General features: G+C 68.4%; 444 protein-coding genes, 5 tRNA genes, 1 pseudogene and 1 riboswitch (2 of these 451 running past the window's edge). Of the genes and pseudogenes, 293 read left to right on the forward strand and 157 right to left on the reverse strand.

Features of this window, described 5'->3' with window-relative positions:
- The 3 genes from BOSE46_RS06870 to purQ form a co-directional block, all read left to right on the forward strand.
- A protein-coding gene (locus BOSE46_RS06870) for a long-chain fatty acid--CoA ligase (RefSeq protein ID WP_159539538.1) crosses the window boundary here: on the forward strand, positions 1 to 1,194 show its 3' portion. The gene continues 363 nt to the left of window position 1, outside the view; only the last 1,194 of its 1,557 coding nucleotides appear in the window; its start codon lies off the left edge, out of view; the stop codon is at positions 1,192 to 1,194.
- A gap of 64 nt (positions 1,195 to 1,258) precedes the next feature.
- Positions 1,259 to 1,501 carry a phosphoribosylformylglycinamidine synthase subunit PurS gene (purS, locus tag BOSE46_RS06875; protein WP_159539539.1) on the forward strand — a complete coding sequence of 81 codons (243 nt, stop codon included), beginning with the start codon at positions 1,259 to 1,261 and terminating at the stop codon, positions 1,499 to 1,501.
- The gene (gene purQ / locus BOSE46_RS06880) at positions 1,498 to 2,169 is read left to right on the forward strand and encodes a phosphoribosylformylglycinamidine synthase subunit PurQ (RefSeq protein ID WP_159539540.1); all 672 of its coding nucleotides are present in this window, start codon (positions 1,498 to 1,500) and stop codon (positions 2,167 to 2,169) included. The genes purS and purQ overlap by 4 nt, the downstream gene beginning before the upstream one ends.
- 85 nt (positions 2,170 to 2,254) lie before the next feature.
- Here the strand turns inward: purQ and BOSE46_RS06885 are convergent, their stop codons facing one another.
- On the reverse strand, positions 2,255 to 4,168 hold the full coding sequence (locus BOSE46_RS06885) for an FtsX-like permease family protein (RefSeq protein WP_159539541.1): 1,914 nt from the start codon (positions 4,166 to 4,168) through the stop codon (positions 2,255 to 2,257).
- Positions 4,165 to 4,932 carry an ABC transporter ATP-binding protein gene (locus BOSE46_RS06890; RefSeq protein ID WP_159539542.1) on the reverse strand — a complete coding sequence of 256 codons (768 nt, stop codon included), beginning with the start codon at positions 4,930 to 4,932 and terminating at the stop codon, positions 4,165 to 4,167. Before BOSE46_RS06890 ends, BOSE46_RS06885 begins: the two co-directional genes overlap by 4 nt.
- Positions 4,933 to 5,064: 132 nt before the next feature.
- Here BOSE46_RS06890 and BOSE46_RS06895 point away from each other — a divergent pair, with 132 nt between their 5' ends.
- A complete protein-coding gene (locus BOSE46_RS06895; protein WP_159539543.1) occupies positions 5,065 to 6,330 on the forward strand; it encodes a sensor histidine kinase in 1,266 nt (421 codons plus the stop codon).
- A complete protein-coding gene (locus BOSE46_RS06900; RefSeq protein ID WP_159539544.1) occupies positions 6,312 to 6,968 on the forward strand; it encodes a response regulator transcription factor in 657 nt (218 codons plus the stop codon). Before BOSE46_RS06895 ends, BOSE46_RS06900 begins: the two co-directional genes overlap by 19 nt.
- 107 nt (positions 6,969 to 7,075) lie before the next feature.
- Here the strand turns inward: BOSE46_RS06900 and BOSE46_RS06905 are convergent, their stop codons facing one another.
- Positions 7,076 to 8,356, reverse strand: coding sequence for an MFS transporter (locus BOSE46_RS06905; RefSeq protein ID WP_159539545.1), 1,281 nt, complete (start codon positions 8,354 to 8,356; stop codon positions 7,076 to 7,078).
- Positions 8,357 to 8,451: 95 nt separating this feature from the next.
- Between BOSE46_RS06905 and BOSE46_RS06910 the strand changes: the two genes are divergently transcribed.
- The gene (locus BOSE46_RS06910; protein ID WP_159539546.1) at positions 8,452 to 8,940 is read left to right on the forward strand and encodes a helix-turn-helix domain-containing protein; all 489 of its coding nucleotides are present in this window, start codon (positions 8,452 to 8,454) and stop codon (positions 8,938 to 8,940) included.
- 3 nt (positions 8,941 to 8,943) lie between these two features.
- On the opposite strand, the gene BOSE46_RS06915 is transcribed toward BOSE46_RS06910, so the two are convergent.
- On the reverse strand, positions 8,944 to 9,405 hold the full coding sequence (locus BOSE46_RS06915; protein WP_159539547.1) for a group II truncated hemoglobin: 462 nt from the start codon (positions 9,403 to 9,405) through the stop codon (positions 8,944 to 8,946).
- Positions 9,406 to 9,485: 80 nt separating this feature from the next.
- On the opposite strand from BOSE46_RS06915, the gene BOSE46_RS06920 reads away from it, so the two are divergent.
- From BOSE46_RS06920 to BOSE46_RS06955, 8 genes are all read left to right on the forward strand, one after another.
- The gene (locus BOSE46_RS06920; protein ID WP_159542547.1) at positions 9,486 to 10,109 is read left to right on the forward strand and encodes a TOPRIM nucleotidyl transferase/hydrolase domain-containing protein; all 624 of its coding nucleotides are present in this window, start codon (positions 9,486 to 9,488) and stop codon (positions 10,107 to 10,109) included.
- 42 nt (positions 10,110 to 10,151) lie between these two features.
- Positions 10,152 to 10,370 carry an SCO4848 family membrane protein gene (locus BOSE46_RS06925; RefSeq protein ID WP_159539548.1) on the forward strand — a complete coding sequence of 73 codons (219 nt, stop codon included), beginning with the start codon at positions 10,152 to 10,154 and terminating at the stop codon, positions 10,368 to 10,370.
- Positions 10,371 to 10,384: 14 nt separating this feature from the next.
- Positions 10,385 to 10,663 carry a GNAT family N-acetyltransferase gene (locus BOSE46_RS06930; protein ID WP_159539549.1) on the forward strand — a complete coding sequence of 93 codons (279 nt, stop codon included), beginning with the start codon at positions 10,385 to 10,387 and terminating at the stop codon, positions 10,661 to 10,663.
- 179 nt (positions 10,664 to 10,842) lie between these two features.
- Positions 10,843 to 12,216 carry a DEAD/DEAH box helicase gene (locus BOSE46_RS06935; RefSeq protein ID WP_201299564.1) on the forward strand — a complete coding sequence of 458 codons (1,374 nt, stop codon included), beginning with the start codon at positions 10,843 to 10,845 and terminating at the stop codon, positions 12,214 to 12,216.
- Positions 12,217 to 12,303: 87 nt separating this feature from the next.
- A complete protein-coding gene (locus tag BOSE46_RS06940; RefSeq protein WP_201299565.1) occupies positions 12,304 to 13,125 on the forward strand; it encodes a sulfurtransferase in 822 nt (273 codons plus the stop codon).
- A 60-nt stretch (positions 13,126 to 13,185) separates the two neighbouring features.
- The gene (locus BOSE46_RS06945) at positions 13,186 to 14,415 is read left to right on the forward strand and encodes an Nramp family divalent metal transporter (RefSeq protein WP_159539550.1); all 1,230 of its coding nucleotides are present in this window, start codon (positions 13,186 to 13,188) and stop codon (positions 14,413 to 14,415) included.
- A 45-nt stretch (positions 14,416 to 14,460) separates the two neighbouring features.
- Positions 14,461 to 14,880 (forward strand): VOC family protein, encoded by a 420-nt coding sequence (locus BOSE46_RS06950; protein WP_159539551.1) that lies wholly within the window; start codon positions 14,461 to 14,463, stop codon positions 14,878 to 14,880.
- A 42-nt stretch (positions 14,881 to 14,922) separates the two neighbouring features.
- Positions 14,923 to 15,783 carry an Fpg/Nei family DNA glycosylase gene (locus tag BOSE46_RS06955; RefSeq protein ID WP_159539552.1) on the forward strand — a complete coding sequence of 287 codons (861 nt, stop codon included), beginning with the start codon at positions 14,923 to 14,925 and terminating at the stop codon, positions 15,781 to 15,783.
- 80 nt (positions 15,784 to 15,863) lie between these two features.
- Here the strand turns inward: BOSE46_RS06955 and BOSE46_RS06960 are convergent, their stop codons facing one another.
- On the reverse strand, positions 15,864 to 16,691 hold the full coding sequence (locus BOSE46_RS06960) for an EamA family transporter (RefSeq protein ID WP_159539553.1): 828 nt from the start codon (positions 16,689 to 16,691) through the stop codon (positions 15,864 to 15,866).
- 66 nt (positions 16,692 to 16,757) lie between these two features.
- Here BOSE46_RS06960 and BOSE46_RS06965 point away from each other — a divergent pair, with 66 nt between their 5' ends.
- Entirely contained in the window at positions 16,758 to 17,384 is a 627-nt protein-coding gene (locus tag BOSE46_RS06965; protein WP_159539554.1) for a hypothetical protein, read from the forward strand.
- A 6-nt stretch (positions 17,385 to 17,390) separates the two neighbouring features.
- The gene (locus BOSE46_RS06970) at positions 17,391 to 18,224 is read left to right on the forward strand and encodes a DUF72 domain-containing protein (protein ID WP_159539555.1); all 834 of its coding nucleotides are present in this window, start codon (positions 17,391 to 17,393) and stop codon (positions 18,222 to 18,224) included.
- On the opposite strand, the gene BOSE46_RS06975 is transcribed toward BOSE46_RS06970, so the two are convergent.
- From BOSE46_RS06975 to BOSE46_RS06985, 3 genes are read right to left on the reverse strand one after another with little or no spacing between them, the layout of a single operon-like run.
- On the reverse strand, positions 18,221 to 18,808 hold the full coding sequence (locus tag BOSE46_RS06975; protein ID WP_159539556.1) for a TetR/AcrR family transcriptional regulator: 588 nt from the start codon (positions 18,806 to 18,808) through the stop codon (positions 18,221 to 18,223). The two genes, BOSE46_RS06970 and BOSE46_RS06975, sit on opposite strands and share 4 nt — an antisense overlap.
- Positions 18,805 to 19,533: an ABC transporter permease gene (locus BOSE46_RS06980; RefSeq protein ID WP_159539557.1), complete on the reverse strand. Its 729-nt coding sequence runs from the start codon at positions 19,531 to 19,533 to the stop codon at positions 18,805 to 18,807. The genes BOSE46_RS06975 and BOSE46_RS06980 overlap by 4 nt, the downstream gene beginning before the upstream one ends.
- Positions 19,530 to 20,249 carry an ABC transporter ATP-binding protein gene (locus BOSE46_RS06985; RefSeq protein ID WP_159539558.1) on the reverse strand — a complete coding sequence of 240 codons (720 nt, stop codon included), beginning with the start codon at positions 20,247 to 20,249 and terminating at the stop codon, positions 19,530 to 19,532. The genes BOSE46_RS06980 and BOSE46_RS06985 overlap by 4 nt, the downstream gene beginning before the upstream one ends.
- 130 nt (positions 20,250 to 20,379) lie before the next feature.
- Between BOSE46_RS06985 and BOSE46_RS06990 the strand changes: the two genes are divergently transcribed.
- The 7 genes from BOSE46_RS06990 to BOSE46_RS07020 all read left to right on the forward strand — a co-directional run bounded on the left by BOSE46_RS06990 (position 20,380) and on the right by BOSE46_RS07020 (position 26,967).
- Complete coding sequence (locus BOSE46_RS06990) at positions 20,380 to 21,096, forward strand: ABC transporter (RefSeq protein WP_159539559.1); 717 nt, start codon at positions 20,380 to 20,382, stop codon at positions 21,094 to 21,096.
- A gap of 63 nt (positions 21,097 to 21,159) precedes the next feature.
- Positions 21,160 to 22,368, forward strand: a complete 1,209-nt coding sequence (locus BOSE46_RS06995; protein WP_159539560.1) for an NAD(P)/FAD-dependent oxidoreductase — start codon at positions 21,160 to 21,162, stop codon at positions 22,366 to 22,368.
- Positions 22,365 to 22,520 carry a hypothetical protein gene (locus tag BOSE46_RS07000; protein ID WP_201299567.1) on the forward strand — a complete coding sequence of 52 codons (156 nt, stop codon included), beginning with the start codon at positions 22,365 to 22,367 and terminating at the stop codon, positions 22,518 to 22,520. The genes BOSE46_RS06995 and BOSE46_RS07000 overlap by 4 nt, the downstream gene beginning before the upstream one ends.
- Positions 22,521 to 22,559: 39 nt before the next feature.
- Positions 22,560 to 23,636 carry an NADH:flavin oxidoreductase/NADH oxidase gene (locus BOSE46_RS07005; protein WP_159539561.1) on the forward strand — a complete coding sequence of 359 codons (1,077 nt, stop codon included), beginning with the start codon at positions 22,560 to 22,562 and terminating at the stop codon, positions 23,634 to 23,636.
- A gap of 153 nt (positions 23,637 to 23,789) precedes the next feature.
- Complete coding sequence (gene purL / locus BOSE46_RS07010) at positions 23,790 to 26,060, forward strand: phosphoribosylformylglycinamidine synthase subunit PurL (protein ID WP_159539562.1); 2,271 nt, start codon at positions 23,790 to 23,792, stop codon at positions 26,058 to 26,060.
- On the forward strand, positions 26,060 to 26,413 hold the full coding sequence (locus BOSE46_RS07015) for a sterol carrier family protein (protein WP_159539563.1): 354 nt from the start codon (positions 26,060 to 26,062) through the stop codon (positions 26,411 to 26,413). The genes purL and BOSE46_RS07015 overlap by 1 nt, the downstream gene beginning before the upstream one ends.
- 101 nt (positions 26,414 to 26,514) lie before the next feature.
- On the forward strand, positions 26,515 to 26,967 hold the full coding sequence (locus BOSE46_RS07020) for a hypothetical protein (RefSeq protein ID WP_159539564.1): 453 nt from the start codon (positions 26,515 to 26,517) through the stop codon (positions 26,965 to 26,967).
- Here the strand turns inward: BOSE46_RS07020 and BOSE46_RS07025 are convergent.
- The 3 genes from BOSE46_RS07025 to BOSE46_RS07035 all read right to left on the reverse strand — a co-directional run bounded on the left by BOSE46_RS07025 (position 26,964) and on the right by BOSE46_RS07035 (position 30,759).
- Positions 26,964 to 27,695 (reverse strand): glycerophosphodiester phosphodiesterase, encoded by a 732-nt coding sequence (locus BOSE46_RS07025; protein WP_159539565.1) that lies wholly within the window; start codon positions 27,693 to 27,695, stop codon positions 26,964 to 26,966. The genes BOSE46_RS07020 and BOSE46_RS07025 overlap by 4 nt on opposite strands.
- Positions 27,696 to 27,703: 8 nt before the next feature.
- Positions 27,704 to 29,026: a glycoside hydrolase domain-containing protein gene (locus BOSE46_RS07030; RefSeq protein WP_159539566.1), complete on the reverse strand. Its 1,323-nt coding sequence runs from the start codon at positions 29,024 to 29,026 to the stop codon at positions 27,704 to 27,706.
- Positions 29,027 to 29,193: 167 nt separating this feature from the next.
- Positions 29,194 to 30,759 (reverse strand): AMP-binding protein, encoded by a 1,566-nt coding sequence (locus BOSE46_RS07035; protein ID WP_159539567.1) that lies wholly within the window; start codon positions 30,757 to 30,759, stop codon positions 29,194 to 29,196.
- 93 nt (positions 30,760 to 30,852) lie between these two features.
- Here BOSE46_RS07035 and purF point away from each other — a divergent pair, with 93 nt between their 5' ends.
- From purF to BOSE46_RS07050, 3 genes are all read left to right on the forward strand, one after another.
- Entirely contained in the window at positions 30,853 to 32,343 is a 1,491-nt protein-coding gene (gene purF / locus BOSE46_RS07040) for an amidophosphoribosyltransferase (RefSeq protein ID WP_159539568.1), read from the forward strand.
- Entirely contained in the window at positions 32,343 to 33,398 is a 1,056-nt protein-coding gene (gene purM, locus BOSE46_RS07045; RefSeq protein ID WP_159539569.1) for a phosphoribosylformylglycinamidine cyclo-ligase, read from the forward strand. Before purF ends, purM begins: the two co-directional genes overlap by 1 nt.
- Before the next feature lie 99 nt (positions 33,399 to 33,497).
- On the forward strand, positions 33,498 to 33,668 hold the full coding sequence (locus BOSE46_RS07050; protein WP_149689981.1) for a DUF3073 domain-containing protein: 171 nt from the start codon (positions 33,498 to 33,500) through the stop codon (positions 33,666 to 33,668).
- A 165-nt stretch (positions 33,669 to 33,833) separates the two neighbouring features.
- On the opposite strand, the gene BOSE46_RS07055 is transcribed toward BOSE46_RS07050, so the two are convergent.
- From BOSE46_RS07055 to BOSE46_RS07080, 6 genes are all read right to left on the reverse strand, one after another.
- On the reverse strand, positions 33,834 to 34,925 hold the full coding sequence (locus BOSE46_RS07055) for a Glu/Leu/Phe/Val dehydrogenase dimerization domain-containing protein (RefSeq protein ID WP_236551647.1): 1,092 nt from the start codon (positions 34,923 to 34,925) through the stop codon (positions 33,834 to 33,836).
- A 120-nt stretch (positions 34,926 to 35,045) separates the two neighbouring features.
- Positions 35,046 to 35,405: a hypothetical protein gene (locus BOSE46_RS07060; RefSeq protein ID WP_159539571.1), complete on the reverse strand. Its 360-nt coding sequence runs from the start codon at positions 35,403 to 35,405 to the stop codon at positions 35,046 to 35,048.
- A gap of 79 nt (positions 35,406 to 35,484) precedes the next feature.
- Positions 35,485 to 35,982 carry a PGPGW domain-containing protein gene (locus BOSE46_RS07065; protein WP_159539572.1) on the reverse strand — a complete coding sequence of 166 codons (498 nt, stop codon included), beginning with the start codon at positions 35,980 to 35,982 and terminating at the stop codon, positions 35,485 to 35,487.
- Positions 35,983 to 36,049: 67 nt separating this feature from the next.
- Positions 36,050 to 36,208 (reverse strand): hypothetical protein, encoded by a 159-nt coding sequence (locus BOSE46_RS07070; protein WP_159539573.1) that lies wholly within the window; start codon positions 36,206 to 36,208, stop codon positions 36,050 to 36,052.
- Between the two features lie 101 nt (positions 36,209 to 36,309).
- Complete coding sequence (locus tag BOSE46_RS07075) at positions 36,310 to 37,170, reverse strand: SDR family NAD(P)-dependent oxidoreductase (protein WP_236551648.1); 861 nt, start codon at positions 37,168 to 37,170, stop codon at positions 36,310 to 36,312.
- Positions 37,167 to 37,781 (reverse strand): TetR/AcrR family transcriptional regulator, encoded by a 615-nt coding sequence (locus BOSE46_RS07080; protein ID WP_159539574.1) that lies wholly within the window; start codon positions 37,779 to 37,781, stop codon positions 37,167 to 37,169. Before BOSE46_RS07080 ends, BOSE46_RS07075 begins: the two co-directional genes overlap by 4 nt.
- Positions 37,782 to 37,851: 70 nt before the next feature.
- Between BOSE46_RS07080 and BOSE46_RS07085 the strand changes: the two genes are divergently transcribed.
- A complete protein-coding gene (locus BOSE46_RS07085; RefSeq protein ID WP_159539575.1) occupies positions 37,852 to 38,754 on the forward strand; it encodes a sterol desaturase family protein in 903 nt (300 codons plus the stop codon).
- The gene (locus tag BOSE46_RS07090; RefSeq protein WP_159539576.1) at positions 38,751 to 39,341 is read left to right on the forward strand and encodes a hypothetical protein; all 591 of its coding nucleotides are present in this window, start codon (positions 38,751 to 38,753) and stop codon (positions 39,339 to 39,341) included. Before BOSE46_RS07085 ends, BOSE46_RS07090 begins: the two co-directional genes overlap by 4 nt.
- Here the strand turns inward: BOSE46_RS07090 and BOSE46_RS07095 are convergent.
- The 7 genes from BOSE46_RS07095 to BOSE46_RS07125 form a co-directional block, all read right to left on the reverse strand.
- On the reverse strand, positions 39,325 to 40,524 hold the full coding sequence (locus BOSE46_RS07095) for an alanine racemase (RefSeq protein WP_159539577.1): 1,200 nt from the start codon (positions 40,522 to 40,524) through the stop codon (positions 39,325 to 39,327). The two genes, BOSE46_RS07090 and BOSE46_RS07095, sit on opposite strands and share 17 nt — an antisense overlap.
- Entirely contained in the window at positions 40,521 to 41,276 is a 756-nt protein-coding gene (locus BOSE46_RS07100; protein ID WP_159539578.1) for an SDR family oxidoreductase, read from the reverse strand. The genes BOSE46_RS07095 and BOSE46_RS07100 overlap by 4 nt, the downstream gene beginning before the upstream one ends.
- 22 nt (positions 41,277 to 41,298) lie before the next feature.
- Positions 41,299 to 41,676: a VOC family protein gene (locus BOSE46_RS07105; protein ID WP_159539579.1), complete on the reverse strand. Its 378-nt coding sequence runs from the start codon at positions 41,674 to 41,676 to the stop codon at positions 41,299 to 41,301.
- Between the two features lie 9 nt (positions 41,677 to 41,685).
- Positions 41,686 to 42,156, reverse strand: a complete 471-nt coding sequence (locus BOSE46_RS07110) for an MSMEG_6728 family protein (RefSeq protein WP_159539580.1) — start codon at positions 42,154 to 42,156, stop codon at positions 41,686 to 41,688.
- Between the two features lie 237 nt (positions 42,157 to 42,393).
- Positions 42,394 to 42,467: transfer RNA gene (locus tag BOSE46_RS07115), tRNA-Phe, on the reverse strand.
- A gap of 110 nt (positions 42,468 to 42,577) precedes the next feature.
- Positions 42,578 to 42,654: transfer RNA gene (locus tag BOSE46_RS07120), tRNA-Asp, on the reverse strand.
- A gap of 66 nt (positions 42,655 to 42,720) precedes the next feature.
- Positions 42,721 to 43,029, reverse strand: a complete 309-nt coding sequence (locus tag BOSE46_RS07125) for a hypothetical protein (RefSeq protein WP_159539581.1) — start codon at positions 43,027 to 43,029, stop codon at positions 42,721 to 42,723.
- Positions 43,030 to 43,192: 163 nt separating this feature from the next.
- Here BOSE46_RS07125 and BOSE46_RS07130 point away from each other — a divergent pair, with 163 nt between their 5' ends.
- From BOSE46_RS07130 to BOSE46_RS07155, 6 genes are all read left to right on the forward strand, one after another.
- The gene (locus BOSE46_RS07130; protein ID WP_159539582.1) at positions 43,193 to 43,705 is read left to right on the forward strand and encodes a cysteine dioxygenase family protein; all 513 of its coding nucleotides are present in this window, start codon (positions 43,193 to 43,195) and stop codon (positions 43,703 to 43,705) included.
- Entirely contained in the window at positions 43,702 to 44,130 is a 429-nt protein-coding gene (locus tag BOSE46_RS07135; RefSeq protein ID WP_159539583.1) for a rhodanese-like domain-containing protein, read from the forward strand. Before BOSE46_RS07130 ends, BOSE46_RS07135 begins: the two co-directional genes overlap by 4 nt.
- A 105-nt stretch (positions 44,131 to 44,235) precedes the next feature.
- Positions 44,236 to 45,048 carry an ABC transporter ATP-binding protein gene (locus BOSE46_RS07140; protein WP_159539584.1) on the forward strand — a complete coding sequence of 271 codons (813 nt, stop codon included), beginning with the start codon at positions 44,236 to 44,238 and terminating at the stop codon, positions 45,046 to 45,048.
- Positions 45,045 to 45,746, forward strand: a complete 702-nt coding sequence (locus BOSE46_RS07145) for an ABC transporter permease (protein ID WP_159539585.1) — start codon at positions 45,045 to 45,047, stop codon at positions 45,744 to 45,746. The genes BOSE46_RS07140 and BOSE46_RS07145 overlap by 4 nt, the downstream gene beginning before the upstream one ends.
- A complete protein-coding gene (locus BOSE46_RS07150) occupies positions 45,743 to 46,423 on the forward strand; it encodes an ABC transporter permease (protein WP_159539586.1) in 681 nt (226 codons plus the stop codon). The genes BOSE46_RS07145 and BOSE46_RS07150 overlap by 4 nt, the downstream gene beginning before the upstream one ends.
- Positions 46,424 to 46,443: 20 nt before the next feature.
- The gene (locus BOSE46_RS07155; RefSeq protein ID WP_159539587.1) at positions 46,444 to 47,355 is read left to right on the forward strand and encodes an ABC transporter substrate-binding protein; all 912 of its coding nucleotides are present in this window, start codon (positions 46,444 to 46,446) and stop codon (positions 47,353 to 47,355) included.
- An 88-nt stretch (positions 47,356 to 47,443) separates the two neighbouring features.
- Here BOSE46_RS07155 and BOSE46_RS07160 read toward each other — a convergent pair whose 3' ends face one another.
- On the reverse strand, positions 47,444 to 49,603 hold the full coding sequence (locus BOSE46_RS07160; RefSeq protein WP_159539588.1) for an MMPL family transporter: 2,160 nt from the start codon (positions 49,601 to 49,603) through the stop codon (positions 47,444 to 47,446).
- 177 nt (positions 49,604 to 49,780) lie between these two features.
- Here BOSE46_RS07160 and BOSE46_RS07165 point away from each other — a divergent pair, with 177 nt between their 5' ends.
- On the forward strand, positions 49,781 to 51,097 hold the full coding sequence (locus BOSE46_RS07165) for a histidine kinase (protein ID WP_159539589.1): 1,317 nt from the start codon (positions 49,781 to 49,783) through the stop codon (positions 51,095 to 51,097).
- Positions 51,049 to 51,696, forward strand: coding sequence for a response regulator transcription factor (locus tag BOSE46_RS07170; protein ID WP_159539590.1), 648 nt, complete (start codon positions 51,049 to 51,051; stop codon positions 51,694 to 51,696). The genes BOSE46_RS07165 and BOSE46_RS07170 overlap by 49 nt, the downstream gene beginning before the upstream one ends.
- 62 nt (positions 51,697 to 51,758) lie before the next feature.
- On the opposite strand, the gene BOSE46_RS07175 is transcribed toward BOSE46_RS07170, so the two are convergent.
- Both BOSE46_RS07175 and BOSE46_RS07180 read right to left on the reverse strand, forming a co-directional pair.
- Positions 51,759 to 53,885, reverse strand: coding sequence for an MMPL family transporter (locus BOSE46_RS07175; protein ID WP_159539591.1), 2,127 nt, complete (start codon positions 53,883 to 53,885; stop codon positions 51,759 to 51,761).
- The gene (locus BOSE46_RS07180) at positions 53,885 to 54,424 is read right to left on the reverse strand and encodes a TetR/AcrR family transcriptional regulator (RefSeq protein WP_159539592.1); all 540 of its coding nucleotides are present in this window, start codon (positions 54,422 to 54,424) and stop codon (positions 53,885 to 53,887) included. Before BOSE46_RS07180 ends, BOSE46_RS07175 begins: the two co-directional genes overlap by 1 nt.
- A 116-nt stretch (positions 54,425 to 54,540) precedes the next feature.
- Here BOSE46_RS07180 and BOSE46_RS07185 point away from each other — a divergent pair, with 116 nt between their 5' ends.
- Positions 54,541 to 55,356 (forward strand): alpha/beta fold hydrolase, encoded by an 816-nt coding sequence (locus BOSE46_RS07185; protein ID WP_159539593.1) that lies wholly within the window; start codon positions 54,541 to 54,543, stop codon positions 55,354 to 55,356.
- On the opposite strand, the gene gluQRS is transcribed toward BOSE46_RS07185, so the two are convergent.
- Together gluQRS and BOSE46_RS07195 are read right to left on the reverse strand one after the other, a co-directional pair.
- On the reverse strand, positions 55,353 to 56,225 hold the full coding sequence (gene gluQRS, locus BOSE46_RS07190; protein ID WP_159539594.1) for a tRNA glutamyl-Q(34) synthetase GluQRS: 873 nt from the start codon (positions 56,223 to 56,225) through the stop codon (positions 55,353 to 55,355). The genes BOSE46_RS07185 and gluQRS overlap by 4 nt on opposite strands.
- A 22-nt stretch (positions 56,226 to 56,247) precedes the next feature.
- Complete coding sequence (locus BOSE46_RS07195; RefSeq protein WP_159539595.1) at positions 56,248 to 57,324, reverse strand: serine hydrolase; 1,077 nt, start codon at positions 57,322 to 57,324, stop codon at positions 56,248 to 56,250.
- A gap of 61 nt (positions 57,325 to 57,385) precedes the next feature.
- On the opposite strand from BOSE46_RS07195, the gene BOSE46_RS07200 reads away from it, so the two are divergent.
- A complete protein-coding gene (locus tag BOSE46_RS07200) occupies positions 57,386 to 57,706 on the forward strand; it encodes a hypothetical protein (protein ID WP_159539596.1) in 321 nt (106 codons plus the stop codon).
- 5 nt (positions 57,707 to 57,711) lie between these two features.
- On the opposite strand, the gene BOSE46_RS07205 is transcribed toward BOSE46_RS07200, so the two are convergent.
- Positions 57,712 to 58,158, reverse strand: coding sequence for a GNAT family N-acetyltransferase (locus BOSE46_RS07205; RefSeq protein ID WP_159539597.1), 447 nt, complete (start codon positions 58,156 to 58,158; stop codon positions 57,712 to 57,714).
- A 157-nt stretch (positions 58,159 to 58,315) separates the two neighbouring features.
- On the opposite strand from BOSE46_RS07205, the gene BOSE46_RS07210 reads away from it, so the two are divergent.
- The 5 genes from BOSE46_RS07210 (at position 58,316) to BOSE46_RS07230 (ending at position 63,229) form a co-directional block, all read left to right on the forward strand.
- The gene (locus BOSE46_RS07210; protein ID WP_159539598.1) at positions 58,316 to 58,606 is read left to right on the forward strand and encodes an ANTAR domain-containing protein; all 291 of its coding nucleotides are present in this window, start codon (positions 58,316 to 58,318) and stop codon (positions 58,604 to 58,606) included.
- 337 nt (positions 58,607 to 58,943) lie between these two features.
- Positions 58,944 to 59,462, forward strand: coding sequence for a helix-turn-helix transcriptional regulator (locus BOSE46_RS07215; protein WP_201299568.1), 519 nt, complete (start codon positions 58,944 to 58,946; stop codon positions 59,460 to 59,462).
- Positions 59,462 to 60,025 carry a DUF6036 family nucleotidyltransferase gene (locus tag BOSE46_RS07220; RefSeq protein ID WP_159539599.1) on the forward strand — a complete coding sequence of 188 codons (564 nt, stop codon included), beginning with the start codon at positions 59,462 to 59,464 and terminating at the stop codon, positions 60,023 to 60,025. The genes BOSE46_RS07215 and BOSE46_RS07220 overlap by 1 nt, the downstream gene beginning before the upstream one ends.
- A gap of 488 nt (positions 60,026 to 60,513) precedes the next feature.
- Entirely contained in the window at positions 60,514 to 62,025 is a 1,512-nt protein-coding gene (locus tag BOSE46_RS07225) for a sugar transferase (protein ID WP_201299569.1), read from the forward strand.
- Positions 62,026 to 62,155: 130 nt separating this feature from the next.
- Complete coding sequence (locus tag BOSE46_RS07230; RefSeq protein WP_159539600.1) at positions 62,156 to 63,229, forward strand: glycosyltransferase family 4 protein; 1,074 nt, start codon at positions 62,156 to 62,158, stop codon at positions 63,227 to 63,229.
- On the opposite strand, the gene BOSE46_RS07235 is transcribed toward BOSE46_RS07230, so the two are convergent.
- Positions 63,230 to 64,096: a polysaccharide pyruvyl transferase family protein gene (locus BOSE46_RS07235; protein WP_159539601.1), complete on the reverse strand. Its 867-nt coding sequence runs from the start codon at positions 64,094 to 64,096 to the stop codon at positions 63,230 to 63,232.
- A gap of 176 nt (positions 64,097 to 64,272) precedes the next feature.
- Here BOSE46_RS07235 and BOSE46_RS07240 point away from each other — a divergent pair, with 176 nt between their 5' ends.
- Entirely contained in the window at positions 64,273 to 65,406 is a 1,134-nt protein-coding gene (locus tag BOSE46_RS07240) for a hypothetical protein (RefSeq protein WP_159539602.1), read from the forward strand.
- Here BOSE46_RS07240 and BOSE46_RS07245 read toward each other — a convergent pair.
- Positions 65,363 to 66,658: an O-antigen ligase gene (locus tag BOSE46_RS07245; RefSeq protein ID WP_159539603.1), complete on the reverse strand. Its 1,296-nt coding sequence runs from the start codon at positions 66,656 to 66,658 to the stop codon at positions 65,363 to 65,365. The genes BOSE46_RS07240 and BOSE46_RS07245 overlap by 44 nt on opposite strands.
- A 276-nt stretch (positions 66,659 to 66,934) precedes the next feature.
- Here BOSE46_RS07245 and BOSE46_RS07250 point away from each other — a divergent pair, with 276 nt between their 5' ends.
- The 3 genes from BOSE46_RS07250 (at position 66,935) to BOSE46_RS07260 (ending at position 71,170) form a co-directional block, all read left to right on the forward strand.
- A complete protein-coding gene (locus BOSE46_RS07250; RefSeq protein ID WP_159539604.1) occupies positions 66,935 to 68,380 on the forward strand; it encodes a polysaccharide biosynthesis tyrosine autokinase in 1,446 nt (481 codons plus the stop codon).
- Between the two features lie 273 nt (positions 68,381 to 68,653).
- On the forward strand, positions 68,654 to 69,244 hold the full coding sequence (locus tag BOSE46_RS07255; RefSeq protein ID WP_159539605.1) for an LPXTG cell wall anchor domain-containing protein: 591 nt from the start codon (positions 68,654 to 68,656) through the stop codon (positions 69,242 to 69,244).
- Positions 69,245 to 69,364: 120 nt separating this feature from the next.
- A complete protein-coding gene (locus BOSE46_RS07260) occupies positions 69,365 to 71,170 on the forward strand; it encodes a DUF4012 domain-containing protein (protein WP_159539606.1) in 1,806 nt (601 codons plus the stop codon).
- A gap of 4 nt (positions 71,171 to 71,174) precedes the next feature.
- Here the strand turns inward: BOSE46_RS07260 and BOSE46_RS07265 are convergent, their stop codons facing one another.
- Positions 71,175 to 72,059, reverse strand: a complete 885-nt coding sequence (locus BOSE46_RS07265; RefSeq protein WP_159539607.1) for a hypothetical protein — start codon at positions 72,057 to 72,059, stop codon at positions 71,175 to 71,177.
- A gap of 100 nt (positions 72,060 to 72,159) precedes the next feature.
- On the opposite strand from BOSE46_RS07265, the gene BOSE46_RS07270 reads away from it, so the two are divergent.
- The 3 genes from BOSE46_RS07270 to BOSE46_RS07280 all read left to right on the forward strand — a co-directional run bounded on the left by BOSE46_RS07270 (position 72,160) and on the right by BOSE46_RS07280 (position 74,899).
- The gene (locus BOSE46_RS07270) at positions 72,160 to 72,585 is read left to right on the forward strand and encodes a VanZ family protein (protein ID WP_159539608.1); all 426 of its coding nucleotides are present in this window, start codon (positions 72,160 to 72,162) and stop codon (positions 72,583 to 72,585) included.
- Between the two features lie 132 nt (positions 72,586 to 72,717).
- Complete coding sequence (locus BOSE46_RS07275) at positions 72,718 to 73,113, forward strand: hypothetical protein (RefSeq protein ID WP_159539609.1); 396 nt, start codon at positions 72,718 to 72,720, stop codon at positions 73,111 to 73,113.
- A 25-nt stretch (positions 73,114 to 73,138) separates the two neighbouring features.
- Positions 73,139 to 74,899: a DUF4012 domain-containing protein gene (locus BOSE46_RS07280; protein ID WP_159539610.1), complete on the forward strand. Its 1,761-nt coding sequence runs from the start codon at positions 73,139 to 73,141 to the stop codon at positions 74,897 to 74,899.
- A 386-nt stretch (positions 74,900 to 75,285) separates the two neighbouring features.
- Here BOSE46_RS07280 and BOSE46_RS07285 read toward each other — a convergent pair whose 3' ends face one another.
- A complete protein-coding gene (locus tag BOSE46_RS07285) occupies positions 75,286 to 77,508 on the reverse strand; it encodes a hypothetical protein (protein ID WP_159539611.1) in 2,223 nt (740 codons plus the stop codon).
- Between the two features lie 685 nt (positions 77,509 to 78,193).
- Between BOSE46_RS07285 and BOSE46_RS07290 the strand changes: the two genes are divergently transcribed.
- From BOSE46_RS07290 to BOSE46_RS21690, 3 genes and pseudogenes are all read left to right on the forward strand, one after another.
- Positions 78,194 to 78,406 (forward strand): hypothetical protein, encoded by a 213-nt coding sequence (locus tag BOSE46_RS07290; protein WP_159539612.1) that lies wholly within the window; start codon positions 78,194 to 78,196, stop codon positions 78,404 to 78,406.
- Between the two features lie 155 nt (positions 78,407 to 78,561).
- Positions 78,562 to 78,978, forward strand: coding sequence for an AlpA family transcriptional regulator (locus tag BOSE46_RS21430; RefSeq protein ID WP_236551650.1), 417 nt, complete (start codon positions 78,562 to 78,564; stop codon positions 78,976 to 78,978).
- Between the two features lie 42 nt (positions 78,979 to 79,020).
- A pseudogene (locus tag BOSE46_RS21690) lies at positions 79,021 to 80,079 on the forward strand (tyrosine-type recombinase/integrase); the annotation flags it as partial.
- 185 nt (positions 80,080 to 80,264) lie between these two features.
- Here the strand turns inward: BOSE46_RS21690 and BOSE46_RS07310 are convergent.
- Positions 80,265 to 80,340, reverse strand: a tRNA-Glu gene (locus BOSE46_RS07310).
- Positions 80,341 to 80,407: 67 nt separating this feature from the next.
- Between BOSE46_RS07310 and BOSE46_RS07315 the strand changes: the two genes are divergently transcribed.
- From BOSE46_RS07315 to BOSE46_RS07345, 7 genes are all read left to right on the forward strand, one after another.
- Positions 80,408 to 80,758, forward strand: coding sequence for a metallopeptidase family protein (locus tag BOSE46_RS07315; protein ID WP_159539613.1), 351 nt, complete (start codon positions 80,408 to 80,410; stop codon positions 80,756 to 80,758).
- Entirely contained in the window at positions 80,751 to 81,413 is a 663-nt protein-coding gene (locus BOSE46_RS07320) for a pirin family protein (protein WP_159539614.1), read from the forward strand. The genes BOSE46_RS07315 and BOSE46_RS07320 overlap by 8 nt, the downstream gene beginning before the upstream one ends.
- 4 nt (positions 81,414 to 81,417) lie before the next feature.
- Entirely contained in the window at positions 81,418 to 81,843 is a 426-nt protein-coding gene (aroQ, locus tag BOSE46_RS07325; RefSeq protein ID WP_159539615.1) for a type II 3-dehydroquinate dehydratase, read from the forward strand.
- A 42-nt stretch (positions 81,844 to 81,885) separates the two neighbouring features.
- Positions 81,886 to 83,250: an FAD-binding oxidoreductase gene (locus BOSE46_RS07330; RefSeq protein WP_159539616.1), complete on the forward strand. Its 1,365-nt coding sequence runs from the start codon at positions 81,886 to 81,888 to the stop codon at positions 83,248 to 83,250.
- Positions 83,247 to 84,536 carry a cyclopropane-fatty-acyl-phospholipid synthase family protein gene (locus BOSE46_RS07335; RefSeq protein ID WP_159539617.1) on the forward strand — a complete coding sequence of 430 codons (1,290 nt, stop codon included), beginning with the start codon at positions 83,247 to 83,249 and terminating at the stop codon, positions 84,534 to 84,536. The genes BOSE46_RS07330 and BOSE46_RS07335 overlap by 4 nt, the downstream gene beginning before the upstream one ends.
- 101 nt (positions 84,537 to 84,637) lie before the next feature.
- The gene (locus tag BOSE46_RS07340; protein WP_159539618.1) at positions 84,638 to 87,145 is read left to right on the forward strand and encodes a glycosyltransferase family A protein; all 2,508 of its coding nucleotides are present in this window, start codon (positions 84,638 to 84,640) and stop codon (positions 87,143 to 87,145) included.
- Entirely contained in the window at positions 87,142 to 87,477 is a 336-nt protein-coding gene (locus tag BOSE46_RS07345) for a hypothetical protein (RefSeq protein ID WP_159539619.1), read from the forward strand. The genes BOSE46_RS07340 and BOSE46_RS07345 overlap by 4 nt, the downstream gene beginning before the upstream one ends.
- 4 nt (positions 87,478 to 87,481) lie before the next feature.
- Here the strand turns inward: BOSE46_RS07345 and BOSE46_RS07350 are convergent, their stop codons facing one another.
- On the reverse strand, positions 87,482 to 88,741 hold the full coding sequence (locus BOSE46_RS07350) for a nucleotide sugar dehydrogenase (protein ID WP_159539620.1): 1,260 nt from the start codon (positions 88,739 to 88,741) through the stop codon (positions 87,482 to 87,484).
- A gap of 248 nt (positions 88,742 to 88,989) precedes the next feature.
- On the opposite strand from BOSE46_RS07350, the gene BOSE46_RS07355 reads away from it, so the two are divergent.
- A complete protein-coding gene (locus tag BOSE46_RS07355; protein ID WP_159539621.1) occupies positions 88,990 to 91,092 on the forward strand; it encodes an acyltransferase family protein in 2,103 nt (700 codons plus the stop codon).
- A complete protein-coding gene (locus BOSE46_RS07360) occupies positions 91,089 to 93,200 on the forward strand; it encodes an acyltransferase family protein (protein WP_159539622.1) in 2,112 nt (703 codons plus the stop codon). Before BOSE46_RS07355 ends, BOSE46_RS07360 begins: the two co-directional genes overlap by 4 nt.
- Before the next feature lie 9 nt (positions 93,201 to 93,209).
- On the opposite strand, the gene BOSE46_RS07365 is transcribed toward BOSE46_RS07360, so the two are convergent.
- The 3 genes from BOSE46_RS07365 to BOSE46_RS07375 are packed head-to-tail and all read right to left on the reverse strand — an operon-like array spanning position 93,210 to position 97,479.
- Positions 93,210 to 95,375 carry a CDP-glycerol glycerophosphotransferase family protein gene (locus BOSE46_RS07365; RefSeq protein ID WP_159539623.1) on the reverse strand — a complete coding sequence of 722 codons (2,166 nt, stop codon included), beginning with the start codon at positions 95,373 to 95,375 and terminating at the stop codon, positions 93,210 to 93,212.
- Positions 95,372 to 95,809 carry a hypothetical protein gene (locus tag BOSE46_RS07370; RefSeq protein WP_159539624.1) on the reverse strand — a complete coding sequence of 146 codons (438 nt, stop codon included), beginning with the start codon at positions 95,807 to 95,809 and terminating at the stop codon, positions 95,372 to 95,374. The genes BOSE46_RS07365 and BOSE46_RS07370 overlap by 4 nt, the downstream gene beginning before the upstream one ends.
- Complete coding sequence (locus BOSE46_RS07375; RefSeq protein ID WP_159539625.1) at positions 95,806 to 97,479, reverse strand: hypothetical protein; 1,674 nt, start codon at positions 97,477 to 97,479, stop codon at positions 95,806 to 95,808. Before BOSE46_RS07375 ends, BOSE46_RS07370 begins: the two co-directional genes overlap by 4 nt.
- Positions 97,480 to 97,626: 147 nt before the next feature.
- Between BOSE46_RS07375 and wecB the strand changes: the two genes are divergently transcribed.
- Both wecB and BOSE46_RS07385 read left to right on the forward strand, forming a co-directional pair.
- Positions 97,627 to 98,730: a non-hydrolyzing UDP-N-acetylglucosamine 2-epimerase gene (wecB, locus tag BOSE46_RS07380; RefSeq protein WP_236551651.1), complete on the forward strand. Its 1,104-nt coding sequence runs from the start codon at positions 97,627 to 97,629 to the stop codon at positions 98,728 to 98,730.
- Complete coding sequence (locus BOSE46_RS07385; protein ID WP_159539627.1) at positions 98,727 to 99,734, forward strand: class I SAM-dependent methyltransferase; 1,008 nt, start codon at positions 98,727 to 98,729, stop codon at positions 99,732 to 99,734. Before wecB ends, BOSE46_RS07385 begins: the two co-directional genes overlap by 4 nt.
- A gap of 4 nt (positions 99,735 to 99,738) precedes the next feature.
- On the opposite strand, the gene BOSE46_RS07390 is transcribed toward BOSE46_RS07385, so the two are convergent.
- Together BOSE46_RS07390 and BOSE46_RS07395 are read right to left on the reverse strand one after the other, a co-directional pair.
- Positions 99,739 to 101,820: a glycosyltransferase family 4 protein gene (locus tag BOSE46_RS07390; protein WP_159539628.1), complete on the reverse strand. Its 2,082-nt coding sequence runs from the start codon at positions 101,818 to 101,820 to the stop codon at positions 99,739 to 99,741.
- A 4-nt stretch (positions 101,821 to 101,824) separates the two neighbouring features.
- Entirely contained in the window at positions 101,825 to 102,610 is a 786-nt protein-coding gene (locus BOSE46_RS07395; RefSeq protein WP_159539629.1) for an exodeoxyribonuclease III, read from the reverse strand.
- A 114-nt stretch (positions 102,611 to 102,724) separates the two neighbouring features.
- Between BOSE46_RS07395 and BOSE46_RS07400 the strand changes: the two genes are divergently transcribed.
- The 12 genes from BOSE46_RS07400 (at position 102,725) to BOSE46_RS07455 (ending at position 117,285) form a co-directional block, all read left to right on the forward strand.
- Positions 102,725 to 104,248 (forward strand): MFS transporter, encoded by a 1,524-nt coding sequence (locus tag BOSE46_RS07400; protein ID WP_159539630.1) that lies wholly within the window; start codon positions 102,725 to 102,727, stop codon positions 104,246 to 104,248.
- Between the two features lie 74 nt (positions 104,249 to 104,322).
- Complete coding sequence (locus tag BOSE46_RS07405) at positions 104,323 to 105,450, forward strand: peptidoglycan-binding protein (RefSeq protein WP_159539631.1); 1,128 nt, start codon at positions 104,323 to 104,325, stop codon at positions 105,448 to 105,450.
- 36 nt (positions 105,451 to 105,486) lie between these two features.
- On the forward strand, positions 105,487 to 106,110 hold the full coding sequence (locus BOSE46_RS07410) for a hypothetical protein (protein WP_159539632.1): 624 nt from the start codon (positions 105,487 to 105,489) through the stop codon (positions 106,108 to 106,110).
- Between the two features lie 124 nt (positions 106,111 to 106,234).
- Entirely contained in the window at positions 106,235 to 107,794 is a 1,560-nt protein-coding gene (locus tag BOSE46_RS07415) for an amino acid permease (protein WP_159539633.1), read from the forward strand.
- 24 nt (positions 107,795 to 107,818) lie between these two features.
- Complete coding sequence (locus BOSE46_RS07420; RefSeq protein ID WP_159539634.1) at positions 107,819 to 108,631, forward strand: GntR family transcriptional regulator; 813 nt, start codon at positions 107,819 to 107,821, stop codon at positions 108,629 to 108,631.
- An 80-nt stretch (positions 108,632 to 108,711) separates the two neighbouring features.
- Entirely contained in the window at positions 108,712 to 109,611 is a 900-nt protein-coding gene (locus BOSE46_RS07425; protein ID WP_159539635.1) for a phosphotransferase, read from the forward strand.
- Positions 109,608 to 112,055: an FAD-dependent oxidoreductase gene (locus BOSE46_RS07430; RefSeq protein WP_159539636.1), complete on the forward strand. Its 2,448-nt coding sequence runs from the start codon at positions 109,608 to 109,610 to the stop codon at positions 112,053 to 112,055. The genes BOSE46_RS07425 and BOSE46_RS07430 overlap by 4 nt, the downstream gene beginning before the upstream one ends.
- Positions 112,056 to 112,124: 69 nt before the next feature.
- Positions 112,125 to 112,868, forward strand: a complete 744-nt coding sequence (locus tag BOSE46_RS07435) for a FadR/GntR family transcriptional regulator (RefSeq protein ID WP_159539637.1) — start codon at positions 112,125 to 112,127, stop codon at positions 112,866 to 112,868.
- Between the two features lie 28 nt (positions 112,869 to 112,896).
- Positions 112,897 to 114,258 carry a glutamine synthetase family protein gene (locus BOSE46_RS07440; RefSeq protein ID WP_159539638.1) on the forward strand — a complete coding sequence of 454 codons (1,362 nt, stop codon included), beginning with the start codon at positions 112,897 to 112,899 and terminating at the stop codon, positions 114,256 to 114,258.
- Between the two features lie 121 nt (positions 114,259 to 114,379).
- Positions 114,380 to 115,741, forward strand: coding sequence for an aldehyde dehydrogenase (locus tag BOSE46_RS07445; RefSeq protein ID WP_371415504.1), 1,362 nt, complete (start codon positions 114,380 to 114,382; stop codon positions 115,739 to 115,741).
- A gap of 60 nt (positions 115,742 to 115,801) precedes the next feature.
- Positions 115,802 to 116,569, forward strand: a complete 768-nt coding sequence (locus BOSE46_RS07450; protein ID WP_159539640.1) for a 3-oxoacyl-ACP reductase — start codon at positions 115,802 to 115,804, stop codon at positions 116,567 to 116,569.
- A gap of 2 nt (positions 116,570 to 116,571) precedes the next feature.
- A complete protein-coding gene (locus BOSE46_RS07455) occupies positions 116,572 to 117,285 on the forward strand; it encodes a gamma-glutamyl-gamma-aminobutyrate hydrolase family protein (protein ID WP_201299570.1) in 714 nt (237 codons plus the stop codon).
- Here BOSE46_RS07455 and BOSE46_RS07460 read toward each other — a convergent pair.
- Positions 117,254 to 118,120: an SDR family oxidoreductase gene (locus BOSE46_RS07460; RefSeq protein ID WP_159539642.1), complete on the reverse strand. Its 867-nt coding sequence runs from the start codon at positions 118,118 to 118,120 to the stop codon at positions 117,254 to 117,256. The two genes, BOSE46_RS07455 and BOSE46_RS07460, sit on opposite strands and share 32 nt — an antisense overlap.
- A gap of 86 nt (positions 118,121 to 118,206) precedes the next feature.
- On the opposite strand from BOSE46_RS07460, the gene BOSE46_RS07465 reads away from it, so the two are divergent.
- The 4 genes from BOSE46_RS07465 to BOSE46_RS07480 are packed head-to-tail and all read left to right on the forward strand — an operon-like array spanning position 118,207 to position 120,097.
- Positions 118,207 to 119,049, forward strand: coding sequence for an exonuclease domain-containing protein (locus BOSE46_RS07465; protein ID WP_159539643.1), 843 nt, complete (start codon positions 118,207 to 118,209; stop codon positions 119,047 to 119,049).
- 36 nt (positions 119,050 to 119,085) lie between these two features.
- On the forward strand, positions 119,086 to 119,316 hold the full coding sequence (locus BOSE46_RS07470) for a hypothetical protein (RefSeq protein WP_159539644.1): 231 nt from the start codon (positions 119,086 to 119,088) through the stop codon (positions 119,314 to 119,316).
- Positions 119,313 to 119,807, forward strand: a complete 495-nt coding sequence (locus BOSE46_RS07475; protein WP_159539645.1) for a pyridoxamine 5'-phosphate oxidase family protein — start codon at positions 119,313 to 119,315, stop codon at positions 119,805 to 119,807. Before BOSE46_RS07470 ends, BOSE46_RS07475 begins: the two co-directional genes overlap by 4 nt.
- A gap of 41 nt (positions 119,808 to 119,848) precedes the next feature.
- Positions 119,849 to 120,097: a hypothetical protein gene (locus BOSE46_RS07480; protein WP_159539646.1), complete on the forward strand. Its 249-nt coding sequence runs from the start codon at positions 119,849 to 119,851 to the stop codon at positions 120,095 to 120,097.
- Between the two features lie 13 nt (positions 120,098 to 120,110).
- Here the strand turns inward: BOSE46_RS07480 and BOSE46_RS21435 are convergent, their stop codons facing one another.
- The 8 genes from BOSE46_RS21435 to BOSE46_RS07515 all read right to left on the reverse strand — a co-directional run bounded on the left by BOSE46_RS21435 (position 120,111) and on the right by BOSE46_RS07515 (position 128,251).
- Positions 120,111 to 120,806, reverse strand: a complete 696-nt coding sequence (locus tag BOSE46_RS21435) for an HNH endonuclease signature motif containing protein (protein ID WP_159539647.1) — start codon at positions 120,804 to 120,806, stop codon at positions 120,111 to 120,113.
- A 76-nt stretch (positions 120,807 to 120,882) separates the two neighbouring features.
- Positions 120,883 to 121,392 carry a DUF222 domain-containing protein gene (locus BOSE46_RS21440; RefSeq protein ID WP_159539648.1) on the reverse strand — a complete coding sequence of 170 codons (510 nt, stop codon included), beginning with the start codon at positions 121,390 to 121,392 and terminating at the stop codon, positions 120,883 to 120,885.
- A gap of 211 nt (positions 121,393 to 121,603) precedes the next feature.
- Positions 121,604 to 124,273, reverse strand: coding sequence for a DEAD/DEAH box helicase family protein (locus tag BOSE46_RS07490; protein WP_159539649.1), 2,670 nt, complete (start codon positions 124,271 to 124,273; stop codon positions 121,604 to 121,606).
- Complete coding sequence (locus tag BOSE46_RS07495; RefSeq protein ID WP_159539650.1) at positions 124,270 to 125,112, reverse strand: alpha/beta fold hydrolase; 843 nt, start codon at positions 125,110 to 125,112, stop codon at positions 124,270 to 124,272. Before BOSE46_RS07495 ends, BOSE46_RS07490 begins: the two co-directional genes overlap by 4 nt.
- A gap of 13 nt (positions 125,113 to 125,125) precedes the next feature.
- Entirely contained in the window at positions 125,126 to 125,887 is a 762-nt protein-coding gene (locus tag BOSE46_RS07500) for a 1-acyl-sn-glycerol-3-phosphate acyltransferase (protein ID WP_236551652.1), read from the reverse strand.
- 28 nt (positions 125,888 to 125,915) lie between these two features.
- Positions 125,916 to 126,965, reverse strand: coding sequence for a hypothetical protein (locus BOSE46_RS07505; protein ID WP_159539651.1), 1,050 nt, complete (start codon positions 126,963 to 126,965; stop codon positions 125,916 to 125,918).
- Positions 126,962 to 127,516, reverse strand: coding sequence for an RNA polymerase sigma factor (locus BOSE46_RS07510; protein WP_159539652.1), 555 nt, complete (start codon positions 127,514 to 127,516; stop codon positions 126,962 to 126,964). The genes BOSE46_RS07505 and BOSE46_RS07510 overlap by 4 nt, the downstream gene beginning before the upstream one ends.
- A gap of 30 nt (positions 127,517 to 127,546) precedes the next feature.
- Entirely contained in the window at positions 127,547 to 128,251 is a 705-nt protein-coding gene (locus BOSE46_RS07515; protein WP_159539653.1) for a lysoplasmalogenase, read from the reverse strand.
- A 66-nt stretch (positions 128,252 to 128,317) separates the two neighbouring features.
- On the opposite strand from BOSE46_RS07515, the gene BOSE46_RS07520 reads away from it, so the two are divergent.
- Entirely contained in the window at positions 128,318 to 129,418 is a 1,101-nt protein-coding gene (locus BOSE46_RS07520) for a calcium:proton antiporter (protein ID WP_159539654.1), read from the forward strand.
- On the opposite strand, the gene BOSE46_RS07525 is transcribed toward BOSE46_RS07520, so the two are convergent.
- Together BOSE46_RS07525 and BOSE46_RS07530 are read right to left on the reverse strand one after the other, a co-directional pair.
- A complete protein-coding gene (locus BOSE46_RS07525; protein WP_159539655.1) occupies positions 129,415 to 130,716 on the reverse strand; it encodes a sodium:proton antiporter in 1,302 nt (433 codons plus the stop codon). The genes BOSE46_RS07520 and BOSE46_RS07525 overlap by 4 nt on opposite strands.
- A gap of 12 nt (positions 130,717 to 130,728) precedes the next feature.
- Positions 130,729 to 131,109 carry a cupin domain-containing protein gene (locus tag BOSE46_RS07530; protein ID WP_159539656.1) on the reverse strand — a complete coding sequence of 127 codons (381 nt, stop codon included), beginning with the start codon at positions 131,107 to 131,109 and terminating at the stop codon, positions 130,729 to 130,731.
- Between the two features lie 195 nt (positions 131,110 to 131,304).
- Here BOSE46_RS07530 and BOSE46_RS07535 point away from each other — a divergent pair, with 195 nt between their 5' ends.
- The 16 genes from BOSE46_RS07535 (at position 131,305) to BOSE46_RS07610 (ending at position 153,750) form a co-directional block, all read left to right on the forward strand.
- Positions 131,305 to 133,503 carry an MMPL family transporter gene (locus BOSE46_RS07535; RefSeq protein ID WP_159539657.1) on the forward strand — a complete coding sequence of 733 codons (2,199 nt, stop codon included), beginning with the start codon at positions 131,305 to 131,307 and terminating at the stop codon, positions 133,501 to 133,503.
- Positions 133,504 to 133,515: 12 nt separating this feature from the next.
- On the forward strand, positions 133,516 to 134,676 hold the full coding sequence (locus tag BOSE46_RS07540; RefSeq protein WP_159539658.1) for a sensor histidine kinase: 1,161 nt from the start codon (positions 133,516 to 133,518) through the stop codon (positions 134,674 to 134,676).
- Entirely contained in the window at positions 134,673 to 135,347 is a 675-nt protein-coding gene (locus BOSE46_RS07545) for a response regulator transcription factor (protein WP_159539659.1), read from the forward strand. The genes BOSE46_RS07540 and BOSE46_RS07545 overlap by 4 nt, the downstream gene beginning before the upstream one ends.
- Positions 135,344 to 136,213 carry a homocysteine S-methyltransferase gene (gene mmuM, locus BOSE46_RS07550; protein WP_256366736.1) on the forward strand — a complete coding sequence of 290 codons (870 nt, stop codon included), beginning with the start codon at positions 135,344 to 135,346 and terminating at the stop codon, positions 136,211 to 136,213. The genes BOSE46_RS07545 and mmuM overlap by 4 nt, the downstream gene beginning before the upstream one ends.
- A gap of 43 nt (positions 136,214 to 136,256) precedes the next feature.
- Complete coding sequence (locus BOSE46_RS07555; protein ID WP_159539661.1) at positions 136,257 to 136,664, forward strand: VOC family protein; 408 nt, start codon at positions 136,257 to 136,259, stop codon at positions 136,662 to 136,664.
- Positions 136,664 to 138,289 carry an amidohydrolase gene (locus BOSE46_RS07560; RefSeq protein WP_159539662.1) on the forward strand — a complete coding sequence of 542 codons (1,626 nt, stop codon included), beginning with the start codon at positions 136,664 to 136,666 and terminating at the stop codon, positions 138,287 to 138,289. The genes BOSE46_RS07555 and BOSE46_RS07560 overlap by 1 nt, the downstream gene beginning before the upstream one ends.
- Positions 138,290 to 138,638: 349 nt before the next feature.
- Complete coding sequence (locus tag BOSE46_RS07565; RefSeq protein ID WP_236551653.1) at positions 138,639 to 139,613, forward strand: ABC transporter substrate-binding protein; 975 nt, start codon at positions 138,639 to 138,641, stop codon at positions 139,611 to 139,613.
- 70 nt (positions 139,614 to 139,683) lie between these two features.
- A complete protein-coding gene (locus tag BOSE46_RS07570; RefSeq protein ID WP_236551654.1) occupies positions 139,684 to 141,240 on the forward strand; it encodes a sugar ABC transporter ATP-binding protein in 1,557 nt (518 codons plus the stop codon).
- A complete protein-coding gene (locus BOSE46_RS07575) occupies positions 141,233 to 142,258 on the forward strand; it encodes an ABC transporter permease (protein ID WP_201299571.1) in 1,026 nt (341 codons plus the stop codon). Before BOSE46_RS07570 ends, BOSE46_RS07575 begins: the two co-directional genes overlap by 8 nt.
- Positions 142,255 to 143,271 carry a galactofuranose ABC transporter, permease protein YjfF gene (gene yjfF / locus BOSE46_RS07580; protein ID WP_159539665.1) on the forward strand — a complete coding sequence of 339 codons (1,017 nt, stop codon included), beginning with the start codon at positions 142,255 to 142,257 and terminating at the stop codon, positions 143,269 to 143,271. The genes BOSE46_RS07575 and yjfF overlap by 4 nt, the downstream gene beginning before the upstream one ends.
- Positions 143,268 to 144,296, forward strand: a complete 1,029-nt coding sequence (locus tag BOSE46_RS07585; protein ID WP_236551655.1) for a LacI family DNA-binding transcriptional regulator — start codon at positions 143,268 to 143,270, stop codon at positions 144,294 to 144,296. Before yjfF ends, BOSE46_RS07585 begins: the two co-directional genes overlap by 4 nt.
- On the forward strand, positions 144,293 to 145,963 hold the full coding sequence (gene araB, locus BOSE46_RS07590; protein WP_159539666.1) for a ribulokinase: 1,671 nt from the start codon (positions 144,293 to 144,295) through the stop codon (positions 145,961 to 145,963). The genes BOSE46_RS07585 and araB overlap by 4 nt, the downstream gene beginning before the upstream one ends.
- Positions 145,960 to 146,634 (forward strand): L-ribulose-5-phosphate 4-epimerase, encoded by a 675-nt coding sequence (locus BOSE46_RS07595; RefSeq protein WP_159539667.1) that lies wholly within the window; start codon positions 145,960 to 145,962, stop codon positions 146,632 to 146,634. The genes araB and BOSE46_RS07595 overlap by 4 nt, the downstream gene beginning before the upstream one ends.
- A gap of 29 nt (positions 146,635 to 146,663) precedes the next feature.
- A complete protein-coding gene (gene araA / locus BOSE46_RS07600; RefSeq protein WP_159539668.1) occupies positions 146,664 to 148,166 on the forward strand; it encodes an L-arabinose isomerase in 1,503 nt (500 codons plus the stop codon).
- Between the two features lie 61 nt (positions 148,167 to 148,227).
- Positions 148,228 to 153,285, forward strand: a complete 5,058-nt coding sequence (locus BOSE46_RS07605) for a family 43 glycosylhydrolase (protein ID WP_201299572.1) — start codon at positions 148,228 to 148,230, stop codon at positions 153,283 to 153,285.
- 84 nt (positions 153,286 to 153,369) lie between these two features.
- Positions 153,370 to 153,750 (forward strand): hypothetical protein, encoded by a 381-nt coding sequence (locus BOSE46_RS07610; RefSeq protein ID WP_159539669.1) that lies wholly within the window; start codon positions 153,370 to 153,372, stop codon positions 153,748 to 153,750.
- Here BOSE46_RS07610 and BOSE46_RS07615 read toward each other — a convergent pair.
- Both BOSE46_RS07615 and BOSE46_RS07620 read right to left on the reverse strand, forming a co-directional pair.
- A complete protein-coding gene (locus tag BOSE46_RS07615; RefSeq protein ID WP_159539670.1) occupies positions 153,714 to 155,123 on the reverse strand; it encodes an NAD(P)/FAD-dependent oxidoreductase in 1,410 nt (469 codons plus the stop codon). The two genes, BOSE46_RS07610 and BOSE46_RS07615, sit on opposite strands and share 37 nt — an antisense overlap.
- Positions 155,120 to 156,121: an AraC family transcriptional regulator gene (locus BOSE46_RS07620; RefSeq protein ID WP_236551656.1), complete on the reverse strand. Its 1,002-nt coding sequence runs from the start codon at positions 156,119 to 156,121 to the stop codon at positions 155,120 to 155,122. Before BOSE46_RS07620 ends, BOSE46_RS07615 begins: the two co-directional genes overlap by 4 nt.
- Before the next feature lie 40 nt (positions 156,122 to 156,161).
- On the opposite strand from BOSE46_RS07620, the gene BOSE46_RS07625 reads away from it, so the two are divergent.
- Entirely contained in the window at positions 156,162 to 156,455 is a 294-nt protein-coding gene (locus BOSE46_RS07625; protein WP_159539671.1) for a hypothetical protein, read from the forward strand.
- 2 nt (positions 156,456 to 156,457) lie between these two features.
- On the opposite strand, the gene BOSE46_RS07630 is transcribed toward BOSE46_RS07625, so the two are convergent.
- Positions 156,458 to 157,129 (reverse strand): helix-turn-helix domain-containing protein, encoded by a 672-nt coding sequence (locus BOSE46_RS07630; RefSeq protein WP_159539672.1) that lies wholly within the window; start codon positions 157,127 to 157,129, stop codon positions 156,458 to 156,460.
- 45 nt (positions 157,130 to 157,174) lie between these two features.
- Between BOSE46_RS07630 and BOSE46_RS07635 the strand changes: the two genes are divergently transcribed.
- Both BOSE46_RS07635 and BOSE46_RS07640 read left to right on the forward strand, forming a co-directional pair.
- Positions 157,175 to 157,909 carry an MIP/aquaporin family protein gene (locus BOSE46_RS07635; RefSeq protein WP_236551657.1) on the forward strand — a complete coding sequence of 245 codons (735 nt, stop codon included), beginning with the start codon at positions 157,175 to 157,177 and terminating at the stop codon, positions 157,907 to 157,909.
- A complete protein-coding gene (locus BOSE46_RS07640; RefSeq protein ID WP_159539673.1) occupies positions 157,902 to 158,306 on the forward strand; it encodes an arsenate reductase ArsC in 405 nt (134 codons plus the stop codon). The genes BOSE46_RS07635 and BOSE46_RS07640 overlap by 8 nt, the downstream gene beginning before the upstream one ends.
- Here the strand turns inward: BOSE46_RS07640 and BOSE46_RS07645 are convergent.
- Positions 158,303 to 159,028 carry an SDR family NAD(P)-dependent oxidoreductase gene (locus BOSE46_RS07645; RefSeq protein ID WP_159539674.1) on the reverse strand — a complete coding sequence of 242 codons (726 nt, stop codon included), beginning with the start codon at positions 159,026 to 159,028 and terminating at the stop codon, positions 158,303 to 158,305. The two genes, BOSE46_RS07640 and BOSE46_RS07645, sit on opposite strands and share 4 nt — an antisense overlap.
- Before the next feature lie 60 nt (positions 159,029 to 159,088).
- Between BOSE46_RS07645 and BOSE46_RS07650 the strand changes: the two genes are divergently transcribed.
- Positions 159,089 to 159,613 carry a MarR family winged helix-turn-helix transcriptional regulator gene (locus BOSE46_RS07650; RefSeq protein WP_159539675.1) on the forward strand — a complete coding sequence of 175 codons (525 nt, stop codon included), beginning with the start codon at positions 159,089 to 159,091 and terminating at the stop codon, positions 159,611 to 159,613.
- A 9-nt stretch (positions 159,614 to 159,622) separates the two neighbouring features.
- Here the strand turns inward: BOSE46_RS07650 and BOSE46_RS07655 are convergent, their stop codons facing one another.
- A complete protein-coding gene (locus BOSE46_RS07655; protein ID WP_159539676.1) occupies positions 159,623 to 159,970 on the reverse strand; it encodes a metalloregulator ArsR/SmtB family transcription factor in 348 nt (115 codons plus the stop codon).
- Between the two features lie 86 nt (positions 159,971 to 160,056).
- Between BOSE46_RS07655 and BOSE46_RS07660 the strand changes: the two genes are divergently transcribed.
- Together BOSE46_RS07660 and BOSE46_RS07665 are read left to right on the forward strand one after the other, a co-directional pair.
- Positions 160,057 to 161,391 (forward strand): NAD(P)-binding domain-containing protein, encoded by a 1,335-nt coding sequence (locus BOSE46_RS07660; protein ID WP_159539677.1) that lies wholly within the window; start codon positions 160,057 to 160,059, stop codon positions 161,389 to 161,391.
- Positions 161,388 to 161,714, forward strand: coding sequence for a hypothetical protein (locus tag BOSE46_RS07665; RefSeq protein ID WP_159539678.1), 327 nt, complete (start codon positions 161,388 to 161,390; stop codon positions 161,712 to 161,714). The genes BOSE46_RS07660 and BOSE46_RS07665 overlap by 4 nt, the downstream gene beginning before the upstream one ends.
- A gap of 2 nt (positions 161,715 to 161,716) precedes the next feature.
- On the opposite strand, the gene BOSE46_RS07670 is transcribed toward BOSE46_RS07665, so the two are convergent.
- The 3 genes from BOSE46_RS07670 to BOSE46_RS07680 all read right to left on the reverse strand — a co-directional run bounded on the left by BOSE46_RS07670 (position 161,717) and on the right by BOSE46_RS07680 (position 163,690).
- Positions 161,717 to 161,792, reverse strand: a tRNA-Lys gene (locus BOSE46_RS07670).
- Between the two features lie 63 nt (positions 161,793 to 161,855).
- Complete coding sequence (locus tag BOSE46_RS07675) at positions 161,856 to 162,779, reverse strand: RNA polymerase sigma-70 factor (protein WP_159539679.1); 924 nt, start codon at positions 162,777 to 162,779, stop codon at positions 161,856 to 161,858.
- On the reverse strand, positions 162,776 to 163,690 hold the full coding sequence (locus BOSE46_RS07680; RefSeq protein WP_159539680.1) for an NAD(P)-dependent oxidoreductase: 915 nt from the start codon (positions 163,688 to 163,690) through the stop codon (positions 162,776 to 162,778). Before BOSE46_RS07680 ends, BOSE46_RS07675 begins: the two co-directional genes overlap by 4 nt.
- Positions 163,691 to 163,908: 218 nt before the next feature.
- Here BOSE46_RS07680 and BOSE46_RS07685 point away from each other — a divergent pair, with 218 nt between their 5' ends.
- The 3 genes from BOSE46_RS07685 to BOSE46_RS07695 all read left to right on the forward strand — a co-directional run bounded on the left by BOSE46_RS07685 (position 163,909) and on the right by BOSE46_RS07695 (position 165,781).
- Positions 163,909 to 164,061 carry a hypothetical protein gene (locus BOSE46_RS07685; protein WP_188110630.1) on the forward strand — a complete coding sequence of 51 codons (153 nt, stop codon included), beginning with the start codon at positions 163,909 to 163,911 and terminating at the stop codon, positions 164,059 to 164,061.
- Between the two features lie 85 nt (positions 164,062 to 164,146).
- Positions 164,147 to 164,764: a DUF47 domain-containing protein gene (locus tag BOSE46_RS07690; protein WP_159539681.1), complete on the forward strand. Its 618-nt coding sequence runs from the start codon at positions 164,147 to 164,149 to the stop codon at positions 164,762 to 164,764.
- 3 nt (positions 164,765 to 164,767) lie between these two features.
- Positions 164,768 to 165,781, forward strand: a complete 1,014-nt coding sequence (locus BOSE46_RS07695; protein ID WP_159539682.1) for an inorganic phosphate transporter — start codon at positions 164,768 to 164,770, stop codon at positions 165,779 to 165,781.
- Between the two features lie 179 nt (positions 165,782 to 165,960).
- Here BOSE46_RS07695 and pstB read toward each other — a convergent pair whose 3' ends face one another.
- The 5 genes from pstB to BOSE46_RS07720 form a co-directional block, all read right to left on the reverse strand.
- Positions 165,961 to 166,740: a phosphate ABC transporter ATP-binding protein PstB gene (gene pstB, locus BOSE46_RS07700; protein WP_056402530.1), complete on the reverse strand. Its 780-nt coding sequence runs from the start codon at positions 166,738 to 166,740 to the stop codon at positions 165,961 to 165,963.
- Between the two features lie 19 nt (positions 166,741 to 166,759).
- Complete coding sequence (pstA, locus tag BOSE46_RS07705) at positions 166,760 to 167,824, reverse strand: phosphate ABC transporter permease PstA (RefSeq protein WP_159539683.1); 1,065 nt, start codon at positions 167,822 to 167,824, stop codon at positions 166,760 to 166,762.
- Positions 167,824 to 168,771, reverse strand: coding sequence for a phosphate ABC transporter permease subunit PstC (gene pstC / locus BOSE46_RS07710; protein ID WP_159539684.1), 948 nt, complete (start codon positions 168,769 to 168,771; stop codon positions 167,824 to 167,826). Before pstC ends, pstA begins: the two co-directional genes overlap by 1 nt.
- A 93-nt stretch (positions 168,772 to 168,864) precedes the next feature.
- Positions 168,865 to 169,956, reverse strand: a complete 1,092-nt coding sequence (pstS, locus tag BOSE46_RS07715; protein WP_159539685.1) for a phosphate ABC transporter substrate-binding protein PstS — start codon at positions 169,954 to 169,956, stop codon at positions 168,865 to 168,867.
- Positions 169,957 to 170,095: 139 nt separating this feature from the next.
- The gene (locus tag BOSE46_RS07720) at positions 170,096 to 170,983 is read right to left on the reverse strand and encodes an NUDIX hydrolase (RefSeq protein WP_159539686.1); all 888 of its coding nucleotides are present in this window, start codon (positions 170,981 to 170,983) and stop codon (positions 170,096 to 170,098) included.
- Between the two features lie 44 nt (positions 170,984 to 171,027).
- Here BOSE46_RS07720 and BOSE46_RS07725 point away from each other — a divergent pair, with 44 nt between their 5' ends.
- On the forward strand, positions 171,028 to 172,119 hold the full coding sequence (locus BOSE46_RS07725; RefSeq protein ID WP_159539687.1) for a hypothetical protein: 1,092 nt from the start codon (positions 171,028 to 171,030) through the stop codon (positions 172,117 to 172,119).
- A gap of 114 nt (positions 172,120 to 172,233) precedes the next feature.
- Here BOSE46_RS07725 and BOSE46_RS07730 read toward each other — a convergent pair whose 3' ends face one another.
- Positions 172,234 to 174,354 (reverse strand): RNA degradosome polyphosphate kinase, encoded by a 2,121-nt coding sequence (locus tag BOSE46_RS07730; RefSeq protein WP_201299573.1) that lies wholly within the window; start codon positions 174,352 to 174,354, stop codon positions 172,234 to 172,236.
- A gap of 82 nt (positions 174,355 to 174,436) precedes the next feature.
- Here BOSE46_RS07730 and BOSE46_RS07735 point away from each other — a divergent pair, with 82 nt between their 5' ends.
- A complete protein-coding gene (locus BOSE46_RS07735; RefSeq protein ID WP_159539689.1) occupies positions 174,437 to 175,480 on the forward strand; it encodes an alpha/beta hydrolase in 1,044 nt (347 codons plus the stop codon).
- Between the two features lie 135 nt (positions 175,481 to 175,615).
- Here BOSE46_RS07735 and mshD read toward each other — a convergent pair whose 3' ends face one another.
- The 3 genes from mshD to BOSE46_RS07750 are packed head-to-tail and all read right to left on the reverse strand — an operon-like array spanning position 175,616 to position 178,618.
- Positions 175,616 to 176,449: a mycothiol synthase gene (mshD, locus tag BOSE46_RS07740; protein WP_159539690.1), complete on the reverse strand. Its 834-nt coding sequence runs from the start codon at positions 176,447 to 176,449 to the stop codon at positions 175,616 to 175,618.
- Positions 176,446 to 177,870: a carboxyl transferase domain-containing protein gene (locus BOSE46_RS07745; RefSeq protein WP_159539691.1), complete on the reverse strand. Its 1,425-nt coding sequence runs from the start codon at positions 177,868 to 177,870 to the stop codon at positions 176,446 to 176,448. The genes mshD and BOSE46_RS07745 overlap by 4 nt, the downstream gene beginning before the upstream one ends.
- Before the next feature lie 40 nt (positions 177,871 to 177,910).
- Positions 177,911 to 178,618: a response regulator transcription factor gene (locus BOSE46_RS07750; RefSeq protein WP_159539692.1), complete on the reverse strand. Its 708-nt coding sequence runs from the start codon at positions 178,616 to 178,618 to the stop codon at positions 177,911 to 177,913.
- Positions 178,619 to 178,753: 135 nt separating this feature from the next.
- Between BOSE46_RS07750 and BOSE46_RS07755 the strand changes: the two genes are divergently transcribed.
- From BOSE46_RS07755 to BOSE46_RS07790, 8 genes are all read left to right on the forward strand, one after another.
- Positions 178,754 to 179,020: a MoaD/ThiS family protein gene (locus BOSE46_RS07755; protein WP_236551658.1), complete on the forward strand. Its 267-nt coding sequence runs from the start codon at positions 178,754 to 178,756 to the stop codon at positions 179,018 to 179,020.
- A gap of 37 nt (positions 179,021 to 179,057) precedes the next feature.
- Entirely contained in the window at positions 179,058 to 179,867 is an 810-nt protein-coding gene (locus BOSE46_RS07760) for a hypothetical protein (protein ID WP_159539693.1), read from the forward strand.
- A gap of 42 nt (positions 179,868 to 179,909) precedes the next feature.
- Positions 179,910 to 180,338 (forward strand): co-chaperone YbbN, encoded by a 429-nt coding sequence (locus BOSE46_RS07765; protein ID WP_159539694.1) that lies wholly within the window; start codon positions 179,910 to 179,912, stop codon positions 180,336 to 180,338.
- A 247-nt stretch (positions 180,339 to 180,585) separates the two neighbouring features.
- Positions 180,586 to 181,023 (forward strand): DUF4395 domain-containing protein, encoded by a 438-nt coding sequence (locus BOSE46_RS07770; protein WP_159539695.1) that lies wholly within the window; start codon positions 180,586 to 180,588, stop codon positions 181,021 to 181,023.
- A gap of 76 nt (positions 181,024 to 181,099) precedes the next feature.
- Positions 181,100 to 181,948 carry a sulfurtransferase gene (locus BOSE46_RS07775; protein WP_159539696.1) on the forward strand — a complete coding sequence of 283 codons (849 nt, stop codon included), beginning with the start codon at positions 181,100 to 181,102 and terminating at the stop codon, positions 181,946 to 181,948.
- Positions 181,948 to 182,244, forward strand: a complete 297-nt coding sequence (locus BOSE46_RS07780) for a DUF1416 domain-containing protein (protein WP_056211478.1) — start codon at positions 181,948 to 181,950, stop codon at positions 182,242 to 182,244. The genes BOSE46_RS07775 and BOSE46_RS07780 overlap by 1 nt, the downstream gene beginning before the upstream one ends.
- 253 nt (positions 182,245 to 182,497) lie before the next feature.
- A complete protein-coding gene (locus BOSE46_RS07785) occupies positions 182,498 to 183,091 on the forward strand; it encodes an LPXTG cell wall anchor domain-containing protein (protein WP_159539697.1) in 594 nt (197 codons plus the stop codon).
- A 71-nt stretch (positions 183,092 to 183,162) separates the two neighbouring features.
- On the forward strand, positions 183,163 to 184,947 hold the full coding sequence (locus BOSE46_RS07790) for a DUF4012 domain-containing protein (RefSeq protein ID WP_159539698.1): 1,785 nt from the start codon (positions 183,163 to 183,165) through the stop codon (positions 184,945 to 184,947).
- A gap of 7 nt (positions 184,948 to 184,954) precedes the next feature.
- On the opposite strand, the gene BOSE46_RS07795 is transcribed toward BOSE46_RS07790, so the two are convergent.
- Together BOSE46_RS07795 and dtd are read right to left on the reverse strand one after the other, a co-directional pair.
- On the reverse strand, positions 184,955 to 186,073 hold the full coding sequence (locus BOSE46_RS07795) for an LCP family protein (protein ID WP_159539699.1): 1,119 nt from the start codon (positions 186,071 to 186,073) through the stop codon (positions 184,955 to 184,957).
- Positions 186,074 to 186,142: 69 nt separating this feature from the next.
- Positions 186,143 to 186,565: a D-aminoacyl-tRNA deacylase gene (dtd, locus tag BOSE46_RS07800; protein ID WP_159539700.1), complete on the reverse strand. Its 423-nt coding sequence runs from the start codon at positions 186,563 to 186,565 to the stop codon at positions 186,143 to 186,145.
- A gap of 49 nt (positions 186,566 to 186,614) precedes the next feature.
- Between dtd and BOSE46_RS07805 the strand changes: the two genes are divergently transcribed.
- The 3 genes from BOSE46_RS07805 to BOSE46_RS07815 are packed head-to-tail and all read left to right on the forward strand — an operon-like array spanning position 186,615 to position 188,597.
- A complete protein-coding gene (locus tag BOSE46_RS07805) occupies positions 186,615 to 187,109 on the forward strand; it encodes an FABP family protein (protein WP_159539701.1) in 495 nt (164 codons plus the stop codon).
- Complete coding sequence (locus tag BOSE46_RS07810; RefSeq protein ID WP_159539702.1) at positions 187,102 to 188,055, forward strand: folate-binding protein YgfZ; 954 nt, start codon at positions 187,102 to 187,104, stop codon at positions 188,053 to 188,055. Before BOSE46_RS07805 ends, BOSE46_RS07810 begins: the two co-directional genes overlap by 8 nt.
- Positions 188,055 to 188,597 (forward strand): low molecular weight phosphatase family protein, encoded by a 543-nt coding sequence (locus BOSE46_RS07815; RefSeq protein ID WP_159539703.1) that lies wholly within the window; start codon positions 188,055 to 188,057, stop codon positions 188,595 to 188,597. The genes BOSE46_RS07810 and BOSE46_RS07815 overlap by 1 nt, the downstream gene beginning before the upstream one ends.
- A 103-nt stretch (positions 188,598 to 188,700) precedes the next feature.
- Here BOSE46_RS07815 and BOSE46_RS07820 read toward each other — a convergent pair whose 3' ends face one another.
- Positions 188,701 to 190,056 carry a polysaccharide biosynthesis tyrosine autokinase gene (locus BOSE46_RS07820; protein WP_159539704.1) on the reverse strand — a complete coding sequence of 452 codons (1,356 nt, stop codon included), beginning with the start codon at positions 190,054 to 190,056 and terminating at the stop codon, positions 188,701 to 188,703.
- A gap of 169 nt (positions 190,057 to 190,225) precedes the next feature.
- On the opposite strand from BOSE46_RS07820, the gene BOSE46_RS07825 reads away from it, so the two are divergent.
- The 4 genes from BOSE46_RS07825 (at position 190,226) to manA (ending at position 195,192) form a co-directional block, all read left to right on the forward strand.
- Positions 190,226 to 190,492 carry a hypothetical protein gene (locus BOSE46_RS07825; RefSeq protein WP_159539705.1) on the forward strand — a complete coding sequence of 89 codons (267 nt, stop codon included), beginning with the start codon at positions 190,226 to 190,228 and terminating at the stop codon, positions 190,490 to 190,492.
- Positions 190,489 to 191,973 carry a sugar transferase gene (locus BOSE46_RS07830; RefSeq protein WP_159539706.1) on the forward strand — a complete coding sequence of 495 codons (1,485 nt, stop codon included), beginning with the start codon at positions 190,489 to 190,491 and terminating at the stop codon, positions 191,971 to 191,973. Before BOSE46_RS07825 ends, BOSE46_RS07830 begins: the two co-directional genes overlap by 4 nt.
- Before the next feature lie 160 nt (positions 191,974 to 192,133).
- Positions 192,134 to 193,948 (forward strand): DEAD/DEAH box helicase, encoded by a 1,815-nt coding sequence (locus tag BOSE46_RS07835; protein ID WP_159539707.1) that lies wholly within the window; start codon positions 192,134 to 192,136, stop codon positions 193,946 to 193,948.
- Positions 193,948 to 195,192: a mannose-6-phosphate isomerase, class I gene (manA, locus tag BOSE46_RS07840; RefSeq protein ID WP_159539708.1), complete on the forward strand. Its 1,245-nt coding sequence runs from the start codon at positions 193,948 to 193,950 to the stop codon at positions 195,190 to 195,192. Before BOSE46_RS07835 ends, manA begins: the two co-directional genes overlap by 1 nt.
- On the opposite strand, the gene BOSE46_RS07845 is transcribed toward manA, so the two are convergent.
- The 4 genes from BOSE46_RS07845 to BOSE46_RS07860 all read right to left on the reverse strand — a co-directional run bounded on the left by BOSE46_RS07845 (position 195,152) and on the right by BOSE46_RS07860 (position 200,879).
- Positions 195,152 to 196,240 carry a mannose-1-phosphate guanylyltransferase gene (locus BOSE46_RS07845; RefSeq protein WP_236551659.1) on the reverse strand — a complete coding sequence of 363 codons (1,089 nt, stop codon included), beginning with the start codon at positions 196,238 to 196,240 and terminating at the stop codon, positions 195,152 to 195,154. The genes manA and BOSE46_RS07845 overlap by 41 nt on opposite strands.
- A 9-nt stretch (positions 196,241 to 196,249) precedes the next feature.
- Positions 196,250 to 197,668, reverse strand: coding sequence for an endonuclease/exonuclease/phosphatase family protein (locus BOSE46_RS07850; protein WP_159539709.1), 1,419 nt, complete (start codon positions 197,666 to 197,668; stop codon positions 196,250 to 196,252).
- Between the two features lie 222 nt (positions 197,669 to 197,890).
- The gene (locus BOSE46_RS07855; protein WP_159539710.1) at positions 197,891 to 199,108 is read right to left on the reverse strand and encodes an endonuclease/exonuclease/phosphatase family protein; all 1,218 of its coding nucleotides are present in this window, start codon (positions 199,106 to 199,108) and stop codon (positions 197,891 to 197,893) included.
- Between the two features lie 52 nt (positions 199,109 to 199,160).
- Positions 199,161 to 200,879 (reverse strand): endonuclease/exonuclease/phosphatase family protein, encoded by a 1,719-nt coding sequence (locus tag BOSE46_RS07860; protein WP_159539711.1) that lies wholly within the window; start codon positions 200,877 to 200,879, stop codon positions 199,161 to 199,163.
- A 127-nt stretch (positions 200,880 to 201,006) separates the two neighbouring features.
- Between BOSE46_RS07860 and BOSE46_RS07865 the strand changes: the two genes are divergently transcribed.
- The 5 genes from BOSE46_RS07865 to BOSE46_RS07885 all read left to right on the forward strand — a co-directional run bounded on the left by BOSE46_RS07865 (position 201,007) and on the right by BOSE46_RS07885 (position 205,008).
- Entirely contained in the window at positions 201,007 to 201,936 is a 930-nt protein-coding gene (locus BOSE46_RS07865; protein ID WP_236551660.1) for an asparaginase, read from the forward strand.
- 75 nt (positions 201,937 to 202,011) lie between these two features.
- A complete protein-coding gene (locus tag BOSE46_RS07870) occupies positions 202,012 to 202,425 on the forward strand; it encodes a helix-turn-helix domain-containing protein (protein ID WP_056402619.1) in 414 nt (137 codons plus the stop codon).
- Positions 202,422 to 202,937 (forward strand): hypothetical protein, encoded by a 516-nt coding sequence (locus BOSE46_RS07875; RefSeq protein WP_201299574.1) that lies wholly within the window; start codon positions 202,422 to 202,424, stop codon positions 202,935 to 202,937. Before BOSE46_RS07870 ends, BOSE46_RS07875 begins: the two co-directional genes overlap by 4 nt.
- A 72-nt stretch (positions 202,938 to 203,009) precedes the next feature.
- On the forward strand, positions 203,010 to 203,276 hold the full coding sequence (locus BOSE46_RS07880; protein ID WP_159539713.1) for a DUF2516 family protein: 267 nt from the start codon (positions 203,010 to 203,012) through the stop codon (positions 203,274 to 203,276).
- Between the two features lie 76 nt (positions 203,277 to 203,352).
- Positions 203,353 to 205,008, forward strand: coding sequence for a BCCT family transporter (locus BOSE46_RS07885; protein WP_159539714.1), 1,656 nt, complete (start codon positions 203,353 to 203,355; stop codon positions 205,006 to 205,008).
- Here the strand turns inward: BOSE46_RS07885 and BOSE46_RS07890 are convergent.
- The 3 genes from BOSE46_RS07890 to BOSE46_RS07900 all read right to left on the reverse strand — a co-directional run bounded on the left by BOSE46_RS07890 (position 205,005) and on the right by BOSE46_RS07900 (position 206,516).
- Positions 205,005 to 205,691, reverse strand: a complete 687-nt coding sequence (locus tag BOSE46_RS07890) for a hypothetical protein (RefSeq protein ID WP_159539715.1) — start codon at positions 205,689 to 205,691, stop codon at positions 205,005 to 205,007. The two genes, BOSE46_RS07885 and BOSE46_RS07890, sit on opposite strands and share 4 nt — an antisense overlap.
- 73 nt (positions 205,692 to 205,764) lie before the next feature.
- Complete coding sequence (locus BOSE46_RS07895; RefSeq protein WP_159539716.1) at positions 205,765 to 206,061, reverse strand: hypothetical protein; 297 nt, start codon at positions 206,059 to 206,061, stop codon at positions 205,765 to 205,767.
- Positions 206,058 to 206,516, reverse strand: coding sequence for a GbsR/MarR family transcriptional regulator (locus tag BOSE46_RS07900; RefSeq protein WP_159539717.1), 459 nt, complete (start codon positions 206,514 to 206,516; stop codon positions 206,058 to 206,060). The genes BOSE46_RS07895 and BOSE46_RS07900 overlap by 4 nt, the downstream gene beginning before the upstream one ends.
- A gap of 72 nt (positions 206,517 to 206,588) precedes the next feature.
- On the opposite strand from BOSE46_RS07900, the gene BOSE46_RS07905 reads away from it, so the two are divergent.
- The 4 genes from BOSE46_RS07905 (at position 206,589) to BOSE46_RS07920 (ending at position 210,879) form a co-directional block, all read left to right on the forward strand.
- Positions 206,589 to 207,482 carry an ABC transporter ATP-binding protein gene (locus BOSE46_RS07905; protein WP_159539718.1) on the forward strand — a complete coding sequence of 298 codons (894 nt, stop codon included), beginning with the start codon at positions 206,589 to 206,591 and terminating at the stop codon, positions 207,480 to 207,482.
- A complete protein-coding gene (locus tag BOSE46_RS07910) occupies positions 207,479 to 209,059 on the forward strand; it encodes an ABC transporter permease (RefSeq protein ID WP_159539719.1) in 1,581 nt (526 codons plus the stop codon). The genes BOSE46_RS07905 and BOSE46_RS07910 overlap by 4 nt, the downstream gene beginning before the upstream one ends.
- A 32-nt stretch (positions 209,060 to 209,091) precedes the next feature.
- Positions 209,092 to 209,715, forward strand: coding sequence for an alpha-ketoglutarate-dependent dioxygenase AlkB (locus BOSE46_RS07915; protein WP_159539720.1), 624 nt, complete (start codon positions 209,092 to 209,094; stop codon positions 209,713 to 209,715).
- Between the two features lie 222 nt (positions 209,716 to 209,937).
- Complete coding sequence (locus BOSE46_RS07920) at positions 209,938 to 210,879, forward strand: hypothetical protein (protein ID WP_159539721.1); 942 nt, start codon at positions 209,938 to 209,940, stop codon at positions 210,877 to 210,879.
- An 82-nt stretch (positions 210,880 to 210,961) separates the two neighbouring features.
- Here the strand turns inward: BOSE46_RS07920 and typA are convergent, their stop codons facing one another.
- On the reverse strand, positions 210,962 to 212,827 hold the full coding sequence (gene typA, locus BOSE46_RS07925) for a translational GTPase TypA (RefSeq protein WP_159539722.1): 1,866 nt from the start codon (positions 212,825 to 212,827) through the stop codon (positions 210,962 to 210,964).
- A 160-nt stretch (positions 212,828 to 212,987) separates the two neighbouring features.
- Here typA and BOSE46_RS07930 point away from each other — a divergent pair, with 160 nt between their 5' ends.
- Both BOSE46_RS07930 and BOSE46_RS07935 read left to right on the forward strand, forming a co-directional pair.
- Positions 212,988 to 213,443, forward strand: a complete 456-nt coding sequence (locus BOSE46_RS07930) for a MarR family winged helix-turn-helix transcriptional regulator (RefSeq protein WP_201299575.1) — start codon at positions 212,988 to 212,990, stop codon at positions 213,441 to 213,443.
- 10 nt (positions 213,444 to 213,453) lie between these two features.
- Positions 213,454 to 215,064, forward strand: coding sequence for a DHA2 family efflux MFS transporter permease subunit (locus tag BOSE46_RS07935; protein ID WP_159539723.1), 1,611 nt, complete (start codon positions 213,454 to 213,456; stop codon positions 215,062 to 215,064).
- A gap of 68 nt (positions 215,065 to 215,132) precedes the next feature.
- Here the strand turns inward: BOSE46_RS07935 and BOSE46_RS07940 are convergent, their stop codons facing one another.
- The gene (locus BOSE46_RS07940; RefSeq protein WP_159539724.1) at positions 215,133 to 215,867 is read right to left on the reverse strand and encodes an SDR family NAD(P)-dependent oxidoreductase; all 735 of its coding nucleotides are present in this window, start codon (positions 215,865 to 215,867) and stop codon (positions 215,133 to 215,135) included.
- A 78-nt stretch (positions 215,868 to 215,945) separates the two neighbouring features.
- Here BOSE46_RS07940 and mshA point away from each other — a divergent pair, with 78 nt between their 5' ends.
- Both mshA and BOSE46_RS07950 read left to right on the forward strand, forming a co-directional pair.
- Positions 215,946 to 217,208, forward strand: a complete 1,263-nt coding sequence (gene mshA / locus BOSE46_RS07945; protein ID WP_159539725.1) for a D-inositol-3-phosphate glycosyltransferase — start codon at positions 215,946 to 215,948, stop codon at positions 217,206 to 217,208.
- Positions 217,205 to 217,690, forward strand: coding sequence for a YbjN domain-containing protein (locus BOSE46_RS07950; RefSeq protein WP_159539726.1), 486 nt, complete (start codon positions 217,205 to 217,207; stop codon positions 217,688 to 217,690). The genes mshA and BOSE46_RS07950 overlap by 4 nt, the downstream gene beginning before the upstream one ends.
- On the opposite strand, the gene BOSE46_RS07955 is transcribed toward BOSE46_RS07950, so the two are convergent.
- A complete protein-coding gene (locus BOSE46_RS07955) occupies positions 217,674 to 218,483 on the reverse strand; it encodes an alpha/beta fold hydrolase (RefSeq protein ID WP_159539727.1) in 810 nt (269 codons plus the stop codon). The two genes, BOSE46_RS07950 and BOSE46_RS07955, sit on opposite strands and share 17 nt — an antisense overlap.
- 55 nt (positions 218,484 to 218,538) lie before the next feature.
- Here BOSE46_RS07955 and BOSE46_RS07960 point away from each other — a divergent pair, with 55 nt between their 5' ends.
- On the forward strand, positions 218,539 to 219,204 hold the full coding sequence (locus tag BOSE46_RS07960) for a DsbA family protein (protein ID WP_159539728.1): 666 nt from the start codon (positions 218,539 to 218,541) through the stop codon (positions 219,202 to 219,204).
- An 18-nt stretch (positions 219,205 to 219,222) separates the two neighbouring features.
- Entirely contained in the window at positions 219,223 to 219,966 is a 744-nt protein-coding gene (locus BOSE46_RS07965) for a phosphoglyceromutase (RefSeq protein ID WP_159539729.1), read from the forward strand.
- 191 nt (positions 219,967 to 220,157) lie between these two features.
- Here BOSE46_RS07965 and BOSE46_RS07970 read toward each other — a convergent pair whose 3' ends face one another.
- Together BOSE46_RS07970 and BOSE46_RS07975 are read right to left on the reverse strand one after the other, a co-directional pair.
- Positions 220,158 to 220,838 carry a response regulator transcription factor gene (locus tag BOSE46_RS07970; protein WP_159539730.1) on the reverse strand — a complete coding sequence of 227 codons (681 nt, stop codon included), beginning with the start codon at positions 220,836 to 220,838 and terminating at the stop codon, positions 220,158 to 220,160.
- Positions 220,835 to 221,971: a cell wall metabolism sensor histidine kinase WalK gene (locus tag BOSE46_RS07975; protein WP_159539731.1), complete on the reverse strand. Its 1,137-nt coding sequence runs from the start codon at positions 221,969 to 221,971 to the stop codon at positions 220,835 to 220,837. The genes BOSE46_RS07970 and BOSE46_RS07975 overlap by 4 nt, the downstream gene beginning before the upstream one ends.
- A gap of 134 nt (positions 221,972 to 222,105) precedes the next feature.
- Between BOSE46_RS07975 and phoU the strand changes: the two genes are divergently transcribed.
- On the forward strand, positions 222,106 to 222,747 hold the full coding sequence (gene phoU, locus BOSE46_RS07980) for a phosphate signaling complex protein PhoU (RefSeq protein WP_159539732.1): 642 nt from the start codon (positions 222,106 to 222,108) through the stop codon (positions 222,745 to 222,747).
- Between the two features lie 7 nt (positions 222,748 to 222,754).
- Here the strand turns inward: phoU and BOSE46_RS07985 are convergent, their stop codons facing one another.
- Positions 222,755 to 223,462, reverse strand: a complete 708-nt coding sequence (locus tag BOSE46_RS07985; RefSeq protein ID WP_159539733.1) for a hypothetical protein — start codon at positions 223,460 to 223,462, stop codon at positions 222,755 to 222,757.
- 178 nt (positions 223,463 to 223,640) lie between these two features.
- Positions 223,641 to 224,201 carry a hypothetical protein gene (locus tag BOSE46_RS07990; RefSeq protein WP_159539734.1) on the reverse strand — a complete coding sequence of 187 codons (561 nt, stop codon included), beginning with the start codon at positions 224,199 to 224,201 and terminating at the stop codon, positions 223,641 to 223,643.
- Between the two features lie 185 nt (positions 224,202 to 224,386).
- On the opposite strand from BOSE46_RS07990, the gene BOSE46_RS07995 reads away from it, so the two are divergent.
- Complete coding sequence (locus BOSE46_RS07995) at positions 224,387 to 224,872, forward strand: CarD family transcriptional regulator (protein WP_056211551.1); 486 nt, start codon at positions 224,387 to 224,389, stop codon at positions 224,870 to 224,872.
- A 151-nt stretch (positions 224,873 to 225,023) separates the two neighbouring features.
- Here the strand turns inward: BOSE46_RS07995 and ispF are convergent, their stop codons facing one another.
- A complete protein-coding gene (gene ispF / locus BOSE46_RS08000) occupies positions 225,024 to 225,500 on the reverse strand; it encodes a 2-C-methyl-D-erythritol 2,4-cyclodiphosphate synthase (protein ID WP_159539735.1) in 477 nt (158 codons plus the stop codon).
- A 56-nt stretch (positions 225,501 to 225,556) separates the two neighbouring features.
- Between ispF and BOSE46_RS08005 the strand changes: the two genes are divergently transcribed.
- Entirely contained in the window at positions 225,557 to 227,050 is a 1,494-nt protein-coding gene (locus BOSE46_RS08005; RefSeq protein ID WP_236551661.1) for a molybdopterin-dependent oxidoreductase, read from the forward strand.
- Between the two features lie 93 nt (positions 227,051 to 227,143).
- On the opposite strand, the gene BOSE46_RS08010 is transcribed toward BOSE46_RS08005, so the two are convergent.
- Entirely contained in the window at positions 227,144 to 228,385 is a 1,242-nt protein-coding gene (locus BOSE46_RS08010; RefSeq protein WP_159539736.1) for a peptidase C39 family protein, read from the reverse strand.
- Between the two features lie 146 nt (positions 228,386 to 228,531).
- Between BOSE46_RS08010 and BOSE46_RS08015 the strand changes: the two genes are divergently transcribed.
- The 21 genes from BOSE46_RS08015 (at position 228,532) to BOSE46_RS08115 (ending at position 251,696) form a co-directional block, all read left to right on the forward strand.
- Positions 228,532 to 230,559: a cellulase family glycosylhydrolase gene (locus tag BOSE46_RS08015; RefSeq protein ID WP_159539737.1), complete on the forward strand. Its 2,028-nt coding sequence runs from the start codon at positions 228,532 to 228,534 to the stop codon at positions 230,557 to 230,559.
- Positions 230,560 to 230,601: 42 nt separating this feature from the next.
- Positions 230,602 to 232,014 (forward strand): cysteine--tRNA ligase, encoded by a 1,413-nt coding sequence (cysS, locus tag BOSE46_RS08020; RefSeq protein ID WP_159539738.1) that lies wholly within the window; start codon positions 230,602 to 230,604, stop codon positions 232,012 to 232,014.
- A 2-nt stretch (positions 232,015 to 232,016) separates the two neighbouring features.
- Positions 232,017 to 232,961 carry a 23S rRNA (guanosine(2251)-2'-O)-methyltransferase RlmB gene (gene rlmB, locus BOSE46_RS08025; RefSeq protein WP_159539739.1) on the forward strand — a complete coding sequence of 315 codons (945 nt, stop codon included), beginning with the start codon at positions 232,017 to 232,019 and terminating at the stop codon, positions 232,959 to 232,961.
- Positions 232,962 to 233,125: 164 nt separating this feature from the next.
- A complete protein-coding gene (locus tag BOSE46_RS08030) occupies positions 233,126 to 234,085 on the forward strand; it encodes a LysR family transcriptional regulator (protein ID WP_159539740.1) in 960 nt (319 codons plus the stop codon).
- A 163-nt stretch (positions 234,086 to 234,248) separates the two neighbouring features.
- Positions 234,249 to 235,082 carry a sulfurtransferase gene (locus tag BOSE46_RS08035; RefSeq protein WP_159539741.1) on the forward strand — a complete coding sequence of 278 codons (834 nt, stop codon included), beginning with the start codon at positions 234,249 to 234,251 and terminating at the stop codon, positions 235,080 to 235,082.
- On the forward strand, positions 235,079 to 236,242 hold the full coding sequence (locus BOSE46_RS08040; protein ID WP_159539742.1) for an LLM class flavin-dependent oxidoreductase: 1,164 nt from the start codon (positions 235,079 to 235,081) through the stop codon (positions 236,240 to 236,242). The genes BOSE46_RS08035 and BOSE46_RS08040 overlap by 4 nt, the downstream gene beginning before the upstream one ends.
- Positions 236,239 to 237,420, forward strand: coding sequence for an acyl-CoA dehydrogenase family protein (locus tag BOSE46_RS08045; RefSeq protein ID WP_159539743.1), 1,182 nt, complete (start codon positions 236,239 to 236,241; stop codon positions 237,418 to 237,420). The genes BOSE46_RS08040 and BOSE46_RS08045 overlap by 4 nt, the downstream gene beginning before the upstream one ends.
- A 42-nt stretch (positions 237,421 to 237,462) precedes the next feature.
- The gene (locus BOSE46_RS08050; protein ID WP_159539744.1) at positions 237,463 to 239,109 is read left to right on the forward strand and encodes an ABC transporter substrate-binding protein; all 1,647 of its coding nucleotides are present in this window, start codon (positions 237,463 to 237,465) and stop codon (positions 239,107 to 239,109) included.
- Positions 239,110 to 239,134: 25 nt separating this feature from the next.
- Entirely contained in the window at positions 239,135 to 240,109 is a 975-nt protein-coding gene (locus BOSE46_RS08055) for an ABC transporter permease (protein ID WP_159539745.1), read from the forward strand.
- On the forward strand, positions 240,106 to 240,999 hold the full coding sequence (locus BOSE46_RS08060; RefSeq protein WP_159539746.1) for an ABC transporter permease: 894 nt from the start codon (positions 240,106 to 240,108) through the stop codon (positions 240,997 to 240,999). The genes BOSE46_RS08055 and BOSE46_RS08060 overlap by 4 nt, the downstream gene beginning before the upstream one ends.
- A complete protein-coding gene (locus tag BOSE46_RS08065) occupies positions 240,990 to 242,648 on the forward strand; it encodes an ABC transporter ATP-binding protein (RefSeq protein ID WP_159539747.1) in 1,659 nt (552 codons plus the stop codon). Before BOSE46_RS08060 ends, BOSE46_RS08065 begins: the two co-directional genes overlap by 10 nt.
- Complete coding sequence (locus BOSE46_RS08070) at positions 242,645 to 243,631, forward strand: ketopantoate reductase family protein (protein WP_159539748.1); 987 nt, start codon at positions 242,645 to 242,647, stop codon at positions 243,629 to 243,631. Before BOSE46_RS08065 ends, BOSE46_RS08070 begins: the two co-directional genes overlap by 4 nt.
- 20 nt (positions 243,632 to 243,651) lie before the next feature.
- Positions 243,652 to 244,035 carry a rhodanese-like domain-containing protein gene (locus tag BOSE46_RS08075; RefSeq protein ID WP_159539749.1) on the forward strand — a complete coding sequence of 128 codons (384 nt, stop codon included), beginning with the start codon at positions 243,652 to 243,654 and terminating at the stop codon, positions 244,033 to 244,035.
- Positions 244,032 to 245,396 (forward strand): FAD-binding oxidoreductase, encoded by a 1,365-nt coding sequence (locus BOSE46_RS08080; protein WP_159539750.1) that lies wholly within the window; start codon positions 244,032 to 244,034, stop codon positions 245,394 to 245,396. The genes BOSE46_RS08075 and BOSE46_RS08080 overlap by 4 nt, the downstream gene beginning before the upstream one ends.
- A 23-nt stretch (positions 245,397 to 245,419) precedes the next feature.
- Entirely contained in the window at positions 245,420 to 245,917 is a 498-nt protein-coding gene (locus BOSE46_RS08085; RefSeq protein WP_159539751.1) for an NADPH-dependent FMN reductase, read from the forward strand.
- Entirely contained in the window at positions 245,914 to 246,405 is a 492-nt protein-coding gene (locus BOSE46_RS08090) for a flavin reductase family protein (protein WP_159539752.1), read from the forward strand. Before BOSE46_RS08085 ends, BOSE46_RS08090 begins: the two co-directional genes overlap by 4 nt.
- Before the next feature lie 393 nt (positions 246,406 to 246,798).
- The gene (locus BOSE46_RS08095; RefSeq protein WP_159539753.1) at positions 246,799 to 247,704 is read left to right on the forward strand and encodes a TauD/TfdA family dioxygenase; all 906 of its coding nucleotides are present in this window, start codon (positions 246,799 to 246,801) and stop codon (positions 247,702 to 247,704) included.
- Entirely contained in the window at positions 247,701 to 248,594 is an 894-nt protein-coding gene (locus tag BOSE46_RS08100; RefSeq protein ID WP_159539754.1) for an ABC transporter permease, read from the forward strand. Before BOSE46_RS08095 ends, BOSE46_RS08100 begins: the two co-directional genes overlap by 4 nt.
- On the forward strand, positions 248,591 to 249,304 hold the full coding sequence (locus tag BOSE46_RS08105; protein WP_159539755.1) for an ABC transporter ATP-binding protein: 714 nt from the start codon (positions 248,591 to 248,593) through the stop codon (positions 249,302 to 249,304). Before BOSE46_RS08100 ends, BOSE46_RS08105 begins: the two co-directional genes overlap by 4 nt.
- A gap of 44 nt (positions 249,305 to 249,348) precedes the next feature.
- Entirely contained in the window at positions 249,349 to 250,359 is a 1,011-nt protein-coding gene (locus BOSE46_RS08110; protein WP_159539756.1) for an aliphatic sulfonate ABC transporter substrate-binding protein, read from the forward strand.
- Positions 250,356 to 251,696, forward strand: a complete 1,341-nt coding sequence (locus BOSE46_RS08115; RefSeq protein ID WP_159539757.1) for an LLM class flavin-dependent oxidoreductase — start codon at positions 250,356 to 250,358, stop codon at positions 251,694 to 251,696. Before BOSE46_RS08110 ends, BOSE46_RS08115 begins: the two co-directional genes overlap by 4 nt.
- A 96-nt stretch (positions 251,697 to 251,792) precedes the next feature.
- Here the strand turns inward: BOSE46_RS08115 and BOSE46_RS08120 are convergent, their stop codons facing one another.
- From BOSE46_RS08120 to BOSE46_RS08130, 3 genes are all read right to left on the reverse strand, one after another.
- Positions 251,793 to 253,091 (reverse strand): hypothetical protein, encoded by a 1,299-nt coding sequence (locus BOSE46_RS08120; RefSeq protein ID WP_159539758.1) that lies wholly within the window; start codon positions 253,089 to 253,091, stop codon positions 251,793 to 251,795.
- A 115-nt stretch (positions 253,092 to 253,206) separates the two neighbouring features.
- A complete protein-coding gene (locus tag BOSE46_RS08125) occupies positions 253,207 to 254,508 on the reverse strand; it encodes a D-arabinono-1,4-lactone oxidase (RefSeq protein WP_159539759.1) in 1,302 nt (433 codons plus the stop codon).
- Entirely contained in the window at positions 254,505 to 255,677 is a 1,173-nt protein-coding gene (locus tag BOSE46_RS08130; RefSeq protein ID WP_159539760.1) for an amino acid deaminase/aldolase, read from the reverse strand. The genes BOSE46_RS08125 and BOSE46_RS08130 overlap by 4 nt, the downstream gene beginning before the upstream one ends.
- A gap of 53 nt (positions 255,678 to 255,730) precedes the next feature.
- On the opposite strand from BOSE46_RS08130, the gene BOSE46_RS08135 reads away from it, so the two are divergent.
- Both BOSE46_RS08135 and BOSE46_RS08140 read left to right on the forward strand, forming a co-directional pair.
- Complete coding sequence (locus tag BOSE46_RS08135) at positions 255,731 to 256,549, forward strand: hypothetical protein (RefSeq protein ID WP_159539761.1); 819 nt, start codon at positions 255,731 to 255,733, stop codon at positions 256,547 to 256,549.
- Between the two features lie 47 nt (positions 256,550 to 256,596).
- Positions 256,597 to 256,669, forward strand: a tRNA-Thr gene (locus BOSE46_RS08140).
- A 134-nt stretch (positions 256,670 to 256,803) separates the two neighbouring features.
- Here BOSE46_RS08140 and BOSE46_RS08145 read toward each other — a convergent pair.
- Entirely contained in the window at positions 256,804 to 256,962 is a 159-nt protein-coding gene (locus tag BOSE46_RS08145) for a hypothetical protein (protein ID WP_159539762.1), read from the reverse strand.
- Between the two features lie 240 nt (positions 256,963 to 257,202).
- On the opposite strand from BOSE46_RS08145, the gene BOSE46_RS21445 reads away from it, so the two are divergent.
- The 11 genes from BOSE46_RS21445 to BOSE46_RS08195 all read left to right on the forward strand — a co-directional run bounded on the left by BOSE46_RS21445 (position 257,203) and on the right by BOSE46_RS08195 (position 271,402).
- Positions 257,203 to 258,360, forward strand: a complete 1,158-nt coding sequence (locus BOSE46_RS21445) for a substrate-binding domain-containing protein (RefSeq protein WP_159539763.1) — start codon at positions 257,203 to 257,205, stop codon at positions 258,358 to 258,360.
- Positions 258,345 to 259,943, forward strand: a complete 1,599-nt coding sequence (locus BOSE46_RS08150; RefSeq protein ID WP_236551836.1) for a sugar ABC transporter ATP-binding protein — start codon at positions 258,345 to 258,347, stop codon at positions 259,941 to 259,943. The genes BOSE46_RS21445 and BOSE46_RS08150 overlap by 16 nt, the downstream gene beginning before the upstream one ends.
- The gene (locus BOSE46_RS08155; RefSeq protein ID WP_159539765.1) at positions 259,940 to 260,965 is read left to right on the forward strand and encodes an ABC transporter permease; all 1,026 of its coding nucleotides are present in this window, start codon (positions 259,940 to 259,942) and stop codon (positions 260,963 to 260,965) included. Before BOSE46_RS08150 ends, BOSE46_RS08155 begins: the two co-directional genes overlap by 4 nt.
- A gap of 344 nt (positions 260,966 to 261,309) precedes the next feature.
- The gene (locus BOSE46_RS08160) at positions 261,310 to 263,391 is read left to right on the forward strand and encodes a hydantoinase/oxoprolinase family protein (RefSeq protein WP_159539766.1); all 2,082 of its coding nucleotides are present in this window, start codon (positions 261,310 to 261,312) and stop codon (positions 263,389 to 263,391) included.
- Positions 263,388 to 265,313: a hydantoinase B/oxoprolinase family protein gene (locus tag BOSE46_RS08165; protein ID WP_159539767.1), complete on the forward strand. Its 1,926-nt coding sequence runs from the start codon at positions 263,388 to 263,390 to the stop codon at positions 265,311 to 265,313. Before BOSE46_RS08160 ends, BOSE46_RS08165 begins: the two co-directional genes overlap by 4 nt.
- A gap of 388 nt (positions 265,314 to 265,701) precedes the next feature.
- Positions 265,702 to 266,496: an SDR family NAD(P)-dependent oxidoreductase gene (locus BOSE46_RS08170; RefSeq protein WP_159539768.1), complete on the forward strand. Its 795-nt coding sequence runs from the start codon at positions 265,702 to 265,704 to the stop codon at positions 266,494 to 266,496.
- Positions 266,497 to 266,559: 63 nt separating this feature from the next.
- Positions 266,560 to 267,777 (forward strand): acyl-CoA dehydrogenase family protein, encoded by a 1,218-nt coding sequence (locus BOSE46_RS08175; RefSeq protein WP_159539769.1) that lies wholly within the window; start codon positions 266,560 to 266,562, stop codon positions 267,775 to 267,777.
- A 26-nt stretch (positions 267,778 to 267,803) separates the two neighbouring features.
- On the forward strand, positions 267,804 to 268,910 hold the full coding sequence (locus BOSE46_RS08180) for an acyl-CoA dehydrogenase family protein (RefSeq protein ID WP_159539770.1): 1,107 nt from the start codon (positions 267,804 to 267,806) through the stop codon (positions 268,908 to 268,910).
- The gene (locus BOSE46_RS08185; RefSeq protein WP_159539771.1) at positions 268,891 to 269,811 is read left to right on the forward strand and encodes an alpha/beta fold hydrolase; all 921 of its coding nucleotides are present in this window, start codon (positions 268,891 to 268,893) and stop codon (positions 269,809 to 269,811) included. Before BOSE46_RS08180 ends, BOSE46_RS08185 begins: the two co-directional genes overlap by 20 nt.
- A 35-nt stretch (positions 269,812 to 269,846) precedes the next feature.
- The gene (locus tag BOSE46_RS08190; protein WP_236551837.1) at positions 269,847 to 270,581 is read left to right on the forward strand and encodes a FadR/GntR family transcriptional regulator; all 735 of its coding nucleotides are present in this window, start codon (positions 269,847 to 269,849) and stop codon (positions 270,579 to 270,581) included.
- A gap of 338 nt (positions 270,582 to 270,919) precedes the next feature.
- Positions 270,920 to 271,402 (forward strand): MaoC family dehydratase, encoded by a 483-nt coding sequence (locus BOSE46_RS08195; protein ID WP_159539773.1) that lies wholly within the window; start codon positions 270,920 to 270,922, stop codon positions 271,400 to 271,402.
- Between the two features lie 36 nt (positions 271,403 to 271,438).
- Here the strand turns inward: BOSE46_RS08195 and BOSE46_RS08200 are convergent, their stop codons facing one another.
- The 4 genes from BOSE46_RS08200 to BOSE46_RS08215 are packed head-to-tail and all read right to left on the reverse strand — an operon-like array spanning position 271,439 to position 275,551.
- Complete coding sequence (locus tag BOSE46_RS08200; protein ID WP_159539774.1) at positions 271,439 to 272,218, reverse strand: enoyl-CoA hydratase/isomerase family protein; 780 nt, start codon at positions 272,216 to 272,218, stop codon at positions 271,439 to 271,441.
- Complete coding sequence (locus BOSE46_RS08205) at positions 272,215 to 273,240, reverse strand: acyl-CoA dehydrogenase (protein ID WP_159539775.1); 1,026 nt, start codon at positions 273,238 to 273,240, stop codon at positions 272,215 to 272,217. The genes BOSE46_RS08200 and BOSE46_RS08205 overlap by 4 nt, the downstream gene beginning before the upstream one ends.
- Positions 273,237 to 274,367 carry an acyl-CoA dehydrogenase family protein gene (locus tag BOSE46_RS08210; protein ID WP_159539776.1) on the reverse strand — a complete coding sequence of 377 codons (1,131 nt, stop codon included), beginning with the start codon at positions 274,365 to 274,367 and terminating at the stop codon, positions 273,237 to 273,239. The genes BOSE46_RS08205 and BOSE46_RS08210 overlap by 4 nt, the downstream gene beginning before the upstream one ends.
- The gene (locus BOSE46_RS08215) at positions 274,364 to 275,551 is read right to left on the reverse strand and encodes a CaiB/BaiF CoA-transferase family protein (RefSeq protein WP_159539777.1); all 1,188 of its coding nucleotides are present in this window, start codon (positions 275,549 to 275,551) and stop codon (positions 274,364 to 274,366) included. Before BOSE46_RS08215 ends, BOSE46_RS08210 begins: the two co-directional genes overlap by 4 nt.
- A gap of 82 nt (positions 275,552 to 275,633) precedes the next feature.
- On the opposite strand from BOSE46_RS08215, the gene BOSE46_RS08220 reads away from it, so the two are divergent.
- Genes BOSE46_RS08220 through BOSE46_RS08230 form a run of 3 tightly spaced genes read left to right on the forward strand, consistent with a single transcriptional unit; the run spans position 275,634 to position 277,859 of the window.
- A complete protein-coding gene (locus BOSE46_RS08220) occupies positions 275,634 to 276,038 on the forward strand; it encodes a Zn-ribbon domain-containing OB-fold protein (RefSeq protein WP_159539778.1) in 405 nt (134 codons plus the stop codon).
- On the forward strand, positions 276,035 to 277,201 hold the full coding sequence (locus BOSE46_RS08225; protein ID WP_159539779.1) for an acetyl-CoA acetyltransferase: 1,167 nt from the start codon (positions 276,035 to 276,037) through the stop codon (positions 277,199 to 277,201). Before BOSE46_RS08220 ends, BOSE46_RS08225 begins: the two co-directional genes overlap by 4 nt.
- A 13-nt stretch (positions 277,202 to 277,214) precedes the next feature.
- The gene (locus BOSE46_RS08230; protein ID WP_159539780.1) at positions 277,215 to 277,859 is read left to right on the forward strand and encodes a GntR family transcriptional regulator; all 645 of its coding nucleotides are present in this window, start codon (positions 277,215 to 277,217) and stop codon (positions 277,857 to 277,859) included.
- Positions 277,860 to 278,082: 223 nt separating this feature from the next.
- On the opposite strand, the gene BOSE46_RS08235 is transcribed toward BOSE46_RS08230, so the two are convergent.
- Positions 278,083 to 278,559 (reverse strand): nuclear transport factor 2 family protein, encoded by a 477-nt coding sequence (locus tag BOSE46_RS08235; protein WP_159539781.1) that lies wholly within the window; start codon positions 278,557 to 278,559, stop codon positions 278,083 to 278,085.
- Between the two features lie 82 nt (positions 278,560 to 278,641).
- Here BOSE46_RS08235 and BOSE46_RS08240 point away from each other — a divergent pair, with 82 nt between their 5' ends.
- The 12 genes from BOSE46_RS08240 to BOSE46_RS08295 all read left to right on the forward strand — a co-directional run bounded on the left by BOSE46_RS08240 (position 278,642) and on the right by BOSE46_RS08295 (position 290,466).
- Complete coding sequence (locus tag BOSE46_RS08240; RefSeq protein ID WP_159539782.1) at positions 278,642 to 279,499, forward strand: LLM class F420-dependent oxidoreductase; 858 nt, start codon at positions 278,642 to 278,644, stop codon at positions 279,497 to 279,499.
- On the forward strand, positions 279,496 to 280,662 hold the full coding sequence (locus BOSE46_RS08245) for a thiolase domain-containing protein (RefSeq protein WP_159539783.1): 1,167 nt from the start codon (positions 279,496 to 279,498) through the stop codon (positions 280,660 to 280,662). Before BOSE46_RS08240 ends, BOSE46_RS08245 begins: the two co-directional genes overlap by 4 nt.
- Positions 280,659 to 281,093, forward strand: coding sequence for a Zn-ribbon domain-containing OB-fold protein (locus BOSE46_RS08250; protein WP_201299577.1), 435 nt, complete (start codon positions 280,659 to 280,661; stop codon positions 281,091 to 281,093). Before BOSE46_RS08245 ends, BOSE46_RS08250 begins: the two co-directional genes overlap by 4 nt.
- Positions 281,094 to 281,095: 2 nt before the next feature.
- Entirely contained in the window at positions 281,096 to 282,427 is a 1,332-nt protein-coding gene (locus BOSE46_RS08255) for a phenylacetate--CoA ligase family protein (RefSeq protein ID WP_159539784.1), read from the forward strand.
- A 151-nt stretch (positions 282,428 to 282,578) separates the two neighbouring features.
- A complete protein-coding gene (locus tag BOSE46_RS08260; RefSeq protein WP_159539785.1) occupies positions 282,579 to 283,337 on the forward strand; it encodes an ABC transporter ATP-binding protein in 759 nt (252 codons plus the stop codon).
- 52 nt (positions 283,338 to 283,389) lie between these two features.
- Complete coding sequence (locus BOSE46_RS08265) at positions 283,390 to 284,619, forward strand: ABC transporter substrate-binding protein (RefSeq protein WP_159539786.1); 1,230 nt, start codon at positions 283,390 to 283,392, stop codon at positions 284,617 to 284,619.
- Between the two features lie 75 nt (positions 284,620 to 284,694).
- Positions 284,695 to 285,666, forward strand: coding sequence for a branched-chain amino acid ABC transporter permease (locus BOSE46_RS08270; protein ID WP_159539787.1), 972 nt, complete (start codon positions 284,695 to 284,697; stop codon positions 285,664 to 285,666).
- Positions 285,667 to 285,688: 22 nt separating this feature from the next.
- Positions 285,689 to 287,449: an ABC transporter permease subunit gene (locus BOSE46_RS08275; protein ID WP_159539788.1), complete on the forward strand. Its 1,761-nt coding sequence runs from the start codon at positions 285,689 to 285,691 to the stop codon at positions 287,447 to 287,449.
- Positions 287,450 to 287,483: 34 nt separating this feature from the next.
- Positions 287,484 to 288,233, forward strand: coding sequence for an SDR family NAD(P)-dependent oxidoreductase (locus tag BOSE46_RS08280; RefSeq protein ID WP_159539789.1), 750 nt, complete (start codon positions 287,484 to 287,486; stop codon positions 288,231 to 288,233).
- 130 nt (positions 288,234 to 288,363) lie between these two features.
- Positions 288,364 to 289,167, forward strand: a complete 804-nt coding sequence (locus tag BOSE46_RS08285; protein WP_159539790.1) for an SDR family NAD(P)-dependent oxidoreductase — start codon at positions 288,364 to 288,366, stop codon at positions 289,165 to 289,167.
- On the forward strand, positions 289,160 to 289,975 hold the full coding sequence (locus BOSE46_RS08290; protein ID WP_159539791.1) for an SDR family NAD(P)-dependent oxidoreductase: 816 nt from the start codon (positions 289,160 to 289,162) through the stop codon (positions 289,973 to 289,975). The genes BOSE46_RS08285 and BOSE46_RS08290 overlap by 8 nt, the downstream gene beginning before the upstream one ends.
- A gap of 32 nt (positions 289,976 to 290,007) precedes the next feature.
- Positions 290,008 to 290,466, forward strand: coding sequence for a VOC family protein (locus tag BOSE46_RS08295; RefSeq protein ID WP_159539792.1), 459 nt, complete (start codon positions 290,008 to 290,010; stop codon positions 290,464 to 290,466).
- Positions 290,467 to 290,547: 81 nt separating this feature from the next.
- Here BOSE46_RS08295 and BOSE46_RS08300 read toward each other — a convergent pair whose 3' ends face one another.
- The gene (locus BOSE46_RS08300) at positions 290,548 to 291,477 is read right to left on the reverse strand and encodes an SDR family NAD(P)-dependent oxidoreductase (protein ID WP_159539793.1); all 930 of its coding nucleotides are present in this window, start codon (positions 291,475 to 291,477) and stop codon (positions 290,548 to 290,550) included.
- Between the two features lie 37 nt (positions 291,478 to 291,514).
- Positions 291,515 to 293,080: an acyl-CoA synthetase gene (locus BOSE46_RS08305; protein WP_159539794.1), complete on the reverse strand. Its 1,566-nt coding sequence runs from the start codon at positions 293,078 to 293,080 to the stop codon at positions 291,515 to 291,517.
- A 101-nt stretch (positions 293,081 to 293,181) separates the two neighbouring features.
- On the opposite strand from BOSE46_RS08305, the gene BOSE46_RS08310 reads away from it, so the two are divergent.
- From BOSE46_RS08310 to BOSE46_RS08350, 9 genes are all read left to right on the forward strand, one after another.
- Positions 293,182 to 294,345, forward strand: a complete 1,164-nt coding sequence (locus tag BOSE46_RS08310; protein ID WP_159539795.1) for an acetyl-CoA C-acyltransferase — start codon at positions 293,182 to 293,184, stop codon at positions 294,343 to 294,345.
- 1 nt (position 294,346) lies between these two features.
- Complete coding sequence (locus BOSE46_RS08315) at positions 294,347 to 295,111, forward strand: enoyl-CoA hydratase/isomerase family protein (protein ID WP_159539796.1); 765 nt, start codon at positions 294,347 to 294,349, stop codon at positions 295,109 to 295,111.
- A 16-nt stretch (positions 295,112 to 295,127) separates the two neighbouring features.
- Positions 295,128 to 295,748 carry a nitroreductase family protein gene (locus BOSE46_RS08320; protein ID WP_159539797.1) on the forward strand — a complete coding sequence of 207 codons (621 nt, stop codon included), beginning with the start codon at positions 295,128 to 295,130 and terminating at the stop codon, positions 295,746 to 295,748.
- On the forward strand, positions 295,745 to 297,316 hold the full coding sequence (locus tag BOSE46_RS08325; RefSeq protein ID WP_159539798.1) for a class I adenylate-forming enzyme family protein: 1,572 nt from the start codon (positions 295,745 to 295,747) through the stop codon (positions 297,314 to 297,316). The genes BOSE46_RS08320 and BOSE46_RS08325 overlap by 4 nt, the downstream gene beginning before the upstream one ends.
- A gap of 116 nt (positions 297,317 to 297,432) precedes the next feature.
- The gene (locus BOSE46_RS08330) at positions 297,433 to 299,376 is read left to right on the forward strand and encodes an NAD(P)/FAD-dependent oxidoreductase (RefSeq protein ID WP_159539799.1); all 1,944 of its coding nucleotides are present in this window, start codon (positions 297,433 to 297,435) and stop codon (positions 299,374 to 299,376) included.
- Complete coding sequence (locus tag BOSE46_RS08335; RefSeq protein ID WP_159539800.1) at positions 299,321 to 300,064, forward strand: TetR/AcrR family transcriptional regulator; 744 nt, start codon at positions 299,321 to 299,323, stop codon at positions 300,062 to 300,064. The genes BOSE46_RS08330 and BOSE46_RS08335 overlap by 56 nt, the downstream gene beginning before the upstream one ends.
- Before the next feature lie 78 nt (positions 300,065 to 300,142).
- Positions 300,143 to 300,718: a nuclear transport factor 2 family protein gene (locus BOSE46_RS08340; protein WP_159539801.1), complete on the forward strand. Its 576-nt coding sequence runs from the start codon at positions 300,143 to 300,145 to the stop codon at positions 300,716 to 300,718.
- A 188-nt stretch (positions 300,719 to 300,906) separates the two neighbouring features.
- Positions 300,907 to 301,500, forward strand: a complete 594-nt coding sequence (locus tag BOSE46_RS08345) for a nuclear transport factor 2 family protein (protein WP_159539802.1) — start codon at positions 300,907 to 300,909, stop codon at positions 301,498 to 301,500.
- A gap of 92 nt (positions 301,501 to 301,592) precedes the next feature.
- Positions 301,593 to 302,468 carry a helix-turn-helix domain-containing protein gene (locus BOSE46_RS08350; protein WP_159539803.1) on the forward strand — a complete coding sequence of 292 codons (876 nt, stop codon included), beginning with the start codon at positions 301,593 to 301,595 and terminating at the stop codon, positions 302,466 to 302,468.
- Between the two features lie 222 nt (positions 302,469 to 302,690).
- Here BOSE46_RS08350 and BOSE46_RS08355 read toward each other — a convergent pair whose 3' ends face one another.
- The 10 genes from BOSE46_RS08355 to BOSE46_RS08400 all read right to left on the reverse strand — a co-directional run bounded on the left by BOSE46_RS08355 (position 302,691) and on the right by BOSE46_RS08400 (position 310,871).
- Positions 302,691 to 302,921, reverse strand: coding sequence for a hypothetical protein (locus BOSE46_RS08355; protein WP_201299579.1), 231 nt, complete (start codon positions 302,919 to 302,921; stop codon positions 302,691 to 302,693).
- Between the two features lie 151 nt (positions 302,922 to 303,072).
- Entirely contained in the window at positions 303,073 to 303,645 is a 573-nt protein-coding gene (locus BOSE46_RS08360) for a helix-turn-helix domain-containing protein (protein WP_159539804.1), read from the reverse strand.
- An 81-nt stretch (positions 303,646 to 303,726) separates the two neighbouring features.
- The gene (locus tag BOSE46_RS08365; protein ID WP_236551664.1) at positions 303,727 to 305,058 is read right to left on the reverse strand and encodes a glutamine synthetase family protein; all 1,332 of its coding nucleotides are present in this window, start codon (positions 305,056 to 305,058) and stop codon (positions 303,727 to 303,729) included.
- Positions 305,055 to 305,660 (reverse strand): VOC family protein, encoded by a 606-nt coding sequence (locus BOSE46_RS08370; RefSeq protein ID WP_159539806.1) that lies wholly within the window; start codon positions 305,658 to 305,660, stop codon positions 305,055 to 305,057. Before BOSE46_RS08370 ends, BOSE46_RS08365 begins: the two co-directional genes overlap by 4 nt.
- Entirely contained in the window at positions 305,657 to 306,073 is a 417-nt protein-coding gene (locus BOSE46_RS08375) for a cupin domain-containing protein (RefSeq protein ID WP_159539807.1), read from the reverse strand. Before BOSE46_RS08375 ends, BOSE46_RS08370 begins: the two co-directional genes overlap by 4 nt.
- 39 nt (positions 306,074 to 306,112) lie before the next feature.
- Positions 306,113 to 307,279 (reverse strand): ABC transporter ATP-binding protein, encoded by a 1,167-nt coding sequence (locus BOSE46_RS08380; protein ID WP_159539808.1) that lies wholly within the window; start codon positions 307,277 to 307,279, stop codon positions 306,113 to 306,115.
- Entirely contained in the window at positions 307,276 to 308,070 is a 795-nt protein-coding gene (locus tag BOSE46_RS08385) for an ABC transporter permease (protein ID WP_159539809.1), read from the reverse strand. The genes BOSE46_RS08380 and BOSE46_RS08385 overlap by 4 nt, the downstream gene beginning before the upstream one ends.
- The gene (locus tag BOSE46_RS08390) at positions 308,067 to 308,960 is read right to left on the reverse strand and encodes an ABC transporter permease (RefSeq protein WP_159539810.1); all 894 of its coding nucleotides are present in this window, start codon (positions 308,958 to 308,960) and stop codon (positions 308,067 to 308,069) included. Before BOSE46_RS08390 ends, BOSE46_RS08385 begins: the two co-directional genes overlap by 4 nt.
- Positions 308,945 to 310,012, reverse strand: coding sequence for an extracellular solute-binding protein (locus BOSE46_RS08395; RefSeq protein ID WP_159539811.1), 1,068 nt, complete (start codon positions 310,010 to 310,012; stop codon positions 308,945 to 308,947). The genes BOSE46_RS08390 and BOSE46_RS08395 overlap by 16 nt, the downstream gene beginning before the upstream one ends.
- Before the next feature lie 28 nt (positions 310,013 to 310,040).
- A complete protein-coding gene (locus tag BOSE46_RS08400; protein WP_159539812.1) occupies positions 310,041 to 310,871 on the reverse strand; it encodes a fumarylacetoacetate hydrolase family protein in 831 nt (276 codons plus the stop codon).
- A 102-nt stretch (positions 310,872 to 310,973) separates the two neighbouring features.
- On the opposite strand from BOSE46_RS08400, the gene BOSE46_RS08405 reads away from it, so the two are divergent.
- The 4 genes from BOSE46_RS08405 to BOSE46_RS08420 are packed head-to-tail and all read left to right on the forward strand — an operon-like array spanning position 310,974 to position 314,111.
- Entirely contained in the window at positions 310,974 to 311,324 is a 351-nt protein-coding gene (locus BOSE46_RS08405; RefSeq protein ID WP_159539813.1) for a cupin domain-containing protein, read from the forward strand.
- The gene (locus tag BOSE46_RS08410) at positions 311,321 to 311,947 is read left to right on the forward strand and encodes a nitroreductase family protein (protein ID WP_159539814.1); all 627 of its coding nucleotides are present in this window, start codon (positions 311,321 to 311,323) and stop codon (positions 311,945 to 311,947) included. Before BOSE46_RS08405 ends, BOSE46_RS08410 begins: the two co-directional genes overlap by 4 nt.
- A 53-nt stretch (positions 311,948 to 312,000) precedes the next feature.
- The gene (locus tag BOSE46_RS08415) at positions 312,001 to 312,774 is read left to right on the forward strand and encodes a gamma-glutamyl-gamma-aminobutyrate hydrolase family protein (protein WP_236551665.1); all 774 of its coding nucleotides are present in this window, start codon (positions 312,001 to 312,003) and stop codon (positions 312,772 to 312,774) included.
- Positions 312,771 to 314,111, forward strand: coding sequence for an NAD-dependent succinate-semialdehyde dehydrogenase (locus BOSE46_RS08420; RefSeq protein WP_159539816.1), 1,341 nt, complete (start codon positions 312,771 to 312,773; stop codon positions 314,109 to 314,111). The genes BOSE46_RS08415 and BOSE46_RS08420 overlap by 4 nt, the downstream gene beginning before the upstream one ends.
- 193 nt (positions 314,112 to 314,304) lie before the next feature.
- Here the strand turns inward: BOSE46_RS08420 and BOSE46_RS08425 are convergent, their stop codons facing one another.
- Entirely contained in the window at positions 314,305 to 314,838 is a 534-nt protein-coding gene (locus BOSE46_RS08425) for a helix-turn-helix domain-containing protein (protein WP_159539817.1), read from the reverse strand.
- 167 nt (positions 314,839 to 315,005) lie between these two features.
- Here BOSE46_RS08425 and BOSE46_RS08430 point away from each other — a divergent pair, with 167 nt between their 5' ends.
- Positions 315,006 to 315,767: a MoaF C-terminal domain-containing protein gene (locus BOSE46_RS08430; protein WP_159539818.1), complete on the forward strand. Its 762-nt coding sequence runs from the start codon at positions 315,006 to 315,008 to the stop codon at positions 315,765 to 315,767.
- Between the two features lies 1 nt (position 315,768).
- Positions 315,769 to 316,698, forward strand: a complete 930-nt coding sequence (locus BOSE46_RS08435; RefSeq protein ID WP_159539819.1) for a helix-turn-helix domain-containing protein — start codon at positions 315,769 to 315,771, stop codon at positions 316,696 to 316,698.
- Between the two features lie 4 nt (positions 316,699 to 316,702).
- Here BOSE46_RS08435 and BOSE46_RS08440 read toward each other — a convergent pair whose 3' ends face one another.
- Positions 316,703 to 317,065 (reverse strand): nuclear transport factor 2 family protein, encoded by a 363-nt coding sequence (locus tag BOSE46_RS08440; RefSeq protein ID WP_159539820.1) that lies wholly within the window; start codon positions 317,063 to 317,065, stop codon positions 316,703 to 316,705.
- A gap of 306 nt (positions 317,066 to 317,371) precedes the next feature.
- Here BOSE46_RS08440 and BOSE46_RS08445 point away from each other — a divergent pair, with 306 nt between their 5' ends.
- The 12 genes from BOSE46_RS08445 to BOSE46_RS08500 all read left to right on the forward strand — a co-directional run bounded on the left by BOSE46_RS08445 (position 317,372) and on the right by BOSE46_RS08500 (position 329,708).
- Entirely contained in the window at positions 317,372 to 318,919 is a 1,548-nt protein-coding gene (locus BOSE46_RS08445; RefSeq protein WP_159539821.1) for an MFS transporter, read from the forward strand.
- Between the two features lie 144 nt (positions 318,920 to 319,063).
- Entirely contained in the window at positions 319,064 to 320,611 is a 1,548-nt protein-coding gene (locus tag BOSE46_RS08450; RefSeq protein WP_159539822.1) for an ABC transporter substrate-binding protein, read from the forward strand.
- A 2-nt stretch (positions 320,612 to 320,613) separates the two neighbouring features.
- A complete protein-coding gene (locus BOSE46_RS08455) occupies positions 320,614 to 321,384 on the forward strand; it encodes an SDR family NAD(P)-dependent oxidoreductase (RefSeq protein WP_159539823.1) in 771 nt (256 codons plus the stop codon).
- 85 nt (positions 321,385 to 321,469) lie between these two features.
- On the forward strand, positions 321,470 to 321,691 hold the full coding sequence (locus BOSE46_RS08460) for a hypothetical protein (RefSeq protein ID WP_159539824.1): 222 nt from the start codon (positions 321,470 to 321,472) through the stop codon (positions 321,689 to 321,691).
- Positions 321,684 to 322,598 carry an SMP-30/gluconolactonase/LRE family protein gene (locus tag BOSE46_RS08465; RefSeq protein ID WP_159539825.1) on the forward strand — a complete coding sequence of 305 codons (915 nt, stop codon included), beginning with the start codon at positions 321,684 to 321,686 and terminating at the stop codon, positions 322,596 to 322,598. Before BOSE46_RS08460 ends, BOSE46_RS08465 begins: the two co-directional genes overlap by 8 nt.
- 6 nt (positions 322,599 to 322,604) lie before the next feature.
- Positions 322,605 to 323,201 (forward strand): isochorismatase family cysteine hydrolase, encoded by a 597-nt coding sequence (locus BOSE46_RS08470; RefSeq protein WP_159539826.1) that lies wholly within the window; start codon positions 322,605 to 322,607, stop codon positions 323,199 to 323,201.
- A gap of 22 nt (positions 323,202 to 323,223) precedes the next feature.
- Complete coding sequence (locus BOSE46_RS08475; protein WP_159539827.1) at positions 323,224 to 324,258, forward strand: ABC transporter permease; 1,035 nt, start codon at positions 323,224 to 323,226, stop codon at positions 324,256 to 324,258.
- Positions 324,259 to 324,299: 41 nt separating this feature from the next.
- Positions 324,300 to 325,139 (forward strand): ABC transporter permease, encoded by an 840-nt coding sequence (locus BOSE46_RS08480; protein WP_159539828.1) that lies wholly within the window; start codon positions 324,300 to 324,302, stop codon positions 325,137 to 325,139.
- Positions 325,136 to 326,065: an SMP-30/gluconolactonase/LRE family protein gene (locus tag BOSE46_RS08485; RefSeq protein WP_159539829.1), complete on the forward strand. Its 930-nt coding sequence runs from the start codon at positions 325,136 to 325,138 to the stop codon at positions 326,063 to 326,065. Before BOSE46_RS08480 ends, BOSE46_RS08485 begins: the two co-directional genes overlap by 4 nt.
- Positions 326,062 to 326,955 (forward strand): SMP-30/gluconolactonase/LRE family protein, encoded by an 894-nt coding sequence (locus BOSE46_RS08490; protein ID WP_159539830.1) that lies wholly within the window; start codon positions 326,062 to 326,064, stop codon positions 326,953 to 326,955. Before BOSE46_RS08485 ends, BOSE46_RS08490 begins: the two co-directional genes overlap by 4 nt.
- The gene (locus BOSE46_RS08495; RefSeq protein ID WP_236551666.1) at positions 326,955 to 328,601 is read left to right on the forward strand and encodes an ABC transporter ATP-binding protein; all 1,647 of its coding nucleotides are present in this window, start codon (positions 326,955 to 326,957) and stop codon (positions 328,599 to 328,601) included. The genes BOSE46_RS08490 and BOSE46_RS08495 overlap by 1 nt, the downstream gene beginning before the upstream one ends.
- A 138-nt stretch (positions 328,602 to 328,739) precedes the next feature.
- Positions 328,740 to 329,708 carry a helix-turn-helix domain-containing protein gene (locus BOSE46_RS08500; protein WP_201299580.1) on the forward strand — a complete coding sequence of 323 codons (969 nt, stop codon included), beginning with the start codon at positions 328,740 to 328,742 and terminating at the stop codon, positions 329,706 to 329,708.
- Here the strand turns inward: BOSE46_RS08500 and BOSE46_RS08505 are convergent.
- From BOSE46_RS08505 to BOSE46_RS08515, 3 genes are read right to left on the reverse strand one after another with little or no spacing between them, the layout of a single operon-like run.
- On the reverse strand, positions 329,701 to 330,519 hold the full coding sequence (locus BOSE46_RS08505) for an SDR family NAD(P)-dependent oxidoreductase (protein WP_159539831.1): 819 nt from the start codon (positions 330,517 to 330,519) through the stop codon (positions 329,701 to 329,703). The two genes, BOSE46_RS08500 and BOSE46_RS08505, sit on opposite strands and share 8 nt — an antisense overlap.
- A 44-nt stretch (positions 330,520 to 330,563) precedes the next feature.
- Entirely contained in the window at positions 330,564 to 331,322 is a 759-nt protein-coding gene (locus BOSE46_RS08510) for an SDR family NAD(P)-dependent oxidoreductase (protein WP_159539832.1), read from the reverse strand.
- Positions 331,323 to 331,333: 11 nt separating this feature from the next.
- Positions 331,334 to 332,797, reverse strand: a complete 1,464-nt coding sequence (locus BOSE46_RS08515) for an APC family permease (protein WP_159539833.1) — start codon at positions 332,795 to 332,797, stop codon at positions 331,334 to 331,336.
- Between the two features lie 196 nt (positions 332,798 to 332,993).
- On the opposite strand from BOSE46_RS08515, the gene BOSE46_RS08520 reads away from it, so the two are divergent.
- From BOSE46_RS08520 to BOSE46_RS08565, 10 genes are all read left to right on the forward strand, one after another.
- Positions 332,994 to 335,033, forward strand: coding sequence for a primary-amine oxidase (locus BOSE46_RS08520; RefSeq protein WP_159539834.1), 2,040 nt, complete (start codon positions 332,994 to 332,996; stop codon positions 335,031 to 335,033).
- Positions 335,023 to 335,838 carry a MoaF C-terminal domain-containing protein gene (locus tag BOSE46_RS08525; RefSeq protein ID WP_159539835.1) on the forward strand — a complete coding sequence of 272 codons (816 nt, stop codon included), beginning with the start codon at positions 335,023 to 335,025 and terminating at the stop codon, positions 335,836 to 335,838. Before BOSE46_RS08520 ends, BOSE46_RS08525 begins: the two co-directional genes overlap by 11 nt.
- 76 nt (positions 335,839 to 335,914) lie before the next feature.
- Positions 335,915 to 337,411, forward strand: coding sequence for an aldehyde dehydrogenase (locus tag BOSE46_RS08530; protein WP_236551667.1), 1,497 nt, complete (start codon positions 335,915 to 335,917; stop codon positions 337,409 to 337,411).
- On the forward strand, positions 337,401 to 338,852 hold the full coding sequence (locus BOSE46_RS08535; RefSeq protein ID WP_159539836.1) for a fumarylacetoacetate hydrolase family protein: 1,452 nt from the start codon (positions 337,401 to 337,403) through the stop codon (positions 338,850 to 338,852). The genes BOSE46_RS08530 and BOSE46_RS08535 overlap by 11 nt, the downstream gene beginning before the upstream one ends.
- Entirely contained in the window at positions 338,836 to 339,789 is a 954-nt protein-coding gene (dapA, locus tag BOSE46_RS08540) for a 4-hydroxy-tetrahydrodipicolinate synthase (RefSeq protein WP_159539837.1), read from the forward strand. Before BOSE46_RS08535 ends, dapA begins: the two co-directional genes overlap by 17 nt.
- On the forward strand, positions 339,786 to 341,312 hold the full coding sequence (gene hpaE, locus BOSE46_RS08545) for a 5-carboxymethyl-2-hydroxymuconate semialdehyde dehydrogenase (protein WP_159539838.1): 1,527 nt from the start codon (positions 339,786 to 339,788) through the stop codon (positions 341,310 to 341,312). The genes dapA and hpaE overlap by 4 nt, the downstream gene beginning before the upstream one ends.
- A 13-nt stretch (positions 341,313 to 341,325) precedes the next feature.
- Positions 341,326 to 342,399, forward strand: a complete 1,074-nt coding sequence (gene hpaD / locus BOSE46_RS08550; protein ID WP_159539839.1) for a 3,4-dihydroxyphenylacetate 2,3-dioxygenase — start codon at positions 341,326 to 341,328, stop codon at positions 342,397 to 342,399.
- Between the two features lie 110 nt (positions 342,400 to 342,509).
- Entirely contained in the window at positions 342,510 to 343,040 is a 531-nt protein-coding gene (locus BOSE46_RS08555; RefSeq protein WP_159539840.1) for a hypothetical protein, read from the forward strand.
- A gap of 177 nt (positions 343,041 to 343,217) precedes the next feature.
- Positions 343,218 to 344,042: an NAD-dependent epimerase/dehydratase family protein gene (locus tag BOSE46_RS08560; RefSeq protein WP_159539841.1), complete on the forward strand. Its 825-nt coding sequence runs from the start codon at positions 343,218 to 343,220 to the stop codon at positions 344,040 to 344,042.
- Between the two features lie 111 nt (positions 344,043 to 344,153).
- The gene (locus BOSE46_RS08565) at positions 344,154 to 344,726 is read left to right on the forward strand and encodes a TIGR03086 family metal-binding protein (protein WP_159539842.1); all 573 of its coding nucleotides are present in this window, start codon (positions 344,154 to 344,156) and stop codon (positions 344,724 to 344,726) included.
- A gap of 19 nt (positions 344,727 to 344,745) precedes the next feature.
- On the opposite strand, the gene BOSE46_RS08570 is transcribed toward BOSE46_RS08565, so the two are convergent.
- The gene (locus BOSE46_RS08570; RefSeq protein WP_159539843.1) at positions 344,746 to 345,237 is read right to left on the reverse strand and encodes a MarR family winged helix-turn-helix transcriptional regulator; all 492 of its coding nucleotides are present in this window, start codon (positions 345,235 to 345,237) and stop codon (positions 344,746 to 344,748) included.
- Between the two features lie 90 nt (positions 345,238 to 345,327).
- On the opposite strand from BOSE46_RS08570, the gene BOSE46_RS08575 reads away from it, so the two are divergent.
- Both BOSE46_RS08575 and BOSE46_RS08580 read left to right on the forward strand, forming a co-directional pair.
- Positions 345,328 to 345,903 carry an NADPH-dependent F420 reductase gene (locus BOSE46_RS08575; protein ID WP_159539844.1) on the forward strand — a complete coding sequence of 192 codons (576 nt, stop codon included), beginning with the start codon at positions 345,328 to 345,330 and terminating at the stop codon, positions 345,901 to 345,903.
- An 88-nt stretch (positions 345,904 to 345,991) separates the two neighbouring features.
- Entirely contained in the window at positions 345,992 to 346,309 is a 318-nt protein-coding gene (locus BOSE46_RS08580) for a hypothetical protein (protein WP_159539845.1), read from the forward strand.
- Here BOSE46_RS08580 and BOSE46_RS08585 read toward each other — a convergent pair.
- Complete coding sequence (locus tag BOSE46_RS08585) at positions 346,219 to 347,043, reverse strand: SCO6745 family protein (RefSeq protein WP_159539846.1); 825 nt, start codon at positions 347,041 to 347,043, stop codon at positions 346,219 to 346,221. The two genes, BOSE46_RS08580 and BOSE46_RS08585, sit on opposite strands and share 91 nt — an antisense overlap.
- A gap of 117 nt (positions 347,044 to 347,160) precedes the next feature.
- Here BOSE46_RS08585 and BOSE46_RS08590 point away from each other — a divergent pair, with 117 nt between their 5' ends.
- Positions 347,161 to 348,510, forward strand: coding sequence for an NAD(P)/FAD-dependent oxidoreductase (locus BOSE46_RS08590; RefSeq protein ID WP_159539847.1), 1,350 nt, complete (start codon positions 347,161 to 347,163; stop codon positions 348,508 to 348,510).
- 12 nt (positions 348,511 to 348,522) lie between these two features.
- Here the strand turns inward: BOSE46_RS08590 and BOSE46_RS08595 are convergent, their stop codons facing one another.
- Positions 348,523 to 348,984 carry a PPOX class F420-dependent oxidoreductase gene (locus BOSE46_RS08595; protein ID WP_159539848.1) on the reverse strand — a complete coding sequence of 154 codons (462 nt, stop codon included), beginning with the start codon at positions 348,982 to 348,984 and terminating at the stop codon, positions 348,523 to 348,525.
- Between the two features lie 88 nt (positions 348,985 to 349,072).
- Between BOSE46_RS08595 and BOSE46_RS08600 the strand changes: the two genes are divergently transcribed.
- The gene (locus BOSE46_RS08600; protein ID WP_159539849.1) at positions 349,073 to 349,615 is read left to right on the forward strand and encodes a DUF1697 domain-containing protein; all 543 of its coding nucleotides are present in this window, start codon (positions 349,073 to 349,075) and stop codon (positions 349,613 to 349,615) included.
- Positions 349,616 to 349,618: 3 nt separating this feature from the next.
- Here BOSE46_RS08600 and BOSE46_RS08605 read toward each other — a convergent pair whose 3' ends face one another.
- A complete protein-coding gene (locus BOSE46_RS08605) occupies positions 349,619 to 349,975 on the reverse strand; it encodes a cupin domain-containing protein (RefSeq protein ID WP_159539850.1) in 357 nt (118 codons plus the stop codon).
- Positions 349,976 to 350,079: 104 nt separating this feature from the next.
- A complete protein-coding gene (locus BOSE46_RS08610; protein WP_159539851.1) occupies positions 350,080 to 351,096 on the reverse strand; it encodes an aldose epimerase family protein in 1,017 nt (338 codons plus the stop codon).
- A gap of 131 nt (positions 351,097 to 351,227) precedes the next feature.
- Between BOSE46_RS08610 and BOSE46_RS08615 the strand changes: the two genes are divergently transcribed.
- Positions 351,228 to 351,638 (forward strand): nuclear transport factor 2 family protein, encoded by a 411-nt coding sequence (locus BOSE46_RS08615; protein WP_159539852.1) that lies wholly within the window; start codon positions 351,228 to 351,230, stop codon positions 351,636 to 351,638.
- A gap of 7 nt (positions 351,639 to 351,645) precedes the next feature.
- Here the strand turns inward: BOSE46_RS08615 and BOSE46_RS08620 are convergent, their stop codons facing one another.
- Positions 351,646 to 352,215, reverse strand: a complete 570-nt coding sequence (locus tag BOSE46_RS08620; RefSeq protein WP_159539853.1) for a TetR/AcrR family transcriptional regulator — start codon at positions 352,213 to 352,215, stop codon at positions 351,646 to 351,648.
- A gap of 63 nt (positions 352,216 to 352,278) precedes the next feature.
- The gene (locus BOSE46_RS08625) at positions 352,279 to 352,728 is read right to left on the reverse strand and encodes an Lrp/AsnC family transcriptional regulator (RefSeq protein ID WP_159539854.1); all 450 of its coding nucleotides are present in this window, start codon (positions 352,726 to 352,728) and stop codon (positions 352,279 to 352,281) included.
- A 163-nt stretch (positions 352,729 to 352,891) separates the two neighbouring features.
- On the opposite strand from BOSE46_RS08625, the gene pdhA reads away from it, so the two are divergent.
- From pdhA to BOSE46_RS08640, 3 genes are read left to right on the forward strand one after another with little or no spacing between them, the layout of a single operon-like run.
- Complete coding sequence (gene pdhA / locus BOSE46_RS08630) at positions 352,892 to 353,977, forward strand: pyruvate dehydrogenase (acetyl-transferring) E1 component subunit alpha (RefSeq protein ID WP_236551669.1); 1,086 nt, start codon at positions 352,892 to 352,894, stop codon at positions 353,975 to 353,977.
- The gene (locus BOSE46_RS08635) at positions 353,977 to 354,966 is read left to right on the forward strand and encodes an alpha-ketoacid dehydrogenase subunit beta (protein ID WP_159539856.1); all 990 of its coding nucleotides are present in this window, start codon (positions 353,977 to 353,979) and stop codon (positions 354,964 to 354,966) included. Before pdhA ends, BOSE46_RS08635 begins: the two co-directional genes overlap by 1 nt.
- Positions 354,963 to 356,252, forward strand: a complete 1,290-nt coding sequence (locus tag BOSE46_RS08640; protein WP_159539857.1) for a dihydrolipoamide acetyltransferase family protein — start codon at positions 354,963 to 354,965, stop codon at positions 356,250 to 356,252. The genes BOSE46_RS08635 and BOSE46_RS08640 overlap by 4 nt, the downstream gene beginning before the upstream one ends.
- 197 nt (positions 356,253 to 356,449) lie before the next feature.
- On the opposite strand, the gene BOSE46_RS08645 is transcribed toward BOSE46_RS08640, so the two are convergent.
- Positions 356,450 to 356,755, reverse strand: coding sequence for an EthD family reductase (locus tag BOSE46_RS08645; RefSeq protein WP_159539858.1), 306 nt, complete (start codon positions 356,753 to 356,755; stop codon positions 356,450 to 356,452).
- 8 nt (positions 356,756 to 356,763) lie between these two features.
- Entirely contained in the window at positions 356,764 to 358,794 is a 2,031-nt protein-coding gene (gene paaZ, locus BOSE46_RS08650) for a phenylacetic acid degradation bifunctional protein PaaZ (protein WP_159539859.1), read from the reverse strand.
- Positions 358,795 to 358,894: 100 nt separating this feature from the next.
- Between paaZ and paaA the strand changes: the two genes are divergently transcribed.
- From paaA to BOSE46_RS08680, 6 genes are all read left to right on the forward strand, one after another.
- Positions 358,895 to 359,845: a 1,2-phenylacetyl-CoA epoxidase subunit PaaA gene (gene paaA / locus BOSE46_RS08655; RefSeq protein WP_159539860.1), complete on the forward strand. Its 951-nt coding sequence runs from the start codon at positions 358,895 to 358,897 to the stop codon at positions 359,843 to 359,845.
- Positions 359,842 to 360,135 carry a 1,2-phenylacetyl-CoA epoxidase subunit PaaB gene (gene paaB / locus BOSE46_RS08660; RefSeq protein ID WP_159539861.1) on the forward strand — a complete coding sequence of 98 codons (294 nt, stop codon included), beginning with the start codon at positions 359,842 to 359,844 and terminating at the stop codon, positions 360,133 to 360,135. The genes paaA and paaB overlap by 4 nt, the downstream gene beginning before the upstream one ends.
- Positions 360,136 to 360,140: 5 nt before the next feature.
- Positions 360,141 to 361,082, forward strand: coding sequence for a 1,2-phenylacetyl-CoA epoxidase subunit PaaC (paaC, locus tag BOSE46_RS08665; protein WP_159539862.1), 942 nt, complete (start codon positions 360,141 to 360,143; stop codon positions 361,080 to 361,082).
- Positions 361,082 to 361,570 (forward strand): 1,2-phenylacetyl-CoA epoxidase subunit PaaD, encoded by a 489-nt coding sequence (gene paaD, locus BOSE46_RS08670; RefSeq protein ID WP_159542596.1) that lies wholly within the window; start codon positions 361,082 to 361,084, stop codon positions 361,568 to 361,570. Before paaC ends, paaD begins: the two co-directional genes overlap by 1 nt.
- Entirely contained in the window at positions 361,571 to 362,674 is a 1,104-nt protein-coding gene (gene paaE / locus BOSE46_RS08675) for a 1,2-phenylacetyl-CoA epoxidase subunit PaaE (RefSeq protein ID WP_159539863.1), read from the forward strand.
- A 173-nt stretch (positions 362,675 to 362,847) separates the two neighbouring features.
- Positions 362,848 to 363,252 (forward strand): carboxymuconolactone decarboxylase family protein, encoded by a 405-nt coding sequence (locus BOSE46_RS08680; protein WP_159539864.1) that lies wholly within the window; start codon positions 362,848 to 362,850, stop codon positions 363,250 to 363,252.
- On the opposite strand, the gene BOSE46_RS08685 is transcribed toward BOSE46_RS08680, so the two are convergent.
- Genes BOSE46_RS08685 through BOSE46_RS08695 form a run of 3 tightly spaced genes read right to left on the reverse strand, consistent with a single transcriptional unit; the run spans position 363,249 to position 366,331 of the window.
- On the reverse strand, positions 363,249 to 363,860 hold the full coding sequence (locus BOSE46_RS08685; RefSeq protein WP_159539865.1) for a TetR/AcrR family transcriptional regulator: 612 nt from the start codon (positions 363,858 to 363,860) through the stop codon (positions 363,249 to 363,251). The genes BOSE46_RS08680 and BOSE46_RS08685 overlap by 4 nt on opposite strands.
- Positions 363,861 to 363,896: 36 nt before the next feature.
- Positions 363,897 to 365,060: an acyl-CoA dehydrogenase family protein gene (locus BOSE46_RS08690; RefSeq protein ID WP_159539866.1), complete on the reverse strand. Its 1,164-nt coding sequence runs from the start codon at positions 365,058 to 365,060 to the stop codon at positions 363,897 to 363,899.
- A gap of 53 nt (positions 365,061 to 365,113) precedes the next feature.
- Positions 365,114 to 366,331, reverse strand: a complete 1,218-nt coding sequence (locus tag BOSE46_RS08695) for a homogentisate 1,2-dioxygenase (RefSeq protein WP_159539867.1) — start codon at positions 366,329 to 366,331, stop codon at positions 365,114 to 365,116.
- A 69-nt stretch (positions 366,332 to 366,400) separates the two neighbouring features.
- Between BOSE46_RS08695 and BOSE46_RS08700 the strand changes: the two genes are divergently transcribed.
- Together BOSE46_RS08700 and fahA are read left to right on the forward strand one after the other, a co-directional pair.
- Positions 366,401 to 367,219, forward strand: a complete 819-nt coding sequence (locus BOSE46_RS08700; protein WP_159539868.1) for a hypothetical protein — start codon at positions 366,401 to 366,403, stop codon at positions 367,217 to 367,219.
- Positions 367,216 to 368,376 (forward strand): fumarylacetoacetase, encoded by a 1,161-nt coding sequence (gene fahA, locus BOSE46_RS08705; RefSeq protein ID WP_159539869.1) that lies wholly within the window; start codon positions 367,216 to 367,218, stop codon positions 368,374 to 368,376. The genes BOSE46_RS08700 and fahA overlap by 4 nt, the downstream gene beginning before the upstream one ends.
- 40 nt (positions 368,377 to 368,416) lie before the next feature.
- Here the strand turns inward: fahA and BOSE46_RS08710 are convergent, their stop codons facing one another.
- The 6 genes from BOSE46_RS08710 to BOSE46_RS08735 are packed head-to-tail and all read right to left on the reverse strand — an operon-like array spanning position 368,417 to position 374,021.
- Positions 368,417 to 369,046 (reverse strand): IclR family transcriptional regulator, encoded by a 630-nt coding sequence (locus tag BOSE46_RS08710; protein ID WP_159539870.1) that lies wholly within the window; start codon positions 369,044 to 369,046, stop codon positions 368,417 to 368,419.
- A 6-nt stretch (positions 369,047 to 369,052) separates the two neighbouring features.
- Complete coding sequence (locus BOSE46_RS08715; protein WP_159539871.1) at positions 369,053 to 369,652, reverse strand: TMEM175 family protein; 600 nt, start codon at positions 369,650 to 369,652, stop codon at positions 369,053 to 369,055.
- Complete coding sequence (locus BOSE46_RS08720; RefSeq protein WP_159539872.1) at positions 369,649 to 371,016, reverse strand: FAD-binding oxidoreductase; 1,368 nt, start codon at positions 371,014 to 371,016, stop codon at positions 369,649 to 369,651. The genes BOSE46_RS08715 and BOSE46_RS08720 overlap by 4 nt, the downstream gene beginning before the upstream one ends.
- Positions 371,017 to 371,024: 8 nt before the next feature.
- Complete coding sequence (locus tag BOSE46_RS08725) at positions 371,025 to 372,158, reverse strand: AI-2E family transporter (protein ID WP_159539873.1); 1,134 nt, start codon at positions 372,156 to 372,158, stop codon at positions 371,025 to 371,027.
- 4 nt (positions 372,159 to 372,162) lie between these two features.
- Positions 372,163 to 372,876 carry a uracil-DNA glycosylase gene (locus tag BOSE46_RS08730; protein WP_159539874.1) on the reverse strand — a complete coding sequence of 238 codons (714 nt, stop codon included), beginning with the start codon at positions 372,874 to 372,876 and terminating at the stop codon, positions 372,163 to 372,165.
- Positions 372,873 to 374,021 carry an MFS transporter gene (locus BOSE46_RS08735; protein ID WP_159539875.1) on the reverse strand — a complete coding sequence of 383 codons (1,149 nt, stop codon included), beginning with the start codon at positions 374,019 to 374,021 and terminating at the stop codon, positions 372,873 to 372,875. The genes BOSE46_RS08730 and BOSE46_RS08735 overlap by 4 nt, the downstream gene beginning before the upstream one ends.
- Before the next feature lie 45 nt (positions 374,022 to 374,066).
- On the opposite strand from BOSE46_RS08735, the gene BOSE46_RS08740 reads away from it, so the two are divergent.
- On the forward strand, positions 374,067 to 375,296 hold the full coding sequence (locus tag BOSE46_RS08740; protein ID WP_159539876.1) for an MFS transporter: 1,230 nt from the start codon (positions 374,067 to 374,069) through the stop codon (positions 375,294 to 375,296).
- 72 nt (positions 375,297 to 375,368) lie between these two features.
- On the opposite strand, the gene ald is transcribed toward BOSE46_RS08740, so the two are convergent.
- On the reverse strand, positions 375,369 to 376,478 hold the full coding sequence (gene ald / locus BOSE46_RS08745; RefSeq protein ID WP_159539877.1) for an alanine dehydrogenase: 1,110 nt from the start codon (positions 376,476 to 376,478) through the stop codon (positions 375,369 to 375,371).
- Between the two features lie 133 nt (positions 376,479 to 376,611).
- Here ald and BOSE46_RS08750 point away from each other — a divergent pair, with 133 nt between their 5' ends.
- Entirely contained in the window at positions 376,612 to 377,079 is a 468-nt protein-coding gene (locus tag BOSE46_RS08750; RefSeq protein WP_236551670.1) for an Lrp/AsnC family transcriptional regulator, read from the forward strand.
- Between the two features lie 3 nt (positions 377,080 to 377,082).
- On the opposite strand, the gene BOSE46_RS08755 is transcribed toward BOSE46_RS08750, so the two are convergent.
- From BOSE46_RS08755 to BOSE46_RS08775, 5 genes are all read right to left on the reverse strand, one after another.
- A complete protein-coding gene (locus BOSE46_RS08755; RefSeq protein ID WP_159539879.1) occupies positions 377,083 to 377,679 on the reverse strand; it encodes a GNAT family N-acetyltransferase in 597 nt (198 codons plus the stop codon).
- An 87-nt stretch (positions 377,680 to 377,766) separates the two neighbouring features.
- The gene (locus tag BOSE46_RS08760; RefSeq protein WP_236551672.1) at positions 377,767 to 379,194 is read right to left on the reverse strand and encodes an aminotransferase class V-fold PLP-dependent enzyme; all 1,428 of its coding nucleotides are present in this window, start codon (positions 379,192 to 379,194) and stop codon (positions 377,767 to 377,769) included.
- Positions 379,184 to 380,509 carry an MFS transporter gene (locus BOSE46_RS08765; protein ID WP_159539880.1) on the reverse strand — a complete coding sequence of 442 codons (1,326 nt, stop codon included), beginning with the start codon at positions 380,507 to 380,509 and terminating at the stop codon, positions 379,184 to 379,186. Before BOSE46_RS08765 ends, BOSE46_RS08760 begins: the two co-directional genes overlap by 11 nt.
- Before the next feature lie 9 nt (positions 380,510 to 380,518).
- Positions 380,519 to 381,946 carry a trehalose-6-phosphate synthase gene (locus BOSE46_RS08770; RefSeq protein ID WP_159539881.1) on the reverse strand — a complete coding sequence of 476 codons (1,428 nt, stop codon included), beginning with the start codon at positions 381,944 to 381,946 and terminating at the stop codon, positions 380,519 to 380,521.
- Between the two features lie 30 nt (positions 381,947 to 381,976).
- Positions 381,977 to 382,966 (reverse strand): Gfo/Idh/MocA family protein, encoded by a 990-nt coding sequence (locus tag BOSE46_RS08775; protein WP_159539882.1) that lies wholly within the window; start codon positions 382,964 to 382,966, stop codon positions 381,977 to 381,979.
- A gap of 66 nt (positions 382,967 to 383,032) precedes the next feature.
- Between BOSE46_RS08775 and BOSE46_RS08780 the strand changes: the two genes are divergently transcribed.
- From BOSE46_RS08780 to groL, 13 genes are all read left to right on the forward strand, one after another.
- Entirely contained in the window at positions 383,033 to 383,329 is a 297-nt protein-coding gene (locus tag BOSE46_RS08780; RefSeq protein ID WP_082582336.1) for a DUF3263 domain-containing protein, read from the forward strand.
- Between the two features lie 8 nt (positions 383,330 to 383,337).
- Positions 383,338 to 383,871, forward strand: coding sequence for a LytR C-terminal domain-containing protein (locus BOSE46_RS08785; RefSeq protein ID WP_159539884.1), 534 nt, complete (start codon positions 383,338 to 383,340; stop codon positions 383,869 to 383,871).
- A 4-nt stretch (positions 383,872 to 383,875) separates the two neighbouring features.
- Positions 383,876 to 384,667, forward strand: a complete 792-nt coding sequence (otsB, locus tag BOSE46_RS08790) for a trehalose-phosphatase (RefSeq protein WP_159539885.1) — start codon at positions 383,876 to 383,878, stop codon at positions 384,665 to 384,667.
- Complete coding sequence (locus BOSE46_RS08795) at positions 384,657 to 385,106, forward strand: hypothetical protein (RefSeq protein WP_159539886.1); 450 nt, start codon at positions 384,657 to 384,659, stop codon at positions 385,104 to 385,106. Before otsB ends, BOSE46_RS08795 begins: the two co-directional genes overlap by 11 nt.
- A 154-nt stretch (positions 385,107 to 385,260) precedes the next feature.
- Positions 385,261 to 385,373: riboswitch (SAM riboswitch) on the forward strand.
- A 9-nt stretch (positions 385,374 to 385,382) separates the two neighbouring features.
- Entirely contained in the window at positions 385,383 to 386,654 is a 1,272-nt protein-coding gene (gene thrC, locus BOSE46_RS08800) for a threonine synthase (RefSeq protein ID WP_159539887.1), read from the forward strand.
- A gap of 21 nt (positions 386,655 to 386,675) precedes the next feature.
- Positions 386,676 to 386,954: a MoaD/ThiS family protein gene (locus BOSE46_RS08805; RefSeq protein WP_159539888.1), complete on the forward strand. Its 279-nt coding sequence runs from the start codon at positions 386,676 to 386,678 to the stop codon at positions 386,952 to 386,954.
- A gap of 82 nt (positions 386,955 to 387,036) precedes the next feature.
- Positions 387,037 to 387,237: a cold-shock protein gene (locus BOSE46_RS08810; protein ID WP_159539889.1), complete on the forward strand. Its 201-nt coding sequence runs from the start codon at positions 387,037 to 387,039 to the stop codon at positions 387,235 to 387,237.
- Positions 387,238 to 387,346: 109 nt separating this feature from the next.
- Positions 387,347 to 389,176 carry a hypothetical protein gene (locus tag BOSE46_RS08815; RefSeq protein WP_159539890.1) on the forward strand — a complete coding sequence of 610 codons (1,830 nt, stop codon included), beginning with the start codon at positions 387,347 to 387,349 and terminating at the stop codon, positions 389,174 to 389,176.
- Complete coding sequence (locus tag BOSE46_RS08820) at positions 389,173 to 389,364, forward strand: hypothetical protein (RefSeq protein ID WP_159539891.1); 192 nt, start codon at positions 389,173 to 389,175, stop codon at positions 389,362 to 389,364. The genes BOSE46_RS08815 and BOSE46_RS08820 overlap by 4 nt, the downstream gene beginning before the upstream one ends.
- A complete protein-coding gene (locus BOSE46_RS08825) occupies positions 389,361 to 389,726 on the forward strand; it encodes a hypothetical protein (protein ID WP_159539892.1) in 366 nt (121 codons plus the stop codon). The genes BOSE46_RS08820 and BOSE46_RS08825 overlap by 4 nt, the downstream gene beginning before the upstream one ends.
- Positions 389,723 to 390,970: a hypothetical protein gene (locus BOSE46_RS08830; RefSeq protein ID WP_236551677.1), complete on the forward strand. Its 1,248-nt coding sequence runs from the start codon at positions 389,723 to 389,725 to the stop codon at positions 390,968 to 390,970. Before BOSE46_RS08825 ends, BOSE46_RS08830 begins: the two co-directional genes overlap by 4 nt.
- 22 nt (positions 390,971 to 390,992) lie before the next feature.
- Positions 390,993 to 391,562, forward strand: a complete 570-nt coding sequence (locus tag BOSE46_RS08835; protein ID WP_159539893.1) for a dihydrofolate reductase family protein — start codon at positions 390,993 to 390,995, stop codon at positions 391,560 to 391,562.
- 160 nt (positions 391,563 to 391,722) lie between these two features.
- Complete coding sequence (gene groL, locus BOSE46_RS08840; RefSeq protein WP_159539894.1) at positions 391,723 to 393,354, forward strand: chaperonin GroEL; 1,632 nt, start codon at positions 391,723 to 391,725, stop codon at positions 393,352 to 393,354.
- 132 nt (positions 393,355 to 393,486) lie between these two features.
- Here the strand turns inward: groL and helR are convergent, their stop codons facing one another.
- Both helR and kynA read right to left on the reverse strand, forming a co-directional pair.
- Entirely contained in the window at positions 393,487 to 395,637 is a 2,151-nt protein-coding gene (gene helR, locus BOSE46_RS08845; protein ID WP_236551678.1) for an RNA polymerase recycling motor ATPase HelR, read from the reverse strand.
- A gap of 144 nt (positions 395,638 to 395,781) precedes the next feature.
- Positions 395,782 to 396,636 (reverse strand): tryptophan 2,3-dioxygenase, encoded by an 855-nt coding sequence (gene kynA, locus BOSE46_RS08850; RefSeq protein ID WP_159539895.1) that lies wholly within the window; start codon positions 396,634 to 396,636, stop codon positions 395,782 to 395,784.
- A gap of 52 nt (positions 396,637 to 396,688) precedes the next feature.
- Here kynA and BOSE46_RS08855 point away from each other — a divergent pair, with 52 nt between their 5' ends.
- The 9 genes from BOSE46_RS08855 (at position 396,689) to BOSE46_RS08895 (ending at position 408,304) form a co-directional block, all read left to right on the forward strand.
- Positions 396,689 to 397,606 carry an ATP-binding cassette domain-containing protein gene (locus BOSE46_RS08855; RefSeq protein ID WP_236551683.1) on the forward strand — a complete coding sequence of 306 codons (918 nt, stop codon included), beginning with the start codon at positions 396,689 to 396,691 and terminating at the stop codon, positions 397,604 to 397,606.
- Positions 397,603 to 398,421, forward strand: a complete 819-nt coding sequence (locus tag BOSE46_RS08860) for an ABC transporter permease (protein ID WP_159539896.1) — start codon at positions 397,603 to 397,605, stop codon at positions 398,419 to 398,421. The genes BOSE46_RS08855 and BOSE46_RS08860 overlap by 4 nt, the downstream gene beginning before the upstream one ends.
- A gap of 30 nt (positions 398,422 to 398,451) precedes the next feature.
- Positions 398,452 to 399,732: a GAF domain-containing protein gene (locus BOSE46_RS08865; RefSeq protein ID WP_159539897.1), complete on the forward strand. Its 1,281-nt coding sequence runs from the start codon at positions 398,452 to 398,454 to the stop codon at positions 399,730 to 399,732.
- A 140-nt stretch (positions 399,733 to 399,872) separates the two neighbouring features.
- Entirely contained in the window at positions 399,873 to 401,396 is a 1,524-nt protein-coding gene (locus tag BOSE46_RS08870; RefSeq protein ID WP_159539898.1) for an aldehyde dehydrogenase family protein, read from the forward strand.
- Positions 401,397 to 401,424: 28 nt separating this feature from the next.
- Positions 401,425 to 401,808: a DUF779 domain-containing protein gene (locus BOSE46_RS08875; protein WP_159542606.1), complete on the forward strand. Its 384-nt coding sequence runs from the start codon at positions 401,425 to 401,427 to the stop codon at positions 401,806 to 401,808.
- Between the two features lie 125 nt (positions 401,809 to 401,933).
- Positions 401,934 to 404,783, forward strand: coding sequence for a fibrinogen-like YCDxxxxGGGW domain-containing protein (locus tag BOSE46_RS08880; protein ID WP_159539899.1), 2,850 nt, complete (start codon positions 401,934 to 401,936; stop codon positions 404,781 to 404,783).
- Positions 404,780 to 405,514 (forward strand): CDP-alcohol phosphatidyltransferase family protein, encoded by a 735-nt coding sequence (locus BOSE46_RS08885; protein ID WP_159539900.1) that lies wholly within the window; start codon positions 404,780 to 404,782, stop codon positions 405,512 to 405,514. The genes BOSE46_RS08880 and BOSE46_RS08885 overlap by 4 nt, the downstream gene beginning before the upstream one ends.
- Positions 405,511 to 406,812, forward strand: a complete 1,302-nt coding sequence (locus BOSE46_RS08890) for an O-antigen ligase (protein WP_159539901.1) — start codon at positions 405,511 to 405,513, stop codon at positions 406,810 to 406,812. The genes BOSE46_RS08885 and BOSE46_RS08890 overlap by 4 nt, the downstream gene beginning before the upstream one ends.
- Entirely contained in the window at positions 406,805 to 408,304 is a 1,500-nt protein-coding gene (locus BOSE46_RS08895; protein ID WP_159539902.1) for a polysaccharide biosynthesis C-terminal domain-containing protein, read from the forward strand. The genes BOSE46_RS08890 and BOSE46_RS08895 overlap by 8 nt, the downstream gene beginning before the upstream one ends.
- 437 nt (positions 408,305 to 408,741) lie before the next feature.
- Here the strand turns inward: BOSE46_RS08895 and BOSE46_RS08900 are convergent, their stop codons facing one another.
- Complete coding sequence (locus tag BOSE46_RS08900; RefSeq protein ID WP_159539903.1) at positions 408,742 to 410,031, reverse strand: Wzz/FepE/Etk N-terminal domain-containing protein; 1,290 nt, start codon at positions 410,029 to 410,031, stop codon at positions 408,742 to 408,744.
- Between the two features lie 425 nt (positions 410,032 to 410,456).
- On the opposite strand from BOSE46_RS08900, the gene BOSE46_RS08905 reads away from it, so the two are divergent.
- The 5 genes from BOSE46_RS08905 (at position 410,457) to BOSE46_RS08925 (ending at position 416,403) form a co-directional block, all read left to right on the forward strand.
- Positions 410,457 to 411,824, forward strand: coding sequence for a sigma-70 family RNA polymerase sigma factor (locus BOSE46_RS08905; RefSeq protein WP_159539904.1), 1,368 nt, complete (start codon positions 410,457 to 410,459; stop codon positions 411,822 to 411,824).
- Positions 411,825 to 411,835: 11 nt separating this feature from the next.
- A complete protein-coding gene (locus BOSE46_RS08910; RefSeq protein WP_159539905.1) occupies positions 411,836 to 412,273 on the forward strand; it encodes an adenylyltransferase/cytidyltransferase family protein in 438 nt (145 codons plus the stop codon).
- Complete coding sequence (locus BOSE46_RS08915; RefSeq protein ID WP_159539906.1) at positions 412,270 to 413,190, forward strand: glycosyltransferase family 2 protein; 921 nt, start codon at positions 412,270 to 412,272, stop codon at positions 413,188 to 413,190. Before BOSE46_RS08910 ends, BOSE46_RS08915 begins: the two co-directional genes overlap by 4 nt.
- Positions 413,190 to 414,614 (forward strand): exopolysaccharide biosynthesis polyprenyl glycosylphosphotransferase, encoded by a 1,425-nt coding sequence (locus tag BOSE46_RS08920; protein WP_159539907.1) that lies wholly within the window; start codon positions 413,190 to 413,192, stop codon positions 414,612 to 414,614. Before BOSE46_RS08915 ends, BOSE46_RS08920 begins: the two co-directional genes overlap by 1 nt.
- Before the next feature lie 193 nt (positions 414,615 to 414,807).
- Positions 414,808 to 416,403 carry an AMP-binding protein gene (locus tag BOSE46_RS08925; RefSeq protein ID WP_159539908.1) on the forward strand — a complete coding sequence of 532 codons (1,596 nt, stop codon included), beginning with the start codon at positions 414,808 to 414,810 and terminating at the stop codon, positions 416,401 to 416,403.
- A 9-nt stretch (positions 416,404 to 416,412) separates the two neighbouring features.
- On the opposite strand, the gene BOSE46_RS08930 is transcribed toward BOSE46_RS08925, so the two are convergent.
- Positions 416,413 to 417,276, reverse strand: coding sequence for a hypothetical protein (locus BOSE46_RS08930; RefSeq protein ID WP_159539909.1), 864 nt, complete (start codon positions 417,274 to 417,276; stop codon positions 416,413 to 416,415).
- Between the two features lie 136 nt (positions 417,277 to 417,412).
- Between BOSE46_RS08930 and BOSE46_RS08935 the strand changes: the two genes are divergently transcribed.
- From BOSE46_RS08935 to BOSE46_RS08955, 5 genes are read left to right on the forward strand one after another with little or no spacing between them, the layout of a single operon-like run.
- Entirely contained in the window at positions 417,413 to 417,976 is a 564-nt protein-coding gene (locus BOSE46_RS08935; RefSeq protein ID WP_159539910.1) for an RNA polymerase sigma factor, read from the forward strand.
- 54 nt (positions 417,977 to 418,030) lie between these two features.
- Positions 418,031 to 418,408 (forward strand): type II toxin-antitoxin system PemK/MazF family toxin, encoded by a 378-nt coding sequence (locus BOSE46_RS08940; protein ID WP_236551685.1) that lies wholly within the window; start codon positions 418,031 to 418,033, stop codon positions 418,406 to 418,408.
- A complete protein-coding gene (locus tag BOSE46_RS08945) occupies positions 418,405 to 419,427 on the forward strand; it encodes a YihY/virulence factor BrkB family protein (protein WP_159539911.1) in 1,023 nt (340 codons plus the stop codon). Before BOSE46_RS08940 ends, BOSE46_RS08945 begins: the two co-directional genes overlap by 4 nt.
- Before the next feature lie 42 nt (positions 419,428 to 419,469).
- Positions 419,470 to 419,865: a cold-shock protein gene (locus BOSE46_RS08950; RefSeq protein ID WP_159539912.1), complete on the forward strand. Its 396-nt coding sequence runs from the start codon at positions 419,470 to 419,472 to the stop codon at positions 419,863 to 419,865.
- A gap of 44 nt (positions 419,866 to 419,909) precedes the next feature.
- Positions 419,910 to 420,779: an AEC family transporter gene (locus tag BOSE46_RS08955; protein ID WP_256366737.1), complete on the forward strand. Its 870-nt coding sequence runs from the start codon at positions 419,910 to 419,912 to the stop codon at positions 420,777 to 420,779.
- On the opposite strand, the gene BOSE46_RS08960 is transcribed toward BOSE46_RS08955, so the two are convergent.
- Complete coding sequence (locus BOSE46_RS08960) at positions 420,699 to 422,198, reverse strand: MFS transporter (protein WP_159539914.1); 1,500 nt, start codon at positions 422,196 to 422,198, stop codon at positions 420,699 to 420,701. The genes BOSE46_RS08955 and BOSE46_RS08960 overlap by 81 nt on opposite strands.
- 61 nt (positions 422,199 to 422,259) lie before the next feature.
- Here BOSE46_RS08960 and BOSE46_RS08965 point away from each other — a divergent pair, with 61 nt between their 5' ends.
- On the forward strand, positions 422,260 to 423,006 hold the full coding sequence (locus BOSE46_RS08965; RefSeq protein WP_159539915.1) for a DUF3027 domain-containing protein: 747 nt from the start codon (positions 422,260 to 422,262) through the stop codon (positions 423,004 to 423,006).
- Positions 423,007 to 423,208: 202 nt separating this feature from the next.
- Here the strand turns inward: BOSE46_RS08965 and BOSE46_RS08970 are convergent, their stop codons facing one another.
- Entirely contained in the window at positions 423,209 to 423,616 is a 408-nt protein-coding gene (locus BOSE46_RS08970) for a DUF2530 domain-containing protein (RefSeq protein ID WP_236551687.1), read from the reverse strand.
- Between the two features lie 58 nt (positions 423,617 to 423,674).
- On the opposite strand from BOSE46_RS08970, the gene BOSE46_RS08975 reads away from it, so the two are divergent.
- The 3 genes from BOSE46_RS08975 to BOSE46_RS08985 all read left to right on the forward strand — a co-directional run bounded on the left by BOSE46_RS08975 (position 423,675) and on the right by BOSE46_RS08985 (position 426,726).
- On the forward strand, positions 423,675 to 424,679 hold the full coding sequence (locus tag BOSE46_RS08975; RefSeq protein ID WP_159539916.1) for a hypothetical protein: 1,005 nt from the start codon (positions 423,675 to 423,677) through the stop codon (positions 424,677 to 424,679).
- A gap of 66 nt (positions 424,680 to 424,745) precedes the next feature.
- Positions 424,746 to 426,185 (forward strand): NCS2 family permease, encoded by a 1,440-nt coding sequence (locus tag BOSE46_RS08980; protein WP_159539917.1) that lies wholly within the window; start codon positions 424,746 to 424,748, stop codon positions 426,183 to 426,185.
- 22 nt (positions 426,186 to 426,207) lie between these two features.
- Positions 426,208 to 426,726 carry a gamma carbonic anhydrase family protein gene (locus tag BOSE46_RS08985; RefSeq protein WP_159539918.1) on the forward strand — a complete coding sequence of 173 codons (519 nt, stop codon included), beginning with the start codon at positions 426,208 to 426,210 and terminating at the stop codon, positions 426,724 to 426,726.
- 6 nt (positions 426,727 to 426,732) lie between these two features.
- Here the strand turns inward: BOSE46_RS08985 and serC are convergent, their stop codons facing one another.
- Positions 426,733 to 427,842 (reverse strand): phosphoserine transaminase, encoded by a 1,110-nt coding sequence (gene serC / locus BOSE46_RS08990; RefSeq protein ID WP_159539919.1) that lies wholly within the window; start codon positions 427,840 to 427,842, stop codon positions 426,733 to 426,735.
- 154 nt (positions 427,843 to 427,996) lie between these two features.
- On the opposite strand from serC, the gene BOSE46_RS08995 reads away from it, so the two are divergent.
- The 4 genes from BOSE46_RS08995 (at position 427,997) to BOSE46_RS09010 (ending at position 433,898) form a co-directional block, all read left to right on the forward strand.
- Positions 427,997 to 429,802 (forward strand): methylmalonyl-CoA mutase family protein, encoded by a 1,806-nt coding sequence (locus BOSE46_RS08995; protein WP_201299582.1) that lies wholly within the window; start codon positions 427,997 to 427,999, stop codon positions 429,800 to 429,802.
- 115 nt (positions 429,803 to 429,917) lie between these two features.
- Positions 429,918 to 432,101: a methylmalonyl-CoA mutase gene (scpA, locus tag BOSE46_RS09000; RefSeq protein WP_159539921.1), complete on the forward strand. Its 2,184-nt coding sequence runs from the start codon at positions 429,918 to 429,920 to the stop codon at positions 432,099 to 432,101.
- The gene (gene meaB / locus BOSE46_RS09005) at positions 432,101 to 433,072 is read left to right on the forward strand and encodes a methylmalonyl Co-A mutase-associated GTPase MeaB (RefSeq protein ID WP_159539922.1); all 972 of its coding nucleotides are present in this window, start codon (positions 432,101 to 432,103) and stop codon (positions 433,070 to 433,072) included. Before scpA ends, meaB begins: the two co-directional genes overlap by 1 nt.
- Before the next feature lie 34 nt (positions 433,073 to 433,106).
- Positions 433,107 to 433,898, forward strand: coding sequence for a transglutaminase family protein (locus BOSE46_RS09010; RefSeq protein ID WP_159539923.1), 792 nt, complete (start codon positions 433,107 to 433,109; stop codon positions 433,896 to 433,898).
- 3 nt (positions 433,899 to 433,901) lie between these two features.
- Here the strand turns inward: BOSE46_RS09010 and BOSE46_RS09015 are convergent, their stop codons facing one another.
- The 3 genes from BOSE46_RS09015 to BOSE46_RS09025 all read right to left on the reverse strand — a co-directional run bounded on the left by BOSE46_RS09015 (position 433,902) and on the right by BOSE46_RS09025 (position 436,613).
- The gene (locus BOSE46_RS09015) at positions 433,902 to 434,546 is read right to left on the reverse strand and encodes an NADPH-dependent F420 reductase (protein WP_159539924.1); all 645 of its coding nucleotides are present in this window, start codon (positions 434,544 to 434,546) and stop codon (positions 433,902 to 433,904) included.
- A gap of 298 nt (positions 434,547 to 434,844) precedes the next feature.
- Positions 434,845 to 435,759 (reverse strand): hypothetical protein, encoded by a 915-nt coding sequence (locus BOSE46_RS09020; protein ID WP_159539925.1) that lies wholly within the window; start codon positions 435,757 to 435,759, stop codon positions 434,845 to 434,847.
- A 71-nt stretch (positions 435,760 to 435,830) separates the two neighbouring features.
- Positions 435,831 to 436,613, reverse strand: a complete 783-nt coding sequence (locus tag BOSE46_RS09025) for a TetR/AcrR family transcriptional regulator (protein WP_201299583.1) — start codon at positions 436,611 to 436,613, stop codon at positions 435,831 to 435,833.
- 93 nt (positions 436,614 to 436,706) lie between these two features.
- Here BOSE46_RS09025 and BOSE46_RS09030 point away from each other — a divergent pair, with 93 nt between their 5' ends.
- A complete protein-coding gene (locus BOSE46_RS09030; protein ID WP_159539926.1) occupies positions 436,707 to 437,669 on the forward strand; it encodes an ATP-binding cassette domain-containing protein in 963 nt (320 codons plus the stop codon).
- Entirely contained in the window at positions 437,666 to 438,478 is an 813-nt protein-coding gene (locus BOSE46_RS09035; RefSeq protein WP_159539927.1) for an ABC transporter permease, read from the forward strand. The genes BOSE46_RS09030 and BOSE46_RS09035 overlap by 4 nt, the downstream gene beginning before the upstream one ends.
- 181 nt (positions 438,479 to 438,659) lie before the next feature.
- Here BOSE46_RS09035 and BOSE46_RS09040 read toward each other — a convergent pair whose 3' ends face one another.
- Complete coding sequence (locus BOSE46_RS09040) at positions 438,660 to 439,763, reverse strand: citrate synthase 2 (protein ID WP_159539928.1); 1,104 nt, start codon at positions 439,761 to 439,763, stop codon at positions 438,660 to 438,662.
- Positions 439,764 to 439,799: 36 nt separating this feature from the next.
- Between BOSE46_RS09040 and pdxH the strand changes: the two genes are divergently transcribed.
- Positions 439,800 to 440,444 (forward strand): pyridoxamine 5'-phosphate oxidase, encoded by a 645-nt coding sequence (gene pdxH, locus BOSE46_RS09045; protein WP_159539929.1) that lies wholly within the window; start codon positions 439,800 to 439,802, stop codon positions 440,442 to 440,444.
- Between the two features lie 3 nt (positions 440,445 to 440,447).
- Here the strand turns inward: pdxH and BOSE46_RS09050 are convergent, their stop codons facing one another.
- Entirely contained in the window at positions 440,448 to 440,915 is a 468-nt protein-coding gene (locus BOSE46_RS09050) for an adenylyltransferase/cytidyltransferase family protein (RefSeq protein WP_159539930.1), read from the reverse strand.
- A gap of 89 nt (positions 440,916 to 441,004) precedes the next feature.
- On the opposite strand from BOSE46_RS09050, the gene BOSE46_RS09055 reads away from it, so the two are divergent.
- Complete coding sequence (locus BOSE46_RS09055) at positions 441,005 to 441,670, forward strand: DedA family protein (RefSeq protein ID WP_159539931.1); 666 nt, start codon at positions 441,005 to 441,007, stop codon at positions 441,668 to 441,670.
- Positions 441,671 to 441,751: 81 nt separating this feature from the next.
- Here the strand turns inward: BOSE46_RS09055 and BOSE46_RS09060 are convergent, their stop codons facing one another.
- From BOSE46_RS09060 to BOSE46_RS09075, 4 genes are read right to left on the reverse strand one after another with little or no spacing between them, the layout of a single operon-like run.
- Entirely contained in the window at positions 441,752 to 442,045 is a 294-nt protein-coding gene (locus BOSE46_RS09060; RefSeq protein ID WP_159539932.1) for a hypothetical protein, read from the reverse strand.
- Between the two features lie 40 nt (positions 442,046 to 442,085).
- Positions 442,086 to 443,372, reverse strand: a complete 1,287-nt coding sequence (locus tag BOSE46_RS09065; RefSeq protein WP_159539933.1) for an MFS transporter — start codon at positions 443,370 to 443,372, stop codon at positions 442,086 to 442,088.
- A gap of 37 nt (positions 443,373 to 443,409) precedes the next feature.
- Positions 443,410 to 444,126, reverse strand: coding sequence for a hypothetical protein (locus BOSE46_RS09070; protein WP_159539934.1), 717 nt, complete (start codon positions 444,124 to 444,126; stop codon positions 443,410 to 443,412).
- 13 nt (positions 444,127 to 444,139) lie between these two features.
- A complete protein-coding gene (locus tag BOSE46_RS09075; RefSeq protein ID WP_159539935.1) occupies positions 444,140 to 445,495 on the reverse strand; it encodes a deoxyribodipyrimidine photo-lyase in 1,356 nt (451 codons plus the stop codon).
- A gap of 46 nt (positions 445,496 to 445,541) precedes the next feature.
- Here BOSE46_RS09075 and BOSE46_RS09080 point away from each other — a divergent pair, with 46 nt between their 5' ends.
- On the forward strand, positions 445,542 to 446,231 hold the full coding sequence (locus tag BOSE46_RS09080; RefSeq protein ID WP_159539936.1) for a metal-dependent transcriptional regulator: 690 nt from the start codon (positions 445,542 to 445,544) through the stop codon (positions 446,229 to 446,231).
- A gap of 15 nt (positions 446,232 to 446,246) precedes the next feature.
- On the opposite strand, the gene BOSE46_RS09085 is transcribed toward BOSE46_RS09080, so the two are convergent.
- Positions 446,247 to 447,566: a cyclopropane-fatty-acyl-phospholipid synthase family protein gene (locus tag BOSE46_RS09085; RefSeq protein WP_159539937.1), complete on the reverse strand. Its 1,320-nt coding sequence runs from the start codon at positions 447,564 to 447,566 to the stop codon at positions 446,247 to 446,249.
- A 167-nt stretch (positions 447,567 to 447,733) separates the two neighbouring features.
- Here BOSE46_RS09085 and BOSE46_RS09090 point away from each other — a divergent pair, with 167 nt between their 5' ends.
- Positions 447,734 to 448,219, forward strand: coding sequence for a PGPGW domain-containing protein (locus tag BOSE46_RS09090; protein WP_159539938.1), 486 nt, complete (start codon positions 447,734 to 447,736; stop codon positions 448,217 to 448,219).
- Here BOSE46_RS09090 and BOSE46_RS09095 read toward each other — a convergent pair.
- Positions 448,204 to 449,025: a DUF1707 domain-containing protein gene (locus BOSE46_RS09095; RefSeq protein ID WP_159539939.1), complete on the reverse strand. Its 822-nt coding sequence runs from the start codon at positions 449,023 to 449,025 to the stop codon at positions 448,204 to 448,206. The genes BOSE46_RS09090 and BOSE46_RS09095 overlap by 16 nt on opposite strands.
- Positions 449,026 to 449,140: 115 nt before the next feature.
- On the opposite strand from BOSE46_RS09095, the gene BOSE46_RS09100 reads away from it, so the two are divergent.
- Complete coding sequence (locus BOSE46_RS09100; protein WP_159539940.1) at positions 449,141 to 450,343, forward strand: S8 family serine peptidase; 1,203 nt, start codon at positions 449,141 to 449,143, stop codon at positions 450,341 to 450,343.
- Here BOSE46_RS09100 and BOSE46_RS09105 read toward each other — a convergent pair whose 3' ends face one another.
- Positions 450,344 to 451,210 (reverse strand): DUF1707 domain-containing protein, encoded by an 867-nt coding sequence (locus BOSE46_RS09105; protein WP_159539941.1) that lies wholly within the window; start codon positions 451,208 to 451,210, stop codon positions 450,344 to 450,346.
- An 89-nt stretch (positions 451,211 to 451,299) separates the two neighbouring features.
- On the opposite strand from BOSE46_RS09105, the gene BOSE46_RS09110 reads away from it, so the two are divergent.
- A protein-coding gene (locus tag BOSE46_RS09110; RefSeq protein ID WP_159539942.1) for an NAD(P)/FAD-dependent oxidoreductase crosses the window boundary here: on the forward strand, positions 451,300 to 451,341 show its 5' end (the start). The gene runs 1,314 nt beyond the window's last position; 42 of the gene's 1,356 nt are visible here — the first part of the coding sequence; its start codon is at positions 451,300 to 451,302; its stop codon lies beyond the right edge, outside the window.

Consider the following 451,341-nt stretch of genomic DNA (forward strand, 5'->3'; position numbering starts at 1 on the left):
TTCCAGGCGACGGAGTCGTGCACGGAGTTCTTCTTGATCAAGCTGGACTCCAAGCAGCCCGAGCCGATGAAGCCGCCGGAGTTCTACGGCCCGCTGGTGGCTCAGCAGCCGCCGACGTTCAGCACGGTCGAGCGCGATGACGACGACACCGCGGTGATCCTCTACACGTCGGGAACGACGGGTCAGCCCAAGGGTGCGGAGCTGCGGCATCGCAACATGCGGGACAACGCGCTGGCCAGCAAGGACCTGTTCGGCGCCGACGCGAGGCACCCGGACACGTACCTGTGCGTGCTGCCGTTGTTCCACTCGTTCGGGCAGACGGTGATCCAGAACGGCTCGATCGCGTTCGGCGGCACGGTGGTGATGCTGCCGCGGTTCGAGGCGCAGGCGGCTTTGAAGCTGATGGCGGCCAACCGGGTGACGTTCTTCGCCGGTGTGCCGACGATGTATTGGGGGCTGCTCGGCGCGCTGGACGACACGGTGGACGTGGAGGCGTTGGCGGCGAACCTGCGGCTCGCGGCTGCGGGCGGCTCGGCGCTGCCGGTCGACATCCACCGCCAGTTCAAGGAGCGGTTCGGGGTGACGATCCTGGAGGGCTACGGGTTGTCGGAGACGTCACCGGTGGCGTCGTTCTCCCGGTTCGGTGAGGAGCCGCGGGTCGGCTCCATCGGGGTCCCGATCCCGGGCGTGGAGATGAAGCTGATCAACGACGACTGGTCGGACGTGCCTGACGGTCCGGACGCGGTGGGGGAGATCGCGATCAAGGGTCACAACGTCATGAAGGGCTACTACAACCGCCCGGAGGCGACGGCTGAGGCGATCCGTGACGACTGGTTCAGGTCCGGTGACCTGGCCAAGAAGGACGAGGACGGCTTCTACTACATCGTCGACCGGTCCAAGGACATGATCATCCGCGGCGGCTTCAACGTCTATCCGCGCGAGATCGAGGAAGTCCTGATGGAGCATCCTGCGGTGTCGCTGGTCGCGGTGATCGGGGTGCCGCACGAGTCGCACGGTGAGGAGATCAAGGCTGTCGTGGTCAAGAACAAGGACCATGACGACGTCTCCGAGGATGACCTGGTCGTCTGGGGCAAGGAGCAGTTCGCCGCCTACAAGTACCCCCGTGTGGTCGAGTTCCGTGACGAGCTGCCGATGACCAGCACCGGCAAGATCCTCAAGCGCGAGCTGTCCTGAACGCGGTTCCTGGCACCTGCGAACCACCGATAGACTGGGGGCACCGACCACTCAAGGAGCGTCCGTGGCCCGCGTCATCGTCGATGTCATGCCCAAACCCGAGATTCTCGACCCGCAGGGCAAGGCCGTCCACGGCGCCCTGCCGCGCCTCGGTTTCAACGCCGTGACCGACGTACGCCAGGGCAAGCGGTTCGAGCTCGAGGTCGACGTGGCCGACGAGGCGACGCTCGCCGAGGTGCACGCCCTCGCCGGCACCCTGCTGTCCAACCCGGTCATCGAGGACTACGCCGTCCGGGTTGATTCATGAAGATAGGTGTCGTCACGTTCCCGGGGTCCCTGGACGACGTCGACGCGCAGCGCGCCGTACGCATCGCTGGCGGCGAGCCTGTTGCGCTGTGGCACGGTGACCACGACCTCAAGCGTGTCGATGCGGTGATCCTGCCGGGCGGCTTCTCGTACGGCGACTACCTGCGCGCTGGTGCGATCGCCCGGTTCGCGCCCGTCATGACCGAGGTCATCTCGGCAGCCGAGGGCGGCATGCCGGTGCTCGGCATCTGCAACGGCTTCCAGATCCTGTGCGAGTCGCACCTGCTGCCCGGCGCCCTGATCCGCAACGACCACCGCACGTTCATCTGCCGCGACCAGACCCTCAAGGTCGAGAACGCCTCGACCGCGTGGACGTCCAACCTCGCGGTCGGCGACGAGATCGTCATCCCGCTCAAGAACGGCGAGGGCGGGTTCGTCGCCGACGCCGACACGCTCGACCGCCTCGAGGGTGAGGGCCAGGTCGTGTTCCGCTACGTCGACGTCAACCCCAACGGCTCGCTGCGCGACATCGCCGGCATCACCAACGAGCGCGGCAACGTCGTCGGGCTCATGCCGCACCCCGAGCACGCCGTCGAGGATCTGACCGGTCCCGGCACCGACGGTCTGGCCCTCTTCACCTCGGCGCTCGCCACCCTCACCTCCGCCTGACCAGCGCTGCGGGACCCCGCTGGGAGTGACGTTCGCGTCGCGACTCGCCGTCGTGCCCCGGCGCAAACGTCACTCCCGGCGAGGCTCACTCCGCGGCCTGGGAGGGGTGGACCTTGCGGAGCATGAACCTGGTCGGGGCGACCGCGGCGACGGTGGCGATGACCAGGCAGGTCGCGCCGATCGCGCCGAGGCCCAGCCACGGCAGGTCCACCGGCATGCTCTCCACGGTGGCACTGAGGGATCGACCGACCAGCACCCCGACGATCGCGCAGATGATCGCACCCATCGTGAGTGACGTGGCGGTCACCAGTGCCGACTCCCAGAGCACGATCTTGCGAACCTGGCGCTCGGTCGCGCCGATCAGGCGGGTCGCGACGAACTCACGGTGTCGCTGCAGGCTGCCCATCAGCAACGTGTTGGCGATCGCCAGAGCGGCGTAGAACCCCGAGGGACCGAGCAGCACCCAGAGCGCCAACGTGTTGTTCTTGCGCAGGTCGGCGTCCGTCGCGGCGAGCCATGCGTCACGCGACTCGACGTGGGCCGACGTGCCGCGCAGCTCGGCACTGATCGTCGAGACCGGGTCGGCGACATCCGTACGCGGGATGACGAACCAGCGATCGGGGGTCGCCTTCGTCAGGCCGGTCGGGAGCAGCAGGTCGCCGTACAGCGACGGCGCCGACTCGACGATCGCGACGACTTTGAGGTTGACCGGCTTCCCCTTGCCGAACGCCGCGCGAACCGTGCTGCCGAGGTGGTAGGCGCCGTCGAAGGCGTAGGACTTTGACAGGGCGATGGCCCTGCCGTGAAGATCCTCGATCGATCCCTGGTGCGCCTTGAGCCCGCGTGCCGCGGCTCCGTTGGCGACATCGATCGTCTGGGCCTCCTCGAGCTCGCGTGCGCCCTCGTGATCGATCAAGGTGATGCCAACCGGTGCACTGGCGTCGGCGACGTCGACTGCGGGCGAGCTCGCGAGGATCTCAGCGGTGCGGGCGTTGCCACCCTCCACGACGACCGTGGCCTTGAGATGCTCATCGTTGACGGCACGATCCCAGTCGGCGGCGATCCCCAAGGTCAGGAACAGCGAACCGCCGATGGCCGAGATCGCGAGGGTCGGTGCCGCGAGCGAGGCGGTCCGCTTGGCCGAGGCCGCGACGTTGTCACGGGCCATGCGGATCGTGACGTCGCCGTTGCGCACCAGCGGCCACGCGATCAGCCGGGCCAGGGCCGGGAACAGCCACGGGCCGAAACAGACCGCGGAGATGACCAGCAGCTCCGGCGCGAAGATGCCCAGCACGAGCGACAGCTCGCCCGTGACCGATCCCATCGTGACGAGCATGGCGACCGAGCCGGCGAGGCAGCCGACACCCACCAGGAGGCGCCAGAATCCCATGCGGCGGCGCTCTACCGAGGCCTCCCGCATCGCGTCGATCGGAGGGATCTTGGATGCGCGGCGTGCCGCCGAGCGCGCGCCGATCAGGGCGACCAGTGCGCCGATCGGGAATGCGATGCCGAGCGTGGGCCAGAAGCTGGGGGTGTCGAGCCTCATCGGGGTGAGTCCGCGGTCATGGGCGAGCCAGAGCGTCAGCGGCGTCATCAGGTGCGCGAACACGCATCCTGCGAGCGAGGCCACGCTCGCCACGATCAATGACTCGCCGAGGATCATCCGCCGGACCTGGCGGGGAGTCGAGCCGATCAGGCGCAGCAGCCCGAGCTCACGCCTGCGCGAGGAGACGACGAACGAGAAGGTGCTGGCCACGACGAAGATGGCGATGAACCCGGAGAACCCGGACATGACGCCGAACATCGACGCCAGGCCGTCGAGCTGCATGCGACCCTCGGTGTCGCCCGGTTCCAGGCGCGAGGTCGCCTCGGCGACCGCAGTGATCATCTCCACCGTCAAACCGATCAGCGTGACGCCGAGGAACAGCGCGACGAGCGATCCGACGTACGGGGCGATGTTGCGCCGCACGGTGTGCCGGCTGAGGTCGAGGAGCATCATCGTTCGAGCTCACTCATCATCGCGGCGATCTGCGAAGCGCTGCCGTGCTGGAGGCTGCCGACGAGCCGGCCGTCCTCGAGGAAGATCACCGAGTGGGCGTACGACGCGGCGACCGGGTCGTGCGTCACCATCGCGATCGTGTGGCCCTGCTCGTCGACGGACGTGCGCAGGAGGTCGAGCACCTGATGGCTGGTCGTACGGTCGAGAGCGCCGGTCGGCTCGTCGGCGAACACGACCTGCGGTCGCGCGATGAGCGCGCGGGCGATGGCCACGCGCTGCTGCTGCCCGCCGGAGAGCTCGGCCGGGCGACGACCGTGGTGCCCGTCGAGACCCACCTGGGCCAGTGTCGCGAGCACCTCGCCGCGGCTGGGGCGCTTGCCCGCGAGTCGCAGCGGCAGCGCGACGTTGTCGAACACGGTGAGGGCCGGCAGGAGGTTGTAGGACTGGAAGACGAAGCCCATCGTCGAGCGCCGCATCGTGGTCAGCGCGACCTCGTTGAGCTTGGCGAGGTCGGTTCCGGCGACGATGACCTTGCCCTTCGTCGGCCGGTCGAGCCCAGCGGCGCACTGGAGGAGGGTCGACTTGCCGGACCCGGACGGTCCCATGACGGCGGTGAACGTGGAGGAGGCGAAGGCGTGGGTGATGCCGCGGAGTGCATCGACCTGGCCGGCCTTCGACTTGTAGGTCTTGGTGACGCCGTCCAGCACGACGGCGTCGGTACGCGTCGCGGCTCGGCGTGGTTCGTGATCGGTGAGAGTTGTCATGACTCCATGACATCGTCGGCGAGCCTCGTCGTCTCTGGCCCGCGAGCCACTTCTGGGGTATCGCAGGAGATACCCCGGAAGTGGACCTGAGGTCACTGCCACCGAGCGCGTGCGCGCCTAGGCTGGGTCATCATGACTTCCGCGACGCGCACGTCCTCCGCGTGGTCGGCCGTCGGCGGCAACCCCGTACGTCTCGTGCTCTCGTCGTGGCCGTGGCGCTCGCTCCTCTATCTCCTGACGGGCGCTGTGGTCGGCCTGGTGTCGTTCATCGGATTCTTCGTGACGATCGGCGTGGGTGTCCTCACGGCACCACTCATCATCGGCCTGTTCATCCTCGGCGGGGTGCCGAGGCTCGGCGCCATGATCGCGGGGCTGGAGCGGCGCCGGCTCCCGGTGATGCTGGAGGAGGACGTGGCGACCGACGTCTCGGACACGCCGTGGTGGCGCACCCCGCGCGACGCCGCGTCGTGGCGAGCGCTGGGGTACGCCGTCCTGCTCGCACTGTTCCTCTGGGTCGTGGACGCCCTCGTGGTGGTGCTCGTCGTCACCTTCGTCGTGGTCTCGCTGATCTCGCCGCTGCTCGCCCATTACGACACCGTCGGCATGCTGTGGTGGCAGCTCGACTCGACCCGCGAAGCGGTGCCGTTCGCGATCATCGCGACCCCCGTCGGCATCGTCGTGGGGGCGTACGCCCTGACGGTCCTCGCCGCTGCCCAGTCGTCGCTGGCGGGCATCTTGCTGAGTCCCCGGGAGGAGGAGCTCGAGGCGCGGGTCACCGAGCTGCGCCGCTCGCGGATCGAGCTGGTCGACGCCTTCGAGACCGAGCGCAAGCGGATCGAGCGCGATCTGCACGACGGCGTGCAGCAGCGCATGGTCGCCCTCACGATGTTGCTGGGGCGGGCCGAGCTAGACGTACCGGAAGGCGAGGGACTCGCGCTCGTGCGCCAGGCCCACAGCGAGGCTGAAGCCGCGCTCGCCGACCTGCGTGAGGTCGTGCGTGGTGTGCACCCGAGGGTGCTCACCGACCTGGGCCTGGCCGCGGCGATCCGCGAGGTCGCCGACCGCATGCCGATACCCGTACGCGTCGACGTGTTCCTCGACGAGCGGCCGCCTCCGCAGGTCGAGGCAGCCGCGTACTTCGTGGTCAGCGAAGGACTCGCCAACGTCGCAAAGCACTCCCGGGCCCGCAGCGCCGCGATCCATGCGCGGCGTTCTGGCGACTCGCTGGTGCTGGTCGTCACCGACGACGGGCACGGCGGCGCCAGGCTGGGGGAGGGCACCGGCCTGTCCGGGCTCGTCACCCGGCTCGACGCGTTGGGTGGCACGCTGTCGGTGACGAGTCCCGACGGTGGACCGACCGAGCTGCGGATGGAGAGCCCATGGCACGTCGACCGCTGAGGATCGTGCTCGCCGAGGACTCGGCACTGCTTCGTGAGGGGCTCGTCGGCATCCTCGAGCGAGCCGGCCACGAGGTCGTGGCGAGCGCCACGGACGCCGACGAGCTGATCGCGGCGGTCCGCGCCGATCCGCCCGACGTGGTGATCACGGACGTACGCATGCCGCCGGGCCACTCCGACGAGGGACTGCGAGCCGCTGCTGCGATCCGCGAGGACCTGCCGACCCTGCCGATCCTCGTGCTGTCGCAGTACGTCGCCGACGCCTATCTGCCTGCGCTGATGGACTCGGCGGGCACCGCCGGCATCGGCTACCTGCTCAAGGATCGGGTCGGCCGGGTCGCCGACTTCCTGGCGAGCCTCGATCAGGTCGTCGACGGGCAGACCGTCGTCGACCCCGAGGTGGTCCGGCAGCTGCTGACCCGACGCAGTGACGACGGCCCCCTCGCTGCCCTGACCGCCCGCGAGCGCGAGGTGCTCGCGCTGATGGCCGAAGGGCGTACGAACGGGTCGATCGCCGAGGCGTTGTTCGTCAGCGACGCCGCCGTGCGCAAGCACGTCGGCAGCATCTTCGCCAAGCTCGACCTCGGCGACGACAACGACCGCCGCGTCTCCGCCGTCCTCACATACTTGCGGGGCTGATTTCCCGGTGGGATGGACTCGGCCATAGGCCGAGCGCAGCGAGGCAGACACCCGGGCGAAGCCCGGCAGCGACGAAGTCGCTGGAGCGGCGACGGAGGAGCCGCGTGTCACATAGGCACCACCGTGAGGGACTCGCGTACGGCGGCGCGCTTGCGGGACGAGCCGAGGATCCAGGACAGCACGGCGGCGACGGCGCAGAGGCCGGCGCCACCGAACCACGCCAGCGAGTAGCTGCCGGTCTGGTCCCGGATGACGCCCGCGACGAGGGCAGCTGCTGCGGCGCCGAACTGGTGCGAGGCGAAGACCCAGCCGAACACGATAGTGCCCTGGTCGCCGAAGATCTCCCGGCACAGGGCGACGGTCGGCGGCACGGTCGCGACCCAGTCGAGCCCGTAGATCACGACGAATGCGACGATGCTCGGCCGTACGCTCGACGACAGCAGCGTCGGCAGCAGGACGAGGCCGACACCCCGGAAGGCGTAGTAGCCGACGAGCAGGAGCCTGGGGTCGTACCGGTCGGTGAACCAGCCGGACGCCACCGTGCCGGCGATGTCGAAGATGCCGACGACCGCGAGCAGGCTCGCCGCCGTCGTCTGGTCCATGCCGTGGTCGTGGGCCGACGGTATGAAGTGGATGCCCACCAGGCCGTTCGTCGTCGCGCCGCAGATCGCGAACGCCGCCGCGAGCGCCCAGAACGCCGGCACCCGGGCAGCGGCGCGCAACGCGTCGGTCGCCCGCTTCGCCGCTCCACCGGTCTCCCTCAACGGCGGCGCCCAGTCGGCCGGAGCGCCGTACGGGCTGAGGCTGCGGTCCTCGGGGAAGTCGCCGATGAAGCGGATCACGAGGGGTACGACCAGCAGCGCTGCGCCCGCGATCACGAGTGACGCCGTGCGCCAGCCGACGTTCTCCGCCAGGGCCGCGACGATCGGCAGGAACACCAGCTGGCCGGTGGCGCCGCCGGCGGTCAGGATGCCCATGACGAGGCCGCGGCGCTCGATGAACCAGCGATTGGCGATCGTCGCGGCGAACACCATCGCCATGGAGCCCGTGCCGAGTCCGATCAGCACGCCCCACGTGATGAGCAGCTGGAACGACTCGGTCATGAACACCGTGAGCCCGCTGCCGAGCGACACCATCAGCAGCGCGACGGTCGTGACCTTGCGGATGCCGAACTTGTCCATCAGCGCTGCCGCGAACGGTGCCGTCAGGCCATAAAGCAGCAGATTGATGCTGACCGCGAGCGACATGATGCTGGTCGACCAACCGAACTCGTCGTGCAACGGCACGAACAGCGCACCCGGCGCGGCGCGGAAGCCGGCAGCCCCGACCAGCGCGACGAACGCCGTCACCGCGACGAACCAGGCCGGGTGGATGCGCGTACGAGTCATGGGCCCTGACTTCCTTGAGGAAAGTTGACGGACCGACCATACTGTTGCTGGCTTTCCTGAAGCAAGCCGATATCCGGCCACATGTGAGGTGCATCGTGCCACTACGTTCCGACTGGTCAGAGGACCTGTGTCCCGTACGTCGTGGCCTCGACGTGCTCGGTGATCCCTGGATCATGCTGATCATGCGCGAGGTCCTGCACGGACGCTGCAGGTTCGACGCGATCCGCGACAGCATCGGGATCTCGGACGCCGTCCTGAGTCGCCGGCTCAGGCTGCTCGTCGACGAGGAGCTGCTGCGCAAGGTCGAGTACCGCGCCGATCGGCGTACGCACTTCGAGTACGTCGCGACCGAGGCCGGCGCCGACCTGCTGCCGATCATGCATGCGGTGTCGATCTGGGCGGAGAAGCACACGCCGATGCCCGAGGGTGGAGCGCACATGGCGTTGATCCACGAGACGTGCGGTGCCGAGACGACGTCGGCAGACCTGTGCAGCGGATGCGGCGAGGTGCTGCAGGCCGGTGACGTCAGCTGGGACAAGCCCTGGAAGTCGACCCGCGAGCGCCTCGTCGGCGCGACCTCCTAGGGCTCAGCCCTCGTACGGCGGAGCCTCGCCCCAGCCCCACCGCGGGGACGGCAGGTCCGGCGGGGGAGTCGCGCCCTCGGCCGAGTTGCCCTTGGCGATGCGGGTGCCCCACTCGACGTACGCGACGAAGGCCGAGCGGAACTCCGGATCGTCGGGCAGGCCGGCCTCGTCGGCGCTCGCGGCGATCAGCCCGGCCCAGCGCACCCGCTGCTCCTCGGTGATGCCGAGACCGATGTGATGACTGAGCATCGTGGGATAGCCGCCCTGCTCGTCGGTGTAGGTCGTCGGGCCGCCGAACACCTCGCCCAACCACAGCGCGACGTGCTCACGGTGCTGCGCACCCATGTGGCGGAACACCGGCTCGAGCACGGGATCGGCGAGCACGCGGTCGTAGAACACCTCGGTCAGACGCCGGAGCGCGGCGTGACCACCGCACCACTCGTAGAGGGTCGGGGTCGCACTCATCGTCGCTCCTGCCTCGGACGGGTAACGCGATCGTAGTCGGACTGGCTGACTCATCAGTGCACACTGGTCGGGTGGACGACATGACCCGCCTTCGCGAGTCGGTCGTCGCATGGGCCGCAGGCGGTGCCGATGCCGCAGCCGCCGGGGAGCTGACCCGGCAGCTCGTCTCGACGGTCGGGCTGAGGACGGCCGTGCTCGTCGAGGGCATCAGTGACCTGGCTGCGGTCGAGCGGCTCGCGGTGCGTCGAGGCCGGGACCTGGACGCCGAGGGCGTGTGCGTCGTGCCGATGGGCGGGGCGACCAGCATCCGCCGGTACGTCGACCTGCTCGGCCCGGCCGGCCTGGGCGTCCGGCTCGCCGGGCTGTGCGACCTGCTCGAGCTGGGTTTCTTCGAGCGGGCCCTTGCACGAGTCGGGCTGGGGCTCGACGGGTTCTTCGTGTGCGATCCCGACCTGGAGGGTGAGTTCATCCGGGCCCTCGGTGTCAGCGCGGTGGAGCGGGTCATCGAGCTCGAGGGGGACGCTCGTGCGTACGAGATCTTCCGCCAGCAGCCCGCCCAGCGAGAGCGCACCGACCAACGCCGGCTGCACCGCTTCATGGGCACACACGGGGGCCGCAAGGAGCAGTACGGCCGCGCACTCGTCGACGCGCTCGACCTCGACCGGGTGCCACAGCCCCTCGACGACCTGCTCGCCAAGCTCTGACCTTTCGACGAGCTCAAGGGGCGGGGCTGGAAGGATGGCGGCATGGAACTTCCCCTCGCCTGGTCCCTCGTGCTCATCGTCACCGCGATCTGGAACTTCGTGATCTGGCCGCCGTTCCTCAAGCGCGTACGCAAGGACGAGCGGTCGCGCGACGCCGCCGGCAATGCGACGACGTTCCTGCGGGTCCACACGATCCTCATCGCGATCTCGCTGGCGCTGGCCGTCGCGGTCGGCGTCCTCGGAATCGTGACCCTCGCCTGAGCGTTGTGCCTGACATGACGAACAAGGTGACGCACAACCCCGAGCAGAACCGCTACGAGATCCACGTCGACGGCATCCTCGCGGGCTTCACGCAGGCATTCGAGGACGGTGACGTGGTGACGTTCCCGCACACCGAGATCCTCGACCAGTTCGAAGGCCAGGGACTGGCATCCGAGCTGGTCACCGATGCCCTCGACGACATCCGGGTGCGCGGCAAGCGGGTCGTGGCGACGTGCCCGTACGTGGCCCGGTTCATCGACCGGCGCCCGGACTACCAAGACCTGTTGGCGTGACCACACGCACATTCCACGATTCGTTGGGCGAGGCAACGAACTGCTAGAATGTGAACACGTGAACGCACCAGTCCGGTGCTGTTCCGGCCCGACGAAGTAGCGCATCTTGCGTGAAATGGATATCGGGCATTCATCCCGAATCGTCTGTGAGTTCCTTGAATCAGCCTGAAGGCAGCTCTGTGCTGCCCACCTTTTCCACCCTCGACCTCCCCGCCTCGCTGGTATCCGCGTTGGCACGCCAGGAGATCGTCAACCCCAGTCCCGTCCAGCAGGCGGTGATCCCCGATGCGCTCGCGGGACGCCACGTGCTTGGTCGCGCTCGCACCGGCTCCGGCAAGACCCTGGCCTTCGGCCTTCCGGTCCTCGTCCGGCTCGCCGGGCGCACGAGCCGCCCCAAGGCGCCTCGCGGCCTGATCCTGCTCCCGACCCGTGAGCTGGCGACCCAGGTGCGTACGGCCATGGAGCCGCTCGCGCAGAAGATGGGCCTCCGCCTGACCACGGTCTACGGCGGTGTGCCGATCAACAAGCAGATCAGCACGCTCCGCAATGGCGTCGACATCGTCATCGCCACCCCGGGCCGCCTGACCGATCTGCTCGATCGTCGCTGCATGACGCTCGACGACATCGAGATCACGGTCCTCGACGAGGCCGACCACCTGTGCGACCTCGGCTTCTACAAGCCGATCGACGCGCTGCTGACCAAGACCCCCGAGTCGAGCCAGCGGCTGCTGCTGTCGGCGACGCTCGACGGCGACGTCAACAAGCTCGTCAAGCGCCACCTGCCCAAGCACGTCCTCCACGAGGTCGACTCGGGCGAGAGCGCGGTCGACACGATGGAGCACCACGTGCTCGTCAGTGCCGCGACCGAGAAGTCCAAGACCGCGTTCGACCTGCTGCGCGCCAACCCGCGCAGCATCGTCTTCACGCGTACGCGCCGCGGGGCCATGCGCCTCGCCCGCCAGCTGACCCAGAACGGCATCGAGGCCGTCGACATGCACGGTGACCTCTCGCAGCGTCACCGTGAGCGCAACCTTGAGGCGTTCAGCAGCGGCCGCGCCAGTGTCATCGTCGCGACGGATGTCGCCGCGCGTGGCATCCACGTCGACCGCATCGGTCTCGTCGTGCACTACGACGCGCCGGCCGAGCACAAGGCCTACCAGCACCGTTCGGGCCGCACGGCTCGCGCCGGCGAGTCGGGATCCGTCGTCACGATGACGACGCCCGAGGCGCTGCGCGATGTCATGCAGCTGCAGAACAAGGCCGGAGTCACGGCGCGTCACCACGACGCCCGCACGGCGCCGTCGCCCATGACCGCCGAGGCGCTGTCGGGTGCCGGCACCGAGGCCCCGCACATGTCGTCCGTACGCCAGGGTGCTCGCACCTCGGGCAACGGCGGCGGTCAGAGCCGCGGCGGAGGACGCCCGCAGGGCGGCTTCCGTGGCAACGGTGGCGGCCGCCCGCAAGGTGGCGGAGGCAACCGTGGCGGTGGCGGCGGACGCCGTCGCAGCGGTGGCGGATCCGGTGGATCCACCCGCGTCTACTCCTCCTCGTAACAGCCCGTACGACTGAAGCGGCGTCATCCCAGGTCACGCACCCGGGGTGGCGCCGTTCGTCATGCGGGGACTGCCTAACCTGATTTCGTGAGCATCCTGATCCAGGCGCCGGAGCTGATGTCCTCGACCGGGCGGGTCGTCCTGCTCGACGTCCGCTGGAAGCTCGGTGGTCCTCCTGGGCGGGAGGACTACCTCGCCGGTCACCTGCCGGGCGCCGTCTTCGTGGGGCTCGACACCGAGCTGGCGGCGCACGGCGAGCCGCAGGACGGCCGGCACCCGCTGCCCTCGATCGAGTCGCTGCAAGATGCGGCCCGGCGGTGGGGCATCCGCAGCGGCGACACCGTGGTGGCGTACGACGACAACGGCAACCTCGCCGCGGCCCGTGCCTGGTGGCTGCTCCGCTGGGCCGGGTTCGACGACGTACGCCTGCTCGACGGCGGACTCGCGGCGTGGGTTGCCGCGGGCGGCGACCTCGACACCGATGACGTCGTGCCGGAGCCGGGAGACGTGACGCTCGACGCCGGACACGTGCCGACGATCGACATCGACGGCGCCGCAGAATTCCCCGGTGTGCTGCTCGATGCGCGGGCCGCCGAGCGGTACGCGGGCGAGACCGAGCCGATCGACCCCAGGGCCGGACACATCCCGGGCGCCGTCAGCGCGCCGACGACCGACAACCTCGACGACGACGGCCGTTTCCTGCCCGTTGCCGAGCTGAGGCGTCACTTCGAGGCGCTCGGCGTACGTGACGGGGTCGACGTCGCGACCTACTGCGGATCCGGCGTCACCGCCGCGCACGAGGTCGCCGCCCTCGCGATCGCCGGTTTCGACGCCGCGCTCTACCCCGGTTCGTGGTCGCAGTGGAGCAACCACGACGACCGCCCGGTCGCCACCGGCACCACCCAGTAGCCCCGCCCGGCCCGGCAACGGGCGTCGCGACCGGTGTGCGATCGACGGCAGGCGTACGAGATGCTGGGCACCATGCTCGTGAAGGGAAGGCTGCCCCGCGTCTCCCTGCTCGGGCCTGCCTTCATCGCGGCCGTGGCGTACGTCGATCCGGGCAACGTCGCGACGAACGTGACCGCCGGCTCGAAGTTCGGCTACACCCTCGTCTGGGTCGTCGTCATGGCCAACGTCATGGCCGTGCTGGTGCAGTACCTCTCCGCCAAGCTCGGCATGGTGACCGGGCTGTCGCTCGCCGGTCACATGGGTCAGCGGCTGCCGACGGCGCCCCGCATCGCGTACTGGCTGCAGGCCGAGGCCATCGCGATCGCGACGGATCTTGCCGAGGTCGTGGGCGGCGCGATCGCGCTCTACCTGTTGTTCGACCTGCCGCTCGTGCTCGGAGCGATCATCACTGCCGCGGTCGCGATGGTCGTCCTGCGCATCGGCGACCTGCGTGGCCAGCACACGCTCGAACGCGTCATCGTCGGATTCCTGGCCCTGATCGCGGTGGGCTTCATGGCCGGCCTGTTCGTCGACCCGCCGGCGGCCGGACCCCTCGCCACCGGCTTGCTGCCGACCTTCGACGGCACCGACAGCGTCCTGCTCGCCTCGGGCATCATCGGTGCGACCGTCATGCCGCACGTCATCTACCTGCACTCGAGCCTCACGATCACCCGTCTCGACCGCCGCGGCGAGGGGCTCACGGTCCGTGAGCTGCTCTCGGCAACACGTACGGATGTCGTCCTCGCGCTCATCCTGGCGGGCATCCTCAACCTGTCGCTGCTCGTCGTCGCCGCCTCGAGCCTCGACGGCCTGCCCGGCACGGACACGTTGCAAGGAGTGCATGCCGTCGTGACCTCCGAGCTCGGCGCCGGGGTCGCCCTGCTGTTCGCCGTCGCCCTCCTCGGGTCGGGCCTGGCCTCGACCTCCGTCGGCAGCGCCGCAGGGGCCGAGGTCATGAAGGGACTGCTGGGCGTACGGCTGCCGATCCTCGTCCGCCGGGTGGTGACGATCATCCCGGCTCTCGTCGTCCTGGCGCTCGGGGCCGAGCCCAGTCGCGCGCTGGTCATCTCGCAGGTGGTGCTGTCGATCGGCATCCCGTTCGCGCTGATCCCACTCGTCGTCCTGACGGCTCGCGGCGACGTCATGGGGGAGTACGTCAACGCGCATCGCACCACGGCGGCGGCCTGCCTCGTGGCGGCGATCGTCATCGCGCTCAACGTGTCGCTGCTCTGGCTGACGTTCACGGGCTGATCCCATCGAGGTGCGGGTGTCGGTGGCCGGTGGGACGCTGGCGGCATGCCGCTCACGCTCAGACAGGTCGTGCTCGACGCCACCGACATCCGTACGCTCGCGGAGTTCTATCGCGAGCTCCTCGACCTGACCTACCGCCCCGGCGACGAGACACCCGCCGCTGGCGAGCCCGATCCGCACGGCCATGACTGGCTCGTCCTACGCGGCCTTGACGGTGGCATCCAGCTCGCGTTCCAGCTGGTCGACGTCCTCCCCGAGGCGACCTGGCCCGACGGGCCGGTGCCGCAACAGCTGCACCTCGACCTCACGGTCGGCTCGGTCGCGGAGCTCGACGCGCACCACCAACGGGCACTGGCGCTGGGTGCCCGCCTCATCCTCGACCGTTACGACGATCCCGACGAACCGCTCTACGTCTACGCCGACCCGGCAGGCCATCCGTTCTGCATCTTCGTGTCCCAAGGGTGACCGGCTATGGAGAAGTTGTCTCCCAACCCCGATCATTGAGTCATGCCTGAGCTTCCCGAGGTCAATGCGCTGGTCGAGTTCCTCGACAAGGAGACCGCCGGTGCCGTCGTGGTCGGCATCGAGCTGGCCTCGTTCGCCGTGCTGAAGACGTTCGACCCGCCGGTCTCGGCGCTGTCGGGCCTCGCGGTCACCGGGGTCAGCCGGCACGGCAAGTTCATCGACATCGACGTCGACGGCATCCACATCGTCATCCACCTGGCCAAGGCCGGCTGGCTGCGGTGGTCCAGCCAGCTGCCCGACACCAAGCTCAAGCTCGGCGCCAGCAACATCGCCGCGCGCGTGCGCCTCGACCGGGGCGACGGCCCGCACATCGGCTTCGACGTCACCGAGGCCGGCACGCGCAAGGGCCTCGCGATGTATGTCGTCCGCGATCCTTCGGAGATCGCCGGGATCGCCGCGCTCGGCCCCGAGCCGCTCGAGCCGGGCTTCGAGCTGCGCCCCTTGCTGGCCCGCCGCATGCAGGTCAAGCGCCTGCTGCGCGACCAGAAGATCATCGCCGGGGTCGGCAATGCCTACAGCGACGAGATCCTGCACGCGGCGAAGCTGTCGCCGTTCGCGATCGCCGAGAACCTCAAGGAGGACGAGATCGTACGCCTGGAGGCCGCGGTGCAGGACATCCTCCGTGAAGCCGTCGAGGAGGCCCGGGGCAAGCCGGCCGAGGAGCTCAAGGACGACAAGCGCACCCGCATGCGGGTCCACGGGCGTGCGGGCGAGAAGTGTCCCGTGTGCGGCGACACGGTGCTCGAGGTGACCTACTCGCAGTCGGCGCTGCAGTACTGCCCGACCTGCCAGACCGGCGGCAAGCCGCTGAAGGACCGGACGACGAGCAAGTTCCTCAAGTAGCGCGCGGCTCGTTCCTCGCCGCAGCAGCGGTTCGTCCCTCACCGCTGCCTCGCTTCGCTCGGCCTATGGCTGGGTTGGCCCTACCCGGCTGCGACCAGGGCTACTGCGAGGGCGGCGAAGACCAGCCCGACCGCTTGCCAACGCAGGATCTTCTCGCGCAGCAGCACCGAGGCCAGCAGCACCGTGCTCGCCGGGTAGAGCGACGAGATGACCGAGACGATCGACAGCAACCCATGGTGCGTGGCATACAGGAATGCGCCCTGCGCGGTCGCGCCGAGCGGACCCATCACGACGGCGCCCCAGACCTTGCGTCCGCGCGGGACCCAGGCGTGGCCGAGGACCGTGGCGGTCAGCACCACGCCGAGCACCGAGGTGAGCTGCGACAGGGCGAGCGGGTAGAGGCCGGCGTCGTCGCCGACCTGGCCCAGGAACGTGAACAGCAGGCCGAACCCGACACCGGCAAGGACACCATCGATGACGCCTCCGTGGTGGGCGGGGTTGTCGTCGACGACGCGGGAGATGAGGGCGATCGCGGGGAACGCGAAGAGCACGCCTACGAGTGCCATCGCCGACGGGCGGTCGCCGGTCGCCAGGCCCACCATGACCGGGATCAGCGCCGTGCCGATCGCCGAGATCGGGGCGACGACACCCATCCGCGCCGTCGACAGGCCGCGATAGAGGAAGGCGACGCCGAAGCCGCCACCGAGGCCGGCGAGCGCGCCGTGGAGCAGGTCGGTGCCCGTCGGCGAACCCGCGACGATGACGGCTGCCGCCAGGCTGAGCACGCCTGACGACGTCTGACCGACGACCGCGACCTGCCACGCCGATGTCCTCTTGGCGAAGATGCCGCCCATGAAGTCGGAGACTCCGTAGGCCAGGGCCGACAGGAGTGCAAGAGCGATGGCCACCTGGGCAGCCTATGGGGCGTCACGGACAGAGGGCGAAGTGTGATGTCCCTCAGTAGGCTGGAAGACATGAAGTTCGCTCGGGGATTCGGGTCGCAGGCCAATTCGGCCGTCGGCGGCTTCGCCTCGCGCGTCGACGGCCAGACCGGTGAGGTCGCCCACCGCGTCGCAGGCGTCATCGCCGTGGCGGTCCGCGTGCTGCGCCTGCCGACAGCGATCCTGCTGTGCGTCCCGCTGCCGTTCGTCCTCGCGACGCTGTCGCTCGGTGTGGTCGCCGACGGCGGCGTACGAGTCGTGGTCCTGCTGGCAGGCGTGGCGATGGCCGCGGTCAGTGCGGCGTTCTGGGCCCGGCGTCGCAACATCCTGCGCGCCGCGGACGACCCCGACAAGCTGGCCACCGAGCTCGGCATCGCGATCAGCCTCAGCGACAAGGTCGACGAGACCCGCGGTGCGCTGGAGCGCGTCGCCGGCGGTGGCGGATGGCGCCTCTTCGACCGTCTCAAAGGTGCCTGGGGCGGCATGTCGATGACCGGTCGGTGGATCGAGGGCGTCGGCGACCTGCCCCGCGCCCGCTACTTCGTGCCACCCAAGATCGGCACCACCGTCACGATCACGGTGGCTGCGCTGTGGCTGGTGCCGGTCTCGATCGTCGTCTCGCTGTTCGCCCTGATCGGGACGATCGCCGGATCGCTCTGACCCGTCGTGCCCGGCACCGTCAGGATCGGCATCTCCGGCTGGACGTACGCGCCTTGGCGCAAGGTGTTCTACCCCGAGGGCCTGCGACACAAGGACGAGCTCGAGTACGCCGCGAGCCGCATGACGAGCATCGAGATCAACGGCTCCTTCTACTCACTGCAACGACCCGAGAGCTACCAGTCGTGGCGAGAGCGGACGCCTGACGGATTCGTGTTCGCGGTCAAGGGTGGGCGCTTCATCACGCACATGAAGAAGCTCGCGGACGTCGATGCGCCGTTGGCCAACTTCTTCGCCTCAGGCCCGTTGGCCCTCGGCGACAAGCTCGGCCCGGTGCTCTGGCAGCTGCCACCGACGCTGGGGTTCGACGCGGAGCGGCTGGCGGACTTCTTCGGCAAGTTGCCCCGTACGACGAGAGCCGCGGCTGAGCTCGGTGGCCGGCACGACGAACGCGTGGCCGGCCGGGCGTACCTCGACGTCACGAGCGACCACGAGATCAGGCACGCGGTCGAGGTCAGGCACGACACGTTCCTGGCCCCGGAGTTCCTCGCCCTGCTGCGCCAGCACGGCATCGGGCTGGTCGTCGCCGACACGGCTGGCAAGTGGCCGCTGATCCGCGAGGTGACGGCCGACTTCGCGTACGTACGCCTGCACGGTGACACCGAGCTCTATGCGAGCGGCTACTCCGATGCCGCGCTCGACGAGTGGGCGACGTTGTTGCGCGGGTGGGCCGAAGGGGGCAGGGACGTCTATGCGTACTTCGACAACGACATGAAGGTCCGCGCACCGTTCGACGCCATGGGCCTGATCGAGCGGCTCGCCGATCTCGGCCCGGACACCTAGGCGTCGATCAGCACCTGCATGCCCGGGGAGTAGAGGCGTACGAGGTCTTCGACCGGTGCGTCCGCGACGGCGGGAATGCTGATGACGTAGCGCATCGTCGCCAGGCCGATCAGCTGGCCGGAGATGAGGGCGGCGCGCACGTCGCGGTCGTCGCCCTCGAGCACCTTGACGAGGGTCGTGATGAGGATGTTGCGGGCGAGCTGGAGCATCGGCGCCTGGGAGTCACCCGATCCCATCGTCGTGCGATACATCGAGCTGAAGATGTCGCGGTGCGGGTCCCACGAGCTGAGGAACGTCCGCAGCAGCCGCTCGGCCATGCCGTCGGGGCCGTCCTCGACGACCGACGCGATCTTCTCGATCGGGTTGACCGGCAGCTGCATCGTCGCGACGAGGAGGCCCGACTTGTCGCCGAAGTAGTGGCTGATCAGGCTCACGTCGACACCCGCCTCACGGGCGATCGAGCGCATCGAGGTGCCGCCGAATCCCTGGGCGGCGAACTGTCCGCGGGCGGCGTCGAGGATCGCGGTACGGCGGTCCGCCACGTCGCCGGCCGGTGGGCGTCCGCGCGTACGTTTGACGGTCATGGCGTCCTCCGGCGAAGGGTCAACGAGGCGCCGGCGAGGGCGAGGGTGCAGCAGCCGATGAGAATCACGAGGTCCTTGGTGAGGGTCGAGGTGAAGTCGCTGGTCGACCCTAGCTCGCTGAACGCGTCGGCCGCATAGCTCAGCGGCAGGACGTTGGACAGCCAGTGCAGGACGTCGGGCATCGAGTCGCGCGGGGCCAGGAGGCCGCACAGGAGCAGCTGCGGGACCACGATCAGCGGCATGAACTGGACGGCCTGGAACTCGGTGACCGCGAACGCCGACATCAGCAGGCCCAGCGCGGTGCCGAGCACGGCGTCGGTCACCGCGAACACGACGACCGCCCAGGGTGTGTTGACGTCCATGTCGAGCAACCAGATCGCGACGGCCGACGTCACGAGGGCCTGGGCCAGGGCGGCCGCGCCGAACGCGACGCCGTACCCGCCGATGAGCTCACCGCGTCGCAGCGGGGTGGTCAGCAGGCGCTCGAGCGTCCCGGACGTACGCTCGCGCACCATCGTCACCGACGTCACGAGGAACATCACGACGAAGGGGAAGATGCCGAGCATCTGCGGCCCCACGCGGTTGAACACCACCGGGTTGCCGTCGTAGACGTACTTGAACAGGAGCAGCAGGAGCGACGGGAGGACCACAATCATCGCGATGCTGCGCGGGTCGTGACTCAGCTGCTGGAGCACCCGACGGGCCGTGGCGAGAGTGCGAGTCATGCTGCCTTCCCCTCGGCGAGCACGAGGAACGCCTGCTCGAGGTCGTCCTCGCCGGTGTCCGCGCGGAGCTCGTCGGGTGTCGAGTCGGCGATGATCTGGCCCTCGCGCATCAGGAGCACGCGGTCGCAGCGGCCGGCTTCGTCCATGACGTGGCTCGAGACCAGGAGCGTCTTGCCTTGTGAGGCCAGGTGGGTGAAGAGCTGCCACAGGTCGCGGCGGAGGACGGGGTCGAGGCCGACCGTGGGCTCGTCGAGCAGGTACAGGTCGGGGTCGGCCAGGAGCGCGGCAGCCAGCGAGACGCGCGTTCGCTGGCCGCCGGAGAGGTCACCGACGAGGGTGTCCATCTTGTCTGCGAGGCCGACGTCGTCGACCGCCACCAGTGCGGCCTGCTCATCGCTTTCGGTGAGCGCGGCGAAGTAGCGGAGATTCTGCATCACGGTCAGGTCCGGATAGACCGAGCTGGCCTGCGTGACGTACCCGACGCGTTGCCTGGCAGCCGGACGGCCGGCGGGTCCGCCGAGCACGGTGACGCTGCCGGACTCGATGATCTGGATCCCGGCGATCGCCCGGATGAGCGTCGACTTGCCGCAGCCGCTGGGTCCCAACAGCCCGGTGACGGACCCAGTCGGCACCGACACCGTGAGATCGGGGAGCACGGTGTTCTTCCCGCGAGTCACCGTGAGGCGCTCGATCTCGATGGCCGGACTATTCAACATACGTTGAATATATAGTCCGGCCATCGAGTGGGTCAAGTCGGGCTCGCTGCTCCGGCTTTTCCACGTGTTCACGCAGCGAGGACCCTGCGACTACGTGACATCGCCGATGTCATGGTCCTACTGTTCACGCATGGACATCCGAGGACTGGCCCTGCTTCCCCTACGCGTGACGGTCGCCGCGACCCAGGCGACGCTCGGCCTCGGCCAGCTCGCGTCACCGCAGGGGCCGATCCTCCGTGAGGGCGGCTACGGCACCAGGCTGGCGCAGATCTTCGGCGAGGGCGGGCTGCTGGAGCAGCTCAACCGGATCCTGGCTGACGAGCGAGGGCCGATCGGACTCGCCAACACGCTGGCCGACCTGACGGCCGATGACCGTCCGGTCGGCAAGGCCCTGGCGCGCGACGGGCTGCTCGACCGCATGGCCGACGAGGAAGGCCCGTTCGTACGTCTGTTGGAGGCCGGCGGGCCGCTGGACCGCGCCCTGGGTGAGGACGGTCCGCTCTACCGCTTCCTCGCGCCAGGCGGACCACTGGACCGGCTGCTCGCCGAGGAGGGTGCACTCGACCGCATCCTCGCTGAGGGCGGACTGCTCGACCAGCTGCTCGCCGAGCAGGGCATCCTCGAGAAGCTGCTGGCACCCGGCGGAACCCTCGACCAGCTCATCGAGCTGGGCACGACCTTCGACGCGATCGTGCCTCGCCTGGAGACGTTGGGCAACGCGATCCCCAACCTCAACTCCGCCGTCAATCTCCTCAATGCCGCCGTCGAGCCGTTGGGTGCACTCGCGGGACGCCTGCCGGGTGGCCGCCGGAGGCCACCGGTGCTGGATCCCGTCGTCAGCGAGTAGACACAGGCCGGGCTGGGGCCGACGGAGTTCAATGGAGATGTCGACCGAGTCAAGGGGGACACCATGAGCGCCACGGATGCCATCGTCATCGTGGGTGGGGGACACGCCGGAGGCAAGGCCGCGATCGCCTTGCGCGGGGAGGGCCACACGGGCCCGATCACGATCGTCGGCGAGGAGAACCATCCGCCGTACGAGCGACCGCCGCTGTCGAAGGAGTACCTCCAGGGCGAGTCGGGGGCCGACGCGATGCTGCTCGAGCCGGCCGACTGGTACGCCGAGCACGACATCACGCTGCTCCAGGGCGTTGCGGCGACGGCGATCGACCGGGACGCGAAGCTGGTGCAGCTCGCGACGGGCGACCCGGTGCCGTACGACCTGTTGCTGCTCGCGACCGGGTCGACCCCGCGGCGGCTCGACATCCCGGGCGCCGAGCTCGCACTGACGCTGCGACGGGTCGAGGACAGCGACGCGCTGCGCGAGGCCTATGCGCGATCCGGCTCGGTCGTCATCATCGGTGGCGGCTGGATCGGGCTCGAGACGGCGGCGGCCGCCCGCAAGGCCGGGCTCGACACCACGGTCCTGGAGTACGCCGCCGTGCCGCTGCAGAACGTCCTCGGCGACGAGCTCGGCACCTACTTCGCCGAGCTGCATCGCCGCAACGGCGTCGACCTGCGTACGTCCACGGCGGCCGAGTCGATCTCGGGCACCGGCCCGTACGTCGTGACGGCCGGTGGCCAGGACATCACGGCCGACCTCGTCGTGATGGGAGTCGGCGCGGCACCCAACACCGGGCTCGCCGAGGCGGCCGGCCTCGCGGTCGACAACGGCGTCACGGTTGACGAGTCGTTTCGCACGAGCGACCCGGCGATCTATGCGATCGGCGACGTCGCCAACGCGCACAACACCGGGCTCGGCAGCCGGCTGCGCGTCGAGCACTGGGACAACGCGATCCGCCAGGGCGAGGCCGTCGCCAAGGTCATGCTCGGCCAGAGCGTGACGTACGACTGGCAGCCGTACTTCTACACCGATCAGTTCGACCTGGGGATGGAGTACGTCGGGCGCGGCAGCTCGGCCCACGACGTCGTCATCCGGGGCGACAAGGACAGTGGCGAGTTCATCGCCTTCTGGCTCGACGGCGACCGCGTCACCGCCGGCATGAACGTCAACATCTGGGACGTCACGGACGACATCCGCGCCCTCATCGGGAGTAGCGTGGATCGTGCGAGGCTCGCCGACCCCGGCGTGCCACTCACCGAGGTGGTGCAGGCATGACGCCCGACAAGGATCGCATCAAGCACCTGCCCAAGCCCGTACGTCTTGAGGACACCGTCACGACTGCCGACACCGCACCGGTGCCGGACCCCAGCGGGGGCCGCGACACCGAGCGTGACTTCATGATCCGTTACGGCCTCGGCGGACTCTGAGGTCAGGCCCGTCGGGTCGCGCTGTCTACTCTTGGCCGTGTGCCTGCACTCTTCGAGCCCCTGACCCTGCGCGGCGTCACCGCCCGCAACCGCATCTGGCTCGCGCCGATGTGCCAGTACTCCTGCTTCGAGCAGGACGGCATGCCCAACGACTGGCACCTGGTCAACCTCGGACAGCATGCGACGGGCGGCTTCGGCCTCGTGATGACCGAGGCGACCGCCGTGGTGCCGGAGGGGCGGATCAGCCCGGAGGACACCGGCATCTGGTCCGATGCCCACATCGAGCCGTGGCGCCGAATTGCTGCGTTCATCCGCAGCCAGGGCGCCGTCGCCGGGATCCAGCTCGCGCACGCCGGCCGCAAGGGCTCGACGTGGTCGCCGTTCGGTGAGGGGGACGGCACTGTGCCGGCCGAGCGAGGCGGCTGGCCGGCCGTCGGTCCGTCGGAGCTGGCGTTCGAGGGATATGCCGAGCCGCGGGCCATGACGACCGAGGAGGTGGCCGCACTGCCGCAGGCGTTCGCCGACGCGGCCGTACGCTCTGATCGGGCTGGCTTTGACGTCGTCGAGGTCCACGGGGCGCACGGCTACCTCCTCCACGAGTTCCTCTCGCCGCTCGCCAACCAGCGCACGGACCAGTACGGCGGCTCGTTCGACAACCGCACGCGCCTGGTCGTCGAGATCGTGGACGCCGTGCGAGCGGTGTGGGACAAGCCGTTGTTCGTGCGCCTGTCGGCGTCGGACTGGGCAGACGGTGGTTGGACGGTCGAGGAGACGGCCCAGCTCGGCGCGGTGCTCAAGCAGCACGACGTCGACCTGCTCGACGTGTCGTCCGGTGGCGCCGTGGCGCACCAGAAGATCGACCTCGGCCCCGGCTACCAGGTGCCGTTCGCCCGCGAGGTGCGCGACGTCAGCGGCCTGCCGGTCTCGGCGGTCGGCCTGATCACCGATCCGGCGCAGGCCGAGCAGGTGCTGGTCGACGGGTCGGCCGATGTCGTGATGCTGGCCCGGGTCGCGATCCGCGAACCCGCGTGGCCGCTGCGTGCCGCGCACGAGCTCGGCGTCACGCCCGACGACGCGCCCTATCCTCCGCAGCACCGCCGCGGCGCCTGGCGGTGACCTAGGGCCCACTGCCGAGCGCGAGCGGTGAGTTGGAGCCCACGCGCGCTTGCGGCTTGGGCCCTAAGTCACCGCTCCGCAAGGTGAGCGGGTGAAGGGTCCATGGCTCAACGCGCGGTCTGGGGTTGCCGGTACGACCGATAGGATCGGGGTGTGAGCGAAGCCCCCCGCCTGGACACCGTCGCCGTCGCCGAAGCCACCCCGGACAAGCCGCAGCCGTGGTCCGAGCTGGGTCTCCGCGAGGAGGAGTACGCGAGCATCCGCGAGATCCTCGGCCGCCGCCCGACCGGTGCCGAGCTGGCGATGTACTCCGTGATGTGGAGCGAGCACTGCTCCTACAAGTCCTCCAAGGTGCACCTGAAGAAGTTCGGTGACCTGCGCCAGGAGACGCCGCTCGGCAAGACCCTCGCGGGCATCGGTGAGAACGCCGGCGTGATCGACATCGGGCAGGGCTACGCCGTCACGTTCAAGGTCGAGTCGCACAACCACCCGTCGTACGTCGAGCCCTACCAGGGCGCCGCGACCGGCGTCGGCGGCATCGTCCGCGACATCCTCGCAATGGGCGCTCGTCCGGTCGCCGTCATGGATCCGCTGCGTTTCGGCCCCCTCGACGCCGAGGACACCCGCCGCGTCATGCCGGGCATCGTCGCGGGCGTCGGTGGCTACGGCAACTGCCTCGGCCTGCCCAACATCGGCGGGGAGGTCGTGTTCGACGAGACGTACGTCGGCAACCCCCTCGTCAACGCACTCTGCGTCGGCGTGCTCCGGCACGAGGACCTGCACCTCGCGTTCGCCAGTGGCGTCGGCAACAAGGTCGTGCTCTACGGCGCCCGCACCGGTGGCGACGGCATCGGCGGGGTGTCCGTGCTCGCGTCCGAGACGTTCGACGCCGATGGTCCGGCCAAGCGCCCCAGCGTGCAGGTCGGCGACCCGTTCATGGAGAAGGTGCTGATCGAGTGCACCCTCGAGCTGTTCCGCGCCCAGGTCGTCAACGGCATCCAGGACCTCGGCGGCGCCGGTCTCTCCTGTGCGACGAGCGAGCTCGCGTCTGCGGGTGATGGCGGCATGCACGTCGAGCTCGACACCGTACCGCTGCGTGACTCGACGCTCTCTCCCGAGGAGATCCTCATGAGCGAGTCTCAGGAGCGCATGATGGCCGTCGTCGAGCCGCACCACCTCGACGCGTTCATGGCGATCTGCGACAAGTGGGACGTCGAGGCCGTCGTCGTCGGTGAGGTCACCGACGGCGAGCATCTTGTGATCGACTGGCACGGCCAGACCGTCGTCGATGTGCCGCCGCGCTCGGTGGCGCACGACGGTCCGACGTACGACCGGCCCTACGCGCGGCCGGACTGGCAGGACGCCCTGCAGGCCGATGGCGCCGAAGGCCTCGCCAGGCCGTCATCCGGTGACGAGCTGCGCGACCAGGTCGTCGCTGTCGTGACGTCGCCCAACCTGGCCGACAAGTCATGGGTCACCGACCAGTACGACCGCTACGTCCAGGGCAACACGGTCCTCGCGCAGCCCGAGGACGCCGGCGTCATCCGCATCGACGACGAGACCAACCTCGGCGTCGCCGTGTCGACCGACTGCAACGGCCGCTTCGCCAAGCTCGACCCCTATGCCGGCGCGCAGCTCGCGCTCGCCGAGTCCTACCGCAACGTCGGCGTCACCGGCGCCCTGCCGCTGGCGGTCACCGACTGCCTCAACTTCGGCTCGCCGGAGAACCCCGACGTCATGTGGCAGTTCGAGCAGGCCACGCACGGTCTCAAGGACGCGTGCGAGGTGCTCGGCATCCCGGTCACCGGCGGCAACGTCTCGTTCTACAACCAGACCGGTGAGACGCCGATCCTGCCGACTCCGGTCGTGGGCATCCTCGGTGTCATCGACGACGTACGCACGCGTATCACCCAGGGCTTCGTCTCCGAGGGCAGTCACGTCCTGGTGCTCGGCGAGACCCGCGAGGAGCTCTCCGGCTCGTCGTGGGCCGATGTCGTTCACGGGCACCTCGGTGGTCAGCCGCCGCTCGTCGACCTCGAGGCCGAGCGGTCGCTCGCCAACCTCATGGTCGAGGCGGCCAGGACCGGCGTCGTCGAGGCTGCGCACGACCTGTCCGACGGCGGCCTGGCGGTCGCCCTCGCCGAGGCGTCGTTCCGCAACGGCGTCGGCGTCACCGTCGAGCTCGACGACCCGTTCCTCGACCTGTTCAGCGAGTCGGCCGCGCGGGCCATGGTTGTCGTGGCCGAGGACCGGCACGATGAGTTCGTGTCGCTCGCCGAGAAGCACGGCGTCGAGCTCGCCTCTGTCGGGCGTACGGGCGGCGACACGATCGAGGTGGCAGGCCAGTTCAGCGTGCCCGTCGCCGAGCTCAAGGCGGCCTGGCAGGCCACGATCCCCGCGGTCCTGGGCGCACACGTCGCCTGATGGCACGCCGGCCCGTCCCGCTGTCGCACGAGGAGTTCGCCGCGATCTGCCGGCGGATCGACGAGGGCGCGCCGGCCCGGGCCGACCTCAAGGCCGCCACGATGCACCTGGTCGCGGTGCTCGTCGAGAAGGCTCCCGGCGCGAGTGTCGAGGTGCGGATCCCGCCCTTCGCGGCTGTCCAGTGCATCGCCGGCGCCCGCCACACCCGAGGCACGCCGCCGGCCGTCGTCGAGATGGACGCGCCGACATGGATCGCTCTGGGTCGCGGCCGGCTGCAGTGGGCTGACGCGACGCTGCGGGCGTCTGGCGAGCGCTCGGACCTGTCGCCGCTGCTGCCCCTCGACGAAGCCTGAGAACTCCCTCAGTTCCGCGAAAACCTGTCCAACGGAACACATCGTCCCGTTATGATTTGCGGGTCAGGGAGGGAAACCGACATTCACCATCAGGCGCAGTCATGACGAATGGCACCACCGATCCTGCCGAGCAGTGGTCAGACCTGCTCTCAAGCCTCACCGGCGCACGACGACACGCCGTCGTCGCAGCGCTGAGATCATCGGCGCAACAGGGCTGGCCGGCTGACCGCGAGGCCGTACGCCTGCTCGTGGCCTACGCCAACGGTGAGATCGACGCGCAGGACTATGCCGTCGGCATCGTGATGTCCCTGGGCGCCCACGAGTACGCGACGCAGCCGCCGAGCCCGGCCCCGGCTGCCCAGCCGCAGTGGACGCCACGTCCGGCAGAACCGCAGTGGACGGCACCCCAGCCGCCGCCGGCCCCGCCCGCAGCACCCGTGGTGTCGTTGGCGCCCGAGCCCGGCATGACTCGTGAGGAGGCCGTCGCGGCTTATGTCTCGGGCCGGATCCCGGTCGAGGAGTTCCTGCGGATCACGCGGGGCGTCTCCGCCTAACCGGATCGACGGGCGGCGAAGGCCCGTTCGGGATAGTTCGTCGTCACCATCCACACGTCGGGGTCGTTCATCCAGCGCTCCAGCTCGTCGGGCTGGTCGACGGTCCACACCAGCAGCGGGAGGCCCCGCTTCCGGGCGTACGCCTTGAGCGTCAGCCGCGCGACGACCTTGTGCGAGACCACGAGGTTGGCCCCGCTCAGCAGCACCCGCAGGCGCGGGAACGCCGACTCGATCCGCACGAGCTTGCGGACGAACCAGTTGCTGGTGCCGGCCCGCGCGCTGGAGGACAGGCCGACCAGCAGATCAGGTGCGTGCACCTTGGACCAGCGACGGATGCGCCTGACCGACGAGTCCTCGGCGGTCGTGATGATCGCCCGATCGGTGCCGAGCGCATCGACGATCTGGGTGACGAGCGGCACCTCATCGCCTCGCACCTTGAGGTCCACATGGGCCCTGATGCGACCGCGGATCAACGTGAGTACCGCCTCGAGGTCGACGAGCCTGGATTCCGAGAACTCGTCATGCCGGTGCCGGGAGATGGAGCGCCTGACCGAGTTGTCGTCGATCTCGTCGTCGTGGAAGATCACCGGCCGGCCGTCGGCTGTGAGGCGTACGTCGAACTCGACGTAGTCACAGCCCAGCGCGATCGCGGACTCGAACGCCGCGAGGGTGTTCTGCGCGCTGCGATCGTCCGCGGCACCGCCGCGATGCGCCGACACGAGGACCATACGAACGGCTAGTCGGCGGTCTTGCCGCGCTGGAGCAGGGACCACACGCTCGACTCGGTCGTGGAATACTGCGTCAGGCCCCGTGCCTTGCGATAGGCCTTGACGGCGGCGACCGTGCTGGAGTCGTACTTGCCGGTGAGCTTCGGCTTGAGGCCTGAAGCGATCAGTGCGCGCTGCAGGCGCCACACCGAATGGCCCACGGAGCCCTGCTTGAGGACCCTGGGGTTGGTGCCGTGCGACAGCAGGGCGGTCCACGCCGCACGGGTGGTGTGGCCGACGGGCGCCCAGCCCATCGACGCTCGATAGGCATCGAGTGCCTTGACGGTGCCACTGCCGAACGACTCGTTGACCTCGGTCACGAAGCCCTGCCGGTGCAGCAGGCACTCGAGGGTCGCGACCTCCGGGCCCTTGCTGCCGAGCTTGAGCGCGGGGTAGGACGTGAACGACATCTTCACGTCGCACGGCAGGTTCTGCTGGACCGCGACCGAGCCCTTGCCGACGTCGAGGTAGTCCTTGTCGATGTTGATCGTCTTTCCGCCGTACGTGACGTCGACGCCGTTGTGGTACTGGTGAATGCGCTGGTGATTGGCCCATCCCTCATCGGCCAGATAGGGCCCGCCGTCGGTGTTGGCGATCTTGTTGGTCCAGGCGATCCAGAGCTGGTCGGGCTTGGTGAAGCCCTTGCGCTCGGCCTTGCGGGCGGCGTCGATCGCGGCGATGGCCGCCGATCCGCTGGAGTAGACGCCGGACTTGTAGCCGTGGCTGTGGAGATACTCGGTCCACGCGTCGACGAACTCCAGGACGGCGTTGTCGCACTTGGTGGTTCGGGAGTACCACTCCAGGTCGAGGTAGGAGTAGCTCCCCTTCGCGAACCCGAACTTCACGAGCGCGGCGATGGTCTCCGCCGCGTCCGCGCGACCCTGTGAGCGGGCCGTCGAGACGGTGTAGGACATCCGCTTCTTCTGCACCCGGCTCTTGGGGTTGTTGACGAAGCAGGGTGCCTGCCGGCCGACGTGGATCGGCAGGAAGCGCCAGCCGTTGGCCGCGTTCTTGGCGACCCACGCCTTGCTGAGGTTGGGCTGGTAGGCGTCGCCGCAGTAGCGCGAGCTGCCGGAGACGTAGATGCCGATCACCGAGTAGGGCGATCGCAGGTTCCACGTGTCCATGACGGACTGGGTCGGCGCGACGCACGCGTCGAAGCCGTGGCCCGTGAAGTCGCCGGGGGCACGAGGCGCCGCCTGGGCGGGGGAGGACAGCAGGAAGGTCGCGGCCAGGCCGGTCAGGATGCCGGCGATCGTGAGCCGCGAGGTGGGGGAAGGCACCATGCGCATCCCTAGAGCGTACGTCGGGGGGAGGGGCGTGTCAGGGATATCGGTGCCGGGGGTTGCAGGGTCATGCGGTGCCAGCGATAGGCTGGCGGCGGGCGTGGCCCCGGTCCCTCCCCTGGATGATCGGGGCCACGTTCACTGCGTTGAAGCCGGTTGAGCCTGTCGAAGCCTCAGACCTGGCGCGCGCGATCGCCCCAGTACGGCTTGCGCAGGTCTCGCTTGAGGATCTTGCCCGACGGGTTGCGCGGAAGCGCGTCGACGACGTCGATCGAGGTCGGCGTCTTGTAGCCGGCGAGCCGTTCGCGCGCGTACGCGATCAGGTCCTCGGCCGGCACGGCCTGGTCGGGCTTGAACGCGACGACGGCCTTGACGGTCTCGCCCCACGTGTCGTGCGGCACGCCGATGACGGCCAGCTCCTGGACCGCCGGGTGCTCGGCGAGGACCCGCTCGACCTCGGGGGAGTAGACGTTCTCGCCGCCCGTGATGATCATGTCCTTGATGCGGTCCTCGATGAACAAGAAGCCGTCCTCGTCGACGCGGCCGAGGTCGCCGGTGCGCACCCAGCCGTCAGGGGTGATGAGCTCCGCGGTCGCCTCAGGCTTGCCGAGATAGCCGCTCGTCGCCTGCGGCGTCCTGAACCAGACCTCGCCCGACTCGCCCTGCGGCACGTCCGCGAGGGTGACCGGGTCGACGACGCGCATCTCGGCGTGCGCCACCGGTCGGCCCGCCGACACGAGCCGCTCGGGATGGTCGGGGTCGCGGTGGGCGGCGTCGTCGAGCGCCGTGACGACACCCGCGAACTCGGTCATGCCGTAGACCTGCTGGAACTCGGTGTCGGGCCAGGCCTCCATCGCCGCGCGCAGCACCGGCAGCGGCATGGGCGCGGCGCCGTAGCCGACGCCCTTGAGCTTGCTGAACAGGCCCATGACCTCCGGCCCGGCGGCGACCAGGGCAGAGACGACAGCGGGCACGAGGAAGGCGTGGGTGCAGCCCGCCATGACTCCGCCGGCCAGCAGGGCGCCGTCGACCTCCGGGACGATGTAGCCCGTCGCGCCGATGACGGGGGCCTGCAACGCGTACGACGTCCCGCCGACATGGAACATCGGCATCGCGATGAGCAGCATGTCGCCGTCGTCGTACGTCGCATCGCCCAGCCCGTTGACGCTGTGCTCGACCATCGCGCGCTGGCTGAGCTGCACGCCCTTGGGCCGCCCGGTCGTGCCGGAGCTGTACATCACGACGCAGACGTCGTCAGGGTCGACGAACGGCTGCAGGTCTGCCGGCGTCGCCGCGGCCTGCCACGCGTCGAACTCGTCGTGCTCGCCACCGACGACGATGACCTTCTCGACGTGCTCGAGCCGCGGTCGCACGAGCTCGAACTGCTCGAGCAGCTGGTGGCCGACGAACACGACCTTGGCGGCGCAGTCGTTGATGACGTAGTCGAGCTCGTCGCCGGCGAGCCGCCAGTTGACGACCGTCGTGGCCGCGCCGAGCTGGCAGCCGCCGAGGATGACCTGCAGGATCGCCGGGTTGTTCTTGTCGAGGATCGCGACCCGGTCGCCGCGGCCCACATCCTCGCCCTGCAGCGCGCCGGCGGTCAGGCGTACGGACTCCCAGGCCTCGGCCCAGGTCCACGTGCGCTCCCCGAAGATCCAGCACCGCTGGTCGGCCCGCTCGGTGGCCCGATGCGCGAGGAAGTCGGGGAGGTAGGTGGCGGGTGGGATGGTGACCGGCATGAGGCTCCTCGACGTGTGACGTGGGTCACGACAGCGTAGAGGACATCGCAAACGCATTGGGTCGCAGCGGGTTGCGGCCTCTACACTTGGACCGTGCCCCGCGGAGATGGACGCCTGACCCACGACCTCGATCCCCAGGACGCTGGACCCCAGGACGCGTGTGGCGTCTTCGGAGTCTGGGCCCCCGGTGAAGAGGTCGCCAAGCTCACCTACTTCGGCCTCTACGCCCTGCAGCACCGTGGGCAGGAATCGGCCGGGATCGCCGTCAGCAACGGCCGCCAGATCCTCGTCTACAAGGACATGGGACTCGTCTCCCAGGTGTTCGACGAGGCCACGCTCGAGTCGCTCAAGGGCGAGATCGCGATCGGGCACGCCCGCTACTCCACGACCGGCTCCAGCGTCTGGCACAACGCCCAGCCGACGTTCCGCCCGACGGCCGCCGGCTCGGTGGCCCTCGGCCACAACGGCAACCTGACCAACACCGCCGAGCTCCTTGAGCTGCTGCACGAGCGCGACCTCGAGGCCGGCAAGGCCGCCAGCAAGGGCGAGACCGCGACGTCGGACACCTCGGTCATGGCGACCCTGCTGTCGTCCTACCCCGACCGCTCCGTCGAGGAGGCCGCCCTCGAGGTGCTGCCCAAGCTGCGCGGCGCCTTCTCGCTGGTCTTCATGGACGAGAACACGCTCTACGCCGCACGCGACGCGCAGGGCATCAGGCCGCTCGTGCTCGGCCGGCTCGAGCGCGGCTGGGTCGTCGCGAGCGAGACCGCCGCGCTCGACATCGTCGGTGCCTCGTTCATCCGGGAGATCCAGCCCGGTGAGTTCATCGCGATCGACGAGAAGGGCCTGCGCACCGAGCGCTTCGCCAAGGCCGAGCCCAAGGGCTGCGTCTTCGAGTACGTCTACCTCGCCCGCCCCGACACCACGATCTCCGACCAGCGGGTCTTCTCGGTGCGTGCCGAGATCGGCCGCCGCCTGGCTCGCGAGTTCCCGGTCGACGCCGACCTCGTCATCCCGGTGCCGGAGTCCGGCACGCCGGCCGCGATCGGCTATGCCGAGGAGAGCGGCATCCCGTTCGGTCACGGCCTGGTCAAGAACTCCTACGTCGGCCGTACGTTCATCCAGCCCTCGCAGACGCTGCGCCAGCTCGGCATCCGGCTCAAGCTCAACCCGCTCCGCGACGTCATCGCGGGCAAGCGACTCGTGGTCGTCGACGACTCGATCGTCCGCGGCAACACGCAGCGCGCACTGGTCCGCATGCTCCGCGAGTTCGGCGCCGCCGAGGTCCACGTGCGCATCTCGTCGCCGCCGGTCAAGTGGCCGTGCTTCTACGGCATCGACTTCGCCTCACGTGCCGAGCTGATCGCCAACGGCATCTCGGTCGACGAGATCTGCCGCTCGATCGGCGCCGACTCCCTCGCGTACGTCACGCTCGACCAGCTCGTCGAGGCGACCAACGTGCCCAAGGACAACCTCTGCCGCGCCTGCTTCGACGGCATCTACCCCGTCGCGCTGCCCGAGGACGACCTGATCGGCAAGCATCTGCTCGAGGTCCAGGACACCCTTCCTCTCGAGGTCATCTAGTGGTTTCGTACGCCAGCGCCGGGGTCTCGATCGAAGAGGGCGACCGCGCGGTCGAGCTCATGAAGGAGTGGGTCGAGAAGGCCCGCCGCCCAGAGGTCGTCGGTGGCATCGGCGGCTTCGCCGGGCTCTTCGACGCGACGGCCCTCAAGTCGTACGCCCGGCCGCTGCTCGCGACCTCTGCCGATGGCGTGGGCACCAAGGTGCAGATCGCGCAGCGCATGGACAAGCACGACACGATCGGCTTCGACCTCGTCGGCATGCTCGTCGACGACCTCGTCGTGTGCGGCGCCGAGCCGCTGTTCATGACCGACTACATCGCCTGCGGCAAGGTCGCGCCCGAGCGCATCGCCGACATCGTCAAGGGCGTCGCCCAGGCGTGCGCCGAGAGTGGCACGGCACTGCTCGGCGGCGAGACCGCGGAGCACCCCGGCCTGCTGGCGCCCGACGAGTACGACATCGCCGGCTCCACCACGGGTGTCGTCGAGGCCGACAAGCTGCTGGGTGCCGAGCTCGTACGTCCCGGAGACGTCGTCGTCGCGATGGCCTCGAGCGGTCTGCACTCCAACGGCTACTCGCTCGTTCGTCACGTCTTCTTCGAGCAGGCCCGCTGGGAGCTCGACCGCGAGGTGCCCGACTTCGGCCGCACGCTCGGCGAGGAGCTGCTCACGCCGACTCGTCTCTACACGTTGCCGTGCCTCGCGCTCGCCGACGCCGTCGAGGTGCACGCGATGTCGCACATCACCGGTGGCGGCCTCGCGGCCAACCTCGCGCGGGTCGTCCCCGACACGGTGTCCGTACGCATCGACCGCTCGACCTGGTCGCCGCACCCGGTCTTCGGGCTCGTCGGGTCACTCGGCGGAGTCGCCCAGGCCGACCTCGACCAGGCCCTCAACATGGGCGTCGGCATGGTCGCGCTGGTGGCTCCTGACGCGGCCGACGCGGCCCTCCGCCTGCTCGCTGAGCGTGGCATCGACGCCTGGATCGCCGGCGATGTTGCCGCCGCGGGAGTCCACGGCGCGGGTGGCAGCGTCACCTTGAGCGGTGCGCACGACTGAGACACGCCGTCACTGGGGGGTCGATGACGGATTTGTTGTCACCTTTGGGTACGCTTGTCGCACGACATACTGACTACTTTTCTGCGAGGGGGTCGACCCATGGGGCGCGGCCGTGCGAAAGCCAAACAGACCAAAGTTGCGCGCGACTTGAAGTACCGCACACCTGATACGGACTTCAACACTCTGCAGCGCGAACTCCACGGTGAGTCGGGCGAACCGATTCCCGCTCAGTATCGTGACCTGGATCGAGAAGACCCAGCCGCCTCCTAGGCGACTGGACCTCACCTCTCCGTCCACCCGACCTCTCGTCGGGGATCCTTCCGGCAGATAGCTTGTCTGGATGCTCAACAGCTCCCGTATGCGCTTCAGGCTGCGCCGACCCACCACGTTGACCCCTCCGGCAGCCGGCGGGGTCAACGTGGGACCACGCCTGGGTCAGCTCGAAGGGAGCCAGACCGAGCGCAGCCGGCCGACCTCGCGCATACGCTGCTCAGCCATGCGGTCGGCGGCGATCGACGGCGGCACGCCCTCGGACTTGGCCCGCTCGAGCACACCGAGCGTCGTGTCGTAGATCGTCGTGGCGCGCATCTTGGCGCGCTCGAACACGAATCCCTCGAGCTCGTCGGCGACCTGGATGACACCGCCGGAGTTGACGCAGTAGTCGGGGGCGTACGTGATGCCCCGCTCGTCGAGACGCTTCTCGATGCCCTCGTGGGCGAGCTGGTTGTTGGCCGCTCCGCAGACGATCGTCGCCGTCAGCACCTCGATCGACTCGTCGTTGAGCGCGCCACCCAGGGCGCACGGCGCGTAGATGTCGAGCGGCTCGCGGATCAGTGCATCGGTGTCGACGACCGAGGTGATCGAGGGATACGTCCGCTGGAGCGCGGCGACGGCGTCAGCGTTGACGTCCGTGACGACGACCTGCGCGTCCTCCTCGACGAGGTGTCCGACGAGGTGCCGGCCGACCTTGCCGACCCCGGCCACGCCGACGCGCTTGCCGGCGAGCGAGGTGTCGCCCCAGAGGTGCTGCGCCGAGGCGCGCATGCCCTGGTAGACGCCGAAGGCCGTCAGGACCGACGAGTCGCCAGCGCCGCCGTGCTCGACCGTGCGGCCGGTCACGAAGTCGGACTCGCGGGCGATGATGTCCATGTCGGGGCTGAACGTGCCGACGTCGCACGCGGTGTAGTAGCGACCGCCGAGGGTCTGCACGAAGCGGCCGTATGCCCTGAGCAGCGCCTCGGTCTTGATCTTGGTCGGGTCACCGATGATGACGGCCTTGCCGCCGCCGAGGTCGAGGCCGGCCAGCGCGTTCTTGTAGGCCATGCCCTGCGAGAGGTTGAGGACGTCGGTGAGTGCCGCCTGCTCGGAGCCGTACGGGTAGAAACGGGTACCGCCGAGGGCCGGGCCGAGGGCGGTGGAGTAGATCGCGATGATGGCCTTGAGGCCGGAGGCTTCGTCGTGGCAGAAGACGACTTGCTCGTGGTGGCTGCCGAACGGGGACGGCGGGGTGCTGCTGGAGTCGGTCACGGTAGTGCTCTCTGTCGTGGATGGCGGAGGTGCGTTGGTGGGCACTTCCATCGGTGAAGCCGCGGGGGTGGTGCGACTTGCCACAGACTCTACCGTTCAGCGCGGTCCGCGCGTACGTTGTCAGGCCGGGTCCCGTTCGCCCCTCGGACGCTGGTCGCCGCCCTGGTCCCGAGGACCGAAGTCTCCGTGACCGCCGGGGCGGCCGCCCTCGCCGAAGCCGGGTCGTCCGTCGCCGGGCGCGTAGTGACCGATGCGGCGGAACTGGTCGCCATCGCCGTCCGCGGTGGCGTGCCCAATCCCGAAGCCGACGAGACCGCCGACGAGCACGAGACCGGCGCCTCCGGCGATCAGCGTGTTCCGCGTGCGCGACGACCCGTTCGTGGTGGGTGCGGCGGCGGGCGGTGCCTCGGCCGTGTCCTGTTGGACCGTCGGGGCGGTGTCGTCGGGCTGGGCTTCGGGGGTCTTCTGCTCGTCATTCATGGCATCTCCTATGGAGCGGGAGTGCCCAACCTGCTCTGCCGACCTGAGGGACAGGGCAGGACCACCTGTGTGCCGCCTGTCAGTCCTCCTCGCGGGCGGCGCGTTCGGCGGCGCCCTCGGGGTCAGGGACACCGCGGAACGTACGGAAGCTGTAGACGATGAACCCCAGCGCGATGATCGCCGACAGGATCAGGGTTGCTCCGGTGCCCCAGCCGCCGATCAGCCACCAGTCGTCGTCGATCGGCCACCAGCCCGGCGCGTCCGGCTGGATGCCCCAGTAGACGCCGATGCCGGCGAGCACGAGCGCGCCGGTGCAGCTGGCGATGATGCGGGGCCAGGTCTGCACGCCGTCGGCGGCGGCTTTGTAGGCCATGACCTTGACCGGCTCGAGCCGGCGCTCCGCCCATTCGTACTGCTCGGAGAGCACGGCGAGGCCGGCGACCATCAGGAGCAGGCCGGGGCCGGGCAGCACCAGCGCCGCGATGCCGGCGACCACCAGGACCCAGCCGACGATCTCGAGCACCAGGCGGCGGATCGCTCTGGCCGACTTGGGCCGCTTCTTCTCGTCGCCGGTCATCGGATGCCAGTCAGCGGGTTGCCCATGCCTCATCCTCGCACTTGGGCAACCCGCCGAGGTCTGACGGTCAGGCGGTCTCGCTGCGCTGCTGGCCGGGTTCGACGTACCCGCGCACGAGGTGGTGCTGCGGGTTGAACGCCCAGAGCGTGTAGCTGTCGAGTGCCCGGAGGACGTTGCGCACAGGCGTCGGGGAGGTCGTGGTGCGGATCGGAGGAAGGGGAAGCATGGGATCTCCTTCGTTCTCGGGGTTTTTGCGTACGTCCGTCACAACGCACGCGCGGGGGTCACGAAATCCCCGTTCGCGGCGTGAACCGAGTCACCCCGCCGTCAGTCCCAGGTGACGCGCTTGGCGAGGGACTTGTCCATGCGGCGGAAGAGCGGCTGCGAGACCTTGGTGACGACGCCGGGGAGGGCGGCCATGCCGAGCTCGCCCATCGCGCCGGGCAGGCTCGTGACGCGTGTCGGTTTGTCGACAATCGCCTTGACGAGCCAGTTGGCGGCCTTGTCGGCACTCAGCATCGGCATCGCCTGGTAGATCTGCGTAGCCGCCGACATCTCGGTGCGCACCATCGGGAAGTGGACGGTGGTGGACGTGATGCCCTCGTGCCCGAGCTCCGCGGTCAGCGAGCGGGTGAACGACTCGAGCGCCGCCTTGCTCGCGAGATAGGCCGAGAACAGCGGGATCGGCACCTGCGTCGACATGCTCGACGAGATCACGACGTGCCCGTGCCCCTGCTCGAGGAAGCGCGGCAGCAGTGCCAGCGTCAGGCGTACGGCACCGAAGTAGTTGATCGCCATCGTGCGCTCGTAGTCGTGCACGCGGTCGAGCGACTCGGTGATGGGCCGGCGGATCGACCGGCCGGCGTTGTTGACCAGGGCGTCGATCCGGGGGTGGTCGGCCAGCAGCTGCGCCGCCACGTCGGTGGTCGCGTCGGCATCGGAGAGGTCGACGGCATACGCGTACGCGGTGCCGCCCGCTGCCTCGATGCTCGTGCGTACGTCGGCGAGCTCGTCCTCGCGTCGGGCCAGCAGGCACACGGTCGCACCGAGCCGCGCCACCTTGCGGGCGGCCTCGGCGCCGATCCCGCTCGAGGCGCCCGTGATGACGATCGTCTGGCCCGCGAGCCCTTCGAGACGCGGGCGCGGCTCGCTGCGCTCGCCGGGCCCGCTCCTCAGGAACCACTTCACTCGGCGTCGCCGCCGAACAGCGCGGTGAGCAGTCGCAGGCAGCGCTGCATCATCTGGTCGGCACTCTCGTCGGGGTGTTCCATCCACCAGTTCATGAGCGAGTCGACGATGCCGAGCCAGACGGCGGTCATGGCGGAGATGTCGAGCGGATCGGCATTGCCGGCCAGTCCCATCAGCTCGGTCACACCTTCGTCGGCGAGCTTGCCGATGCGCTCGGCGTACAACGCGATCGAGTCGGCGATCGGGCCGGTCGAGGGCGCGGTCGCGTCGAAGAACAGCCGCCACAGATAGGGCTGCGGCTCGAGCAGGGTGAACATGCCGGCGAGTGTCGCCATGCCCCGCTCGATGCCGACGGCGTCCCCGCGTGCGATGCGTTCGATCTCGTCGGCGAGCAGCGCGCCGCCGCGGTCGAGGCAGGCCTCGTAGAGGCCCTCCTTGGAGCCGAAGTAGTTGTAGATCAGCGGCTTGGAGATGCCGGCCTTGTCAGCGATCGCAGCAACCGACGTGGCCGAGAAGCCTTGGGTGCCGAACTGCTCGGAGGCGATGTCGAGGATCTGCGTCTCCCGGTCCAGGCGGGGGACACCCTTGGTGCCGGCGTTGGGTCTGACCACGTCAGCAGTCTAGCGGCGCGATGTGATCTCGTGGTAACTTACCCAAAAGTCATATAAGTCTGGAGGAGTCATGCAGGAGTTTCTCGACCCGCTGAAGAACCCGACGCTCGTCGCGGCGCCGTTCTTCGTCCTGTCGCTGCTGATCGAGCTGGCGGCCTTCCGGTTCCTTGAGACTGACGAGGAGATGCGCGGCTACGAGCGCAAGGACGCGCGGACCAGCCTGATCATGGGGATCGGGTCGGTCGTGTCGAGTGCGGTCTTCAAGCTCGGCACCCTCGTCGTGTTCGTCGCGGTGAGCGTCCACCTCGCCCCGTGGCACCTGCCGGACGACGCCTGGTGGTCGTGGGCGGCCTTGATCCTCGGCCTCGACCTCGCGTTCTACCTGCAGCACCGCTTCGTGCACCGCGTCCGCATCGGCTGGGCGGCGCACCAGGCGCACCACTCCAGCGAGTACTTCAACTTCTCGACGGCGCTGCGACAGAAGTGGAACCCGTGGGCGGAGGCGCTGTTCTGGCTGCCGTTCCCGTTCCTCGGCTTCGAGCCATGGACGCTCTACGTCGCGTTCTCGATCAACCTGATCTACCAGTTCTTCGTGCACACCGAGCGCATCGGCACGATGTGGCGGCCCATCGAGCTCATCTTCAACACGCCGTCGCACCACCGTGTGCACCACGGCAGCAACCCGGAGTACCTCGACAAGAACTACGCCGGGATGCTGATCATCTGGGACCGCATGTTCGGGACGTTCCAGAAGGAGCTGTTCCGTCCGACGTACGGGCTGACGGTGCCGGTCGACACCTACAACGTCCTGCGGCTGCAGTACGGCGCGTTCGGTGAGCTGTTCCGCGACGTCCACAACGCGAAGAACTGGCGCGAGAAGCTCGGGTACATGTTCATGCCGCCGGGCTGGCATCCCGGCGAGAAACGGTCCGAGGCCGAGCAGCCGCGCGACCCGTCAGACTCGCTGGTGTGACCGACCGGCAGCTGCTCGTGGTCGCAGCGGGGTTCGCGGTCTTCCTCACGGCGTGCGACCAGTTGTTCCACGTCCGCACCGACACCTTGGTCTATCACTGGGATCCGCAGGTCGCGGGGCAGACGGTCATCGTCCCGCTCACGTTCTCCCTGGCCGGCGTGGCGATGCTCGACCTCAGCCGACGGGCGCAGCCGCAACGCGTGGGGCCGATCGGCGTGCGGCACGTCCTCGCGAGTCTGGGCACCGTCACGGCGGCGTATCTCGTCTCCGGGCTGCTCGACCCGGATCTCGCGGCGGCGTACGCCATCGTGCTGCTGGTCCTGTGGGGCGTACGTGTGGCGATGCGGCGCGAGCGGCCGGCTGCGGTCGTGGTCTGCCTCGTCGTCGCGACCGGGGGAGTGCTTGCCGAATCGGCGCTCTCGGCCGCGGGCGAGTTCGACTACCTCGCGCCGGACATCCTCGGCGTGCCGTGGTGGCTGTTCCCGCTCTACCTCCATGGCGCGCTGGTCGCCACCGACATCGTCGCGCTCGTCTCGCGCTCTGCGGCCGACCACGGCGCTCGCGCGCGGACTACAGGTCGGTCGTGACGCTGCCCAGCACCCGGTGATCGTCGTCGACGAGGGCGATCGAGGGCCATCGGTCGAACGCTCCGCACGGATGGCTGATGCCCAGGCTCAGCAGCTGACCGGGCGCGATGTCCAGGGCCTCGGGGACCGTGAGGAACGCGTGCTGGTCGTTGAGCTTGTCGACGGTGACGCCGTCGAGCGGCTCGAGCTGCCTGGTTGGCCCGTAGCGACCGAGGACCACGGGGAGCTGGTCGTCGATCGGCACGTCTCTGCGGCCGAAGCCGGCGATCACGCGGTTCGGCTCGGGCCTCGACCAGACGGTCGCGAGCAGCTCGAACGCGGGCCGCAGCCGCGGCGCATCGAGGCCGCGGCCGTCCCAGGGCGACGTACGCCGGTAGGTGCCGTGGTCGTGCGTCGCGTAGCAGCCGCTGCGGATCACCGTGCGTACCGGGAAGTCGAAGGCGGCAGGTCCGAGCGCGTCGGCGACCAGGTCGAAGTACGAGCTGCCGCCGGCGGTGACGATCGGTGGCTCGGCGGGATCGAGCAGCCCGCGGTCCTGCAGCAGCCGGACGGTGCCCGCGACATCGGCGAGGTAGGCGTCGATGCCGGCCGGCAGGGCATTGCCGTCGGTCGGCATCAGGCCTTCGTACGCGGCGACGCCGGCCAGATGCAGGTGCCCGGAGCGTGCCACGTGCTCGGCGACGCGCAGGGACTCCGCGGTCGTCCTGGTGCCCGTTCGGCCGCCCAGGTAGCCGACCTCGAGCAGCACGGGAAGAGGGCGGCTCGCGGCTGACAGTCCGCGCTCGAGGGCCTCGGCGCCGGCGATGCTGTCGACGTAGCACCAGAACCCGGCATCAGTCTCTGGGCGGGTCAGCAGGTCATCGGCGACCCATCGGATCGCGGCGTCGTCGACGAGCACGTTGGCGAGCAGGATGCGGCGAATGTCGAGACGATGCAGGCCCCGCACCTGGGCGGGCGTCGCAGCCGTCATCGCCCACGCGCCGTGCTGCACATGCCGCTCGATGATCTGCGGGGAGAGTGATGTCTTGGCGTGTGGCGCGTGCAGGATGCCGGCCCCGGCGCAGTAGTCCGCCATGACGGCGAGGTTCGACTCGAGCGCATCTTCATGGAGCACGAGCGCGGGGTGGTCGATGTCCTGCAGTGCGTCGTCACCGACAGCGGCGAGGCCCTTCGACGAGCTCACAGGCTGCGCGTCATGCCGCCGTCGACCGGCAGCATGACTCCGGTCAGGAAGCCGGCGGCCGGCGACAGCAGGAAGGCAGCGGTCTGGCCGAACTCCTCTGGCCTGCCGTAGCGACGCAGCGGGATCGACTGCTCGGTCGCGGCACGGGCGGCCTCAGGATCTGCGGCCTGCGCATCCAGCTGGCGTACGCGCTCGGTGTCGACCCGGCCGGGCAGCAGGCCGTTGACGCGGATGCCGCGTGGCCCGAGCTCGTCGGCGAGGTTCTTGGCGGCCATCGCCAGGCCGGGGCGCAGGCCGTTGCTGATGCCGAGGTTGGGGATGGGTGCCTTGGCGGACGTCGACAGGACGAAGGCGATGGAGCCACCCTCTCCGAGCTCCTCGGCGACCGTCACCGCGAGCCTGATCGCGCCCAGGAACACGGTTTCGAAGGATGAGCGCCACTCGTCCTCCGTACGATCGAGGATCGGACCGGCAGGGGGGCCACCCACGCTGATCAGCGCTCCGTCAAGCCGGCCGAACGTGTCGCGCGCGGCGCGGATGAGCTGGTCGGGCGCCGTCGGGTCGGCGTTGTCGACGGCGACGCCCTTCGCCAGGTCGCCGAGCTCGGCCACCGCCTGGTCGACCGACTCCTGCGAGCGGGACGAGACGACCACACGGGCGCCGTCGGCGACGAGCGCCCGCGCCGTGGCGAGGCCGAGCCCGCTGGTGGCGCCGGTGAGGAGGTAGACACGATCGCGAAGTCCGAGGTCCATGCCTCCCAGACTAGGCGGGTCGTCACCCCTCGGTGGGGCGGTGGCTCACGAGGCCGACGAGGTTGCCCTCGGAGTCGCGGATGAACGCCATCCACTCGTCCGTTCCGGCCGGCCCGAGCGTGTCGTCGGTGTGCTGAAAGATCACGTGCGGCTCGCCCTCGATCGTCGCGCCGCGAGCGCGCAGCTCCTCGATCGTCGTGCGTACGTCGTCGACCTGTAGGTAGACCGTCGCCGACGGTGCGCCCTGCTCGAGCAGCAGCCGGGTTCCGCCGATCGTGAAGAACACCAGGCCCGGCGGGTCGAACCTCGCCGCTGGGGGACAGCCGAGGAGCTGCTCGTAGAACGCGGCAGCACGGTCGAGGTCATCGGCATGCTGGGCGACCTGCGCGATCCGGTCCATGTGCCGAGCCTAGGCCTGATCCGATCGGTCCGGGGGCGGCCAGACGTACGGGAGGTCGTCGGGAACGCCGGGAAAGAGTGATCCGTAGTGCTCGGGGTCCTTCCGTACGAGCGCGGACTGGTGACTGCGGTGGAAGTCCGGGTCGCCGAGCCACGACGGCAGCGCGTGTGCGCCGGCGAGCTCGGGCTGCGGACGTACGCTGCTGACCCCGGCCTCCTCGAGGTCGGCGCCGATCGTCGCGGCACAGGTGTCCGCGTGGCCCCGCCGGGTCCACTCGTCGACGATCGCGAAGCTGTACGCCCCCAGCGCCTCGAGCCGGCCGCGCCACATGAGGGCCGCCGGATGGTGCCGCCACCCGTACGTCGGGATCGTCAGGGCGCGCACGATCTGGATGCACTCGACCCGCTGCTTGCCGAGGCGGGTGCGGTCCAAGACCTCGGCCGTGCGCGCGAAGTCTGCGTAGGGGAGGAAGGTCTGCACGCTCCGCAGGTACCCGGCCGCCGCCGCTCGAAGCGACGCTGACGAATCACCGCTGTGGCCAGGGCCGGGGTCGACTCCCCCAAGCTCTGCGCGGCGCGCTGGCTGCGAGGTGCTCTTGCGTTCGCCGTGCAGGCGCGCCACTTCGAGCAGGGGGGACCCCCAGGCCCGCCGTTTCTCGTACCAACACCAGGCCACAAAAAACGGGCCCCGCTCGTACCTCGCGGAACCCGTGTTTTGTGGCCAGGGCCGGGGTCGAACCGGCGACCCTCCGCTTTTCAGGCGGATGCTCGTACCAACTGAGCTACCTGGCCGTGCCCGCGAACGAGCGACGATCACCTTATCGCACCGCACCTGCCCGGTTGAAATCGGCAGCAACGAAAAACCCACGCACCTGGACTCAGATGCGTGGGCTTCGTTCAGCTGGCGACCCCGACCGGACTCGAACCGGCGACCTCCGCCGTGACAGGGCGGCGCGCTAACCAACTGCGCCACGGGGCCTTGCTGTTTCGCGGGTGAACCGCGCACGCAACTGTAACGTACGGGCGGCCCCGCGAACAAAACGGGTCAGGCGTTCGGATGCGACTCCGACGGTGGCAGATCGTCAGGAGGTGAGACGTCGCCCGAACCGGCTTCCTCGGACGCCCAGGTGGCCTCGGACGGCGGTTCGACGGAACTGGCCCCGGTCGCTCCGCCGGCGACCGAGGGGCCACCGGGAGGCAACGGGTTGTCAGCGTCTCCGGGGGGCGTCAGCGACTCGTCCAGACGATGTGAATCGCGCGAGTCGACCGTGTCCGGACCCTGCCGGACGGTCCGCAGCCAGAGCATGCCGACCACGATGACGAGCAGGATGACGATGATGACGAGCCACTTCACGGTGTGTCCTCCCTGTCGGCGCCGGGCGCGCACGACGTGCCCCCGAGGCACTGTTCACCAGCCTAGTCGCGGCGCCGCATAGCGCATCTTCGAACGATCAGGACGTGCAGTCCACGTGGTGAACCGGCGATTCCGCAGGCCGAATTCCGGTTTGTATGAGGTCATGACTGCTCGCCCCACGACTGACGCACCCCTGTCGCTGGCCGAGCTCGCCGCCCTGACGAGCACGGTCGCCGAAGACGTACGCGCCGGCCTCTACGAGGTCCACGCCGACGCGGAGAGCCGGTGGCACGTGAGGATCCGATGCGACGAGCAGGTCGACGTGTGGCTCATCAGCTGGACCAGCGACCAGGGCACCCAGCTGCACGACCACGGCGGTTCGTCGGGATCGTTCACGGTCGTGAGCGGCGAGCTGAGCGAGGCCGTGTGGACGCCCGGCGCCGAGGTGCTGACCGAGACCGCACGCGCGGCCGGCGACTCGGTGCTCTTCGGTGAGCACTACGTCCATGACGTGCGCAACGTCCGCGACGAGACGGCCGTGAGCGTGCACGCGTACTCGCCGCCGCTGTCCCTCATGAACTACTACGACGTCGACGGCCACCAGCTCACCAAGCTGGCTTCGATGTGGACCGACGATCCGGAGGCGCCGGCACCCGAGCTGCGGGCGGCGTCGTGACCACGACGTACGCGTCGGTGGACGAGCTCCTGGCATCGGCCAGGGGCTCCCTCGTGCGGCTGGATCCACGTCAGGCGTACGACCGCGTGGCCGCCGGCTCGCTGATCGTGGACATCCGTCCTGCGTGGCAGCGGGAATCAGATGGGGAGATTCCCGGTTCTGTCATAGTCGAGCGCAATCATCTGGAGTGGCGCTTGCACCCGGCCTCGGGTGCGAGCCTGCCCCAAGCGCGAGACGGACAGGAGTGGATCGTGGTGTGCACCGAGGGCTACACGTCATCCCTGGCGGCTTCCGCGCTGGTGTCGTTGGGGCTTCCGGCCAGTGACATCGTGGGTGGCATCCACGCGTGGCGTGCGGCCGGCTTGCCGGTCGTGGCCGGCCCGACCGCGGTCGAGACAGTGGTCGGTGTCACGACCTCGTCATGAGATGAATGCGCAGATCACGTTGCCGCCCGCTCGGGATCACGCCAGACTGTCCGAAGCCTGTTTGCCCAGTTCAATGCCTACCTATCGCGAAACGCGGAGGACCGCATGATCGAGTACCGCTCCATCGGCAAGACGTTCGCAGACGGCACCGAGGCGGTCGGGGACTTCAGCCTTCAGCTCCCATCCCGTACGACGACGGTGTTCGTCGGCTCGTCCGGCTGCGGCAAGACGACGCTCCTGCGCATGGTCAACCGCATGGTCGACCCGTCGCACGGCCAGGTCTTGATCGACGATGTCGACGTCTCGACCCGCAACAAGGTCGAGCTGCGCCGCAGCATCGGATATGTCATGCAAGAGGCCGGTTTGCTCCCGCACCGCAAGGTCATCGACAACGTCGCCCTGATGATGAGGCTCAAGGGTGCGGACAAGAAGGAAGCCCGCGACCGGGCCCACGAGGTGCTCGAGACGGTTGGCCTCGACTCGTCGCTGGCCAACCGCTATCCCGCCCAGCTCTCCGGCGGCCAGCAACAGCGCGTCGGTGTCGCCCGTGGACTGGTCACGGATCCCAACATCCTGCTGATGGATGAGCCGTTCGGCGCAGTCGACCCGATCGTGCGAGACGAGCTGCAGCAGGAGCTCCTCCGCCTGCAGCGTGAGCTCGACAAGACCATCGTTTTCGTCACCCACGACATCGACGAGGCCTTCCTGCTGGGGGACCAGGTGGTCATCCTGAAGAAGGGCGGCGAGATCGCCCAGGTCGGGTCTCCGGCCGAGATCCTGGCCAAGCCGGCGAACGACTTCGTGAGCAGCTTCATCGGGCTCGAAAAAGGCCACCGCAAGCTGCACGTCGAGGAGCGCAACGGCACCCGCATCGTCGTCGACGAGACGGGCAAGGCCACGGGAGTCCTGTCGGAATGAGCTGGTTCAACGCCAACACCGACAAGGTGTGGGACCTGCTGCTGAGCCACCTGTGGCTCAGCGGGCTGCCGATCCTGCTGGGATTCGTGATCGCGGTCCCGATCGGCTGGTTCGCCAACCGTCACCGCCGGCTCAGGGGCACGATCCTGAGTCTCGGCGGGATCCTCTACACGATCCCGTCCCTCGCGTTCTTCCTCGTCCTGCCCAGCATCATCGGCACAGGGTTCCTCGATCCGGTCAATGTCGTGGTGGCGCTGACGGTCTATGCCGTGGCGATCATGGTCCGGTCTGCGGCGGACGCCTTCGAATCGGTCTCGCCGGCGGTGCTCGACGCTGCCACGGCGACCGGCTTCGCGCCCACCGGGCGAGCCTTCCTGGTCGAGCTCCCGCTCGCCGGCCCGGTGCTGCTGGCCGGCCTCCGGGTCGTGGCGGTCAGCACCGTGAGCCTCGTCAGCGTCGGCGCGCTGATCGGGGTCAGCAACCTCGGCTCGCTGTTCACCGAGGGCTATCGCACCGACAACGACGCGGAGATCCTGATCGGTGTCATCGGCATCGTCGGCCTTGCCCTCCTGTTCGACCTCGTCCTGGTGATTGCGGGCCGCCTGCTGATGCCGTGGGCCCGCACGCCACGCCAAGGGCGCAGCCCGGTCTCGCCGATCATGTCGTTCGCCCAGCACCTGCGTGGAGGACGAGTATGAGCGTCCTCAACGACACCGTCGACTGGCTCAGCGACTCGGCCAACTGGTCGGGCGACGACGGCATCCCGCACCGCTTGACCCAGCACCTCGAATACACAGCCCTGACTGTCGTGATCGCCGCTGCGATCGCGATCCCGATCGGGCTGTGGGTGGGCCACACCGGTCGGCTCCGCGGCCTCGCCGTTGTGAGCACAGGTGCCTTGCGAGCGCTGCCAACCCTTGGCGTGCTGACGTACGCCTCACTGTTCTCGGGCATCGGCATCAAGCCGGCGATCTTCACTCTCGTCCTTCTGGCCATACCGCCCTTGCTGGCAGGTGCCTATGCGGGCCTCGAGTCGGTCAACCGCCAGACGATCGACGCCGCACGCGCCATCGGCATGACCGAGTGGCAGGTCCTCAGCAAGGTCGAGGTGCCGCTCGCGTTGCCCCTGATCATCGGCGGGATTCGATCCGCGACGCTGCAGGTGGTGGCCACCGCCACGGTCGCCGCCTACGTCCCCGGCCCCGGTGGCCTCGGCCGCTACCTGATCGATGGCCTGGCCGTCAGCGACTACGCCCGCATCGTCGGGGGTTCCGTTGTCGTGATCGTCCTCGCACTCGTCCTCGACGGTCTCTTCGTCATCCTCCAGCGAGTCGCACTCGGCTCGCGTCCCTCCCGCACGCCCACCACGGCGTGAGCAACCCATCAAGGAGAAACATGTCCATCACCAAGCTCACCGCCGGCCTCGCGGCCGCCGCTCTGGGTCTGTCCCTGTCGGCGTGTGGCAGCGACCCGACCGACACGGGCGGCAAGAAGTCCGCCGGTGACACCATCACGGTCGGCTCCGCCGCCTTCCCCGAGAACGAGATCATCGCCGAGATCTACGCGCAGGCACTGGAGGCCAAGGGCGTCAAGGTCAAGAAGAAGCTCAACATCGGTGCTCGTGAGGTCTACATCCCGGCGCTCAAGAAGGGTGAGATCGACCTGCTGCCGGAGTACTCGGGCAACCTGCTTTCCTACCTCGACCCCAAGGCGACGGCGACGTCCGAGGCGGACATCGAGGAGGCACTCGACGACGCGCTGCCCGACAACCTCGAGGTCCTCGACGCCGCCAAGGCAGAGGACAAGGACTCGCTCAACGTCACGCCGGAGTTCGCCGCCAAGAACGACCTCAAGACGATCGAGGACCTCAAGAAGGTCAAGGGCCTCACGCTGGGCGCCAACCCCGAGTTCAAGGAGCGGGCCTACGGCATCCCGGGCCTCGAGAAGGTCTACGGGATCATGGACGTCAAGTTCGTTCCGATCGGCGACGGCGGTGGGCCCAAGACCCTGAAGTCGCTGCTCGACGGCGACATCGACGTCGCGGACATCTACTCCACGACGCCGTCGATCCTGGCCAACAAGCTCGTGACGCTCGAGGATCCCAAGAACCTCATCGCCGCGCAGCAGGTCGTTCCGCTGATCAACGACAAGAAGGCATCGGACAAGGTCGAGGACATCCTCGACAAGGTCTCGGCACAGCTGACGACCGCTGACCTGCTCGACCTCAACAGCAAGAACCAGGGCGACGACAAGACCGCCCCGGACGTGCTGGCCAAGGAATGGCTGACCAGCAAGGGCCTGATCTAGTCCCTCAGCAACCTCAACGGCCCGGTCACCGCAAGGTGACCGGGCCGTTGGGTTCTCCCTTCGACAAGCTCAAGGAGAGGGAGTCCGCCTAGACGAGCGCGGGCTTCGGGGCGTACTCGTCCTCGACGCTCTTGACGTCACCGAGACGCTCGAGCCGTCCGCGCAGCTTCAGCAGCAGCGCCGGCAGGAGCACCAGGCGTACGAGCGTCGCGTCGATCAGGATCGCGACCGAGAGGCCGATGCCCATCTGCTTCATCTCGAGCATGCTCAGCGTCGCGAAGACGGCGAACACCGAGACCATCACGACGGCTGCGCTGGTGACGACGCTGGCCGTGTCGCGGATGCCGAACTCGACCGCACGGTTGTACGGCAGGCCGTTGCGGAGGCCCTCGCGGACCCGGCTCAGGACGAACACGTGGTAGTCCATCGACAGGCCGACCAGGACGACGAAGCAGAACAGCGGGATCCAGTCGACGACGAATCCGGAGGACTCGTAGTTGAGGATGCCGTTGAACCAGTCGTGCTGGAAGACCAGGGTCAGGACTCCGAACGCGGCGCCGACCGACAGCAGGTTGAGCACCGTCGTGAGCAACGCGATCGTGACGCTGCGGAACGTCCAGCCCATCATGACCAGCGTCAGGACCAGCACGAATGCGATGACCCAGGGGAGCGTCGACGGCTGGTTCTCGTAGTCGTAGTCCTCGGCCACGGATCCACCCACTGCCGTCTTGGTGCCATCGAGCGAGCCGGTGGCACGCGGGACGATCGTGTCGCGCAGCTTCTCGATCGCGGCGTCGTTGCGGGCGTCGCCCTCGGAGTGCGCGGCGTACATCGACAGCTCGACCGTGCGACCGTCCTTCGACACCGTGATGGCGTCGTCGCCTGCGGTGGCGAGACCTGCACTGACGGCCTTGGCCTGGACGGCCCCGAGCGCCGAGCGGGCTGCGTCCTCGCTGCCCTTGCTGGTGTGCACGACCACGTCGATGCCGGGACGCTCCGTGGGGAAGCTCTGCTGCAGCCGCTGGTACGCCTGCACAGCCGGGATGTCCTGGGGCAGCGTGTTGATCGTGCCTTGGTGCATCTTCATGCCGAGCGCGGGGAGCGCGAGGGCGAGCAGCACGCCACCGGAGACGATGGCGGCGGCGAGCGGCCGGCGGATCACCGGACGGATCAGACGACCGCTGATGCCACCTGCACCGATGCGACGGTTGAGCCGCCACAGCAGGGGGATGCGGGGACGGTCGACCCAGCGACCGAGCTTGGCCAGCAGCGCCGGCAGCACCGTCAGCGAGCCGATCACGGCGACGACGACCACGAGGATCGAGCCGACCGCGAGGGCGCTGAAGACGGGCTCACGGGTGATGAACAACCCCGACATCGAGACGACCACGGCGAACCCGGAGACCACGACCGCACGGCCCGAGGTGGCGGCTGCGATCTCGATCGCATCCACCGTGGACCGCCCACGCATACGCTCCTCGCGCTCGCGCTTGAGGTAGAACAGCGAGTAGTCGACGCCGACGGCCATGCCGATCAGCAGCACGACATTCGCGACGGTGCCGGAGTCGGGCACGAGGTAGGAGACGGGGGCGTACAGGCCCAGGCCGGTGAACACCGACGTGATCGCCAGCAGCACCGGGATGCCGGCGGCGATGAACGCGCCGAACGCGACGAGCAGGATCAGGAACGTGATCGGCAGGCTCATCGACTCCGCTGAGGCGAGGTCCTCGCCGACCTTGTCGTTGATGCCGGCATCGAGCGATGCGTCGCCGGCCTGCTCGACGTCGAGGGCCGGATTGGCCTTCTGGACCTTGGCCGTCGCGTCGATCAGGGCGCCCACGTGGTCCGCGGCGTCGTCTGCGTCACCGGACATCGTGATCGGAACGAGCAACGCATCGCGTTTCTCCGACCAGATCGGTGGTCCTACGTCAGAGACACCCTTGACGTCGGTGGCGGCCTTGGAGACCTGGGTCGCAGCGGCCTCCGCCTTGGCGGAGTCGAGCGAGCCCTTGGGGGCTGTGATGAGCACGGACTCGGTCGGGCTCGCGGCGAGGCCGGCGTCGTCGATCATGGCGGCGGCGCGTCCTGACTCGCCGACGCGGAAGTCCTCGTCGGAGACCTGCTTGGTCTGGACGGTCGACATGAGCGCGATCGCCGAGACGACGAAGGCGACCCAGAGGCCGATGGCGCGCCAGGGGTGAGTCGCACTCCAGCGAGCGACCCTGACGGTGGGGGAGTTCGAAGACATGATGTGTCCTTCTCTCGGTGTGACTGGTCGGAATGACGTGACACCCAGCCTCGTGAATCCCGAGTCGCGCCGACATGGTGCTGGAACCCCGATCGGAAGTAGGCCTGAGTCCACTGTCACGACGGTCCCGATGCGCGAGGATTGAGCGACCAGCCCATACGAATCGGAGCAGCACACATGAGCACCACCGCCCCAACCGCCTCGCCGTTCGAGGGGGAGTCGTTCGCCGCCGGCCTGTCGCGCCGGTTGAAGCTGACCGTCTTGTCAGTCGCGTACGTGCTCCTGGCGGTCCCCGCCTTGGCGCTGCTCTGCATCCTCACGACCGCGCTGGGCGTCGCGATTGTCGGCGTCGGCATGGCTCTGCTGCTGATCTTCGTGCCGTTCAACCAGCAGCTCGCCAACGTGCACCGCCGGCTGGCCGGCCGCATCCTCGGCATCCACATCGAGCGGCCGTACCTCCCGACGAAGTCGGTGTCGGGCTTCGGGCTCCTCAAGCGGTGGGCCGTCGATCCGGCTCGCTGGCGTGACTTCGCGTGGACGTACATGTCGGTCACGCTCGGCTGGGCCCTGGCGTGGATCGCGTTCGGCCTCGCCCTGGGCGTGCTGTGGTACCTCGTCTTCCCGCTCGTCTACTGGCTGACCCCCAGCGGCATCTTCGACACCAACTACGGCATCTTCAGGCTCGACACCCAGGCGGAGTCCTTCATCGAGTGGGGCTTCCTGTTGGTCGCGTTCAGTCTCTGGTGGTGGCTCACGCCGGTTCTGATGCGCTGGCGTGCCGAGCTGGACCGCGCGATGCTGTCGCCGACGCGGGAGTTCCTCGAGCGCCGGGTCGCCGAGGTGTCGCAGTCCCGTGCCGAGACGATCGACCACTCGGCCGCTGAGCTCCGCCGCATCGAACGCGACCTCCACGACGGGGCCCAGGCCCGGCTCGTCGCACTGGGGATGAACCTCGGCATGGCCGAGGAGATGCTGGCCAAGAACCCGGAAGGTGCTGCCGCGATGCTCGCCGAGGCCCGCGCGGTGACGACCTCTGCCCTGGGTGACCTGCGCTCGGTCGTACGCGGGATCCATCCACCGGTGCTCGCCGACCGCGGCCTCGCCGGTGCGGTCCAGGCCCTCGCTCTCGACATGTCGCTCCCGGTCTCGGTCATGATCAACCTGAGTGGCCGTCCCGCGGCACCGGTCGAGTCGGCGGTCTACTTCGCCACCAGTGAGCTGCTCGCCAACATCGGCAAGCACTCCGGGGCGACGCGGGCCGTCATCGAGGTCACGCACGACGGTGAGGCGCTCAAGGTCGTCGTCGAGGACGACGGCAAGGGCGGTGCTGCGCTGTCCGCAGGCACCGGACTTGCGGGGGTCGCGAGACGGCTGGCCGCCTTTGACGGCACGATGGACGTGATCAGTCCCATCGGGGGACCGACCGTGGTCACGCTGGAGGTTCCGTGCGCGTTGTCATCGCCGAAGATCTCGCCCTCCTCCGGGACGGCCTGACGAGGCTGCTGGAGGCGTACGACTTCGAGGTCGTGGCGGCCGTCGACGACGCTGAGAAGCTCGCCGAGGCACTGCGCGCCAACGACGTGGACATCGCGGTGGTGGACGTACGCATGCCGCCGACGTTCACCGACGAGGGTCTGCGCGCCGCGATCGCGGCGCGGACCGAACGCCCGGGGTTCCCGGTGCTCGTGCTGTCGCAGTACGTCGAGCAGCTGTACGCCCGCGAGCTCCTCGGCAGCGGTGATGGCGCGGTCGGCTACCTGCTCAAGGATCGGGTCGCCGACGTCGCCACGTTCGTCGACGCCGTGCGTACGGTCGCCGGTGGCGGCACGGTGCTCGACCCCGAGGTCGTCTCGACGCTGATCGCCCGGGCCCAGCCCGACAGTCCCATCACGCGCCTGACCGACCGTGAGCGGGAGGTGCTCGGCCTCATGGCCGAGGGCCGCTCCAACGCCGCGATCGCCGCCGCCCTGTTCGTCACCGAGAAGGCGATCAGCAAGCACACCAGCAACATCTTCATGAAGCTCGACCTCGACGCCGACGACGACAGCAACAACCGCCGCGTGCTCGCCGTGATCGCGTACCTCCAAGGCTGAGCGGTGACCTAGGGCCCAGTGGCGCTCCTGCCTTGGGCCCTAAGTCACCGCCCTACGAGCGCTCAGGCGTCGACGCGTTCGAGGTCGGCGGGATCGCCTTCGCTGATGCCGATCCGGTCGTGCAACCGGCGCAGCGGCTTCGGCGCCCACCAGTTGCGCCGGCCCAGCAGCGCCATCAGTGACGGCACGAGCATCGCCCGGACGATCGTCGCGTCGATCAGCACCGCCAGAGCCGTGCCGATGCCGAGCTCCTTGATGAAGATGATCTGCGATGTCGCGAAGGCGCCGAGGGCGATGGCGAACAGCAGCGCCGCGGCCGTGACGATCCGGCCCGTACGTTGCAGGCCGAGCGCGACGGACTCGCGCTCACCGGCACCGGCGTCACGGGCCTCCTTGATGCGGGTCAGCAGGAACACCGCATAGTCGGTCGAGAGCCCGAAGACGACCGCGAACAGGAACACCGGTTGCGACGACTCGAGCGCGCCCTGGCTGGTGTAGTCGAGGAAGCCCTCGAACCTGCCGTCCTGGAAGATCAGCACGAGCACACCGAACGTTGCACTGATCGTCAGCACGTTCATCAGCAACGCCTTGATCGGCAGCACGACCGACCCGGTCATCAGGAACAGCGTGATGAACGTCAGGGCCGCCAGGATCAGCAGCGCCAACGGGATGTTGGCCGCGATCGACTTGACCTGGTCGACCTGCTCCGCGCTCGCGCCGCCGACGAGCACCTTGCCGGGCGCATCCGTGTCGCGGATCTCGCCGACGAGGTCGAGCGTCTTGTCGTCCAACGTCGTGGCCTTCGGGACGACGTCGAGCTGCCAGGTGTCGTCGCCGAGGAAGCGTGGCTCCGCGACCTGGGCGGCGCCGTCGAGCGAGCCGAGCGTCGAGGCGTACGCCTTGACGTCCGCGGCATCGGACTCCGGCGCGGTGACCGCGACGATGAGGGGCGAGGACTCGGCGCCGACGAAGTCCTGGCGCAGGACCGAGTCGACGGTCTTGGCCGGGCTGCCGTTGGGCAGCACCGTGGCATCGACGCCGGTGAACTTGACGCCGAGGAACGGGGCTCCGAGGGCCAGCAGGATCGCGGCACCGGCGATCGCCGTGCCGACCGGGAACCGCATGACGAACTTCGAGACCCGGTACCAGAACCCCTGCACCTCAGCCCGCGACTCCGCGAGCTGTGCCTCGCGCCACCGGCGAGGCGCCAGGGCGTTGACCCGGTGCTGCAGGACGGCGAACAGCGCAGGCAGGACGATCAACGACACCGCCGCGGCCGCGAGCGCCACGACCGTCACGCCGATGCCCATCGAGTACAGGAAGCGCAGCGGGAACACCAGCAGTGCGAGCCCGGCGCCGGCGACCGTGACCGCGGAGAAGGCGACGGTACGCCCGGCCGTGGCGACGGTCCGGCGTACGGCCTCGGCTCCGGGACCGACGCGCTCGAGCTCCTCGCGATAGCGGGACACGAGAAACAGCGAGTAGTCGATCGCGAGACCCAGGCCCAGGCCGGTGATGAGGTTGAGCGCGAAGATCGAGATGTCGACGAACTCGTTGATGCCGCGCACGATGAGCAGCGACGTGACGATCGTCAGCCCGCCGACCAGCAGGGGCAGCAGGGCGGCGACCGCCGACCTGAAGACCCACAGCGACACGAGGAACAGCAGCGGGAAGGCGATGAGCTCCGCGGTGACGAGGTCGCTCTCGACGTGCTCGTTGACCTCTTGGTACGCCGGGCCGAACCCGCCGACCTGCACACCGTCGACCCGGCCGAGCTCGTCGCGGAGGTGCTCGGTGGTCTTGTCGGAGTCGACGCCTGACTTGTAGATCGCGGCGAAGTACGTCTGCGAGCCGTCCTTGGAGACGAACTGCTTGCCCATCTCGGGACCACCGACGACCTGGGCGACCGACGGGTCGGACAAGATCTTGGTCGTCTCGGCGATCGCCGCCTTGTCGTCGACGTCGACCAGGGCGATGAGACTCGGCGAGGCGTCCTGCCCGGCGGCCTGCTCGATCTGCTCGATCGCCTTGGCGCTCGGCGCGCCGGTGTCGGAGAACGAGTCGTTGTCGCTGTTGAGCAGCCCTGCGACGGGACCGCCGAGCACGCCGGCGATGACGAAGAACAGGACCGTCACGCCGAGGACGCGACGCGGGTGGGTGTTGGCCAGGCGGCCGAGTGCACTGAACATCAGAACTCCTTCGCGACGGCGAGCGGGTCGCCGTACAGCTCGGTGAGGTCGAGGGCTGCCACCACGGTGAGCAGCATGCCCTGGGCCATGAAGTCGCGGACCTCGTCCGCACTGGCGCCGCTCAGCGCGGCGATGTCCTCCCAGATCTCGCGGTAGGTCCGCTGGGCGACGTCCTTGATCGCGGGGTCGGAGCCGGCCGCCCACGTGTGCAGCTGGCACCGCATCGAGTTGACGTCGTCGTTCATGAAGCCGATGTAGGCCATCGCCATGGCCTCGAGCGGGGAGGTGTCGGCATCGCGCTGCTCGACGGCTTCGCGGAAGGTGCGGCGGAGCGTCGCCGTGTGGTGCTCGATCGCCGCCCCGATGAGTCCGGCCTTGGTGCCGAACAGCCGGAACAGGTACGGCTGGGAGACGCCGGCGCGCTCGGCGATCACCTCGGTCGAGGTCGCGTGCATGCCGGAACGGCCGTACTCCTCGATCGCGGCTTCGAGGATCAGGAGCTTGCGATCCTCGGCCTTCATGCGGGTTGCTGGTGACATGGGAATTAAGTTAGTGATGACTCACATACTTGTCAACGGGTCGCGCCATTTCCTCGTACGCTCTGGCGGTCCGGGTCGTCCGCTGCCATGCTCGGGGACGGAAACAGGAGGCCTGCATGCCGCTCGTCGAGGTCAATGGCGCGAAGATCAACATCGAGGACACCGAGGCGCCTGTGGGTCGGCCCGACGCGGCGACGGTCGTGTTCGGCCATGGGCTGCTCTTCAGCGGCCGGATGTTCGACGATCAGGTGGACCGGCTCGCCTCCCACTACCGCTGCGTGACGATCGACTGGCGCGGCCAGGGTCGAAGTCCGGCGGCCGACGGGGGCTACGACATGGACACGCTGGCCGACGACGCCGCCGCGATCATCCACGACCTCGCCCTCGGCAAGGTGCACTGGGTCGGCCTGTCGATGGGCGGCTTCGTCGGGATGCGGCTCGCGGCGAGGCGTCCCGAGCTCATCCGCTCCCTGAGCCTGCTCGACACGAGTGCCGGTCCCGAGGACCCCGACAAGGTTGGTCAGTACCGCCTGCTGGCCAGGATCTACGGACTGTTCGGCCTGCGCCCGGTCGAGTCACGGGTCAAGCCACTGCTGTTCGGCCCGACCTACCTCGCCAGTCCGGAGTCGGAGCCGCAGATCGAGGCCTGGCTCAACGAGGTCAAGGCGGCCAAGCGATCGGGCATGAAGCAGGCGATCTACGGTGTCACCGACCGCGAACCGATCGCCGGAGAGCTCGGCAACATCACCGCGCCGACCCTCGTCGCGGTGGGTGCGGACGATGTCGCGACGCCGGTCGCCAAGTCCGAGGAGATCAACAAGCTGATCCCCGGCTCGCGCTTGGAGATCGTGCCGAACGCCGGCCACTCCAGCTCGATCGAACAGCCCAGGGCGGTCAGCGACCTGCTCGAGGCGTTCATCAACGACAACTAGCCCGGCGGGACGAAGACCCACCGCTCGGTGGGCAGCGTCGCCGGGTCGAACGTCGCGAGCACCTCCTGCGGCGTTGCGCCGGTGAGCCCGAGCGAGTCCGCGATCAGGGCAAACGTGTCGATGCCGTCGGCCCTCAGCTCGCCGAGCGTCACGGCGCCGTCGCGCTTGGCGAGCCGCCGGCCGGAGGCGTTGAGCGCCAGCGGCACATGGACGTACACCGGCGGACGCGTGCCGAGCAGCGTCGCGAGGTAGGCCTGGCGGGGAGCTGAAGGCAGCAGGTCGTCGCCGCGCACGACCTGGTCGACGCCCTGCTCGGCGTCGTCCACGACGACCGCGAGGTTGTACGCCGGTACGCCGTCGCCGCGCCGCAGCACGAAGTCGTCGACGGCTCCCTCGTACGTGCCATGGAGCTCGTCCTCGACCGTGAACGTCGCGACGTCGGCGCGGAGCCGCAGTGCGGCCGGGCGCTCGGTGCGGCGCTGCGCCCGTTCGGCGTCGGTCAGGTCGCGACAGGTGCCGGGATAGGCGCCGGGTGGATGGTGCGGGGCCGTGGGCGCCTCGAGGATCTCGCGGCGGGTGCAGAAGCACTCGTACACGCGACCGTCCCTGTCGAGACGAGCGATGGCTGCGTCGTAGAGGTCGAGTCGTCCGGACTGGTGAACCGGTACGCCGTCCCAGTCCAGGCCGAGTGTGCGCAGGTCGTCGAGCTGGCGCTGCTCGGCCCCCGGGCGTACGCGATCGAGGTCCTCGACGCGGATCAGGAACTCGCGACCGGACCGGCGGGCCCACAGCCAGGCCAGCAGCGCCGTACGCAGGTTGCCCACGTGCAGGTCGCCCGATGGCGAGGGGGCGTATCGTCCGGCGCTCACGCCCCCAGTATGTCGGCGGCCGTCACAGCAGGCGCTCGATCTCCTCCCACACGGCGTCCACCCGGTCGTGGTTCGCGAGCCCGCGGGTGACGTAGGCGCTCGAGTAGCCCTTGGCGGTCGACACCCACGCAGACGAGCCGCCGATGCCGCCCATGCCTATCTCGATGTCGTCGCGCTGGAACCCGAGCGTCCACGACACCTCGCGATCGAGCACGAGGTCGTGGCCGGTGACCTGCACCGAGGTGTACTCGCGGAGCAGCTCGTGGCCGATCCGCTGCGCGACAGGACCGTCGGGGTCGAGCAGCTGGGCGTAGAACCCGGCGAGGGCAGACGCCGTGGCGTGGAGCGCGATCGCGGGGAACCAGCCCGTACGCCAGCGGGTGCTGTTGACCAGGTCGACGTCGAGCGTCCCGGGCAGACGTCCCAGCGAGGCAGCCAGGGCCGACCCGGGATCGGCGAGGTAGCTGTCAGGCCAGCCCGCTTGCAGGTAGGCGAGGTCGGCGACGCGCGGCAGGGCAGTTTCCGGCACGGTCAGGTGCAGGTCCCAGCCGTACGTCGATGCGAGCTCGGTGAACCGGTCCGCCAGTCCCTGCCCTGTCGCCCGCTGGACGACGCCGTGGAGCAGGTGTCCGTACGTCTGGGCGTGCTCTGCGACGCCCTCACCGGGCGGGTGGAACGGCACGGCATCGGCGAGGGACTCGACGAGAGCCTCACCGTCGAGGGGATCGATCGAGGCGGCGGCTTCGGGGAAGGCGAACACCCCGGACTGGTGCGACAGCACGTGCCGGAGCGTCGTCGAGGTCTTGGCATTCGCGCCGAACTCGGGCCACACATCGGTGATCGGCTGGTCGAGGCCGATCGCACCGTCGGCCACGGCGGTCAACGCGGCCAGAGCGGCAAACGGCTTGGCCGTCGAGTACGTGTGGGCGAGGGTGTCGGGCTGCCAGTGGTCGCCGGCCGCATTGCGGGTGCCGGCGGCGAGGCTGACGACCTCCTGGCCCTCGTACCAGACCGAGACGCCTGCGCCGATCTCGTCGCCGGCATCGATCGAGCCTTGGACGAGCTCGCCGATCGACGACCAGTCGGGCGTACGTGTCATGTCGCCACAGTGCCACGCGGCACGGCGCGCGGGGGTGAACTCTCGCCGTTAGGCTCGAATCATGGCCGACATCCACACGCCTGACGAGCCCGACTCCGTGGCAGATCGCCCGATCGGCACCCGGTCGTTCATCTACGGGGCCAAGACGCTCGCGACGGCGGTCGTGGCGTTCATCCTGGCCATCGCGAACGACGGCGACACCGAGGCGGCCTTCTGGGTGCTGGTGTCAGCCGGGGTGCTGGGCGTGATGTTCAGCCTCATCGAGCGCACCACGACCCGAGGTGCGGAGGTCGTGAGCCATCGCCGGGTCAACCTCGACGTGCTCGGCACAGTCCTGCTCGCTGCCCTGGTCAACCTCGTCGTCCACATCGCCCAGCGCTGAGCCCGTCAGGGCAGAGGCTTCTCGTAGTGTTTGTAGACCGTGTCGGCCTCGTAGCCGCTGCGGTCGTAGACAGCCTGCGCCCGCAGGTTGGTGTGCGCCGTCGAGAGCTCGATCGCGATCGCACCGGCCTCGACGGCCAGGGTCGCCGCCGTGTCGAGGAGCGCGTCGACCGCGCCCGTGCCCCTCGCGGCTTCGGAGACGAACAGGTCGTTGAGGATCCAGATCGGGGCCAGGCGGGTCGAGGAGAACGCCGGGTAGATCTGGCTGAAGCCGACGGTCTGGCCGGCATCGTCCTGCGCGATCAGCACGATCGACTCGTCGCGCGCCAACCGGCTGGCCAGGAACGACGCCGAGACGTCCAGGTCGTACGGCTCACCGTAGAACTCCCGGTACGCCGCGAAGAGCGGAGCGGCCTGGGACACGTCGGAGAGCTGCGCGCGGAGGACTTTCACGAGGACAGCGTGCCATGGACCTCGGTGGCGTGTCGGTTACAGTCGCAGGAGTGCGGGCCGTCGACCGCACAGCGGGTCGGCCCGCTTCCAGCGGACTGTTGCGAGCTGGAGAAGGCCGGTCCTAGGATTTCGGTCGAGACGATGCTGAGGGTCGACGATGGTCAAGAAGCGCCGCAGGCTCCCCTATGAGGAGCCGGTGATGAAGGACAAGCAGAATGCACCGGTCGGTGGGCTGGCGGGGCAGCGGCTGCGCAGTCGCATCGCGAAGTCCACCGGGATCGGGCGCCGCGCCGAGTCGCAGGCACTGATCGAGCAAGCCACGGGATTCCTGGCGGAGAAGCGCCACCTTTCCATCGCCGACGCCCGAGAGGTGCTGGCGCACGACGCCGACACTCGGGGCATCACGATGCACGAAGCGGCCACGCGAGTCCTCAACGGCGAAGACTGACGCACCCACGCTGAGCGTGGAGAGTGGCACCCCCAACGGGATTCGAACCCGTGGCTGCCGCCCGTGTGCACAGGGCGGCGTCCGAAGAGACTGGCACCCCCAACGGGATTCGAACCCGTGCTACCGCCGTGAAAGTGGAAATAGGGCCCGATGGGACATTGTCGATCATCGCTGTTTTTGATTGATATTGCAGTGAATCTGTCGCTCAGACATGTCGGACGTTTGTGGCAACTATTGGCTGTTTTGGACGCTCGTGTTGCCTCAGTGTTGCCAAAGATCGGGTTTAGTTCGCGACTTGAATCGCACATGGTATAGCGTCCTTTGCTATAGTTCGATCATGACGGGTCGTGGCGAGGTATTGCGCACAGTGATGTCCCGGACGGGCACCACACAGTCCGGGCTGTCACGGATCAGTGGAGTGCGTCAGCCGAGCATCAGTCAGTTCGTTTCGGGCAAGGTGGATCTGAGCGATGAGCAGCTGGACCGGTTGCTGTCGTGCATGGGGTTTCGGCTGGAGGTGATCCGACGGCCGGTGGAGCCGGATCTGAACCGCTCTGAACGTCGGTCGTGGGAGCTGCATCGCCGGTTGTCGTCTCATCTGACGCGGTCGACGTTCGAGAAGTGGCGACCCACCATTGAGGGCAACATCAAGAAGTTTCGTGGTCGGGTCAATGGTCAGCCGCACACACGGAACCTCCGGCGATGGCAGGGTCTCGTCGAGACGGGTGACGTGTTGGGTATTCAGCGCGTGCTGACTGGCCTCGATCGGGAGTCGATTGAGATGCGTGAGGTCTCTCCCATGGGCGGGCTGCTCCCGCAAGATGAACGCGCAGAAGTTTTGGCCGGAGTCGGGTGATGCGCCGCGATCAGTTGGAACACGCGATCCGCACCGCGTGCCAAATCATCGAACGGTCAGAAGTGATCGTGGTCGGATCGCAATCGATCCTCGGCACCTTCGCCGAGGATCAGCTGCCCGCCGATGCCACGATGTCGATCGAGGTCGACATCCTCCCTATCGCCGGGGACAACGCTGAGACAACTCGGCTCGCAGACCTCATCGAAGGTGTGGCAGGAGAGTTCTCGCCGTTTGAGGAGGTTCACGGCTACAGCATCGACGGCGTGGACCTGGAGACATCTGTGCTTCCAGAGGGCTGGCGTGATCGGCTGGTCAAGGTGCAGAACACCAACACCGCCGCGCCGTCGGGCGATCCGCAGTTCACTGGGTGGTGCTTGAACGCAGAAGACCTCTGCGTGGCCAAGCTCTGCGCCCTGCGTGAGAAGGACCAGAACTTTGTGGCGGCGCTGTTGAGGGCCGGCCTGGTCGACGCCGGAGCTGTGAGGGAGCGGCTGGCCACAGTGCCGCCGCAGCACAAGCTTGCGACCGAGCGTGCCCTGGAATGGCTGGGCACCTGGGACTGACCGTCCACCTTCAGCCGCGAGAGTTGGACAGGCATCCGGTCCGTGCCACCTACTGCACTCCGTCCACCAAGACGCAGGTACCTCCGATGTGCGGAGGCCTTCCCGCCGTTCCGCGATCAGGCTCGATAGCAACGCGCTCGGTGGCTCGCGGTCCTCTTGGGACCCGGCATGCCGCCATGATGTGGTGCTGGGCGGCTGTCTGCCGATGGGCTTCAGAGGGCAGAGCAGTGGTTCATTCGTCCCTCACATGTGTCTTCCATCACGGTGCGAAAATATGCGATCGCCTGTCATTCGGCCGAAACATCAGGCTCGTATCGTGTTGCCTGAACGATCCGAAGGAGATTAGGTCACTGTGACTTGCGTCACGTTCTTGGTTTTTCGTGTGCGCAGGGCCGCACTCTCGGCATAGCCTCACGCTTGAGACATGCTGTCGTTGGGAGCGGCGATTAAGGCGTGGTCTTGCGTGACACATAGGGAGTGATGTGCCAATGAACCATGCCGTCAGGACGATGGCGGTCGACTTTGACGTCGACTTTCAGGCGCCTCTGAAGCTGCCTGCCACCACCCGATCGTCTTGGGCATCGTTCTACCGCCGTGGTCTGCTTGTGAGCGACCTCGTGGTTCTCGTGATAGCGGTACTGCTCGCGGAGCTGCTGCGATTCGGACCCAGCGCCACCGTGACAGCCGACGGACCATTCTCCGTGAGCTACGAGGGTCTCGGCGCGTTCATCGCTGCCATGTGGTGGGGTTCTCTGTCGATGTTCCAGTCGCGCGACCTGCGCATCCTGGGCGAGGGTGCTGACGAGTACCAGCGAATCGTCCGCGCGACATTCATCATGTTCGGCACTCTGGCCATCGCGTCGCTGCTGTTCAAGTGGGATATGTCCAGGGGCTACCTGGCAACCGCGTTTCCCCTTGGGCTGGCGCTGCTCCTTCTGAATCGCAAGTTGTGGCGGGTCTGGCTGCAACGCAGTCGGAGGATCGGGCGCAACATCTCGCACGTCCTCGTCATCGGTGGTATTCGTTCCGGCATCCATGTGACAGGCGTTTTTGACCGGCACCGTTCTTCAGGACTCAAGGTGACCGGGGTCTGGGTTCCCGACCGCGCAGGCCAGCCGGATGAGTGGCTCGATGTGCCCGAGCGGTTCGTGCCGGTGATGGGCTCGGATCGCACGTTGGCCGAGGCCTTGACCATCGCCGACGCGGACACCGTTGTCGTCACTGACACGGAACACTTGGGACCTGACGGTCTGCGTGAGCTCACGTGGGAGCTCGAGGGAGCCGACGTGCAACTTTTTGTGTCCCCTGGCGTGGTCGACGTTGCTGGATCGCGCATCCACATGCGGGCCGTCGCGTCGATGCCATTGCTCCAGCTCGAGGAGCCGCAGTATGCAGAGGCCGGGACGTGGCCCAAAACCCTCTTCGACCGAACGGTGGCGGGAGTCCTCGTTGTGCTGTTCGCTCCTCTCATGGCGAGCGCCGCGATCGCGGTCAAACTCAGCAGCCCAGGTCCGGTGTTCTTCTACCAGGAACGCATCGGCTTGCGCGGCATCCCGTTCCGGATGATGAAGTTCCGATCGATGCGTCGGGGAGCCGACGCCGAGCTGGCGGCGCTACTCGCTGCCCAGGGCTCAGGTGACAAGCCCCTGTTCAAGGTCGTCGATGATCCGCGCATCACGAGGACGGGGGCCTTCCTCCGGCGCTTCTCGATCGATGAGCTGCCCCAGCTTTTCAATGTGTTCAAGGGCGACATGAGCTTGGTTGGCCCGCGGCCTCAGCAACAGGCCGAGGTCGAGCTGTACGACGACGCCGCACATCGCCGACTCACGGTGCGGCCCGGCATGACCGGGTTGTGGCAGGTCTCTGGTCGCTCTGACCTGACGTGGGAGGAGTCGATCCGGCTCGACACCAGCTATGTCGAGAACTGGTCGATGATCAGCGACCTCACGATTCTGTGGCGGACAGTACGGGCGGTCCTCGGCTCTGACGGTGCCTATTGATCACCCGAACGCAGAGCATCGGCATGTACGAGTGAAGATCTTGGCAGTCACGCCATGGGTTCCGTCGGCACGTCGGCCGCGAAGTCTGGGACTGCTGACTCACCTCAGTGAGCACCACACTGTGCACCTGATGGCCGCAACCTGGAATGCCGAAGATGAGTCTGATCTCGACCGACTACCGTTCCCGACCGTCGGTGTACCAATGACCAAACTCGCAGCAGTTATGCGCGCGGCCTTCGCAGTTTTCAGCGGGCGGCCCCTCCAGCAGGGCTACGTCAATTCCCGCGCGTCGCGGGTCGCCGTGCGTCGCGCTGTCGCGGAGCTCGAACCCGACCTCATCTACTTCAACACGCTCCGAAGTGGACAGTGGCGAAAGGTCGTGCGCGACACCCCGGCCAGGATGGCGATCGACTTGGACGAGTTCCGAAGCGCCTACTACCAGCAGGCGTCGGAAGTCTCCACGATCCTCAAGCGACTGGTGATGAAGATGGAAGCGCGCCGCATGCGCGCCGAGGAGGCGAAGATCGTCGCTGAGTTCGAGGCGGTGATCATCTCATCGCCCGCCGATCTGCGTCCCGAGCACTCAAACGTTCATCTCGTACGCAGCCCGCACGCGCTCAAGACGGCGCACAGGCCGGTCCCTTTGGCAGACCGTCCAACGATCGTCTTCGTCGGTCGTATGAGCTACGCCGCCAACGTCGAGGCCGTGACCCGATTCTGCCGCGACGTCCTGCCTGCGGTACGGCAGCAGGTTCCCGAGGTGCAGCTGGAAGTGGTCGGTGACGCCCCCACCAAGGCGATTCGCTCCTTGGCTGACGGGCATGTACGGGTGCACGGACGCGTCGACTCAGTGGATGAGCACTACCTGTCCGCATGGCTTTCGATTGTCCCGGTGACGACCGCGACTGGGGTTCAGATGAAGTTGATCGAGTCGCTCGAGCTTGGCGTACCGACCGTGGCAAGCCCCTTGGTTGCTTCGTTGGCCGGAGCCCGAGCCGGCGTCGACGTTGCCGTGGCGGATACCGCCGATGAATGGATCGAAGAGGTGGTCAGATTGTTGGAGTCACCCATGGAACGTCAGGAACTCGGACGATCCGGCAAGGCGTGGGCCCGACAGAACTACTCCGTCGACAGCATCACGCGGGCACTTGGGGCCGCTCTGCTCGAGCCACGATCGGCCGCGCAGCACACGGCCGCGGAATAGTCAGCGCGATCTGGCGTGCTGGAACAGCCCTTCCACGACACCGTCGACCTGCGGTGCAATGGCCGCGACCGCCGCATCCATCTCGTCGCGTGCCGTTCTGCTCAGACCACCGTCGAGAATGTCGGTCGTCGTGACCCGGGGTGTCGCGATACCGAACACGGACCGATAGTCCTCGTACTTGTACTCCGGCTCGGTCTTGGCCTCACTCGCGAACCCGAGTCTGGCAACCGGCACTTCCAGTGCGTCGGCAAACACCACGGCATGAAGGCTCGACGTGACGACGTGATCTGCGGCCGCGATCCGCGCCGCGATGTCCAAAGGCGCTGCGCTGGGCAGCACGACGTCGTACCCGGCGCGGTGAATCTCCAGGATCGCCCGACGTCGCTCGCCTACGAAATCGGTGAAGTGGGGAAGGACGACAGGGCCCGTACGCGCTTGGGCCGGCACGACCGGGGTCAGGCTTCGCACGGCGAGCCCCGGATCACCGATGGCGGCACCCTCGTCAAGGCCCAGAGATCGGGCGGTGAGCTTGCCGCGAACACCGACAATGCGTGCGCGGTCGATCGCTCCGGCTTGGACGTCACCGGTTCGGGAACCGGACCCGAACACCTTGCCGCGTCCACCCAGGCGGATGTAATTGTCGAGGACCGATCCGATGCAGACCATGTCCTCAGAGCCCAGCGGAGCCCATTCGACCGGCTGATCGAAGAGCTCCTTGATGATCAAAGGGTTCACGGCGTCACCAAAGTTGCTGATCCTTCGGTTGGCTTGGATCATGCGGGCCCAGGCCCGTCCGTGACGGACCATTTCGCCGGCCAATGTCCTGGCCGGGCGCGTCGGAACCCACCAGTATGCTGAGATCGTCACACAGTCCTCCAGTGAGTGCGGGCGGTTGAGTGCATCTACGGCGCTACGTATTTCCCGCGACCCAACTGGCTTCTGCTGGCGGGGCGTTTCTTGCTTGGACCTACCTTAGCTTCGCTGCGGGTCCACACTTCCAGGATGTTGCAATCCGGTCGCTGGCAATCGCAGCTCCACTGTCCTTGGCACTGACGCTGGGACTCGCCTACCTGCTGCCAAATGAATATCGCGGCACTGCAGAGTCCCTCCGCAACGGCCGCGGAACGTGGTCGCATTCGCTGACTTTCTGCGTGCTCGTCAGCCTGGTGTCCGCACTCGTCGGCGCCATCTTCGGATTCTTGCCGATCACTGGTGGCCCATTGTTGGGGTCGGCCCTAAGCATGGCCGGCTTGCTGTCCATGGGCATCCTGTGTGCCCAAGTGGGGCGCGCGACGGGCCGGCTTCATCAAGCAGTCGTCGGTGCCGTCGCGGCACCTCTGCCACCCGTTGTCTGGGTCGTGGGCTACTGGGGCGGCCTCTCCACCACGGGCACCAATCGCTGGTCCGCCGTCGCATGCGTCGCCGCAGCTGCCCTGATGTCACGTTCGCTGCGCCACGGCACCCTGCGCCCCCATGCCATCGACAAGGAGGTCCTGCGGTCCAGCATCGGGCGGGCCGGACCACTGGTGCCCCACCTCATCTGCTTCGGTCTCGTGATCCAGGGCATCCGCGTCACCTCGTGGGACGACACGTCATCTGAGTTGCTGCTCAGCCACCAGCTGATGCTGTGCGCGTCCATCGGGTTCACACTCCTCGCCAGTTTCAACTCCCTGTTCAGCGTCACGATGCAGACCAGCGAGGTCGAGGAGTACCACGGCTCCCTTTCGTCCCACCTGCGCAGGTACGCCATCGTCGGTGCCGCCTCGTGCCTGTTCGTCATCGGAACAGCCACCTACGTTGTCCACCGGGATGGTTCAAGCACCGGGACGGAAGCCGCATCCATCCCTGCCTTCTTGGCGTTGGCTACGGCCAATGTGACGTTCTACTACTCGCTGAGCGCGCAATTCCTGCGTCGCGCTTCGACCAAGCCGATTGCCCTGTCGAGCAGCGTCACCTTGGTCCTGTTCGTGGGCGCGATGCTCGTCGACGGCGGCGGCATCACCCATCAGCTCGGCGCGTACGCCGCAGCGACCTTCGCGCTCCCCGCGGTCTTGTTGTGCTGTCAGCGCGCGGCTCGCGCTCCGAGGACACACACTCTCTCGACAAGCGGAGCGATCATCTACGTGGCAGCCTTCAGCGAGATCGCAGTGCTTCTTCTTGCTGCCGGAGCGCTCTGAGGTCCGCCGATTCTCCCGCACCTGGACGGAGAGCTGACAGCGCGTAGCCGAAGGCGAACATCATCAGTGGGAGGATCGACGTACCCAGAAGGCCCCAACCGGTCCAACCGACGACGAAGAGTCCGGGCCCTACTGCGACGACGGCTCTAGCGTGGGGATTGACGCGGGCAAGCGGAACGGCCCTCAAGAAGAGGTACGCGATAGGGCCAAGGAACAGGGCCGCGCCGATCAGGCCGGTTTCTGCCACCAGGAGCACGTATGTGTTGTGAACGGGGATGAAAGAGCCCTCGCGCGAGGCGATCTCGGTGACGTAGTTGTTGGGCCCCACACCGTCGAAGGGATGAAGCGGTATCGCCCGCATGGCGATCGCGAGGATCTGCGGGCGGACCCCTCCGGACGGGTCTGCATCGAACCTCGCAAGGAATACGGCACCGGAGAGCAGGACCGCCACTACGGCCGAGCACAGGAACACCAGCTTGGCCCCCATCTGCCGCCCCTTCGGAGTCAGGAGAGACCACAGCACCAACGCGGCGAGGACAGCGGCGAAGTTGGCGCGCCCTTCAGCGAGGGCGAGCGGCACGAACATCGCCACCGCTGCGGACAGGGCGAGCTTGGCGAAGCGCTGACTGACCTGCTCCGTCAGTGGCAACAGAAAGATGAGCAGCAGGAAGAGCATTTTGCCGAGGTTGTTGGGATGATTCGAGGTGCCGTTGACCCGACCACCGAGGATGTCGGACTCAGTCGAAGCGAGGGCGTTGATCGGCACACCGGCGAACTGCAAGGTGCAGACGACGACCTGGATCGCGACGATTCCGGCAATCAGCAGCGTGAGCGCTCGCGCCAAGCGGTCGTCCTGGATCGAGGCACCTAGTGACGTCCCGACGACCCAGGCGATCGCCCCGACGCTGAGCTGGAGCAAGCCGGCATGGACGATCGGTGTGCTTGGCCAGATTTGGGTGGCCGCAAAGGCCAGCCAGACCCCGAAGGGGAGGACAAGGAAGCCGGTGCGCGGAACGCGGCCGGTGACAAGTGCCGCCAGGGCCAACAGGAAGAGCACGATCGTGAAGGTGCGCACTTGGGGGACGGCGCCGCTGATTCCCACGTGGGCGATCACCGGGCTGTCGGTCAGGGTGAGCGGCAGCAAGCAGATCGTGAACAGGACGACCGAGACGCCGGCGAACCGCATGCCAAAACTTCGCACCGTGATCAGGCCAGCAAGTAGCACGAGCGCGACTGCGTTCGCCATCACCATGAGTGACCTTGCCCTCCGTCGCCGCGTCATCGAGTCGCATCGGGAACATCTGAGCAGCGACGCGGTCGGTCGATCCTATCGCCGCATTGGTGCAGTTTGATCCGAACTGCCCGACCGTGCGGCGCGTCACATCGCGGGCATCCGCTCTGGCCCCCGTGTCCGCGGACGGACGTGATGAGGATCATCGGAGCCATCGACGATCCGCCGGTCGCGACCCCCTCCCCCAGATAGACTCGTGGGAGATCAATCTGCTGATCCTTCTCGGACGGAGTACCCGTGGACCTGCGTGACTACCTGACTGTGCTGCGGTCACGCTGGATCATGATTGCCGTCTTTGGGCTGGGCGCGGTCGCGCTTGCAGCCGCCTTCACCTGGTCAGCCACACCCCAGTACGCCTCGTCAGCGCGGTTGTTCATCTCGACGTCCGGCGCGACCGATGACAGTCAGGCCCTTCAGGGCAGTCAGTTCTCTTTGCAGCGGGTCAAGTCGTACGCGGATCTCCTCACCGGTCAGCAGATCGCGCAGCGTGTGGTCGACGAGCTGGACCTGGACGAGTCGCCCAAGGATCTCGCCAAGCAGATCTCCGCCAGCTCCAAGCTCGACACCGTGATCTTGACGGTCACGGTGACCGACCCGTCGCCTGAGCGGGCAAAGGTCCTCGCTGGCGCTGTCTCCGATCAGTTCGTGGGGTACGTGGCCGAGCTGGAGACGCCTCCGGGCAAGGACGAGGCCACCATCAAGGCCACTGTCGTCGATCCGGCTTCGGAGCCGTCCGCGCCCATCTCCCCACGGCCCAAGCGCAACCTCGCCCTCGGGTTGCTTCTGGGACTCGTGCTCGGCGCCGGCATGGCAGTGGTCCGTGACACCCTCGACACCACGGTCAAATCGATGAAGGTCCTCGAAGACCTGGTCAAGGCACCGATCCTCGGAGCGATCGCGTACGACGCCGACGCGGAGCGCAGTCCCTTGATCAATGACCTGGGCTCCTATGCCCCCCGGGTCGAGGGATTTCGCGTGCTGCGCACAAATCTCCAGTTCATCGACCCGGACCTGGACCGCAAGGTGTTTGTCGTCACGAGCTCACTCCCGGCCGAAGGTAAGACCACGACCGCGACCAACCTGGCCCTCGTCCTGGCGGAGGGCGGCGAACGTGTCGCGTTGGTTGAGGCGGATCTTCGGCGACCAAAGATCTCAAGCTATCTGAACATCGAGTCCGCGGTCGGCCTGACCACAGTGCTGGTCGGACGAGTCGATCTGGACGAAGCCATGCAACACACTGCGATCCATCCCAATCTGGAGATCCTCACCAGCGGTCGGACACCACCCAACCCCGCCGAGCTGCTCAAGTCGCACGCGATGACATCCATCATCAAGCAGCTGCGCGAGAATTACGACATCGTGCTGATCGACGCGCCACCGCTCCTCCCCGTGACCGATGCGGCACTGCTCGCCGCGCAGTCGGACGGCGCCATCCTGGTTGTGCGCCATGGCAAGACGACGAATGACCAGCTTCGGGCTGCAGGCGAGCGGATGCGGGCTGTCGGCGCGAAGCCGGTCGGAGTCATCTTCAACATGACGCCCACCAAGGGGCCCGGCCAATATGGATACGGCTATGGATACGGCTACGGCTACGCACCGGACGACGCCGGGCACGCCGAGCCTTCGCGATCCTGGTTCGGTCGCCGGAGCTCGCGGAGAGCGACACCCGACCAGACCTCCTGACCGGGCTCAGCCGCACTTGATCTGGTAGCGAAAATATTTCGACCAGAACCGCCAAGAATCACTCAGTGACGCTCTCGATTCGGGCGAATGCGGCGTGTGTCCCCGCTCACAACGCGACACACGATTGAAACCTAGTAAACGTTACGGTCAGTTTCGAACTTTTTTGGCGCGAGGCGTTCTTGGTGCGATAAGTTGCTCACAACACGTTGTCTGATTTATCGCGGCAGTCACGTGCATCCTTGGTACTCGGACCCAAAACTCGGAGATGTGACTATGCCTAAAACTCGTTTGGCGTTTGCCATAGTCGTCGCAGCGCTGCTGAGCGTGTTCGCAGCCTCGGCCGCCAATGCCGCCTACTCGCCCCCGCCCTTCTCGGCCGACGTCCCCAGTGGCGTGGCACCGGGTGAAGAGTTCAGCGTCACCTTCGACGCCGGCAGCACCAACTGCGCATGGACACTCTCACCGTTCAACGGTCAGAGCGCTCCCGCAGGTTCCGGTTCGACCTACACGGTCACGTTGACCGCGCCCGACTCAGCCGGCACCTACACGATCACTGCCCACTGCACGTGGGACCCGGCGACGGTCAACCCGTCCGTCGCGGCGGCCTCCGATCCCGCGGCGGTGACTCCGGCGGTCTTCACAACTTCCGTCAGCTCCGACACCCTGCTCGCCGTACCGCAGACAGACACCTACAGCGTCCAGCTGGTCGTGAGCAAGGACGGTGACGCGAACACTGGTGACGACACCAACGGCGCGCTGCCCGACACCGGCGGCAGCAACCTCACACTGTTGGGCATCGGTGCAGGACTGGCCGTCGCCGGAGCCGCGGTCACCGTTGCGGCCCGCCGCCGCAAGACTGCCTGATCGCAGCACTGCAATCGCCCTGAGTCCGCCACCGGTTCTTCGCCGCCTCCCTCAGCGACGAGTCGGTGGCGGCTCCATGTCCGGCCCAGCCAGACCGACCTCCTCCTTAGGATGATGCGCATGCCACCCGGTCGCCGCTCCCGGCCGAGACGCCCGAAAGTCCGGCGGCGCCTCAAGGGCAGTCCCGTGGTGTGGGGCCTCGGTCTCGTCGCAATTGCGGTCATCGTCGTCGGGGTCGTGCTCGCCCGTCAGGCTGCCACCGCCAAGACTGCCCTGAACGAGGCCGCGGATCAGGCCAAGACCCTCCAACAACAGCTCACTGACGGCGACACGGCCGGCGCCACGGCGACGCTCGCCCAACTGCAGGCGTCGACGAGCACGGCTCGCGCCAACACCGACGGCCCGCTGTGGAATGGTCTCTCCAAGTTGCCCTTCGTCGGCGGCAGCGTCGACGCGGTCCAGGTCATCTCCACCAGTCTCGACGACATCGCCGTCCGAGGCATACCGCCGGTCGTCAAGGTGTCGTCGTCTTTGGACGCCGATGTGTTCAAGCCCAGGAACGGGCGCTTCAACCTGGCGACGCTTCAGACGCTCGCGCCCTCGGTGACCAAGGCGAGCCAGGTGCTGACCATCAACCGCAACAAGATCCTCGACATCAACACGGATGACCTGATCGGGCCCCTCAAGTCGCCGGCCGCTGACCTCACCGACAAGATCACCAGTGCACAGTCCGCAGCCTCGTCAGCTGCGCAGGCCATGCGGCTCGCCCCTCAGATGCTCGGCATCGACAAGAAGCGCACCTACCTGCTGATCTTCCAGAACAATGCTGAGGTGCGCTCCACTGGCGGGCTCCCCGGCGCGTTCGCGATCCTCAAGGCTGACAAGGGCAAGCTCACGTTCACCAAGCAGGGAGCAGCGGGCACCGACATTCCGCAGTATGCCGACCCGTTCGTCAAGCTCACCCAGGACGAGAGCCGCGTGTATGGCCAGCTGATGGCCAAGGACTTCCGCGACATCAACTTCACTCCGGACTTTCCGCGCACGGCGAGCATCGCCCGGGCAATGGTCGACGACAAGTTGGGCGTGAAGGTCGACGGGGTGCTGTCGATCGACCCCGTCGCGCTGAGCTTCCTGCTCAAGGGGACCGGCCCCATCAAGGCCGCCGACAACACCACGCTGACCAGTGACAACGCCGTCGACATCCTGCTCAACGACGTGTACGCCCGCTATCCGGACCCAACGAAGCAGGACGTGTTCTTCGCCGACTCGGCCAAGCGCATCTTCGACGCCGTGACGCACGGCAAGGGTGATTCCCGCACGGTCCTGGAGAAGCTCGCCAAGGCAGCCGACGAGCACCGGGTGCTGCTGTGGTCAGCCCGTAAGTCAGAGCAGGCGGAACTCGCGCCGACTGAGATCTCCGGGGCGTTCCCGACCGGCAAGGCCGCGCACCCGCAGGTCGGGGTCTACATGAACGACTCGACTGCGTCGAAGATGCAGTACTACCTCGATGTCGACGTCTCGGCGCGGTCGGTGCGCTGCACCTCCGCCGGAGCACAGACCATCCAGCTGACGACGACCTACACCTCCACGGCCCCCGCCGACGCCAGCGAGCTGCCCGAGTACATCACTGGCAACGGCTTCGCGAGCCCGCAAGGGACGATGGTGCTCGACACCCGGACGTTCGCTCCGGCCGGCGGAACCTTTGTGGCGTTCACCCTCAACAACAAGTTTCGGCCCAACAACGGCGTCTCATTCGACGGCCGACCGGTCAACTTCGCGGCGTTCTCGCTCGAGCCCGGCGCCAAGGTCACCGTCGCGGCCACGATGGTCACCGGCAAGGATCAGCGGGGCGACGTCGTGCTGTCTCGCACTCCGGGCATCGAGTCGACGCCCAACGGCGTGACCGTTCGCAGCTCCTGTCGCTGACCGCTCAGGGCTGGGCCCAGCTCTTGCCGCCGTTGTCGCTGGCGTACAGCTGGTTGGCGACCAACGCCACGAGCCCCGTGTCGTTGGCGCCGATCGCCTGCGCCGGCTCACCGCTGATGCAGCCACCCGGAGCCCAGGTCCGGCCACCGTCCCGAGTGGTGAACTGCTGGGCAGCGCAGCCCTGATAGGCCGCGAGCGCATACCCGGCGTTGAAGGTCGTGAACGACGCCACACGTACGTTGTCGAGATGGCCTAGCTTGAGCCACTTCGCTCCGCCATTGCCGGTGCCACGGATCGTGCCGTCCGCGCAGCTGACCCTGGCGAAGTCGTCACCGATCTGGCTCATTGAGGTGACGATGCAGCCGGGCTTGCTGGTCCGGTCGGGGGACACAACCTTCTTCGAATTCTTGAGATCCGGATACCAGAAGTCACTGGACGAGTCCGGCGTCCACGAGTCGCCCCCGTCGGTCGAGACGATGCGTTGCAGGGCACAGTCACCGTCGGCACCAACGACGTGCAGTTCGGAACGAGAGACCGCGGACACTGCGACGATCTCCTTGAGCCCGGTGTCGGGGGTGCTGGTCGACGCGCCGCCGTTGGTCGACAGCACGAGCTTGGCGTTCACGTCACCGTCGCACTGACCCCGAGTGGCGTAGAGGAGGGTCTGGTCGTTGGACATCGAGATCGACGAGGCCTTTGCCGGCTTGAACCGGTAGTCCTGCTGCTTCCCGGCCGCAGCGCTGGTCGACGCCGATGGCGTGACAGGTTTGGAGACCGGCAGATCCGCGACCGGTGGCCTCTTGTCCACGTGCCGGATCACACCGACGACCAGCGCAATGTCCGCGATGACGAAGGCCACCAGGGCAGCGCGGACGAAGGCTTTGCTCACACGTCGATCCTAGGGGTCGGCAGTAGCACGCAGAGCCACAGCGGTGTGACGTGTGCCGCGATCCGCCCGGGGGTTGGTCACACGTGGCTAGGCTCGGGGGATGCCACGGCCGTCACGTCTGACAGTGACCGGAACGGCGCTCTACGGGACCGCCCTGCTCCTCATCGGCCTGTGGCCGACCCACGTCGACAAGAACATCGATGTGGTCGCCTGGCCGCCTGTGCAGTGGATGATGAGGAACCTGGACATCACGCCTCTCCAGGCCTACGACTTCGTGGAGATCGGCGCCAACGTGGTGTTGTTCGCGCCCCTGGGCCTGTTCGTCATGGTCTGGCTGTCCCGAGCACGCTGGTTTCACGCTGTCGGGCTCGGACTCGTGCTTTCGGGCGCCATCGAGATCGTGCAGGACGTCGCTCGACCAGACCGGACAGCCTCTTGGGTGGACGTGTTGGCCAACACCGCCGGGGCCGCTCTGGGCGCGGCATTCGTCGTGATCTGGCGTCAGCAGCGACAGGCCGTCGTATAAGTCAGCGTGCGTATGAATGTGAGGCGGCACACAACTGGCTCCGGTTCATCTGGACGACATGTCTGTGGCTTAGGCTCGGCGCAGGGAGTCAGGCGGGTAGGAGTGCCCGCGCTGTTTTAGAGGGAGTCAAACATGAAGAAATCTGCCATTGCCATTTTCGCGACGCTTGCGATGGTGCTCTGCACCGCAGCGCTCGCCGGGCCGGCTCAAGCCGCATACCCGAACACCGTCGCCACCTCGTCGAAGATCACCAGCAGCTCGAGCGTGACCGAAGGCAAGAAGTTCGGCGTGACGGTCCGGGTCAAGGCCGGCAACGCGACGGTTAGCGGCGGCAAGGTCGCCGTCCGGTTCCGTGCCAAGACCTACACCAAGTCGCTCAAGAATGGCCGTGCCACGTTCTCGATCAGGGCACCCAAGGTCAGGCATGACAAGCGGTACACGATCAAGGCCAAGTACTACCGCGCGTCCGGCTCGATCTTCAAGAGCAGCCCGTGGACCTCCAAGAGCATCAAGGTCATCAACAAGTAGCCGCTCTCCAACCGGGAGCGAATTGGTGCCATCCAAGCTCAGCCGTCGCATGGTCCTCGTCGGCGCCGAGGTCGTTGTCGTGTTCGTCGTCGTGGGTCTCGCCGCGTACTCGTACGGCAAGCTCTCATCTGCCCGTGGCGACCTCAACCTCGCCGCGGACGACGCTGCTGCGCTGCAGGCCGCGCTGACGGCCGGCGACCAGTCGCGCGCAGAGACCGAGCTGGCTCAGCTGCGTTCCCACATCGGATCTGCACAGTCGTCCCTCCACAGCCCACTCCTGTCGATCGGTGCGAAGACCCCCGTCCTCGGCAAGAACATCACCGCCGTTCGTACGGTCGCCTCTGCCGTTGGTTCGGTCGCCGATGACGGGCTTCCTCCGCTGGTCGAGGTCGCCGAGCAATTCAGCGCCAAGACGTTCAACCCCAGGAACGGCAGGATTAACGTCCGGGCGATCGCGAGGCTCACCCCTAACATCTCGTCTGCGGCCGCCGCGATCCAGGCGGCGAGTGTCAGGCTGCAGGCGATCGACACCTCTTCGCTGATGGGTCAGGTGCAGGGCCCTGTGCGCGACGCTCAGGACAAGATCAAGGTCGCCGCGAACATCGCCCATCGTGCGAGCATCGCCACCAAAGTCGTGCCGCAAATGCTCGATGGCGAACACACCTATCTGTTGATCTTCCAGAACAATGCGGAGATCCGTGCCACTGGTGGCCTGCCGGGCGCCTATGCCGAGCTCAAGGTAGACAACGGCCGGATCGGCCTGGGTAAACAGGGGGCCGGCTCCTCCATGGGTGAGTTGCCGGGACCCGTCGTGCCGATCAGCTCCGAGGAGCGGAAGCTCTTCGACACCAAGCTGGCATCGGACTTCCGCGACATCAACTTCACGCCCGACTTCCCTCGGGCGGCGCAGATCGGCGCGGACATCTACAAGCAGGAGAAGGGCCGGACCGTCGATGGGGTGCTATCGCTCGACCCCGTCACGCTCTCGTACCTGCTCAAAGGCGTCGGCCCGGTCGACCTCGAGGACGGCACGGCGCTCCGGACCGACAACGCGGTCGACGTGCTCCTCAACGACGCATACGTGAAGTACCCGGATCCGGTGAAGCAGGACACATTCTTCGCCAGTGCAGCGCGGGAGATCTTCGACAGAGTTCTCACCGGCGCCGGCGACCCGACCTCGATCCTGAAGTTGTTGTCCCGCGCAGCCTCGGAGCGCCGCGTCGCGGTGTGGGCCAAGGACACGTCCGTGCAGCGCGAGCTCGCCAACACCGCCCTGGCCGGGACGCTGCCGGTCGGCAAGTCCGCAAGGCCTGCGCTCGGCTTCTATCTCAACGACGCGACCGGCGCCAAGATGGAGTACTACCTCCAGTACAGCGTGACCGCGAAATCTGTGACATGCACTGACGCCGGCGTGCAGACATACGAGTCCGAGATGAGGCTCCACTCGATCGCCCCCGCCGACTCATCGTCACTGCCCAAGTCGATACAGGGCCCGGGCTTCGGTGCCGTGCCGGGATCAATGCTGATGAATCTCTACCTTTACGGTCCCGATGCCGGTGCGATCAAGAGAGTGACGATCGACGACAAGTCCACGACGTTCACGAGAGGCACGCACGACGGCAGGCCTGTGGTGATCGTGACGGTGCAGGTCGATCCGGGCAAGACCGTCACGGTTCAGAGCACCACGATGTCCGGCGAGGGTCAGCGCGGAGGCGCTGCCGTGGCCGTGACACCATCGGTCGAACCTGGCAAGACGCTCACCTCGGTGAAGTCGTCATGCGACTGACGCTGACGCAGTGGTGTGGAATTCCCTTCGTCTCGATCCTGATCAACAACCCCGACCTCGCAACCGTCTCGGTAGCTGTTTCTAATTTCCAGAGACAGTGCACTACGGCGGCGTGATGGCCGCAGCAACCCTTGCCAAGCAGCACTCCTCGAACGCTACGGGCACTCCGACATCGCCGCTCTGCCATCTACCAACAAGCCGACCAAGGACGAGACCCCCAACAAATCGCCGCCACCATGTCCCAACTCACCCTCCAACAAAGCCCCATAACCCAATCGCGGCATCCGCCGGACCGTCCCCGCAAAGTAGGGCACTCGCGATGGGGCAATTCGCCCAGTAAGACGCAGGTGCGCATCGCCCAGAATGACTGCTTCGGCGCACCCAACTCACGGTCGCCGTTTGCTAACTTCAAAGACCCGCTTCTTCTCGTGCCTCTTGAATTTGCTCACGATGTCGACGGATCTGAGTCGAAGCAAGACGGCCTCCATACCTACGGTATCTGGAACCTTCGGGCGCTCCCATCCCCGCTTGGTCAATCGCTCGTATGGATCTCCGATCGCATTGAGAGCAGCTTTTAAGAGGTCGATGTCGATCGAAGACGCTTGGGCGCCAAGGAGTGCGACGATCGAGGGTGCACTCGCTGGGCCGCCCTCCTTGGCTAGTGTCAGCACCGCCTCAGGACTGGGATCCTTTGCCTCTGCCGCTGCCCAGGAAGCAAGGGCACCCGCGCCGCGGGGGCCGAGATCATCATTGAAAGTGGTGAGATTGTCTAGAAGTGCGTTTTTAACGGGTTCCGGAACTGGCCGCGCGGAGATGATCCAAAGATCTGTCGTGCTCATCGCAAGAGACAGCATGTACTCCGGGAACTCGACCGACGCCGTGATTAGAGCCTCTTTGGTCTCCCATTCCTCGTCTGTCAGGCAGGCATACGCGTCAGAATCGTCCGTAACGGACCCGTTCCGTACAAGCACGGGTAATAGCGGATGCGCGGTGGCCGATAGGTCGTCGACTGCGATTGAGCCGGCCTGCAGATCCAGTGTCTCGATAAGCCTCAATTTGGCATCATCCGCGAGTTGATCGGTGTTGAGAATCTCCAAAGCCAGCGACAGCGTCTCGGCACTGTCCCCGTCTGGAGCAATGGAGCCTGCGGACGTCAGCCACTCCACAGTCACCTCATCGAAGCCATACTCGGCGATATAGGTCGAGACAGTCGCGCGCGTCAGCAATAGTCGGTGGGCAGCGGCCACCGACGGCCAGAGGGCAGTGTTCAAGGTCTCGAGATCGCCCAGCGCACAGTCGGGATCGGCCCGCCCGGCCACCTCTGCTACTAGTTCTGGCACCGCGCTACCTACGTCATTCAGAACAACAGCGAAATTTTCGGCTTGGGCAATCGTCCGGACTTCCGGAGCTTCATCGAGAGCCAGAAGGTAGTCACGCATATGGGAAATCACGTGGATATACACGTCTTCAGCACGAGACTCTTTGATGGCATCGAGCGGCAGGAGGTCGTCGCTACCAAAAATCGCGCGCAGGTTGGCGAGCGTCGGTTCGTAGAGCGAGCGAGCGACAAGCTCCTCTCTCATTGGCGCGGGGGTGAGAGACAGATCTACAGAGACGATTCCCATGCGGCTCAGGGTCCGGGCGATCGATCTTGCGCGATCCGGCGCTTGTGGCTCGGTCATCGCCTCAAAATTTGCAAGGTTGCCTGCTATCGCGTCGCGCTGCGGTTCGCTGAGCTTGTAGGCCAATGCAGGGCTGACCCCCTCAAGGGCGGCGCCAACAAGTGCGACATCGAGTGAGTCAGGATCCTGCCCGATCAAGTATTCGAAAACACTGGGCCAATGGGCGCTCAGAAGCCGCACGAACGACGCGGAGTACTGACCTGAACTTATGTATGCGGCAATGAACTCGGGATGGCTTTCAGCGTTGGCGGCAAGTCGTCGAATTGGATCGCTCAGCTTGCTCGGCCTTGTCGCGAGAAGATGATCAAAAATCTCTATGTTGTAAATGCTTTGGCCGCCTAGGACACGCGCACTCTCAGCGTCCAGCACTGCGTCAATATCGCCAGTTGCAACTTCCTCAGTGGCACCGAAGTGGTAGTCGATGTCCATCGCGTCGGGTTGGACCGCCTTTATGATGTAGTTCATCGCCGAGGCACTGATGCTCTGGCCAGGGAATTGCGTGACGTACAAAGTGAAGTTCTCATCGACGAAGCCGCGGTCGAGAAGTTCTCTCACTAAGCCAGCGCTCCCAAGTAGGTGCGATGCGACGTTCGCGAATGACTGGTCGACTCCGGCGTATACGAACCGCTTCTCGGTTTGCGCCAGTGAATCTGACATCGAAGCATGAGCGGCTTCGCGCTGAGTCGAAACGGCCTCAGATATCTCCGTACGCAACTCGCCTCCATCGCTGTCAGTCCACGCATCTGCCGAGAGTTTCTCGCCCAAAAGGGTCTGGATTTTCTCGAAGGCGAGCGAAGCGCTCTCGATTTGGTAAGGCAATTGATATGTCACCGTGATCTCCGGCTCGTCCGCCAGATAGGTGCGCCAAAACTCGGGCGACCTCACCTCAGTCCAGTTGTGCGCGACACCACCGATGGCCAGTTGCACGTTCCCCGGCTTCACAACCGTTTGCGACCTAGCAATCAGAACTTCCTGCAATCGCGCTCCGAGACGATCGCTTCGCGCCGCGATTGCGTCCATCTGGCGCAGGCGCGTCCGTGCTCCACGCTCGGCTGCTCGAGCCTGTGCTACCTGTTGCGAGACCCAGAGGCGGTACGCCGCGTAAAGCTTGTCGAGTTGACTAGTGCCGTTTCGAATATTCTCGTTGTCCGGCCCCCCGTTTTTCGGTCCAACTTCTGTGTGAGTGCTTCAGATAATGAGAGTGCTAATGGAGGTTGAGGATGCCAGCAGCTAAGAGGTACACGACAGAGCAGATCGTGGCGAAGCTTCGTGACTGGTGTTAGGAGCAAGTGAGAGTGACTACCAACGTTCTCACTGGACCAGTTCCTAGCGTCGAGGTCGAAGTCCCAAACCGGGAAAACTCTCACACAGGGTGGACCAACCCGCGGGGGCTGGACACGGGTATTGCAGATGACGCCCTCGGAACGTATGTCGATGACGTCATCGCAAGCAAGCAGTCGCTAGTCCGGCCGCTTGCGCGAGGCAGAACCGCCTATTGGGACGGGGAGCGTCACTCGGTTGTCATCCGTGACCCTGCTTCCGCGCATGGAGGCACGGTCCTCCGACCCGACGACGGCTTTGATTACTTCCTTGGATTGGATTGAGGACTGCAATGAACGCGTTTGAACAGCCGAATGGCCGCGTAGTGCTTGAAGTAACGCGTGATGAGTTGCGGATACTTAGCAACTCGCTGGGAGTGACGCTGGAAAAACTCCACAATGACGACGCCGAATACAGCACGCGAGTCGGCGCGACCAGCGAGGAAGGTCGCGCGTTGAAGAGAGAGTTCCGCGAACTATCCATGCGCCTCCCTCGAGTCGAATGAGCCTCCGTCATCGAGCTCCTGCTGAGGCGGTTGGCTGCACTCCCGTCTGCCGACGCGGACTACACCACTTCATCCTCGCCGCCGGTAAGCTTCACGCCTTCGCCGTTAACACGATCTTCCACGAGGGCACCTAGCGTGTGCGCGACAGTGAAGGCGTGTCCCAGATCAACCCGGAAGACTCCGATGAAATCGGTCTGGACGGCTGGCGACCAGGCAGCTTGACGACGCTCGTGTCTGGAGCTGTGACACCGCGGCTAGAAGTGTTGCGACCGACTCCAGCAGATCTGGCCTCTCGCGGGTGTGTCGATGGCCTTGGGGAAACACACAACTACTTCGAGGAGTCCACGATGACCGAAAGCTTCAATCGATCCGATTACACCGAAGACATTATCCTGACGCTCGGCGAGGCTGCAGCTTTGGTACGCGCCCCAGTTGCCACTCTGCGGTACTGGCGCCACATGGGAACCGGACCGCGCAGCTTCCGCGTCGGCCGTGCCGTTCGCTACTGGCGGGCCGATGTGGTCGCGTGGCTGCACGAGCAGACGATCCACAGCGGCGTCGGTAGTCCTTGATGACCCTCGTCGACCCATCGAGACTGGGACGAGGAGGCGGTCATGGCCAGCATTGAGAAGCGCACAGCGAACGGCAAGAGCGTCTGGCGTGCGCACTACCGAACACCCGCCGGGAAGCAACGCAACAAGACCTTCCACCGCAAGGTCGATGCCGAACGGTTCCTGACCAGTGTCGAAAGCTCGAAGAACACCGGTTCGTACGTCGACCCGGCGCTCTCGCGAGTGACCGTGGGGGAGTGGGCAAAGCTCTGGCTCGCGGGCCAGACCCAGCTCAAGCCGACGACCCAGGAGCGGTATGAGGGTGTCGTGCGCAAGCACATCAATCCGACGTGGAGCAACGTCAAGCTCTCCGCTGTGTCGCACTCCGAGGTCCAGGTATGGGTCACCGAGCTGACGAGGACCCAGTCGCCGGCGTCGGTTCGCAAAATCCACCGCGTGCTTTCGCTCATGCTCGACATGGCCGTCAGGGACGGGCGGCTCGTTCGGAACGTCGCCACCCAGGTCAACCTCCCGCGACCGGTCAAGCACGAGAGGCGTTACCTGACCCATGCGCAGGTCGATGCCCTGGCCCAGGCCTGCGGCTACCCAGCCGAGGTCAGCAAGCATCGAGCTCATGACGAGCGCACCAATGAGATGTATCGCCTCGTCGTCCTGTTCCTGGCCTACACGGGCGTGCGGTTCGGGGAGATGGCGGCATTGCGCGTGCGACGCATCGACCTCGAGAAAAGGCGGGCCGTCATCGCCGAATCGGTCACCCCGGTGCAGGGACTCGGCATGGTGTGGGGCACCACCAAGACGCACCAACGACGGGAGGTGCCGATTCCGCGATTCCTCGTCGACGACCTGGCCCAACACCTCAAGGACAGGGAGCCGGACGACCTCGTCTTCGCTGGCATCCGCAGCGGAAATCCGTTGCGGGTGTCAGGATTTCGGAAGGTGTTCAGGCCGGCAGCAGAGTCGATCGGCATCCCTGATCTCTACCCGCACGAGCTGCGGCACACTGCCGCGTCCCTGGCGATCGCGTCCGGTGCTGACGTCAAGGTCGTGCAGCAGATGCTCGGTCACGGGTCGGCGACGATGACCCTCGACACGTACGGCCACCTCTTCGAGAACCGGCTCGACGAGGTGGCCGACGCGATGGATGCAGCTCGCAATCTGGAGCGTGGATCGGCGCCCGCGCTACCCGCTGAACGTGCTGTTGCCAAAGTGTTGCCAATTCAGCACCCGGATGAGCGGTTGTCCAGGTTGTTGGAAGGCATCGTTGCAGGTCAGATGCCATTTGAAACTGGCACCCCCAACGGGATTCGAACCCGTGCTACCGCCGTGAAAGGGCGGCGTCCTAGGCCGCTAGACGATGGGGGCCGGAAAACCCGTTCAGCATAGTGGGTGAGGCAGGTGCCGCCCAAACCGCATCAGGCAGGATGGACGCATGATCGAGGTCAGCGAGGATCGCTTCGCCGAGCTCGTCGAGGCCGCGTTCGCCGACGTGCCCGATGAGCTCGCAGCGCTGCTCGACAACGTCGTGCTGTTCATCGAGGACGACGCACCCGCTGACGATCCCACCCTGCTGGGCTTCTACGACGGCATCCCGCTGACCGAGCGCGACACGTCGTACGGCGGTGTCATGCCCGACCGCATCTACGTCTACCGCAACCCGACGCTCGCGATCTGCGACACCGAGCAGGACGTCATCGAGGAGGTGGGCATCACCGTCGTGCACGAGATCGCCCACCACTTCGGCATCGAGGACGACCGCCTGCACGAGCTGGGCTATGCCTGAGATCCGCCGCGCCGACGATCGCTTCCGCACCGACGGCGACGGGGTGTCGACGTGGCACAGCTTCTCGTACGGCGCCCACTACGACCCCGACAACGTCGGCTTCGGCCCGCTCATCGCGATCAACACCGAGCGCATCGACGCCGGCCGCGGCTACGAGCTGCACCACCACGCCGACGTCGAGATCGTGACGTGGGTGCTGCAGGGCGCGCTGCACCACGAGGACGGGACGGGCCACCGCGGGATCATCCGCCCCGGCACCGCGCAACGGCTCAGTGCCGGCACGGGTGTCCAGCACTCCGAGCAGAACGCGTCGGCCGACGAACCTCTTGTGTTCGTGCAGATGATGCTGGGCTCCGACCACGACGGCGAGCCCGAGTACGCGCAGGTCGACGTCGATCCGCACCCCGGTGAGCTGACCCCGACGGTCGACGTCCACACTGCGGCGGAGCTCCTCGTCGTACGCCTGACGGCCGGCCAGACCGTGACGGTCCCGGCGGCCCGCCGCAGCCTCGTGCACGTGATGGTCGGCTCCGTCGACCTCGGCGGCACCACGCTGACCAGCGGCGATGAGGCCCGCATGACGGACGAGGGCGCGTACGATCTGAGTGCTGCCGGCGACGGCGGCGACGTCCTGGTCTGGCAACTGCAGAGGTGAACGCATGACGGTCCTCGTCCTCAACGGCCCCAATCTCGGCCGTCTCGGCGTGCGCGAGCCCGACGTCTACGGCATCGCCACGTATGCCGACCTCGTCGCGCGGTGCGAGGAGGTCGCCAAGGAGGCCGGTGTCGAGGTCGATGTACGTCAGACCGACACCGAGGCCGAGATGATCGGCTGGCTGCACGACGCCGCCGACGCCGGCTCGCCCGTCATCCTCAACGCCGGCGCGTGGACCCACACGTCCGTCGCTGTGCGCGACGCCGCCAGCCAGTTGACCGCCCCACTCGTCGAGGTGCACCTCAGCAACGTGCACGCGCGCGAGTCGTTCCGTCACACGTCGTACCTCAGCGACATCGCCGCAGCGGTCGTCGTGGGCATGGGCATCGAGGGTTACGCCGCAGCAATTCGGTTCGTGGCTGTCTCTTAGGTCAACCTGCGATGTGCGTGCTCCCACTCCGGGTCTAACCTGATGGACGTGAAAGGTTGGCAGGCCCACGGGGAAGCCGTTGACCGGTTGCTGGCGTCCTACGGACGGATAGCGCCCGGAGACCGCATACGTCTGGCCAAGAAGACGTCCAACCTGTTCCGTCCGCGCCAGGGCAACGACTCGCCGGGCCTCGACGTCAGCGGGCTCGACGGCGTCATCGCGATCGATGCCGAGGCGCAGACCGCCGACGTGCAGGGCATCTGCACCTACGAGCAGCTCGTCGCCGAGACGCTGGCGCAGGGCTTCATCCCGTACGTCGTCCCGCAGCTGCGCACCATCACCCTGGGTGGCGCCGTGACGGGCCTGGGCATCGAGTCGACATCGTTCCGCAGCGGCCTGCCGCACGAGTCGGTGCTCGAGATGGACATCCTCACGGGCTCCGGCGAGATCGTCACGGCAGCGCCCGAGGGCGACCACGCGGACCTGTTCGAGGCGTTCCCCAACTCGTACGGCACCCTCGGCTACGCCACGCGGCTGAGGATCAAGCTCGAGAAGGTCCCTCCGTTCGTGACCCTGCGCCACGTGCAGGTCGCCGATGCCGCCGCCGCGGTCAAGGCCATCGAGGTCATCGCCGAGACCGGCGAGTGGCACGGCGAGCGGGTCGACGGCCTCGACGGCACGGCGTTCAGCCCCGACGAGATCTACCTGACACTGGCGCACTTCACGGACACCCCGCAGACCGTCAGCGACTACACGGGCCAGCAGATCTTCTACCGGTCGATCCAGGCCCGCGAGACCGACGCCCTGACGATGAACGACTACATCTGGCGCTGGGACACCGACTGGTTCTGGTGCTCGGGTGCGTTCGGCGCGCAGAACAAGTGGGTCCGCAAGGTCTGGCCCACCAAGTGGCGGCGCAGCGACGTCTACCACCGGCTGGTCGGGCTCGACGAGAAGATCGGGCTCAGCAAGGTGCTCGACCGCATCAAGAAGGTGCCGGGCCGCGAGCGGGTCATCCAGGACGTCGAGGTGCCGGTCGACCGGCTGCCGGAGTTCCTCGAGTGGTTCGACGCCGAGGTCGGCATGCGGCCGGTGTGGCTGTGCCCGCTGCGGACGACCCGCACCTGGCCGGTCTACCCACTGACGCCCGGCGAGACGTATGTCAACGCCGGCTTCTGGGGCACCGTCGAGGTCCCGGCCGGCAGCCCAGAGGGCATGGTCAACCGCAAGATCGAGGACTTCGTGCACACCCTCGGCGGGCACAAGTCCCTCTACTCCGAGGCGTTCTACGACCAGGAGACATTCGAGCAGATGTACGGCGGCGAGGTGCTCGCCGCCGCCCGCGGGCGATACGACCCCGAGGGCAGACTGAGCACCCTGTACGAGAAAGCGGTGAGGAACTCATGACCACAGACGTGGGAGTACGGCTGTCGATCGCGGATGCGCTCGGCCGGCTCATGAAGGACGGCCTGCCGTTCCGCTTCGAGGCGTTCGACGGCAGCGTGGCGGGACCGGAGGACGCACCGGTCAAGCTGCGCCTCGTCAACGAGCGCGGGCTGTCCTACCTGATGACGGCGCCCGGCGACCTCGGCTTCGCCCGGGCGTACGTCTCGGGCGACCTCGAGCTCGAGGGCGTGCACCCGGGCAACCCCTACGACGCCATGGTCCTGGTCATGAGCCAGCTCAAGTTCAAGGTGCCGTCGGCGCCCGAGATGGTGCAGATCGTCCGCAGCCTCGGCTTCGGCAACCTCAAGCCCCCGCCGCCGCCCCCGGAGGAGCACCTGCCCAAGTGGCGGCGCGCCATGGAGGGTCTGCGGCACAACAAGAAGCGTGACGCCGAGGCGATCCACCACCACTACGACGTCTCCAACCGCTTCTACGAGCTCGTGCTCGGCCCGTCGATGACGTACACCTGCGCGGTCTTCCCGACGCTCGAGTCGACGCTCGAGGAGGCGCAGTTCGAGAAGTACGACCTCGTCGCCCGCAAGCTCGACCTCAAGCCGGGCCAGCGCCTGCTCGACATCGGCTGCGGCTGGGGCGGCATGGTCCGCCACGCCGCCAAGCACTACGGCGTCAAGGTCATCGGCGTGACGCTGTCGCGCGAGCAGGCGACCTGGGCCCAGGAGGAGATCAAGCGCCAAGGGCTCGACCACCTCGCCGAGGTCCGCTTCATGGACTACCGCGACGTCACCGAGACCGACTTCGACGCGATCAGCTCGATCGGCCTGACCGAGCACATCGGCGTGCGCAACTACCCGGCGTACTTCGGCTTCCTCCACGATCACCTCAAGGTCGGCGGCCGGCTGCTCAACCACTGCATCACACGTCCCCACAACAAGACGATGTCCACCGGTGCGTTCATCGACCGTTACGTGTTCCCCGACGGCGAGCTCACGGGCGTCGGCCGCATCACGGTGGCGGCGCAGGATGCCGGCCTCGAGGTGCGCCACGTCGAGAACCTGCGCGAGCACTACGCCATGACGCTCAAGGGTTGGTGCGACAACCTCGTCGAGAACTGGGACGAGGCGCTCGGCGAGGTCAGCATCGGGCGCGCCAAGGTGTGGGGCATCTACATGGCCGGCTCGCGGCTCGCGTTCGAGCGCAACGAGATCGAGCTGCACCACGTGCTGGCGGTCAAGACCGACGCGCACGGCAACGCGAACTGGCCGCTCCGTCCCACCTGGGGCAGCTGAGTCCAAGGCCTGCAGGCCACGACCCTCGGCGCAGCCAGATAGGGTCGTGGCCTGCGCCATGGGCACGTGCTGATGGTCGAGTTCTGGAGGTCCCGCGTCTCATGAGTGATCCTGTGCCGCAGTACCTGAGGGATCACGCTCGCACGCTGCAGAAGCGGCCCATCTTCATCGCGGACTGCACGATGCGTTACGGCTCCGAAGAGGGGCTGACCCTGCTCGCCCTCAAGGCGACCGACGGACGGTGCGACTACCCGGCACTGCTGGCCGAGGCGCGGGAGATCGTCGCGTCGGGGAGTGCGGCGGACCGGGCACCGATCGACGTCGTGGGTCTGGCGTGGGTCGCGAGGGTCATGGGCGGACAGCCCGGGCCGACGGGTGACTTCGCCGAGGCAGCCGATCTGACCCAAGCCCTTCGGATCCTGCGGGCCGGCCGCCGGCTCGAACCGGGACAGGGCCTTCCGGGCGACATCGACAGGCTCGAGGCGCAGACCAACATCGCCGCGGGCCGGCTGGCGTACGTCGAACAGGTCATCCCCGAGCTCGTGCTGGCCGACGAGACCCGGTGGATGCTCGACACCGAGCTCATGCACCCGGACGTCGCCCCGGGCGCGGCCGAGGAGGCGGCGTGGCTGCAGCGGTTCAACTGGATCTTCGAGAGCGCCGGCGTCTCGCCGATCCGACTGGCACCGGGTGACGGCAACGCCTTCGACCGGGTCATGCCGACGGCCGTCACGAGTCGTTCGGCCGACGATCGCCCCGTGGTCTCGGTCGTGATGTCAGTCTTCAAGCCCGACCAGAGCCTCCTGACCGCCCTACGGTCGTTGGCGACCCAGACCTATCAGAACCTCCAGGTGCTGGTGGTGGACGACTGCTCCCCGGCTGAGTCCCAACCGCTGATCGAGGAGGCCGTCGCCCTCGACGACCGGTTCGAGCTGCACCGGATGCCGGTCAACGGCGGCACCTACAAGATCCGCAACTACGCGATCTCGGTCGCCCGAGGCGACTTCATCACGTTCCAGGACTCCGACGACTGGTCGCACCCCGAGCGCATCGAGCGCCAGATGCTGCCGCTGCTCGCCGAGCCGGGGCTGGTCGCCTCGTTGAGTCGCTCGGTGCGGGCCTACGAGAACCTCAGCGTCAACAAGATCGGCTACGCCCCGCTGCGCGTCAACTCGTCCTCCCTGCTGATGCGGCGTGATCCCGTCGTGACCGAGCTGGGCGGCTTCGACGAGGTGCGCAAGGGCGCCGACAGCGAGTTCCTCGAGCGCCTGGAGAAGCACTTCGGCCAGGACCGGATCGAGACCTTGGAGGACCCGCTCGCGCTCGTGCAGCTCACCCACGGCTCGCTGTCACGCACGGACTTCCTGTTCGGCTGGCGAGACGGCAACCGGGTCGCCTACCGGCAGGCGTACGAGCACTTCCACAACGAGATCGCCCTGGGCAACGAGTCGATACGGATCGAGCCGGGGGCGCCACGCCGCTTCCCGGTGCCGCTGTCGTTCACCGGCCCACGCCCCGAAGGGGCGGTCGAGCGGGACGTGGTCGTGATGTCGGACTGGCGGGCCGGTCAACCGCGCTACATCGGAGCCGACGACGAGGTCCGCGCGCTGGTGGACGCCGGCCTCGAGGTCGGACTCCTCCAGGCGGAGATCCCGCGATATGCGGCGCGCCCTCGGATCTCGCCGGCCCGCAGCACGATGTTGCTCGTGCAGGACGGCCGGGCGGTGTTCGACCGGTGGGAGGAGCCGTTGCACGCCGGCCTCGCGTACGTCCGCGATCCCGAGCTGCTGTGCTATCCACGTCGGGTCGCGGGTCGCGCGGTCGCGGCGGACGCCGTCGTGATCTCCGCCGGCTACCCGCCGCGCGCGCCCGAGGACGGCTCGTACGTCTACGACCCCGTCACGGCCGAGGACAATGCCGCCAAGATGTTCGGCGGCGACGTGGTCTGGCAGCCGGCCACACCCGAGATCGCGGCAGCACTCAAGGCTGATGGCGCGCAGGCCAGGATCGCCGACCCCGCGCACCTCGGGGTGGTGCCCGGTCGACGGCGCGCGTACGCCGGGGTGCGCGGCACCCGGGCGATCGTCGGCACGACCGGAATGGGTGGCACGTCGCCCGACCGTGATCGGCCGACCGTCGAGGATCTCCTGCGGCTGTTTCCCAACGACGACGCGTACGACGTGCGGATCCGCGACCCGCTCGTGGTCATCGGTCCCAAGCGCCACGCCAAGGGGCTGCCGGCCAACTGGTTGCTGAGCCGCGAGACACCGCTCGAGGAGTTCGTCGACCAGCTCGACATCTTCGTCGGACTGCCGCGCCGGACGTGGGGGCCCGATCTCTCGCACGAGATCGCCGTGGCCGCCTCCCGGGGTTGCGTCCTGCTCCTGCCCCCGACCTATGAGCAGCACCTCGGGGATGCCGCGATCTATGCCGAGGAGTCCGCGGTCCCGGACGTCGCCCAACGTCTGTGGCAGGATCCAGAGGGCTTCATCGCACAGCAGCAGCGCGGCTACGCGTGGGCCGAGCAGATGCTCAGCCCTGAGGCGCTTCGCCAGGTGCTCATCGCTGCGAGCGGTGTCCCGCTCGCCGACCGAAGGGAATCCCCGTGATCAAACGACTCTCGGACAACCTGGTGACGCTGGCATCGGCCGCCGGCCTGATTCTGTTGGCCGTCGTGGTGGTGGGGGCCCTGGCCGACGAGATCGGTCTTGCGGTCGTGGGCCTGGCCCTGCTGCAGCTGCTCATGCTCGGCGTCGCCCTGTTGATCTGGCGCAACCAGCAGGTCACGGTGCCGGACGGCCGGGCGACGGCTCTTGGCGAGATCAACCGGGCGATCGCCAACATCGGCCTGCGGTGCGTCGACGAGGCGCGGGCCACCGAGCGTGAGCTCGGCGCCCGCATCGACTCGCTCCGCGAGGCGCTCGCGGCCGAGAAGCACTAGCGCCTCAGAGGCGTGCGACGCCCTCGTCGTCCGTCGCACCCTTGGTGTCGAACAGCTTCTTGGCGGTCGCCGCGATCGACGCGAGGTCGTAGTCGCGGTGGTTCTGCAGCAGCACCGACACGTCGGCCGTGGCCAGCGCCTTGTCGAGGTCGTCCGCGCGGGTGACCGAGACACCGTTGGGGGTCCACTCCTCGACGTGCGGGTCGTGGAACACCAGGTTGGCGCCCTTGTCGAGCAGCAGCTGTGCCAGCGGGGTGGCCGGCGACTCGCGCTGGTCGGCGATGTTGGGCTTGTAGGTCACGCCGAGCAGCAGGATCGTCGACCCGCGCAGCGCCTTGCCGTCGTCGTTGAGCAGGTCCGCGACGCGCTCCACGACGTACGCCGGCATCTGCAGGTTGATCGACTGGGCGAGCTCGACGAACTGGAACGGGCGGCCGAGGGTCGCGCGCACCTTGTAGGACAGGTAGTTGGGGTCGATCGGGATGCAGTGACCGCCGACGCCGGGTCCGGGGAAGAACGCCTGGAAGCCGAACGGCTTGGTCGCCGCGTTGCGGATGACCTCCCACAGGTCGATGTCCATCTCGTGGCAGAACTGCGCCATCTCGTTGACCAGCGCGATGTTGATGTGCCGGTAGGTGTTCTCCAGCAGCTTGGTCATCTCGGCCTCGCGCGTGCCCTTGGACGGCACGACGGTGTCGATGAACCGGCTGTAGAACGCGGTCGCGACCTCGGTCGACTCCGGGGTGTGGCCGCCGACGACCTTGGGGGTGTTGGCGATGCCGTACGTGGGGTTGCCCGGGTCGACGCGCTCGGGGCTGAAGGCCAGGTGGAAGTCGCTGCCCGCGGTCAGGCCGGCCTTCTCGAGGATGGGGCGGACGACCTCGTCGGTCGTGCCGGGGTAGGTCGTCGACTCCAGCACGACGAGGTGATCCTTGCGAAGCTGGCGCGAGATCGTGGTCGTCGCGGCGATGACGGCGCCGAGGTCGGGCTCGCCGTCGACCGAGAGCGGGGTCGGGACGCAGATGACGATCGCGTCGGCGTCCGCGAGGGCCTTCTCGTCGGTCGTCGCGGTGAACCCGAGCGAGAGCATCTCGGCGATGTCGTCGTCGGTGAGGTCGTCGATGTGGCTCGTGCCGCTGTTGAGCGAGTCGACCATCGCGCTGTTGACGTCGAAGCCGACGACGCTGAGGCCGGAGCGGGATGCCTGCTGGGCCAGGGGTAGTCCGACGTAACCGAGACCGATGATGGCCATGTCGATGGACAAAGCAGGCTCCTTTTGGGTGGGTTTGCTGCCTGCGGAAGGTTACCCCAACGGGGCGAACACCCACCAATTGCGGGCGCCGCGCGGTCTCTGGTCGAAGCCGTGGCGGGACGTGACGATTCGGGTCTCGTGCGGGCTGTCGGGTAACCTGACCGGCGGCACTTCGAGCGCCCCGAAGACTGCGAGCACGACCTTCCTGCGGTCGCGGCCGGTGCCCAGTCCCTTCCCGCAGCAGATTGGAACCGTCCCCGATGCTCCGAGCACGCCGACAGCGTCCGGCTGCGGTGCGTGAGGACCACGGGCGGATGCTCCGGCTCGACATCGAGGGGATGCGGGCGATCGCCGTCGGTGTCGTGCTGGCCTTCCATGCCGGCCTGCCGTGGTTCGCCGGTGGGTTCGTGGGCGTCGACGTGTTCTTCGTGCTGTCGGGCTTCCTCATCACGGGCCTGCTGGCGCGCGAGGTCGCCCTCACCGGGCGCGTGCGAATCGGCAACTTCTGGGCCCGGCGGGTCAAGCGCCTGCTGCCGGCCAGTGCGACGGTGCTCGCGTTCTCGGCACTCGTGACGTACGTGTGGCTGCCGATCACGCAGCGGGAGGACTTCGGCGGCGACATCGTCTCGGCGGCCCTGTACGTCGTCAACTGGCGCCTGGCCGACCGCTCGGTCGACTACCTGGCCGAGGACGTCGGCGCCTCACCGGTGCAGCACTACTGGTCGCTCTCGGTCGAGGAGCAGTTCTACGTCATCTGGCCGCTGCTCATGGTGGTGGTCGCGGTCGTGGCAGCCAAACGGTGGAAGGTCGGCGCATTCGGCGTGCTGGGACTCGTCACCGTCACCTCGTTCGCCTGGTCGGTCGAGCAGTCCCACAGCAACCCGGGCACGGCGTTCTTCGTCTCGACGACCCGCATCTGGGAGCTCGGCATCGGTGCGCTGCTCGCCCTGTCGGCGACCCGCGTCAGCCGTCTGCCCGGCGCGCTTCGGGCGATCGGCGGCTGGGGCGGCATCGCCGCGATCGCCTACGCGACGCTGTTCTTCGACGGGTCGACGACCTGGCCCGGGGTCAACGCTCTCGTCCCGACCCTCGGCGCCGCGTTGATGATCGCGAGTGGCATCACGGCGGCGCCGTACTCGCCGCAGCGTCTGCTCAGCGCGCGACCGATGGTGTGGATCGGCGGGCTGTCGTACTCGATCTATCTGTGGCACTGGCCGATGCTGGTCGCCGCCCAGGCGAAGTACCCTGACCTGCGGCTGCGCTGGACCGTGCTGTTGATGATCCTGTCGATCGTGCCCGCCTGGTTCTGCCACAAGCTGATCGAGAACCCGATCCGCTTCGGCACCCCGTTCAAGCCCACGAGTCGTGCCCTCGGTATCGGGGCCGCTCTGACCGCACTGGGCGTCGGGATCGGCTTCGCTCTGAACGCCTCGGTGGCCGTCGGCACGGTCGAGAAGGCCGCGCCGGCCGACAGCCCCGGTGCGGCAGCGCTCGACGACCCCGCCAATGCAGGTGTCGTGTGGAGCGACATCAAGGCGGTCGACAAGATGCGGCCGCTGGCGTTTCAGGCCACGAAGGACAGGCCACCGCAGTACGACAACCGCCGCGAGTGCCAGGTCCTGGACGGCAGCAGCGAGCCGGTCGAGTGTGACTTCGGCGACCGCGCGGGTGCCCACACCGTCGTGATCGTGGGCGACTCGAAGATGGTCCAGTGGCAGACCGCGCTGAGCTCGATCGCGAAGGACCAGAACTGGAAGCTCGTCCAGTTCGCCAAGTCGGCCTGTGCGTTCGCAGACATCAGCACCGGCAACGCCGACGGGGACAACTGTCGGGCATGGGGGAAGGCGACCATGGCACGGATCCTCGACATGAAGCCCGACCTCGTCATCGTGTCCAACCGACACGGCACCGCAGCACCTCAGCACGCCAGGAACACGTCGAGACGTTCCCGTGAGGCCATGGTCGACGGCCTCGCCAACTACTGGAAGAGGGTCACGGACGCTGGGATCCCGCTCGTGTCCTTGGAGGACAATCCGCTGCCTCCGGAGGACCGGCTGGTCTACGAGTGCGTGGCCCGGCATCCGCAGGAGCTCAACCGGTGCTCGTTCGACCGCAAGCGGGCGATCGAGGAATCCGGCGCGCCGTCGCAGCGCGCGGCCGCCGAGCGCGTACCCGGGGTGAAGACAGTCGACCTGTCCGGCACGATCTGCCCTGACCGGGATCGCTGTCCGGCGGTCATCGGCAACGTCCTGGTCTATCGACAGGGCAGCCATCTGACCACCACCTTCGTCGACAGTGCGAAGCCGCGCCTGTCCGCCGCTCTGTGGCGGGCCACCGACGGACTGTTCGGAGCCAACGCGTGAGCGCCGGACAGCTGGGCGCGGCCGCCCGGACCGACGACACGGTTCGCCAGGACCACGGGCGGATGCTCCGGCTCGACATCGAGGGGATGCGGGCGATCGCCGTCGGTGTCGTGCTGGCCTTCCATGCCGGCCTGCCGTGGTTCGCCGGGGGGTTCGTGGGCGTCGACGTGTTCTTCGTGCTGTCGGGCTTCCTCATCACGGGCCTGCTGGCCCGCGAGGTCTCCCGCTCCGGCCGCGTGGCGCTGGGACGCTTCTGGGCGCGACGCGCGCGTCGCCTGCTGCCCGCGAGCGCCACGGTCCTGCTGTTCTCGGCCGTCGTGACGTACGTGTGGCTGCCGATCACGCAGCGGGAGGACTTCGGCGGCGACATCGTGTCGGCGGCGCTGTATGTCGTCAACTGGCGCCTGGCCGACCGCTCGGTCGACTACCTGGCCGAGGACGTCGGCGCCTCACCGGTGCAGCACTACTGGTCGCTGTCGGTCGAGGAGCAGTTCTACCTCGTCTGGCCGGTCCTGATGCTCGTCGTCGCCCTCGTCGCTGCACGGCGGTGGCGGCTCGGCGCATTCACGCTGCTCGGCATCGTGACGGCGACGTCGTTCGTCTACTCCGTCCAGCAGTCCCACAGCAACCCGGGCACGGCGTTCTTCGTCTCGACGACCCGCATCTGGGAGCTGGGCGTCGGCGCCCTGCTGGCGCTCTCCGCGGCACGGTTCGCCCGCCTGCCCGCAGCGCTGCGCGCAGCGGCGGGCTGGCTCGGCCTGGCCGCGATCGCGTACGCCGTGCTCGCCTTCGACGGCTCGACGACCTGGCCGGGTGTCCACGTGCTGCTGCCGGTGCTGGGCGCAGCGGCGGTGATCGCGAGCGGGATCGCCGCGACCCCCGGCTCGCCGCAGCACCTGCTCAGCACGGCGCCGATGGTGTGGGTCGGCGGCCTGTCGTACTCGCTCTACCTGTGGCACTGGCCGATCCTGATCGCCGCCCAGGCGAAGTACCCCGACCTGCGGCTGCGCTGGACCGTGCTGCTGATGATCCTGTCGGTCGTCCCGGCCTGGCTGTGCCACACGTACATCGAGAACCCGGTCCGCTTCGGTACGCCGTTCAAGCCGACCTCCCGCGCGCTGGGCCTCGGAGCGGCGCTGACTGCCGTGGGCGTGGGGCTCGGCCTGGTGCTCAACGCTTCGGTCGGACTCGGCACCGTCGTCAAGGAGGCGCCCAAGGCCGACAGCATCGGGGCGCGTGCGCTGACCGATCCGGCCAACGCCGGCACGGTGTGGAGCGACATCAAGGCGGTCGACGAAATGCGCCCGCTCGCGGTCGACGCGCCCCAGGACCGTCCGCCCCAGTACGACGACCAGCCGGGTTGCCAGGTCGCCGTCGGCGATCCGAAGCCCAAGGTCTGCACGTTCGGCGACGCCAAGGCCAAGCGGACGGTCGTGCTGGTGGGCGACTCCAAGATCGTGCAGTGGCAGACGGCGCTGTCGGACCTCGGCAAGAAGGAGGGCTGGCGGATCCTGCAGATCACCAAGTCCGCCTGCTCGTTCACCGACGCCAACAACGCCGGCACGGACGAGAAGACCTGCCGGGAGTGGGGCCGGGCGGCTCTGAAGAAGATCCTCGAGCTCCACCCCGACCTGGTGATCTCGGGCCACCGTCGCGGCACCGCGCTGCCGGAGGGCAAGTCGGGCGAGGCCGCGCTGACCCAGGACGCCATGGTGCAGGGCACCGCGCGCTACTGGCGCCAGATCACCGACGCCGGCATCGCGCTGGTGACGCTGCTGGACAACCCCGAGCCGCTCACCCAGCCGGTGTACGAATGCGTGGCCAAGCACCCCAAGGACCTGCCCCGGTGCGCGTTCGACAAGGCCAAGGGCATCGCCCGGTCCGGTGCGCCCGCGCAGCGCAAGGCCGCGGCGGAGGTGCCGGGCGTCGGGATCATCGACCTGACCAACGTCATCTGCCCCGACCGCACGCGCTGCGCCACGGTCATCGGCAACGTGCTGGTCTACCGGCAGGGCACCCACATCACCCGCACGTACGTCGACAGTGCCGAGCCGCAGCTCGCGGCAGAGCTGTTCCGCGCGACCAAGGGCCGCTTCGGCCACGAGTAGGGCGTGCGGTCAGCTGATGCCGCGGGTCTCGATCAGGTCGTCGATCGCCGCGACGGCGCGTTGCGAGTTGTGCCGGTCGTGGAAGATGAACGTCTCCTCGACGCGTGCGGAGTACTCCGCCTCGCGTTCACACCCGTTGAGCACGTAGTGCTCGATCGCGTCGATCGTGCTCTCGACGTCGCGGGTGACCGGCCCGAAACCGTCCTCCTCGTGCGAGAACCATGAGGTGTGCGCATGGCCGCCGAAGTACTCGTCGTCGTCGAAGTGCGTGTAGATCAGCGGCGTGCCGAGGTAGGCGATGTCGAAGTGCACCGACGAGTGGTCGGTCAGGAACAGGTCGCACCGCCGCATGACGTCCTGGATGTCGGGTGCCGACCCGTCGAGCACCGTGAGCCGGTCGCCCGTGAGCGGCATCTGGGCCAGGTGCGCGTGCATGTTGTAGTGCGGCATGAACTCGAGCTGGTAGTCGTGCTCCTCGAGCAGCCGGCGCAGTCGCGGGCTGCCGAGGAAGTCCTGCATGAAGCGCTGGTAGGTCGACCCCTCGAACGGCACCTTGGTCGTCGTCTCGTCGCTGAACAGGCGCGGGACGAGGTACATCCGCCAGGTCGGCATGAACAGGATCGTGCGGGTCGGCGGGGTCGGCACCAGGGCGTCATAGCGGGGCAGGCCGGTCGGCACGATCTGCCGGTCGTACCCCGACGTCACCCGGGCCGCCTCGGTCTCGCGCCGGCTCGCGGTCAGGAACAGGTCGAACCCGGTCTGCTGCCGCTTGAGCACCTTGGGGTTCATGTGGATGCCGTGCTTGAGGTAGACCCGGAACGCGCCGACGCGCCAGGCGAAGTGCCGGACGTACAGCGCCTTGCTCCACTGCTGGGGCAGCATGTGGGTCAGCGAGTACGCGTTGACGAGCACCGACGCGTGATACATCAGCAGCCGGTGGCGCAACGAGGAGTGCGCGACGACCCGGCCGAGCGCGGACATCTGGTCGTACTGGGCGCTGGCCCGGTCGATGACGTAGTAGACGTCGACGTCGGGGCGCTCGCGCGTGAGGTGCGCGAACAGGTGATAGCCGTTGTCACGGGCGGTGTCGGGCCGTTCGCCGACGAGCCAGATCGTGCGTCGCCAGAACATCGGGCGCGTCAGGGCGCGGATCGGCCGGGTCCAGGCGAACGGTCGCCGACGCAACATCCCGCCGAGGTCGCGACGCAGGACCGTGGCGCTCCAGCGCATCCTCGCCAGCGCAGCGGTCGCCGACTGGGTCACGAACTCGGCCCGGCCGGAGCCGTGGACGGGGAAGAACTGGAAGCGGCGGTCCCTCACGACGAGCGGGCGGGAGGCAGCCAGGGCTCCGGGTGCCGGCTTGACCGGCACGCGTACGTCCTCGCGCCCCGGAGGTGCGGCGAGCTTGATGTCGAGGGTCGCCTTGCCGAAGGGCAGGTCGTCGACCTGGAGATCGGCGATGAACCCGGTCCACCTCGTCAGGCCGGCCTCGATGCGCGGGGTCGGGCGGGCGTCGGCGCGGGCCACGACCGTGCCGGCGTCGTCGACCACCAACAGCTCCATGCCGTGATCGGGCGGCTCGACGCTGTCGGTCGCACCGCGCCGGCACATGCCGGTGATGCGCAGGACGGTGCCGCCCTCGAGCACGTCGATGCCGTCGAGCCGGGCCAGCAGGTTGCGGAGCGGCAGCATGTGGATGTAGCCGTCGAGGTCGGCCCGCCGTGCAGCGACGGCGTCCGCATGCTGCTGGTCGAGCCAACCCCGATAGGCGTCGGTGATGGTCCGCTCCGACCAGCCGATCGGCGTCAGGAGGGGGAACGGAGCGTCGGCGAGCCCGAACGACTCGACTGACTCGTGGCCGCGGTCGATGACCCGGTCGATCGTGCCCTGGCCGGCGATCGCCGCGTCGGTGAACATCACGAAGCGCGTGGAGACGGTCGGCAGCGCGGTGGCCACGGCCTGCTCGAGGGTCAGTGGCGTGCCGTCGGTGTCGATGACGGTGACCCACGGAGCCGCCGCCTGGACCGCGTCGCGGTCGAGGTCGCCCGAACGTACGAGGAGCGAGACCGTGAACCGCGGGAACGCCTCGAGCGCGGCCAGTTCGGCCAGTCGCGGCAGCACGGGCGCCGAGCCTTGGTCCGAGACGATGACGACGGTCAGCTCCGGGGCGCTCATCGGCGGCCTCGCAGGCGCTGGAGCAGGGAGGGTCTGGCGGGCGGGCGCGGGACGGCCTCGACGACGCGTACGCGCGCCGGTGCGGGCAGAGCGGTGACGGTGACCTCCATGTGGGGGAGGGCGGCGGCGATCGTGCCGACGGCTGCCTCGGGGTTGTTCGCGGGATCCACGAACTCGATGATCCCACCGGCCCCCAGCCGGCCTGCGGCGTAGTCGGCTGCCACGCGTATGGCCGTCGCGTCGGCCGCGTCGGCGAAGACCAGAGCGCGCTGGAACGGTGGCAGCACGCGAGGGTCGAACGTGCCGTCAGCGCGAGCGTGGACGACGACCATCTGGTCGTACCGACGCTTGCGGAAGTCGTCGAGCTCGACCGGGCTGCTGGCGACCACCAGGGTCCGCGGTCCGCCCAGCCCGTCGGGGTGCACACCGCTCATCGGCCCCACCACGGGGGAGTCGTCGAGGAGAGCCGTGACTCGTACGCCTCGAGCCAGCAGCTGAGCTGGATCAACCGGTGGCGCCAGGCGTCGGCCGGCTTGCCGTGCAGGTCCTCGACGTCCTCGGCAGTGAAGCCGTGGCCGATGAACCGGTCGAGCACACCGAGCCGCTCGGCGGTCCACGCCCGCGCCTCCGGACCGTTGGTGCGGCGGCGTCCCCGGGCCGCCATCGCACCGGGATCGTTGGTCGACGGCAGGCTGGAGAGACCGGGCATGGCGGCCTCCAGCACCTGGCGGGAGAGGGCGCCGCTGGCCTTGGCCTCGGCCGGGATCGACATCGTCGCGGACGTCACCGCGGGATGCAGGAACGGCGTCACGACCTCGACCCCGGTCGCCAGCAGCTTGAAGGGGGCGAGGCCGACGCCGCTCATGATCCGGCTGCGCAGCACGGCGATCCGGCCCTCGTTGGGATGACCTTCGACCCCCTGCCTGGAGGCCTCGACGTCGGGCCGCATGCGCTGCTCCAGCTCGTCACGGACTGACTCGGTCGCACCAGGCAGCCCGAGCGCGGGCCGCCGGTCGAGCTTGCGCCACAGCTCGTCGCTGACGTCGGCCGGCTCGGCCGTGAAGAGCCGTCGGTTGGCGTACGCGTTCTTGAGCTGGGTGTCGCCGGCGAACCCGTCGATCACCGGCAGGCCGCGTGCCATCAGGACGCCGGCGGCCGGGCCGAACCAGCTGTGCTCCCAGCTCTCGTACTCCAGGAGTGCCATGGTCCTTGCGGTGTAGGCCGGGTTGGCGCTGCGATCAGGGTGGATGATCTCTTGCGTCATGCCGAGGAGCTGCGCCAGCGTGGTCGCGTAGGTCACGTCGGGATCGACGTTCTCGGTGTGCTTGGACGTCGTGAGCGCCAGGAACGCCTCGGGGCCGAACTGCTCGCCGGCTATCGCGCCGAGCAGTCGTGAGTCCCAGCCACCGGTCAACGGGAGCGAGGCCAGGTAGTCACCGTCCGGTGCACCCTCGGCCAGCACGGGGTGCTCGGTCAGGGCGGTGCGCAGCCCGTCGACGATCTCCCCGGGAGCGGCGGGGGAGCGCTCCTCGCTGATGAACCGGTGGGCGTCCAGCCCGGTCGAGAACGTGCCGGTCGTGACGTCGAGGCGATGGTGCTCGCCACCTCGCAGCCGGCGAACCTGCAGGAACGGCGTGCGCCCGTTGATCGGGTTGTTGGACGTCAGGATCGAGGCCCAGGCGTCCCAGTCGGGATCGAGCGGGCCCTCCAGCAGGTCGAGCAGTGCCTCCGACGTCGTCGAGAACGCCAGCGTCGTGGAATCGAGCCACGCGACGTACAACGCCTGGTTGCCCCAGCTGGACGTGTGCAGGACGACCTCGTCCGCCGTGACCGCGACGCCGACAGCAACCGTCTCGTGCATGGCCTGCTGCCAGCCCGAGACAGGACCGGCCTGGCCCTGCCCCGACCAGTGGATCCCGCGGGCACCGGGTCCGGTCCACGAGTGCGTACGGCCACGGCTCAGGAGCAGGAGGTGCGGGTCGGCGAGCTCGTGCTCGACCCACCCCGGGTGCTCGCCGACGATCCTCTGGCGCAACCCGCGAGGGATGGTGCCGACAAGGCCGATCACACGGGGCTCGGCGAGCCGGGCGGTCTGATCGGGCATGGTGCGCAGGCTACCGGGCCGCGACTCGGCTGATCTCGGGCGGAGGACCGGTGGCGGGCTGCGGCGAGCACGGTCACGCCGATTCGGGGCCTGACATCGTGCGGGATAGCGTAGGAGCATATGTCCCCCTCATCTGAGCCCACGCCCGTGAAGCCCGTCGCTCACGTCGTGCACGTGACCGGCGCCCGGCCGAACTTCCCCAAGGCGGCCCCGGTCATCCGCGCGCTCAGTGACCGCGGGATCCGGCAGGTGCTCGTCCACACGGGGCAGCACTACGACCGGGAGATGTCCCAGGTGTTCTTCGAGCAGCTGGGCCTGCCCGAGCCCGACGTCAACCTGGGGGTCGGCTCCGGCTCCCACGCCAGCCAGACCGCCAAGGTCATGGTCGCGCTCGAGGACATGTTCCTCACCGACCGGCCCGACCTCGTCGTGGTCTACGGCGACGTCAACTCGACCCTGGCCGCGTCCCTCGTCGCCGCCAAGCTGGACATCCAGGTGGCCCACGTCGAGGCCGGCCTGCGCAGCTTCGACCGGACGATGCCAGAAGAGGTCAACCGGATCGTGACCGACAGCCTCGCCCAGCTGCTGTTCACGACCAGCGCGGACGCGAACGTGCATCTGGGCACGGAGGGTGTCGCGGCCGACAAGATCCACTTCGTCGGCAACCCGATGATCGACACGCTGCTGGCCAACCTCGAGCTGTTCGATGCCGAGGCCGCCCGCCAGGACCTTGGCCTCACGGGTCCGTACGTCGTGGCGACGCTGCACCGGCCGTCGAACGTCGACGACGCGGATCGCGCGACCGAGATCGTGGCCGCGCTGCACAAGATCGCCGACCATGCGTCGGTCGTCATCCCTCTGCACCCGCGAGGACGCGCCGCGTTGGAGCGGGCCGGACTGATGGACCACGCGGGCGTGAAGGTCATCGAGCCGCTCGGCTACGTCGAGTTCATCGGCCTGCTCCGGGGCGGCGCTGCGGTCATCACGGACTCCGGCGGAGTCCAGGAGGAGACCACGGTGCTCGGCATCCCGTGCCTGACGTTGCGGCCCAACACCGAGCGGCCGATCACCATCAGCCACGGCACCAACCAGCTCGTCGACCTGGACACCCTGGTGCCCCGGACGATCGAGGCACTCGGCCCGCGCGAGGCGCGACACCAGGTGGTGCCGCCCCTGTGGGACGGGCACGCGGGTCCGCGCATCGCCGCGGTGATCGCGGATCATCTGACCCGAACGGGGGAGACGGCATGAGCGACCGTGGAGGCAGGGGCCTGCCGTCGATCGATCGCCGCACAGGGCTGCTGCTCGCCCTGCTGGTGGCCGTCGTCGCGACCGTCGTGATGGTGGCGGCGACCGCCAAGTGGGGCGAACGGGCGCTGGCTGTCCCGGTGACGTTGGCTTCACTCCTGCTCGTCGCACACACGCTGCGGAGCGAGCAGCAGAGCCGTCGCCTGCACCAGCGCATCTCGGCGTTGGACGCTGCCGTCAAGAAGCAGCGGGTGCAGCAGCGCACGGCGCTCCGCGAGATCGCCGCCACCACCGGTCGTACGGGTCGGCGCGTCGACAAGGTCCGGCAGAGCATCTCCGATCCCAGCAAGGGACTCCTCCACGGGGTGCGCAAGGTCTCGAGGCACTCGTTCGAACAGGTGCAGGCGACGCTCAACCTGTTCGAGATGGTGGAGATCAAGGCCGCGATCCCGCCGATGCGCGGGTGGGCGGTCTCGCCCGACGCGCTCGTCGTGCTGGTCCAGGAGCTGGTCGACGAGCGGCCCACGCTCGTCGTCGAGTGCGGCAGCGGCATCTCGACGCTGTTCCTCGCGCTTGCCGCCCGCCAGAACGACATCGACACCCGCATCGTGGCCCTCGACCACGAGGAGGACTACGCCGCCAAGACCAACCAGCTGCTGGCCCGGCACGGTGTCGGCGACATCGCCGAGGCCCGGCACGCCCCGCTGGTCGACGTACCGGGCGCCGACGGAGTGCAGCAGTGGTACGACCCGGCGAAGCTCGACGACCTGGACGGCATCGGCCTGTTGTTCGTCGACGGCCCGCCCGCACCGACGGCACGCCTCGCGCGGTTCCCCGCCCTCCCGCAGACCTGGGACCGGTTGGCGCCACGGACGTCGGTCGTGCTCGACGACATGATTCGTCCGGCCGAGCAGGAGGTCGTCAAGCTGTGGCAGGCGGCCCACCCCGAGCTGGAGCACGAGCACCTGCGGACCGAGAAGGGCACCGACTTCCTCCGCCGCAGCTGAGTAGCTAGCCGGCTCCGAGGGACCGGTAGATATCGGTGACGCGCCGCCCGAGGATGCGCCAGTCGCGCTCGGCGACGACCCAGTCCCTGGCCCGGGCGCCGAGCCGCTCCCGCAGGTCGGCATCGACGACGAGCCGTTCGAGTGCCGCTTCGAGCGCGTCGGTGTCGTCCTTGGTGTAGAGCAGTCCCGTCTGCTCGTGCTCGATGATCTCGGTCATGACCGCGACGTCGGACGACACGACGGTGCGGCCCATCGCCATCGCCTCGAAGGGCTTGAGTGGCGAGACCGTCTCGGTGACGAGCGAGGAGAGCCGGGTGATCGGCGCGATGTCGATCAGCGAGTAGTGGGCCTCCACCTGCTCGAACGGGACCTTGCCGGGCATCAGGATGACGTCCTCGAGGCCCAGGCTCGACCGGAGCCTGAGGAGTGCCTCGTTCTCGGTGCCACCGCCGACCATGAGCAGGCGTACGTCGGGGTGCCGGCCGTGGAGGCGGCCGAACGCCTCGAACAGCATCTCGTGCCCCTCGTACCAGTTGAACGAGCCGACGTAGCCGATGACGATCTTGTCGGTCAGCCCGTAGTGGCTGGCGAGGTCCTCGTCGCGCGTGAGCGGCTGGAAGCGGTCCGTGTCGACCCCGTTGGGGACCACCGTGACCTTCTCGGCCGCCACACCTCGCTCCACGATCGTCGACTTGAGACCCTCGGTGATCGCGATGACATGGTCCGCCTCCGTCGCGGCCAGGTGCTCCATGTGCACCGCGAGCTGGTACTCAGGCGTGTCGCCGTACGTGCTGTGCAGCGACAGTCGCACCTCTTCGTAGAGCCCACGGACCTCGTAGACCGCGGGGACACCCAGTCGGCGGGCGGCGACGATCCCGGACAGCGCGTTGTGCGAGTTGCTGGAGGCGTGGATCAGCGCCGCGGACGCCTCGCTGGCCAGGTCCGTGATCGCCGCGGAATACGTCTCGACGAACGGCATGACCGGGAAGCGCGGCATGACCTGGTCGGTGTCGATGAGGTGGTGGTAGGTGACGTCGCCGAGCCGCTCGGTCGCCTCGATGGCGTCCTGGCGGTCCTTCGGCACGTCGGCGAGTGGGAACCCCGGCGGGGTGACGGCATTGACCTCGTAGCCCTCAGCGGCGATTCCGCTCAGCAGGCCATGGGTGCGGTTTGCGGCCCCGGTCGTGCGATAGGGCAGCGAGTTCTGAAGGACGTGGAACACCGATCGGGCCCGGGGCGGATGAGCCGGTTCACTGCGTCGCGCCGGAGGGGTCCAGCCGGACGTCAGCAGCGAGAGGGACTCCGCCTCGCCGAGGATCAGCCGGGCGGTGCGACCGGCGGCGCTGTCGGACCGGCGGACGTCCCGGGCGAAGTCGAGCGCGAGCGTGCCGTTGGCGGCCCGCCGCAGGATGTCGGCGGCGCGGATCAGGTGCCGGTCGCTCAGGCCGGTTCGATCGACGTCGGGGGCGAGCTGCCGGATCGCCGGCTCGTGGCGCAGCGTCACGGCGACCTCGAAGCAGGTCCGGAGGTCGTCCGGCGTACGGACGTACGGCTCCAGCTCGGTCGCCCAGTCCTCGGTGTCGAGGGCGGCGACCTGTGCCGAGACCCGGGCCGCGAGGGAGTCGGGCTCAACCTGGCCGGGGTGCTGATCGACGTACGCCACGGCGTGCCGCAGGTCCTCGGGCGTCGTGAGCTTGATGGCCGCCTCGATGAGCGGATCGAGGTCGGCGCCGGTCGTGTCGGTGGTGGCCAGCGCGGCCCCCAGCTGCGTCCGCAACGCCTTGGGCTGGTCCTTGGTCAGCAGGAACCGCAGCCGGGCCAGGAGGGGGTAGAGCAGCTCGGGCCGGGCGTCGCGGAGGGCATCGTTCATCCCGGTCAGGACCTTGCGCTCCGAGCCCTCGAGCAGGCGCTCCGCGACCCGAAGCTCGTTGAGCGTCGGCTCTTGGGCGTACCTCTCCGCGAGGCCCTCGACGAATGCGGACCGGCGCGAGGGCTTGCCCGCTATCCATCCGGCGACGGTGTCGAGGGCGCTCCCGTCGGGGTCAGGTCCCAGGTCGTGGAGCCTGCGCGCAGTGCGGTTGAGCATCAGCTCAGCTGATCTCGATGACGACCGGAGCGTGGTCGCTGGCGCCCTTGCCCTTGCGCTCCTCACGGTCGATCCAGGCGTGGTCGACGCGTGCCGCCAGCGCCTCCGAGGCGAGGATGAAGTCGATCCGGAGTCCACGCTTCTTGGGGAACGCCAGCTGCTGGTAGTCCCAGTAGGTGAACTCGCCGGGGGTGTGTGGGCGGACGACATCGGCGTAGCCGGCGTCGAGGATCGCCTGGAACGCCTCGCGCTCGGGCTTCGACACGTGGGTGTGGCCCTCGAAGACCGTCATGTCCCAGACGTCCTCGTCCTGCGGGGCGACGTTCCAGTCGCCGGTCAGCGCGATCTCGCCCTTGGGGTTGTCGGCGAGCCACTCGATCGAGGCCTGTCGCAGCCGCTCGAGCCAGGCGAGCTTGTAGACGTAGTGCGGGTCCTCGAGCGTACGGCCGTTGGGCACGTAGAAGCTCCACACCCGGACGCCGCCGCAGGTCGCGCCGATCGACCGGGCCTCGACGATCTCCGGGTCGCCGAACATCGGCTGGTCCTCGGCGAACGAGGTGGCGATGTCGTCGAGCCCGACGCGGGAGATCAGCGCGACGCCGTTCCACTGGTTGAGCCCGAAATGGGCGTAGTCGTAGCCCATCGCCGACAGCTCGAGACCGGGGAACTGGTCCTCACGGCACTTGGTCTCCTGGATGGCGAGGACGTCGACGTCGTTGCGCTCGAGCCAGCCGGTGACCCGGTCGATGCGGCTGCGGATGGAGTTGACGTTCCAGGTCGCGATACGCACACGACGAACCTACTCGCTCCGCCTGAACGGGTCGAAACGGCGCTGCCTGTTGACAATTCAACACGCGATGAATAATAATTCATCAAACGTAGAATTACTCACAAGGAGAACACCATGTCCACCACCGACATCAGGAGCGGGACCCGCGTTCGTACGGGCCCGATCCTCGCCGTCGTCTCGCTCGCCCTGATGACGGTCGTCTCGGCAGTGAGCGGCCTCAACGTCGCCCTGCCCGACCTGGCTCGCGAGACCGGAGCCACCCAGACCCAGATCACCTGGATCGTCGACGCCTACACCGTCGTGTTCGCCGGACTGCTGCTGTTCGCCGGCGCACTGGGCGACCGGTTCGGCCGCCGCGAGCTGCTGGCCGGAGGCCTTGCCGTGTTCGGCATCGCGGCCGGGCTCGGCATGCTCACCAGCGACCCCGCGCAGCTGATCGCGCTGCGAGCCCTGATGGGAGTGGGCGCCGCGGCCATCATGCCGACGACGCTGTCGATCATCACGACCTCGTTCCCCGTCGAGCAACGCGCGAAGGCGATCGGCGTATGGGTGGGCATGGCCGGCGGAGGTGCCGTGCTGGGCCTGTTCGGCAGCGGCTTCCTGCTCGAGTTCTTCTCGTGGAGCTCGTTCTTCGGGCTCAACGTCGTGTTGGCGGTGCTCGCGCTGATCGGCACGCTGGTCGTGGTGCCCACGTCGGTCGACGAGAACCCGCCACGCCTCGACCTCATCGGTGCGCTGCTGTCCCTCGTGGCTGTCGCCGCGACGGTCTTCGGGATCATCGAGGGCCCGGATCGTGGTTGGGACGATGCCCTGACGATGACGGCCCTGGCCGCCGGCGTGCTGGGACTCATCGCATTCGTGCTGTGGGAGCTCAAGTCCGACCGCCCGATGCTCGACCCGCGACTGTTCCGCAACCGCAGCTTCAGTGCCGGATCGCTCACCGTGATGGTGCAGTTCTTCGCCACGTTCGGCCTGTTCTTCGTGGTGATCCAGTACCTGCAGTTCGTGGTCGGGCGCTCGCCGCTCGGCGCCGCCGTGGCGCTGCTGCCGCTTCCGATCGTGATGATCCCGCTGGCTCGCAACGCGCCGCGCATCGCGCAGAAGGTCGGCTTCCGTCGCCTCGCCCCGCTCGGCCTGCTGTTCACCGCCAGTGGACTGGTCGTGGTCTCGCAGGTCGGCACGCACATGACGTACTGGTCGTTCGCCCTCGGTCTGGTGCTGTTCGCCGCAGGCATGGGACTGGCCGGCACTCCGGCCACGACGGCGATCACCGAGTCGCTGCCCGAGAGCAAGCAGGGCGTCGCGTCGGCGGTCAACGACACGGCACGCGAGCTCGGCAGTGCGTTCGGCATCGCGATCCTCGGCAGCGTCCTCAACCAGCAGTACCGGGACGGCATGACCGAGGCCGTGCACGGCCTGCCGCCGGCGGTCGCCGAAGGTGCTGAGAGCTCGATCGCCTTCACGCAGTCCCCGCACGTCCAGGAGATGGGTTCCGCCGGGCAGCAGCTCGTCGCGGCGGCCCAGAACGCGTTCGTCGACGGCATCGGCGTGGCACTCATGATCGCCGCAGTGGTCGTCGCGGTCACTGCCGTGATCGTCGCGTTGCTCGCGCCGTCGAAGCAGGATGCCGGGGTTTGAGTGACATATGGGGCGGATGCAACGCATGATGAAACGCAGGTCTCGAAATCTGGGGGAAGACTATGCGCCGACTCTTGCTTGCATCCGCCTCATTCGTCGCGGTCTCGGCACTGCTGGTGTCACCGGCAGCAGCGGGGGATCCGCCCATCACCCTGCCGTCGAGCCCCAAGGGCCCCACACCACCGGTGACCCTGCCCTCAGGTGTCGACCCGGCGTCGCCCTACCTGCCGCAGGCGTCCTGCAGCCCGATCGACATGCCCGGCGTCGTCAAGCTCCGGGCGCTCGTACTCAAGACGTACGGCGAGGGTGGCGCCGGAGCCATCCACCACGGCTGCACCGAGGGTGTCTCGGAGCACAGTGAAGGTCGCGCGTGGGACTGGATGGTCGACGTCGGCGACAAGAGCGAGCGGGCCGCCGCGGCCAACTTCATCGGCTGGGCCACCGCCAACAGCGGCCGCAACGCCCGCCGGCTCGGCATCATGTACATCATCTACAACAAGAAGATCTGGGCGATCTACCGCGCATCCGACGGGTGGCGTACGAGCTCGGACCACACCGACCACGTGCACATCTCGTTCAGCTGGAACGGTGCGCGCGGCAACACGTCGTTCTGGACCGGCAAGGTCGGCACGATCGACCTCGGGCCGTGCATGCGGTTCACCGGCACGTACGGCGTACGCACCAGCGTTCCGCGAGCCGGCGCCTGTCCGTCATCGTCGGGCAAGGTCAAGCGGACGTCCCTGATCGATCGGCAGTACGGCACCACTGGCGCGACGGTCGCGAAGGCGCAGGCGCTGTTGGGCGTACCCAAGTCGTCGCGGTTCGACGGGCCGACCTGGAAGGCCGTGTCGGCATATCAACGCGCTCACGACATCCCCTACACAGGTGTGCTCGACCAGCCGACCTGGGCATCGCTGAGCCCGTCGAGCGTCACGGCGAGTGTCGTCAGCGGCTACGGCCGGGACGCCGCGATCGCGTACGGGCTCGAGCACTTCTCGACGCGCCCGATCAAGCAGGTCGACGTCGGCACCCAGGTGCTGTTCCTGCAGACCGCCCTGGGGATGCCGGGCGCCGACCGCAACGGCTACTTCAACACCGTCACGCTCGCCCGGGTCAAGAAGCTGCAGGCATCTGCCGGGCTGACTCAGGACGGGGTCGTCCGGGCCGAGGAGTGGCAGGCGATGGCGGCTGCCCTCCAGTGACGGGCGGCGGCCCCTCCGCGATGCCATGATGTGGCCATGACCCAGGACGAGTCGGCGGCGACCAACGAGCCCCACGAGGACGACCAGCTCGAGCGCAAGATCCAGGACCAGCCCGACATCGCGCCCGGCGCCTGGGTCAAGCGGATCGTGCTCGCGGTCCTGCTGCTCGCGGTCGCCTACATCGGGTTCCGGGTCTCAGCCGCGTTCTTCCCACGCTGGTGGGCGCACCGCGTCGGCGACCAGGTCAACGACAGCCTGACCAAGGGCACGCTCTGGGGGGCGTTCTACGGATTCGTCTTCACGTTCGTCCCGGTCCTGCTGCTGTTCCAGATCCGTCGCCGGTTCTTCAACTGGACCTGGCGCATCGTCGTCGCGGTCATCGCGCTGCTCCTGGCCGCGCCCAACTGGCTGACGCTCTCGGTCGTCGCCGGCAACAGCAAGGCGGCGCACGCGGGGGAGCGGATCTTCGACGTCGAGGCCCCCGGCTTCCGGGCCGGCACCCTCGGCGGGGTCATCGGCGGCGCCCTGCTGGCGATCATCATCACCGGCGCGAGCATGCAGATGAAGCACCGCAAGAACGAGGTCAAGCGCCTGCGCGGCGAGCGGGACGAGCTCAAGCGCGCCCAGGCCGACCGGACACGCGACGACGAATCGAGTTGACTCTGCCGCGGCGCGCTTCGATTTCCGTCGTGTGAACTCCTGGATCGATTGCATCAAAGGTCTAGATTCATACCTCTGACCCGCGCTAGCATGCACCAACTTCACTGAAAGTTGGGTGCACTACATGGCAGATCAACTCACCGACGACGAGAAGCATCTCGCGAGCCTCGGCTACAAGCAGGAGCTGAACCGCTCCTGGTCGAGCTTCTCCAACTTCGCGATCTCCTTCTCGATCATCTCGATCCTCGCGGGCTGCTTCACGACGTTCGGGCAGGCGTGGAACAACGGTGGTCCCATCGCCATCTCCTGGGGCTGGCCGGTCATCTCGTTGTTCATCCTGCTCATCGGCTTCACGATGTCGGAACTGGTCTCTGCCTATCCGACGTCCGGCGGCATCTACTGGTGGGCGTCCAAGATGGGCGGAGCGGCGGCCGGATTCTTCACGGGCTGGCTCAACCTGATCGGTCTGCTCGCCGTCACCGCGTCTGTGGCCTACGGCTGTGCAACGTTCCTGGACCTGACGCTCAGCACGATGAGCAAGTCCTGGGCCGCGGACTACAGCCTCACGCGCGTCTTCATCGAGTTCGTCGTCATCCTGGCGGTCGCCGCCCTGCTCAACATCTTCAGCGGACACCTCCTTGCTGTCGTCAACAACGTCTCCGTCTGGTGGCACGTGGCTGGCGTCGCCATCATCATCCTGATCTTGGTGCTCGTGCCGGACACGCACCAGGCGATCAGCAACGTGTTCACCGACAAGGTGAACAACGGTGGCTACGACGGTGGAGCCACGAGCGGAGGGACCTACTGGTTCCTCGTCTTGCCGATCGGCTTCTTGCTCACGCAGTACACGATCACCGGGTTTGATGCTTCCGCCCACCTCTCCGAGGAGACCCAGGGCGCGGCGGAAGGTGCGGCCAAGGGCATCTGGCGCTCGATCCTCTACTCGGCGATCGGTGGCTGGTTGCTGTTGCTCGCATTCCTGTTCGCAGTCCAGGACAAGGACGCGGTCACCAAGGGAGGCGGCGGTGTCGACCTGATCTTCGGCCAGGCACTGGGTCAAGGCTGGCACGTCACCGTCCTTGCCATCTCCGTGGCGGGACAGTTCTTCTGCACGATCGCCTGCCTGACCAGTGCGTCGCGCATGACGTTCGCGTTCAGCAGGGACGGCGCGATCCCCGGCTCCAAGATGCTGTCCAAGGTGTCGGCTGCCAAGGTCCCGGCGAACGCCGTGGTGTTCGTCGCCGTCATCGGCGCGATCATCACCCTGCCCGCTTTGATCGAGGTGGACATCGCCGGCGCTCCGGTCCCTGTCGCGTTCTACGCGATCACATCGGTCGCCGTGATCGGGCTGTACCTGGCCTTCGCGATCCCGATCTACCTGCGCTGGAAGATGGGTGACACCTTCAAGCCCGGCAGCTGGACCAATGGGTCCAAGTACAAGTGGATGAACCTGATCGCCGTGGCGGAGATCGCCATCATCTGCGTCTACTTCATCCTGCCGTTCACACCCGCAGCGCGACCGTGGGACGACGCGTTCGAGTGGAAGTACGTCAACTACGCGCCGATTCTGACGGGTGGTGTCCTCATCGCACTGACGATCTGGTGGCACGTCTCGGCCAAGAAGTGGTTCACCGGTCCGAAGCACACGATCGACGAAGCAGTCATCGAGGCGTTCAACGACTAGTCACAAGGCGATACGGTCGGGCGTGTGAGGAGTCTGCAGATCGATGACGAGGCGTTGGGCGGCAAGCCCGATCTCTCGGTCTCGACCGGCGGCCCCTCGCACGCCCGCATCGCGTCGTGGCTGCTCAGTCGCATCGGTGCGGGCCGGGTCCGCGAGGGCGACCGGCTGCCGCCCGAGGAGGAGCTCGCCGCCTCGCTCGGCGTGAGTCGTATGACGCTGCGTCAGGCGTTGGGGTCCCTCGAGGCCCGCGGCTACATCGAGCGTCGGCGCGGCCGGTCTGGCGGCAACTTCGTCCGTGAGCCGCGCATCGAGGTCGACCTCAGCGGCCTGCCCGGGTTCACCGAGCTCATGCGGCGCGCCAACGTACGTGCCGGAGCGCGGATCGTGCGGGCCGGCATCGTCGCGGCCCCGCCGGAGGTCGCAAGCGCCCTGGCACTCGGCCGCCAGCGCGACGTCATCGAGGTCGTCCGTGTTCGCTCCGCCCGCCGACTGCCCCTGGCGCTCGAGGAGACGTACCTGCCCGCGCACCTGTTTCCCGGCTTCCTCGACCACAACCTCGCCGGATCGCTCTACGGCCTGATGCGCCAGCACTACGGCCTGGCACCACACAACGCGAAGGAGTGGCTCGAGCCCGAGATCTCCAGCGCTGAGCACGCCGAGCTCCTCGAGGTCGAGCCCGGGTCCGCGTTGATGCTGGTCACCCGCAACGCGTCGACTGCGACGGGTGTGGCGGTTGAGTACGCCCGCGACCGCTACCGGCCCGACCGCACGCGCATCAGCCTCAACACCGGCATCGACCCCGCCGCCGTCACCGAGCTCAACGTCGAACCCATCTGAGGAATCGCTCGCGGGCGGGGCTTTTGGCGACAGGTGCATCCGTCTAGACCTTAAGTCTCGGGCGCTAGTAGGCTGCTGGAATGGTCGACATCGAGGCGCTGCTGGACCAGGTCCCGGCACTCGAGGGGTCCCCGCGGACGGTCGAGGAGCTCACCGGCGGCCTGACCAACCAGAACCTCAAGGTCACCACCCCGACGGGTGAGTACGTCGTGCGGCTGGCCCGCAGCGACAGCTCACTGTTGGGCATCGACCGCGACGCCGAGTCCTACAACACGCGGGCCGCGCAGGTATCCGGAGCCGGCGCACCGTTCGTCGACTATCGCGCGGATCTCGGCGCGCTCGTGATCGGCTACGTCGGCGGCCGCAGCTACGTCAACGAGGACCTGCGCGTCCCCGGAACGCTGCCACGGGTCGCGACGGCGATGCGGCTGCTCCATGCGGGCCCGAGGTTCTCGACCGACTTCGACATGTTCGTCCGGCAGCCGACCTACCTGCGTACGTGCGTCAGTCGCGACTTCCCGATCCCCGACGACTATGTCTCGTACGGCGCGGACTTCCTACGGATCCAAGGCGCTCTCGCGTCGCGACCGCTGCCGACGGTGCCGTGCAACAACGACCTGCTCGCCGGCAACATCGTCGACGACGGCGATCGCATCTGGCTCATCGACTACGACTACGCCGGCAACAACGACGCCTTCTTCGAGCTCGGCAACACGTGGACCGAGTGCGGGCTGGACGACGAGCATCTCGACGAGCTGGTCACCGCGTACGTCGGGCACGAGGACCCGGCGCTGATCGCCCGCGCCCGGCTGCAGGCCACGGTCTCGCGCTACGGCTGGTCGCTCTGGGGCTTCATCCAGGCTGCGACGAACGACGACGACTTCGACTTCCACGGGTGGGGCCAGGAGCGTTTCGACAAGGCGGTGGCGGACTTCCGCAGTCCGCAGTTCGAGTCGTGGCTCGAGGCGGCAGCCTCATGATCCCGAGTCGCGCGCGGATCGTCATCATCGGCGGCGGGGTCGTCGGCACGAGCGTCGCCTATCACCTGACCAAGGCCGGCGAGAGCGATGTCGTGCTGCTCGAGCAGGGCGCGCTGTCGTCCGGCACGACGTGGCACGCGGCGGGGCTGGTCGGCCAGCTCCGCGCGACGCAGGCCGGCACGACACTCGTGCAGTACAGCGCCGCCCTCTACGAGCAGCTCGAGGACGAGGTCGGCCTCAGCTCGGGCTTCAAGCGCTGCGGCGGGGTCACCGTCGCGCGCACCGAGGACCGCATGGAGCAGCTGCGCCGCACGGTCGCGACGGCCGCCGCGTACGACCTGGAGTGCGAGCTGCTCACCCCGGAGCAGGCGGGCGAGCGCTATCCGCTGCTCGAGACGAGTGACCTGCTCGGCGGCATCTGGCTGCCCGGCGACGGCACCGCCAACCCGACCGACCTGACCCAGGCGCTGGCCAGGGGTGCACGCCAGCGCGGCGCGACCGTCGTCGAGCACGTCCGGGTCACCGAGGTCCTGGTCGACGGTGGAGCGGTCACCGGCGTGCGTACGGACCAGGGCGACATCGAGGCCGAGATCGTGGTCAACTGCGCCGGCCAATGGGCGCATCACCTCGCGGCGCAGATCGGCGTCGCCGTCCCGCTGCACTCCGCCGAGCACTTCTACGTCGTCACGGACCAGATCGACGGCGTACGGCCGGACCTGCCGATCCTGCGCGACCCCGACGGCTACACCTACTTCAAGGAGGAGGTCGGCGGGCTGGTCGTCGGCGGCTTCGAGCCCGAGGCCAAGCCGTGGGTCGCGCCCGACCAGATCCCGTACCCGTTCGAGTTCCAGCTGCTCGACGAGGACTGGGACCACTTCCAGATCCTGATGGACAGCGCGCTCCAGCGCATACCGGTGCTGCACGACACCGGCATCCGCAAGTTCTACAACGGGCCGGAGAGCTTCACGCCCGACAACCAGTTCATCCTCGGCGAGGCGCCATCGGTGCGCGGTTTCTTCGTCGGTGCCGGCTTCAACTCGGTCGGCATCGCGTCCGCGGGCGGCGCTGGGCGCGCGCTCGCGGAGTGGGTCCTCGAGGGCCAGCCGACGGTGGACCTGTTCGCCGTCGACATCCGCCGCTTCGCGCAGTTCCAGAACGACAAGGCATACCTGCGGGCACGGGTCACCGAGGTGCTCGGCCTGCACTACGCCGTCCCGTGGCCCAACCGCGAGTACGACACCGCCCGGCCGCTGCGGACGTCGCCGGTCTACGAACGCCTCGCCGCCGCCAACGCCGGCTTCGGCAGCAAGATGGGCTGGGAGCGGGCCAACTACTTCGCGCCGCCGGCCGTCGACCCCGCGATCCAGTACGCCTGGGGCAAGCAGAACTGGCTGCCCTGGTCGTCGGCCGAGCAGGTGGCGTGCCGCGAGGCGGTCGCGATCTTCGACCAGTCCTCGTTCTCCAAGTACGTCGTGCACGGCCCCGACGCCGAGGCCGCGCTGCAGTGGATCTGCAGCAACGACGTCGCGGTCGCGCCGGACCAGACGGTCTACACGGCGCTGCTCAACGAGCGCGGAGGCTACGAGTCCGACCTCACCGTGACCCGCGTGCTCGACGACGAGTTCTTCCTGGTCGCCAGCTCCGCCACGACCGAGCGCGACCAGGACTGGCTGCGGCGCAACATCCCCGCGGGCCTCGACGCGCAGGTCCAGGACGTGACCGACAAGCTCGCGGTCTTCGGCGTCATGGGGCCGCACTCCCGCGAGCTCCTGAGCCGGCTCACCGACGCCGACCTGAGCGAGGAGGGCTTCGCCTTCGGCGCCAGCCGCGAGATCCAGCTCGCCGGCTGCACGGTGCGGGCCACCCGGATCACGTACGTCGGAGAGCTCGGCTGGGAGCTGTACGTCCGCACGCCCGATGCGCTCGGCGTCTATGACGCGGTCAAGGAGGCCGGCGCCGACCTCGGCCTGGTCGACGCCGGCTACTACGCGATCGAGTCGATGCGCCTCGAGAAGGGCTATCGGGCGTTCGGCCGTGAGCTGACCCCCGAGGTCGATCCCGTCGAGGCCGGCCTCAGCTTCACCTGCAAGCTCGGCACGGACATCGCCTTCCTGGGTCGCGCGGCCGTCGAGAAGGCCAAGGCGGCCGGCCCGTCACGCCGGCTCGTCTCGTTCGCGCTCGAGGACCCAGACGTCATGGTGTGGGGTGGCGAGCTGCTCGTACGCGATGGTGTCGCGGCCGGCCAGGCCACCTCCGGCGCGTGGGGCGCGACCCTCGGCGCGGGCGTCGGGCTCGCCTGGGTCCAGGCGCCCGATGGTGTGACTGCCGATGCGGCATACGTACGAGCCGGCGACTACCAGCTCGATGTCGGCGGCCGGCGCATCCCCGTCACCGTGAGTCTCAAGCCGCTGTTCGACCCGTCCGGCGAGAAGCTGAGGCCGTAGACATACGCTTTGCCGTGCCGATAAGGTTCGATACCAGACCTTAAGGCTCGGACCCCGAGGGGAGGCGGCATGGCGGCACCACCCGACGACGTCGTCTCGGACCCGCAGGACGACCTCGCGGCCGCCGTGCTCCGGCCCCTTCGGGCGCATCACGCCTTCGAGTCGTGCGTCGAGATGCTGGCGACGTCGATCCGCCTCGGCATCTACCCCGACGGCAGCACGCTGCCGCCCGAGCGCGAGCTCGCCGAGCGCATGGGAGTGTCCCGGTCGACGCTGCGCGAGGCGATCGGCGCCCTCCGCGACGCGAAGCTGCTGACGACCCGGCGCGGACGCGGTGGCGGCAGCGTCGTCGAGTTCCACCCCGAGGAGCCCGGCGCCTCACCCAAGCTCCAGCGCCCCCGCGAGGAGCTGCTGGACGCGCTGGCATTCCGGCGCATCGTCGAGCCCGGAGCCGCGCACGCGGCTGCCAAACGTACGTTGACCGGTCAGCAGGCGGAGATGCTGCGCGCCTCGCTCGAACGGGTCAACTCGGCTGCCGGCAAGGCCGTGCACCGGCAGGCCGACGCCCAGTTCCACCTCGCGATCGCGTCGCTCACCGAGTCGCCGCTGCTGATCGACGCCGTGACCAACGTGCAGGTCAGACTGCACGAGATGCTCGGCGCGATCCCGGTGCTCGACCGCAACATCGATCACTCGCGCCAACAGCACGACGCGATCGCGGAGGCCATCCTCGCCGGAGACGCCTTCAAGGCGCGGCGCGTCATGGAGAGTCACTGCGACGACACCGCAGCCCTGCTCCGGGGGCTCATGTGAACCTGCCCAAGATGAGAGGTACGAGTCGATGACCGAACGACACCCCAACCTGCTGAGCCTCGAGCAGCTGCGCACGCAGATCGAGCAGGGCGAGATCGACACCGTGGTCGTCGCCTTCACCGACATGCAGGGCCGGCTGCAGGGCAAGCGACTGCACGGGCAGTACTTCCTCGACCACGTCGTGGAGCAGGGCACAGAGGGGTGCAACTACCTCCTGAGCGTCGACGTCGACATGAACACGGTCGACGGCTACGAGATGTCGTCGTGGGACAAGGGCTACGGCGACATGGAGTTCGCCCTCGACTTCGACACGATCCGGTTGCTGACGCACCTGCCCGCGACGGCGATGATCCAGTGCGACCTGGTCTGGCTCGACCACGAGCCGGTCGTCCAGTCGCCGCGCACGATCCTCAAGGCGCAGCTCGCCAAGGCAGCCGACGCCGGGTTCATGGCGCTCGCCGGCACCGAGCTCGAGTTCATCGTGTTCGACACGACGTACGAGGAGGCGTGGTCCAGCGGCTACCGCGACCTGACGCCGGCCAACCAGTACAACATCGACTACTCGATCGTCGGGACGACCCGGGTCGAGCCGCTGCTGCGCGACATCCGCAACTCGATGTATGCCGCGGGCATGAACGTCGAGGGCGCCAAGGGCGAGTGCAACTTCGGCCAGCACGAGATCGGCTTCCTCTACGACGAGGCGCTCGTGTCGGCCGACAACCACGCGGTCTACAAGACGGCCGCCAAGGAGATCGCCGCGGCGCACGGCAAGGCGCTGACGTTCATGGCGAAGTACAACGAGCGCGAGGGCAACTCGTGCCACATCCATCTCTCGCTGCGCAAGAGCGACGGTGAGCTCGCGTTCTGGGACGACGGTGGTCGCACGCCGACGTACGACCGGTTCATCGCGGGCATCCTGGCGACGATGCGCGACTTCACGCTGCTGTACGCGCCCAACATCAACTCCTACAAGCGGTTCGCCGGCGGCTCGTTCGCACCGACGACCGTGGCCTGGGGGCTCGACAACCGCACCTGTGCCGTACGCCTGGTGGGCAAGGGTCAGTCGGCGCGGCTGGAGAACCGCGTGCCCGGTGGCGACACCAACCCCTACCTCGCGCTGGCGGCGATGATGGCCGGCGGGCTGTACGGCATCGACCACGAGCTGGTCCTCGAGCCGGAGCAGACCGGCAATGCGTACGCGTCGGACAAGCCCAAGGTGCCGACGACGCTGCGTGAGGCGCGTGAGGCCTGGGCCGGCTCGGCGATCGCCCGTGAGGTCTTCGGCGACGAGGTCGTCGACCACTACACCAACATGGCCGACGTCGAGCTCGCCGCGTTCGACGCCGCCGTGACCGACTGGGAGCTGCGCCGAACGTTCGAACGCATGTAACCCACCGCTGGTTGAGGTGCGGAGGCCGCTCGCGGCCGAAGCCTCGAAACCAGACAAACCGAGAGTGGTTTCGAGACGCTCGTTCCTCGCTCCTCAACCACCGAGAACTCAGGAGATGCAAGTGAGCAACACGTACACCGTGGTCAATCCGGCCACGGAGGAGCAGGTCACCGAGGTGCACCTCGCGACCCTCGACGAGACCGATGCCGCGATCGCGCGGGCCGCTGAGGCGTTCCCGCGCTGGCGAGACGTCGCGCCCGGTGAGAAGGCCAGGCTGCTGCGGCGCTTCGCGCAGCTCGTCGACGAGCATGTCGCCGAGCTCGCCGAGCTCGAGGTCCGCAACTCTGGGCACACCTGGGGCAACGCGACCTGGGAGGCCGGCAACGTCCGCGACGTCCTCAACTACTACTCCGCGGCGCCCGAACGTTTGACGGGTCACCAGATCCCGGTCGCCGGGGGCATCGACGTCACGTTCCACGAGCCGCTCGGCGTCGTCGGGATCATCGTGCCGTGGAACTTCCCGATGCCGATCGCCGGCTGGGGCTTCGCGCCGGCGCTGGCCGCGGGCAACACCGTCGTGCTCAAGCCGGCCGAGCTGACCCCGCTGACCGCGATCCGGCTCGGCGAGCTGGGCCTCGAGGCCGGGCTGCCCGAGGGTGTCTTCACCGTGATCCCCGGCAAGGGCTCGGTCGTCGGTGAGCGGTTCGTGACCCACCCGGCCGTACGCAAGGTGTGCTTCACCGGCTCGACCGAGGTCGGAAAGAAGATCATGGCCGGCTGCGCCGATCAGGTGAAGCGCGTGACGCTGGAGCTGGGCGGCAAGAGCGCCAACATCGTGTTCGCCGATGCCGACCTGGCCAAGGCGGCAGCATCCGCGCCGTCCTCGGTGTTCGACAACGCCGGGCAGGACTGCTGCGCGCGATCGCGGATCCTGGTGGAGCGTTCGGCGTACGACGAGTTCGTCTCGCTCCTCGAGCCCGCGGTCAAGGGCGTCAAGGTGCTCGACCCGTCAGACCGTACGAGCGAGATGGGCCCGCTGATCTCGGCAGGCCAGAAGGCCACGGTCAAGGGCTTCGTCGACGAGGTCGACGTGGCGTTCGCCGGCTCGGCGCCGCAGGGACCGGGCTACTGGTTCGCGCCGACGGTCGTGCTGGCCGACGACCCGCAGCAGCGCATCTGGCGCGAGGAGGTGTTCGGCCCGGTTGTGGCCGTCATGCCGTTCGATGACGAGGCGCAGGCCGTGCAGCTCGCCAACGACACCGAGTTCGGGCTGTCCGGCTCGATCTTCACCCGCGACGTCGGTCGGGCGCTGCGCGTCTCGCGAGCCGTCGAGTCCGGCGCGCTGAGCGTCAACTCGCACTCGTCGGTCCGCTACTGGACGCCGTTCGGCGGGTTCAAGCAGTCCGGCATCGGCCGCGAGCTGGGCCCCGACGCCCCGCACTCCTTCACCGACGTCAAGAACGTCTTCATCAGCAACGACTAACCGCACCTTGAGCTTGTCGAAAGGTCGTTTCGACAAGCTCAAGGACCGAAAGTGAGAATCATGGCAGGACGCATTGCAGGCCGGACCGCGGTGGTGACCGGCGGTTGCTCGGGCATCGGTCTGGCGACCGTACGCCGGTTCGCCGAGGAGGGCGCCAACGTCGTCATCGGCGACCTGGACGACGCCAAGGGGCCGGGCATCGCCGAGGAGGTCGGCGGGACGTACGTGCACGTCGACGTCACCGACAAGGAGCAGGTCGACGCACTGTTCAAGACCGCCAAGGACACGTACGGCTCGGTCGACATCGCGTTCAACAACGCCGGCATCTCGCCGCCGGAGGACGACTCGATCCTCGACACCGACCTCGAGGCGTGGAAGCGCGTGCAGGACGTCAACCTGACCAGCGTCTACCTGTGCTGCAAGGCGGCGCTGCCCTACATGCTCGAGCAGGGCAAGGGCTCGATCATCAACACCGCATCGTTCGTCGCGGTCATGGGCGCTGCGACGTCGCAGATCTCGTACTCGGCGTCCAAGGGCGGCGTGCTGTCGATGTCGCGCGAGCTCGGCGTGCAGTTCGCGCGCGAGGGCGTACGCGTCAACGCCCTGTGCCCCGGCCCGGTCAACACGCCGCTGCTCCGCGAGCTGTTCGCCAGCGATCCCGAGCGGGCCGAGCGGCGGCTGGTGCACGTGCCGCTGGGCCGGTTCGCCGAGCCCGAGGAGATGGCCAACGCCGTGCTGTTCCTGGCCTCCGACGAGTCGTCCTTCATGACGGCGTCGACGTTCCTCGTCGACGGCGGCATCTCCGGGGCGTACGTCACCCCGGTGTGACCGTGAAGCCGCTGATCGGGGTCACGACCTATCGTGAGCAGTCGCGATGGGGCATCTGGCACGAGCAGGCCGACGTGCTGCACGCGGTCTACTCGCGCTCGATCGAGGCCGCCGGGGGAGTCGCGGTGCTGCTGCCGCCGGGCGACCCCAGCGGGGCGGAGTCGGTGGCCGCGCGCATCGACGGGTTGATCATCGCGGGTGGTGCTGACGTCGATCCCTCTCGCTATGACGCCGAGGCGCACGAGCTGACGGTCGGCTGGCGCGAGGACCGCGATGCCTGGGAGCTGGCGATGCTCGACGCCGCGGCTGCTGAAGGGCTGCCAGTGCTGGGCATCTGCCGCGGCATGCAGGTCATGGCGGTGCACGGCGGAGGCACGCTCGACCAGCACGTGCCCGAGATCGCCGGGCACGAGGACCACTCGCCGGGCGGCGCCGAGTTTGGGCTCATCGACGTCGACGTCGTTCCGGGTACGTTGCTGGGTCGGGCGGTCGGCGACAAGGGCTCGGTGCACTGCCACCACCACCAGTCCGTGCGCGAGCATCCCGGGTTCGTCGCCTCCGCGCATGCCGCCGACGGGGTGCTCGAGGCGATGGAGGACCCGTCCCGGCCGTTCTGGCTCGCGGTGCAATGGCACCCTGAGCGCATCGAGGACGCCGGGCTGTTCCGCGCCCTCGTCGAGGCCGCTAGGCGGTCTGCTTCCTCTGCACCTTCGTGAGCAGGGCGGTGGCGCGGCGGTTGAGCCGGCGCATCGCAGCGTTGTAGATCCACGGCGCGTACCGCTGGGCGTACCAGCCGGCCCGGATGTCGGCGGAGGTGAAGACGAGGTACCTGCCCTTCTCGACCCCGCGGATCATCGAAGCCGCCGCGCTCTCGGGGCTGACGGCGTGGCGCTGGAACTTGCCGATGGTGGCGGCGACGGCCGGTTCGCTGCGGTCGACGCCGACGATGTCGACGGTGCCGACCAGGGGCGTGTCGACGGCGCCGGGGCACACCAGCGTGACGCCGATCCCGTGCCGCTCCAGGTCGAACCTCAGCACCTCGCTGACGCCCCGCAGCCCGAACTTCGCGGCGCTGTAGGGAGCGTGCAGCGGCAGCCCGAACAGGCCGGCCGCGGAGGAGACGTTGACGACGTGCCCGCCGTTGCCGGCCTCGATCATCGCCGGGACGAATGCCGACATGACGTGGATAGGGCCCATGAGGTCGACCTCGACGCAGGCGCGCCAGTGCTGGGGTTGAAGATCCTGGATGCGGCCCCACGTGGAGATGCCGGCGACGTTCATGACGATGTCGACCGTTCCGGCTGCGTCGAACCCGCGCTGCGCGAACGCTGCGACAGCGTCCTCGTTCGAGATGTCGAGGGCCTCGTGGTGCACGACCGCGCCGTGGGCAGCGGTCACGAGCGCGACGGTCTCCTCGAGGCCTTGGGCGTTGACGTCGGTCAGCAGCAGGCGGGCACCCCTGTCTGCGGCCTGCAGGGCGGCGGCGCGGCCGATGCCGCTGCCTGCGCCGGTGATCACGACGTTCCTGCCCTCGAACGTGGTCTTCGTCATGAGCTCCCTCTCATCGAAGTGAGACGATCGTACCGGTTTCGTGTCGTGAAGTCCCGTTGTCCCCGCAGGCACCTACCGTGATCACCATGAGAGCCAACAAGTACGCCGGGCAGTGCTCCGAGTGCGACGTGACCGTCGAGGTCGCCGCGGGGCAGCTCATCGGCTTTCCGGGTCGTTGGCGCACGATCTGCGTGTCGTGCTCGCCCACGCCTCCGCCGCGCGGCGAGCACCCCGGCTGGCACCACGTCGGCCTCGCCTCGCTCGACTTCGAGACCACGGGCATCGATCCGCTGACCGACCGGGTGCTGAGCTATGCCCTGCTCGACGACCGTGGACACGACTTCTCCGGCCTGATCAACCCCGGCGTCCCGATCCCCGCGGCATCGGCAGCGGTCCACGGCCTCACCGCTGAGGCGCTGGCCGGTGCCCCCGCTCCGGTCGACGCGTTGGCCGAGGTCATCGCCTGGGTGCAGGACCTGATCGAGCGGGGTGTCGGGCTCGTGGTGTTCAACGCGGCGTACGACCTGACGATGCTGCGTGCCGAGGCTGCCCGCTGGGGCCTGGCGCAGCCCGACTGGGAGCGGCTGTTCGTCGTCGATCCGTATGTCATCGACTGGGGCATCGAGCGCGGTGGGCTCGGACCCCGGCGCCTGTCCGATGTCGCTGCCTACTACGGCGTCGTCCTCGACAACGCGCACGACGCGACGGCAGATGCCCGGGCTGCGCGCGAGATCGCCTACGAGATCGGCCGGCGTCACCCGACCGTCGCGGCCGGTGACCTCGAGAGCCTGATGCTGCGGCAGATCGTCTGGTTCGCGGGCCGGGCCGAGGACTGGAACCACTACGCCCGCAAGGTCGGCCGCCCCCTCGACGACCCGGCCGGATGGCCGCTGGCACAGCTCGACCTCACCGCGTCGCAGATCGCCTGATGCGTACGTCTGCGCGGGCTGGGTACAGCCCCGCACATGACTGAGACAGACACACCAGACAACCCAGAGCTCGAGGCCATCCAGCTGGTCGTCGATCGCGTCTCCTCATGGCAGGACGGCGCGACCGAAGGCACGGTGGCCGAGGAGCTGCGCAAGGGCTTCGACGAGGCCGGCGTCGAGGTCGAGCCCGATGAGGTCGACAAGCTCGCCGACGCGATCCAGAACGAGCATGGTGACGTCGTGGTCGCCGACCTGATCGAACGATGAGCGCCGACACGCACGACGAACAGCTCGAGAAGCTCGCCGACCTGACCAAGGAGTCGCGCTTCGTGATGCTGACGACGGCGGACCCCGAGGGGCATCTCGTCAGTCGACCGATGTCGCGACAGGAGGTCGACCTGAGCGCCGACCTCTGGTTCATCGCGACGCGAGACTCGCGCAAGGTCGAGCACATCCGGGCCAATCCCACGGTCGGCGTGACGGTGACGACCGGCAACTCGTGGGTCTCGATCTCCGGGCGTGCTGAGGTCGTCGACGACACCGCCAAGCTGAAGGAGCTGTGGAGCACCTTCGCCGAAGCCTGGCTGCCGGAAGGCCCCGAGGACCCCAACGCGATCCTCATCCACGTGGATGCCGAGACCGCGCAGTACTGGGACAACCCCGGCGGCCGGGTGGCCAGCCTCGTGAGCCTCGCCAAGTCGAAGATCACCGGCAAGCCGTACGACGGAGGGGACTCAGCGGTCGTCACCGATCTTTAGGCTGAGCATGCCGTCGGGGCGTGCTCAGTACGCTGGGCGGCGTGCGGAAAGTCGTCGTGGGCCTCGTGCTGGGGCTGGTCGTGGTGCTTGCCGTTCCGGTCTACTTCCGTTGGGGATGGTCTCGTATGGACTCGGCGTGCGGCATTGGCCCGACCGCAGCCGACCATCGCCGACTCAATGCTGAGCTCGACGGGGCGGACTCGGGCTCAGTGAAGCTCTCCTGGCACGTGTCCCAGGGTTTCACCTGCACGTACTCCAACGGGAAGACGCGCTCGTCCTACTGGTTGTGACCCATGCGCTCGGCTATTGGCGGAGGTGGCCTGGGTTGTCTTGCGGGAGCAGGGGCGGCGGCTTCGAGGTGTAGGTGTGGCCGGTGGGGGTCTTCCAGGTGACGGTCTTGCCTTTGTCCTTCGTCGTCACGGACCAGCCGGGTAGGTGTTTGAGCGTGTGGGAGCGGATGCAGAGGCCTTGACCGTTGTCTTTGGTGCTGAGGCCGCCGAACTCGTTGGCGTGGATGTGGTCGCTGTGCCGGATCTTCAAATCGCAACCTGGTTGGCGGCACCAACGGTCGCGGGCGCGGATGTGTCCGGCGGTGGCCGGGTCGAAGTGGCGGCGGCGGGGTTCACGCACGACCAGGGTGCCGTCGATGGGGTCGACCAGCAGTCGCCGGATCGACGGGTTGGGGGCGCGGGCGATGATGTCGTCGGCCACGGCCGGGGAGATGGGTCCGTAGCCGGTCAGGTCGACCGGTTCGCCGCCCTCACCAAACATGGTGGGTGCGTCCATCACGAGGTGGACCTCGACCCGGGTGTCGTCGGCGTACCGCTGACCGGTGACTCGTTCGACCAGCGTCTGGGTCATGATCTGTCCCACGGTCCGTTCATCACCGGCCGCCCTGAGGGCGCGGGCGTGGTCGTCGAGGGCGGTGTGGGTGGCGAGGATCTGCTCGGCGGGACCACGTACCTGCAGGATGGCGACGCCGTCGGTGTCGGGGAACATCGACACCCGCTGATCAGCACGATTCTGCTCAGCCCTGTGGCGGGAGGCGTCAGCATCGATCCTGATTCCATCGCCGCTATGCGCCCCTTTGCGATGGCTCCATCGCCCTCGCGGTCAACCGGCCGGCTTGTCGGGCGGTCAGCCCCGGCAGCAGGGGCGCGATCTCACCGTCCAGCACCACCAGGTCGTCGGCACCCAGTGACACCGATTCGTTGACCACGGCCCGCACCACGGGTTCGCTGATCTGTCCGGCCGCGAACAGATCCTGGACCCGGGGCAGTTGCTCGAGCCGCAGCGCGACACCGACCTGGGTGCCGGCAGCAGTGGGGCCGATGTTGCGGGCCATGCCGACCTCACCGATCACCGACAACGTCGGGTCACCACGGTGAATGCCCTGCAGCTGGACCCGCTCGGCATGCAACGCCGCGATCTGGGCCAGCTGCTCGGCCTGCGCGGCCCGGATCACCCGGTCCAACGCGGTGATCGCGTCGATCCGGCTGGCCCCGAACTCATGGACCGGCTCGGTCTCGAAGTCATACGCACGGACCTCCCTCAGGACGTCGGTGGTGGCGACTTCGGTGAACATACTTCCAACCTAGACGCCACCACTGACACACCTTTCCGCCTGCAATCCCGGCTGTGGACAACTCTTTCGACAGGCTCAAGGAGCGGGGCTAGCAGGCTCAAGGGGCGGGGCTGGCCAGGCTCAAGGAGCAGGAGCGAGCAGGCTCAAGGGGCGGGGCTGGCCGAGCTCAAGGAGCGGGGCTGGTCGACCTCAAGGAGCCGGCGCCCAAGCCCTACGACCAGGCCGAGCGCAGCACCGTGACGAGCTCGAGCGGCGCCGACCCATTCGAGGTCGACAGGGCCGCGATGCCTTCGGGGCTGTGGGCGTACACCGCAGCAGAGTCCGTGACCCACCGCGACCAGGCGCGATCGAAGTGGCGTACGAGCTTGCCGTGCGTGCCGAACACCGACGGCACGGCGTGCCACACCCGCCCGTCGGGCCGCATACGACCGACGAGCACCCGCCACCCGTCGATCCACGAGGGGGCACCGTAGACAAAGCGCGCCACGAGATAGCGCGGCGACCGGACCGGCCCGAGCAGCTCGTCGAGGGCCGTGACGAACACCTGCGACGTCGGCTCGTCGACGCCGTGCAGGCGCAGCCGGTACTCGCCGCTCGCATCGATCGTCGCCTCCACGTGGTCCGCGCCGACCGGCGACAACCCGGCGACGTGCAGCGCGTCGGCGACCGCACAGGCGTACGCCATGGTGCCCGGGTCCTGTGCTGCCGCACGCGTGGACTTCCACGGCGAGAGCCAGGGCGAGTGGCCGGGCCGCGTGGCGACCGGTCCGTGCGCGCTGGGTACGTACGCAGGTGGGTCCATGACGACGCGTCCCTCGGCTGTCAGCACCCGAGGGCGAGCCGGACGAGCCGGCCGTACGCGCAACGTGTGCACGAGGATGTCGTCGTACGGCGTGCCGACCGCCCACCGCGTACGCACGACGTCGCGGTCCCGAGCCCGCTCCAGCATCCGCGCGTCGATCGCGTCGAACGACGCGGCCGGAGGCGGAGCGAACGGTGAGAAGGTCGCATCGATGTGCGCGACGCCGTAGATCACCTCGCCGAGGTCGTCCACGCCGAAGAAGCCCTGGTGCTTGCGCACGAGCCGTTGCCAGTCGCCGTCGCCGCGCGGGTGCTCCGGCGCGACGCACGTGACCGACCAGGTGATCGCGACCTTCTCGGCCCACGCGGGGTCGAGCCGCAGCGCCCGGCCGCGGGTCTGCACGACGGCGCTGGTCGTCGTCGCCGTGGTGAGGTCGACGAGGCTGTTGAGCCCCTTGGCGTCCCAGCCCTCGCCGAGCAGTGCGCGGGTGCCGACCAGCACCTGGCTGCCGCCAGCCTCGAAGAACTGCGTGACGACCCGCACCCACTCCCGGCTCGACCACGGCCCGACGATCGAGACCACGGGCTCGGCCCCGAGCGCGTCGTCGAGCGGTTCCAGGGTGAGCTTGCCGGCGAGCACGGGATCGGTCGTACGTACGAGGTCGACGACCTGCTGCGCGACCTCCGGTGTCGCGGCGACCGTGCGACCTGTGACGAGCACCGGGCGCAAGGAGCGCGTCGCCGGGGACTCGATGAGGTGTCGCAGCGTCTGGCGCGCCGATCCCGAACGCCGAGGCGTCGGCCGCAGCCCCGTCGGCGTCGTCGCGGCGGCCATCTCGTGGTCGCACAGCACCAGCGAACGCAGGCGGTCGCCGAGGTTGAGGTGCTCGGCCTCCAGCACCTGCTGGCAGCCCCGCATCTTGCTCTCGCTGCGCGCGATCACCCGATCGACCGGCGAGCGGCCGCGGCGTACGCCCGTGCGGGTCAGCTGATAGCCGACGCCCGGCAGGGCCTCGCGCAGCGCCTCGATGACCGCTTCATCGGCCGGCACGTCGGACTTGCGCAGGCACTTCTTGACCCAGTCGTCGATCAACGCGGCCCAGTCGTCGGCGGTCGGCGTCTGCCGGTGCTCCTCACGCAACCGCGCACCATCGGGGAGCGTGAGCAGCTCGGCGTGCACGAGCCGCAGCGCCGCTCGGGCCAGCTCGGGATCGTCGCGCTCGAACCGCGACCACGGCGTCGTCAGCTCCAGGAACCGCCGGTCGAACCACACGAGGATCGGCGTCGAGCCCAGCTTGGTGTCGACCAGGTCGGTCGTGAGCTGGACGAACCGCATCGACTGGTCCCGCAGCCACTCGGCCTCCTCGGCGGTCGGAAGCGTCAGCCACGCAAGCTCGGCGAACGGTGCGAGATGGCCTTCGCGTACGGCCGCCGGGATCGATGCGCTGAACACGATGTCGCCGAACAGCTCGTCGACCAGCGCAGCCTGCCGGGTGTCGAGCACCGTCGGCGGTGTCGCGGTGAGGCCGATGACGGTGGCCTCCGGCAGGTCGGCGAGCACCTCGGCAAGCAGCCGGCCCCACACCTCGAGGAGGTGGTGGCACTCGTCGAGCACGATCGTGATGGGCCCCGCGGCCCGCAGGGCAGCGATGAGCTTGCGGCCGTTCTCGTGGAGCCGGTCGACCAGGAGCTCCTCGTCGTCGGTGGCCGGGTCGGCATCCGGTTCAGGGTCACCGTCCGTACGCTCGAAGGTCGCCAGCGACTGGTAGGTCAGCACCGTCACCGGCGCTGCGAGGTCGCGATCGGTCCCCGTCGCAACGGTCGCCGGCGTGAACCGCTCCCACGTGTCGCCCCACTGCACCTGGATCGCGGTGTTGGGCGCGAGCACGACAGCGGGCGTGCCGAACCGGCGTACGAGCTCGAGGCCGAGCAGCGTCTTGCCGGTGCCGGGCGGCAGCGACACCCACAACCGCCGGCGCCCGGCGGCCACGGCGACGTCGACTGCTTCGAGCGCCCGCGCCTGCAGGGTGCGCAGCGTGAACGGCGATGCCGTACGCGCGAACTCCTCGGCGAGCGTCACGAGCCCTCGACGCGCGCCAGGATCGCCCCGGCGAGCACCTCAGGCGCCTGCTCCGGGATCCAGTGACTGACCCCGGTCAGCTCGACGAACGAGAAGTCGGCGTTCACGAACTCGCCGCACCGCTCGGCTCCTGCGCGCCCGATGGCCTGGTCCTCGTCGCTCCACACGTAGGTCGTCGGCACCGTCACGGACGGCAGCGAGCCGAGGTCCGGCCGCATCGCGCGGTACCAGTTGAGCGCCGCGGTCAGCGCGCCCGGCGCCGAGAGGTGCGCGACATACGCGTCGACCTGTGCGGGCCGGACGTGGTCGAGATACATCGCCCGCAACCGCCGCGCGCCGTCGTCGAGCAGCAGGTCCTCGGCCTTGCCGGCCTGCCGCAGCAGCCCGATGTACGACGCTCGCTGCTGCTGGTCGGCGTCACCCCGCAGCGCCGCCCCGTATGCCGCGAGGTGCGGCACCGACACCGCGGTCAGCGTGCGCAGCCGATCGCCGTGTCGCACGGCGGTGACCCACGAGACCGCTGCGCCCCAGTCGTGCCCGACGAGATGGAACGTGCCGACGCCGAGCACATCCGCGAGCCCGACGACGTCGTCGGCCAGCAGGTCGGTCGTGTACGCATCAGCGCCCTCGGGACGAGCGCCGGGGGAGTAGCCGCGCTGATCAGGCGCGATGACCCGCAAACCCGCGCCCGCCAGCAGCGGCGCGACGGCGGACCACGACAGCGAGGTCTCCGGGAAGCCGTGCAGCAGGATCACCGGCTCGCCGTCCTCAGGACCGGTCATCCGTACGTCGAAGGTCAGGTCGCCGACTGTCACCGGCGTGGTCTCGTCGTACGTCATGGCGCTCCTTGCGTCAGTCGAAGGTGTCGCCGATGCGGGCAACGGCCTCACGGTCGAGCACCGCCGCGGTCTCGGGGTCCGGCGCACTCCCACCGCGATCGTAGGGGAGCCACCAGCGGTCGTCGTCGTTGCGCGGCTTCGCCGGGTAGGAGTCGATCGCCTCGGCGAGCAGGGCGTCCATCGCGACCCGCAGCCGCGCCGACAGCTCGTCGACCGTCCCACCGTCGCCGGGCTGCAGCGGCGGGCCGACCATGATCGTGACCGGCATCCGGCGACGCAGCGAGCGGTGCCCGTCGACGGTGTAGATGCGGTGCCCGCCCCACACGACGACCGGGACGAGTGGCACCTGGCGGTTGACCGCGAGCCCGGCGGCCCCACGCTTGAAGGGCTTGAGCAGCCACGACCGGCTGATCGTCGCCTCGGGGAAGACGCCGACGAGCTGCCCGTCGTCGAGCAGCCGCAACGCGTGGCGGTAGGCCCGCGCGCCGGACTTCCGGTCGACCGGGATGTGGCGCATCGCCCGCATCAGCCGCCCCACGACGGGCAGCTCGAACACCGAGCGCTTGGCCATGAACCGGATGTGACGCCTGCGGGGCCGGGCGGCGTACCCGATGAACGTGAAGTCGAGGAAGCCGATGTGGTTGCCGGCCACGACACCTGCGCCGCTGGCCGGGAGGTGCTCGACACCGCGGACGTCGATCCGGTAGCCCATCAGTCGGTACAACGCACCGAAGATCCGCACCACCACCCGGTAGGTGAGGTCGGATCCAGGCACGCAGCACAGGCTACGCCGAACGGCTGCGTCAGTCCTGCCCCGGCGCCGCGTCCACGACGTCGACGTGGAACGTCGTGACCGACACCGGGTCGTTGGCCCCGAGCCCCGGGACCCGCGGCTCGTCGTCGCTGGGGTCCGGGATCGACTGCCGCCCGACGTACTGACCTGTGGCCCGGTCGAACAGCAGCTCCGTGTAGCCGAGGTGGAGGGCGAACGTCCGCCGGCCGTCGATGACCGGCGCGTCGTCGGCGATCCGCACCTTCGGCTCCTTCGCCAGAGCACGGAACAGCGCTGCCCGGATGTCGGCGGGTGCGACGCCGCTGGTCAGCACCGGCGCCGCCGCCTCCTCGAGCGCCGCATAGTTCTCGACCGGCGCGTAGTGGTGCGCATCCTTCAGCAGCTCCTTGAGCAGGGCGTCAGGGTCGCGGGGGAGCGTCGCGTACCAGTCAGCGTCGAGGTACTTCGAGTACTCCTGGTTGTTCGTCGATGCCCCGCCCTTGGACGTCCAGGCCTCGTGGCCGGGTCCGTCGTCGTACGGCGTGTGGTCGGTGCTCATGTGCCTCACGATCGTGGAGTCCTGGGTGAAGACCCAGGTGCCGCGATCGTGGTCGTACGGGATGAAGGTGCGGTCGATGGAACGCACCTTGTAGAACTGCGGGCGGCCGTCGTCGCCGACCGGGACCGGGTCCTTCGCGGGCACCTTGCCCTCGGGGTAGAGGTAGCGCATGAACGTCCAGCCCTCCCGCACCGTCGTGATGCGGAGGAACTGGCCGGGTCGCACGACGGGGTCCGAGGTCTTGATCGTGACGTCGGCGGCGTGCTCCAGCACGGCGGCGGCCGGTGAGGCGCCGATCTCGTGACCACCGAGGTCGACCCGGGTCAGACCGAGGGCGACGGTGGCGGCGACGGCACCCGCGACGATCAGCGTGCGACGTACGTGGGTGCGCTCCTTGCGGACGGGCTCGGGCAGCGGTAGGGCCATGATGGCGCGGAGCAGGTCCTCGTCCTGGGCAGTGATCTCGCTGGAGGAGCCGGCCTGCGGATCGAGCTCGGCGAGCGTACGGGTGATGGTGTTCATGAGGGCACCTCTGAGGTGTGGGTCGTGGGATGGGCGGGCGAGCGCTGCGGATCCGGCGGGTCCGAGAGCGCGTCGCGCAGCTTGCGGCGGGCGCGGTGCAGGCGTACGGCGGCGGTGCCGGGCCGGCAGTCGAGGACGACCGCGACGGCCTTGACGCTCAGGTGTTCCCAGTAGACGAGCAGCAGGATCTCGCGCTCGTCGTCGTTGAGCCGCTGGATCGCGTCGAGCATGAGCGACCGTTCGTCGGCCGCGGCGGTGCCGTCGGACTCGGCGAGCTCGGTCGTGTCGGTGACACGTTGGGCGACCCTCAGCTGTCGGCGCTCGGTGCGTTGGTGGTTGGCGAGGGTGAAGCGTGCCGTTCGGTAGAGCCAGGGCAGCCCGCCGGCCACCGCTTCGTCGCAGCGTCGCCAAGCCGTCAGGTACGTCTGCGCGACGACGTCCTCGGCGAGATCGTCGGGTGCGCGCCGCCGGGCGTACGAGCGGATCGACGGGAGGGTGACCCGGTAGAGCGTCTCGAAGGCGCGGCGGCGCTCGTCGTCATCGGCAGTCATGACCGTTTATGTCCACGTCGCCGCGAGGCATTACATCGTGTTGGGCAGCCGCGGCCAGCAGTCGGTGCGGATCGTCGGGTCGAAGCCCGCTCCCGCCGCGATCGTGCGCTTCTCGCGGTCGAGGATCCCGGTCGTCAGCAGCAGGATCGCGAAGATGTAGAGGCCCATGATCGCCAGCCCCGTGCCGGTCGCATCCTTGTCGATCCGGTCGGCCTCGCCGAGCGCGATGATGCCGTCGGACACGAGGAACAGCGCCCCGCCGATGCCGGCCCGCAGGTCGGTGGCCAGCGAGGTCGACGCGGTGCCGAGGAGCAGCGCGGCATACACGGGGACGATGGGCCGCAGGCCCGGCTCGAGCCCGCTCCACGCCCAGGCCACGAGGCCGATCGCGGCGGCGACGTAGACCACGAGGATCCACGGCTTCGCGCGGAGCTGCTGGAGGGCGCCGCGGAGGATGAAGAACCGGATGAAGCAGCAGTGCGCTCCGGCGAACGCTGCCATGCCGACGACGAACAGGTCGTCGCCGAGCTCGAGGAACAGGTCGCCGAGGAAGCAGAAGACCAGTGCCGCGACGAGCAGCCTGGGGCCGCGCTGTTCGACGACCCAGGCGGCGAGGAGCGGGGCGATGAGGCACTTGCTGATGCTGTCCCACGGGGTCGCATCGGCGGCGTTGAGCACGAGGTGCACGACGGAGACCACGCCGAACGCGATGAGCCACGGACTCTTCACTGACATCCCAGCACCGTACCGGCTCCGAGGCCGGCTGAGGCGCGGCAACCACAAACCTGAAAAGGTGGTGGCATGACCTCCCGGCTCGCCGTCCTGACCAGCCGTTGGACCGCGATCATCCCGGTGACCGCGTTGGTCGTGTTCGCGCTCGCCTGGCACCGCGACCTCCCGTGGATCGCTGTTGCCGTGGTCTCGGCCTTCCTGGGCGGTGCCGTCCTCGCCGCGGTCCACCACGCGGAGATCATCGCCCACCGCGTCGGGGAGCCGTACGGGTCACTCGTCCTGGCGGTCGCGGTCACGGTCATCGAGGTCGCGCTGATCGTCACCCTGGTGACCACCGGGGCCAAGGGCAGCGAGAGCCTGGCCCGCGACACGGTCTTCGCCGCGATCATGATCACCTGCAACGGCATCGTCGGGGTCTCGCTGCTGGCGGCCACCCGCAAGGGCCAGGTCGCCCACTTCAACGCCGAGGGCACCGGCGGGGCACTTGCCACGGTCGGCACGGTCGCGACCCTGTGCCTCGTGCTCCCGACGTTCACGACCGGCCGCACGGGACCGGTGTTCACGCCCGGCCAGCTCGGCTTCGCGGCCGTGGCGTCGCTCGGCCTGTACGCCTTGTTCGTCGCGATGCAGACCGTTCGGCACCGCGACTACTTCCTGCCGACCCGGAGCGACGGCTCGCTCGTGCCGGAGGACGAGCACGCCACGCCGCCCTCGGCACGAGCCGCATGGATCAGCGTCGGCTTCCTGCTGGTCGCGCTGGCTGCCGTCGTCGGCAACGCCAAGAACGTCTCGCCGTCCCTCGAGGACGCCGTCGACGCGGCCGGCATGCCGCAGGGTGTCGTGGGCGTGATCATCGCGCTGCTGATCCTGCTGCCCGAGACGATCGCCGCCGTCCGCGCCGCCCGGCGCAAGCGCGTGCAGATCAGCCTCAACCTGGCGTACGGATCGGCGATGGCCAGCATCGGCCTGACGATCCCGGTCATCGCGATCGCGCAGATCTGGCTCGACGGCCCGTTGGTGCTGGGGCTGGGCTCGACCGAGCTCGTGCTGCTCTCCCTGACGATGGTCACGAGTGTGCTCACGATCGTCCCGGGACGGGCCACCCTGCTGCAGGGCGGCATCCACATCGCGATCCTCGGGTCCTACCTGTTCCTGGCTGCCTCGCCTTAGCGCCCGCGCGCGGCGTCCAGCCAGCGCATCGCGGGCGTCGCGGTGACACCGTGCAGGAGCACCGAGAGCGTGATCGCGAACCCGACGGTCGACCACAGCAGCGGCAGGTCCTTGAAGTCGGCGTGCCCTGAGGCGTACGCGAGGTAGTAGATCGAGCCGACGCCGCGCACCCCGAAGAACGCGGTCGCGGCGCGCTCGCGGGGCCCGAGCGTGTTGCTCCCGACCTTGAGGTTGGTGCCCCGCCTCGCGAACAGCGCGATCAGTCCGGACACCGGGCGTACGACCAGGAGCAGCAGCACCGCGACGAGGACGGCCGGCCAGGTCAGGTCGGCCAGCAGGCCGTTGGTCAGGGCGACCCCGAGGAGCAGCAGCACGATCAGGGTCAGGAGCCGCTCGAGCCGCTCGATGACCTCGTGCATCAGCGCGTGATAGTCGTGACCCCGCTCGGCCGACCGCAACGTCATGGCGCAGGCGAACACGGCCAGGAAGCCGTAGCCGCCTGCGACCTCCGCCAGCCCGTACGCCAGGAGGACCGCAGCGATCGCGAGCAGGGGTTCGCCGGCGTCAGCCGTACGCAGTGAGGGCTGCCTCGAGCGGAACGCGACCTTGGCCAGGACCCAGCCGACGGCGATGCCGAGCGCAGCGCCGACGACGACCTTGCCGACCAGGTCCCAGGCGAACCACCGCACACCCCACTCGGCGAACGGCCCGGTGGCGGCGAGCAGGATCGCGGCCTGGACGAACGGGAACGCGAGCCCGTCGTTGAGCCCGGCCTCCGACGTCAGCGCGAAGCGCACCTCGTCGTCCTCGTCGATCTCGTCCTCGTCGTCCTCGGTCGTGGTCGGCCCCTCGACCTGGACGTCCGAGGCCAGCACGGGATCCGTCGGTGCGAGAACGGCGCCCAGGAGCAGCGCGGCGGACGGGGCGAGGCCCATGACCCACCAGCCCAGCAGTGCGACACCGGCGATCGACAGCGGCATCGCGATCGCGAGCATCCGCCACGCGGCGCTCCACTGCCGCCACGAACCGAGCGACCGCAGGCTCAACGGGCGGTCGAGGGCGAGGCCGACGCCCATCAGCGCGATGAGCACCGTGAACTCCGCGAGGTGCTCGACGAACCCCCGGTGCGCCATGGGGGAGAACGCCGATTCGCCGGTGCCGGGCAGCAGGCCGATCAGCGCACCGAGCCCGAGCAGCACGACGGGCGGTGAGAGCGCGGCGGTCCGCAACGCGTACGGGAGGACGACCGCGAGCAGGAGGGCGGCGCCACCGAGGAGGTAGACGAGATGGGTCGTCATGTCCCCTCGAGGCTACGTCGGGGGAGTCTGCGCCGCCCCTTGAGCCTTGGGGCCCTCGAGCCACTCGGTGATGAAGGTCTCGCTCGCGTGGATGTGGGTCGCGATGTAGCGCTCCGGCCCGACGACCTCGAACTTGTGCGGCGTCAGCTTCGGCACGACGAGGACCTGGCCGGCGACGCCGATGAGCTGCTCGCCGGCGACCGTGAACAGTGCCTTGCCACCGCGGATCACGAACGTCTCGGCGTACGGGTGCTGGTGCAGGTCAGGCCCGTCGCCGTCGACGTCGCTGTCCTCGAAGATCAGGGAGACGCCGGCCCCGTAGGCTGCGCCTTCGATGTTGTCCAGGATGCGCCCGTCCGGTCGGGTCGTTCCCGTGGTGTGGATGACATGCATGTCGCCACGCTATGCCGAAGTCGCCGGTCCGTGAAGGCCTGTCTGCTGCCGCGGGCGTAGTACCGCTCTCGTGTACTGCCCACGCAGTAGTCGAGACTGTCGGCGCACGGAGGACGCGCCGACCCCGCCCGGTTCGAGAGTGTGGGGACACTGCCGCGGGACTCCTTTCGCGGCCCGTCTCGGAGGGTTCCTCGCATGGCCGCATTCGCCCGATGGTGCTTCAACCATCGCCTGACCGTCATCGGCTTCTGGGTCGCGTTGCTGATCGCGATCAGTGGCGCCTCGATGGCCGCCGGCACCAGCTACTCCAACGCGTTCGACCTGCCCGGCACCGAGTCGACCAAGGCGCTCGACCTGTTGCAGAAGTCGTTGCCGGAGTCCGCCGGCGACGCCGACCAGATCGTGTTGCACGTCGACGAGGGCAGGATGACCGATCCAGCGGTCGAGAAGCGCGTCGACGCGATGCTCAAGGAGGTCGGCACGCTCCACTCCGTCGTGGGCGTCACCAGTCCGTACGACGAGGCCGGTGCGACACAGGTCAGTGAGGACGGTCGCACGGCGTACGCCACGGTGCAGTTCGACAAGCAGGCCGACGAGCTCACCCTCAAGGACATCGAGGCCGTCATCGACACGGCCCAGGACGCCCGTGGCGACGGCCTGCAGGTCGAGCTGAGCGGGCAGGCGATCGACACCGCGACCCAGGCGGGTCCCGGCAACACCGAGCTGATCGGCATCGCTGCCGCCGCCGTGATCCTGTTCATCGCGTTCGGCTCGCTGCTCGGCATGGTCCTGCCGCTGGTCGTCGCGATCGCCGGCGTCGGCGGTGGCCTGATGTCGATCTCCCTGCTGTCGCACGCCATCAGCCTGAACGACGTGACGCCGACCTTGGCCGCCCTGATCGGGCTCGGCGTGGGCATCGACTACGCCCTGTTCATCGTGACGCGCTACCGCACCGGGCTGAAGTCGGGCCTGGAGCCCGAGGAAGCCGCGATCAAGGCGCTCAACACCTCGGGACGCTCGGTCCTGTTCGCCGGCGGCACGGTCGTGATCGCGCTCCTCGGCCTGCTGGTGCTCAACGTCAACTTCCTCTCCGGCATGGGCATCGGTGCGGCCGTGACGGTGCTGTGGACCGTCGCGGCGGCACTGACCCTGACGCCGGCGTTCCTCGGGCTGTTCGGCAAGCGTCTGCTGTCGAGGCGGCAGCGCAAGATGCTCGAGACCGAGGGCCCGCAGCTCGAGACCGTGGGCATCTGGGCTCGCTGGGCGCGATTCGTCGCCCGCCGCAGGACCCTCACGGCGGCGGTCGCCCTGGGCCTGATCGCGCTGCTCGCGATCCCGTTCTTCTCGCTGCGCCTCGGCTCCGCGGACGCCGGCAACAATCCCGCGGACACGACGACCCGCAAGGCGTACGACCTGCTGGCCGACGGCTTCGGGCCGGGCTTCAACGGGCCGTTGCAGCTCGTCGCCGAGCTCAAGTCACCCGGAGACCAACAGGCACTGACGGCTCTGGTGTCCGACGTCGCGGCAACGCCCGGTGTCGCAGCTGCCACGGCGCTGCCGATGAAGCCCGACGCCACGGTCGGCATCGTCCAGGTCGTGCCGAAGAGCGCGCCGCAGGACGAGGCGACGACCAAGCTGATCGACCACCTGCGCGACGACGTCATACCGGCGGCCGAGAAGGGCAGCACGCTCCAGACGTACGTCGGTGGCAACACCGCGATCTTCGGCGACTTCGCCGACGTGCTCACAGGCAAGCTGCCGCTGTTCCTCGGGGTGATCGTCGCGCTGGGCTGCGTCCTCCTGATGCTCGCCTTCCGCAGCATCGTCGTGCCGCTGACCGCGGCGCTGATGAACCTGTTCGCGGCAGCAGCTGCGTTCGGAGTCCTCGTCGCGGTGTTCCAGTGGGGCTGGGCGGGTGACCTGCTGAGCATCGGCAAGGAAGGACCCGTCGAGTCCTTCCTGCCGGTCATCATGCTGGCGATCCTGTTCGGGCTGTCGATGGACTACCAGGTCTTCCTGGTCAGCCGTATGCACGAGGAATGGACCCACACCAAGGACAACCGCCGGGCTGTGGTGGTGGGTCAGGCCGAGACCGGGCGGGTCATCACCGCCGCCGCACTCATCATGATCTGCGTGTTCGTCGCCTTCGTGTTCGAGGGCGAACGGGTCATCGCCGAGTTCGGGATAGGCCTGGCGGCGGCCGTCGCGGTGGACGCGTTCATCCTGCGCATGCTGCTCGTGCCCGCGATGATGCACTGGTTCGGCGCCGCCAACTGGTGGCTCCCCTCGTGGATCGACCGGCGGCTGCCGCACCTGTCGGTCGAGCCGATGGAGGAGGCGCCGGTGGCCGAGATCGCCGAGCTCGATGACGTCGACCAGCCTGTGAGGGCATGACAGGCTGAGCTCGTGAAGCTGAAGGAAGAGCTGGTCGAGAAGGCACGGTGTCATCCCCTCGTGGCTGACGCCGTGCTGGCTCTCGTGCTGTTCGTGCTCGCGGTGTTCGTCCCCAACGACCACGTGACTCCGTCCACCGGGCCGTGGACCGTGTACGCGGTCGAGGCCGTGGTGTTCCTGGCGTTGGTCTTTCGTCGTCGCCGCCCGATCCCGGTCTTCCTCATCGTGGTCGTGGGCGCGGCGGTGGTGATCTCGATGCAGGAGGGCAAGTCGCTGGTCCTCACGGCGGCATTCCTCTCGATCTGCACCGTCGCCTACTACGCCGCCGATCGCCGGACCATCCTCATGGCGTGGCTGAGCAGCGGCCTGATCCTGGGTGCCGGCTCGGCGATCGGGATCGGGTCCGTCATCAGGTTCGAGAACGTCTCGGCGTTCGCCTGGAGCGGGTTCGCCGCGGCCATGGGTGCCGCCGTGCGGTCGCGCCAGGAGTGGTTCGCCGAGGTGGAGCAGCGGGCGATCCGTGCCGAGGAGACGCGCGAGGAGGAGGCTCACCGACGTGTCGTCGCCGAGCGGTTGCGCATCGCCCGGGAGCTCCATGACGTCGTCGCCCACCACATCGCCGTGGTCCACGTGCAGGCCGGCGTCGCCGACCACCTGCTCGACACCAAGCCCGCCGAGGCACACGAGGCCATCGCGCACATCCGCCGGGCCAGCGGGTCGGTGCTCGACGAGCTGGGCGGGCTGCTTGACGTGCTCCGGCAGCCCGATGAGCCCATCACGCCGACGGCCCCGGCGCCCGGCCTCAGTGGACTCACCTCGCTGATCGACTCGTTCTCGGCGTCGGGCCTGACGGTCGACGTGAAGGCCAACGGTGTGCCCGATGCCATACCGCCGGCCGTCGAGCTCGTCGCCTACCGCCTCGTCCAGGAGGGGCTCACCAACGCCCACAAGCACGGCACGGGCACCGCCACGCTGGACTTCACCTTCGAGCCCGGCGCACTTCGCATCGACATCGCCAACCCGTGCCCCGGTGTCGGCTCGCTCGCCGGCGCGGGCCACGGACTGGTCGGCATGCACGAGCGGGCCAAGGCCGTTGGCGGCACGGTCAGGACGCACAACGACGGTGATGCCTGGCGCGTCGCCGCCCGACTCCCGTTCGAGCCGGCCGTATGACGATCCGCGTGCTGCTGGCCGACGACCAGGCCTTGATCCGCAGCGGGTTCCGCGTCCTCATCGAGTCCGACCCCGAGCTCGAGGTCGTGGGTGAGGCGGCCAACGGCAAGGAAGCCGTCGAGCTCGCGCGCAGCACGAGGGCGGACGTCGTCGTGATGGACGTACGCATGCCCGTGATGGACGGCCTCGAGGCGACGCGGGCGATCTGCGCCGACGACGACCTCGCCGGCGTCAAGGTGCTCGTCGTGACGACGTTCGAGACCGACGACTACCTGCTCGAGGCGTTGCGGGCCGGCGCGAGCGGGTTCGTCGGCAAGGGTGTGGAGACGGAGGAGCTGCTCGGCGCCATCCGTACGGTCGCCGTCGGGGACTCCCTGCTGTCGGCGCGAGCGACCCGGAGCCTGATCACGAACTTCCTCGCCCAGCCTGCCGGCCGCCCCGTTGCGACCCCGGCCGAGCTCGAGGTCCTGACGCGTCGCGAGCGCGAGGTCGTGAGCCTCGTGGCCCAGGGACTGTCCAACGACGAGATCGCCGAGCAGCTGTTCGTCAGCCCGCTGACCGCCAAGACCCACGTCAACCGGGCGATGATCAAGCTCGACGCCCGCGACCGGGCCCAGCTCGTGGTCGTGGCCTACCAGTCCGGCCTGGTCAGCGCGGACCCCCCGGGCTGAGCGAGACTGGACGCATGATCATCGACGGTGGCCTGTCCAACGCGCTCGAGGCCCGCGGCCACGACCTGTCGTCGGAGCTCTGGACCGCCGAGCTGCTGCGCGACCAGCCCCAGGAGATCGCCGCGGTCCATCGGGCGTACTTCGAGGCGGGCGCCGAGGTCGCGACGACGGCGAGCTACCAGGCAAGCGTCTCGGGGTTCGAGCAGGCCGGGATGACCACCGCCGAGGCCGAGGCGCTCATCCGGCTCAGCGTCGCGATCGCCCGCGACGTACGCGACGAGGGCCCGGGACGCCTGGTCGCCGCATCGGTCGGACCCTACGGCGCGGTGCTCGCCGACGGCTCGGAGTACACCGGGCGCTACGGCCTCACCGCGACGCAGCTGTACGACTTCCACCGCCCGCGGCTCGAGCTGCTCGCATCCGAGGAGCCGGACCTGTTCGCGGTCGAGACGATCCCCGACATCGACGAGGCGACGGTGCTCGCCGGGCTGCTCGACGAGATCGGCATACCGGCGTGGCTGTCGTACACGATCGACGGCGAGCAGACCCGCGCCGGCCAGCCGCTGTCGGACGCGTTCGCCGTGGTGGCCGGCACCGACGCGGTGATCGCGACCGGAGTCAACTGCTGCGCGCCCGCCGACGTGCTCGCCGCGGTCCGCACCGCGCACGACGTCACGGGCAAGCCCGGTGTCGCCTACCCCAACAGCGGCCAGGTCTGGGACAGCGCCACCCACACGTGGCACGGCGACTCGTCATATGACCTGAGCCTCGTGCCGGGCTGGCTCGACGCCGGTGTGACGTACGTCGGAGGGTGCTGCCGCATCGGGCCGGACGACATCGCCGCCCTGGCCGCGAGCGTGGCCTGACGAGGGATCGCCGTCCCACCCGACCTGTGGTCAGATGGAACACATGACGAGCCGCATCTCGCACACGACGGTCGACTGTCACGACGCGCATGCCCAGTCGGTGTGGTGGGCCCAGGTGCTCGGCATGCAGCAGGATCCGCGCGACCCCAACGAACCGGGCCACGAGGAGTGCATGATCTTCTCCCGTGACGGCCGGACGCGGCTGCTGTTCATCGAGGTGCCGGACGAGAAGCAGGTCAAGAACCGCATCCACCTCGACCTTCGTCCCACCGACCTCACGCAGACGGAGGAGGTCGAGCGCGTCATCGCGCTCGGGGCGACCGTGGTCGCCGACCTGCGTACGCCGCAGGGCCTCGGCTGGGTCGTGCTCGCCGATCCCGAGGGCAACGAGTTCTGCATCCTGCGCAGCGATCTCGAGATCCCGGACTACCACTCGCACCTCATCACCTGATGGCGGAGCTGCTCCTCACCAACGCCCACGTCTACGGCGACGGCGTGTGGCGGCCGGACGCCGACTCGATCGCGATCCGCGACGGGATCATCGTGGGCGTCGGGACCAACGCCGACCTGACCGGGCTGGTGCCGGCGGCCGAGGTCGTCGACCTCGAGGGCGGCTGGGTGCTGCCCGGGTTCCAGGACGCCCACGTCCACCCGATCCAGGCCGGCCTCGAGATGAACGCCTGCAACCTGGCCGACGGCCACGAGGTCAGCGACTACGTCGACACCATCGCGGCGTACGCGCTCGCGCATCCAGAGGCTCCGTGGATCGTCGGTGGCGGCTGGTCGATGGACGCCTTCCCGGGCGGCGTCCCGACGGCTGCCGTGCTCGACCGGATAGTCGCTGACCGCCCGGTGTTCCTGCCCAACCGCGATCACCACAGCGCCTGGGTCAACACCGTCGCTCTGGAGCTGGCCGGCATCACCGCGGACACGCCCGATCCCGAGGACGGCCGCATCGAGCGGGACGGGCGGGGCGAGGCGACCGGTGCCCTCCACGAGGGAGCGATGGCGCTGGTGAGCCGACTGGTCCCGCGACCGTCACCCGGCGAGATCGCCCGGGCGTTGCAGACGGCGCAGGCCCACCTCCACTCGATGGGCATCACGGCCTGGCAGGACGCGCTCGTCGGCGAGGGGCTGGGGATGCCCGACTCGCTCGACACCTACCTCGCGGCGCAGCGTGACGGCTCGCTGATCGCCGGAGTCGTCGGCGCGCTGTGGTGGGACCGGACCCGCGGCGAGGAGCAGATCGCCGACCTCGTCGAGCGTCGGGCCCGGGCAGCCGCCGCCGGTGTCGACGCGAGCAGCGTCAAGATCATGCAGGACGGCGTCTGCGAGACGTTCACGGCCGCGGTCGTCGAGCCCTATCTCGACCGGCACGGCCAGCCCACCGACAACCACGGACTGTCGTTCATCGAGGCGGCCGACCTGGCGCGCTACGTCCAGCTGCTCGACGCCGAGGACTTCCAGGTCCACATCCATGCACTCGGTGACCGCGCCGTGCGCGACAGCCTCGATGCGATCGAGCACGCCATCGAGGTCAACGGCCGACGAGGCAATCGCCACCACCTCGCGCACATCCAGATCGTCCGTCCCGAGGACGTGCCGCGCTTCGCCGAGCTCGACGTCACGGCCAACGCCCAGCCGCTGTGGGCCTGCCTCGACGACCAGATGGCCGACCTGACCCTGCCGTTCCTGAGCGCCCCGGCGAGGGAACAGCAGTACGTCTTCAGGTCGTTGCTCGACGCCGGCGCCCGGCTCGCGTTCGGCAGCGACTGGCCGGTCTCGTCGCCGGATCCGTTGCTGGGCATCCACGTCGCGGTCAACCGCGTGGCGTTCGGGGAGGACACCGAGCCGCTCCTGTCGGGCCAGCGACTCACGGTGGCCGAAGCGATCGATGCCTACACCCGCGGAAGTGCGTTCGTGAGCCGGCGTGACGCAGCCGGCGTGCTCGAGGTCGGCAACGTGGCGGATGTCGTGGTTCTCGACACGGACGTTCTCACCACCGATCCGGCCGCGATCGGAGCGGCGCAAGTGACCCGTACGTACGCCCGTGGGCGGCTCGTCCACGCGTTGTGACAGTCACAATTCACCGGAATGGCTGTGATTCCGGGGAATTATGCTAGTTGAGGCAACAAATTGTTCACGCTCACATTCTGCGTGCGGGTCACAGATCGACATGAAAATTTCTTGAGAGATTAACTTGACGGCGGAGTTGTTAGCGTTAACAATTCAACGCAGGGTTCACGTGGTCCACATCACACCGTGGTCGAGTGAACGCTAACAACGGGGCCGAACCTCATCCCGAGGCCAAGCCCCAAGGACGTAAGCGGATGTCCGCCCGCGAGTGTCCTGGCTCTCCCGAAGTCGAGTGACTTGGGGTGTCCCATCCCAGATGGAGGAAACAGTGTTCAAGAAACTCATCACCGTGAGCGCGGGCGTAGTGCTCGCCAGCGGACTTGCAGCTTGTGGCGGCAGCAGCGATGGAGGGTCGGGTGGCTCGGGAGGCTCCGGCGACATCACCATGGGCTTCGCCCAGGTCGGCGCCGAGAGTGGCTGGCGTACCGCCAACACCAAGTCGATCCAGGCCTCGGCCAAGGACGCCGGCATCAAGCTCAAGTTCTCCGATGCGCAGCAGAAGCAGGAAAACCAGATCAAGGCGATCCGCTCCTACATCCAGCAGAAGGTGGACGTCATCGCGTTCAGCCCCGTCGTCGAGACCGGCTGGGACACCGTGCTGCAGGAGGCCAAGCGCGCCAAGATCCCCGTGATCCTGACCGACCGCGCCGTCGACTCGAGCGACAAGTCGCTCTACAAGACGTTCCTCGGCTCCGACTTCGTGCTGGAAGGCAACAAGGCCGGCCAGTGGGTCGTCGACAACGCCGACGCCAACGACGTCAACAAGGACGGCAAGATCAACGTCGTCGAGATCCAGGGCACGACCGGTGCCGCTCCCGCGATCGACCGCAAGAAGGGCTTCGAGGACAAGATCTCGGCAGACCCGAAGATCAAGGTCGTCGCGTCGCAGACGGGTGACTTCACCCGCGACGGTGGCAAGAAGGTCATGGAGGCGTTCCTCAAGTCCCAGAAGGACATCGACGTCGTCTTCGCCCACAACGATGACGAGGGACTCGGCGCGATCGAGGCCATCGAGGCGGCCGGCAAGAAGCCGGGCGTCGACATCAAGATCGTCACGATCGACGCTGTCAAGGACGGCATGACCGCGCTGTCCGAGGGCAAGATCAACTACATCGTCGAGTGCAACCCGCTCCTCGGCCCGCAGCTGATGGACCTGGCCAAGCAGGTCGTCGCAGGCGAGGACGTCCCGGCGCGCGTCGAGACGAAGGAAGGCGAGTTCGACCAGGAGCAGGCCAAGGCCGCTCTGCCGAACCGTCAGTACTGAGCACAGCAGGAATCGGGGCCCTGCGCCGCAGGGCGCAGGGCCCCACCCCCAACCTTCCAGGAATGAAGAGATGATCCAGATGACAGCCGAAGCCGCGCAGGCCACGCGCACGCAGCCGGTCGTGGAGATGAGCGGCGTCTCGGTGAGCTTCCCCGGCGTCAAGGCCCTCCAGTCGGTCGGCCTCACGCTGCGGGCCGGCGAGGTCCACGCCCTCATGGGTGAGAACGGCGCCGGCAAGTCCACGCTGATCAAGGCGCTCACGGGCGTCTACTCGATCGACGAGGGCACGATCATCGTGGGCGGCGAGCCGCGTACGTTCCACAGCCCGGCCGAGTCGCAGGCCGCCGGCATCAGCACGGTCTACCAAGAGGTCAACCTCTGCACCAACCTGACCGTCGCCGAGAACATGCTCCTCGGCCGCGAGCCGCGCTCGCTCGGCCGCATCGACACCCGCGCCATGAACCGTCGCGCCGGCGAGACCTTGGCCCGCCTCGGCCTCGACATCGACCCGAAGTCGCAGCTCGGCAGGCATCCCATCGCGATCCAGCAGCTCGTCGCGATCGCGCGCGCCGTCGACATCGACGCAGAGCTCCTGATCCTCGACGAGCCCACCTCCAGCCTGGATGCCGACGAGGTCGCCAAGCTGTTCGAGGTCATGCGCACGCTGCGTGCCGAGGGCGTCGCGATCGTGTTCGTCTCGCACTTCCTCGAGCAGGTCTTCGAGATCTCCGACCGCATGACGGTCCTGCGCAACGGCCAGTTCGTCGGCGAGTACGTCACCGCCGAGACGACGCAGCTGCAGCTCGTGCAGGCCATGATCGGCCGCGAGCTCGAGACGCTCGAGAAGATCGAGCAGGAGGCCGACGAGCACACCGTCAAGACGCAGGGCGCGCCGCTCATCGAGGTCATCGACCTGGGCCGCAAGGGCAGCGTCGAGGCCGTCGACCTCAAGGTCTTCGAGGGCGAGGTCATCGGCATCGCCGGTCTCCTGGGCTCGGGTCGCACCGAGCTCGCCCGCCTGCTGTTCGGCGCCGACACCCCTGATCACGGCGACATGCGCATGCGCTCCAAGGTCACCAAGCTGCGCACGCCCCGCCAGGCGATCGACCACAAGATCGCGTTCTCGAGCGAGAACCGCCGGTCCGAAGGCGTCATCGAGGACCTGTCGATCGCCGACAACATGGTGCTCGCGATGCAGGCCTCCCGCGGCTGGCTGCGACCGATCCCCGCCAGGACCAAGGACCGCCTCGTCAAGAAGTACATCGAGGCCCTCGACATCCGCCCGGCCAACCCGAACGCCTTGATGCGCAACCTGAGCGGCGGCAACCAGCAGAAGGTCCTGCTCGCCCGGTGGCTCATCACCGAGCCCGAGCTCCTGATCCTCGACGAGCCGACCCGCGGCATCGACATCGGCGCGAAGGCGCAGATCCAGCAGCTCGTCGCCAACCTCGCCAAGGACGGCATGTCCGTCGTGTTCATCTCCGCCGAGCTCGAGGAGGTCCTGCGCCTCAGCGACCGCCTCGTCGTGATGCGCGACCGCCGCAAGATCGACGAGCGGGCCAACCAGGACGTGACCGTCTCGGATGTCCTCGAGATCATCGCGGGGGAGGTGCGCAACGATGCGTAGCTTCACCAAGAGCAACCTGTTCTGGCCGGTCCTGGGCCTCGTGCTCCTGCTGCTGCTCAACCTCACGAAGACGCCGGACTTCTTCTCGATCCGCGTGCAGGACGGCCATCTCTACGGCAGCCTCATCGACATCCTGCGCAACAGCGCCCCGACGCTGCTGATCGCGCTCGGCATGACGCTCGTGATCGCGACCCGCGGCATCGACCTCTCGGTCGGCGCGGTCGCCGCGATCTCCGGCGCCGTCGCGTGCACCTACATGGCCGGCTCGCCCGACGAGTCGACCGCCGGACGCGCGATCGTCGCGATGACCATGGCGGTCGCGGTGGCCGTCCTCCTGGGAGTCTGGAACGGCTTCCTGGTCTCGGTCCTGGGCATCCAACCCATCATCGCGACGCTGGTGCTCATGACCGCGGGCCGCGGCCTGGCGATGCTGATCACCGACGGCCAGATCACGACGGTCAACAACTCGCTGTTCTCCAAGGTCAGCACGGGCTTCGTGCTCGGCCTGCCGATCGCGATCCTGATCGCCCTGGCCGTCTTCGCCATCACGGCAGTGCTGACGCGGCGCACCGCGCTCGGCATGCTGATCGAGGCTGTCGGCATCAACCCCGAGGCCAGCCGCCTCGCCGGCGTACGGGCCCGCACGATCACCTGGATCGTCTACGTGTTCGTGGCGTTCTGCGCGGGCATTGCGGGCCTGATGATCGCCTCCAACACCAACGCGGCCGACGCCAACGCGGCGGGCCTGTTCATCGAGCTCGACGCGATCCTCGCGGTCGTCATCGGTGGCACGTCGCTGGCCGGCGGTCGGTTCTCGCTGACCGGCACGCTGATCGGCGCGATGTTCATCCAGACCCTCGCGACGACGATCCCGACGATGGGCATCCCGGCCGAGACCAACTACCTGTTCAAGGCCGTCGTCGTCATCGTGGTCTGCCTGCTGCAGTCGCCCAAGGCGCGCGCGGTGCTGGCCGTACGACGACCGACGCCCCTCCTCACGAAGGGATCGGCCGCATGACCACCGTCATCGCTCCGCCCGAGAGCCCCGCAAACAGCCCGGCTCCCCGTCCATCGCGTGGCTTCACGTTCCCGGCCCGCTTCCTGCCGGTCATCGCGACCGTCGTGCTGTTCTTCGCGATGTTCGGTGCCGGCAGCATCCGCTACGAAGGCTTCTCGTCGCCCCAGACGATCCTGAGCGTGCTGGTCGACAACTCGTTCCTCATCGTCCTCGCGGTCGGCATGACGTTCGTGATCCTGACGGGCGGGATCGACCTGTCGGTCGGCTCGGTCGTCGCGCTGTCGGCCATGATCGCCGCCTCCGCGCTGCGGTCGGGTTGGTCTGCTCCGCTCGTGGTCGTCGCGGTGCTGCTGACCGGATCGGTGCTCGGGCTGCTGATGGGGCTGGTGATCCACTACTTCGAGATCCAACCGTTCATCGTGACGCTCGCGGGCATGTTCCTCGCCCGTGGCCTCTGCTACGTCATCAGCGTCGACTCGATCCCGATCAAGAACGAGACCTTCACGTCGTTCGCCAGCGGCACGATCGAGATAGGCGACTACTTCATCACGCCATCGGTCATCGTCGCCCTGGTCGTGCTCGTGATCGCTGCGATCGTCCTGCACATGACGCGGTTCGGTCGCACGGTCTACGCCGTGGGCGGCAGCGAGCAGTCGGCGCTGCTGATGGGGCTCGCGGTCGCGCGCACCAAGATCGGTGTCTACGTCATCAGTGGCTTCTGCTCCGCGCTGGCCGGGCTGCTCTACGCGATCTACACGTTGTCGGGCTACAGCCTGACCGCCGTCGGCATGGAGCTGGACGCGATCGCCGCCGTCGTCATCGGCGGCACGCTGTTGACCGGTGGCTCGGGCTTCGTGCTGGGCTCGGCGGTCGGAGTGCTCGTCCTGGGCCTCATCCAGTCGTTCATCTCCTTCGACGGCACCCTCAGCTCGTGGTGGACCAAGATCACGATCGGCGTGCTGCTGCTGGTGTTCGTCCTGATCCAGCGGCTCTTCACGCGGAGAACCGTATGACGGCAAACTCCCAGCACGCGCCGGTCATGGCGGATGTCGCCAAGGTCGCGGGTGTGTCCCACCAGACGGTCTCGCGCGTCATCAACGGGATGCCCAACATCAAGGACTCGACCCGTGAGCGCGTCGAGGCCGCGATCAAGGAGCTCGGCTACCGGCCCAACACCGCGGCCCGGGCGCTCGTGACCCGCAAGTCCTCGACGATCGGCATCATCAGCACCGAGTCGGGCCTCTACGGCCCCAACAGCATCCACCGCACGGTCGAGGACGCTGCTCGCCAGGCCGGCTACTTCGCCGGGTCCGTCAGCCTGCCGACCGTCACGGCGCAGTCGCTGACCGACGCGATCGACCACCTGCTGCGGCAGTCCGTCGAGGGCATCGTCATGATCGCCGCGCAGTACGAGGCCCTGGAGGCGATCAGCCGCCAGGACCCGGGCGTGCCTCTCGTCATCGTCGAGGGCGACCTGTCCAAGGCCAAGTCGGCTGTCGGCGTCGACCAGCACCGCGGCGCCTACCAGGCGACGACGCACCTGATCGAGCTCGGCCACACCACGATCGCGCACGTACGCGGACCGTTGGAGTGGACCGAGGCTGAGGCCCGGCGCCAGGGGTGGGAAGACGCCCTGCGCGCCGCGGGACTCGAGCTCGGACCGCTCTACCTCGGCGACTGGACGCCTCGCAGCGGCTACATCGCCGGCCGCCAGCTCGCGTCGGAGGGTCGCCCCTCGGCGGTCTTCGTCGCCAACGACCAGATGGCGATCGGCCTCATGCACGCCCTGCACGAGACCGGCATCGCGGTGCCGGACGACATCAGTGTCGTCGGGTTCGACGACACCCCCGAGACCGAGTTCCTCAACCCGCCGCTGACGACCGTACGCCAGAACTTCCAGGAGGTCGGCCGCCGCGCGATCGACGTCCTGCACGCCGCGATCCTCGGCCAGAACGAGGACCTGCCGCGACTCATCGACCCCGAGCTGATCATCCGCTCGAGCACCTCCGCACCTACCCTCGGAAAGGCCCAGAAGTGAGCGAACAGTACGTCGTCGGAGTCGACTACGGCACCCTCTCGGGGCGCGCCCTGGTCGTCTCGGTCAAGGACGGCCGTGAGCTCGCGAGTGCCGTGCACGAGTACTCACACGCCGTGATCAGCGACGCGCTGCCGACGACACCGGACTCGCCGTTGCCGCCCGACTGGGCCCTCCAGGTGCCCTCGGACTACGTCGACGTGCTGCGCATCGCGGTGCCCGAAGCCGTACGCGCCTCGGGCGTCGACCCGGCCCAGGTCATCGGCATCGCCACGGACTTCACCGCCTGCACGATGGTGCCGACGCTGGCCGACGGCACGCCGCTCAGCGAGCTGTCGCAGTTCGCCGACCGGCCGCACGCGTACGTCAAGCTCTGGAAGCACCACGCGGCGCAGGGCCAGGCCGACCGCATCAACGCGCTCGCCGAGCAGCGGGGCGAGTCCTGGCTGCCGCGCTACGGCGGGCTGATCTCCTCGGAGTGGGAGTTCGCCAAGGGCCTGCAGGTCCTCGAGGAGGACCCCGAGGTCTACGCCGCCATGGAGCGCTGGGTCGAGGCCGCCGACTGGATCGTCTGGCAGCTCTGCGGCACCTACGTCCGCAACGCGTGCGCGGCCGGCTACAAGGGCATCCTGCAGGACGGCGCCTACCCGGGGGATGACTTCCTCGCCGGGCTCAACCCTGCATTTGCCGATTTTGTTAACGCTAAACTCGCGCAGCCGATCGGCCAGCTCGGCCGCCCCGCGGGCACGCTGACCGCCGAGGCTGCGGGCTGGACCGGCCTCCCGGAGGGCATCGCCGTCGCCGTCGGCAACGTCGACGCCCACGTCACCGCGCCGGCCGCGCAGGCCGTCGACGCCGGCCAGATGGTCGCGATCATGGGCACCTCGACCTGCCACGTCATGAGCGGCACGGTCCTGCGCGAGGTGCCCGGCATGTGCGGCGTCGTCGACGGCGGCATCGTCGCCGGCACCTGGGGCTACGAGGCCGGCCAGAGTGGCGTGGGCGACATCTTCGGCTGGTTCGTCGACCACGGCGTCCCGGCGTACGTCCGCGAGGCGGCTGACGCCGCAGGCATCAGCGTCCACGAGCACCTCACGGCCCTCGCCGCCCGCCAGCCCGTCGGGGCCCACGGGCTCGTGGCGCTCGACTGGCACAGCGGCAACCGTTCGGTGCTGGTCGACCACGAGCTGAGCGGCCTGATCGTCGGGCAGACCCTGGCGACCCGTCCGGAGGACGTCTACCGCGCGCTGATCGAGGCGACCGCGTTCGGCACCCGCACGATCATCGAGACGTTCAACGCCAGCGGGGTGCCCGTCGAGGAGCTCATCATCGCCGGCGGACTGTCCAAGAACCCGCTCCTCATGCAGATCTACTCCGACGTGACCCGCTTGCCGCTCTCGGTGATCGGGTCCGAGCAGGGCCCCGCTCTGGGCTCTGCCCTCCATGCTGCCGTCGCGGCTGGCGCGTACGCGGACATACGCGCCGCCGCGAAGGCTATGGGCTCCCTCAATCGGGCAGTCGTACTGCCCGATGAGGGACGCTCCAAGGTCTACGACCGGCTGTTCGCCGAATACACCGCGCTGCACGACCACTTCGGTCGCGGCGGCAACGACGTCATGCACCGGCTCAACGCACTGCGCCGCGAGGCGCTCGCCGGGGGTGTCGCATGACGCTCTCCCAGGACGTCCAGGCCACGATCCTCAGACTTCGCAACGAGGTCTCCGCCCTGCACGCGGAGCTGACCCGCTACGAGCTCGTGGTCTGGACAGCAGGCAACGTCTCGGCCCGCGTGCCGGGCGCCGACATGATGGTCATCAAGCCCAGCGGGGTCAGCTACGACGACCTCACGCCGGCCAACATGGTCGTCACCGACCTCGAGGGGACGGTGCTCGAGGGTGACCTCTCGCCGTCGTCCGACACCGCCGCACAGGCCTACGTCTACCGGCACCTGCCCGAGGTCGGCGGCGTCGTGCACACCCACTCGACGTACGCCACGGCGTGGGCCGCCCGCGCGGAGCCGATCCCGTGCGTGCTCACGATGATGGCCGACGAGTTCGGCGGCGAGATCCCGGTCGGGCCGTTCGCCCTGATCGGTGACGACTCGATCGGCCGCGGCATCGTCGACACACTGCGCGACAGCAACTCCCCGGCGGTCCTGATGCAGAACCACGGAGTCTTCGCGGTCGGCAAGGACGCCCGTTCGGCGGTCAAGGCCGCCGTGATGTGCGAGGACGTCGCCCGCACGACCCACATCGCCCGCCAGCTCGGTGAACCGGTGCCCATCCCGCCGGACAAGATCGCCAGCCTCTTCGACCGCTACCAGAACGCGTACGGCCAGTGAGCCCCGCGAACCATCAGAAGGAGACGTCCATGAGCATCGCCGAACGCGAGATCTGGTTCCTCACCGGAAGCCAGGGCCTCTACGGCGAGGAGACGCTTCAGCAGGTTGCCGACCAGTCACGCGAGGTCGCCGAGACGCTGGCCGCTCACCCCGACCTCACGATCCGCATCGTGTGGAAGCCGGTCCTGACCTCGTCCGACGCGATCCGCCGGACGATCCTCGAGGCCAACGCGGACGACGCCTGCATCGGCCTGATCGGCTGGATGCACACGTTCTCGCCGGCCAAGATGTGGATCAACGGCCTCGACGCGCTGCGCAAGCCGTTCCTGCACCTGCACACGCAGGCGCACCGTGAGATCCCGTGGTCGACGATCGACATGGACTTCATGAACCTCAACCAGGCCGCGCACGGCGACCGGGAGTTCGGCTACATCCAGACCCGGCTCGGCGTCGCCCGCAAGACCGTGGTCGGCCACGTCAGCAATCCTGACGTCGGCCGTCGCATCGGCGTCTGGGTTCGCGCTGCCGCGGGCGCCGCGGAGATGCGTTCGCTCAAGCTCGCCCGCTTCGGTGACAACATGCGCGACGTCGCGGTCACCGAGGGCGACAAGGTCGAGGCCCAGCTGCGCTTCGGCGTCTCGGTCAACACCTACGGCGTCAACGACCTCGTCGCGGTCGTCGACGCGGTCGACGAGACCGAGATCGACAAGCTCGTCGGCGAGTACCAGGACCTCTACGACGTCGCGGCCGAGCTGCGCGCCGGCGGATCACGCCACGACAGCCTGCGCTACGGCGCCCGGCTCGAGGCGGGCATGCGGCAGTTCCTCGACGAGGGCGGCTTCGGCGCGTTCACGACGAACTTCGAGGACCTCGGCGGGCTGCGCCAGCTGCCGGGCCTCGCGGTCCAGCGCCTCATGGCCGACGGCTACGGGTTCGGCGGCGAGGGTGACTGGAAGACCTCGGTCCTCGTCCGTACGACCAAGGCCATGGCTGCCGGACGGCCCGGCGGGACCTCGTTCATGGAGGACTACACGTACCACCTGGAGCCGGGCAACGAGAAGTCGCTCGGCGCGCACATGCTCGAGGTGTGCCCGACGATCTCGACCGAGAAGCCGACGATCGAGGTGCACCCCCTGGGCATCGGCGGCCGCGAGGATCCCGTACGCATGCGGTTCGTCGCCGACCAGGGCGAAGGCATCGTCGTGGGCCTGTCGGACATGGGTGACCGGTTCCGACTGACGGCCAACGACATCACGCTGGTCGAGCCCGACGAGCCGTTGCCGCAGCTGCCGGTCGCGTGTGCCGTGTGGCAGGCGCACCCGTCGCTCTCGACCGCTGCCGAGGCCTGGATCATGGCCGGCGGACCCCACCACACGGTGCTGTCGACCGCGGTCGGCATCGAGGAGTTCGACGACCTCGCCGAGATCCTGAGCACCGAGCTGTTGCACATCAACGCGGACACGACGCCCAAGAGCTTCCTCAGAGAGCTCCGCTGGAACCAGGCGTACTACCGGCTCGCCGCCGGTCTCTGACCCTCACCCCACACCGCCCTCCCCAGGAGACATCATGAGCAGCCCTACCCTTTTTCGGTCTGTGACCCGGGTCACATCTGCCTGCTTGGCCGTTCTCGCGCTGATCGCCAGCCTCGTCGTCGGGCTCCCGATGGCGGCGCAGGCGGCAGATGTCACGGACGGGCTCGTGCTCAAGTACGACCTGACTCAGGCCTCGGGCACGACGGTCGTCGACTCCTCCGGCAACGGCAAGGACGGCACGCTGAACGGCGGCGGGACCTGGGGCGGGGCGAGCGGGCTGACGCTCGACGGGACGGATGACTACGTCAAGCTGCCCAACAACATCATGTCCGGCCTGACGTCGATCACGGTCTCGACCGAGGTCTACATCGAGCCCACGCAGGCCAACCCGTACTTCATCTGGGGGCTCGGCAACTCCGCGACGTCCAGCTCGGGCACGGGCTACTTCTTCGCCAGCGGCGACGCGTTCCGCACCGGCCTGACGACGACGAACTGGCAGGGCGAGAAGGTCACGAGCAAGAACGCCGCGCTCGCCCGTGGCGTCTGGAAGACCGTCACCTACACGCAGACCGGCACGACCGGCACGCTGTACGAGGACGGCGTCCAGGTCGCGCAGAACACCGCGGTCACGGTCAAGCCGAGCGACATCGGTGGCGGCACCACGACCAACAACAACCTCGGCAAGTCCAACTACGCGGCCGACAAGTTCCTCAAGGGCAAGCTGCGCAACTTCCGCATCTACGACCGGGCCCTGACTGCCGCCGAGGTCACCTCCCTGGCGCCGACCGACGCCGACATCGTGGCGTCCGACAAGGCCGTCCTGTCCCTCGGCGACCTCTCGGGCGTCACGAGCGACCTGACCCTGCCGGCCATCGGCCAGCGCGGCTCAGCAGTGGCCTGGTCCTCCAGCAACACCGCGGTCATCGCCGACAACGGCACCGTGACCCGCCCGGCCGCGACCGACGACCCGGCCTCGGTCACGCTGACCGCCACGCTGACCCGTGGCTCGGCCAGCGACACCAAGACGTTCCAAGCGACCGTGCTGCCCGCCGAGGGCGACCAGCAGAAGGCCGATGCCGACGCTGCGGCCATCAACATCCCCGACATCGACGACATCCGCGGCAACATCACCCTGCCCACAAGCGGCAGCCACGGCACGGCGATCGCGTGGGAGTCCGACAACGCCTCGGTCATCGACACGACGGGTGTCGTCCACCGCCCCGCCAACGGCTCGAGCGCCGCGACGGTGCACCTGACCGCGACCGTCACCGTCGGATCGGCCTCGGCAACACGCCAGATCACCGCCAAGGTCACTCCCAAGCCGGACCTCGGTCCGTACGCCGGCTATGCCTTCAGCTACTTCACCGGCGCCGAGGAGAGCATCTTCTTCGCCGCCAGCCGGGGCAACAACGCCCTGCAGTGGGACGAGCTCAACGGCGGCAAGGCCACGCTCAAGTCCACCAAGGGCACGACCGGACTGCGCGACCCGTTCCTGATCCGCTCTCCCGAGGGCGACAAGTTCTACCTCATCGCGACCGACCTCGACATCGACGCCACCGACTGGGACACGTCGCAGCGCAAGGGCAGCAAGTACCTCGAGGTCTGGGAGTCGACCGACCTCGTCAACTGGTCCGAGCAGCGCCACGTCAAGGTCTCGCCCGACACCGCGGGCAACACCTGGGCGCCCGAGGCCTACTGGTCCGACGAGCTCGGCTCGTACGTCGTGTTCTGGGCGTCGAAGCTGTACGCCGAGAGCGACACCAACCACACCGGCTCGACGTACCAGAAGATGCTCTACGCGACGACGCGTGACTTCCGGACGTTCAGCAAGCCCAAGGTCTGGCAGGACTTCGGCGCCTCGCGCATCGACTCGACGGTCCTCAAGGACGGCAACACGTACCACCGCTTCACCAAGGACGAGGGCGGCGTGACCGGCTGCTCCGACATCATCCAGGAGAAGAGCAACGACCTCCTCGCGGTCGACGACGCCAGCCAGCCCGGCTGGGACATCAACAACCCCGCGTGGAAGATCGAGGACTCCTGCATCGGCAAGAAGGCCGGCACGTCCGCGGTCGAGGGACCGACGGCGTTCAAGGCCAACGCGGGCGACACCTCCGGCTCGAAGTACTACCTGTTCACCGACGAGTACGGAGGACGTGGCTACATCCCGCTGGGCACCGACAACATCGACGCGCCGAGCTGGAAGGTCCCGGCCAGCTACAAGCTCCCCGGCAGCCCCCGTCACGGCACGGTCATCCCGGTCACGGCCGACGAGCTCAAGCGCCTGCGCAACGATCCCGACCCGGTCAAGGCCAACGCCGACGGCGAGGTCGTCCACTACAAGCTCGACGACACCTCGGGCACGACGGTCAAGGACTCGTCCGGCAACGGCTACGACGGCACCCTGAGCGGCGACGCCTCGTGGTCCGACGGCTCGCTCAACCTCGCCGGCACCAACGGGCACGTCAAGCTGCCCGACAACATCATGACGGGGCTCAACCAGATCACGGTCTCGACCAAGGTGTGGATCGACCCGAGCCAGGCCAACCCCTACTTCATCTGGGGCCTCGGCAACACCGACTCCGGAGGGGTCGGCAGCGGCTACCTGTTCACGAGCGGCAACGACAAGTACCGGACCTCGATCGCGACCGGCAACTGGACGACCGAGCAGACCGCCACGGACGACGCGTCCGCGCCGCGGGGTGCCTGGAAGACCATGACGTACACGCTCAAGGACGGCACCGCGACGGTCTATCTCGACGGCGTCAAGGTCGGCGAGAAGACCGGCGTCACGATCGTGCCCGGCGACATCGGTGGCGGCCGGACGACGGCCAACTACATCGGCCGCTCGGTCTACAACGCCGACAAGTACCTCAAGGGCAAGGTCGCGGACTTCCGCATCTACAACCGCGCCTTGTCCGCGGCCGAGGTCAGGGACCTCGGCGCCGATCCGACCGCGATCACCGACGTCGAGCTCGACAGCCTCAAGATCGACCCGATCATCGACGCGGCGTCGAGCACCGTGACGCTGCCGGTCAAGAAGGGCACCGACCTCACGGCGCTGCAGCCGGCGTTCGAGATCGCCTCGACGTCGACCATCACGCCTGAGGTCACCGGACCGATCGACCTCAGCACCGAGAAGACCTTCACGGTCACCGCGGCCGGCGGCCAGACCCGCGACTGGAAGGTCCGGGCGGTCGAGATGAAGTCGCCGATCCTGCCGGGCTTCAACGCCGACCCCAACATCGTGCGGTTCGGCGACACCTATTACATCTACGCGACGACGGACGGCATCCCCGGCTGGGGCAGCTCGAAGTTCAAGGTGTGGTCGTCCAAGAACCTGGTCGACTGGACCGAGCACGGCACGATCCTCGACCTCGGCCCGGACGTCTCGTGGGCTGACAGCAACGCCTGGGCGCCGACGGCGGCGGAGAAGGACGGCAAGTACTACTTCTACTTCTCCGCACAGCAGAACATCGGCGTCGCGGTCTCGGACTCGCCGCTGGGCCCGTTCACGGACCCGATCGGCAAGCCGCTGGTCAGCAAGGCCGACTACGGCAACGCCCAGCAGATCGACCCGGCGGTGTTCACCGACGACGACGGCCAGTCCTACCTCTACTGGGGCAACGGCTCGGCGTACGTCGTGCCGCTCAACGCGGACATGACGTCGTACGACGTGAGCAAGCGCGTCAAGATCAACGGCCTGACGGACTTCCGTGAGGGCCTGTTCATGAACAAGCGCGCCGGCAAGTACTACCTCAGCTGGTCGATCGACGACACCGGCAGCGAGAACTACCGCGTCGGCTACGCCATGAGCGACAGCCCGACCGGACCGTTCGTCAACAAGGGCGAGATCCTGACGAAGGACTCGAGCCTCGGCATCCTCGGCACCGGGCACAGCTCGATCATCCAGGTGCCCGGCACGGACGACTGGTACATCGCGTACCACCGGTTCGGGATGCCCGGCGGCGACGGCACGCACCGGGAGACCACGATCGACCGGCTCTACTTCAACGCGGACGGCACGATCAAGAAGGTCGTCCCGACCCTCGAGAGCGTCGACCCACTGACGTACGAAGGCGCGGCGCCGCAGGCGGCGATCTCGCACGCCGGCACCAACGGCTGGTACGGCAAGGGTGCCGAGCTGACCCTCACAGGTGGCGACGGCGTGAAGACGCTGCAGTACCGCATCGACGGCGGCACCTGGAAGACGTACGACGCACCCGTCGCGCTGGACGCCGGTACGTACGGCATCGACTACCGCGCCCAGGGCGACAACCTGCAGTGGAGCGACGTCTCGTCGCTCGACGCCAAGGTGGACCTCACGGACCCGGAGGTCGCGGACGAGCTCGCCGACCGCACGGTCACCCTGACCGCGTCCGACGCGGACTCCGGGGTGGCGGCGATCCAGTACCAGCTCGATGGCGGAGCCTGGCTGGCGTACACGACCCCGGTCGTGGTCGACGGCGCAGCCCACACGATGCAGTTCCGCGTGACGGACGTGGCGGGCAACCAGGGGGTGACGGGATCACGCGACATCCCGAAGGCCGACGATCCCGGACCGGGAGCGGCGCCTGTGGCCACCACGGCACCGGTCGTCCTGGGTGTGCCGAGAGTCGGCCTGCGGCTGACCGCGTTCGATGGCGAGTGGGACCAGACGGGCCTGACGTTCAGCCGCACGTGGCTGCGTGACGGTGTGCCGATCCCCAAGGCCACGGGGCGGACGTACCACCTGTCGGGCAAGGACGCCGGGCACCGCATCTCGGTGCAGGTGACCGCGACCAGGACCGGTGTGACGCCGGGCGTCGCGGTGTCGGCCAGGACCGCCAAGGTGGCCAAGGCCGCCAGCCACACCAAGGCGTCGCTCAACGACCGGACGGTGCGCAGCGACACGGTCGTCAAGCTCCATGCGTCGGTGAGCGGCAGCGGCTTCGTGCCCGACGGCAAGGTCGACGTCTACTACCGCGGCCGGCACATCAAGACGCTCACGCTGCGGAACGGCAAGGCGTCGTCGAGCTATCGCGTCGTCAAGCGAGGCAAGCACACGTTCCGGTTCGCCTACCGCGGATCGCCCGGCGTGCTCTCGAGCTCGGACTCGGTCAACATCCGCGTCCGCTAAGCCCCGGGCGGCACCACCTCCTCTCCTCCAGTGAGGTGGTGCCGGCCGGTTTCCACAAACCTTTCCAGTACCTGGAGAAATCGCATGGCTCTGCACGAGCTGGCCCGCACGGAGGTCCGGGGTCGCCACCACAGTGACTGGGTGGCGACGCTGGACCGGCTGCGCGCGCGAGGCATGGACGACGCCGGCCTCGAGCTGCTGGTCGAGTGCATGGCGGCGGCCGAGCGAGAGGCGTGGGCCGTCCAGGGCATCCCCACGCCGGAGTACGCGCACCGTGCGGCGGTGATCCACCGGCGCCGCCGGGACTATGCCGCGGAGGTCGAGGTGCTGGAGCGGTGGATTGCCGCCTGCCCCGAGCCGCGCGACCCCTACAGCCGGCTGGCCGTGCGACTCGTCAAGGCGCGACGCCTGTGGGACGCGGCGGGCGGTCAGACCCGGCGCAGGGCGTACCGGGCCGCGTTGTAGCCGCACATGCCGTGGGCGCCGGCGCCCGGTGGAGTGGCCGCGGAGCACAGGTAGACGCCGTCGGCTCCGGTCGCGTACGGGTGCAGGGTCACGCGTGGCCTGGCGATGAGCTGCCGCGCGGTGTTGGCGCCGGCGATGATGTCGCCGCCCACGAAGTTGGCGTTGCCCGCCTCGAGCTCGGCCGTCGTACGTACGTGGGTCACCAGGACGCGTTCGCGGAACCCCGGCGCGAACCGCTCGATCTGCCTCGTGATGGCCTCGGTCGCGTCACCGGTGAAGCCGGCCGGCACGTGCGCGTAGGCGTACAGCGGGTGCACCCCGTCCCGGGACCGGGTGGGATCGGCGACGTACTGCTGACCCACGAGGACGAACGGGCGGTCAGGCATCCGGCCCTGCGACACCAACCGCTCGGCGGCGGCGATCTCCTCGTACGTCCCGCCGAGATGCACCGTGCCGGCGGAGCGGGACGGCTCGTGCGTCCACGGCACCCCACCCTCGACCGCATAGTCGACCTTGAACGCGCCCGGCCCGTGCTGATAGCGCCGGTACGCCCGGGACACGCGCGCCGGCAGGCGGTCACCGACGATGGTGGCCGCGGATCGCGGCGAGGTGTCGAGCATGACGATGTCGGTGGGCTTGATCCCGGCCAGGGAGCGCACCGTCACACCGGTCTCGAACGTGACGCCGCGAGCCGTGGCGAGCGAGATCATCGCCCGGCTGATCTCGCCCGTCCCGCCCTCGGCGACCGGCCAGCCCAGGGCATGGGCGGAGGCGCCGAGCGCGACCGGTATCGACGACGACAGGACTCCGGAGAACGGCCGGAACGTGTGTGCGGCGGCTCCGGCGAACAGGCCGCGCGCCTCGGGTGTGGCCCAGCGGTGGGCGAGAGCCGGGATCGGCAGGGCGGCGTAGGTGCCGAACCTCGCGAGGTGGACCGGATGGCTCGGCACGCGGAGCACCGGCTGGAGGATGTCGTCGGTGAGTGCGCCGAATCGCTCCGCCAGCGGCCCGAAGACCCGCGTCCAGGCGCGGCCGTCCGAGCCGAGCCCGGCGGCCGTCTCGTCGACCGATCGCCACACGGCGCCGCCCCGTCCGTCGTCGAGCGGATGGCTGAACTGGACGTCGGGCCAGCGCCACACCAGTCCGGCGGCGCCGAGGTCGAACTCCTTGGCGAACGCCGAGCCGACGGCGAGCGGATGGATCGCGGAGCACTCGTCGTGCACCAGGCCCGGCAGCGTCAGCTCGCTCGAGGTCGCGCCGCCGCCGAGCCGGTCCGCGGTCTCGAGCACCGTGACCTCGACTCCCGCGGCGGCAAGGGTGAGGGCGGCGGCCAGGCCGTTGGGGCCGCTGCCGACGACGGTGGCGGTCGTCACCGCCTGCCGCGCCAGACGCTGGGTGACGTGCCGTGGTCGCGCTTGAACGCGCGGCTGAAGGCTTCGTCCGACTCGTACCCGACCTGGCGCGCGACGGCCGTCACCGACAGGGTCGTCGAGCGCAGCAGGTCCTCGGCGACGTGCATCCGCCAGCCAGTGAGGTAGCGGATCGGCGCAAGGCCGAGCACCGTACGGAACCGCTCGTCGAGCCCGGTGGACGAGACAGTGGCCTCCCGTGCGAGGTCGGCGAGCGTCCACTTGCGGCCGGGGTCGCCGTGGATCGCGGCGAGCGCGGGTGCGACGACCGGGTCGCGCAGGGCGGCCAGCCAGCCGGTGTCGGTCGCCGGCGCGTTGGCGAGGTGCAGCTTGAGCACCTCACGCAGCAGCAGCTGGGGTATGTCGGTCGGGGAAGCGACGCGGTCGTCGGTCACCTGGCTCGTCTGCTGGAGCACGAGGTCGCTGCTGGCCTTGACCCACGACCGTACGGGTCCCTCCGGTGGGGTCACCACGAAGACCGGTGGGAAGACGCCCATGCGGGGGTCGAACAGCAGGTCGTCGCACGCCAGGTAGCCGCACACGAACTGGCTCCTGTCGCCGCCACGACCGATCGCGATGCGCGGCACCGCGGCCCACGGCGGTGGCTCGATGAGCTGCCAGATCGGCACGACCTCGGCGGTCTCGATCCCGCCCATGCGGTGCTGATCGTTGTAGGGCAGCACGATGACCTCACCGTCGTGGGCCCACACCTTGTGGTTTCCGGCCTCGACCCAGCAGGTGCCCGATACGACCACGTGGAAGATGACGAGGCGCGCTGCGTCAGGGGCCAGCACGGCGGCGATGTCCTGCGACGGCAGCGATTCGTACGCCCACGCCTCGGTGCATTCTCCGTGCAGGAAGATCGCGCCGGTCAGCTCGACCTTGGCCAACGCGTCGGAGAGCGCGGCGGATCGGTCAGCCGTTGCGGCATCCCGGTCATGGTCGCCACGCGCCATCGTCATGAAACTGAGTGTGTCAGCACTTTCTCGAGGGAGACAGCACATGTCGAACCACACCACGGCCGATCAGTTCAACGCCACGGGCTTCTCCCGCTGGGTCAACGGAGCCGCGGGGCGCGCGTTCCGGCTCGTCGCCGGCGCCGCGTGGCTCACCTTCGGGCTGCTGTTCCTCGATCACTGGTGGGGAGTGGCGGCAGCGGCGTGGAGCTTCTTCCCCCTGAGCGCCGGCATCCTCGACCTGTGCTGGATCAGTGCAGCGCTGGGTGGGCCGCTCCGCAGCAGGACCATCCGCGCGGCCCAGGCGCACGGTGCGGCGGAGCGTTCGCCGGCGATCTGACGTCAGGAAGCGATCAGGCGAGGAGCAAGATTCGTGACGCGTCGTTCGAGCTCCGTGTACGCGAGGTCGAACGCCGCATCATTGCCTTGCGCCACGGGGTCCGGCACGGACCAGTGGAGGTTGACGGCTGGGCTGAGCTCTTCGTAGGCGTTGTCGCAGACCGCGACCACGTAGTCGTCATCGGCGGCGACGTCGGACAGCATCCTGGGCGTCGATCCGATGAGCTTCAACGAACGCCGTTTGGCGACCTCCTTGGCGCCGTCTGACACGCGCTCAGCTGGACGTGTGCCAGCCGATGCCACTGGTACGTCGCTCGCCCGGCGCCACAGCGCAGCGGCGAGCTGCGATCGCGCCGAGTTGGCCGAGCACACGAACAGGATCCGGCCGACGTGGAGCCCGTCGGCCGTCGGGGGCTCGACGAGCGAGGAGTCGAGGAGAGTCAGGTAGGTCCGACGGCGGTCGCCCTCGGATCGTCGGCGAGCGACCAGGCCGGCATCCTCGAGCACCTTGAGGTGATGCGCGAGCAGGTTGGACGGCAGGTCGACGACAACCTGCAGCTCGCTGGGGGAGCGGTCGCCGAGCGCCAGCTCCTCGACCACCATGAGGCGCGCGACGTCGGCCAGCGCCGCATGACGAGCGGCCCGCTCCACCAGGGAAGTTCGCTCAGTATTCATTGAGTCGAGTTTGACTGAGCTAATCGCACAGGTCAAGATGAACAGGTGATTTCCCCTGCACCGACATCAGTGCCCCAGCCGCTCGGCCGGCGGCTGCTTGCCGAGTTCCTCGGAACGGGTCTCCTGGTGGCGATCGTGGTGGGCTCTGGGATCGCTGCTGCGGACCTCTCACCTGACGATGTCGGTCTGCAGCTGCTCGAGAACAGCATGGCCACGGTCTTCGGCCTGGCGGTCCTGATCCTGATGCTCGGCCCGGTGTCGGGCGCGCACTTCAACCCGGTCGTGACGGTCGCTGACTGGTTCCTGTCTCGCCGAGATCCCGAGGGCTTCTCGGCCGCTCACATCGGGCCGTACGTCGTGGCTCAGTGTGTGGGTGCGATCGCCGGCGGGCTGCTGGCCAATGCCATGTTCGGTGTCGGAACGTCCTTCTCCGAGCACGAGCGCGCCAGCGGAGGGCACCTGCTGGGTGAGGTCGTGGCCACGGCCGGGCTGGTCCTCCTGATCTTCGCGCTCGTCCGGTCCGACCGTGTGGCGCTGGCGGCGCCGGCCGTCGGTGCCTACATCGGTGCTGCCTACTGGTTCACCAGCTCGACCTCGTTCGCCAATCCTGCTGTGTCGCTGGGCCGGATGTTCTCCGACACGTTCGCCGGGATCGCCCCGAGCTCGGTTCCGGCATTCGTCGTGGCCCAGATCGTCGGGGCGGCGATCGGTGTCGCCCTGGTCCTGGCGCTGTACCCCTTCCCATCGCCGCACGCCCACCAAGGAGAGCCCCATGCCTGATCGACCCACGGTGCTGTTCGTCTGCGTGCACAACGCCGGCCGCTCCCAGATGGCCGCGGGCTTCCTGCAGGCTCTCGGGGAGGGACGCATCGACGTACGTTCGGCCGGCTCGATGCCGGGCAACGCGATCAACCCGGTCGCCGTCGCAGCCATGGCGGAGGTCGGCATCGACATCGCCGGCGAGCAGCCGAAGAAGCTGACCGACGATGCCGTCATCGCGTCCGACGTCGTCATCACGATGGGCTGCGGCGACGAGTGCCCCTTCTTCCCGGGCAAGCGCTACGAGGACTGGGTCCTCGACGATCCGGCCGGTCAGGGCATCGAGGCCGTACGCCCCATCCGTGACGAGATCAAGGCCCGCGTCGAGCAGCTGATCGCCTCGCTCGAGCCCGCCTAACGGGTGGTGAAGGCGCCGCCGTTGAGGTGCAGGCACTGACCCGTGATGTGGCGGGCGTCCTCGCCGGCGAGGAAGAACGTCAGTCCGGCGACATCCTCGGGCGTACCGGGCCGCTTGTCGTGCGTCGCGGCGATCAAGGCGGTCCGGCGTTCGTCGCTGAGGTTGTCCCCGAAGAACGCCGTGTTCTCGATGTAACCCGGTGAGATCGTGTTGGCGGTGATCCCCTTCGGACCCACCTGCGCCGAGAGCCCGGCGATCCAGGCCGACACCGCGGCCTTCGAGGCGCCGTACGACGTGGCGGCGTACTCGGCGCCGATGGAGCCGACCGCGATGATCGTGGAACCGCGACCCATGCGAGGCAGCAGCGCGGTGGTGGTCAGCACGGCGCTCAACGTGTTGGCGGCGAGGTTGGCGGTCCAGGCGTCGGCAACGTCCTGCAGGCTCGGCTCGGCGACGTCAGGGGAGGCGAAGTCGGTGTTGCCGCCCGCCATGTTGACGAGCACGTCGACCTGCCCGTCGATCGCGGCGACCAGCGCCTCCACGTCCGCGGGTGAGGTGGCGTCGCACTGTGCCGCGCGCGCTCCGAACTCACCGGCAGCAGCTTCCGCGCGGTCGAGGTCCCGTCCGGTGATCAGCACTTGGTCGCCGGCGGCAGCGAACCGCTTCGCGACGGCCAGCCCGATCCCGCTGCTCCCGCCAGTGACGACGACGTTTCGTGTCATGCTTCCTCCCGAGTACGTTTAGGTCTAAACAGAGCCTAGCCCAACAAGAAGGAGCTCCGCATGCCCGGTCCGTCCGCTGAGGTACCTGTCCCGCCCCGTCCGGCATTCACGGCGGCACGGATTGCCGAAGCGTGGCAGCGTGAGCTGCCCGGGTCGGCGACCGAGTCGATCGAGGTCATCACCCCGCTGTGGCAGGTGGCCAAGCTGCTGGCCGACGATCGCCGCTCGACCCTTCGCGGGCTGGGCATCGATGCCGCGACCCTCGACCTGCTCAGCACGCTCAAGAGGTCCGGCGAGCCGTACGTCCTGACGACCCGCGAGCTGGCGGCGCGCTGTCTCGTCACGGCGGGTGCGATCTCGCAACGTCTCACCCGTGCGGAAGAGGTCGGGTACGTCCGGCGGGCGCGCTCGGGCAGCACCGGCCAGAACGTCTCCGTCACGCTGACCTCGAAGGGGAACGCGACGATCGAGCCGGCGGTGCGGCAGCTCCTCGACCACGAGCTCGAGGTGATCTCGGTCTTGAGCGACGCGGAGCGCGCTCAGCTCAGCAGCATCCTGTCCAAGCTGGTCGACTCGCTGACGTGACCGTCAGGGTCAGACCTGCAGGGTCTCGGCCAGCATCGGCAATGCGCCTGGCACCAGCGCGTAGTAGGACCACGTGCCGCGCTTCGTGCGCGTCAGGAGTCCGGCGTCGACCAGGATCTTGAGGTGGTGCGACACCGTCGGCTGCGACAGGTCGAGCGGCTCGTTGAGGTCGCAGACACAGGCCTCGCCGCCCTCGTGCGCGGCGACGAGTGACAGCAGGCGCAGCCGGGTGGGATCGCCGATCGCCTTGAACCGGGCGGCGAGTGCGGCAGCCTCATCGGCACCCATCGCGCCGCCGGTGATGGGGGAGCAGCACGCAGTGGCGGCGGACTCGAGCACGGTGAGCTGGGTGGGCATGGGTCCAGCATACCTGTTCATTGACATTTATCTATGAAGGGGTATCGTCGCATTCATCGAAACTTGTGAATGAACCAGGAGATCCCATGTCGAACCTGCAGCACCCGGAGCTTCCCGTCGCCGTCATCGGTGCGGGACCAGCTGGTCTCGCCGCGGCGGCCCAGCTGCGCAGCCGCGAGATGTCGTTCCTCGTGATCGAGGCGGGGTCAGTCGCCGGAGCAGCGGTTCGGGAGTGGTCGCACGTGCGCCTCTTCTCCCCGTGGTCGGAGCTCATCGAGCCGGCCGCGGCGGAGCTGCTCGAGACGACGGGCTGGACCAGCCCTGACCGGGACGCCTATCCCACAGGCGGCACGTGGGCAGACGACTACCTCCGGCCCCTCGCGGACGCCCTCGGCGACAGCGTGCGATTCGGCACAAGGGTCGTCGGTGTCGCGAAGCGTGGCCGCGACCGGCTCGTCGACTCGGGTCGTGAGGACGAGACGTTCACGGTGCACGTCGAGACGGCGGCAGGGGAGGAGCTGATCTCCGCCCGTGCCGTGATCGACGCTTCCGGCACCTGGTCCGGACCGAACCCGCTCGGCGGCGACGGCCTGCCGGCTCTCGGTGAGCGCGGGGCCGCGGATCGCATCGCCTACCGCATCCCCGACTTCGCTGAGCCCGGCACACGCGCGAGGTACGCCGGCCGGCACGTCGTGGTCGCTGGCACCGGCGCATCCGCGAAGGGTGCGCTGATCGGCTTGGTGGCTCTCGCCGAGGAGCACCCGTCGACGCGCGTCTCGTGGCTGGTCCGGCGGGCAAGCGTCGGCGCTGCGTTCGCCGGCAGTGACAGCGACGAGCTCGCCGAGCGCGGAGCTTTGGGTCGGCGAGCCGAGGAGGCGGTGGCGTCCGGCCCGGTTCGTACGCTCAACAGCTTCCGCACCGCGTCGGTCGATCGCGCCTCGGACGGCACCCTGACGCTGACTTCGGTGGACGGTCAGGTGCTCGACGGCGTCGACGAGGTCATCGCGCTCACCGGTTTCCGCCCCGACCTGTCGATGCTGTCGGAGATCCGCCTCGACCTCGACCCCGTGCTCGAGGCGCCGCGCCAGCTCGCTCCGTTGATCGACCCCAATGTGCATTCCTGCGGTTCGGTCGAGCCTCACGGCGCCAAGGTGCTGGCGCAGCCCGAGGTGGGCTTCTACCTGGCTGGCATGAAGTCGTACGGCCGAGCCACCTCGTTCCTGACCCTCACGGGATTCGAGCAGACCAGGTCGATCGTGGCGGAGATCGCTGGTGACCACGAGTCGGCGGCCCGCGTCGAGCTGACGCTCCCCGAGACCGGTGTGTGCGGCGGCTCGGGCGCCTTCGACGATGCCGCGAGCGGCGGCTGCTGCGGCACGACCGCCGGCCCCGAGCTCATCCCGCTCAGCGTGCGCCCATGACCGGGGTGCCCTGGGTGCCGTCGGCCTGCACGTTGCCGACGGTCGACCGGCCACTGCGTGAGGCCGAGTTCGATGCGCTTTTCGTCCACGACGTCATCGGAGTGGAGGACGCTCCGGAAGGTGTTCGCCTCGAGCTGCGTGCCGAAACTGACGTGGTGGCCCGGGCAGCTGAGCTCGCCGTTCGTGAGACGAGCTGCTGCTCATTCTTCAGGTTCGAGCTGTCGATCGCGCACGGGAACACCACGATGCTGGTGTCCGCGGTTCCGGACCACGCAGACGTGTTGGATGCGTTGGCCGACCGCGCAAGGTCGCTGGTCGGATGACCTGGTGGGCCCCGTGGGACTCGAACCCACAACCCGCGGATTAAAAGTCCGCTGCTCTGCCAATTGAGCTAGAGGCCCGCGCCGTATGACGCGCGTACACAGTCTGCCAGTGGCCGGTCCGGTTCGTTGAACCGGAAAGGGTCAGTGGCCCGACCGGCGGGCTCGCTTGATCTCGTCGGCCAGGGCCCACCCGTCGCCGACCGGACCGACATGACCCAGCTTGTCCGGGTTCACCACGGACCGGATGGTCTGGATCCGCCCGTCGAGCACCTCCAGCGTCATGGTGCCGACGACGCGCCCGTCCCGGTCCCGGAGCACGGCGCCGGGCGCCCCGTTCAGCTGGCGAGGCTCGATCTTGGCCTCGATGTCGGCCAGCAGCGGGAAGTTCGTCCCCAGCACCCGAGCGACGTTGATCGCTCCGTGTACGATCCTGGCGAACGCCGGCGCCTTGCCACCCCCGTCGCCAACCATCTGCACGTCGGCGGCGAGCAGCTCGCGCAGTGCGTCGACGTCCCCGCCCATGAGGGCGTCGAAGAACCGCGCGGCCAGCTCGTCCCGCACCTTGCGGTCCGCCTCGAACCGCGCCTGCCCGCCCTCCATGTGACGCCGGGCCCGGGCCGCGAGCTGGCGGCACGCGGCCTCCGACCGACCGACGGCAGCGGCGACCTCGGGGAAGCCGAACCCGAACACCTCCCGCAGGACGAACACGGCCCGCTCGAGCGGGCTGAGCCGCTCGAGCAGCAGGAGGGCCGCCATCGACACCGAGTCCGCCAGCTCGGCCGCGCGCGCCGGGTCCTCGTACGGGTCCTCGACCAGGGGCTCCGGCAGCCACTGACCGACGTACTGCTCCCGCCGGACCCGCGCCGACCGCAGCACGTCGATCGAGATCCGGGTCACGATGGCGGACAGGAAGGCCTTGGTCGAGGTGGGCTGGGTCGGCGTGGCCTCGAACCGCAGCCAGGCCTCCTGGACCGCGTCCTCCGCCTCGGCCACGCTGCCGAGGATCCGGTACGCGATCGAGAACAGCAGGCCTCGCAGGTCCTCGAACTCCTCGGCACGGGTCACGCGAGCTCCTTCTCGAAGCCCAGGCGCCAGGTGGGATAGCGCAGCTCCCAGCCGAGCTCCCGCTTGGCCTTGGCGTTGGAGAATCCGCGCCCCTCGGTCATCATGCCCACCATCATCTCGCCGGCGAGCAGCCGGGCAAGCCATGCGGGGATCCGTCGTGGCGGCTTGGCGCCGGCGCAAGCCGCGTAGAACGGCAGCCACTCGCTGAACGGTGCCGGCTCGTCGTCGACGATGTTGAACACGCCGCGCGCGTGCTGCTCGACGGCCAGGACGGTGGCGCTGGCCGCGTCGTCGACGTGCACGAACGAGGTGTAGCCGGTGCCGCCGCCCACGATCGGGACCATGCGCTTGCGGACGAACTTCAGCTGCTCCTCGTCCGCCCCGGCGCCGTAGAAGCCGCCGTAGCGCAGGACCGCGCCTTCGGCCCGGACGACGGCGTCCTCGAGGTGCTCGACGGCCTTCGTGCCCTCGACGACCTCCAACGGGTCGTCCTCACTCTTGATCCAGCCGCCCTCGCGGCGCCCGTTGAAGCTCGCGTGGCTCTGCGAGACCACGTGGGAGACGCTGGTGGCCTCCGCGGCGGCCAGCAGGTGGTCGATGCCCTCGCTGCGGAGCTGGTTGGTGGCCGCGAAGAACCGGTCTGCCTTGCGCGGGTTCAGCTTGCCGCCATGGGCCGGGGACAGTCCGGTCATCTGGTTCACGATGGTGTCCGGCGCGGCCGCGGCGACCGCCTCGCCGACCTGCGCCGCGTTCAAGCCGTCCATCACGACCGGCTCGGCGCCCAGCTGCCGCAGCATGTCGAACTTGTCCCTGCTGGTCGTGGTGGCCGTCACCTCGTGCCCCCGGCCCACCAGCTGCGGCACCAGCCGCCGCCCGATCACTCCTGTCCCACCTGCCACGAAAACGCGCATGATCTCTGCCTCCAGTCTCGAACGTCGCTGTCATATCCGAGACGAGGCAGCGGAGAATCCTGTGACACGGCCCGGATCCGCTGCTTGGTCCGGAAAGCCATGCGGCGCGTGGACCGACGAGATAACCTGTGGAGTCAGGGGAGGAACATCCTGGTGTGACACGTCATGATCAGGGTGACCACGTTTCTTCAGACCGACGCACAATGGGAGCACCCCTCATGCCGGAGCCTTTGGACAGTCGCCTACGCGACGACCAGGCGCTCGACGAGATCGAGCTGACGAGCCGCCTCATCATCGCGGCCTCCTCCAAGGACGGTCATCTCTCCCAACGCGAAGTCGACGAGATCCTCGGGATCGCGAAAGCCGGTTGACGCCTGAGTGGCACCGCAATTGACACTCTGGAACGCCGTGCCTCTAGCATGGGCGTGGCCTACCCAGCATTGACAGGAGCTAGTCGTGCGTTTTCGCATCCGACCGGTTGAAACGACGTTCTACGAACTGTTCACCGAGATGGCAAACCACTTGGTGCTCGGCGCCGACCTCCTGGCACAGATGCTGGACCCGGCGACCGACAAGGCATCCCTCGGCGAGCAGATGCGTGAGGCCGAGCACCAGGCCGACGAGACGACGCACAAGATCATCAAGCGGGCCAACTCGACGTTCATCACCCCGTTCGACCGCGAGGACATCTACCGACTGGCGAGCAGCCTCGATGACGTCATGGACTTCATGGAGGAGACCGTCGACCTCGTCGGCCTCTACGAGCTCGGTGACCTGCCGTCCGACTTCGCCCCGCAGGTCGAGGTGCTCCAGCGCGCGACCCAGCTGACCGCCGAGGCGATGCCCCGGCTACGGACGATGAAGGACCTCGACGAGTACTGGATCGAGATCAACCGCCTCGAGAACCAGGGCGATCGCTCCTACCGCCGCATCGTGGCCAACCTGTTCAGCGGCAACTACAAGTCGCTCGAGGTGCTCAAGCGCAAGGACGTGGTCGATTCCCTCGAGCACGCCATCGATGCCCTCGAGTCGGTGGCGAACACGGTGGAGCAGATCGCCGTCAAGGAGTCCTGAGTCGTGGACCTCACCTTGGCGCTGGTGATCGCCACCGTCGCCATCGCCCTCTTCTTCGACTACACCAACGGCTTCCACGACGCCGCCAACGCGATCGCGACCTCGGTGTCGACGCGTGCCCTGACACCGCGGCTCGCCCTCACGATGGCGGCGATCCTCAACTTCGTCGGTGCTCTCCTCGGCGTCGGCGTGGCCAAGACCATCAAGGACATCCTCACGGGGTTCGACGACATGTCGGCCAACCACGCCCTGACCGTGGTGCTCAGTGCCCTCGTCGGAGCGATCGTCTGGAACCTCATCACGTGGTACTTCGGCATCCCGTCGTCCTCATCGCACGCCCTGATCGGCGGCCTGATCGGCGTTGGCATCGCGGCCGGCGTCTCGGTCGACTGGGACAAGGTCGTCGAGAAGGTCGCCATCCCGATGGTGGTCAGCCCGGCGATCGGCTTCGGCGGAGCGTTCATCGTGATGCTCACGATCATGTGGCTGTTCCGGCGCGCCAACCCGCACACGCTCAACCGCGGCTTCCGCCTCGCGCAGACCGTGTCGGCCGCGGCACTGTCGCTGGGTCACGGCCTCCAGGACGCGCAGAAGACCATGGGCGTCATCGTGCTCGCGCTGATCGCCGGTGGCGAGCACTCCGGTGACGACATCCCACTGTGGGTCATCATCGCGGCGGCCAGTGCGATCTCGCTCGGCACGATGTCCGGTGGCATGCGCATCATGCGCACGATGGGCCGCCGCATCATCGCCCTCGACCCGCCGCGTGGCTTCGCAGCCGAGTCGACGGCCGCGATCGTCCTGTACGGCATGGCGATCGGTGCCCACGCCCCGGTCTCGACGACGCACACCATGACGTCGGCCGTCATGGGAGCCGGCGCGACGAAGCGTTTCAGCGCCGTACGGTGGGGAGTCGCCCGCGGCATCATCACCGCCTGGATCATCACGATCCCGGCCGCCGCCGGTGTCGGCGCGCTGACCTACTTCCTGCTGCACATGGTGATCCCGGGGAATTAGCTCCCTCGGTGGTTGAGGTGCCAAGGCCGCCTGCGGCCGGAGCCTCGAAACCTCGCGAGCTGAAGTCCCAACGCGCCCCTGGTTGCGCTGGTGCTTCATCTCGCGAGGTTTCGTCATTGGGCGGCTTCGCCGCGATCGCTCAACCTGGGTTCAGCGCTCGGCCGCGGGCGGCCTCAACCTCACCCAAACCGGCCCTGGATGTAGGCTTCGGTGGCTGAGTCGGTCGGGTTGGAGAAGATCGTCTCCGTGCGACCGTGCTCGATCAGGCGGCCGGGCTTGCCGACACCCGACAGGTTGAAGAACGCGGTCTCGTCCGAGACGCGGGCCGCCTGCTGCATGTTGTGCGTGACGATGACGATCGTGTACTGCGACTTGAGCTCGTGGATCAGGTCCTCGATGACGCTGGTCGAGATCGGGTCGAGGGCCGAGCACGGCTCGTCCATCAGCAGGATCTCCGGCTCGACCGAGATCGCGCGGGCGATGCAGAGGCGCTGCTGCTGGCCGCCGGAGAGGCCCGAGCCGGGACGGTCCAGGCGCTCCTTGACCTCGGCCCACAGGCCGGCGCTGCGCAGCGACCGCTCGACGATGTCGTCGGCCTCGGTCTTCTTCATGCGCTTGCTGTTGAGCTTCTGCCCGGCCAGCACGTTGTCGTAGATCGACATCGTCGGGAACGGGTTGGGGCGCTGGAACACCATGCCGATCATCCGGCGGACGTTCACGGGGTCCATGTCGGCGCCGTAGAGGTCCTGGCCGTCGATCAGCACCTTGCCCTCGACACGGGCGCCGCGGATGACCTCGTGCATACGGTTGAGCGACCGGAGGAAGGTCGACTTGCCGCAGCCCGAGGGGCCGATGAACGCCGTGACGGACTTCGCGGCGATCGGGATGGTGACATCCTCCACAGCGAGGAAGTCGCCGTAGTAGATGTTGAGGTCAGAGACATCGATGCTCTTGGCCATGACAGAGTCCTTTCTGAACTCAGCGCTCGCCCTTGGGCGAGAAGAAGTAGGAGACGAGGCGGGCGATGAGGTTGAGCAGCATCACGATGACCAGCAGCACGAGGGCGGCGCCCCAGGCGCGGTCGATGCTGAACTGCGGCGGGATGCCGGGGTTGCGCTGTGATGCGAACGCAAAGACCGGCAGTGATGCCATGCGCCCGTTGAACAGGTTGAAGTTCACCGAGTCGGTCGTGCCGACGATGATCAGCAGGGGAGCGGTCTCGCCGATCACGCGGGCGATCGACAACGTGATGCCGGTGACGATGCCGGCGAGGGATGTCGGCAGGACGACCTTGGCCACGGTCCGCCACTTCGGCACGCCGAGTGCGTACGACGCCTCCCGCAGCTCGTTGGGCACGAGCTTGAGCATCTCCTCGGTCGAACGGACGAGAATCGGGATCATCAGGACCGACAGGGCGACCGAGCCGCCGATGCCCATGCGGACGCCTTCACCGAAGAACAGCACGAAGAGCGCGTACGCGAACAGTCCGGCGACGATCGACGGGATGCCGGTCATGACGTCGACCAGGAACCGGATCCAGCGGGAGAGCCGGTTGCCCTCGGCGTACTCGACGAGGTAGATCGCGGCGAAGATGCCGATCGGGATCGAGATGACCGCAGCGGCGCCGGTGATCAGCAGCGTGCCGACCAGGGCGTGGTAGATGCCGCCACCCTCGCCGACGACGTTGCGCATCGAGTAGGTGAAGAACTCCGCCGACAGGACCTTGCTGCCCTTGCTGATGACGGTCCACAGGATGCTGAACAGCGGGAACATCGCGAGCGCGAACGCGGATGTCACCAAGGTCGTGACCAGCCGGTCGGTCGCCTTGCGGCGGCCCTCGACGGCGGCGGACCACAGCGGCAGAACCATGCAGATGAGCCAGGCGACCAGTGCGGCCTCCAGCAGGTTGGCACCGACGGCGTACGCGGCCGCGGCACCGAGGAGCCCGGCCGCGATGACGGCCCGCGGACCCCAGGTCGGCAGCTGCGCGCCGTAGAGCTCGCGCGAGACGTCGACGGGCGGCGGAGTGAGGGTGGTCGTCATCAGTTGGCTCCGGAGAATTCCTTGCGGCGGTCCACGATGGACCGGGCGGCGAAGTTGACGAGGAAGGTGATCACGAACAGCACCAGGCCGCTGGCGATCAGGGCGTTGACGCTCTTGCCCGTCGCTTCGGCGAAGCCCAGGGCGATGTTGGCGGCGATCGTGCTGGGGTTGTCGCTGCCGATGAGGTTGGCGGTGACCGTGCCGACGCCGACCGAGAGCACCATCGCGACCGCGAGGGTCTCACCGAGGGCGCGGCCGAGACCGAGCATCGCGGCCGAGACGATGCCGGAGCGGGCGTACGGGAAGATCGCGAGCCGGGCCATCTCCCAGCGGGTGGCGCCGAGGGCGAGGGCGGCCTCTTCGTGCAGGCGCGGGGTCTGCAGGAAGATCTCCCGGCAGATCGCGGTCATGATCGGCAGGATCATGACCGCCAGCACGATGCTCGCCGTCAGGATCGTTCGCCCGGTTGCCGAGGCGGGGCCGAAGAACGGCAGGAACCCGAGGTGCTCGTCGAGCCATGCGTAGAACGGGACCATTCGTGGTGCGAGGAACCCGATGCCCCACAGGCCGTAGACGACGCTCGGGACGGCGGCGAGCAGGTCGATCAGGTAGCCGAGACCCTGGCCGAGCTTGCGTGGTGCGTAGTGCGAGATGAAGAGGGCGACACCGATCGCGACCGGCACCGCGATCAGCATGGCAATGGTCGCGGCGACCAGCGTGCCGAAGACGAGCGGCCAGACGTACGGCAGGAAGCTCTTGCCGCTCTTGACCTCGTCCGGGTGGGCGGTGATGCCGGGGATGCCTTGCACCGTCAAGAAGATCGCGACGCCCGCGAGGATGACGAGGATGAGAACTCCCGCACTCAGCGAGAGCCCGGAGAAGATGCGGTCGCCGGGGCGGCGGATGACCGTGTTCTTCCCGGGAGCCGGGGCCTGCGTGCTGGTCACAGGTGGTGCCTTTCAGGGGATGGAGGGACCGGAACCCGGCCCTTGAGCCTGACGGAAGGACGTGCGCCCTTCCGACAAGCTCACGGGTCGGGGTCAGCTGGCCTTGATCGTCTCGATCGCGGCCTGGACCTTCTTGCCGAAGTCCGCGGTGAGCGGAGCCGATCCGGCGGTGTCACCGGCGGCCTTCTGGCCCTCGGGGCTGGCGACGTACGTCAGCCATGCCTTGATGAGGGCTGCGTCCTTCGCGGGCGCCTGGCAGGCGATCTGGTACGACGCCAGGACGATCGGGTAGACGCCGGCCTCGGTCGAGGTGCGGTCGATGTCGATCGCGATGTCCGTGGCGGCGCGTCCGGCGACAGCCTTCGAGGTGTCGAGCACCTTGGCGGCAGCCTCAGGCGTGGCGGCGTTGAACGTGTCGCCCACCTTGACCTTGGCCTGGCCGAGGTCGCCGGCCTGGCTCTCGTCGGCGTAGCCGATCGTGCCCTTGCCGCTCGTGACGGCAGCCACGACGCCCGAGGTGCCCTCGGCAGCCTCGCCGCCCTTGACCGGCCACGTCTGTCCGGGCTCGGCGGTCCATGCGCCCTCAGCAGCCTTCGACAGGTAGTCGGTGAAGTTCTGCGTCGTGCCCGAGTCGTCGGAGCGGTGCACCGCCGTGATCTTGGTGCTGGGCAGCTTGGCGTCGGGGTTGTCGGCCTTGATGGCCGCGTCGTCCCACGTCGTGATCTTGCCGGCGAAGATGTCGGCGATCGTCTTCGGAGTCAGGTTGAGCTCCTTGACGCCGTCGAGGTTGAAGATGACGGCGATGGGGCTGACGTAGACCGGAACCTCGACGACGTCGCCCTTGCACAGGGTCTTGGCCTTGGCGAGCTCGTCGTCGTCCAGGTAGGCGTCCGAGCCGGCGATCGACAGGCCGCCGGCGAGGAACTGCTCGCGGCCGGCGCCGGAGCCGGCGGGGTCGTAGTTGACGGTGGCGTCGGGGTTCGTGGTCTGGAAGGCCTTCTTCCAGGCAGCCACAGCGGCTTCCTGGGCGCTGGATCCGCCGGCGTTGAGCGTGCCGGAGACCTTGCTGCCGGAGCCGGTCGAGTCCGAACCGTCGGATTCGTTGCCTGCACCGCAGGCGCTGAGGCCGAAGGCGAGTGCGAGCGCGGCCGCGGGGGCGGCGAGGCGCAGTGAGTTGCGGTTCACGGGGGGTCCCTCTCTGGGATTCTTTAGATGCTTACGTCCCGTGACGCTATGAGCCGCAGATGTATCGATGTCCGACCGAGGGTGAACGCGCGGTGAACGGTGATGTAACGGTCGAGATGACTTCCGGTGGTTTTGCCTGTCAGGGCAGCTTCTCGGTCGCGATGACTGCGCCCTTGCGATGGTGAACGACGATGGCCTCGCCGGTCGCCAGCTCGTGCACGTCGGTGCCGATCGCGTCGAAGATCCACGGCAGCGTGGGCCGGTGCGAGCACAGCACGACGGGCTTCTTGCGGTCCAGCAGGGCAGCGACCGATCGGGTGACCTGGGCGGCCCGGGTGTCCTCGGAGAGCCGGTCGTCGATCTCGAGGAACGTGATGATCGAGTGTGCGTACGGCTCCACCGTCTGCGCGCAGCGTACGGCCGGGCTGCTCACGACTCGGCGCGCCCCGTAAGCGGCCAGCAGCGGCACGAGGGCGCGGGCCTGCTCGATGCCGACCGGCGTCAGCGGGCGTTCGAGGTCGTCGTCGTAGTCCGCGCGGGACGCGGCCTTGCCGTGGCGCAGCACGATCAAGGTGCGAGCGCGATGGCCCTGGCGCTCGCGCAGGCTGCGGAAGTCCTCCAGCACCTGGATGTCGTGGGGGTACGTCAGCAGCTCGCGGGCCTCGCGGACGCCGACCCAGCGGAGCTCGTCGACCTCCTTGTTGGGCTTGAACGGCTCGTCGGCGCCTGACCCGATGGCGCGGGCGGACCAGTAGTCGACCACCTTCGTGCCGTTCGCGACCTGGTAGCGGACCTGGACGAGTGGCGGCCCGAGGCGTACCCGCAGGCCGGTCTCCTCGGCGATCTCGCGCACCGCGGTGGCCTGCAGCGCCTCACCGGGATCGACCTTGCCCTTGGGGAAGGTCCAGTCGTCGTACGACGGCCGGTGCACCACCAGCACGTCGACCCGCGGCTCCGAGCGACCGGATCCGGCTCGCTTGCGCCAGACGACTCCGCCCGCGGCGTTGATGATCCGTTCACTTGCCATACGCGTATTCTCCCCTGAGAAGATGGCCGGCGGATGAAGGAGACATGGACGGGATGCGACTCCGGTTCGTCATGGTCTCCGTCCTGGCCCCCCTGCTCGTGATCGCGGTGGCGATCGTCGGGGCCCGATGGGTCGGTGACGAGGTGGCCGCCGACAGCCGCTCGGCCATGACGTCGGCACTCGACTCGCTGCCGGCCGACACCCAGGTCGCCGGTTTCACGGACTGGTCGCGGGTCCGCCAGGCACTCCGGCTGGGTGGATCGAAGTCCGCGTCGGCCAGGGCGGCGCTGACTGATGACGCCTCGTTGCGCGACCTGTCGACCCGCTCGGTCATCGGCCAGCACACCGAGGAGATGCACGACGCGTACGGCTGGTCGGTGGCGGACCTCGACTGGGAGGCGTACGGGCAGGCGAAGGACGGGTCCGTGATGGTCGGCAAGCTCGACGACTCGGTGTCGTTCGCGTCCGTACGGGCGCACCTCGGCAAGCTCGGCTATGCGGACGACGACGGGGTGTGGACGATCGACGCCGACAACAACAGCACCGTGAACCCTGAGCTGGCGTCGACGCTGGCGGCCGTCACGCTGGTGCCCAGCCTGCGCCTCGTGGTCGCAGCGGACCGGGCCCCGTACGCATCCGCGGTCCTGGAGACGATCCACCGCGACGCGCCGTCGCTGTTGAGCGTACGAGCCGCCGCCGACGTGGCGGACACGCTCGCGGGAGCCGACAGCGTGCTCCTGCAGACCGGGTCGTTCACCTGTCAGTCCGCGTCGCTCGACGACGCCGGTGCCGACGTCAAGGCCCAGGCGCGCGCCGCGATCGACCGGGCCGGCGAGCTGGTCGAGCCGACGTACGCGGGTCGCGCGCTCGACGCCGGGTCGCGGACGAGCGAGACCATGCGCTTCGCCTTCGGTTTCCGCTCGCCGTCGGTCGCCGCGCGCCAGCTCCAGGTGCGCCGGGCGCTCGCCTCCGGCCCGTTCATCGGGCGCTCCGGGCAGCTCGAGGAGTCGCTCGTGCTGCGGTTGTCAGCGGTGCGGGGGAGTGCTGCCGTGCTGCGCTTCAGCCACGACCCGGACAGCACGGCGTACATGGGCGCCGACGGCCCCCTGCTCTTCGCCGGCTGCCCGTTGCCCTAGCAGCGACCACCCGCTCCCTAGTGAGGCCGCCTGCGGCCGAACGGGAGCGAGCTCTGCGAGCGAAGGGCGGTGCCGTCGCAGGCTCGCTCACGCACCCCAACCACCGAGGTCGGCTCAGCGGCTGCGGCGGGCCCTTGCGCGATCGATCAGCACGGACTGCAGGTCGGACGAGCCCACGTGCCGGTCCCACTGCCCGTCGGCTCCGAGGTGCCACGAGGTGGTCTCCGGATCGACCGACCGCGCCAGCAGGTCACCGAGCTGTTCGGTGTGCGCGGCCGACGGCACGCGTACGAGCACCTCGACGCGGCGGTCGAGGTTGCGGTGCATGAGGTCGGCCGAGCCCATCCACGCCTCGGGCTCGCCGCCACCGGCGAACCAGTAGATGCGGCTGTGCTCCAGGAAGCGGCCGAGGATGCTGTGCACCCGGATGTTGTCGCTCAGGCCGGGCACGCCGGGCCGCAGGGTGCAGATGCCGCGGATCACCAGGTCGACCTGCACACCGGCGCGCGACGCCTCGTAGAGCTTGTCGATCACGGCCTCGTCGACGAGGGAGTTGACCTTGATGCGTATGCCCGAGGGGCGGCCGGCCGCGTGGTGGGCGATCTCGGTGTCGATGCGCTCGACGATGCCGTCGCGCAGCCCTGCGGGGGCCACCATGAGCCGGCGGTAGGAGAAGTCCTGCGCGAACCCGGAGAGGTTGTTGAACAGGTCGGTGAGGTCGTGCGTGATGTCGGGGTCGGCGGTCAGCAGGCCGAAGTCCTCGTAGAGCCGCGCGGTCTTGGGGTTGTAGTTGCCGGTGCCGATGTGCGCGTAGCGGCGCAGCCCGTCGGGCTCGTCGCGGACGACGAGGGCGAGCTTGCAGTGGGTCTTGAGGCCGACCAGGCCGTACACGACGTGGCAGCCGGCCCGCTCGAGCTTGCGCGCCCAGCGGATGTTGGCCTGCTCGTCGAAGCGCGCCTTGATCTCCACGAGCACCAGGACCTGCTTGCCGGCGCGTGCGGCGTCGACCAACGAGTCGATGATGGGGGAGTCGCCCGACGTGCGGTAGAGCGTCTGCTTGATCGCCAGGACGTGCGGGTCGGCGGCGGCCTGCTCGATGAAGCGCTGCACGCTCGTGGCGAACGAGTCGTAGGGGTGGTGCACCAGCACGTCGCGCTTGCGCAGCGCGCTGAACAGGTCGGCGGGCTTGGACGTCTCGACCTCGGCGAGGTGCTCGTGCGTGCCCGGCACGAACCGGTCGTAGCTGAGCTCGGGCCGGTCGAGGTCGGCGATCTCGTTGAGGCTGCGCAGGTCGAGCGGTCCCCTCAGGCGTACGACCTCGTCGACCTTGATGCCGAGCTCCGAGACGAGCAGGTCGAGCACACCGGGGTCGATCGACTCCTCGACCTCCAGACGTACGGGCGGGCCGAACTTGCGGCGCAGCAGCTCCTTCTCGAGTGCCTTGAGCAGGTTCTCGGCGTCGTCCTCCTCGACCTCGAGGTCCTCGTTGCGGGTCACCCGGAAGGCGTGGTGGGCGATGAGCTCCATGCCGGGGAACAGCAGGTCGAGATGGGCCGCGATGACCTCTTCGAGGGGGACGAAACGGCCGGCGTCGGCCTCCATCCAGCGGTTGATGATCGGCGGCACCTTGACGCGGGCGAAGTGGTCCTTGCCGGTCTCGGGGTTGCGCATCACGAGGGCGAGGTTGAGCGACAGGCCCGAGATGTAGGGGAACGGGTGGGCCGGGTCGACCGCCAGGGGCGTCAGGATCGGGAAGACCCGATCGCGGTAGAGCGCGCTGACCTGCTCCTGCTCGGTGGGGCGCAGGGAGTCCCAGTGCAGGAGCTCGATGCCGTTGGCCGCGAGGGCGGGCACGAGCTCGCGGTGGTACGTCTCGGCGTGCGCGACCATGAGCTCCTGGCTCGCCGCGAGGCTGCGCGTGAGGACGTCGCGCGGGTTGAGGCCGCTGGCCGAGGGCACCGCGACACCCGCGGCGATGCGGCGCTTCAGGCCGGCGATGCGGACCATGAAGAACTCGTCGAGGTTGCTGGCGAAGATCGCCGCGAAGCGTACGCGCTCCAGCAGCGGCAGCGCGTCGTCCTGCGCCAGCTCGAGGACCCGGGCGTTGAAGGCGATCCAGGACAGCTCGCGGTCGAGGAAGCGGTCGAGCGGCAGCACACTCTCCGCGGGGTTGAACGGAGGGTCGACGTCGAACTCGTCCGGTGAGGCGGGCGCCTCCAGGTCGGCGACGGCCATGTCATGAGTGTCCACATGTCTACTTTGGCAGGCGAAGATGAACGCGGATTGAACAAACCGGCGATGCGCTACCTTGTCGACCATGTCGCTCCTGGCCCAGCTGGTCGGCTCTGCTCGCGGGGTCACCGCCCGCTCGCTCCTCGCGCTGCCGCGGCCGGTGGTCAGGCGCCTGGCCGGAGCGCCCGTCGTGATCGACGGCCGGACCCTGGACCCCGAGATGCAGCTCCTGCTCCGCCTCCAGCGCATCGAGGGGCCCGCCGTCGAGACCCTGCCGATCCGCAAGGGCCGGGCCAACGTGGTGTCGGCCACTGCTGTCGCCGGTGGCAGCCAGCCGATCGGCGCCGTCACCGACCGGACGATCGACGGCCCCGGAGGGCCGCTCACGCTGCGCTTCTACACGCCGCGTGGACTGACCGGCGACGCCCCGGCGCTGGTGTTCTTCCACGGCGGCGCGTGGATCTACGGTGACCTCGACAGTCACGACCCGACGTGCCGGTTCCTGGCGGAGGAGGCCCAGGTGAGGGTCGTCGCGGTCGACTACCGACTGGCGCCCGAGGCGACATTCCCTGCGGCGTTCGATGACGTGTGGGCCGCCTGGACGTGGGTCACCGAGCACGCCAAGGGCATCGCGATCGATCCCAGCCGCATCGCGGTGGGCGGCGACAGCGTCGGTGGCGGCCTCGCCGCGCTGGTCGCGCAACGCGCGGTTGGTGAGGAGGGGATCAAGCCGGCCTTCCAGCTGCTGATCTACCCGGTGACGGACGTGGCGGGGACGAGCGCCAGCCGCACGACGTACGCCGAGGGGTTCTACCTCACCAAGGCGTTCATGGACCTCGGCGGGGAGAGCTACCTGCGCGGCGACGAGGACCTGGCCGACCCGCGGCTGTCCCCGCTTCCGCAGGACGTCACGGGCGTCGCGCCGGCCTATGTGGTCACCGCGGGGTTCGACATCCTGCGCGACGAGGGCAAGGCGTACGCCGACAAGCTACGCGCGGCCGGTGTGCCGGTCGAGTACGTCTGCGAGGACGGCCTGATCCATACGTTCGTCAACATGGTGGGTGTCGGCCGCTCCGCCCCCAAGGCGGTGCGCCGCGCCGCCGCCGCCCTCCAACGCGGCCTCTCCTGACGCTGACGGGTCACTTTTGGCCCGGTGACGGGTCAGAAGTCGCCCGGTGACGGGTCAGAAGTGGTCTGCCGTCCGGGCAGGAAGTGACCCGTGAGTGGTCCAAAAGCGACCCGTCACCGGGCGAAAAGTGACCCGTCAGCCGACGGCTGAATAGAGGACGTCCTTCTTCCAGTCCTGGAAGCCGAGGTTGCGGTAGACCTTGAGGGCCGGGGCGTTGTCACCCTCGACGTAGAGGTCGACGATCGGCAGGCCCTGCTCGTACATGTGGCGCAGCCCGCGAGCCGTGAGCGCCGTGCCGAGGCCGCCACCCTGCGCGTCCGGGTCGATGCCGACGACGTAGACCTCTCCACTCATCGCTTGTCCTGAGCCTGTCGAAGGGACCTTGGTCCAGTGGAACCCGACGATGCGCCCGTCGCGTTCGGCGACGAACAGCCCAGCGGGATCGAACCACTCTGTCGACGTACGCCGGGCGAAGTCCGCAGCGTCCATCGCACCCTGCTCCGGGTGATGGGCGAACGCGCGCGCGTTGACCGCGATGACCTGGTCGGCATCAGCAGGGGCGTACGAGCGGATCGTGATGCCATCCGGTACGCGCTCGGGCTCCGGGGCGCCGTCGAACGTCAGGCGCAGCACGAGCAGGATGCGCTCGGCGACCAGTCCCGCTGCAGCGGCCAGGGCCTGTGCGCCAGGGAGGTCACCGTGCGCCCAGAAGCGGTCCTCACCGTCGGCCATGAGCTCGTCGAGGATGCGACGGCCCTTGCCGGCTCGTCGGTGTGCGGGGTCGACGACGATCTCGACCGGCGCATCGCCCACGGCGTACGCCGCAGCGGAGATCGAGCCGTCGGACTCGGTCCGGTGCACCAGCACCCGCGGGCGCGAGCAGTCTCTCAGGGCGAACAGGCTGGCCTCGTTGAACGGCTCGACGCCGTCGGCCTCGGCGGCCCGTTCGGCCAGCTCGAGGATGCTCATCGTGCCCTCAGCGCCACGAGCTGGGACCCGACCTCGGCGGCGATCGCCCGCGCCAGCTGCTCCGGGGTGTCGCCCTCCGGCTCGGCGACGAGGTGGTGCACCGTGCCGTTCTCGAACAGGTCGATCGCGCTGACGCGCTGCGCCTCGGCCATCTCGGCGGCATGGTCGAGGTCGCCGTGCACGATCGCGCTGGCGCCCTCGGGCGGCAGCGGTGACAGCCAGGCGTTCTCGGCGGCGATCACGACGTCGGCGGGAAGCAGCGCCAGGGCGCCACCGCCGCACCCCTGGCCCAGGATCACCGACACCGTCGGCACCCGCATGGTCGACATCCACGAGATGCACCGGGCGATCTCGCCGGCGATCGCGCCTTGCTCGGCCTCGGGCGACAGCTCGGCACCGGGGGTGTCGATGAACGACACCAAGGGCAGTCGCAGCTCGTTGGCCAGCCGCATCCCGCGGCGCGCCTCGCGCAACGCGGCCGGCCCCATGGGCTTGAAGCGGGTCTGGGTCGTACGGTCCTGGCCGATCACGATGCACGGCTGGCCGTCGATCCGGGCCATCGCGACGATCATGGCGCTGTCGCGCTCGCCCTTCTCGGTGCCCTGCAGGCGCAGCGTCGCGTCGCTGCCGTAGCGCAGCACCTCGCGTACGCCCGCGCGTTGCCGGGCCCGCGTGATCTGGATCGACTCCCAAGCCGAGCGCTTGCGGGTGACCTCGCCCGTGCGCAGCTCGCGGGTCTGCGGCGTGGGCGGGTCGATCAGCAGGCTGAGCGCGCGGTCGACCAGGAGCGGCAGCTCGTCCGGCAGTACGACGGCGTCGATGATGCCGCGATCGGCGAGGTTCTCGGCGGTCTGCACGTTGGGCGGGAAGGGGCGGCCCTCCATGAGCTCGTAGACCTTGGGGCCGAGGAACCCGATCAGCGCTCCGGGCTCGGCGACCGTGACGTGGGCCAGGGATCCCCACGACGCGAACACGCCGCCGGTCGTCGGGTGCCGCAGATAGATGAGGTACGGCAGTCCGGCCGCGCGGTGATCCATGATGGCGCGGGAGATGTCGACCATGTGCACGAAGGCGGGCGTGCCCTCCTGCATACGGGTGCCGCCGGAGGCGGTGGTCGCCAGCAGCGGTAGTCCTTCAGCCGTCGCTCGGCGCACTGCCGACACGATCCGCTTGGCGGCGGCCTGCCCGATCGATCCGGCGAGGAACCTGAACTCGTTGACCAGCACGGCCACGGGCCTGCCATGCATCAGCCCGCGTCCGGTCAGCACCGACTCGTCGGTGCCGGCCCGTTCGGCCGCCGCGATGAGCTCCTGCTGGTACTTCGGGTCGAGCCCGGAGTGGTCGACCGGCTCGTCCCACGACTCGAACGATCCCTCGTCGAGCACGAGGTCGAGGAGACCGCGGGCAGTCAGATGAGCCATGCGCTCATCTTCGCAGGACGCCCGCGCTCCGGGGCAGCGGCTACGCGTCGGCCGTGTCGCGTGCCGGCTCGGTCTTGGTCGCGACGAAGCGGTAGCCGACGTTGCGCACCGTGCCGATGAGCGTCTCGTTGTCGGTGCCGAGCTTGGCACGCAGCCGGCGTACGTGGACGTCGACCGTGCGGGTGCCGCCGAAGTAGTCGTAGCCCCACACCTCCTGCAACAGCTGCTGGCGGGTGAAGACCCGGCCGGGGTGCTGCGCGAGGAACTTGAGCAGCTCGAACTCCTTGAACGTCAGGTCGAGCGTGCGGTTCTCGAGCTTCGCGGTGTAGGTCGCGTCGTCGACGACGAGCCCGCTCGAGGAGATGACATGGCTCTCGTTGTCGCCGTCGAGCGTTGCCGCGATGCGCCCGATGCCGAGGCGCAGACGGGCCTCGAGCTCGGCCGGGCCGGCAGTCGTGAGGATGACGTCGTCCATGCCCCAGTCGGACGCGGCAACCGCCAGGCCACCCTCGGTCAGGATGAGGATCAGGGGGCACTCGACGCCGGTCGTACGGATGACGCGCGTGAGGCTGCGGACCTGCGCGAGGTCATGGCGCCCATCGACCAGCACTGCGTCACAGGGTGGCGCGTCCAGCAGGGCGCTCGCCTCTGCGGGCAGGATCTTGACGTGGTGCGGCAGCAGCGCGAGCGCGGGCAACACCTCGACCGACGACTGCGTGCTCTTGGTGAGGAGGAGCAGGTGGGACATGAGGATCCTTCGGTGCCGCGTGAGTTAGCCGGGTCGTTCTGGGTCCAGATATGGAAAAAGGCCATGGTGAAACACCGTGGCCTCGTTGCATGGTCAACAATACGTCATGTGTCGGAGCAATTGCCACGAGGTGACGTGAATGAGAATGACGTCACAGTCCACTACTGGGCCTCTGCGCGCTCGGCCGCGGGCATGGCGGAGGAGCAGGTCCCGGCCGGCACCCTCGCCGACCTGCTCGACGAGATCAGCCGTCGCCACCGCGACCGCGACCGCTTCGACGACGTGATCGCCACGTGCTCGATCCTCGTCGGCGACACGCCGGTCGGCGCGCGGGAGCCGGCCACGATCTCGCTGCACGCCGGAGACACCGTCGAGTTCCTGCCCCCGTTCGCCGGCGGTTAGCGAGCGACCGTCGCGGGCCTACTGGCATCATGCGGGGGTGCCACGCCTCGGATCGACCTTGCTGACTCTCGCGCTCGCCGGGGTCATCACCTTGGCGGCGTACGCCGATCCGGTCTTCGTCGGCGCGGCTGTCGTGCTGGTCCAGGTGCTGATCGCCCTCGCACCGAGTGCGGTCGACCCGTCGGGTCACTCCATCCGCTCCCCACACTTCGTCGCGGCCCTGAGCGGCGGGCTCGTGGCCACGGCCATCACGCTCGCCCCCGACCTGCTCAACGGTGCCGACGGCACCTCGAGCGACGTGGTCGGCGCCACCGACAACGGGATGCTGGCCGGGATCCTGCCGGCGATAGCCGTGTCGCTGTTCGTGGCCCTGATCGCCCAGATGCTGCGCAAGGACGGTCGCCCCAACCTCGTCCCGTCGACCGCGTACGCCGTGACCCTCGGGACCTTCGCAGCGCTGACCGCAGGCTGGATCGGCGCGGCCCAGTCGCTCGGCGAGGCCGAAGCCGTCGCGGTCGGTGCCGGTGGTCTCGCGGCCGGGATGCTGGTGTGGCTCATCCCGATCGACCGGTGGATCTGCGCGTCGGCAGCCGTCCTGGCCGGCGCGGCCGGGGGAGCGGCGGTCGCGATCAGCGTCGACTCGACCCTGACCTGGATCTTCGGCGTCGCCGTCGGCTCGGCGGCCGCCCTGTTCGGCGTGCTCGGTCAGGTGCTCGGCCGGGCCTGGGCACGAGGACGTAGTACGCATGCCTCTGCGGGCTGGGGGTTCCCCGGTGCGCTGTCGATCGCGCTGGCCGCGCCGCTCGTCTATGTCGGTGGCCAGCTCGTGGGTGCGCCCGGCCTCTGAGACGCCCCGGGTCGACTGGGTCTCCGAACGTACGCTGGAGGCATGGCTGGAATCGTGGCGCTCCTCGCCGCCGTCGTGCTGACGGCGGTCGTGGCGTGGCTGCTCAAGACGAGGAACGGCCGGTTCGCCGAGCAGCCGCCGCGCGCTGATCGGTCCGGGCTCACCGCTGACGACATCGGCACCGAGCTCGGCGAGCGCGCGACGCTCGTCCAGTTCTCGAGCGCCTTCTGCAGCCCGTGCCGGGCGACGCGCGTGCTGTTGACCGACATCGCGGCCAAGGTCGACGGGGTCGTGGCGGTCGACATCGACGCCGAGGAGCACCTCGACATGGTGCGCAGGTTCGGCATCATGCGTACGCCGACGGTGCTCGTGCTCGACGCCGACGGCGCGATCTCGACCCGCGCGTCAGGCCTGCCGCGCCGCGAACAGGTGCTTGCTGCACTCGGTCAGGCTGTCGGCGGCCCGCGATAAATCCCTGCGATAGCAGTGGTCGCGCCAACATGTGGGACAAACGTCCACATGATGAGACCGGGGAGTGAATAACCGCGGACCTGTCCCTACTCTTGGACCCATGCTTGAGACGACACACCTGACGAGGCGGCGCGCAGTCGACAACTGCCGCACGCGCTCCTCGCTGTGTCGAATGCGCTGACACCTTTCGTCCGTCAGTTCCCGCACGCCCAGGCCATGCCGGGTGGTGCCCCAGCGCAGGAGCAACATGTCCCAACCCGCACACGTGGACCCTCGTGGTCTGCGCGTCGTCGCCGGCATCACCGCCGTCGTCCTCGCGCTGGTGCTGATCACCCCGCGTCCGCTCAGCGTCGCCCTGCTCGCGGTCCAGGTCGCGGTCTTCGCGATCTCGGCACTGGTCAGCCTGCAGGCATCGCCGTACGCGGTGTTGTTCGCCAAGGTCGTGCGTCCCCGGATCGGCCCGCCCGCCGAGCTCGAGGACGCCCGCCCGCCGCGGTTCGCGCAGGTCGTCGGACTCGGCTTCACCGCTGCCGCCCTCATCGCCTTCCTCGCGGGAGCGACGACGGTCGGCTACGTCGCCACGGCGTTCGCACTCGTGGCTGCCCTGCTCAACGCATCCGTCGGCCTGTGCCTCGGATGCGAGTTCTACCTCGCGCTGCGCCGGTTCACGCCGGCTCGCGCCTGACAACTTCATCCGCCGCACCGAACACGCACTGTCTCATCAACCAACGCCCATCCCGGGCACACAACGGAGGTACAGCATGAGCCGCGAATCCGCGCTCGTCACCGCAGACTGGGTCGAGGAACACCTCAACGACTCGTCGGTCGTTCTCGTCGAGGTCGACGAGGACACCGAGGCGTACGACAAGGGGCACATCCCCGGTGCCATCAAGCTCGACTGGAAGGGTGACCTCCAGGACGGCGTCCGCCACGACTTCGTCAGCAAGGACAAGCTCGAGGCGCTGTTGTCGGCCAAGGGCATCGGCAACGACGACACCGTCGTCTTCTACGGCGGCAACAACAACTGGTTCGCCGCGTACGCGTACTGGTACCTCAAGTACTACGGCCACGACAACCTCCGTCTGCTCGACGGTGGCCGCAAGAAGTGGGAGCTCGACTCGCGTGAGCTGACCACCGAGGTCTCGGACCGGCCCGCCACGACGTACGTCGCCAAGGACGCCGACGAGTCGATCCGCGCGTTCCGCGACGAGGTCATCGCGTCGATCGGCACCAAGAACCTGATCGACGTCCGCAGCCCCGACGAGTACGCCGGACGCCTGCTCGCCCCGGCGCACCTGCCGCAGGAGCAGGCCCAGATCGGCGGTCACATCCCGACCGCCGGCAACGTGCCCTGGAGCAAGGCCGCCAACGACGACGGCACGTTCCGCAGCGACGAGGAGCTGAAGGCCCTCTACGCCGACGCCGGTCTCGACGACGCCAAGGACACCATCGCCTACTGCCGCATCGGTGAGCGCAGCTCGCACACGTGGTTCGTGCTCAAGGAGATCCTGGGTCACGAGAACGTCAAGAACTACGACGGGTCGTGGACCGAGTACGGCGCCCTCCGTGCCGTGCCGGTCGCCCTCGGCGACGAGCCGGGTGTCGCCTGATGTGCGGCGCGATCAAGGGCGGCCCCTCGCTCGAGGGTGTGGACGTCGCCAACGAGGCCGTGATCCAGGGCATCGTGACGCGTGACGGCCAGCCGGTCGGCAACGCGTACGTCCGGCTGCTCGACCGCACGGGTGAGTTCACCGCCGAGGTGCCCACCTCGGCGACCGGGCAGTTCCGGTTCTTCGCCGGTCCCGGTGAGTGGACGCTGCGCACGCTGGCTCCCAAGTCGATCTCGGTCGACAACGCCGTGACCGCCGCCAAGGGTGTCGTGGCCGAGGTTGCCGTCGCGGTCTGACGTCGAACAACAACGCCAAGAGGCGCATCCGGCTCCGGCCGGGTGCGCCTCTTGCGTGCTGTGACGAGGGTTACGGAGCTGTTCACATGTTGTCGCGATGAGATGGGTCACAGAACCGCTCCGCCTGCGGTACGCTTTGGAACGTAACGGACTGTCTGTGACGCTCGTTAAGAGTGCGTCGTGGATTTTCAATCCGCGACGCGTAACACGCAGCACAGCACCATTGAGACTCGGAGCCCACTGGGAGAGCGTCATGATCAAAGTTCGGCTTGTTGCCGCGGCAGCCATTGCGGCAGTAGCGACCCTGATGTCGTCAGGTGCCGCTCAGGCATACCCCGACATCCCCAACGTGACGCTGACGATTCCCGACTCGGTGCTCGTCGGTGGCAACACGTTCACCTACAAGGCGTCGGCGGACGTCGACTGCCAGTGGACGATCAGCTACCCCGAGGCCGTCAACGGCAGCGCGACGCAGACCGGCAACGGCAAGACGCTCTCGGGCACCTACGACACCAAGGTCGTGTCCAAGACCTTCAAGTCGCCGATCAAGGCCACCTGCAAGTACGACGACAACGTCCCGGTAGTCGCCAAGGTCGTCACGTCCAACGACGTCACCCCCGCGGTCTACTCGCCCGCCGACAGCGCTCAGACGCTGCAGGCGGCCATCCAGAGCGCCAGCGCCTCGGCCACCGTCACGCTGCTCCCCAAGGGTGGCGACAAGAACGACGATGGTGCACTGCCCGACACCGGTGGCTCCAACCTCTGGATCCTCGTCCTCGGCGGCGCACTGATCGTGGCTGGTGGTGGCGTCACCTACGTCGCACGTCGCCGTCACTCGACTCACTGACCTCGAGCATCAGCAGCATCATGCACGCTCCTTTCGGGGGCGTGCATGATGCCGTTTAGGGAGCAGAGCTCATGAGTTCCACTCGGCAGCGTGGACGCCACCACGTTCGGTGGTACCGCAAGATCACTCCTGGCCACGTCGTCATCCTCGGCATGGCCGTGGTGCTGCTGTTCCTCGTCTACTTCGGGATCCAGGCCGCTCGCGCGAGCTCGTCGCTGAAGCTCGCGGCGAGCCAGGCGGAGGTGCTCCAGAGCCAGATCGTCTCCGGCGACGACGTCTCTGCCAAGGCGACGCTCAAGGAGCTGCAGGAGTCGACCGCCCGGGCCGACCAGATCACGGGTGGCGGGATGTGGAAGCTCGGCGCCAAGCTGCCCTTCTTCGGCGACAACGTCGAGGCCGTGCAGACGGTGGCGCGGGTGACCCACAACATCTCGACGGATGCGCTTCCGCCCGTCGTGGAGCTCTCCAACAAGATCAACCTCAACACCTACAGCCCGCGCGGGGGCAAGGTCGACATCAAGGCCATCGAGGAGATCTCGCCCAACGTCGGCAAGGTCGTCACGGCGTTGACCGCGGCCCGCAAGGAGCTCCGAGGCATCGACGCGAACTCGCTCCTGCTGCCTCTGCGTGACCCGGTCAGCACGATCCAGGAGAAGGTCGGCAGCGCCACGGCAGCAGCCGACTCTGCGAACCTCGCCGCCAAGCTGCTGCCCGACATGCTCGGCCAGAAGGGGACCCGGCGCTACCTGCTCATGGTGCAGAACAACGCCGAGATCCGCTCGACCGGCGGCATTCCCGGGTCGATCGCGATCCTGAAGGCCAAGAACGGCAAGCTCTCGATGGGCTTCCAGGGGTCCTACCAGGACCTCAAGCAGTTCACGAAGCCCGTCCTGCCCATGACCAGGAACGAGGACCGGGTCTTCCCGCCGACCCTGGTCACGAACCTGCTCGACACCACGATCACCCCTGACTTCCCTCGGACCGCCGAGATCGTGACGGCGATGGTCGAGAAGGGGCTGGACACCAAGGTCGACGGCGTCATCTCGGTCGATCCGGTGGCCTTGAGCTATGTCCTGGCCGGCACCGGCCCGGTCGCGCTGACCAAGACCGCCATCATCGACCAGAACAATGCGGTCGAGCTGCTGCTCAGCCAGACGTACCTGCTGCTCAAGGATCCCGAGCAGCAGGACGGCGTGTTCGAGCTCGCGGCGCGCAAGATCTTCGACGTCGTCAAGGCGGGGCGCGGGGAGCCGCGGCTGGTGATCGACGGTCTCGTCAGGTCCGCCAGGGAGAACCGGCTCATGGTCTGGTCGACCCACAAGTCCGAGCAGGCGCTCCTGACCCCGTCGGCGCTGTCGGGGCAGCTGAGCGGCAACGGCGGGCGGGTGCCGCACGTGGGTCTCTACATCGGCGACGCGGCCTCGACCAAGATGGAGTACTACCTCGACTACAGCACCTCGTTGGCGGTGGGCAGGTGCCTGCGCGGCGACGTCCAGGAGCTCACGACGACGACCGACCTGTCGTCGCGCGCGCCGGAGAAGCTGCCCAAGTCCGTCACCGGCGACGGGAAGTACACGCCGCGGGGCACGATGCGCCTGCTCCTGCGCTTCTACTCCCCGTACGCCGGGGGGTTCACCTCGGTCAAGGTCGACGGCAAGGACCAGACCGTCTACGCCGACACGCACCGTGGCCGCAACGTCACCAAGGTCCTGCTGACGGTGCACCCGCACCAGTCCTACAAGATCACCACGAGCATGATCTCCGGACCCGGTGAGGACGGCGACCCGGTGTTCTCCACGACGCCCGGGGTCGATCCCACCCCCAACGACATCGAGGTCAAGTCGGCCTGCTCCTGACCTCGGGTCAGTCGACGTCCTTCTTGAGGACGTCGTCGGGGTACTTCTTGAGGTATGCCCGCAGGTTGTCCTTGCGGAACGCCGTGAACAGCTCGGTGGTCTTGGCCTCGTTGAGCCGCACGATGCTGCCGTAGACCGGGACCGTCTCGGTGCCGGCGACGGGAGCGGACAGGAAGTAGACGTCCCGGGTGTGCATGCCGCGCAGGGAGAGCGCCAGCCCGCGCATGGCGCCACCGGACCACTCTGAGTCGACCGTGAGGTTCTTGGTCAGCGCCTTGACGGTGTTGATGAGCTTGACCGGGTTGCGGGTGACGCCCTTGCTGAGGATCTTGCTCATGAGCGCACGCAGGAAGTTCTGCTGTCGCGCGATGCGATCGAAGTCGCCGCGCAGGAGACCGTGGCGCTGGCGGACGTACTGGAGGGCCTTCTTGCCCTTGAGGTTGTAGTCGCCGGCCTTCCACTGCACGTGCTGCATCACGTCGTAGGTGTCGTCGGGGATGTGCACCGGGACGCCGCCGACGGCCGTCGACAGGTCCTTGAAGCCCTCCCAGTCGATGATCGCGACGTGCTTCATGCGCAGGTTGGTCAGGTGCTCGACGGTCGACACCGCGCCGATGGGGCCGTACTCGGAGAACGCGGCATTGATCTTGGCCTGGCCCTTGGGGTTGCCCTCGGAGTCGTAGATCGTGGTGAGGGTGTCGCGGGGGATCGAGGCGAGGAAGGCGTACTTACGGTTGGCCGTGATGTGCACGATCATCAACGTGTCGCTGCGGTACTTGCCGGTCGGCCACTTCTCAGCCTTGGCATCCTCCGACAGTGAGGTGTTCTCGGACTCGCCCGCGATCTTCTTGCCCTTGTCCGAGCCCAGCAGCAAGATGTTGAGCGCGTTGCCCTTGTCGGGATCGGGGCGCTCCTTCTCCTTCAGCTTGGTCTCGGGGAGCTTGTCGACGGCGCCGAGCTGCTTGTTGAGCATGTAGGCGTACGCACCGGTGACGCCGATCCCGAGGCTGACGACGACCCCGAGGGTCACCAGGGCGAGGAACGTCTTGCGGTGGCGTCGGCGGAACTTGTCACCATCCGCGCGCCGCTTGCCGGCATCGCGATAGTTGCCGAGCCTGCCTGCCATCGTGCTCCGTCCTCAGGGAATCCCGTCCATTCTGCCGGGTCGCGGCAAGGCGGCCAAGTTGATCAGCCGTCAGAGGTCCAGGACGAGGGTCGTGGGGCCGTCGTTGGTGAGAGAGATGGCCATGTCGGCGCCGAAGACGCCTTGGGCGACGTACGCGCCCAGGTCGCGCAGGGCGGAGCAGAAGTGTTCGTAGAGCGGTTCGGCGACCGGTCCCGGTGCGGCGGCCGTCCAGGTCGGCCTGCGCCCCTTGCGGGCGTCGCCGTAGAGCGTGAACTGGCTGACGACGAGCAGCCCGGCACCGAGGTCTGCTGCCGACTTCTCGTCACGCATGATGCGCAGGGTCCAGATCTTGGCGGCCAGGCGTTCCGCGACCTCGGCGGTGTCGTCGTGCGTGACGCCGAGCAGCACCATCAGCCCGGTGCCGATCTCGCCGACCGTCTCAACGCCGGCGTCGACGCGCGCCTGGGTCACTCGTTGCACAACCGCTCTCATGCCGGTCACAGTAGTCGGGCCTCGCGCACAGCCCCCGTAGACTGGAGACATGCCGTTCGAGATCCCGTCCGACCTCCACCCCGACCTGATGCCGGTCGTGTGGTTGCTCGGCACGTGGCACGGCGACGGCCACGGTGACTATCCGACGATCGAGCCGTTCACGTTCGAGCAGGATGTGGTCTTCGCGCACGACACCCGCCCGTTCCTGCACTACTTCAGTCGTACGTGGATCACCGACGACAAGGGCGAACGCGTGCGGCCCGGCGCCCTCGAGACCGGGTTCCTCCGTCCTGTGGGGGACGGGCAGCTCGAGCTCGTCCTCGCCCACCCCACCGGCTACGCCGAGGTCTGGTACGGCCAGGTCGACGGCCCCAGGGTCACGCTGGCGACCGACATCGTCGCGCGTACGTCGACGGCCAAGGAGTACACCGCGGGACAACGGATGTACGGCCTCGTCGAGGGCGACCTGATGTACGCCTACGACATGGCGGCCGAGGGCCAGGAGATGCAGTCGCACCTGTGGGGCAGGCTCGCCCGTGTCTAGCCCGCTGCTGGACCTGCACGGCGCCGTCGGCGGCGATGCCCCCGACCAGGCCGTTGCCGCGCACTACGGCGCGATCTCGGCCGAGCAGCGCCGCCTCGTCGAGGGGCACACGTTCGTCGACCTCTCGCACCGCGACGTCGTGACGATCACGGGTCCCGACCGCTTGAGCTGGCTGCACTCCCTGACGACGCAGTTCCTGGAGAACCTAGCCCCCGGCGTGGCGACCGAGGTGCTGCTGCTGTCGCCACAGGGGCGCATCGAGCACGGCTTCTCCGGCGTCGACGACGGCGAGACGTTCTGGGCGCACACCGAGCCCGGTGCTGGTGCGGCGCTCGTGGAGTTCCTCGACCGTATGCGCTTCATGCTGCGCGTCGAGGTCGCGCTCGTCACCGACGACTGGGCCGTCATCGGCCTGCCCGGGCAGCAGTGGGAGCTTCGCCCGCGCGCATCCCTCGCCGACCTGCCGGCCGACCTCGGCGACCCCGTGGGCCTGTGGGCCTGGGAGGCCGAGCGCATCGAGGCCGGCCACGTACGCATCGGCCTCGACACCGACGACAAGACGATCCCCAACGAGGTCGGGCTGCTCGGCGTCGCCGTGCACCTCGACAAGGGCTGCTACCGCGGCCAGGAGACCGTCGCGCGGGTGCACACGCTGGGTCGGCCGCCGCGCCGGCTCGTCCGGCTGCTGCTCGACGGCTCGGTCGACCATCTCCCGGCGCACGGCTCGGACGTCACGCTCCCTTCGACAGGCTCAGGACAAGCGGGACAAATCGTCGGATTCGTCGGCACCGCGGCTCGGCACCACGAGCTGGGACCCATCGCGCTCGCCGTGATCAAGCGCAACGTCGACCCGGCCGCGACGCTGCTGGCGGACGGGGTCGCGGCCAACCAGGAAGTGCTCGTCGACCCCGAGGCCGGACTCCACGTACGACCGGTCCTCAACTGATGTCCGCCCATCGCTTCGCGATCCTTGCGGTCTGCACGGCCAACATCTGCCGGTCACCCATGATCGAGGCGCTCCTGCGGGCCCGGCTCGACAGCGACCGGTTCGAGGTGGCGAGCGCCGGCACCCGTGGCTGGGACCGCCAGCCCATGGACGCCATGGCGGCCATGGAGCTGCTGCGCCTCGGCTACTCGGCCGAGACCTTCCGGTCGCACGCGATCGACACCTACCTCGTCGACTCGGCCGACCTGATCCTCACCGCGACGCAGGCCCATCGCGCCGACGTCCTGGGCCTGAATCCTCGCGCGCTGCGGCGGACGTTCACGCTCCTGGAGTTCGCCGCGCTCTGCGAACGAGTCGACGGCGCCAACGCGCAGGCCCTCGTCGCCGAGGCTGCACGCCAGCGCAGCAACGCGCCTGCCGACATCGACATCGGTGATCCCTACCGGCGCAGCCCCGACATCCACCGGGCGACCGCCGACCAGATCGACGACGCCGTGCAGAGCATCAGCGAGCGCCTTAACGCGCTCGTCGTCGTGGGCTAGCTGTGCCGTTGGTCTATCGGCTCACCACGCCTCGCACCTGACGCCTCCGGCGTGGCGCGCTCACGCTCCGCTGGCGCGCCTCAGCGTTCGGCCGCGGGCGGCCTCAGCTTCGGCGCTTGCCGCCGGCGGCCTTCTCGAAGTACTCGGGTCCATAGCCGTACCCATATCCGTAGCCGTACCGCGACAGCTCCTTGACCGGCGACATGCTGAGCACCGTGCCGAGCAGCCTCGCGCCGACCGAGCGCAGGCGTTCGGTCGCGGTGCGGACCTCATCGAGCCCGGTCTCGCCGTGCTTGACGACGAGGATCGCACCGTCGGAGATCGACGCCAGCAGCGAGGCGTCCGTGACCGGGAGCAGCGGTGGCGCGTCGATCAGCACGACGTCGTAGCGATGACGCAGGTCGGACACGAGCGAGCGCATCGCGCTGGTCTGCAGGATCTCGGACGGGTTGGGCGGCAGGGCGCCGCTCGCGAGCACGTCGAGTCCCGGCGTCGCCACCTGCTGGAGGGCCACGTCGAGGGCGACCCGCCCCACGAGAACCGTGGTGAGGCCGACGGACTTCTCGATGCCGAGGTACTCGCTGATCCGCGGGCGGCGCAGGTCGCCCTCGACGAGCCCGACCTGCGAGCCGGCCTGCGCCAGCGCGATCGCGAGGTTGCAGGCTGTGGTCGACTTGCCCTCGCCGGCCAGCGAGCTCGTGATCGTGATGACCTTGTTGTCCCGGTCGATGTCGAGGAACTGCAGGTTGGTGCGCAGGATGCGGACGGCCTCGAACCGCGGATGATGCGTGCCGAGAGACGTGATGAGCGGGGTCTGTACGGCGGAGCGGTCGTAGGCGATGGCCCCGAGGACCGGCGCGCCCGATGCCTCCTCGAGCTCAGCCGGGCTGTGGATGCCTCGGTCGTACGCGTTGCGGACGGCGGCGACCACCAGTCCGGCGAGCAGGCCGAGGATGGCCCCCAGCAGGAGCCACGGCAGCTTCGCGGGGCTCGAGGGATCGGTCGGGGTGGCAGCCTCGTCGACGACCGACGCCGTGAGGTCGGTGTCCTGGGCTTCGAGCCACGCCACGAACGCCTCGGCGGCTGACTGGCTCAGGTCTGCGGCCTGCTGACGGCGGGTGCTGTCGGCGGTCACCCGCAGGACGGACGTGTCGTCCAGGACCCTCGCATCGAGATGACGGTCGACCGAGCCAGTGCTGCCCGGGAGCCCCAGGTCCTCGACGACCCTGGCGGCGATGCTGCGGCCGCCCAGCACGTGGGCGTACGACTCGATGGTGCGCTCGGCGACGGCAGACGTGCTCTGCTTGGCCGGCGGCACGACCAGGACATCCGCGTGCGCCGAGTAGTGCTGAGTCGCCAGGTTGAGGTAGGCCACCGCCGCGCCGACGCCGACCAGTGTCAAGAGGATGATCGACGGCCACCTGCGGGCGATCGCCTTGACGAGGTGACGTTGACTCACCGATCACTCCTGATGACGGGGGCGGACCTTCCACCGGAAGATTACGACACCCAGTCGCCGACTCGTGCCACATCGGACAGTCTGCAGACATTCGGACGTAACCCGCGAGCGCCAAAATCGTTTTCACCAGTGACGGACACCCCTTTCCCGCGTGTCCCTGACGAGCTGAGTGACCATGGACTACACGCCGATCAGTGCGCGCCGCGTGCTGCTGGCGTTCGGCCTGACCCTCGTGGTGGCACTGCTCCCGATCGCCTTCCTGGTCCTGCACGGCGGATCTGACGGCTCGACGTCGGTCAACGCGCAGTCGGACCGCTCCCCGCGGGATATGCTGCTGGTCGTGGGCAGCGCAGTGCTCACAGCCGCGATGATCGGAGTGCTCGTGCTGGTGATCTCGATCGGCCGTCGTCTGGCGCGGCGCCCAGCTCGCGCGTGACGCTTGACGCCGAAGAGGCAGCACCGGCCCCTGATGGGGACGGCGAGCTCGTCGCGCCGCTGACGGACCACCGCGGTCTCGCCTGGGAGCGCCGCTTCGGGCGCATCCTCGGTATGTCGGACCTGGTCGTGCTGGCCTGGGTGTTCATCACGGCCCACGTCGTGTGGGCGGAGAACCTCCCGGCGATCGATGCCAACCCCTACGGCTTCGGCCCGGTCCTGTTCTCGGTGATGATGCTGCTGGCGTGGCACGGAGCCCTGACCGCAGCGGGCACGCGGGATCGCCGGGTCTTCGGCGGCGGTCCGGAGGAGTACAAGCGCATCCTCAACTCGACGCTCGTGGTCTTCGCGCTGATCGCGTTCTTCGGGTACACCATCAAGTTCCAGGTCCCCAGGACGTATGTCGTCGTCCTCCTGCCGTTCGGCCTCGTGCTGCTGACGCTCAGCCGCTGGTCCTGGCGCCAGTGGCTCCTGGTCCGCCGGCAGCACGGCCACATGACGCACGACGCCGTCATCGTGGGCACTGTCGATGCCGTCGCGCACCTCGCGGCCGTGATCAACCGCAACGCGGTCTTCGGCTACCGGCTCGCTGGCGCCTGCATCACCAGCCCCGAGCGCCCGACCCAGGTCGGCGGCGTGCCCGTGATCGGCGGGGTGGACGAGCTCAGCGCGACGATGATGTCCTCGGGCGCCAACGCCGTGATCATCACCTCGTCCGACGCGATGCATCCCGACATGGTGCGCCGGCTGGGCTGGGACCTCGAGGGCTACGACATCGAGATCATCGTGGCCCCGTCGCTGGCCAACATCGCCGGGCCCCGGGTGCACATCCGGCCGGTCGCCGGGTTGCCACTCCTGCACGTCGAGCAGCCCGCCTACCGGGGCGCGCAGCGCTGGGGCAAGGTCCTCCTGGACCGCGTGGGCGGGCTCGGCCTGCTGCTGCTGTTCTCGCCGGTCCTCGTCACCCTGGCCATCGCGATCAAGCTCACCAGCCCGGGCGGCGTGTTCTTCGTGCAGGAGCGCGTCGGCCGCGACGGCAAGACATTCGGCATGATCAAGTTCCGCAGCATGGTCCAGGGTGCCGACGCGATGCTGGCCGACCTGCAGCCCGACACCAGCAACGTCGTGATGTTCAAGATGCGTGACGATCCGCGGGTGACCAAGGTCGGTCGGTTCCTGCGCCGCTACTCCCTCGACGAGCTGCCGCAGCTGCTCAACGTCGTCAAGGGCAACATGAGCCTCGTGGGTCCGCGACCGCCGCTCGTGTCGGAGGTCTCGGGCTACGCCGCAGAGGCGCGGCGACGCCTGCTCGTCCGTCCCGGCATGACCGGCCCGTGGCAGATCTCGGGACGCTCCGACCTCGACTGGGAGGAGACCGTCCGCCTTGACCTCTACTACGTCGAGAACTGGTCCCTCGTCGGCGACATGCTGATCCTGTGGAAGACGTTCCGGGCCGTGCTGTCGTCGGCCGGCGCCTACTGAGTCCGATCACACGTCCGTTGAGTTTCACCGAAGTGAGGGCCGACCGATACCGTTGGACCGAGCGCGTTCGTTCTCAGACGACCTTGGCACGCATGTGGCGGCCGGTGGGTTGCACGGGACTTGACCGATCGGGTCCCGCGCCATCCAACCAGGAGCTTTCATGACCACCGAAACACCTGTCGATTCGCCGACGTTCGCCGATCTCGGCCTCGTCGACACCCTCGTCGACCGACTCGCATCGCTCGGCTACGAGACCCCGACGCCGATCCAGGCACGCGCGATCCCGACCCTGCTCGAGGGCAAGGATGTCGTCGGTCTCGCCCAGACGGGCACCGGCAAGACGGCGGCGTTCGCGCTGCCGATCCTGCAGAAGATCGACCCCTCCAACGCCAAGACCCAGGCGATCGTGCTGGCGCCGACGCGTGAGCTCGCCCTCCAGGTCTGCGAGGCCATCACGGCGTACGCCGTCAACATCCCCGGCGTCCGGGTGCTCCCGGTCTACGGCGGCCAGGGCTACGGATTCCAGCTCTCGGGCTTGCAGAAGGGCGCCCACATCGTCGTCGGCACGCCCGGACGCGTCATCGACCACCTCGAGCGCGGCAGCCTCGACCTGACGTCGCTGGAGTACCTCGTGCTCGACGAGGCCGACGAGATGCTCAACATGGGCTTCGCCGAGGACGTCGAGCGGATCCTGGCGGACACCCCCGAGTACAAGCAGGTCGCACTGTTCTCGGCGACGATGCCGCGGCAGATCCGTACGCTCGCCAAGAAGTACCTGCACGACCCCGTCGACATCGCGACGCCCAAGGCCACGACCTCGACCGCGACGGTCCGCCAGCGCTGGATCCAGGTCTCGCACCACCACAAGCTCGACGCGCTCACGCGGCTGCTCGAGGTCGAGACGGGCGACGGCATGCTGGTGTTCGTCCGCACCAAGTCCGCGACCGAAGAGCTTGCCGACAAGCTGCGCGGCCGGGGCTACTCGGCCGCTGCGCTCAACGGCGACCTGGTGCAGGCCCAGCGTGAGCGCACCGTGGCCCAGCTCAAGTCCGGTGCGATCGACCTGATCGTCGCGACCGACGTCGCCGCCCGTGGCCTCGACGTCGATCGCATCACGCACGTCGTCAACTACGACATCCCGCACGACACCGAGGCGTACGTCCACCGCATCGGCCGCACGGGTCGCGCCGGCCGCACGGGCGAGGCGATCCTCTTCGTGACGCCGCGCGAGCGCCGGATGCTCTCGGCGATCGAGAAGGTCTCCGGCCGTCCGGTCGAGGAGATGTCGGTCCCGACGGCCGAGGAGGTCAACGAGCGCCGGGCCGGCCGGTTCGCCCAGGCGATCACCTCGAGCATGGGCTCGCCGTCGTTCCACGCGTTCCGCTCGCTGGTCGAGGAGTACGCCAGCGAGAACGACGTCTCGATGACCGACGTGGCTGCCGCGCTGGCGGTCATGAGCCAGTCGGACAAGGAGTTCTTCCTGCGTCCCGACCCGCCCAAGGCGCCGCCGCGGGCCCGCGACTTCGAGCCCCGCGCCAAGCCGGCAGGCTTCGGGCGGTCCGACCGCCTGCCCGCCGAGGGTGCCGCGGTCTATCGCGTCGCGGTCGGCAAGCGGCACAAGATCGGCCCGTCTGCGATCGTGGGCGCCCTGGCCAACGAGGGCAGCCTCAAGCGTTCCGACTTCGGCAAGATCACGATCGGCCAAGACCACTCGCTCGTCGAGCTGCCGGCCGACCTGCCGCCGGCCGTCTTCGAGGCACTGGCCAACACCCGCATCTCGGGCAAGCTCATCGACCTGCAGCCCGACAGCGGGCCGCCGATCCGCCGGACCCGTGAGGACCGAAAGCCCTACAAGAAGTCCCACGAGAAGCGGCCCTATCCCTCCAAGGCGGCCCCGGCCAAGCCCTACAAAAAGGCGTCGAGCCAGCCTTCGGGCAAGGACACCGCTCCGCCCCGCAAGCCAAGGCACAAATGATGCACAGACTCGACAACGCCTCGAGGGCGTACGACTGGGGTTCGCGGACCGACATCCCGCAGTTCGTCGGCGGCGAGCCCGGCGACGTCCCGCTGGCAGAGATCTGGATGGGCACCCACCCGCTGGGCTCGTCGACGGTCGAGGGGCCCGACGGCACACTGCGGCTGGCCGAGGTCTGCGGCGAGCTGCCGTTCATGTTCAAGATCCTGGCCGCCGACCGGCCCCTGTCGTTGCAGGTGCACCCCAACGAGGCCATGGCCAGGACCGGCTTCGACGCCGAGGAAGCCGCGGGCGTGCCGCTCGACGCACCGCACCGGACCTACAAGGATCCGCACCACAAGCCCGAGATGGCATACGCACTGACGACGTTCGACACGCTGGTGGGCTTCCGGCCGACGGCCGAGATCCTCCGCGTGCTCAACGGCATCGACACCCCACTGGCGCACAGCCTCGCGGAGGACCTGCACGCAGCACCGGGCTTCAGCGGCATCGTGCGGCTCGTTGAGCGATTGCTGACCGAAGAGGTCTCGGCCGCGGAGATCGAGCAGATCGTGGTCTGCTGTCGCGACCTCGTCGCCCAGGGCATCGACGTCAAGCGGGCGTACGTCACCGCCGTGGAGATCGCGGATCACTACCCGGACGACGTCGGTGTCGTGATCTCGTTGACGCTCAACCGGTTGACGCTGCAGCCCGGCGAGGCGGCATTCCTGGGCACCGGCATCATCCATGCGCACCTGCGCGGGATGTGCCTGGAGGTCATGGCGGCGTCCGACAACGTGCTGCGCGCCGGGCTCACCAGCAAGGCGCTCGACGCCGAGGGCCTGGTCAAGTGCCTCGACCGCGGGATGTCCCGGCTGGCGCGTGTCACGCCGGAGCCGTTCGGCTTCTCGACCGACGTCTTCAGCCCTGACGTCCGCGAGTTCGCGCTGGCGGTGAGCCAGTGCTCGAAGGCCGAGCCTGAGGGCACCTTGCTGCCGATGGCCGGACAACGCATCGTGGTCTGCACGGGCGGCGAGGTCGAGCTCGTGAGCGCGGCCGGTGACCGGCTCAAGCTCAGCCGCGGCGACTCGGTCTATGCCGGCCCGGACGACGGCGAGATCCGCGTGGTCGGCACGGGCGAGGTCGCCCAGGCCTACACGCCGACCTCGGACACCGTGGCAGGCGAGCTGATCGACCTCGTGCCGCCGTTCACGGAGCGCCAGCTCAGACGACGTCGGCGCGGCCGCGGTCCTTCAACGCACTGACGACGTCCTTGACTTGTTGGGCGTGCTCACGGGACGTGACGAGGAGTGCGTCGGACGTACGCACGACGACGACGTCGTGCAGGCCCACCACGGCGATCGTGGTGCCGTCGTCGGCGATCGCCAGACCGTCGGCGTCGACCCACACGGTGTCGGACGACGAGACGCCGCCGACGTCCTGGAGCGCCGCGTAGTCACCGACGTCGTTCCAGTCGAAGGCACCGGGCACGACGGCCATGCCGCCCTCGAGCGAGACCGGCTCGGCGATCGCGTGATCGATCGCGATCTTGGTGAGCGATGGCCAGACGTCGTCGAGCACCTGCTGCCGCTGTTCGCCGTCCCATGCCGCCGCGATGGTGGCGAGACCGTCGTGCAGGCCAGGCTGCAGCCGTGCGAGGTGACCGAGCAGCACATCGGTGCGGGTCACGAACATCCCGCCGTTCCAGCTGTGCACCCCGCTGGCGACATAGGCGGCTGCGGTGGGGGCGTCGGGCTTCTCGACGAACTTGACCACCGCACTGGCCGAGCCGGCACCGTCGACCGTCAGTCGATCGCCGGACTCGATGTAGCCGAACGCCGTCGAGGGGCCTGCGGGGGTGATGCCGATCGTCGTGATGAGGCCGCTCCCGGCGACGGCCACGGCCTGTCCGATGGCCTCGGCGAACGACACCTGGTCGTCGATGATGTGGTCGGCCGCGAACGAGCCGATGATCGCGTCGGGGTCGCCCGCACCGATCACGGCAGCCGCGAGGCCGATCGCCGGCATCGAGTCACGCGGTGACGGCTCGACGAACAGGCTCGTGAGCTCGGGGAGCTGAGCGCGGATCGCGTCGGCATGCGCCGAGCCCGTCACGACGTGGATGCGCTCGGGCGGGATGAGGTCGGCGAGCCGGTCCCACGTCTGCTGGATCAGCGAGCGGCCGGAGCCGTCCAGGTCGAGCAGGAACTTGGGCCGCGACGCACGCGAGAGCGGCCACAGCCTGGTGCCGGCGCCGCCGGCGGGGATCACGGCATGGAAGTTGGCAAGACTCACGTCTGAGGGATCAGGCACCCGGTCATCCTAGGGCGCGGCCGTGTTGAGTCCGCCGACGGTCGTCGTGGCGGTCGGGACGCCGATCGACTTGGCCTGGGCGTCGAGGGCGAGGTCCGCGCTGAGGGCGTTGTGGTCCGAGACGGCGGGCCGGGCGTAGCTGCCGCCGGAGAGGCGTACGAGCTGCCGCCAGCCGAGCACCGAGAAGTCGTCGGACACGAAGATGTGGTCGACGTGGGCGCCCGATCGCGGCGTGCCGCCGCCGGGGTAGCTGGTGTTGAACTCCCTGTTGACGGGCGACTTGGCGAGGTCGACGCTGTCCTGGAAGCCGGCAGCGCGCATCTTGACGCCGGGGGAGTCGGAGCCGCGGTGGCGTCCGGAGTTGAAGTCGCCGGCGTAGATCGCCGGGTAGCCCTTGCTGTTGATGCTGGCCATCCTGCTCAGCACCACATTCATCTCGCGCGACCGCTTGGCGTCGTTGCCCTTGCCGTTCTCGAGGTGGATGTCGACGTAGTAGAACACCCGGCCCGTCGACTTGACCCTGAACCTCGCCCACGTCGTGTGCCGGCCGTCGCCGATCGAGAAGTAGCCGCCGCTGAGCTGGGTGAAGAGCTTGGGGCGGAAAAAGATGTAGCGCGCCTCGGCGCCACCGTAGGCACGCTTGAACTGCTGTGACCCGCCGCTCCAGATCGCGTTGGTCGTGGCTCCCACCCGCTGGCCGCCGGCTTCCTGGAGGCCGAAGATGTCGATCTTGTTCTGGTTGAAGAACGCCGCACCGATCCGGGCGCGGCCGGCGTAGCCGGAGCATTTCTCGGAGCACACGTTCCACGTGCCGACCCGGAACGACGTCTTGCGTGGCATCGTGCGGAACTTCTCCGGCTTGGCGAAGGCGCCGACCTGGTCGCCGTTGACCGGGCGGATCCGGACCCAGTACGTCGTCGAGGCGGCCAGGCCGCGCGTCACGTACGAGTTGGCGCCACCGAGCGTCCGCACGGTGCTCGCGTCCTTGGTGAACGCCTTGTCGCGGGCCATCGTGACGTCGAACTGCCGGGCGTTGGGCACCTTCTTCCAGGCGACCCGCACCCCGTCGGCGGTGGTCTGCTTGACGCGCAAGGCGTCGATGGCGCCGGGCTTGAGGGTGAAGCGCGCGGTGCGCGATGACCTGACCTTGCCGTCGCGCACGGCATCGATGCGGTAGAACCGGTCGATTCCCGGGGTCGTGGCGCTGAGGTCGTCCACGGTCACGCTCGTGCCCTTGGCCGGCACGCGGGTGGTCCGGGACTTCGTCAACGCCCGGTCGGAACCGACTTTGACGACGTACGAGTCGACGTCGTCGGTGCCGGCCCAGGCCAGCTTGACGCTCGTGGGTGAGAGGGGAGTCGCGGACAGCTTGGTCGGCGCGTCGAGCGAGTCGGGCGCTGCGTACGTGAGCGCCAGTCCAGTGGCCAACCCACCCACGATGAGCACGCTGACGACGCCGATGACGAGGCGGCGGCGATCGTGTCTCCTGCGTCGACCGGCGACGCGGGCGTTGCGGCGGGACCGCCCGGGCGTGTCGGCACGCCGACGCGGGGCGATCTTTCTACGGGTGACGACGGGAGGCTCCAGGGCGTGCGGGTGGGGTGGCTGAATTCTACGGGGTGCGGCGAGATCGTCGCGCGGGCTCCCGGTTCAACGATTGATTCGGACGTCGGTGATGATCGGGCTGTGATCTGAGGGAATCGGCGTGACCATCCGGTTGCCGCGGATCAGGGCTCCGTTGCTCCACGACAGGACGCGACCCTCGTCCGGCCTGATCCAGACGTGGTCGACGTGGTCGCCCCACGTGTAGCTGATGCGCGGCCTGGTCCGGAAGTCGTTGTAGCTGTTGTAGTGCTGGCGGCGCAGCGTCAGCGCCAGGTCGTACGCGTCGTAGTAGCCCTGGTGGTGCAGCACGATGCGCAGGTCGTCGTTGTCACGGTTCTTGTGCGAGTTGAAGTCGCCCGCGTAGATGACGGGCAGGTTGGTCTGGGCGTTGAGCTGCGCGATCTGCTGCGTCAGGGTCGTGATCTCGACGGCCCGCTGCTTGGCGGCGGTGTCGCTGGCACCGGAGACCGTGTGGACGTCGACGAAGACCGTCTGGTCACCGGTCGCCTTGTCGACCAGGACGGCCCACACGGCGTAGCGGCAGCCAGCTCCGTGGTAGCCGAGGAACACGTATCCCTTGGTGCTCTGCGGCCACGACGTGTAGCAACCGTGGCTCTCCTTGCCGGGCCTGGCGGATATCGGGGTCGTCGGAGGGGCGAGCGTGAAGCGCGAGGTCTTGTAGAGCAGCCGCTTGGAGCTCATCGACATGGCCTCGGCGTAGCCGGTGACGGCCGAGACCTGGAGGTCGACCGCTTCCTGGGCAGCGATGACGTCGGGGGCGTACGCCCTGACGCGGCCCAGCGCGGCGGGCTGCCGCGTCGACCAGCCCTTGCACTTCTCCGAGCACAGGTTGTAGGTCATGACCCGGTACGTGGGCCCGGTGCCCGGGTTCATGCGCAGGATCGTCGTGTGGCCGACGCGCACCGACTTCTTGCCGGCCGTGCCTCGGTTGAGGGCGCGGACCTGGACGAAGTAGTTGGCGCCGCGCCTGAGCCCCGTGAAGGTCTTGGTGCTGCGGCTCACCGAGTAGCGTCGCGCGCCGGCCATCGAGTAGGAGCGGGAGATATAAACCTGGTACGTCGTGGCGTGGCTGGTGTCGGGCCAGTCGATCGTGAGCCCTGCGGTGCCCGTGGTGCGCGAGTACGACGCGGCGACGAACGAGACCAGCCCCACCTGGGGAGGGGTGGTCGCGGCCTGGGCCGGCTGCGTCGTGCCGGCGACCGCGACGAGCATGGCCACCAGGGCCCCGAGAGCAGTACGCATGAACTGACGATAGAGGGGAACCGGGTCGCGCGTGACGATTTGTCTCCCGCGATCAGTGACCGGGGACCACGACCGTCGCCCGTACGGGGTTGTGGTCGGTCGCGAACGGCTTGGCGTAGCTGGAACCGCTGAGGCTCACGATGACCTTGAACTGGACGACCTTGATCGCGGCGTCCACGTAGATGTGGTCGACGTGGTCCGAGTGCCGCAGCGGCGGGTTGATCGCCTGGTTGGCGCTGTTCCACGTCGCGTTGACCTTGGTCCTGCCGACGTCGAAGGCGTCGGGGATCCCGGCCGCCGTGAACACCTTGAGCGGTGCGTCGTAGCCACCTGGATAGCGGCTCTGGTCGGCGTTGCTCTTGTTGGAGTTGAAGTCGCCGGCGTAGATGACGGGGTACTTGTTGGGGTTGGCGCGGGCCAGGTCGCTGATCAGCTTCTTGGTCTGCGCCTCGCGCATGCGGTCCTTGGTGCGGCCCTTGTAGGGCTGCAGGTGGGCGTCGACCACGAGGAACATCGTGCGCGTGGTGCGATCGCGGAGCTGCACCCACACGGCGTACTTACGCTCGGTGCTGTTGAGCGTGATGATGCCGGAGCGCAGCTTCTCGTACTTCGCGGTGCTGTAGAACAGCGACTTGGCGCTGTAGTACTCGCCCAGCGCGTAGCCCGGGAGCTCGGTCCCGAACCGGGTGTCCTTGTCGTGGGACTCCTGCGTCGCGATGATGCCGGCGCCGGTGCCCCGCGCGATCCGACCGGCGTACGCCTTGCGGGTCGACCACTTCTTCATCCCGTTGCTCTTGCTGACGCACTTGTCCTGGCCGCACAGGTTGTAGGTCGCGACCACGACGTTGGTGGGATCGGATGCCATCCGGAACTTCGTCGGCGTCGTCCAGGTCCCCTTGACGACCCCGTTGAGGCCACGGACACGGTAGTGGAACGTCGTGCCCAGCGTCAGCCGCGTGAGCGTGGCGGAGGGGTTGGTCACGATGTAGCTCTTCAGCCCCGTCGTCATCGACGGATTGGTGCCGAACTGGAGCTCGTACTGCTCGGCGTTGACGCTGGCCGCCCATCGCGCGCGGACCTTGCTGGTGCCGCTCTCGCGGACCATCGTCGACGACGCGATCGTGCCGACCGGCAGGTTGAAGCCGTGGAGGGCCGAGCCGGTCGAGCCGGACGCGTTGTGGGCGTAGACACGAACGTAGTAGTCGGTGCTGCTCGTCGGTACCAGACCGCTGAACGTCGCGGTGCGGGTCGCCGACCTCGGCGAGCGTTGGACGCACGTCGTGGTGTCGCGGCTCGTCGTCAGGCAGACGTCGTAGTCCTTCGCGTCGGTCGCGGCGTCCCACGTGGTCTTGACCGAGCGCGTCGAGACCGTGTTGACGACGCCGGTGGGTGCGCTCGGTGCGGCACTCGCGAGGTTGAAGCCCTGGCGAAACGTGGCCGCCCTCGCGGTGCCGCGATAGCTGTGGACCACGACGTAGAAGTCGGTGCCGGAGGTCGGCGCCAGGCTGCGGAACGTCACGGATGTCGCCGTCGAGCGTGAGCTCAGTCGGGCACAGGGTGACTGGTCGGCGTACTCCTGCAGGCAGACGCGGTAGGAGACCGCCCCGGCAGCCGGCTTCCACGAGATCGTGGCGGTCGATGCTGTCGCCGAGACCCTGACGCCGGTGGCCGGCGACGGGGTGGTCGCCGCGTCGGCGGTGCCGACGAATGCCGAGGAGAGCACGCAGCTCGAGAACAGGATCGCGAGGACGCGACGGGACACTGCAGTCATGCGGACAACCTTGCTGGTGGGGAAGCGGCCCGGTTGGGCCGACCAGTAGTCCTCTGAGGGTAGGCGAAATCCCGGCAAAAATCACCGTACGAGGGGGTGAACGAGTCGACAGCCTAAAGTGGCCGGCGTGGATGTCCTAGCCGAAGTCGTACGTTCCGGGCTCGTCGAGAGCCGTCATCGCGGAGTGGCCGTCGGGGTCGATCCGGCCGGCGAGGTGGTCTGGTCGATCGGCGATCCGAGCACCGTGATCTTCCCGCGATCGGCCAACAAGCCCATCCAGGCGCTGGGGATGCTGCGAGCCGGGCTGCCGCTCGACGGACGCCTGCTGGCCCTCGCGTCGGCGAGTCATTCCGGTGAGCCGTTCCACCTCGACGCCGTGCGCGAGATCCTGGCGCTCGCCGGACTGGACGAGTCGACCTTGCAGACGCCGCCGTCGTACCCGCTGGAGCCGCACGCCCACGCCGACTACCTGCGCGCGGGCGGCAAGCGGGACCCGATCTGCATGGACTGCTCGGGCAAGCACGCGGCGATGCTCCTGACGTGCGTGACGAACGAGTGGACGATCGACGACTACCTCGACCCCGAGCACCCGCTCCAGGTCGAGATCATGGCGACGTTCACCGAGCTCACGGACGGGCCGCCCTCGGTCGTGGGCGTCGACGGTTGCGGCGCGCCGCTGCTGGCGACTCCTCTCCAGCAGCTGGCGCGAGCCGTCGGTCGCATCGTGCAGAGTCCAGCGGGCAGCCTCGGTGCGCGGCTCGTCGGAGCCATGACGGCGCATCCGGAGTACGTCAGCGGCACGAGGCGTGCCGAGCGCGAGCTCATGGAGGCGCTGCCGGGCGTCGTGGCCAAGTCGGGGGCCGAGAGCGTCTACGTCGCGGGCCTGCCGGACGGCTCGGCGTACGCGATCAAGATCGAGGACGGCGGTGAGCGGCCGCTGTACGCCGCCATGGGGCGCGCCCTCGAGCTCGCGGGCCTCGACGCCCCGGTCCTGCGGGCTCGACCGACCATCCTCGGCGGCGGCAAGCCGGTCGGCGAGGTGCGAACCACCTTCTGACCTGCGGCGATGCTGTGACCGAGGTCGCAAGCAGGTCTGCTTGCATTTGCTAACTTTTGCAAGCACACTGGAGTCATGGCCAAGTTGAGCATGCAGCGCACCGTCGAAGGACTCGGCGACTACCTGCGTGAGCAGCGGGGTCAGGCACAGATGTCTCTTCGGCAGCTGGCCGAGCTCACGGATGTCTCCAATCCGTACCTCAGCCAGATCGAGAGAGGTCTGCGCCGACCTTCGGCAGAGGTCCTGCAGCAGATCGCCAAGGCGCTCAGGATCTCCGCCGAGTCGCTCTACGTTCGCGCCGGCATCCTCGATGCCGACGAGAGCGGAGCGCGGATGGTCGAGGACGCCATCGCCCTCGATCCCCGCCTCACCGAGCGTCAGAAGACCGCGCTGCTCGATATCTATCGCTCCTTCGTCGGGACTGACGAAGCGTCGGACACCGAGCTGGCCGCAACAGTGACCGAAGCCAATCAGGAGGAACCCGTATGACCACCATCACCGAGACCATCAATGCCCAGGTGAAGTCGCTCGTCGACGACGTCAAGGCACTGCCCGAGACGCTCAAGAAGGTCGACGTCGCCGATCTGCAGAAGCAGGCCCAGGGCCTCGCGCAGACCGCTGTCGGCACCGCCACCGGCGTCTACGCCGACTTCGCCAAGAAGGGCGAGGAGCTCGTCGCCAAGGCCAAGGGCCTCAAGGTCGACGACATCAAGAAGACCGTCGACAGCAGCGTCGAGGACGTCACCAAGACGGCCAAGGGCTTCGCCGACGACGCCCAGAAGCGCGCCGAGCAGCTCGTGACGGACGCCAAGACGCAGGTCACCAAGGTGACGTCGAAGGCTCCGACCACGGCCCGCAAGGCTGCCGAGAAGGTCGACACGACCGTCAAGAAGACGCCTGAGCCGGCCAAGAAGGCTCCGGCCAAGAAGGCCCCGGCCGCCAAGAAGGCTCCGGCCAAGAAGGCTCCCGCCGCCAAGAAGGCGCCGGCCAAGAAGGCCTAGCTTCACCGCAACACCAGAGGCGGGTCCCCGAATGGGGGCCCGCCTCTTTCAACACCCGATAGCCTTCGGGGCATGTTCGAGATCCAGAACGGCCTGTTGACGGTGATCTCGCTAGTGCTGTTCGTCCTCAAGGGCTTCGCCCTGGTGGACTGCGTCGCCCGACCGTCCGCGCGGTTCACCTACATCGAGACGCTGCCCAAGCAGACGTGGCTCATCATCCTGGTGCTGGCGGTCCTGGCCCACGTGTTCTGGTGGGACCCGCTCAGCCTGCTCAACCTCGTCGGCACGGTGGCGGCTCTGGTCTATCTCGCGCAGGTGCGCGGCTCGGACTCCCACTAGGACGATTGGCCAGCGCGCCACCCCCTCGCGTACGGTCGAAAGGTTGCCACGTCATCAAACCGCTCGGGGGATCGGCATGAATCAGCAGACAACGCCATGGCGCGACCGCATAGACCCGGTCGTCTTCTCGGTCACCAGTGTCCTCGCGATCGCCTTCGTCGCGTGGGGCTTGATCAGCACGAGCAGTCTCGGCAAGGCCTCGGCCGACGCACAGGACTGGGTCATCACCAACACAGGTTGGTTCTTCGTCCTGAGCACGACGTTCTTCGTGATCTTCGTGATCTGCCTGGCCGCGAGCAAGTACGGCCGCATCCCGCTCGGGGACGACGACGAGGAGCCGGAGTTCAGCACGGTCTCGTGGATCGCGATGATGTTCAGCGCCGGGATGGGCATCGGCCTGATGTTCTGGGGCGTCGCTGAGCCGCTGACGCACTATGCGAGCCCGCCGCCCGGCACGTCCAAGGCCGAGTCCGAGGACGCCATGCAGACCGCGATGGCCACCACGATGTTCCACTGGGCGTTGCACCCCTGGGCGATCTACGCCGTGGTCGGCATCGCGATCGCCTACGGCACGTTCCGCAAGGGGCGGTCGCACCTCATCTCCTCGGCGTTCCGGCCGCTGATCGGCGCCCGCGCCGACGGACCCGTCGGTCGCGCGATCGACATGCTCGCGATCTTCGCGACACTGTTCGGCTCGGCCGCGTCGCTGGGTCTCGGCGCTCTGCAGATCGGCAGCGGCTTCGAGTACAACGGTTGGGTCGACAGTGCGGGCAAGGCGCTGCTCGTGATCGTGATCGCCGTCCTGACGGTCGGCTTCATCGCCTCGGCCGTGTCGGGCGTCGCCAAGGGCATCCAGTGGCTGTCCAACATCAACATGGTGCTGGCCCTCGTGCTCGCCCTGTTCGTGTTCGTCGCGGGGCCGACGCTGCTGATCCTCAACCTGCTGCCGACTGCGCTGGGCGACTACGCCGCCCAGATGACCGGCATGGCGTCGCGCACGGCGGCCAGCGGCGATGACGACATGCGCTCGTGGCTTGCGAGCTGGACGATCTTCTACTGGGCGTGGTGGGTCTCGTGGACGCCGTTCGTCGGCATGTTCATCGCACGCATCAGCCGCGGACGTACGATCCGGCAGTTCGTCACGGGCGTGCTGATCGTGCCGTCGCTCGTGAGCCTGGTGTGGTTTGCCGTCTTCGGCGGCACCGCGATCGACGTCCAGCGCAGGACCGGAGACCTGGTCGGCAAGGCCGGATCGGTCGACCCCAACTCCGCCCTGTTCGATTTGCTCGACCACCTGCCTCTGGCCTCGGTGTCGACGGTGCTCGTGATGGTCCTGGTCGGTATCTTCTTCGTGTCCGGCGCCGATGCGGCCTCGATCGTCATGGGGACGCTCAGCGAGAAGGGCTCGATCGAGCCGTCCAAGCGGACCGTCATCTTCTGGGGCACGGTCATGGGCAGTGTCGCGGCGATCATGCTCGCGACCGGCGGCAAGGACGGCTCCGAGGCGCTCACTGGGCTGCAGCAGATCACGATCGTCGCCGCGGTGCCGTTCGTCCTGGTCATGGCCGCGCTGTGCCTGTCGCTCTACAAGGACCTGCAGAGCGATCCGGTCATCGTCCGGCACCACCGCGGCGTCGAGCTCATCGCGGATGCCGTCGTCACCGGGGCCGAGGAGCACGACGACGACTTCGTCCTGGTGCTCGAGCCGGCCAGCGAGGAAGAGTCGACCTAGGGCTGCTCGTCGTCCGTGCTCGGACGTTCCCGTTCAGCCCGGTCGGCGTCGATCTTGCGGCGCCGTTCGAGCTGGCCGAGGGCCACCGTCACGGCGACGACCAGGGGGAGCCAGTACTTCTTCTGCTCGAGGACGGCCTCGGCCCAGCCCGGGATGCCGATGTCGGGCCAGGACAGTCCGAGGCGCCCGAGCCAATAGGTGACGTCGAGGTACCGGAGCCACTCGGGCTTCGACAGCTCAGGCAGCCAGTCCGGCAGGCCCGGGCGCGGCAGCCACGAGAGGTCGAGACGGGGCAGCAGGCCACCGAGCAGGGCGCTGATCCCCAGCAGGCCGATCAGGATCTCGAACCCGGCCCACGCGGTGCGCCGCACGACGTACGCCGTGGGGTGCTCGCGCTGGAACGCCTCCTGCCTCGCCGCCTTCGAGCCCGGAGGCGGCACCATGGGGGTCTTCGCGGGCTCACCCTTCTCGTCGGTCTCGACCAGCGCGCAGCTCGTGATGGTGTTGCGCGGACCCCATCGCACCTCGAACGTGGTGTCGTCGTGCGTCAGCGTCGACGCCTCCCAGTAGTCGGCCGTCTGCTCGTCGACCGCTATGCCGTCGGCCAGCAGCACCGAGACCCGTGGACCGTCGCCGGTGTCGATCTCGTAGGCCGTGCCCCGGTGCCTGATCGTCCAACCCATGCGTCGATCGTCGCGGAGCCCGGCAGGTCCGGCATCGTCCGCAAGGCCACGACCGCGCGCCGAAAGTATGACGTCAGCGGGGGCGGGCGGGGTGCAGCCAACGGGTGACGACGACCCGGAGCACGCCCAGGTCGGCGTCCGCCGGCACCTCGGGATGGGTGTCGCGCACGGCGCGGTGGGCGACGACGAGTCCCGTCAGCCATCGTGCGGTGTCGTCGACATGGAGCTCGCGGTCGACCGAGCCGTCGTCGATCGCCTGGGCGCACAGGCTCGCAAACGTACGCTCGACGTCGGGGCTGAGCGGCAGGTCGGGGTTGGCGGCGAAGTGGTCGAGCAGGTCGAGCAGCCGGTCCCACGCGGTGTCGGTCATGGCTTCCTCGACTCGTGCCACCGGTCAACGAGCTTGGGCATCTCGACGGCCATGTAGGTGAAGAAATCGCGTGTGGCGGCGAGGCGTTCGTGGGCGGCGCTGCCGGTGTCGACCTGCTCCATGCCCTCCTCGAGCAGGGCGGCCAGGGCCGTGATGGTCTTGGTCTCGGCGGCCATCACCTCGGCCCAGGTGGTGCCGAGCACGTTGTAGCGATCGACCCGTTCGCCCGCCACTCTGCGGCGTACGGCCAGCCCCATGCGCGTGAGGTAGGCGGTCGCCCCACTGACCGCAGCAGCGCTGACGCCGAGGGCGTCGCCGATCTCCTTGGCGGTGTAGCCGTTCTCGGGGGCGACGAGCAGGGCGGCGAAGACCCGGGCGGCCATGCGTTGCATGCCCGACTGGTTGAGCTCGAGTGCGAAGCCCTCCACGAACTCGCTCGCGGTGCCGGTGGTCATGTGAGCGATCATACAGGAATTCACAACTTTCAAGGATTTCACAAATCTATGAAAAGGAGTACGGTCGGCGGTATGGACACTGTCATCGACATCGCCGGACTCGTGAAGCGGTTCGGCCACGCGACGGCGCTGGACGGGCTCGACCTGCAGGTCGAGCGCGGCGAGGTGCACGGCTTCCTCGGACCCAACGGGGCCGGCAAGTCGACCACGATCCGGGTGCTGCTCGGCCTGCTCCGCGCGGACGGCGGCACCGTGACCCTGTTCGGTCAGGACCCGTGGCACGACGCCGCCGAGCTGCACCGGCGCCTGGCGTACGTGCCCGGCGACGTGAACCTCTGGCCCAACCTCTCCGGCGGCGAGGTCATCGACCTGCTGGGCCGGCTGCGCGGCGGACTCGACGAGAAGCGGCGCAGCCTGCTCATCGAGCGCTTCGAGCTCGACCCGACCAAGAAGTCGCGGACGTACTCCAAGGGCAACCGGCAGAAGGTCGCGCTCGTCGCGGCGCTGGCCAGTGACGTGGAGCTGCTGATCCTCGACGAGCCGACATCCGGCCTGGACCCGTTGATGGAGGCGGTGTTCACGGACTGCGTCGACGAGTTCAAGGACGACGGCCGCTCGGTGCTGCTGTCGAGCCACATCCTCGCCGAGGTCGAGCGGCTGTGCGACCGGGTCAGCATCATCCGGGCCGGCCGCACGGTCGAGTCGGGCACGCTCGCCGACCTGCGCCACCTCACGCGTACGTCCGTGTCGGCCGAGCTCTCGGAGGCACCTGCGGGACTCGACGGCCTCGCCGGGGTGCACGACCTCGTGGTCGAAGGCGTGCGGGCGACGTTCGAGGTCGACACGGTGCACCTCGGCGCCGCGCTCGAGGCTCTCGGCCGGTCCGGCATACGTACGCTCACGAGCCAGCCGCCGACGCTCGAGGAGCTGTTCCTGCGGCACTACGGCGAGGACGTTTCATCGTGACGGGTTTGACCGGTGCGCTGACGGTGTTGCGGTTCCACCTGCGACGTGACCGGATGATGCTGTTCTGGTGGATCGCCGGCGACGTGCTCCTCTACTACTCGCAGGCGGTCAGCACCGACGGGCTCTACACGACGCAGGCCGAGCTCGACAAGGCCGCAGCGGGCATGGAGGGCAATGCGGCGTTCATCGCGATGGCCGGCCCGGCGCGCGCGCTCAACACGGTGGGTGGGCAGGTCGCGTGGCAGGCGGCGGCGTTCGGCGCGATCGTGGCGGCGCTCATGAGCATGTTCCTGGTCGGCCGGCACACCCGCGCCGAGGAGGAGAGCGGGCGCGACGAGCTCGTCCGGGCGGCGGCGATCGGCCGGCACGCCCCGTTGGCGGCGACGGCCCTGCTGGTCACGATCGCCAACGTGCTGCTGGGTGCGCTGATCTCCGGCAGCCTGATCGCGTACGGCCTGCCGGCCGCAGGGTCGGTGGCGCTGGGGCTGGCGGCCGGACTCACGGGTCTGGTGTTCGGCGGCGTCGCCCTCGTGGCGGCCCAGCTCGTCGAGAGCACTCGCGCGGCGTACGGGATCACGGGTGCGGTGATCGGCGTCGCGTACGCCTTGAGGGCCGTCGGCGACGTCGGCAACGGTGCGCTGTCTTGGCTGTCGCCGATCGGGTGGGGCCAGTACCTGCGGCCGTACGCCGACGAGCAGTGGTGGCCCGTGCTGCTGTCGGTCGCCGCGATCGCGTTGCTGGGCTTTGCCGCGGTTGCGCTCTTCGACCGGCGCGACATCGGATCGGGCGTCTGGCCTGCCCGGCCGGGTCCGGCGCGCGGCTCGCTCGGATCGGCGTGGGCGCTCTCGTGGCGGCTGCAACGGGGGAGCGTGATCGGCTGGACGGCCGGGATGCTGCTCGGCGGCATCGCGTACGGCTCGATCGGCGACGACGTCGGTGACCTGCTCGGCGACTCGAACTTCTCCAAGGACGTGTTCGCGTCGGCGGGCGGCTCGATCGTCGACTCGTTCTACGCCACTGCAGCGGTGATGCTGGCGCTGATCGGTGCGGGCTTCGCGATCGCGTCGGTGCAGCGCTTGCGTGGCGAGGAGGCCTCCGGGTTCGCCGAGGGTCTCCTGGCGACCGCGCTGCCGCGCTGGCGCTGGGCCGTCGCGCACCTCGTCGTCACGGTCGTCGGGACGATCGCCGTCGTGCTGGCGGCGGGTCTCGGCATGGGTACCGGCTTCGCGCTGGTCACCGGCGACGGGTCCGCGGTGCTGCGCCTCCTGCGGGCGACTGTGCCGTACGTCGTGCCGGTGCTGCTGCTCGCGGCATTGACCTGGCTGGCGTACGGGATCCGCTCGCGGTGGGCGGCGATCGGCTGGCTGGCGCTCGGCTTCTGCTTCGTCGTGATGATGTTCGGCGCGGTGCTCCAGCTGCCGGACTGGCTGATGGACGTGTCGCCGTTCCGGCACCTGGCGCAGATGCCCGCCGAGGACTTCGACGTCGTCCCGGTCATTGTGCTGCTGGCGATCACGGCGGCTGTGGGGGCGCTGGGGATGGTGTGCCTGCGGCGTCGGGATGTCGTCAGCAACTAGAACATACGTTCGATGAGGCGTACGCTGGGCGGATGGAGGAGTTCTTCCAGGGATCGCTGCTCGACACGGGGCAGCCTGTGGGTCTCGGAGCGTTGGCGCCGGAGCGCACGGTCCTGACGCAGGGTGCCTGGGTCGACGTGCTGCCGGGATGGGTGACGGGCTCGGACGACCTGTTCCTGCGGCTCCAGGCCGAGGTGCCGTGGCGGGCCGAGAACCGGGAGATGTACGACCGCATGGTCGACGTGCCGCGGCTGTTGTGCCACTACGGCGTGGGGGCCGAGCTGCCCGACCCGCTGTTGCTCGAGGCCCGGGAGGCGCTGGGTGACCACTACGAGGCCGAGCTCGGGGAGCGGTTCGTGACCGCGGGGCTCTGCTACTACCGCGACGGTCGCGACAGCGTCGCCTGGCACGGCGACCGCATCGGCCGGGGTCGCACTGAGAACACGATGGTCGCGATCGTCTCGCTCGGCGCCGCCCGCCGGTTGTCGCTGCGTCCGCGCGGCGGCGGCCAGCAGATCGGCTTCTCGCTGGGCCACGGCGACCTCGTCGTCATGGGCGGCACCTGTCAACGTACGTGGGAGCACGCGATCCTCAAGACCGCCAAGCCCGTCGGCCCGCGCATCAGCGTCCAGTTCCGCCCCCGCAACGTCCTCTGACCCGGGGGGGGGGGCGGTGAGTTAGGGCCCAGTCGCTGACGGTGGCGGTGAGTTAGGGCCCAGTCGTCGGCGGGGGCGGTGAGTTAGGGCCCAAACCCGTGGTCGGCTTGGGCCCTAGGTCACCGCTCCAAGTTGTGCACAGACTCTGTTTGGTACGTGGCCTACGCACAGCTGGACGCGTTGCCGGCGCGGAGTGACGTGGTGGTCGCGAAAACTCGGCTCATGCCTGCTCCGTACGACATACCGGCGTCACTGATGCATCGGCCCTTCGCGCGGCGTGAAGCAGCGGCGGTCGGGATGCCGCTGAAGGTCCTCCGAGGCAAGCGCTTCCGCAGGCTGTTCCCGCGGGTCTGGGTTCACGTCGACCACGTCATGACCGACCTCGACTGGATCGTCGCCGCGAGCCTGGCGATGCCCGACAGAGCGCAGCTCAGCCACCTCACCCGCATCCAGGCGCTCGGGCTCGACTTCGGGGACACCAAGCCACTGCATTTCACCGTGACGGGTGACCTTCACCTCGACCTCGACGACATCTTCCTCCACCGCACTGAGGTGTTGGCGCCACTCGACGACGTCGGCGTGACGCCAGCAGCAGCGTTCATCCAGTTCTGCGCCGATGCGCGCATGATCGACGCCATCAAGATCGGCGACTGGTTGCTGCGCCACCGACACATGACAGTCCTTGAGGTCGCAGAGCTCGCAAGGCGTGATCATTGGCGTCCGGGAGCCAGCCAGGTCCGCAGGGTCCTCCCGCACCTCGATGCCGGGGCGCGATCTCTCAAGGAGTCGGAGTCGCGTGCGGTCCTGGTGTTCTCCGGCCTGCCGAGGCCCGAGGTCAACAAGGACGTACGCAATGCGCAAGGCGAGCTCCTTGGGTGCGGCGACCTCGTCTATCTGCTGTGGAAGCTGCTCGTTGAGTACGAGGGTCGGCAACACCTGACGAACCTGGGTCAGTGGAACAGCTACCGCGGACTCCGTGACGAGGAGTGGCGATATGTCCAAGTCACCAATGAGAAGCTTGAGACGCCGAAGAAGTTCGTGGCCGAGGTCTACCGGCAGCTCGTGCGCGGCGGCTACGACGGACCCGCCCCGACTTTCGGACAGCGCTGGTCCTCGCTGTTCGACACGATCTCCGCCCGGCCACGACTTCGAGCGGTGAGTTAGGGCCCAAGGCGATCGACGCCTTGGGCCCTGGGTCACCGCTCAGGGGACCCCGTGGGCCCTAAGTCACCGCTCCGAGGAAGGGCTACTTCTTGCCGCGGTTGGCGCGGTTGCGCTCGGTGGCGTCGAGGATGATCTTGCGGATGCGGACGTTCGCCGGGGTGACCTCGACGCACTCGTCCTCGCGGCAGAACTCCAGCGACTGCTCGAGCGACAGCTTGCGCGGCGGCACGAGCTTCTCGAACTCGTCGGCGTTCGAGCGTACGTTGGTCTGCTTCTTCTCACGGACGATGTTGATGTCCATGTCGTCGGAGCGCGAGTTCTCGCCGACGATCATGCCCTCGTAGACCTCGGTCGCCGGCTCGATGAACAGCGTGCCGCGCTCCTGGATGTTGGTCATCGCGTACGACGTCGCAGCTCCGGCGCGGTCCGACACGAGCGAGCCCGAGGGGCGGGTCGAGATCTCGCCGGCCCACGGCTCGTACTTCTCGAACGTCTGGTGTGCGATGCCGGTGCCGCGGGTGTCGGTGAGGAACTCGGTGCGGAAGCCGATGAGGCCTCGCGCCGGCACGATGAACTCCATGCGGACCCAGCCGGTGCCGTGGTTGATCATCTGCTCCATGCGGCCCTTGCGGACGGCCAGCAGCTGCGTGATCGCGCCGAGGTACTCCTCGGGCGCGTCGATCGTCAGGCGCTCCATCGGCTCGTGCAGCTTGCCGTCGACCTCGCGCGTGACGACCTGCGGCTTGCCGACCGTGAGCTCGTAGCCCTCGCGACGCATCTGCTCGACGAGGATGGCCAGCGCGAGCTCGCCGCGGCCCTGGACCTCCCAGGCGTCGGGACGCTCGGTGTCGAGCACCTTGAGCGACACGTTGCCGACGAGCTCGCGGTCGAGGCGGTCCTTGACGAGGCGAGCGGTGACCTTGGTGCCCTTCTCGCGACCGGCGAGCGGCGACGTGTTGGTGCCGATCGTCATCGAGATGGCGGGCTGGTCGACCGTGATGAGCGGCAGCGCGACGGGGTTCTCGGGGTCGGCGAGGGTCTCGCCGATCGTGATGTCGGGGATGCCCGCGATGGCGACGATGTCGCCGGGGCCGGCGCTCTCACCGGGTACGCGCTCGAGCTCCTTGGTGACGAGCAGCTCGGTGATCTTGACCCGCTCGGTCGTGCCGTCGTGCTTCATCCACGCGACCTGCGCGCCCTTCTTGAGCGTGCCCTGGAAGACGCGGACCAGCGCGAGCCGGCCGAGGAACGGCGAGGCGTCGAGGTTGGTGACGTGGGCCTGCAGCGGCGCACCCTCGGTGTACTCGGGCGCCGGCACGGCGTCCATGATCGTCTGGAACAGCGGGATGAGGTTGTCGCTGTCGGGCATGCCGCCGTCTTCCGGCTGCGTCAGCGAGGCGCGGCCCGCGCGTGCGGAGGCGTAGACGACGGGGAAGTCGAGGGCGTCCTCGCTGGCGCCGTCCTCGAGCAGGTCGAGGAACAGCTCGTACGTCTCGTCGACGACCTCGGCGATGCGCGAGTCGGGGCGGTCGACCTTGTTGACGACCAGCACGACGGGCATGTGGGCAGCGAGCGCCTTGCGCAGGACGAAACGGGTCTGGGGCAGCGGGCCCTCGGACGCGTCGACGAGCAGGATGACCGCGTCGACCATCGAGAGTCCGCGCTCGACCTCGCCACCGAAGTCTGCGTGGCCCGGGGTGTCGATGATGTTGATCGTCACGCCGCCGTCGGGCGCACCGGGTCCGTTGTAGCGGACGGCGGTGTTCTTCGCGAGGATCGTGATGCCCTTCTCGCGCTCGAGGTCGCCGGAGTCCATGGCGCGCTCAGCCAGCTGGTGGTGCTCGTCGTAGTGGCCCTGCTGCTGGAGCATGGCGTCGACCAGCGTCGTCTTGCCGTGGTCGACGTGGGCGACGATTGCGACATTGCGCAGGTCAGAGCGAATGGGCATGCGAAAAAAGTCCTATGCGTGGGGAATGCTCGAACACCTCGGAGCCTTGCCATTCTACGGGGGATGACCGTCCTGAGACGAATCGTGGTTACCTCCCGGTAGTTGACGGTTCACAAAGACTTCATTTGAGCAAAGGTTGCGTTTGGTTTATGATTTTCCGGTGGCCACTTCACCGGACGAGCTGTACGTCGCGCTCGAGGACTTCGTCATGCGCCTGATGACGCTGGCCGAGTCCGATGGCATGGATGCATTGATCGATCTCGACCTGTCGTTCTCGCAGGCACGCACCCTGTTCTTCCTGGCCAAGAAGGGCGAGCCCACGCCGATCCACGCGATCGCCACGGCGCTCGGCCTGTCCGACGCGGCGACCGGCCGCAACGTCGAGCAGCTGCTCAAGCTCGATGTCGTCGAACGCCAGGAGAGCCCCGACGACCGTCGGGTCAAGCTCGTCTCGCTCACGCCTGTCGGCGAGAAGCTCAGCATGCAACACATCGACTCCAAGCGTGAGTCGATCAAGGCCTTCACGGCGGACCTGCCCGAAGACCAGCGCGACAACCTCTATCGCGCGCTCAGCACCATCCTCGCCGGCGACACCCTGCGCCGGCACACCCATTAGGAGAATGCGTATGACTTCCCAAACGGGACAGATCGACGACAGTGACAAGATCACCCCCGCGCTGCTGAAGATCGCGGGCGTGGTGGTGCTCGGCGCCATCATGTCGATCCTCGACGTCACGGTCGTCAACGTCGCACTGCCGACGTTCCAGACCGAGCTGTCCGGGAGCGACGAGCCCCTGGCCTACTCGACGGTCGCCTGGACGGCCACGGCCTACATGCTCGCGCTGGCGGCGGTCATCCCGCTGACTGGCTGGGCCGCCGACCGGTTCGGCACCAAGCGCCTCTACATGACCGCCATCGCGCTGTTCACGATGGGCTCGCTGCTGTGTGCGACGGCGTGGAACATCGAGGCCCTCATCGGTTTCCGAGTCCTCCAGGGCCTCGGCGGCGGCATGCTGATGCCGCTCGGCATGACGATCATGACCAAGGCCGCGGGCCCGCACCGCATGGGCCGGCTCATGGCGATCCTCGGCATCCCGATGCTGCTCGGCCCGATCATGGGCCCGATCCTCGGTGGCGTCCTGATCGATGCCGCCTCGTGGCACTGGGTCTTCCTGATCAACCTGCCGATCGGCCTGATCGGCCTGGTCTACGCCTGGCGCGTGCTGCCCAAGGACGCGCCCGAGCCGAGCGAGGCGCTCGACGTCGTCGGCATGATCCTGCTGTCGCCGGGCCTGGCGTCGCTGCTCTACGGCGTGTCGTCGATCCCCGAGCAGGGCACCGTCGCGGCGATCAAGGTGCTGCTCCCCGCGATCATCGGCGTGCTGCTGATCGCGTCGTTCGTGTTCTGGTCGTTCAAGCCCAAGCACCCGTTGCTGGACCTGCGCCTGTTCAAGGACCGCAACCTCACGGTGTCCATCATCACGATGTTCCTGTTCGCCGGCGCGTTCTTCGGCGCGCTGCTGCTGGTGCCGACCTACTTCCAGCAGGTCGACGGCTACTCGGTCAAGAAGGCCGGTCTGCTCGTGGCCGCACAGGGCATCGGCGCCATGATCACGATGCCGGTCGCGGGTGCGCTCACCGACAAGATGCCGGTCGGCCGCATCGTGCCGTTCGGATTCCTCGGCATCCTGATCGGCGTGTTCGGCCTCACGCAGAGCACCGACGTGGGCACCTCCGACTGGACCATCATGGGCTGGCTGTTCGTGACCGGTCTCGGCATGGGCGCGACGATGATGCCGCTGTTCACCTCGGCGCTCAAGACCCTCAAGGCCGCTGACGTGGCCCGCGGGTCGACGCTGCTCAACGTGACGCAGCAGGTCGCGAGCGCGACCGGCATCGCGACGATCTCGGTCGTGCTGACCAACGCCATGAAGAGCGGCGACATCCTGGCGGGATCCGAGAAGCTCCCGGGCGTCGACGGCGGACTGACGGCGGCGCAGCTGGCCTCCAGCTCGCACACCGAGCGCGGCGCGAGTCTCAAGGAGATCCTGAACGTCTCGGACGCGACGCTGCAGAAGGGCTTCCACGACCTGGCCGACGCGTTCCAGTCGTCCTACTGGGTGGCCTTCGGTGTGCTCCTCGCGACGCTGATCCCGGTCTACTTCCTCCCGCGCAAGCGTGAGGTCGTGCACCTGCTCGACGACGAGGAGAGTGCGGCGCCGGTCATCATGCACTGACGCAGCTTGAGCTGGTTGAGCTTGTCGAAACCACGAACGGCCTCATCGCAGCGCGGTGGGGCCGTTCGTCATTCGCGATGCACCTTGTGGGCCGCCGCCTGGGCGATGGGCTTGAGCACCATGAGGTCGACGTTGACGTGCTGCGGCCGGGTCGCGACCCAGACGATCGCGTCGGCGATGTCCTCCGCGACGAGCGGCTCGCGCACCCCGGCGTAGATCGCGTCGGCCTTGGCCTGGTCGCCGGCGAACCGGTTGAGCGAGAACTCGTCGGTGCGCACCATGCCCGGCGCGATCTCGGTGACGCGTACGGGCTGGCCGTTGAGCTCAAGTCGCAGGGTCTCGGTCATCGCGGTGACGCCGTGCTTCGCCGCGGTGTAGCCGCCGCCGCCCTCGTACGTGATGTGGCCGGCGGTGGAGCCGAGGTTGATCAGGGTGCCCGCGCCGCTGGCGACCAGTGCCGGCAGCAGCGCCCGCGTCACGAGCAGGGTGCCGATGACGTTGACCTCGTACATGTGCCGCCAGTCGTCAGGACTGCTCGACGCGACGTGATCGGTGCCGACCGCGCCGCCAGCGTTGTTGAGCAGCAGGTCGAGCGACGGTCCGACCGCCTCGGCGAGCGCGGCGACCTGCGCCTCGTCGGTCACGTCGCACGTGACCGCGGTGCCGGAGATCTCGGCGGCGAGCGCCTCGATGCGTTCGGTACGCCGGGCGACGCAGAAGACGTGATATCCGGCCTTGGCGAGAGCGCGGGCGGTGGCGGCTCCGATGCCGCTGCTGGCCCCGGTGACGACGGCGGTGAGCATGGCCTCATGCTGCCAGACGGACATCCCCGTGCGGGCTGGGCACCGGGTGAGACGATGGAGGCGAAAGGCGGCTGATCGATGCTCAAGCGGATCGCGATGCTCTCGGCGCACACCTCGCCGCTCGAGCAGCCCGGCGACGGCGATGCCGGCGGCATGAACGTGTACGTCCTGGAGCTCTCCCGCCAGCTGGCATCGCGCGGCATCGAGGTCGAGATCTTCACCCGGGCGACCTCTCGCCACCAGCCGCAGCTCGTTGACGCCGAGCCCGGCATCCTCGTGCATCACGTACCCGCCGGGCCGTTCGAGGGCCTGGCCAAGAACGACCTGCCGTCGCAGCTGTGCTCGTTCGTCCGCGACGTGCTGCGCGCCGAGGTGGAGCGGGAGCCGGGTCACTTCGACCTCGTGCACTCGCACTACTGGCTGTCCGGCCAGGTCGGCACCGTCGCGCGGGAGCGCTGGGACGTGCCGCTGGTCCACACGATGCACACGATGGCCAAGGTCAAGAACGCGATGCTCGCCGAAGGCGACGAGGCCGAGCCGATCGGCCGCATCTACGGCGAGGAGGAGATCGTGCGGCTCGCCGACCGGCTCATCGCCAACACGATGGAGGAGCGGCGCGAGCTCATCGAGATGTACGACGCCGAGCCCGAGCACGTCGCGGTGGTGCATCCGGGCGTCGATCTCGAGGTGTTCCGCGCCGGCCGCCAGGACGAGGCCCGGGCCGCGCTGGGTGTGCCCGCCGATGCCGCGCTGCTGCTCTTTGCCGGTCGCATCCAGCCGCTCAAGGCTCCCGACATCGTGCTCGAGGCCGCAGCGCGGATGCTGCAGGACGACCCGCAGCTTCGCGACCGGCTCGTCGTCGCGATCGTCGGCGGCGCGTCCGGATCCGGCCTCGACCGGCCGACCGCGCTGACCGACCTGAGCGCTCGGCTGGGCATCGAGGACGTCGTCCGGTTCGTGCCGACGGTCGCGCAGCACGAGCTCGCGGACTGGTACGCCGCAGCGTCGGTCGTCTGCGTGCCGTCCTACAACGAGTCGTTCGGCCTCGTCGCGATCGAGGCGCAGGCCTGTGGCACTCCCGTGGTCGCCGCGCGAGTCGGCGGACTGTCGACGGCGGTGTCCGACGGGGTCTCCGGTGTCCTGGTCGACGGACACGACCCGCGCGACTACGCCGCGGCGCTCCACCCGCTGCTGACCGACCCGGAGCTGCGTGAGGCGATGGGCCACAAGGCCGTACGCCACGCGGAGGGCTTCGGCTGGGACGTCACCGCCGACCGTACGCTGAAGGTCTACGAGGAGGCCATCGAGTGGCACCGCACCCACGTGGAGAAGAACGCATGACTGAGACCCGTCAGACGATCGTCGATGCCCTGCAAGCGGCGGAGCTGGAGTTCACCGAGCACCGGCCCGACGTCTTCGAGGTCACCCTCCCGGGCGAGCGCAAGCTCCAGACGACGTGCCGCCTCGAGATCGGCAAGCACGCCCTCGGCATCCACGCGTTCGTGTGCCGCAACCCCGACGAGAACCACCAGACGGTCTATCGCTGGCTGCTGGAGCGCAACCTCAAGATGTTCGGCGTGGCCTTCGCGGTCGACTCGTCCGGCGACATCTACCTCGACGGCCGGCTGCCGCTGCACGCCGTGACGACCGACGAGGTCGACCGGGTGCTCGGTGCCGTGCTGACGTACGCCGACGAGTCGTTCAACACGATCCTCGAGCTCGGCTTCGCGTCGTCGATCCGCAAGGAGTGGGAGTGGCGCGAGTCGCGCGGCGAGTCGACCCGCAACCTCGACGCGTTCAAGCACCTCAAGCCGTCGAGCTGAGCACCGTGTCGATCCACGCAGCCAGCGCGGCGGCGGACAGCTCGGGCTGCTCGTGGTGCGGGTTGTGGCCGGCCGCGTCCGCGACGAGGTAGGTCGCCCGCGGGTATGTCGCGGCGAGCGCCAGCGCGTCGGCATACCCGACGACCGGGTCCTGGCGGCCGAGGATGAACGTGACCGGTCGGTCGTACGTCGTGAAGCGTGACTCCGGTCGGACGGAGAACTCGTAGGCCGCGGAGATGCGTCCGATGGTGTCCATGTCGGCCAGACGGGTGCCGGGGACGACCTCTTCGAGGTAGAGGTCCCAGTGCTGCCGGGTCTGCCGGAACGTGAGCTCGGCGAAGTCGCTCCGGTCCTCGTCGGTGCCGCCGTCGAGCGGCTCGACGTCGGTGGGCACGAGCGCCGGGACGTCCCGCCGTGCGTGGTCGGCGATGATCACCGGCGCGATGAGCGCCATGCCGAGCACCCGCGACGGGTCGCGAGCCGTCAGGGCGCGGGCGATGCCGCCACCGAAGGAGTTGCCCACCACGGCGTACGCCTCGTCGCCGAGCACGTCGTCGAGGAACGTCGCGACGTGGTCGGCCACGTCATCCGACGACGCGACGCCCTCGCCGCTGCTGCGGCCGTGGCCCGGCAGGTCGAGGTGCAGGCGGCGGAGGCCGGGTCGCGGCTCGAGGACCGACTCGGTGAAACGGCTGATCAGGCGGTGGTTGCCCATCAAGCCGTGCAGCACGACGATCGGGACGCCGCTGCCGTGCTCGATCCAGTGGATGCCGGTGGGCTCGTGACGAGGCATGCGTCGAACCTAGACGGACTGAACGACGATTTGGTGGTCGCGTAGCGTTGCCCGCGTGAAGGCCTTGGTATTCGCCGACGTCACGGACCCGTGGTCCTACATCGGCGCCACCCGGTTCGAACGTGCTGCTGCCATGTTCTCCATCCTCACCGGTGAGCCGGTCGAGCTGACGTTCCGCGCGTTCCAGCTCGACCCGGACGCACCCAACGACGGTCGCCTGCTCATGGACGTCAACGCCGACGAGCTCGGCGGCGCCGACAAGGCGCAGCTCATCAACGCGCAGGTCACCGCCGCGGCCCGGATCACCGGCATCGACCTCAACTTCGACGAGGCCGTGCGGGCCAACTCCTTCGACGCCTGGCGACTGCTGACCTGGGCCGACGAGGCCGGACCGGGCTTCCAGCGCGACCTGGCCCATCAGCTGTGGCGCGCCCACTTCCTCGAGGGCTCCGACATCGGTGACCCGTTCGCACTGGCCACCCGCGCCGCACTCGTGGGGCTCGACCTCGAGACGGCCGAGGCGCTGCTTGCCAGCACCGAGTACGCCGAAGAGGTCCGCACGCAGGTCGCGACCGGCGAGGCGCTCGGCATCACGCAGCTGCCGTACGTCGTCGTCGAGCAGCAGTGGACGCTGTCGGGCATCCACTCGCAGAACGACTACGTGCAGGCGCTCGACCAGATCTACCGCGAGTGGAAGGCTGCTGAAGGCCCCGAGGAGTGACCCAATAGGCTCACTCGCATGAGCACCTTGATCCTCCTGCGCCACGGTCACAGCGAGTGGAACGCCAAGAACCTGTTCACCGGCTGGGTCGATGTCGACCTCAACGAGCAGGGCCTCACCGAGGCCTCGCGCGGCGCCGAGCTGCTGGCCGATGCCGGCCTCGCACCCGACGTCCTGCACACCTCGCTGCTGCGTCGTGCGATCCGAACCGCCGAGATCGTGCTCAACGGCATCGACCGTCACTGGATCCCCGTACGCCGCTCGTGGCGGCTCAACGAGCGCCACTACGGCGCGCTGCAGGGCAAGGACAAGAAGGCGACCCTCGAGGAGTTCGGCGAGGAGCAGTTCATGACGTGGCGTCGTTCGTACGACACCCCGCCGCCGCCGCTCGAGGACGACTCGGAGTTCAGCCAGGCCTCCGACGCGCGCTACGCCGCGCTGCCCGACGAGCTCCTGCCGCGCACCGAGGCGCTGGCCGACGTGCTGCAGCGGATGCTGCCCTACTGGTACGACTCGATCGTCCCCGACCTGCTCGCCGACCGCGTCGTCCTGGTCACGGCGCACGGCAACTCGCTGCGGGCCCTCGTCAAGCACCTCGACGGGCTGAGCGAGGAAGCCGTCGTCGGCCTCAACATCCCGACCGGCATCCCGCTGGTCTACGAGCTCGACGACGACCTGAAGCCAACAGTCAAGGGCGGCATGTACCTGGACCCCGACGCAGCAGCAGACGCGATCGCAGCTGTAGCAAACCAAGGGCGATAGAAAGTCCGCTGCGGCAGGGCGCCGAGCTGACGAGGCCGTTAGGGCCCGTCGACGAGCGGACGACGCAGCGCAAGCTGGTCGACGAACGGCGCTTGTCGATGGGCGCTAAACTGACTTGTCAGCGCTGGTGAGCGCCTCGAAGCGAACGCGGACGACGCAAACGCGGGAGCCGCGACGCAACCCAAGAGCCGTCACGAGTCGTACTTGTATCCCAGTCCTCTGACGGTTGTCAGCGTGATGGGGTTCGTCGGGTCCTTCTCGATCTTGGCTCGCAGGCGCTTGACGTGGACGTCGAGGGTCTTGGTGTCGCCGACGTAGTCCGCGCCCCACACCCGGTCGATCAGCTGCCCACGGGTCAGCACGCGGCCGGGGTTGCGCAGGAAATACTCGAGCAGCTCGAACTCCTTGAGCGGGAACTTCGTCTCGGCCCCGTCGATCGTCACGAGGTGCCGGTCGACATCCATGCGTACGCGGCCCTGCTCGAGCGAGGCGTTGTCGTCGATCTCGTCGGTGAACCCGCGGCGCAGCACCGCGCGGATGCGGGCAACGAGCTCGCGGGGCGAGTACGGCTTGGTGACGTAGTCGTCGGCGCCGAGCTCGAGCCCGACGACCTTGTCGACCTCGGTGTCCTTGGCGCTGACCATGATGATCGGCACGGACGAGATGGCCCGCAGGGCGCGGCACACCTCGGTGCCCGACAGCCCCGGCAGCATCAGGTCGAGCAGCACGATGTCCGCACCGCCGCGATCGAACTCGGTCAGTGCGTCGGGACCGGTCTCGGCGATCGCGACCTCGAACCCTTCCTTGCGCAGGACGTACGACAGCGCCTCGCTGTAGCTCGTCTCATCCTCGACGACCAATACTTTGGTCACGCGTTCTCCTCTTCGATGTCATGGCTGTGTGCCGGCAGGACCAGGGTGAACGACGAGCCGAGTCCCGGCTCGCTCCACACCTCGACCGTCCCGCCGTTGCTCGCCGCGACGTGCTTGACGATCGACAGGCCGAGGCCGGTGCCGCCCGTCGCACGGGCGCGGGCGGGATCGACGCGGTAGAACCGCTCGAAGATCCGGTCGAGCTCGTTGCCCGGGATGCCGATGCCGTTGTCGGCAACGGTCAGACGTACGTCGTCGTCGTCGAGCTGCGCCGTCACGGTGACGCGCGATCCGTCGGGGCTGTAGGTCACGGCGTTCTCGACCAGGTTGCTGACCGCGGCGTGCAGCTGCGCGCGATCGCCGTGGACGTGCAGGTCGGGCTCGACCGTGGTGACGATCTCGATGTTCTTGTGCTCGGCGTCGGTCGCGGAGTGCTCGGTGGCCTCCGAGACGAGCTCGCCGATCTTGATCGTGGAGGCGTCGTCGCTCAGGATGTCGTTCTGGAGGCGCGAGAGGTCGATGATCTGCTGCACCAGCCGGGTCAGTCGCTCGCTCTCCAGGTGCATGCGGCTGGAGAACCGAACGACGGCCTCGGGATCGTCCTTGGCCTCGCCGACGGCCTCGGCCAGCAGGTTGAGCGCGCCGACCGGGGTCTTGAGCTCGTGGCTGACGTTCGCGACGAAGTCGCGGCGGATCGACTCGACCCGGTGCTCGCGCGTACGGTCGTCGGCCAGCACCAGGATCAGGCGCGAGGTGAGCGGTGCGACGCGGGCGTGCACGTACGACGTCGTGCCGCGCCGTGGCTGCAAGGAGACGTCGGCCTCGCGCACCTGGCCGTCACGGCGTACCTGCCGGACGAGCGTCATGAGCTCTTCGGGCTCGAGCCGGTCCTCGTGCACGATGCCCATCGCGAACGCGGGCGCCGAGGCCTTGACCACGGTGTCCGACGAGTCGATCAACACCGCGGACGACGAGATCACCGCGAGGACCTGGTCGGCTCCGGGCGGTACGAGGGGGGCGGGCGGTGGCACGGTGGCCTCGCGGCGCTCGCTGAAGCGCCACACATAGGTGATCATCGCGCCGACGACGGCGCCGATCGCCCCCGCGATCAACAATCCTGCACTGGTGTCCACAGCATTGATCGTAGAGGGCATTTCCGTCCCGACCGGCACTCTGACCCCTGCAGCGACAGGCCTTTCGGTTGCTGTTCACACCGCGTTCACCGGAGGTCGCCGTCCGTTCATCCCGCCTGCCTACGGTCTAGGACATGCGCGATCAGTATTACGAACAGCTCGATGCCATCGTCGACGACCTGGTGAACCTGACCGGGACCGTCCGCCGTGCCGTTGCCGACGCGACCAAGGCCCTGCTCGAGGCAGACGCCCAGATCGCGGAGTCCGTCATCGCCGGCGACAAGGACATCGACGAGGCGACCGAGATCATCGAGGAGCGCGCACTTCTGCTGCTCGCCACGCAGCAGCCGGTCGCAACCGACCTCCGGCAGCTCGTCGCGACCCTGCGGATGCTGACCGACCTCCAGCGGATGGGCGACCTGTCGGTGCACGTGGCCAAGGTGGCCCGGCGCCGTATGCCCGACTCGGCGGTGCCGGAGCACCTGCACCCCAGCATCACCGCGATGGCGGCTGTCGCCGACTCGATGATCGACTCGGCCTCGCGCATCGTCGCGAACCGCAACGTCGACGCGGCCGGCCAGCTCGAGAACGAGGACGACGAGATGGACAGGCTCCGCAAGGACCTGCTGCGCTCGCTCCTCGGCGACTCGTGGACGTACGGCGTCGAGCCGGCCGTCGACCTGGCGCTCCTGGGCCGCTACTACGAGCGCATCGGCGACCACGCCGTGTCGATGGCTCGTCGCGTCGTCTACCTGGTCACCGGCCAGCTGAGCTGACGTACGCCTATCCGGCGACGACCTTGAACGGCACGATCGCGTCGCCTGACTGGAACGGGATCGTGACCATGATCGTCTCGCCCACCGTCACGTCCTTGGCGTCGAAGTAGTCGGCGTCGCCTTCGCCATCCTTGTAAGGCGCGCCACTGCCGATCTCGATCCTCTTGCCCTTCCGCGCCGCCATTCCGTACGGTCCGCCCGTCGCTGTCTGGTGTCGGTAGGCAACGGGATCGCCGTCGGCGTCCACGGCCGTTGGCAGGTCCCAGGCGCTGTCGTCGATCGTGCCGACCACAGTGCCGTCGACGTACGCCTTGCGCTGCCCCGGGACAACCGTGATGCGGGCGTTCTCGACCTTGATCGACGTGATGATCTTGCTGTCGGTGACGTCGTTATACGTCGCGGTGCGCGCGACCACCGGGACCGTCAGCGGGATCGAGTACCAATCCCCGGCGTCATTGCCGAACTCCAGGGTGAACGCAACGGCGGCGCCAGCGCCGGGGGAGTTCGCGATGCGGACGGCTGCCGGCGCCTCATGGCCCAACGTGGCCTTTCCATCGGCGGCGATGTTGACAGCGCCCGTCCGGACGACTCGGAGCTGTGGGCCCTCGGGTCTGGCGTCATCGAAGTACGCGTTCGAGATCGCCACGACCTTGTCGGTGTGGTTGAGGATCCTGGCCGACAGAGTGGCAAGACCGTTCTCATTTCTGACCAGCACAGGATCTAGCACCTCGACGTCAGCCCGAGGAGCTGCGCTGGTTGACGGTACGGCCTTCGCCGGAGGCTTCGACTCGGACCCACACGCGGCGACCAGCAACAGCGCAAGGACCACCGGCAACAACCGTCGCGAGAGCATGCCCGGAGCCTAGGGCTCCGGAGACGCCGGTGAGACAGGTTTACTCGGAGTCGGTGGACTCGGTCTCGGTGTCCGTCGGCGAGGGGCTCGGTGTGGGCTCGGTCCTGGGCGCGCCGCCGACCTTCTCGTACTCGGCGGTGCGGGCCACGACGGGCGCCTCGATCGTGACGGGCGCGGCGTCGCTGAAGGTCAGGGTCACCTTGACGTAATCGCCGGCCGTCGCGTCCTTGAGGACGGCGAAGCCGCCGGCATCGGCGATGCTGCCGATCGTGGTGAGCTTGTCGGCCGGGAGGGACAGGATCATCTTGGTGCTGGCGACCGTGAGCGGCTTGTCGTCGAGCGTCGTGACCGTGACCGAGGCGAGCCGCTGCTCGTCCTTGGTGTTGTTGACGATCCCGGCCGACAGTGTGGCGGATCCGTCGTCGTTGGCGACGAGCAGCGTGTTGAGCACGTCCATCTCGCCGCGATGGTTGGCGCCGGTCCCGGCCTGGTAGACCTGATTGGTCTGGGCGCTGAAGCCCGTGCCGCAGGCGCCGAGGGCCAGAAGGGCGGTCGCGGCAAGGGCGGTGGCCGCGAGGCGGCGACGTCGTACGGTGCTCACGAGATCACTGCTTTCAGTCCGTCATTCATGCGTCGAGGGGTCGCCAAGATCGTATCGGAGGACGCTGCGGGCTCCGCCTTTGACCTGCTGCGATGTCATCTGGTATGGGCGGGATGGCCTGAAACGGCAGGGATCGACATCCGTTCCGCATGTTAGACTGGTCACCTAGGAAAGGTGTTTTCTCTATGACTTTTGTTGTCGGCGAAACCGTTGTCTATCCCAATCACGGCGCTGCAGTCATCGAGGACATCGAGACCCGGACGATCAAGGGCGAGGAGCGTGAATACCTCGTACTGCGCATCGTCTCGCAGAACGACCTGGTCGTTCGCGTTCCCGCGTGCAACCTTGATCTTGTCGGAGTTCGCGACGTCGTCGACGAAGCAGGGCTTGAGCGGGTTTTCGGAGTTCTCCGTGCCGAGCACGTCGAGGAGCCGACCAACTGGTCTCGGCGCTACAAGGCAAACCTCGAGAAGCTGCACTCCGGTGACGTGCTCAAGGTCGCCGAGGTCGTACGCGACCTGTGGCGCCGCGATCACGAGCGCGGACTGTCGGCCGGTGAGAAGCGGATGCTGGCCAAGGCTCGCCAGATCCTGGTCTCCGAGCTCGCGCTCGCCGAGAAGACCAACGAGGACAAGGCCGAGACCCGTCTCGACGAGGTCCTCGCGTCCTGATCTGAACCCCGTACGAAGCCCCCGACTCATCGAGTCGGGGGCTTCGTCGTGTCATGAGTGGGGGCGGTGAGCTAGGGCCCAGTTGGGCGATCGGTGTGGGCCCTAGGTCACCGCTCAAGGGTGACGGTGGGCCCTAGGTCACCGCCCAGGGTCAGAGGGGGACGACGAGGGCGGTGGCGATCGCGGCGATGCCTTCGCCGCGGCCGGTGAGGCCGAGGCCGTCGGTCGTCGTCGCCGAGACGCTGACCGGGGCGCCGAGCGCGTCGCTGAGCACGCGCTGCGCCTGGCCGCGCCGCGGGCCGATCTTGGGGAAGTTGCCGATGACCTGGACCGAGGCGTTGCCGACCCGCCAGCCGTGGTCGCGCAGACGCTGCTCGATCTCGACCAGGAAGTCGACCCCGGAAGCGGCCGCCCACTCGGGCTCGCCGGTGCCGAACATGCCGCCGATGTCGCCCAGGCCAGCGGCGCCGAGTGCCGCGTCGACGAGGGCGTGGGCTGCGCAGTCGCCATCGGAGTGGCCTTCGAGGCCCTGCTCCTCGCCGGGCCAGAGGAGGCCCGCGAGCCACATCGGGCGTCCGGGCACGAGCCGATGGACGTCGGTGCCGATGCCGATGCGCGCAGATGTCACAGGTCGATCATGCCGTACGTCCGGCGGCGCTAGGAGTTGCGCGGGAGGATGGGGGAGTGACAACCCGGCGGTCGATCCTCAGCGGACTGCTCGCGGCGACCGCGGCGATCGCGGCGAGCGAAGGCCTGGCGGCCCTGTTCAACCTGCGCGAGTCGCCGGTGCTGGCCGTCGGCCAGTCGGTCATCAAGCTCACGCCCGGGCCGATCGCGGAGCGCATCATCAGCGTGGTCGGCCACGCCGACAAGCCACTGGCGGTGTCAAGCGTGGTGGTCGCCATCCTGCTGCTGGGTGCGCTCGTCGGCCTGTGGTGGCCCCGACCTCGGGCGTATGCCGTGGTGGGCGCCCTCGTCGTGCTCGCGTCGGCTGCGGTGCTGGCGCGTCCGCACGGTGACTCGGGCGGAGTGCTGGCCAGCGTGGCGGCGGGCGCAGTGGTGATCGGCGTGCTGCACCTGCTCCGGCAACAGCCCCAGCACACGGTGGACGAGTCCCGCCGCACGTTCCTTCGTACGTCCGCGGTCATCGCCGTCGCCGCGATCATCGTCGGATCAGCCGGTGAGGTCCTCGCGTCGCGCCATCGCCGGCGGCAGGCACTGGAGCGCATACGGGCAGCGCTGAAAGTTCCGGCGAGCCGGGTGCCGGCACCGGAGGGAGCCGACCTGGCGGTCGAGGGCCAGGGCGGGTGGCTGACGAGCAATCGCGACTTCTACCGGATCGACACGGCGCTGTCGCCGCCGCTGGTCAATCCCGAGGGCTGGACCCTGCGCATCCACGGGATGGTCGACAAGGAGCTGACGCTGACCTACCAGGACCTGCTCGACCGGGGTCTCGAGCACGAGTGGATCACGATCTGTTGCGTATCCAATCCGGTCGGCGGCGACCTGATCGGCAACACGGTGTGGGGTGGCGTGCCGATCAAGGGCATCCTCGACGAGGTCGGGATCCAGGCCGGCGCGGACGCCCTGCTGTCGACGTCCGACGACGGCTGGACGTGCGGCACGCCGCTCGAAGCCCTGACCGACGGTCGCAACGCGCTGCTGGCGCTGACCATGAACGGCGAGCCGTTGCCGATCCCGCACGGCTTCCCCGTACGCCAGGTGGTGCCCGGCCTGTACGGCTACGTCTCCGCGACGAAGTGGGTCGTCGACTGGGAGGTGACCCGGTTCGCCGACTTCAAGGCGTATTGGACGCAGCGCGGGTGGGGCGAGCGCGGGCCGGTCAAGACCGAGTCGCGCATCGACGTGCCGAAGGGTGGTGAGTCCCTCGACGCGGGCCGGACCACGATCGCGGGCGTCGCATGGGCGCAGCACGTCGGCATCGACGGCGTCGAGGTCAGGGTCGACGGCGGCGAGTGGCAGAAGGCGACTCTCGGCACGGTCCCGAACGTCGACACCTGGGTGCAGTGGCGGCTGGAATGGAGCGCCGAGTCCGGTGATCACACGATCGAGGCCCGCGCCACGAACGTCAAGGGCGAGCCGCAGACCGACGAGAAGGCGGACGTGCTTCCTGATGGTGCGACCGGCTACCCCAAGATCAGCGTCAAGGTGAAGTAGTCCTTCGCTCGCAGAGCTCGCGCCCCCTACTCGCAGAGCTCGTGGGGGGACCCCCACCAGTCGGCCGCGGGCGGCCTCCTTAGGAACCGAGGGCTACCAACGGGCGGTGTCGGGTGGGAGTGCTCGCGTTGCGGGACGGATGACGTAGACGACACCGCCGCTGCCCTTGAGCCACGCTCGCTCGAACTGCGCCCGTGAGTAGATCCGCTTGACGGTGGAGTTGGTCGCCGCGGCCGGATCGTTGGCGATGACCCGTCCGCCAGCGGTGAACCCGCGGATCACCAGCAGGTGACCGGGCGTCGACGAGATCGGGGCGCCGTCGAGCCCGCCCTTGCTGAAGGCGATCGAGGCGACTAGCGGGATGCCGGCCTTGATGAACGCCTCCGCGTCGCGCAGGTTGTGCAGCCGGGTGACGAACGAGTCGAGGGAGTAGCGGCCCGCGTACGCGGTGTTGAACGGCCAGTTGCCCGTGCCGTCATACGCATAGTCGAACGTGTCGCGCGCGGCGTGGTCGACGAAGCTGTCGGTGTAGGGCGACCACGAGTAGGACGCGGCGCTGGGCCCCTCGCCGAAGTAGCGCATGACCATCGAGGTCGACGTCGGCGAGCACCAGGCCTCGCCGCCTCCGCCCCATGCCGGGTACTCGCCGCGGTGGATCATCTGCGATGAACGCGGGACGGCGAGCTCCTTGGTCGCGGTCATCGTCGTGGTGGTCGTCGTCGAGGGGGAACGGGTCAGGTAGTTGGCGGCGACGCCGTTGACGGCATAGACCGTCGGGCTGTCCATCGTGCCGCCCGGACGCAGCAGCTGCACCCGGATCTGCCAGCCCGTGAACGACTTGCCGGAGTTGGCGACGATCGTGTCGGTCGAGAGCCTGGCGAGGTCATCGGACTGGCTCGAGTAGGACGACCTGCGGATGTTGGTGGTGTTGGCGGCCCAGCGCGCGACCGTGTCCCAGCTGCCGATCGTCGACCCGGAGCGCACGCGGACGAGGACACGGATCCACGAGCCCTTGGGCGCCGTCGCCTGCCACGACGGGATCAGGCTCTTCGCGGCGAACCCGGTCGACTTCCATGGCGAGGTCCAGTGGGCGGTGCGGTAGGTCTTGGCGCCGCCGGCAACCCGCGGGTCGTCGTACGTCATGACGGTCGTGCCCTTGCCCTGAGTGATCTTGCCGGGCTGGGCCGAGATGCCGGTGGACGTACCGGTGGCGAAGTCGGCGGTGCTGGTCCACCGCTCGAACGCCGTCGAGGTCGAGGCGGCGGTGGCAGGAACGGCCGGCAGGAGGGCGAGGCCGAGCAGGGTTGCGGCGGCAATGCGGGGAAGGTGGCGCATCGATACATGGTAGGCGAGTTTGGGACCAATGGGACTGGTGTGACAGCGCTGAGCTCCCGGGCGTACCTCCGCCGCGTGACCGCGAGCCTCCCGTGTCGTTAAAGTCCGGCATAAGCGGTGTCACTCCACACGATTGCGAGCTGACCATGACGAGACCTCCGAGAGCTCTCCGCTTCCTCGCCGCGCCGGTGCTGATGATCGGCGCCACCCTGGTCTTCACATCCGGGCCGGCGCAGGCCGCCGCAGCCGCCGCGACGATCAGGTATGTCGAGGTCGGTGCCGACTCGGCGACCCTGAAGCTCAGCTGGGACCACGTCGGCGGGACGATCGCCAGGTACGAGGTGCAGTACCGCAAGACCGGCACGACGATCTGGCACGCGAGCACCGCATCGACAGTCGGATCCACGTATGCCTCCAAGGTCGCGTACGTCCGCGGCCGGACGACCTACACCAAGCAGTTCCGCGCGACCGGGATCACGCCCGGCGGCTCGTACGACGTCACGGTGCGCACGTTCCCCAGGTCCGGCACTGCGAGCAACCGCGAGCTGTCGAAGGTCGCCGTCAGGACCAACCCCCAGCTGGGCGCCCTGTCGACGGCCGCCACGGAGACGGGTGGTCTCACGGTCACCTGGCCGGCCTACGCGGCGACCCCGTTCCACCAGTACGACCTCTACCTCAGTGAGGGCAGCGCCAGTCCGGCGTGGAACACGCACAGGACGACGATCGGCACGACCAGTCACACCTTCACGGGCCTCACCCCTGGCGCGACCTACACGGTCGGGGTGCGGGTCACCCAGTCGCAGGCCCGGCGCAACGACCGGCCGATCAAGTGGGTGCGCTCGCAGATGAGGACGGCCGTGCAGTCGATTCCGGTCCCGCCCGCCCTGCCGTCCGGAGAGCTGTTCCGATCGGAGGCGTCCTCGCCATTCGTCAGCACGACGACGGGCGCGCCGTTCGTGGCCAACGGCGTCAACATCAAGCGCACGGCCCTCAAGAGCGGCGGCGTGTGGCAGACCCCGTACGTCGTCAAGGAGATCGAGGGGATGGGCGCGGCCGGGGCGCCGGCGTTCAACACGGTCCGGCTGGCGATGGACTGGCCGTACTTTCAGAAGCGGGTCGGCTCGTCGATCGTCATCGACACCGACGCGTTCGCGCAGCTCGACAGCATCATCGACGAGGCGGTCGAGCAGGGCCTGTACGTGATCCTCGACCCGATGCACCTCTCGAACATCGCGACGGCCTCGAACCCCAACTCGGCCATCTGCCGGGAGGATCCGGTCATGGCCGGCGCCCACAAGGGCATCCCGGCCTGGGCCTGGACCAAGGTCGGAGCGACGCCGGGCACCTCGTGCGAGTCGAGCACCACATGGGACGGACTGGTCGACGACGCTCTCGGCCTGCAGGAGACCGCCGACTACCTGAAGTTCGTCCTCAACCGTTATGACGGCTCCACCAGTCGGGGTAAACACGTCATCGCCGTCGACCTGGTCAACGAGCCGGCCGCCGACGGCACCACGGCGGTCGACCGCACGCAGAAGCTCATCGACACCGTGTACGGACCGTGGCTCGCGCCGACCGGCAGCAAGTCGCTGCGCGCCACCGACCCGGACAAGATCCTGATCGTCACGCCGGTCGCCGGGAGCGGATCACTCGTCGGGGTCGACCTGGCCAAGGTGGCGAAGCCCAACGTGGTGATGACGTTCCATGACTACTTCGGCCAGGCCACCGGGACCGACGCGACGTACGGGATCGGCTACTCCTCCAGCGGCTACGCGACCAAGAAGGAGGACACCGACCAGACGAGCAGCAGTGCGATGGGCGGCACCTACGTCCCGTACGACCTGGCCGCCAAGGCGTACGCGACCCGCAAGGCCGAGCACACCACCTTCGTCCAGAACGCCGTCAACGTCGCGGCGGCCGCCGGGATGCCGCTGTTCGTGGGGGAGTACGGCATCGTCAACCCCTGCAACGGCGGCAGCCTGGCCGCCTCGACGCACTACTCGCAGGACACCAACGCGATCTACAACAGCCTGGGACTGTCGCGAACCGTGTGGGCGAACGGCTGGTGGGACGACATGTCGATCTGGTGGCGTGAGTCCACGCCGTGCGGGACCGTCACCCACGGCAGCTACTTCCCGTACGCGGCCGACCTGACGAGCGGCGTGACCCGATAGCAAGCGTCGGGAGGCTGGGGCCGGAGCCGATAAGGTTGGCGCGTGGCATTCCAGCTCTATGACACTGCGTCCCGGCAGATCCAGCCCCTCGTCCCGGTCCAGCCGGGACGAGTCTCGATCTACCACTGCGGGCTCACGGTGCAGGGTCCGCCGCACATCGGCCACATCCGCAAGGAGGTCGTGTTCGACGTCCTGCGGCGCTGGCTCGAGCGCTCCGGCTTCGCCGTCACGATCGTCGCGAACGTCACCGACATCGACGACAAGATCCTGGCCAAGGGCGTCGAGCAGGACCGCCCGTGGTTCGCCGTGGCCTACGAGAACGAACGTGCCCTGCACGCCGCCTACGAGGTGCTCGGCTGCGTCCCTCCGACGTACGAGCCGCGCGCGACCGGCGTCGTGCCGGAGATGATCGAGATGATGCAGACCCTGATCGAGCGCGGTCACGCCTATGCCGCGGCTGATGGCTCGGGTGACGTCTACTTCGACGTACGTTCGTGGCCGTCGTACGGCGAGCTGTCCAACCAGAAGATCGACGACATGCAGGCCGCCGAGGACGCGCCGCCCGAGGGCAAGCGCGACGCCCGCGACTTCGCGCTCTGGAAGGGTCACAAGGCAGGCGACCCCGAGTCCGCCTCGTGGCCGACGCCGTGGGGCCGGGGCCGTCCGGGCTGGCACCTGGAGTGCTCGGCGATGGCGTCGAAGTTCCTCGGCGACGAGTTCGACATCCACGGCGGTGGCCTCGACCTGCGCTTCCCGCACCACGAGAACGAGCTCGCGCAGTCCCGCGCGGCCGGACAGCAGTTCGCCCGGCTCTGGATCCACAACGCGATGCTCAACCTCGCCGGCTCCAAGATGTCCAAGTCGGTCGGCAACACGCTGCTGGTCAGCGAGGTCGTCAAGCGCGTACGCCCGATCGACCTGCGCTACTACCTCGCCGCGTCGCACTACCGGTCGATCGTCGAGTTCTCCGAGGAGTCGCTGGCCGAGGCCGCGACGGCGTTCCAGCGGATCGAGGGATTCGTCCGTCGTGCGGCTGAGGTCGTCGGCGAGGGCGAGCCGGGCGAGGTGCCGGCGGCGTTCGCCGAGGCGATGGACGACGACCTGTCGGTGCCGGCCGCCTTGGCGGTGCTGCAGGCCACGATCGGCGAGGGCAACAAGCTGCTGGCCGAGGGCAACAGTGCCGATCTCGCGGGCGTGCTGGCGAGCGTACGTTCGATGCTCGACGTGCTCGGTTTGGACCCACTGTCCCCGACGTGGGACCGTGGAGGTGACGATGCGGCGTACGCGCAGGCGATCGACTCCCTCGTGGGCGGCCTGCTGGAGCAGCGCCAGGAGGCGCGAGCCAGCAAGGACTACGCCGCGGCGGACCGAGTGCGTGACCAGCTCACGGCCGCCGGCATCGAGATCGAGGACACTCCGCAGGGCGCGAGATGGTCCGTGAAGGGCGACAACTAGACATGCCAGGCAACAGCAAGCGCAAGGGCGCGATCAAGAAGACCGGCAAGGGCAACCCCACCGCCGGCTCGGGTGGCCGCCGCCGCCAGGGGCTCGAGGGCAAGGGCCCGACCCCGCGCGCGGAGGACCGCCCCAACCACAAGATCTACAAGATGAAGAATGCCGCGCAGAAGCGCGAGCAGGCCAGGCCCAAGCGCAAGCAGGGCGACGCCGCCGAGTGGGTCGCGGGGCGCAACTCGGTGCTCGAGCTGCTCAAGGCGACCGTGCCGGTGCACGCGCTCTACGTCGCCGAGGGCACGGATCGCGACGAGAAGGTTCGCGAGATCTTCAAGCTCGCCGCCGAGCAGCACGTCAGCCTGCTCGAGATCGGCCGCATCGAGCTCGACAAGCTCACCGGCGGAGCGGTGCACCAGGGCATCGCGGCCAAGCTCAACGCGTACGAGTACGCCAACCCGCAGGACCTGCTCGAGCTCGCCGCCGAGCGTGACGAGCCGGCCCTGATCGTGATGCTCGACGGCGTCACCGATCCCCGCAACCTCGGCGCGATCATCCGCTCCGCATCCGGGTTCGGCGCGCACGGCGTCGTCATCCCCGAGCGCCGCGCCGCGCAGATCACCGCTGCGGCGTGGAAGACCTCGGCCGGTGCTGCCGCCCGGGTGCCCGTCGCCCGGGTCACCAACCTGACCCGCACGCTCAAGGATTTCCAGGACTCAGGCTGCATGGTCATCGGCCTCGCCGCCGACGGCACGGTCGACATCGCGCAGTCGCAGATGGTCGACGGACCGGTCGTCGTCGTGATCGGCAGCGAGGGCAAGGGGCTGTCCCGCCTCGTCGGCGAGACGTGCGACGAGATCGTGTCGATCCCGATGTCGACGGGTCTCGAGAGCCTGAACGCTGGGGTCGCTGCAGGCATTGCGCTCTACGCGATCGCCCAGGTCCGCGCCTAGCGTCACCGCGATGTGGCGCCTGAACCACCACCCGCCTGCGCGTTCTTGGTGGTCGACCCGCCACATCGCGGTGACTCACGTACACCGCTTGGGTTACGCGAAAGGACATCGTCCGGTATCTGGGCATGTCATGACGTGGCGCTGAGTCGCTCTACGGTCGAATCATGGCTGCAACTCTGGACATCATCCATCTGCGTACGTTCGTCGCGATCGCCGAGTGCGGTGGCTTCGGGCGCGCGGCCATCGCGCTGCACATGAGCCAGCCCACCGTGAGCCAGCACGTGCGAGCGTTGGAGAAGCGGCTCGGCCAGCCCCTCGTCGAGAAGTCCGGGCGTGGCGTCAAGTTCACGCCGTCGGGGGAGAAGCTGTTGCTCGAGGCCCGCCGCATCCTCGGCGTGCACGACCAGGCGCTCGAACGCCTCGACGCGAGCCTGCCCCGCTCGATCGTGATCGGCTCGACCGAGACCGCGGCCGACTCGATCCTGCCGGAGCTGCTGACGTCGATCCGCAGTGCATACCCCGACCACGCCGTGCAGTTCCACATCGACCGCTCCACGCAGATGGAGGAGGCGGTCGTCAAAGGCACGATCGACCTCGCCGTCACGATGGGGCTGGGCGCTGACCTGCCGGGCAACGAGGTCGGCCTGCTCCCGCTCAACTGGTACGCCTCGCCGGCGTTCGAAGCGCCCGCCGACGGAGATCCGTGGCCGCTTGTCGCATACGTCGAGCCGTGCGGCATGCGGCAACGGGCGCTCGACGAGCTCGGCACCCGCGGCCACCACGTCGAGGTCGTCGCCGAGTCGACCAGCCTCGAGGGCGTCATCGCCGCGGCTCGAGCCGGACTGGGTGTCGCGGTGCTGCCGACCGCAGGCTCGGTCCCGTCGGGCCTCGAGGTGCGCCGTGACCTGCCGGATCTCGGCCAGATCAGCCTTCGCCTCGTGACCCGCAAGGGCCTCGACCGCGACATCGAGCAGACCGCGTTCACGGCTCTGCAGGAGTTCTACGCCGTCAAGCGTTACGTGCATCCCGTACGTTCTGACGCCCGATTCATCGGCTCCGCCACTGAGTCATTGATCGGCTCCGCCGATGGGTTCCCATCCACAAACGTTGTTGGACTGGGCTGAGGTTCCCCGGGAGAATGGACACCATGAACGGCACTGTGCGCACCCCCTCCGGGCGGTGTCGCTGTCGCCCCTAGCCGGCGACCACCACGCACCTGCTGCACCCACACCCACCGCGCGAGAGCGCACCTTCCTGGCTACCCCCATGCCTGAAACCGGAGTCCCCATGTCCATCCTCATCACCGCCGACGAGCTCGCGGCCACCCCGGCCGTGCTGCTCGACGTCCGCTGGCGGCTCGACCGCCCGGACGGCAGCGAGGAGTTCCGCGCCGGCCACGTGCCGGGCGCCGTCTACGTCGACCTGGACCACCAGCTCGCGAGTCACGGCGAGCCGGCCGACGGCCGCCACCCGCTGCCAACGGTCGAGGCGCTGCAGGCCGCAGCCCGCTCGTGGGGCGTCGACGACGACAGCACCGTCGTGGTCTACGACGACCAGGGCAACCTCGCCGCGGCCCGCGCCTGGTGGCTGCTGACGTACGCGGGTGTCGCCGACATACGCGTGCTCGACGGCGGGCTGCAGGCCTGGACCGAGTCGGACCGGGCCCTCGAGACCGGTGATGCCGCACCGGCGGCCGGGTCGGTGACGTTGTCTTACGGGCACCTGCCGGTGGTCGACGCCGACGAGGTGCTCGACGTCGCCGCCGCGGGTTCACTGCTCGACGCGCGCGCCCCCGAGCGCTACCGCGGCGAGACCGAGCCCATCGATCCGGTCGCCGGCCACATCCCCGGAGCGGTCAACACCCCCACGGGACAGAACCTCGCCGACGACGGCCGGTTCCTCGATCCCGCGACCCTCCGCAGCCGGTTCGTGGCCGCGGGCGTCGACCCCGATCGTCCGGTCGCGACCTACTGCGGCTCCGGCGTCACCGCAGCGCACAACATCGTCGCCCTGACCCTCGCCGGGTTCACGCCGGCCCTCTATCCCGGCTCGTGGAGCCAGTGGTCCAACCAGCCCGAGCGCCCCGTCGCGACCGGACAGACACAAGGAGTCCCCGCATGACCGTCGAATTCATCAGCGCCATCAACGTCAATCCAGGCAACGAGCTCAACGGCCTGCGCGACCCCCGCATCGACCCGAAGTACGTCGCCCGGTACGCCCGGGTGCTCGAGGACGGTGGCTTCGACTACACCCTCGTGCCGTACTTCTCGGGCGGTCACGACCCGTTCACGCTGGCCACCGCGATCACGTCGGTCACCGAGCGGCTCAAGCCGATCATCGCGCTGCGACCCAACACGATCTATCCGACCGTCGCCGCCAAGGCGCTGGCGACGCTCGACCAGCTCTCGGGCGGCCGCGCCGTCGTGCACTTCATCGCCGGTGGCAGTGACGTCGAGCAGGCCCGCGAGGGCGACCGGCTGTCCAAGTCCGAGCGATACGCCCGTCAGGAGGAGTACATCCAGATCCTCAAGCGGGTCTGGACCGAGCGCACGCCGTTCGACCACGCCGGGACCTACTATTCCTTCGAGAACTTCGTGTCGCTCGTCGAGCCGGTCAACGGCACGATCCCGGTCTCGGTCGGCGGCTCGTCCGACGACGCGTACCGGATCGGTGGCGCGCTCGGTGACATCTTCGGCCTGTGGGGTGAGCCGCTCGCCGACACCAAGCAGCAGATCGACCGCGTCGCCGAGGCGGCCCGTGTCGCCGGCCGTACGGACACGCCACGCACCTGGGTGACGTTCCGGCCGATCGTCGCGGCGACGGAGGAGCTCGCGTGGGAGAAGGCGCACCGCACCCTCGAGATCCTGCAGGACGGCTCGAAGGCGTCGGCACTCTGGAGCCGCAACATCCTGAAGGCCTCACCTGACGGCCCGGCCAACGTCGGCTCGCAGCGGTTGCTCGAGATCGCGTCGCGCGGTGACCTCCACGACCGCGCTCTGTGGACCCCGACCGCCTCCGCCACCGGCGCCCAGGGTGCGTCGACCGCACTCGTCGGCACGCCCGAGACCGTCGCGGCCGCGATCCTCGACTACGTCGAGCTCGGTGCCGACCTGATCTCGATCCGCGGTTACGACAACTTCAACGACGCCGTCGACTACGGCCGCTACGTCATCCCGCTCGTGCGCCAGGAGCTCGCCCACCGCGAGGCCACCGGGCAGCGCGGCGAGATCGTCGCCCAGCCGCCGCTCGACGAGGTGCTTCGAGAGCGCGCCGCATCATGACGGTCGTCGAATCAGCCCGGGCGGCGCTGCCGGTCGTCGACGTCAGCGACGAGCGACTGGCGCGGCTGACCCGTGAGCTCGCGGTGCACGCCGAGGACGTCGACCGCACCGCGCGGTTCCCGTGGGAAGGCCTGCAGGCCGTGCACGAGGCAGGCCTCCTGACCGCCGCTGTCAGCACGCAGCACGGCGGCCACGGCGGCCTGAGCGCGGTCGACACCTTGCGGGTCTTCCGCGCCCTCGGCAAGGGCGACCCCTCGACGGCGCTGATCGCCGCGATGACCTACATCGGGCACGGCGCGTTCGCGTCGGTCTGGCCCGAGGAGGCGTACGACCGGTTCCTCCGCGCCTCCGCCGAGGGCCCGGCGCTGGTCAACGCGATCCGCGCGGAACCCGAGCTCGGAGCACCCGCCCGTGGTGGCCTGCCCGCGACGACCGTCAGGCGTACGCCTGAGGGCTGGGTGCTGAACGGCCACAAGGGCTTCGCCACCGGTTGCGAGGGCCTGGCCTATCACCTGGTCTGGGCCGTCAGCGAGGACGACGAGCCGGTCATCGGCCACGTCGTCGTGCCGGCGACTGACGATGACGGCAACCCCATTCCGGGGATCCGCATCGAGGAGACGTGGGACCACCTCGGGATGCGCGGCACCAGCACGCACGACGTCATCTACACCGATGTCGTCGTGCCGGCCGATCACTTCGTCGGCGTGCCGGTCGGATCGGTCCCCAACAACTCCGGCCCCGCGGACGGTTCGATCCTCGGCGTCTTCGGGCTCTACCTCGGTGTCGCCGAGGCGGCCCGCGACTTCTTCGGCGAGTTCGCCCGTACGCGGGTGCCGACCGCCCTCGGCCGCCCGATCGCGACGACCGAGCGCATCCAGGCGGTCGCCGGCGAGATCGAGGCGCACCTCACCACGGCGCAAGAAGTGCTGCACAGCCTCGCTGTGCGCATCGATGCCGGCGACACGACCGCGTTCGCGCGACTCGGGCTCGCCAAGGTCATCGCGTCGCGCTCCTCGATCGCGGCGGTCGAGACTGCGGTCGCCGCACTCGGCAACCCCGCCCTGACCCGCCACCACCCGCTCGAGCGCCACCTGCGCGACGTGCTGTGTTCGCGCATCCACCCGCCCCAGGACGACACCGCGCTGATCGGCGCGGGTCGGCTCGCGCTCCAACCCTGACCCCCCAACCCCCTGAAATCCCCCCGAAAAGAAGGAACCACCATGTCCCGCCAGCATCGCCCGGCCTTCCGCCGCGGCGCCCTCGCCACGCTCGCCGCTGCCGCCCTGATCGCGCTCAGCGCGTGCGGCGGCAGCGACGGGTCCTCCGCCAAGAGCGACGGCCCGGTCCAGGAGGGCGGCACGCTCAGGCTCGCCTTCAACCAGGACGTCTACGGCAACCTCGACCCCAACCAGAACTTCTGGATCGAGTCGCGCTCGATCGACCGCAACCTGGTCGACTCACTCACGGACCAGGACCCCAAGACCGGCAAGATCGTGCCCTGGCTCGCGACGAAGTGGACCGTCTCGCCGGACGCCAAGACGTACACGTTCACGTTGCGTGACGACGTGACGTTCAGCGACGGCACCCCGCTCGACGCCAAGGCGGTCAAGACCGCGTACGACGGCATCATCAAGCTCGGACCGCTCGCCTCGCTCGGCGCGACCTACCTGTCGGGCTACAAGGAGACCAAGGTCCTGGCGCCCAACAAGGTCGAAGTCGACTTCAGCACTGCCAACGCGGCGTTCCTGCAGGCCACGGCCACGACGACGCTCGGCATCCTGTCGCCCAAGTCGTACGACATCGACCCCAAGAAGCGGGCGCTCGGTGACTTCGTCGGCAGCGGTCCGTTCACGCTCAAGAGCTACAAGGTCGCCCAGTCGGTCAAGCTCGCCAAGCGCAAGGACTACGCCTGGGGCTCGGAGATCAATGAGAACCGCAAGGCGGCCCACATCGACGCGCTCGACGTGACGTTCGTGCCGGAGGAGAGCGTCCTGGTCGGCAGCCTGACGTCCAAGCAGATCGACGTGGCATGGCCGCGCAACCCGCTGTCGGAGCAGAGCCAGCAGACCATCACGAGCAGCGGCGGCAAGGTCGACAGCACGGTGCTGCCCGGCCTGACGTACAACCTGATCCCCAACCTCAAGGGCATCCTGGGTGAGGTCAAGGTGCGTGACGCGCTGCAGAAGTCGATCGACCGCACCGAGTGGGCGCACACGGTCTTCGGTGACAAGTACCCGGTCACCAAGAGCGTCGTCGACTCGACGACCCCGCAGTGGAGCGACCAGTCGAGCCTGCTGGCGTACGACCCCAAGGGCGCGGAGACGCTGCTCGACGAGGCCGGCTGGAAGAAGGGTTCGGGCGCGTACCGGACCAAGGGCGGCAAGCCGCTGGAGATCTCGCTGACCGTCGCCGCCCCGTGGGCCGGCTGGGACCTGCTGCAGGACCAGCTCAAGAAGGTCGGGATCAAGCTGACCCAGAAGGTCGTCACCCCCGCGGAGTACACGGCCAAGGCCAACGCCGGTGAGTTCGACCTGACCGCGTCCTACTTCACCCGTGCCGACGCCGACGTGCTGCGCACGTTCTACGACACGAACGTGGTGAAGCCTGGCACTGGCCCGGGTGCCTACACCCAGGACCCGGCGACGGCGAAGGCCCTGAGCGCGCTGTACGCCCAGGAGATCAGCGAGGCCGACCCGGTCAAGCGCAAGGCGATCTTCGCGGAGATCCAGAAGCAGATCATCACGGCGGGCGTGCTCTTCCCGCTGCAGGATCGCGCGCAGATCGTCGCCACGACCGACCAGGTGCACGACCTCAACTACACCGCTGAGACGTTCCTGCGCCTCAACGACGTGTGGCTGTCGAAGTAGTCCGACGGAAGAAGGAGGAGACGACATGGTGCAGTACACGGTGAGGCGCGTCGCGCAGGCGATCGCGGTCCTCTGGGCGGCCTACACCGTGACGTTCGTCGTCCTCTACGCGCTGCCGAGCGACCCGGTCTCGATCCTGCTCAACCAGGCAGGCGGGACCGGGCGCCCGTCGGCGGACCAGGTCGCCAAGATCCAGGCGGCGTACGGGTTCGACGACCCGATCGTCGTGCAGTACTGGCACCACCTCGTCGACGCGTTCCAGCTCGACTTCGGCCAGTCCGTGTCGCGTGGCCAGTCGGTCACCTCACTGCTGGCCGAGAACCTGCCGCCGACGATCGCCCTCACGGCGATGGCGCTGGTGCTGACCACCGTGATCGGCGGCGGGCTCGCGTTCCTCGCGACGTACGTCGGCTGGCGACCGCTGCGGTCGTTCCTGCACCGGCTGCCGGCCGTTGGGGTCTCGTTCCCGACGTTCTGGGTCGGTCTCCTGCTGATCCAGCTGTTCTCGTTCTCGCTGGGCTGGTTCCCGGCCACCGGCTCGAGCGGAGTGTCGTCGCTCGTGCTGCCGGCGCTCACGATGTCGCTGCCGACGTCGGGAATCCTCGCGCAGGTGCTGATCCGTGGCCTCGACGACACGCTCGACCAGGCGCACATCGCCACCGCACGGGCCAAGGGACTCTCACGGTTCACGATCCACACCAAGCACGCACTCAAGAATGCGAGCCTGCCCGCGCTGACGATCCTCGGAGTGCTGGTCGGCGCCACCGTCACCAACGCGGTCGTCGCCGAGACTGTCTTCTCCCGTCTCGGCATCGGCCGGCTCGCACAACAGGCCGTCCTCGCGCAGGACATCCCGCTCGTGCAGGGGATCGTCGTGCTCGCCGCTGGTGTCTTCGTCGTCGTCAACCTTGTCGTCGACCTGATCTATCCGCTGCTCGATCCGCGGGTCCTGCAGCACTCCTCGTCCCGCTCGCTCGCACCCGTGGAGGTGGCGGCATGACTCTCGCCGATGTCGAGCTCGTCCGGTTCACGCCGCCCGCCGCCGAGCGGGACGGCACGTCGAACCGCGCGCGCCAAACTGCCCACGCACTCCTGAGGCGTCCCGGCTTCCTGATCGCCGTCGCGTACGTCGTGCTGGTCGTCCTCAGCGCAATCGTCCCGCGGCTGTTCACGTCCGGCGACCCCACGCAGACCGCGCCCAAGGACAAGTTCCTCGCGCCGAGCCTGTCCCACCTGTTCGGCACCGACGAGCTGGGCCGCGACCTGTTCACCCGCATGGTGCACGGCAGCGCGCTCTCGATCGAAGCCACCGCGATCTCGGTCGGGCTGGCGGTCGTCGTCGGTCTGACCATCGGCGTCGTCTCGGGCTACGCCGGCGGGTGGGCCGACAGCCTGTTGATGCGGTTCGTCGACGTGCTGCTGGCGATCCCGGCGCTGCTGCTGGCCCTGGCGATCGTCACGGCTCTCGGCTTCGGCACGGTCAACGTGGCGATCGCGGTCGGTGTCGGCCTGACACCGGGGTTCGCCCGCGTCACGCGCGCCGAGGTGCTGCGGGTCAAGACCCTCCCGTACGTCGAGGCAGCCCGCTCGAGCGGCGCCGGCCCGCTGCGGGTCCTGCGACGCCACATCCTGCCCAACTCGTGGGGACCTGTGGCTGTCCTCGCCGTCCTGGACTTCGGCACCGCGATCCTGGCCGTCTCGTCGCTGTCGTTCCTAGGCTTCGGGGCGCCGCCGCCGGAAGCCGAGTGGGGCTCGCTCGTCGCGGCCGGCCGGACGTACCTGGTCACCTCGCCGTGGCTGACGCTGCTGCCCGGTCTCGCGGTCGGCGCTGCGGTCTACGCCCTCAACCACATCGGCAAGACGTTCGAGGAGCTCCAGAGATGGCACTGACCTTCACCCCCGCACCCGCCGTCCTCGCGCCACCCGATCAGGCTGTCCTGGAGATCGACGAGCTCTCGGTCGGCTTCGGGCCCAAGGGTCGCGAGCGACGCGTCGTGGAGAACCTGTCCCTCACGGTCCGTCCGGGCCAGGTCGTCGCGCTCGTCGGCGAGTCCGGCTCGGGCAAGTCGACGACCGCGCACGCCGCCCTCGGCCTGCTCCCCGCAGGCGGTCGGATCGTCGGCGGGCGGATCACGCTGGGCGGCCATGACGTCACGAACGCCGACGACAAGGCATTCCGCCAGCACCGCGGACCGCTGGTCGGGCTCGTGCCGCAGGACCCGATGGTCGCGCTCAACCCCACGCTGCGGATCGGTGAGCAGGTTGCTGAAGCCGTACGCCGTCGAGGTGTGCCCAAGCGGTCCGTCGCTGTCGAGGTCTCCGAGGTGCTCGAGCGCGCTGGTGTCGACAACCCCACCGTGAAGGCGCGGCAGTATCCGCACGAGCTCTCCGGCGGCCAGCGCCAACGCGTCCTCATCGCCATCGCGTTGGCCGGACACCCGCGGCTGCTGGTCGCCGACGAGCCCACCAGTGCGCTCGATGCCACGGTCCAGCGCCGCATCCTCGACCACCTGGACCGGCTCGTCGCCGACAGCGGCACGTCGCTGCTGCTGATCACCCACGACCTCGGCATCGCGGTGGATCGCGCGGACCATCTCGTCGTGATGTCCGAAGGTCGCATCGTCGAGCAGGGCCGGCCGGCCGAGATCGTCGCCGCACCCCAGCACGAGTACACGCAGCGACTGCTCGACGCGGCTCCCGGCCTGGGCCGCATCCGCCGCCCGGCTCCGGTGCCACCGGTCGACGACGTCGTGCTCCGCTTCGACGGCGTCAGCAAGGAGTTCACGTCGCGCAGCGGCTTCGGCTCGCGGAGCCGTGCGCGCGTGCTCGACGACGTGACGCTCGACGTGCACCGCGGACGTACGCTCGCGCTGGTCGGCGAGTCGGGGTCGGGCAAGACCACGGCACTGCGTATCGCGATGGGACTCGAACGCCCGACGTCGGGTCGCGTCCTGTTCGACGGTGTCGATGTGGCGTCGTCGGACCGGCGCGAGCTCCGGGCCCTGCGCCGCCGGTTCCAGTTCGTGCACCAGAACCCGTTCGCCGCCCTCGACCCGAAGTTCAGCGTGCGGGACCTGGTCGCCGAGCCGCTCGAGTCGTTCCGGGTCGGAGATCGATCGTCCCGCACGGTTGCGGTCACGAAGCTGCTCGATCAGGTCGCGCTGCCGGCGAGCTATCTCGGCCGTCGCGCCGCGGAGCTGTCGGGTGGCCAGCGGCAGCGCGTAGCGATCGCCCGTGCCCTCGCGCTCGAGCCGGAGCTGCTGCTCCTCGACGAGCCGGTGTCGGCCCTCGACGTCTCGGTGCAGGCGCAGATCCTCGACCTGCTGGTCGACCTGCAGAGCGAGCTCGGCCTGACGTACGTCCTGGTGTCGCACGACCTCGCCGTCGTCGCGGAGGTGTCGCACCAGCTCGCGGTGCTCGACGGCGGACGGATCGTCGAGAGCGGCCCCACGCAGCAGGTCTTCGACCACCCCGAGCACGCCCTGACCCGCGCGTTGCTCGCCGCTGTCCCGGGGCTCAAGACGGAGGTGGGGGCATGACTCGCTATGTCGTGATCGGCGCTGGCGCGCTCGGTGGGCTGCTCGCCGCCGAGCTGCACTCCAGCGGTGTCGAGTCGCTGCTCGTCGCGCGGGGAGCCCACGGCGAGGCGATCCGCACCGGCGGCCTGCGCATCCGGCGTCCGGACGTGACCGATGTCGTACGCCTGCCGGTCGCGTCGGGACCCGACGAGGTCGACCTGCGACCCGATGACGTGCTCGTGCTGGGGGTCAAGGCCCAGGATGTCGAGACGGTCCTGCAGGCGTGGTCGTGGCTGCCGGTCGAGGGTGGGGGAGTCGCCGCCGACCTGCCGGTGCTGACCCTGCAGAACGGCCTGGCCACCGAGGATGCCGTGCTGCGCCGGTTCGGCGAGGTCTACGCCGCCACGGCGTGGATCGCGGCCAGCCACCTCAGCCCCGGAGAGGTGGTGAGTCCCAGCTGGCCGACCGTCGGCATCATCTGGCTCGGGCGGCACCACTCCGGCACCGACGAGCGGGCCGGGCAGATCGCGGCCGACCTGCGTGGCGCGCGCTTCGGCGCGACCGCCGTCGACGACATCGCGGCCTGGAAGGCACACAAGCTCCGCGGGAACATCACGAACGGCCTCGACCTGTTCGCCGGCTCCGCAGACGATCTCGCCGAGGCGGGTGCCCTGCTGGTCGCCGAGCTCGACAACGTCTTCGCCGCCGCCGGCATCGAGGTCGTCGACCCGGCCACGGCGGTCCCGGACCTGCCGGCGCTCGAGATCGGCACCGTGCCGGACCACGAGCACCGGCGCTCGACCTGGCAGAGCTTCGCCCGTGGCGCCGGCTCCGAGGTCGACCACCTCAACGGCGAGATCGTGCTGCTCGGTCGCCGACACGGCGTACCGACGCCGGTCAACGAGGCCCTGCAACGCGCGCTCGGTGCGCGTTCGGCCGCCGGAGCCTCCACCGAACCGATCGACGTACGCATCCTGCTCGACCCAGCCATGCAACCCATCTGACCACCGGAAGGACCACCATCATGACCGAGACCACCACCGCCTGCGACCTGCCCGCAGCACCGCACACCACGCACTCCGCCGTGCTCGTCAGCCCCGCCATCGCCGCGGCGGCGGTCGAGGGTGGCGCGCGGTTCATCGACGTACGCAGCGAGGGCTTCCGCGCGCGCACCGGTGGGCTCCCGCAGGCCGAGATCGTCGACAAGCCGGCCCTCGCCGAGGCCTTCGCCGACCGTGAGGACGGCAGGCCGGTCGTCGTGATCTGCGGCTCGATCAACGGTTCGGGTCCCGTCGCCGACCAGCTCGTCGAGTGGGGCTTCAGCAACGTCGTGCACGTCGACGGCGGCTTCGCTGCCTGGAAGGACGCCGGCCTCGCCACGACGCCGGCGACGGACCCCGACGCATGACCCTTGCCGCCACCTTCTCCCTCGACGACCTCGTCGCGGACCTCGACGACTGGTCGGTCGTCCCGGCCGACGTCGAGTCGGCGAGCCGCGACCGCTCGGGCTCACCGATCGGTCCCGCGGCGGTCGTCGTGCGCGCCGGCTCGGTCGAGCAGGTGCAGGCGACGCTGCGGTTCGCTCAGCTGCACGGCATCGCGGTCGTGCCGCGTGGCGCCGGCAGCGGCGTCGCGGGCGGTGCCGTCGCGGGCGTCGGCAGCATCGTGCTCGACCTGTCCCGGCTCGACCGGATCGTCGAGATCCGAGCGGACGACCAGGTCGCGGTGGTCGAGCCCGGCGTCATCACCGCCGATCTCGACGCCGCAGCAGGGGCCCACGGGCTGTTCTACGCCCCCGATCCCGGCAGCGTCGGCATCTCCACGATCGGCGGCAACATCGCGACCAACGCCGGCGGGCTGCGGGGCGCCAAGTACGGCGTGACCCGCGACGCCGTGCTGTCCCTCGACGTCGTCCTCGCCGACGGGCAGCTCATCACGGTGGGCCGCGAGACGCTCAAACGCGTGACAGGCTACGACCTGCTCGGCCTGCTCGTCGGCTCGGAGGGCACGCTTGGCGTCGTCGTCCGCGCCACGCTGCGGCTGCTGCCCAGGCCGGTCGCCACCAGCACCGTCGCGGCGTACTTCGAAAGCATCGACGAGGCCGCCGCCGCGGCGATCGCGGTGCGCGCGTCGGGCGTACGCCCTGTCGTCCTCGAGATCGTGGACGGGCCGACCCTCGCGGCCATCGATGCGCTGGAGGGCACCCAGCTTCGCGCCAACGGCGCAGCCTTCCTGCTCGCCCAGTCCGACGGCCACGCCGCCGCGATCGAGGCAGGGGTCATCGCCGACGTCCTGACCCCACTGGCGGCGTACGTCGAGACGTCCGACGACCCCGTCGAGAGCGCTCGTCTGATGACGGCTCGCCGACAGGCGCTGCCGGCGCTCGAGCGCATCGGCCGGGTCGTGATCGAGGACATCGCCGTGCCGCCGTCGCGGCTCGCCGAGGCGATCCGCGGGATCCACGCGATTGCCGAGGAGACCGGTGCCCGCATCTTCGTGTTCGCTCACGCCGGCGACGGCAATGTGCACCCGATCCTCGTGGTCGACGACGGCGAGGAGGTGCTGCCACCGCACGCTCTGGAGGCGGTCGACCGGATCTTCGCGCTGGCCCTGAACCTCGGCGGCACTCTGACCGGGGAGCACGGCGTCGGACTCCTCAAGCGTGACTGGGTCACGCGCGAGGTCGGCGGTGTCGTCGACGGTCTGCAGCACGCCATCAAGTCATTGTTCGACCCGGCCGGGATCCTCAATCCCGGCAAGGCCATCTGATCCAGCAAGGAGCTGAACCACTCATGCGCGTCTCTCTCGTCGTGGGCAATCCCAAGGCCAGGTCGCGGACCTGGGAGGCCGCCCACCGCCTCGCGGACGGACTCGGCGCGACCGACGTCGTCGCCCATGACCTCGTCGACCTCGGCCCCGGCCTGCTCGGCTGGGGCGACCCCGACGTGTCGGCCGCGGTCAAGGCGGTGGCGTCGAGCGACGTGGCGATCTTCGCGTCGCCCACGTTCAAGGCGACGTACACGGGGCTGCTCAAGCTGTTCCTCGACCAGCTTCCCGGCGGAACAGGGCTCGAGGGTGTCGTCGGCATCCCGTTGATGCTCGGCGCGGGCCCAGCCCACCAGCTGGCAGCGGAGCTGCACCTCAAGCCCGTCCTCGTCGAGGTGGGCGCGACAGTCCCGGCACCGGCGCTCTACCTGATCGACAGCGCTCCTCAGCCGGACGCCGTCGAGCATTCGTGGCTCGCCAGCTGGGCGCCGGTCGTCCGCGCTGCGGTGGGGGTAGAGGCATGAGCGCTGAGATCGACGACGAGGTGCTGCAGAAGTCGTTCCGGTCTGCCATGGGCAACGTCGCGGCTGCCGTGTCGGTTGTGACGACGTTTGCCGATGGTGAGCCGCTGGGCTCGACGGTCAGCGCCTTCGCTTCGCTGTCGATGGACCCGCCGATGCTCCTGGTGTCGCTCGACAACCGATCGTCCTTGCTGGCGAGGCTGCACATCGAGTCGATCGTCGGCGTCAACGTGCTCGCCGCGCACCAGGACCAGATCGCGCTCCGGTTCGCCCGCACCGGTCCTGACAAGTTCGCCGACATTCCGTGGCGGCCCGAGAACGGTGCGCCCGGCCTCGTTGACCGGCACGCCTGGGTGGCGATGGCGGTGACGCAGCTGATCGAGGCCGGCGATCACACGCTGGTGCTGGGCCGGGTCGAGGCGGCGGACACGTACGCCAACGCGCCGCTGACCTACTGGCAACGAGCCTTCGGAACCCACAAGAGCTTCTGAGACTGCCTAGCGTCGTACCTTCTGAGGGTCATGTGCCTCAGAAGGCATGACGCATGCCTTCCGTGGCCCGAGGACTGCACACCCCGCCCACTGTTCCGCGGTTTGCAGCCAGTTATCGACGTCGCTCACGTCCTGAGACCCGGCCGGAAATGCCGGAAACTGTGCTTCGCGCGGGTGGGCGCGAGTAGCACGAACCGGCTGCGATCACGGGGCCGTTCCAAGGTTCGAAACGGGCCGTGACCAGCGGTTTTGCGGCCCTAGCGTCATCGGCATGAACTCGATGACGAACCTCGTCGCGCGCCTCGCGGTCGACCTGATGCGGACCCAGAGCGCGACCTGTTGCTGACCAGCAGCCCCGTCCCGTACGTCCGCACGCCCATCGAAGGAACTCGCATGACCATCTCCATCCGCAAGCTCACCAGCCGCATCGGCGCCGAGATCTCCGGCGTCGACCTGTCCCGGCCGCTCGACACCGAGACGATCGCGGCGATCCGCCAGGCGCTCAACGCGCACAAGGCCGTCGTGTTCGACGGTGCCGACCTCGACCAGCGCGGCCAGGAGCGCATCGCCGGCTACTTCGGCGACCTCACCGCGGCGCACCCGACGGTGCCAGCCGCCGACGGCAGCGCGGCTGTCCTCGCGGTCGACAGCGCCGAGAGCAAGGCCAACCAGTGGCACACCGACGTCACGTTCGTCATCAACCCGCCGGCGATCTCGACGCTGCGCAGCATCACGGTGCCTCCGTACGGCGGAGAGACGCTGATCGCCGACGCGGCCGGCGCCTATCGAGACCTGCCGCCGGCGCTGCGCGAGCTCGCCGACGGGCTGTGGGCGGTGCACTCCAACGACTACGACTACGCCGTGCCGCCTGAGACGCTGACCGATCACCAGAAGGCGTACAACGAGACGTTCACCTCGACGGTGTTCGAGACGGCGCACCCCGTCGTGCGCGTCCACCCCGAGACGGGGGAGCGTGGCCTGTTCATCGGCGGGTTCGTGCGCCGGCTCGTCGGGCTGTCCAACACCGAGTCGCGCGACATCCTGCGCCTCCTGCAGGCGTACGTGACGAGGCCCGAGAACATCCTGCGCTGGTCGTGGTCGCCGGGCCAGCTGCTGATCTTCGACAACCGGATCACGCAGCACTACGCGATCGACAACTACGACGACCAGCCGCGCCGCCTCGAGCGGATCACGATCGCCGGCGACGTGCCGGTCTCGGTCGACGGCAAGCTGTCGTACGTCATCACGGGCGACTCGAGCCACTACTCGAGCATTGCCGAGAGCCGGTCGGCCGCATGAGCACCGGTTTCGCGCCGGCGCGCGTACGCCCGTCGCGCGGCGCCGCGGCGCCATCGCGCGAGCGGGCGACCGAGACGTTCACTGCCCCGGCCGGGCGTGAGGGCAGTCGGCTGACCCGCCTGCGGCGCCGCGTGAGCTGGCCGCTGGGGATCTACACGACGCCCGTCGCGATCCTCGTGCTGTGGCAGGTCACCAGCGAGCTCGGCTGGTTGCCGGAGAAGATCGCGCCGGCCCCCACGGCGATCGTCCAGGCCGGCGTCGACCTGTGGAAGCTCGGCGAGCTGAGCGTCGACCTGACCACATCGCTGCGCCGGGTCGGCATCGGACTCGCGATCGGTCTGACGATCGGCATCACGACGGGCATCATCGCCGGCCTGCTGCGATCGGGGGAGTACCTGTTCAACGGCGTCGTGCAGATCGTGCACACGATCCCGCTGCTCGCGATCCTGCCGCTGATGATCGTCTGGTTCGGCATCGACGAGCTGACCAAGGTGCTGCTGATCTCGTTCGGCGCGGGCCTGCCGATGTACCTCAACCTGTTCGCGGCGATCCGCGGCGTCGACCAACGCCTGATCGAGATGGCCCGAGCCGCCGGAGTGCGTCGGTGGCGGCTGATCACGCGGGTGCTGCTGCCGGGCGCCCTGCCGGGATTCCTCGTCGGCCTGCGGTTCTCCCTCGCGTACAGCGTGCTGGGACTCGTCGCGGCCGAGACGATCAACGCCAACGCCGGCATCGGCTACCTGATCAACCGCGCACAGACCTATCTGCGCATCGACCAGGTCTACCTGGGGCTCGTCATCTACGCGATCCTCGGTCTCCTCGCCGACCAGTTCGTCCGCATTCTCGAGCGGGTGCTGCTGCAGTGGCGCCCCAGCTATGAGGCGTCATGAGCACCACGACCACGACCTCCGTCGACGTACGCAACGTCGGTCGGCGGTTCGGCGACCGGGTCGTCCTCGACGACCTGAGCCTGACGATCGGCGAGTCCGAGTTCGTCGTCCTGCTGGGCCCGTCCGGCTGCGGCAAGAGCACGCTGCTGCGGTTGCTGGGCGGCCTCGACCTTCCGGACGCCGGAACGGTCAGCGTGCCCAAGGCAAGGGCGATCGTCTTCCAGAACGACCGGCTCCTGCCGTGGCAACGCGTGCTCCGCAACGTCACGATCGGCCTGTACGAGGACGGCGCCGACGAGCGTGCCCTTGCCGTGCTCGACGAGGTCGGCCTCAAGGACCGGGCTCGCGCCTGGCCCAAGACGCTGTCGGGCGGCGAGGCCCAGCGGGTGTCGCTCGCGAGGGCGCTCGTCGCCGACCCCGACCTCGTGCTGCTCGACGAGCCGTTCGCCGCGCTCGATGCGATCACCCGGCTGAGGATGCACGACCTGGTGCGCGACCTGCGGCACCGGCACAACGCCGCGATGCTGCTCGTCACGCACGACGTCGACGAGGCCATCGCGCTCGCCGACCGGATCCTCGTGATGAGCGACGGCCGGATCGGCAGCACCTACGACGTACGACTCGACGATGACGAACGCGACGTCGGCACCGCGCGGGAGGACCTCCGGGCCTCGCTGCTCGGCGATCTCGGCCTCGCCGCCGTCCACTGACCAACCCACCCTGCAATCCCCATAAACCCCCAAGGAGCTCCACCATGAACCGCACCCTGCCCAAAATCGTCGCCGCCATCGGTGCGCTCGCGCTCGCGAGCACTCTGACCGCGTGCGGTGGGGCTGCCGACTCGTCGACCGTCAAGAAGGTCAACCCCGAGTGGAAGAAGTACACGTTCACGATCGGCCAGCAGAGCGACGGCATCGTCGAGCTCGCTGACGAGTCGGGCGCGTTCGACTCGGCGTCGTACAAGATCAAGTTCGCCAAGTTCGACTACGGCCCGCCGCTGGTGCAGGCCGCGGCATCGGGTGACATCGACCTCGGCAGCGTCGGCGCCGTGCCGCCCATCACGGGTGCGGCCAAGACGCTGGGCTTCCGGATCATCGCGATCCAGACGCCGACCGACCCCAACCGTGCGCTGGAGAACATCCTCGTGCCGAAGGGTTCGCCCATCAAGACGCTCGCCGACCTCAAGGGCAAGCGCATCGCGATCCCGCAGGGCAGCTCGGCACACGGCCTGGCGCTCAACGCGATCCAGAGCGTCGGCCTGACGCCCAAGGACGTGAAGTTCGTCTTCCTGCCGCCGGCCGACGGGCAGAGCGCCTTCGCCGCAGGCAAGGTCGACGCGTGGGCGATCTGGGACCCGCAGTCGTCACTCGCGGTGTCACAGGGGGCCCGGGTCATCGCCAAGGGCGTCCCGCCGCTCGACTACGGCAGCCAGTTCTACGTCGGCTCCAAGAAGACGCTCGACGACCCGGTCAAGCGCAAGGCGCTCGCCGACGTGCTGAAGCGGCTCGCCAAGGCGTACGGGTACGCCCACAAGAACCCCGACAAGCACGTCGAGGCGCTCGTCAAGGAGACCGGACTCGACCCCAAGGTCATCAAGTCGAACATCGCAGCCTGGAGCTTCACGATCGGCGCGGTGACGCCCGATCAGGCCAAGGGTGAGCAGAAGCTGGCCGACAACTTCTATGACGCCGGCGAGATCACCAGCAAGGTCGACGTCGACCAGGTCATCGACAACATCCTGCCTGCTGGGTTCGGTGCCTCATGAGCACGCGGCAGCTGCACCTCAACGCGTTCCTGATGGAGGCCGGCCACCACGAGGCCGCCTGGCGGCTGCCGCAGAGCAACGTCGACGCGGACTTCGACCTGCAGCACTGGGTACGCCTGGCCAAGCTCGCCGAGGACGCGAAGTTCGACTCGCTGTTCCTCGCCGATGGTCCGGCGTTGCAGGGCTCGGGGGAGTTCCGCCCGCCTGGGCAGCTCGAGCCCTTGACGCTGCTGACCGCGCTGGCTGCGGCCACCAGCAGGATCGGGCTCATCGCAACGGTCTCCACGACGTACAACTCGCCCTACAACCTGGCGCGCCGGCTGGCGTCGGTCGACCACGTGAGCGGCGGCCGCGCGGGCTGGAACATCGTGACCTCGGCGACGCAGCGCGAGGCGGACAACTTCGGTCTCGACTTCACGCTGGGGCACGGCGCACGGTACGAGCGGGCGGCGGAGTTCCTCGACGTCGCGCTCAAGCTCTGGGACAGCTGGGAGGACGAGGCCCGCGTCGGCGACAAGGCCGCTGGGCGGTTCGCGGACCCGTCGCGGATCCACCCGATCAAGCACCACGGGAAGTACTTCCGGGTCGAGGGCGCCTTGAACGTACGGCGACCTCCTCAGGGCTATCCGTTGCTGGTACAGGCCGGGTCGTCCGACGACGGCAAGCAGTTCGCCGCGGCGTACGCGGAGGCGATCTTCACGGCGCACCAGACGATCGAGCGGGCGCAGGACTTCTACGCCGACATCAAGGACCGCGCCCGCAGGATCGGCCGTGATCCCGAGGGGATCAAGGTGCTTCCGGGGATCGTGCCGGTCATCGGCTCGACCGAGGCGGAGGCCCAGCAGCTTGCGCAGCAGCTGGACGACCTGCGGGTGCCGGAGTACGGCCTGCTGCAGCTGTCGACGATCCTCGAGGTGCCGGCCGACTCGCTGGCGATCGACGAGCGACTGCCGCGGTCGGTCATCAACCGGCCGACGGTCGAGGGCTTCCAGAGCCGTGCCGACCTGATCGTCGAGCTCGCGACCCGGGAGGACCTCACGGTCCGCCAGGTGCTGTCGAAGCTCGGCGGCGGTCGCGGCCATCACACGGTAGCCGGCACGCCCGAGCAGATCGCCGACACGATCACGACGTGGTTCACCGATGGCGCCGCGGACGGGTTCAACATCATGGGCCCGGCACTGCCGTCAGGTCTCGAGGCGTTCATCGAGCACGTCCTGCCGATCCTGCGTTCGCGTGGGTTGTTTCGCGAGGACTACACCGGCACGACGCTGCGGGAGAACTACGGCCTCGCAAAGCCGGCCAACCAGTTCCACGCAAGGGAGCTGGCCACGGTCTAGAGGCGTCGCGAGATCCCACACGATGTGGACAGATTCGGCCCACGATGGGGCTTTCGGTGGGCCGAATCTGTCCACATCTCGAGGATCAGCCGCCGGTCAGACCTTCGCCTTGCGGTAGCCGTAGCTTCGGGCAGCTGCTTGCGTCGAGAAGCAGTCCTCAGGCTTGGTCGCCTTGTAGAAGCGCTGGCCCGGCATGTGATAGATCATCGAGCTCGCGTTGCCCTTGATCGGTGCCCAGGACGGGCAGTTCCAGGACGAGACGGGATCGGTGCGACCGGGCAGCGTGACGGCGCTCGACGACGAGCTCATGTCGGAGAAGGTGCTGTAGCCACTCTTCCGTCCCGTCACCCGGACCTTGAGCTTCTTGCCCTTCCACGACGGCTTGACGTAGATGTGCGAGGACGTGGCGCCCGAGATCTTCTTGCCGTTCAGGTACCAGGCATACGTGAACGTCGTCCCCGACACCCAGCTGCCCGTCCTCGCGGTGAGTGACCGAGTCGCAACGGGCTTGCCAGAGATCCCGGCACTGCCGATTCGCTGGACGTGCGGGGTGGCGCCGGAGAACCGGGTCACTGTGGCGTAGCCCGCGCGAGTGCCGAGCGTGCGAAGCGTGATCTTGCGGGTCACCTGGCCGGAGGAGATCTTGTACGTCGACCGGGTCGCGCCCGAGATGGGGCTGCCATCGGCGTACCAGCGGTAGTGGATCCGCACCCCGGACATCCAGGTGCCCGGCCTCGCGGTCAGAGTACGGCCGACCGCTGCAGCACCGGAGATCCTCGGCTTGGCTGCCGCCGTCACGACCTTCGCCGACTTCACCGACGTGGTGGAGAACGTCGGGTAGTCCGTCAGGAAACCGGTGACGCGCACCGAGATGCCGCGGCGTCCCTGCGACGAGGTCAGACGGAACGTGGAACCGACCGCGTTGGGAATCGCCTGGCCGTTGTCGAGCCACTGGTAGGTCAGGTTGGTGCCAGCGGTCCACGTGCCAGGACTTGCGGTGAGCGTCGACCCCACCAGGTAGGTGCCGGCGACTGTGGGCTGGCCGGCAAGGAGGACCTTGGCGGTGGGCGCAGACGTACGCGTCTCGCCGCTCGGAGTGCTCGACAACGTCACCGTGATCTGCTTGCCCTGTTCACCCGGAGTGGGCACCAAGGTCGCCGCGTCGGTTCCGAGGGGGGTGCCGTCGGCTGCCCAAACATACGTCGGGGTCTCACTGGTGGGCCAGTCCGACGGCGTGACTGCGGTGAGCACCTGACCGACGACGGGCGTGCCCGTGACCGTCGGAGCGACAGGATCGGTGACCTCTTCGGCGGAGGCGCCGCCGAGTGGCGTCACCAGGGCGAAGGTCAGCAGGAACAGCAGGACGGCGCGCAGCAGCCGAGTCTTTGATGGCACAGGAATCTCCCCCGAAAACGATTGGAACCTGGCGAAGCTAACACCCGCTTCTGGCGGCAGTCCGTCGTTCGGGAAAAGATGGTTACAACGAGTCGCATCCAGTGGTCGGAACGAGTCAGCCCAGTATTCGGTCGAGGTAGTCGTTGCTGAACGTACGGGCGGGGTCGAGCTCGTCGCGTACGCCGACGAAGTCGCCGAAGCGGGCGTAGCGGTCGGCGAAGTACGAGGCGTCGAGGGTGTGGATCTTGCCCCAGTGCGGCCGGCCCTCGTGCGCCGTGAAGATGTCCCGGGCGGCGGCGAAGTAGGCCTGGTAGTCGCTGCGCCAGTACTGGTGCACCGCGACGTAGCAGTTGTCGCGCTCGTGGCCCGTCGACATCCACACGTCGTCGGCGGCGGTGAAACGTACCTCGATGGGGAACGAGATGTTCTCGTGGCCGGCGCCGAACCACGCCTTGAGCTCGGCCAGCACCGACGGCAGCGCCTCGCGCGGCATCGCGAACTCGGACTCGCGAAACCGTACGGTGCGCGAGGACACGAACACGTTGAAGGAGTCGTCGACGTACTCCCGGGCGCTGAGCACCGACGCGGCGACGGAGTTGAGGCGCGGGATCCACGAGCGCTGGCGGGCGACGACGCGGTTGAGTCCCTCGAACACCGTGTTGCTCAGGAACTCGTCGTCGAGCCAGTGCCGGAACCGGCCGACCGGCTGGCGCTCGGTGCCCTCGGGGACGCGGTTGTTGCGCTTGGTGAGGGCCTTGTCGGTGTGCGGGAACCAGTAGAACTCGAAGTGGTCGTTGTCGTCGACGAGCGCGTCGACCTGGTCGAGCACGTCCGGCAGCGCCATCGGCTCCTCACGGGCGTGCAGCAGGAACGCGGGTACGCACTGCAGCGTCACCTCAGTCACGATGCCGAGTGCGCCGAGCGTCACCCGGGCGGCGCCGAACCACGTGTGGCTCTCGTCGATCTCGAGCACCTCACCGTCAGCCGTGACGATCTGCACGCCGACGACTGCGGCCGAGATGCCGAACAGCTTGCCGCCGGTGCCGTGCGTGCCGGTCGACACCGCGCCGGCGACGGATTGCGGGTCGACGTCGCCGAGGTTGGGCAGCGCGAGCCCGAGCGCCTTGAGCTTGGGGTTGAGGTCGTGCAGCGAGATGCCGGCCTGCACGCGCACGCGCCCGGTCGCCGAGTCGTGCGCGAGGATGCGGCTCATGCGGTCGAGCCGCAGCAGCACACCGTCGGTCGCGGCGATCGGGGTGAACGAGTGGCTGGCGCCGACTGCCTTGACCTTGAGGCCTGCCGCTGCGGCCGCACGGACGATCCGCTGGACGTCAGCAGTCGACGCGGGATGCTCGATGCGTACGGGATGGGTCTCGACGCTGCGGCTCCAGTTGGTCCACGTGTTCGCGGTCGTCATCCGAAGTTCTTGCCCTCTCCGCGATACGTCGGGACGCGCCGGGTCGTGCCGTCGCCAGAGACGAGGGCGATCTCGTCGAACCGCTCGCACATCTCGCCGGCCTTGGCGTAGCGCATCACCACTCGGTCGCCGATAGACAAAGACTTCGCTACCTGACCCTTGACAGGTGTTTGCACCTCGCCGGCGCCTTCAGTGCCGATCGGCTTGAGCCCCTCGGGCCAGGTCGGGGTGGGTTGCCGGTTCTTGTTGGTCGGCCCGGATGCGATATAGCCGCCGGCGAACAACGTCGCGATGTCAGGTGCGGGCTTGCGTACGACGGAGAGCACGAAGTAGGCCGCCGGTCGTGCGTCGAACGCGTCGTAGCCGTCGAACAGGGTCGGCGCGAACAGGCCCGATCCGGCGGTGAGCTCGGTGATCGCCGGGTCGGCGCCGGTGACCTCGAGGCTGCCGGTGCCGCCGGCGTTCACGATCTCGAGCTTCGCGTGCCCGGACACTGCGTCGACGACCTTGGACCGTCGGTCCAGCAGCTCGGCGGCGGAGCGCTTCTTGATCAGGCGTACGGCCGGTGACGAGTCGGGCAGCCCCGCGATCTGCGCGTCGTAGAACATCAGCCCGACGAGATCGAATCCCTGACGGCTGGCGATGGCCGCGGCCAGCGTGCCGGCGTCCTCGGCGGTGTGCACAGGGGAGCGGCGTACGCCCAGGTGTGCGGGCCCGAACTTGAGCGACGCATCGACGTCGATGCAGACCCGGATCGACGGGTGACCGGTGCCCAGCAGGCTGTCGATGTGGTCCAGCGACTCGGTGCTGTCGACCATCACGGTGATCTGCGCGCGACGGCGTTCGTCGGCGACGAGGTAGTCGAGCGCACGGTGGCTCGTCGTCGGGTAGGCCAGCAGGATGTCGTCGATGCCGTTGTCGACTAGCCAGTTGGACTCGGCGAGGGAGTAGGACATGACGCCCGCGAACCCGTCCCGCGCGAGGGTGCCCTCGAGGATCGAGCGCACTCGCACGGACTTGCTGGCGACCCGGATCGGCACGCCGTTGGCGCGGCGCACGAGATCGTCGGCGTTGGCCCACAGGGACGGCTCGTCGATCACCGCGAACGGGGTGTCCAGTGTCTGGGTCGCGGCGAGCAGTCGGGCATACGAGCTGGACGGTTGTGGCACGCCGACAGTATGTCGCACCGTCGGTGCAGGAATCGATCACGGATACTGGACCGATGCGCAGGCTCACACCACTCCTGTTGGCGGTCGCGATCCTGGTCTCGGGGTGCACCAGCGGCTCGGACGACCCCAAGCCCACCGCCACGGCGACTGGTGACGATCGTTCGGTCACGCTCGCGGCGCTGCGCCTCGACTGGCCCAAGGCCCAGGGCAAGCTCGTTGTGGCCAAGCCGCCGGCAACGCCCGACGGATTCGACGACGCGACGTACGCCCGTATGGCGAAGGTGCTGACCACGTGGGCCAAGGTCGCGGCGGTCGACGACTCGGTCTGGCACAGCAACGACCCGCTGGCTGCGATCACGAAGGCGCTGCCGGCCAAGGCTGCGGACACCTTCACCAAGCAGGGCAAGGGAGTCGTCTCGCCTCATCTCCGCGTCGCCAACGTGTTCGGCGACGACGTCACGGTCGTGGGCACGCCCATGATCACGACGGCGTGGAAGGTGACGGTCGACAAGGACGACGCCGACAGGCCGTACGTCCTGCTGGAGCTGCAGACGCGCGCGGCGTACGAGGTGCGGTTCAAGAACGGGGCCACCCGGGTCATCGGTGTGCTGCGCGTGCACGGCCTGAGCGCGTACAAGGACACGAAGGACGACTTCGGCGTCGGCGGCGGGTGGCAGGAGTTCGGCGCCAGTGACTGTGCCCTCGCGCTCGACGATGCGCTGGTGCCGGACAGCGATCGCGAGGAGGGCCTCGCCGACCTGGCGACGTTCCTCCGGGTCGGCAAGGGCAGCAAGCTCGAGATGCCGAAACTCTCCGCGCCGGAGCGGGTCGACGACGAGTACCTCAAGCGCTGCCGCGACGGCCAGACCTGAGGCCCCGCGCCCACCCACTACGATGGATCCCGGGCTTCGGCCCGTACGCCTCTGTAGCTCAGTTGGTAGAGCGCCTCACTTGTAATGAGGATGTCGCGGGTTCGAATCCTGTCGGAGGCTCAGGGAAAATTCGGGTTTGATGGACTGGAGCGCACACCTCCGGGACTCCGCCGCAGGTTGAGGACCGGCGGGTGTCGTACGTCGGACGGCTAGACGAGCCGCCGTGACGGGCGACGCCTCGGCGGAGCAACATGTCACGAGCTGGACGGGTCGTACAGCGTGTGCTGGCGCTCCAAGTCCTCGCACGCCTTGGTCAGCGCGACCGCGAGCGCCGCCTCTTCGGAGACGAAACCTGATCGGCTGAGGCTCGCGGCCCAGGCGATGCGCCCCACCGCGAGGTGGGAGGACGGCATCTCTGCAAGGACCCCTCGGCAGTGCGTCGAGTATCGCGGGGCGCCAACGACGTAATCGCCCTTGCGGTCGAGCTTGCGTCGTTGATGGAAGACCTCATGACATCGAACATAATCCTTATATTTATTGACAGAGATTCGGGTTGCGAGCATTATCGAGGCGTGTGATGTGGATCGCATTCTCACCGCAACTCATTGAAGGCACGGCGATCTCCACTGTCGCCGCCAATCCGGAGGTACTTCATGAATCACCGACTCCCCCTCGCGTGCATCGCGCTCGCAGCGACGATGTTCATCGCAGGTTGCGCAGGCGACAAGGGCACAGGCGACGAGCCGACGAAGGCTGCCGCGGCCACGTCTGGTGTCGAGGCTGCGAAGGCCGCACTGCCGGCCCTGCAGAAGGGCACCAGCGTCTTGCCCTCTGGTGACTCGCGGCCGATCAAGAAGGGAGCGCGGGTGGCCCTTCTGTCGGCTGGGCAGAACAATCTTTCCGCTCAAGGGCCCATCGACGGTGCCAAAGCGGCCTGCAAGGTAGCGGGGTGGACCTGTGACGTCTTCGACGGTGCCAGCGATCCCACGAAGTACTCCGGCTTGGTCAACCAGATCGTCGCGGCCGGCTACGACGGCATCATCGACGTCGGCGTCGACTGCCCGCTGATCTCCACGGCGTTGGATGCGGCGAAGAAGAAGGGCATCAAGATCATCAGTGCCTACGCGTTCGACTGCAACGACCCCAAGTACAAGGGAGAGAAGCAGTTCGACGGAGAGATGCTTTACGTGGACGACCGCACCGGCGCTGAGCAGTTCGTTGCGTTCGGTCGCGCTCAAGCGACGGCGATGCTGGCCCTGTCCGGGGGCAAGCAGAAGATCTTGCACGTGACCGACGGCGAGTTCAGAATCCTCGACTACATTGCTGAAGGGCTCGAGGCTGGTCTGGCCGATGACCCGTCCACCAAGGTCGTCGAGACGCTCGACATCAAGGCTGCTGACTTGGTCACCGGCAAGGCGGCGCAGCAGATCTCGTCCCTGCTGACCAAGAACCCCACTGCCACGGCGATCACCACGCCGTACTTCGCGGCCGGGATGGCAGCCGTCTACCCGTCGCTGCAGTCGACCGGCAAGGCGGGGAAGATGTTCGTCCAGGGCGCGGAGGGCCAGGCACCCGAGCTCGACATGGTTCGCGCTGGCGTCGCCTCGTTCGTCAACATCGCCTCCCCTGATTGGACTGGCTGGGCGGCGGTCGACACGCTGAACAGCGTCCTGATCGACAAGCCGGTGGTGTCCAGCGGCGTCGGGTTCACGATCGTCACGAAGGAAAACGCCACTGGCAAGAAGGGCTCGACGTTCAGCGAGCTGCCGGACTACCAGAGCGCCTACCGCAAGGCATGGGGCGTCAGTTGACAAGCACCTTCCATGAGGTTGGTCAGGTTGAGCGCGAGCAGGCTCTCGCGCTCAACCTGACCAACGTCTCCAAGACGTTCGGGGTCACCAAAGCCTTGGACGGCGTCAGCCTGCAGGTCCGCAAGGGCAGCATCCACGCATTGCTCGGTGCCAATGGCTCCGGCAAGTCGACGCTCGTCAAGATCATCGCGGGCGTGGAGTCGGCTGACCACGGCAGCCAGGTCGAGGCGGGCGGTCGCACCGTGGCCGGCCACCACACATCTCCGGCTTTCGCACGCGAGACCGGGATCCACGTCGTGCACCAGGATCCCGCGGTCTTCGGGCATCTCTCCGTCGCAGACAACCTGGCGATCGGCCGCGCCGCCGGGTACGACGCCGGGCTGGTCGCTCCGATCCGTGAACGTCGCGTGCACCGTCACACGCGGGCCGTTCTCGACCGATTCGGCCTCGACATCGATCCCAAGACACCAGTTGCCGCTCTCGGACCAGGGGCTCGTGCGATGCTCGCCATCGCGCGTGTGCTCCAGGACCAGGAACAGGACACCGGCGGCGTGCTGATCCTTGACGAGCCCACCGCGTCTCTGCCGAGCGCCGAGGCCGACCAGTTGATCGCGACGCTTCAGCGGTGGGCCGCTGCGGGCCAGGCGATCGTCTATGTCACGCATCGTCTCGACGAGGTCACCCGGATGGCCGACACCGTGACCGTCCTGCGCGACGGCGCTCACGTCACGACGCGGCAGGCCGCGGGTCTGACCGAGGAGGACCTGGTGGAGCTGATCGTCGGACGGAGTGTCGCGGAAGCGTTCCCGCCTTCCCGCCCCATCGTCGATGCCGAGCCCCTTCTCGAGGTGCGTGGCCTATGCTCCGGTCGCATCCAGGATCTTTCCTTCGACGTGCGCCGTGGCGAGATCCTCGGCATCGGCGGCTTGCTCGGATCAGGGCGGACCACCCTGCTCAGTACGCTGTTCGGCGTCCGACAACCGGCAGCCGGAGAGATCCGACTCGATGGCGAACCGTTGGCTGCCGGGGGCATTCGTGCGGCGATCCGCCGCGGGATCGTGATGGTCCCAGAAGACCGCTCCCGAGAAGCGGCTCTCCCCGGTTTGACGACGCGCGAGAACCTCTCGGCGTCGAGGGTGAGTCGCTACTGGCGGCGCGGAAGACTGGACCACCGATTGGAGGCTCGCGAGGCCCGCGGCTCGATCGCGGAGTTCCTGGTGCGAGTCGCGTCGGACGCCCAGCCGTTTCACACATTGTCGGGAGGCAATCAGCAGAAGGTGATCCTCGCACGTTGGCTGCGGCTGACACCGGGCCTGATCCTTCTCGACGAACCCACCCAAGGCGTTGACGCCGGAGCACGCGCCGAGATCTACCGGTTGGTGCGCACTGCAGTCGATGCCGGAGCCAGCGCGATCGTGGTCAGCAGTGATCCTGAAGAACTCGCCAAGATGGCCGACCGCGTCCTGGTCATTTCGCGAGGCAAGCTCTCGGCGGAGCTCACCGCACCCGCCGTCACTGCGCACCGCATCGTCGAGGCCTCGTTCGGCAGCGCCCACCCCCATGAGGAGAGAGAACGCCCATGACCACCACCGACGCTGCTGTCGCAGCCACCTCCGAGAACGCCCCCGTCACCGCGGCGCGGCGCCAGCACGTGGCCCGGTCACTTGTCGAGCGCTACGGCCTGGTCATCTTGTTCGTGGTCGTCTTCGTGGCGTTCGCCAGCGTGTGGAACTACCCGGCGACCTTCCGCAGCAGCGACAACGTGCAACAGGTCCTGCGCAGCCAGGCCATTCCCGCGATCCTGGCGCTGGCCAGCATCCTGCCCCTGGTGTGCGGCCAGTTCGACCTGACCGTCGGGTCCGTCGCCGGCATCAGCGCGATCACGGTCGCCGGGGCGATCACCGACCACCACCTTTCGCTCGCCCTCGGCATCGTGCTCGCACTTGGTATCGGGCTGGTCATCGGGCTGGTCAATGGGCTCCTTGTCGCATACGTCGGAGTCAACTCCCTGATCGCGACGCTCGGAGTCGGCATCGCCGTCAGCGGGCTGGTCGAGTGGTACGCAGGCGGCCGGTCGATCTTGATCGCGACGACCGGCAGCCTGGCGAAGGTTGGCAGCCGCAACTGGTTCGGGGTGCCGTCGCTGGTCTACTTCGTGGCCGGCTTCGCGGTCGTGTTCTACTACCTGCTGCAACACACCCCGCTCGGTCGCTACCTCCACTCCATCGGTTCCAACGCCACCGCGGCGCACCTCGTCGGGCTGGACGTGCGCCGCTTGACGCTGCTGGCGTTCGTCGTGTCGGCATTGGTGTCGGCCATCGCCGGTGTGCTGTACCTCGGAGCGATCGGCAGCGCCTCCGCCTCAGGCGGCGGCATCCCGCTGACCTTGCCGGCCCTGGTGGCTGTTTTCCTCGGCGCCACCACCATCAAGCCCGGACGATTCAACGTCCTCGGTACGTTGGTCGCGGTGTATCTGCTGGCTTTCGCCCTTTCTGGCCTGAGCCTCAACGGCGTCGAGAGCTGGGTGCAGAACCTCGTCACCGGCACCGGTCTCGTGCTGGCGGTCACCTTCTCGACCCTCGCGGCTCGTGAGGGGTCACCCTGACCCAGCCGGTGCCGGTGACGAGGTGCTGTGGCAAAGATGCGCGGCAGCAGCCGAAGCCGATCGGACGAATCGATCTGGTTTTCACAGGTCTGCCAGCTAGCCGCGTACGAGGCACCCCGCGCGGTTGCGCGGGGTGAATCGCGGTCGAGCAGGTCGACCGCACTCAGACGCTCGAGCACCCGATCGGGACATGCGTCGCGCCACGATGCGATGCGAGCGCTTGTGTGCCCCAAAATATAATCCTGATATTTATTGACAGAGATTACGGTGGCGACCATGATCGATGTGTGACGTGGATCGCATTGGTGGTCACGGGCACTCAAACCGCAGCGAAAGGATCGAGCGTGGAGAACGTCTCGCAGGATCGCCCATGGGTTGTCGGAATCGATGTCGGTGGGACATTCACTGACATCGTCGCGCTCGACCTCGTCGCAGGTGAGGTGCGTGACGGGAAGGTGCTCACGACCCCCGAGCAGGAAATTGGGGTGCTCGAGGCGATACGACAAATCGGTATCGCACCTGGGCAGATCGGTGAGCTCGTACACGGCCATACGGTCGGCATCAACGCTGTGCTGAGCCGCGTTGGTGCCAAGACGGCGCTACTCGCCACCGACGGCCACCGCGACCTGCTCGACATCGGGCGGATGAACCGTGAGTTCGGTCCGCAGTTCTACGACCCCACATGGGTGCGCCCCCACCAGGCGCGGCCCATTGTGCCGAGACATCTGCGAATCGGTGTGCCCGAACGAATGTCGTCTGACGGCGACGTCGTACGTGCCCTCGACTCGCGTGCTGTCCGCGAGGCGGCGGAGCAGCTCAAGGTCGACGGCGTCGAGAGCGTCGGAATTTGCTTCGTCAACGCCTATAACAACCCCGTCCACGAGCAGCGCGCTGCCGAGATCGTCCGGGAGGTGCTTCCGGAGGCCTATGTGCAGACTTCGTCGCTGTATTCGGTGACGAAGGAACACGAACGCACCACGACCGTGGCTCTCGATGCGTACGTCGGCCCTGCTGTCACGCACTATCTGCAGCGACTCCGCGGTGTGTTGGCTGACGCTGGCTTTGACGGTCTGTTGTGGATCATGACCATGAACGGTGGTGTTGCAACCGTCGAACATGCTGCCAAGGCGCCAGTGTTCCAACTCGTCTCCGGACCGGTCGGTGGCGTCGCGGGCGCGGTCCGCCTCGCCCAATCCGGCGGCCCGGCAAACTTGCTGACGATGGACGTTGGCGGAACCAGCACCGATGTCGCAAGCGTCGTGTCGGCCGCTACCCCCCTAACCGACCTCTGGACTCTGGAGCAGGGGCTGACCATGACGATGCCGCTGGTCGACGTCGGAAGCGTCGGATCTGGCGCAGGCAGCATCATCTCCATGGACTCCTTGGGTGCATTGCGCGTCGGCCCCGCGTCAGCCGGCTCGACGCCGGGCCCCGCGTGCTACGGCCGCGGCGGTTCGGAGCCGACGTTGACCGATGCCTGCGTGGCGCTCGGCATCTTGCAGCCCGACCTGTTTGCGGGCGGATCGATGACACTCGACACAGCCCTGGCGCACAAGGCACTCTCGACGGCTGGCGATGGCCTCGGCCTCGACGCCATCGGGTTGGCCTCGGCCGCCTACGCGGTCGCCTGCGAGGACATGGCAGCCAAGATCCGGTCGGTTTCGGTCTACCGGGGGATGGACCTGCGCGACTTTGCCCTGCTGCCGTTCGGCGCGGCTGGCCCCATGCTGGCCAACCAAGTGGCCGAGATCCTGGGCGTCGACACCATTGTGGTGCCATACAGTCCTGGCCAGTTCTCGGCGCTCGGCCTGCTCGGCAGCGACCTACGAGTCACGACCGCAACGGCACCCATGTCGGTCCTTACCGGGCCCGGCGCCACCAAGCTCGAGCAGTCTTTCGCGGCAATGGAGGACGGCATCCGGGGCGACCTCGTGGCAGAAGGTCTCGACGTCAGCGCCTTGCAGTTCGAGCGGGCCTTCTTCGGCATGTACGTGGGACAGACATGGGACAACCGGCTGCGGTTGGATGAGGGTCCGCTCACCGCCGACACGATCGCCGACATGGTTGAAAGGTTTCACACCTTCTACCAGCAGACCTACGGATTCTCGGCACGCGAGCTGCCGGTCATGTGCACGAGCCTCGAGGTCACGGGTGTCATCAAACGCTCCGCAGAGGTGACACGGCAGGTGTCGGACGACCACGGTACGTCGTTCGTTCGGACCGCCACCGTCATCCCGACGGGTCATGGGCCGCTCGAGGCCGAAGTTCACCAGCGCGAGCGGCTCACGTCCGACGCCAAGATCGAGGGCCCGGCGCTTGTCGTCGAGCGATTCGCCACCACGTTCATCCAGCCGGGTTGGTCCGGCGGGCTACGAGATGACGGTTGTCTCGTCGTCAGTCGCAACGAAGAGAGGGGTTCGCGATGACCATCGCACCCGAGACAACGTCGTCAGCAGCACCCGCCGGCCTGTACGACACGATCCGGTACGGATTGATCGAGATCGCACGCGAGATGAATCTCTCCTTGATGCGGAGCGCTTTCTCGCCCGTGGTGCGCGACATCCTCGACTGCACCACCGCCGTGCACTTGAAGACTGAGCACGGCTGGGAGATGGTCGCCTGCTTCGAGGGCTGCATGCAGCACGCGTTCACGTCGCAGCACATAGCCAACTTCACGATGGACGAGTGGGACCTCGACCGCACCGAGCCCGGCGACGTCATCTTCGTCAATGACCCGTGGCGCGGCGCGATCCATCAGTCGGACGTCAATCTGCTTCGACCAATCCACATCGACGGCGAGGTCCGCGCGGTCCTGCACTCCACGTCGCACGTTGTCGATCTTGGTGGGCCGATCCCCGGCGGGTTCTCCAACGGTGTCGAGACCGCGTTCGAGGAGCAGCTCAAGTTTCCGCCGACTCTCCTCTACGCCGACGATGTGCCGGTGCGTCCGGCGTTCAACTACTTGCTCGAGAACACGCGTGTCCCGTCGATGCTGCTTGGTGACATTCGCGCCCTCTACGGATGTCTCGTCGTCGGCGAGGGGCGCTTGCGCGACCTCCTTGCCCGCTACGGAACCGACACTGTCTTCTCCGCGGCGCAGCATGCCATCGATGTCACCGAGGCGAGCATGCGTGCGGGTATCCGGCAAATCCCGGACGGCGACTACCGCATTGAGGATTTTCTCGATGATGACGGCGTCGATTCCGAGCCACTGCCAATGGTCGTCACCGTCAAGGTGCGCGGCGATTCGATGGAGATCGATTTCTCAGGCACCGGACGTCAGCCCCGCGGTAACGTCGGGACGGCGTGGGTCGAGGCCACCAGGTGCATCGAGGCGGTCAAGATGCTCGTCGACCCCGAGCCGCCGGTCAACAGCGGTACCTTGCGGCCGATCGAGACGATCCTGCCGCCAGGTAGCGCAGTCTGCGTGCTACCGCCATCGAGCTGCTCCAACCACATGGACGTGGGGTCCCGATCGATCAACATGGTCGTCAAGGCAATCTCTGGAGCGCTGGTCTCCAAATCCATCGCGGCTGACTCAGGAACCTGCGCGACGATCGTCATGGGCGGCATCGACATGCGGCCAGGTCGCGAAGGCAACCAGTGGGGGTCTTTTGCCGGACCTGGCGGAGGCTGGGGTGGTACCTGGAAGGGTGACGGCCTCACCTATTGCATCGCCCCGATCGGAAACTGCCGCACCTCGGTGCACGAGCATGCCGAAGCCGAGTCGCCGACCGTGGTCGGTCAGATGGAAGTCATGCCGGACTCAGCCGGGGCGGGCAAGCACCGCGGCGGATTCGGCGGCATCTACACGATGGTCGCGATGTCCGACACCTTGGTCACCATTACCTCAGACCGGGTCCGCCACGGCGCAGATGGTGTCGTAGGCGGTGGCCGCGGAATGTCGTCATATGCCTGGTACATCCCGCAGTTCGACTGGTCCAAGCACATGAACCCTCGTATGCTGCACGGCCTTGAACCTCTATATGGAGCGTTCGACGAAAATGGTGTGCCCAGCGCTGACCGCGGATCGGTCGAGGGCGGCGCTACGAACTCCACCGGCAAGCTCGCTGGCGTCGTCGTCAAGGCAGGTGACGCTCTGCGAGTTGTCATCGGCGGCGGCGGCGGGTGGGGTGATCCTCTTGAGCGCGATCTGGAGGCCATAGCCAACGATGTCCGCGATGGCCTGTACTCGGCCGGCTACGCGGCCGAGGCGTTCGGAGTGGTCTTCGAGGACGGCGAGGTTCGGGATGTCGAGTCTCGCGAACGTCGCCGGCATCTGGCCGCCGAGCGTGAAGCTGGCAGATGGACGGTCCCCTCTGCCTCGCCCACCGACTGGATCCTGTGATCCGATCGCGCCCGGGCACCGCGCCCGGACCCGATTCAACCTACGAAAGGAGCCCTCATGGGTGTTGATCGCTTGCTCTTCGGGCCGCCGCAAAAAGCCACAGTCAGCGTCGAGCGGGTCAGGACGGGCCAGACGTGTCCCGCCTGCGGCTCGAGTGATGTGGCCCGCTACCCGGTGGCCAACTTCCTCGGCCCACGCATGGTCGTCAAGTGCCAGGATTGCTTCGAAAACCTCGAAACGACCGTACCGACGGCTGACGACCACTGGCCCCCGTGGGCATCAGCGACGTCCGACTGGCCAGCCTCTCGCAACGGTTAGCCGGCGTCCGCTCGCCGGCCGACCAGAGCGACATCGACCGCACAGCGAACAAGATCAGAACAGAGGCTCCATGGGTTCACTAGACGGCAGGACAGTCATCATCTCGGGCGGAGCCCGAGGCATGGGAGCCGCAGAGGCTCGGCTCATCGCGGCCGCCGGCGGCAGCGTCGTTGTCGGTGACGTGTTGGTCGACGAGGCTCGGGCAGTCGCGCGTGAGATCGAGCAGGAAGGCGGCCGAGCGGTCGCGGTCGAACTCGATGTCACGAACGACGACGACTGGAAGCGCGCGACGGCGATCGCCACTGAGCTGGGCGGCGCCGATGCGTTGGTCAACAACGCCGGCATCAGTGAGCGCGTCGGCATCCTCGACACCGACCGGGAGGGCTGGGATCGAGTCCTGGCCGTCAACCTGACCGGGTGCATGCTCGGCATCCGCGCCGTCGCGATCGGTATGCGTGAGCGGGGCAATGGGTCGATCGTCAATGTCTCGTCCATCGCAGGGCTGACCGCCTACTCATCTGCTGCCTACTCAGCCAGCAAGTGGGGGCTGCGCGGTCTGTCGAAGGTCGCGGCGCTCGAGCTAGGACCATTCGGCATCCGTACCAACTCGATCCATCCCGGCATCATCGAGACGCCGCTCATCAGCGACGTGACCCCGCTGGTGCGCTCGTCGTTCGCTGCCGTCACGCCTCTCAAGCGTGTGGGACAGTCCAACGAGGTCGCCGAGCTGGTGACCTTTTTGTGCTCTGACGCGTCCTCGTACATCAACGGCGCTGAGATCGCGGTGGACGGCGGGTTTTCGGCTGGTGGGGCGTTCCAGGGCGTCATCAACGAAATCACGTGGCAGTCCTCATCGTCGTCGTAGTGACGTGGCTCGACACCGTCCGACGGGGTTGCAGAATCTCGGCTATCTAGTATCATAGTTTGCATGAATACAGTGGCCGGTCCATCGACGGACGTCGGAGATTTCCGCGCGCGCGTCAGGGCGTTCCTGGACAGTGAGCTGCCAGACGACTGGGCCGGGGTAGGCAAACTCGACCATGCTGAGGCAAGGGAGTTTGCTCAACGTTGGCGGGCATCGCTCGCCGAGCATGGGTTCTTGGCGGCCTCGTGGCCCGTGGAATACGGCGGCGCTGGTCTCACTGACGCCGAACGGGTCCTGCTTGCCGAGGAGTTCGCTCGCGTGGGCGTACCCACTGGGATCATGAACGACATCTTCAGCATCGTCATGATTGGCAACACCCTGCTCCACTGGGGCACGGAGGAGCAGAAGAAGCACTTCCTGCCGCGCATCTTGTCTGGTCAGGATGTCTGGTGCCAGGGCTACTCCGAGCCAGACTCTGGCTCCGACCTCGCCTCGCTGTCCACCCGCGCGGTGCTTGACGGTGACGAATGGGTCATCAACGGCCAGAAGATCTGGACCTCCGGTGGCCACCTCGCCGACTGGATCTTCGTGCTCGTCCGCACCAACTCCGAGGCTCCTGCGCATCGCGGCATCACGATGCTGCTGGTACCGATCGAGCAGGACGGTGTCGACGTTCGACCGATCAAGAACATCGCGGGGGAGAGCGAGTTCAATGAGGTCTACTTCACCGACGCGCGGTGCCCCAAGGAGAACGTGGTCGGGGAGGTCGACAAGGGCTGGCCGGTAGCCATGACCTTGCTCGGCTTCGAGCGGGGGGAGTCTGCGGCCACGCTGCCGATCATGTTCCGTGCGGAACTCGATCGGCTCTTGGATCTGGCTCGCGAGAACGGTGCGGCCGCGGAGCCCGTCATGCGTGACGCGCTGGCTGACATCTACATCGACAACGAGGTCATGCGGTTCCTGGGTCGCGACTCGCTGGCTCGCTTCTTGGCCGGTCACGCGCCCGGACCGGACGCCGCGATCAGCAAGCTCTTCTGGAGCGAGTACCACGAGAAGGCCACCGAGTTGGCGCTCGACGTGCTCGAGCGCGAGAGTCTGGTGGCCGAGGGGCGTCGACCGACCAACACCACGCTGTTCCAGACCGACGACGTCGGCGCGCCCAACACCAGCGCCTCGTGGATCACCACGGCCCTGAACTCGCGCTCTGGAACCATCTACGCCGGCACCTCCGAGATCCAGAAGACGATCATCGGTGAGAAGCTGCTCGGCCTCCCCAAGTGATGACGACCGCACAGAAGGCAGCCCCCATGGATCCCTTGCTCGACGACGACCAGCTCTCGTACCAGCGCAGTCTGCGGGCCTTCCTCGACGTGACCTGGGGCGACGCCCAGGTCCGAGCCGACCTGGATGCTCCCTCGCCCGACCGCGACACCTGGCGCCGTCTCGCGGCCGACCTCGGTGTGGCCGGCTTGAGCATCCCCGAGCAGTACGGCGGCTCGGGTGGGGCGCCGGCCGAGGCACTGCTCGTGGCAGAAGAGCTCGGGCGGGCGATTTACGGCGGCCCGTATCTGAGCACCGTGGTGCTTGTCGCCAATGCGATCGTGCTGAGCGGCGACGAGGCGATGGCTGCGGAGCTGCTGCCGGGCATCGCCAGCGGGGACAAGACCGCCGCTTTGGCGACCATCGACGTCGGCCGTGACCGCTACGCCGCTCTCGTCCCGGAGGCGACGTCCACGGGGGACGGTTGGGTCGTGAGCGGCGAGGCGCGCCGAGTCATCGACGGCGCCGACGCCGACCACGTGATCGTCGAGGCCACCACGCCGGCGGGACGCTCGTTGTTCCTCCTCGCCGGCACGGGCGTCGAGCGCACAGCGTCTGAGACGCTCGACCCGACACGTCGCATGGCCACCCTCGTCCTGAACGAGGCACCGGCGCGACTGATCGGCCGGAACGGCCAGGCCGGGGAGATCCTCGCGGCGATCAAACCCCTCGTGGCACTGGCGCTCGCGGCCGAGGCGGTCGGCGGCGCGGATCGTGCGACCCGCGACACCGTCGAGTACGCCAAGGTGCGCCACCAGTTCGGCAAGCCGATCGGCTCGTTTCAAGCCGTCAAGCACCGCTGCGCCGACATGCAGGTGCGGCTCGCCGGCGCGCGCGCCGGTCTGCGCCACGCCGGCTCGGTGCTGGTCGACGGCAGCGAAGACATCGACTTGCTTGCGTCGGTCGTCAAGGTCTACGCCACGAAGTCGTACTTCCGGACGGCCGCCGACATGATCCAGCTGCACGGCGGCATCGGCTTCACCTGGGAGCATCCTGCGCACTTCCACTTCAAGCGCGCCAAGTCCCTCGAGATCTTGGGCGGGACGCACGTCGAGCTGCGTGCGGCGATCGCCGATGTCGTCCTCGCCGGCTGAGACCGCTTCCGGGCCGGCATGGTTCGTCGACGCACTGGCTGACGCCGGCGCGACTCGCGACGTGCAGGTCAAAGGCGCCCGTGTCGAGTACCGCGTCTGGGGCCCCGAGAGCGCGCCGACGGTGGTGCTCGTCCACGGCGGTGCGGCGCATGGGGGATGGTGGGATCACGTCGCGCCGCTGCTGGCCTCGGACCGCCGAGTGGCTGCGATCGACCTGACGGGACACGGCTCGAGCGACTCGCGATCTCACTACGACTTCTTCACGTGGTCGGACGAGATCGTCGCTGTCGGCGACGCCGAGAGCGGAGGCGCCCGGTTCGACGTCATCGGTCACAGCATGGGCGGCGTCGCCGCCCTGACGACGGCTCTGCTGCGCGGCGAACGACTGGGCGGGACGGTGGCGATCGATCCGCCCGACTGGCTGGTGGCTGAGGGAGGTCTGGCGGCGCGACGCGTCTTGCTGCCTCCGCGCCGGTTCCACGCGAGCCGTGATCTGGTCGAGTCGCGGTTCCAGGCACGTCCGGTCGACCCGGCTCGCCTTCGGTACGTCGAACGACGCGTGGCAGAACGCTCGGTGCGACGGACCGACGACGGCTGGACGTGGCGCTTCGACCACGCCGTCACGTTGCACGATTCCTTCCCGGACGAGCTGTGGGGACGGCGGCTCGGTCCCACGGTGCTGGTGATGGCCGAGCGGAGCCTGATGTCGGTTGACCAGGTCGATGAGCTCAGCTCGCGCCTCGGAGGGGTGCCGGTCGTCACCATCGCCGACAGCGGCCACCACGTCATGCTCGACCAGCCTCTTGCCTTGACTGCGTGCCTCCAAGAAGTCCTCGCGGGCTGGGTCGAGGGGCCGGTGGGCGAGGCCGTGGCCTCGTCGCCGTGCGCGGACGTCACGTAAGTCTGCGTATAATTATGCGGGTGAAGCCCGTGCAGATGACAGCCTTTCGGCAGCGGACCCCCAAGGCGTCCGAGCGTCTCGCGCGCCACCTTGCTTCTTCGATCGTCGAAGGAGAGATCGCGGAGGGCGCCCGGCTTCCTCACGAGAGCGAGATGCTCAAACAGCTACAGGTGAGCCGCGCCACGCTGCGCGAGGCGCTGCGACTGCTGGAGGTCTGGGGGCTCGTCGTGATCCGTACCGGTCCCGGCGGCGGCCCCACTGTCCGGCGACCGAGCTCGGGAGAGTTCGCCGAGCATCTCGGACTGATGCTGCAGTTCCAGCAGCTCACCCTCAAGGACGTGTCCGATGCCCGCCTGGCGCTCGAGCCGATGATGGCTCGCCTGGCGGCCCAACGCATCACTCCCGAGCAGATCGCCGACCTGCGTGACTCCATCGAGATCATGACGCAGTCGTATGACGCCCCGGTCGAGTTCTGGGCGCAGAACCAGAGATTCCACTCGGCGGTCGCCGAAGCCGGCGACAGCCGGGTCATCAGCATGGTCGTCGACGCGGTCAAGTTCATCGCTGATGGTGCCTCGAGCGGCGTCCACTACGGCCGCGACGAGCTCGAGGACGTCGTGCAGGCGCATACCAAGATCGTCGATCTGCTCGAGGCGGGCGACGCCGAGGGCGCCGCGGCGGCGATGCACCACCATCTCGACGTCGGTCGGCGCTTCATCGCCAAGAACCAGCCGGGGACGCTTCGCAGCCGCATCCACTGGCCCGAGTAGTCAGCGGTCTCAGACGAAGGTTCGCGGCGCGTTCGTGAAGCGCATCGCGGAGCGGCGCAGTCGACCGGGCGACGCCAAGGTGTCGTCGTCGACGCGGATCGCCTCACCGGTGAGCCACGTGGGCGGCGTGCGATGCCGCGAAGGCTGCGACCTCGCCGTGGTCGCGGGTGGTGCCAAAACGTCCGACGCCATGATGATCGGCCCACTCCGCTGCAGGCGAGTTGTGTCACGCCGGTGCTCACGGCGAGCTGTCCGCCGGGCAGGGGCCGGGTCAAGGTCTGCCATGAGGTTCTTCCGAATGGTGGACCAGGACAGCATCACGTAGGATAATCATAATTATGACAAGAAATACACACGAGATAGCGAATTCGCCCCTCACGATCGTGCTGGCCGACATCGAGAGCGCTGTGGGCGCGTCGCTCGGCCCGGGTCCCTGGGTACCGATCGAGCAGGCGCGCATCGATGCGTTTGCGGAGGCCACGGGGGACCACCAGTGGATCCACGTCGACACCGATCGGGCCGCCGATGGTCCGTTCGGCCGCACGATCGCCCACGGCTACCTGACCCTCTCGCTCGTCCCGTTGCTGATGCAGGGCATCCTCGACGTGACCGGCCGCAGCAGCGGCGTCAACTACGGCATCGACAAGGTGCGCTTCGTCAACCCGGTCCCCGAGGGCGCTCGTGTCCGCATGTATGGGTCGATCCTGGCCGCGACCCCGCGATCGGGGGGCATGCAGTATCGACTTGGCCTCACGATCGAGGTGCACGGTGTCGAGAAGCCGGCCATGGTCGGCGAGTTCATCGTCCTCGCCTTTCCTTGACCCGGGATCGGGACGGCAGCCTCGTGCCTGCCGGCCTCAGCGACCGGTGAACTTCGGTTCGCGTCGTTCGAGGCTGGCAGCGATGCCCTCGCGACTGTCGGTCGTCTCCCACAGCCAGGCCTGCTCGGTGGCTTCGCGGTCGAGCGTCGCGATGACGCGCTCCGCGAGATCGCCGCGCAACGTCTGTCGGATCGAGCGAACAGCGAGCGGCGCGAGATCGGCAAGCTCGCGGGCGTAGGCCAGCGCCACCGCTCGCTCGGCGCCGGGCTCGGCCAGACGGTCGACCAAGCCGAGCGAGTGGGCGCGCGCGCCGTCGACGCGCTCGGCCCCGACGAGCATGCGGCTCGCGGCCTGCGTCCCGATGATGCGCGGCAGCGACGCCGACAGGCCGAAGCCCTGGTGAAAGCCCAGGCGAGGGAAGTTGGCCCAAAAGCGCGTCTTCGAGGAAGCCACGCGGAAGTCGGCGGTGCAGGCCAGACCCAGGCCACCTCCCACGGCTGCCCCTTGGACCGCAGCGACCACGGGGAGAGGTGAGGCGAACAGTCGCGCTCCCTCGGCATACAGGCGGCGTGAGTCGACAGCCCGGTCTGCGCCCTCCGTGGGCGCGGCGAAGTTGGCCCCGGCGCAGAAGTGCTTGCCCTCCGACGCCAGAACGGCCGCTCGTGCCGTGCCGTCAGCGGCGAGGGCGTCGAGTGTGTCGGCAATCGCGGCGATCAGCGGCCGGTCGAAGTAGTTGGCCGGCGGGCGCGCGATCTCAAGGAGAGCGACCGTGCCGTCGATCTGGACTCTCAAGCCGTCGAAGGCGGGGATGGTCATGGCAGCAGCTCCGGTCGGTCGTGGTCGAGGATGAGACGAGCGAACGACGGCTCGTGGGCGGCGGTGTTGCCGAGTCGTCGCGACAGGTCGATCGGCTCCCCGAAGTCGCCGGTCCAGGTGTGCAGTCGACGGGTGTAACCCTGCAGCCTGTATTCCTGCGTCATGCCGATCGCACCGTGTGCCTGGTGGGCGGCCCTGGCCGCTACGAGCGCGTTCTCAGCAGTCACGAGCTGAGCTGCGGCGACGTCGACATCTTTCAGGTCGTCGTCGAGCGCCAGCCGATCAGCGACCGCCGTGCACATGACAGCCATCTGCTCGATCTGGACGACATGAGCCTGCACGGCCTGGAACGCTCCGATCGGCTTGCCGAACTGGACCCGCTCGGAGACGTAGCGGCGGGTCAGTGCGGAGATGGCCTGCAGTGCGCCTGCGACGAGCGCGACCCGCAGGGCGACCGCTCGTCGACGCACGTGGTCGGCGCTGGTGCCGGCGCCGATGGCGACCGCGGCCACCTGCGAGAACGTGAGTGTGTCGCGTGGCTGGCCGGCCAGGTCGACGCCGTGTCGGACCGTCGCGTCACGCGCCTTCACCACGACGGTGCGGCCGTCGTCGGCTATGGCGACGACCAGGTCGACCGTCGATCCCCACGGGACGTCGGCAAGGATGCCACTGACCGTCTGGTCGTCGTGGATCGTCAGCGACGAGGCACCGACGGGGATGGAGATGCTGGCCATGGGCTGGAGGGGCAGGCCCGCCTCGACAAGGGCCCAGGCACCGGTGGTCGCCTCGACGACCGGGATGTCCGAGGCGTGACGCCCGGCGAGAGTGGCCAACGCCATGAGGTCGGCGAACGTCCCGCCGGATCCCTCGCGGTCCTCGGGCACACCGACGAGGTGCAGTCCGAGGTCGGCGAACAGAGGCCACGGGGTCTCCGCGAGGGGGCCCGACTCGCCGATCGGGGCGTCGGTCGGCCACGCGGCGGCGAAGAAGTCCCCGAGGGCGGCGGTGAGGTCGGATGTCATCGCTTGATGAGTCCCTTCGAGATGACGGTGCGGAGGATCTCGGTCGTGCCGCCGCGCAGCGTCCACGACGGTCCGACGAGGATCGCCTGCGCGAGCAGGGCCTCCCACGGGTCGTCGGACGTGAGCGCAGGTGTGCGGCCGTAGTGTCGTCGGACCAGGCTGAGGGACTCCTGCTCGAACTGGGTGGCCATCTCCTTGACGAGGGCGGCCTCGACGACGGGGAAGACGCCGGAGTCGACGAGTCGGGCGATCGACAGGCTCATGCCGCGGTAGACCCAGAGGCGGGCGAGGATGCGCCCGAGGTCGATCTGGGCCGGCACCGAGTCGCGCACATCCGCAGACCGGGCCCAGTGCTCGAGCAACGGCATCATCGACATCCACCGGTCGACGCCGCCGCGCTCGAGGGCGAGCTCGCTGGTGTTCTGGCCCCATCCGGCACCGACCGCGCCGAGGCGGGCGCTGTCGGGCAGGCGGACGCCGTCGAAGGAGACCTCGCAGAAGTGCCGCGTGCCGTCGATGAACGGGATGGGCGCGATCGTCATGCCCGGCGTTCCTTGAGGAACGATGAACTGGGTGAGGCCGTCATGTCGGCCTTCCGAGGTGCGAAAGAGGCACAGCAGGTGAGTCGCCGTGGTGGCGTTGGACGTCCAGATCTTCGTGCCGTCGATGCGCCAGGTGCCGTCTTCCAGGACGGCGCGCGACCGGACCGCCGCCAGGTCGGAGCCCGCGTCGGGTTCGCTCATGCCGATGGCGAAGGAGAGCTCGCCGCGGGAGATGCCTGGCAGCAGCTCGCGACGCTGCTCCTCGGTGCCGTTGTGGAAGATGTTCAGGCCAGACTGGCGGTCTGCCGTCCAGTGGAAGCCGACCGGGGCACCGCGCGTGAGCAGCTCCTCCACGACGATCTGCCTCTCGACAGCGGTGCGCCCACCGCCCCCGTACTCGGCAGGCAGGGCCATGCCGATCCACCCTTGGGAACCGAGGTCGCGCGAGAAGTCGGCATCGACGGCGCCGGCCATGCCAAGCCCCAGGGGGTAGGTGCCCGGCGCCAGGCGCTCGTCGAGGTAGGCACGCACATCGGCCTGCAGCGCGCGCTCCTCGGCGGTGAGGGTCGTGGGGACGAGGTTCACGGGGCCTCCGTCAGATGGGTGCTCAGCTCGCCGAGCACAGCGGCGGTGTCCTGCCCGATCAGGGGCGCGGGGGAGGGGGTGGTCAAGGCGGCGCCGTGGAAGACGGCCATCGTCGGGATGATCCGGTACGACCCGGCATGCGGGTGCTGGACGACAGGCAGGTCGTCGACGAGATCCTGCAGGGACGCGACGGCGGTCGCCGGGATGCCTGCCTCCCGGCAGTAGTCGAGCCACTGCTCGGTCGTGCGGGTCGGGGTGATGCGCCGGACGTCGCGGTACAGCGAGTCGGAGTTGGCGATCGTCGCGCGCAGGTCGGCGTACCGAGGATCGGTGGCGGCATCGGGCACGCCGGCCTCGGTGAACAGCGATGCGTAGTGCTCGGGGCGGTAGGGCAGGAGATGGACCCAGCCGTTGCTCGTGGGATGCGGCCGACGGTCGGGCGACAACACGCGCGCATAGCCCGTGGCCGGCTTGCCGGGCATGGCGACCGGAGGCTCGCTGATGGCACCTGCGCCATGCTCGACGAGCATGAAGGCGTTCATCGCCTGATTCATCGGCACCTCGACATGTCGGCCCACGCCAGTGCGAGCCCGCTGCACCAGCGCGGCGGTGATCGCTTGGGCCATGACGAGTCCGCACACCTTGTCGGCGAAGATCGTCGGCATCAGGCCGGGGGCGCCCGTGACGCGCTCGACCACGTCGGAGACACCGGTCGCAGCTTGGATGATGTCGTCGTAGGCAGGTTCGTTGCCGCGGGGGCTGCCGACCGGGAAGCCCTGCGCCTGGCAGAAGACGATGTCCTCACGTATCGCGCGGATCGACGCGTAGTCGAGGCCTAGGCGGGTGAGCACATGCGGCCGCATGGTGGACACGACCACGTCGCATCGGCGGACGAGGGCCTCCAGGGCGGTACGGCCCTCTGCCGACTTGAGGTCGATGGCGACGGAGCGCTTGTTGCGCAGCAGGTTGAGGGAGATGCCCGACAGCTCGGGGTGCGGACCGGGCCCCATGACGCGGTTCGTGTCCCCGTCGTGTGCCTCGATCATGATCACGTCGGCACCCTGGTCGGCAAGCACCTGGGTCGCCAGCGGGCCCATGACGACCCGGGTGAGGTCGAGGATCTTGATGCCGGCGAGGGGTTGCTGGGCTGTGACGGCGACGGGGTCGTTGTCGGATGAGTCCATGAGCGCGCGCTTGCCTTCCTGCGGAGAAACCCGAACGTATGCTAAAATGAATACACTTGTCAATCCACGTCAGGACCTGCCGATGAGCGACGACCTTCCGGGCTCTCCTGCCACCGCGCCAGACGGCCTGACCGCCCCGCACGCCGTCTACGAGGCGTGCCTCGAGCGCGGGGTACTGGCGTTCCAGGCGTGCGCTCGCTGCTCCGCCGCGATCTTCCCGCCCCGCGGACGCTGCTCGCAGTGTGGTGCTGATGCCTTGACCTGGCGCGCGTCCGCGGGCCGAGCGACGGTGTACTCGACGACTGTCCTGACGCCGCGCGACCGCGCTGCCCATGCGGTGGTGCTCGTCAACCTGGACGAGGGCTATCGCATGATGTCCCGCATCGACGACTCCGAGGTCGCGATCGACGAGCGCGTCACCGTGGAGATCGCGCAGGTCGACGGCCGGGCGCTGCCCTTGTTCGTCAGGAACGGGGGAGACCGATGACCGACGAGCGCGCGCTGCGCGGACGGGTCGCCATCGTCGGGGTGGCCGAGTCCGACCTGGGCGAGGTCGGACCGGGTGTGACCGCCCTGGACCTGGCCGAGCAGGCATCCGGTCGTGCCCTCGACGACGCAGGGCTGACGATCGCCGACGTCGACGCGGTCTTCTCGCACTCCGCCTTCTACGCCATGCCGACCGTCACGCTGGCCGAGCGGCTCGGCGTCCGGCCTCGCTACACCGATAGCACCGCGATCGGCGGCAGCTCCTTCCTGGCCCACCTGCGCCACGCCGCGGCCGCCATTGACGCCGGCCTGTGCGAGGTGGCGCTTATTGCCTACGGCAGCAATCAACGCTCGGCCGCCGGCGGCCTGGTGCCGTCGGCACAGAACCACATCCCCTCGTACGAGACTCCGTTCGGCGCCCGTCTGCCGGTATCGGCCTACGCGCTCGCGGCCGCCCGGCACATGCACCAGTTCGGCACGACACGCGAGCACCTGGCCGAGGTTGCCGTGGCGGCGCGTCGATGGGCGCAGCTCAACCCGGCGGCGTTCGAGCAGAGCGACCTCACGATCGACGACGTGCTCGGCTCGCGGATGGTCAGCTCGCCGCTCACGGTGCGCGACTGCTGCTTGGTCACCGACGGCGGGGGCGCCGTGGTCGTCACGTCGGCCGATCGGGCCCGCGACCTCCCTCGCCCCCCGGTCTTCTACCTCGGCGGGGCCGAGGCGCACTGGCACACCAGCATCTCCCAAATGGACGACCTGACCATGACGGCAGCCTCGGAGACCGGCGCGCGCGCGTTCGACCTCGCTGGCTTGAGACCGACCGACGTCGATGTTGTCGAGCTGTACGACGCCTTCACCATCAACACGTTGCTGTTCCTCGAGGATCTCGGCTTCTGCGCCAAGGGCGAGGCCGGCGACTTCGTGACCGGCGGAGCGATCGCCCCCGGAGGACGTCTTCCGGTCAACACCAACGGTGGCGGGCTGTCCTACTGCCATCCCGGGATGTACGGCATCTTCACGCTGATCGAGTCGACTCGTCAGCTGCGGGGCGAGGCCGGCGATCGGCAGGTGTCCGACGTCCACGTGGCGCTCGCGCATGGCAACGGCGGCATGCTGTCCAGTCAGGTCACGGTGCTCCTCGGCGACGACTCGACGCTGTGAGTAGGTTGGCGCGATGACCCGTGAGGCGGACACCGTGGCCACGTGCCTGGCCAGGATGCGTCAGCTCGTCCTGACCGGAGAGCTGCTTCCGGGGGAGAAGCTCAACCAGGCCGAGCTTGCTGCCCGGCTCGGCGTCAGTCGTGTCCCCGTCCGTGAAGCTCTCGCGTCGCTGCGGGCAGAGGGCCTGGTCGAGGCTCGTCCCAACACCGGCTACACAGTCGTGCGTCCGACCCTCGAGGACCTGTCGGAGATCTATCTGATGCGCGAGCTGCTCGAGGACGCCCTGCTCGCGACCGTCGACCTCGAGCTGATCGACGTCGACGTCCTGAATGCCCTCAACGAGCGGCTGTCGGCGCTCGACCCGGTGACGCAGTTCGCGGAGTACCGGTCGGTCAACGAGGCCTTCCACTTCGCGATCTTCGACGCGTCGCCCCAGCGCATGGTTCGGCGTCAGGTGAACCAGCTGTGGGTGCTGTCGGACTTCTACCGCTCGATGTACGTGCGCACCGACTCGGCGCATCGAAGGGTCGTCGATGACCACGTGCGGATGACCGCGGCGATCGGCGCCCGCGACCGTGAGGCGCTGGTGCGGCTGAGCGACGAGCACCGCGACGCGACTCGCGCCTGGCTCGGACAGCTGCTGACACGTCGCTCCTGAGTGGCGGCGCTGCCAGCGGGCAATCGACCAACGGTCAGCGACGATCGATCGCCTCGATGACCTCCTGAGAAGTGGTGCTCGTCGCCAAGGCCGGTAGGACGTGGCGGAAGGCGTTCTGGTGCGTGCATCGCGGTCTCGTGCTCGAGGTCGATCAGGCCGTTCTGGCACTCCGATATCACGAGGGCGGGCGCCCGGCCAGGACCCAGCTGGCGGTCGAGGTCGGTCAAGCGCCGGTGTCCCCGTCCCGTGCGGCCTCGTGGCGATCCATCCAGCCGCCGGGGCTGTATCCCTCGAGCTGGAGCCGACGGTGGTGGATCGTCCACGACTCGCCGTCGTGCCGGAGGATGTCCCGGTAGCGGCCCCAGTTGTCTGGGCCGGTATCGGTGATCGCGAAGAAGTAGCTGGTGGCGCGGGCGTCGGCGGGGCCGTCCAGCTCGATGTGGATGCTCGACAGGTGGTGCCGCATGTATGGCTTGTCCATGAGAGCGCGGGCGCTGCTTCCCACGCGCTCGAAGAAGGAACGGATCTCGTCGCGACCGTGGCACGCGGGATTGTTCGTCGCCTCCAAGACGGCGTCGGGCGCGAACAGCTCGAGGATGCGATCGGTACGCCCTGTGTCGGCGCACTGCGCGTACTCGACGAGCAGCGCTCGAATCTGATCGGTGGCGATGAGTGTGGCGATGGCGCTGATGTCGGTCATGGCGGTCCTCGAGTCGTGGACAGGGTTTCGTCAAGTATGCTATTTATGATACTACTTTTACTCATCATCAGGGAGTCTTCTCATGCACGTCGGTCTCATGATGTTCTCGACCGATCAGACCGTGGCGCCGGCACCGCTGGCGCGCATGATCGCGGAACGCGGTTTCGAGGCGATGTTCCTGCCCGAGCACAGTCACATCCCGGTCACCCGGAGCACGCCGTATCCGCTGGGTGGCGACCTGCCGCCGGAGTACTACCGGACGATCGACATGTTCGTCGGCCTCGCCGCCGCCACCACGGCCGAGCCCGGCCTGACGATCGGCACTGGCATCACCGTCGTGCCGCAACACGACCCGATCTACCTGGCCAAGCAGGTCGCCAGTGTCGACCAGCTGTCCGGCGGCAAGCTGATCTTCGGCGTCGGCTACGGCTGGAACCAGGACGAGATCGAGGACCACGGCGTGCCGTACAAGAAGCGCCGCACGGTGACCCGCGAGAAGATGCTTGCGATGCGCGAGCTGTGGACCCAAGAGGTCGCCTCGTTCCACGGCGACTACGTCGACTTCGCGCCCACCTACCAATGGCCCAAGCCGGTCCAGGCCGGTGGACCGCCGGTCGTCATCGGCGGCCTGGCCGGACCGAAGCTGTTCGAGCACATCGCCGAGTACGCCCACGGCTGGGCACCCATCGGGACGCGCACGATCATCGAGGGCCTGCCCGCCCTGCAGAGGGCCTTCGAGGACGCCGGTCGCGATCCGGCCACGATCCGCCTGCACGCCTTCGATCCGCGTAGTGACGCGAGCCTGGTCGAGCGCTACGCGAGCCTCGGCGTCGAACGGCTCATCATCACGGTGCCCCCGACCGGACGTGACGACCTCGCTCGGAAGCTGGACGCGATGATGCCGCTGAACGACCTAGTGCGGGGGGAAGAGCGCGGATGAGCTTGAACGGATCAGCGGTGATCGTCGGTGCCTATGAGCACCCGGGACGCCGGCTCCCCGGGCACACGCTCGCCGGTGTGCACCGGGACGTCGTCGCAGGTGCGCTGGCCGACGCGGGACTGTCGATCACCGACGTCGACGGGTTCTTCACCGATTCCAGCGCCCCGGGCTTCGGCGTCATCGACCTGGTGCAGCACCTGGGCATGCAGTGCACCTATACGGAGTCCTCCGAGATGGGCGGCGCGAGCTATGTCGCCTACGTCGGCCACGCGGCCGCCGCGATTGCGGCTGGCAAGTGCCGCGTGGCTGTCATCTCGCTGGCCGGCCTGCCGGCGCAGAGGCAGCGGGTGTCGCCTCCTGACACCCCGCCGCCGGCGGCGGCGTACCAGGTGAACGGCTACTCCGGTGGATACGGCCCGGTCGCCGACTATGCGGTGCTGGCCCGGCGGCACATGCACGAGTTCGGCACGACGTCCGAACAGCTGGCCTGGGTCAAGGTGGCCTCGTCGCGGCACGCTGCGCTCAATCCGCACGCTTTCTTGCGCGACGAGGTGACGGTCGACGACGTCCTCGGGTCATCGTTGATCGCCGATCCCCTCCACAAGCTCGATTGCTGCGTCGTCACGGACGGAGGCGGTGCTCTCGTCGTCGTCCATCCCGACGTGGCCCGCGAGCTCGGTCGCTCCGGGGCGACCCTGCGCGGTCAAGGAGAGAGTCACAAGGCCTCGCTGGCCGGCGACGTCGACCTGACCTACAGCGCCAACAGGCGCTCGGGCGAGCTCGCCTTCGCCGAGGCCGGCATCACCGCCGAGCAAGTCAGGTACGCCTCCTTGTACGACTCGTTCACGATCACAGTGCTCGTCGCGCTGGAGGATCTCGGCTTCTGCTCGCGCGGGACGGCCGGCTCCTTCGTCCAGGACGGTGGGCTGGTGAGCGGCACGGGGCGGCTGGCCGTCAACACCGACGGCGGCGGGCTGTCCAGCAACCACCCGGGCAATCGCGGCGGCATGACCAAGGTCATCGAGGCCGTCCGGCAGCTTCGAGGCGAGGCTCACCCGGCACTGCAGGTCCCCGACCTCGAGTTCGCCGTCGCCTCCGGCACCGGATTTCGCCTGTCCACCAACCATTACAGCTCGACGATCGTTCTGGAGCGCTTCGCGTGACTCATCACTTCCCGGGTGGCCTGCCCACGCCTCGGCCTGTCATCGAGCCCGACGCCGAGCCCTGGTGGGATGCGGCCGGACGTGGTGAGCTCACCGTTCCGTACTGCGAGGCGTGCGGACGTCCGTTCTGGTATCCGCGCGGCTTCTGTCCGCGGTGCGGGTCCACCGGCGTCGTGTGGAGGCCCGCCACGGGCGAAGGCACGGTCTACAGCTACACGGTCGTGCGCCGTGCCGCCGAGCCCTGGGGGTCGCACACGCCTTTCGTGCTGGCGTACGTCACCCTCGACGAGGGCGTCACGGTGCAGACCAACATCGTCGACTGCTCGTCGGACGTCCTGGAGCCGGGGCTGCGCGTCCGCGCGGTCTTCGAGCGCGCCGACGACGCCGACCTGCCGGTTCTTCGCTTCACGCCGGTCGATCCGGTGCACTGAGCATGGTCGACGTGCTGGACGAGATCGAGACCTGGGCCCCCGCGCGGCTGCGTGAGCACGAGGAGCTGCTCCTACGCCGGCAGCTGCACCATGTGGGGTCCGGCTCGCGCTTCTACCGCGAGAAGCTGGCTGACGCCGGGGTCGACCTCGCCTCGATCGGCACGGTCGAGGACCTGCGACGGGTGCCCTTCACCGAGAAGGAGGAGCTGCGGCGCAGCCTGGCCGGCTTCCCCCCGTTGGGGAGCCATGTGGCGGTACCGGTGGCCGATCTTGCCTTGGTGCAGGCCACGTCGGGAACCAGCGGCACGCCGTCGTACTTCGGCCTGACCGAGCACGACCTGCGCGTCTGGGGCACGGCCGGTGCCCGCGCCTTCTACGCGGCCGGCGTGCGTCCGGGCGACCTCGTGCTGCACGGGTGGGGCATGAGCAAGGGCTTCGCCGGTGGGGTTCCGGCGGTCAGGGTGCTCCAGCAGCTCGGCTGTGTCGTGATCCCGATCGGTGGCGAGGCCGGCGCCGAACGACTCCTCACGGTCGCAGCATCACTGTCCCCCGCGGTGTTCTGCACGGGTCCCAACTTCGCCCTGCACGCCGGTCGGATCGCCGAGGAGGTGCTGGGTCGTCCCGCGTCGGAACTGGGAGTCCAGCGCATCGTGGTGGGCGGCGAGCCCGGAGGAGGCGTGCCAGAGATCCGGTCGCAGATCGAGACGGTCTGGGGCGCCACGAGCTGCGAGACGCTGGGCAACTCCGACGTCGTTCCGATCGTCTTCGGCGAATGCCTCGAGCGCGACGGCATGCACTTCGTCGCGCAAGGGCTCGTTCACATCGAGCTGATCGACCCCGAGACGGGTGCCGACGTGCCGTTCGAGTCCGGTGCCAGTGGCGAGCTCGTGATGACGGCACTGGACCGCCAGGCTTCGCCGTTGATCCGTTTCCGTACGCGTGACCACCTCGAGGTGCTCGAGACGGAGTGCTCGTGCGGGCGAGTCGGACCCAAGGTTCGCTGCGTGGGGCGCACCGACGACATGCTGATCGTGCGGGGTGTCAATGTCTGGCCCTCGGCTGTCCGCGAGATCGCGGTGGCGTTCCAGCCCCGGCTCACCGGAAACATGCGGGTCGTCGCCGACTTCGAGGGACACTCCACCGAGCATCGGTTGCGCGTACGGATGGAGCATGCCGCGCATCTGACGCCCATCGAGGTCGCGAACGTGGCTGCTGAGGTCGAGCGCCGAATCACCCAGGTGCTGGCCTTCCGGCCGCGCCTCGACCTCGTGCCGCCCGGTGTGCTGCCCGAGGCCGGTGTGAACAAGACCGCCTTGGTCGAGCGGCCCGCCTGACGGCGGAACCGGCCGTTCCTCCTCGCCCCGCCGGGCGTCGGTGAAAACACTCCGGCGAACCGCTCGATTAATGATCATAAATATGATAATAATGAGTCGAGACGTGACCTGGGTAACAGCGCCCGGCCGTGAAATGGAGGAGGAGCGCCAGATGACGCAGTCGGGAACCAGGCAAGCGGACGCTCTCACCGACGCGGTCGAGGCCCCTTCGCTGGACATCGTCTCGGTGACAGCGGGCTATGGTGCGCACACGGTGTTGCGCGACGTGTCACTGCGAGCCGGCGCCTCGGAGGTCATCAGCCTCCTCGGCCACAACGGTGCCGGGAAGTCGACTCTGCTGCGCGCCGTCGCCGGGGTGCTCGAGATCGAGAAGGGCGACGTGCTCTTCGGTGGACAGAGCCAGCTCGGGATGGGGTCGGCAGCGATCGCCCAGTCGGGTGTCGCGCTCGTCCCGCAGGGTCGAGGCGTGTTCCCGACGCTCAGCATCGGTGAGAACCTGCAGCTGGGTGCCGGTGTCGCACGCAACGTCACCGACCGGACGCGCGTGACCCTCGATTTCGTGCTCGACCTGTTCCCCGCGCTGGCCCACCGCCTCCACGAGGACGCAGGCACCCTGTCAGGTGGGCAGCAGCAGATGGTCGCGATCGGCACCGCGCTGATGGCCAGCCCCCGCTTCCTGCTGTTGGACGAGCCGTCCACCGGCCTGGCGCCGGTGCTCGTCCAGACCATGCTCGACCAGATCCGATCGGTGCACCAGGAGCTGGGCATCGGCGTCCTGATCGTCGAGCAGAACATCCACGAGGCGCTGCGGGTGTCCGACCGCGCCTACGTATTGAGACTCGGGGAGATCGTACGGGAAGGTCCCGCTGCGACGCTCTTGGACGATCCCGACATCTGGGGTTTGTTCTGAGCACCAAGGCGGCGTGTCCGTCAGTCAGCATCACACGAGACAAGGAAGAAATATGCGTTTGATTCGATCTGCACAGATCGCTGCGGCAGTGGCGGCGCTCACGCTGGCGACGGCCTGCACGACCGACTCCGGAGGATCCAGCTCCGGCACCTCGGACGTCAAGGACGCGAGCGGGAATGCCACGACGGGCAACGAGACCTACAAGCTCGGCGTCGGCATCCCGCTGACCGGGCCTGCGGCGTCGTACGGCGAGGAGTTCGTCATGGCCACGGAAGATGGCGTGAAGGACGCGAACAAGAAGTTCGCAAAGGACGGCATCAAGATCGAGCTCACGACCGCCGACACGCAGGCCACCGCCGAGGGCGGCATCAGCGCGATGAACAAGCTCGGTGCCGTCGAGAAGGCCCCCGCGGTCCTGACGGCGTGGGGCCCGGTCGTCGCAGCGGCCTCCCCGGTGGCCGAGGACTTGGGCTTCGCCCTCTTCAACGCCGGTGCTCAGAGCCCGGCGCTGATCGGGTCCAGCCCCAACCTGGTCAACGTCGTGCCCATGAACGACGTTCAGCTCAGCAACTTCTCACAGTACCTGGTCAAGACCAAGAAGTACAAGAAGTTCGCCGTGATCTACGTCGACAACGAGACCGGTCAGGGCACGTCGAAGGCATTCAAGGACTCCGTCGAAACTCTCGGCGGCAAGGTCGTCGCACAGGAGTCGATCCGCCAGGACGCCACCGACGCCACGACGCAGATCGCGAAGGTCAAGGACTCGGGCGCCGACTTCATCTACGTCCAGACGCTCCTCGTCGAGGGTGCCGCGACCATGAAGGCCTACCGCGAAGCCGGCCTCAAGACCCCGATTGGCGGGTACGCCGGTGAGGGAGAGTCGCCAGTCATCCGCAAGGCGGGAGGCGACGCCATGAACGGTTTCATCTACATGTCGCACATCCCGAAGGACCTGGACGGTGTCACCAAGCTGCTCGATCGCATCAAGGCTGAGGACCCCAAGCGCGTCCTGACGAACGCGTCGTACGACGCCTACTTCTACTCGGTGCCGTTCGTCTACGCCGAGGCCATCAAGGAGCTCCGCTCTCAGGGTGCTCCGGTGACCGGCGAGAACATCCTCGCCGTGCTGAGGAAGAAGAAGGACATCACCGTCCCGATCGTCGGGCCGATGGATATGACCAACAAGCTGACGTACGTCGGACCGACGATCATCCGTCAGGTCAATGACTACAGGGTCGATCCGATGTCCGACGAGACGATCGACTCGGTCGACAACGGCTGACCCCCGGTCCGTCTGTCCTTCGCGACGCGGAGGACAGACGGACCCCCACCTCCGGCCATCACGGAAGGGACCCTCGTGGACCTGCTCTTCACCCTCATCAAGACCGGCCTGGTCATGGGCCTGCTCTACGGCCTGTTCGCCTACGGTCTGAGCCTCATCCTCTCGGTCAACAAGGTGTTCCACGTGGCGCAGGGCGCCACCTTCGTCCTGTCGGCCTACGTCTTCTACACCTTGGGCACGACCTACGAGTGGCCGGTTGTCCTGGCCTTCCTCGGGGCCATCGCCGCGGCGGCGCTCATCGCGTGCGCCATGCAGTACCTCATCTACGTGCCGCTTGCCCGCCGCGACGCCGATCCGATCGTCGTCATGGTCGCCTCGTTGCTCGTCGTGGCCCTGGCGGCCTATGTCATCGAGCTGGTCTGGGGTGCGAGCGTCGTCTCCGCCGCCGTGCCCGAATGGTTCGGCTGGAGCACGACCGTCGGCGGCATCCGCGTGGACGTCTACGATCTCAGCGTCCTGGTGATGAGCCTTGCCCTGTTCGGCGTCATGCACTGGTTCCTCACGCGAACCTATGCCGGCCTGGAGTTCCGGGCCGTGGGCGACAACCCCGAACGTGCCCAGGCCCTCGCCATCAACCTCGATCGCGTGTACCTGAGGTCGATGATCCTCGGTTCGGTCCTCGTGGTGCCGGCCGCCGTGCTGCTGTCGCTGAAGGCACCAATCCACCCCAGCATGGGCTTCGACCTGCTGCTCAAGGCGGTCATCGCCCTGACGATCGGTGGCATGGGTCGCATGAGCGGGGCGATGATCGGAGGTCTGCTGGTGGGGATCACCGAGACGGTGCCGCTGTTCTGGCTGCCCACCGAGTGGGGCGAGTTCGTTGTCTACATCGTCGCCTTCTTCTTCGTGTTGTTCCGCCCGACCGGGCTCGTCGGCAGCAAGCGCAAGCCGCGCAGTGCCAAGAAGCCGTCGGACCCGCCCGCCGCCCCTCGAGGCGCCGCCTCGGACGAGAGCTCCGGCTCGGCCATGCCGACGCCGGTCTCCTGACCTTCGCGCAGAGAGAACAGTCATGAGCTACTACCTGATCAGCCTCTTGGGGCTGCTGCCGATCTTCGTCATCCTCGGCATCTCGTTCAACCTTCTTCTCGGCTACGGCGGGTTGCTGTCGGTATCGCACGGCGGGTTCTTCGGCGTCGGCGCCTACGGCACGGCCATCCTCATCAAGGACTACCAGCTGGAGTTCCTGCCCGCCGTCCTCATCGGGGCGGTGATCGCAGGGGTGATGAGCCTGTCGGTGGGGTACGCGGCCGGACGGTTGTCCGACGAGTTCTTGTTCATCGTGACCATCGCTGTGCAAGTGGCGCTGGTCGAGCTGTTCAACAACCTCGAGCTCACCGGACGCTCGGCGGGTATCGCTGGCATCCCACGTCCGACGCTGTTCGGGCAACAGCTGGAGTCCAGCACGCAGGTCATGATGCTCAGCTGGGTCTTCCTGGCCATCATCACCGCCGTCTGCTGGCGCGTGGTCCACTCGCCGTACGGCCGGTTGCTGAAGGCGTTGCGCGAAGATGTGCCCGCTGCCCGTTCGCTCGGGAAGCGAGCCCTCTGGACCAAGGTGACGGTGTTCGCCTTCAGCTCGGCGATCGCCGGGGTGGCCGGTGGGCTCTACGCGATGCACACGCTCTACATCAGCCCCGCCGAGTTCACGCTCGACCGGACGGTCGAGATCTTGTCGATCACGATCATCGGCGGTCTCGCGGCCTACTGGGGCCCGTTCGTCGGCGCCCTGGTCGTGCTGGCGCTGCCGGAGCTGCTCAGCTTCGCCAACATCCCTGACTCGGTCGCCGGTCCGGTCAACGGCATCATCTACACCCTCGTCGTGCTGCTGATCCTGATCTATCGGCCCCGCGGTGTTCTCGGGCGCGACCCGGTCAAGGTCGCCGAGCGCAACGCGCAGCGTCGTTCGGTCAAGCGCGGCGGGTCCCGCCGTGGGGGAGCCGGCGAGGGCGTTCCGGACGTCGACCACGGCCTGTTCGAGCGCGTCGTCGAAGCAGGCGCGGTGCCCGAGGTGAAGACGCTCCGCTCAGAAGGGATCGGCATCTCCTTCGGAGGTGTCAAGGCCGTCGACGACGTCACGCTCTCGGTGCGACCGGGCACGATCACGGCGCTGGTCGGTCCGAACGGCGCCGGCAAGACGACGGTGTTCAACCTGCTCAGTGGAGCGCTGCGGGCCGACACCGGCAAGACCTTCTACGGCGACCAGGACATCTCACGCCTCAGCGTCGAGCGGCGGGCTCAGCTCGGTGTCGTCCGTTCGTTCCAGGAGGTCCGCCTGTTCGAGGGCATGACGGTCCAGGAGAACATCCATGTCGCCGTCACCGACATCCGGCACGAGACGATTGCCTCCCAGTTCACGCCAGGTGCGTGGCGCGGACGTGATCAGGCCGACGCCGACCGCGCCGAGGACATGCTGCGGGGCCTCGGCCTGTACGACAAGCGTCACGCCCTGGCTCGCGACCTGTCGTATGCCGAGCAGAAGATGCTCATGATGGGACGATTGCTCGCCACCGGAGCGAGCTGCTACCTGCTCGACGAGCCGATGTCAGGCCTCGACCAGGCCGCTCGCTCCCAGCTGTCGGAGCTGCTGCGCCAGATCGTCAGTGACGGGAGCACCTCGATCTGCATCGTCGAGCACAGCATGCAGGTCGTCCGGGAGGTCGCGTCCTGGGTGATGTTCCTCGATCGCGGCTGCCTGCTGACCGAGGGAACGCCGGAGACCGTGATGAACGATCCCGAGCTGACCGCCATCTACTTCGGTCGACCGGTGTGAGCCGGTCGACCTCAACACACAGGAAGAGAATCACATGACTGAGTCCAAGGTCGTCGTCGTCACCGGCGGCGGGGACGGCATCGGCAAGACCCTCGCGCGTCATCTCGCGAGCGAGGGCTGGGCCGTGTGCGCCGCAGACATCGACGAGACCGCCGCGAAGGCGCTGGCGACCGAGCTGGTCGCCGAGGGACACCGCGCCATCGGCGTGGGCGCCGACGTCTCGAGCGAGGACGATGTCGTCCGCGTCGCGGACCGGGCCGAGGCCGAGCTGGGACCGATATCGGCCTGGATCAACAACGCCGGCAACTCACGACCCTCGATGCTGCTGAAGATGGAGGCCGAGGCCTTCGACTCTGTCATGGCGGTGCACGCGCGCGGCACGTTCCTGGGGCTGCGCGAGGCGGCGCGGCGCATGGTCGCCAGCGGCGCTCACGGCTCGATCATCAACGTGACGTCATCGGCGGGCCTTGGCGGCACCATCGGCCAGATCAACTACGCCAGCGCCAAAGGCGCCATCATCGCGATGACCAAGTCCGGCGCGAAGGAGCTGGGGCGTTACGGCATTCGGGTCAACGCGGTCGCCCCTTCGGCGTCCACGCAAATGACCAAGACCATCATGACCGATGAGAAGTTTGCGCAGACCTACCTGTCACGCATCGCCCTTGGCCGATTCGCCGAGCCCGAGGAAGTCGCTCCGACGTTCTCGTACCTGCTCTCCGATGCGGCGTCGTACGTGACCGGGCAGGTGCTGTCGGTCGACGGCGGCACGTACATGGTCTCGTGAAGCCGCGGGCCCCGCGGTTCGAGGACCGCGTCGTCCTGGTCACCGGCGCGTCCGGTGGTCAGGCCGAGGCCGAGGCGCGCCTGTTCGCCGCCCGTTGACCGAACAACCGACCCGACGCAGGAGGAACCACGTGAGACGACTGGACGGAAAGGTCGCGCTGATCACCGGCGCATCCGGCGGGCAGGGCGAGGCCGAGGCCCGCCTGTTCGTGGCGGAGGGGGCAGCGGTGGTGATCGCCGACGTCCTGGTCGCGCCGGGCGAAGCGCTCGCGGCCGAGCTCGTGGCTGCCGGCCACAGGGCGGTGTTCGTCGAGATCGACGTGACCGACCCCGCAGCCTGGGCGACCGTCGTCGCCCGCGTCGAGGCCGAGCTCGGGCGCCTCGACGTGCTGGTCAACAACGCCGGGGTCTCCGACCGTCGGGGCGTCGCCGAGCAGCCGCAGGACGCCTTCGACCGCGTCGTCGACGTCAATCTCTGGGGACCGGTCGCCGGCATGCAGGCATGCGCCCCGTTGATGGCTCGCGGCGGCGGGGGCTCGATCGTCAACGTCTCGTCGATCGCCGGGCTGACGGGCTACGACGCGGCCGGCTACACGTCGAGCAAGTGGGGGTTGCGCGGCGTCACCAAGACCGCCGCGCTGGAGCTCGCGCCCTTCGGCATCCGGGTCAACTCGGTGCACCCCGGCGTGATCTTGACGCCGATGCTGGCCAACGTCAGCCGCGAGGTCGTCGACCGATTCGCGCGCGTGGCCGCCGACCCGCGAGCCGCGGCACCCGAGGAGGTCGCCCACACCGTGGTCCACCTGTCGATCGAGGAGCTGTCCTCGTTCACGACGGGGGCCGAGATCGCCATCGATGGCGGTTTCGTCGCTGCCGGTGCCCATCGCGCGCAGGCCCTGCGCGTGGCCCAGCTGATGGAGGAATCCGATGCCTGACCAGACCGACCTGGCCGGCACCGTCGTCGTGGTGACCGGGGGAGCGAACGGCATGGGGGCCGCGCACGTCCGCCTGCTCGCCCACCGCGGAGCACAGGTGCTGTTCACCGACGTCGACGAGACGGCCGGCGCTGCGCTGAGCGCGGAGGTGGGCGAAGCGGTCCGGTTCGTCCCGGGCGACGTCCGCCAGATCGAGGCCTGGCACGCGTGGCGCGACCTCGCGCTAGAGCACTTCGGCGGCGTCCACGCGCTGGTCAACAATGCGGGCGTCTTCGGCACCTCGAGCGTGCTTGCCATCGAGCGAGAAGCCTGGCGTCGCGTGATCGACGTCAACCTTCGCGGCCCGTTCCTCGGCATGCAGGTGCTCGCGCCGCTCATGCGGGACGCCGGCCGCGGCAGCATCGTCAACGTGTCGTCGGCCGCGGGACTGGACCAGAACCCCGATCCCTCGTACACGGCCAGCAAATGGGCGCTGCGCGGCCTGACCAAGACGGCCGCGCAGGAGTTCGGCCCCTGGAACCTCCGGGTCAACAGCATCCATCCGGGCTACGTGGAGACCGCCATGACCGACTTCGCCCCGCCGGCCATGCGCCGGGCCAAGACCGAGCTGACTCCGCTGGGTCGTGCGGGTCGTTCAGAGGAGGTCGCCGAGCTCGTCGCCTTCCTCGTCTCGGACGCAGCCAGCTTCATCACGGGGGCCGAGATTGCGGTCGACGGCGGCTGGACGTCGGGCTCGCAGGTCACGGAGGCCCGTCGCGATCGCACGCAGGGGGTCCGCCCTGACCTCAGGGACGACCGGACCTCCTGATTACGTCACCCATTGAGAAGAAGAGGACGAACATGAAGCTGGAACGCATGGAGCTCGTCGGGCTCGAGGTTTCCGACCTCGACGCCGCGATCGCTGAGTTCAGCGAGCTGCTCGACACGGAGTTCATCCGGATCGAGTTCGACGGCACCGTCGACATCGAGGAGCTGCCCGCCGACGAGCCGCCGCACGCCGCGACGACGCGCATGAGCATGGCGATGGACAAGACCGGCTACCTCGAGCTGCTGCAGGCGCACCCGCCGACCACGCGGGAGCGGGTGCGCAACATCCACTTCAAGGTCGACGACATCGAGTCGGCGATCGTGGAGATGAAGGCCAAGGGGTACCGCCTGGTCCAGAATCTGCGCATCGGCGGCATGCGCGAGGCGGTCTGGGGCGCGCGCGAGGCCCATGGATTGCGGATGTGCATGGTGCAGTACGACGCCCCCAGCATGGTCGAGGCGATGCTGCAGCCTGCCCCGTCGGAGGACTGACGGGCCGGCGAAGAGGGCCGACCACCCAGCGGGTGGCCGGCCCTCCTTCGTGCGCTGGAGGGCGGTGCGGACACCGCCGGGTCACGAGGGTGCGGGCAGCATCCCGGCCGCGACGGCCATGCGGCGGAGCACGGCCATCTCGTCCGCGCCGCTCTCGTACACCTGGAGGGTGTCGAGATCGCGGATCTCGTCGATGTGCTGGAGCACGTCGTCGGGACTCGCGGGGTGCTGCGGCGCGTACCAGCCGTCGTTGAGGCCCAGGACGTACCGGGCGAAGCGTCCGCCGCCGGCCGAGAAGATCTCGTGCGTCTGCGTGCACTGCGGCGAGGCCAGGTAGACGGCCATCGCAGCGACCTGGGCGGGGTCGAGCAGCTGGTCCATCTCGGGGCCGAGCAGCCCTTCGGTCATGCGCGTGCGCGCGCCCGGCGCGATGACGTTGGCCAGGATGCCGTGGCGTGCCCCCTCGATCGCGGCCACGTGGGCCAGACCGACGAGGCCGGTCTTGGCGGCGCCGTAGTTCGCCTGGCCGAAGTTGCCGAGCAGGCCCGAGGACGACGACGTCAGGACGATGCGCCCATATGCTGCCTCCTTCATGCGGGCGAATGCGGGGATGGTGACGTTGAAGCCGCCTCGCAGGTGGACGTCGAGCACGCCGTCGACCTCGTCGGGCGTCATGCTGGCCAACGACCGGTCGCGCAGGATCCCGGCGTTGTGGATGACGGCGTCGACCTGGTTGAAGGCGTCCATGGCAGCACTCACGATGGCGCGGCCGCCCTCAGGGGTGGCGACGCTGTCGTAGCACGCGGCGGCCTGCCCCCCGGCGGCCTTGATCTCCGCGACGACGGCGTCGGCCATGCTCGTGCTGCCGCCATCGCCGCTGACGCCGCCCCCCAGGTCGTTGACCAGGACGCGGGCGCCGTGCCGGGCGAGGACGAGAGCGTACTCGCGACCGAGTCCGCCTCCGGCTCCTGTGACGATGACCGAACGGCCTTCGAACTCGATCAGGCTCATGCTGGGTGTCTCCTTGTGTGTGGTGCTGGCGGGGGTTTCAGAGAAGGCGGGACGCGTGGCCTTCCCAGTACTTGTCACGAAGTGGCGCCTTGAACAGCTTGCCGGTGGGGGAGCGGGGGAAGTCCTCGAGGAACTCGATCGAGCGGGGGACCTTGAAACGGGCGAGGTGCTCGCGGCAGTGCGCCAAGAGCTCCTCGGCCTTCTCCTCGCTCTGCGCGGACGCGTCGATCAGCTGCACCACCGCCTTGACCTCCTCGCCCAGATCCTCGTTTGGAACGCCGAACACGGCGACGTCCTGGACGGCGGGATGAAGAAGGAGGGCGTTCTCGATCTCCTGCGGGTAGATGTTGACACCGCCGGCGATGATCATGAACGACTCCCGATCGGCGAGGTAGAGGTACCCCTCCTCGTCGAGGCGGCCCAAGTCGCCCAGAGCGGTCCAGTTCGGGTGGTCCGGGTGATGGGATCCGGCGGTCTTCTCCGGTTCGCCGTAGTACTGGAACCCGGCGACGACCTCGGAGGTCTCGAAGTAGATCCGACCGACCTCGCCGACCGGGAGCTCGTTGCCGGCGGCGTCACAGATGTGGATCGTGTCGCCGAACGCGGCCCGACCGACCGAACCGGGGTGCTTGAGGGCTTCCTCCGAGTCGATCAGCGTGGCACCGGTGTCTTCGGTGCCGGCGTAGTACTCGTTGATGATCGGGCCGAACCAGTCGATCATCGCCTCCTTGACCTGCACTGAGCACGGGGCGGCGCCGGTGATGACGCACCGGAGGCTCGACACGTCGTACTTCTCACGCACCTCTTGGGGCAGCTTGAGCATGCGGCTGAACATGGTGGCGACGAACTGGGCGTGGGTGACCTTGTACTTCTCGATCAAGGCCAGGGCCTGTTCGGCATCGAACTTCTCCATCATCACGACGGTCGCGCCGAGGGCCATCGAGTCGGTGCTGAACAGCAGCGGCGCGGAGTGGTAGATCGGCGCGGGCGACAGGTACACCGTGTCGGGGCCCATGTCGTACATCGTCTGGTAGACGGGGATGAGCTGAGGCTTGCCCTCCTGCACGGTGCGGCCGGTCAACGGTCGCCAGACGCCCTTGGGCTGACCGGTCGTGCCCGAGCTGTAGAGCATCGTTCGGCCCAGGGGTTCTTCGTCGCGCTTCGTGGCGGGATGCCCCATCAGGGCCTCCTCGTAGGCGTCGTAGCCCGGCACCGTGCCGTCGACCATGAGGCGGCGCCGCACCTTGGGGGTCATGGGGATGACGGCGGAAGCGACGTCCGACGCGTACGCCGACATGACCAGGACCTTGGCGTCGCAGTTGTCGATGATGTATCCGGCCTCTGAGGGCGTGAGGTAGCGGTTGATCGTCGTGAGGTACAGGCCCGAACGGAACGCGGCCCAGAAGACCTCGATGTAGCGGATGTTGTTCTCCATCAGGATCGCCACGTGGTCGCCCGGACGCAGGCCCTCGGCCCAGAAGAGCTGAGCCAGGCGCGCGGACCGCTCGTCGAGCTCGGCGAAGGTCTGCTGCTGTCCGGAGCCGCCCATGATGATCGCGGGCCGATCGGGCGTCTTCAGCGCGTGCGACGCGGGGTCGTGCATGGTGGTGGGCCTTTCGTTCAAGGGGCCGAGGAGCGTGATTGCCTATTTCTCATCATTATTATAATGTAAGCCCAGTCACATCGCTACCCCGAGGAGTTTTCATGCCTGAAGCCGTCATCGTCGCTGCCGCACGCACCCCGATCGGTCGGGCCTTCAAGGGCTCGCTCAGCACGGTGCGGGCCGACGACCTGGCCGGCGGCGTCGTCGACGCCGCAATGACCAAGGTGCCGCAGCTCGACCGCGCTGAGGTCGTTGACGTGATGTTGGGCGCTGCCCTCCACGCTGGCGAGCAGGGCATGAACGCCGGGCGCAATGTCGCAGCCCTCGGCGGGCTGCCCGACTCGGTCCCCGGGACCACGGTCAATCGTGGGTGCGGGTCCTCCCTGCAGTCCATCCGGATGGCGCATCAAGCCATCGCGACGGGCGAAGGCCACGTCTTTGTCGCCGCCGGGGTCGAGAGTGTCAGTCGCCTCCCCAACTTCTACGACGAGGAGGCCATGAACCCGCGATTCCTCGACCGGAGCCGTCCTGACTACATCAATGACATGTACATCCCGATGGGGCAGACAGCCGAGAACGTGGCCGCGAAGTGGGGGCTCTCACGACGCGCGTTGGACGAGTTCGCCCTGCTGTCACAGCAGCGAGCGGCCGCCGCGATCGACGCCGGGTTCTTCGCCCGCGAGATCACCCCCGTCACGCTGCCCGACGGCACAGTCGTCGACCGCGACGACAGCCCACGTCCGCAGACGACGCTCGAGGGCCTCGGCCAGCTCAAGGCTTCGTTCCGCGAGGACGGCGTCGTGACGGCCGGCAACTCCTGTCCTCTCAACGATGGTGCTGCCGCCGTCGTCGTCATGTCCGACGTCCGGGCCAAGGAGCTCGGCATCACGCCTCTGGCACGGATCATCGGCTCCGCCGTGACCGGCCTCGAGCCCGAGCTCATGGGCGTCGGCCCCATCAAGGCGATCGGCCAGCTCCTCGAGCGCCACAAGATGGACATCAAGGACGTCGACGTCGTCGAGCTGAACGAGGCCTTTGCCGCCCAGGTGCTCCCCATCTGCGCCGAGCTGGGCATCTCGATCGAGGACCAGCTCAACCCCCACGGCGGTGGCATTGCGCTCGGGCACCCCTTTGGCATGACCGGTGCCCGCATCATGACGACACTCATCAACGACCTGCAGACGCTCGACAAGCAGATCGGTATCGAGACGATGTGTGTCGGCGGCGGCATGGGTATCGCCATGATGATCGAACGCCTCTCCTGACATGGTGACGACGATCCGGTTCGACGTCGACGGGCCGGTTGCCGTCGCGACGCTCACGCGTCCGGACAAGCTCAACGCCTTGAGCCGGGCCGTCGTCTCCGAGCTCACCGAGCTAGTCGAGCGTGTCATCGACGACGAGTCGGTGCGGGTTCTCGTGCTGGCCGGCGAGGGCCGCATGTTCTCTGCCGGAGCCGATGTCGAGGAGTTCCGGGAAGCCTTCGGCACGGGGAAAGTCGACCCGACTGCGACCGAGGCTGAGTCCCGCGACGGCACCCGGCTGGCCGACGCCCTGGCTGATCCGCGACTCGTCACGATCGCGGCGATCAACGGGGCTGCGATCGGGGGTGCCGTGGCGCTCGTCACCGCGTGTGACCTGCGGGTCATGGCTGAGGAGTCCAAGATCATGGTGCCGGAGCTGGTCATGGGGTTCCCGTTGGCCTGGGGCGGCGTGCCGCGGTTGGTGGCACAGCTGGGCCCCTCAGTCGTCCGCGACCTATTGCTCACGTGCCGCGCGCTGCACGCGAACGAGGCGTTACGACGGGGCTACGCGTGCCGGGTCGTCCCGGCCGACGACCTGATGGCGAGCTCCCTTGAGCTCGCTCGGCTCATCGCGCACCGCCCAGAGTTCGGCGTCACCGCGGCGTTGCGTCGCATCGCGGCACTCGAGTCAGGTGGACACGTCGACGACGATGCCGTCACCCTCGCTCAAGCGACCCTCGACCCGTCGGTCATGAGCGCGACCACTGCCTATCTCGCGAACATCTGAACCACGGGGAGTATCCATGGACGTCTTCGAAGCCATGTGGACAACGCGATCCATGCGTCGGCTCGATCCCGACCGCGACGTCAGCGACGAGGACGTCCGCACCATCCTCGAGGCCGCGTTGAGGGGACCGACTGGCGGGAACCAGCAGCCGATCCGCTGGCTCGTGATCCGCGACGCTGAGACCAAGAGGGCGCTGCAGAAGGTCTACCTGCGTTGCTGGGAGAAGGGGCGAAAGCCGTACGAAGAAAAGCCCGGCACTGTCGCGCCCAACGTGCTGAGCTCGGCTGACCATCTAGCGGACAACCTGCACCTGGCACCAGTTATCGTCATCGCCTGCGCCTGCGCCGGCGCCGGCGCCGGCACGTCTCGTCGCCGCCAAGATGCCTCTGTTTACCCGTCGGTGCAGAACCTGCTGCTCGCAGCACGTGCGCTGGGCCTCGGTACGACCTTGACCACCGCCCACCTTCTCGAGGAGGACACTGTGAAGGAAATCCTGGACATCCCCGAGCGCGTCACCACCTACGCGCTGATCCCTGTCGGTTACCCGACCGGACGGTGGGGCGAGGCAAAACGGCGCCCGCTCGACGAGGTCAGCTATCACGACCGCTGGGGCCGCCTCGGGCCTTCGGTCCGATGACCCGCCACGACGAGGCCGATCTCGACGGCGGCACGATCGGAGCCCTGCTCGAGCGGGCCGCCCGGCTGTGGCCAGAACGCACGGCTTACGTACACGACGACCGACGCCTCACCTGGTCCGATCTCGCCACCGAGGTCGACCGCTATGCGCGCGCCTTCATGGCGTGGGGGGTCAATCCCGGTGACCGAGTCTCGCTGTGGATGGGCAACACGATGTCCTGGGTGCTGGTCGAGCTGGGCCTCGTCCGGGCCGGCGCTGTCGTCGTGCCGGTCAACACCGGGTTCACCGTCGCTGAGACTGCCTACGTGGTGGGCCAGTCCGACTCGGTCATGTTGGTCTGCTCCTCGACCTTGAGGGGTCGTGACCTGGCTGCTGAAGCCGTTGAGGTCGCGGCTTCGCCGGATGTGTCAGTGCGAGCCGTCGTCACAGTTGGATCGACTGGTGCGGCAACGACTGATATCGAGGTTCTCCTCGCCCGTGCTGACGAGGTGAGCACGCAGGCCTCGATCGATCGCGCCGAGTCCGTGAGTGCCGATGACATCGCCCTGATGCTCTACACCTCAGGCACCACAGGGTTTCCCAAGGGTGTCATGCACTCACACGGTGTCATCGGCAACATGTCCGACGCAGCCGATCGTCTACGACTGAGCGAGCGCGACGGAGCCGTCATGTATCTGCCGTTGTTCCACATCTTCGCGCTGGCTGCGACGGTGACCTTCATGGTCAGCGGCTCTGCGATGGTCCTCATGGAAGTCTTCGAGTCTGGTGAGTCCCTTGACCTGATGGAACGTGAAGAAGTCACCTTGGCGTATGGCGTCGCGCCGCACTACCTCGACCAGATACGTCATCCATCGTTCGCCAACCGTGACTTGTCCAAGCTGCGTCTGTGCCTGGCGCCGGGCTCGGCCGATCTCGTTCGCACAGTGTCTGAGCACATGGGGCCGGCCATCAGTGTCTACGGCATGACCGAGACGACGTCCATGACGTCGTTGGGCGACGTTGACGACCCGCTCGAGCTGCGCGCCGAGACCGTGGGGCAGGCTCTGCCCCGTTCGACGGTCAAGGTCGTCGATGAACACGACGTCGAGGTCGCGCCGGGCGTGGTCGGCCACCTGATGGTCAAGGGCCCACCGGTGATGCAGGGGTACTACAAGATGCCCGAGGCCACTGCCGAGTCGATCGTCGACGGCTGGTTTCGTACCGGCGATGCCGTCTCGATCGACGCCGACGGTTACCTGCGCTTCGCTGGGCGCATCAAGGAGATCTACAAGGTGGGCGGCGAGAATGTCGACCCTATCGAGGTGGAGTCGGCGCTCATGCGCCATCCTGCAGTCGGCTTCGCTTCGGTGCAAGGAGTGCCCGACGAGCGCATGGGTGAGGTGGGGCTTGCCCACGTGACCTTGATCGCTGGACAGACAGTTGACGTCGAGGAGCTGCGCCGGTTCGCTCGCGAGCAGCTCGCAGCGTTCAAGGTGCCACGCCACGTGGTTGTTGTTGATGAACTGCCGATGACAGCGAGCGGCAAGGTGCGCAAGTTCCTCCTACGCGAGCAGTTCTTGACCCCCTGATGAGGCGGATGCGCCCGTGTGGCAGGGCCACGGGCACATCCGACGATATGAGAAGTGTCACTGGTGCGCTCTCACTCTTTAATTTACTATAGATTAAATTCTAAGGAGTTCACGTGATGGAAACTGAGACTCGACCGTTTGACGAGGCCACCCTGCGCGAGGCGCTGGAGTCGGCCAACCTGCCCACGTTGCTGATGGTCATGTTTCAGCTGACCGGCGACCGCACCTGGATCAGCGACCCGTACCGCCCACAGCGCACCAAGGGTATGAGTGACAACGACGCCGGCGGTTTCTCGTCGGAGATTCAGTCCGAGATCCGCGCTGCGGCGCTCGACGTCCTGATTGCCTGGCAGGACGGAACGCCGGCCGCCTTCCCGCTGCCGGACGACTCGCTTCTCGTCGAGATGATCACCACCTGCATGGGCGAGGAGGTGCCGGTCGAGTTCGGCCCGATGTTCGCCGAGGACATGCGCGCCAACCTCGAGGGCGACCGCCCTCACCCGCATATCCCGGACGGCGCCGACCTGTCGGTCATCATCGTTGGCGCGGGCGTCTCCGGCATCGCGGCAGCCGTCGAGTTGAAGGCTGCGGGTATTCGAGCCACGATCTTCGAGAAGAACTCCGAGGTCGGCGGCACTTGGTATGAAAACCGCTACCCGGGTTGCGGCGTTGATACGCCGAGTCACGTCTACTCATTCTCATACCATTCGCGCCGCTGGTCGACGTACTACGGCAAGCGCGATGAGGTACTTGGCTACGTACAGGACGTGGCCCGCTCGAAAGGCGTCATCGACCAGGTCCAGTTCGACACCGACGTCGTCTCGGCGGTGTGGGATGGCGCCACGCAGCGTTGGACTGTCACGACCCGTACCGTCGACGGCGCCGTCACCGAGCACGTCGCGAACATCGTCATCACGGCAGTGGGTCAGCTCAATCGCCCGGCCGTCCCCAAGATCCCCGGTGCAGAGACCTTCGCCGGTCGCCAGTTCCACTCGGCTGAATGGCCCGAGGGCTTCGATGTGACCGGCCTGCGAGTCGGCGTCGTTGGCTCTGGCGCCAGCGCGATGCAGATCGTCCCGGCTGTGGCCGATCGCGTGGCGTCGTTGGCTGTGTTCCAGCGCTCGCCTCAATGGATCGCACCGAGCTTCAACTACTCCAGTCCTGTTCCGGAGCCGGTGCACTGGCTCATGGACAATGTCCCGAACTACCGTTTGTGGTTTCGTCTGCGCCTCTCCTGGCTCATCAACGATCGGCTATACCCGTCACTTGAGATTGATCCCTCGTGGGAACACCCCGAACGCTCGATCAATGCTCACAACGATGGTCACCGTCGTGCGCTGACCCGTTACGTCGAGGACGAGCTGGCCGGTCGCGAGGACCTGCTTGAGAAGTCGTTGCCAACCTACCCGCCATTCGGCAAGCGAATGCTGATCGACAACGGCTGGTATGCGGCGCTCCGCAAGGACGGCGTGACGCTCTTCACCGACGGCGTCGCCTCCATCGACGAAACAGGTCTGACGACCACCGATGGCGAGCACGTCGAGCTAGACGTCATCGTGTTCGCGACGGGATTCGAAGCAAAGAAGATGCTGTGGCCGATGGACATTCATGGCCGCGACGGCGTGACGATTCGCGACCGATGGGGCGACGAGGACGCGAAAGCGTACCTCGGTCTCACAGCGCCCGGCTTCCCCAATCTTCTCGTCATGTACGGCCCGAATCTCAACCTGGGTCATGGCGGCAGCTACATGTTCGCCGGCGAGTGTCAGGCGCGTTACATCGCGCAGATGTGTGCACTGATGATCGACCGCGATCTTGGTTCGTTCGAGGTGCGCCAGGATGTCCATGACACATACAACGACAGGGTCGACGCGCAGCACGCCCGGATGATCTGGAGCCACCGTGGAATGGACACCTGGTACCGTAACGCGGCGGGTCGCATTGTCACCAACTCTCCGTGGCGCGTCGTCGACTACTGGAAGATGACCCGGGAGGTAGACCCCGATGACTTCGTCCTCGAGTCCGCGACCGTCGGCGAATACGCCAACAGCCGAGGTTGACCCGGCCCTCGTGTCGTCCTCACGCGCCCGGAGCGACAAGTCGGCTCAGACACACCGGAGCGACAAGTCGGCTCAGACACAAGAGCGAATTCGAGCCGCCGCCGCCCGAATCCTGACTGAGCGTGGGATCGCCATGGCGCGCCTCGGCGACATCGCCGCCGAGGCGGGAGTCAGGGCCCCCGCGATCTACTACTACTATGCGTCGCGCGAAGAGCTGATCGAAGACGTTGTGCGGCTCGGTCAGGTCGGCACCGAACAGCGGGTCACATCGGCCATCGAGGATCTCGCCCCCGAGACCCCGGCGCTCGACAAGATCTGTGTCGCGGTCGAAGCTCATTTGAGGGCTCTGCACGAGCTGTCCGACTACACCACAGCAGCGGTACGCAACATCGGGCAGATGCCGGAAGACATGCGTGACCGGTTGCGCGTCGATCAGCGTCGGTACGGACGGGTCTGGAAACGGTTGTTCGAGCAAGCACGCGAGAACGGCGAGTTGCGGGCCGATATCGACCTGCGTGCGGCACAGCTGCTCGTGATCGGGGCGTTGAACTGGACGCCGGAGTGGTGGACCGATTCCTCAGTGCCGCTCGACACCCTCGTGTCTGCCGCATGCAAGCTGACCCGTCAAGGTCTCGCAGCCTTACCGGCACGTTCCGGAAGCTCCCCAGCCGGTCCCGCGAGGGACTGATATCGACCGACACCGACCTGCCACCTCTCCGGATGGCCAACGACGGCACGCCCGGACCATCTACGAAAGACGATCATCGTGACCTTTCCCGAAACACTGCCGAGCCACATCGATGCCGCCGTCACCGCTGCGCTCACTGCCTACTGTCGAGGCGTCGATCGACGCGATTGGGACCTCGTGGCTGCGGCTTTCCACGAAGACGCGATCGATGACCACGGCGTGTTCGCCGGGCCGGTCGACCAGCTGATTGCCTGGATGCAGGAGCGGCACGGCGCGATCACGAGCTCAATGCATGTCCTGGGGCAGTCGTATCGGCACATGACGTCCGACCGGTCCGTTGCTGCTGAGACCTATTGCGTCGTCTACCAGACGCACCGCGGCGACGCTGCACGGCAGACAACTGGCACGACGTTGCCCGACGACCACGCAGGCGGCGAGAGTCCAGCAGACGTCCAGGTGCAGGTTCGGTGCCGCTACCTGGACGAAGTCACCCTCGTAGATGGTGTGTGGCGCATTGCACGCCGCACCGTAATCTTCGAATCGCAGCAGCTGGAAGTAGGTGTGCCTGTGCCACCTGGCAGCGGCGGCACCCGCGACGCAAACGATTTCTCCTACGTGCTGCTCGACGGACGCAGCGTGCCCGTGCGGGGCTGACCAGCTAGCGCAGAGACGGATTGGCGCCTGGCCGCAACGGGTGCGATGATATCGAATACTCGACGCCACTATTCGAATATACAACTCCTATGTCCCCGAAGCGTCGAGCAGGAGGATCGCACATGTCTGCCCAAACGCGCCGCACCGCCTCGTCGCCTCGGATCCGGGGACGGAGGCTTCGCCTTCCCATGGCACTGAGTGCGGCGATGCTGGCGCTCAGCATCGTCGCCGTCCCGAGCCAAGCCAGCGCGCTCCAGCTCCCGAACCCGTGCGGTTACACGACGCCCCGGTCGGACTCCGGCGCCGAGGTCGCCGCGATCAAGCAACTGAAGGCGAACTACTTCACCAACGTCGATGCCAAGAACTGGACGGGACTGCGGGAGCTCCTCGCCCCCGACGTCGTGGCGGACACCTCGTGCAGCCTCGGTCCGATCTTCTTTGGCAGGGACCCTTTGATCGCGTTCCTGAAGCTCTCGCTCGGTGCCGCCGTCACCCACCACCGGGGGTACGACCCGAAGATCGAGCTGACGTCGCCCACGACGGCCACCGGTCTGTGGACGATGGATGACGTGCTCGTCTTCGCCGGGACGATCGGAGTGCACGGATACGGCCACTACTCCGACCGTTACGTGAAGGTCGACGGGCGCTGGGTCGTCAAGCACTCCAAGCTCACCCGCACCCGGTTCGACCTGGTCGATCCCAACGACGGCACGACGATCATCCGGGCGAACGTGTCGCTCACCGAGGTTCTCGCACTGGTCAATGCCCTCACCGGCGGCTAGCCAACCTGCCGGACCGGCCGGTGTCCGGACGGACTGCGTGACAGACGGATAGTCTTCGCATAGTCGACATCGACGACCCGAGGGAGTGCGTAGTGACCGGTTCGTCCCCGCCCACGCGCCGGGTGGTCGACGTCGTCGAGCTGCTCGCGGAGCATGCCGGCACCGCGATCAGGCTTAGCGACATCGTGAAGGCGCTGAACCTCAACCAGGCCACGGCCTTCGCCATCATGAAGGAGCTCGTCGACGCGGGCTGGGTCACACGTGACCCAGCGCGCAAGACGTTCTCGATCGGCGGCGGCTTGACAAGCGTCGCGATGAAGATCGGCAGCTCGCCGTCGGTCCGGCTGGCCGCCGAGTCGGCCCTGCGGACGGCCGCGACGGAGACCGGTTACGCCGGGTCCGTCGCCGAACGCAGCGGGGAGGAGCTCCTCATCACCACGTTCGTGGAGGCCAGCGATCCTGCACAGGGCCAGTGGCATCCCGCCGTCGGCGAGCGGCTGCCCTTCGCCGCCCCGTTCGGGCCGGCTTTCGCTGCTTGGGACCCCGAGGAGGCGCGCGGCGCCTGGATCGAACGGTGTGGAGTGGTCGACGAGGGATTTCGCGGGCAGCTGGCGCAGCTCCTGGAAGACACCCTCGCGCAGGGCTACAGCGTCGAGCGGACGAGTCCGGAGATGGTGTCCGCGATCCCGATCATGGTCAGGCTGCAGGCCGCGGCGATCTCCGACTCCGTGCGTGCGGATCTCGACAAGGTCTTGGTGGAGATCGCCAACGGTCCGGCCTCGGAGTCGGGGAGCGGCCAGCGCCACTATGTCGGCGCCATCACCGCGCCGGTCTTCGGCCCGGCAGGGCACGTCACGCACAACATCAGCCTGCACCCGTTCACCGCGCTGTCCGCACAGATGATCGACCAGCTGGGCCGGCGGCTGCGGTCGGCCGCCGACACGATCAGCGGGAGCCGCTCGGCCTAGGCGCTCGAACCACGGCAACAGGCCCTCGCCGCGCACCTGCGCACATGGGCGGCCCGGTCGGCAACCCCCGCGAATCCGTCGTGACGCCCGGCCTCCGTGTCCGGAATTCAACCTCGGCTCCTCCGGCGTGGACTGCGTGGAACTCGCTGCTGAGCGATGTTGGGCATTCGTTGTACCCACATGTCCCGACGGCCGAGCAACGATGCCGCAGGCCTCAGGCGTTCAGTTGACGAGGCTGGGCAACCGGCCGATGATCTCCTCGGCGTCGGCGATGATCTGGTCAACGACGTCCTGGACGGTGCCGATGTCGTGGATGAGGCCCTGCGTCTGGCCGGCCCACCACATGCCGTCTTCCATGCTGCCCTCGCCGAGGACGTTCTTGCGCCCGCGCATACCGCACGCAAGCGCGGCGATGTCGGCAAACGTTGTACCTTCGCGCTCGGGAATCAACACCCTGTCAAGGTCTATCGGCTAACTGTCGAGTATCCCCAGATGTCGTGAGCACGTCGTGAGCGCAAAATGCTCGTGATCCTGCCGCGATCGACGTTCACGGATTTGAACACGCGTCCCTGCCCCAGGTCACGGTTCGCGTGCGGTCCCGGTCCTAGAGCGGGTCTGGCACCTGACCACGCGGGAACGTGTGCACGATCCAGACGCTGGCTGCCCCATTGTCTGTTGCCCAGCGGTGAGGTTGGTCCGCCACGTAGGTGGCGTAGTCGCCGGCGCCGATCTGCACTTCGTAGCCAACCGGTCCGACCGTGATCTTGCCCGAACGCACCAAGACGTGTTCACGGGCTCCGGCTCCGTGCGACGCGGAGATCTCAGAGATACCCGCATGGAAGGTCTGGTGGTGAATCTGCAGGCTACCGGCCCCAATGGCCTGGTTCCTCAGGATCGCTCCCGTCGACGAGTCGTCGGAGATGTCCTGCCCGCCACCCTTGCGGACGACGTCAACGCTGGGTTGCTCAGGCAACGCCAGAAGATCGGTGACTGCGACGTGAAACGTGTCTGCGATGCCGACCAACGTCTCGAGCGTCGGGTTTGTGCGTCCGCGCTCCACCTTGAAGAGCGTCGCCTTGGCGATGCCGGAACGCTCGCTCACCTGGGCGAGCGAGAGCCCGTGGGTCTCACGCAGGCGTCGGACGTTGAGGGCCAGAGCTTCGGCGCTGTCAGTCATGGGCTCGATTCACACAGATCGGGGTGGACGCGCCATCTTAGCCCGGGCCCGCGCCGTGAGGCCTGGCCCGGACCGAGTGGGTCACACCTGCGAGGCGTACGCACCCCATTCCCAGTCGGTGACGTGTGATCGGAAGCCGTCGACCTCTCGTTGTTTGAGGGCCGAGTAGACGTCGATGAGCTCGTCCCCGAGACCTTCCCGAAGCATGTCGTCCTTGCGCAGTGCGGCGATGGCCTCGCCGAGGTCGATGGGAAGCGGTTGCCCGGCTTGGCTGGGGTCGAGGCGGTTCTCGATACCGTCGCGGATCGCGTGCAGCATCGCGGCCATCAAGAGGTGCGGTGATGCGCTCGCATCGCCTGCCCGCAGCTCGAGGCGGGTGCTGTCCCCGAGCTCAGGCGGAATCCGTACGAAGCTGAACCGGTTGTCGACCCCCCAGTTGCTACGGTTCGGGCTCAATCCCTCGCCGGCCATCCGTCGGTAAGAGTTGACCGTCGGTCCGGCGAACGCCATGAGCGCAGCTGCGTGCGCCTGTAGACCGGCGATCGCGTGCAGCGCGAGGTCGCTCACGCCGTTCGACTCATCGGCGAACACGTTGCGTTCACCGTCCCACAGCGACAGGTGGACGTGCAGGCTGCTTCCGCTACCGACCGTCCGCGGCTTCGCCATGAAGTTGGCCGACAGGCCCTCGAGGCTCGCGAGCTCCTTGATGCCCGACTTGAGCAGGAACGCGGCGTCGGCGGCGGCCAGCACTTCGTCGTGCACGAGGTTGATCTCGAACTGCCCCGGAGAGAACTCACGGTTCACCACGCTGACGCCGATGCCGAAGTCGATCAGGGAACGGTGAATCCGGCCGACCACGCCCTCGGGGTCGGCCATGCGGTCCATCGTGTACGACACTCCATCGGTGGAGTACGGCGACGGTGGTTGTCCCGCGTCGTTGCGGAACAGGAAGAACTCCGGCTCGCCCGCCGCGACTGCCCGCAGCCCGGTCGATGAGTCGAGGGCGTCTCGTGCGTGCTCGAGCTGGCCGCGGGGACACAGTGCCGACCGTTCACCAGATTCGTGGAGCGTGGCGAGCACCCACACGGCGTCAGGCTCCCAGCTCGGGATCCGTGCGGTGGAGGGGTCGATGGTGGCGTGCAGATCGGGGTGAGAGGCCAAGCCCGGAAACTCGTCGGCCGACACCGCCTCACCGAACAGGTCTTCCGCGCTGGCCATCTTCGAGTACGCCAGACCGTTCCTCAGCCCGAGCCACGAGCGCACGGGAACCTGCTTGGCTCGCTGCCTTCCGAACAGGTCGGTGTGCAGGACACGGATCACGCGAACGCCCCTCGCCAACAGGTCGTTGGCGGAGTCGTCGTCAAAGCGTGCCTCGATCGGGCCGCTCGCGGGATCCACCGCTTCGACACTCACAGGCGTGCCTGGTCTGCGGCGATCTTCGTGGCCGTCAGGTTCACCCACTCCTCGTACGGGAGCACCTCGGGCTGGGAGAAACAGTACAGTCGGGTCTCCTCGATGATGTCCTCGTCGCTCCGAGAGAGGTCGAGCGGCTCGGCGCACGGCTGGGCAACGTACCAAGGTGAATCGACGAAGAACTCCAAGGCGTTTCCCTCAGGGTCGCGGCAGTACAAGGACCAGGCATTGCCGTGGCTGATCGCGTTGCGATCGGGGATTCCTTCGGCCTCCAGCCGGCGGTCGACCACCCGCAGGGTCTCGAGGTCGCGCACCCGGAACGACATCTGGAAGACGTTCGACCCGATGCTGCCGCCGACGACTGGTGTGGTCTCGATGACCTGGTCCTTGCGGTTGGAAGCCAGCACGAGCTGGTGGTGCTCCCGCGGATCGGTCGTGAGGAACGCGAGCTCCGTGCCGCCACCAGACTCGATCGTGCCGGCGTCACTTTGGGTCAGCCCCAGGACTCGTGTGTAGAAGGTGCGCATCTTCGGAAAGTCCAGGCAGCTCATTCCGAAGTGGCTGACTGCGATGCGGCGGCCCTCAAGCGGCTCGTCGATCATTTCGTGCTCCTCGTCGTCGCGTTGTGGTGATGGTCGAGCTCGGTGTCGATGGTTGGGGGAGTTTGGTCTTCCCAGTCGGTGGTGCCCCAGGTGACGGCCAGCATCGTGCAGCCTCCGTCTTGGGCTGAGCCGTGGTAGTGACGCTCGCCGGGCGGCGTGTAGACGAACGATCCGGGCTCGAGCTGCAGTTCGCCATCTGACTCGGTGCCCACACGGGCTCGGCCGTCGAGGATCAGCAAACGCTGTCCGCCGGGGTGCGAATGCCAGTGGGTGACTGCGGCGCCTTCGAACGACACGCGTGCGATGTCGGGTTTCGACTCGTCCTCGGCCTCGTCCAACATCTCCAGGTGCACCTCGCCGACGAAGTTGCCGCCGTACACGGTCTGGGACTCGTCCTCACGATGAATGTGCATGGGACACCAACTCTCCGGTGGATAGTGACGGTCCGGCGCTCATCGCGGCATCCCGACCAGGTCGTGCTCGGGCTCGGTCGGCAATGAGACGTGATCCGATCGGAGCAGGACTGCCTGTTCATCGCTCCAGGTGGCGACGACTTCGTCACCCACATGGACGTCGGCTCGTTCGCGTGCCGCCACCCTGGCCTGCAGCAGCGTGCCGTCGGGCAGCCGAACGAGGTAACGATGGACGGGTCCCAGGAAGATCGACTCCTCGAGGACCCCTCGGACGACACTGTGGCCGGCCGGGACCGCGCCGGTCGCGTCCTGCACGGTGACACGCTCGGGGCGTACGACGAGCGCGGCTCGATCGGTAGGGGCCGGTGCGCACGCGGCGGCGACGGCTTGGACGACCTTGATCGGGCCCGCGCCGCCATGAAGCACACCGCCAGCGGCGTCGTACCTGCCGTGCATGATGTTGGAGCTGCCGATGAACTCGGACACGAACACTGAGGCTGGGCGGTCATACAGGTCCTCGCCGCTACCGATCTGCTCGATCTTGCCATCCTTGTAGATGGCGATCCGGTCACTCATCGCCAACGCCTCCTCTTGATCGTGAGTCACGTAGACCACGGTGACGCCGATCTCGTGGCAGATGTTGACGATCTCGATCTGGAGTGCGTCTCGCAGCTTCTTGTCGAGGGCGCCAAGGGGCTCGTCCATCAGCAGCAGCCTGGGCTCGAACACGAGCGCACGGGCGAGGGCCACCCGCTGCTGTTGGCCGCCCGAGAGCTGCGCCGGCGTCTGCGACTCCTTGCCGCCCAAGTGCATCCGCTCCAGCATCTGCTGAGCTTGCTGGCGTGCCTTGGCGCGGGGGACGCCACGCATACGTAGCGGGAAGGCGACGTTCTGCACGGCGGTGAGGTGTGGGAAGAGCGCATAGTGCTGGAACACCATGCCGGCGTCGCGCTTGTGAGCCGGTACGTCCGTGACGTCCCGGCCGTCGATCGTGATCCGGCCTTCGTCGCAATCCAGGAACCCGGCCACCATGCGCAGGGTCGTCGTCTTGCCAGACCCGGAGGGGCCCAGCAGGGTGAGGAACTCACCGTGCTTGACAGTGAGGTTGACCTGGTCGACGACGAGGTTGCCGCCGTAGCTCTTGCAGACGTCGCGCACCTCGAGGGCGGGGTGAGCGCTGGCGTTGTTCGATGTGTTGATGCTCATGCTGACCTCTGCTGTCGGAGACGAAGGAAAAATGTCATGACGAGTCCCACCGTCGACAGGGCGACCAGCAGCGTTGACACGGCCGCCACCCCGGGGTCGAGCTGCTCGCGTACCGAGCTCCACATCTCGACCGGAAGGGTGTGCAGGAGGGGCTGGGTGAGGAAGAGGGACACCACGAGCTCGTCCCAGGACGTCACGAAGGCGAGCAAGGCCCCAGCGATCACGCCCGGCCGGATGACCGGAAGTGTCACCTGCAGGAACGTGCGGACGGGGCTGGCCCCGAGGTTCGCGGCGGCGAGCTCGATGCTGGGATCGATGGTCTCGATCGTGGCGGTGACCGTGATGAGCACCAACGGGAGCGCCAGCGCTGCATGGGCGATCACCAGCCCGGCCATCGTGCCGACCAGGCCCACGCGGGAGTAGGCGAAGAACGTGCCGATACCGATCAGGACGATCGGCACGATGGCCGGGCTGAGCAAGATCGCCTGGGCAACGCTCTTCCCGGGGAAGATTCCACGGGCGAGGCCGAACGCCGTCAGTGTGCCCAAGACGGTGGCGACCATCGATGAGAGGACGGCGATGACCAAGCTGTGCCAGGTCGCCATCTGCCAAGCGTCGGAGCTGGCCACCGCTTCGTACCATTGAGTGCTGAATCCCTTTGGCGGGAACGACAGGATCGGACTCTCCGTGAAGGACATCGGTACGACGACCAGCGTTGGCGCGACGAGCAGGAATGCAGCCGGAATCGCGAGGGTGAGCTGAAGGGCGCGGCGGCGGGCACGGGTGCTCATGGTGCGCCTCCGCCGAACACGTCGCGGATCCGTACGACTCGGCTACCGAGTGTGAGCACGACGATCGCCACGGCCAGGAGCGTGATGCCGATCGCGCTCGCCGTGTGGAAATCGAGCTCGCGCTGCACCTTGTCGACGATCACCGTCGAGAGCGTCGGGCTGGATGTGCCGCCGAGGATCGCGGGAGCGATGTAGAAGCCCAGCGCCAGGACGAACACCAGCAACGCGGCGGAATAGACGCCGGGCAGACTGAGCGGTACGAAGACGCGCCGGAACGCCACGGAGGGGCGAGCCCCGAGATTCTCTGCGGCGCGGACGAGCTCACGGTCGATCCTGCGCATCACGGTGTAGAGCGGCAGGATTGCGAACGGAAGCAGGATCCCGGTCATGCCGATCGTGACGCCGAGCCGGTTGCGGATCAGCTCGAGGGGGTCGTCGATGATGCCGAGCTTCTGCAGCGTGGTGTTGATGACCCCGGTGTCCTGCAGCCAGATCTGCCACGCGTACGTCCGGACCAGGAAGCTGGTCCAGATGGGGAGCAGGATCAGCGCCAGCAGCAGCTCAGTCCGTCGGGACATGGCCATGAGGTACGCGTACGGGTAGCCGATCACCAAGCAGGAGACCGTGACCGCAGCGGAAGTGAGCAAGGTCGACACCAGGGCCGACCGGTACGCAGGTGTGGTGAAGGTGACGGAGTAGTTGTGAGCCGCTCCCTCGCCGCCGAAGCTGCGGACCAGGACTTCGGCAAGTGGCCACCCGAACGCGATGAGCGTGAAGATCAGTCCTGGGAGGACGAGCAGGGCCCACCCGTTGACTCGTGGCCTCCGGAGCCCCGGCCGGCCCACCGAAGTGGCCGGCCGGTGCCCCGTGAGGACTACTTGGTCAACCATGCCTGGAACTTGTCGTTGACTGATCCGAAGTTCTGGTCCCAGTACTGGTCGTCCTGGCCCACACCGGTGTCAGCGTGACTGGTCGCCAACCACTCGGCTTTCGACTTGTCGGCCTTGGGCAGCGCGGCGGCGCTTCCCGGGCCGAGCGGGTAGTGCTTCGTGATCTCGGCGTTGTGCGCGGGGTCGGTCACCCAGGCGATGAACTTCATCGCCTCATCGGCGTGCTTGCTTCCCTTTGGCACGACCAGATAGCTGCCCAGGTCGATGTGCGCGTCCCAGAGGATCTTCGTGGGCTTCTTGAGTCGCGTGGCCAGGTCGTACGGACGAGCGGCAAAGTTCAGCACCATGGTCGCCTCACCGGACGCCAGGATGTCCTCGCCCTGCGGCGGGCTGTCGTACCAGATGATGTTGTCCTCGATCGTCTTGAGCTTCTTGAGAGCCCGGTCGACGTCGAGCGGGTAGAGCTTGTCGGGGGCGACTCCATCGGCGAGAAGGGCGAGTTCGAGAGCGCCGCCCGAGGCGAGCTTCCAGAGGCCGCGCTTGCCGGGATACGTGTCGACGTCGAAGAAGTCCTTGTAGGACGTCGGTTCGGTCTCGAATCGGTCAGCGTCGTAGCCCACCGCGAAGGTGGTGACGTTCTCGGCGACGCGGTACTTGCTGTTGGTCATGCCAGGTGAGGGCGCGTCGCACGTGGTGACCACGGTGCAGTCGATCGGCTCGAGCAAGGCCTTGTGGCTGTCGAGCCCGAAGTCACCGTTGACGTCGACGACATCCCAGGTCACGTTCCCGGACTCGACCATCGCCTTGATCTTGGCCTGGTCGACGGGGGAGTCCATCACGATCTTCACGTCCGGGTTCGCCTTGGTGTAGGCGTCGACCCACGCCTTCTTCTGTGCCTCGCTGTAAGCGCCGCCGAAGGATGCGAAGGTCAGGGTCGTCTTTCCGCTTGCCGGGCTGGCGCCACAGGCGCTCAACGCGAGCGAGCTGAGAAGCGCCAGTCCAGTCAATGCTGCTGTCGCGCGTCGGCGACTGCTGCGTGGGGTTCTGTTCACGGGTTCCTCCATGGTCTCGGCCTTGCCTTCAGACGACCGGGCGTTCTGCCCGGACGTTGTTGCTGAGCGTGCCAACGCCGCCCACCTCGATGTCGACACGGTCGCCGTCAACGAGGTAGCGGGGCGGAACTCGTGAGTCGCCCACGCCACCGGGGGTGCCGGTGGCGATCAAGTCACCGGGCTCGAGCGTGATTCCTTGTGAGAGGTACGCGATGAGCTGGGCAATCGGGAAGATCAGGTCCGAGGTGTTGGCGTCCTGCATGACCTCGCCCGACACCGTGGTGCGGACGGAAATCTTCTCCGGATTGAACTCGTCGGGGGACGCCAGGCATGGTCCGACAGGTGTGAACGTATCGAAGCTCTTGCCGATCGTGAACTGTCGCAACGGCGTCTCCAGCTGCGCGCGACGACCGGAGACGTCGTGGACCGCGGTGACGGCTCCTACCGATGCCCAGGCTTCCTCGACGGAGGCTCGGTATGTCGTGCGTCCGATGATGATGCCGACTTCGCCTTCGAAGTCGGTCCGCGTCTCCTCGAACGGAATCACGATGTCCTCGTCCGGTCCGATCACCGAGGTCGGCAGCTTGGCAAAGACGACGGGAACCGGTGGGATCTCGAGCTCGGACTCGTCTGCGTGGCTGGCGTAGTTCAAGCCGATGCCGAGGATCTTGGGAGGCCGCAGCGGCGCCAGGAGGCGCACATCGACCAGCTGATGTTGGGCGCCGTCGGCGTCGGCCAGGGCGGCCCACGCCTCGGCGGTCGGGATGAAGCCGTCCCGACTCGCGGCGCCGGCATCGGTGACGACCTCGCCGTCGAGTCTGCCGAGCCGAGCCTCTCCATTCCGTACCGCGAATCTCACTGCTTTCATGCTGGCCCACTTCCGGCATAGGGTTTCTTTTACGACTACGTCTGTATACTGTACGAGTACAGGTGTCTCGTCAAGGGTTAAAGGAAAATCGACATGAAGAAGTTCGAACAGGCTGCGCTTGCACTGTCGAATGTCCGTTTCTACGACGTTCTCGCCCGCTCCAACGAGATGGTGGCGCATGCGGACCGGTCGTTGGTCGTCGAGCTCTGGGAGGCCGACGAGGGCACCTTCGAGCACCGGCTGCCGGGCGAGGAGGTGCTCTACTGTCTTGAAGGCGAAGAACGTGTCGAGGACCTGAAGACCGGCGAAGTCGAGTACGTGGGTGCCGGCGACGTCCTCTACTACCCGAAGGGCTCGCATGTCCGGGTGACCTACACCCGGCCGTTTCGTGCCCTCATCATCCAGATGGCTCCCGCCGGCGTCGACGCACTCGAGCCTGCATGACCGTGCTGCCGATTCGGACGTCGCGGGCCTCAGGTGCCGGGCACCCGATCCATCCGCTGCTCGCCGAGCGCTTCAGTCCGCGTGCGTTCGCGCCCACAGCGATCCGGATTGACGAGCTGCGGTCGATGTTCGCTGCGGCTGCGTGGGCACCCTCAGCGTTCAACGGCCAGCCCTGGCGCTTCCTGGTCGGCATTCGCGGAGACTCCACCTGGGAGGCGATCCTGGGCTCGCTCGACCGTGACAACCGCCGTTGGGCTGGCGGCGCGCCCGTGCTCGTCCTCAACGTCGCCCGGGTGACGTGGAACGGCTCGGCGGTGTCGACGGCGACCTACGACCTTGGTCAGGCGGTCGCACACCTGACGATCCAGGCCCTCGCTGACGGCATCCACGTCCACCAGATGTCGGGGTTCGAACCAGAACACCTCGTCGACTTCTTCGACTTCCCGGCCGAGTTCACTCCCGTCACGGTCATGGCAGTCGGCCGCCTCGGTGACCCAGAGGGTCTGCCCCAAGACCTTCGGGTGCGGGAAGTGGCTCCGCGCGAACGGGTGCCGATGTCGACGCTCGTCTTCTCGTCCACGTTCGGAAAGGCAGCGCCATGGATCTCCGACACCAGCATCTAGGGAACACGCGATTGTCAGCCGACTCCGATCGCGGCACACGGCCGTTGATAGTCGTGCCTGCTCGGTTCGCGGCAAGCACCTCGGCGCTGCGATACGGCGCCGACGTCGTGGCAACCAAGTTGGCCGAGTCGATCTTCGCGGCCGGTGGAGAACCGTGGATCATCCATCCCGTCGTGCCGGAAGGGACCGACGAGGCTGGCCTCGACGAGCTCGTCCGGCAGCGGATCCAACCAGCGTCAGGGGTCGTCCTGCCCGGTGGTGGCGACCTCGCCGCACGTTGGTTCGGTGCTTCGCCGGGCGCGAGCGACTACGACGTCGACGAGCTGCAGGACGCGTTCGACTTCGCAGTCGCGAGGGTGGCGTTGGCTTCTGGCATCCCGATGCTGGCGATCTGTCGTGGTGCGCAAGTCGTCAATGTCGCCCGCGGGGGAGATCTCGTCCAGGATCTCCGCTACTCGGTCGGAGCAGACCACCGGCATCGAGTCCATCGGGTCCGACTTCTTGAGGACTCGGCGATCGCGCGGTTGCTCGGCGCCGATGCGACGGAAATCTCCTGCTACCACCACCAGGGTGTCCGCCGTCTCGGCGACGGTCTCCAAGCCAGCGCGCTCGCAGAGGACGGCACGATCGAGTCAATCGAGCTGGCGGGGCACGAAGGGTGGTTCCTCGGCGTGCAATGGCACCCAGAGGACACCTCCGACGTCGACCCACACCAGGCGACCCTGTTCCGGGCACTCGTTGACGCCGCACGAGACGCCGACTCGCGACCACGCGCACACCCATCGTCATCCAGCAGTGCGGCATCCACCCTGAGAGGAATCACATGAGCGACTACGCGGTGACTGACCCGGCAACAGGTGACCTGGTGCGCCTCTACAGCGCAGACACAGATGAACGCATTGCGAGCGCTGTTGGCATGGCCCACGCCGCCTACAAGACCTGGGGTCGCACGGCATCGATCAGCGAACGCGCCACGCTACTGCGTCGCGTGGCGCAGCTCCACATCGAGCGTCGGCAGGAGCTCGCGCGGATCATGAGCCTGGAGATGGGCAAGGCCCACGCCAGCGCACTGGGGGAGGTGGACTTCAGTGCCGCCATCTACTCCTACTACGCCGACCACGCAGAGCGATTCCTGTCCGACGAGCACATCACGCTGCTCGATGGCGATGGCAGCGCCGTGATCCGCCGGCGACCTCTAGGGGTGCTTCTTGGCATCATGCCGTGGAACTACCCCTGTTATCAGGTGGCGCGATTCGCTGCGCCGAATTTGGCTGCCGGCAACACGATCGTGCTCAAGCACGCCCCGCAGTGTCCAGCATCGGCGGCAGCGCTGCAGGAGATCATGATCGATGCGGGCTTCCCTGAGGCGGCATACGTCAACATCTATGCGTCCAATGAACAGATCGAGCAGGTCATCGCCGACCCACGAGTGCAAGGGGTCTCGCTCACGGGCTCCGAGCGAGCAGGCTCAGCGGTCGCCGAGATCGCCGGCCGCCATTTGAAGAAGATCGTGCTGGAGCTTGGCGGTTCGGACCCGTTCATCGTGCTGGGTTCTGACGACCTCGACGCGACAGTCGAGGCCGCCGTCGCAGCCCGATTGGGCAACTGGGGACAAGCGTGCAACGCAGCAAAGCGGATCATCGTCACCGAGGAGATCTATGGCGACTTCGTCGCGAAGTTCACCGAGAGGATGCTGGCGACGCCGTCGTCGGTGCTCTCGTCTTCTGCTGCGGCGGAGCATCTCGAGTCACAGGTCGCGCTGGCGGTCGCCGAGGGCGCGACGCTCGTCAGCGCAGGCGATCGGATGGGTGCGCATTTCCCGCCGGGCGTGTTGACCGGCCTCGACCGCAAGGGCGACGCCCATCGAGAAGAGCTGTTCGGCCCGGTTGCGATGGTCTTCAAGGTGCGCGACGAAGCCGAAGCGGTGGAGGTCGCGAATGACACTCCGTATGGCCTGGGCTCCTATGTCTTCACTCCGGACGCGGCTCAAGCTGCTCGTGTGGCAGACCTCCTCGAGACCGGCATGGTGTTCGTGAACTGCGTCGGAGCCGAGGGCGTCGAGCTGCCGTTCGGTGGAGTGAAGCGCTCGGGCTTCGGCCGAGAGCTCGGGAGGCTTGGCATCGACGAATTCATCAACAAACAAATGGTTCGGCTCAGGGGCTGACCTTGTCCGTCGAGCATGCAGCTGTCCCAATCCGTTCGCCCCCGGCGCACCCCACGGCGAAATCAGAACATGACGCCAGAGCGCTTGAGCATCACGTCGAAGGCGTGGTCGTCGGCGCGGTGGGCCTTGCCGGAGGAGAACCGCTCGACGTGCAGGTCCAACGTGCCATGGTCGGCGAGCTGCGGTTGAGCGCCTACTTCGGATAGACCGCGAGCAGCCAGACTTCAGCGTCCTGCTCGCCGACGGCCTCCCACGTGTGCGGGACATCGGCTCGATAGCTCGCATAGTCGCCCTGATGCAGGACCACCTCATGATCCTTGGGCCCCACCCGGGCCGAACCGCTCAGCATCGAGGCGTGCTCGAGTGAGCCGGTGCCGTGACTTGCCGAGACCTCGGACCGATCCACCCTGAGCGTGAGGTGATGGAACTCTGCCGTGGAGTGGGCGAGCGGGAACGTGTCGACGATTCGCGCGCCGACCGATGGGTCAGAGATGTCGGTGCCCTCGCCGGCGCGGACAACCAAGGCCGGTCGGTTCTCTGCGGCGACGGTGAGGTCCTCCAGACGCGCACCCAAGGCTCCGGCCAAGGAGACCGGAGTGCTCAGAGTCGGGTTGGAGGTGGCGCCCTCGATCTGTGACAACGTCGACTTGGCCACGCCCGACCGGGCGGCGAGCTCAGCCAAGGACACTCGCCGGGCGTCGCGCGGCCTGCGGATGTTTGCGGCCACATTGATCTTCAGTTCGCCGACGAGCCGATTGTCACCGATCTTTGCGTGTCCGCGGCGATGGCCAGCCTTCGGCGTACCAGCCGGCGAATCACCATCAGTGCGCAGGACACATAGGGCTGTGCGTTCGCAGACAAGCCCCCCGGCGGGGCACTCGGCAGGATTGAGCCATGTCCGAGAGTGTTCTTCCTGATCAGCAGCCCGGACTCGGGTTGGGCGATGGCTTCACCGCCAACAAGGCGGAGCAAACCGCTGACCTCGCCGGACAAACCGTTGTCGTGGCCTTCGATGATGGACGTGCCGTGGCGTATGCGTTCATCGATCACGAGAACCTCACGATTGACGACGCTTCCGCCACACCCCTCCGCTATGAGGCTCTGCGAGCAGGAGACGGCCTCTACATCGTGGCGATGCAGGAACCTGATCGGCCCGAAGCATCCACCGAGCTGGTGCTCGACCTGGAGTCAGGCGTCGCGTTCGCTCTGGATCAGACGATCGGTCCCAAGGCTTCGGGCGCACCCGCGGTGCTCCAGCGAGTGCGCAACGGAACGATAGATGGAGCTTTCGGCGCGAGTTTCGAGCGTACGGACGAGCTCATCGGCATCCGTGCGATGTGGGTCTACGGGCCAGGCAATGTGTACGAGCACCTCTATCTGAATCAGGAGTGGTACGTCTGGCACTGCCTCGCTGGCGAGGAGTACCCCCTCGCCGACGCTGATCCCTACGCGGTCTACAAGGTCCGGGACCGTGTCTATCTCATGATCTTCTCCGAGAAGGTCCTCACGATGGGAGCGGCGATGCTCCTCGACTTCCATCACATGCGTTCGTACTGCGCTGCGCTGGGTTCAGAGAGCGACGACGCGCCACCAGCACACTTCATGTTCGGTGCGCATGGGACGGTGCTCAGCACCACGACATACCCGCCGGTCTGACATGAGTATCGCGGTGAACTCGCTCGATCAGTGGCGCACCGTGGTCAATTCGTCATTCGTCGCGCTGGATGTCGCGGAGGTGGGCGTCGGCGGACGGCCATTTCGTGGATCGGTCGACAGCCAGAGCTTTCCCGCATTCGAGCTGAGCGGAATCTCCGCGAGCAGCCACGCGGTGGAGCGCACGCCCCGGCACGTGCGAGAAGCGACCCACAACTTCTACAAGCTCAATCTGCAGGTCTCCGGCACCAGCATGGTGATCCAAGACGGCCGTGAAGCCTTGTTGCAGCCCGGTGACTTCGCGCTGTATGACACCAGTCGGCCATTCACGGTCGTGCACGACGGCGACTTCCGGCTGACGGTGTGCATGTTCTCGCGCGACCGACTGCAGCTGCCCGTCGATGCCATCGGCCATCTCACAGCGGTTCGCATCGACCACGATGACGCACTCAGCCGGATCGTCGGCCAGTTCTTCAATCAGCTGCTGAGCTCGTCGCAGCACCTGGGTCAGTCCGCAGCCTCTAGGCTCGGCTACACCGCGATCGATCTCGCGAACACCCTGCTCACGCAACAGGTCCAGGGGGATGCTCGATTCGGGCTCGGGCACCGCGACCGCCTGCGGGCCGCGGCCATCAAGTACATCGACGACAATCTGCACGACGTCGACCTCAACCCCTCGAGCATCGCCGCCGCCCATTTCGTCTCGATCCGCTCACTGCAGGAGACGTTCCAGGAATCGGCCACGACCGTCTCCCGCGAGATCCGCATGCGGAGGCTCGAGCGCTGTCGGCGCGACCTGCTCGATCCGTTGTCTGACGGGGACTCGGTCTCCGCGGTCGCGGGTCGATGGGGATTTCACAACGCGGCGAACTTCAGCCGACTCTTCAGGAGCGTATTCGGCGAGTCGCCGTCGCACTGTCGCGACCGCTCGTAGGTGCTCAGGAGTCCAGGTAGAAGGTCTTGCTGGCGATCGACCACTCTCCGGCTGCCCTCACGAGCGTGAAGTAGTTGGTAAAAGCTCCGCCGCGGTAGCCGCGCTCCTTGAGGGTCGCGCGGGCGACGCCCCCCGAGACCTCGATGCCCTCGATCGTGTGCGAGTAGTCAGCGGTCCAAGCATCGTCTTCAGCAGTTTCGGCCACCACCTGGCAGAACTCTGAGATGGGAGCGGACACGAGATCGGGGCCGAGGTAGCCCCACATCCAGGCATCCGCGCGAAACGCAGCGCTCACGGCCTCGGCGTCGGAAGCAACGACGGCATCAACGTAGCGCTCGACTGCCGCGGTGACGCGTTCCTGATCCATGGTGATCCCTTCGACAACTCAGCTGTCCGCGCTCGCGGCTGTGTTGGAGCGTATGGCGAAGTGCCGGAGCGTGGTTGCAGCGACGGGATTGATCGCGGGTTTCGACAACTCTTCATCGCGTCTGGTCAACAGCGGCCCGGCTCGACGTCGAGCTCTTGCCCTCAGCCGCGAGCTTGTTGTTGTGGCCCGCGGGGTGCTGCCGCACCTGCGTGGTGTGGCCAGGATGTCGCGAAGACTGGCGTGTGCAGGAACCGCGACCAGGAAGCACACCATGATCCGACTACGTGCACGGCTGAGGAGGTCCACGTGAGGCTTCGCGAAGCAGGCACGTCGACTCCGGAGATCGCCGGTCGCCGGGAATGGCTCGGCCTCGCCGTCCTCGTCCTTCCGTGCGTCATCGTCGCGATGGATGTCTCGGTCCTCTATCTCGCTTCCCCCGAGATCAGCACCGACCTGGATCCCGGGAGCGCGGGGCTGTTGTGGATCATGGACATCTACGGCTTCATGCTGGCCGGACTGCTGATCATCGCGGGCAACGTTGCCGACCGAATCGGGTCGCGGCGGATGCTGCTCGGTGGCGCGGCCTGCTTCGCAGTGGTGTCGGCATTGAGCGCCTACACGCCCAACGCCGGCGCCCTGATCGCCTGCCGCGCGCTCCTCGGCGTGGCGGGGGCCACGCTGTTGCCGTCCACGCTCTCCTTGATCAGGAACATGTTCCGCGATCAAGGTCAACGCAGGACCGCCATCGCTGTGTGGACTGCCGGGTTCGCCGGAGGTGGGGTTCTCGGGCCCATGGTCGGGGGCGTCCTCCTGGAACACTTCTGGTGGGGATCGGTGTTCCTGGTCAACGTCCCGATCATGCTGGTGCTCCTGACGCTCGGCTGGGTCCTGCTGCCGGAATTCACCGACCCGTCGCCGGGCAGCTTCGATCTCCTGGGAGCGTCGCTCCTGCTGACCGCCACCTTGTGCGTGGCCTATGGGATCAAGACGACGGCAGAAGCGGGCATGACCCTTTCCGGAGTCGGTGCGCCCGTTCTGGGTGTCGTGACCGGTGTTCTGTTCATCCGCCGCCAGCGCCGTGCCGAGGATCCGCTCGTGGATCTGCGCCTGTTCGCCAACCGCATCTTCAGGACGTCCTTCATCGTGAACTCGTCCGCCATCTTGGTGGCGCTCGGATGTGGACTGTTCATCTCCCAGTACCTGCAGCTGGTGCTGGGGCTTAGGCCGTTCGAATCCGCGCTGTGGTTGCTGCCGGGTGCCATCGGGCTGGCGGCCGGATCCGCCGGCGCGGCGACACTCGCGCGACGTACGCATCCGGCCGCGATCATCAGCGCCGGACTGTTCATCATGACGGCGGGATTCACCCTCATGGCCATGTCAGGGATCGGCGACTCTCCTGTCGTCGTGTCCGCCGCGTACGGCACGATCTCTGCCGGCTTCGGCGCAACCTCCTCGCTGGTGGTCGCACTGATCGTCGACAACGTGCCGCCCGCGCGGGCCGGTGCCGCGGCCGGCCTATCGGAAACCGGCAGCGAGCTGGGCGCCTCGGCAGGGGTGGCCGTCCTCGGCAGTCTCGGCGCGTGGATCTATCGGACGCAGCTCGGCTCGAGCGCACCGGCAGACCACCTTGGCGTCGCGCGGAAAGTGGCTCTCGACAGTCTCGCCGGCGCGCTGTCGATCGCGTCTGACAACGCTGCCGGCGAGGGTCTCGCCCTGGCTGCACGGCGCGCCTTCGTCTCAGGCATGACGGCGGTCGGCATCGTCTCGGCAGCGATCTGCGTGGTGCTCGCAGCGGTCGCAGGATTCGCGCTGCGCGATCTGTCCAGCGGCTCCGATCGGTCGGAATCCCAGTGATCTTGGATGTCCGCGTGCCTCGACAATCGGCGCGCGTCTGCGAGCAACAGGGACCTCGTCCTCGCGGTTAGCGTGATCGCAACATCGGGGCATCTCATCACCGAAAGGGAAACCGTGAACGTCGTTGATCCGGGTGCATCAGGAATGAGTCGCCGACAGGTCATCCAGCGTGGTGTGCTTGCCGGAGCGGTCCTGCTCGGAGGTTCCAGCCTCCTCGAGGCCTGCGGGCCGTCGAGCTCGTCCAACGGAAAGTTGTCGTCCGGCACCCCCCGCAAGGGCGGCATGTTGATCCACGGAATTCAAGGCGGAAGCAGCGGGGACTCGCTGGACCCACACCTCGTGCTGTCGGCAGCTGACTACGCCCGCTTCACGGGCCTCTACGAGACGTTGTGGACCGCATCCGCGAAGTACACGATCGACGAGTGGCTCATTGATTCGGCTGAGCCCAACGCCACGCTGGACGAGTGGACCGTTCGGCTCAAGCAGGGCATCGAGTTCCACCACGGCAAGACCGTGACCGCGGAGGACGTCCTCTTCAGCATCCAGCGGCTCCTCGATCCCAAGACCGGTGCGCTCTATGCGGGCCTGCTGTCGACGGTGGACCTGCGCAACTCCAAGAAGGTCGACGACCGAACCATCAGGTTCAAGCTCACCACGCCGCTGGTCACCTTTCCCGAGACGATGTCGCTTGCCGCCCCGATCATTCCCACCGACTTCAACGTCGCCAAGCCGGTTGGCACAGGCCCGTTCAAGCTCCAGAGCTTCACCCCCGGACGGCAGTCCGTCATGGTCCGCAACGACAACTACTGGCGCAACAACCGGCCGTACGCAGACTCGATCACCCACATCGACTTCACCGACGAGACCGCACGAATCAATGCGCTGCAGGGCGGCCAGATCAACATCGCCGACTTCGTCTCCTTCCCCTTGATCCGATCCCTGTCGAAGGATTCGAAGCTCTCGATCAATCGCTCGGAGACGGCCAGTTTCATCCCGCTGAACATGCGCGTCGACCAGTCCCCGTACAGCGACGTACGAGTCCGCGAGGCGCTCAAGATCCTCATCGATCGCAAGGCCATGGTCGATGGTGCCTACCTGGGCGAGGGCCGAGTCGCGAACGACCTGTATGCACCCGTCGACCCGCTTTTCGACCACTCGTTGCCGCAGCGCGAGCAGGACCTCGACAAGGCGAAGTCCCTGCTCAAGGCCGCCGGGCACGAGAACCTGCAGATCGAGCTGACGACCAGCGACCTGGGATCGGGTGTTCTCAGCTCCACGGAGCTCTACGCAGAGCAGGCCAAGGCGGCGGGCATCGACGTTAAGCTCAACAAGGTCGACACCGGGACGTTCTACGGCGACAACTACGGCGACTGGGGCTTCTCGCCCAACCTCGCACCGCCCTACAACTACCTCGTGACAGCCCAGCAGTCCGACGGCCCGACCTCGACATCCAACCTGTCGCACTTCAAGGATCCCGAGTTCAGCTCGCTGTACGCCCAAGCGGTCGCCGAACCCGACGACGCCAAACGCAAGGACATCGCCGCCCGGATGCAGACGATCCAGTATGAGAAGGGCGGGACGATCATCTGGGGATACCAGAACTCCGTCGACTTCACCCGCGGTGTCGGCGGCATGGAGCCTGACGTCTCCGGCTTCTCGGCGTACCGCTCAGCAGACCTGTGGGTCGAGTAGACGTGCCGGGGTCCAGGCCGGTCGCTCTCGTCACGGGCGGGGGGAGCGGGATCGGCCTCGCCAGCGCTGAGGCGCTCGCCAGGGCCGGACACGATGTGACGATCGTGGGCCGGCGCCCGGCGGCGCTCGCGGAGGCCGCGGCGCAGGTCCGCGCGGCGGCGCGTGAAGCGACCGTCCTGGTGGCCCCGGCCGATGTCGGCGCGCGCGACGAGGTCGAGGGCGCTTTCGCTGCGACGCTCTCGACGTTCGGGCGACTGGATGTGTTCGTCGGCGCGGCAGCGGCTCTCCACACCGCCAACTTCCGTGATCTGACGATCGAGGGCTGGGACGAGATGGTCGATGTCGTGCTCCGAGGATCTGCGATGTGCGCAATGGCCGCCACACGTCATTTCGTCCAGGCAGGCGGCGGTCGGGTGATCTTCATCGGCTCGATCAGCGCCAGTGTCTCGGACTTCGAGCTGGCCCACTACTGCGCGGCAAAGGCGGGGGTGCACGCCTTGGCACGATCCATGGCCGTAGACCTCGCGTCGGCGAACATCTGGGTGAACGTCGTGGCGCCAGGGTGGGTCAACACCCCGATGATCGGCGAGTATGTCGACTCGCTCGAGGCGGGCGTCCTGCTGGCCATGAACCCACAGGGGCGGGCCGCGCGACCAGCCGAGATTGCCGATGTGGTCAGGTTTCTCGCCGTTGACGCACCCCCGTTCCTGACCGGCAGCACGATCACGGTCGACGGTGGACAGACCGTCATGAACCACTTGCTCCCCGGATGAGCCCCATGACAAGGAGGGTGGCCGCATGACGAGGTGTGCCGAGATCGTCAGAATACGACCGCATGCAGGAAAGCGTGCAGAGCTGTTGGCCCTGCGACCGCGGTTCACCTCGGAGTTCAGAGAACGAGCGACGGGCTTCCAGCGGCACAGCCTCTACTCGCTCGAGGGTGGAGACTTCCTGGACATTGCGCTGTGGAGCGCGGCCTCGGATCTCGACGCTGTCGATGAGACGCAGGGCGTGCTGGTGGAGTGGTACGACCTGGTCGAGATCGTCTCCATGGAGCTCGCGGACGTGCTCGATGAGTGACGGTGCTCCCGTGGCGTTGATCGCCGGTGTGGGACACCCGCAGGGCCCTGACGTCACCGACGACGGGAGCATCGTCTACGCCGAGACCTACCTTTCACGGATCATGATCTTCAACCAGGAGACCGGCCCTCGTGTGCTGGCCGACTGCGGGGGCGGTCCGAACGCGGTCCTCGTGGGCCGCGACGGACTCGTCTACTTCACCCAGAACGGCGGGCAGGCGGGGGAGTGGCGCTCCGACGTGCAGCGAGTTCCTGCCGTCGAGGTGCTGGACCCGGGCACCGGCGACATCACGACCTTGTGCACCGACGTCGATGGTCATCCGCTGCTGGCCCCGCACGACCTGGCCTGGGGGCCGGACGGACGGCTCTATGTCACCGACTCCGGGACGTGGGCGCCGGGCGGCAGAACCGAGCCCGGCCGGATTTTCGCGATCGATGAAGACGGTCACGCCCAGACGATCGCCGAGCCCGGTCACGTCTTTCCGAGTGGCATCGCCGTCGAGCCAGACTGCTCGGTCCTGTGGGCCGAGGCCTACACCTCACGCGTGTTTCGACTCCGGCCCGATGCGGCGCCGCAGCTCGTCACCACTCTCCCCGACGGACACGTCCCCGAGTCGATCGCGCTGGACCATCGGGGTCATCTCTGGATCGCGGCGCTGGAAGCGCACGGCTTCGATGTCGTCGCGCCAAATGGTGGATCGCGCGAGTTCGTCTGGACCGGCGGGCTGCCGCTCAACGGCGTGCTCGCTCGCGGCCACCTCTATGTCACGGATCTCGGAGACTACGACGACGCGATGCCGGACCCGCAGATCGTCGGGCGCATCCTCCAGCTCGCCGTCGGCGTGGAAGCCGCCCCGCAAACCCGCGGTCGCATTGCTCCGTCCCTCAGCTCACCGACGAAAGCCTGATCTCACATGTCTCTCGCACCACTCGACGCCTCGCGCACGGCCCTCCTGATCCTCGACATGCACGCCTGCATCGCGGGTCCAGACGGAAATGCCGCAACGCACGCCGCGGAGCAGAATCTCGTGCCGAACATCGTGAGGCTGCGGGACGCCGCGGACGCGACCGGAGTGCCAGTCGTGTTCGTGCAGCACCGGCGTCCGCACGGGATCAGGCCGTACGGCCAGATCAGCTCGCTGTTCCGTGAGATCGCGGACGATCCGGATCTGCAGCCCGGTTCTGCGGGTCTCGCGATGCTCCCGGAGCTCCAGGTGGAGGAAGGCGACATCGTGATCGAGAAGCAGCGCGCCAGCGCCTTCACGGGCACCGAGCTCGACATCACCCTGCGGGCCATGGGGATCGACACGATCCTCCTGACCGGCGCGTGGACGAACCTGTCCGTCGAGTCGACCGCACGGTATGCGACCGACATCGGATATGCCGCGGTCGTCGCCAGCGACGGCACCGCGTCGGAGAGCGCGCCATGGCACGAGATCGCGCTCACCGGTGGACTCAGCGCCGTGGCCTCGGTCGCGACTGTCTCGGAGATCGTCGCCGCGCTCGGTTGAGCCGACGAAGAAGGGAAATCGGATGACCATCAGTGAGTCCGCGGGCCTGATCACTGTTCCAGAGGTGGCCGGCATCGGCGCAGGCGCCAGGCATCGCGAAAGCGTATGGATCCTCAAGCGGCTCGGATCCGGCGTGCTTGTCCTGCTCGCCGTCTCGGTCGTGGTGTTCGCCGCGACGCAGGCTCTGCCGAGTGATCCGGCCCAGGCCATGCTCGGTCGCCAGGCCACGCCGGAGCTGCTCGACGCGCTTCGCCAAAAGCTCGGCCTCGACCAAAGCCTGCCGGTTCAGTACGTCCACTGGTTTTCAGGCCTGCTCCACGGTGACCTCGGCACGTCATTGGCGTCGCAGCAGCCGGTCACCGGCGTCCTCGGACCGCGGCTGCTCAACTCACTCGCCCTGCTCGCCGGTGCCGCCCTTATCATGATCCCGTTCTCGATCGGGGCCGGAGTGTTCCTTGCCGCCCGCCGCGACCGATCGCTGGACCGCACGGTCAACGCCGGGCTGATGGCTGTCATGGCCCTGCCGGACTTCGTGGTCGGCACGATCTTTCTCCTCGTGTTCGCCACCACGGTCATGCCGGTGTTGCCCGCGGTGTCCCTCGTGCCTCCAGGAGCCAGCGGATTCTCGCATCCGAGGGAGCTCGTGCTCCCGGTCCTCACGGCAGTCACGATCACCGCGCCGTTCCTGATCCGGCAGGTCCGAGCCTCGATGATCGAGACGCTTGAGTCCGAGCACATCGCCCAGGCGCGTCTTCGCGGAATCGCCGAGAAGCGGATCATCTGGCGACATGCCCTGCCCAACGCGCTCGTGCCACTGGTCCAGGGGAGCGCCTTGATGCTCAGCTATCTCCTCGGTGGCGTCGTGGTCATCGAGTACGTGTTCAACTACCCGGGCCTCGGCGGGATGCTGAACGATGCGGTCGTCTATCGGGACCTGCCTGTCCTGCAGGCCGTCTCGCTGACCTTTGCCGCAGGCGTCGTCGCCTTCAACCTGATCGCCGACCTTCTCACGATCATGCTCACTCCCAGGCTGCGCACGTCTGGAGGCGCCCGATGAGCAGTGCCGGCACAGGTGGGACGACCACCAGGCGAGTCGCGGTGACTCGCTCGGAGCATCGTGGGACCGCACGTCACGTCTGGATCGGGATCGGCGCCACCGCGGTGATGCTGGCGCTTGCCCTTCTCGGGCCCCTGTTCGCGCCACATCATCCGTCCGATGTCATCGCTCCGCCCTACTCGAGTCCCAGCGGTCAGTCCTTGTTGGGAACGGACTACCTCGGGCAGGACACCTTCTCGCGCATCCTGTGGGGCGGTTCGTCGGTCGTCTGGATGTCCGTGACGGCGACTGCCATCGCCATCGTGATCGGCGCGATCCTGGGACTCATCTCGGCGTACATCGGAGGGAAGCTCGACGCGCTCGTGCTGTGGCTCAACGACATCCTGCTGGCCTTTCCGTTGATCGTCTTCGTCATCTTGTTCCTCTCGATGCTGGGGCGGAACCCGCTTCTGCTCGTGGTGCTCGTGGCGTTCGGCTGGCTGCCGAGTGTCGTCCGACTCACGAGGAGCGTCGCGCTGGAGGCGATCCATCAGGAGTACGTCGCGTCGGCCGAGATCATCGGCACCCCGAGATGGCGCATCCTCGTGGGAGAGATCCTGCCCAACATCACGACGCCGTTGATTGTGCAGACCGGCGCACTGCTGACGTGGTCGATCGGGGTCATCGCCGGACTCAGCTTCCTGGGGTTCGGGATCCAGCCACCGAACGCCGACTGGGGCCTGATGGTCAACGAGAACCGCAGCGGGCTGATGATCCTGCCGTGGGGGACGATCGGACCGATCGTCTGCATCGCCGCCTTCGCGCTCGCGACCAATACACTTGCCGATGCCCTGGGCAGACTGCTAGGGGCTCGCCACACCGGTCACAAGGCGGATCGATGAGCGCCGCCGTGGATCCACGCCTGGACGTCTCGGTCGGCGACGCCGAGATACTCGCCGCCCCACTCATGCATCCCGAAGGCCCGGACCTGCGGGCCGACGGCGGACTGCTGTTCGTCGAGGCCGACAGCGGCCGGATCTGTGTCAGCTATCCCGGCCGCGGCGTTGCGACGTTCGCGTCGACCGGAGGAAGCCCGTACGGATGCACGCTCGGCAGTGACGACTGCGTCTACGTGACGCAGAGCGGAAACACCGACCCAGCGGTGGGCGTTCCACGGCATGTCCCGCCCTCGATCCAGCGCGTCTCTCCCGACGGTGCCGACGTGGAGATCCTTGCGACGCACGCTGATGGCCGAGCCTTCGGTGCACCGAATGATCTCGCCTGGGGGTCTGACGGGCGCCTGCTGTTCACCGACTCAGGGCAATGGGATCCCGATGATCGAACGGATCCCGGTTTCATCCACGCGCTCCGACCCGACGGGCACGCCGAGGTCGTGCTCGAGCTGGGTCCGGTCTTCCCGAACGGGATAGCGGTCGAAGCAGACGGGAGCATCATCTGGCTCGAGTCCTACACCCGCGTCGTGGGTCGGTTGCGGCGAAACGGCACGACGGAGGTGGTTGCCGTCCTCCCCGAAGGACATATCCCGGAAGGTGTCAAGGTTGCCCTCGACGGCTCTCTCTGGATCACCAACTTCGAGGCGGGCGGCGTCGACGTCATCGAGCGGGACGGCACTCCGCGCGAGGTCATCCACGTTGGCGGGGTTCCGGTCAACTGCCTGTTCGGGGACGGCTGGCTCTTCGTCGCTGATTTCGGGCACCCGAGTGACCCGTTGGATGAGGACTCCTTCAGACCGGGCAGCATCCGGCGGATTCGGGTCACCACCAGGGGAATGCCGCTGAACCGCGGATCCATCGACAGGAAGGCATGACAGTGACATTCGATCCCGAGGTACTCGTCAACGACTTCGGCCAGATGCCGCAGGGAGCCGATGTGTTGCCCGACGGCAGGTTCGTGTCCGTCGATGTGCACACCGGCGAAGTCATCGCCTTCTCGCCCGACACCGGTCGCCGAGAGGTCATCGCTCGGACATCGAGTGGCCCGATCGGCGTGACCCTCGGCGATGACGGCGCCTTGTATCTCGCCCATACCGGAGGCCGGCTCGGGGACTTCTGGGAAGCCGATGATGCGATCGCGCCCTGCATCCAACGGCTGGAGGTGGGATCGGACCGACCGGTGACGATCCTGACCGAGGTGGGGGGTTCGCCGTTGGTCGCCCCGCACGACATCGCATGGGGAGCCGACGGTCGCCTCTACTTCACCGATTCGCACATCTGGCAGTGGGACCCTCTGCTCCGCACCGGCGCCGGCCGAATCGTCGCGATCTCACCCGATGGCAGCGCCGATGTCGTGGTCGAGACCGGCGTGACCTTCCCGTGCGGGATCGTCGGCGAGCCGGACGGCTCGATCGTGTGGACTGAGTCGTACGCAGACCGTGTTCTCCGGCGCCGGCCGTCCGGATCGATCGAGGTGATCGCGACGCTGCCCCCCGGTCACACCCCCCACGGGGTGCGGATCGGCGCGGACGGAGCCTTGTGGGTGGCGTCGTTCGGCTCCTCGACGATCGACGAGATCGCCCCGGATGGCAGTTCCGTCACGTTCCACGACGTTCCCGGCTACCCGATGAATTTTGCCTTCCTCGGCTCGGACCTGATCGTGGCTGCCTTCAAGGATGCGCCGGACGACGACATGGACGGGCTGCTGTTTCGTGTCGGCGTCGGCACGCCAGGTGACGTACTGCTGCGCGGAAGAGTCGGCTAGTGCAGATCCAGGCCGAGAGCGACCCGGTCGAGAGCACCAGTGACAGCGATCCGGTCGTCAGGGTCACCGGACTGAGGGTCGAGCTCTCTTCAGGTCGAGAGATCGTCGACGGCATCAGCTTCGACCTTCGACGCGGCCAGATCCTGTGCCTGGTGGGTGAGTCGGGCTCGGGCAAGACGACCGTGAGCACCGCGCTGCTGGCCTATGCGAGGTCAGGTGCGCACATCGTCGCCGGGACCGTCGAGCTGCACGGCGAGGACATCCTCATCGCATCGGCGGGGCGGCGCCGCGACCTCCGTGGCGAGACCGTGGCCTACGTCGCGCAGGATCCCAACTCCGCGTTCAATCCGGCTCTGCGGATCGCGACCCAGATGACCGAAGCCGTGCTGGCCCATGGCTGGGACAAGGCGGCCGCCAGGGCACGTATCGCCGAGGTGCTCGTCGAGGTCGGTCTGCCGGCATCCAAGGACTTCATCGAGCGGTATCCCCACCAGCTGTCCGGCGGGCAGCTCCAGAGGGTGGGGATCGCGATGGCTCTGATGCTGCGGCCGGACGTGCTGGTGCTCGACGAGCCGACGACGGGACTGGACGTGACGACCCAGTCCCGGGTGCTGGTTCTCGTGCGCGACCTGTGCTCGCGCAACGGGATCGGTGCCCTCTACGTGACGCATGATCTGGCGGTAGTTGCTGACATCGCTGACAGGGTCATCGTGATGCTCGAGGGCCGCGTCGTCGAGGAGGCCACGGCAGCGGAATTGTTCACCCGCCCCCAGCACGAGTACACCCAGCAATTGCTGCAAGCGGTCCCCGATGTCGCGGCCGCTGATCTGTCCGGGCCGACGCCGGACTCTGATCGTCGTTCGACCATCCTGGCGGTCGAGGGCCTGAACGCGGCCTACCGGCACGAGCGGGTTCTCCATGACATCTCGTTCGAGGTGACCCAAGGCGAGTGCCTCGCGATCGTAGGCGAGTCCGGATCCGGCAAGAGCACGCTTTCGCGATGCCTGATCGGGTTGCACCCGGAGCAGGACGGGGCGATCACGTGGGACCAGGCGCCGCTCGACCCGCGTTCGCGCCGGAGGAGCGCCGCCGTCCGCAAGGACATCCAGTACATCTTCCAGTCGCCGCACAACTCACTCAATCCTCGGCGGACTGTCGGGGAGAGTATCGGACGGGCGCACGCGGTCGTGGTCGGCGGCAGCGCTGCACCACGTCGCGCGGCGGTCGCCGAGGTACTCGAACGGGTCGGTCTGCGACCGGACATGGCAGGGTTGTATCCCCGAGGGCTCTCCGGTGGGGAGCGACAGCGTGTGGCCATCGCCCGCGCACTGGTCTGTCGGCCGAAGCTCCTCATCTGCGACGAGATCACGTCGGCCCTCGACGTCATCGTGCAGGCGTCGATCCTCGACCTGCTTCGCGAGCTTCAGCGCGCCGATGGTCTCTCGATGATCTTCGTGACGCACAACCTGGCTGTGGTGAGGAACTTGGCAGACCGCGTCATGGTCATGAATGCGGGCAACGTCGTGGAGATCGGCGACATGGACGCCGTGCTCTCGAACCCGTCCGACTCCTACTCCAGGGAGCTCGTCGACAACACGCTCTCGATGGCAACGCTGAGAGGCGAGCGCTGGGTCGCGAGCGGATAGCCCGAATCCGGCGAGAGCTGGGCACCGGGCCAGTCTGGGCGTTGATCGATCCTGCTGGAGCTGGCGGGATCTTTGCGGCAAACCCTCGGATGTGCGAGTTCTACGGGGTAGACTCGAAATTGCCTGTGAATTCAACGATTGTTAGGCGGTCGTGTCATCGAGACTTCGCCCCTGCGGCATGACTTCGCCTCGTTCCGCCAGGCGGTCGCCAAGTCGTTCGTCCCGCTGGACGTTCATTGCAAGAATCCTCGCTCGTTCCAAGGGCAGGTGTCCGAGACGGTTGTCGACGACATCCACATCTCGCAGATCCGAGCGTCGGCCCATCGAGTCGAGCGGACGCCCGACCTGATCGCACACGCGGACCACAAGTCGTTCAAGCTCAGTCTGCTGGTCGCCGGCAGCGGCCTTCTCGTGCAGGACGGCCGGGAGACCGTCTTGCGGGCAGGTGACCTGGCCCTCTACGACACCCGGCGGCCCTACACGCTGGCGTTCGACGACGTCTTCCACTCTGTCGTGTTCATGTTCAGACACGAATCGATCGACTTGCCGGCCGATGTCCTGTCGGAGTTGACGGCCGTCCGGTTCTCACGCGATCAGGGCGTGGGGTCGGCGATCATCCCGTTCCTGACCCAGATGGCGTGTCAGCCCAGCCAGCTGACTGGGCCCGCCGGTCCGAGACTGGTGCACAACGCGCTTGACCTGGTGACGACGATGTTCTCAGCTGAGCTCGACCTCGAGCGCACGCGGAGCAACTCGCATCACTCCCTGATGCAGAAGATCCGGGCTCACATCGAAGCGAACCTGGCCGAGCCAGAGCTCGGGCCGAGCACCATTGCTGCGGCTCACTTCATCTCCACCCGACACCTGCATGGACTGTTCCAGGATCAGGGCATCACCGTTTCGTCGTGGATCAGGTCCAGGCGTCTTGAGCACTGCCGCCGCGATCTGGTCGATCCGGTCCAGGTGCATCGCTCGGTCAGCAACATCGCGTCGAGATGGGGGTTCGTCGACGCAGCCCACTTCTCGAAGGCGTTCAAGAACATGTACGGGACGTCGCCGCGCGACTTTCGCGCACGCGGACAGGCCCCCGAAGCAGAGGTCAGCTGAACGACAACGTCGGCACATCGACGACGTGCGCGCCGCCGTCTGCCACCAGGACGGCGCCGGTGACGTACGACGACTCAGACGAGCCCAAGAAGCAGATGATCGACGCGATCTCCTCGGGCCGGGCCGGGCGGCCAAGCGGAACGTTGGCCGTCACTAGGCCGTACGCCTCCTCGCGGCCTCCGACGTCCTGACGTTGCGCGAGCTCATCCATCTCCTGGTCGGCCATGGGTGTGCGCACCCAGCCGGGACACACGGCGTTGGCCCTGACGCCCGAGCGACCAAAATCTCGGGCCATGCTTCGGGTGAGCCCGATGAGCGCATGCTTGCCGACGGTGTAGCCGGCGACGTCAGGACCCGCGAACAACCCGGCGAGTGAGGAGACGACCACGACAGAGCCCCTCGACCGGACCAGCTCGGGCAACCCGGCACGGGCTAGTGCGAAGGCGCTTGTCACGTTGGCACGAAGGCTCGCGTCCCAGTCGTCGTCGGTCGTCTCAAGCACCGACGAGTAGCCGTGTCCTCCGGCATTGGCCACGACGACGTCGACGCGCCCGTAGACATCCACAGCGGCCGCGATTGCCTGTGATGCACCAGCCGCAGTGCTCACGTCGGCCACCACGCCATGCGCTCCGGTGAGGGCTGAGACTGCGGCGAGCGGTTCAGAACGACGTCCTGCGATCACGACACGGGCGCCCCGCCGCGTGTAGAGGGTCGCGACGGCGGCACCGATGCCCGTGCCGCCGCCGGAGACGACCACGACTGGGCCGGCACTGCCGGGATCTGCTGGAGGCGTGTCTGTTGCGTCGGTCATGATCGTGACTTTCTGGTTGCTGGCGGGCGGCATCTGGACGGTGACTAGGCGGGAAAGGAGGAACGTGCGAGGTATCCGAAGTCACTCACCAACGCATGGCCGTTGACCGCTGCCGAGACGGGCGACGCGAGATGCACCACCTGGCTCGCCACCTGGTCAGGGGTCTGCACGGGACAGTCGAGCGACGCGAAGCCGTCCGCGCCCAGGTCCGAGCGGGACATCGGGGTGTCCACGATCGACGGGCACACGCAGTTGACCCGGACGCCGTCCGGTACCAGGTCGACCGAGAGCGCGCGAGTCAGCTGCAGGACCGCTCCCTTGGACGTGACGTAGGGAACCATGCCCGGCGCGGCCACGAAGCTGGAGTCGGACGCCATCAGCACGATCGATGCCACGTCGGAGGCGCGCAGGAGAGGCAGCGTGTGCTTGACGAACAGAAACGGCGCCGTGACGTTGACGGCCATCACTGCCGCCCATTCAGCGGTCGTGATCTCGTCGACACTGAGGCCGAACGGTCCCGAGATCCCGGCGCAGCAGACCAGCGTGTCGAGCTGGCCCCATTGTCCCGCGGTGGCGGTCACAGCGCGCGCGACCTGGCGCTCATCACCCACATCGGCGGTGGCGAGGAGCACCTCCGTACCTGTGGCCGCGAGGGCGGCGGCGACGTCCTCGAGCCCGTGGGTGTCGCGGTCGCACAGGGCGACTCGCATCCCTTCCCGCGCCAGGGCGAACGCGGTGGCGCGGCCGATGCCGGAGGCCGCCCCCGTGACGAGGGCGGCCCGGCCGGCCAGCTGCATGTCCATGTCGACCCGGGTCAGTCGGCGACGGTCGGGCTGAACCGTTCGAGATCCGTGTCCAGCTCTGCGTAGATCTGCGGCCGGTTCTTGCGCAACCAGACGGCTGCGCCCAGACCGATGACGAGGGCGGCGAGGAGCAGGTAGGGAAGCTTGGCGATCAACGGATCCTGTGATCCTGCGAGGTCGGAGAAGTTCACGACTGCCAACACCACGATCGTGATGATGCCGATGCCGCCGATGCCAGGGGCGACCAAGGTCTTCCAGATGCGAGGATCGCGGAGCCTACGGAAGTACACGACGATCGAGACAGCGGCGAAAGCCTGCAATGTGAGGATGCCGAGGGTTCCGAAACCGGTCATGCTCGCGGTGAGATCTGTGATCGGGTCCAGACCAGCAACGCCATAGATCCCAGCGATGATCCCAGCGAAGCCGAGCTGGGCGATGGACGCATTGCGAGGCGAGCCGTTCGCCGCATCGGTACGCCCGAGCGCCCGGGGCAGAATGCCGACTCTGCCAAGTGCGAACACGTAGCGTGTCGCGGAGTTGTGCAGGGCGAGCAGTGCCGCGAACAAGCTGACAAGCAACAGCACCATCATGACCTTGGTGAGGAAGGTCCCGAGGAAGTCCTGGGAGATCGAGAAGACCAGGTCGCCGGTGGGCAGGTGCTTGAGGGCGGCGTCCTGTGCAGAGGAGACGCCGACGGCGCTGACGATGCACCACGTCGTGAAGGCCGTGAACAGGCCGATGAACCCGATAGCCAGATAGGTCGCGCGGGGGATCGTGCGGCCGGGGTCGCGTGCCTCTTCGCTGAACAATGATGTGGCTTCGAAGCCGACGAACGCGTTGGCTGCGAAGAGCAACCCAAGTCCCATCGAGCCAGTCGTGATCTGCGACCACTGGAAAACTGAAAAGCTGAGGCCATGCTGGAACACGATGCTGAAGTCCATGACGAGCAGGATGCTGACCTCGAGCACGAGGCAGACCCCCAGGACCTTCGCGCTGAACTCGATGCCCCGTCGACTCAACGCGAACACGAGCACTACCGAGATTGCACTCCAGATCGTCCAGTGCAGCTTGGGGCCGAACACGTCGTCGACGATGAACGCGGTGAAGAACCCGCTGGTGCCTATCCCGCCCGCCACGAACATGTTGTATCCGAGCAGGGCAACCAAGGCAGAGACCAGTCCGAATGGTCGTCCGAGGCCCTTCACCACGAACGAGTAGAAGCCGCCGGCGCTGACGAGCTTCCTCGACATCTGGGCGTAGCCGACAGCAAACAGCAGCAGCGAGACGGACACGAGGATGAAGGACCAGACCATGCCGCTGCCGTTGCCGACAGCAATGCCGATCGCGCCGACGACGACCATGCCGGTCAGCGGCGCGACTGCCGCCAGCACGAGGAAGACGATTCCGGGAACCCCTAGCGCGTTGCGGGCCAGACGGTTGGGGCCTCCCACGGAGACCTGCTCTGCAGATGTCATACGACTCTCCACGTGTCTTGGGCGGTGGTGAGATCACTCACCGCGACTAGTACACAGTCTGGAATGCAAATTCAGACCACGGCTTGCACGAGACGGCACGGCATTTGTCGGCCTCCGCACGATTCCCTTTCGAATCGCAGGTTGCGCCTGACGCGGAGCAATAGTGGAGCCAGCGGTATTCGTCGGAGAGGAACTCATGGACAGCCACCAGCACCGGTCCACCGTGAGCGGGCCACAAGCAGCCCGCCATCCGTTGGACCCGCTGACCGCCGCGGAGGTGGATCGGGCGCGCGCGGTCTTGGATGAGGCCGGGCGGTTGACGTCGACCACCAGGTTCGCCTGCGTCCTGCCCGTGGAGCCGGCCAAGGATGCGGTTGCGACATTCTCGAGGGGGGACGCCGTGGAGCGTGAGGTGCTCGCGGTGCTGTTGGACACCGCGACGGGTGAGTCGGCCGAGGCGATCGTCTCGGTGACCCGCGGGACTGTCGAGTCATGGACGGTCCTGCGTACGACGGAACATCCGTACGGCCAACCCGCCTACCTGTTCGAGGAGTATGCCCTTGCGGAGGAGCTGGTTAAGGCGGATCCGGAGTGGCGAGCCGCGATGGAACGGCGTGGGATCGAGGACCCGGACCGGGCCTACTGTGGGCCGCTCGCCCCTGGCTACTTCGGCCGAGCCGACGAAGTGGGACGTCGCATCATCCGGTCCCTGACCTTCCAGCGTGTCCACGAGGACGACAGCCCGTGGGCCCATCCCGTCGAAGGCCTGATCGTCCACATCGACCTCACCCAACGTCGGGTCATCCGAGTCGAGGACCACGGCGACGTGCCGGTGCCGTCTGCGCACGGCAACTACGACGCCGCCGCGACCGGCGAGGCCCGGGCGACGCTGAAGCCGATCGAGATACTCCAGCCGGAGGGGCCGAGCTTCACGGTCGACGGGTCCCAGGTGACGTGGGAGAACTGGTCGTTCAGGGTGGGTTTCAACGCCCGCGAGGGACTCGTGCTCAACACAGTCACCTTCCGCGACGGTGACGAGGATCGCCCTGTCCTGCACCGTGCCTCGGTGCCCGAGATGGTGGTGCCCTACGGCGACACGTCGCCCACCCGGTTCTGGATCAGCTACTTCGACGCGGGGGAGTACCTGCTCGGGAAGAACGGCAACTCGTTGACGCTGGGGTGCGACTGCCTCGGCGTGATTCACTACTTCGACGGCGTCGTCGCGGACGATCACGGAAACCCCGTGACGATCCCGCAAGCCATCTGCATGCACGAGGAGGACTACGGAATCCTCTGGAAGCACACCGACCTCGCCGGACGGACCGAGGTGCGCCGGTCGCGACGCCTGGTCATCTCATCCTTCTCCACGATCGGGAACTACGACTACGGGTTCTTCTGGTACCTGTACCTCGACGGGACGGTCGCCCTCGAGGCCAAGGCCACCGGCATCGTCTTCGCCGGAGCGGGTCATCCCGGCACGACCAATCCGCATGCGCCGGAGATTGCGCCCGGAGTGTTCGCCCCGGTGCACCAGCATCTGTTCTGCGCTCGTCTCGACGTAGCGGTCGACGGCGACGACAACACCCTCGCCGAGGTCGACGTGATCGGGGTCGCGACCGGCGAGGACAACCCGCACGGCAACGCGTTTACGTGGCAGGTCACCCCGATCCGCACAGAGTCCGAGGCGGCACGTTTGGCAGACGGCTCACGATCCCGGGTCTGGGAGGTGGCCAGCTCCCACCGTCGCAATGCCGTGGGGAAGCCGACGGCCTATCATCTCGTCCCCGAAGGACGCTCGACGTTGCTGGCGCAACCCGACTCCTCGGTCAGCTCCCGAGCAAGGTTCGCGACCAAGCACCTGTGGGCCACGGCGTTCGATCCGAGCGAGCGATTCCCGGCCGGTGACTATCCGAATGCGCACGCCGGCGGCGCCGGGATCCCAGCCTGGCGCGAGCAGAACCGCTCCCTTGACGGCACCGACATCGTCCTGTGGCACGTCTTCGGGCCGACCCACGTCCCGCGCCCGGAGGACTGGCCGATCATGCCTGTCGACTACTCGGGGTTCGCGTTCAAGCCGTACGGATTCCTCGACCGTAACCCCGCGCTCGACCTGCCGGTCGGAACGCGGGGCGCCGGCGCGTGTGCGGAATCGTGTGGTGCTTCGTGCGCCTGCGGCCATCACTCATCATCCTCAACGTCTGCATCTCACCAAGAAAAGGATCATCATGACCACTGACCTCTCCGACACGACGGCATGGCTGCCCCTCGACGGCCTTGCACCCGGCTTCGACGCGAACAAGGCGGTCCCGACCGCTGACCTCGCGGGCCGCACGATCGTGACCATCGCGCCCGACGGCACGCGGGTGTCGCACCTCTTCACCGACACCCGCGTGGCGTGGGCCTTCGACGGTGGCGAGGCCGGCGATGACGCCTACGAGGCCTTCGAGGTCGATGCGGGTCTCTATTTCGTGCAGGCACACCACACCGGGCGTCCCACAGAGGCTCTGTCTCTCGTCGTCGATCTGGTCAACGGTCGCGGCGTGGCAGTGGTCACTGCAATCGGGACACCCAGCACGGGAACGCCCGAGCCGGGAAAGTCGGCCGTCAAGCAGTCGTTCACTCCCGTGCTGATCGAGGGCATCGAGACCAGCGGCCTGGAGCCGGGGCCGTCAACTGCCTTGATCGGCCGTCGTACCTACTGGGTCTACAGCGAGGTCCACGCGTACGAGCACATCTACCTGAGTCCTCAGTGGTACACGTGGCAGTGCCTCGCCGGGCCCGAACGCGGGCTCGCCGACACGGATCTCAACACCGTCTGGGAGATCCGGCCGGGCATCCACATCTTCGCGTGGCGCGAGAAGGTCATCCCCTGCGCATCCGTGACGATCGCCGACCATCGAAACCAGAAGGCCTTACGGTCCCACGGTGTGTTGTTCGGGCTCGACGAGACCGGCTCGACACCGACGCACTTCACGTTCGGCGCGCACGGACACCTGCTGAGCAACACCATCCACCCGGACATCTACGACCCTGCTGGATGAACGCTTCGCTCTGAGCCAACCTCCGTGCCGTCGTCAACAAGACGTCGGGGTCCTCGGGTCGAGACGATGAAGTGGCATGAAAGCCGCACAAGCCACGTTCACGAATCACCCTGACATGGAGGACCTGATGCCGACTCGGCTGCACATCAACGGCGAGTGGACGACGGCGTCCGGTGGCGCGTTCGAGACCTTCGATCCGGCCACCGGGCAGGTGATCGAGGAGATCGGTCGGGCGACCGCGGCTGATGTGGATGCCGCGGTCGCTGCAGCGCGAGAGGCGCTCGGCCGGCCCGACTGGGCCGGCCTCCTGCCGATCCAGCGAGCTGCCCTGCTTTTTCGGCTGGCAGCACTGATCGAGGACAATGCAGAGGAGCTCGCAGCACTGGAGACCCGGGACCAGGGTCAGCCGATCGGCATCTCGCGGCACGTCAGTGTCGCTGGATCGGCCGAGCACTTCCGCTACTACGCGGGCTGGGTCACCAAGATCCAAGGCACCGTCAACCCGGTGTCGTTCCCGGAGACCCTGCACTACACGAAGCGTGAGCCGGTCGGGGTCAACGCCCTGATCACGCCGTGGAACTTCCCGTTGATGATCCTCGCCTGGAAGCTGGCACCCGCCTTGGCCACCGGCAACACCGCGGTCATCAAGCCGAGCGAGGTGACGTCGCTGACCAGCGTCCGACTGGTCGAGCTCGCTGTCGAGGCAGGCTTCCCCCCGGGTGTCGTGAACCTCGTCACCGGCGACGGATCGGTCGGCGCGATGCTGAGTGCGCACCCCGACGTCGACCACCTGTCCTACACCGGCTCGACCGCCACCGGTCGCCTCATCACCCGAGCCAGCGCAGACTCGAACCTCAAGCGACTGACTCTCGAGCTCGGCGGCAAGGCACCCAGCGTCATCGCCCGCGATGCGAACCTGTCCGCCGCGATTGCCGGAAACCTCGCCGGCAGCACGCTCAACAGCGGACAGGTCTGTGCGGCGTACACCAGGTTCTACGTCGACGCGGCCCGCGAGGACGAGTTCGTGAGCCGGATGGCGGAAGGCCTCCGTGGGCTGGCCATCGGACCGGGCGCGCAGGAGTCGACGCAGCTCGGACCGTTGGTCTCAGCCCGGCACCTGGATCACGTCGAGGCTCTCGTGTCGACCGGGTCGGAACAGGGCGCGACGCTCGTCACCGGCGGTCATCGTCTCGATGGCGAGGGGTTCTTCTTCGAGCCGACCTTGTTCAGCGGCGTGACCGATTCGATGTCGATCATCCGCGAGGAGATCTTCGGCCCGGTGCTCGCCGTCACGACCTACGACGACCTCGATGAGCTGGATGACCTGCTCGTGAGGGCGAACGACACGGAGTACGGTCTCGCCGCCACAGTGTGGACGCAGGACATCTCCACCTCACAGCGTCTGGCCAACGGGATCAGGGCCGGTGCGGTGTTCGTGAACATGCCGCCCATCCCAGACATGGCCGCCCCTTGGGGCGGCTACAAGGCCTCCGGCTGGGGTCGGGAGATGGGTCCATGGGCGATCGACGCCTACACCGAGATCAAGTCGGTGTGGATGCACTATGGCGCCTGAGCGTTCGCGGCCCGGCAAGGTCATCGCGGTCCACCTGAACTATTTGTCGCGCGCCGCCGAGCGCGGCCGCACGCCATCGCACCCTTCGTACTTCCTGAAACCGTCGACGTCGGTGACGCTCGGCGATGGGACGGTCGCCCGGCCCGCCGGCACCGAGCTGCTCGCGTTCGAGGGTGAGATCGCCCTCGTGATGGGACGTGCTGCGCGTTCGATCGACCCTTCAGAGGCGTGGTCGTTCGTCGGCGGAGTCGCGGCGTCGAACGACTTCGGGGTCTATGACTTGCGGTATGCCGACCGTGGCTCGAACCTGCGGTCCAAGGGCGGCGACGGCTTCACCCCGTTGAGCTCGACCGTGCTGGACGCGGCAGTTCTCGATCCAGCGGAGCTGCGCGTGCGCACGTGGCTCAACGGTGAGCTTGTGCAGCAGGGACGCTCTGACGAGCTGTTGTTCCCGTTTGCCCAGCTGGTTGCGGATCTATCGCAGCTGGTGACCCTCGAGCCCGGTGACGTGATCCTGACGGGTACGCCCGCCGGCGCGTCGGTCGCCCGTCCGGGAGATGTCGTGGAGGTGGAGGTGGACGCCTTGTCGGGCCCGTCGACGGGTCGGCTGCGAACGACCGTTGTCGAAGGGTCCAAGCCGCTGGCGCCGTGGGGAGCCGAACCACGCGTCGACGACCAGCAGAGGATCGAAGCCTGGGGAAGCGCTGCCTTGGCGGGCCTGCCCGAGCCGTTCGAGCTCACGGACGAGCGCCGAGCCCGTCTGGCCGGCGTCAGCACGGCGACACTGAGCTCACAGCTGCGCAAGCGCGGACATGACGCGGTGTCGATCGACGGCTTGTGCTCGACGCGGCCGGGGGAGTCGTTGGTCGGCCGCGCGCGCACCCTGCGTTTCGTGCCTTTCCGCAAGGACTTGTTCGCGGTCCACGGTGGCGGGCACAACGCGCAGAAGCGCGCCGTCGACTCATTGCGGCCCGGGGACGTGCTGGTCATCGAAGCCCGCGGCGAGCGCGGCACCGGGACCATCGGCGACATCCTCGCGCTGCGTGCCCAGGTGCTGGGTGCGGGCGGGGTGGTGACCGACGGGGGTGTCCGCGACCTGGCAGCCGTCGCAGCGCTCGACCTCGTGACCTACCACGCCGGCGGACATCCAGCCGTGCTCGGCCGCCGCCACGTCCCATGGGACACCGACGTCACGATCGCCTGCGGCGGCGCGACCGTGCAGCCCGGGGACGTCATCGTCGGCGACGGTGACGGCGTCCTGGTCATCCCGCCTGACCTCGTCGATGAGGTCGTGGCGGACGCCATCGTCCAGGAGGACGAGGAGCGGTTCATCGCCTTGCAGGTCGAGGCTGGCTCAGGCGTCGACGGACTCTACCCGATGGATGCCACGTGGCGTGAGCGCTACGAGAACTGGAAGGACAACCATGAAGTTCCGAAGTAACCCCGCCCTGATCACGGGGTCGATAGCCCCTCTGATGACTCCGTTCACCGCCGCTGGTGAGGTCGACCACGCCGGGCTGGCCAACCTGGTGGAATGGCAGATCGCACAGGGATCACACGGGATCTCGATCGGCGGTTCGACCGGCGAGCCGAGCTCACAAACGATCGCCGAGCGCGCCGCGGCGATCCGTACGGTCGCCGAAGCCATCGGGGACCGGGTGCCGTTCATGCCGGGAACCGGGTCGTCGAAGCTTGACGAAACCCTAGAGTTGACCGCCGCCGCACAGGATGCAGGTGCCGACGCCGTCCTGATCATCACGCCCTACTACGCCCGCCCCACCCAGGAGGCGCTCCACCGGTGGTACACGACGATCGCGCACGAGTTCCCTGATCTGCCGATCGTGGCCTACAACGTCCCGAGCCGGACGGCCGTCGACATCGAGCCGTCGACCGTGGCCAGACTGTTCCGCGAGCTGGAGAACTTCGTGGGCGTCAAGGAGACGACCAAGGACTTCGAGCACTTCTCGCGCACGTTGCACCTGTGCGGGCGTGACCTGCTCGTGTGGTCGGGGATCGAGCTGTTGTGCCTCCCGTTGCTCTCGCTCGGCGGAGCCGGTTTCATCAGTGCTACCGCAAACATCGCCCCCGCGGCCACGGCCGAGATGTTCGCGGCGGGCGTGGCCGGCGATCTGCGCCGCGCGCAGGAAATCCACTACGGCTTGCATCCGCTGGTCGACCTGTTGTTCGTCGAGACCAATCCGGCCCCAGGCAAGTGGATGCTCGCCGACCGCGGCCTGATCGCCTCTCCGTTCGTGCGGCCCCCGCTGATCGAGCCGACGCCTGAGGGCCTCGTCCGCATTCGTGCGCTTCGCGACGAAGGTGCGGCCTGGCTGTCGCCCACCGCCGGATTCACCGTGAACGTGGAGGCCCGTGCATGAGCACTGTCACCTCGGCACACCGCCCGGCGGACCTGCCGACCCGCATCCAGCACTTCATCGGTGGCAAGCTCGTCGACAGTGTCGGCGGGGAGACCTTCGAGGTGCTGGATCCGGTGTCCAACCAGACCTATGCGACCGCCGCCGCCGGACAGGCGGCGGACATCGCTGCCGCGGTCGAGGCCGCACGCAACGCATTCGTGGACGGCGCGTGGCCGCGGATGCTTCCGCGGCAGCGATCACGCATCCTGCACGCAGTGGCCGATGCCGTGGAGGCGCAGGAGTCGCGGCTCGCCGAGCTCGAGACGTTCGACACCGGGCTCCCGATCACGCAGGCGCGTGGACAGGCTCGTCGTGCGGCTGAGAACTTCCGCTTCTTCGGCGATCTCCTCGTGGCGCAGTCCGACGACACCTACAAGGTCCCGGGCCAGCAGCTCAACTACGTCAACCGCAAGCCGATCGGGGTGGCAGGGCTGATCACGCCGTGGAACACGCCCTTCATGCTCGAGAGCTGGAAGCTCGCTCCCGCACTCGCCTCGGGATGCACAGTCGTGCTCAAGCCGGCCGAGTTCACGCCGTTGTCGGCAAGCCTCTGGGCGGGCATCTTCGCGGAGGCCGGTGTCCCGGACGGGGTCTTCAACCTTGTGAACGGCTTGGGCGAGGAAGCCGGCGATGCGCTCGTCAAGCACCCGGACGTCCCGCTGATCTCCTTCACTGGAGAGACGACCACGGGCCAGACGATCTTCCGCAACTCAGCGGCGCATCTCAAAGGGATGTCGATGGAGCTCGGCGGCAAGTCGCCGGCGATCGTCTTTGCGGACGCAGACCTCGAGGCAGCGATCGACTCGACGCTGTTCGGGGTCTTCTCGCTCAATGGCGAGCGATGCACTGCCGGGAGCCGCATTCTCGTCGAGCGGTCGATCTACGACGAGTTCGTCGAGGCGTACGCCGCTCGCGCTCGCGCGATCATCGTGGGCGAACCGCATGACCCCGCGACGGAGGTCGGTGCGCTGGTGCACCCTGAGCATTTCGCCAAGGTCATGGGGTATGTCGAGCTGGGCAAGAGTGAAGGACGCCTCGTGGCGGGTGGAGGGCGGCCGCCGGGTCTTCCGGAAGGCAACTATGTCCTGCCCACCGTCTTCGCGGATGTGCGTCCTGACGCGCGGATCTTCCAGGAGGAGATCTTCGGTCCGGTCGTCACGATCACACCGTTCGACTCCGACGCTGAGGCGCTGCGGCTGGCGAATGCGGTCAAGTACGGCTTGGCGGCGTACGTGTGGACCACCGATCTCAATCGCGCACATACGTTCTCGCAAGCCATCGAGGCGGGCATGGTGTGGCTCAACTCGCACAACGTTCGAGATCTCCGGACCCCTTTCGGCGGAGTCAAGTCGTCAGGCCTTGGCCATGAGGGCGGCTACCGGTCGATCGACTTCTACACCGACCAGCAAGCCGTTCACGTGACGATCGGCGACGTCCACACCATCCGTTTCGGTACTGCGGCACCGGCCGACCTGACCAGCTGAGGAAAAGATCCCCATGACGATGAGCCTTCCGACCCCCTCGATCGCACCTCCCGACGTCATCCGTTGCGCGTATGCGGAGCTGGTCGTCACCGACCTTGCGGCATCGCGTGCGTTCTACGTGGACGTCCTCGGCCTCGTGGTGACCCACGAGGACGCCGACACCATCTGGCTGCGCGCGTTCGAGGAGTACCTGCACCACTCCCTTGTGCTGCGACGCGGCGACGTCGCAGCGCTGGGCGTCATCGCTTACCGGGTTCGCTCGGCAGCGGACGTCGACGTTGCCGAGGAGTACTACCGACAGCTGGGAGTCCCGCTGGAGCGGCGACCAGCTGGGACAACTCGGGGCATCGGTGACGCGGTGCGGATCGTCGACCCGTTGGGATTTCCGGTCGAGTTCTTCTACGACGCTGAACACGTCGAGCGCTTCACGCGGCGCTATGACGTCCACGGCGCTGGTGCAATCTCTCGCCTCGACCACTTCAATGTCGCAACTCCTGACGTCCCGTTTGCCCGTTCGTACTACGAGCAGCTCGGTTTCCGGGTCTCCGAAGACATCCAGGACGAGGACGAGACGGTCTACGCGGCGTGGATGTTTCGCAAGTCGACGGTCCACGACGTGGCATTGACCGGGGGCGACGGTCCTCGCCTCCATCACATCGCCTTCGCTACCCACGAGCGCAGTCAGATCCTGCACCTCTGCGATCATCTGGGTGCGTTGCGTGAGAGCGACAAGATCGAGCGCGGCCCCGGTCGCCACGGGGTGTCCAACGCGTTCTATCTCTACCTTCGCGATCCAGACGGGCACCGGGTCGAGATCTATACGCACGACTACTACACGGGTGACCCCGACAATCCCGTGGTCACGTGGGACGTCCACGACAACCAGCGCCGGGACTGGTGGGGAACGCCGGTGGTGCCGAGCTGGTACACCGACGCCTCGCTCGTCCTCGATCTTGACGGTGTGCCGCAGCCTGTCGTCGCCCGATCGGACGATCGCGAGTCCGACGTCACGATCGGTGCTGACGGCTTTTCCTACACGCGGAAGGGTGACACGGACACGGGGTTCAAGCTTGGGGCACAGGTGTGAAATCGAGGCGGCGCCCGGACATCGGTTGCAGTGCGCGCCGACCGGGAGCGCATCTTCGCGGGCCCGGATCGGCTCTGCTCATGCCCCGTCGCGGGCGACACCGTTAATTCATGCTCGCTCTCGAGGCACTGACGCTCGGCACCTCCGCGGCGTCCGCGTCCTGCTGCCTCGCGTCACGAGGGTCGGCCAGTTTTCGGGCCCGGCTCCTGGCTATTGCCATGGTTGGGACGATGGCTGGCATTGCGATGAGCGACGCCGTTCGTGTCCATTGTCTCGGAGCGGGAGTTCTTGGGATCTTGGCTTTCGTGCTGCTCTACCACGGACCCACCGACGTTGAAGCGGAACTGGAATGGCACCGCGGCATCGGAGCGGTCCTCATGGCTGCGGCGATCATCGTGCACATCGGTCACCCCGATCGTCCCGCGGAGATGGCGAGTATGGGAATGGTCCACGGCACACGAACGAGCGGCGGGCCGTCCGTCGAGCTGCTGCTCCAACTGACAACGATGAGCTACTTGGTATGGACAGCAGCCGCGGTCTACCGAATGGCTGATCCTCATCCGTCGACAGCCCTGCTGCGCTGGGAACAAGTCGCCATGGCGGCGAGCCTGGCGGTCATGACGTTCGGCATGACGCCCTGACGTCCAGACCGCAACACAGCGAGATCCACCCGGTTGACGCAATCAATGCCTCCCTCGACGTCGCGCAAACTGCATGCCCCGTGTGCCACCGCGCTAATCCCGCCTCTGGAGAAGCGACGGGGCGCAATGCCGCGACAGGTCCGCCGCGAAGTCTGTGCCAAGCCGTAGCCTCGTCACGTGACTCCGGACGTCCTGCTGGTCGGCTGCGGCAAGCTCGGTGCTGACGTGGGCGAGCGGCTCGCCGCGCGGGGCCACGCCGTGCTCGCGCTGCGGCGCCGGGCCGACCTGGTCCCACAACCGTTGCAGGGGCTGTCGGTGGATCTCACCCGCACCCGCCCGGAGCTTCCTCCACTCGACCTGGCGTACCTGGTCGTGGCGTTGACAGCCAGGCCACGTACCGCGGAGGCCTACCGCGCCACGTACGTGGAGGGCATGACGCGCGCACTCGACGCGTTGGAAGCTTCCGGCCAGGTCCCACGACGTGCGGTGCTCGTGTCGTCGACGGGAGTCTTCGGTGACCTGGACCCGGCGTTCGTGGCGGATGAGTCGACTCGTCCCAGCCCTGCCGATGGACCGGCGCGGATGCTGCTCGAGGCCGAACAGGTCTTCACCGAACGAGTGTCGGGCGGCACGGTTCTGCGTCTGTCAGGACTCTACGGTCGCGGCAGCACGCGCCTCATCGACCAGGTTCGTGAGGGGAGGGTGACCGACCCGAACCGCTGGACCAACCGCGTCCACCGCGACGACGCAGCGGCCGCCGTGGTCCACCTGCTCACTCGGGAGGAGCACCCGGAGCGTCTCTACGTCGGGACCGACGACGAGCCCGCCCTCCTCGGCGACGTCGCTGCTTACCTGGCTGCGCAGCTGGGCGCGCCGGCCCCTCCCGCTGCCGATGCGGAGCTGGGGCACGGCAAGCGGTTCAGCAACGCGCGATTGCGCGCCAGCGGCTGGACGCCGACCTTCCCGACGTACCGCGAGGGCTATGCCGGGCTGTTGACGTAGTTGCGTCGATTGACAGCGAGTTGACAGCCTGACTGCTAAGTTCCGGACCAAGCAGTTCGTGCCAACCCCGCGAAGGCCCGGTGGGCACCTGAATCCGAAGGGGAACCTCTCGTGACTTTCGACGTACTCACCACCGCGCTTGACGCCCTGCGAGGTGTCGCCGACGGCGCCACCGATCGGCTCGGCGAACCGACGCCTTGCAGCGACTGGACCGTCGGGCAGGTGCTGATGCATGCCGCCGGCGATCAGCACGCGTGGGCAGCGACCGTAGGGTCGGCGAGCATGCCGACCTACAACCCGTTCGACCCGCCGCAGGACGCCGACGGTGGCGTCGCGGAGGCGGTCCGGTCGGCGACGGACGCCGCGGCGCAGACCTGGTCCGCTGTCGACGCTGGCGCAGACACGCTGCCGACACCGCTCCCGCCGGTGCCGACCCTGACGCCGGACCTGGCGGCCGGCGCCGCCGCCCTCGATGCCGCCGTCCACGCGTGGGACGTCGCGGTTGCCACCGGACAGCCCTCACCCCTCACCGACTCGTTGGCCGCACGGCTCCGTCCTGCCGCCGAGGCGACGGTCGAGTCGCTGCGCGGGTTCGCGTACGCGCAGCCGTTGCCGGCGGTCGATGGAGACGGGGATGCTGCCTCGTTGCTCCGCTATCTGGGTCGCGATCCAGCCTGGTCGTGACGCAGCGGCACGGGCGCCGTCAGGACTTCGGGGGCTCGAAGAGTGCGGACATGCGGCCCTCGGGGTCGAGTCCGGGCAGCAGCGCATCGGCGATCCCGGTCAGCTGACGTATCTGCTCCCGCGTGAGGGGGTCGAACACGTAGCGCCGCACCGCCTCGACATGGCCGTGTGATGCGGCTGCCACGACGTCCCAGCCTTCGTCGGTGAGCTTGGCATTGGTCGCCCGTGCGTCCTCTGGGCAGGGCGTACGCCTCACCAGCCCGCGATCCTCCAGCCGGCGCACGACGTGCGACAGCCGAGGCAAGGTGGCATTCGTGCGCTGTGCCAGCGACGTCATCCGCAGCGTCCGGTCAGGGGCTTCCGACAGCATCGCGAGGGTGAAGTACTCGAAGTGCGTCAGCTTGGCGTCTGCTCGGAGCTGAGTGTCCAGCGCGCCCGGAAGCAGCTCCACCACGGCGATGAACCGGAGCCACGCAGCGCGCTCGGCCTCGTCCAGCCATTGAGTGCTCATGCCCTCAGGATAGCGCAATAGTTGACGTAACAACTAAATGCTGTAGAGTAATAGTTGAAGGAACAACCAATTCAACCTTAGGAGCTCGACATGACGAACCTCTCGATCATCGGAACCGGCAACATGGGCCAGGCCATCGCGGCGATCGCCGACAAGGGCGGTCACTCGGTCCAGCTGCTCGGTTCAGGCGACACCGCGACCCAGGTCACGGGTGATGTCGTGGTCCTCGCCGTGCCCTACGGTGCGGTCGACGACGTCATCGCACAACGCGGCGAGCAGCTCGCCGACCGGATCGTCGTCGACATCACCAACCCGCTCAACTTCGAGACGTTCGACTCACTCGTGGTGACTTCTGACAGCTCGGCGACCGCCGAGATCGCTGCTGCGCTGCCCCAGTCGCGGGTGCTCAAGGCGTTCAACACCACCTTCGCGGCGACCCTGGGAGCCGGCGTGGTCGGCCCGTTGCCCACCACGGTGCTGATCGCAGGCGACGACACTGACGCCAAGTCGACCCTCTCGGACATCGTGACGGCCGGCGGGCTCAAGGCGATCGACGCCGGAGCCCTGAATCGGGCGCGCGAGCTCGAGGCGCTCGGCTTCCTGCAGCTCACCCTCGCCGCGACCGAGAAGGTCTCCTGGTCGGGCGGATTCGGCGTCGCAGCCTGACCCCTGGGCCCCACTCCGCCGATGAGCGGTAGTGGGGCCGACCGATGCAGCAACCAAGCGCCTGTACAAGGAAATGGAGCGTAGACCGATGACTCCGAAGCTGACGGTGGCGCAACACCGCCGCCGGTTCAGGATGACGACCGGCGTCGTCCTGGTGATCGGCGTGCTGGGAGTGGCGACGATCGCCCTGGCCCGCAACGAGACGATCGACCTCCACCCGTGGGGCATCTACGTCGCCCTCGCGGCGGCGGTCTTCTCGGCCCTGGCCGGTCTCGCATTCGCCTTCACCATGGCGGCCATCGAGAGTCGAGGCGACTACTCCGAGCCGGCTGCTTCGAGCACTGCGGAGACCGGCTCGAGGATGGCCACGAGCTCGGCGAGCTCGTTCGGCGTCAAGGTGTCGTAGGCCGGCGCGGCGAGCTCGTCGGTGAGCGCCTCGATGCGCTCCTTGGCCTGCCGGCCGGCGTCGGTGAGCCACCCTGTGTCGTCGACGAGGCCGCGGGCTCGCATGTCGGCGATGACGGCAGCGAGCTGGGCGGCCGGCAGGTGATGGACCCGGCCGAACTTCTCGGCCGGCGTTCCCGTCGAGAGCGCGTGCAGGACGTGGCACTCGGACCCGCCGATGCCGGCGGTCACCAGTGCTGCGATGTGGCCGTCCCCACGATGCTCGCGAAGCAGGGTGGCCGCGTGCCAGAGCCTGGCGACGGGTTCCTCGGGTATCGGAAGCGTCCGGAGCGCCGCGTACATGACCCGCCCCGCGGTGGGCGCGCTCGTCGCTGCCCTCGTCGCGAGGTCTGCTGCGCGAGCGATTCTCGTTGCGCCCAGAAGGTTGCCGGCGACCCGCCGTTGGAGAGCGGCGACACTGCTCTGCTGACGTGCGGAGAGCGCAGCCTCCGGGGTGGCGATGTCCCAGACATGGGGGATGTGGCGGGCGACCTCGCCATCGGCGAAGTTGTAGAAGGCCGCGTGGACCACCTCGGCCGGGACCCGACCGAGCGCTGCGGCTCTCCCGGCGAAGTACGCATCCCAGATGTTGCGGAGCCCGAGAGACGTCTCGACGTCGGACAGCGCCTGGTTCCCGAAGCTGACCGCGGCGATCGGCTCGATGAGCCCGAACATCCGCCGACCGGTGGATTCCATCGTCTCCTCCTTGCGGGACAGCCGGTTGCTGCCCTTTCTACCTGTTCCACGAACGGGAACGGTCGCATACGACAGGCCGTTCGGACATCCCGGAAGTCCGACGTGTAGGACTGGACCATGACCAATGAAGATGTCGACGTCCTGATCGTCGGGGCCGGCGCGACCGGACTGTCCGCCGCGTACGCCCTGCAGCGCGCGGGCAGGTCGGTGCTGGTGCTGGAGTCTCGTGAGCGCGTCGGTGGCCGGCTGTGGACCGACGAGGTCGACGGCGTCGACCTCGAGATCGGCGGTCAGTGGGTCTCGCCGGACCAGGACGCGCTGCTGGCGATGCTCGACGAGCTGGGCCTGGAGACGTTCGAGCGCCACCGCGAGGGCGAGTCGATCTACGTGGGTCTCGACGGCGAGCGGCGTACGTTCACCGGCGAGGTGCTCCCGGTCGCGGCGGCGGTGGAGTCGGAGATGACCCGGCTCACGGAGCTGCTCGACGAGCTCTCGGCACAGATGGACCCGGCCCGGCCCTGGGACATGCCGGGCGCCCGCGAGCTCGACCAGGTCACGTTCCTCGGCTGGCTCGAGCAGAACTGCGACGAGCCGGAGGCGCGCGACAACATCGCGATGTTCATCGCGCAGGCGATGCTGACCAAGCCCGCGCACACGTTCTCGGCGCTGCAGGCGGTGCACATGGCAGCGAGCGCCGGCAGCTTCAGCAACCTGGTCGACTCGGAGTTCATTCTCGACAAACGCGTCATCGGCGGCCTGCAGCAGGTGCCGCTCCGGCTGGCCGAGCGACTTGGCGCCGCGGTCCGCACGGGTCGGGACGTCGAGAAGGTCGTCTGGACCGACGTGGGTGTCACCGTCTCGTCCGGGGACCTCACCGTCACCGCCCGCGACCTCGTGCTGGCGATCCCGCCGACCGCGGTCACCCGTGTCCGGTTCGAGCCGCCGCTGCCGTCGATCCAGCGCGAGACCCGCCAGCACCAGTCGTTCGGCCAGGTCATCAAGGTGCACGCGACCTACGAGACGCCGTTCTGGCGCGACGCCGGCCTGTCCGGCACGGCGTTCAGTCCGTACGAGATCGTGCACGAGGCGTACGACAACACGAACCACGACGAGTCGCGAGGGACGCTCGTGGGCTTCGTCTCCGACCTGCAGGCCGATGCCGTGCTCGCGCTGTCCTCCGATGAGCGCCGGGAGGCGATCCTGTCATCGCTGTCGACGTACTTCGGGCCGCAGGTGACCCGGCCCCTGACGTACTTCGAGAGCGACTGGACCTCCGAGGAGCTCGGCAGCGGTGCGTACGGCTCGAGCTTCGACATCGGTGGCCTGACCCGGTTCGGCCCGCGGCTCCGCGAGCCGGTCGGCCCGATCCAGATCGGCAGCTCGGATGTTGCCGGGCTCGGGTTCCAGCACGTCGACGGCGCCCTGCGGGTCGGCGCAGAGCTGGCGCTGGCGATCAGCGGTCGGTGACCGCCGCTGGGATCAGGCCAGGCGTGCGGGGAATCCTCCCGTTGCGACCGGGCCCCAGCGCGTCGGCGTGACGCGCAGCAGGCACTTGCCCTGGTCGACCATCGCCTGCCGGTACTCGTCCCAGTCGGGGTGCTCGCCGGAGATGTTGCGGAAGTACTCGACGAAGGCGTCGAGGGCCTCAGGCACGTCGAGCACCTCGCACGTCCCGTCGACCTGCACCCACGGGTCGTTGAAGTCGTCCGACAGCACGACGACGCTCACGTCGGGCCTCTTGCGAGCGTTCTTGGCCTTGGCCCGCTCGGGATAGGTGGAGATGACGATGCGCCCGGAGTCGTCGACGCCGCCGGTGACGGGCGAGGCCTGGGGCGAGCCATCGGCGCGCTGGGTGATGACGATCATCCGGTGGCGCGGTCGGACGAACTCGATGAGCTCCGACTCGGTCACCGAGGTGGTCGTGGCGATCTGGCGGGCCATGGGGCTTCCTTCCGGTGTCAGGCGACTCTTCCGATCGTACGGACCGGGGCGCGGCGCAACTGTCCGGACCACGCGCGATGCTGGTGACATGACCACGTACGTCGTCCTGTTCCGCGGCATCAATGTCGGCGGCCGCAACAACGTCCCGATGTCCGCGCTGCGGGAGCACCTGGGCGCCGACTTCGCCCGTGTCCGCACCTACATCCAGTCCGGCAACGTGCTGCTCGACTCCGAGCTGTCTGCCGAGGCGGTGGCGGCGCACATCGACGCGAGTCTGCCGTCGGCGTTCGCCCTCGACTCCGACCTCGTCAGGGTGCTGGTGCTCGACGCCGACGCCTATCGCGAGGTCGTGGCCGCGGCACCTGCCGGATTCGGCGACGAGCCCGACCGCTACCGCCACGACGTCGTGTTCTACATGGGCGTCACGGCCGACGAGGTCCGCCCCTACATCGTCGTCAACCCCGAGGTCGACGAGGCGTTGGTGGGGGAGCGCGCGGTCTATCACCGGCGCATCGCGGCCCTTGCGACGCGCAGCAGGCTCAACAAGATCATCGGCTCGCCGGTCTACTCGTCCCTCACGATCCGCAACTGGAACACGACGCTCAAGCCGGCGGCGATGCTCGACGAGTGAGGGTCAGGCGGGCGTTGCGTACGCCGCGACGCCGGTGTCGACCAGCACGCAGGGCTCGTCGCCGACGGTCCAGGCGTCGTGACCGGGCTCGATCAGGACGACGTCGCCGGGGCTCACGGTGATCTCGTCCCCGTCGTCGGACCGGACGGTCATCTGGCCGGACAGGCAGAAGCCGGTGTGCCGGGTCTGGCACGACTCCGTGCCCGCAATCGGCTTGACGTCCTCGGACCAACGCCATCCGGGTTCGAACACGCCCCGTCCGAGCGTGAAGTCACCCAGGGTGACGACGTCCATGTGCCCGTGATCCTTGAAGGGGCGGGTCTCGTGCGGTGTCTCGATGTTGAGTGTGGAAGTGGACATGCGATCTCCTGATGTCCGGAGCCTGACGGCCCGGTTTCCCCGACGGTCATCCCTTGTCGATCATGCGCCTGGTTCGTGGCGATGTGAAGGGCTGGACCGCGTCGTCAGACCACCGAGAACTCGTACCGCACCACGTTGACGTACGTCTCGCCCGGCCGAAGGACCCGCTGCGGGAAGTGCGAGTGGTTGATCGAGTCGGGGAACGTCTGCATCTCCGCAGTGACGCCGGCGAAGGGGGTGTACGTCTCGAGGTCGCCCTTGGCACTCGCGCCCTCGAGGTAGCCGCCGGCGTACACCTGGATCCCGGGCTGGTCCGTGACCAGCGTGAGGCGCCGGCCGCTCGCCGGATCGGTCAGCGTCGCGACCTGGCGCATGCCGACGCCGTCGAGCACCCAGTTGTGGTCGTAGCCGGCGTTGTCGACGGCGTCGATGTTCGTGCCGATCGGCGTCTCGGTGCTGAAGTCGAACGGGGTCCCGTCGACGGCGAGGACCTCACCAGTCGGCAGCAGCTCGGCATCGACCGGCGTGTAGAACCCGCCGTCGACCTGCAGCAGCTGGTCGAGGACCGTGCCGGAGTCGTGCCCGGCGAGGTTGAAGTAGGCGTGGTTGACGAGATTGACGATCGTCGCGCGATCCGTCTCGGCCTCGATGCGGATCTCGAGTGCGGTGCCGTCGAGGGTGTAGGTGACCCGGGCGTCGAGGTTTCCGGGGTAGCCCTCGTCCCCGTCAGGCGATCGCAGGGAGAACGTGACGCTGTCAGCGTCAGCGTCCAGGGCCGTCGACCACACGTACGTGTCGAAGCCCCGAGGACCGCCGTGCACGTGGTTGCGACCCTCGTTGGGCGTCACCTCGTACGCGGTGCCGTCGATCGTGAACCGGCCCTCGCGGAGCCGGTTGGCGTACCGGCCAGCGGTGACGCCGAAGTAGTACGGGTCGCCGGGCAGCTCGTCGTACGACTTCCGGCCCAGCACGACATCGGCGAGGACGCCGTCACGGTCCGGCGCGTGCAGCTCGAGGATGCGCGCGCCGAGGTCCGTCAGGACGACGCGGCAGGCATCGTTCGCGATCGTGACGACGGTGATGTCCTGGTCACCTGCGGTGGCCGTGAAGCTTTCGAGCATCCTGAGACTTTCTGGGTACGAGTCGGGAGCCCCACCTTCTGGTGTGGCCACGGAGCTCCTCCTCACCGCGCCCAGCACTCTAGCCGAGCGCCGCGTGTGCGAACCGATCGGCATGGGGGAGCATGGCCCGTATGGAAGCGCAGCTCGAGGCAGCAGTCGAGACGTACCTGTCGGCGTTGCGGGAGGCCGACGTCGAGCGGATCCTTTCGCTGTTCACCGCCTATGCGGTCGTGCACTCGCCGCTCTACGGGGTCATGGCGCCGGCCGACTTCTACCCGACGCTCTTCGCCGACACGAGCGCGGCGAACCTGGAGCTGCGATCGGTGATGCACGGACGCGACACGAGCGGCGTCAGGACGATGAGCTTCTGGTTCCACTTCGACTGGCGCCTCCCGTCGGGGGCGGCAGCGCCGTTCGACGTGATCGACGCGGTGACGCTCGACGAGGACGGCCGGTTCACGTCGCTGCACATCATCTACGACACCGTCGACGTGCGGCCCGCGTTCGAGGCCGAGACCGGCCGGGCCTCCTGGCGTCACTAACGTCGCGTCAGGACAGGACGCGGCTGCTGAGGCCGTCGAGGACGATCTCGAGGATGCGGTCGTGCCACTCGTGCCGGGCGGAGCTCGAGAGGTCGCCGTTGGTGCGGGAGAGGGCGAAGGTTCCGACAGTCCCCTTGACCGACGTCGTCAGCGCGAGGTTGCCGGCGACCTGGACCGCGACCGTCGCGTCCTCGATCGTGAATCCCTGCTCGTGCAGCGACGCGATGTAGGGCGTGACCTTCTCGATGATGCCCGGCGACCACTTCGGCGGCGAGAGCGCGACGACGTCGTAGCCGGGATAGCGCTCGCAGATGGTCCACACGGAGCGCGTGATCTCGGTGAGCAGCTCGCGCCAGGGCATGTCGGCGTCGGGCCAGTCGACGGAGAGCGCGGCCTTCTCGATGGCGCTGACGAGCAGGTCGTCGCGATCCTCGACGTACCGATAGAGCCCGGAGTGCGCGACGCCGAGCCGGGCCGCCACCGACGGCATGCTGAAGGTGGCGATGCCGTCCGCGAGCACGGCGTCGACGATGAGGTCCAGGCTGAGGGAGCGTGGCCGGCCTGGCGATCGGTCCATGGGTTCGATCGTACTTTCTCCACTTCTCACAGTCGGGGGTGGTGGAGTTGTGAGGACGGCGTGTCACATTCTCTCGGGCGACGACTCCTCGAACACCAGCAGCGTGCGGGTGCCGAGAATCCCCGGGATGCTCTGGATCTCGTCGAGGACGAGTCGCCTGAGTCCGGCGTTGTCGCGGGCGCGCACCAGCATCACGACGTCGAACTCGCCGCCGACCAGCGCGATGTGCTCGACGCCCTCGAGCGCGCGCAGCTTGGCGTGGATGCTGCGCCAGTCGGGCTGCCGGACGTTCATCGTGAGATAGGCCGAGGTGCCGAGGCCGCGGCCGACGGGGTCGACGAGTGCGGTGTAGCCCTTGATGACGCGCGACTCGGTGAGTCGCTCGACGCGGGCGTACGCGTTGGCCCGCGAGATGTGGACCTCCTCGGCGAGCTGGCGCATCGACAACCGGCCGTCGCGCTCGAGGGCGCTGAGGATCTGGGTGTCGATGTCGTCGATCGGCGTTCCGGCCATCTGTCTCTCCTGACTGGTGTGACGTGGGTCATGCTGGACATACGGCATCGATATGGCCCCAGTGACGAGACATCTTCTCGACAATCTTGCAGCACTTGAACCCGGATGGCCAGCAGGCGCACTGTTCTGTGAACAGACGTCGTCCTCGAAAGGGAGTGGCCCGGTGCCGAGCAACGACCTCCTGCCCTCGGAGCAACCCGTCCAGCTGCTCGACCAGACGGGCAGCCGGGTCGTGGGCGCGGCCGGTGACTTCCCGTCCGACGACGCCATGCTCCGGGCGCACGAGGCGCTGGTGGTGGGCCGACGGATCAACGAGCAGGCGTACGCGCTGGTGCGCCAGGGTCGCCTCGCGGTCTACCCGTCGTCGTACGGCCAGGAGGCGTGCGAGGTAGCTGCCGCCCTGGTGATGGGTGACCGGGACTGGCTCTTCCCGACGTACCGCGACGTCGTGTCGATCATCGGCCGTGGCGTCGACCCGGTCGAGACCCTGACCCTGCTCAAGGGTGACTGGCACTGCGGCTACGACCCGGTCGAGCACCGCGTCGCGCCCCAGACGACCCCGCTGGCGACGCAGCTGATCCACGCCGTCGGTGTCGCGCACGCCGCGACCCTGCGAGGTGAGGACACCGTCGTGATGGCGATGTGCGGCGACGGCGCCACGAGCGAGGGCGACTTCCACGAAGCGCTCAACTTCGCCGCGGTGTTCAAGGCGCCTGTCGTGTTCTTCGTGCAGAACAACGAGTACGCGATCTCGGTGCCGCTGGCCCGGCAGAGCGTCGCACCGTCGCTGGCGCACAAGGGCATCGGCTACGGCATGCCGGGGGAGCGGGTCGACGGCAACGACATCGCGGCCCTGCTGTCGGTGCTGGGCGCCGCAGTCGACTCCGCGCGCAGCGGCGGCGGGCCGCAGCTCGTCGAGGCCCACACCTACCGGATGCAGGCCCACACCAACGCCGACGACGCGACCCGCTACCGCCAGGACGACGAGGTCGAGAAGTGGCAGGACCGCGACCCCCTGCTGCGCAGCGAGGCCTACCTGCGCAGCCGTGACCTGCTGACGGACGAACGTACGTCAGAGATCGCGGCCGCTGCCGAGGCGGTCGCCACCGCGATGCGCGACGGGCTCATGGTGGACGTCGAGCCGGATCACGCTGACCTCTTCACCCACGTCTATGCGGCGCCGACGCCGCAGCTGCGCGAGCAGCAGGCGTTCCTGGCGGACGAGCTGAGCCGGGAGGAGGCCCGCTGATGGCCGAGCACGAGAAGATCACGATGGCGCAGGCGTTCAACCAGGCCCTGCGCGACGCGATGGCCGCCGACGAGTCCGTGCTGATGTTCGGCGAGGACGTCGGCGCACTCGGGGGAGTCTTCCGGGTCACGGACGGGCTGACGGCCGAGTTCGGCGACGCGCGCTGCTTCGACACCCCGCTCGCGGAGTCCGGGATCGTGGGCATGGCCGTGGGCCTGGCCATGAACGGGATGCGGCCCGTCGTGGAGATGCAGTTCGACGCGTTCGCCTATCCCGCGTTCGAGCAGATCGTCAGTCACGTCGCCAAGATGCGCAACCGCACCCGTGGCGCCCTGACCATGCCGATCACGATCCGCGTCCCGTACGCCGGAGGCATCGGCGGCGTCGAGCACCACTGCGACTCGTCCGAGGCCTATTACGTCCACACGCCCGGCCTGACGGTCGTCGCGCCGGCCACTGTCGCGGACGCGTACACGCTGATGCGGGAGGCCATTGCGTCGCCGGATCCCGTCGTCGTGCTGGAGCCCAAGAAGCTCTACTGGAGCAAGGACGAGGTCGACCTCGACGAGGCACAGCCCGGCATCGGCCGCGCGGTCGTACGCCGTGAAGGCACCGACGCGACCCTCATCGCGTACGGCACGTCGGTCCCGATCGCGCTCGAGGCGGCCGATGCCGCTGCCGCGGAGGGTCGCAGCCTGCAGGTCGTCGACGTCCGGTCGCTCGTGCCGTTCGACGACGAGACGGTGTGCGCCGCCGTACGGTCGACGGGTCGCGCCGTCGTGGTCGCCGAGGCGCCCGGGTTCGCGAGCGTCTCGTCGGAGATCGTCGCCCGGGTCACCGAGCGCTGCTTCCACCACCTGGCCGCACCGGTCCGCCGGGTCACCGGGTTCGACATCCCCTACCCGCCGCCCAAGCTCGAGCACCTCCACCTGCCCAGCGTTGACCGCATCCTCGACGCCGTCGACACGCTCCAGTGGGACGACGTATGACCCTGCAGACGTTCACGCTGCCTGACCTCGGTGAAGGGCTGACCGAGGCCGAGGTCGTGCGCTGGCTCGTCGCGGTCGGCGACGAGGTCGTGGTCGACCAGCCCGTGGTCGAGGTCGAGACCGCCAAGTCGATCGTCGAGGTCCCCTCGCCGTATGCCGGACGGGTCAGCGAGCTGCACGGTGCGGAGGGTGGCATGGTCGCGGTCGGCAGCCCGCTCATCTCGGTCGAGGCCGGACTGACGGTGGCACCCGAGCCTGCGCAGGTCGCGGCCGCGCAGTACCGCGAGGAGGAGAAGGCCGGTTCGGGCAACGTCCTGATCGGCTACGGAACGCCTGAAGGCTCCGGCAGTGGTCGGCGCAGACGCCCCCGGGCCCCGCATTCGGCAACAGGGGAGCCGAATGCGGCGGTCCAGGGGCGCGTCCCGAGGGTGACGTCGCCGTTGGTGCGCCGGCTGGCGCGGGAGGCCGGCGTGTCGATCCTCGGCATCACCGGCACCGGCGTCGACGGGCTCATCACCCGGCGCGACGTGCAGGCCGCGATCGACGCGACCGCTGTGCGGGGCGAGCCGGCGGCGACGAACCGTACGGGGCTCGAGGTGGCGCAACGTGTGCCGATGAGCGGGTTCCGCAAGGCAGTCTCGGCTGCCCTGTCGCGCAGCCGCAGCGAGATCCCCGAGGCGACGGTGTGGGTCGACGTCGACTTCACCGAGCTGTTCGCGCTGCGCGAGCGGGCGAAGGCCGCGGGCAAGCCGGTCCCGGGGCTCCTGGCCTACCTGGCTCGTTTCACGGTCGCTGCACTGCGGGCCCACCCGGAGCTCAACGGGGAGGTCGACACCGTTGCCGGTGAGCTGATCCAGTACGCCGGCATCAACCTCGGGCTCGCGGTGCAGACCGAGCGCGGCCTGCTCGCGCCTGCGGTGCTCGACGCGCACCGGCTCACCACTTCGGAGCTCGACACCGAGATCCGCAGGGTCACGGAGGCGACGCGCGAGGGACGCGCGACGCAGGCAGAGCTCACCGCCGGCACGTTCACGCTCAACAACTACGGGGCGTTCAACGTCGACGGCAGTGCCGCGATCATCAATCACCCGCAGGTCGCGATCCTCGGCTTCGGCCGGGTCATCGACCGTGCGTGGGTGGTCGACGGCGAGCTGGCGGTGCGCAAGATCGCGCAGATGTCGTTCGTGTTCGATCACCGGGTGTGCGACGGCGGGACGGCGGCGGCCTTCATGCGGATCGTCGCCGACGCGATCGAATCACCGGCGTCCGCCATCGCCAACCTCTGACGTCGGCCCCTAGTGAGGCCGCCCGCGGCCGAACGTGAGCGGAGCGAAGGGGCATACGTACGCCGCGGTGCTCGCGCGAGTGGGGAGCTTGCGTTGGTTTCGCCTCGGTCGCTGGCGCTCCCTCACGTTCGGCCGCGGGCGGCCTCACTGGCGAGCGAGGGCTCGGCCGCGGGCGTACCTCGGGCTAGGGGCCGGGATCAGACCTCCGTCTCGGTGACTTCGCCGGTGAACATCGTCGTCGACGCGACGTCGAACGTCTGGGCGTCGGCGGCGGTCTCGGCCATCTCGGGCGACTTCAGCGCAGCCTTGAGCGCATCGGCGTCGTCGAACCACAGCTCGGCGACGAGGTAGGGCGCATCGCCGCCGAGGCCACGCGGGTGCGATCGGCTGAAGCGACGCAGCCCGGGCAGCGTCGAGGCGAGCGGCACGTGCACCTCGGTGTAGTGCTGGTCGAACGCCTCGGGGTCGGCGGGCGCTCCGTACTGGATCGTGATGCGGTGCATGTGGGTCCTCAGAGGGTCTTGGCGACGAGGGTCAGGACGTCGTACGTGGCGACCGGCTGGCCCTCGGCGTTGGCGACGACGGCATCCCAGCGCACCTCACCGTAGTCGGCGCTGTTGCGGGGCGTGATCTGCTTGACCGTCAGCGTCACGTCGATCGTGTCGTCGGCCTTGACCGGCGTGAGGAACCGGAGGTTGTCGACACCGAAGTTGGCGAGCACGGGTCCGGGGTCGGGATCGACGAACAGGCCGGCCGCGAGCGACACGACGAGGTAGCCGTGCGCGACGATGCCGCCGAACAGGGGGTTGGCGGCCGCCGCCTCGGGATCGGTGTGGGCATAGAACGTGTCGCCGGTGAACTCGGCGAAGTGGCCGATGTCGTCGAGTGTCACGGTGCGCGACGCCGAGCGGATCGTGTCGCCGATGCGCAGCTCGGCGAGGCTCTTGCGGAACGGGTGCACGTCATCGACGCGCCGCTCAGAACCCTTGATCCACTGTCCGGTGATCGCGGTCAGCATGTCGGGCGATGCCTGGATCGCGGTGCGCTGCATGTGGTGCAGGACTCCGCGGATGCCGCCGAGCTCCTCGCCGCCGCCGGCTCGGCCGGGTCCGCCGTGCACCAGCATCGGCAGGGGCGAGCCGTGGCCGGTGGACTCGGGGGCGGCGTCGCGGTCGAGCACCAGGATGCGACCGTGCCACGGTGCGAGGCCGAGGGTCACCGCTCGTGCGACGGCGGGGTCGTGCGTGACGAGGGACCCCGCGAGGCTGCCCTGTCCCCGCGCCGCCAGCGCGATGGCTTCGTCCACCGACTCGTACGTGATGACGGTGCTGACCGGGCCGAACGCCTCGACCTCGTGCGGCTCGGAGGCGCCGGCGGTCGCCCGCAGCAGGATCGGCGACATGAACGCGCCGGCCTCCGCGTCTGCGTCGACGACATCGGTGTGGTCGGGGTCGCCGTAGACGACCTCGGCCGAGCCCCGCAGGATCTGGACGGCCTTGCGGACCTCGTCGCGCTGACCGAGGCTCGCGAGGGCTCCCATGCGTACGTCGGGATGTGAGGGGTTGCCGACCGTGATCTTGGCGAGACGCGCGCTGATCGCGGCGATGACGTCGTCGGCCATCGCGGTCGGCACGATCGTGCGGCGGATGGCGGTGCACTTCTGTCCGGCCTTGACCGTCATCTCCGCGACGACACCCTTGACGTACAGGTCGAACTCAGGGTCGTCGACCGCGACGTCCGGACCGAGGATCGAGCAGTTGAGCGAGTCGGCCTCGACGCCGAGCTGGGCACCACCGTGCAGCACCGACGGGTGCTGGCGCAGCGTCGCGCCGGTGCTGGCGGAGCCGGTGAACGCGATGGAGTCCTGCGCACCGAGCTGGTCGAGCAGCCCGTCAGGGCTGCCGCACAGCAGCTGCAGGGAGCCCTCCGGCATCAGGCCGGACTCGATGATGCGCCGCACGACGAGCTCGGCCAGGTATGCCGTCTGGCTGGCCGGCTTCACGATCGTGGGGAGGCCGGCGAGGAAGGCCGGGGCGAGCTTCTCGAGCATGCCCCACACCGGGAAATTGAAGGCGTTGATCTGCACCGCGACGCCCGGGCGCGAGGTCCACAGGTGCTGGCCGAGGAACACGCCGGTCTTGCCGAGCTGCTCGGTCGCACCGTCGAGGATCACGGTGTCGTTGGGCAGCTCACGGGTGCCCTTGCTGGCATAGCTGAAGACCGTGCCGATGCCGCCGTCGATGTCGACCTGGGAGTCGCGGAGCGTCGCGCCGGTGCGGGCGGACAGCGCGTAGAGCTCGTCCTTGTCCGCGCCGAGGTGCTTGGCGACGGCCTTGAGGATGCTGGCGCGCTGGTGGAACGTCAGGGCGCGAATGGCCGGGCCGCCGACCGTACGGGCGTGGTCGACCATCGCGGAGAGGTCGAGGCCGGTCGCCGAGATGCGGGCAACCTCCTCACCAGTCGACGCGTCGAGGAGGGGCTTGCCTTCGTCGGAGGCGCGGAACCAGGAGCCTCCGGCATAGCTTTCGAGCAGTGCACTCACGGGTCGGGAACCTTCCATTGCGCGAACCTGATGACGCGTGCAAGACTATTACAGACCGTTCGGTCAGTAAATGGCTGACGCGAGATTTCTGGAGGTACGCATGACGCTGGCGCCCGAGGCCGACGAGTCGGCGTTGCAGGCGGCATTCGACGCGACGATCGAGCGGCACGACCGCATCGAGCCGCGCGACTGGATGCCCGAGGCGTACCGCAAGACCGTGGTCAGGCAGGTCGCCCAGCACGCCCACTCCGAGATCATCGGCATGCAGCCCGAGGGCAACTGGATCACCCGGGCGCCGTCGTTGCGCCGCAAGGCGATCCTCTTGGCCAAGGTGCAGGACGAGGCCGGCCACGGCCTCTACCTCTACTCGGCCTGCGAGACGCTCGGCGTCTCCCGCATGGAGCTCACCGAGATGCTGATCAACGGCAAGCAGAAGTACTCCTCGATCTTCAACTACCCGACGCTGTCGTATGCCGACGTGGGCACGATCGGCTGGCTCGTCGACGGTGCCGCGATCTGCAACCAGGTGCCGCTGTGCCGTACGTCCTACGGGCCCTATGGCCGGTCGATGATCCGCATCTGCAAGGAGGAGTCGTTCCACCAGCGCCAGGGCTATGAGCTGCTGGCGACCATGATGCGCGGCACCGACGAGCAGCGCGAGATGGTGCAGGAGTCGGTCAACCGGTTCTGGTGGCCGGCGCTCATGATGTTCGGCCCGCCCGACGACGACTCACCCAACACCGCGCAGTCGATGGCGTGGGGCATCAAGCGCAACACCAATGACGACCTGCGTCAGCGCATGGTCGACATGACCGTCCCGCAGGCCGAGGCGCTCGGCGTGACGCTGCCGGATCCTGAGCTGAGGTGGAACGAGGAGCGTCAGTCGTACGACTTCGGGTCTCCGGACTGGGACGAGTTCAAGGACGTCATCAAGGGCAACGGCCCGTGCAACAAGCAGCGCATCGCGCACCGGCGCCGCGCGCACGAGGACGGCGCGTGGGTCCGCGAGGCAGCGACCGCGTTCGCGGCCCGTACGGAGGGAGACGGATGACCGAGATCCAGGGTGACTGGCCGCTGTACGAGGTGTTCGTCCGCGGCAAGCGGGGGCTCAACCACGTGCACGTCGGCTCGCTGCACGCGGCCGACGACGAGATGGCGGTGCGCCACGCGCGCGACGTCTACACCCGTCGCAACGAGGGCGTCAGCATCTGGGTCGTCCGTTCGGACGCGATCACGGCGTCGAGCCCCGACGAGAAGGACCCCCTGTTCGCCCCGAGCGGCGACAAGGTCTATCGGCACCCCACGTTCTACGACATCCCCGACAACGTTCCCCACATGTAGGCGGCATGAACCACACACCTGATCCGAGCCACCTGCCCGACCACGACTCCGTCTACGACGGGCTGCTGGGCGGCGACGACTCCCAGTGGGCGTTCGGCACCGACTTCGAGGACCCGCTCGCCGGCGTCGACACGACGGTGCCGGACGGCGTCGACACGCACGAGCTCGCGACCTACTGCCTGATGCTCGCCGACGACGCCCTCGTGATGTCGCACCGGCTGTCGCAGTGGTGCAGCAACGCGCCGGACCTCGAGGAGGACATCGCGCTGGCCAACATCGCGCTCGACCTGCTGGGCCAGGCCAGGCTGTTGCTGGCGCGCGCGGCCGCCGCGGATCCCTCGGTCGTACCGGCGCTGCCCGAGGGGTCGCCGGTCCCGCCGGAGGACGCCCTGGCGTTCTTCCGCGGCGATCGCGAGTTCCGCAACGTACGCCTGGTGGAGACCGACAACGGCGACTTCGCCGTGACGATCGCCCGGCTGCTGCTGTTCTCGACCTGGCGACTCGCGCTGCTGCAACGCCTGGCCGCCGGCCGTGATCACGTGTTGTCGGCCGTCTCGGTCAAGGGCGTCAAGGAGATGACCTATCACCGCGACTACGCCGGCCGCTGGTTCCTCACGCTCGCACGTGGCACGGAGGAGTCGCGCCGCCGCCTGGTCGCGGGGCTCGAGGCCATCTGGCCGCTGCGTGCCGAGCTGTTCACGTCCCACCCGGTCGAGCTCGCCGTCGCCGGGTCTGGTGTCGGTGTCGACCCGGCAACCGTCGCTGACGAGGTCGACGTGCTGCTTGAGCAGGTGTTCTCGATGAGCGCCGTCGACCGGCCGGAGGTCGGGCCGCTGGCCGGCGTACGCGGCGAGACCGGGCGCGACGGCTTGCACACCGAGGCGTTCAGCAGGCTGCTCGCCGAGATGCAGGTCGTGGCCCGGGCGCACCCGATGGGTCAGTGGTGATGGTCGCCGCGCGTGAAGTCGCCGCGTCGGTCACGGACCCCGAGATGCCGATGCTGACCCTCGAGGACCTCGGGGTGCTGCGCGACGTCGAGGTCGACGACGAGCGGGTCGTCGTGACGATCACCCCGACGTACTCCGGCTGCCCCGCGATGGCCACGATGCGCGACGACCTGGTGCACCGCCTGCGCGACGAGGGGTTCGACGACGTCGAGGTGCGCGTCAGCCTCCACCCGGCCTGGTCCAGCGACTGGATCACCCCTCGCGGGCGAGCCGCACTGGTCGAGCACGGTCTCTCGGCGCCAGGTCCGGCGCCGTCGCACGACGGCCCGGTCGTCCTGTCGCTGCAGCCCACCCGCCGTACGCTCGCCTGCCCTCGCTGCGGCTCGCCCGACGTCGAGCTGACGTCGGAGTTCGGCCCCACCGCCTGCAAGGCGCTCTATCGCTGCACGTCCTGTCTCGAGCCGTTCGAGCACGTCAAGGAGATCTGAATGACCGTCATGACCCCGTCGGTCTCAGCTGCCCGCGCCGCGTTCCACACCCTGACGGTGGCGTCGGTCGAGCAGCTGACCGAGGACTCGGCCGCGATCACGTTCGAGGTGCCCGATGACCTGCGTGAGGCGTACGCCTTCGCGGCCGGGCAGTCACTGACGATTCGCCGGATCATCGCCCCTTCGACAGGCTCAGGAGAACCGCGAGAGCACCGTCGGACGTACTCGATCTGTGCCGCCGTCGGCGAGCGACCACGCGTCGGGGTGCGCGAGATCCCCGACGGCCTGTTCTCGCACTGGCTCGTGCACGACGTACGCCCGGGGGACCGCGTCGAGGTGCAGACGCCGACCGGCAGCTTCCGCGCCGATCCCGAGGCCGGTGGACGGCACCTGTGCATCGCCGCGGGATCCGGCATCACGCCGATGATCTCGATCATGTCGTCGATGCTGAAGCACTCGGACGCCGACATCACGCTGCTCTACGGCAACCGCACGAGCCAGTCGGTGATGTTCGCCGAGGAGCTCGCCGACCTCAAGAATCGCTACGGCCCGCGGTTCGACCTCGTGCACGTCCTGTCGCGGGAGCCGCGCGACGTCGAGCTGTTCTCCGGGCGCCTCGAGGCCGATCGCCTGCGCCGGTTGCTGGCGGCCCTGGTGCCGGTCGGCGCCGTCGACCACGTGTGGCTGTGCGGCCCGTTCGGCCTGATCTCAGATGCGCGCACGGTGCTCGAGGAGCTGGGCGTCGAGCCGGGCAAGGTGCACTTCGAGCTGTTCTACGTCGACGAGCCGCCACCGGAGCTGCACCGCGCCGACAAGGTCGTCTCCGGGATCACCAGCGACGTGACGATCGTGCTCGACGGGCGTACGACCACGGCGCCGATGCCGCGCGACCAGAGCGTGCTCGACGGTGCCGCCGCGACGCGCAACGACCTGCCGTTCGCCTGCAAGGGCGGCGTGTGCGGCACGTGCCGGGCCCGGGTCACCGACGGCGAGGTCGAGATGCGGCGCAACTACGCACTGGAGGACACCGAGGTCGCCGCCGGATTTGTCCTGACCTGCCAGAGCCACCCCGTCACGGAGACGGTGACCGTCGAGTTTGTCTGAACCAGGCGAGCGCAGCGAGGTCGCGTTCAGGCAGGTTTGGGGGTCCCCCCACGAGCTCTGCGAGTAGGGGGCGCGATCGCGCCGAAGGCGCCTGATGACGAAACCTCGTGAGATGAGCACCCAACCGCGTCGGGTTTGACCTGGAGCGCGCTCCAGCTTCTAGTCTGCACAACATGACTGAGCAGACGGAACGACAGCAGCGGTACGAGCACGGGATGGCGGTGCTGGACGCCGTGGACGGTGAGGCCGGCGCCAACGTCATCGGGGCGCTCGGGGACATCTCGCCAGAGCTTGCCCATCAGGTCGTCGCGTGGGGCTTCGGCGAGATCTACTCGCGTCCGGGGCTCGAGCCACGCGACCGGCAGCTCGTCACCCTGGGGATGCTCACCGCCCTCGGCGGCTGCGAGCCGCAGCTCGAGGTCCACGTCAACGCGGCGCTCAACGTGGGACTCACCCCTCAGCAGATCGTCGAGGCGCTTCTGCACTCGGCCGTCTACTGCGGCTTTCCACGCGCCCTCAACGCCACCTTCACGGCGAAGAAGGTCTTCGACGGGCGCGGGCTGCTGCCGCTCGCCTAGGACTCGTGCAGCGAGAGGCCGTCGAACGCCAGTGTCGCGATCGAGGCGGCGAGCACGTCGGGGTCGACGGGACCGCCGGGTCGGTACCACTCGACGAGCGAGTTGACCATGCCGAACAGCAGCCGGCTGATGAGGTCGGGCGGGATGTCGCTGCGGAGCGCACCCTCGTCGACCGCGGCCTGCACGAGTGTCGCGAGGCGCTCGTCGATGCGGCGCCGCCGCTTGAGGGCGGCGAGCTCGACCTCGCTGTTGCCGTGCACGCGCAGCAGCAGCGTGACGGCCGGCAGGTGTTCGACGAGGATCTCGACCGACTCCTGCACGACGGTGCGCAGCCGCTCGTACGCACTGGTGCCCGGTGCGGCCGCCGCAGCGGAGTCCACCGCCGTGGAGAGGCCGTCGAGCGCCTCGTCGAGGGCGGCCGCCAGGAGGTGCTCCTTGCTCGGCACGTGGTGGTAGATCGCCGACTTGGTCAGCCCCAGCTCCTTGGCGAGATCGCCCATGCTGGTGCCGTCGTACCCCTGTTGGTTGAACAGCTCGATCGCACGCCGCAGCACGGTCTGTTGGTCATAGCCGGGCCGCCCGCGTCGGGGTGCCACCGCCTCGGTCATGACCCAAGCGTCTCACGGTGCAACGCCGCGAACGGGTCAGGCGAACGCCGACAGTCCGGTCAGCTCGCGGCCGATCGTCAGCTGGTGGATCTCGGCGGTGCCCTCGTACGTCAGGACGGACTCGAGGTTGTTGGCGTGCCGCATGACGGAGTACTCGCCCGAGATGCCGTTGGCGCCGAGGATCGTGCGCGCCGTGCGGGCGATCTCGAGGGCGACGCGGGTGTTGTTGAGCTTGCCGGCGCTGACCTGGGCGGGCTTGAGGAGGCCGGCCTCCTTGAGCCGTCCGAGGTGGACGCTCAGCAGCAACGCCGTGCCGTGCGCGACGCTCATGTCGGCGAGCTTGCCCTGCGTCAGTTGGAACGCGCCGATCGGCTTGTCGAACTGTGTGCGGGTCGTTGCGTAGTCGATCGCCGTCTCGAGGCACGAGCGGGCTGCGCCGGTCGTGCCGAAGACGATGCCGAACCGGGCCTCGTTGAGCGCGCCGAGCGGGCCCCGCAGGCCCTCGGCGCCGGGCAGGAGCGCGGAGCCGGGCAGCCGCATGTCCTCGAACGTCAGCTCGCTGGTGACCGAGGCGCGCATCGACATCTTGTGCTTGATGGCGCGGCCGGAGAAGCCGGGAGTGTCGGTCGGCACGACGAAGCCGCGGATGCCGTCGTCGGTCTGCGCCCACACCACGACGACGTCGGCGACGCTGCCGTTCGTGATCCACATCTTGGCGCCGTTGAGCACCCAGTCGTCGCCGTCGCGCTTGGCGCGCGTACGCATGCCGTTGGGGTTGGAGCCGTGGTCCGGCTCGGTCAGGCCGAACGCGCCGACGTAGTCGCCCGCGGCCATGCCGGGGAGCCACTGCTGCTTCTGGTCCTCCGAGCCGTAGGCGTGGATCGAGTACATCGCGAGCGAGCCCTGCACCGAGAACAGCGAGCGCAGGCCGCTGTCGATCGCCTCGAGCTCGATGCTCGCCAGACCGTACGCCGTGGGGCCCACGCCCGCGCAGCCGTAACCCTCGAGGTGCATGCCCAGCAGGCCGGCGCCACCCATCTGCTTGGCGATGTCGCGGGCCGGCAGCTCGCCGGTCTCGGCCCACTCGGCGACGTGGGGTGCGAGCTTGTCCTGGGCGAAGCGACGTGCCGTGTCGCGGATGGCCCGCTCCTCGTCAGTCAGCAGGTGGTCGACGTCGAGCAGGTCGTGCGGTGCGTTCATGGGTCAACCTTCTCAGAGCAGGGTGTCGGTCGTTCAGGGGCTGCTGGCTGCGACTAGGAGTCGAGCTTGCGGCCGGCCCACGACCAGGCGTACGCGTCGTCCTCGGCGGCGAGACCGCCCTCGCCGAGCTCGAGCGGCCGGAACGTGTCGACCATGACCGCGAGCTCGTCGAACGCCTCGACACCGAGGCTCGCCTCGATCGCGCTGGGCTGCGGTCCGTGCGCGTACCCGCCGGGGTGCAGCGAGATCGAGCCGATGCCGATGCCGGATCCCTTGCGCGCCTCGTAGTCGCCGTCGACGTAGAACATGACCTCGTCGGAGTCGACGTTGGAGTGGAAGTAGGGCACCGGGATCGACAGCGGGTGGTAGTCGACCTTGCGCGGCACGAAGTTGCAGACCACGAAGTTCTGCCCCTCGAACACCTGGTGCACCGGCGGCGGCTGGTGCACGCGACCGGTGATGGGCTCGTAGTCCGAGACGTTGAACGTGTAGGGGTAGAGGCAGCCGTCCCAGCCGACGACGTCGAACGGGTGGGTGTCGTACGTCATCCGGCTGCCGACGATCCCGTTGGCGCCGGAGCCACGATGCTTGACCAGGACCTCGACGTCGGTGCCGTCCTCGAGCAGCGGAGCCTCCGGGCCGTGCAGGTCACGCTCGCAGTAGGGCGCGTGCTCGAGCAGCTGGCCGTAGCGCGACAGGTAGCGCTTGGGCGGTGCGACGTGGCTGTTGGACTCGATCGCGTACGCGCGCACTCCGCCCGTTGAGCTTGTCGAAGCGTCCGGGAGCCAGCGATGCGTCGTGGCGCGGGGGATGATGACGTAGTCGCCGGTGCGGAACGACAGGGCGCCGAAGACCGTCTCGACCGTGCCGGAGCCGGACTCGATGAAGACGCACTCGTCGCCGATCGCGTTGCGGTAGAGCGGCGACGGTGCGCTGCCCACGGCGTACGCGATGCGGACGTCACCGTTGCCGAGCACGAGGCGGCGTCCGGTGACCAGGTCTGTGGCTGCCGGGTCGGTGTCGGCGAACAGCTGGGGCAGGCGCAGGTGGCGCGGCTTGAGCGGGTGATTGGCCGTCGTCGAGTGGTCCGGCAGGTCCCAGATCTCCGACGCGACGATGCCCGACGGGACGCCGAGGTGATAGAGCAGCGACGAGTCGCTCGAGAACCCCTCCTCGCCCATGAGCTCCTCGCGGTGCAGGGCACCTTCGGGCGTACGGAACTGGGTGTGGCGCTTGGGCGGGATCTGCCCGACGCTGCGGTAGTGGGCCACCGATGACTCCTGTGTCCGGATAACGGATGCATGTGTCCGATAAAGACACCATGCGATACCGTGGAAGGCGTGTCAACCCTGCTCGATCGCCTGGTCGATGACGCCGCGATCTTCCCGCCCGGCAACGCGCCGCTCGACGTCGCGATCCGTGAGCACCTCGGTCATCGCTCCAGTGCGTACGCCTCGTTGATCGGCCCGCTGCTGGTCCGCGACGTGGACGTCGCGAGGGTGCCGGGGCTGACGCACGAGCCGCTGCAGATCGGGGTCATCGCGACGTCAGGTCCGCGCGGGCTCGAGCAGTCCGCGGCGACGTTGCACGACTTCCCGCACGTCCAGGTGGTGGCGGTCGAGATTCCTCTGGGTGAGCTGTCAGCGGGTGAGCTCGTCTCCGCGCTGACGGTGCCCGAGGGCGTCGCGGTGTCGGTCGAGCTGCCGCGTCCCGGCGTCTACGTGTCGGACGACTGGCTCGCTGCTGCCGACGAGATTGCCGTGGCAGGCTTCCAGGCCAAGTTCCGCACGGGCGGGGTCGAGCCGTCGGCCTATCCCGACGAGCGCGAGCTCGCGATGGTGCTCGCGGCGCTGGTGCCTCGCCAGCTCAAGCTGACGGCCGGTTTGCACCGTGCGGTGCGCAACACCCAGGCCGGGACGGGCTTCGAGCAGCACGGGTTCGTCAACGTCATGGTGGCGGTGCACCGGCTGCTGGCTGGCGGCACTGCGGATGAGGCAGCCGAGGTGCTGGCGATCCGCGACGGTGCTGTGTTGGCGGCCGACGTCGGGTCCTGGAGCGACGACGATGCGCTGGCTGTGCGACGTACGTTCCGCGGCTTCGGCTGCTGCGGCGTGACCGAACCCTATGAAGACCTCCTCGAGCTGGGACTGATCGCATGACCGGATACGGAATCGACCACCTGCCCTATGGTGTCGCGTCGCACCAGGGGCGCGCGCTCGTGGTCGTACGTCTGGAGGATGACGTCGTCGACCTCGCTGCCTTGGATGCTGAGGCGCCGTCCTTCGACCCATTGCTGTTCGCCGGTCCTGACCTAGGGCCCTTGCTGGCCGCGGGCGCCGAGGTCTGGGCGGCCGTACGTGCGTGGCTGCAGGAGACCCTGCCCGGCTCGACCGTTGCGCGGATCCCGCTGGCCGAGGTGGAGATGCGGATGCCGTTCGCGGTCGCCGACTACGTCGACTTCTACGCCTCGCTCAACCACGCTTCCAACGTCGGCAAGATCTTCCGCCCCGACGCCGAGCCGCTGCTGCCCAACTGGCGGCACCTGCCGGTCGGCTATCACGGCCGCGCCGGCACCGTCGTGCCGTCGGGCACCCCGATCGTGCGACCCCACGGCCAGCGCCGGCCGGGCCCTGACGGTCGGCCGGCGTTCGGGCCTTCACAGGCGCTCGACATCGAGGCCGAGCTCGGATTCGTCGTGGGTGCGCCCAGCGTGCTGGGGGCGGCGGTGGCGGCCGGAGCTTTCGCGGATCACGTCTTCGGCGTCACCCTGCTCAACGACTGGTCGGCCCGCGACATCCAGGCCTGGGAGTACGTCCCCCTGGGCCCGTTCCTCGGCAAATCGTTCGCGACCTCGATCTCCCCGTGGATCACCCCGTTGGCCGCACTGGAGGACGTACGGGTCCCGCTGCCCGGCCAGGACCCCGCACCGCTCGACTACCTGCGCGTCGCCGAGCCGGCCGGCTACGGCATCGACCTCGAGGTCGTGGTCAACGGCACCGTCGTGTCGCGGCCGCCGTACGCCTCGATGTACTGGTCGCCTGCGCAGATGCTGGCCCACATGACCGTCAACGGCGCTTCGCTGCGTACGGGCGACCTCTACGGCTCAGGCACGATCTCCGGGCCCGAACGCGATCAGCGCGGATCACTCCTCGAGCTGTCCTGGGGCGGCAGCGAGCCGTTCGCCCTCGACGACGGCACCACCCGTTCGTACCTGCAGGACGGCGACACCGTGACCCTCCGCGCCACCGCCGGCAGCATCACCCTCGGCGAGGTAGAAGGCACGATCACCTCACGCGCTTCGTGGCCGGACGAGTAGCCGACTGCGAAGAAGGCGTATCGAGACCCTCGAGCGGTGTTCAGGTCAACGCTTCGGCGACGGCCTGCGCCGCGTCGAGGACGAGTGGCTCCATGGCCGCGTCGATGTCGTGCAGGCTGACGATGCCGACCGAGGCCTCGAGGCCGGGCACACCACGCACCGGCGCGGCCAGCCCTGCCGCTCCGGGCTGCAGCTCGCCGGCCGTGCTCGCGACGCCGTCGCCGTCAGCGCGGCCCAGCAGGATCGCCTTCCCGGCAGCGCCCGTGTCGAGGCGGTGGCGAGCGCCGACGCGATAGGCGACGTGCATGTCGCTGCGGCTCGGCTCGACCACGAGCAGCGCGACCGCATCCTCACCGTCGGCGATCGTCAGGTGCGCCGTGGCGCCGCTGGCGTCGGCCAGCCGCGTGAGCGCCGGGGTGGCGCGCGACTTGAGCTCGGGCAGGTACGCGTTGCGGAACGCCATCATGCCGAACCCGGCGCCGATGCGGCCCTGTTCGTCGCGGTGCAGCAGGTCGTGCTCCTCGAGCGTGACGATCAGGCGGTACGCCACGGTGCGGCTGATCCCCAGCGACTCGGCGATCTCGTTGATCGTGAACCGGGAGTCCGACGCTGCGACGAGCGACAGGATGCGCAACCCGCGATCGAGGGTCTGTGCGGTCTCGGCGGCCATCGGCCCTCAGCCCTTCGCCGGTACGCGGGGACGGATGGCGCGGCTCAGCACGACCTCGACCGGGCGGGACGCGATGAGCAGTGACCACAGGCCGATCGACGGCACGAGGGTCGCGATCAGCAGGGCGACCAGCATCAGGGCCGCGAGGGCGATCTGCGGGACGAGGGTCCTGGCGTCGCCGGAGCCCTCGGCCCGGACGATCAGCCACTTCTGCGTCAGGCTCGCCAGGCTCGTGACCAGCATCGTCCCGACGTACAGCCCGTACGTCCACGGCTCGTTGTCCGTCGTGCCGAGCAGCTCGGTCGGGAACGGCAGGAACACGATGCTCGCGAGCCACACCAGGTTGGCGTTGACGAGTGGCTGGTTGTAGGCGTCGACGTGCTCGTACATCTGCAGGTGCCCCCGCCAGAAGATGCCGATGACGAGGAAGCTCAACGCGAACACGAGCAGGTCGCCGCGATGGTCGGCGAGGTAGTCGCCGACCGGATGGTCGTCGACCTCCTGGGCGATGTCGACGAGCGGCAGGACCAACAGCGTCATGGCGATGGCCACGGTCGCGTCGCCGAAGGCCAGCAGCCGGTCGAGCCCGCGGGAGGTCGCCCTCATGCGAACACCGCCCCGGGATTGAGGATGTCCTGCGGGTCGAGCGCGGCCTTGACCCTGCGGTTGAGGTCCATGACGTCGGGTCCGAGGTACGCCGGCAGCCACGGCTTCTTGAGCCGCCCGACGCCGTGCTCGCCAGTGATCGTCCCGCCGAGGCCGATGGCGAGCTCCATGACCTGACCGTATGCCTCTTGGGCCCGCGCCGTCTCGTCGGGATCCATCGCGTCGAAGACGATCAAGGGGTGGGTGTTGCCGTCGCCGGCGTGGGCGACGACCGCGATCGTGATGACGTGCCGGGCGGCGATCTCCTCGATGCCGCGCACGAGAGCGCCGAGCTGAGGCAGTGGCACGCCCACATCCTCGAGCAGCAGCGAGCCCTTGTGCTCGAGCGCCGGGATGACCATCCGGCGGGCCACGACGAACGCCTCGCCGGTCTCGGCGTCATCGGTCGAGAACACCTCGGTGGTGCGGTTGGCCTCGCAGATGGCGGTGATCTCGGCGATCTCGGCCAGCCCGTGGGTGGTCGGCTCGTCGGACTGGATCACGAGCAACGCCTCGGCGGTGCGGTCGAGTCCCATCTTGGTGATGTCCTCGACGGCGTTGATCGAGGTCCGGTCCATCAGCTCGAGCATGGCCGGGCGCATGCGGCGGGTGATGTCGAGGACCGTCTGGGTGGCGTCGTCGAGCGACGCGAACGTCGCGACGAGCGTGCACGGCGGCCGCTGCGCGGGGACGAGCCGCAGCACGACGCGGGTGATGATGCCGAGCGTGCCCTCACTGCCGACGAACAGCTTGGTCAGCGACAGGCCGGCCGCGTCCTTGAGCCGCGGCCCGCCGAGCTCGACCGCGGTGCCGTCGGCGAGGACGACCGTCAACCCGAGGACGTAGTCGCTCGTCACGCCGTACTTGACGCAGCACAGGCCGCCCGCGTTGGTGGCGACGTTGCCGCCGATCGAGCAGATCTCGTACGACGAGGGGTCCGGGGGATACCAGAGGCCGTGTTCGGCGGCGGCCGCCTTGACCTCCGCGTTCATCGCGCCGGGCTCGACGACGGCGATGCGGGTGGCCGGGTCGATTTCGATCGCCCGCATGCGCTCCAGCGAGACGACGAGGCAGCCGTCGAGTGCCGAGGCGCCGCCGGACAGTCCCGTCCCGGCACCGCGGGGCACGACGGCGAGACCGTGCTCGGCGGCGAAGCGTACGGCGGCCTGGACGTCCTCGGTGCACGTCGCGCGTACGACGGCGAGTGGGACGCCGGATCCCGGGTCGTTGGCGCGGTCCCAGCGATAGCCGTCCATCCGTTCCTGGTCGACCAGCAGCACGCCTTCGGCCAGCTGGCCGGCGAGCACGTCGAGGTCAGGCGTCACGGTGCCGGTCAGTCCTCGGCGAGGGTCTCCGCGGAGTCGGAGTCCTCCTTGGGCGCCAGCACGGAGACGGAGTCGTCGATACGTTCGTTGAGGTAGCGCAGGATCTCGGCGATCGTGGCCACCACCGGAACCGCGAGGAACGCACCGGTGACGCCGAACAAGGAGCCGCCCGCCGTGACCGACAGCAGCACGACGGCCGGGTGGAGGTTCATGTTCTTGCCCTGCAGCCATGGCGACAGCACGTTGCCCTCGAGCTGCTGCACCGCGACGACGATGCCCATGGCGATCAGGGCGTCGTTGGTGCCGTTCGTGACGAGCGTGACCAGCACGGCCAGCGCGCCGCTGACGAACGCACCGATGATCGGGATGTAGGCGCCGAAGAACGTCACGACGCCGAGCGGGACGGCGAGCGGCGAGCCGAGGATCGCGAGGCCGCCGCCGATGATGACGGCGTCGATCAGGGCCACGAGGGTCTGCGTGCGGATGAAGCCGCCGAGCGTGTCCCAGGCCCGCTGCATGACCTCGACCAGGTGGACCCCGGCGCGCTGACCGCCGAGCGTCCTGACCCACGGCAGGAACTTGTGACCGTCCTTGACGAAGAAGAACGTCAGCATCAGGACCAGGACGAGGTTGACGATGACCGAGGTCGCGGTGCCGATCGTCGAGAAGACGCCTGAGCTGATCGCACTGGCGCTCGACGTGAGCTTGTCCTGCACCGCCTCGATGGCGCGGGTGATCTGTCCGTCGGACAGGTTGAGCGGCTCGCCGGTGACCCAGTCGCGGATCTTCTGGAGTCCGTCGGACGCCCCGGCCGCGACCTCGCTCGCCTGGCCGGCGACCTGGGGCGTGAGGACCGCGATGATCCCGACGACGGCCCCGATGAAGCCCAGCACGATGGTGACGGCGGCAAGTGCGTCCGGCCAGCCCTTGGAGCGCAGCCACGCGGCCGGCGGGCCGAGCACCGTCGTGACGATCAGCGCGAGGGCGACGGGATAGAGGACCATCCAGATCGTGCCGATGAGGTGCCCGACGATCCATGCGGCCACCGCGATGACGATGATCCGCAGCCCCCAGCGCTGCAGGGTGGCGAGGCCGTCGTCGATGACGACCCCACGATCACGAATCCGCTTGTCCTTGGCCACCCGCTCAGCCTAGGGGTATGTGGGCCGCGTCGCCGTCTCCCGGCTGCTGGAGGCGCCAGTCGACCGGCTCGGACCCTTGGGAGGTCAGCAGCTCGTTGGCCCGGCTGAACGGCTTGGACCCGAAGAATCCGCGCGATGCCGACAACGGACTAGGGTGCACTGACTCGATGCGTGGCACGTCGCCCAGCATCGGCGCGAGGCTCTGCGCGTCGCGCCCCCACAGCACGGCGACCAGCGGCGTGCCGCGTGCGACGAGGGCGCGGATGGCCTGCTCGGTGATCGCCTCCCAGCCCTTGCCGCGGTGACTCGCCGGTGTGCCCGGCCGCACCGTCAGGACCCGGTTGAGCAGCAGGACGCCCTGCTTGGCCCACGGAGTCAGGTCTCCCGACGGCGACCGCGGGATGCCGAGGTCGGCCTCGAGCTCGGTGAAGATGTTGACGAGGCTGCGCGGCAGTGGGCGTACGTCCGGGGCGACCGAGAACGACAGACCCATCGGGTGGCCGGGCGTGGGATAGGGGTCCTGTCCGGTGATGAGGACGCGGACGTCGGCCATCGGCTCGGCGAAAGCCCGCAGGATGTGGTCGCCCGCCGGCAGGTAGGGCCGCCCGGCGGCGATCTCGTCGCGCAAGAACTGGCCCATCGCGGCGATCTGGTCGGCGACCGGCGCCAGCGCCTCGGCCCAGTCCGGCGCCATGATCTCGTCGAGAGGCCGCGTCATGCCTGCTCCTTGCGCAAGGCCGACGGCGCGAGGAGGCCGGCGACGAGACACCCGACGATCGGGACGGCGAAGGCCGTCGTCAGGGAGACCCAGTTGGTGAGGATGCCGATGACGGCAGGGCCGGCCAGCAGGCCGAGGTAGCCCGTGCCGGTGACCCGGGCCAGGTAGGTGCCGGCCGCAGACGGGTCGATGTTGCCCGCCGCGCTGAAGAACTGTGGCACGCAGCCGGCCAGGCCGACGCCGAACACGGCCCACGCGGCGATCGCGACAGCGGCGTTGGGCGCGAGTGCAGCCCCGAGGAGGCCGACCGCTCCCACGAGCGCGGCCCGTTGGACGTACGCGGCGGCACCGATGCGCGCGACGACCCGGTCGGCCACGAGGCGTACGAGGGTCATGGTCACCGAGAACGCACCGAACGCCCAGGCGGCCACGGTCTTGCTCGCCCCCAAGGAGTCGTGCAGGTGCACCGTGCTCCAGTCGTACGCGACGCCTTCGGACAGCAGCAGCATGAAGGCCAGCAGCGACAGGATGACGACGCGCAGCGTCCACGGCGCGTGTGCGCGGGGGGTGCCGGACTCGCGGGTCGTGCCGGGCGAGGGCCGGAGCAGCGCGGGCCGGGCTGCGAACGTGACGAGGATGCCTAGGACGCCGGCACCGGCAAGCATCACCCGGACGTCAACGCCGAGGGCGATGAGTCCGCCCCCGATCAGTGACGCGAGCAGGCCGCCCAGGGAGAAGAACGCGTGGAACCCGCTGATGATGGTCCGGCCGTACTCCCGCTCGACCTCGACGGCCTGGGCGTTCTGCGCCACGTCGATGACGCCGTTGAACGCGCCGAGCAGTCCCAGCGCCACGGCGAGCCCGGCGGTGTTGGTCGCGAGTCCCGGCCCGATGAGGCAGACGCTCAGCGCCAGCGACGCCGTGACGACGACGACCCGGCTGCCGAACCGGTCGATGAACCGGCCGCCGGCCTGCATGCCGATCAGGGCAGCGCCGCCGAGGAGCAGGAGCAGGTAGCCGAGGACTGCTGTGCTGGCCCCCGTGCGGTCGCGGATCTCGGGGATGTTGACGACCCACATGCCGAGGAGGAAGCCGTTGAGCGCGAAGATCGCGAAGGTCGACCTTCGCGCGCGGGACAGCGGCATGCTCCGAGCCTATCGAGGACCGTCGTGGCCTACAGTTGTCAGGCTGTGTCAGCCATCGCCGCCTACCGCGCGCTTCTGCGGATCGTCGGGCCCGCCTACATCCTCGTAGCCTTCCTCGGGCGGATTCCGCTTGCCATGAGCCAGCTCGGTGTCCTGGTGCTCGTCAGCTCCGAGCTCGACAGCTACGGCACCGGCGGTGCGGCCGCAGGCATCCTCGCGATCGCCAACGCGGTCGGCTCGCCGATCGCCGGGGCGCTCGCCGACCGCATCGGCCAGCGGCCGGTCGTGCTCGTGCAGTCGCTCGTCGGCGCCGCCGGCCTCGCGGCTGTCGTCCTGGTGACCGACCCGGATGCGTCCCGCGCCCTGATCTTCACGGCCGCAGGAGTGACCGGGTTCGCGATGCCGCAGGTCGGGCCACTCGCGCGCGTACGGTGGCGGCCCATCACCCGCGACGCCGGCGACCAACGCCGGCTCGTCGATGCCGCGTTCTCGTACGAGGGTGCCGCGGACGAGGCGTCGTTCGTGCTCGGCCCGGCGCTCATCGGCGTGCTGGCGATCATCGCCGCTCCGGCCGGGGCGTTGCTGGCCGCGGCGGTCATCCTCGCGGTGTTCGGCTCGTGGTTCGCGGTGCACTGGACCTCAGAGCTCGTGGCCAAGCGGTCGACGACTGACGGCTCCGGTGCCGGCTCCGAACCGCTCTGGTCCGTCGCGTTCGCCGTGCTGGTGCTGGCGCAGCTGTGCATCGGCACGATCTTCGGCAGCGTGCAGACCGGCACGGCAGTCCTCGCCCGGGCCGAGGGCCATGCCGGCAGCGCCGGGCTGATCCACGCGGTCCTGGGCATCGGCAGCGTCACCGCTGGGCTCGCGATCACGGCCCTGCCCGAACGCATCCTGTATGCCACCCGCATGCTCGTCGCGGCGGTCGGCCTGCTGCTGCTGTCGGCGCCGCTGCTCCTCGTCGACTCCATCCCGGCTCTCGTCGGCGTGATCGCGTTGCTGGGCTTCGCGGTGGCGCCCTACATGATCAGCAACTTCGCGCTCGCCGGCATCCTCGTGCCGGTGCACCGGGTCGGCACGGCGATGACGCTCCTCGCCGGTGCGACCGGCATCGGGTACGCCCTCGGGGCATCGATCGCCGGCCGGCTCGCCGACGACGGCGGTCACACGCCGGCGTTCGCCGTCACGGTCGGCGCTGCGGGTGTCGCGGTGCTGCTGGCCGGGGTCGCCAACAAGGCCCTCCGCGAGGCCCGGCCCTACGACCCCCTCGCCGCCTGAGCTTCTCCGTGCGGTGACGTAGCGCCCACGATGCCGAGTCGCCTGGGCCCTGGGTCACCGCCCAGCGGAGGCTCAGAGCTTGGCGAGCGGGGTGACCTCGAGGTCGAGCGCATCGCCGACGGCGGCGTTGACGAGGAGGCCGTCGTGCGTGCTGAGACCGCCCGCGAGGGCGGCATCGTCGGTCACGGCGGCCTTCCAGCCCTTGTTCGCGAGCGCCACGGCGTACGGAAGTGTCACGTTGGTCAACGCGTATGTCGAGGTGCGCGGCACCGCGCCAGGCATGTTGGCGACGCAGTAGAAGATCGAGTCGTGGACCCGGAAGGTCGGGTCGTCATGCGTCGTGGCGTGCGAGCTCTCGAAGCAGCCACCCTGGTCGATCGCGATGTCGACCAGCACCGAGCCGGGACGCATGCGCGCCACGAGGTCGTCGCTGACGATCTTGGGGGCCTTGGCGCCGGGCACGAGCACCGCTCCGATCACCAGGTCCGCACGGGTCACGGCCTTCTCGACCGCGAAGGCGTTGGACGCGACCGTCGTGATCATGCCGGCGAAGCGGGCGTCGACCTGGCGGAGCTTTGCGACGTCGAGGTCGAGGATCTCGACACGGGCGCCCATGCCCCGGGCGACCTCTGCCGCGTTGACACCGGAGACTCCGGCGCCGATCACGACGACATCCGCGGGGTAGACGCCGGGCACGCCGCCGGGCAGGACACCGCGACCGCCGTTGCTCGCCATCAGGTGCTGGAAGCCCACCTGCGGGGCGAGCCGGCCGGCGACCTCTGACATCGGCGCGAGCAGGGGGAGCGAGCGGTCGGGCAGCTGCACGGTCTCGTACGCGATCGAGGTCGTGCCGGCCGCCAGCAGCGCGTCGGTGCACTCGCGGCTCGCGGCCAGGTGGAGGTAGGTGAACAGCGTCTGCCCGCGGCGCATGCGGCCGTACTCCTCGGCGATCGGCTCCTTGACCTTGAGGACGAGCTCGGCGTCGGCCCACACGTCGTCGGCGGTGTCGAGGATCTTGGCGCCGGCGGCGACGTACTCATCGTCGGTGATCGAGGAGCCGAGGCCCGCGTCGTGCTCGATGACGACGTCGTGACCGTGCCGGGTCAGCTCGTGCACGCCGGCTGGCGTGATGGCGACGCGGTACTCGTGGTTCTTGACCTCGCGGGGGACACCGACCAGCATGACGTGCTCCTTCAGACGGAATTGTCCTCCCATGGTGAATCAACTGCGGAAAGGTGTGCAACTGTGCGCAGAAGATTCTGTAGACTGGCCATCTGTCGTGCATCGCGCCGAATTTTCGCCTCCAGGAGCACCCGTGCCGAATGATGTTCGTGAGCTGGATGACATCGATCAACGGATCGTCGCCGAGCTGCGGCGTCAGGGCCGGCTGCCCAACAACGCGCTCGCCGAAAAGGTCGGCATCGCAGCGTCGACCTGCCTGACCAGGTTGCGCAGCCTGATGGAGCGCGGTGTCATCGCCGGCTTCCACGCCGAGGTCGATCCGGCCTGGATCGGGCGTCCCATCCAGGCCATGATCGCCGTCCGCCTGCGCGGCGATGCGCGCGGCGCGATCAACGAGTTCTCCGACCGGCTCGCCGGCATGCCGGAGGTGCTCAACGTCTACTTCCTCGCGGGCGCCGACGACTTCCACGTGCATGTCGCGGCGCAGGACCCCGATGACCTGCGGGCGTTCGTCGTGGACCACCTGAGCTCGGCCCCGGAGGTCGCACTCACCGAGACCAACCTGATCTTCGAGCACAAGCGCGGCCGGCTGGCCGACTAGCGTCTAGCGAGCGAGCCGCTCCTCGAGGGCGTCGCGGGCGGCGGGCCACTCGTCGTCGGTCATCGAGAACAGGACGGTGTCGCGCCACGAGCCGTCGCGACGGATGCGGTGCTTGCGGAGGACGCCCTCACGTACGCCGCCGATGCGGGCGACCGCGGTCTGTGAGCGTTCGTTGAAGATGTCGACGTGCCAGACGACCCGCGCGCAGTCGAGGTCGTCGAACGCGTGGCGCAGCAGCAGGAGCTTGGCCTCGGTGTTGACGCCGGTGCGCCAGAAGCGCCGGCCGAGCCAGGTCGACCCGATCGCGACGGTGCGCACGATGGGGTCGATGTCGTAGTACGTCGTGAGGCCCGCGACCTCACCCGAAGCCTGGTCGACCTGCACCCAGGGGACTGTGCCGGGCCGGGTCAGGTAGAGCCCGACGAGTGCCTCGGCCTGCTCGATCGTGGTCGGCCGGGCGAACGACTGCCAGGCGAACACCTCGTCATCGTCCGATGCGCCGAGGACACCCTCGGCGTGGCGTGGTTCGAGCTGCTCGAGGCGTACGTGCTTGCCGGCCAGGGTCGGCGCCGCGAAGTAGTCGTCAGGGCTCACGGTCATGCGCCCAACCTATCGACCGGCTGGACCCCCCGCTGGGAGTGACGTTCTGCAGGCGACACGCCGACGTGAGCCTGCAGAACGTCACTCTCAGCGGGAGAGGCGGTCCAGGAAGGCGATGAGCAGCGCCTCGCGGAGCGCGGGTGGTGCCACGTCGAGCAGGGCGTTCACCGGAGCCATCCGTTCGGGCACGGTCACCTCCCCGCCGCCGGAGCCGAGGCCCGCCAGCGCCAGAAGGCCGTCGAAGGCCTCGTCGTCGAGGGTCTCCGGGTCGATCGCGATCGCCGCGGCGCGCAGCTCCTCGTCGATCCTGATGGGTCCCACGTCCACGGCGGCCCGGACCGACTCGGCCAGGGCGACGAGGAACTCGGGCACCGCCGGAGCCGTCGCCGCCGACACCGTCAGGTGCACCGACGCCGGCATGTCCCCGAACGACATCTGGGGCTGCACGAACCAGCCGCGCATGAGCATCTCGTCGCTGATCGTGAAGACGTCGCACGCTCCGTCCGTCTCGAGGGTGACGAGCGACGAGTCCGGCCGGACCACGAGGCGTACGTGCTCCTGCTGCTCGATCCCGGCGACCAGGGCAGCCGTCCCTTCGAAGGTCGTACGTGCGAGGTCGCGGTAGCCCTCGTCGCCGATCAGGTTGACGACCGCCCAGGCTGCGGCGAGCGGACCCCCGGACTTGGTGGACTGCGTCGTCGCGTTGAGCATCGTGTAGCCCGGCCAGTCGGCGCTCGCGAAGTACTGCGACTTCCGCAGGTACGGCGTGGCGTGCAGCAGCAGCGAGACACCCTTGGGCGTGTAGGCGTACTTGTGCAGGTCGGCAGAGATGCTCGTGACGCCGGGCACCCGGAAGTCCCATGGCGGCACGTCGCGTCCGAGATGCTCGGCCCATGGCAGCACCCAGCCGCCGATGCACGCGTCGACATGGAACCGGACACCGCGCGCGAGTGCCTCCGACGCGATCGCCTCGATCGGGTCGATCACGCCATGCGCGTACGACGGTGCCGAGGCGGCGACAAGCACGACCCGGTCGCCGTACGTGTCCATGGCCGCGGTCATCGCCGCAGCGTTCGCGCGCTTGGTGACCGGATCGACGGGAACGCTGACCCGCTCGACCCCGAAGTAGTGCGCCGCCTTGTGGAACGCCGCGTGGATCGTGGTGGGGACGATCATCACCGGCTGCGTCGCGCCGGGCAGCGCATCGCGAGCGGCCTGGACCGCGAGCAGGATCGACTCGGTCCCGCCGGACGTCACGGTGCCGACGACCTCGTCGGCGCCGTGGAAGAGCGTGCGGGCGAAGCCGACGAGGTCGCGCTCCATCGCCAGCAGGCTCGGGAACGCCGTGGGGTCGAGGCCGTTCGTCGACGCGTACATGGCCAGGGCCTGCTTGCCGAGCTCGTCGGCGTCCGCCAGCCCGGAGTCGTAGACGTACGCCATCGTGCGCCCGCCGTGCGTCGGCAGGTCGGCGGCGCGCAGCTCGTCGAGGCGGCGCAGGATTTCATCAGCGTTCACGTACGTTCTCCAGGTCGTCGAGCGAGTAGCGGCGGAGGAACAGCAGGCTGGCCGCGATCAGAGCAGCGGGGACGAGCGAGAAGCCGATCGCGATCGCGGTGCGGGCACTGTCGGGCTGCACGGCCGTGTGGTCCGTCGACGACACATAGCCGCCGATCGCGAGCACCAGCGCGAACACGCCGGGCCCGAGGGCCAGGCCCAGCGTCTCGCCGGCGGTCCACACCCCCGTGAACACGCCGATGCGGTTCTCGCCCGACGTGGCGGCGTCGTGTGCGGCGACGTCGGGCAGCATCGCCATCGGGAACACCTGCGCGCCGGCGTAGCCGACGCCGACGATCGCCGCGGCCAGGTAGACGACCACGGCCTGGTCGGCACGTGCCTGGAACAGCACGAGTGACCCGACGACGAGGAACAGGGACGCGGCCAGATAGCCCGACTTCTTGCCCCTGCGCTCGGCGTACCGCTCCCACAGTGGGGTCACGAGCAGCGCCGGTGCGACGAACGCGGCGAACAGGATCGTGGTGGCAGGCTTGCTGTCGAGCAGGTCGTCGGCGACGTACGCGACGCCCGCCAGCATCGCCCCGACGCCGATCGCCTGCAGCACGAACGTCAGCAGCAGCACCCGGAAGTCGGGCGCGGCCGACACCAGTCGCAGCTGGTCACGCAACGAGCCGGCGGCGGTCTCGACGCGGTGCTCCGTGGCGTCGCGGGTGCCGCGCCAGGCGCCGTAGACGCCGATCGCGAGGATCACTGCGACGTATGCGCCCATGAACCGGTAGCCCTTGGGGGTCTCCTCACCCCCGAACGCGTTGACGACCATCGGCGCGGTCGCACCCGACAGCAGGATCGCCAGCGCCAGCACCGCGACGCGCCACGTCATGAGCCGCGTGCGTTCGGCGTAGTCCAAGGTCATCTCGGCGGGCATCGCGACATACGGCACCTGGAAGAACGCGTACGCCGTGGCGCACGCGAGGAACCACACGACGACCCACGCGCCGGCGACGACGGGAGGACCCGTGGGGCCGGCGAACAGGAGCGCGAAGCACGCCGCCAGCGTCAGGCCGCCCTTGAGCAGGAACGGCCGGCGCCGCCCGGACGGTGAGGGGGACCGGTCGCTGATGCGCCCGACGAGCGGGTTGAGGACGACGTCCCAGGCCTTGGGGACGAACACGATGAAGCCGGCGACCACGGCCGCGATGCCCAGCGAGTCCGTGAGATAGGGCAGGAGCAGCAGGCCAGGCACCGTGCCGAACGTGCCGGTCGCGACGCTCCCCAGGGCATACCCGCGACGCACCGCGGGGGAGAGCGACGTCATGCCTAAGGGTCAGACGGGGCGGGGGTTCTTGGCGTGCGGGTCGCGCACCGACGTCAGCTCGCGCAGGAAGTTGGAGGCCCACAGGTCGATGTCGTTCTCCATGACCTGTTTGCGCATCGCCTTCATGCGGCGGGCCTTCTCCCGCGGGCTGGCGTTGATCGCCTCGAGCATCATGCTCTTCATGCCGTTGATGTCGTGCGGGTTGACCTGGTAGGCGCCCTTGAGCTCGGACGCGGCCCCGGCGAACTCGCTCAGCACCAGGGCGCCGCGATCGTCATAGCGGCAGGCGACGTACTCCTTGGCGACGAGGTTCATGCCGTCGCGCAGCGGGGTCACGACCATGACGTCGGCCGCCCGGTAGAGCGCGGCCATCTCGGACCGTGGGTAGGAGGCGTGCAGGTAGGTCACGGGCTGCTGGCCGATCCGGGCGACGTCGCCGTTGATGCGGCCGACGAGCCGGTTGATGTCGTCGCGGAGGATCTTGTACTGGTCGACCCGCTCGCGTGACGGGGTCGCGACCTGCACGAACACCGCGTCGTCGACGTGCAGCGAGCCGTCGCTGATGAGCTCGCCGAACGCGCGGAGTCGCTGACGCAGCCCCTTGGTGTAGTCGAGCCGGTCGATGCCCAGCAGCATCGTCTTGGGACTGCCGAGGCTCTCGCGGATCTCGGCGGCGCGGGCGATGACCTCGGGCGTACGGGCGAGCTCCTCGAATCCGGCCGCGTCGATCGAGATCGGGTACGCCTGGGCGAGGACCGTGCGGCCGTCGGGCAGGTAGATCATGTCGCGGTGCGTCTTGTGGCCGACCCTCTGGCGTACGAGGCGCACGAAGTTCTGCGCCGCGCCGGGCATCTGGAACCCGACGAGGTCGGCACCCAGCAGGCCCTCGAGGATCTGCCGGCGCCAGGGGAGCTGCTGGAACAGCTCGGCGGGCGGGAACGGGATGTGCAGGAAGAACCCGATGCGCAGGTCAGGACGCAGCTCGCGGAGCATCGTGGGCACGAGCTGCAGCTGGTAGTCCTGCACCCACACGACGGCATCCGGCTTGGCGACCTTGGCGGCCTGCTCGGCGAAGCGGCGGTTGACCCGGACGTACGCGTCCCACCACTCACGGTGGAACTCAGGGGGTGCGACGACGTCGTGGTAGAGCGGCCAGAGCGTGGAGTTGGAGAAGCCCTCGTAGTACTCGGCGATCTCGTCGTCCGACAGCGGTACGGGCACGAGGTGCAGGCCGTTGTGCTCGAAGGGCTTGAGATTCTCGTCCGCTGCCCCGTGCCAGCCGATCCACGCGCCGCCGTTGCGTCGCATGACGGGCTCGAGGGCGGTGACCAGGCCACCGGGGGAGGTGCGCCACATCGTGCTGCCGTCGGGTGCGGTGATCCGGTCGACAGGCAGGCGGTTGGCGATGACTACGAAGTCTGCGGTTCCGGTCGCCATGCACGAGAGCCTAGGGCAAGGCGGGAGCGCTCACCTTTCGGCGACACCCAGCTGGTCCAGGATCGTCTCGATCTGCCGCATGATCGAGACGGTCTCGTCGAGCGGCAGGAGGGTCGACTCGGTCGCACCGGCGCGCAGGCACGCGGCCACCTCCTCGATCTCGTGGGCGTAGCCGCGGCCGGTGACGGGCTCGCTGATGGTGTCGAGCCGGTCGTCATGTGCGTGGGTGAAGAGCGTCGGGTGGTGGAACCGGGCCGGCACCTCGATGAGTCCCAGGTCGCCGGCGACGGAGGCGCGGTTGTCACTCTGGGCGACCTGGTTCCAGGCGATGCTCGCGACCGCACCGTTGGCGTACGTCATGGTGGCTCCGCCGTTGACGTCGATGCCTGCGTCCGACAGGGTCCCGGTCGCGGCGATGCTGACCGGCTCTCCGAGGATCAGGTGCGCGAACGTCAGGGGGTAGATGCCGACGTCGAGCAGGGCACTCGCGCCCAGAGCCGGGTCCCACAGGCGTGCGGTCGTCGCCGGCCCGACGAAGCCCAGCTCGGCCCGCACCTGCCCGACCGTCCCGAGGGAGCCGTCGTGGGCGAGCTCCGCGATACGGCGGATGTTGGGGTTGGCTCGCATCCACATCGCCTCGGCGAAGAACAGGCCTCGCGACCGCGCCTCGGCCACGAGGGTCTCGGTGTCGGCGAGGTTCATCGTGAGCGCCTTCTCGCACAGCACGGCCTTGCCGGCCTCGAAGCACAGCATGACGTCCTCGAGGTGCCGGCTGTGCGGCGTCGCGACATAGATGACATCGACGCCGGGGTCGGCCGCCAGCTCCTCGTACGAACCGTGGGCCCGGGCAGCGCCGAACCGGTCGGCGAACGAGCGTGCCGCGTCGGGCCGGCGCGAGCCCACGGCGGCGAGCTCATTGCCCTCCACGAGGGCGAGGTCGGTCGCGAACGACTCCGCTATGCGTCCCGTCGCTAGGATTCCCCATCGAATGGGTGTGCGTGGCCCCGAATCTGTCGTCATGACACACACCATGCCATTCGGCGAAGCAAATGACACCGGTGTGATTCGTGGCCTAAGATGACGAACATGAGCGCTGTGGAGAAGTCGAACGCCGGTACGCCGGTCGCCGCCGAGTCGCTGTCCGAGCGCGACCGCGAGATCCTGGCGCTCGAACGGCTCTGGTGGCAGTATGCCGGCGCCAAGGAGCAGGCGATCCGCGACAAGTTCGACATGTCCGCCACGCGCTACTACCAGGTGCTCAACGCCCTCATCGACCGTGAGGACGCGCTGGCGTACGATCCACTTCTGGTCAAGCGCCTGCGCCGTCTGCGTGCGCAGCGTCAGCGCAGCCGCTCAGCCAGGCGTCTCGGCATCGACCTCTGAAGGTTCCCATGGAGCACCGCAGGACTCCGACTGGCAAGGCATTCGTCCCCGCCAGCTGGTTCATCGTCCTGACGATCATGCTGGTTGTCGGCGCTGCCGGCTGGCTCGGCTGGCTGTTCGTCGACAACGATCCCGACACGCCTGCCGCGAGCCCGTCGACCTCGACGACGACTCCGGCGACCACTCCCACGCCGACGCCGACCAAGACCACCGAGACGACCGACGAGCCGACGCCGACGCCGAGCAAGACGACGGACGAGCCGAAGGCGAATCGTGACGTGCCGGTCGCGGTGCTCAACAACACGACGATCCAGGGCCTCGCGGCGACCTACTCCGCCAAGGTGCGCTCGGCCGGCTGGGCGAACGTGACGATCGGCAACTGGCGTGGCTCGATCTCCGGCAACACCGTCTACTTCCCGCCGCAGCTCGAGCAGCAGGCCAAGGTGCTCGGTGACGACCTCGACATCGGCCGCATCATGCCGAGCATCGCGCCGATGCGGACCGACCGCCTGACGATCATCCTGTCCGGCCCGCAACAATAGGTGGATGCCCGCAAACACCCGCGCTGATGTGATCGCCGATCCCGCCGGCACGCTGCTTGCCCTCGACTTCGACGGGACCTTGGCCCACATCGTCGACGACCCGACCCAGGCGTACGCCCATGAGCGTTCGGTCGCGGCCCTCGCCCGGCTCGGCAGGGTCCTCGGCCAGGTCGCGATCGTCACCGGCCGGCCCGTCCGACAGGCGCTGGAGCTCGGTGGATTCGACGGCCTGGACGGCCTCGACCGCCTCGTGATCTGGGGGCAGTACGGCGCCGAGCGCTGGGACGCCGCCACGGCCGAGACTGTCGAACCGGAACGCCCCGAGCCCGTGGCCCGGTTGGCCGAGGAGCTGCCCGGCTGGCTGGCCGAGCGCGGTGCCGGTCACGTACGCATCGAGGACAAGGGCCTCGCGATCGCCGTGCACACGCGTGGCATCGACCCCGAGCTCATCCACGAGCTCGCCGAGCCGCTGTCGGCGCTGGCCGGCGACCTCGGGCTCGTCGTCGAGCCGGGACGCCAGGTCATCGAGCTGCGCGCGCCCGGCATCGACAAGGGTGATGCCGTGCGCGCCCTGGTCGAGCGGCTCGGGGCGCGCCAGGTGATCTTCGCCGGCGACGACCTCGGTGACCTGCCGGCGTTCACGGCGGTCGAGGAGCTGCGCCACGACGGGATCGGCGGGATGCTGATCTGCTCGGCGTCGGCGGAGCAGGACGCGCTCGTCGCCCGCGCCGACGTCGTCCTGGACGGACCCGACGCGGTGGCCGACTGGTTGGAGGCCTTGGCTGATGAGTTCTGAGCTGGTGCTGTTGCCCCAGACGCCGTGGACCCGGGTCCGTACGGTGCTCAACTGGATCAACCTCAGCACCGTGCTCGGACTCGCGATCGCCAGGATCGGCGGCGCGACGATCGTGCGCCGCGGCCGTGGGACGTACCTCGCGACGGGTTACCGGTTCGGCTTCCCGGTCGCCAGCGCGTTCACGATCGGCAGCGTCATCACGAGCAAGCACGACGTCGAGTACTTCGTCGAACGGCCGGTGCTGCTGCAGCACGAGGACCGGCACTGCACGCAGTACGCGTTCGTCCTCGGAGTCGCGATGCTGCCGTTCTACTTCCTCTGCGTCGGCATCTCGTACGCGATCGCCGGCGACCACTCGTCGTACAACCCCTTCGAGCGCCTCGCCAACCTCGCCGACGGCAACTACCCGCCGCCGCGCACCCGCTTCTCCCGCCGCTAGCTGGACCGCTGGCAGTGACGTTCCGGTCGCGAAACGCCGTTTGCCCCCGACCGAAACGTCACTCCCAGCGAGTTCGGTGACCGTATGACGAACAGCCCGTGTCCGGCATGCGGACCGAGTGGACACATCGTGAGACGCGCCCGTAGGCTGAAACCACTCATCACGAGGGGTACAGGGACACGGCCCTACGACGCCCCAGCAACCAGTCGCTCATCGACCAGGTGCTCAATCCGTCCCGGACGACAGTCGATCCGGGAAAGATGAAAGGTCACTTCTGTGAGTACATCCGCTCCAAGCCTCGCCGCACCCGCCCTGCGCGAGGGCGCCTTCGGCAACGCCGTCGAGCTCGTCTGCCGCGAGTGCGGCACGACGCGTGAGCTCGGCCCCCACTACGCGTGCAGCGAGTGTTTCGGCCCGCTCGAGATCCGGTACGACTTCCCGGCCGTCACCCGCGAGGAGATCGCAGCCGGCCCCGCCAACATCTGGCGCTACAAGGCGCTGTTGCCGGTCCCCGACGACATCGAGCTCAGCCCCAACCTCGAGCCCGGCTTCACCCGCCTGCTCAAGGCCGACAACCTCGCCGCTGAGCTGGGCCTCAAGAACCTCTGGGTCAAGGACGACAGCACCAACCCGACCAACTCGTTCAAGGACCGCGTCGTCGCGTGCGCCCTGAGCGCCGCCCGCGAGTTCGGCAGCAAGGTCTTCGCGTGCCCGTCGACGGGTAACCTCGCCAACGCGGTCGCCGCCGCGGGCGCCCGGGCCGGCATCAAGACGGTCGTGTTCATCCCCAGCAACCTCGAGACGCCGAAGCAGGTCAACTCGGCGGTCTACACAGAGAACCTCGTCGCGGTCGACGGCAACTACGACGACGTCAACAAGCTCGCCTCCGAGATCGCGGGCGAGGAGGACGGCTGGGCGTTCGTCAACGTCAACGTCCGTCCGTTCTACGCCGAGGGGTCCAAGACGCTCGGCTACGAGATCGCCGAGCAGCTCGGCTGGCGCCTGCCCGACCAGATCGTCATCCCGGTCGCGTCCGGCTCGCAGCTGACCAAGGTCCACAAGGCGTTCAAGGAGCTCATCGCGCTGGGCCTCGTCGAGGACAAGCCCTACAAGGTCTTCGGCGCCCAGGCCACGGGCTGCTCGCCGGTGTCCGAGGCGTTCCGCGAGGGCTGGGACGTCGTACGCCCCGTGCGCCCCGACACGATCGCCAAGTCGCTCGCGATCGGCAACCCTGCCGACGGTGTGTACGTCCTGGACATCTGCCGCGAGACCGGCGGCGCGATCGCCGACATCTCCGACGACGAGGTCCGCGCAGCCATCGTGCTGCTGGCCCGCACCGAGGGCATCTTCACCGAGACCGCTGGTGGCACCACGGTCGGCGTGCTCAAGAAGCTCGTCGAGACCGGCCAGCTCGACCCGGAGCTCGAGACCGTCGTCATCAACACCGGCCACGGGCTCAAGACGCTCGACGCCGTCACCGACCTGGTCCGCCCCGCGGCCACCATCGCGCCGACCTACGAGGCCTTCGTCGCCTCCGGCATCGCCTGAGTCAGAACACCAAGGAGCACTGTGAGCATCAACGTACGCATCCCGACGATCCTCCGCACGTACACGCAGGACCAGTCGCAGGTCACCGCCGAGGGCGAGACCCTCAGCGCTGTCATCGAGTCGCTCGAGGGCACGTTCCCCGGTATCAAGGCGCGGGTCGTCGACGAGCAGGGCAAGCTGCGCCGCTTCGTCAACATCTACGTCGCGGAGGAGGATGTCCGGTTCGCCCAGGGTCTCGACACCCCGACCCCGGCCGGCACCCAGGTCTCGATAATCCCAGCCGTTGCCGGGGGTTGCTGAGGTTGCGGTGAAGCCTTGTAGGCTCTGCGCATGAAGGGGCTCCGGCAGGTGGGTTCCTCCAGGATCAGGTGGGAGTGGCGGCATGGTGCAAGGCACCGTCAAGTGGTTCAACGCTGACAAGGGCTACGGCTTCATCGAGGTCGAGGGCCAGGACGACGTCTTCGTCCATTGGTCCAAGATCGCGTCAGACGGATACAAGACTCTCGAGGATGGCCAGAAGGTCGAGTTCGAGGTCGTCGACGGACCCAAGGGTCGCGAGGCCCACGAGGTCATCGGGCAGTGAGTCCGTGAAGGAGCCCGGTCCGGGGGGACCGGGTTTTTTCATGCCCTGAAACACGCGCGTGACCCATGTGACACTTGCGATGTCACATACTCACTGACATACTCCCGGTATGTTCTTTTCAGCAGCCGACCCCGTCACTGCACCCGCCGGAGGTGCCGAGCTCGGTCAGGTCATCGGCCTGTCGATCGCCGCAGGCATCGTCACGAGCATCCTGCTGGTCATCGCCTGGGCCCACCGGACGCACCGCATCGAGTGGTTCCAGAAGCTCGGTGAGCGCCTCGGCGCACGCACGGGTGAGCCCGGCTGGTCCTCGATCCCCACGCTGTTCGTCGCCAGCTCGCTGATCATCGCCCTGCTGGGCTTCATGTGGGACGTCAGCCTGCACGCCGGCCGCGGCCGTGACGCCGGACCGCTGGCCAACCCCGCGCACTACCTGATCCTCTACGGGCTCTTCGCCCTGTTCATCGCCGGCATGTCGGCGGTCGTCTACCCCCGCGACGGCGAGAAGCCCGGCATCGCGTCGGTCCGCATCACCCGCACCTGGTACGCCCCGGTCAGCGGCATCTTCATCGCCGCGTGCGGCATGTACGCCCTGATCGGCTTCCCGCTCGACGACGTCTGGCACCGGCTGTTCGGCCAGGACGTCACGCTGTGGGGCCCGACCCACCTGATGCTGATCGGCGGAGCGGGCCTGTCCACCGCCGGCATCATCCTGCTGCATCGCGAGGCCGACTTCGCCCTGCGCCAGGACGGCAAGGAGATGCCGACGTGGATCCGTACGGCGACCCTCTCGATCGGGTTCGGCGCGCTGCTGATCGGGCTCTCGGTGTTCCAGGCCGAGTTCGACTTTGGCATCGCCCAGTTCCGCATGGTGTTCGCGCCGGTCATGATCGTCGCGGCCGCCGGTGTGGCGCTCGTGGCGGCCCGGCTGTACGTCGGCGCGGGCGCGGCGATCGTCGCGGCGGTGTTCTTCCTGCTGATGCGCGGCATCATCTCGTTCATCGTCACGGACTTCTTCGGCGAGGCGCACCACGTCTTCCCGCTCTACCTCGGCAGCGCCGTCCTGGTCGAGCTGCTCGCCTTCACGAAGCTGCGCGAGAAGCCGTTGTGGTTCGGCGCGACCGCCGGACTGCTGATCGGCACGGTCGGCCTTGTCATCGAGAAGTTCTGGAACGACCGCGTCTACCAGTTCCCGTGGACGCAGGACATGTGGCTCGAGGGACTGCTCATGGCGGTCCCAGTCGCGATCGCGTCGAGCCTCTGCGGAGCGCTGTTCGCCATGGGCCTGCAGGGCCGGCTGCCGGCGCGCAAGATCGGCCGGACGATCGTGACCGCGTCGGTCGTGGTCATCGCCGCGGCCGTGGCCAACGGCCTGCACGCCACGGTGCCCCAGGACGCCTCGGCCGACTTCGCGCTGACGCAGGTCGGCACGAAGGACCAGCCCGAGGTCACCGCCAAGGTGAAGATCTCGCCTGCAGACCTGGTCGACGACCACCCAACATGGGTGCAGATCACCGCCTGGCAGGGCGGTGGTGCCGGCGTCGTGACGGACCGCCTCAGGCGTACCGGAGACGACACCTGGGAGTCGACCAAGCCCGTGCCCGTCGGCGGCAACTGGAAGACCCTGCTGCGCGTGCAGGACGGACGTACGCTCGCCGCCGTGCCGATCTTCATGCCGGCCGACGCTCCCCTGAAGGTCAAGGAGGTCCCGGCCTCGGCATCGTTCACCCGGAAGTTCGTGCCGGAGATCGACATCCTGCAGCGCGAGCGCAAGGGCGACACCTCGCCCTGGCTGTGGGGCGCGGCCAACATGGTCGTGCTGCTGTGCAGCCTCGCGATCATCATCGGCATCTCGGTCGCGGTCGCCCGCGTGGCGCGCCGCATCGAGGAGCACGAAGCCGCTTCGCCGGGAGACCGCACGCCTACCCTGACGTCATGACCCCGGGCGCAGACCAGATCCTGGCGCACCACGCGGCGCTGCTGGCGATCCCGGCGTTCGTGCCGGCCGTCGTCGTGGTCGGCGTGATCCTCTACATCGCGCGCAAGGACCGCCGGGAGGAGCGCGAGGAGCGCGAGATCATCGAGCGGGCCTTCGAGCCCGATGACGACACCAAGGAGAACGAGTGAAGATCGCTGCAACGCTGCTGGCCTGCGCCCTCGTCCTGACCGGCTGTGGCGGGTCGTCCGAGTCGCCCGGCGAGACGGATGGTGGTTTGAAGGCAGCCGAAGTCACGGTCGACATCGCGATCAAGGACGGCAAGGTCACGCCGCAGGGCAAACGGGTCGACGTCAAGACCGGAGAGAAGGTGACTCTCCACATCACCTCCGACGCCGACGAGGAGATCCACGTCCACTCCGATCCCGAGCACGAGTACGAGGTCGGCCAGGGCGACGACGTCACCAAGACGTTCACGCTCAAGACGCCGGGGCAGGTCGCGGTCGAGGCCCACCACCTCGACGTCACGATCGTGCAGCTCGTCGTCGAGTGATCGCGGCCGGCCTGCAGGCACACGGGCTCGGTGGGTCGACCGACCTGCCGATCCCGTTCCTGTACGCCATGGTCGGCGCCTCGTGGGCGCTGACGATCTCGTTCGCCGTGCTGGCACTGGCGTGGAAGGAGCCGAAGTACGCGAGCGAGCCCGAGCCGTTGGAGCTGCCGCCGCGCCGCCCGTGGCTCGCCGTCGTCGGCCTGCTGCTGACGGGCTGGGTGCTGGTTGCCCTCTACGCCGGGCCCTCCGACGCGAGCAACGGCGGCCTCGGTGCGTTCTACATCTTCGTGTGGGTCGGACTCGTGCCACTGGCCCTCGTCGCCGGGCACGTGTGGCGCGACCTCTCGCCGTGGCGCACGATCCAGTCGCTGCTCGGTCGCGGCCTCTGGACGTACCCGCGCCGGCTCGGCTATTGGCCGGCGGTCGTCGGGCTGCTCGCGTTCGTGTGGCTCGAGCTCGCGTCGCCCGATCCCGGCTCGGTCCACTCCGTACGCGTGTGGGTCGCGGTGTACGCGATCGTGACCCTCGCCGGCGGCATCGCGTTCGGTCCGCGGTGGTTCGACCGGGCCGACCCGTTCGACGTCTACAGCGCGATCATCGCGAAGCTCTCGCCGTTCGTCCGCGACGGCCGCTGGGTCGTGCACAACCCGCTCCGCTCGCTCCCGACCGTGCCGGTCGACTCAGGCCTGGTCGCGGTGCTCGCGGTGCTGCTGGGCTCCACGGCGTACGACAGCTTCTCGGCGTCGTCGTTCTGGCAGGCCAGGACGCTGTCGGGCTGGCAGCACTCATTGACCCTGCTGGGGTTCTGCGCCGTCGTCGCCGTGCTGTTCGTCGCGGCGGCGCGTGCGACCGGGGGAGTGACCGGCGCGGAACGCCGCCGGCTGCCGGGCCGGCTGGCGCACTCTCTCGTGCCGATCGTCGTGGGCTACATCTTCGCCCACTACCTGACGTACCTCCTCGAGAAGGGGCAGGCCGCGTTCTTCGCGCTGCTGGACCCGCTGGGCCGAGGCTGGACGCCGCTGGGTGATCCCGCGACGCACTACTTCCTCTCCGAGCACACGTCGACGCTGGCGGCGCTCAAGGTGACGTTCGTCGTCGCCGGGCACGTGCTCGCGGTGATCGCCGCCCACGACAAGGCGCTGGCCCTGCTGCCCAAGGCCCACCGACTGAGTGGTCAGCTCGCGATGCTGCTGCTGATGGTCGCCTACACGTTCACGGGACTGTTCCTGCTGTTCTCTGTCTGACCCGCTCGGTAGCGTCGCGAGCATGGCGACGATCTACTACACGGCAACGTCCCTCGACGGCTATCTCGCGACGGCCGACAACTCGCTCGACTGGCTGTTCGAGGTGCCCGGCGCAACGGAGGCGGAGTCCGGCCTCGATGGCTTCCTGGCCGGCATCGGGGCGCTGGCGATGGGCTCCACGACGTACGAGTGGGTGCTCCAGCACGAGAACATGCTGGCGGAGCCCCACAAGTGGCAGGAGTGGTACGCCGAACGGCCCACGTGGGTGTTCAGCCACCGCGACCTGCCGGTGATCCCCGGAGCCGACATCCGCGTCACCAGCGACGGTGTGCGCGAGGTGCACGCCCAGATGGTCGCCGCGGCGGGTGACCGCGACATCTGGCTGATGGGCGGCGGTGACCTCGTCGGCCAGTTCGACGACGCGGGCCTGCTCGACCGGGTCATGGTGTCGATCACGCCGGTCACCCTCGGCGGGGGCGCGCCGCTCCTGCCGCGCGACATCCGGTCGGACCGGCTGACCCTCACCAGCGTGCATCAGGCCGGCCAGTTCGCCGAGCTCGCGTACGACGTGAAGCCCAAAGTCACAACCTGATTGCGCGGCGTTGATTAGCACTCGTATGATGAGAGTGCTAACCGGATCAGACCGATGAGGTTGTGGGCCGCGGCGAGAAGGGTTCGTCGCACGCCGCAGCCGTCCGTCGCGGGCATCGCCTGGTCATCCACGTCGACAACCAAGTCGGAGAAACGTACACATGGCAAAAACCATTGCTTTCAACGAGGAAGCACGGCGCGGCCTCGAGCGCGGGATGAACCAGCTCGCCGACGCCGTCAAGGTCACGCTCGGTCCCAAGGGCCGCAACGTCGTCCTGGAGAAGAAGTGGGGAGCCCCCACGATCACCAACGACGGTGTGAGCATCGCCAAGGAGATCGAGCTCGAGGATCCCTACGAGAAGATCGGCGCCGAGCTCGTCAAGGAGGTCGCCAAGAAGACCGACGACGTCGCCGGTGACGGCACCACGACCGCCACGGTCCTCGCCCAGGCCCTCGTCCGCGAAGGCCTGCGCAACGTCGCGGCCGGCGCCAACCCGATGGGCCTCAAGAAGGGCATCGAGGCCGCCGTCGAGGCCATCAGCTCGCAGTTGCTCGGCATGGCCAAGGATGTCGAGACCAAGGAGCAGATCGCTTCGACCGCCTCGATCTCCGCTGCTGACACCACGGTCGGCGAGATCATCGCCGAAGCCATGGACAAGGTCGGCAAGGAAGGCGTCATCACGGTCGAGGAGTCGAACACGTTCGGCCTCGACCTGGAGCTCACCGAGGGCATGCGGTTCGACAAGGGTCACCTGTCGGGCTACTTCGTCACCGACGCCGAGCGCCAGGAGACCGTGCTCGAGGATCCCTACATCCTCATCGTCAACTCCAAGATCAGCTCCGTGAAGGACATGGTCCCCGTCCTCGAGAAGGTCATGCAGGCCGGCAAGCCGCTGGTCATCATCGCCGAGGACGTCGAGGGCGAGGCTCTCGCGACGCTGGTCGTCAACAAGATGCGCGGCACGTTCAAGTCCGTCGCCATCAAGGCGCCGGGCTTCGGTGACCGCCGCAAGGCCATGCTGGCCGACATCGCGATCCTCACGGGTGGCGAGGTCATCAGCGAGGAAGTCGGACTCAGCCTTGAGACCGCCGACCTGACGCTGCTCGGCACGGCCCGCAAGGTCGTCACGACCAAGGACGAGACCACGATCGTCGAGGGCGGTGGCTCCGACGAGCAGATCCAGGGTCGCGTCAACCAGATCAAGTCCGAGATCGAGAACAGCGACTCCGACTACGACCGCGAGAAGCTCCAGGAGCGCCTCGCCAAGCTCGCCGGCGGCGTCGCCGTCATCAAGGTGGGCGCGGCAACCGAGGTCGAGCTCAAGGAGCGCAAGCACCGCATCGAGGACGCCGTCCGCAACGCCAAGGCGGCCGTCGAAGAGGGCATCGTCGCCGGTGGTGGCGTCGCACTCGTGCAGGCCACCGCTGCGGTCTTCGAGAAGCTCGAGCTCACGGGTGACGAGGCCACCGGCGCGAACATCGTTCGCACCGCGGCGTCCGCTCCGCTCAAGCAGATCGCGATCAACGCCGGCCTCGAAGGTGGCGTCGTCGCGGAGAAGGTTGCCGGACTCGAGTCGGGTTGGGGCCTCAACGCCGCAACCGGCGAGTACGTCGACCTGATCGCGGCCGGCATCATCGACCCCGCCAAGGTCACGCGCTCGGCGCTGCAGAACGCAGCCTCGATCGCGGCACTGTTCCTCACCACCGAGGCCGTCGTCGCCGACAAGCCTGAGCCTGCTCAGGCCGGCGGAGGCGCCCCGGACATGGGCGACATGGGCGGCATGGGCTTCTAGCGAAACCTGACCCACGCAGAACCGATGAAGGCCCTCACCGCATCGCGGTGGGGGCCTTTGTCGTTCGCGAGTGGCGCAGTGTGGTCGGTTTGGGCGCCGCTGGCCGCACCACACTGCGCCACTCGCGGTCAGTCAGCTGAGGATCACGAGCTGTTGGGTCGCTCGGGTCATCGCGACGTACCGGTCCACCGCGCCTTCGATGTCGTCGCCGAAGGTCTCCGGGTCGATCATGACGACGAGGTCGAACTCGAGGCCCTTCGACAGCTCCGGGGTGAGCGACCGCACGCGCTGCCGCTCCTCGACCGCATCGGTGCTGATGACGCAGGCGATGCCCTCGGTGTTGTCGGCGAGCCAGTCGTCGAGGATCGACTTCAGGTCCGACGCAGCACCGTGGGTCACCGGGACGCCACTGGCACGGATCGAGGTCGGCACGTTGGCATCGGGCAGCGCGGCACGGATGACCGGTTCGGCCTCGACCATGACCTCCTCCGGTGTCCGGTAGTTGATGCTGAGCGTCGCCACCTTGACCTGGCTGAGCCCCACGCGCTCGAGGCGCTCCTGCCACGACTCGGCGAACCCGTGCCTGGCCTGGGCGCGGTCCCCGACGATCGTGAAGCTCCGCGAAGGGCAACGCAGCAGCAGCATCTGCCACTCCGCGTCGGTCAGCTCCTGCGCCTCGTCGACGACGATGTGAGCGAACGGTCCGGTGAGCGCGTCGGGCTCCGCCGTAGGCAAGGCCGACGTGTCGACCAGCTTGTCCTGCAGGTCCTCGTGGCGCAGCATCGTCACCAGGCCCTCGCCGTACTCGTCACCGTGCACCGCGGCCGACGCGATGAGGTCGTCGATGACCAAGGTCATCTGCGCGCGCTCCGCGGCGGTGGCGGCCTCCCGGCGACGTCGGCGCTGCGACGCCGCGACATCGCCGAGCCGCTGCCGCGCAGCGTCCAGGAGCGGCAGGTCGGAGATCGTCCACGCCTGGGGGTCGTCCCGCTGCAGCATACTCACCTCGTCGGGCTCGAGCCACGGCGCACACATCCGCAGGTACGCCGGCACCGACCAGAGGTCGCCGACGAGGTCGACGGCGTCGACGAGCGGCCAGGCCCGGCCGAACGCGTCGACCAGCTCGTCGTTCTGCGCCAGCGACCGCCGGAGGAGCTCCGGTGCGACCCCACCGTCGTCGTCGTGCTTGTCCATCAGGATCGTGACCAGCTCCTCCCAGACCTGGTCGCGCGCCTCGTTGTGGGGCGTGCCGGGGTCAGCAGCCTCGAACGCCTCGGACCAGTCCGCTGCGCTCAGCCACACCTCCGACCAGTCGGTCTCGACCGTCATCGGCTTGGTGGGCGGCTCCTCGTAGAGCTTGACCGCCGGCTCGATGGCGCCGACCATCTGCGCGTACGCCTTGAGGCGAGCGACCTCCGGGTCGGGCTCGGGCAGCGCCTTCGCACCCTCCGGGACGAGGTCTCGCAGGGTGCAGGTCTGCACGCCCTCCTCACCCAGGCTGGGCAGGACATCGGCGACGTAGCTCAGGTAGGGCTGGTGCGGGCCGACGAACAGGACGTCGCCGCGGCGGTGACCGAGACGCGGGTCGGAGTAGAGCAGGTACGCCGAGCGGTGCAGGGCGACGACGGTCTTGCCGGTTCCCGGGCCGCCGTCGACGACCAGGGCACCGCGCGAGCCGGCGCGGATGATGGCGTCCTGGTCGGCCTGGATCGTGCCGAGCACGTCGCGCATACGGGGCGAGCGGCTGCTGCCGAGGGTCGCGATGAACGCGGACTGGTCGTCGAGTGCGGCATGTCCTTCGAGGCCTTCAGGGGTGAAGACCTCGTCCCAGTAGTCCGTGATCCGGCCCAGGGTCCACCGGAACCTGCGGCGGCTCGCCAGGCCCATCGGGTTGGCGTGCGTCGCCCCGAAGAACGGTTCGGCAGCCGGCGAGCGCCAGTCCAGCAGGAGTCGGCGCCCGTCATTGTCGGTGAGGCCGAGGCGGCCGACATACACGGGCTCCGGGTCGTCCGTGCCCACGATCCGGCCGAGGCAGAGGTCCAGACCGAAGCGGCGCAGCGTGCGCAGCCGGCTGGTGAGTCGGTGGACCTCCATGTCGCGGTCCATCGCCTCCTGGCCGATGCCGCCGGGTGCCTTGCGCTCGGCGTCGAGGCGCTCGGACAGCTCGGCGATGGATCGTTCGAGGGTCTCCGCGATGGCGGTGAAGTGCTGGTCGTCGGCGGCGATCAGGGCGGGATCGGCCTTGGCGGGGTGTTCGGTCAGATGAAAAGCGCTTTCACGCAAGATGGTGCTCCCATGGCAGTCGGTTTCGTCTTCGGCCGGCCATTCTGGAGCACCCGGGGGGTCTTGCGGCAAGCCCCCTACTGCGCTATATCTTGGTAGTAGAGGGGCGGTTCGCCCCTCTTTTTGCTGCCCGTACGACGTCGCTCAGGGAGCGCCGATGTGCGTGCGTACGTCCAGGAGTTCCGGAAAAAAGGTGAGCTCCAGGGCCTTCTGCAGGAAGCTCACGCCGGACGAGCCGCCCGTGCCGCGCTTGAACCCGATGATCCGCTCGACGGTCTTGAGGTGCCGGAACCGCCACAGCTGGAAGCTGCCCTCGACGTCGACGAGCTCCTCGCACATCTCGTACGCCGCCCAGTACGCATCGGGGTCGGCGTAGATCCGCCGCAGCACCTCGATCACCCCGGGATCCGCGACGTACGGCTGGGTGACGTCGCGCTCCAGCACGGCGGCGGGGACTGCGTGGCCCTGCCGGGCGAGGAACCGCAGGAACTCGTCGTAGAGGCTCGGCGCCTCGAGGTCTGCCTGCAGCGCCGACCGCAGCGCGTCGTCGTGCTCGAACACCTTGATCATCTGTGGGTTCTTGTTGCCGAGCAGGAACTCGACTGTGCGGTACTGCGGTGACTGGAAGCCCGACGCCTTGCCGAGCGAGTCGCGGAACTGTGCGTACTCGATCGGGGTCAGCGTCTCGAGCACGGCCCACTGCTCGAACATCTGCCGCTGGATCGCCTTGACCCGGGCGAGGCGCTTGAGGGCGGGCGGCAGGTCGTCGGCCGCGATCAGGGCGATCGCCGATCGCAGTTCGTGGGTCAGCTGCTTGAGCCACAGCTCGGTGACCTGGTGCTGGACGATGAACAGCATCTCGTCGTGGTGGTCGGACACGGGTTGCTGCGCTGAGAGCAGCGTCGGCAGCTGGAGATAGCCGGCGTACGTCATCTCGCCCCGCAGGTCGGTCGCAACGCCCTCCTCGATGGGCCGGAAGGACTCGCTGTGCTCGGTCATACGAGCAAGGTATGCCGTCGTCGGCTCGGCGCCACGTGCAAGGGTGGTGCACATGGCGCTGATCAGGGCGGAAGGCCTCGGGAAGTCGTATGGTGCGACGCGCGCTGTCGACGACCTGTCGTTCGAGGTGCACCCGGGCAGCGTCACCGGGTTCCTCGGGCCGAACGGCTCCGGCAAGTCGACCACGATGCGACTCATGCTGGGGCTCGACCGCGGCGACGGCGCCACGACGTACGACGGCAGGACGTTCGGTGAGCTCGACCACCCGATGCGCCACGTCGGCGCGTTGCTCGAGGCCAAGCCGTTCCACCCCACCCGCCACGCGCGCAACCACCTGCGGATGCTCGCGGCACCCAACCGGATCCCGGACTCCCGCGTCGACCAGGTCCTCGACATGGTCGGCCTGACGACTGTCTCCGGCGGCAAGCCGGGCAAGTTCAGCCTTGGCATGGGCCAGCGCCTCGGCATCGCCAGCGCGCTGCTGGGCGACCCCGACACGCTGATCCTCGACGAGCCGAGCAACGGCCTCGACCCGCAGGGCATCACCTGGCTGCGTCACCTGCTCAAGCACCTGGCCGGCGAGGGCCGGTCGGTGCTCGTCTCGAGCCACCTCCTGCAGGAGATGGCGGTGCTGGCCGACGAGCTCGTCGTGATCGGCCGCGGCCGGATGATCGCGAACGGACCGGTCGCCGACTTCGTGACGGGCAGCGGGCTCGGCGCGGTCGAGGTCCGTACGCCTGACGCTGCGCTGCTCGCGCCCGCCCTGACGGCACTCGGCGCGACCCTCACCGAGGAGGGTGAGGTGCTCGTCGTCAGGGGTGCCACGGCCGAGCAGGTCGGCGAGGCCGCGCACGACGCCGGTGCCCGCCTGCACCAGCTCGCGACCCGACAGGCGACGCTCGAGGAGGCGTTCCTCGCAGCGACCGGTCAGTCCGAGGAGTTCCGCGGGACGTCGGGTGACGGCGCATGATCGACGCCCTGCGCTATGAGTACATGAGGCTGCGCACGATCCGTTCGACGTACTGGCTGCTGGGGTTGGCGCTGGCCTTCCAGCTCGTGCTGGCCCTGCTCCTGGCCTGGTCGATCGCCGACTCCGACCTGACCCGAAGCGCTGACGGCACCTTCAGCACCTTGGCAACGATCGGGGGCTCGACCGGCGCGCCGTTGCTGATGGCCTACATCGTGGGCCTGCTCGGGGTGTTCTCCACCGGCCACGAGTATCGCCACGGGATGATCCGGGCGACGCTCACGGCGCTGCCGCGACGGCCGCACGTGTTCCTCGCCAAGGTCATCTCGACGGCGGCGCTCGCGGCGCTCACCGCGGCACTGTGCGTCGGCATCGCGCTCGCCAGTATCGCCGTGTTCGGGCTCGACATGCCCAGCGGTGGCGAGCTCGCCCGGGTGTCCGGGGGTGTCGTGACCTACACGGCGCTGTTCGCCCTCTCGGGCCTGGCGTTCGCGGCGATCACCCGCAACCAGACGGCAGCCGTCGCGCTGCTGATGCTTCTGCCGAGCCTGATCGAGTTCATCGTCCAGGCCATCGTGGTGGTCATCAAGACCAACTCCGACGACCCCCAGGGCAAGGGCGGCGTCGTGGTGATCCTCAAGTTCCTCCCGTACGACGCCGGAAGCCAGATGTACGTCGAGTCGTCGATCAAGGGATTCGTGCAGCGCGCCCTGGGCGCGGAGCCGTTCGGCGCGCTGGGTGGCGGCCTCGTCATGGCCACGTTCGTCGGTGCGCTCCTCGTGATCTCGTACGCCCTGTTCGTCCGTCGCGACGCGTGACCGCCATCACACGCGACGTACACTCCGAGCATGGTGCGCCATGACCTCGCGATGCCGCAGGGTGCCGATCCCGCGGCACTTTCGCGACGGCTCGAGGAGGCGCACGACCAGTTCGTGAGAACCGGGCTCGTCGATCCCGCGTTGCGCCGGCTCGTGTTCGACTCCTGGCGCCGCAGCGTCGAGGGCGGGCTCGACCCCGAGCAGGCCCTTGCCGCCATCCGGCTCGACGAGGACGCGCTCGCCGACATCCGCGACTCCCATCCGCTTGCCGCGGGCATGCCCGTCATCCGCCGGCTCCTGGTCGAGAGCGCCGCCGAGGCCGGGCTGCTGGTCGCGGTCAGCGACGCCGCCGGACAGCTGCTGTGGGTCGAGGGCGACTCGTCGCTGCGTTCGCGCGCCGAGGACATGCACTTCCTGCCCGGCGCCGACTGGAGCGAGGCCAGCGTCGGGACCAACGCGCCGGGCACCGCCCTGGCGCTCGATCGTCCGGTGCAGATCTTCGGCGCCGAGCACCTCGCCCGGCAGGTCACGCCCTGGAGCTGCTCGGCCGCCCCGATCCACGATCCCGACACCGGGGCGATCCTCGGCGTGCTCGACCTCACCGGTGGCCCCGACGTCGCGACTCCGCAGAGCCTGACCCTCGTACGTGCCACGGTCGCCGCCGTCGAGGCCGAGCTGCGCATCGAACGACTCAGTCCCGCGCCGGCTCCGACCGCAGGCAGCGGCTGGACCATCCCCGCCCTCGACGTGCTGGGTGGTCGCGGAGCGACGCTGCGGCACGGCACCACGACGACCCGGCTGAGCCTGCGGCACAGCGAGATCCTGCTGCTGCTCGCCGAGTCCGGCGACGGCATGACGACGGCGGAGCTCGCCGTCGCGCTGAGCGACGACGAGCAGGCCCAAGTCACGATCCGCGCGGAGCTGTCGCGGCTGCGCACGGTGCTGGGTCCGATCGAGCTGGATTCGCGGCCCTATCGGCTGCGCAACGAGATCGCCTCGGACATCGACCGGCTGCGTGAGGACCTCGCCGCCGGCCGCGTGCGCAGCGCTGTCGCGCACTACCGCGGGCCCGTCCTGCCCGCCTCGACCGCGCCGGCCGTCGAGCAGCTGCGCGACGAGCTCCACATGTACGTACGCTCGTGCCTGCTCGCTGCCGACGACGCCGATGCCCTGCTGTCGTTCGCCGACACCGCGCACGGACGTGATGACTTCGAGATCTGGGAGCGAGTGCGGCAGATCCTGCCCCCGACCTCACCACGCCACGCGCAGGTCGCCGCCCACGTGGCCAGGCTCGACGCCGAGCTCGGCTGAGCCAAGCGCTGGGAGTGACGTTCGGGTCGCGACTCGCCGGGACCACCCGACGCAAACGTCACTCTCAGCGGGCCGTCCGTGCAACGTTCGGGCAACGGTTGCATGACTACGGTCACAGCACCCCGACCTGAAGGAGCACCATGACCGTCTACGCGCAGCCCGGAGCCGAAGGAAGCGTCGTCACGTACAAGCCTCGCTACGACAACTGGATCGGTGGCGAGTACGTCGCACCGGTCAAGGGTGAGTACTTCGAGAACCCCTCGCCGGTCAACGGCAAGGTGTTCTGCGAGGTGGCCCGCGGCACCGCGGAGGACATCGAGCTGGCCCTCGACGCCGCCCATGCTGCGGCGCCCGCCTGGGGCAAGACGTCCGTCACCGAGCGCGCCAACATCCTCAACAAGATCGCCGACCGCATCGAGCAGAACCTCGAGATGCTCGCCGTCGGCGAGACCTGGGACAACGGCAAGCCGGTGCGCGAGTGCCTCGCGGCGGACCTGCCGCTCGTGGTCGACCACTTCCGCTACTTCGCGGGCGCGATCCGCGCTCAGGAGGGCGCGCTGTCGCAGCTCGACAACGACACCGTGGCGTACCACTTCCACGAGCCGCTCGGCGTCGTCGGTCAGATCATCCCGTGGAACTTCCCGCTGCTGATGGCGACGTGGAAGCTCGCCCCGGCCCTCGCGGCCGGCAACGCGGTGGTGCTCAAGCCCGCCGAGCAGACCCCCGCGTCGATCATGCTGCTGATGGAGCTCATCGCCGACCTGCTCCCGGCCGGCGTCATCAACGTCGTCAACGGCTTCGGTGTCGAGGCCGGCGCACCGCTTGCCTCCAGCAGCCGCATCCGCAAGATCGCGTTCACCGGCGAGACCACGACCGGGCGGCTGATCGCCCAGTACGCCAGCCAGAACCTCATCCCGGCGACGCTCGAGCTCGGTGGCAAGAGCCCCAACATCTTCTTCGAGGACGTCGCCAGCAAGGACGACGCGTTCTACGACAAGGCGCTCGAGGGCTTCGCGATGTTCGCCCTCAACCAGGGCGAGGTGTGCACCTGCCCGAGCCGCGGTCTGATCCAGAACTCGATCCTCGAGCAGTTCCTGCCCGCCGCGACCGACCGGGTCAAGCAGATCGTCCAGGGCAACCCGCTCGACGACGCCACGATGATCGGCGCGCAGGCCAGCAACGACCAGCTCGAGAAGATCCTGTCCTACTTCGACATCGGCGTGCAGGAGGGTGCCCGCATCGTCACCGGCGGCGAGCGCGTGGACCTCGGCGGCGACCTGTCGGGCGGTTACTACGTCGCCCCGACGATCTTCCAGGGCCACAACAAGATGCGCATCTTCCAGGAGGAGATCTTCGGCCCGGTCGTGTCGGTGACGGGCTTCGAGAACTACGACGAGGCGATCGAGATCGCGAACGACACGTTGTACGGACTCGGCGCCGGCGTCTGGTCGCGCGACACCCACACCGCATACCGGGCCGGCCGCGACATCCAGGCCGGCCGCGTGTGGACCAACTGCTATCACCAGTACCCCGCGCACGCGGCGTTCGGTGGCTACAAGTCCTCGGGCATCGGCCGGGAGAACCACAAGATGATGCTCGACCACTACCAGCAGACCAAGAACCTGCTGGTGTCGTACGACCAGAACAAGCTCGGCTTCTTCTGATGAACGGGATGGGAGCGCCGTCGTGACGGTGGAACGTGTTGCGATCACACCGGAGGCTGCGGACCTGCTCCGCAGCCTCCGGGCATCGCACGCCAAGCCGCTGATGTTCCACCAGTCCGGCGGCTGCTGCGACGGGTCGGCGCCGATGTGCTTCACGCAAGGCACCTTCCTGACCGGGCCCCAGGACGTCCACCTCGGCGATCTCGAGTACGGCGCGACCGAACCGGCACCCGTGTGGATCTCACGCGAGCAGTTCGCCTACTGGTCGCACACCCACATCACGATCGACGTCGTTCCCGGCAGGGGCGCAGGGTTCTCGATCGAGGGCCCGACGGGCAACCGCTTCATCATCCGCTCGCGCGTGTTCACCGACGACGAGGCGGCCGAGCTGCAGACGTACGCCGCGCCGTGACGTAGGTCTCGCGGAAAGGGCGAGCCCATCTCGTCATGAGAACGGGTGTCGGGCCTCTATACCTCTGGGACCCGGCTGTGCCGGTGTCCGGCCATCGTCGCCCACAGTCTGAGGAAATCTTCGTCGTGCGAGCTCCCACTCTCCGTCATGCCCGCCTGGTACTGGCCGCTGCTGTCGTCTCGACCGGTGCACTGGTCGCCGTCGGCGCTCCTGCGCAGGCCGCCGTCACCACCGACGGGACGACTCAGGCCACCGCCGCGGCCTCGTGCTGGGAGGCCAAGCAGGTCGACTCGGGTGCGGCGAGCGGCGTCTACTGGATCCTGACGCCACAACTGCAGACGCCCACCAAGATCTACTGCGACATGACGACCGACGGCGGCGGCTGGGAGCTCGTCGGTCGCGGTCGCGACGGCTGGTCCCTCGCCTACAACGGCAACGCCACCCCGTCGCAGGTCGCCGACACGGTCACCGGCACCGCCGCGTTCAAGCCCCGCCAGCTCGACTCCAAGGTCGTCGACGGCCTGCTCGGCGGGCGCCGCCTCGACTCGTTCAGCGACGGTGTGCGCCTCCGTCGGGCCATCAACCAGGCCGGCACCAGCTGGCAGGAGTCCCGTTGGAAGTACCGCGCCAACTCCCGCGATCGCTGGAGCTGGGCCTTCGGCGCCGGCTACCCGCTCGACTCCGCCACGGTCGGCGGCTCGACGGTCTCGAACACCACGACGTTCAGCATCTCCGTCGACAACGAGTACAAGCGGATGTGGACATACGAGTCGGTGTCCAACAACTACGTGCGCGGCTTCAACTTCGGCGCGGCGGGGACCGGCTCCACCTCGGCGAGCAGCTACATCTACTCGTCGGCGGACGGCGGAGCCTACGGCTCGCCGTTCACGCAGGTGTTCATCAGGCCGACGTTGCGGACCAGCGACCTCACATTCGCCGCGATCCCCAGCTCGGGCACACCGGCGCAGACCATCAAGGCCGTGCCCAAGAACGGCTCGCTGACCTCCGCGTGGGGTGTCACCGGCCTCGGCGCGGGCGGCACGAGCGAGAACGCGTCCGAGGTCCAGGCGTTCGCCCAGATCGGCAACGTCATGTACGTCGGCGGCAACTACACGACCGTGCAGAAGGGGTCGGCCGCGACCGGCGCGGACAAGGTCGCCCAGCCCTACCTTGCTGCGTTCAACGCGACGACCGGTGACTACATCCCCGGTTTCAAGCCCGTGCTCAACAGCCAGGTCAAGGCGCTCCTCGCGCTGCCGGACGGCAGGCTCGCGGTGGGCGGCGAGTTCACCAAGGTCGGCACCGTCGCGCGCAGCGGTCTCGTCGTGCTCAACCCGACGACCGGTGCGCTCGACACGAGCTGGCAGACCGACGTCGTCAACCGGTCGACGGGCGGCGTCGTCTCGGTGCGCGGCCTCGACACCGATGGCACCTATCTCTACGCGACGGGTGCCTTCACGCACTTCACCAAGCCGGGCATCGCCGACCGCTACGCCAAGGGTGGCGCCCGCATCCTGCTGTCCAACGGCACGGCCGACAACAACTGGAACCCTGAGTTCAACGGCACCGGCACGGCACTGGACGTCAGCGACGACAAGTCACGGGTCTACTTCTCGGGCTACTTCACCACCGCCAACGGCGTCACGGCCGATCGGGCCGCCGCGTTCAGCACGACGGCCGGCGCACCCCGGATCACCCCGGCCTGGCAGCCGACGTTCAGCACGTCCGGAACCGCGCGCTACCAGCAGGCGGTCAAGCAGGTCGGCGACAAGGTGTGGCTCGGCGGCTCGCAGCACAGCATGTTCTCGTACGACACCAGCACGTTCGCCCTCGAGAACACCCACATCACCAAGTCCGGCGGCGACATCCAGGCGATCGCGTCCGGCAACGGCCTCGTGTTCGCCGGCTGCCACTGCCTCAACTGGGTCTATGAGGACACCACGGCGTACGACACCACGAGCCCGGGCTCGACCAGCATCTCGTGGTCGCAGGCCGACAAGATCTTCTTCGTCGGCGCGTGGGATGCCATCACCGGTGACTACGTCCCTGACTTCACGCCTGAGATGAAGGCCCGGCAGGGGCGCGGCGCCTGGGCGCTGCAGGTCGCGACCGACGGCACGCTGTGGGCCGGCGGCACGTTCACCTCGGCGGTCAAGGAGAACGGCAGCAACGGCTGGGTCGGTGGCTTCGTGCGGTTCGCCCCGCGGCCGCACACCGCGCCGGCCACGCCGGCAAACCTCACGGTCGCGAACGCCAACGGCTCGGCGACGGTCAGCTGGAGCGCGAGCTCGACATCGGGCGTCACGTACGAGGTTCTGCGCAACGACCGCGTCGTCGCGACCAGCACCACCACGAGCGCAACGGTGCCTGGCGTCTCCGGGGGAGACCGCTTCTTCGTGCGGGCGGTGGACAGCTGGGGCAACCGCTCGGCCTCGACTCCCGTGACCACGGCGCCGGCAAGTGTCGTCACGACGACCCTCGTCCCGGCCGGTGCCACCTGGTCCTACTACTTCGACAACACCACCCCGGTCGCCGGCGGCTGGCAGACCGGCACGGGCGGCTGGGCAACCGGCATCGCGCCGCTGGGCTGGGGCACCGGACCGATCGCGACCAACATCGACGTGCCCGCCGGACAGACGCGGGCGCTCACGTCGTACTACCGCAGCGCGTTCACCGTCGCCGATCCCGGCGCGTTCAAGACTGTCAAGCTCACGACGCGCGCGGACGACGGTGTCGCGGTGTACGTCAACGGCACCGAGGTCGGCCGCTCCAACCTCCCGGCCGGGGCGCTCACCGCCACGACGTACGCCAGCTCTGCTCCCAACACGGCGACGGCGGTCGCCAACGAGGTGACCTTCGACGTGCCGGTCTCGCTGCTGCACGCCGGGGCCAACACCGTCGCGGTCGAGGTGCACAGCAACTACCGCACGACGCCCAGCAGCAGCATGGATCTTCGTCTGATCGCGACCTCATGACCCAGGTCGACACCAAGCAGGGGGTGCGCGAGGCGTACCAGCAGCTGGCCAACGCGCAGAAGAGCGGTGCGGGCGTGCCGTGGTACATGCGCGCCGTCAACCGCCGACTCGGCCGGGCGATCGCGTCGGTCGCAGCACAGGGGCGGCTGACGCCCAACCACATGACGGCCGCGAGCTTCGCGTCGTTCCTCGGTGGCGCCGCATTGCTGGTGGCCGTCTCCCCGTCCGCGGCGTCGGCCATCGGCGCGATGCTGCTGCTGCAGCTCGGGTTCGCGTTCGACTCCGCCGACGGCCAGCTGGCCCGGCTGCGTGGTGGCGGCTCGCCGGCGGGGGAGTGGCTCGACCACGTCGTCGACTCGGGCCGTCACCTGCTGTTCCACCTCGCTGTGCTGGTGGGCCTGCACCGCTACGCGGACGTGCCCGACGTAGTGCTGTTGATCCCGCTCGCGTTCGGCCTCGTCTCCACGGTGCGGTTCTTCGCCCAGATCCTCGCCGAGCAGCTGGCCCGCCGAGACCCGATCGCAGGCCCTGACTCGGTGCCCAAATTCGGCACCTGGATCCAGGCCCCGGCCGACACCGGGTTGCTCAACTTCGTGGTCCTCCTGTGGCCGCTGACCACCGGCTTCCTGTGGGCGTACGGCGTCATGGGCGCCCTCAACGCGTTGCTGCTGGCGGCGACCCTGGTGCGGCGCTACCGCGAGCTCGCGGCGTTGGCGAGGAGCAGCGCGTGAGTGCGACGGTCGCCGACACCCGGGCGGCGCCGGCGCCCACCGCCGGGCGCGACAGCCTGCCGGCGTGGCCGGTCCTGACCCTGCTGTGGGGGTTCCCGGTCTTCTGGGCCCTGGGCGCCACGGTCATCACCGGCGTCCTGCTCACCGTCGTGATGCTGTCGTTCCTGGCTCACAGCCGGTCGGTCCGTTTCGTGCCGGGCGTCTATGCGTTCACGGCGTTCGTCGCCTGGGTCATCCCGTGCGCCGTCATGATCGACTCGGCCGCCCGCATGCTCGGGCTGGTCTACCGGTTCTCGATCCTCGCGATCGTCGGCACGGCGTTCGTCTACACGATCAGTGCCGGTGCGGCGCTGAGCCGGCGCCGGATCGTCAGTGGCCTGACGTTCGTGTGGTTCGTCGCGGTCGCCGGCGGGCTGCTCGGCCTGGCGTTCCCCGAGGTACGGCTGTCGACTCCCGTCGGCCTCCTGCTGCCGGAGTCGCTGACCAGCAACGCGTACGTCCACGACCTGTTCTTCCCGCCGTTCGCCGAGATCCAGCATCCATGGGGCTCGCCGCAGACGTTCGTACGTCCGTCGGCACCATTCCCGTACGCCAACAGCTGGGGCGTCGCGATCGTCCTGCTCACGCCGGTGGCCGTGGCCTGCTTCATGATGACGAAGTCGCGCTACCTCCGGGTCGCGATCGTCGGCGGGCTCGCGGCAATGGTCGGGCCGGCCATGGCGACCGGCAACCGTGGGATGTTCGCCGGGCTCATCCTCGCCGCCGTCTATGTCGTGGTGCGTCTGGCCGCGCGGGACCGCGCGGCACCGGTGCTCGCGATCGCGGTCCTCGGCGTCGTGGGGGCGGCCGTCCTGGTCGGTAACGGACTGCTCGGCCAGATCGCCACCCGGCAGCACTACGGCGACTCGTCCGGCACGCGGTTCTCGCTCTACGACGAGACGTTCAAGCGGACCCTCCAGTCGCCCCTGCTCGGCTACGGCGCGCCCCGGCCGTCACCGGCGCACGAGATCTCGCTCGGGACGCAGGGCTACGTCTGGATGCTGATGTTCAGCTTCGGGTTCGTCGGGCTCGCGCTGTTCCTCACGTTCCTGTGGGGCACCACGTTGCGGACGATCCGCGCGCCGGGCGATGTCGACCTCGTCCTGCACAGCGTGCTGGTCGTCGCGAGCGCCATCATCGTCGTCTACGGACTCGACATCATGCAGTTCCTCACGATCATGCTGGTCGCGGCGATGCTGCTGCGCCGGCGCTACGGCCTCGACGGCACCGGACCGGGTGGCCCCAGCGGCGATGGCTGACACCAAGACCGAGCCCCGTGGCATCGCCTGGGCCGGTGCGGTCAACCTGGTGGGTGGCGGCATCGGCTCGGTGATCGGCCTCCTGCTGGCCGCGATCGTCGGCCACCACCTCGGCACGGTCGGAGCGGGCACGTACTTCCTGGTGGTCGCGGTCTTCATGATCGTGTCGAGCATCGCCGAGCTCGGCGCCGACACGGGCCTCGTGCGGTACGTGTCGGCGGCGCGCGCCCGAGGTCGCGAGGTCGACGTGCCGCGCCTGGCGCGGATCGCTCTCGGCCCGGTTCTCGTCTCCGGCGTGCTGGTCGTCGTGCTCGCCGCCGGGGCCGTCAAGACGTACCCGCACCTGTTCGAGTCCTTGCCCGGGAGCTTCGTCGTCGTGGCCGCCGCGACGGCCGTCCTGTCGTCGCTGCTCGCCGTGGTCCTCGCGATCGTCCGGGGGCTCGGCGGCGTCCTGGCATACCCACTGCTGCAGAGCATCGGGCTCCCTGTCCTGCGCCTCGTCGGCGTCGGCCTGGCAGTCGTGGCCGGATGGGGAGTCGTCGGGATCCTCGGCGCCTGGCTGGCACCCGTCGCCATCGTGCTGGCGGCCGCGATCGCCGTCGCCGTACGCCTCACGGTGCGCCACGCCGGCGGCCTGGTCCCCGCCCCGGCACGCGATGCCGATCGCCGCAGGCTCTCGGCGGAGTTCTGGGCCTTCAGCGCGACCCGAGGCGTGTCGGCTGCTGTGGAGATATTGCTGGAGTGGATGGACGTCCTGCTTGTCGGCGCACTCACTTCGCCGGAGCAGGCCGGTATCTACGCCGTCGTGACCCGGTGCGCCAGGGCCGGTGAGGTCATCCAGAGCGCCGCCCGGGTCGCCGTCGGCCCGCAGGTCAGCGCCGCCCTCGCCCGCGGCGACCTCGAGGAGGCGCGCGAGATCTACGGCCTGGTGACCGCGGCGATGATTTGGCTCGCGTGGCCGTTCTTCCTCCTGCTCGCGATCTTCGGCGACGCGGTCCTCGCGCTGTTCGGCCCCGGATTCGACGACGGCGCGATCTCCCTCGCTGTGCTGTGCGTCGCGATGGGCCTGGCCACGGCCGCGGGCACGGTGCAGACGATCCTGCTCATGGGTGGCCGCAGCAGCTGGCAACTCGCCGACAAGTCGCTGGCCCTCATGCTCAACATCGCCCTCGACCTGGTCCTCATCCCGCTGTGGGGCATCGAGGGCGCCGCCGTCGCGTGGGCCATCACGATCGTCGCCGACACCATCGTGGTCGTGTGGCAGGTGCAGCGGCTCATGGGCGTACGTCCGCAAGGGCGTCAGATGCTCGTCGCCGCGGGACTCTCCGTCACGGTCGTGGGGGTGCTCGGAGCGGCGGTGCGGATGCTGCTCGGATCGTCGCTACCGGTGCTCGGCGGAGCCCTGATCGGGATCGGCGGGGTGTATCTCGCGATCAGCTGGGTCATGCGGCGCCAGCTGGGGCTGCTGGCCCTCGTGGCGCATCGGGGTTAGTCGGGGTTGGTTTGCGTCGTTGGGCTCCCGCATGCGCGTCGTCGGCTGCGCGTTGCATCGTCGTCGCCAGCGCTGACAAGTCAGTTGTCGCCCATCGACAAGCGTCGTTGGCTTGTCGTCCTTCGTTGCGTCGCCGGCTCGTCGACGGGCCACAACGGCCTCGTCAGCTCGGCGCCCTCCCGCAACGGTCTTTCCACCTCGCCGTGAGTTCCGCGGCGACCTTGCATCCCTTGAGGCGCCCTCCCGCAACGGTCTTTTGACCTTGCGGCGAGAGGGTGCGTCGCGGAGTCACCTTGCGGCGTCCTGCCGCGGCGGTCTTTCGACCTCGCCGTGAGTTCCGCAGCGACCTTGCATTCCTTGCGGCGCCCTGCCGCGGCGGTCTTCTCACCTTGCGGTGAGTTCCACCGCGGCCATTCTCTGCGGCGACCTTGGCTTGGTCAGCGGGCGAGGGTGAGCATGTCGGCGCGGGCCGGGAAGAGCGCCGTCAGGGCGATGTCGATGTTCTTGGACCTCAGCAGGCCCGCGAACCGGCGCAGCGCCTCCGCGTCGTCCGCCGTCGAACGCGCCAGGAGCACCGAGTCCGAGCGGGTCGCGAGCGCCACCTTGTTGGCATCTGACGTCAGGCGGGTCGTGTCGATGATGATGATCTCGCCGGCCCACGTGATGCGCTTCTTGTCGGTCGGCCACCCGCGGCTGATCTTGCCTTCGTTGATCGCGCCGGCATCGACGAACCGGGCCGTGCGGCCGCGGCGCTGGAGCGCGTCGGCGAGCTCCTGGCCGCACGTGATCGAGCGCCCGGGCTCTTCCTCGGCGTCGACCAGGATGACGAACGGACCCTCTGGGTCGAGCTCGGTGGGGATCTTGAGCATGAACGCCGCGATGTCCCATGTGTCGGCGCGGTTGGTGTCCTTGGTGCCGTCGAGCACGATCTGGTCGCCGATCGAGTGAAGGCCGTCGACGCCGCCGATCTCGGAGTCCTCCTCCTTGCGGAGCAGGGCGATCGGGATACCGGCGAGGACGCCGAGGAACAGGCCGGCGAGTCCGAGCGACACCGCGCTGGGAGTCGACGGGCTGCTGGGGGTGTCGGCCTTGCCGACGATCTGCCCCGGGTCGAGGTCGAGGTTGCTGAGCTCAGCGAGCTTCGTGCCGAGGGCATCGGCCTGGATGCCCAGCGATCGACGGGCGACCGGGGTCTCGTACGCCGGCTTGTCCGCCTTGTCCTGGATCTCGCTGATCTGCTCGTTCGCGGCCTTGACGAGGCGATCGACCTGGTCGGAGGCGGCCGAGCGGCGGGTCATGAGGTAGGCCTCGGCTACGGCGTCGGCCCCGGCGGCGGCGCGCTTGGCGGAGTCAGCGCTGAAGTGGATCGTGAGGATCAGCGAGTCCTCGGGGCTCTCGACCGTGGTGGAGTCCTTGACCTGCTCGGCGTCGATCGAGTGCACGCGCAGCAGGTCTGCGGCAGCCTGCGCGACCTTCTGCGAGGTCACGAGCCCCTTCTCGGTCGGCATGTTGATCGACTTGGTGCTGTCGGCCGATGAGCCGACCGGATCGGCGTTCATCGGGTTGACCGAAACGGTCGTGGTCGCGGAGTAGCTCGCGGGGATGGCGAAGGACGCCAGCACGCCGAGGATCAGGCCAAGGATCGCGAGCACGGCGACGACCGTCCAGTGGCGCTTGAGGCGCCCTGCGATGTCGGTGAGCTGCACAGGTTGGGGAGCGGTTGCCATGGTGACTTCCTCGAAGGTTCGGGTCACCGGTCGGGGACCCGTCGAAGGGTTTCATGGGGCACCCGGTCGGATGGCCCAACAGGAGAGAGCCGCCATGTATCCGAATATGACGTTCGAAACCACAAACCGCAGATGAGAGTTAAATCACACGAATGTCCAAATTTGCATAAGTCGTCACGCTCGCGTGATGCCGAACGATGGTAGAACGTTCAATTTACGCGTGAATTAGTTCAACTGGGACACCAAAGTCTCATCCGTCACACCTCGGCTATCAGGTCTAGACGATTCCTAAGAACTCCGGGCGCCTTCCCTTCGGGTGGACTACTCCGTCGAGGTTTGTCATGCTCCCGGTATCGCAATCCAGGGGGGACGAACTGCGGCCGGCCAACGATCTTGGTCGGCAGCACGACATCCAGGGGCTAAACGTGCGAGATATCCACACCGGTGCCGATCACGGCACTACACCATCGCTCACCGAGTCATCACTCACCGAGCTGTCATTCACTGAGCTCGACGACACCGACCTGCTCTCGCTGGCCCGTCGCGGCCACGACGGTGCGTACGGCGCGCTGTTCGCGAGACACAGCTATGCCGCTCATCGACTCGCCCGCCATCTCGGCGCCCGCGAGGAGGCCGACGACATCGTCTCGGAGTCCTTCGCCCAGGTGCTCGACCTGGTGCGACGGGGCAAGGGGCCGGACCGGGCGTTCCGCGCCTACCTGTTCACCACGATCCGGCACGAGGCCGGCCGGCGGGCCAAGGCTCGCCAGCGCGTCATGCCGACGGACGACGAACGCCAGATCGACTCCGTCGTACCGTTCGGCGGCGGCGACATGGAGGACTTCGAGAAGTCGGCGATCCGCGATGCGTACGAGTCGCTGCCGGCTCGATGGCGCACCGTCCTGTGGCACCTGGACGTCGAGGGGCGCAAGCCGCAGGAGCTCGGACCGCTGCTCGAGCTGTCGCCCAACGGGGTGTCGGCTCTGGCCTACCGGGCCCGCTCCGGGTTGCGCGAGGCCTACCTGCAGCAGCACGTCAACGACAGCCAGCCGATCAGCAGCCGCGAGTGCCGAGACGTGCGGGGCAAGCTCTCGGCGTACGTGCGAGAGACCGCGCCGGCGCGTGATCAGGCCGAGGTGCGAGCGCACATCGCGACCTGCTTGGAGTGCACCGCGGTCCATGAGGACCTCCAGGAGGTCAACCGTGAGGTCGGGTCGGTGGCCGTCCCAGCCGCGGCAGGGGTTTCGCTCCTCGGGATCATCGGCGCCGGGGTCACCGGCAGCTGGGCCTGGCTGAGTGCGAACCTGGTCGCGGTCGGCAAGGCAGCAATCGCTGTCGTGACGCCGTCCGCAACGGTGGCTGCCGTCACCGCGGCGACGGTCATGGGCGTGACGGGAAGCGACGTGGTCGACCCCCCTCGGCATCCCATGACCTCGCAGGCCGAGGCGCCACACGCCAACCGGGCCAAGGTCGCCTCCGTCGCGGCCCAGCCCCAGGCGCACTCCAAGCCCGCTGCCCGGAAGCCCTCGCCGCGCACGACCACGCCGGTCGCCGGCACCGACGCGAAGCCGGACGAGGCGCAGTCCACGCCGGACAAGGGATCGGTCGCTTCGCCGCCTCCCACAGCCGCGCCGCAGCCGCAGTCACAGCCCAAGGTCAGCGTCGACCTGGGCGGTGCGGTCTCGGTGCAGGCCGGCGGCGACGGCGTCCAGGCGCGTATTGCGGGCGTCACAGTCGAGGTCCCGTCACGTTTGGTCTCTTCGTTGCTCTCTCAAGGCACAACCAACGACTGAAGGTCAGCGCTTTGAATGACGTACGAAAGAAGTTCGGGGTCGGCTACACCAGCGGGGTCTTCGACATGTTCCATGTCGGACACCTCAACCTGCTGCGCCGCGCCCGCAACCACTGCCACCACCTGGTCGTGGGTGTCGCCAGCGACGAGTACGTCGACAACCTCAAGGGCCGGCCGCCCGTCGTGCCGTGCGACGAGCGGATCGACATCATCTCGTCGCTGGGCATCGTCGACGAGGTCGTGATCGACCGGTCCGAGGACAAGGTCGCGATGTGGCAGCAGCGCCCGTTCGACGCCATCTTCAAGGGCGACGACTGGCAGGGCACGCCCAAGGGCTATCGGCTCGAACGCCGGATGGGCGAGCTCGGCGTGACTGTCGTCTACTTCCCGTACACGCGCCACACGTCGAGCTCGATGCTGCGCGCGTTCCTGACCGACCGCGGCGAATGACGACGTCCCAGCCGCCGGGCGTCACGGCGGTCGTCCCCACGCACAACCGGCCGGAGCTCATGCGGCTTGCGGTGCAGAGCATCATCGACCAGGCGTACGCCGGTCCGATCGACATCGTCGTCGTGTTCGACGCCTGCGAGATCGAGCTTCCCGACGTCGTGACCGGCCCGAACCGCACGCTGACCGGCGTCGTCAACGAGCGAGCCCGAGGTCTTGCCGGCGCCCGCAACACCGGCATCCTGCTGTCCAAGCACGACTTCGTCGCCTTTCTCGATGACGACGACACCTGGCTGCCGCGCAAGCTGGACGCGCAGATGGCGGTTTTCGCCGAGCATCCGGAGACCGGGCTCGTCGGCACGGCGATGCTGGTCGACGACGGCCGCACGACGCACGAGCGGCCGGTGCCGCTGTCGATCGTCGGCCACGCCGACCTTGTCCGCGACCGGATCGCCGGGCTCCACTCCAGCAGCTTCGTGTTCCGCCGCGACGTGCTGGTCGACCAGGTCGGTCTCATCGACGAGGACCTGCCGGGCAGCTACGGGGAGGACTACGACGTCCTGCTCACGACCTCGCAGTGCTCGGTGATCCGGCTCGTCAACGAGCCACTCGTCTCCGTCCGCTGGTCCGGGGAGTCGTTCTTCTACGGCAAGTGGTCCCAGTACGCCGCCGGGCTCACCTACCTCGTCGACAAGCATCCGGAGCTGCGCGAGGAGCCCGCTGCCGCTCGCATCGGCTCGCAGGTCGGCTTCGCGCTGGCCGCCGCAGGTCGCCGGGCGGAGTCGCGGACGTGGTTGCGGCCCGTGCTGCGATCGCAGCCGCTCAACCTGCGCGCCTGGCTGGGCCTGCTCATCTCCTACCGGCTCATGTCGCCGCGGTTCGTTGCCCGGGTCGCCAACCGGTTCGGCAAGGGCATCTGATGGCCGTACTCGACATCTCCGTGCCCCTGCGGGGGCTGAAGACCGAGCTCCCGGTTCGCCAGGCGCGGCGTCGCGGTCTCCGCGGCTTCCCTCTCGTCGTGCTGCGTACGGGTGTGCTCGGCTACCTCGGCGCGTTCGCCGCCACCTGGTACCTCGCCGTCCGCGAGCTCGCCCTCCCCGATGCGTGGACGGCAGGCGCCTTGGCCCTGGTCGGCGCCTGGCTCGCCTACAGCTTCGCGGCCCTGCCCGCGTACGAGCGGTCGCGCTCCTACAAGCCGGCGATCCGGTTCGTCGAAATGCTCGGCGCGGCGGGACTCGTGCTGATCCTCGCGGGCGCCGAGAGCACGGCGACGATCCGCCAGGCTGCGATCGCGGTGCTCGCGGCGCCGGCGGTCTCGGCTGCTTCGGCTCTGGTCCACGGCCGCCTCCTGCGCCGCCTGCCGACGATCCTGGTCGGCCAGGTCGAGTCCGTCGACCGGCTCGCCGCCCGTTGGGCCGACCGCAACGACATCAACATCATGGCCACGTGCTCGTGGCGCGCACCGCACGAGCTCGCCCCGGCCGGGGCGGTGTCGGACGACAGCCTCGCGCAGGTCGTCCGCGAGGTGCTGGCGGCGGTGTCCGAGCATCGGGCCAGATCGGTCGTCATCGCGAGCGGCCGGGCGTTCGCCACTCCGGCCCTGCGCCACCTCGCCTGGGCGCTGCAACGGGCCGAGGTCGAGTGCCTCGTGGTGGCCGACATGAACGACCACGTCGAGTACCTCAAGCCGCGCCGTGTCGGCGACCAGATCGCCCTCTCGCTCCGCGCACCCAACGATCACCTCATGTCGCTGCTGGCCAAGTCGGTGCTCGACCGGGTGGCCGCCGCGATCGCACTGGTGCTCCTCTCGCCGCTCCTGCTGGTGCTGGCGTTCGGCATCCGGTTCGGCTCGCGGGGCCCGGCGATCTTCCGGCAGGTACGTACGGGGCGCGACGGCAAGCCGTTCGTGATCTACAAGTTCCGCACCATGGTCATCGACGCCGAGGCCCGGCTCGACTCGTTGCGGGACCGCAACGAGGGTGCCGGTCCGCTGTTCAAGCTGCGCCACGACCCGCGCATCACCCGGTTCGGCCGCTTCCTGCGCAAGACGTCGCTCGACGAGCTCCCGCAGCTGATCAACGTCGTCAAGGGCGACATGTCCCTCGTCGGTCCCCGGCCCGCCCTCGAGTCGGAGACCTCGCTCTACAGCGAATGGGTCTGGCGCCGCCTCCACGTCAAGCCCGGTATGACGGGCCTGTGGCAGGTCAGCGGGCGGTCCGCGCTGTCGTGGGAGGAGTCGATCCGGATGGACCTGCAGTACGTCAACAACTGGAACCTCCGTCTCGACATCGCCATCATCGTGCGCACCGTGAAGGCCGTGCTGGCCCGCGACGGCGCGCACTGACGCTTCCGTTGGATGGGTCACACCGACCGGCGAATTCTGTAACTCGTTGTTACGCTTCCGAGGTTCAGCCCGGCGCGTTAGCGTCGTGGAAACCCGGACACTGGAGTTGCATGAACGAGCGACAGCGAGTGAACCATCAGGCGGCCTTCATGCCGGCGCCTCCGTATCGTGGGCTTCTTGGGGAGGCGACGGCATGAACGAGCTGAGCTACACGCTGAAGGTCTTTCGTCAGATCGGGATGTTGAAGCCGGTCCTTCCGCACCGCCTCATCGGGGCCGGGCTGCAGCTCGTGAAGTGGGGCCCGGGCCTGCCATCGGGGGTCAATGCAGCCGCCAAGCGGTTCCCCAACCAGCTCGCGATCATCGACGACGCCGGCGAGCTGACCTGGTCCGAGCTCGCGGAGCAGATCAACCAGTTCACCCAGGCGCTCAAGGACCGCGGCATCGAAGCCGGTGACTCGGTCGCTGTGCTGTCGCGCAACCACCGCTACATGATCATCGCGCTGATCGCCGTGATCCAGGCCGGTGGCCGCGTGCTGCTGCTCAACACCATGGCCAGCCGGTCGCAGCTCGGTGAGCTGTCGAAGCGTGAGGGCGCAAAGCTCGTGATCCTCGACGAGGAGTTCCTCGACGTCGGCGCCGATGTCGACGACGACACGATCATCCTGTGCTGGTCGGACGACCCGGCCACGGCGACGTACCCCACCGTCGCGGGACTCATGGCGGACCAGCCGGCCAAGGCGCATCCCAAGCCCGCGCGGCACGGGCAGATCATCATCTTCACCTCCGGCACGACGGGCCTGCCCAAGGGTGCCAAGCGCGAGGAGCCGGCCGACCTCAAGCCGCTCATCGCGTTCTTCGGCGCGATTCCCTACCGCGGCAACTCCACGGTCGTCCTCGCGGCGCCGCTGTTCCACTCGTGGGGTCTGATCAACTTCGGCTTCGGCCTGTCCACTGCGCCGACGTACGTCCTGCGGAGGCGCTTCTCGGCCGAGCAGGTCCTGCGTGACATCGACGAGTACCGCGCGAAGGTGCTGGTCGTCGTGCCGCTCATGATGCAGCGGCTCGTCGACGCGGACCCGGTCATGGTCGAGAAGACGGACGTGTCGTCCCTCGAGGTCACCGCGAGCAGCGGCTCGGCGCTCGCCGGCGATCTCGCGAACCGGTTCATGGACCTGTTCACCGACTCGGTCTACAACTTCTACGGTGCCACCGAGACCGGCTGGGTCACGATCGCCAGCCCCAAGGACCTGCGGGAGGCGCCCGGCACCGCCGGCACCCCGCCGTTCCGCACGTTCGTCAAGATCCTCGACGCCGACGGGCGGGAGGTGCCGCAGGGCGAGACCGGCGTGATCCACGTCGGCAACGACATGCCGTTCGGCGGCTACACCGACGGCAACACCAAGGCATTCGCCGACGGGCTGATGAACACCGGAGACCTCGGCTTCTTCGACGAGAACGGCCGGCTGTTCGTGTCGGGCCGTGACGACGACATGATCATCTCCGGCGGCGAGAACGTCTTCCCGCGTGAGCTGGAGGATGCCCTCATCGAGCACCCGGACATCGCCGACGTGGTGGTGACCGGCGTCGACGACCCGGCGTTCGGCCAGGCCCTCGCGGCATACGTCGTGGTCAAGGACGGTGCGTCGCTGAGCGAGAGCGAGCTCGTCGCGTACGCCAAGGAGCACGTCGCCCGGTTCGCCGTGCCACGCCGCACGATGTTCCTCGACGAGCTGCCCCGCAACCCCACGGGCAAGGTCATGAAGCGCGAGCTCCCGGAGTTTGACTGATTGACCTCGTCACGAATCGCGGGGATGGGCGTGGACGACGCTCGCCGGTATGCCCACCGACCGGAGATGACGGCACCACTGCTCGGCCAGCGGCAGGCTCGCATCGGTCTCGCGCAGCACGAGCACCTGGTCCGCCAGGGCTGAGGCGGCCTGCCTGAGCTCGGTCGTGGCCGAGGGCTCGACGTCGAGCATGACGACACGGCTCGCCCCGCGGGCGGGCCGCGAGCGCAGGGCTGCCAGCGGCATGGTGCCGAGCAGCCCGAGGACGGCACCCGCGAGGCACATCACCGGCAGACCGGGCAGGTTGCCCCGTTCGGGCGGCCGGGCAGCGTCGATGAGCGTTCCGCCGCCGGCCTGCAACCGGCGGGCCCGGGCCAGGTCGGCGGCGATCGGTTGGACCTGCGACGCAGCGGCCTTCTTGGGCAGTGCATCGACCTGCTTGGTCAGCGTGGCGCGCAGCCGGCGCAAGGCCTCGCCGGCCCGCCGTGAGCGATCGGCGAGGTAGGCGCGTGCCACGGCGTTGGCCCCGCCCGCCGCTGCCCGCGGCGTGCCACTGGTGTGGCTGATCCGCAGCACGGACGACTCCCCGGCGGCGTGGACGTCGACGGTGCGTGAGCCCGCGATGCCCCGCGACGCCGCGATGGTCTCCTCGGTGGCCATGTCGACGGGGCGCGGATCGGTCTGGGCGAGTGGGTCCACGCCGGTCGCCTCGACCTGCACGGAGGCGGTCGCCGAGTAGGTCTGGGGGAGTGCGAGATGCAGGACCACGCCGGTGACGATGCCGGTGAGCACGCCACCCAGGAGGACCCGCCAGCCGCGGGCCAGGGCGGCGCCCAGCTCGCTCAACGTGAGCGTCGGCACGGGCTCTGACATGCGGCACCACCTCCGAGGACGATTGTGCGGCGTCTCGTCGAGGACCGGTGCCGGGTTGTCCACAGGTGGTCGCAACAGCGCTGGAGGAACGCCGCGCATTGGGCGATAACTGGATCACCCCCAAGGACGGAGCCTCATGGACGACGACGTATCGACCGCGCTGACCGATGGCGAGCTGGTGCTCCTCACGCGAGGCGGAAGCGTCGAAGCATATGCCGTGCTGTTCCGGCGTCACGTGTCGCTGCTGAGGCAGACGGCCAGGCGTTACGTTCGCCCTGCCGACGTCGACGACGTCGTCGCCGAGGCATTCGCCATGACCTTCGACCTGCTGCGGCGCGGACGTGGGCCCACGATCTCGCTGCGTGCCTACCTGCTGACGGCCGTCCGCCACGAAGCCGGCCGGCGGGCCGCCCGCGAGCGGCGCCTGGTGCTGGTCGACGACATCGAGACGTGGGGGCACCTGCAGGGCGACGCCAGTGCCGTCCTCGAGCACGACGACGTCGAGCGGGCGTTCCAGGCGCTGCCCGACCGCTGGCGGCGCGTGCTGTGGCAGCTGGAGGTCGAAGGCCTGCGGCCGCGTGACCTCGCCGCTGAGCTCGGCATGACACCCAATGCGGTGGCCGCCCTGGGGATGCGCGCACGGGCAGGTCTGCGCAAGGCGTACGCAGGAGAGGCGCACGAGCTCGGGACCGCGGTCTGACGCCTCGGTGACGATCAGCGCGTCGTCACGCGGTGCCTGTGGCAGGCTGGCCCGGTGGACATCGCGTACGACCCGCATCCGGACGGACGGCCGGACCCGGGCGAGGTCGTCTGGACGTGGGTGTCGTACGAGGACGATCCGACGCAGGGCAAGGACCGACCGGTGCTGATCGTCGCCCGGGAGGGAGCGAGCCTGATCGCGATCCCGATGACGTCGAAGGACCACGACCGCGACATGGAGCAGGAAGCGGCCGAGGGCAGGTTCTGGTTCGACGTGGGCACGGGTCCCTGGGATCCCGCGGGCCGGCCGAGCGAGGTACGGATCAACCGGTTCCTCACCGTCGACCCGGCAGCCGTACGCCGTGAGGGCGCCGTGCTCGACGAGGCACGCTTCAACGCGATCGCCGCGGCGCTGGAACCGTACCTGCCATGACCCCGCGCATCGGCCCGGTCGACGCGTTCCAGCGCAAGCATCCGGCGATCAGCTTTCCCATCGCCGTGGTCTACAAGTACTTCGACGACCAGGGGCCCTATCTCGCCGCGATCGTCGCCTACTACGCCTTCATCGCGATCTTCCCGCTGTTGCTGCTCGGCTCGTCGATCCTGGGCTTCGTCCTGCAGGACAATCCCAGCCTCCGCGATGAGCTGATTGACTCGGCTCTGAGCCAGTTCCCGATCATCGGCACGCAGCTGGGCCAGCCCGAAGGGATCAAGGGCAGCACGACCACGATCGTGATCGGTTCGATCGTCGCCCTTTACGGCGCCATGGGCCTCGGCCAGGCGGTCCAGAACGCGGCCAACATCGCCTGGTCGGTGCCGCGCAACAGCCGGGCCAACCCCATCATCCTGCGGCTTCGCAGCATCCTGTTCCTGGCAATCAGCGGGGCCGGCATCCTCGCACTGGCGATCGCCACCTCGGTGCTCGCGAACCCCGACGCACTGGGGCCTGACCTCGAGACGACCCTGCGCTGGCTCATCCGCCTGGTCGGTTTCGTCCTGACGATCGCGATCTTCGTCAGCGTCTACCGGCTGATCAGCCACGGCCGCGCGGGCTGGCGTTCGGTGCTGCCGGGCGCCTTCGTCACGGCGCTCCTGTGGCAGGGACTGCAGTGGATCGGCAGCACCTACGTCAGCGAGGTCATCCTCAAGGCGAAGGACAACCAGATGAACGGCACGTTCGCGCTGGTCCTCGGCCTGATCGCCTTCATCTTCATCGCAGCCGTCATGGTCGTGCTGGGCCTGGAGGTGAACGTCGTGCTGCGGCGGCACCTCTATCCGCGCGCGCTGCTGACCCCGTTCACCGACAACGTGATCCTGACGAAAGCCGATCAGAAGGCGTACGCGGCGTACGCCAAGTCCCAGCGGCACAAGGGGTTCCAGTCCGTCGAGGTCACGTTCGAGGACCGGACCCCGAAACCACCGCCGCCCACAGAGGCGAAGCCGTCCGACTAGGCTGGAGGCAGCAGCAGCCACCGACGACCAGAGGACAGCGCCATGCCCACGGGCAAAGTGAAGTGGTACGACGCGGACAAGGGATTCGGTTTCCTGACGCAGGAGGACGGGCCGGACGTCCACGTGCGCTCCGACGCGCTGCCCGACGGCGTCACGACGCTCAAGGCCGGCACGCGTGTCGAGTTCGGCATCGTGCAGGGCAGCCGCGGCGACCAAGCGCTCCAGGTACGCGTCCTCGACCCCGTCACCTCGGTGTCGCGGGCCCAGTCGCACGCGCGCCGCAAGGATCCCGAGACGATGGCGGTCATCGTCGAGGACCTCATCCGGCTGCTCGACACGCTCGGTGAGGGCTACCGTCACGGTCGCCACCCCGACGCCAAGAAGGGCAAGTCGGCGGCCCAGGTGCTCCGCGCCGTCGCGAGCGAGCTCGAGCTCTGACAGGGGTCATCCAGGGTTTCGGGGTCATCGGGATCCTGATCGCCCTGGGCCTCGGCCTGGCTCACGCCGGGGTGCTCGGCCAGGACTCGCAGCGGGTGCTGTCGCGCCTGGTCTACTTCGTGGCGACGCCCGCGCTGCTGATCGACCTGCTCTCCCGCACCGACGTCTCCGACGTGCTGGGTGTCGGCTTCGCGATCGCGGGGCTCACCGTGCTCGCGGTGCTCGTCGTCTACGTGCCGCTGGCGCGCCGCCGCGGCCGCTCGATGTCGCACATCGTGATCGGCGCGCTCTCGGCGTCGTACGCCAACGGCGGCTATCTTGGCCTGCCCATCGCGGTCTACGTCCTGGGTGATGCCGCCTTCGCGGTGCCGATCATGGTGCTGCAGCTGATCGTCTACGCCCCGCTGGCCCTGTCGGTGCTCGACCTCGAGGCGACCGGCCGTCGGCCGACACCGTGGACGCTCGCACTGGCCGGCGTACGCAATCCGGTCTCGGTCGCCGCCGTGTGCGGCGTGCTGGTCTCGGTCGCGGGGATCGACCTGCCCGAGATCGTCGGTGAGCCCATCAAGCTGCTCGGCGGCATGGCGGTGCCGGGTGCACTCCTGGCGTACGGCGTCTCGCTGCGGTTCGGCGGCGCGATCGGCTCGGCGCACCGGCGGGAGATCGCGGTGATCGCCGTGCTCAAGCTCGTGTGGATGCCCGCCGTCGCGTACGTGTTGGCGCGCTTCGCGTTCGGCCTCGACTCGCACGAGGTCTTCGGCCTGACCGTCATGGCCGCGTTGCCGACGGCCCAGAACGTGTTCGTCTACGCCTCGCGTTTCCAGCGGTCGGAGCTACTGGCCCGGGACAGTGTCGCGGTCACCACGCTCGCGTCGATACCCGTGCTCTTCGGACTGGCGGCCGTCCTCGCCTGACCCGGACTTGCGCCTGGCCCGGCTGAGCACGAAGGCGAGCCACGCGACGAGCAGGACGGCCGTCACGAGCAGGCCGATGCGCGGGGTCGCGTCGACCGTGAACAGGCCGATGCCGATCAGGCCGCCGATGACCCACGACAGCTGGAGGAGGGTCTCCGAGCGCGCGAACATGCTCGTGCGGACCCGCTCGGCGACGTCGCGCTGGATGAGGGCGTCGAGGCTGAGCTTGCCGAGCGACTGGCACAACCCCACGGTGAGGCCGAGGACGACGGCGGTCCACCACGTGAAGAACACCGCGACCGTGACCACGACGGCGACGTCGAGCACCAGGACCGCGATGACGACCCGTTCGGGCCGCCGGGACTTGGTCAGCGATGCGATGAGCGTGCCGATCGTGTTGCCGGCGCCGGCGCCGCCGATCACGAGGCCCAGCAGGACCGTCGCGTTGCCGTGCCAGCCCATCGAGTCAGGAGGATCGCGCAGCGTGAAGGCCATGAAGATCGTGAGGAAGCCCGACAGGAGCCGCAGCCCCGAGTTGCTGCGCAGCGCGTTGACGACATCGCGCGAGATGCTGATGCCCTTCTTGGCGGCGCCGGTCGCGATCTTGGTGAGGTCGACCTGTTCCTCGCCCTCGCTGGAGTCGACGCGGGCGGGCAGCAGGATCGCGAGGATCGTGCCGACGACGAACAGCAGGGCGGCGTAGCGGACGGCCCACTCCGCGCCGATGGCAGCGGCTCCACCGGCCAGGGGAGCCGAGATGGCCGCAGCGGCGGTGCCGGTCAGGGAGATGCGGGAGTTGGCCTTGACCAGCGTGAACTCGGTCGGCAGGAGCCGCGGGACGGCCGAGGCGCGGGTCACGCCGTACGCCTTGGACGCCACGAGACACCCGAGGGCCGCGAAGTAGAACGACGGCGGCGGGTTGTCGGACGAGATCGCGCCGGCCAGCACCCAGCAGCAGAACGCGCGGATCGCCAGGGTCGCGCCGATGGCCCAGCGACGGCCTCGGCGGAAGCGATCGAGGAACGGTCCGATGAGGGGGGCGACGACGGCGAAGGGCAGCATCGTCAGGACCAGGAACAGCGTCACCTGGCCCGTCGCCTCGCCCGTCGGGACGGTGAAGAACAGCGTCCCGGCCAGCGAGATGGCGAAGGCGGCGTCGCCGGCGGTGTTGAACGCGTGCAGCTCGAGAAGCCGGGAGAGGCCGCTCTCGCCGGCACCGCCCGAGTGCGTGAACCGGCGGGATGCCGTGAACGCCGAGGTGCTGCCCTTGGCGACGAGGCGGGCAGTGCCCGAGGACACCCGACCGGCGATCTGCGCTGATCGGCCCAGGCGGGACTGCTCGGGCTGCGCGGGCTGCTCAGGGGGTTGCGGGCGCGCCGGATCGGGCCAGTCGGCCTGCTCGTCCCCATGCCCGTCCACGCCGTCTATCCTGCCTCACCCCGCGACCCACCACTGGCCGGACATGGGCGACAATGGATGAATGCCCATCGATGAGCAGCTTGCCGCCGCAGTCGACGTCGCCCGTACGGCCGTCGACGAGGCCGCCGAGGCCGGAACCGTCGGCGAGCACGTGCGCGCTGTCGAGGACGGCGAGCGGCTCGTCTCGCACCACTTCACGTGCCTCAAGCGTGGCTACCTGGGGTGGTACTGGTCCGTCAGCGTCTCTCGTGCGCCCGACAGCGACCTCGTCACGGTCAACGACGTGGTCCTGCTGCCCGGCGACGACGCGATCATCGCCCCGCCGTGGACGCCCTATCGCGAGCGCATCCGCCCGGGCGACCTCAGCCCCGGCGACGTGCTGCCCCCCGACGAGGACGACATCCGGCTCGTACCCTCGTGGTCGGCCGGTGACGGCGAGGAGCAGACCCCCGACCGCTTCTTCGCCCGCGAGGTCGGACTCGGTCGTGAATGGGTCCTGTCGATCGAGGGTCGTGAGCTTGCTGCAGAGCGCTGGCAGGAGGGCGAGCAGGGTCCCGACGCCGCCATCGCCCAGCAGGCTGCCGGCGTGTGCCACTCGTGCGGGTTCATGGTCAGCCTGGCCGGTCCGCTCTCCGACCGCTTCGGCGTGTGCGCCAACGGCATGGCCAACGACGACGGCAAGGTCGTCTCGTTCGATCACGGCTGCGGCGCCCATTCAGGCGCGCGGCTGAGCCGTTCGGCGAGCGCCCAGGCACTTCCGCCCCCGGTGTTCGACACCGTGGGCGTCGACGAAGTCGACAACTACTAGCCCTTCCGGCCCCTAGCCCGAGGAACGAGGGCGGGAGGGAGCGCCAGCGACCGAAGGGGCGTACGACGAAAGGCTCGAGCGAGCCTGCAACCTCACTGCCCTTCGCGCCCCCTACTCGCAGAGCTCGTGGGGGGACCCCCAGCAGAGCTCGCTCCCTCTCCTCGCAGAGCTCGTCGCTAGGGAGCGGTTGATGTCGCTGAGATCAGTCGAGGCGGCGGCGACGACCGGGCTGCATGCGCAGGGCGTTGCGGCGGCGACGGCAGTACTCGATGCCGATCAGGCCCAGGCCGAAACCGGCAAGAGCGGTCCACAGCCACCACGTACGGCCGTTCTCGTCGAGCGTGCCGACGAACGGCAGCAACGCGACCGCGATGACGCCCCAGACGATCGTGCCGACCGTCATGGTGCGGACCCCGTCGACGTCCATGGGCTCGACCTCGGCGACCCGGTGGGTCTTGCTGCCGATCTCGAGCTCGGTCAGCTCGGGGCGGCCGAACTCATGACGACGCGCGGCGCGCTCGAGCCGGGCGATCTCGCGATGGCCCATCTTGCGCTCGATGGTCTCGGGACCGTCGCCCTGACGGATCACCCAGTCGTCGTCGTTACTCACGCCCACACCCTACCGTCGTCGCACTTCGTGCCACTGGTGCTGTCATGCTGATCTGGAAATGAATCCGCGCCATCGACGCCTGCTGATCCCCGGGCTCCTCATCGCCTTGCTGGTCGTCGTGCTCGTGAGCTCTCTGGCTCGCCGGGCCGACGGCGCCGAAGCAGGTCCCGACGTCGTCAGTCACCTGAGCGACGCACGGATCACCGAGTCGAGCGGTCTCGCGGTCAGCGTGAAGCACGACGACCTGGCCTACACGATCAACGACTCCGGCAACGCCCCGATCATCTTCGCCGTCAAGATCTCGACAGGCGCGGTGGTCGGGACGACGACGATCACGGGCAACACACCGCTCGACACCGAAGCGATCGCGATCGACGGCGACGGCGAGCTGTGGGTCGCGGACACGGGGGACAACCAGGAGCGCCGCACCGACGTCGCCCTGTACGCCCTGCCCGAGCCGGGGCCGGGTGAGCACTCGGTCGCCGCCGAGCGATACCCGCTGACGTACACCTCAGGGCCGGCGGACGTCGAGACACTGCTGATCAACCCGCGCACGGGCGCCAAGGGGCTCGTCACCAAGGGGCTGTTCGCCGGAGAGCTGCTGTCGCTGCCGAGCAAGCTCTCCACGCAGAAGCCCAACGTGGCGAAGCCGACGGGCCATGACATGCCGGCCCTGGTGACGGACGGAGTCGTGTCGGCGAACGGGCGGTTCGCGCTGCTGCGGACCTACAGCGACGTGCACCTGTACGACGCGAAGACCTGGAAGCTCACGCGCTCGCACGAGACTCCACCCCAGCCACAGGGCGAGTCGATCGCGCTCGAGCGCTCTCAGAAGTCGTTCCTGATCGGCAGCGAGGGCGCGAACTCGGCGCTGATCCGCGTCGCCCTGACGCTGCCGAAGGTCACACCGGTCCCGAAGACCGAGACCACGCCGGCCAAGAGCACGGGCTCGGCCGCCACGAGCGGCGGCGACAACGGCTTCGCCGGAAGCACGTGGATCTGGGCGATCGGCGTGGTCGCCCTGCTTGCCGCGATCGCCTCTGCCGCCACGCGCCGGACCTGACTCCTGCCTGAAACACGGATCTGGCATGCTGCCGTGCGACGGATGTCCCCCTCGACCAGGAGTGCCATGACCAGCACGCTCGAGCAGTACTTCAAGATCAGCCAGCGCGGGTCCTCCATCAGCAGGGAGGTGCGCGGCGGTGTCGTGACCTTCCTGACGATGGCCTACATCGTCGTGCTCAACCCGATCATCCTGGCGGGCGTCGCCGACGAGGACGGCAAGTTCCTCGGCGGCGGCTCGACCCCCGGGTCCGGCTTCGCGACGATCGCTGCGGTCACCGCACTCGTCGCCGGCCTCCTGACGATCCTCATGGGCGTCGTCGCGAACTTCCCGCTGGCGTTGGCCACCGGCCTCGGCCTCAACGCATTCGTCGCCTTCTCGGTCGCGTCGCAGATGACGTGGGCCGACGCGATGGGCCTCGTCGTGCTCGAGGGGCTGATCATCCTCCTTCTCGTGTTGACCGGCTTCCGAAAAGCGGTGTTCGACGCCGTGCCGCGCCAGCTCAAGACCGCGATCGCGGTGGGCATCGGCCTGTTCATCACGCTGATCGGCCTCGTGGACGCCGGCTTCGTCCGTACGACCGGCATCGGAGCACCCCCGATCCAGCTCGGCATCGGCGGCCACCTCGCCGGCTGGCCCGTCCTGGTGTTCATCTTCGGCCTGCTGCTGATGATCGCGCTGTACTCCCGCGGCGTACCCGGTGCGATCCTGATCGGCATCGTCGTCACGACCGTCGTCGCCGGCATCGTCCAGGCCTTCGCCGACCTGCCGGCGAGCGGCGGCAAGGCCACCTCCAAGGGCTGGAACCTCAACGTCCCCGACTGGCCCGACAAGGTCGTCGCCAAGCCCGACTTCTCGCTGCTCGGTGACTTCAACCTGTTCAACGGGTTCGAGCGCGCCGGCGTCGTGACCGCGGCGCTCCTGGTGTTCACGCTCCTGCTGGCCGACTTCTTCGACACGATGGGCACGATGACCGCGATCGGCGCCGAGGCGGGCCTCAACGACGCCGACGGCACGCCGGCCGGAGCCCAGAAGATCCTGGTCGTCGACTCGATCGCCGCGGCCGCAGGTGGCGCAGCCGGCGTCTCGAGCAACACGTCGTACATCGAGTCGGCGTCGGGTGTCGGTGACGGCGCACGTACGGGACTCGCCTCGGTCGTCACCGGTGTGCTGTTCCTGCTGTCGACGTTCGCGGTGCCGCTGGTCGAGCACATCCCCAACGAGGCGGCCGTTCCGGCTCTCGTCCTCGTCGGGTTCCTCATGATGAGCCAGGTCAAGGACATCGCCTGGGACGACTCGGAGATTGCGATCCCGGCGTTCCTGACGATCGTCCTGATGCCGTTCACGTACTCGATCACGGCCGGCATCGGCGCGGGCTTCATCGCCTGGGTCGTCATCAAGCTGGTCAAGGGCAAGGTCTCGGCGATCCACCCCTTGATGTGGCTGATCGGCGTGCTGTTCGTGATCTACTTCGCGATCGACCCCATCACCAACTGGGTCGGCTGAGCGCCGTAGGTACGTTGGGCACATGCTCATCGCACTCGGAGACAAGACCCCACGCGTGGCGGACACGGCGTGGGTCGCACCCAATGCGACCCTCGCCGGGTCCGTCGTGATCGAGGACGGCGCCAGCATCTGGTACGGCGCCGTGCTGCGCGCCGACAACGAGCCGATCACGATCGGCGCGCGATCGAACGTGCAGGACAACTGCGCGTTCCACGTCGACAAGGGCAAGCCCGTGCTCCTCGGCGAGGGCGTGTCGGTGGGCCATGGAGCGGTGATCCATGGCGCGACGATCGGCGACCACGTCCTCGTCGGCATGGGCGCGATCATCATGAACGGCGCAGTCATCGGCGACGAGTCGCTGATCGCCGCCGGTGCGCTGATCTCCGAGGGCGTCGAGATCCCGCCGCGTTCACTGGTCGCGGGTGTGCCCGGCAAGGTGCGCCGCGAGCTGACCGACGACGAGGTCGCGACGCTGCACCACAACGCCGAGATCTACGAAGAGCACCGCGAGCTGCACCGCAAGGGCGCCGAAGTCATCTAGCTGAGGTCAGGCGAGTCTTTCGACGACCCAGTCGATGCACGTCGTCAGCTTGGTGATGTCGTCGGGCTCGATCGCGGGGAACATCGCGATGCGCAGCTGGTTGCGGCCCAGTCCGCGATAGCCGGCGACGTCCACGATGCCGTTGTCGCGCAGCGCAGCGGTCACCGCGGCGGCATCGACGCCCTCGAGGTCGATCGTGCCGACGACCAGCGACCGGTCGGCCGGATCGGTGACGTACGGCGTCGCGTACGTCGATGCCTCGGCCCACTCGTAGAGCCGCGTCGACGAGTCGGTCGTACGTTTGACCGCCCAGTCGAGCCCGCCCTGAGCGAGCATCCAGCGCACCTGGTCGTCGATCAGGAACAGGGTCGCGAGAGCGGGGGTGTTGTAGGTCTGGTTCTTGCGGGAGTTGTCGATCGCGGTCGGCAGGTCGAGGAATCCGGGGATGTGCCGGCCGCTCGCCTTGATCTCCTCGGCACGCTCGATCGCCGCCGGCGACATCAGCGCCACCCACAGGCCACCGTCGGAGGCGAAGGTCTTCTGCGGCGCGAAGTAGTAGGCGTCGGTCTGTGCCACGTCGACGGGCAGGCCGCCGGCACCGGAGGTCGCATCGATCAGCATCAGGGCGCCGTCGTCGGCACCGACCACGCGTTCGACCGGCACCGTGACACCGGTCGACGTCTCGTTGTGCGCCCATGCGTACGCGTCGACACCCGGCTCGGCCACCGGCTGGGGGTGCGTCGTGAACTCGCTCTCCAGCACGTGCGGGTCGGCGAGGAACGGTGCGCGTTGCACCGCTGTGGCGAACTTGCGGGTGAACTCGCCGTGCACGAGGTGCTGGCTGCGCTCGCGGATGAGCCCGAACATCGCTGCGTCGAAGAACGCGTGCGAACCGCCGACGCCGAGCACGACCTCGTAGCCGTCGGGCAGCGTGAACAGCTCGCCGAGACCCTCGCGGAGACTTCCGACGAGGTTGCGCACGGGCGCCTGCCGGTGCGAGGTGCCCATGAGCGACTCGCCGGTCGCCGCCAACGCATCGAGCGCCTCGACGCGCACCTTGGACGGGCCGGACCCGAATCGCCCGTCGCCGGGCAGGATCTCCGCAGGAATCTTCACGGACTGATTCTCGCAGGAGTCGCTCCGGACCGGTTCCTAGGGAGGCCGCCCGCGGCCGACCGGGAGCGAGCCCTGCGAGCGAAGGACGTAACACCCTCGTCACATACGTCACATTGGGTGGCCGGTATCACCGGCTGTTCGTACGATGCCCCTTATGGCCACTGACGGAACGGTCGATGTCCCCCTGTCCGAGGGGCTCGAGCACACGCAGGACGAGTGGGAACAGGCCACCGCTGCGGTGCTCCGCAAGGCGCGCAAGCTTGCCGACGACGCGCCGGACAGCGAGGTGTGGTCCAAGCTCGCCACCACGACGCTGGACGGCATCACCGTCACCCCGCTCGGCACGCCCGATCTGACCCGCGACGTGGCCGACGGCGGGCTGCCCGGTCAGGCGCCGTTCACCCGTGGCAGCGCTGCGGCGAGCGAGCTCGACGGGTGGGACGTACGCGCGTGGTTCGCCGACCCGGACGCCGAGCGCACCGCCAAGGACGTCGTCACCGATCTGGAGAACGGGGTCAACTCCCTGTGGCTCTCGGTCGGTGGTGGCGCGATCCCGGTCGATGCCCTCGCGACGATCCTCGAACCGGTCTTCCTCGACCTTGCTGCGGTCGTCCTCGACGCGCCGACGGAGCCGCTCGCCGCCGCGCGAGCCTTGGCTGGGGTGCTGGAGGACAAGGCGGTCACCGCAGCGCACGGCACGTCGTTCGGTGCTGATCCGCTCGGCGCCACGCTGCGCGGCCACGGCGACACGGACCTCGGGATCGTCGCCGAGGTCGCGGCACTGGCCAAGCCAGACGGCGTACGCGCCGTCACGGTTGACGCGACGGCGGCGCACGACGCCGGAGCCTCCGACGTCCAGGAGCTCGCCTGGTCCCTTGCCGCCGGCGTCACCTACCTGCGCGCCCTCGTCGATGCCGGCCACAGCGTCGACGACGCAGCGGCCCTGATCGACTTCCGCTACGCCGCGACGGACGAGCAGTTCCCCACGATCGCCAAGCTCCGCGCCGCCCGCAGGCTGTGGAACCGGGTGGCCGAGCTCAGCGGTGTCACGACCGCCGCGGCCGGCCAGCTGCAGCACGCCGTGACGTCCCGCCCGATGATGGCGAAGTACGACCCGTACGTGAACATGCTCCGCACGACCGTCGCGGCGTTCTCCGCAGGTGTCGGGGGAGCCGCCTCCGTCACGGTGCTGCCGTTCGACGAGCCGCTGGGCCTGCCGGAGCAGTTCAGCCGCCGCATCGCCCGCAACACCTCGAGCCTGCTGATCAGCGAGTCCCACGTCGCCGCGGTCGCCGACCCGGCCGGGGGAGCGCACGCCGTCGAGAAGCTGACGGACGACCTCGCGCGCGCCGCCTGGACGCTCTTCGGTGAGATCGAGGGCAGGGGCGGGCTCGTCGCGTCCCTTGACTTCCTCCGCGACGCCATCGCCGAGACCGTGTCGGCACGAGCCCTCGACATCGCGAAGCGCAAGCGGCCGATCACGGGCGTCTCGGAGTTCCCCAATCTCCACGAGGAGCTGCCGGAGCGCCGCCCCTACGGTCACCCGATCGACGTGCACCGTTACGCCGGGGAGTACGAGGCCCTGCGCGATGACCGGGCGGCGACGCCGGTGTTCCTCGCGTCGATGGGCACCGTGGCGGCCTACACCGCCCGCGGCACGTTCGCCGCCAACCTGCTCGCCGCCGGCGGCATCGACACCGTCGTCGCCGGGCCGACCGAAGGCGTCGACGACGTCCTCAAGGCGTACGACGAGGCGGGCAGGCCCGCGACGGTCTGCCTGGTCGGCAACGACAAGGCGTACGAGGCATGGGGCGCCGACCTGGTGACCGCGCTGCGCGAAGCCGGAGCGACGTACGTCATCGTGGCCGGCAAGGCGGACATCGGTGCCGACACCAACGCCGCGGCCGGGCTGGACGCCCTCGCGTTCCTCCGTGAGACGCGAGAAAGGTTGAGCGCATGAGCATCACAGTGGTTTCGAGGCTCTTCGCAGAGCTCATCGCACCTCAACCACCGGTGGTTGAGGTGCGAGGCCGCCAGCGGCCGAGCCTCGAAACCATTCGACGGGAGCTACAGGCATGAGCATTCCGAAGAGCTTCGCCGGGCTGCCGCTGGATCCCGAGCAGCCCTACGAGCCCGACGCCGACACGTATGCCCGCGCGACGGACGGCGCTGAGCCGTGGACCGCGCCGGAGGGCATCGACATCGAGGGTCTCTACACGCCCGCCGACCTCGACGGCCTCGACGCGCTCGACACCTACCCCGGCCTCGCGCCCTACCTTCGCGGCCCCTATCCCGCGATGTACACGACGCAGCCGTGGACGATTCGCCAGTACGCCGGCTTCTCGACCGCCGAGGAGTCCAACGCGTTCTACCGTCGCAACCTCGCCGCCGGGCAGAAGGGGCTCAGCGTCGCGTTCGACCTGGCGACCCACCGCGGCTACGACTCCGACAACCCGCGCGTCGTCGGCGACGTCGGCATGGCCGGCGTGGCGATCGACTCGATCTACGACACCCGCAAGCTGTTCGAGGGCATCCCGCTCGACGAGATGAGCGTGTCGATGACGATGAACGGTGCCGTGCTGCCGGTGCTGGCGCTCTACATCGTCGCCGCGGAGGAGCAGGGCGTGCCGCCCGAGAAGCTCTCCGGGACCATCCAGAACGACATCCTCAAGGAGTTCATGGTCCGCAACACCTACATCTACCCGCCGGCACCCTCGATGCGGATCATCTCGGACATCTTCGCCTACACGGCGCAGAAGATGCCGCGCTTCAACTCGATCTCGATCTCCGGCTATCACATCCAGGAGGCCGGGGCGACGAACGACCTGGAGCTGGCCTACACGCTGGCCGACGGCGTCGAGTACATCCGGGCCGGCCTCGACGTGGGCCTCGACATCGACGCGTTCGCCCCGCGCCTGAGCTTCTTCTGGGCGATCGGCATGAACTTCTACATGGAGATCGCCAAGCTCCGCGCGGCTCGCGCCCTGTGGGCCCAGCTGGTCGCCGACTTCAACCCCAAGAACCCCAAGTCGCTGAGCCTGCGGACGCACAGCCAGACCTCCGGCTGGTCCCTGACGGCGCAGGACGTGTTCAACAATGTCGGGCGTACGTGCATCGAGGCGATGGCCGCGACCCAGGGGCACACGCAGTCGCTGCACACCAACGCACTCGACGAGGCCATCGCGCTGCCGACCGACTTCAGCGCCCGCATCGCTCGAAACACGCAGCTGCTGCTGCAGCAGGAGTCCGGCACGACCGACATCATCGATCCGTGGGGTGGCTCCTACTACGTCGAGCGGCTGACCCACGACCTCGCCAACCGCGCCTGGGCCCACATCCAGGAGGTCGAGAAGGCCGGCGGCATGTCCAAGGCGATCGAGGCCGGCATCCCCAAGATGCGCATCGAGGAGGCCGCCGCCCGTACGCAGGCCCGCATCGACTCGGGCCAGCAGGCCGTCATCGGCGTCAACACGTACCGGCTGGCCGACGAGGACCCGCTCGACGTGCTCAAGGTCGACAACAAGGCCGTGTACGCCTCGCAGATCGCCAAGCTCGAGCGACTGCGGGCCGAGCGCAACCAGGACGACGTCGACGCGGCCCTCGCGGCGCTCACCAGGAGCGCCGAGCGGGGGTCGGCCAGCGACGGCTCCCTCGACGACAACCTGCTGACCCTCGCGGTCAACGCAGCGCGCGCCAAGGCCACGGTCGGCGAGATCTCCGACGCGCTCGAGAAGGTCTACGGGCGCCACCAAGCCGTGATCCGTACGATCTCAGGTGTGTACCGCACCGAAGCCGGCCAAGGCGGCAACATCGACAAGGTCATCGACGCCACCGCGGCGTTCGAGCAGGCCGAGGGCCGCCGGCCGCGCATCCTCGTCGCCAAGATGGGCCAGGACGGGCACGACCGCGGCCAGAAGGTCATCGTCACGGCCTTCGCCGACATGGGCTTCGACGTCGATGTCGGCCCGTTGTTCTCCACGCCCGAGGAGGTCGCTCAGCAGGCCGTCGACGCCGACGTGCACATCGTCGGCGTATCGAGCCTCGCTGCGGGTCACCTGACCCTGCTGCCGGCGCTCAAGCAGGCGCTCGCCGAGATGGGCCGCCCGGACATCATGATCGTGATCGGCGGCGTCATCCCGCCCGACGACGTGCCCACGCTCAAGGAGATGGGTGCGGCCGCGGTGTTCCTGCCGGGCACCGTCATCGCCGACTCCGCTCTCGACCTGCTCGACAAGCTCCAGACGACACACCACAGCTGATGGTCGATGTCGCAGACCTGGCCGACGACGTCCGGGTGGGCAAGCGTGCGGCGATCTCGCGGGCCATCACGCTGATCGAGTCGAGTCGCAGCGACCACCGGGCCGAGGCGCGTGAGCTGCTCGGCCTTCTGACGCCGGAGGCCGGGGGAGCAGTACGGGTCGGCGTCTCGGGCGTGCCCGGGGTCGGCAAGTCGACGTTCATCGAGGCCCTCGGCATGCACCTCGTCGAGGAGGGCCACCGCGTCGGCGTGCTCGCGGTCGACCCGTCGAGCGTACGCACGGGTGGCTCGGTCCTCGGCGACAAGACCCGCATGTCGAAGCTCGCGGTGAGCCCCGACGCCTACATCCGGCCCTCACCCAGCGCCGGCACCCTCGGCGGCGTCGCGCGCGCGACGAGCCAGGCCATGACGGTGCTCGAGGCGGCCGGCTTCGACGTGGTGCTGATCGAGACCGTCGGTGTCGGCCAGTCCGAGATCACGGTGGCCGGCATGGTCGACACGTTCTTGTTCCTGACGATCGCGCGCACGGGCGACCAGCTGCAGGGCATCAAGAAGGGCATCCTCGAGATCTCCGACGTCGTCGCGGTCAACAAGGCCGACGGCGAGCGCGTGCAGGAGGCCGAGGCGACGTCCAAGGAGCTCGCCGGGGCGTTGCGCATGGTCTACGCGGGTGGCACCGGCTGGGTCCCGCCCGTCCTCACCTGCTCGGCGCTCGAGGGCACCGGCATCGACACGGTGTGGAGCAGGATCATCCGGCACCGAGAGTTCCTCGGCCGCAAGGGGCTGCACGAGAAGCGGGCCCAGCAGCAGCTCGACTTCACCTGGGCCCTGGTCCGCGACGAGCTCGACCAAAGGCTCCGCACCGACTCGCGAGTCGCGGCGATGCGAGAAGAGATCCGTGAAGCCGTGCTCTCCGGCGAGATGCCCGCCGCCACGGCCGCCGACCGCATCCTCGAGGCGTACGACTCCTGATCCGGCCGCCGCCGGCGTGTGAAACGATCGGGCAGTGAAGCGATCCGTCTCGGCCCATCTCCAGCTCCACCTCCACGACAGGGCCGACCTGATCTTCTCGATCGCCGTCGCCGAGGGGCACGATCTCACCGAGACCTTCACGATCCGGTCCGGTGGCGCCGAGCTAGAGGCGCACGAGATCGCGGGTCGCCACGGCACCCGGCTGCACCGGCTGACCGGGCCCGCGGGGCACATGACGATCGACTACTCAGCCGAGGTCGTCGGCCAGGCCGAGCCGGCCGCGGTCGACGAGCTCGACCTGATCGAGTACCGCCGGCCCAGTCGCTACTGCGAGTCCGACACGCTGTTCTCGACCGCCAACTCCGAGTTCGCGGGCGTGCACGGCAAGGAGCTGCTCGACGCGGTCAGCTCGTGGGTCGGTGCGCACCTGTCGTACGTGCCGGGTGCGAGCCAGCCGACCGACGGCGCCGTGGCCACGATGCTCGCGCGTGAGGGGGTGTGCCGCGACTACGCACACCTCGTCGTGGCCCTGCTCCGCGCGCTGGACGTGCCCGCGCGGCTGGCTTCGGTGTATGCGCCCGGGCTCTATCCCATGGACTTCCACGCCGTCGCCGAGGCGTACATCGAGGACGCCTGGCAGGTCGTCGACGCCACGACGCTGGCGCCCCGCGGCAGCCTGCTGCGCATCGCGACCGGCCAGGACGCATCCGAGACCGCGTTCCTGTCCCAGCACTGGGCGCGGGTCGACCTGCTCTCGATGAACGTCACGGCCGTCGTCGACGTGCTGCCCACGGACGACCTGGCTCAGCTCACGCAGCTGCGCTGAGGCTCAGGGCGTCTTGCGGGTGGCCGACTCGGCAGCCTCGCGAAGGCCGTCGACGGTCAGCCGCGGACCATAGCCCGGGGTGTCGGGCTGGACCCGCCACCCTTCGGCGAGCGGGCCGAGGTCGAGGACGTCGAAACCGACCTCGTCGATGAACGCCGCGACGGCCGCCTTGGCCGCCTCGTCATCGCCCGCCACGGCCAGGGCCCGGCGATCCGGAGTCCCGGCCGCCTGCGACTCGGCGGTGATGGCCGCGGCCTGGATGTGGTTGAACGCCTTGACGACGTGCGCCCCGGCCAGGTGGCGTTGCAGGAGCTCCGCGCTGGTCAGCGAGCCGTCCTCGAGCTCGGCGATCACGCCGTCACGCTGCGAGTAGTAGTTGTTGGTGTCGATCACGGGCTTGCCGACGAGCGGCTCGACCGGCACCGAGCCGATCGCGCTGACGGGCGTCGTGACGACCGCGATGTCGGCGGCCTCCGCAGCGTCAGCCGGTGTGCCGGCCTTGGCCGCGGGTCCGAGCTCGGCGACGAGCTCGGCGAGCGTCTCCGGCCCGCGAGAGTTGCTGATGACGACGTCGTGCCCGTGGGCGATGGCGGCGCGGGCGAGCTGGCTGCCGATGTGGCCGGCGCCGATGAGTCCGATGGTGGTCATGCAGGGATCAACCGCCGGTCGAGCGTACGTATTTCCACATGAATGCGACGCGGAGGCAGGGAGTGCCTCCGCGTCGTCCGGACCACCTTTGAGGGAGTAACTCAGAAGGACTAGATCCGTATGGCTCTAATTAACTACATTCTGCGCTAATGTCAAGACTGCACATCCGGGCCTCGCTCGGATAGCGTGTATGTCACAGGTTGTCAGGTCCGAACGATTCGGGGGGATGTTCGGGCCCTCCCACGGCCTGTGCACGGGGCGCGATTGGCCGGCCATCTCGGGGGGATGGCCGGCCTCGCTACATCAGTCGCAGCTTGGCGAAGTCGTAGGCGCCGCTGGTGATCCGCCAGCCGCCGATCGCCCAGTCCTTGCCGGACTCCTGGCGCAGGTAGAACAACGCGTGGGTCGGCACGGTCAGCATGTCGTCACGCCGTTCGGCCGTGTTGAACACCGGGATCGCGGCCGACGCGTCGAGCGTCGCCACGATCCTCGGCTCGGCCTTCGAGCGGTCGACACTGATCGCGACCTTCGACCACGTGGGATTGACCCAGGCGGCCCGGTGCCGGTAGCCGTTCGTCGAGTACGCCTTGCCGTAGAACACCCGGCCGTTGCCCGCCGAGGTGTGCTTGGCGCCGGCCGGTGTGCCCTCGCCCCGGAGCATGACGAGGCCGAGCTCGTCGCGGGCGTCGACGCTGTCGGGCGTCGCGACGAACCGGTTGATGCGGGCCCGGAACGCGTCGACCGTCGACGGCGCTAGCGCCGGCAGCACGAAGTCGAGGTCCCTCGGGGCGTACGACGGGCGGGGGATCGCAAGCCTGGAGTAGCGCTTGCCGAAGACGAATGTCACGGCGGCGCACGCGGCATCATGGACGGCGGCCTTGCCGAACACGTCCTCAGCCTCGGCGGCGCCGGTCGTACGTACGGCGGGGCACCAGTCGACCGACGTACCACTGGCGGTGACCGCGTCGGGACGCCCGGGCCACGCTCCGGCCACGGACCCAGGGGCGCGGGCGGCGCTCGGCCTCGAGGGTTCAGGCTCGGGAGTCGGTGTCGTGGCTGTCGGGCTGGGGGTCGTGGTCGTCGCTGTTGCCGACGGCTTGGCCTGCTCGTCGTCGCCGACCTTGCCGTCGGGGGAGGTCAGTCCGATCACGACGCTGACGAGCACCACGGCGGCGATGACCCCCGCGAGCATCGTGATCCACTGTGACCGCACGGCGCTCAGCATAGGCGAGTCCGGGAGTCACTCCGGCCCAGCGCGCCGGGCGTCGACGACCAGCGCAGTCTCTACCCGTCCGCCAGCTTCTCGATCAGCAGCTCGACGCCGTCGAGCAGGCGGGCAAGGCCGAACTCGATCTCGTCGCCGGCGGAGCGCTCGAATGCTCCGGACTCCCAGATCGCGGTCATGGTGGGGAACCGCTCGGGTGAGTAGTAGGTGCCCCAGAAGCTGCTGCGCGAGTCCCAGTACTCGTCCGCCGTGACGCCCGTGCTCGACGACATGCTCGTGTCGGTGATGAGACTGCGCGCGACCCCGAAGACGTGTGACTCGACGAGGCCCGCCACCCGGGCGACCTCCTCGTAGGGGAGCCCGGTCAGCATCACCGCACGGTAGAGGTCTTCTTGAGCATCCATGACGTTGGGCCCCAGGGGCATGCGCCACAGGTTGGCCCGGATCAGCCACGGATAGGCCTGGTACATCGCCCACGCCTCCCGAGCGTGGAGCTCGACCTGGTCGCGCCACGGCAACGACTGGTCGGGGAGATTGCGGGCAGCCCAGGCCCGGTCGACCATCAGCTCGAACAGCTCGTCGCGCCCCGGCACGTACGTGTAGAGGCTCATCGCCCCGACCCCGAGCTGGGCCGCGACGTTGCGCATGGACAGCTTGTCGACCCCGTCGGCAGCAGCCACGGCCATGCCGGCCTCGATGACCTGGTCGAGCGTCAGCTTCTGCTTCGGTCCGCGTCCGGCAGGCGCCGGGGGGTCCCACAGCAGCCTGATCATGTGCCGCCCCTCGGGGGTGCCCCACGTCAGCGGGTCGGTGTCGGGGACTGTCGGTCGTTCGTCGTTCATGGCTGTCCTCATTCGGGTCACGTTCTTGTCACACCGTACACCGTATGATGTAATGGTCGGGAACTCAGTACGACGTACGGAAAAGGGACTCACATGATTCACACACATCAGCTCACCCGGACCTTCGAGTCCGGCAAGGAGACGGTCGAAGCGGTGCGCGGCATCGACCTGGACGTCGCCGAGGGCGAGCTCGTCGCCTTCCTCGGCCCCAACGGAGCCGGCAAGTCGACGACGCTGCGCATGCTCACCAGCCTGCTGCCGCCGACCTCGGGCACCGCCACGGTGGCGGGCATCGACGTGACGGCGGATCCTGCGGGCGTACGCGGCCGCATCGGCTACATCGGCCAGAAGGACGGCGCCGGCCACAACTACCGCGTCTGGGACGAGCTGCTCATGCAGGGCCGCTTCTACGGACTCGACAAGAAGCGCGCCGCCGAACGGGCCGAGGAGCTTCTCGGCACGCTCGACCTCGACGGGATGCAGATGCGCAAGGTCAGCACGCTGTCGGGCGGCCAGAAGCGGCGGCTCGACATCGCGCTCGGCCTGATCCACGAGCCGGCGCTGCTGTTCCTCGACGAGCCGTCGACCGGCATGGACCCGCAGAACCGGGCGAACCTCTGGGACCACATCCTGCGGCTTCGCAAGGAGTTCGGCACGACGATCGTGCTGACGACGCACTACCTCGAGGAGGCCGACACCATGGCCGAGCGGGTCGTCGTGATCGACCACGGCCAGATCATCGCAGATGACACCGCAGATGCGCTCAAGGCCGAGCAGGCCGGTGACCGCATCACCGTGACCGTCAACGCGGAGGACCTGCCGACGACCCGCGAGGTCGTCGCCCAGGCCGGCACCGAGGTCGAGGAGGCCCCGGTCGACGGCGGCACCGCGGTCTCGTTCCGCGTCGATGCCGGCCCGGTCGCGCTGCCCGGCGTGCTGCACGCGCTCGGCGACAAGGGTGTGGCCGTCAAGGCGGCGACGCTCAAGCAACCCACTCTCGACGACGTCTTCCTCAACCTCACCGGACGCAGCCTGCGCGAAGGAGCAGAAGCATGAGCACCGCCATCATCGATTCCGCCGCCACCTCGGCCCGCATCGCCCACCGATCGCTGCTGGGCGACATCGCCTCCGTGTGGACGCGTGAGACGCTCACGATCCTCCGCGACCCGTTCTCGCTGATCTTCTCCCTGGTCCAGCCGCTGGTGTTCCTCGGGCTGTTCGGGCCGTTGCTTGCCGGTGTCGCCGGCGACGGGCTGGGCTTCGGCTCGACGCTGCAGTTCTTCCTGCCCGGCGTCGTCGTCATGATCACGATGTTCGGCACGTCCATGACCGGAGCCAACCTGCAGTTCGAGATCATGACCGGTGCGTTCGAGCGGATCCTCGCGACGCCGCTCTCTCGCCCCGCCCTGCTGATGGGGCGGGCGCTCAAGGAGCTGACGCCCCTGGTGATCCAGGCGGTCATCATCACGCTGGTCGCCGTGCCGTTCGGCTTCGACCTGTTCCCCGCGCACATCGTGGTGGGGCTGTTGATCCTCGGGGTCTTCGGGGTCGGCGTCGGCGCGCTGTCGTATGCGCTGGCGATCGCGACCCGCAAGAACGAGTGGGCGTTCTGGGCGGTGCAGCAGTCGCTGCTGTTCCCGCTGCTGATCCTCTCGGGCATGATGCTGCCGCTCGAGACCGGGCCGGACTGGATGCAGGCACTGTCGAAGGCCAACCCCCTGACGTACATCGTGGACGCCGAGCGGGTGCTGTTCTCCGGCACCTTCGACGACAGCGCGGTGGTCTACGGCTTCATCGCCGCGATCGTGACGGCCGCGGTCGGGCTCTGGGTCGGTGTCCGCACCGTCACCAAGACCGTCCTGTAGGCAGACGCACGAAGCGCCCCTCTCAAACGGGAGGGGCGCTGTCTGCGTGGTCATCGCGTCAGCCGGTGAGGGGACTACCGGACCCGCCCCCGCAGGGACCGAGTCGCCACGGGCCTGTGAGGGACGACGCAACCGATCGAGATCGAAGCGCCCTAGCGCCAGATCGCACCTTGAAATGGGCTCATTGAGCCCAAGAGCTATCCCAACCCGGGACCTCGTCGGCGCGGCGGGAGGCGGGGCCGGTGTAGATCGCGGAGGGGCGGATCAGGCGGCCCGTGCGCTTCTGCTCGAGGATGTGCGCGCTCCACCCGGCCGTGCGGGCCGACGTGAACATCGCGGTGAACATGTGCGGCGGGACCTCGGCGTAGTCGAGGACGATGGCCGCCCAGAACTCGACGTTGGTCTCGAGCACGCGGTCGGGGCGACGCTCGCGGAGCTCCTTGAGGGCGGCCTCCTCGAGCGCGATCGCGACCTCGGCGCGAGGAGCGTTGAGCTCCTTGGCCGTACGGCGCAGGGTGCGCGCCCGGGGGTCCTCGGCGCGGTAGACGCGGTGGCCGAAGCCCATCAGGCGCTCACCGCTGTCGAGCAGGCCCTTGACGTACGCCGTGGCGTCGCCGGACTTCTCGACCTCTTCGATCATCGTGAGCACGCGGGCCGGGGCGCCACCGTGCAGCGGGCCGGACATGGCGCCGACGGCTCCGGACAGCGCTGCAGCGGCGTCGGCGCCGGTCGAGGCGATGACGCGGGCGGTGAAGGTCGAGGCGTTCATGCCGTGCTCGGCGGCCGAGACCCAGTAGGCGTCGATGGCCTTGGCGTGGTCGGGGTTGACCTCGCCGCGCCAGCGGGTCAGGAAGCGCTCGGTGATCGTCGAGCACTTGTCGATCTCGGACTGCGACACCATCGGCTGGCCGACGCCGCGTGCGGCCTGCGCAACATACGAAAGGACCATGACCGCAGCGCGGGCAAGGTCCTCACGAGCCTGGGCATCATCGATGTCATAGAGCTGCTTCATGCCCCAGGCGGGCGCGGTCAGCGCGATGGCGCTCTGCACGTCGGCGCGGATGTCGCCGGAGTGGACCGGGATGGGGAACGGCTCAGCGGGCGGGAGGCCGGGCTCGTAGGCGCCGTCGACCAGCAGGCCCCAGATCTTCTCGAACGGCACGCGGCCGACGAGGTCGTCGATGTCGACACCGCGATAGCGCAGTGCAGACCCTTCCTTGTCGGGTTCGGCGATCTCGCTCTCGAACGCTACGACGCCTTCAAGTCCGTGGTGCACTTCAGTCATACGGTGCATTCTGCCCTGCGTCGTTACCGTTGAGTCATGGAGACCCCTGATTTGGCGCGGATGCGCGAGGAGTACGCCCGGGAAGGTCTCGACGAAGCGGCCGCAGGGGACGATCCGCTGGCGTTGCTGGGGCGCTGGCTCAACGAGGCGATAGACGCCGGCGTCTACGAGCCCAACTCGATGGCGCTCGCGACGGCGACACCCGACGGCCGTCCCTCCGTACGCATCGTGCTGCTCAAGGGACTCGACGATCGGGGGCTGACGTTCTTCACCGGCTACGAGTCGCGCAAGGGCGCCGAGCTCGAGGCCAATCCGCGGGCGGCCGCCGTGATGCTGTGGCATCCGCTGCAGCGGCAGGTCCGGGTCGAGGGTCGGGTGACCCGGATCGACGAGGCGGAGTCCGACGCCTACTTCACCTCGCGCCCCCGCGGCTCCCAGATCGGCGCTGTCGCGTCGCCGCAGTCGCGGGTCATCTCGAGTCGTGAGGCGCTGGAGCGCCGGGTCGCGGAGGTCGAGCAGGTCTTCGATCACCATGACGTCGTACGCCCGCCGATCTGGGGCGGCTATCGCATCGCGCTCGAGTCGGTCGAGTTCTGGCAGGGCCGGCAGAGCCGCCTCCACGACCGCATCCGGTACGTCCGGCAGAGCGACGGGTGGCGGCGCGACCGGCTGGCGCCCTGACCGTCAGGTCAGGTCGCGGTAGTGCTCCAGCAGGCGGCTCATGACCGACAGCGCGTCCTGCATCTCGGTGATGTGTGCGGGGTCGAGAACGCGGAGCATCTGCTTGATCTCGGTGCTGGAGATCCCGTCGGTGCGAGGGAGGTAGACGACCTCGCAGAGCTCCTTGAGGTCGTCGAACTTGCCGGCCCAGTCCTCGCCGATCGCGAACACGTCGACATCGTGCTCCTTGATGTCGGTGGCCTTCTGCTCCCACGAGGTCTCGGGGATCACCAGGTCGACGCCCTTGATGCTGTTGATGATGCGGGCGCGGTCCTCGTACGAGACGACGGACGTCTTGCCCTTGCCGGCGTTGAACTCGTCGGTCGACACCGCGATGATCAGCCGGTCGCCCATCGCGCTCAGTCGGTTGATGAGGTTGAGGTGACCGATGTGGAACAGGTCGAACGTCCCGTAGGTCAGCACCGTGGTCATGCCGACAGCCTAACGAGTGTCGTGCGCTGTTCACGTCGAGTCCATCCGCGGGTCAGCGCGACGCCACCCGGCCCGGTCACGCTGACGGCATGACTGCTCTCGCACTGACGCTCGCGCTGGGCTTCGGCCTGGCGTTCGCCGAGTCGGGCCTCGGCCTCGGCATCGTGCTCCCCGGCGAGACCGCCGTGGTGGTGCTCGCCGCGACGATGGGCTCCCCGACAGACATGGTCCTGCTGGGCGCCACGGTCATGCTCGGGGCCAGCAGCGGTGACCACGTCGGCTACCTGCTCGGTCGCCGCTACGGCGACACGCTGCGCGAGACCAAGGCGGTCAAGCGCCTCGGCGTGCGTCACTACGACCGCGCCACCGACCTGCTGCGCCGCCGCGGCGGGCTCGCGGTCTTCGCGACGCGGCTCGTGCCCATCGTGCGTACGCTCACGCCCGCCGCAGCCGGCGCCTCGGGCCTGGAGTACCGCCGGTTCGCCACGGCGTCGCTCGCGGGCTCCGCGACCTGGTCCGCGGCGTACGTCGGAGGGGGCTCGACCGTCGCTGCTGTCGCGGCGATGACGACCGACACATTCGGTCGCGCCTCGTGGCTGTTGCTGGTGCTGCTGGCACTGGCCCTGATCCCGGTGCTGATCATTCGCACCGTCGTGGGCGTTCGTCCGGTGTCTGCCGCACCGGACGTGGCGTCCCTCGAGCTTGCTGCCCGGCGGTCGAGGTTCTCGCCGCTGGTCAGCGACCTCCAGGTCTAGAGGACGCGAACCTTCGGCCTGCGTGAGCCCCTTCGCTCCGCTCACGTTCGGCCGCGGGCGGCCTCACTAGGGGCCGAATGCCTAGAGGATCAGCAGGCCCGCGACCGCGGCGGGCAGGGCGCCGAGCAGGATCCACGGCGCGAACGCGGGACGGCGATGGACGAGGCGGACCGCGCCGAGGGCGACGATCCCGAGGACCGCCATGACGACGAGCAGGATCATGCCGTCACTGCGGCGGTCGTCGTCGACGATGCTGCGGATCACCGCGGTCAGTGCCCCCAGCGGGAAGGCCGACACTGCGAGGATCAGGAGGGAGACGACCCAGCGTTGGACCTGCTCCGTCGTGAGCTCGCGGCGTACGCGTGTCCGGGTCATCTGGTCAGTATGCGCCCGCGCGGAGTCCCTGCCCGACGCCTCAGCTCCGGAGCTGCTGCGTGAGGCGGTAGCGGACGAACGACGGCACCAGGAACGACACGAGCACGACGCCCACGACGACGAGCACGCCGCCACCGGCGGATGCGGCTGCCGTGCCGACGGCGGCCGCAGTGGCGCCGTGCAGGGTGTCGGCGATGCGGGGGCCGCCGGCGACCACCACGATGAAGACCCCTTGCAGCCGGCCGCGCAGGGCGTCGTCGGCGGCCGACTGCAGCATGCTCATCCGGAACGCTGCCGACGCCATGTCGGACGCACCGCCGAGCACCAGCATCACGAGCGCGACGACGAGCATGGGTGTACGCCACTGATCGGCCAACGACACGGCGACGCCGAAGCCGGTCATCGACAGTCCCCAGCACGTGATGCAGACGATGACGGCGAGCCCTTGCCGCTCGACGTGGGACACCCAACCGCTGAAGACCCCGCCGATCACCGCGCCCGCAGGGATCGCGGCGAACAGCAACGCGAACGCGATGCCGCCGTTCTCCGGTCCGCCGAAGTCGATGTGGGCGATCTCAGGGAACAGCGCGCGGGGCATGCCGAAGACCATCGCGATGAGGTCGACGACGAACGACATCATCAGGACGGGCTGCGTGCGCAGGTAGCGGAAGCCGTCGACGACAGCGCGTACGCCCGGGGTGCCGGCTGCCGCGTCCAGCACCGGCAGCCGGGGTAGGCGTACGACGGCGCCGAGCGTGGCGAACAGCGTGAAGGTGTCGATGAGGTAGAGCCACTTGAAGCCGATGACGGGGATCAGGACGCCCGCGACCAGCGGCCCGGCAATGCCGCCGGCCATGGCGACCGTCATGTTGAGCGAGTTGGCGGCGGGCAGCAAGGCCGGCTCGACGATCTTGGGCAGCACGGCGCTGCGGGTCGGCTGGTTGACCGCGAAGAACCCCTGCTGGACGGCGAACAGCGTCAGCAGGAGCCAGACGTTGGTGCTGCCGGCGGCGGCCTGCAGCCAGAAGAGGCCACTCGTCACGATCAGTCCCGTGGTCGTGATGATGAGCAGCGTCCGTCTGTCGAAGACGTCGGCGAGCGCACCGCCGTAGAGGCCGAACACGACGAGCGGCACGAGGCCGAAGACGCCCGCGAGCCCGACGTATGCCGAGGAGCCCGTGTCGGCGTAGATCTGCGCCGGGACGGCGACGACGGTCAGCTGGGCGCCGATGACCGTGATGATGTTGGCGAGCCACAGCCGACGGAAGTGCACACTGCGCAAGGGCCGCGTGTCCGCGAACACGCGGGAGAACGGACGCTGTGTCACGCGACGAATTTACGCCACGGCCGCGGGGGACCGGACGTCAGGAGAACGCCGCGATGTCGATCAGGATCCACACCTGCTCCGCGCGTCCGAGCAGCTCGCCGTCGGCGGTGTAGAGCGCGGTGTCGGTGAGGAACTTGCGACCTTCCTGTGACCGCAGGTGGCCCGTCGCGACGCACGGCTCGCCGGCGCGGGGCCGGCGGCTGACCTGGGCCGTCATGCGCCCGAGCACCATGGTGTTGCGGCTGAAGTCCGCGGCCCACCCGCCGGGGCAGTCCAGCGCCGCCCACGTCACCGGCAGGTCGATCGCGCCGTCCGCACCGGCGAACGCGTGGTGCGGAGTCCACGGCGCCGCCGTCACCGCCGTGTCGGCTCGGTCGACCGGTCCGGCGAACAGGCGCAGCCCATCACCGTCGTCGCGGGCCGTGCCGCACGTGAAGCAGTGGTCGAACGGGTGGTGCTCGAAGCCCGGGTAGTTGGCGAGTCCGGCGGCGGCCTGCTCGGCGCTGGGGCACGGCAGCACCTCGCGCTGGAACGGCCCGGGAGCAGCCTCGCCGACCACGGCCCCGCCGGCGGTCAGAAGGCGTACGGCATCGCCGTCGCGCTCCCAGCTCAGCGGCACGTCGAGCGGCGGCGGGATGCGCAGGGTCGTGGTGACCGGCTTGTCGTGGGCGACCTCCTGGCCGATCAGGCCGGCGACGTAGCCGCCGTTGCCGGAGTGGAGCGGACCGTTGAACTGCGCAGGGATCGTGACCACGGAACCAACCTATCTAGCGGATCGCCTCGTAGCGCCGCAGCGCCTCCCGTCGCTCCTCGGCATGGTCGACGATCGGCTCTGGGTAGTCGGCAGGCGGCTCGTCGAGGTCCCACGGCTCGTGGACGTGGCGCGTCTCGACGTCTGCGAGCTCCGGCACCCAGCGCCTGATGTAGGTGCCGTCGGGATCGAACTTCTTGCCCTGTGTCACGGGGTTGAACACCCGGAAGTACGGCGCGGCGTCGGTGCCGCACCCGGCCACCCACTGCCACCCGTGCTGGTTGGACGCCAGGTCCGCGTCGACGAGCATCTCGAGGAAGTGCCGGGCGCCGTGCTGCCACTCGATGTGGAGATCCTTCACCAGGAAGCTCGCCACGATCATCCTGACCCGGTTGTGCATCCAGCCCTCACCCAACAGCTGCCGCATCCCCGCGTCGACGATCGGGAAGCCCGTGCGCCCGGCCTTCCACGCGTCGAGCGCCGAGCCCGGCTCGTCGTACTCCATCGCGGCGAAGGCGCGGTTGTAGTAGTCGAAAGCGGAGTCGGGGCGCTGGTGCAGCACGTCGGCGTAGAACTCGCGGAAGGCGAGCTCCCGGGCGTACGCCGCGGAGCCGCGCGAGCGCAGCGGGGCGAGGTCGGCCAGCATCGTGCGGGGATGGATCGTGCCCCACTTCAGGTGCACCGACATGCGGGACGTCCGGTCGTCTCCGGGCAGGTCGCGGGTCGTGTCGTAGTCGGCGACGTCGTCGTCGAGGAAGGCGTGCCAGCGTTCCGCCGCGGCCTGCTCGCCGAGCGGCGGGAGGTCCATCCCGCTGGGCACGGTGTTCTCGGGAATCTGGCGCGTACGCCCGCCGGGCCGGATCCACGGCACCTGCTTCGCCTCCGGCGCCGGCGCGCGCCAGCCGTGCTCCTCCCACGCGCGGAAGTACGGCGTGAACACGCGGTAGCCCGTGCCGTCGCCCTTGGTGACGCGACCGGGCGCCACGGCGTACGGCGACCCGGTCCGTACGAGGGAGATCTCGTGCTTCGCGAGTGCCTCCTCGACCCGACGATCGCGGCGGGACCCGTACGGTCCGAAGTCGGCCGCTACGTGCACGGTGCTGGCGCCCGCCCGACGGGCGACGCGGACGACCTCGTCGACCGGATCGCCGTGGACCACGTGGAGCCCGCCGATCCGTTCGGAGAAGTCCGCCAGCAGCCGGGCGAGGTAGGCCGTGCGTGTCGTGGCGCCCTCCGTCCACAGCCGGTCGTCAAGGACGAACAACGGGACGACGCCGTCAGGGCCAGCCGCCTCCGCCTCGAGGATCGCCGGATTGTCGCCCAGCCGGAGGTCGCGCCTGAACCACATCACGGACGTCGTCACACGTCCCATTGTCCGACGGTCACGAGGATGTCGCACGACATGGAACAATGGTCAGGTGAGCGAGCTGATCGACACCACCGAGATGTACCTCCGCACGGTCTACGAGCTGGAAGAGGAGGGCATCGTCCCGTTGCGCGCGCGCATCGCCGAGCGCCTCCACCAGAGCGGGCCCACGGTCAGCCAGACAGTCGCTCGCATGGAGCGCGACGGTCTGCTGACGGTCGAGGGCGACCGTCACCTCGAGCTGTCGCCCAAGGGCCGCCAGCTCGCGACCCGCGTGATGCGCAAGCACCGCCTCGCCGAGCGCCTGCTGACCGACATCATCGGCCTCGAGATCGAGTACGTCCACGAAGAGGCCTGTCGCTGGGAGCACGTCATGTCCGAGCAGGTCGAGCGCCGCCTCGTCGAGCTGCTCGAGCACCCGACGGAGTCGCCCTACGGCAACCCGATCCCCGGCCTCTCCGAGCTGGGTGAGCTCGGTCGCGACGCCGACTTCCTCGAGGGTGTCCAGCCGATGACCAAGGCCGTGAGCGGTGCGGTCGAGCCGATCCGCCTCGTGGTGCGCCGCATCGCCGAGGAGCTCCAGAAGGACACCGAGGTCATGTCGGTGCTGCGCCGGGTCGGCGCGCTGCCGGGCAACGACGTCCTGGTGTCGCAGGGCCACGACGGGCTGGTCGTCGCACGCCAGGGCGAGACCGCTGAGATCGACGCCGAAGCGGCCGTCCACGTCTTCGTCTCGCTCTGAGTCGCACCTGTCAGGTCACGCCTGCTCCGGTGCCAGCCAGGCCAGCGGCGATGCGGGCATCCCGCTGGCCCCTCGCGCGCTCGGCTTGACGGCCAGGACCTGGTCGACGCCCATGCGGTTCTCCTCGAACGCGAGCGAGCCGCCCGCGAGGTAGAGCCGCCAGACGCGGGCATTCTCCTCGCCGACGAGCTTGACAGCGGTGTCCCAGCTGGCCTCGAGGTTGGCCGCCCAGCCCGCGACAGTCTGCGGGTAGTGCTCCCGCATCGCCTGGACGTCGCGGATCTCGAGGCCGGCGCCGGCGATCAGCCCGACGGTCTTCGCCAACGGCTTCATGTGCATGTCGGGCGCGATGTACGTCTCGATGAACGGGCCCCCGCCCGGCCGGTCCCCCGGCGCGTCGTTGCTCCGTGACATCTGCTGGATGAGGGCCCGGCCGCCCGGCTTGAGGTAGCGGTGGATCGAGTCGACGAACACGAGATACTCGCCATCGCCGACGTGCTCGCCCATCTCGATCGAGGCGATCGCGTCGATCTCGTTGTCGTGTACGCCGGACGCCTCGAGGTCACGGAAGTGCCGCAGGCTCACCTCGACCCGGTCGCTGAGCCCGCGCTCCGCGGCCTTGCCCATGACGTAGTCGCGCTGCTCGACCGACAGCGTCACGCCCGTGACGTGGACGCCGTAGTGCTCGGCGGCGAACAGCGTCAAGGAGCCCCACCCGGAGCCGATGTCGACCATCTTCATGCCGGGCTGGAGCCCGAGCTTGCGACAGACCAGGTGCAGCTTGGCGGTCTGCGCCTCCTCGAGGGTCAGGCCGGGCGTCACGTGGAACCCGCTGGAGTACGCCATGTGCGGGTCGAGGATCAGCTCGTAGAAGTCGTTGGACAGGTCGTAGTGGTGCGAGATCGCGGCGAGGTCGCGCTCCTTGCTGTGCAGCTCGCCGGTCAGCGCCGACTCGGCGGCCGGGCGTGGCGGCCGCCGCCCGAGCACTCCCAGGCGTACGGCGAGTGCCGTGGCCCTGGCCACTTGCCGTGGGCCGATCCGCGGTCGACCGGCTGACCCGTCGGCGGCACGGGCATCGCGCACGGCGTCCCACATGACCCGCAGTCCCTCACCGAGATCGCCCTCGACGTCGAGATCGCCCTGCACGTATGCCCGCGCGACACCGAGCTCGCCCGGGCTCCAGAGGATGTGCCGGAGGGCCCGCTTGTCGCGGATCACCACCGTGGGTGCGCCGACGGCTCCGGTCTCGCTGCCGTCCCAGGCGCGCAAGCGGATCGGCAGTGGCAGGCCGAGGCTGTCCTCGACAAGGCGGAGCAGGGCGGCGGCGGTGTTCATGGCGACCAGTCAACTGCCGATCGAGAGGTCTCGCAGGGTGAAATCGCGGCCCGCGCTCGGGGTCGACCCGCAGAGCATCCCGCGACCTCATCGGGGATGACCCTGGTTCTCGGGCTTCTCACCGGGTTCTGGCGTTTCTGTTGCAGACCGAATGGCAGTATTGGCCCATGAGCGTAGGGACCGCCCTCCAGAGCTGGTTCCGGCGTACGGGCCGGGAGATTCTCGGCTGGATCCTGACCGTCGCAGGGCTCATCCTCATCCCCGCGCCCGGGCCGGGCACGCTGGTGCTCGTCGCCGGCATCTCGATGCTGGCCCCCAACCACCCATGGGCCCAGAGGATGCTCGATCCCTTGCGGCGCAAGGCCGTCGACGCGGCGAGATACGGCGTCGCCACCTGGCCGCGGATCTTCTTCAGCTTCCTCGGCGGCGTGTGGCTCGTCGCGCTCGGCATCCTGTGGTGGGTCAGCCCCGAGATCCCGGAGTTCTCGATCCTCAGCATCGGCTTCGGGCCGCAGCTCCCGGCCCACGGCTGGGGCACCGCGATCGGCCTCTGGGCATCCGCGATCGCCGCCTGGGGCCTGCTGGCCTACAGCGTCAAGCGCTATCGCGAACCACGCCCCGAGCCGCGCTCGGAGACTCACTCGAACGCGTAGCGGCTGATCTCCTTGCCGGCCGGCGTGAACGTCCAGTAGCCGTTCTCGCTGTACTCGTTGGACACGTAGACCGAGAACGACGGCTCGCCACCGGTGTCGTGGATGACGACGTACGTCGAGGTGACGTCCTCGACGCCCAGCACGGAGGGTGAGCGGTTGACCGCCCGGGCGTACGCGGCGGGGTCGATCGATGCGAGGTCGATCGTCGCGGCCTCGGCCTGTCGACTGCCCTTGGTCGGGTCGCCCTCGAAGCCCTTGCCGAAGAACCAGTTCTCCGCGCGCCGCGGATCGTCCTTCATGACGACCGTGATGCTCGCGTAGTCGGGGTAGATCGCCGCCGAGTCGACGATCGTCGTGCCGAACTTGGCCTTGGTCAGCGCCACGAGCCGCGCGAAACCTTCGGCGGTGTGCAGCTCGAGCCGTTCCTTGGGCACCGTCTGCTGCGACGTGCTGCCCGGGGTCGCTGCCTTCTTGTCGTCCCCGGCAGTGGAGATCCAGACGACCACGGCGATCACCGCAGGTACGAGCACCACCAGGAGCAGGATGCGCAAGGCGCGCGGTGAGAGTCCTTGGCTGCCGCCGGGTTTCCTGCGCGCCGACAGTGCGGCCGCGACCTTGGCGGGCAGCGTCGCCGCGGGGCCCAGGTCGGCGACGAGCTCGGCCAGCTCGGCCAGAGTCGTCGCCTGCAGGGCGGCCTGCGTACGGGCCTCACGCTCGGCGTCGTTGATCCGGCCGTCCGCGTACGCCGCTTCGATGTCCTCGAGGCAGCTGTCGCGGTCGGCGTCACTTGCTCGCGTGGCCACCATGCCGAGCACGATATCGGGACTTCGCGCTCCTGACGCCCCGTATCCGCCGACTCCGTAACCCCGGCGACCGCGACAGCGTTGAACACGAGGGGACGAAAGGGCGGCAGGCGTGCGTATGCGAATCGGGCGAATCATCCCGGTGGTGGTGCTCGGGACGACGCTGATCGCCGCGACCCCCACGGGCGCTGGCGCCTCCGACGATCCGCTTGCCGGTGTCGACGCAGCCCTCCGGCAGGCGGCGACGAAGATCCTGGGCACCGCCCAGCCCGGCGACCCGCTCAAGGTCGTCACCACGACCCGCACCTCGGGCGCGCCGAAGATCACCACCGCCATCGCCCCGACGCGTACGAGCGCGCTCGACCTGATCGTCGCCGGACTCCAGAAGCCCGCCACGATCGGCGTGGACATCGCGCACGAGGTGAGCATCGACGTCAGCAACGACACCTATCGCTCCCGGCAGTGGGCGCTCACGCGGCTGGGCGCCGAGACGGCCTGGAAGACCTCGACGGGTCGTGGGGTCGTCGTCGCCGTCATCGACACGGGGGTCAAGGCCGTGCACGTGGACCTTGCGGGCCGAGTGCTGGCCGGCCGCGACTTCGTGGCGCCGGGCACCTCCGCCTCGGACGCGAACGGCCACGGCACGCACGTCGCGGGCATCATCGCGGCGATCGCGAACAACCGCCGCGGCGTCGCCGGCCTGGCGCCCAACGCCAGGATCCTGCCCGTACGCGTCCTCGACAAGACCGGCGTCGGCGACACCGCCAACGTGGCGAAGGGCATCGTGTGGGCCGTCGACCGCGGCGCCAAGGTCATCAACCTCTCGCTCTCCTCGACCAGCCCCGACACGGCGACCCGGGCTGCCGTGGCGTACGCGATCGCGAAGAACGTCGTCGTCGTGGCAGCCGCCGGCAACAGCGGGTGCGGGCTGCTCGGCTCACCCACGTCCTATCCGGCGGCGTACGACGGTGTGCTCGGTGTCGGCGCGATCACCTCGGGCGGCGCGGTGGCGTCCTTCTCGAGCTGTGGCAGCTGGGTCGACGTCGTGGCTCCGGGCAGCGGGATCCTGTCGACCGTCCCGACCAGTCCCTACTCGGCGCTCGGCTGCCCCGCCAACTACTGCACGCTGTCCGGCACGTCGATGGCGGCGCCGCACGCCGCTGCCGCGGCCGCTCTCGAGATCGCCAAGCTCGGCTCCGCGGCCAGGCAGGCGACCGTGCGCTCACTCATCGAGTCGACCGCCGACGACATCGTCTGGTCGGGTCGCGACGTGTACTCCGGCAATGGCGTCATCAACCCGCACAGGATGCTGGCGCGCTGATCAGGGCGCCTTGTACTTCGTGATCGTCGTGCCGTTGAGCTTCATGGTCCAGTAGCCGGTGTCATTGGCCGGGTTGGTGACGTAGACCGACATCACGTTGCGGCCCGACCGGTTGTCGAAGATCAGGTACGTCCGATCGGCATCGCGGACGTTGAGCTGCCCCGGGGCGTTGCGGATCGCGCGGGCCAGCGCCGTCATGCTGACCTTGGCGAGGTCGGCCGACGATGTGCCGGGCCTGCGGGGGCTGTCGATCGGGTTGTAGGGGAAGCTGCCGTTGTAGTACCAGCGGCGGGAGTGGGCCGGATCGCCGGCAACGGGCACCTCGATCGTGGCGTAGTCGGGATAGATCACGGCACTGAGGTAGCGGGTGCTGCCGATCTTGGCGCGCATGTCGTCACGCAGCTTGCCCAGCCCGGCACGGGTCAGCAGCCGGGGATGGGCCGCAGCCGTGACGGTCGCCTGCGTACCGCCCGGCGACGACGGCGTCTCGGACGAACCGCCGGAGCTGGCGTCGAACCACGACGTCGCGAACGCCGCGCCGCCGGCGACAGCGAGCCCGAGCGCCCAGAAGATCACCCGACGCAGGCTGAACGCCACGGCGAACCGGCCGACGGAGCGACCGAACTGCGGGCTCGTGATGGCGTCACCGACGACCGAGCCGAAGGACTGCTTCGTCGGGACGGCGGCCTTGGGTGCGCGCCCGTGGTCGGTCACCAGGTCGGCCAGCTCGGAGAGCGTCGTGGCGTCCGAGATCTTGGAGGAGCGCGTGGCGAACTCGGCGGCGTCGATCCGGCCGCTGGACAGCAGCTCCTTGAGCTCGTCGAACGCCCCGCGTCGATCGTCGTCTGTCGCCGGCACGGCATCCATGCAGCGCAGCGTAGTTCCGCACGGACCACCGTGGAGGCGAAATCGTCGCAAGGGTGGCACCGGCCATGGGCATACCGGAGGATGAAGGCATGAGTGCACACGAGTGTGATGTCGTTGTCGTCGGTCTCGGC

It is taken from the genome of Aeromicrobium sp. 9AM (assembly GCF_902506105.1).
Taxonomy (GTDB): domain Bacteria; phylum Actinomycetota; class Actinomycetes; order Propionibacteriales; family Nocardioidaceae; genus Aeromicrobium.

Coding starts and splice junctions, on each gene's coding strand:
- BOSE46_RS07255 (WP_159539605.1), top strand. CDS start 68,654: ATGCCTAAAACTCGTTTGGCGTTTGCCATAGTCGTCGCAGCGCTGCTG.
- BOSE46_RS08145 (WP_159539762.1), bottom strand. CDS start 256,962: ATGCCGTCCTCCCACCTCGCGGTGGGGCGCATCGCCTGGGCCGCGAGC.
- BOSE46_RS08170 (WP_159539768.1), top strand. CDS start 265,702: ATGGGTTCACTAGACGGCAGGACAGTCATCATCTCGGGCGGAGCCCGA.
- BOSE46_RS07215 (WP_201299568.1), top strand. CDS start 58,944: ATGACGGGTCGTGGCGAGGTATTGCGCACAGTGATGTCCCGGACGGGC.
- BOSE46_RS07720 (WP_159539686.1), bottom strand. CDS start 170,983: ATGGCAAGTGAACGGATCATCAACGCCGCGGGCGGAGTCGTCTGGCGC.
- BOSE46_RS08095 (WP_159539753.1), top strand. CDS start 246,799: ATGACCATCTCCATCCGCAAGCTCACCAGCCGCATCGGCGCCGAGATC.
- BOSE46_RS07180 (WP_159539592.1), bottom strand. CDS start 54,424: ATGTCACCAGCAACCCGCATGAAGGCCGAGGATCGCAAGCTCCTGATC.
- BOSE46_RS07155 (WP_159539587.1), top strand. CDS start 46,444: ATGTCCATCACCAAGCTCACCGCCGGCCTCGCGGCCGCCGCTCTGGGT.
- BOSE46_RS08900 (WP_159539903.1), bottom strand. CDS start 410,031: ATGGCAACCGCTCCCCAACCTGTGCAGCTCACCGACATCGCAGGGCGC.
- BOSE46_RS07290 (WP_159539612.1), top strand. CDS start 78,194: ATGAACGCGTTTGAACAGCCGAATGGCCGCGTAGTGCTTGAAGTAACG.
- BOSE46_RS07545 (WP_159539659.1), top strand. CDS start 134,673: ATGACGATCCGCGTGCTGCTGGCCGACGACCAGGCCTTGATCCGCAGC.
- BOSE46_RS07390 (WP_159539628.1), bottom strand. CDS start 101,820: ATGCTCAACCGCACTGCGCGCAGGCTCCACGACCTGGGACCTGACCCC.
- BOSE46_RS06990 (WP_159539559.1), top strand. CDS start 20,380: ATGGACATCCGAGGACTGGCCCTGCTTCCCCTACGCGTGACGGTCGCC.
- groL (WP_159539894.1), top strand. CDS start 391,723: ATGGCAAAAACCATTGCTTTCAACGAGGAAGCACGGCGCGGCCTCGAG.
- BOSE46_RS07315 (WP_159539613.1), top strand. CDS start 80,408: ATGATCGAGGTCAGCGAGGATCGCTTCGCCGAGCTCGTCGAGGCCGCG.
- BOSE46_RS07475 (WP_159539645.1), top strand. CDS start 119,313: ATGAGCGCCGACACGCACGACGAACAGCTCGAGAAGCTCGCCGACCTG.
- BOSE46_RS07680 (WP_159539680.1), bottom strand. CDS start 163,690: ATGCGCGTTTTCGTGGCAGGTGGGACAGGAGTGATCGGGCGGCGGCTG.
- BOSE46_RS09100 (WP_159539940.1), top strand. CDS start 449,141: ATGCGAATCGGGCGAATCATCCCGGTGGTGGTGCTCGGGACGACGCTG.
- BOSE46_RS08150 (WP_236551836.1), top strand. CDS start 258,345: ATGGGGCGTCAGTTGACAAGCACCTTCCATGAGGTTGGTCAGGTTGAG.
- BOSE46_RS08715 (WP_159539871.1), bottom strand. CDS start 369,652: ATGAGGGCGACCTCCCGCGGGCTCGACCGGCTGCTGGCCTTCGGCGAC.
- BOSE46_RS07530 (WP_159539656.1), bottom strand. CDS start 131,109: ATGCATGTCATCCACACCACGGGAACGACCCGACCGGACGGGCGCATC.
- BOSE46_RS07595 (WP_159539667.1), top strand. CDS start 145,960: ATGACGCTCTCCCAGGACGTCCAGGCCACGATCCTCAGACTTCGCAAC.
- paaA (WP_159539860.1), top strand. CDS start 358,895: ATGACGCTGGCGCCCGAGGCCGACGAGTCGGCGTTGCAGGCGGCATTC.
- BOSE46_RS07225 (WP_201299569.1), top strand. CDS start 60,514: ATGAACCATGCCGTCAGGACGATGGCGGTCGACTTTGACGTCGACTTT.
- BOSE46_RS08055 (WP_159539745.1), top strand. CDS start 239,135: ATGGTGCAGTACACGGTGAGGCGCGTCGCGCAGGCGATCGCGGTCCTC.
- BOSE46_RS08195 (WP_159539773.1), top strand. CDS start 270,920: ATGACAAGAAATACACACGAGATAGCGAATTCGCCCCTCACGATCGTG.
- BOSE46_RS08115 (WP_159539757.1), top strand. CDS start 250,356: ATGAGCACGCGGCAGCTGCACCTCAACGCGTTCCTGATGGAGGCCGGC.
- BOSE46_RS08040 (WP_159539742.1), top strand. CDS start 235,079: ATGACCGTCGAATTCATCAGCGCCATCAACGTCAATCCAGGCAACGAG.
- BOSE46_RS07965 (WP_159539729.1), top strand. CDS start 219,223: ATGAGCACCTTGATCCTCCTGCGCCACGGTCACAGCGAGTGGAACGCC.
- BOSE46_RS08315 (WP_159539796.1), top strand. CDS start 294,347: ATGGTGACGACGATCCGGTTCGACGTCGACGGGCCGGTTGCCGTCGCG.
- BOSE46_RS08520 (WP_159539834.1), top strand. CDS start 332,994: ATGGACAGCCACCAGCACCGGTCCACCGTGAGCGGGCCACAAGCAGCC.
- BOSE46_RS07805 (WP_159539701.1), top strand. CDS start 186,615: ATGCCGTTCGAGATCCCGTCCGACCTCCACCCCGACCTGATGCCGGTC.
- BOSE46_RS07035 (WP_159539567.1), bottom strand. CDS start 30,759: ATGCCGGTCACCATCCCACCCGCCACCTACCTCCCCGACTTCCTCGCG.
- BOSE46_RS07430 (WP_159539636.1), top strand. CDS start 109,608: ATGATCCCGAGTCGCGCGCGGATCGTCATCATCGGCGGCGGGGTCGTC.
- BOSE46_RS07465 (WP_159539643.1), top strand. CDS start 118,207: ATGAGAGCCAACAAGTACGCCGGGCAGTGCTCCGAGTGCGACGTGACC.
- BOSE46_RS08390 (WP_159539810.1), bottom strand. CDS start 308,960: ATGGTTGACCAAGTAGTCCTCACGGGGCACCGGCCGGCCACTTCGGTG.
- BOSE46_RS07650 (WP_159539675.1), top strand. CDS start 159,089: ATGCCCGGTCCGTCCGCTGAGGTACCTGTCCCGCCCCGTCCGGCATTC.
- BOSE46_RS06925 (WP_159539548.1), top strand. CDS start 10,152: ATGGAACTTCCCCTCGCCTGGTCCCTCGTGCTCATCGTCACCGCGATC.
- BOSE46_RS07785 (WP_159539697.1), top strand. CDS start 182,498: ATGATCAAAGTTCGGCTTGTTGCCGCGGCAGCCATTGCGGCAGTAGCG.
- BOSE46_RS07505 (WP_159539651.1), bottom strand. CDS start 126,965: ATGAACACCATCACCCGTACGCTCGCCGAGCTCGATCCGCAGGCCGGC.
- BOSE46_RS08865 (WP_159539897.1), top strand. CDS start 398,452: ATGGTGCGCCATGACCTCGCGATGCCGCAGGGTGCCGATCCCGCGGCA.
- BOSE46_RS07535 (WP_159539657.1), top strand. CDS start 131,305: ATGGCCGCATTCGCCCGATGGTGCTTCAACCATCGCCTGACCGTCATC.
- BOSE46_RS08090 (WP_159539752.1), top strand. CDS start 245,914: ATGAGCGCTGAGATCGACGACGAGGTGCTGCAGAAGTCGTTCCGGTCT.
- BOSE46_RS08810 (WP_159539889.1), top strand. CDS start 387,037: ATGGTGCAAGGCACCGTCAAGTGGTTCAACGCTGACAAGGGCTACGGC.
- BOSE46_RS08385 (WP_159539809.1), bottom strand. CDS start 308,070: ATGAGCACCCGTGCCCGCCGCCGCGCCCTTCAGCTCACCCTCGCGATT.
- BOSE46_RS08885 (WP_159539900.1), top strand. CDS start 404,780: ATGACCCAGGTCGACACCAAGCAGGGGGTGCGCGAGGCGTACCAGCAG.
- BOSE46_RS07895 (WP_159539716.1), bottom strand. CDS start 206,061: ATGACCGACACCGCGTGGGACCGGCTGCTCGACCTGCTCGACCACTTC.
- BOSE46_RS08405 (WP_159539813.1), top strand. CDS start 310,974: ATGAAGAAGTTCGAACAGGCTGCGCTTGCACTGTCGAATGTCCGTTTC.
- BOSE46_RS08645 (WP_159539858.1), bottom strand. CDS start 356,755: ATGCACCGCATCACGATCCAGTACGGAGCGCCCGCCGACCCCGAGGCG.
- BOSE46_RS08920 (WP_159539907.1), top strand. CDS start 413,190: ATGGCCGTACTCGACATCTCCGTGCCCCTGCGGGGGCTGAAGACCGAG.
- dapA (WP_159539837.1), top strand. CDS start 338,836: ATGAAGTTCCGAAGTAACCCCGCCCTGATCACGGGGTCGATAGCCCCT.
- BOSE46_RS08410 (WP_159539814.1), top strand. CDS start 311,321: ATGACCGTGCTGCCGATTCGGACGTCGCGGGCCTCAGGTGCCGGGCAC.
- BOSE46_RS07725 (WP_159539687.1), top strand. CDS start 171,028: ATGGACGGGATGCGACTCCGGTTCGTCATGGTCTCCGTCCTGGCCCCC.
- BOSE46_RS07750 (WP_159539692.1), bottom strand. CDS start 178,618: ATGTCCCACCTGCTCCTCCTCACCAAGAGCACGCAGTCGTCGGTCGAG.
- BOSE46_RS07620 (WP_236551656.1), bottom strand. CDS start 156,121: ATGACGATGGCGCGTGGCGACCATGACCGGGATGCCGCAACGGCTGAC.
- BOSE46_RS07570 (WP_236551654.1), top strand. CDS start 139,684: ATGATCCAGATGACAGCCGAAGCCGCGCAGGCCACGCGCACGCAGCCG.
- BOSE46_RS07795 (WP_159539699.1), bottom strand. CDS start 186,073: ATGGCAGGCAGGCTCGGCAACTATCGCGATGCCGGCAAGCGGCGCGCG.
- BOSE46_RS08245 (WP_159539783.1), top strand. CDS start 279,496: ATGAGCTTGAACGGATCAGCGGTGATCGTCGGTGCCTATGAGCACCCG.
- BOSE46_RS07950 (WP_159539726.1), top strand. CDS start 217,205: ATGACTGAGACCCGTCAGACGATCGTCGATGCCCTGCAAGCGGCGGAG.
- BOSE46_RS07815 (WP_159539703.1), top strand. CDS start 188,055: ATGTCCGCCCATCGCTTCGCGATCCTTGCGGTCTGCACGGCCAACATC.
- BOSE46_RS08710 (WP_159539870.1), bottom strand. CDS start 369,046: ATGGCCGCCGAGACCGCACAGACCCTCGATCGCGGGTTGCGCATCCTG.
- BOSE46_RS08235 (WP_159539781.1), bottom strand. CDS start 278,559: ATGACCGACATCAGCGCCATCGCCACACTCATCGCCACCGATCAGATT.
- BOSE46_RS08950 (WP_159539912.1), top strand. CDS start 419,470: ATGCCCACGGGCAAAGTGAAGTGGTACGACGCGGACAAGGGATTCGGT.
- BOSE46_RS08985 (WP_159539918.1), top strand. CDS start 426,208: ATGCTCATCGCACTCGGAGACAAGACCCCACGCGTGGCGGACACGGCG.
- BOSE46_RS08595 (WP_159539848.1), bottom strand. CDS start 348,984: ATGGCCCGCCAGATCGCCACGACCACCTCGGTGACCGAGTCGGAGCTC.
- BOSE46_RS08265 (WP_159539786.1), top strand. CDS start 283,390: ATGCGTTTGATTCGATCTGCACAGATCGCTGCGGCAGTGGCGGCGCTC.
- BOSE46_RS09090 (WP_159539938.1), top strand. CDS start 447,734: ATGAGCGTAGGGACCGCCCTCCAGAGCTGGTTCCGGCGTACGGGCCGG.
- BOSE46_RS08600 (WP_159539849.1), top strand. CDS start 349,073: ATGACCACGTACGTCGTCCTGTTCCGCGGCATCAATGTCGGCGGCCGC.
- BOSE46_RS07890 (WP_159539715.1), bottom strand. CDS start 205,691: ATGGGTTGGACGATCAGGCACCGGGGCACGGCCTACGAGATCGACACC.
- aroQ (WP_159539615.1), top strand. CDS start 81,418: ATGACGGTCCTCGTCCTCAACGGCCCCAATCTCGGCCGTCTCGGCGTG.
- BOSE46_RS08855 (WP_236551683.1), top strand. CDS start 396,689: ATGGCGCTGATCAGGGCGGAAGGCCTCGGGAAGTCGTATGGTGCGACG.
- BOSE46_RS09075 (WP_159539935.1), bottom strand. CDS start 445,495: ATGGGACGTGTGACGACGTCCGTGATGTGGTTCAGGCGCGACCTCCGG.
- paaC (WP_159539862.1), top strand. CDS start 360,141: ATGAACCACACACCTGATCCGAGCCACCTGCCCGACCACGACTCCGTC.
- BOSE46_RS08755 (WP_159539879.1), bottom strand. CDS start 377,679: ATGACCGTGAGCCCTGACGACTACTTCGCGGCGCCGACCCTGGCCGGC.
- BOSE46_RS08610 (WP_159539851.1), bottom strand. CDS start 351,096: ATGCTCGAAAGCTTCACGGCCACCGCAGGTGACCAGGACATCACCGTC.
- BOSE46_RS07320 (WP_159539614.1), top strand. CDS start 80,751: ATGCCTGAGATCCGCCGCGCCGACGATCGCTTCCGCACCGACGGCGAC.
- BOSE46_RS09040 (WP_159539928.1), bottom strand. CDS start 439,763: ATGACTGAAGTGCACCACGGACTTGAAGGCGTCGTAGCGTTCGAGAGC.
- BOSE46_RS08620 (WP_159539853.1), bottom strand. CDS start 352,215: ATGGACCGATCGCCAGGCCGGCCACGCTCCCTCAGCCTGGACCTCATC.
- BOSE46_RS07000 (WP_201299567.1), top strand. CDS start 22,365: ATGACGCCCGACAAGGATCGCATCAAGCACCTGCCCAAGCCCGTACGT.
- BOSE46_RS09030 (WP_159539926.1), top strand. CDS start 436,707: ATGATTCACACACATCAGCTCACCCGGACCTTCGAGTCCGGCAAGGAG.
- BOSE46_RS07870 (WP_056402619.1), top strand. CDS start 202,012: ATGGCCAAGTTGAGCATGCAGCGCACCGTCGAAGGACTCGGCGACTAC.
- BOSE46_RS06890 (WP_159539542.1), bottom strand. CDS start 4,932: ATGACAACTCTCACCGATCACGAACCACGCCGAGCCGCGACGCGTACC.
- BOSE46_RS08965 (WP_159539915.1), top strand. CDS start 422,260: ATGCCCATCGATGAGCAGCTTGCCGCCGCAGTCGACGTCGCCCGTACG.
- BOSE46_RS08465 (WP_159539825.1), top strand. CDS start 321,684: ATGAGTGACGGTGCTCCCGTGGCGTTGATCGCCGGTGTGGGACACCCG.
- BOSE46_RS07685 (WP_188110630.1), top strand. CDS start 163,909: ATGCCGGAGCCTTTGGACAGTCGCCTACGCGACGACCAGGCGCTCGAC.
- BOSE46_RS21440 (WP_159539648.1), bottom strand. CDS start 121,392: ATGTTCACCGAAGTCGCCACCACCGACGTCCTGAGGGAGGTCCGTGCG.
- BOSE46_RS08175 (WP_159539769.1), top strand. CDS start 266,560: ATGAATACAGTGGCCGGTCCATCGACGGACGTCGGAGATTTCCGCGCG.
- BOSE46_RS08080 (WP_159539750.1), top strand. CDS start 244,032: ATGACCCTTGCCGCCACCTTCTCCCTCGACGACCTCGTCGCGGACCTC.
- BOSE46_RS08320 (WP_159539797.1), top strand. CDS start 295,128: ATGGACGTCTTCGAAGCCATGTGGACAACGCGATCCATGCGTCGGCTC.
- otsB (WP_159539885.1), top strand. CDS start 383,876: ATGCCCGCAAACACCCGCGCTGATGTGATCGCCGATCCCGCCGGCACG.
- BOSE46_RS07435 (WP_159539637.1), top strand. CDS start 112,125: ATGGCGGCACCACCCGACGACGTCGTCTCGGACCCGCAGGACGACCTC.
- BOSE46_RS07370 (WP_159539624.1), bottom strand. CDS start 95,809: ATGAGCGGTGTGCACCCCGACGGGCTGGGCGGACCGCGGACCCTGGTG.
- BOSE46_RS06985 (WP_159539558.1), bottom strand. CDS start 20,249: ATGTTGAATAGTCCGGCCATCGAGATCGAGCGCCTCACGGTGACTCGC.
- BOSE46_RS07770 (WP_159539695.1), top strand. CDS start 180,586: ATGTCCCAACCCGCACACGTGGACCCTCGTGGTCTGCGCGTCGTCGCC.
- BOSE46_RS07610 (WP_159539669.1), top strand. CDS start 153,370: ATGGCTCTGCACGAGCTGGCCCGCACGGAGGTCCGGGGTCGCCACCAC.
- BOSE46_RS06955 (WP_159539552.1), top strand. CDS start 14,923: ATGCCTGAGCTTCCCGAGGTCAATGCGCTGGTCGAGTTCCTCGACAAG.
- BOSE46_RS08585 (WP_159539846.1), bottom strand. CDS start 347,043: ATGGAATCCACCGGTCGGCGGATGTTCGGGCTCATCGAGCCGATCGCC.
- purQ (WP_159539540.1), top strand. CDS start 1,498: ATGAAGATAGGTGTCGTCACGTTCCCGGGGTCCCTGGACGACGTCGAC.
- BOSE46_RS07900 (WP_159539717.1), bottom strand. CDS start 206,516: ATGACCACCGGCACCGCGAGCGAGTTCGTGGAGGGCTTCGCACTCGAG.
- BOSE46_RS08380 (WP_159539808.1), bottom strand. CDS start 307,279: ATGAGCATCAACACATCGAACAACGCCAGCGCTCACCCCGCCCTCGAG.
- BOSE46_RS06885 (WP_159539541.1), bottom strand. CDS start 4,168: ATGATGCTCCTCGACCTCAGCCGGCACACCGTGCGGCGCAACATCGCC.
- BOSE46_RS07330 (WP_159539616.1), top strand. CDS start 81,886: ATGGACGTGAAAGGTTGGCAGGCCCACGGGGAAGCCGTTGACCGGTTG.
- BOSE46_RS07400 (WP_159539630.1), top strand. CDS start 102,725: ATGTCCACCACCGACATCAGGAGCGGGACCCGCGTTCGTACGGGCCCG.
- BOSE46_RS08015 (WP_159539737.1), top strand. CDS start 228,532: ATGACGAGACCTCCGAGAGCTCTCCGCTTCCTCGCCGCGCCGGTGCTG.
- BOSE46_RS08485 (WP_159539829.1), top strand. CDS start 325,136: ATGAGCGCCGCCGTGGATCCACGCCTGGACGTCTCGGTCGGCGACGCC.
- BOSE46_RS07185 (WP_159539593.1), top strand. CDS start 54,541: ATGCCGCTCGTCGAGGTCAATGGCGCGAAGATCAACATCGAGGACACC.
- BOSE46_RS08925 (WP_159539908.1), top strand. CDS start 414,808: ATGAACGAGCTGAGCTACACGCTGAAGGTCTTTCGTCAGATCGGGATG.
- BOSE46_RS08035 (WP_159539741.1), top strand. CDS start 234,249: ATGTCCATCCTCATCACCGCCGACGAGCTCGCGGCCACCCCGGCCGTG.
- BOSE46_RS08475 (WP_159539827.1), top strand. CDS start 323,224: ATGACCATCAGTGAGTCCGCGGGCCTGATCACTGTTCCAGAGGTGGCC.
- BOSE46_RS07880 (WP_159539713.1), top strand. CDS start 203,010: ATGTTCGAGATCCAGAACGGCCTGTTGACGGTGATCTCGCTAGTGCTG.
- BOSE46_RS07355 (WP_159539621.1), top strand. CDS start 88,990: ATGCTCCGAGCACGCCGACAGCGTCCGGCTGCGGTGCGTGAGGACCAC.
- BOSE46_RS09015 (WP_159539924.1), bottom strand. CDS start 434,546: ATGACCACCATCGGACTCATCGGCGCCGGCCACATCGGCAGCCAGCTC.
- BOSE46_RS08155 (WP_159539765.1), top strand. CDS start 259,940: ATGACCACCACCGACGCTGCTGTCGCAGCCACCTCCGAGAACGCCCCC.
- BOSE46_RS09105 (WP_159539941.1), bottom strand. CDS start 451,210: ATGGATGCCGTGCCGGCGACAGACGACGATCGACGCGGGGCGTTCGAC.
- BOSE46_RS07210 (WP_159539598.1), top strand. CDS start 58,316: ATGGTCAAGAAGCGCCGCAGGCTCCCCTATGAGGAGCCGGTGATGAAG.
- BOSE46_RS07885 (WP_159539714.1), top strand. CDS start 203,353: ATGAATCAGCAGACAACGCCATGGCGCGACCGCATAGACCCGGTCGTC.
- BOSE46_RS07450 (WP_159539640.1), top strand. CDS start 115,802: ATGGCAGGACGCATTGCAGGCCGGACCGCGGTGGTGACCGGCGGTTGC.
- BOSE46_RS07425 (WP_159539635.1), top strand. CDS start 108,712: ATGGTCGACATCGAGGCGCTGCTGGACCAGGTCCCGGCACTCGAGGGG.
- BOSE46_RS07665 (WP_159539678.1), top strand. CDS start 161,388: ATGACCGGGGTGCCCTGGGTGCCGTCGGCCTGCACGTTGCCGACGGTC.
- BOSE46_RS07060 (WP_159539571.1), bottom strand. CDS start 35,405: ATGAATGACGAGCAGAAGACCCCCGAAGCCCAGCCCGACGACACCGCC.
- BOSE46_RS08995 (WP_201299582.1), top strand. CDS start 427,997: ATGGCCACTGACGGAACGGTCGATGTCCCCCTGTCCGAGGGGCTCGAG.
- BOSE46_RS07200 (WP_159539596.1), top strand. CDS start 57,386: ATGGCCGACATCCACACGCCTGACGAGCCCGACTCCGTGGCAGATCGC.
- BOSE46_RS07995 (WP_056211551.1), top strand. CDS start 224,387: ATGACTTTTGTTGTCGGCGAAACCGTTGTCTATCCCAATCACGGCGCT.
- BOSE46_RS08220 (WP_159539778.1), top strand. CDS start 275,634: ATGAGCGACGACCTTCCGGGCTCTCCTGCCACCGCGCCAGACGGCCTG.
- BOSE46_RS06965 (WP_159539554.1), top strand. CDS start 16,758: ATGAAGTTCGCTCGGGGATTCGGGTCGCAGGCCAATTCGGCCGTCGGC.
- BOSE46_RS08030 (WP_159539740.1), top strand. CDS start 233,126: ATGGCTGCAACTCTGGACATCATCCATCTGCGTACGTTCGTCGCGATC.
- fahA (WP_159539869.1), top strand. CDS start 367,216: ATGACCGGATACGGAATCGACCACCTGCCCTATGGTGTCGCGTCGCAC.
- BOSE46_RS08775 (WP_159539882.1), bottom strand. CDS start 382,966: ATGACGACAGATTCGGGGCCACGCACACCCATTCGATGGGGAATCCTA.
- BOSE46_RS21445 (WP_159539763.1), top strand. CDS start 257,203: ATGAATCACCGACTCCCCCTCGCGTGCATCGCGCTCGCAGCGACGATG.
- araA (WP_159539668.1), top strand. CDS start 146,664: ATGAGCATCGCCGAACGCGAGATCTGGTTCCTCACCGGAAGCCAGGGC.
- BOSE46_RS08045 (WP_159539743.1), top strand. CDS start 236,239: ATGACGGTCGTCGAATCAGCCCGGGCGGCGCTGCCGGTCGTCGACGTC.
- BOSE46_RS07375 (WP_159539625.1), bottom strand. CDS start 97,479: ATGCCCGATCAGACCGCCCGGCTCGCCGAGCCCCGTGTGATCGGCCTT.
- BOSE46_RS08125 (WP_159539759.1), bottom strand. CDS start 254,508: ATGACGACCGCGAACACGTGGACCAACTGGAGCCGCAGCGTCGAGACC.
- BOSE46_RS08765 (WP_159539880.1), bottom strand. CDS start 380,509: ATGACGTCGCTCTCCCCCGCGGTGCGTCGCGGGTATGCCCTGGGGAGC.
- BOSE46_RS08525 (WP_159539835.1), top strand. CDS start 335,023: ATGACCACTGACCTCTCCGACACGACGGCATGGCTGCCCCTCGACGGC.
- BOSE46_RS07640 (WP_159539673.1), top strand. CDS start 157,902: ATGCCTGATCGACCCACGGTGCTGTTCGTCTGCGTGCACAACGCCGGC.
- BOSE46_RS07015 (WP_159539563.1), top strand. CDS start 26,060: ATGGCACGCCGGCCCGTCCCGCTGTCGCACGAGGAGTTCGCCGCGATC.
- BOSE46_RS09025 (WP_201299583.1), bottom strand. CDS start 436,613: ATGAACGACGAACGACCGACAGTCCCCGACACCGACCCGCTGACGTGG.
- BOSE46_RS08640 (WP_159539857.1), top strand. CDS start 354,963: ATGACCCTGCAGACGTTCACGCTGCCTGACCTCGGTGAAGGGCTGACC.
- BOSE46_RS07515 (WP_159539653.1), bottom strand. CDS start 128,251: ATGTCAGTGAAGAGTCCGTGGCTCATCGCGTTCGGCGTGGTCTCCGTC.
- BOSE46_RS07585 (WP_236551655.1), top strand. CDS start 143,268: ATGACGGCAAACTCCCAGCACGCGCCGGTCATGGCGGATGTCGCCAAG.
- BOSE46_RS07230 (WP_159539600.1), top strand. CDS start 62,156: ATGGCCGCAACCTGGAATGCCGAAGATGAGTCTGATCTCGACCGACTA.
- BOSE46_RS07085 (WP_159539575.1), top strand. CDS start 37,852: ATGCAGGAGTTTCTCGACCCGCTGAAGAACCCGACGCTCGTCGCGGCG.
- BOSE46_RS07025 (WP_159539565.1), bottom strand. CDS start 27,695: ATGGTCCTCGTGTCGGCGCATCGCGGCGGTGCCGCGGACGATCGCAGC.
- BOSE46_RS07555 (WP_159539661.1), top strand. CDS start 136,257: ATGACGAGCCGCATCTCGCACACGACGGTCGACTGTCACGACGCGCAT.
- BOSE46_RS08780 (WP_082582336.1), top strand. CDS start 383,033: ATGAGCGCTGTGGAGAAGTCGAACGCCGGTACGCCGGTCGCCGCCGAG.
- BOSE46_RS07780 (WP_056211478.1), top strand. CDS start 181,948: ATGTGCGGCGCGATCAAGGGCGGCCCCTCGCTCGAGGGTGTGGACGTC.
- BOSE46_RS08945 (WP_159539911.1), top strand. CDS start 418,405: ATGACCCCGCGCATCGGCCCGGTCGACGCGTTCCAGCGCAAGCATCCG.
- BOSE46_RS08505 (WP_159539831.1), bottom strand. CDS start 330,519: ATGACCGACGCAACAGACACGCCTCCAGCAGATCCCGGCAGTGCCGGC.
- BOSE46_RS08870 (WP_159539898.1), top strand. CDS start 399,873: ATGACCGTCTACGCGCAGCCCGGAGCCGAAGGAAGCGTCGTCACGTAC.
- BOSE46_RS08685 (WP_159539865.1), bottom strand. CDS start 363,860: ATGACCGAGGCGGTGGCACCCCGACGCGGGCGGCCCGGCTATGACCAA.
- BOSE46_RS08980 (WP_159539917.1), top strand. CDS start 424,746: ATGACCAGCACGCTCGAGCAGTACTTCAAGATCAGCCAGCGCGGGTCC.
- rlmB (WP_159539739.1), top strand. CDS start 232,017: ATGCCAGGCAACAGCAAGCGCAAGGGCGCGATCAAGAAGACCGGCAAG.
- BOSE46_RS07955 (WP_159539727.1), bottom strand. CDS start 218,483: ATGCCTCGTCACGAGCCCACCGGCATCCACTGGATCGAGCACGGCAGC.
- BOSE46_RS08860 (WP_159539896.1), top strand. CDS start 397,603: ATGATCGACGCCCTGCGCTATGAGTACATGAGGCTGCGCACGATCCGT.
- BOSE46_RS08975 (WP_159539916.1), top strand. CDS start 423,675: ATGAATCCGCGCCATCGACGCCTGCTGATCCCCGGGCTCCTCATCGCC.
- BOSE46_RS08375 (WP_159539807.1), bottom strand. CDS start 306,073: ATGCACATTCATCGTGAGGACGAGTCCCAGACCGTGTACGGCGGCAAC.
- BOSE46_RS08345 (WP_159539802.1), top strand. CDS start 300,907: ATGGCACTGAGTGCGGCGATGCTGGCGCTCAGCATCGTCGCCGTCCCG.
- BOSE46_RS07175 (WP_159539591.1), bottom strand. CDS start 53,885: ATGTTCAGTGCACTCGGCCGCCTGGCCAACACCCACCCGCGTCGCGTC.
- BOSE46_RS08770 (WP_159539881.1), bottom strand. CDS start 381,946: ATGGCGACCGGAACCGCAGACTTCGTAGTCATCGCCAACCGCCTGCCT.
- BOSE46_RS09085 (WP_159539937.1), bottom strand. CDS start 447,566: ATGAACACCGCCGCCGCCCTGCTCCGCCTTGTCGAGGACAGCCTCGGC.
- BOSE46_RS08430 (WP_159539818.1), top strand. CDS start 315,006: ATGTCCGAGAGTGTTCTTCCTGATCAGCAGCCCGGACTCGGGTTGGGC.
- BOSE46_RS06975 (WP_159539556.1), bottom strand. CDS start 18,808: ATGACCGTCAAACGTACGCGCGGACGCCCACCGGCCGGCGACGTGGCG.
- BOSE46_RS08200 (WP_159539774.1), bottom strand. CDS start 272,218: ATGACCATCCCCGCCTTCGACGGCTTGAGAGTCCAGATCGACGGCACG.
- BOSE46_RS07260 (WP_159539606.1), top strand. CDS start 69,365: ATGCCACCCGGTCGCCGCTCCCGGCCGAGACGCCCGAAAGTCCGGCGG.
- BOSE46_RS07030 (WP_159539566.1), bottom strand. CDS start 29,026: ATGCGCATGGTGCCTTCCCCCACCTCGCGGCTCACGATCGCCGGCATC.
- BOSE46_RS08085 (WP_159539751.1), top strand. CDS start 245,420: ATGCGCGTCTCTCTCGTCGTGGGCAATCCCAAGGCCAGGTCGCGGACC.
- BOSE46_RS06905 (WP_159539545.1), bottom strand. CDS start 8,356: ATGACTCGTACGCGCATCCACCCGGCCTGGTTCGTCGCGGTGACGGCG.
- BOSE46_RS06895 (WP_159539543.1), top strand. CDS start 5,065: ATGACTTCCGCGACGCGCACGTCCTCCGCGTGGTCGGCCGTCGGCGGC.
- BOSE46_RS08295 (WP_159539792.1), top strand. CDS start 290,008: ATGAAGCTGGAACGCATGGAGCTCGTCGGGCTCGAGGTTTCCGACCTC.
- BOSE46_RS08510 (WP_159539832.1), bottom strand. CDS start 331,322: ATGGACATGCAGCTGGCCGGCCGGGCCGCCCTCGTCACGGGGGCGGCC.
- BOSE46_RS07140 (WP_159539584.1), top strand. CDS start 44,236: ATGATCGAGTACCGCTCCATCGGCAAGACGTTCGCAGACGGCACCGAG.
- BOSE46_RS08440 (WP_159539820.1), bottom strand. CDS start 317,065: ATGGATCAGGAACGCGTCACCGCGGCAGTCGAGCGCTACGTTGATGCC.
- BOSE46_RS07415 (WP_159539633.1), top strand. CDS start 106,235: ATGGCAGATCAACTCACCGACGACGAGAAGCATCTCGCGAGCCTCGGC.
- BOSE46_RS07100 (WP_159539578.1), bottom strand. CDS start 41,276: ATGGACCTCGGACTTCGCGATCGTGTCTACCTCCTCACCGGCGCCACC.
- BOSE46_RS08535 (WP_159539836.1), top strand. CDS start 337,401: ATGGCGCCTGAGCGTTCGCGGCCCGGCAAGGTCATCGCGGTCCACCTG.
- BOSE46_RS08205 (WP_159539775.1), bottom strand. CDS start 273,240: ATGACATCCGACCTCACCGCCGCCCTCGGGGACTTCTTCGCCGCCGCG.
- BOSE46_RS07220 (WP_159539599.1), top strand. CDS start 59,462: ATGCGCCGCGATCAGTTGGAACACGCGATCCGCACCGCGTGCCAAATC.
- BOSE46_RS07440 (WP_159539638.1), top strand. CDS start 112,897: ATGACCGAACGACACCCCAACCTGCTGAGCCTCGAGCAGCTGCGCACG.
- BOSE46_RS07130 (WP_159539582.1), top strand. CDS start 43,193: ATGACTGCTCGCCCCACGACTGACGCACCCCTGTCGCTGGCCGAGCTC.
- BOSE46_RS08635 (WP_159539856.1), top strand. CDS start 353,977: ATGGCCGAGCACGAGAAGATCACGATGGCGCAGGCGTTCAACCAGGCC.
- BOSE46_RS07935 (WP_159539723.1), top strand. CDS start 213,454: ATGACTTCCCAAACGGGACAGATCGACGACAGTGACAAGATCACCCCC.
- BOSE46_RS08325 (WP_159539798.1), top strand. CDS start 295,745: ATGACCCGCCACGACGAGGCCGATCTCGACGGCGGCACGATCGGAGCC.
- BOSE46_RS08290 (WP_159539791.1), top strand. CDS start 289,160: ATGCCTGACCAGACCGACCTGGCCGGCACCGTCGTCGTGGTGACCGGG.
- BOSE46_RS06930 (WP_159539549.1), top strand. CDS start 10,385: ATGACGAACAAGGTGACGCACAACCCCGAGCAGAACCGCTACGAGATC.
- BOSE46_RS08515 (WP_159539833.1), bottom strand. CDS start 332,797: ATGACATCTGCAGAGCAGGTCTCCGTGGGAGGCCCCAACCGTCTGGCC.
- BOSE46_RS06995 (WP_159539560.1), top strand. CDS start 21,160: ATGAGCGCCACGGATGCCATCGTCATCGTGGGTGGGGGACACGCCGGA.
- BOSE46_RS08335 (WP_159539800.1), top strand. CDS start 299,321: ATGACTTCGTCCTCGAGTCCGCGACCGTCGGCGAATACGCCAACAGCC.
- BOSE46_RS08185 (WP_159539771.1), top strand. CDS start 268,891: ATGTCGTCCTCGCCGGCTGAGACCGCTTCCGGGCCGGCATGGTTCGTC.
- ald (WP_159539877.1), bottom strand. CDS start 376,478: ATGCTGGTCGGTGTCCCCCGCGAGGTCAAGAACCACGAGTACCGCGTC.
- BOSE46_RS07765 (WP_159539694.1), top strand. CDS start 179,910: ATGGCTGGAATCGTGGCGCTCCTCGCCGCCGTCGTGCTGACGGCGGTC.
- BOSE46_RS07460 (WP_159539642.1), bottom strand. CDS start 118,120: ATGACGAAGACCACGTTCGAGGGCAGGAACGTCGTGATCACCGGCGCA.
- BOSE46_RS07915 (WP_159539720.1), top strand. CDS start 209,092: ATGGAGGAGTTCTTCCAGGGATCGCTGCTCGACACGGGGCAGCCTGTG.
- BOSE46_RS07730 (WP_201299573.1), bottom strand. CDS start 174,354: ATGGCCGTCGCCGACCTGGAGGCGCCCGCCTCACCGGACGAGTTCGAC.
- BOSE46_RS07335 (WP_159539617.1), top strand. CDS start 83,247: ATGACCACAGACGTGGGAGTACGGCTGTCGATCGCGGATGCGCTCGGC.
- BOSE46_RS08370 (WP_159539806.1), bottom strand. CDS start 305,660: ATGATCGACGAGCCGCTTGAGGGCCGCCGCATCGCAGTCAGCCACTTC.
- BOSE46_RS08785 (WP_159539884.1), top strand. CDS start 383,338: ATGGAGCACCGCAGGACTCCGACTGGCAAGGCATTCGTCCCCGCCAGC.
- BOSE46_RS08180 (WP_159539770.1), top strand. CDS start 267,804: ATGGATCCCTTGCTCGACGACGACCAGCTCTCGTACCAGCGCAGTCTG.
- BOSE46_RS08330 (WP_159539799.1), top strand. CDS start 297,433: ATGGAAACTGAGACTCGACCGTTTGACGAGGCCACCCTGCGCGAGGCG.
- BOSE46_RS08795 (WP_159539886.1), top strand. CDS start 384,657: ATGAGTTCTGAGCTGGTGCTGTTGCCCCAGACGCCGTGGACCCGGGTC.
- BOSE46_RS07560 (WP_159539662.1), top strand. CDS start 136,664: ATGGCGGAGCTGCTCCTCACCAACGCCCACGTCTACGGCGACGGCGTG.
- BOSE46_RS07905 (WP_159539718.1), top strand. CDS start 206,589: ATGGACACTGTCATCGACATCGCCGGACTCGTGAAGCGGTTCGGCCAC.
- BOSE46_RS07145 (WP_159539585.1), top strand. CDS start 45,045: ATGAGCTGGTTCAACGCCAACACCGACAAGGTGTGGGACCTGCTGCTG.
- BOSE46_RS07105 (WP_159539579.1), bottom strand. CDS start 41,676: ATGGACCGGATCGCGCAGGTCGCCCAGCATGCCGATGACCTCGACCGT.
- BOSE46_RS08110 (WP_159539756.1), top strand. CDS start 249,349: ATGAACCGCACCCTGCCCAAAATCGTCGCCGCCATCGGTGCGCTCGCG.
- kynA (WP_159539895.1), bottom strand. CDS start 396,636: ATGACCGAGCACAGCGAGTCCTTCCGGCCCATCGAGGAGGGCGTTGCG.
- BOSE46_RS07245 (WP_159539603.1), bottom strand. CDS start 66,658: ATGGTGATGGCGAACGCAGTCGCGCTCGTGCTACTTGCTGGCCTGATC.
- phoU (WP_159539732.1), top strand. CDS start 222,106: ATGCGCGATCAGTATTACGAACAGCTCGATGCCATCGTCGACGACCTG.
- BOSE46_RS08060 (WP_159539746.1), top strand. CDS start 240,106: ATGACTCTCGCCGATGTCGAGCTCGTCCGGTTCACGCCGCCCGCCGCC.
- BOSE46_RS08075 (WP_159539749.1), top strand. CDS start 243,652: ATGACCGAGACCACCACCGCCTGCGACCTGCCCGCAGCACCGCACACC.
- BOSE46_RS07070 (WP_159539573.1), bottom strand. CDS start 36,208: ATGCTTCCCCTTCCTCCGATCCGCACCACGACCTCCCCGACGCCTGTG.
- BOSE46_RS08070 (WP_159539748.1), top strand. CDS start 242,645: ATGACTCGCTATGTCGTGATCGGCGCTGGCGCGCTCGGTGGGCTGCTC.
- BOSE46_RS08215 (WP_159539777.1), bottom strand. CDS start 275,551: ATGGACTCATCCGACAACGACCCCGTCGCCGTCACAGCCCAGCAACCC.
- BOSE46_RS08835 (WP_159539893.1), top strand. CDS start 390,993: ATGGCGACGATCTACTACACGGCAACGTCCCTCGACGGCTATCTCGCG.
- BOSE46_RS08555 (WP_159539840.1), top strand. CDS start 342,510: ATGCTCGCTCTCGAGGCACTGACGCTCGGCACCTCCGCGGCGTCCGCG.
- scpA (WP_159539921.1), top strand. CDS start 429,918: ATGAGCATTCCGAAGAGCTTCGCCGGGCTGCCGCTGGATCCCGAGCAG.
- BOSE46_RS08490 (WP_159539830.1), top strand. CDS start 326,062: ATGACAGTGACATTCGATCCCGAGGTACTCGTCAACGACTTCGGCCAG.
- BOSE46_RS08590 (WP_159539847.1), top strand. CDS start 347,161: ATGACCAATGAAGATGTCGACGTCCTGATCGTCGGGGCCGGCGCGACC.
- BOSE46_RS08605 (WP_159539850.1), bottom strand. CDS start 349,975: ATGTCCACTTCCACACTCAACATCGAGACACCGCACGAGACCCGCCCC.
- BOSE46_RS08820 (WP_159539891.1), top strand. CDS start 389,173: ATGACCCCGGGCGCAGACCAGATCCTGGCGCACCACGCGGCGCTGCTG.
- BOSE46_RS07340 (WP_159539618.1), top strand. CDS start 84,638: ATGAGTGATCCTGTGCCGCAGTACCTGAGGGATCACGCTCGCACGCTG.
- BOSE46_RS08435 (WP_159539819.1), top strand. CDS start 315,769: ATGAGTATCGCGGTGAACTCGCTCGATCAGTGGCGCACCGTGGTCAAT.
- BOSE46_RS08240 (WP_159539782.1), top strand. CDS start 278,642: ATGCACGTCGGTCTCATGATGTTCTCGACCGATCAGACCGTGGCGCCG.
- BOSE46_RS08010 (WP_159539736.1), bottom strand. CDS start 228,385: ATGCGCCACCTTCCCCGCATTGCCGCCGCAACCCTGCTCGGCCTCGCC.
- BOSE46_RS08690 (WP_159539866.1), bottom strand. CDS start 365,060: ATGAACGCACCGCACGACCTGCTCGACGTCGACCACCTGCTGACTGAC.
- BOSE46_RS07625 (WP_159539671.1), top strand. CDS start 156,162: ATGTCGAACCACACCACGGCCGATCAGTTCAACGCCACGGGCTTCTCC.
- BOSE46_RS07920 (WP_159539721.1), top strand. CDS start 209,938: ATGCCTGCTCCGTACGACATACCGGCGTCACTGATGCATCGGCCCTTC.
- paaD (WP_159542596.1), top strand. CDS start 361,082: ATGGTCGCCGCGCGTGAAGTCGCCGCGTCGGTCACGGACCCCGAGATG.
- BOSE46_RS09050 (WP_159539930.1), bottom strand. CDS start 440,915: ATGACCACGGTGCTGACCTACGGGACGTTCGACCTGTTCCACATCGGT.
- BOSE46_RS07745 (WP_159539691.1), bottom strand. CDS start 177,870: ATGGCTCATCTGACTGCCCGCGGTCTCCTCGACCTCGTGCTCGACGAG.
- BOSE46_RS07195 (WP_159539595.1), bottom strand. CDS start 57,324: ATGACACGTACGCCCGACTGGTCGTCGATCGGCGAGCTCGTCCAAGGC.
- BOSE46_RS08310 (WP_159539795.1), top strand. CDS start 293,182: ATGCCTGAAGCCGTCATCGTCGCTGCCGCACGCACCCCGATCGGTCGG.
- mshD (WP_159539690.1), bottom strand. CDS start 176,449: ATGAGCATCCTCGAGCTGGCCGAACGGGCCGCCGAGGCCGACGGCGTC.
- BOSE46_RS08615 (WP_159539852.1), top strand. CDS start 351,228: ATGGAAGCGCAGCTCGAGGCAGCAGTCGAGACGTACCTGTCGGCGTTG.
- BOSE46_RS08450 (WP_159539822.1), top strand. CDS start 319,064: ATGAGTCGCCGACAGGTCATCCAGCGTGGTGTGCTTGCCGGAGCGGTC.
- BOSE46_RS08065 (WP_159539747.1), top strand. CDS start 240,990: ATGGCACTGACCTTCACCCCCGCACCCGCCGTCCTCGCGCCACCCGAT.
- BOSE46_RS08275 (WP_159539788.1), top strand. CDS start 285,689: ATGAGCTACTACCTGATCAGCCTCTTGGGGCTGCTGCCGATCTTCGTC.
- BOSE46_RS09060 (WP_159539932.1), bottom strand. CDS start 442,045: ATGACCCGGACACGCGTACGCCGCGAGCTCACGACGGAGCAGGTCCAA.
- BOSE46_RS21435 (WP_159539647.1), bottom strand. CDS start 120,806: ATGTTCCCCGACACCGACGGCGTCGCCATCCTGCAGGTACGTGGTCCC.
- BOSE46_RS07495 (WP_159539650.1), bottom strand. CDS start 125,112: ATGACGTACGACGAGACCACGCCGGTGACAGTCGGCGACCTGACCTTC.
- BOSE46_RS08570 (WP_159539843.1), bottom strand. CDS start 345,237: ATGAGCACTCAATGGCTGGACGAGGCCGAGCGCGCTGCGTGGCTCCGG.
- BOSE46_RS09095 (WP_159539939.1), bottom strand. CDS start 449,025: ATGGTGGCCACGCGAGCAAGTGACGCCGACCGCGACAGCTGCCTCGAG.
- BOSE46_RS08255 (WP_159539784.1), top strand. CDS start 281,096: ATGGTCGACGTGCTGGACGAGATCGAGACCTGGGCCCCCGCGCGGCTG.
- BOSE46_RS08420 (WP_159539816.1), top strand. CDS start 312,771: ATGAGCGACTACGCGGTGACTGACCCGGCAACAGGTGACCTGGTGCGC.
- BOSE46_RS09035 (WP_159539927.1), top strand. CDS start 437,666: ATGAGCACCGCCATCATCGATTCCGCCGCCACCTCGGCCCGCATCGCC.
- BOSE46_RS07630 (WP_159539672.1), bottom strand. CDS start 157,129: ATGAATACTGAGCGAACTTCCCTGGTGGAGCGGGCCGCTCGTCATGCG.
- BOSE46_RS08230 (WP_159539780.1), top strand. CDS start 277,215: ATGACCCGTGAGGCGGACACCGTGGCCACGTGCCTGGCCAGGATGCGT.
- BOSE46_RS07050 (WP_149689981.1), top strand. CDS start 33,498: ATGGGGCGCGGCCGTGCGAAAGCCAAACAGACCAAAGTTGCGCGCGAC.
- BOSE46_RS07940 (WP_159539724.1), bottom strand. CDS start 215,867: ATGCTCACCGCCGTCGTCACCGGGGCCAGCAGCGGCATCGGAGCCGCC.
- BOSE46_RS08050 (WP_159539744.1), top strand. CDS start 237,463: ATGTCCCGCCAGCATCGCCCGGCCTTCCGCCGCGGCGCCCTCGCCACG.
- BOSE46_RS08470 (WP_159539826.1), top strand. CDS start 322,605: ATGTCTCTCGCACCACTCGACGCCTCGCGCACGGCCCTCCTGATCCTC.
- BOSE46_RS08730 (WP_159539874.1), bottom strand. CDS start 372,876: ATGACGCGGCCTCTCGACGAGATCATGGCGCCGGACTGGGCCGAGGCG.
- BOSE46_RS07160 (WP_159539588.1), bottom strand. CDS start 49,603: ATGTCTTCGAACTCCCCCACCGTCAGGGTCGCTCGCTGGAGTGCGACT.
- mshA (WP_159539725.1), top strand. CDS start 215,946: ATGCTCAAGCGGATCGCGATGCTCTCGGCGCACACCTCGCCGCTCGAG.
- BOSE46_RS07655 (WP_159539676.1), bottom strand. CDS start 159,970: ATGCCCACCCAGCTCACCGTGCTCGAGTCCGCCGCCACTGCGTGCTGC.
- BOSE46_RS08280 (WP_159539789.1), top strand. CDS start 287,484: ATGACTGAGTCCAAGGTCGTCGTCGTCACCGGCGGCGGGGACGGCATC.
- BOSE46_RS08300 (WP_159539793.1), bottom strand. CDS start 291,477: ATGAGCCTGATCGAGTTCGAAGGCCGTTCGGTCATCGTCACAGGAGCC.
- BOSE46_RS08135 (WP_159539761.1), top strand. CDS start 255,731: ATGCGCAGGCTCACACCACTCCTGTTGGCGGTCGCGATCCTGGTCTCG.
- BOSE46_RS08915 (WP_159539906.1), top strand. CDS start 412,270: ATGACGACGTCCCAGCCGCCGGGCGTCACGGCGGTCGTCCCCACGCAC.
- paaE (WP_159539863.1), top strand. CDS start 361,571: ATGACCGTCATGACCCCGTCGGTCTCAGCTGCCCGCGCCGCGTTCCAC.
- BOSE46_RS08680 (WP_159539864.1), top strand. CDS start 362,848: ATGACTGAGCAGACGGAACGACAGCAGCGGTACGAGCACGGGATGGCG.
- BOSE46_RS07735 (WP_159539689.1), top strand. CDS start 174,437: ATGTCGCTCCTGGCCCAGCTGGTCGGCTCTGCTCGCGGGGTCACCGCC.
- BOSE46_RS07645 (WP_159539674.1), bottom strand. CDS start 159,028: ATGACACGAAACGTCGTCGTCACTGGCGGGAGCAGCGGGATCGGGCTG.
- BOSE46_RS07165 (WP_159539589.1), top strand. CDS start 49,781: ATGAGCACCACCGCCCCAACCGCCTCGCCGTTCGAGGGGGAGTCGTTC.
- BOSE46_RS08735 (WP_159539875.1), bottom strand. CDS start 374,021: ATGCCGCTGTCCCGCGCGCGAAGGTCGACCTTCGCGATCTTCGCGCTC.
- BOSE46_RS08930 (WP_159539909.1), bottom strand. CDS start 417,276: ATGTCAGAGCCCGTGCCGACGCTCACGTTGAGCGAGCTGGGCGCCGCC.
- BOSE46_RS08105 (WP_159539755.1), top strand. CDS start 248,591: ATGAGCACCACGACCACGACCTCCGTCGACGTACGCAACGTCGGTCGG.
- BOSE46_RS07855 (WP_159539710.1), bottom strand. CDS start 199,108: ATGCGTACTGCTCTCGGGGCCCTGGTGGCCATGCTCGTCGCGGTCGCC.
- BOSE46_RS08225 (WP_159539779.1), top strand. CDS start 276,035: ATGACCGACGAGCGCGCGCTGCGCGGACGGGTCGCCATCGTCGGGGTG.
- BOSE46_RS08580 (WP_159539845.1), top strand. CDS start 345,992: ATGACTCCGAAGCTGACGGTGGCGCAACACCGCCGCCGGTTCAGGATG.
- BOSE46_RS08530 (WP_236551667.1), top strand. CDS start 335,915: ATGAAAGCCGCACAAGCCACGTTCACGAATCACCCTGACATGGAGGAC.
- BOSE46_RS07775 (WP_159539696.1), top strand. CDS start 181,100: ATGAGCCGCGAATCCGCGCTCGTCACCGCAGACTGGGTCGAGGAACAC.
- yjfF (WP_159539665.1), top strand. CDS start 142,255: ATGACCACCGTCATCGCTCCGCCCGAGAGCCCCGCAAACAGCCCGGCT.
- BOSE46_RS08305 (WP_159539794.1), bottom strand. CDS start 293,080: ATGCACGACCCCGCGTCGCACGCGCTGAAGACGCCCGATCGGCCCGCG.
- BOSE46_RS06980 (WP_159539557.1), bottom strand. CDS start 19,533: ATGACTCGCACTCTCGCCACGGCCCGTCGGGTGCTCCAGCAGCTGAGT.
- BOSE46_RS09055 (WP_159539931.1), top strand. CDS start 441,005: ATGACTGCTCTCGCACTGACGCTCGCGCTGGGCTTCGGCCTGGCGTTC.
- meaB (WP_159539922.1), top strand. CDS start 432,101: ATGGTCGATGTCGCAGACCTGGCCGACGACGTCCGGGTGGGCAAGCGT.
- BOSE46_RS07875 (WP_201299574.1), top strand. CDS start 202,422: ATGACCACCATCACCGAGACCATCAATGCCCAGGTGAAGTCGCTCGTC.
- manA (WP_159539708.1), top strand. CDS start 193,948: ATGCACAGACTCGACAACGCCTCGAGGGCGTACGACTGGGGTTCGCGG.
- hpaD (WP_159539839.1), top strand. CDS start 341,326: ATGACGATGAGCCTTCCGACCCCCTCGATCGCACCTCCCGACGTCATC.
- BOSE46_RS08190 (WP_236551837.1), top strand. CDS start 269,847: ATGACAGCCTTTCGGCAGCGGACCCCCAAGGCGTCCGAGCGTCTCGCG.
- BOSE46_RS07790 (WP_159539698.1), top strand. CDS start 183,163: ATGAGTTCCACTCGGCAGCGTGGACGCCACCACGTTCGGTGGTACCGC.
- BOSE46_RS07835 (WP_159539707.1), top strand. CDS start 192,134: ATGACCACCGAAACACCTGTCGATTCGCCGACGTTCGCCGATCTCGGC.
- BOSE46_RS08165 (WP_159539767.1), top strand. CDS start 263,388: ATGACCATCGCACCCGAGACAACGTCGTCAGCAGCACCCGCCGGCCTG.
- BOSE46_RS06900 (WP_159539544.1), top strand. CDS start 6,312: ATGGCACGTCGACCGCTGAGGATCGTGCTCGCCGAGGACTCGGCACTG.
- dtd (WP_159539700.1), bottom strand. CDS start 186,565: ATGAGAGCGGTTGTGCAACGAGTGACCCAGGCGCGCGTCGACGCCGGC.
- BOSE46_RS07660 (WP_159539677.1), top strand. CDS start 160,057: ATGTCGAACCTGCAGCACCCGGAGCTTCCCGTCGCCGTCATCGGTGCG.
- pstA (WP_159539683.1), bottom strand. CDS start 167,824: ATGACGACCACCCTCACTCCGCCGCCCGTCGACGTCTCGCGCGAGCTC.
- BOSE46_RS07150 (WP_159539586.1), top strand. CDS start 45,743: ATGAGCGTCCTCAACGACACCGTCGACTGGCTCAGCGACTCGGCCAAC.
- pdxH (WP_159539929.1), top strand. CDS start 439,800: ATGGAGACCCCTGATTTGGCGCGGATGCGCGAGGAGTACGCCCGGGAA.
- BOSE46_RS07020 (WP_159539564.1), top strand. CDS start 26,515: ATGACGAATGGCACCACCGATCCTGCCGAGCAGTGGTCAGACCTGCTC.
- BOSE46_RS07275 (WP_159539609.1), top strand. CDS start 72,718: ATGAAGAAATCTGCCATTGCCATTTTCGCGACGCTTGCGATGGTGCTC.
- BOSE46_RS07065 (WP_159539572.1), bottom strand. CDS start 35,982: ATGACCGGCGACGAGAAGAAGCGGCCCAAGTCGGCCAGAGCGATCCGC.
- BOSE46_RS08575 (WP_159539844.1), top strand. CDS start 345,328: ATGACGAACCTCTCGATCATCGGAACCGGCAACATGGGCCAGGCCATC.
- BOSE46_RS07410 (WP_159539632.1), top strand. CDS start 105,487: ATGACCCAGGACGAGTCGGCGGCGACCAACGAGCCCCACGAGGACGAC.
- BOSE46_RS08360 (WP_159539804.1), bottom strand. CDS start 303,645: ATGACTGACAGCGCCGAAGCTCTGGCCCTCAACGTCCGACGCCTGCGT.
- BOSE46_RS07575 (WP_201299571.1), top strand. CDS start 141,233: ATGCGTAGCTTCACCAAGAGCAACCTGTTCTGGCCGGTCCTGGGCCTC.
- paaB (WP_159539861.1), top strand. CDS start 359,842: ATGACCGAGATCCAGGGTGACTGGCCGCTGTACGAGGTGTTCGTCCGC.
- BOSE46_RS08935 (WP_159539910.1), top strand. CDS start 417,413: ATGGACGACGACGTATCGACCGCGCTGACCGATGGCGAGCTGGTGCTC.
- BOSE46_RS07520 (WP_159539654.1), top strand. CDS start 128,318: ATGACCTCCCGGCTCGCCGTCCTGACCAGCCGTTGGACCGCGATCATC.
- BOSE46_RS08100 (WP_159539754.1), top strand. CDS start 247,701: ATGAGCACCGGTTTCGCGCCGGCGCGCGTACGCCCGTCGCGCGGCGCC.
- BOSE46_RS08260 (WP_159539785.1), top strand. CDS start 282,579: ATGACGCAGTCGGGAACCAGGCAAGCGGACGCTCTCACCGACGCGGTC.
- BOSE46_RS07385 (WP_159539627.1), top strand. CDS start 98,727: ATGAGCGACCGTGGAGGCAGGGGCCTGCCGTCGATCGATCGCCGCACA.
- BOSE46_RS08625 (WP_159539854.1), bottom strand. CDS start 352,728: ATGGCCGGAACGCCGATCGACGACATCGACACCCAGATCCTCAGCGCC.
- BOSE46_RS06920 (WP_159542547.1), top strand. CDS start 9,486: ATGACCCGCCTTCGCGAGTCGGTCGTCGCATGGGCCGCAGGCGGTGCC.
- BOSE46_RS07510 (WP_159539652.1), bottom strand. CDS start 127,516: ATGACTGCCGATGACGACGAGCGCCGCCGCGCCTTCGAGACGCTCTAC.
- hpaE (WP_159539838.1), top strand. CDS start 339,786: ATGAGCACTGTCACCTCGGCACACCGCCCGGCGGACCTGCCGACCCGC.
- BOSE46_RS07525 (WP_159539655.1), bottom strand. CDS start 130,716: ATGACGACCCATCTCGTCTACCTCCTCGGTGGCGCCGCCCTCCTGCTC.
- BOSE46_RS06945 (WP_159539550.1), top strand. CDS start 13,186: ATGCTGGGCACCATGCTCGTGAAGGGAAGGCTGCCCCGCGTCTCCCTG.
- BOSE46_RS07860 (WP_159539711.1), bottom strand. CDS start 200,879: ATGACTGCAGTGTCCCGTCGCGTCCTCGCGATCCTGTTCTCGAGCTGC.
- BOSE46_RS08895 (WP_159539902.1), top strand. CDS start 406,805: ATGGCTGACACCAAGACCGAGCCCCGTGGCATCGCCTGGGCCGGTGCG.
- pstB (WP_056402530.1), bottom strand. CDS start 166,740: ATGGCCAAGAGCATCGATGTCTCTGACCTCAACATCTACTACGGCGAC.
- typA (WP_159539722.1), bottom strand. CDS start 212,827: ATGCCCATTCGCTCTGACCTGCGCAATGTCGCAATCGTCGCCCACGTC.
- BOSE46_RS06950 (WP_159539551.1), top strand. CDS start 14,461: ATGCCGCTCACGCTCAGACAGGTCGTGCTCGACGCCACCGACATCCGT.
- BOSE46_RS07365 (WP_159539623.1), bottom strand. CDS start 95,375: ATGAGCGCCCCGGAGCTGACCGTCGTCATCGTCTCGGACCAAGGCTCG.
- BOSE46_RS06915 (WP_159539547.1), bottom strand. CDS start 9,405: ATGAGTGCGACCCCGACCCTCTACGAGTGGTGCGGTGGTCACGCCGCG.
- BOSE46_RS08815 (WP_159539890.1), top strand. CDS start 387,347: ATGTTCTTTTCAGCAGCCGACCCCGTCACTGCACCCGCCGGAGGTGCC.
- BOSE46_RS07470 (WP_159539644.1), top strand. CDS start 119,086: ATGACTGAGACAGACACACCAGACAACCCAGAGCTCGAGGCCATCCAG.
- BOSE46_RS07270 (WP_159539608.1), top strand. CDS start 72,160: ATGCCACGGCCGTCACGTCTGACAGTGACCGGAACGGCGCTCTACGGG.